Genomic DNA, 461,373 nt, shown 5'->3' with positions numbered 1-461,373 from the left:
GGAACGGTGCTGCCCATGGCTCCGCTGGTGCAGAGCACGGATGAAACGCCGAACGGGCCGCTGACTCTGCGGGTCTACCCGGGAGACAACTGCCACGGTGCTCTCTACGAGGATGCCGGAGACGGCTTCGCTTATCGAAGCGGAAAGTATCTGCGCCTGCGCTTCACCTGCGAAACACAGCCGGACGGCGCTCTGACGGTCCGCATGGAGCCACAGCAGGCAGGCTTCAAGCCATGGTGGAAGCAGGTGCGGATCGAGGCCTACGGCTGGACACCCAAGGCGAAGCAGTTGACGGCAGGAACGCAGAAAGTTTCGCTCACCAAAGAGCATGGCGCGTGGAGCGGAACTTTCTCCGCAGACCCGGAGGCAAGTCTAAAGGTCGTCCTGAGATGACGGACTGCTGCCGGTGATAAAAGCGCCGGCAGCAGCGGGTGTTCAGGCTTTCTTTGCGCGGGGGCGGCGTACTGTGGCTTTCGCCCTGGCCTCAGCCGGGATGCGGGCTGTGGATTGTGCCGAGGCAGGAATGTTCGATTCCGATGCCTTGCCTTCGGCCACCTGGATCAGAAACTGCTGCGAATCAAAGGCGGTCTGTTGTTTGTCCCGCATCTCTCGCAGCCGCAGGTAGCTTCCATCCGACTGCAGCAGCCTGGTCTTTTCCGTGTCGGCAAGATAGGCCGCGAGGATCTCGTTGCGAAGCCGCGAGCGAATCTGCGCGTCGCGGATAGGGAAGACAACCTCGCAGCGCTCAAAGAGGTTGCGAGGCATCCAGTCCGCGCTGCCGCAGTAGATCTCCTCGGCATCGCTATTGGCGAAGTAGTAGATGCGGCTGTGTTCAAGGAAGCGGCCAACAATGGAGCGAACGCGTATGTTGTCACTCAGCCCTTTCACCCCGGGCCGCAGCGCACAGATGCCGCGCACGATCAGGTCAATCTCGACCCCAGCCTGCGAGGCCGCGTAGAGCGCATCGATGATGCTGTGTTCGAGCAGGGAATTCATCTTCGCGATGATGCGCGCAGGCTTGCCGGACTGGGCGTGCTCCGTCTCCCGCTGGATGAGCCGGATCAGGCTCTCTGCGAGGGTGAGCGGCGCGACCAGCAGCGGCCCGTAGTCGTCTGACTCCGAGTGCGCGGTGAGATAGTTGAAGACATTTTGCACGCTTGCCGTAATCTCAGGGTCGGCGGTCAGCAGGCTCAGGTCAGTGTAGAAGCGCGCGGTATTGGGGTTGTAGTTGCCGGTGCCGAGATGAGCATAGCGACGTACCACGCCGTCCGGGTCGCGACGCACCAGCAGGGCCATCTTGCAATGAGTTTTGAGGCCGACGATGCCGTGGAAGACCTGAACTCCGGCATCTTCAAGGTTGCGCGCCCAGCGTATGTTTGACGCTTCGTCAAAGCGGGCGGTCAGTTCGACAACAACGGTGACCTCTTTGTCCTGGGCTGCCTCGATGAGCGCCTGGAACATGGGCGAGTCGGCGCTGGTGCGATAGAGCGTCTGTCGCACAGAGATGACTCTCGGGTCCTGCGCGGCAGATTCAATGAAGCCTGCCACGCCATCGTAGGAATCGAATGGATTGTGGATGAGAATATCGCGGTGGCGAATTTCATCGAAGAGGTCGGCCGACTTGCGGTTCAGGCGAAGCTCGCGCGGCGTGAAGGGTGCGAATTTCAGATCGGGCCGTGGAGTGTCGCTGTAGAGATTCATCAGGCGCGACAGGTTGACCGGGCCGGGCGTTCGGTACACCTGCGATTCGTCCAGTTCGAAATTGGTGCGCAGCCGCTCGATAACCTCTGCGGCAGCGTCACTCTCGATCTCCAGCCGGACTGCGTCACCCTTGCGGCGGTTATGCAGTTCACCGCGCACCGTTTCCAGCAGCGAGCGCGACTCTTCTTCCTGAAAGTAGAGGTTGCTGTTGCGGGTAACGCGGAAGGCCGCGCGCGAAAGGATTTCGTAGCCGCGATACATTGAGGCCGCATGCTGCTCGATGAGGTTGGGCAGGTAGAGAAAGTCATGAGTGCCGTCGGTGGAGGGCAGCGGAACGAAGCGCGGGAGCGCCCGCGGCACGGTCAGTACTCCCAGCACCGGTCCTGCACTGCTGCGCCGCTTGAGCCGCAGCAGCAGCGCCAGGCAGAGAGCCTTGTTGAGGACGCGCGGAAAGGGATGGGCCGGATCGATGGTGATCGGCGTCAACAGCGGATCCACCTCGCGCTGATAAAAGCTGGTGGCTGCCTCGCGGGCATTCTCGTCGAGCTGATCCCAGTTCAGCACGCGGACTCCGGCAGTGTTCAGCGCCGGGAGCAGGCGCCGATTCCAGCATTCATATTGCTCGGCGATGAAGGCGTGCATGTTCTCTGTGAGGGAATCGAGAGCCTGCTGAGGAGTCAGACCGTCCGGGCCCGGCTCGATGGCGCCGTCTTCAATGCGCTGGAGAATGCCTGCAACGCGAATCTCGACGAACTCGTCGAGGTTGCTGGCAGTGATGGAGAGAAATTTGACCCGTTCGAGAAGAGGATTCTGCTCATCCTGCGCCTCTTCCAGTACGCGGCGGTTGAAGCTGAGCCACGACTCATCGCGGCCAAGGAAAACATTTTGTGGCACAACCGTCTTTTTGCCCATAGAGGGAGCGTGCGTGTACTCCGGGGGCCGAAGGCCCGCAGATGCATCTATTGCAGCACATTCTATTCAATTGGATGCGAATTCCTGCCGTCAAATTCTGCTACCCGGCATGAGACAATACCCTATCACCATGAGAAGGAGCGCGTGATACCTATGAAGAACTGTGAAGATGCGAACGGCGCAGGACTGGCGCAGGATGCCGCAGTGGAACTCTTTCAGGTGGCTGCGATGCTCCTGGGCGACGAGAATGAGGCCGTAGGCCTCGTGGAGCAGACTGTCAGCTCCGCGGAAATAGACCCCTGTCTCGATCCGGATGCGGCGCGCACCATTGCCACCGGCAAGCTGGTGGATGCCGCAATCTCCCTGCTCCAGACGAGCGATCCCTCCGGCTTCCGGGCTGCATCCGCTTCAGGAGCGGCCACCATCGACTCCTGCATTGAGAGCGATGACATTGCGGCGGCCGGGCTCACCCCGGACGAGCTCGAAAACCTGATCTCCGGGAATGGGCGTTCACGCCTGCGCGCGTGGCTGCGGGAGCTGCCTGTCGCCCAGCGTGCCGTTTTTGTACAGCGGGCCGTGCTCGGAGAGAGCAACGCCGCGGTGGCAGCCCGGCTGTCAAAGAATTCCGGAGCCGAGGGTCAGCCGTGGACGGCCGAGGCCACCGGGAACACTTTCCGCCAGGCGCTCTGCTCGCTGGCCAACTCCCTGGTGCATTCCAACGAGGCGCAAGCCTCCGTCTAGCGGCCGGAATGAAAGTTTTCGGAATCGCGGAAATTCCTGAATTGTTTCTGTAGATGAGCGCATCCAAAGTGCGTAACTGGTTGAAACAGAATCCCCGTCAAGCAGGAGCAGAAGTCACTGTGGTGAAAGCTGGCAAAGGCTGGCCTTGGAAATCTATGCGAGATGTGGCTTTGCTGCTGGCTGTAGCATGGCCAGTGGCTGGGTACGCCCAGGCGCCGGGAGGTCTCTCAATACCCGGAGGCGAATCGAGCAGCGGGTCCTCCAGCCCATTTCAACTGAGTCAGCAGCAGACGGCGGACGCCTCCTATAAAGGAAGCGTCTCGGAAGAGAAGCCGACCTCCGGAACCCTGCAGCTTTCCCTGGATCGGGCGATCCAGATGGGCCTTCAGCACAACCTGGGGCTGGTTCTGAACAGTACGAACCAGACGGCAGCGGGCGGCCAGAAGCTGGAGCAGTTGCAGTCGTTGCTGCCTACCGTCAACGGCAAAATTACGGAGGCTGTCCAGCAGACCGATCTGCAGGCTGAAGGGCTGCGGATCCCGGGATTTCCAGCGATTATTGGACCCTACGGATATACGGATATTCGTGCCACGCTGAACTGGACGTTGGTGAATGTGGCATCGCTGCAGAATTACCTGGCATCGAAGCACAACTTCCAGAGCGCCAGGCTGTCCCTGCAGGACGCGCGCGACGAGGTGGTGCTCACAGTGGGAAATGCCTATCTGACGGTGATTGCCGACGAGGGACTGGTGGCCGCGGCTCAGGCCCAGCTGGACACCTCCAGGATTTCGCTCGATCAGGCGGTGCAGAACCACCGGGCTGGCACAGCTCCCTTGATTGACGAGCTACGCGCCAAGGTCGATTACCAGACGCAGCAACAGGCTCTGATTGCCTCAAAGAACGCGTATGAAAAGGATAAGCTGGCGCTGGCGCGGGCTATCGGCCTGCCTCTCGCGCAGGACTTCGTCCTGTCAGATCAGGCACCGTATGTGCAGCTGGACAGCGTCGATCCAGAGACAGCGGTAAAGGAAGCAATCGACAATCGCTACGACTACAAAGCGATGCAAGAGCGGCTGCTCGCTGCCGAGAAGGCGCGCAAGGCAGCTACGGCGGAGCGGTATCCGACCCTCGCCTTTGAGGGCGATTATGGGGATATCGGCGTCAATGTGCTGCATTCGCACGGCACCGGCGATGCTGTCGGAACGCTGACCGTTCCGATTCTGAACGAGGGCAAGTTTCGCGGAGACGCGACGCAGGCGCAGTCCCAGCTAGAGCAGGAACGGGCTCGTCTGAGCGACTTGCGTGGGCAGATCAGCGCGGACGTCCGCGACAGCATCCTCGACATTCAGTCTGCGCAAAAGCAGGTGCAGGTGGCGCGGAATAATGTCGATCTCGCCAAGGAAGAGCTCAGTGAAGCGCAGCAGCGCTACGCAGCGGGAGTTGCAGACAATCTGGCCGTGAGCCAGGCCCAGCAGTCACTGGCCCAGGCAGACAATCAATATGTGAACAGCCTTTATCAGCACAATATCGCGAAGCTTTCGCTCGCGCGCGCTCTCGGCGTGGCTGAGAAAAATTACAAGGCTTACGTGGGAGGGAAATAAGTTGGCCGAACAGAATCCGGAACAGCAGAACAAATTACAGGAGCCGGAGAGCCCTGAGAACCCACGCCAGAAGTCCCGTCGCCGCTTCGTCATCATTCTGGTGGTGGCTATCGTTGTGGTGGGGGCGCTTCTCTTCTGGTGGCACTCGACGTACTACGAAGATACGGATGATGCGCAGATCAACGGGCACCTCATTCAGATCAGTTCGCGCATCAACGGGCACGTCATCAAGGTGAACGTCGAAGAAAATCAGTTTGTCGAAGCAGGCACGGTGCTGGCCGAGATAGATCCAAAGGATTTCGAGACAGCCGTGCAGCAGGACGAGGCCAATCTGGAAGCTGCCGAGGCCAACTATGAAGGCGCCCGCGTTAACATCCCTGTAATCCACACCAATACAGGGTCTAACCTCGCGTCGGCAAATGCAGATGTCTCAAGCGCACAGTCGGGCATCGCTCAGGCGGAGCAGCAGTTGGAAGCTGCGCAGGCCCAGGTGGCCCAGGCTGAGGCGAATGCCACGAAGTCACAGCTCGATCTTGACCGCTACACGCCGCTGGTGCAGCGCGACATCATCTCCAAGCAGCAGTATGACTCCGCCGTTGCGGCTGCACTCGGTAACAAGGCGGCTGTCTCGCAGGCTCAGGCAAACCTGATGGCGGCGCGCGCCAATGTGCGTATGATGCATGACAAGCTGCTGCAGGCACGGTCGCAGTACAAATATGCGCAGACCGGACCCCAGCAGGTCGCCATGCAGAAGGCCAAGGCAGATCAGGCTGCGGCGCAGGTAGAGCAGGCACGGGCAGCTCTTGCGCAGGCCAAGCTCAACCTGAGCTATACCAAAATCGTCGCCCCGGTGACCGGCATCGTAACGACCAAGAGCGTGGAGGTTGGCCAGAATGTGAGCATTGGCCAGAACATGATGACTCTGGTCTCGCTCGATGACGTTTGGATCACCGCCAACTTCAAGGAAACGCAGCTCGAACACATGCGCGCCGGGCAGGCCGTCACCTTTACGGTGGATGCGTATGGCGGCCGCAAGTATGACGGCAAGGTGACACAGATCGGCGGCGCAACTGGGTCGGTTCTCAGTCTCTTTCCGCCCGAGAACGCTACCGGCAACTACGTCAAGGTCGTGCAGCGTATCCCGGTTCGCATTGATCTGACAAACACGAACGAAAACTCAGACCACCTGTTGCGGCCCGGCATGTCAGTTGAGCCGAAGGTAAGGGTCAAGCGCTAGAAGTTGAAAGCGGCTCCTGCAGCCAGGCTAATCCCTGGCTGCGGGAGCCGCTTTTCATTTTTTAGATTGCAGCCGGATGGCACCGGCAGGCATCGAAGGCATAAGAAGGAGAACTCCATGAGCACTACTGCACTTAAAGAAGCTCCGGCGAAAGGCCGCGATCTGATTACGCCGCACTGGCGCCAGCACGCTAAGGAAATCCAGAAGTACGGCACCGTGATCCGGGATCTGCCTATCGGCCTCAGCGAAGAGGTGCGTACGGAAATTACTGCCCGGCTGAACATTCTGCTTGCCGATACTGCCAGCCTTCGGGATCTGTACAAAAAGTCACATTGGCAGGTTGGCGGCCCAACCTTCTATCAGCTTCATCTTCTGTTTGACAAGCACTTTGCCGAGCAGGTGGAGCTTGTCGATCTCCTGGCTGAGCGCATTCAGATTCTCGGTGGTGTGAGCCTAGCCATGGCCCACGATATTGCTGAGAATACCCGCCTTGAGCGGCCGCCACGCGGCAGGGAAGAGGTTCCTGTGCAGATTTCGCGACTGCTGGAAGCTCATAAGATCATCATCGAAGACGCACGCGCGCTGGCTAAGAAGGCGGCGGACCTTGGCGACGACGGTACCAACGACCTGCTGGTGAGCAATGTTCTCCGCACCAGTGAAATGCAGGTCTGGTTCATCAGCGAGCACCTGGTGGATATGCCTCTCGTGCACGCGAAGTAAACAGAGCAGCAGTCATTTTTTAATATTCGCCGGACCTCCCTGGGGTCCGGCGTTTCCACTTAATGGGTGCGAGTCCTTCGCGAGCCCGGTACCATCTAAGATGTCAGCAGAACTATCATGCCCGTCGCGCTCGATTTTTTCGTCAAATACGGTTACGCCATCCTCTTCCTCTGGGTAATGACAGAGCAGCTTGGCGTGCCTGTCCCGAGCATTCCGCTGTTGCTCACTGCGGGCACCATGACGGCGACGCACCAGCTGCATCTGCCGTTTGTATTATTGGCGATCCTCGGTGGCAGCCTGGTGAGCGATGTGCTCTGGTACTTCATGGGCAAGCGCTATGGCGGTGCGGTTGTACGGCTGATGTGCCGCCTGTCGATGGAGAAGTCCACCTGCGTACGCCGCACGGAAGATTACTTTACCAAGCATGGCTCGGGAACACTGCTGATTGCCAAATTTGTGCCGGGCCTGGGGACCGTGGCTGCGCCGATTGCAGGGCAGACCGGCATGGATTTTCGTACCTTTCTGCTCTACGACGGAGCAGGCATCCTGCTCTGGGCCCTGGCGTTCACCATGTCAGGCAGGTTCTTCGGTGACGTGTTGAAGCATCACCCAGGTGCATTTGAGTGGGTTACTCATTTCGCCGTCTTCCTGTTCGTACTTCTTGTCATCGCCTTCCTGCTCTATCGCATAGTGAAGCAGCGCGCCTTCCTAAGAGAGATCAAGATGGCGCGTCTGGAGCCGGCGGAGCTGAAGGTCATGATGGAGAGCGGCCGCAAGCTCTACATCATCGATCTGCGCCATCCGTTGGATTATCTTCCTGATCCACGCACCATCCCCGGCGCTGTGCTTTATTCTCCCGACCGGCTCATGGAGAGCAGCGGCGAGATACCACGGGATCGCGATGTGGTGCTTTTCTGCACCTGTCCAAGCGAGGCGACCGCAGCCAAGATGGCATTGGCTCTTCGCAAGCACGGCATTTATCGCGTGCGTCCCCTGCGGGGCGGCTTTGATGAATGGAAAAAGCTCGGCTTTCCCCTGGTAGATATTCTCAATCAGCCTGAGGAGGATGTCGTAAATCCCACAAATGTGCGACCTCAGGAAGCCTGAAGCTGTGCTAAGGTCAGCTATAACAAACCATGGCCTGGACAGAAACCTATCACTGCGATGTATGCGGCAAAGCGAAGAATGAGTCAACCGATTGGTGGCTGGCCTGGGGCGAGGAGTTTGCGCCCGTGCCCGGCGCTGAGCCTCAGCCGCTGCTCAAGCTGACTCCATGGAATCTACTGCTCTCCCATGATGCGCAGGTGAAGCATATCTGCGGCGCACGTTGCGCACAAACCCTTATGGATCGCTGGATGACAGCCAGCGGCGAGTGACCCGGTCCTCCCTTTTGAGGAGGGCCCAGGCTTATCTCACTTCTACAACTGCCAGCCCTTGCGGCGGCAGAGTCAACGTCAGCTTCCCGTCCTTGACCGGGACGATCTCCGGTGCTCCAAGCTGACCGACCTTTCGCAGGGCTGCAATCTGTTTCTCGCTGGGATCCTTCGGGCTGCCCATGGATTTCCATGCATCGAGTGTATCTCCGTGCGCAGCGTCGACGCGGGCAATGCTCGCCGACGCGCCGCCTTTGACGCCCACAAGGGTCAGCGTAATGGTCTTGGGCGGCGCAGTCACCCCCGGTTCCACCAGATTCCAGGCGGCCAGCACCAGGGCGCCATCCTTGCGGCGCGTTACCAGCACATCGTCTGAGGAGACGGGCAGCAGCTCCGTGCCCAGCCTGTGCAGCAGGGCAAAGTCGTTGAAGGCCGGCTTGGGTATGCCGCGCTCGGCAATCAATCCGTAGCCGCCGTAGAACGGCGTCTTGATGACTCCCTGTTCCTCGAACACGTCGGAGAATGTCCAGTAGGACATCATCTCGGTCATGCCGTTGCACTCGCGGATCGTGTTCGCCATCCACGGCCCCATGTAGGTCGAGTCCGTAATGGCAGACTCATTCATATAGGTGGCGTTGAACTCGCTCCAGATAAGCGGCATATTTGGTTGCGCCGATGCCTTGATCTGGTCGTGCACCTTCTTGACCGCGGCGCAAACCATCTGGTGCGGAGCGATGGGGCGGTTATCTCCAAACACATCCTTGGAGACATCATTGCCATAGACATGCGTGGAGACGAAATCCAGCGGAACATGGTTCTGCGTGGCATGGGCGATCATCGCGTCCACCCATGCGGCCTGCGCGGTCGCTGGTCCACCGACGCGAATCCGGGGATTGACTGCCTTCAAGGCGCGCGCCGTGTTGTCATACAGCTCGAAATACGTCTGCTGCGCTGGACGCCCGGTCCAGAAGTCGATATTAGGCTCGTTCCACACCTCGAAATACCACTTGGACACCTCTTCGATTCCATAACGATCGACCAGATGCTTTGCAAAGGCGGTCATCAGAGCATCCCACTTGGCGTAATCCTTAGGCGGAGAAACGATCTGCTTGTACCAGAAGGCGTGGTAGTCCAACCTCTTCGCCAGCAGCTTCGGCATAAAGCTGATCTCGACAAACGGCCGGATGCCGTTCTGGAGCAGCCCGTCATAAATCTGATCTACATAAGAAAAGTTGTAGACCGGATTCCCCTGCGGGTCTTCGCTGTAGACGCCGTTCTCATCATCGAGAATCGCGTGGAAGCGGACGTATTGGAAGTCCGTTACCTTCTTTACCGTCTGCAGGTCGTCACGGTAGCTTTGCCTCATACTGAGGTTGGCGCGTCCGGAGCCAAACATCTTCTCCCAGTAGTGCGGGAAGGGTGTTCCCGCGGCGTGCGTGTCGACGGTCACCTGTTCGGATTGCGCACGGGCTGCCGCCGGGGTAAAGAGACAAGCTGACAATAGTAGAGAAGCGCACCACTTGAGCTGCATTCCTGGCCTCGCTGAATTCTTCAAAGTCTGATGCTACACGGGAGTCTCGCGAGCGCCAAAGATCGCCGTTCCCAGCCGAATCATGGTCGAGCCCTCTTCGATGGCGATCTCATAGTCTCCCGACATGCCCATCGACAGTTCGTGCAGGTCGAGCCTCTGGTGTTTCGCCGCCCATGCATCCCTGAGTTGTCGAAGTCTGCGGAAGCAGGCGCGCGCAACCTCCGGATCGTCATCGAGCGGCGCGACCGTCATCAGGCCATTAACCTTCAGGTTTGCCAGTCCCGGCAAGGCTTCGAGCAGCCGCTCGGTCTCTTCGCCTTCGGGCGAAAGTCCGCTCTTTGACTCCTCGCTGCTCAGCTTGACTTCAAGCAGTACCGGCATCACCCGGCCAGCCTTGGCTGCAGCTTCATTGATCCTTTTGGCCAGCCGTAGGGAGTCAAGCGTGTCGATGGATTGAAAGAGCTGCACCGCACGAGCTGCCTTGTTCGACTGCAGATGCCCGATGAGATGAACCTCCGGCGCCCCCGGAAGCTCAACCCCATCCAACTCGCGCGACTTCCGCTCATACTCCTGTACGCGATTCTCTCCGAACAAGGTAAGCCCCGCCCGGAGCGCCTCCACCATGGCCTCGGCAGGATGCGTCTTCGAAACCGCCATCAGGCGTATATCGGATGAATTGCGCCCCGCCCGTCGGCAGGCGTTTGTTATCGATTCAAGGGTTTGGGTGACGCCAACATAAATATCGCTAGACATGGGTTAATCCAAAAAGTAACGACTTGACATACCAAAAAGCAAATATGTGGTCAAGAGACTTCATACCGAATTTCATATATAAGCGGAGCCTCTTTCCCTGGACGAGCTCCTCTCATCTATCTAAGTCATTTTTAATGAAATATTTGCAGAGAAACTGAAAAGTCCAAAGTGTGTGGCTGCTCGATTGCTTTTCAGTGGGCCGAGTCAAGAAACAGAGTACAAATCAGTACCTAGCAGGCAACTTAAGAGAGCCGTTGGCAGCGTAGTGGGACTTCACAACTTGGAAATCAGAGGGTTTTGAGATGACTTTGAAAGATAGGTGTAGGGCCGTTTTTGGAGGTTGCATCCTTCTTGCCTTGATGTTTGCAGCTGTTCCATCGTTGCTGTGGAGTCAAGGTATTACGACAGGCGGAATCGCGGGAACCGTAGTCGATCCAACCGGGGCAGTTATTCAGGGGGCTAAACTTGCCGCGGTCAATGTCGAGACCGGCGCGAAATTTACCCAGCAATCGCAAGCGGACGGCAACTTCAGTATCCTCAACCTGCCTATCGGCCAGTACGACCTGACCATCGATGCGGCAGGGTTCAATTCCATCAAGCTGCAGAAGGTAAAAGTTGTTGTAGGCCAATCGCAGATTGGCAAGCAAGTGTTGAAGCCGGGCGCAAGCCAGACCGTAGAAGTCACAGACGAGAGCGCGGCGCTTCTGAATACGACTGATTCGCAAATCTCCACCATCTTCTCGTCACAGCAGTTATCCAACCTGCCCCTCCAGGGTGGCTTCGACGCGGTAGCCCTGTTGCAGCCGGGCGTGGTGCTGACGCATGCCAGCAGCTTCTCAAACAATAATGGCGCTTCATTCTCGTCCCAGGGGCAGCGTGGACGATCGAACAATTTTGAGCTGGACGGGCAGTCGAACAACGACAACTCGGTTGCAGGACCGCAGGTCTTCTTCTCCAATCAGGATGCGCTTGCAGGCGTACAAGTCATCACGAATGACTTCAGCGCACAGTACGGTCGCAATACCGGATCGGTGGTGAACTATCTCACCAAGTCCGGCACCAATCAGATTCACGGATCAGCATTCGAGTATTACGAGGGAAACTGGGGTGAGTCCTTTGCCCAGAATCAAAAGGATCCCTCGCTGGGATTCTGCGCCACAGGACAGGATCCAGTCACCACGGGTTACGCTCTGCCGGTGCTGCAGCGCTTTGTGCAGAACCGCTTCGGAGGCACCCTGGGCATGCCGATCATCAAAGATAAGCTCTGGGGCTTCGGCAGCACGTATTTCAGCCGGAATCACGCTGGAGGCGGCCTCTCCATTTCCGGTCCCTCTAACCTTACCCCTACGCCTAACGGGCTCCAACAGTTACAGGCAGCCTTTCCAAACAACCCTGCCGTTGCGGCAATGGTGAACAGCGGGCCGTATTCAATCAAGACAGGCGGTCCCCAGGTCTTTGGCGCTACTAAGGCGATCACGGTATCGGATGGAACCACATCTGCGCCGATTGAGTTTGGACAGATCTCCCGCGGCGTGCCCTCGCAGACAAATGATCAGGAAGACATGGGACGTCTTGATTGGCAGCCAACGACGAAAGACCACTTTTTTGCAAGGTACTTTTATCAGGACGATCCGACGATCGAAGCCGGGGGGAATGTGGCGGCTGGCGCCTGGTATGACGTACCGGACACTGCTCACTCAGTAGGTGCTGACTGGACCCGGACCTATTCACCTTCGTGGGTAAATCAGATCCGTTACAGCTTTCAGCAAACGAAGCTCTTCTTCCAATCGGGCGCGCAGGCTAACTGCACTGTGAACACGCCCGGTGCCTGCACCTCCTCGATCTCGCTGGGATCTCCTTTCCTTGGTTACGGCTACCCTAACAATCTGCCGCAAGGCCGGGTTGTGAAGAATACGCAAGTACAAGACAACGCAACGTGGATCCGCGGCAATCACACCCTCTACTTTGGTGGGGAGTGGGACTATCAGAACTCACCGAATGGATTCCTGCCCAACTACAACGGCACTTACAAGTTTGGAAGCTTCAGCAAGTTCCTGCAGCAGTCTGGTACTGTTCAGCTCTCGAACGGCAACTACAACCTTCACTTCACAGAACCAGATGCTGCCGGATATATCCAGGATGTGTGGCGCGTATCTCCTGCCCTCACGCTGAATACAGGGTTGAGGTGGGAGTTCTTCGGGCAGGCTGTCAATCTGTTGCATGACGAGACAGTCGCCAGGGAATCCAACCCGGCAACGGCTTTTTGGGATACCTCTCTGCCACTTTCAGAGCGGACATTCCCTTCCGTCGCAGAAAACTATAAGAACTTTCAGCCCCGGTTTGGCTTCGCATGGAACCCGCAACAGCTCGACAATCATCTGGTCGTCAATGGGGGATTTGCGATCAACTTTGATCCGGCGTTTTACAACATGTTCCTGAATTCAGCGACGGCCGCGCCCGTTATCAACGCCGGACCTGCCGAGGCTTGCGGTGGCGACTGCCTGCCGTCGGGCGGCATAACCGGATCCGAGACCCGCGCAAAGAACCTGGGAACAATTCCGCTGGGTGTTAACCCGAACACGCGTCCTTACACCCTCGTTCCAAGCAACTTCCACAATCCTTATACGGAATCCTGGCAACTTGGTTTTGAGTACGGACCGAACAGCTACATTGCCATTCAGCTCCGTTATGTGGGCAACCACGGCGTAGGTAATTTCCAGAGCCTCGACGCCAACCCCAACCTGTTGGCCACGGCTCAGGCGTTCCCCAATGTCATCAGCCCAGCTCTCTTCTGCACTGACACTACAGCCATTGGTTATGGAAGGCCCAATTGCAACAATGCAGACGTTCGCCTTCGCGCGAATACTGCCTTCTCCAACTACAACGCATTAGAGTTCCAGATAGATACGAAGGCATGGCATAACCTGACCACAACCTTCAGCTACACCTACAGCCGGGCGATCGATAACACATCGGATATCTTTGGTACGTTTGGCGGCGGGAATACCATTACGTTCGCTCAGAATCCATTCAACAGCAACGTGGGAGAGCGCGGTCAGAGCGGAATTTCAGTCCCCCATGTCATTAACGCTTCCTTTGTGTACGATCTCCCCTGGTATAAGGGCCAACACGGTCTGATGGGAAGACTGCTTGGCGGTTTTGAAATCAGTGGGCTTTATAACTTTGACACGGGGCAGCCTACCACTCCATTCCAGTTCCAATATGGCGCATTCGGATTCCCTGAAATGAGCAGCTATTGCGATACTGGCTTCAACAACAGTTTCAACAGCAGCGTAGATACCTGCCGTCCGATTCTTTCCAATGCGAAGGCTCCTATGCGCGCGGTCGGTATCTTGAACGGTGCGCTTGCGGATGCGCCTAATGGCGTAACACCTGGCACCTACTATGATCTGCAGTCCTGGCTCAATTACATCGAAAACGGCACAGCGCCAACTGCAGTTACGGCCACCTCCGAGCGCTGGCTCTTCAACAACAAGGCTATCGCGAAGCTCCTGGGAACGCCTTTTGGTGGTGTGGGCAGGAACACGTTAGGCTCGCAAAACTACAACAACCTGAATGCAACCATCCTTAAAAACACCCGGCTCACAGAAAGCGTGAAAATGCAGTTCTCGATCAGTGCATATAACGCTCTCAACCGCCAATACTTTGGAACACTTGATCCAGAGATCGACGATCCTACCTTCATGGACCAGACCCAATGCGGTCCTGTGTGCTCGCAGGGGGGAAGCAATAGAAACGTTGAAATCGGAGCAAGGCTTCTCTTCTAATCGTCCTTTCACATCCCAACAATTAAAAAGACCAGCGAAGGTAACCTTCGCTGGTCTTTTCTTTTGCGGGAAGCATTGCAGCAGGAAGAGTGGACGTGAACGTTCATTCGTTGAGCCTGCGCCGACCGCAGACGATTATCAGGGTCCGCGATGGTGAGTCGCGAACCCTCATTGTAGAGGTCTTATGCTTTGACCTTCTTGTCGCGTTCCTTTGCCGAGTCGAGGGGGTATTGCGGCTCCGTCATGCGGACCGGGTCGAGAATCTCGGCAATTTCCTCTTCGCTGAGCAGCTGCTTCGAGCGTGCGATGGAGATGATCGATGCGCCGGTTGCGACCGACTCCTTCACAATCTCAGCTGCCTTGGCGTAGCCGATGTAGGGGTTCAGCGCCGTGGCCAGCGAAACCGTGCTCTGCGCGTAGAACTGGCAGCGCTCTGCATTGGCAGTGATGCCGGCAACGCAGCGGTCGTTGAATTGGTGCAGCATGTTGGCGAGGATGGTCGTACTCTGGAGGACGTTGTAGGCCATCGTCGGCATCATCACGTTCAGTTCAAGCTGTCCGCCCTGCACCGCCATGGCGACAGCAGCATCGTTTCCGACGACCTGAAAGCTCACCATCGCGGCGAGTTCAGGCATCACCGGGTTGATCTTGCCCGGCATGATGGAGGAGCCAGGCTGCAGGCTGGGCAGATAGATTTCGCCGAAGCCGGTGTTCGGCCCTGAGGAGAGCAGCCGGACATCATTCGAGATGCGGATGACTTCGAGCGCAATGCCACGCAGTGCAGCGCTGACATCAGCCATGCAGGCATTGGACTGCATCGCCCAGCGCATGTCGCTGGCAGGCGTCAGATCCTGGCCGGAGAGACGCGCGAGGTTCGCGACCGCCTTCACTCGGTAGTCGGGGTGCGTATTGATGCCCGTGCCGACAGCACTGCCGCCGAGGCCAAGCTCGCGAAGGGAGTCGGCTGCCAGTTGGAGAAACTTTTTACCCTTTTCGATGGCGAGTCCGTACGCGGCAAACTCCTGCCCGAGACGAATTGGCACAGCATCCTGCATGTGGGTGCGGCCCGACTTCATGATGCCGTCGAACTCTTTGGCCTTCGCAGCAAAGGTTGCCGCAAGTGCGTCGAGAACAGGGTAGAGGGTTTCGAGATTCAGCAGGGTGGCAACGCGCATCCCGGTAGGGAAGACATCATTGGTGGACTGGCCGTAGTTGACATGGTCGTTCGGGTGGACTTGCGCATACTCACCGAGGGCTCCGCCGAGAATTTCATTTGCCCGGTTCGCCAACACCTCATTGGTGTTCATGTGGAAGCTGACACCGGCGCCAGCCTGGAAGACGTCGACTACGAATTCACTGTTCCACTTGCCGTCGATGACTTCCTGCGCGGCCTGGATGATGGCATCGGCGCGGTTGTCCTCGATGAGGCCCAGTTCCTTGTTGGCCTCTGCTGCGGCTCGCTTCACCATTCCAAAGGCGCGGATCAGCTGCGGGTGCGCGCGCATGCCTGAGATGGGGTAGTTTTCGACAGCGCGTGCGGTCTGCGCTCCGTAGTAAGCCTTGGCGGGTACTTCGACGAATCCAAGCGAGTCTTTTTCTTTGCGAACTTCAGCCATGGTTCTTCATGCTCCTCTTTAGGGAATGATAAACAAGTTTGCCGCCGTCAAACGGCTGCCGCACCGGCCAAGGATTAGCTGCCGATGAAGCGGGCATAGAGGCTGCGTGCCTGGGCGACATCGGTTGTGCCCTGTACCAGGGCGCGACCATCGGGGAAGAGAGTAATGGTGTGCGGGCCGCGCTCAAATCGCAGCAGCAGGTTGTTGTACTTCACGGTCCCATGCGGTTCGAGCCGCAGTTTCATCTCATTGAAATCCACGGGCCGGTGATGCTCATGAATCTGCACGGAGTTGCGGCCGCAGAGAGTGATGTGCGGTCGTCCCTCGCCGCGCAGATGGCGGAAGTCTCGCTCCTTGCACACCTCGCAGCCCATACGGGGCCGGTCGGCGCGGACCTCGCTGCGTTCGTTACTCCACAAATCGTGGGAGAGCATGGTCCGGCGCATGGCGCTCTTTGCCCCGACCAGAAACTTGAGCGCCTCGGTCACTTCGATGGACGCGGCGAGATTGACGGCCGTGTTGAGGATGCCCGCGGTATCGCAGGTCTCGACCGCGCCTCCCGGCGCCTTCGGAAAAATGCAGGCAAGGCAGGCGGTTTCCTCGGGCAGCACGTTCATCGTGAGCGCATAAGCTCCGACCGCGGCTGCATAGATCCACGGCTTGCGTTGCTCCACCGCGTAGTCGTTGAGCAGGTAGCGGGTTTCAAAGTTGTCGGTGGCGTCGAGCACCAGCTGTGAGCCGGCAAGCAGCTCATGGATATTGCCCGGGGTGAGATCGGCAATGTGGGCGTCGACGGTGATCTCGCTGTTGAAGAGACTGATCTTGCGGCGCGCGGCCTCCGCCTTGGGCAGTGCGGCCAGCGCATCGGCCTCGTCAAACAGGACCTGCCGCTGCAGATTGCTCTCCTCAACATAGTCGCGATCGATGAGGGTAAGCCTGCCGATGCCAGCGCGGGCCAGCAGGCTGGCGGCAGCTGCACCGGTCGCCCCGCACCCAACTAATGCAACATGCGCGCTCGATAACTTCTGCTGACCTTCCTGGCCGATGCCGGGGTAGAGGATCTGGCGGGAATAGCGATCAGCGGCTGAAAATTGCGGGTTCACTGACATTTAGTATAGAGACTGATCGGAATTACAATTCTGCTGTACTCATCCCAGTTCATGGCTACACAGAAGCATTCCGGCATCCAAGCCTTTTGCCAGGCAAGGTTTCGAGGAATTCATTGGGTTTTATTTGCGGGTCAACAGGCAAACAGAGAGCGAAGATAGCGCAGATTTTCGTCTTGCTGCTGTGTTCGGCAGGGCTTTCTCTTTGGGGACAGGCTGCCGGAGACACCCAGCTGAATCCGCCATCGAGCAAGGCTGCACCGAAGCCAAAAAAGAATGCGAAGGATAAAGAAGCAGCGCCCCTTACTGGGGGGCCGGCGGTGTTGCCGAATGAGGCGGGGATTCAGCCCATGAAGGCGACGACTCCTATCCCGGTGAAGGGCTCGACTCCCACCATGGACGCGTGGAGAGGGGCCACGATCCGCGCCGTGGAGTTCAAAGGCGTGAGCGCCGAGCGCCTCGCCCCGCTGCCTCAGTTGCTGCCGGTGCAGGCAGGCCAGCCACTTGATCCGGAAAAGATCCGCAACAGTCTGCGGCGGCTCTATGCAACCGGTCTGTATAAGACCATCGCGGTTGAGGGATACAAGACGGGCAACCAGGTCACCATCATCTTTACCGGAGAGATTGCATATTTTCTGGGCCGCATCACCGTGGACGGCATCAAGGGCGACCGGCTCACAAGCCTGCTGCAGAGAGCCACGCGGCTCAATGCGGGCGAGCCCTACACGGATGCAAAGGCCGCCCAGGGAACGGATCGCATCCGCCAGACGCTGGAGACAAATGGCTTCTTCCAAAGCAGAATTTTTACGGCGACGACGGTTGACAACGAGCACCAGCAGGTAAGCCTTGGGTATGTAGTCGAGCAGGGGAAGCAGGCGCGCCTGGGCAGAGTCACAGTCCGAGGCGACAGTGGCATGACGGCGGAAACTTTTCGCAAGAAAGGCAAGCTGAAGAACAACTCAAAGATCACCCGCAATACGGTGAGCAACGCACTGGGACGCCTCAGAAAGCAATACGAGAAGCAGAATCGCCTTGAGGCAAACGTGCGATTGGAGTCGCAGGAGTTTGAGCCACCGGCCAACCACGTGAATTACAACTTCCAGGCAGAGCGGGGTCCCCTTGTGCGAATCCTGGTCGAGGGCGTGTCGCTGAGCAAGGGCAAGATCAAGAACCTGGTGCCTGTCTATGAAGAAGGCGCCGTGGACGAAGATCTGCTGAATGAAGGCAATAACCGCATCCGGGATTACTACCAGCGGCAGGGCTATTTCGATATCAAGGTGACACATACGGAGCACGTCATCGATCCTCAGCATACGGTGATCACCTTCAACGTCGTTCCCGGCCCCAAGCATGAAGTTGAGGCGGTGACCATTGCCGGCAACAAGTACTTCAGCACCGATGTGATCGAGCCGCGCCTCGCCGTGCAGCCGGCCAGCCTCTTTATCCGCCATGGCATCTACAGCGCCGCGCTGGTGGATGCCGATGTGGACACCATCACTGCGCTTTACGAGGGGAACGGCTTCGGCAATGTGAAGGTCACTCCAGAGGTGACCGATACGGACGATCTGCCAGGCAGTGGGAAGAAGCTTGCCCGGCTGCGCGTGAAGTATCAGATCGATGAAGGAGTGCAGCAGCGCATCGGCAAATACACGATCGTAGGCGCTCAGAAGATTCCGCTGGCCAGCCTGACGCCGCTGCTCAATACCCAGTCCGGCCAGCCGTACTCCTCCTTGAATATCACAGGGGATCGTGATGCGGTGCTGACTTACTACCTGAGCAAGGGCTTCTCGCAGGCGCAGGTGAACGTGGCGCAGAAGCCGGAGGCGCACAATCCCAACCTCATCGACGTCACGATGCGGGTCACAGAGGGAGACCAGATCTTCATCAGCAAGGTGCTCACCTCGGGACTGCACTATACCAAGCCGCGCACGGTCGATGAGCGGATTCTGATTCATCCCGGCGAGCCGTTGAATCAGTCAGCCCTGCTCGAAACACAACGCAAGCTCTATGACCTGACGCTGTTCAATGAGGTGAACGCGGCAGTGCAGAATCCTGCAGGCGACGAACTGCGGAAAAATGTCCTGCTGCAGTTCACTGAAGCGCGCCGCTGGGATATCGAGTACGGCGCTGGCTTTCAGGCGCAGACCGGCAATCCAAGCACGAACTGCAACGCTATTACGCTGGTGCAGCTTGGCATCAACCCTAATCAGAACTGCAATCCCAATGGCAACTTCGGCGTGAGCGCACTGGTGGAGTTGGACGTCTCGAGGATCAATCTCGGGGGAACAGACCGATCCATTTCAATGAAGACGCTGTATGGCTCACTGGAGCAACAGGCGACGTTGATCTTCACCAATCCCCATATCTTCAATAACCCGACGCTCGATCTCTCACTCTCGGGTGGCTACACCAACGCGCAGGCCGTGACTACTTACGCGGCGACCATCCTGCAGTCGACGCTGCAGCTGACACAGCGGCCTACCAAGCCGACAACACTGCTCTATAACTACCAGTTCCGCAGAACGAAGGTTAACTCGGCTACTGTGCAGGTATCTCCCGAACTGGTTCCGGAACTGACGCAGGCAGCGCGCGTGGCAGGCCCCGGCTTTACATGGGTGCGCGATACCCGCCGTCCTCTTGCGCTCGATGCCGAGGGTGGGACGTACAACACGGTTCAGGAGTTCCTCTCTGATCCGAAGTTCAGCGCCCAGCGAGCCTTCGATCGTCTGGATGCGACGAATAACAGCTACTATGCCTTCGGTGTAAAGCGATGGGTGCTTGCACGCAGCACCCGCGTCGCTTTTATCCGCACCTATGGTTCGCCCAGTGAGCAGCTGATTCCTCTGCCGGAGCGCCTCTACGGCGGCGGTCCGCAATCGTTGCGAGGCTTCGCGGTCAATGCTGCTGGCCCACGCGATTCGATTACGGGTTTCCCCATTGGCGGCGCGGGAGCGCTCGTGAATATGACCGAGCTGCGGCTGCCGAATCCCACGTTGCCTTACTTCGGAAACAGCCTGGGGTTCGTCTTCTTCCACGATATGGGGAATGTCTTCACGAAGGGTTCAGATATCTGGCGCAGCGCCATTCGCATCAAGCAGCCGCATAGCTACACCTGCAAGAATCTAAGCCCTACAGATCAGGCGGCGACAACCACGAGCAACAGCATCGACCAGAAAGGAACCTGCGACTTCAATGATTTCTCGCACGCAGTTGGCCTCGGGCTGCGCTATCACACACCGATTGGTCCCGTGCGCGTTGACTTCAGCTATAACCTGAATCCGCCCATCTTCCCGGTTATTCTCGATTACAACAACCTTGGCCCGAATGGCCAGCCGGGCCCGGCGCATGTTGGCCAGGCCAGCCACTTCAACTTCTTCTTCAGCATCGGGCAGGCGTTCTGATGCGTCGTCTTCGCATGACTGCGTTTCTCGCGCTGAGCTGGTGCATGCTGTCACCAGTGCATGCCCAACAGCCATCCGCGCCTCCAGCCCCGCAGGGTCAACAGCCCGTTGTGCTTGACAGCGTCATTGCGATCATCAACGGCAGTGTGCTGCTGCAGAGTGATGTGGATGAGGAGATGCGGTTTGCTGCGTTGCTGCCGCCGGGGCCGAATACCGCGCCTGCCGCAGGCCAGCGGCTCATCAGCAGGGTGCTGATCCTGCAGGAGATGAAAGCGCAGCAACAACCGGTGACGGTGAGCGACGCGGATGTACAGAAGAGTCTGATGGAGCTGCGAAGAATCCTCCCCGCCTGCGCCCATGAGCGCTGCATCAGCGATGCCGGATGGAAGGCATTTCTTGCTGAGAATCATCTTACTGAGGCAGAGGTCCAGACCCACTGGCGCCAGCGGTTGGCCATCCTGCAGTACATCGATCTCCGTTTTCGTGCGGGCATTCGCATCGATCGCAGCGAAGTAGTCGACTACTACCAGAAGACGCTCGTGCCGGAGTTTCAGAAGGTTCATGAACAGGCCCCGCCGGTTGCGTCTCTTGCGCCGCGCATTCGCGAAGTGCTGCTCCAGGAGAAGGTCAATCTGTTGCTGCGGGATTGGTTGCAGAGCCTGCGCGATCAGGGCAGTGTCCAGATCCTCAATCCTATTTACGGGCAAAGCTCGGGCGATCCTGACAATAGCAGCAATGGCAACGGAGGAGGCGCATGAGCAAGCTGCTCGATGAACTCGAAGCGCACGTCCCCCGCGGCCCGCGCTTGCGGCATCTGTGGCATGTTGCGCTGGGAATGCTTCTGGCGGTGATCGCCATCGGAGGCGCACTCTTCTGGTACGCGACCACGGCAAGCTTCGCCAACCATGTGCGGCGCTACCTCATCGCGACGCTTGAGCAGTCCACTGGCGGACGGGTCGAGCTCGGCGCATTTCACTGGCAGTTGCTGCATCTGCAGGTTGAGGCCGATAACCTCACCATTCATGGTCTTGAAGCCAGTGGCGAAGTTCCCTACGCCCATCTTGATCGCCTCTTAGTGCGCGCAAAGATCCTGTCTTTCCTGCGGCCGAAGATCGACGTTGAATACCTGGAGGCAGACCGTCCGGTTATTCACCTGATCATCTATCCGGACGGCTCTACCAATCAGCCTCAGCCGAAGATTGCCACAAGCAGCAAACCGCTAAAGGATACGATTTTCGACCTCGCCATCAAGCGCACTGCCGTCAACAATGGAATACTGCTGCTCAACCAGCGCGCGATCCCGTTCAACGTAGCCGCCAATAATGTAACTGCAACAGTTACCTATTCTGCGCCGCAGGGGCATTATCTCGCCCAGGTGAATGCCTCTGACATTTCGGCGCAGCGCGGAAGCCGCGTGCCGGTGCATTCTCAGCTCGTGCTCTCTGCCGATGCAGGCAGGAATTCACTCGAACTGACCTCGCTCAGGTTCACCAGCGGCAAGTCGCGGCTGGATGCAAGCGCGACAGTGAAGGACTTCAACAACCCTTCGTGGAAGTTCAGGGCGAAGGGCGCTGTTGATCTGCGCGAGGCGAATGCCCTGGCCGATGTGAATGGGTTGGAGGCAGGAACGGTGCAGCTCGATCTGGAGGGTCGTGGTGTGCGCGCCAATATGAATGTGAATGGTACGTTCGCCGCGGAGGGCGCTACCTACCGGACGGACATCATTCACTTCTCCGGCATCAATGCTCGCAGTGCGCTGCATCTCACTCCCGGCGTAATTCTGCTGGATGGGCTGCAGGTGGACTTCGGACATGGCGGGGCATTGAATGGAGCCATCAAGGTTACCAACTGGAAGCAGTCCACGGCCGCGCCGCCGCAACGTGGCAGCATTCGGCTCAATGTCAAAGACCTTCCGCTCGATACGATTCTCGCAATTGTTGCGCCTGCGCAATTCCAGCGGATTGGTTTTGACACCGCCGCGACCGGTACGGCGAACGCACAATGGGTAGGCGATCTGAACAGCCTGACCACGGACGCCAAGGTGACCATGGCGCCCGATGGCCGTGCGTATCGCGGCGAGGTGCCGCTCTCCGGTGCGGTAGACGCAACCTATTCGCAACGAAATGGCATGGTTGATGTGCGCCACCTTGAGGCACACACTCCTGGCATGACCCTCAACGTGAATGGCGCGCTTGGGGTCTACCCGTTGGATCGGCAGTCTACGCTCCAGGCACATCTGCGGACGACGAACCTGGCCGAGTTCGACGATGTGTTCGCCGCTCTCGGCGGTTCGCGGAAGCGCGCCATCCCGATTGATATGCACGGAGCTGCGCAGTTCGATGGTGTGGCGACAGGCAGCCTGATTGCGCCCGAGGCGCGCGGCCATCTCACGGTGGATAACTTCGATGTGCTGACGAATGAAATCGCATCGGCGGCGGGTGCTGAGACTGCAACTTCGCTGCAGCCGGTCCATATCGACAGCATTGACGCGCAGGCCGCCTACACGCCGGAGCTGCTCACGATCAGCCGCATCACCGTTCTGCAGGGCAAGGCAGAGCTGCATGCCGCAGGTGTGTTGCGCGCGCACAGGATCAGTCCAAAGAGCACCAGCTTTGACCGTCACTCGGTCCTCAATGCCACTGCGAATATCGATCACGCAAGCCTGACGGATCTCTTTGCGCTGACCGGGAGGGCTATTCCTGTTACCGGCACCCTGAACCTCGAAGCACGGCTGAGCGGTGCGCTCGACAGCCTGCAGGGAGGCGGCCAGCTGAACGTGAAAGGCGGCGAGGCATACGGTGAGCCCTACCACAGCCTCACTGCAAACCTGAACGTTGCAGGACACGAAGTCGGCGTAACCAATCTGCTGTTGCGGCAGAACAGCGGGCAGGTGACCGGTGCGGGCGATTACAACCTCACCTCGAAACAGTTCCGCTTCTCCGCGCAAGGGAAGGGCTTTGAACTGGTCCAGTTCAACCGGCTGAAGAATCTGCGTTATCCCGTAGAAGGCGCGCTTAGCTTTAACGTCCAGGGATCGGGCACCCCCGCCGCGCCCCAGCTCCGTGCCGAGGCGCATCTGACCAGGCTGGTCATAGCAGGCGCCGCCAGGGGCAATGTGGACGCAGAGGCTCACACGCAGGGCAGGCAGGTGCTGCTCACCATGAATGCGAATCTCGATGCCGCTCATCTGCAGCTGAGCGGGCAGGCATCGCTCGATGGAGAAAATCAGGCGCAGGCGCGGCTGGTGATGACGGAGCTGAATCCTGAGCCGTTCCTCCGTGCATTCAATGTCAGCGGAATTACTTCCCCTTCTCCACTGAAGGGCACGATCGACATCAATGGACCCCTGCGGCAGCCGCGCCAGATGAATGGAGAGATTCAGGTCAGCCCGATTGCGGTCGTGCTCTCCGGCGTGACCCTGAAGACAGACGGCGCGTTGCATGCCGTGTTGAACAATGGCGTGCTGAGCCTTGATCCGTTGCATGTGTCCGGCGACGACACTGACCTGCGGGCGCAGGGCCGGATCGGCCTCTTCGACAAGATGCATCGGCTTTCGGCTCAAGGCGATGGCTCGCTCAATGTCAAGCTCGCGCAGACCATTAACAGCAACGTGACTTCCTCGGGGCATATTGACTTCCATGTGCGAGCCAATGGCACGACTGTGAGACCGTTCCTCACCGGTCAGGTCAACTTCAAAGATGTCAACTTCGCCCTCAACACCTTTCCGAACGGCATCAGCAAGCTGAACGGAACCCTGGAGTTTGACCAGGACCGTCTGCAGGTGAAGACGCTCACTGGCAAAACCGGCGGCGGCCTCGTCACGATCGCAGGCTTCATTACTTATCAGCAGGGCATCTTCGGCGACCTTACCGCAACCGGCCATGAGATTCGCATCCGTTATCCGGCTGGCATCAGCTCCATGGTTGATACCAAGCTGCGGCTGCAGGGAACGTCGGAAAACATGCTGCTGAGCGGGAATGTCGAACTGACGCGCTTTGTCATCAGCCCCAATCTTGACTTTGCGAGCCTGGCCTCCGGATCGAACGGCATCGCTCCGCCGCCCAATCCCTCAGCTTTCTCTAACCGGGTAAGGCTTGACGTCCACGTCACCTCCTCGCCGGAACTCGACTTTCAGAACTCGCTCGCACACCTGGCGGGCGATGTCGATCTGCATGTGCGAGGCAGCGTGGCGCAGCCTTCGATCCTCGGCCGCATCTCCGTCACTGAGGGCAGCGCCACCTTCGCCGGCACCAAGTATCAGCTGCAGCACGGTGATATCTACTTCACGAATCCGGTGCGGATTGAACCGGTGATCGATCTCGATGCGACAACCCATGTCGAGGATTACGAAATCACCATCGGCCTGCATGGAACCACCAGCAAGCTGTCGCCGACGTTCCGCTCCGAGCCGCCGCTTTCCGAGCAGGACATCTTCTCTCTGCTGGCAATGGGCCGCACCCAGCAGGAGCAGCAGATCTACTCTCAGGCGCAGCAGCAGGCGGGCGTCAACTCCACTGCGGACGCGCTGCTGGGCGGCGCCATCAACGCGACGTTGAGCAGCCGCATTCAGAAGCTCTTCGGCGGCGGCAGTGTCAAGATTGATCCCACGTTCATCAGCGGCCTTGGCACGGCAACCGCGCGCATCACCGTGCAGCAGCAGGTCTCAAAGAATGCAACCCTAACCTATGCAACCAATGTCAACTCAACGCAGGAGCAGTTGATCCAGGGCGAAGTACAGGTGACGCCTAGTTTCTCTATCGTCGCTGTGCGCGACGAAGTAGGCGTCTTCAGCCTGATCTTCAAGCTGCATCGTCGTTATCACTAAAAACGTTCTCGCTAAAGATCTTTCAGGTGCGGTATCTTTGGGTGTTTCAGATTGTGGCTTTGCAAGGAGAAAAATCTCATGACCAGACTGAACAGGTTGCTTGTCTCAGCCTTAGCCGGTTTCATGATGGCCGGTACGCCGTCCATCCTGCTCGGCCGACACTTCACCGCTTCCGCGCAGCAGGCAACCGATGCCTCCAGCAAAATGGAAGCCGGAATCAAGAAGGCCCTCGGCAACTCTCGATTCAAGAATGTTCAGTCGAGCGTGAGCGATGGCATCGCCACTCTCACCGGCTCTGTGAAAGTCTTCGATGACAAGGATCAGGCGGAGAAAAAGGTAAAGCGGGTCAAGGGCGTTGTCGCGGTGCGCAACGAGATTGAGGTCCCCCGCGGAGAGATGAACGATCAGCAACTCCAGCAGAAGCTGGTCAGGGCGATTGAGTATGACCGCGTCGGATACGGGACGACAGCCTTTAACGCGATCTCTGTTTCGGTACAGAACGGCGTTGTGACCCTCGGCGGTACGGCATGGGGTCCAGTAGATGCAGACTCTGCTGCTGCAGTGGCTGCTAATACGCCGGGTGTTCAGGACGTGGTCAACAACATTGCCGTCGATCCTGTTTCGCCCATGGATGACCGAATCCGCATTGCAACCTTCCGCTCCATCTACGGTTTCGGGATGCTGAACAAATACGCGATCGATCCGGGCAAGCCCATCCGCATCTCCGTGCAGAACGGCAACGTCACCCTTTACGGCGTTGTAGATTCGCAGGCGGATAAGGATGCCGCAGGCATCCGCGCCAACCAGGTTCCGGGGGTATTTCACGTGACCAATAACCTCCAGGTAGCGGGGTCTTCTAACAAACCGAAGTAGCACTACCCGTTAAACTGGAGGCATGGCTCTTTTTCGCAGTATTGGCATCACCCTGGAGATGATCAAATGGGAGCACTCAATCTTCGCGCTCCCATTTGCACTCACTGGAGCAGTGCTGGCCGCTGAGGGCTGGCCGCGGCCTGCGCAGCTTCTCTGGATCATTGTCTGCATGGTTACGGCGCGTTCGGCGGCGATGGCCTTCAACCGATGGGCTGATGCCGATTTGGACGCTGCGAATCCGCGCACGGCCATGCGGGCGCTTCCGGCAGGTCATCTGTCCCGCACCTTCGTCGGCGGCTTCACCATCGTGAGCGCCGCCTTGTTTATTCTCGCCACCGCCCAATTGAACCGGCTTACGCTTTGGCTTTCACCCTTTGCGCTCGCCATCGTGCTGCTTTACTCCTATACCAAGCGGATCACTCGCTGGTCTCACCTGTTTCTGGGTCTTGCGCTGGGGGTGGCTCCCTCGGCTGCATGGATCGCCATCCGCGGAACACTTGACCCACGCATCCTCGTGCTTACCTTCGCGGTTCTCTTCTGGGTGGCTGGCTTCGATGTGCTCTACGCTTGCCAGGATGCCGAACATGACCGCACCGTCGGGCTGAACAGCGTTCCGGCGGCGATCGGCGTCCACGCTGCCTTCTGGATCGCACGGTTGATGCACGTCGTGATGCTTGCTCTGCTGGTCTGGCTGGTCTGGCTCTTTTCGCTCGGGACGGTTGCCTATGTTGGCCTGATCGTGGTCGCGGCCCTGCTCCTCTATGAGCACCTCATCGTTTCCCCAAAGGATCTCAGTAGGCTCAATGCTGCGTTCTTCACGATGAATGGCGTCATCTCGGTCGTATTTTTTCTCTTCACGGCGGCGGCCGTCCTGCTTCACCGGTAAAGAAAAAAGCGCTCGGACACCATGTCCGGGCGCTTTTCTGTAAAGGCTGTGGGCCTATGCTGGACGGCGCTCATTGCGAAGGTGCTCGGCTTCGCGATGGCTCTCGATCTTGTCATTGATCTTGTCTTTAGTGGCTTCCACCTTGCCGACCACATTGTGCCGGGCCTCATTTGCCCGTTCTTCTTGCGCATGGCGATGTTCGTCAGCCGTGTCCTTCACCGCTTCTTTCGCATTTCCCCAAGTCTCCTTGGCAGCGCCTTTTACCTGATCGGCGACGCCTTCGTTTGCGACGCGCTGATTGCCTACGGCTTCGCCAACTCCCTGCTTGATTTTGCCTGTCACCTGATCGACTTTGCCGCTTACCTGATCCTTGTTCATAACGGTTACTCCTTGGTTGATTCGTGCGTGAACGGTTGAGCGTGCCCTGCTTTGCTAAACGACGGGACGTCTGCCACTGATCAACTGAATCAGCAGTACTACCAGCGCCAGCACCAGAAGAATGTGGATGTACCAGCCAATCGCATGAAAACTCACCAGACCCACCAGCCATAGCACAAGCAGGATCACAAATATTGTCCAAAGCATCTTCTTATTTCCTCCCGCGTTCGTGTGTGTTTCTCCGCTGTGGTAAGGTGCGTCTTACCGGGTATGGGTTGCCATTCCAGCCGTATCAATCGCCGCGAATACACGCAAAGAAAGGGGCATAGCGCTCAAAATGATGAAGATAGCCATCCAGGGAGAATTTGGCTCTTTTAGCCACGAAGCCGCGCTCCAGATGATGCCGGAGGCAACCGTGATTCCCTGCGCGCTCTCCGCCCAGGTCTTCGCCGCCGTAGAGAGCGGCGCGGCAGACGCTGCAGTCATCCCCATCGAAAACAGCCTTGCAGGTCCTGTTGCCGAGCACTACGATCTGCTGCTCGCTCACCAGCTCCGCATTGAGCGCGAGGCCTTGGTGCGCATCCGCCATAACCTGATCGCGCTGCCCGGCGTGGAGCTGGCCCAGGTCGAACGCGCCTGTTCCCATCCCATAGCTCTAGCCCAGTGTCGGGGATTCTTCGCCGCGCATCCGGCCATCGCGGTCACTCCCTTTTATGACACCGCGGGCAGCGTCAAGCACATCGTTGAGCAGCAGGACCGTCGCTCGGCGGCGATCGCCAGCACCGAGGCTGCGCGCTGCTACGGAGCCACCATCCTCGCCGCCGGCATCGAAGATAACCCGGAGAACTATACCCGCTTCTTCTTCCTCAGGCGCAACGAGCTGGTTGCGGAAAATCCCCGTGCGGACAAGGTTAGCCTGGCCTTCAGCGTAGAGAATCGTCCTGGAACCCTCGTCGCAGCACTGCAGATCTTCGCCGATCAGGGCACCAACCTCACCAAGATCGAATCGCGGCCGGTCCAGGGAAGGCCCTGGGAGTACATCTTCTACGCAGATTTTCAGATGGAGAATGCTGCAGGCGCGCGGGCAGCCCTGGTCGCCCTGGAGGAGCATTGCTCGATGATCAAGGAGCTCGGCCGCTACTCTGCCGCCAGTCGGGAAAAGTAACCAGGGCCAGCTTTAATTCTCCATGAACTTCCGGTCATCCCACGCCTCCCTCTGCCGATGTAGAGGAAAGGCCGCAGGAGGAGAACGCCTTTGAAAAGAAACATATAAGTGGGAATACCGGCAGGGAAGCGAGTGCATCCCAAAGATTTGCGACCGAATGCTATATGATGCGTCTAACAATCAAGTAATCTGACAAGAAGGCACTCATGGCTAGCGATTTCTTAAGCATTATCCATCCCAGCGACCCGAACCAGCGCGGCGAAGGCGGTTCGGACGGACGTACCCTGCCAATCCTTCCCGTTCGTGACACCGTGCTGTTTCCTCACGCGGTGCTGCCATTGACGGTGGGACGTGAGAGCTCGATTCAGCTGATCCAGTCTCTCGGTGAGGACAAGGCGATCGTCGTCGTCGCCCAGCGCGACGCACGCATGGACTCGCCGCAGCCGGCCGACCTCTATGCCTATGGCACGGTGGCGACGATTCACAAGGTCGTCAAGATGCCGAACCAGAGCCTTTTTGTCTTCACGGAGGGCACCGAACGGGTCAAGCTGGGCGAATTTTCGCAGATTGAGCCCTTCATGGTGGCCAGAGTGGAGGCCGTAGAAGAGGTGCAGGCGGCCAAGGGCCCCGAGCTCGAAGCGCTCGAGCGCAATGTAAGCACCGGGTTCCAGCAGATCGTTGCCGCTTCGCCGACGCTCTCCGACGAGTTGCAGGCCATCGCCACGCAGATTCTCGAATCCGGAGACTCGGGCCGCCTGGTGGACTTCATCTCCTCGTCGCTGCCGTTTCTCTCGACAACCGACAAGCAGGAGCTGCTCGAAACGCCGGATGTGAAGAGCCGTCTGCAGCGCATCAACAAGCACCTCGTCAAGGAGCTTGAGGTGCAACAGCTTCGCAATAAGATCCAGTCGGAGGTTCAGGACTCTGTGCAGCAGTCGCAGCGCGACTACTACCTCCGCGAGCAGCTGAAGGCGATCCAGAAGGAACTCGGCGAAATGGACGAGGGCCAGAAGGACATTGAAGAGCTGCGCCAGAAGATCGAAGCCGCCGGGATGCCCGAGGAGACCAAGAAGGAAGCGCTCAAGGAACTCAATCGGCTCTCGCGCATGTCCCCCATGGCAGCCGACTACTCGCTCACGCGGAACTATATTGAGTGGCTCGCCGTGCTTCCGTGGGCAACTTCTACCGGCGGCGAAGTAGATATTCCCAAGGCGAAGGAAATCCTCGACGAAGATCATTACGACCTCAAAAAGGTCAAGGATCGCATTCTCGATTACCTCTCGGTACGGCGGTTGAAGCCGGACATGAAGGGGCCAATCCTCTGCTTTGTCGGACCTCCGGGCGTGGGCAAGACCTCGCTGGGCCGCAGCATTGCGCGCTCGCTGGGCCGTAAATTCCAGCGCATCTCCCTCGGCGGCATGCACGACGAGGCGGAGATCCGTGGCCATCGCCGGACCTACATCGGCGCGCTGCCGGGGCAGATCATCCAGAACCTGCGCCGCGCCGGCGCCAACGATCCCGTCTTCATGCTCGACGAGATCGACAAGCTGGGTCGCGACTTCCGTGGAGATCCTTCGTCCGCCTTGCTCGAGACGCTCGATCCGGAACAGAACAACAGCTTTCGCGATAACTATCTCGATCAGCCGTTCGATCTCTCGAAGGTGCTCTTCATCTGCACCGCGAACATGCTCGACCCCATTCCTGAGCCGCTGCGCGACAGAATGGAAATCATCGAGCTGCAAGGCTATACCGAGGAAGAGAAGCGGCACATTGCGTTCCGCTATCTGATCCCGCGGCAGATCAAAGAGAACGGAATCAAGCCGGAGGACATAGAGTTTCCCGAGGATGCGGTTTCCTACATCGTGCGTCACTACACGCGCGAGGCCGGTGTCCGCAAACTGGAGCAGCTCATCGGCACTGTCTGCCGCAAGCAGGCGCGGCGCATCGCCGAGGGCAATACAGACAAGATCGTTATCACCCGCGAGATCATTCACCAGTTCCTGGGCGGCATCAAGGTGCATGTTGATACTGAGATCGCGGAGCGCACCAGCCGTGCAGGCGTGGCGGTGGGTCTGGCGTGGACGCCCGCAGGCGGCGATATTCTCTTCATCGAGGCCAACCGCATGAAGGGTAAAGGCGGCTTCACCATGACCGGGCAGATCGGCGAGGTAATGCAGGAGTCGATGCAGGCAGCGCTCACCTGGGTGAGATCGAATGCCAAGTCCGTAGGCCTTGAAGAAGACTTCACGAAGGATGTGGACATTCACATTCACGTTCCCGCGGGAGCCATCCCCAAGGATGGTCCGTCGGCCGGCGTGACCATGGCCACGGCCCTGGTCTCGTTGCTCACGGACACGCGGGTCCATCCGCTGACCGCTATGACTGGTGAGATCACGCTCAGCGGCAACGTGCTTCCGGTGGGCGGCATCAAGGAGAAGTTCCTCGCTGCCAAGCGTGCGGGTGTGAAGCATGTGATCCTGCCTGCGGAAAACCGGCAGAGTGTTGAGGAAGATCTGACGCCGGAGCAGATCGACGGTGTAACCATTCACTACGCAAGCCGTATTGAAGATGTGCTGGCGATTGCGCTGCCGACCTCGACCACCGAGCAGGCCAGCGATGACAAGGTGCGCGAAGAAGTCCTGCAGCACGCCGATGCCTGATCTCTGCACACCGCGTACAGGACGGCCCGCTTGCATGCGGGCCGTCTCCTTTTGAGGGGGTTCACTCTTGTTCACGATCGGGCACTCGACGCTCCCTGGAGACGTTTTCGTAAAGGCTCTGCATGAGGAAGGCGTGCGCTTCCTGGTCGATATCAGAACCATCCCGAAGTCCCGGCACAATCCGCAGTTCATGCAGGAGGCTCTGGCGGGGTCACTCCATAAGGCAGGCATCGCCTACCGCTGGCAGCAGTCGCTCGGCGGCCTGCGTCACGCGCATAAGGACTCGATCAACATGGGCTGGCGCAATCCGAGCTTCCGGGGCTATGCCGATTACATGCAGACGAAGGACTTCAAGAGCGCAATCGATGAACTGCTGCAGGCAAGTCCGGAATCGGAGACAGCGATCATGTGTGCAGAGGCTGTGCCCTGGCGCTGCCACCGCTCCCTGGTGGCTGATGCGCTCACAGCGCGCAACGTTTCGGTTGAAAATATCTTCTGCGATGCGCAGGGCAGGCACCATCGCGCTCAGCACAAGCTCACCAGCTTCGCTCGTGTAGAGGGCGAGCGCGTCTGGTATCCGCCGGAGGACGATCTGTTTGCTGCGATCCGCTGATTTCTACTGCAGTACCGGCTCGACCAGGTATTGTTCCAGCTTGCCGTCAGGCATGGTATAGGTCGTCACCACTACCTGTTTGCCGCTGGCAAAGCTGACGCGAAACGAGTGGAAGGTCATGCCGCCGCGCAGCGACTCGCCGGCCTGTTCAAAGCTCGTCGGCGCGCCCAGCGGCCCCAGGCTCGATGCGAAATCCCCCAGCGCCTGCTGATCGAAGTAAGCGTTGCAGTTTTCTGTGAAGAGGCTGCGGTCGATCTTGCCCTGCTGCAGCCCGGCAAAGATTGCCTTGGCTTGGGCCGTTGCCTGTTTCGGCGTGGCGCCGGGCAGTCCGAGCACCAGCGGCGTCAGTTCTCTCGCCAGGATCGATGCAGCGGGAGAGGCGTCCTGGTTGGTCAGTACGATGATGGCTGCGTGATCGTCAGGAAAGACGATATTTTCCGAGACAAAGCCGGAGACCTCACCAGAGTGTTCGTAAGCAGCATGGCCGCTGCGCGGCGAGGTAAAGAGGCCCAGCGCATAATGCGTGTCGTCGCCGTCTTTGAGCTTTACCGCGGTAAACATCTGCTGGTAGGAGGCAGGTGCGAGCAGTGACCGGTCCATCAGGCTGATGTCCCACTTGGCAAGGTCATAGGCGGGCATCGCCAGTTCGCCTGCGGCAAACATCCAGCCTTTACCTTCTTTGGGCGCGGGGCGCAGCGGCCCCAGCGCATAGCGGATGTAGCCTTGCGCATCCGTATCGGCGAGCCTGCTCGCATCGGAGTCGTAGACTGACGTCATCTTGAGCGGGCCAAAGATATTCTTCTGCAGAAAATTCATCAACGGCATTCCGCTCAGTTGTTCGACAATGCGGCCGGCGATCACGTAGTTGGTGTTGGAATACTGCCAGCGCGTTCCGGGATCGAAATCGAGCGGCTTCTTCCCCCAGGTGTCGAGAATGTGCTGCGAATCGGTCGCCACGCGCATGGGAGGCATCAGGTAGTCCTGCGGCCAATAGTCCTGATATCCCGAGGTGTGCGAAAGCAACATGCGGATGGTCACTTCATGCGCGCGCGTCAGGTCGGGCAGATACTTCGACACCGGGTCGTCGATGGAGAGCTTCCCTTGCTGCTGAAGCAGCAGGATAGCAGCCGCCGTAAACTGCTTTGAGATGGAGCCGATGGAGTAGCGCATTGCCGCCGTTGCCGGGGTTGGAGGATCGAGCCGCGCTTGTCCGTAGGCGTGCGCATAGACGAGCGCGCCATGCTCCACGATAGCCACTGAGGCGCTGGGCAGCCCAGTCTGCTGCAGAGCGCTCGCGGCTGCAGCATCAACCCTCGACTGCAGCGAGGCATCGATAGCATTCACTGAACCGGCTTGTGTCTGCGCCGGAGCCGGCAAGATAGGCAGCAAAGCCACAACCATAACAAAGCGGCTGAGTTGAAAACGCATGGCAGGTCCCCCTCGGTAGTTGCAGCTTAACAAAAACTTGAATGGGCGGCCCTCTTTGGCCTCTGGTAAGCTGTCCTATCGATCCGAAGGGGGGCAGTGGTGCGACGGGGGGCATGGCTTATCGTATTGATGTCGGCGCTCTATGCACATGCGGCGCAGCCCTCCGGCAGCCTCTTCTTCTGGAACATTCCACGCCAGAAGGTCACTGCACATCTCCGCTCCGTTCCCCTCAGGAACTCCGAGCGTCGGGCTCGCTTGAAGCAGCTCTTCCTCGAGGAGGAGTGCCCAGGGGAGAACCTGAAAGAGCACGATGACAACCTGTGGTGTGTTCTTCCCGGTAAGGACGATCTGACGCTGATCGTGGCCGCGCACTATGACCGTCGCGGGGCTGGCGTGGGGGCCATCGACGACTGGAGCGGAGCGGTAATGGTGCCCCTGCTCTACAAGTCCCTCACCGCGCAGTCGCAGCCGCATACCATCCTTTTTGTGGAGTTAGCGGGCGACAAAGGTGCAGCCCGGTTTCTTTCACGACTCGGGAAAGCAGAGCGACGCAGGATTGCGGCATTTGTGGATCTGGAGGCGCTGGGGCTCGGCAACACCGCCTATTTCGCCAACCCCAATGCTGGAGGCGATCGGCTGAACTTCGCCGAATATCATCTCATCCAGCTGACGTATGCCTCGGCGCGCGTGTTGGGAGAGCCGGTGCTGCCTGACCATTTTGACAGCCGGCTGGGCTTGAAACACGATCTGACCCAGCGCTTCCGCTGGAGCGACATACCGTCGATCACCATGCACTCGATATCGCGCGAGACTCAAAAGATACCCGGCTCTGAACTGGATACGCCTGAGATGCTGCAAGATCAAAGCTACTTCCAAAGCTATCGGCTGCTGTGCGCCTATGTCGCGTATACCACCTTCCTGCTCGACAAACTCGCCATGGACGATCCCATCTGGCATACTCGCGTGCACTGACCACCAGCCGCGCATTGCGCAGGCGCTCGTACCCGTGAGCCTGTCGTGAATCTGATCGAGGATCGCAGGTCAGCGGCCAAGCGTAAGGGATGCCTGCGCCGAAAGATCTTCAGCCGCAAAATCCCTGGCGAGAAACTTCGGCCATGCTGCTGCGGCGATCATCGCTGCATTGTCCGTTGAGAGCGCAAGCGAGGGGAATGCAATAGGGATGCCGTGATCGGCGGCTTCGGCAGTGAAGCGAACACGCAACTCGCGGTTGGCCGCGACCCCGCCGGAGACGAGCACGCTCGCTGCGCCCAGTTCCTCTGCTGCGCGAAAAGTTTTGCGGCGCAGGTCGTCCACCACGGCGCGCTGAAAGGAAGCAATCAGACCCAACGTCTCTTCATCGCACAGGGCCAGCGCGTCCTGCGGTCGCGGATTGCTCATCGAGGCGAGAGCCTGCTGCCGCGCCTGGATCGAGGCTTCGAGCGAGTGTGTCTGCGTATAGCGCAGCACGGCTGTTTTGATGCCGCTGAAGGAAAATAAATACTGCGACGCGGGCCCGCTGCGCGCACTGTTATCGCGATGCGGCTTGCTCTTGATCTGCGCAAAGCTGAAGGGCACCGCACGCGGGTCGCCGTGCGCTGCAAGGAAGTCTATCCACGGGCCGCCCGGATAGCCGAGGCCGAGCAGCTTGGCAACTTTGTCGAAGGCTTCGCCCGCGGCATCGTCCACCGTGCGGCCCACGTTGCTGTAGTGCCACGAGTCGCCGCGTTGCTGCGTAAGGTAGAGATGGGTGTGGCCGCCTGAGACGACCAGCGCAAGCGCAGGCAGTGGAGTCGCTGCTTCATCGAGCGCGGCCTGCTCCAGCAGCACCGCATGAATATGGCCTTCCAGGTGGTTGACGGCGATGAGCGGCTTGCCGAGCGCGAAGGCCAGCGCCTTGGCGTAGGTGATGCCGACGAGCAGCGCTCCCGCCAGCCCTGGTCCCTCCGTGACGGCAATTGCATCCAAATCTGCAAAAGCGACACCGGCATCGGCAAGCGAAGCGCGGATCACAGGCACAATGTTGAGCAGGTGTTCGCGAGAGGCGAGTTCGGGCACAACGCCGCCGTAGCGCGCATGCGTGGCGATCTGCGAGGCCACCACGTTGGACAGTTGGTCGCGCCCTCTGGCTACGACAGCTGCCGACGTCTCGTCGCATGAGCTTTCAATTCCGAGGATGAGTCCACGAGAGTCCACATCTCTATGATAAGACCAGAGGTTCCAGTGACGGCAGAAGAAGCAGCGGCGGGGATTGTCGAGCGTTTGCGCGCGGCGGGGCACCAGGCCTATTTCGCGGGCGGCTGCGTGCGCGACAAGCTGATGGGGCGTACTCCGAAGGACTTCGATGTGGCGACCAGCGCGCACCCTGACGTGGTCCTGCAGATGTTTCCCCGGACGTTTTCTGTTGGCGCCCACTTTGGCGTCGTGTTGGTTGAGCACGATGGCTTCGTTACTGAAGTTGCGACCTTTCGCAGCGATGGATCCTACAGCGACGGGCGGCATCCGGACGCCGTACAGTTCGCGGAAACTCCCCAGCAAGATGTTCTCCGCCGCGACTTCACCATCAACGGCATGTTGCTCGACCCACCGGCGCAGGTGCTTGACTTCGTGGGAGGCCGCGCTGATCTCGCCGCAGGCATTATCCGCGCAATCGGCGAGCCGTCGAGGCGTTTCGCTGAGGACAAGCTGCGCATGCTGCGCGCGGTGCGCTTCGCCGCCCGCTTTGGATTTGTAATCGAACCGGTTACAGAAGCGGCGATCCGGCAGCTTGCCGTGCAGATTGCGCAGGTCAGCCGCGAGCGCATTCGCGATGAACTGACGCGTATGCTCACCGAAGGCCACGCCCGCCGCGCCTTTGAGCTGCTCGACAGCACCGGGCTGCTCGCGGAGGTGCTGCCGGAGATCGAGCGCCTTAAGGGAGTCGAGCAGCCGCCTGAATATCACCCGGAAGGCGACGTCTGGATTCACACGCTGTTGCTGCTGGAGAAGCTGCCTGAGGGCGCAGAGCCCACGCTGGCCTGGGGCGCACTTCTTCACGATGTCGGCAAGCCGGCGACTTTTCAGCGCGCACCCGATCGCATCCGTTTCAATGGCCATGTCGAGGTGGGCGTGAAGATTGCGGAGGCAATCTGCCGGCGCCTGCGCTTTTCCAATGACGACACGGCGCAGATTCTTCTGCTTGTTGAGAATCACATGCGCTTCGGCGATGTGGAGAAGATGAAAGACTCTACGCTGAAGCGATTCTTCCGCCTGCCGCGCTTCGAGGAGCATCTCGCGCTCCACCGCATGGATTGCCTGTCGAGCCACGGAGACCTGCGGCTCTATGACTTTGCCCGGACCCGCTATGAGGCAACGCCTGAGGAGCAGGTCAGGCCATCGCTTCTGGTCACCGGACGCGATCTGATAGCGGCCGGATACAGGCCCGGCCCGCGCTTCAAGGAGATGCTGGCTGCTGCGGAAGATGCTCAGCTCGAGGGGCGCATCACCAGCCGCGAAGAGGGGCTGGCGCTGGTGAGCAAACAGTTCAAAACCTTGCCGCAGGACTGATCTCCTGCACATGCAGCGGATCAGTCCTGCGGAGGATTTTTACTGCTGAGGCTGCTGAGCTTGTCCCTGCGGCGGCGGAGCGGCCTGGCCGCGCGGCAGCTGCTTATACTGCGGGCGATTGATCAGCTTGAAGTCGCCGAAGATGACGTAGAAATTCTGCTCCGGCAGATCGGCTTCCAGCAGTTGGCCGCTGGGCAGGTAGTAGAGCTCCACCGTAATCGCATTCTGCGTGCTGACGGCAACGGTTGTGTGCTTCACCAGGATCGACTGGCCGTGATAGTTGGCCGAAACGTCGGCGTCTGGCGTGAACTTGAGCGGCACGAGCAGGCCATTCCCCTTGGGGATGAGCGCCCACGAGGTGGCAGGCGGCGCAAGCGCCAGGCGCGCCAGCAGCATGTAGCCGGAGGGATCGAGATCCGGCAGCACGACCGTGTTCGCATAGCGGTCGAGCACGTTCTGATACTGCTTGCCGCTGGCCGAGACATTGATGTTGAACTTGTTGCCGGTGGTGTCAGAAGCAGCGTTGAAGCTCACCGCGCTGCCGTTGACGACTCCGCTGATCTGGTCGTTGACCATGTTCAGCGCTCCATCCAGCTTCTCCGTATTGGAAAAGGCGTAGCTGAATTTAGCCAGGGCCATCTTGCCCTGTGACGTAATCGTGTAGCCGCTGGCGATAGGAGTCAGCGTATAGGTGGCTGATCCCAGACTCTTGCCATCCTGAACAATGTTGTAGGTGGCCGATGCGGGGCCGGAGGTCGGCGCCGCAGAAGAATTAGTGCAGGCCGTGATCGCGAGCACGAAAAGTGTGCCAATCAAAGTAAGTGCGGGAGTACGCATTTCGTTCATGCCTCTCTGATTTTATTAAACGCAGATCGTGCCGAAAAGATGCGGTGGGGAGGCAGGCCGCAAACACGGGAAGTCAGGAATGCAGACAGAAAAAAGGAAAGCCACCTCTGCGACGATTCATCGTCGTCGGGGTGGCTTTTCCATGCTCCACTGCAGGTTTACTTCTGAGCCTGCTCAAAGCGCTTGTTGATCTCGTCCCAGTTGACTGTGTTCCACCAGGCGGCAAGATATTCCGGCCGTCTGTTCTGGTACTTCAGGTAATAGGCATGCTCCCAAACATCATTCCCCAGGATAGGGAAGTGGCCGTTCGAGATGGGATTGTCCTGGTTCGGCGTCGTCACGATCTTCAGCTTGCCGCCATCCCAGATCAGCCAGCCCCAGCCGGAGCCGAACTGCTTTGCCGTGGTTTCGTTGAACTGCTTTTTGAAGTCTTCAAAGCTGCCGAAGTCCTTCTTGATCTGGTCAGCGATTTTGCCGGTCGGTTCACCGCCGCCGCCCGGCTTCATGATGCTCCAGAACATGGTGTGATTGACGTGGCCGCCGCCATTGTTGCGGACAACAGTGCGAACATCCTCCGGGATGCTGTTCAGGTTGCGCAGCAGATCCTCCGCACTGTGCTTGGCGAGGTCGGGGTGCTTCTCTACGGCGCCGTTGAGATTGGTGACGTAGGCCTGGTGATGCTTGTCGTGGTGCAGTTTCATCGTGGCTTCGTCGATGTGCGGTTCAAGACCGGCGTAGTCGTAGGGTAGTGCGGGCACTTCGTAGGCCAATGTATCCTCCTGGCGTGCTGCTTAACGAAAAATATTCCGGCTCCCCCAATCGGGCGCCATATTTACCTTCACGATCATAATGGATGCATCTCATGGCCATCAGGTGCGCTTACGTGTCGGCTTTCTGCATGACTGCTGAGAAAAAGAGTGCTTGTCCTGTCCTGCCTCGTCTAATGGGTTAGCCTAAAAGAGAAATGTTCCGGCGGCGCGAAGGCCGGAGTTGGAAATTGTTCGGAAATTATTGGCATTGGGTCGTCCTCGAATAACCCGGAGAGAACTTTTGCGCACGGCGGGAGCCTCCGGCGTGCTGGCGCTGGGCGTGCCCGCGGCCAGCATTGCTGCTGCTCAGAACCAGCCCCAGCCACCGGCGGTGAAGCCGGGCCAGGAGCCCAAGACCGAGTCGGAGGCGGCGCAGCAGTATAAGCATCCGCCCGGCGTCTTCATCAACAAGCCGCTCACCCAGGTCTCAAAGGAAGCAGACGAACTGCTCGACGATCTGGAGGGCCGCGGCTGCGATTTCTTTTACAACGAGGCCAGCCCCAAGACGGGCCTCGTGCGCGACCGCGCTCCTGCCGCAGGAGGCTCGCTCAGCCGCGTGGCCAGCATTGCCGCGACCGGCTTCGGCCTGAGCGCGCTCTGCATCGCCGCCAAGCGCAATTACCTGCGCCCGAGCGACTGCGAGCAGCGCGTCGAAAAGACGCTCGCCTTCCTGCTGGAGGATTGTCCTCACGAGCACGGATTTCTCTATCACTTCATCGATATTGAGAGCGGGCAGAGGATGTTCGGCAGCGAGCTGTCCTCCATCGACACTGCGCTGCTGCTGTGCGGCGTGCTCCACTGCCGCCAGTACTTTGCCGGAAATGCGCGCATCGAGGCGCTCGCGACGACTTTCTACCGGCGCGTTGACTGGGAGTGGATGCTCAATGGCGGTCAGACCCTTTCGATGGGCTGGCTCCCCGACCAGGGCTTTTTGAAGCATCGCTGGGATATCTATGCCGAGCTGATGACCATGTATCTCATGGCTATTGGTTCGCCCACGCACCCGATTCCGGCGGAGACATGGAACGCGCTGCTGCGGCCCCTGGTGCAGTATGGCGGCATCGACTACATCAGCGGCGTCGCACCCATCTTCATTCATCAGTATGCCCATGCCTGGTGCGATTACCGCGATCAGCGCGATCTTCATACGAACTACTTCACCAACTCCATTGCCGCCACCCGCGCGCATCAGTTGTGGTGCCTGGTGCTGGGGCAGAAGTTCAACTGGATCGACCAGAATCTCTGGGGGATTACCGCATCGGACTCGCGCGAGGGATATCGCGTCTGGGGCGGTCCGCCTTCCATGGGGCCGCTTGACGGCACCGTTGTACCCTGCGCCACGGCCGGCTCTCTGCCTTTTCTTCCCGCAGAGTGCTCTCATGTGCTGCTCCACATCCGTCAGACCTATGGCAGCAAAGTGTGGACGCGCTACGGATTTGTGGATGCGTTCCAGCCCAAGTCAAACTGGTATGCAGAGGACATTCTTGGAATCGATCAGGGGATCAGCGTGCTCATGGCTGAGAACCTGCGAACGGGATTTGTCTGGGAATATTTCATGAAGAACCGCGAAATCGGACACGCCATGCGTGAAGTGAACTTCCATCCCGATCCGGATGCAAATTCACAGGTCTTGTAAGCCGGCGGCCGGGCTACGGGCAGCGTGGAATTCAGAGAAGCGTAAGGAGCGAAGCTGAATGACTGAGGTAGCGCCGCAGTACAGATGGATCGAGGGGCATGGCGCCGCATTTGGAGCGCCAGGGCTCGAACCCCGTTGGACTTCAAGCGCGAAAGACGCGGTCGGCACGGCGTATGCGGCATCGAGCCGCGTCTGGTTCACCCTCTCGCACGGCACTCTCAACGAGATTTATTACCCCACGATCGACCGCCCGCAGATCCGGGACATGGAGTTCCTGATCACCGATGGCGAAACGTTCTTCCACGAAGAAAAGCGCGCGCTCGAGCACACCTTTGAATACATCGAGTCGGATGCCCTGGCCGTGCGCATCACCAGTCGCGACCCCGAGGGCCGCTATCAGCTCGTCAAGGAGATCATCAGCGACCCGCATTATCCCGTGGTCCTGAAGCACGCGCGCCTCGAAGGCGATCCGGAGCTGCTGAAGCGGCTGCGGATTTATGCCCTGCTTGCGCCGCATCTCGACGGGGGCGGCAGCGGCAACTGTGGTCGCGCGGTCGAGGTTGCAGGCAAGAAGGTGCTGGTCGCGCAGAAGGGGCAGACCTCCCTTGCGATGGCGGCCAGCTGCGGTTTCACCCGCGTCAGCTGTGGCTATGTGGGCATGAGTGACGGGTGGCGCGACCTGCAGGACAACTACCAGATGGACTGGGAGTTCGGTTCTGCGCCTGACGGCAACATTGCGCTGATGGGCGAGATCGGGCCGATCACGAATGGCGAGTTCACCATCGCCATCGGCTTTGGAGAGGGATTGCATGCAGCCCTTTCGACCACCATGGGCTCGCTTTCCGTCCATTTCAGCTCGCATCTCAAGCGATACATCGAGCAGTGGGGACGCGCGGCGAGCCCCGCGGCGCTCGGCGTGATGTCGAACGATAACGGGCGGCTCATGCAGGTCAGCCACAACATCGTCCTGGCTCATGAAGACAAGACCTACGCAGGCGCGTTCATAGCCTCGGCATCAATCCCCTGGGGTTATGCCAAGGGCGATGACGACCTCGGGGGGTATCACCTGGTCTGGACGCGGGACATGGTGCAGTCTGCCACGGCGCTGCTGGCCTGCGGGCGCGTTGAAACCGCGCGCCGGGCCCTGGTTTATCTGGCCTGCACGCAGAAGCCCGACGGCGGCTTTGCACAAAACTTCTGGATCAACGGAACTCCCTACTGGACCGGCATTCAGCTTGATGAGGTGGCCTTCCCGATCATGCTCGCCTGGCGGCTTTGGAAGCTGGGCGGCCTCGGCGACTTCGATGTATACCCTTTTGTCGAGCGGGCGGCAGGCTTTCTGGTGCGATACGCACCCGTCACCCAGCAGGAGCGCTGGGAGGAGAATTCCGGCTATTCGCCCTCAACCCTGGCGGCAGTGATTGCCGGGCTGATCTGTGCCTCGGAGCTGGCCCACGCCCACGACTCCTCCGAGCTCGGACACTTTCTCGAAGAGCAGGCCGACTGGATCGAGAGTCATCTTGAAGACTGGACCGTCACCAACGAAGGGGTGCTGCACCCTGACGTCAAGCGACACTACATGCGCATCAAGCCGCCTGAGTGCGGCGAGCCTTACGCCCACGAAGATTGCGGCAAGCAGTTGCTGCGGCTCAACAACCGCGGGCCGGGCGAGCGCTATGAGTACGAAGCCCGTGAGGTGATCGACGCAGGCTTTCTGGAGCTGGTGCGCTACGGAGTGCGTCGCGCCGATGACCCGCTCATTGTCGACTCGCTCAAAGTGGTGGACAAGCTCCTCAAAATTGAGACCCCGAAGGGACCATGCTGGCGCCGGTATAACCATGACGGATATGGCCAGCGAAAGGACGGAGGCCCGTTCCAGGGCTGGGGACAGGGGCGCGCATGGCCGCTGCTGGTGGGCGAGAGGGCGCACTATGAGCTGGCCGCAGGCCGCGACGTGAGGCCTTTCATCGCCGCAATGGAGCGCTTCGCCTCCGCTGGCGGCATGCTGCCCGAGCAGATCTGGGATGAGCCGGACAAGGATGGGCTGGAGTTTGGCGGCCCGGCCGGTTCCGCGATGCCACTGGTGTGGGCTCACTCCGAGTATCTGAAATTGCTCCGCTCGGCGGCCGACAACCGGGTTTTTGACTCAATCGAGCCGGTGGAGGCGCGGTACGCGCGCGTCGGGCGTCGCGAAAGCCCGTTGGAGATTTTCAAGATGCGGCGGCCCGTTCGCAGGATCACGGCTGGCAAAACCCTGCGCATCGCCGTGCATTCGCCCTTCCGGGTAGTCTGGACCGCGGATGACTGGAAAACGCAGCAAACCATGGAGAGCAAGCAGCTCAGCCATGCCGGTTCCTACGCCGACATTCCCACAGCAAAAGAGCAAACTGGCCAGCTTTCATTTACTCTTTTCTGGACGGGAGAAAATCGCTGGGAAGGGCGGAACTTCGAGGTATTGATCGAAAATTGAAATTTTCGTGAAGAAGTTCAGGGTCATTGCGGTCCCGTCTTCAGTTTGATGACATCTAAAGATAGGAAGGGTACCCCTGCTTATCTTTGGTTCGCTTTCACTAGGCCGCTACTGGCCTGCAGCATTTGAAAAATTCCGAAAAGAGGTTTTGTAATGGCGGAACTGGATCAGCTTTCGATTAACGCACTTCGTTTTCTGGCAGTCGACGCGGTAGAAAAAGCCAATAGCGGCCACCCTGGCGCGCCCCTGGGCGATGCGCCGATGGCCTACCTGCTCTTTCATAAGTACATGCGCCACAACCCGAAGCATTCGAAGTGGTCCAACCGTGACCGTTTTGTGCTGTCGAATGGCCATGCATCGGCGCTGCTCTACGGTGCGCTGCACCTTTCCGGCTACAACCTCTCGATCGAGGATCTGAAGCAGTTCCGGCAGTGGGGATCGAAGACCCCCGGCCATCCGGAGCGCGGAGACACCGATGGCGTCGAAGTGACCACCGGTCCTCTCGGCCAGGGTTTTGCCATGGGCGTCGGCCTGGCGCTGGCGGAGAAGCACCTGTCGGCCGTCTATAACCGCCCCGGCTTCAACATTGTCGATCACTACACCTATGTCATCTGCTCCGATGGCGACCTGATGGAAGGCATCTCGCACGAGACTGCATCGCTCGCCGGCACCCTCGGCCTGGGCAAGATGATCTATCTCTACGACGACAACCTCATCTCCCTCGACGGCCCGACCGAGCTGTCCTTCACTGAGGATGTGCAGAAGCGCTTCGAGGCCTATCACTGGCACGTGCAGTACGTTGCCGACGGCAACGATCTTGAGGCGATTTCGAAGGCCATCGAAGCGGCCAAGGCCGTTACCGACAAGCCTTCGCTCATCGCGGTGCGCACCATCATCGGCTACGGCAGCCCCAAGGCCGGGTCCAACAAGTCTCACGGCGAGGCGCTGGGCGCGGAAGATACCAAGAAGACCAAGGAAGCGCTGGGCTGGCCCGGCGACAAGAGCTTCTACGTGCCCGAAGAGGCAGCCAAAAACTGGCATCAGATCATTGAAAAGGGTGCGAAGTACGAGGCCGAGTGGAACGCGCTCTTCGCCGAGTACAAGAAGCAGTATCCCGAGCTGGCTGCTGAGTTTGAGCGCACCCAGGCCGGCAAGCTGAAGGATGGATGGGAGAAGTCTCTGCCCATCTTCGCCGCGGATTCCAAGCCGGTGGCCACCCGCAGTGCAGGCAACACGATCATGAATGCCTACGCCAAGCAGGTGCCCGAGCTGATCGGCGGCGCGGCTGATCTTTCCGCCTCGACCAAGACGCTCATCAAGGATGCGAAGAATTTTCACCTCGATGCTGTCGGGCAGAACATCTACTTTGGCGTCCGCGAGTTCGGCATGTGCGCCATGGTGAACGGCATGGCCGCGCACGGTGGCGTCATTCCCTACGGTTCCACCTTCTTCGTCTTCTCCGACTACTGCAAGCCGGCGCTCCGCATGGCCGCTCTCATGCACGCCCACTCGATCTTTGTCTTCACCCATGACTCCATCGGTCTGGGCGAAGATGGGCCGACTCATCAGCCCATCGAGCACCTGATGATGCTGCGCGCAGTCCCGGGTCTTACAGATCTCCGTCCTGCCGATGCAAACGAGACGGCCGCTGCCTGGCGTCTGGCGCTGGAGCGCCCCACGGCGTCTTTCTTCGCCCTGTCCCGGCAAGATCTGCCTATCCTTGACCCGGCGAAGCATGACATCTACGACGGCGTGAAGCATGGCGCCTACATCGTCGAGAAGGGTGGCGACTCGCCCGACCTGCTGATCGTGGGAACGGGCGCCGAGCTCTGGCCCGGCATCAACGCTGCCAACGAGCTGAAGAAGGAAGGCATCAACGTCCGCGTGGTTTCGATGCCCAGCTGGAAGCTCTTCGAGGAGCAGAGCGAGGAGTACAAGGCATCCATCTTCCCGGATCACCTTCCCAAGCTCTCCATCGAAGCCGGCGCAACGCAGGGCTGGTGGAAGTATGTTGGCCGTCACGGAGACGTGATCGGGCTTGACCGCTTCGGCGCGTCGGCCCCCGGCACGCGGGCGCTTGAAGAGCTGGGCTTCAGCGTGGCAAACATCGTCAAGCGAGCGAAGGCACTCATCGCCCGTACCCCTAAGCAGGAATCAGCCATGGCAGGGAAGTAGCGATGAAGATAGCGATCGGTGCCGATCACGCTGGCTTCCCGCTCAAGGAAGAAGTACGCGCCTACGTCGAACGCCTCGGACACGAGGTTACTGACCTGGGCGCGTACAACGCCGAACCATCGGACTACCCGGATTTCGCCGAGGCAGTTGGCCGCGCGCTGATGGCCGGCCGGGCCGAGCGGGGCATTCTCATCTGCGGCAGCGGCGTGGGAGTCAATGTTGCGGCTAACAAGATGCCCGGCATCCGCGCCTGCATGTGTCACGATACCTACTCGGCGCATCAGGGAGTCGAGCATGACGACATGAATGTGCTGGTCATGGGGGCCCGTATCATCGGGTCGGCCCTGGCCTTCGATCTCGTCGCGGCCTACCTCAACGCGCGCTTTCAAAAGCAGGAAGAGCGCTTCGTCCGCCGGCTGAACAAGGTCAAGGCAATTGAGGCGCGCTACATGCCCGAAGCGCAATCTGACTCCCACTAGCACTTCACCGAACGGAGAGTAAGCTCGAATGTCCCGCATCAAGACTGTCCTCTTCGACATTGGCGGAGTGCTCCTTACCAATGGCTGGGACCACAGGGAACGGGATGTGGTCTTCAGCCAGTTCAATATTGAGCGCGCCCCCTTTGAGGAGCGGCATCCGGAGGCCAACGACCTCTGGGAGAAAGACCGCATCACCGTCTGGGAATACCTGGACCGGACGCTGTTCTACACCCCCCGTGACTTCACCCCTGAGATGTTTTTGGAGGCGATGAAGGCGCAGTCCCTTTTACTCCCCGACAACGCGCTCGGAATCCTCCGGAAACTTGCGGCATCTCAAACAGTAGAGCTTGGCTGTCTCAATAACGAAGCTCGCGAGCTGAATGATTACCGCCTGGAGAAGTTCGGGCTCAGACAGTACTTTCAGACATTTTTCGCGTCCTGCTATGTAGGGCTGCGTAAACCCGACCAGGCCATTTACCGGCTGGCGCTCGATGTCCTCCAGCAGGCGCCATCAGAGGTGCTGTTCATCGACGACCGTTCGGAAAACGCGGCAGCTGCCCAGGAGGTTGGCCTGCAGGTTGTGCAGTACAAAGGGCCCGGGCAACTGGAATCCGCATTGAAACAGTTTGATATCAGCATTTAGAGACGAGGAGAAGATCACGATGGAACTCGGAATCATTGGGCTTGGCAAGATGGGCGGCAATATGGCGGAGCGGCTTCGGGTCGGCGGCCATAAGGTAGTCGGCTTTGACTTCAATGCTGACACGGTAAAGAAGCTGACAGACGCTGGCTCGGTTGGCGTCAACTCGCTCGAAGATCTGGTGAAGAATCTGGCAGCCCCGCGCGCCATCTGGATCATGGTCCCGGCAGGCGATCCCGTCGATGAGACCATTGCCAAGTTGAAGCCATTCATGCAGAAGGGCGACACCTTCATCGACGGTGGCAACTCCAACTACAAGGACTCGCAGCGCCGCTATGCTGAGCTGAAGCCTGAAGGCTTCAACTTCGTCGACGTAGGCACTTCCGGTGGCGTCTGGGGTCTGGCCGAGGGCTACAGCATGATGATCGGCGGCGACAAGGAGCCGGTCGAGCGCCTGCGGCCTATCTTCGAGACGCTTGCCCCGGGCAAGGAGCAGGGCTGGGGCCACGTCGGACCGGCTGGCGCAGGCCACTTCGTCAAGATGGTGCACAACGGCATCGAGTACGGCATGATGCAGGCCTATGCCGAGGGCTTCTCCATCATGGGCCACAAGACCCAGATGAACCTCGATCTCGCGCAGATTGCAGAAATCTGGCGCTACGGCAGCGTTGTCCGTTCCTGGCTGCTCGATCTCACCGCCGATGCGCTCCAGAAGAACCCCAAGCTCGAGGGACTGGAAGCCTACGTCTCCGACTCCGGCGAAGGCCGCTGGACAGTCTTCGAGGCGATCGACCTCAATGTTTCCGCACCTGTCATCACCGAGTCGCTGATCCGCCGTATCCGTTCGCGCGAAGACAACAACTTCACTGACCGCATGCTGGCCATTATGCGTAACGCGTTTGGCGGCCACGCGGTCAAAAAGGATTAGTAGGAGAGATAGATGGCAACGACAGAAGTTTCAGTTTCGCCGGAGCTTGTCAAAGACGTTCCGCGCAGCGAGCGTGTCCCTGAACCCTCCGTGGTTATTATCTTCGGTGCGTCCGGTGATTTGACCAAGCGCAAGTTGCTCCCTGCTCTCTTCCATCTTGAGCAGCAGGGGCTCCTGCCGCAGGAGTTCGCAATCGTGGGCGTCGCGCGTCGCGATCTGAAGAGCAGCTTCGCGCCCGACATGCGCGACGGCATCCTCAAGTTTGGCGGCGTCAAAGAGGGCGAAAACAAGCTCGACGAGTTCATCGCCAGAATCAGCTATCACGCGATGGAGTTCGACAACGATGACGGCTACTCGAAGCTCCGCGATCTTTTAGACAAAATCGACGAAAAGCATGGGAAGAAGTGCAACCGCCTCTTCTACCTTGCCGTCGCTCCCGAGTACTTTGCTGACATTGTCAATCACCTCGGCGCACATAGCATGGCCCAGCCGGAAGCGGGTCATGCGCGGGTCATCATCGAGAAGCCGTTCGGGCACGACCTGGAGTCGGCCCGTCAGCTCAACGATGATGTGAACAAGGTTTTCGACGAAAACCAGATCTTCCGTATCGATCATTACCTTGGCAAGGAGACGGTGCAGAACATCCTCGTCTTCCGCTTCGCCAATGGCATCTTCGAGCCCATCTGGAATCGCAATTACATTGACCACGTTCAGATCACCGCTGCCGAAAGCATCGGTATTGAAGGGCGCGGCCCGTTCTATGAAAAGGCCGGAGCCCTCCGCGACGTCGTGCAGAACCACATGATGGAGCTGCTCTCCTTCGTTGCCATGGAGCCGCCGGTTTCGTTTGAGGCTGATGCCGTTCGCGGTGAGAAGGTCAAGGTCTGGAAGGCCATCAAGCCCATCCCGATTGAAAACACGGCCCGCGGGCAGTACGCCGCCGGAACCGTTGACGGCCAGCAGGTCAAAGGCTATCGCGAAGAAGAGCGCGTCGATCCTCAGTCCCGGACGGAGACATTTGCTGCCGTCAAGCTCGAGATTGAGAATTGGCGCTGGGCAGGTGTACCTTTTTATCTTCGCGCGGGCAAGCGGATGGCAAAGCGGGCAACGGAAATCACGATCCAGTTCAAGCAGCCGCCGATGCTCCTGTTTTCGGGCGCCAGCGGTGGCCCATGCAAAGAGATCCAGCCGAACATCATCACCATGCGTATTCAGCCGGATGAAGGCATCTCGCTCCGCTTCGGTGCGAAATTCCCCAGCCCGGACATGACCGTCTGCCCTGTGGTCATGGACTTCAAATATGCGGGCGCATTCGGCTCCTCCTCGGCCAACGGATATGAGCGCCTGTTGCTCGACGCCATGCTGGGAGACGCGACCCTCTTCGCTCACCGCGATGGTGTCGAGTCTACCTGGGCGCTCTACACGCCGATCCTTGAGAAGTGGCAGAAGACCCCACCCAGCGACTTCCCGAACTATGCAAGCGGTTCATGGGGACCCGATTGCGCTAACGAACTCATCGGTCGCGATGGCCGCAAGTGGAAGAAAGTTTAATGGCAAGAAAGATCGACGTTGAATACAGGGTCAGCGCGGATAAAAGCGCGCTGGCCCATGCAGCAGCCGAGCACTTCATTGCGAAAATCAACGAAGCGGCCGCAGCACGGGGCCGTGCGCGGGTCGCGATCTCAGGCGGCAGCACTCCAAAGGTAACCTTCGGGCTGCTCACCGATCCTGCGCAGCCTTATCTCCAGCAAATGCCGTGGGACAAGCTTGAGCTTTACTTCGTCGACGAACGCTGCGTGCCGGCTGACGATGCAGCGAGCAACTATCGCATGACCCGCGAGATGATGCTCGAACGTTCCCCCATGAAACCGGAACAGGTGATCCGTATCGAGGGGGAACTGCCTCCTGAGGAAGCCGCAGCACGCTACGAAAGCGCCATCCGGGGCCACTTCCGCCTGGAGGGCGCCGAGGTGCCGCGCTTTGATATCATCCAGCTCGGCATGGGGACGGACGGCCACACGGCGTCACTCTTCCCGCACACGGATGCGCTTCACGAGCTGGGACGCATCGCCATTGCGAATCATGTGCCGCAGCAGGCGCAGTCCTGGCGCATCACGCTTACATGGCCGGTCATCGTCGAGGCGGCGCACATCTTCTTCCTCATCGAAAGTAGCGATAAGGCGGGTCCGCTGCACAGTGTCCTGCAGGGTGCTTACGATCCTGAGACGCTGCCCTCGCAGCTGATCCAGCCGAAGAACGGCAGGCTGCTGTTCCTGCTCGACAAGGCTGCCGCAGCAGAGCTGCCTGCGCCCGCCGCTGATGGCGTCGGCAGGCTGGAGATTACGCGATGATTCTCGCTGGAGATGTAGGCGGCACCAAGGTTCATCTCGCCCTCTACAGCTTTGAAAAGGGCTCTCTTACCCATGTCCGCGACGAGCGTTTTCCGGCCCAGGCTTATGCCGGGCTTGAGGTGGTCGTGCGGCGCTTCCTGGCCGAGAGCGGCCAGCCGGAGATCACCGCCGCCTGCTTCGGTGTGCCGGGCCCGGTACGCAATGGCCGCCTCAAGCTGACCAATCTTCCCTGGGAACTCGACAGCGCGGAGCTGTCGCGCAATCTGGGCATTCAGCATCTCTTCCTCATCAACGATCTTGAGGCCAATGGCTACGGCATTCCGGAGCTCAATGCGAGCCAGATTTTTGTCCTCAGTGAGGGCGACGCAGGCGCCATCGGCCACCGGGGACTCGTCTCCGCGGGCACTGGCCTCGGCGAAGCCGTCATCGTGTGGAACGGCAAAGTGCATCAGCCTATGGCCTCCGAGGGCGGCCACTGCGATTTCGCGCCCCGCAACGAGACTGAGATCGAGCTCTTCCGCTATCTCCATCGCACGCTTAACGGGCGCGTCAGCTATGAGCGCGTCGTCTCCGGCATCGGGCTCAAGAACATCTACAGCTTCCTCCGCGATGAAAAGAAGATGGACGAGCCCGCCTGGCTGCGCGAGCGCATGCAGCAGGAGGACCCCAACGCCGTCATCGGCGAGGTCGGGGAAGACGGCAGCAATGAGCTCTGCGCGCAGACGCTCGACATCTTCGCCTCGGCCTATGGCGCCGAAGCCGGCAATCTCGCGCTCAAGATACTTGCCGTTGGCGGCCTCTATCTTGGCGGCGGCATTGCGCCGAAAATTCTCAAGAAAATGCAGGATGGCGCATTCATGAAGGCCTTCACCGACAAGGGCCGCCTCAGCAATCTGCTGGTGCATACTCCGGTAAGGATCATCCTCGAGAGCCGCTGCGCTCTCATGGGCGCTGCCGCTTTTGCTGAGGCCCGCGCGGCTGAGGTCAGCGGTCAATCCGTACGCGCGGCTTCCGCGCAGCAGGCATGATGCTCTCAAGGGGTAGAGTCGTCAGCGGACTGCTTGCCGTTGCTCTCGGTGTCTGCTTCGCACCGCGTGCCTTCGCGCATGCTGTACTCGTCAACTCCACGCCTCGCGTGGATGCCACAGTGGACGAAGGCCAGCTGAGTGTAGACCTGAAGTTTAACTCGCGAATCGATGGTGCGCGCTCGCGGCTTTATCTCGCGGGTCCCGACGGCAAGGTTCAGATGTTAAAGACAGCCCCGAGCCGCTCTCCTGATGAGCTGACCACGAAGATCGCCACCCTTCCGGGAGGGAAGTATGTCATTCGCTGGCAGGTGCTGGCCAGCGACGGTCACATCACACGCGGCGAAATTCCTTTCACGGTGCGGTAGCCGGCCTTGCTCTGGCTCCTCAAGGACTTCGATCTTCTCTCCGTTCTGCTGCGCGCAGCCACTCTCAGCTTTGAGGCCCTGACTTTGGGCGGGACGGCTTTTCTGCTGTTGGTTGCCCTCCCCGCCCAACTCTCCGACTCCGCACAGTTGACTCTTCGCAGAGCGGTTCGCATCGCTGCCCTGGCCTTTGCCGTTGCTCAGATCTCTTCGATAGCTGTCAGTTCGGCAATCCTGATCGGCGGCTCAGGCTTTTCCTTCCACGACGTTCTCGCGACCAATTTCTTCCGCGCCGATCTGCTTGCCGCCTTCGCCGCAGTGCTGCTCTGTGTGCTCCTGGGCCATGCTCGCCTGTCTGCCTTCGCGGCGGCAGCGGTGCTCGCAGCCTCCGTGGCCACCAGCCACGCCGCTGCCCGCCTTGATCACCGCCCCTTGCTGCTTGGCCTTACCGCAGCCCACCACACAGGCACGGCAATCTGGATCGGAGCCATGCCATTTCTGCTGCTCGCTCTCCGCTCTTCGCCTTCGCGCGCCGCCTCGGTCATGGTCCGGCGATACTCCATGATGGCCATGGCAGGCGCAGCGCTGTTGCTCGGCGCGGGTCTCTGGATGGCATGGTTTTACGTCCGCTCCTGGCAGGGGCTCTACGGAACGACCTACGGCGCCATGCTTCTTGCGAAGGGCTATCTTTTCCTGCTGATGATCGGGCTGGGAGCGGGCAACTTCCTGCTGCTGCGCCGCACAAAGTATCAGCCTGACTCTCTGCTTGTGCGTCTGCGCCGCTTCAGTGAAGCGGAGATCGGCCTCGGATTCACCGCCATCCTCGTGGCTGCTTCGCTCACCTCGCAGCCGCCTGCCGTGGATCTCACTCAGGACCGGCTCACCACGCATGATATTGTCCAGCGCATGCACTGGGAGACGCCGCGGCTCAAGAGCCCCCCGTTGGCGCAGCTCGCGCCACCTACGTCAATGGCCGTCGCCGTGCGCGACTCGCAGTTCACTGACGGCAGCATCAGTGATGCGAACGACCGCGCATGGTCGGAGTATAACCACCACTGGGCCGGGTTGATCGTGTTAGCCGCCGGACTGATGGCGCTCCTTGCCCAGCTCGGCGGCCGCCGCTGGGCTGGCAACTGGCCGCTCCTCTTCATCGGGCTCGCGATCTTCATCCTTCTGCGCGCCGACCCGGAAAACTGGCCCCTTGGCCCGCGCTCCTTCTGGCAGAGCTTCGCCCAGCCCGATGTGCTGGAGCACCGTCTCTACGCCGTGCTCATCACCGTCTTTGCCTTTTTTGAGTGGGGCGTGGAGACGGGCCGCATCCACACCCGCCGCGCTGCCTACGTGTTCCCTCTGTTGTGCGCCGCCGGCGGAGCCCTGCTGATCACGCACTCCCATGCCCTCAGCAACATCAAGGACGAAATGCTTACCGAGCTGAGCCACACACCCATTGCCCTGTTGGGAGCAACGGCAGGCTGGGCGCGATGGCTCGAACTCCGCCTGCCCTCCAGGCGCGAGTCGAAGATGGCTGGCATCGTGTGGCCGCTCTGCCTGGTGCTCGTAGGGCTCGTCCTGCTCGATTACCGCGAAATGTAGGAACCGGGAGGGCGTGCGATATCGTATAGTGATATGTTTCCCCGACTGAAGGAGCCTATGCCCCACGTAATTCGACGACTTTCCTCTCTCGCCTGCCTGTCCGCCGCAATTCTCCTCGCAACTTCTTCCGCACATGCACAGCGTCTGCCCCAGTCGGTGACGCCCGAGCACTATACGCTCACGCTGACGCCGGACCTGAAGAACGCAACCTTCACCGGGAGCGAAAAAATCGACGTCGTGCTGCAGCAGCCAGCCGACTCCATAACTCTCAACGCTGCCGAGATCAAGTTTCAGAGCGTCACCACCAGCATTGCCGGCAAGGAGATGAAGGCGACGGTCACGACCGACGAGCAGAAGGAGCAGGCGACATTCAACTTCGGAAGCCAGCTTCCCGCCGGTCCTCTCACCCTCGACATCCAGTACACCGGCATCCTCAATGGCCAACTGCGCGGCTTCTATCTCTCTAAAACAGCGCGCCGCAACTATGCGGTGACGCAGTTCGAGCCGACGGATGCGCGCCGCGCCTTTCCCTCTTTTGATGAGCCGGCCTTCAAGGCTACCTTCGATGTGAGCCTCGTTGTAGATAAGGGCGACACGGCAATCTCCAATACGAACATCGTCTCCGATACGCCCGGTCCCGTTGACGGCAAGCACACCCTGCATTTCGCCACGACGCCGAAGATGTCGACCTACCTGGTTGCGTTTCTTGTCGGCGATTTTCAGTGCACCACAGGTGAGAGCGACGGCGTGCCGATACGCGGCTGCGCCACGCCTGACAAGGTCGAGCTGACTAAATACGCAGTGCAGGCGGCGGAGTTTGTTCTGCACTACTACGACACCTATTTCGGCATCAAGTATCCCATGCCCAAGCTCGACATGATCGCGCTGCCCGACTTCGAAGCCGGCGCCATGGAGAACTTTGGAGCCATCACGTATCGCGAGACCGATCTGCTGATCGACGATAAGACCGCCTCCGTCGGCGCGAAGAAGCGTGTGGGGGCAGTGGTTGCGCATGAGATGGCGCACCAGTGGTTCGGCGACATGGTGACGATGCAGTGGTGGAACAATCTGTGGCTGAACGAAGGCTTTGCAACATGGATGGAGAACAAGCCGGTTGCCGCCTGGCATCCTGAGTGGAAGATTTCGCAAGACGTCGCCTCCAGTCTCGACTCCACGCTCAACCTCGATGCACAGCGCGTCACCCGCACCATCCGCGCTCAGGCAAACACGCCGGACGAGATCAACGAGATGTTCGATGGCATCACCTACGGCAAGGCCGGAGCCGTACTCCTGATGGTAGAAAACTATCTCGGGCCGGAGACCTTCCGCCAGGGCGTGCACAACTATCTGGCCGCGCATATGTATGGCAACGCGACCGCAGAGGACTTCTGGAACGCGCAGACGGCCAACAGCCACAAGCCCGTCGACAAGATCATGGAGAGCTTTGTCGCTCAGCCCGGCGAGCCGCTCCTCAAGTTCGGCCAGCCCCAGGGCAATCACGTCGCAGTTCAGCAGCAGCGCTTCTTCCTTAGCCCCAGCGCCAAGGGAGAAGGAGCGCAAAGCTGGACCGTGCCGGTCTGCATGAAATCGGCAGGCGCTCAAAAGGATTGCGAAGTGCTGACCGCAGCAGACCAGCAGCTCAGCGTGCCCCAGTCGCCGCTGCTCTTCGCCGATGCTGGCGGCACAGGCTACTATCGCTACTCCTACTCGAAGGCTGAGTACGACAAGCTGCTAGGCGCTGTAGAAACCGGCCTTACCCCGGAGGAGCGCATCAGTCTCATCGGCAATACCTGGGCGCTTGTTCGCGCGGACCAGATCCCGGTCGGAGAATACCTGAAGCTCGCAGCAGCCGTGAAGGACGATGACAATGCAGCCGTCGTCAGCACAGCGCTGGATGGCGTCCGCGTCGCCTATGTAGAGATTGCCGAGAGCAAGGCGGATCGCGACGCCATTGCCGCGTGGGTCGATAAGAACTTCAAATCACCCCTCGACAGGCTGGGTGCCCCCTCGCCGAGCGACTCCCCGGATAAGCGTGAGCTTCGAGCCATACTCTTTGGAGCAGTCGGTGGCATCGGCCACGATTCTGAAGTGATTGCGCAGGCGAAGCAGCTCTCGCAGAAGTATCTCGCAGATCCTTCGTCAGTTGATGCAACGCTGGCGCAGACTGCGACGGCAATTGCCGCAACCAATGGGGATGCCGCTTATTTCGATCAGCTGCAGAAGGTTGCCGAGACCTCTTCTAACCCGGAGATTCAGGAAGGCGCATTGCGTCTGCTCGCTTACTTTAAAGATCCTGCACTGGAGCAGCGCGCCCTCGACTATACCGTGTCAGGCAAGGTCCGCAATCAGGACTCGGCCATTCAGTTGTTGATTATGCTGAGCGGCCACAATACCCGAGACCTTGCGTGGCAATACATCCAGCAGAACTGGGACAAGGTGCAGGCGCAACTCACCACCATGTCGGGCAGCTATGTTGTCGGAGGCGCTGGATACTTCTGCAGTGCGGACAAGCGCGACGAGGTGCAGCAATTCTTCACGAAGCACCCCGTGCATGCAGCTCAACGCGCCTTGACCCGCGCTACCGACCGCATCAATGACTGCATTGAGCTACGCAGCGTCCAGGGTCCCAAGTTGCAGGAGTGGATCGCAGCACAGAAATAGCATTAAGTAACAGATAGAGTTACTTATTCAGAAGCGCTTCACCGGTAGCATCTACCGGTGAAGCGCTTCCTTTGTCTGCAAGGTAAACACGCGAGATGGCGCGCTGAATTTTCCTGAAAGGAACCTCGCCGCTCTCCTCAAAAAAGATCATCTCGCCGATGCGGCGTGTCTGCTGACGGCGAAACCACCGGCTTAGCAGGCAGAGATGGTCTGCCAGTTCTGCAGTGCCATACTTGGTGCTCTCATCGATGTTCTGCAGTGCCTTCAGCGCATCTTTCAGCCGCTGCTCCAGCGCATCGCGCGAGGCGAGCTGCGGCGTGCCTTCCAGCGGAACAGCCTCGACCGTCGCAGGATGTGCAAACAGGGAACTGGACCCCGACTGCTCATTCGCATGGCGCATCCCCGCCACGGAATAGAAGGCTGGTCCGCTGAAATGGCCGCGTGAGAGCAGAAACAATGCAACATTTTCAGCTTCGGCAGCCGGCTGGATCAGGATGCCCGAAAGCTGCGACAAAGCATGCACAGCCGGGCCTGCAAGGCTCATCACCTCCTGGACCTTGGCGAGCCGCGCATGCAGCCGCGCCGCCTCTTCAAACTCCAGCGCTTCTGAAGCCGCCGCGCGTTCAGCAGCGAGCGTGGCCTCCATACTGCCGCCGCGCGTCAGAAGAAAGCTGTGAACCGCTCGCGCCTCCTCGGCATAGCGTTCGTCCGTACAGCCTTTGAAGCATGGCGCGAGGCACATCTTCATCTCTGAATAGACACAGCCGGGAAAGGTCGGGTCCGGGCGCAACTCCTCATGACAGCGACGCAGCAGAAAGAGATTGAGCACCTCATCCAGGAACTTTTCTGCAGCAACACGCGACGGAAAAGGCCCGAAAAACTCCGCGAGGGCAGCTTTTGTAACTTTGTTCGTTACATATACACGCGGATAAGGGTTGCTCATCGTCATCCGCAACAGAGCCGGCGCCCGCAGATGCAGTCGTTTGCTGGCCCGCTCCTTGAACGCAGTCCGTGAAGCAGAGTAGAGCAGCAGCAGCGATTCAAAATCTGACCCGGTGACGGTGTATTCGATGCGAACGATCTTCTGCGCAAGCTGCAGCCGTCGCGACTGCGCCTGCACAGGCCTGAGCAGAAGTTGAAGCCTGCGCTGCAGGTTTGGCGTTCGGCTGATGTAGGGCTCGGCTCCAGGATCGGCTCCGAAAAGCGCGAAGACTGCGCACGCCTTCGGCAGCAGCGCCACGGCCTCCGCAGGATTGGCAGGATCGAATGGAAGCGAAATCGCAAGCATAGGCTGCCCGGGGCTTACGATCCTGCGATGGTCATGCCGTCAACGCGCAGCGTAGGCGCGGCGGCACTGCTGCGAAAGATCAGGTCATTGCCGATCGCCGAGATGTTCATGAACATCTCTTTCAGATTGCCCGCGATTGTGATTTCCTGCACCGGATAAGTCAGCTCGCCGTTCTCGATCCAGAGCCCGGACGCGCCGCGCGAATAGTCTCCCGTAACCATGTTCACGCCCTGGCCGATCAGCTCCGTTACATACAATCCTGAGCCGATGTCTCCGATAATCTGCGCCGGGGTCAGCGTGCCCGCTTCGAGAAAGAGATTGCTTGCGCCTATGCCGGGATTGCCGCTGAGTCCGCGCGCCGCATTGCCCGTGCTGCGCATGTTGAGCTTGCGTGCCGTGTAGGTATTGAGCAAATAATTCGTGAGCACGCCCCGCTCCACGATCACCGTGCGCCGCTTGGGCAACCCTTCACCATCAAAGGGCGAAGACCCGAAGCCACCGACGAGCGTGCCGTCATCAATCACATTCACGCTTTCCGCCGCGACCTGCTCGCCAAGTTTGCCCGTGAAAAAAGACGCGCCGCGATAGATTGAGTCGCCGCTCGCAGCATCGAAAATTGCGCCGATCAGTGAACGCGCGATCTCCGGCGCAAAGACGATAGGGGCCTGCTGCGTAGGCACGCGACGGCCATCGAGCCGGCGCAGCGTACGACGCGCTGCCTCTGCGCCGACCGCTTCGGGCGAGTCCAGTTTTGCCACGCTGCGTGCGGTTGAGTACCAGTAGTCGCGCTGCATCTCGCCGCTCTGTCCAAGAGCGATCGGACTCGTAGAGATCGAGCAGTAAGACCCGCGCGACTCACCGACAAATCCCCGCGAATTGGCGAGCACTTTTCGTCCCGTGGTTGCGTCGAAGCTGCCGCCGTCACTGTTGTGCAGGCGCGTATCTGCAGCCAGCGCAGCTGCTTCTGTGCGTCGCGCATACTCGATGCGCTCCGCTACCGGCAGCGAGTGCACATCTTCGTGGTAGAGCTTCAGATCGCTTGTAATCTGGCCAAACTCACTCGCTTCGGCGAGTCCTGCAAAGGGATCTTCCGAGGTGACGCGGGCGAGCGCAATGGCTCCTCCTACGAGATGTTCGATTCCTGCCGCAGAGAAGTCGCTGGAAGAAGTGCTCGCAGCCCGCTGGCCGAGAAACACGCGCAGCCCGATACCGCGTGAGCCTGACTCCTTCAACGTCTCCACCTGGCCCAGCCGGACCGTGGTTGAAAACTCATCGCCTTCCCTGATGACGACTTCTGCGTCACTTGCGCCGGCAGCCAGTGCCTTCTTCACGACATCGCTTGCCAGTTGCTGCAGGTCCGTACCTGCTTCTGTAACTGTGGTCATTACAAATTACCGTCCCGTCCCGCCGACCGTCATGCGGTCGAGCTTCACCGTGGGCATTCCCACTCCCACCGGCACGCTCTGTCCATCTTTGCCGCAGGTTCCCACGCCTTCATCGAGCTTCAGATCGTGCCCAACCATCGAGACGTATTTGAGCGCCTCCGGTCCGTTGCCAATGAGCGTTGCGTCCCGTACCGGCGCGGTGATCTTTCCATCCTCGATCAGGTAAGCCTCCGACGCACTGAAGACAAACTTGCCGCTGGTGATATCCACTGATCCGCCGCCGAAGTTCACCGCGTAGAGGCCATGCTTGACGCTGCGCAGAATATCTTCCGGATCGTCCTCTCCTGCGAGCATGTAGGTGTTGGTCATGCGCGGCATGGGAATCTGCTGATAGCTTTCGCGGCGTCCATTGCCGGTGTGCGGCATATTCATGAGGCGCGAGGAGAGCTTGTCGCTGAGATATCCCTTGAGTATGCCCTTCTCGATCAGCACCGTTTCCTGCGTGGCTGAGCCCTCATCGTCAACATTGAGTGAGCCGCGCCGCGAGGGCATCCGGCCATTGTCCACAACCGTCACCTTCGAACTGGCGACCGACTGCCCAATCAGCCCCGCAAAGGCCGACGTCTTCTTACGGTTAAAGTCCGCCTCCAGCCCATGCCCGACGGCCTCATGCAGCAGCACTCCGGGCCAGCCAGGCCCCAGGACCACTTCCATCTCCCCCGCCGGAGCGGCAACCGCGCCCAGTTGCAGAATCGCCTGCCGGGCAGCCTCGCGCGCGAAGTACTCCGGCGTCTTTTCCAGCTCAAAGAAATCCAGTTGCACGCGTCCGCCGCCGCCCGAGGTCCCCCGGGTCGTCTGGTTTCCGTCCTTGGCGAGCACGAAGACGTTAAGCCGCGCCAGCGGCTGCGTATCGCTGGCATACGTGCCGTCTGAGGCGGCGATCAGGATGCGGCGCACCTCGTCTGAGTAGCTGGCCCGCACCTGCACGATCCGCGCATCGTAGGCTCGGGCCGCGCGGTCGGCGCGCATCACCAAATCCAGCTTGGTCGCGAGGTCGGTATCGACTTCAGCCGCGGGAATCGGATAAAGATTCGGCGTGTTCGTCTCTTTGAACCCTGCTACGCGCTCCTTGGCCGGCCCGCTGGCGATCAGCGCCGCGGTGCGCGCGGCATGCAGCAGCCTGTCTGAGGAGAGGTTATCGGTGTAGGCATAGCCGGTCCGCTCGCCGGAGACGACCCGCACGCCGCAGCCTGCGCTTACGCCCTGGCTGGCTGACTTTACCAGCGACTCGTCGATGCCGAGCGACGTTGCCGAGACCGATTCGAAATAGAGGTCTGCATAGTCGCCACCGGCGGAGAGGGCTTCGCCAAGGCACCGCTCCAGCATTCGCTCGGTTAGGCCAAACTTGTCGAAGAAGTAGCGTTTGTGTTCTGCAGCCTGGGTGTTTGTCATCCTGTCTTTATCTTAGGCCTCCGAGGGGTGCAGGGTAAATCACTGCCTCCCCGCGTCCGGGTTATTACCGGATCAGGTTCCTGCCGCAGGATTTCCACCTTGGTGGGACAGATGTTTCTCCCAGGCGTTGCTACGATCACGCCATGAAGAAGCTTGTTGTCCTCTCCATGTTGCTGGCGATTTCCGCCTCTGCCTTTGCACAGCCGGCTCACCGCCACCACCATCGTCACCACCGTCACCATCATCGCCGCACCCGTTAGAGCTCAACCCGCCCCGGCACAATGCATCTTCTGATATTGTGCTGGGCATGAGCACTGCACCTTCTATCGACCCGCTTCGTTATCCCATTGGAAGATTTCAGCGTCCTGCAGATCTGACCGCGCATGACCGGACGTCTGCCATTCACTCCATCGCAGCTCTCCCTGAGAACCTGCGCTCGGCGGTCTCTGAACTGACCGAGGCGCAGCTGGATACACCCTACCGTGAGGGCGGGTGGACCGTCCGCCAGGTGGTCCACCATGTCGCCGACAGCCACATCAACGCGTACGCCCGCATCCGCCTCGCCCTCACTGAGGACTGGCCAGCCATCACTCCCTACAAGGAGAACCTCTGGGCGGAGCTGCCCGATGCCCGCACCGCACCGGTTGACGTTTCCCTTGAGCTGCTGGAGTCACTCCACCGTCGCTTGGCCCTGCTGCTGAGCGCGCTGGACGAGCAGGCCTGGCACCGTGGCTACACCCACCCTGTCAATGGGCCGCAGCCGCTCAATCAGGTCATTGCTCTCTACGACTGGCACGGCCGTCACCATGTGGCGCAAATTTCCACGTTACGAAAGCGTAGTGGATGGTAACGCTGCAGCCCTGATTTTGCTTGCACCCGCTTGCCGGGCGCTTAATCATTAGGGAGTGCCCTCCCCCAACGCAGATGTTTCTGCCAGCGAACTGTCCCACAATCTGGAACAGTTCCTGGCGGAACATCCTGGTTCGGCGGTACTTGAGGACGGCAGGGTTCTTTTCGAGATGCAGTCCGCGCGCTATTCCCTCTCAACGGAGCATGGCCGCTGCCTGCTGCATCTATGGTCCGACGAGCGCAACCTGGTGCGGACCGTCAACAGCATCGAGCTCCGCAAGAGCTCCCTTCGCATCGAAACAAAGCGCTTTGGCCAGACCAGGCCGCAGACGCTGCAGCTCGTTCCTGATCGCGATCAGCGCACCCCCTCTACGCGAGACGCAGCCCGGGCGAAGTATCTCCGCCTGCTGGAGCGGGTAGCCGCACGCAGCTTCCCCGAATACAAGCTCGACAGCCTGCGCACCGCGATGGACCTTGAACACAGCTTCGGCCCCGCCTATGCCCGCGGCATGCTGCTGCGTGGGGCAAGCGCCTGGGCCATCATCGGTGTCAACGCTGAGGAGACGCAGGAGACCGTCGACGGAATCCTCACGCTCGCAGTGCTCTGGCTGGCCTACTGCCGCCAGCATGGAGACGGCAGACGGGTGTTTGAAGGCGTGAGAGTCATTGTTCCGGTAGGAATGGCGGAACGCACCAAAGCCCGCATGGGCTGGATGAACGATGCCATCGCGAAGTGGCAGCTCTACGAGCTGGATTCTCGCGGCGAGGCGCTGGCCTCGGTGGATATCCGCGACAGCGGCAACCTTGGCATGTCACTCGTCTATGCCTTTGATCCTCAGGCTGCACACAATCGGTCCCAGGCCGCGGTCCAGCGTGTGCTGGCGCTGCTGCCGGAGCGGATGCGCCTGCAGGTGGAGGTCTGCGCCGCCAGTGCTACTGAGATTGCCTTGCTGCTGCATGGGCTGGAGTTTGCGCGGGTCCGTCATGGGCTGGCGCCGGGCTCCTTTTCTCGCGAAGACCGCATCACCTTCGGGGCCGGCGCTAATGAGACGGAGCTGACCGCGGAGACGGAAGAGCTCTTCCGCGATCTCACCGCCCGGCTCTTTGAGAATCGCCAGCCTTCCGGAACCGTGCGAAACCCGCTCTATCGCCTGCAGCCGGAGCGCTGGCTGGAGTCGGAGCTCCGGCGTCAGATCGCCGATCTTGAGCCCTCGATCTGCCCCGGCATCATGTACTCGCAGGTTCCCGCCCTCTCCGGCGGCGAACGTGGAATGCTTGACCTGCTTACCCTCACCCGCTCAGGCAGGCTGGCCGTCTTTGAGCTCAAGGCGAATGAAGATCTGCATCTCCCCCTGCAGGCGCTCGACTACTGGATGCGCGTGCGGCAGCTCCATGCCGGCGGCGCGCTCGAGCAGCAAGGCTATTTTCAGGGCAGGGAACTGGCCCCTGCGTCGCCGCTGCTTTACCTGGTTGCGCCCGCTCTACGGATTCATCCCGCCAACGAAGTAGTCCTCAAGCATCTTTCGCCGGAGATCGAATGGGTGATGCTTGCGCTCGGGGAGCAATGGCGGAAGCGCCTCAAGGTCATCTTCCGCAAGTACGGTGGCGGCCCGGCTCAGGCCTGAGCAGCCCTCAGCGCAGCAGCTCTTCGAGCGCCAGGCTCAGCTCCGTCTTCTCATCGCGGTACTTCACGATCACCGGCGTATAGACGCTCAGCCCCCACTCGGCAGCTTTGCCCTTGGTAATGGCGCGCGCTCCTGGCACCACCACCGCGCCTTCAGGAATAATCAGGGGTTGATCCGCATCCGCGCGTAGCACCTCGCCGCGTACTACGTCGTACACCGGCGTCCCGCGCGTCAGCACGGTTCCCGCTGCCAGCACTGCGCCCTTGCGCACGATCGTTCCCTCATAGATGCCGCAGTTGCCGCCGACCAGCACATCGTCTTCCAGGATGACCGGGCTGGCGTTGACCGGCTCCAGCACCCCGCCCACCTGCGCCGCTGCGCTCAGATGCACCCGTCTGCCAATCTGTGCGCAGCTTCCCACCAGCGCATGCGAGTCGATCATCGTGCCTTCGTCCACATATGCGCCGACATTGACATACATCGGCGGCATACACACCACCGACCTCGCGAGGTACGCCCCTGCGCGGACTGCGGAGCCGCCCGGCACTACGCGGATGCCATCCTCCGGCGCAAAGCGGCGCACCGGGTAGGTATGCTTGTCGACAAAGGAAAGCTCGTCTCCCGAGGCCGTCATCTGCCCCAGGCGAAAGCCCAGCAGAATGCCCTGCTTCACCCAGGCGTTTACGCGCCAGCGGAGAGGCGCAGCATCGTCGGGTTCCGCTGAACGCAGCTCGCCTGCTTCGAGGGCGCTGCGCAGCTCTTCAAAAGCTGCCATGGCCGCTGCGTCCTTGATGGCGGCAGCGCCTGCGTTAAAAAAGTCTTCAATCCGGGTGCGTAGGGAATCAGTGGGCATTTTGCTTACTGGCGCCCGGCGGTCGCCGCAGGTTTCGGATCACCTCGGCGCAGTCCGGCGAGCACGCGACTTTCATATAGAGTTTTCCGATTTTACGATAACAATGCACCCCGGTCTGGTAGCGCGACAGGTGGGTGAGGAACATCAGCTCCGGAAACTCCGGCTTGGCTCCGATCGGCGTAGCCACAGCCCACGACCCTTCAGCGCTGGTGCCAAACCCCGGCCGCCAGTGGATCAGCGATACCGCCCGGGACGCGCCCTTCTTGCCCTGCATCAGCTCCACCACCCAGACCGGGCAGTTATCGCTTGACCCGCAGAGGGTGTTCGACGAGTAGCGCAGCAGCAGCAGTCTGCCGTCCGGCGCTCCGCCTGTGATTTCCTTGTACTCCAGGTGGGTAGCGAAATAGCCGAGATAGTTCTTGCTCGATCCGGCCACATCCACTTCCGCCATCTCCGCAATATCGTCGTGCAGTTCCTTCAGGATGAGCTGCTGGTCGTGCCTGGCCAGCGTTGTGAAGGAGGGAGAATCCCGCAGAGATTCGATGTCGAGATCACATCTGGCTCCTAGCATCCGGCCGGGCAGCAGAACGGAGAGACTGAGAGCGAAGAGGGAGAGTACTTTTCGGCCCATCATCAGAAGAGTCTCAAGTCGCCTTCTTCCCGTGGCGCATGAACCAGCAGTCCCATCTCGCCTGCCAGACGTTCGAGCCGTCCACGGGTGGAGGGTGCAACAGGAACCATCGGCAGCCGGTAGTGTTCCTGCAGCCGTCCCATCATCGCCATCACGGCCTTTACCGGTCCGGGGCTCGTCTCCCAGAAATTGGCAAGCATAAGGCGGAAGTATTTGCGATTGATTCTCCGCGCCATTGGCCAGTCGTTGTTCAGGGCCGCATTCACCATCTCGGCCATCTGGTGGGGAATCTCATTCGAGGCCACTGAGACCAGACCTGCGCCGCCCACCCCGAGCACCGCGAGAGCCAGGTTATCGTCCCCGCAATAGACGCGAAAGCTGCGCGGCGCCGTCGTAATCAGCTCCGTAATCTGCGTCAGGTTGCCGCTCGACTCCTTCACGCCCTCAATGTTGGGGGCGGCGTCGATCAGCCTCAGAATCGTTGCCGGCTCAAGGTTCGCGCCCGTACGTCCCGGAATGTTGTAGAGCACCACCGGCAGGTCCACCGCCTCGGCGATCGCCTTGAAGTGTTGAAACTGACCTTCCTGGCCCGGCTTGTTGTAGAAGGGATTAGCGGTAAGAATCGCGGTTACGCCGGGAATCCGCGAAGCTGTTCGCGCCCGCGACACGGCCTCGCGGGTCGCGTTGTAGGTGCAGCCGGCCCACACCGGCACCTGCCCCGCTGCAGCCTCCGTGACGATCCGCAGCACCATCAGCCATTCTTCTTCACTCAGCGTGGGGGTTTCAGCCGTCGTTCCGCAGGCAACCAGCCAGTCGATCCCGCTTTCCACCTGCCATTGCGTAAGAGAGTAAAGTGCGTGCTCGTCGATGCTGCCGTCTGCCCGGAAAGGTGTTACCAGTGCTGTGCCGCAACCAGATAATTCCATAACAGACCGAGTTTACAAGAACACGAAGTTGCCTGAGGCTCCCCCGCAGCATCTTTTCCGTCGATTATGTCATCATGAAGTCCAGCGACAGGGATAGCCACGCGGAACGGAGCTCAATTGCAGACGAAGAACATGCGCATACTCGTGACTGGAGCGGCTGGCTTTCTGGGCTCTCATCTGTGCGACGCATTGCTGGCAGAGGGCCACACGGTGGTCGGCGTTGACAACCTCAGCACCGGCAGCCTCGCCAATCTGGAACACCTTCGCGCTGAGCCGCGCTTCGATTTTCGCGAGCAGGACATCTGCCTGCCGTTCGAGCCCGGAGCGGTGAACTTCGTCTTCAACTTCGCGTCCCCGGCGAGCCCGGTCGATTACATGAACCTGGGCATTGAGACCCTGCGCGTTGGCTCCGAGGGAACGCGGAACGCCCTTGAAATCGCCAGCCGCTATGGGGCCGGATTCCTGCATGCATCGACCTCCGAGTGCTACGGCGACCCAAAGGTCCACCCCCAGAGCGAGGACTACTGGGGGCACGTCAATCCCATCGGACCGCGCTCCGTCTATGACGAGGCCAAGCGCTTCTCAGAGGCGCTGGTCATGGCATACCATCGCTATCGAGGGGTGGATACCCGCCTGGTGCGCATCTTCAACACCTATGGCCCGCGCCTGCAGTTCAACGATGGCCGCGTCATCTCCAATCTCATGACCCAGGCGCTCCGCGGCGAGGATCTTACCGTCTATGGCGACGGCAGCCAGACCCGCAGCTTCTGTTACGTCTCTGATGAAATCGACGGCATCCTGCGGCTCGCTCGTTCGAACGAGCATCTCCCCGTCAATATCGGCAATCCCATCGAGTGGACCATTCTTGAATGCGCGCAGGAGGTGCTCGCCGTTACCGGCGCGACGTGCCAGATTCGCTACCAGCCGCTTCCCACCGACGATCCTCTGCAGCGCCGCCCGGACATCACCCGCGCCAGAACCCTGCTCGGCTGGGAGCCGAAGATCGATCTGCACACCGGGCTTTCTCTCTCGCTTCCATACTTTCAGCAGAGCGTCTCCGCGACGGCCGTGCAGTCTTCATCCCGGGATCAGTAGCCACATTCCAGCGAACCCATGGCCAGCAACCCCTCGCAGTCCGAACAGCCCCTCCCCTATGATCCGGATGCGATCATCAAGCCATCCTTTTCGCTGGGGAACCGGATCCGCCGCGCGCTGTGGGGCACGGTCTACGTGCTGCTCTATCGTCCGTCGCCGCGTCCGGCCCATGCCTGGCGCGCCATGCTGCTACGCCTCTTCGGCGCGAAACTCGGCCCCAGGTGCCGCTTCTATCCCAAGGCAACGATCTGGGCTCCCTGGAATCTCGATTGTGAAGATCGTGTCCTGGTAGCGAATGGCGTCGAACTCTACAATCCGTCGATGCTGACCATGGGTTCGCACGCCATCGTCTCGCAGGGGGCTTACCTCTGCGGCGCAACCCATCTCTACAACGATCCGGCCTTCCCGCTGGTCTCTTTTCCCATGCGCCTGGGCGCCTACTCGTGGATCTGCGCACGCGCGGTGATGAATCCGGGTGTTAACGCTGGGGCAGGTTCAATCCTGGGCCTCGGGGCCATCGCCACGCGCGACCTCGATCCGCTGGGTATCTATGCTGGCGTTCCGGCGAAGAAAATCGGGCAGCGCGATCCGGCTGCCGTCCCCGCGCAATATCGTCCCGCGTCCAACTGACAGCGGAGGGATCTAGCTGAGTTGCGCCGCGATCTCTGAGAACTCCCACACACCGCTTCGTCCCGCGACCCACTCTGCGGCGCGCACCGCGCCTTCTGCAAATCCTCGGCGGGAAAAAGCCTCATGCCGCAGCTCGATGCAGTCGTCTTCTGACCGCGCTTCGATCACATGCAGCCCGGCGTGGTCACCCTCGCGCTTCGATACGATCTCGACATCGAGGGCAGGATTCGCGCCTTCGAGCACCTTCTTGAGCGACAGCGCCGTTCCTGAAGGTGCGTCCTTCTTGTCCTTGTGGTGCGTCTCGCTGATGCTGAACTTGTAGTGCGGCAGCGCAAGGGCAAGCTCTCGCGCCGTGCGCAGCATCGCCTGCACTCCGATTGAGAAATTCGACCCATAGAGCAGCCCGGCGTTCTTGCGCAGCGCGATGGCCTTCATGTCGTTCAGGTGCTGGTACCAGCCCGTTGTTCCAACCACCATCCGCGCGCCAGTGGCCAGGCAGGCCCGCATGTTCGAGACAGCGGCCTCAGCCGTCGTAAAGTCGATCACCGCATCGAAGCCCGCCAGGAACGGCCCCGTCAGGGCCATCGCATTGCGGTTCTCCTCTTCGCCGAGCACCCGCACGCCATGGCCATGCTCATGCGCCACGTCGGCTATTTTGCTACCGGTCTTACCCCGTCCGAGGACTAGAAAAAGCATCGTGCCTCTACCTTACGCTTTCTGCCGCGCGGGCTTCCACGTCGAAAATCTCCGGGTCCGGCTCCGTGAAAAATTCCGCGTGCAGCGACCGTACCGCTTCATCCGCATCGTCCTCGTCGATCATGAAGCTCATGTTGATCTCTGAAGCACCCTGCGAAATCATCCGCACATTCACATGGCGAATCGCCGTGAACACCCGCGCCGCTATTCCATTCTGGCCGCGGATATTCTCGCCCACCATGCAGAGCAGCGCCTTGCGCCCTTCATACTTCACATCGGCCAGCTTGCTCAGGTCCGCTGCGATCTCCGGCAGCTTTTCGTTCGAATCGACCGTCAGCGAAACCGAGACCTCTGAAGTGGAAACCATGTCCACCGCGCACTTGTGCTTATCGAAGACATCGAAGATCGCCTTGAGATATCCGTGCGACATCAGCATCCGGCTCGCCACCACGTCGATAATCGTCAGCTTCCGCTTGACTGCAATCGACTTGAACGGGCTCTTGCAGTGTGCCGCCAGCGCGGTAATGCGCGTGCCTTCGTTCTCAGGATTGCGCGAGTTCAGCACCAGCACGGGAATATTCTTCTGCACCGCCGGCAGGATCGTCGCCGGGTGCAGCACCTTCGCGCCGAAATAGGCAAGCTCCGCCGCCTCTTCAAAGCTGATGGTCTTCACCCGCAGCGCATCCGGGCAGATGCGCGGGTCCGTGGTCATGATGCCGTTGACGTCGGTCCAGATTTCGATAGCCTCGGCCTCCAGCCCGCCGCCGACCAGCGCCGCGGTAAAGTCCGATCCGCCCCGTCCAAGAGTGGTCGTCACCCCCTGGGGCGTCGAGCCGATGAAGCCGCCCATCACCACCAGGGAGCCCTGCTCTGCCAGCGGCAGCACGTGCTCCTTGAGGGCTGCCTCGATCAGTGCATCCTGCGGAACCGCTTTGCCATGCTGCGCGTCCGTGATAATGCATCGGCGCCCATCCACATGCGTGCCGTTGAGGCCGCGCGCGGCGAAGAACTCCGCCACCATGCGGCTCGACAGCCGTTCGCCTGCGGAGACGATCATGTCGCTGATACGCGGCGTCAGCTCGCCGACCGCCGCCAGACCCCGCAGCACCTCATCGAGCGCATCGAACTCGGCGTTGATCCACTGTTCGGTAGCAGCGAACTCCGGCCCGGGCGACTCTTCGCAGAGCGTCTTGAAGTCAGGCTCGTGATGTCGTGCCGCGATCGCGAGACAGCTTGCCGTCTCCCGGTGGCGATTCCGCAGCCGCCCGGTAATGGCGAGCGCTCCGTTGCGGTCGCCGCGGGCAGCAGCGCTCGCCGCCGCCAGCAGCTGGTCTGTTACCTTGGCCATGGCGCTGACCACTACGATGGGCTGCAGCCCCTGCGCCTTGCGCCCTGCAACGATCTTCGAGGTGCGATGAATTGCCTGTGCATCCTCGACGGAGGTTCCGCCGAACTTCATCACGACGAGCTTCATACGGTAACCGTTGCCGGCTCAAGCTTGCCGAGTTTGACCAGGAGCTCCGCGTTCAGCAGGGCCGCGCCCGCCGCTCCGCGGATCGTGTTGTGCGAGAGTACCGTGAACTTCCAGTCGAAGAGGCTGCACGGGCGCAGCCGCCCGACCGTCGACGCCATGCCGTTTCCGCGCATGCGATCCAGCCGTGGCTGCGGACGATCCTCTGCCGCGACAAACTCCACAGGCTGCGCAGGCGCCGTCGGCAGATCCTGCCCCCGCAGCGGAGCGAACTCTCGCCACGCCGCCAGCAGCTCCTCGCGCGATGCCTTCTTTCGCAGCTTTACGCTCACGCTTTCCGTGTGGCCATCTTCCACCGCCACGCGGTTGCAGTGCGCCGATATGCTCGCGCCGAGCGGTTCGACCAGCTTGCCCTTCAGCGAGCCGAGCAGCCGCAGAGTCTCCTCCTGCAGCTTCTCTTCTTCGTTCTTGATGTAGGGAACCACGTTGCCCAGAATGTCGAGCGAAGCCACGCCCGGATAGCCTGCGCCGCTGATCGCCTGCATCGTCGTGACGAAAATGCTCTCGATGCCGAAGCGCTCCTCGAGCGGCTTCAGCGCGAGCACCAGCCCGATGGCTGAGCAGTTTGGATTCGTGACAATGTAACCGCCCGACTGCTTGCGCCAGCTCTGCTCTTCGAGCAGAGCAAGATGGTCTGCATTGACCTCGGGAATCACCAGCGGCACATCCGCCTGCATTCTGAAGGCCGACGAATTCGAAATCACCGCGCAGCCTGCAGCCGCAAACTTCGGCTCCATCTCGCGTGCAATGTCCGCATCGAGCGCCGCGAAGATGATCCGCGGCGCGCCTTCAGGAGTTGCGGGCGAAACGGGCATGCCCGCAATCCGGGCGGGAATCGCTGTGTCGAGCTTCCACTTCACGGCTTCGCCATACGGCTTGCCGCTCGACCGGTCGCTGGCTGCCAGCCAGACGATCTCAAACCAGGGGTGGTTCTCAAGAAGCTGAATGAAACGCTGGCCGACCATTCCTGTCGCGCCTAAGATGCCGATCTTCTGTCGCTGCATTGTCCTCGTTACCGGGTGCGGAATGCTGATAGTGTATCTGTTTCTGCGCACGGGTTGAATAACGGAGTGCGCAGATTGCCTGCAAAAAAGAAAACGGCCTTCACTTTTGGGAGCGAAGGCCGCTGCTTTTTTGATGCCTCTTCGGCTAAGGCTGCGTCGCCTGCCCGCTGTAGTCGAAGTCCTGCGTGACCGTCTGCTTCGCGCCTACCGTCACCGTTTCGCTTACTTGCCCCAGCTTCTCGTGATCCGCGACGACGGTATAGGTCCCCGGTGGCAACCCTTTGATTACAAAGTGGCCATTCGCGTCCGTCACCGCAAAGAACGGATTCGACGAAACGTTGATAAACGCCTGCATCCACGGATGGTTGTTGCAGCGCACCGGGATCATCAGCTCCGGGGAATGGAAGACCCGCGTATCCGCGCCCGAGTTGGGAGGCTGCGAAATATCGACCGTGTCGTTGCCCCGCACCGTCGGCATCATGTGAATGTTGTGCATCGTCGGATCGCTGTTGGTGAAGCGGACAGGCTGTCCAGTCTGCACTCCGATCACATGCGGTGTGTAGCGGCAGCCCTTCTGATCGATCACCACCGGCTCGGAAGGCGCCGGATAAATGCGGTTGCCCAGCCCGTCCTTCACATAGACGAAGACGTTCTGCAGCTTGCCGTCCTTCACCATGTAGCCTTCGCTGTAGTTGGTCGGGCCGGTGTTGCAGGCCGGGTCCTGCGCCATGTCGATCTCGACCGGCGGCGGTCCGCTCTTGTGCGGAAAGTGGACTGTCCCCGTAATCGTGCCCGCGGTATTCCAGTCGATCGTCGCGTAGGCCGCAGTCGCGCCCGGCTCGCCCGCGCTGGTCGACTGCTTCTTGCATCCTGCGGAGACAAGCAGAGCGGCGCTTACCAGCACCGCTCCCAGTATTTTCGTGTTCCGGTTGTTTTTCACCCTTGCTTCGATGCTCATGCGCCTTCCTCGATAGCCTGGATGATTGCATCTGCGAACTCGCGCGTTCCGCTCTTTCCGCCCACGTCGCGGGTGAGCGTCTTCTTTTCGCTGTAGACCTTTTCGATCGCCCGCTGAACCTGCTCCGCGGCTGCGTGTTCATCGATATGGTGCAGCATCAGCACTGCTGACTGCAGCAGCGCCGTCGGATTCGCGATATTCTTGCCCGCGATATCCGGTGCCGAACCGTGAACCGCCTCAAAGATCGCCGCATCCGCGCCCAGGTTTGCGCCCGGCACCAGCCCCAGGCCGCCGACAAAGGCCGCGCAGAGGTCGCTGACAATATCGCCGTAGAGATTTTCGAGCAGCAGCGTGTCGTACTGGTAAGGGTTCATCACCAGCTGCATGCAGGTGTTGTCGATGATGTGCTCGCCGTAGGTGATCTCCGGATAGCCCTTGCTCACTTCGCGCGCACACTTCAGGAAGAGGCCGTCCGACATCTTCATGATGTTGGCTTTGTGGATGGCGTGAATCTTCTTGCGGTGATGCTTGCGGGCGTACTCAAACGCAAACTTCGCGATTCGCGTCGAGCCCTTCTCGGTGATGATCTTGATTGATTCGACCACGCCCGGCACCACTTCATGTTCGATGCCGACATACTCGCCTTCCGTATTCTCGCGGACGATTACCAGGTCTACCCCGGGATAGCGAGTCTCGAGCCCCGGCAGATTCTTGATCGGTCTGAAGTTGGCGAAGAGCTCAAACTTCTTGCGCAGCGTCACGTTGATTGAGGCAAAGCCGCCCCCGATCGGCGTCGTCACCGGCCCCTTCAGCGCCAGCTTGTTCCGCTCGATGGAGTCGTAGAGATCTTTCGGAATATATTCCTTGTACTTCTCAAATGCTTCTGCACCCGCGGCATAGCGTTCCCACTCAAAACCGACCTTCGTAGCTTCGAGAATTCGGACAACGGCATCGGTAACTTCCGGGCCAATACCGTCGCCCGGAATCAGAGTAACTGTGTGCTTCTTCTGTGTAGTCATAATCTCCTGTGACACTGCGCATGTCGGCTTAACGCTGGCTGCGCGAATTCAGCAGCTGTTCCAGCTCTTCCTTGAATTCGCGGACGTCCTTGAAGTCCCGGTACACGCTGGCGAAGCGGATATAGGCGACCGTATCGATCGTCTTCAGCCTGTCCATGAGCAGTTCGCCGATTTCGGTTGTCGTGCGCTCGCGCTCCGGTGAATCCACCAGGAACGCTTCCGTCTCATCCACCAGCGCCTCCAGCTTGCTCGCGGAGACGGGCCTCTTTTCACATGCATGCAGCAGTCCGCTCAGGACCTTCTGGCGCTCGAACTTCTCGCGCCGTCCGTCCTTCTTGACCACCATGTAAGGAATCTCGTCCAGCCGCTCGTAGGTCGTAAAGCGCTTGTTGCAGCGCTCGCACTCGCGCCGCCGCCGGATGGAATCGGCCTCTTTACTCTCGCGCGAATCCACCACCCGGTCCTGTGCAAACCCGCAATATGGACACTTCATCTATCAGGATTTTAGCAGTCAGCGCCGCCATGCTTCTGGAGCGCCCACGTTTTTCACGTCTGCCTCCGACCGCACCTGCAGCACGGCGCGATAGCGGTCTCCCCGGTAGAAGGAGCGCGCCGCTTCGATCGGCCTGCCCTCCACCGACATCAGGTTGCGCGTAATCACCAGCAGGCTCGACCGCGCCGGCACATCGAGCAGCTTGGCCTGGCGTATCGTGGCCGGCAGCGCTTCGATCACCTCGGTCGCCGAGCCAAGCCTCACCCCAAAACTCGTCGAAAGCACCTCAAAGAGCGACTGCTTTGAGAAGTTGATCTTTTCAAGCCCCGGAAACTCCGACTGCAGCAGCAGGGACTCTTCCACTCCAATAGGGTGGTCGTTCGCCGTGCGCAGCCGCTCGATGCGAACCAGCGGCGTCCCCGGAGCGACCTGCAGACGCGTTGCGAATTCTCCCGTTGCCGGTACCACATCCTGCCGCAGCACCCTTGAACCCGGTATCAGGCCCAGCGCCCGCATGGAGTCCGCAAAGCCGCGCAGTTGCGCCGCATCGCGCTCCACCTTCGGCTCGGTCACAAACGTGCCGCGCCCCTTCTGGCTGCTGGCGTAGCCCTGGTCCTTCAGTTCGCGGATCGCCTGGCGCACCGTCATCCGGCTCACCGAGAATGCCTCGCAGAGGTCTTCCTCGCTCGGCAGCGGATCGCCCGGCTTCAGCTTCCCGTTCCGGATATTGGCAAAGATCTCTGACTGGATCTGGATATAGAGGGGCGTGAAGCTGGTCTTGTTCAGCGGCGAGAGCTGCAGCGAGCGTACGCCTGTTCCATTCTGTGTCTTCGCGGGGGCTTTTGCCTCGGCGCGTTTTTTATACTGCATTCAGTTCACCCGGGGTGAGTCTAATGGACAGCCTATTCTCCATCGAGACACAAGAAAACAGATTCCGTATCAGGACTAGTTGTCTATACTAACCGACCAGCGTGAGAGGAATACATGGTTTTTGTGGAAGGATGTGACTTCAGAGTAAAGCTTTGAGCGGGCTGCCCGTTGCCGGACTCTGTCGCCGCGGGGACAGCATCTGCAGCGTGATCAGCATGATCGGCGCGAGGAAGATCATCGACCCCAGCACCCACATCAGCGCGCCTGCCGCAACCTGGTCGTTCATCGGGCTCATGCCGAAGACCTGCGGCCCGTTGGCATAGCTGGGGTAGAGCAGCCGCGCGGAGAAGCAGAGAAATGCGGAAAGAGCCGTATTCACCAGGTCTGCGCCGAGCAGGTAGGGCAGCAGCACCCAGCGGGAACCGCGGAAACGGCTCGGCCATGGTTGGATGATCGGCCACCAGAAAAGCAGGCTGGTGAAGAAGAAACAGGCATGCTCCACGTCGTGCCAGTTCTCGGAGCGCAGCGCCAGTTCGTAGGCCGCGGGCACGTGCCACCCCAGGTAGAAGAGGTTCATCGCCAGCCACGCAAAGGCCAGGCTGCTGAAGAGCTTCTGCAGCGCATGCACAATGCGCCAGCGGAAAATTGGCCCGATTACCCGGCGAATCACAGGCCGTGGCAGCCCGCGCAGCATCGGAACCACCGGCGCGCCCAGCAGCAGCAGCGGCGGCGCGACCGACATGAATACCAGGTGCTGCATCATGTGCATCGTGAGCAGCTTGTCATCGAGGGTGTCGAGCGGGGAGGCAAGCGCCAGCAGGAGGGCGAAAAGTCCGGCGAGAAAGCAGCCCAGCCGCCAGTCCGGGAAAAGAGAAGGGCGGGTCCGGCGAATCCGCCGCCAGCCCCGCCAGTAGACTACGCCCGCCAGCACCAGTGCAGCCGTGGCTACTGGCGGGGTATCCCAGAGTTCTATCGCCGCTGGTGGCTCAAAAAGCACTCTGCTTGCCTTCTGCGCCCTGCGGACGCTGTCCGGCTTCAAACGGATGCGCGGAATCCCGTGCAGGCTGCTGCCCGGGCTTGCGCAGCGTCTCCAGGAAGCTCACCAGCGCCGTTACCTGCGGTGGCGAAAGGTTCTTGCCATACGCAGGCATGTTGCCGCCGCCCTGGATGACCTGCCGGATCAGCTGGTCTTCCGTCATGCGGGTCGCCACGCCATCGAGCGCCGGTCCACGCATGCCGCCTGTTCCTGCCACCGAGTGGCAGTTGCGGCACTGTTTGCCCTGGAAGACAATGGCTCCCTGCCGTTCGAGCGGCGTCTGCGCATGCACCATCTGCGCCGGCAGCGTGTCTGCGCTCCAGGCCGTCATGATCGGGCTCCAAGGCGTAAAGGTGGCCAGGTGCGTAAAGGTTCCCCACATCACTGCCAGGGTCACCACAACCAGCACCGCCACCGGCCTGCGATACCAGCTCTTCTCGCCCTTGCCGGCCACATAGGGCAGCGCCAGCAGGACGGCAATGCCGATAACCGGCGCCACCAGCAGGAACGGCGTTTCGAGGCTCTCCGGCAGATACGACAGCACCGCATAGATCCACAGGAAAAAGTAGTCCGGCTTCGGTGCAGTCTGGATGATCGTGGGATCAGGCTGCCCCGTCGGCCCGAACGGTCCGAAGGCAAAGGCGCAAATCGCTACCGCCGCAATAATCGCAGCGGAGAAGAAGAGATCCTTCCACAGCGCATCGGGAACGAACGGAATGCCGTCCTTGTGCGTCAGCTCCTCGTAGTCTTTCTCGTAGGTGCCGGGGCGCACAATGTAGCCCGGCTTCGGATACTCGTTGATGCCCAGCGTCAGCACCAGCCATACATGCAGACCGGTGAAGGCCAGCAGGATGCCGGGGATGACGAACACGTGCAGCGCGAAGAAGCGCGTCAGCGTAGCCCCGCCTATGATCGGCCCTCCGAGCAGCAGGTGCACCACCCAGTGTCCGATGACAGGAATCCGCGAGGAGATCGACGCTCCGATGCCAAGCCCCCAGTACGCGTCCTGGTCAAAACGCAGCACCTGACCGGTAAAGGCCATGCCAAGCGTCATCAGCAGCATGAAGACGCCGAGCGTCCAGGTCAGTTCGCGGGGATACTTGTATGCACCGAAAAGAAACACCTGCACCATGTGGATGACCACGATGGCAACCATGAAGTTCGATCCCCAGCCGTGCATCGCCCGCAGGAACCAGCCCAGTGCGAGGTTATGGTTCAGCAGGTTCAGGCTCGACCACGCCTGCCCGGCGGAAGGCACATAGACCAGCGCCAGCAGAATGCCCGTCACCACCTGCAGCATCAGCAGCGTCATCGCGGCGCTGCCGAAAACGTACCACCAGCTCGCCGTATTTCGCGGTACGGGGTGCATTGCGGCGCTCTTGATCGGCCCTTCGAGCTGAACGCGGCGTTCAATCCAGTCGTAGGTCTTCTTTGCGACGCTGACCGCGCCTTCTTTCAGCCCTGGCATGGTGTGTCTCCTCCGCCGCAGGGAGTGATGTTGACCAGCTTCGCCTCGTTGGCGAGCGTCGGCATCTGCCCCGCGTCGATGTGCAGCTCGTTATCGATGACCTTGTACTTGTACTCGAAGAGGCCGCGCGGCGGCGGTCCCGATGCCCGCGAGCCGTCGGCGTAGTAAACCCCGCCATGGCACGGGCACATGAAGAGCTCCGACTGCGGGAACCAGCGCACCGGGCAGTTCAGGTGCGCGCAGTTGATAGCGAAGACCTGAAACTTGCCTCCGCCAATGTGACGTACCCAGCAGGGTGTATTCGCGGTTTCGCCGTCCTGCGGCGTCTTGAACGGGTTTACGAACTCCGCCAGCCGCGTCTGTCCTGCGGGAAAGTTGCTGATGGGCCCCAGCGTGATCCACCGGTGGTAGGCGCCCTTACGCTTGATTGGTCCAAGGAGATAGCCCACTACCGGAACAGCTACGGCAAGCCCTACAACGGCGTTCATCGCAATGCCGATGTACATCAGCATCGATCGCCGGGTTACTGGTTTTCCTTCGCTCATCTCATCTCTTCCTTTTACGGCTGCTGGCCCTGCAGATAGGGCTGTCCTGGGTTTTTCGGCTGCTGGCTCTCAAGCCACGCCACCACATCGGTGATCTCCTGGTCCGTCATCGGATGTCCCGGCACGTCGTTGCGCCAGTCCGGCTGACCAAGATCCGGCCGGCCCGCAAGGATAATCGTGCGCAGCGTCTGTCCGTTGACCAGCGCCAGGAAGGAACCGTCCAGAATGGAGCCCGCCTTGCCCGCGTGGGCGGAGTCGGCTCCATGGCAGCTCGCGCAGTAGGTCGCGTATACCTTCTGGCCATTTGCCGCGTCCGCCTGCTTGTCGCTCTTGTAGGGCGGTGGATTCTGCCCGTCGAGCACTCCCGGCTGGCCCCATTGCTGGCGTATCCCGGAGGCAAGGATGCCGACCTGCTGGTCTGTAAGAAAGCCGCCCGCGCTCTTCGCAAAGGCAGGCATCAGCGCGCCTTCTTCGCCGTTGGAGATCACATTCTTGAGAGTGGCGTCATCCGCCACTGCCAGGTAGACAGGGTTGTTCAGCGCCAGCGCAATGCCGTCCCTGCCGTGCGCGCCGTGGCAGGCCGCGCAGTTCTCGGCATAGAGCGTCGGGAAGCTGACAACCTGCTCAGGCCGCAGCTGTACCGGCTCGACGCGTTCTTTTGGTTTAGTGCAGCCGGCGAGTGTAAGCGCGCTCAGCAGGGCAACGCCACCCTTGATCATTCGTGCGTGCATCAGTGGCGGTCCTCCGATTTCTCATCATGGTCGTGCTGCATCAGGCCCGGGCTTTCAATGCCCATGCGGACCGCAAGCGGGAGATTACGATTTGCGCTGATCCTGCTCTGGTGCGCCACCACCCATCCAGCGACCAGTCCAAAAGTGACCTGGGAGATAAGAAACCATCCCCACTGGATCCTCTGATCGAAAACCGGATTCACGATGTTCATCACCGCATGCAGCAAGCCGGTCCACAGCACCGGGGCAAGAATGCCGCCCAGCACGATCGGGTGCCGCGGCAGCATCGGCAGCATGGCGCCGTAGAGCAGCCCGACCAGCAGGCAGGTAATGGCGTGAATGACCGAGGCGGCAATCAGTCCCTGCCAGTGGAAGGCAGCGATGTTCGCCGTGCTGGTGTCTGTCCAGTTGGCGATACCCGCGCCGCCCATCAGGTTGATCGGATACCAGATACTGTGCTGCGCGATCAGTCCGTAGATCATCGCGGGAATAATCATCGCAAAGCCGCCCGCAATTCCGCCCTTGATGCCCGAGACGATTGGATAGGTCTCTGTCGGCGCATAGCGGCCGGGCTTGTCGAGCTCCATCCTTGCCACGCGCTCGCGGGTGGAGCGGATGTTCAGATCCATCACTTCTACTTCGACGTCGACATGCCGCTCATGCGGCAGCACATCGCGGAACCAGCCCACCGTGCCGAAGACTGTAAGCACGCCCCCCAGAATACTGATGGCAGGATTGGTCACGATGCCGAGAAAGATCAGTGCAAGTCCAAAGGCCAGGACTACAGGCCAGGTAGTCGGCGCGGGCAGATGAATACTGTCTGAGTGATGGCCGTGATTTTCCTGTTCGCTCATTTTTCCTTCTACCTTCCAATCACATAAACCACGGTGAAGACCACGACCCAGATCGCATCGACGAAGTGCCAGTAGAGTGCCAGCGTCTTCACCCGCTCTGCGTGTTCTTCCTTCATGTGGCCCATCAGCGTGAACACAAGCACGGCCAGCAGCATCAGGAGTCCGACAATCACGTGCGATGCATGCAGCCCTACCAGCGAGTAATACGTCGTGCCGAAGACGTTGGTGGTGATGGTCAGCCCGTCGTGATAGATCAGCTTGTTCCACTCCATGCCCGTTCCGATCATGAAGATGGAACCCAGAACGATCGTCACCGCCCAGAAGGCGCCGAATCGCTTGATGCGGTTGTGCTCCAGCGCATGCTCCGCCAGCCAGATCGTAATGCTGCTCGACAGCAGGCAGATCGTGTTGAAGATCGGAACTTCAAGCACCTGGCCCGGCGTCGGTCCATACATTGACTTGCCAAGATAGAAGACATAGGCGACAACAAAGATCGCGAAAATCGCCGACTCGGCCGCGATAAGACAGTACATGCCGACACGGCCCTTGTAAGGCTGTGTCCACTCGGCTGGCTGGTCCACCTGGTGGACAGGAATCGGTATTGCGCTCATCGTTCTCCTCGCGTGGGGCTCAGGGTTCGCTTACTCATACTTCCAGTCCGGATCTTCAGGGTGCTTCATATCCCAGAGCGGTCTGCGGCTGGTGACCACCGGGTCTGCCACAAAGTTGTATTCCGGCGGCGGCGAAGAAGTCGCCCACTCCAGCGTCCATGCATCCCACGGATCGTTGCCGGCAACTTCACCACGGAAGTAGGACACCAGCAGGTTGTAGGCAAAGAGCAGAACTGCCGCTGCCTGCACAAAGGCGCCGATCGACACGATCAGATTCCATGTGTCCCACCCGCGGCCTGCCTCATAGGTGTAGATCTGCCGCGGCATACCCAGCAGCCCTGGGATGTGCATGAAGTCGAAGGTCATGTGGAAGCCGATCACCAGCAGCCAGAAGCCCCACTTGCCCAGCTTCTCGTCGAGCATCCTTCCCGTCACCTTCGGATACCAGTAACAGATGCCGCCCATCAGCGCGAAGAGGATCGCCCCCACCAGCACATAGTGGAAGTGCGCAACTACGAAGTAGGAGTTGTGCAGCTGCCAGTTCCAGGGAGCCACCGAGAGCATGATGCCCGTTAGTCCAGCCATCAGGAACTGGAAAAGGAATGCCGTCATGTACAGCATCGGCGTTGCGAAGCGTATCTTGCCGCCCCACATCGTCGCCAGCCAGTTGAAGATCTTGATGCCAGTCGGTATGCCGACAATCATCGTCGAGAGCGCAAAGAAGGCATTGCCTACTGAGGTCATGCCGACGGTGAACATGTGGTGCGCCCATACGCCCAGGCTCACAAAGGCGATGCCGACAGAGGCCGCGACCATGGCCGGGTAGCCGAAGATCGGCTTGCGCGAAAATACGGGAATCACCTCGTTCGCCACCGCGAAGGCAGGCATCACCAGGATGTAGACTTCCGGGTGTCCGAAGATCCAGAAGAAGTGCATCCACATCAGCGCCGATCCGCCCGCGAGCGTGTCGAAGAAGTGGCCGCCGAGGTAACGGTCGATCATCAGCATGACCTGCGCCGCCGTCAGCGGAGGAATCGCCATCAGGATCAGTGCCGACGTAACCACGCTGAGCCACGCAAACAGCGGAAGCCGCATCATCGTCATGCCCTTGCAGCGCATGCAGAAGACGGTCGCGATCACGTTGACGGCAGCGCCGATCGTGCCCACGCCGCTCACCAGCAGGGAGACCGTCCAGTAGTCCGTGCTGTGCCCCGGGGAAAACGCCCGCGCTGTCAGAGGTGCATAGGCAAACCAGCCCACATCCGGCGCATTTCCGGCTGCGTACAGGCCGCTGCCGCCGATAAAGCTGTAGTAGAGCATCAGGCCGCCGAAGGCCGTCATCCAGAAGCTGAAAGCATTCAGCCGGGGAAATGCCATGTCGCGCGCGCCGATCATCAGCGGCACCAGGTAGTTCATGAAGCCGACCAGCATCGGCATTCCCATCAGGAAGACCATCGTCGTTCCATGCATGGTGAAGAAGCGGTTATAGACCTCGGGCGACAGAAAATGATTTTCCGGGCGGCCCAGCTGAATGCGGATGCACAGCGCCTCAACGCCTCCCACCAGCAGAAAGACCAACGCATACAGCACATACATGATGCCGAGCTTCTTGTGGTCGACAGTCACGACCCAGCTGTGCAGCGTCTCTAGGAATGTGCCAGGTGCCTTGTGGTGAGGTGTGACGTCGATCGCTCCACCGATCGTGCCTGGAGCCGGCAATGCGGAATCGGCCATGTCGGTCAATCTCCTCTAGTGAAGTGTTTCTAGGTATGCGACGAGCTGGTCAATCTGCCCATCAGTTAAATGCATGGCCGGCATCAGTGCGCCCGGCTTCACGCTGTCCGGATCGCGGATCCACTCCTTCATCGCTGCGGGCGTGTTTGGCGCCGCGCCGGCCGCGATCGTCTCGCGGCTCATCAGGTGAGTCAGGTCAGGACCGTAGTGGCCGGTTGCAGGCGTACCTTTGATCGTGTGGCAGTTCATGCATGACTGGCGGGCAAAGAGCTCGCGCCCTGCCTCGACCTGCGGATCGACGACTGCCGCCTGCTGCTGGTTCTTTACCCAGGCAGCAAACTCCTCCGGTGTATCCGCATAGACCCGCAGCAGCATCTTGGCGTGCTCGACGCCGCAGAACTGCGCACACTGCCCTACGTAAAGCCCCGGATGCTTCGCATCCATCCACATCACGTTTTCATTGTTGGGGATCAGGTCAGTCTTGCCGGCCAGCTGCGGCACCCAGAAGCTGTGGTCCACATCTGCGGAGTAGAGTTTCAGGAACACCGCCTGCGGCTGTTGATTGCTGCTTACTGGAATATGCAGCTCATTCGCCGTCACAATGCCGAGCTTCGGATAATGGAACTCCCACCAGAACTGGTGGCCAATCACCGTTACATCGAGCGTCTTCTTCGGGCGCGGTGCATCCTGGATGGCGAAGATCAGTCGCGCCGTGGTGAGAAAGAGCACCACCACAATCAGGACAGGCACAACCGTCCACGCAAGCTCGATCTGCGTGCTGCCGTAGACCTGCGCCGGCTCTGACTTCTCATCGCCTTTCTTGTGGCGATAACGCACGATCGCATAGGTCAGCAGTCCGGCAACGACAACGAAGATACCGCCTGTGATTGCGATGACAAAGAGAGAGAGATCGAAGATACTCGCCGCAGGAGTCCCCGCCGGTGCAAAGATGCTCGGCGTACTCTGTGGCCCTTCGGCAAAGGCGGCATGCGCCGCGAATGTTGCAGCAAGCAGAACTAGCGTCCTGCAGAGGTAACTTCTTCGACTGGTGGAACGGTCGGCATTCATCGGCGCTTTCCCTCCACAAACGTGTGCGCTGAAGATCAAGATGCTTCCGCGCTGCATTTTGTGGTGTAAGGCTGTGAGCTTCGTTCGCGGAATCCGCAAGTGCATATCACTCCCCGGCGGATTCGCGAAAAAACCGGAGGATGACAACTGCTGCTGGGAAGAGCTATTATTCGGTACAACTTTTTACAGAGCTCTTCAATCTCCGCAACGCGTGGAGGCTCGTTCCCGCGCGTCACTTCACTGTCTACATATTAGCAGTAAGTTGCAGCGCGAATGGCTGCTCGCGCCCGTGAGCGATCAGGTATTTTTTGATGGATGGAAAGAAGAAGGGCTACTGACCCTGTGAGCTTCAAAAGAGAGAGCCTCGAAAGACAACCGTTCGAGGCTCTCTCTTTTCAGATTTCAAGTTTACAACTGGCAGTCAACGCAGCTAGCCCGCCGCATTGAAAGAATTTCTGGCCTTCACTCGCTCCACAACTTTCTCTACGTCCTGCAGAAAGGATGCATTCGCCGGCTGGTTCACTGCGATGTAGGCAGGCCCGTGACCCAGAGCCTTGGCGATCTCATTCCACTTCGCCAGCGGGGAAGTACTGGACATCGCCACCGGTTTGCGTGCAGGCTCCGGAACCAGCATGTAGGTCGCCCAGGTGCCAAGCGCAAACACGATTACAAATTCCTGCACATTATTCAGTGGTACTACCAGATCCGGTCTCCGCGTAGCCACCGCGCTGACAATGAAATCCATCGTCGCCATGATGCCGGTCGCAAGGCTGATCCCAAAGATGCGGCTTCTGAAATTCAGCCCCAGTTTATGCAGGGTCATTACAAAGAACGCCAGCAGGCAGAGTTCGACGATTCCCATGCAGCGCATCAGCTGCGTTCCAATCGCCGACACGTGGAGAGATGTCTGTGTCGCCGGGGTGAAAAATGCCGACGCGGAAACAATGATGGAAACCACTCCGGCCCAGCGAAACGCCTGGATGCCCAGCTGTGAAATTCCCGGCAGCGGCGTCAGTGCATAGCGGAAGATGCTCTGCAGCATAAAGAAGAGCAGAGCTGCCCCGATAAAATCCGCCGCCCAGCAACTGTAGAAGTACCAGTTGTAGGTTGTTGAGGGACTCACACCTGCGGCTCTCTCGATCACGTGGTGCGATTCATAGAAAGCCAGCAGCAGGATCTCGGAGATTACCCGAAATGCCAGGAATACCTGTACCGCGCGCAAGTGAGATGTCGGCCTGCTTCTATAGCAAAGCAAAAAAAGCACGCACCACATCGCAACTTCAAAGCAGTAGGCGGTATTTCCGAGTGGTGACAGACGCATAACTGAACCTCAACAAGGTTAGAGGATAGCGCGCTGCTGTTCCCATAACAATAACAATGTCAAAACAGTGGTAATCGTTGCCGCATTACCGGACGCCTGCTCGTAACGATTACCAGCAGTCGTGGCCCGTGCAGAGCTGGCCCGGATGGAGCGACGAGGACGTGTTCACCTGGTGGCTGATAGGCGCGACAGCCTTAACCGAGTGGTTGGAGAAAGCGCTGGCTGCTGCGCCGGTAATCACCATGCCGATGACGAGAATGCGAACGAAATAATTCATGACGTTATTACCTCTATGCGGAATTTTATTCCGTGAATTGACTGCTTACATACCGGAGGCTAGCCCTGTATTGTCTGTAAGTCCAATATAATCAATAGAGTTTAGAAACACACAAATAGTATATTACTGAGGTAATCTTTCGCAACCGCATCCGTCGCCCGGAAGCTTCCCCGCAACCCGACAGTAACCCGGCTCCCTCATCCCCCGCGTGGTAAAATCGAATTGTTAACGAGGGTAAAAACCCATTCAATTTCAATCTCTTCCTGCAATGGAACGCGCTCACAGCGCACCCCTCACGGAGCTGCATGTCTACTAAAGAGCTGACTACTTCGCCAAACCTTCCTCTTTCCATGCCTGATGATCCGATTGCACCAGCCGCAGCGCAGGCAGGTGGTCAATCTTCGGGTTCCTACACCAGTGACAACATCAAGGTGCTGGAAGGCCTCGAGGCCGTTCGTCTTCGCCCTGCCATGTATATCGGTTCCACGGGGGAAATGGGTCTTCACCATCTCGTTTATGAGGTGGTTGACAACTCCGTAGACGAAGCGCTCGCCGGATACGCGAAGAGAATCGAAGTCACCATCCATGTCGACAACTCCATCACCGTCACCGATGACGGCCGGGGCATCCCCGTCGACCTCAAGACTCTCGACAATGGAGAGAAGATGCCGGCCGTGCAGGTGGTCCTCACCAAGCTCCACGCCGGCGGCAAGTTCGACTCGTCCACCTATAAGGTTTCCGGCGGCCTGCATGGCGTAGGCGTCTCCTGCGTCAACGCGCTCAGTGAGGCCTTTGACGTCGAGATCTGGCGCGACGGCCATACCTATGAGCAGGACTACGCCCGCGGCAATCCCATCTCCACCCTTCGGCAGACGGGCACCTCGAAGAAGCGTGGCACCAAGGTACACTTCCTGCCTGACAAGTCGATCTTCACTGCGACCGAGTACAACTACGACACGCTGGCGCAGCGTCTGCGCGAACTCGCCTTCCTCAACAAAGGGCTTGAGATCTCGCTTTCCGATGAGCGCACCACCGACGCCAAGACCGGCGAGGCCAAGCGTACAGACTTTAAATATGCCGGCGGCATCGCCGAGTTCATCAAGCACCTCAACAAGGGCAAGCAGATTCTCCACGACAAGCCCATCGTCATGGAAGGTTTCCGTGACGGTGTCGACATGGAGATCGCCCTTCAATACAACGACAGCTATTCTGAGACCGTCTTCACCTTCGCCAACAACATCAATACGGCGGACGGCGGCTCGCATCTCTCCGGCTTCCGCACGGCGCTCACCCGCACCATCAACTCGGCCGGCCAGCAGCTTGGGCTCTTCAAGGATGTGAAGGAAAACCTCTCCGGTGACGACGTGCGCGAAGGCATGGTCGCGGTCATCAGCGTCAAGCTGCCCCAGCCGCAGTTTGAAGGGCAGACCAAGGGCAAGCTCAACTCCGATATCGCAGGAACGGTCCAGGCGCTCGTCAACGAGAAGCTGGGCATGTTCCTTGAGCAGAATCCGCCCATCGCGAAGAAGATCATCAATAAAGCCATCGAGGCCGCACGCGCCCGCGAGGCCGCGCGCAAGGCCCGCGACCTCACTCGCCGCAAGGGTGCGCTCGACGGCGGTGGCCTGCCCGGCAAGCTCGCTGACTGCAGTGAACGCAATCCTGAACGCTGCGAACTCTACCTCGTCGAGGGTGAGTCTGCAGGCGGCACAGCCAAGCAGGGCCGCGATCGCCGCTTCCAGGCCATCCTCCCGTTGAAGGGTAAGATCCTCAACGTCGAGAAGGCCCGCTACGACAAGATGCTCGGCCACGAGGAAATCCGCGCCATGATCACAGCCCTTGGCTGCGGCATCGGCAAGGATGACTTCGACCCCTCCAAGCTTCGCTACAGCAAGATCATTCTCATGACCGACGCTGACGTGGACGGATCGCACATCCGCACGCTCCTGCTGACCTTCTTCTTCCGCCACATGACGGAGCTCATCAAGCGCGGCAACGTCTACATCGCGCAGCCGCCGCTCTATCGCATCAAGAAGGGCAAGAGCGAGCAGTACATCAAGGATGACCGCGAATTCGTCAAGGTCATGGTCAAGCGCGCCTCCGACGGCATGATCGTGCGCTACGGCGATGGCACGCAGCGGATCGACGGCCCCGCGCTCACGAAATTCATGGGCAACCTCAACGACTACCTCGGCTTCTTCGACAAGGTAAACAAGCGTCTTCGCAATGAAGAGGTGACGACCCTGCTCGCGAGCCATGAGCTCATCAAGCGTGCAGATTTCGAAGGCGTCGACGGCAAGGCTCCGCTCAAGCTGGACGCCATTCACCAGGCGCTCGAGTCCATCGCGAAGAAGTACCAGTTCAAGGCGGTCAATGCGCCTCTTTACGATGAGGAGCACCAGACCTGGTCCGTTAGCTACAACGACTCGCAGGGTGCCCCGCGCAAGATCGACTGGACGCTGGCCTCCTCGCCTGAGTATCGCCAGATGATGTCCAAGCATGTCCAGATCAAGGACGCGCTCGAGCCACCCTTCATCGTCGAGTACGCAGGCAAGAACGTCACTCCCGATCCGGAAGAGACCGAGGGCGAGACCGTCGGCGAAGTGGAAGCAGGCAAGCCCGCGCCGAAGCGCTCCGGTCGTGTTTCGCAGGAGCCGGTCAAGAAGGCCACGCCGCGCGAACTCTTCGAGTACGTAGTCGATCAGGGTCGCCGCGAATATCAGGTCTCCCGCTACAAGGGCCTGGGCGAGATGACCGCGCCCCAGCTCTGGGAGACGACCATGGACCCCGAACGCCGCACGCTGCTCTCCGTCAAGCTTGAAGACATCGCGGAAACTGAGACGATCTTCACCACCCTCATGGGGGAGGACGTTGAGGCAAGGCGCAAATTCATTGAAGACAACGCACTCGACGTCAAGAATCTGGATATCTAGTCCCCGAGATCCAGGCCTCAGCGCGAACACACGATGTGCCACTCCCTCCGCAGCCACTCTGCGGAGGGAGTTCACGTTTCAGGCACAACTGCACAAGCAGAGGCTGCAACTGAGGTGAACCTGCCGGAGCGCGGCGCTATACTGTGCCCGATGCCCATCACGCGCCGTTCCTTTTTGCGAAGCTCTCTCGCCGTCCCTGCCTCAGCCGCCCTTGCGCGCACTCTGCCCGTGCAGAAGTATCACACCCGCAACCGTATCGCGCTCGACCCCAATCGCCCGCAGTATCACCTGCTGCCTGCGCGCAACTGGATGAACGATCCCAACGGCCCCATCTACTGGAACGGCAACTATCACCTCTTCTACCAGTACAACCCCAACGCCGCCATCTGGGGAGACATGCACTGGGCGCACGCCATGAGCCCCGACCTCATCCACTGGCAGCATCTGCCGATTGCGCTCTCGCCGACGCCCGGCGGCCCGGACTCCGAAGGCTGCTTCAGCGGCAGCGCCGTCAACTTCAACGGCACGCCCACCCTGATCTACACCGGCGTCAAGGCAGTTCCACCGGCTGAGGCTACGCTACGCGACGGCACCCACAACTTCCGCGAATCGCAATGCCTCGCCACCTCCAGTGATCCGCAGCTAAAGACATGGACCAAGCTGCCCCAGCCTGTCGTCCCCACGCCTCCGCCCAATCTCGACGTGACCGGCTTCCGTGATCCCTGCCTCTGGCAGGAGGGCAGCTGGTGGTACATGGGCATCGGCTCGGGTTCTCAGGACGTAGGCGGCTGCGTGTTGCTCTACCGCTCGCTCGATCTACGCAGCTGGACTTACATGCATCGCCTGGCCAATGGCAGCGACGAAGGCAGGCAGACCAGCGACCCCGTTGCAAGCGGAGATATGTGGGAGTGCCCGGACTTCTTCGAGCTCAACGGCCAGCATGTGCTGCTTTACTCCACCGAGCGCAAGGTCTACTGGTCCACCGGCAAGTACGACGCAAAGAAGCAGCGCTTTCGCATCCGGCAGCAGGGAATGCTCGACCATGGTGCCTACTACGCCCCCAAGAGCATGCTCGATGCTGACGGCAACCGCGTCCTCTGGGGCTGGATTCAGGAGACGCGCCCGGAGCAGGAGTACGCCCGCGCAGGCTGGGCCGGGCTCATGTCCCTGCCGCGCGTGCTCACCGTTGGCTCGGACGGTCTGCTCCGCATCCAGCCCTCTACTCGTCTTGAAACGCTTCGCGAGGGTCAGTTGCCTCTTCACTTCGCTGAGGGCAACGCCACGCTCACTCTTCGGGAGCTGCGCGCCGAGCTTGAGCTGACCCTCAACGCGGGCGGCGGCATCGTCGATCTCTCGCTCGGCAACCCCACCGGGCGCCCAACCGTCTGGAGCTTCGATCCCGACGCGGGCAGTGTCCGCATCGACGGCGCGCGGCTGCCGCAGGCTCTCGATGACTCGCAGCCCATGAAGGTCCGCTTCTTCCTGGACGCCTCCGTCGTTGAGCTCTTCGTCAACGGAGCTCTGGCTTGCACTACGCGCATCTACGGCCTCACCCCCGGCGTCGCCCGGCTCACCCTCCACGATCCCCACCACAGCCTCACTGAGAGCGCTTTCTGGCACATCAAACCGATCTCTCCCGACCGGCTTACGACCTGAGGCAGGGCGCAGGATATACTGCGCTTTCACCACTCATTCACCTCACATTCACTCAGGAGAAGCACCGAACCATGCCCTTGGATCGACGTGGATTTCTCGCCATCTCCGGCCGCTTTGGCCTCGCCTCAACGCTCTTTCCCGGCGCGCTCTACACCCTCGCCACTCAGGCGCAGGCGCAGGCTCCCGCCCCTGCCAAAGCTGACCTTCCCAAAATCACCCCGGAGATGATCGATCAGGCCGCTGCCCTCGCCGGAGTTGCCATCGCTCCTGAATACAAGCAGATGATGCTCGACGGCCTAAATCAGCAGCGCGAGTCTTATGACAAGATCCGCAAGCTGCATCTGCCCAACAGTGTCGCCCCGGCCTTCATCTTCGATCCGCTGCCGCCCGGCGCGACCGTCAACACGGACCGCACGCAGCCTGTCTACGGCAAGGCTCCGGCAATCGCAACCCTGCCTTCCAATCTTGAAGAGGTTGCCTTCTACACCGTCCCGCAGCTTGCCGAGCTTGTCCGCACAAAAAAGGTCTCCTCCATCGACCTCACCCGGATGTACCTCGCTCGCCTCAAGCGCTACGACCCGGTCCTCCACTTCGTCACCAACCTGACCGAGGAGCGCGCCCTAGCGCAGGCGCGGCAGGCAGATGCTGATCTCGCGGCAGGGAAGTATCGCGGCCCGCTGCACGGCATCCCGTGGGGCGCCAAGGACCTGCTCGCCGTCAAGGGCTACCCCACCACCTGGGGCGCTGGCGGATTTGAAAAGCAGAGAATCGACGAGGACGCCACGGTCGTCCAGCGCCTCGACGCCGCCGGAGCCGTCCTCGTCGCCAAGCTCACACTGGGCGCACTTGCCATGGGCGACAAGTGGTACGGCGGCCGCACCCGCAACCCCTGGAATCCGAAGCAGGGCTCCAGCGGCTCCTCAGCCGGTCCCGCCTCGGCCACCGCCGCCGGTTGCGTTGCCTTCGCCATCGGGTCTGAGACGCTGGGCTCCATCTCGTCGCCCTCCACCCGCTGCGGCTGCACCGGTCTGCGCCCCACCTTCGGCTTTGTCCCGCGCACCGGAGCCATGGCCCTCAGCTGGACCATGGATAAGCTCGGCCCCATCTGCCGCGCTGTGGAGGACTGCGCTATGGTCATGACGGCCATCTATGGTCCCGACGGCCACGACCTCGCCACCAGGAACGCCGCCTTCAACTGGAACGCAGATCTCGACTGGCACTCCCTGCGGGTCGGCTATCTAAAGAGCAGCTTCGATCCTGACAAGCAGGAACCCGCTGCCGCGCCTCCTGCGAACGAAACCGTCGAAGAGAAGAAGAAGCGCGAAGAGCGCGAGCGAAGCATGGCTGCCTACCGCGCCCGCCGCGCCTATGACCGCAGATACGACCTTGCCGCCCTCGACAAGCTTCGTTCCATGGGCGTCAACCTCATCCCCTTGGAGTTGCCCGAGCTGCCGTACGGCTCCATGGCGCCGCTGCTGACTGCAGAGGCCGCCGCCGCCTTCGATGAGCTCACCATGACCGGCCGCGACAAGCTGCTCACCGAGCAAGGTGCGGAAGACTGGCCCAACAGCTTCCGCGTGGCGCGCTTCTACCCGGCCGTCGAGTACATCCAGGCCAACCGCGCCCGCTCACTGGCCATTCAGCAGGTTTCCAGGCTCTTCGATCAGGTGGACATCATCGTCGCCGCCACTAACAGCGAACAGCTCGTCGTCACCAACCTCACCGGCCACCCGGCCCTGATCGTGCCCAACGGCCTGCGCGGCAACGACGCTCCTGCGCCTCCGCAGGTAGATACCGGCGACGATGACCAGATCGGCGGCCCCGGCACTCCGGTCAGCATCACCTTTCTCGCCGGTCATTATCAGGATGCGAAACTCGCGGCCTTTGCCCGGGCTTATCAGCAGGCTGCAGGTTTTGTAAATCTTCATCCGAAGCTTTAATCCATGATTGCATTGCGGAGGGCATGTACAGCGCGGAGGGATAGCCTCCCTCCGCCCGGGCATCCTCAGGCTTCTCGCCGCACCTTGCTGAGCACGGTGCCTACTGCCTTGCGAATCGGGATTACGCCCTGCATCGCCTCGGCCTTCGCCTTATCCACCCATGGGTGAACCCCCGGAGGAGCAGGCTTCATTCCGAACAGGCGCTCATAGTGGTTGAACGCCCTGATGCGCCCCAGTCGCCGGGTTGCATCCGTCTGGTAGACAAACGAGTAGGAGACCGAGCGTGCGCCCGCCGTCCTCACCCAGTGCGGGGAGTTCTGCGGCTGGTGGAAGCCCATCCCCGGCTGCAGATGGTACACCTGCTCGCGAGTCGCATCCCTCTGCGCCATCTCCAGTCTTCCTATATCGATCACCCCGCGGATGTAGAAGCGTTCCAGTTCCTGCTCACGCGCATCCGCTGGCGAATAGACGTGGTATTCCTTCAGCCCCTCGATCTGTGAAAAGAAGGCAATCTCCGGGTCGAAATGGATAGGCGTCGTCGCCGCCGCCGCGCTGATGAAGACGGCTGACTCCAGCCGCATCACTTGCTCATTGCCCAGGCCGCCCCGCATCTCTGTCACCTGTGAGAAGAGCGTGTCCAGCAGCTCGCGAAACGCCGGCTCCACGTTCTCCGGTCGCTTTAGCAGGATGCGAAGAGGGAACTGGTCGAGGTTCTCAAGCGCGTGGCTGGGGGTGAAGCCGCCATACGGCACCGAGTAGAACGGCGTCCCCGGCCCGGGAGCCGACTGGGCGATGAAGTATCCCCGCCCCGCATCGGTAAAACGCCTCGCGAGGCGTTCGAGCGCCTCCGGCTGGAACATCGGTAGTGTATGGAGGTCGTGCTCGAACCCGAACGGAACCCGATCATAGTTTTCGAGCAAGGAAGCGGTGTCGATCCGCATATGTGCAACCGAATTACTACTGTTGCGGTCGACTGGTTTCTCTACTTCGTCTGAAGCTCTCACCATTGTGGACCTGTGCATAGCTGCAACTCCTGCCTATGCCAAGTACATTGCAATTAATAGTCCGGGAGCTATCCCTTCCTCCAACTATTGTGGTTTGGACGGAGGAGTCTGGGCTGCCGGTGGCGCTTGGCTGCCAGTTTGCCCCTGGCCGATGTCCTGGCCGTTGAACAGGATCTTCACGTTCGATCCAAACTGCTTGTAATTGGTGTACTTCAGAGTCTCCCGGATGTGGACATCCTGGCTCAGGTAGCCCGTCCCTGCTGCAAAATGCAGCACACCTTCGCCCCGTGTGTACACGGGGAACCAATACTTGCCGTCGATCTGCTGGCGATAAGTAGTGAAGGGCGGCGAAAGATCTTCATGCCCTTTGCGGGTATCGTCGGGCACGTTTTTGCCGTTCGTCACCACGATCTGCAGGTCGTGCTGATCAACCCAGATCTGTCCCTGGAAGTAGCGATGGCCCTTGACGATCACCTTTGGCCTTACGTTGAAGACATAAGTGTCCAGGTCGTCTACCTTCTGCTTGCCCGCGTAGGTCACGTCATACTGACTGGCGTCCTCCGTCGTCAGCACAAACGGCAGCCGCTGCTCGATATCCTGGAAATCTGCCGGGCTCATCGAGATGCGCTGCAAACTGTTTGCCGGAGCGAAGACGACATGCTCCATACGCCGTCCCGAGGGGTCCAGGATGATGTCCGTCACCTCGTAATACTGGCCATCCACCTTGCCGTCATCGTCGATCGTCTCCACCTTCACGCTGCGCTCGTAGGTGTAGTTGTTCAGCGCCGCGCGGAAGACTGACTCCTTGGCCGTGAACTCCTGGATGATCTGCTGCACCGGCACCGATGGCTGCGATGGATCGAGCTTTCCAAAGCCCGAGTCCAGCGGCATTTCTGTATAAGAAACCTGCGCCCGCAGCGCCGGGACGAAAACTGCCCCCGCCGCCAGCGCTGCCGTCAGCACCATTCCGCCTAAAATCTGGTGACTCCTCACTGCAAGTGCTCCTTCTCTCATAGACGCAGCCGTCTTATGAAACGACTATCGCCATCAAGATTTACCGCCGAAAATATGCCGCGCCGTAGCCGAACCCTGTAAACTGAGGCCGCGAACCCCAGACATAGATAGCAAGCATGCACGAATACTACCGTTTACCGACCCTTGTTCTACTTACGGTGCTCACCGGTCTTTTCCTGTGGCTATATCTTCGCGCGCGCTCTCATCTGCGCCTTCTCTGGACCCTCGGCTGGGTGCTCGTCTCCCTGCGCCTCATTATCGAGTGGCAGGGAATATGGCATGTGCCTGCCGGTCTAGCCATCTCGAATGTCTGCCTTGAACTGGCTGCCCTGATGTTCCTGGGCTCGCTCTCTCCGGGCAGCGTAGGTAAAACCCGTTTTCACTATATCCAGCTTTTCTCTCTGCCCCTGGTCGCCTATCTCCTGCTCGTTTCGCTCTACCCTGCTTCGCCCGGCAAACATCATCTGCTTGTGTTCGTGATGGCAGTTGCCGCGACAATCACCGGCATAGTCTGGGCATCCCATCGCAATCTGCTGCCTGTCTGGTTCACCTTGCCCTACGCTGTGATTGTCGGCGGGGTGTGTATCTATCTCACCTGGCAGGGCGACTACATGTTCACCCTCTATGTCGTGCAGAGTGCGGTGAACCTGCTGACGGCCATCCTCTTTCTCGTCAAGTACCGGCGCCTGAGTCCCGGCATTGTGCTCACCGTCGTCGGGTTTATTGCCTGGAGTATCCCCGGCCTGCTCGACGGCGTGCTGCTCTCCCACGGGTTTTCTGTGCTGGTCCTGGGCCGCACCGTAAACCTGATCAAGATCGTCACCGCCCTCGGCATGGTCGTGCTGGTGCTTGAGGATGAACTGATTGCGAACGCCGCCACCCGGGTCAGGGACCACCGCGCTCACCTGGAGCTTGAGTCCTACGCCCGCATCAACCTCTGGGGCGTCCCCGGCCACTCCCAGAAAATCTATGAGGAGGTCTGCGAGACAGTCTCCGCCAGCAGCCGCTTCGCACACGTCGCCATCCTGCTGCGCGGCGTTGAAGGAGGCTTCTACTTCGCTGCCTCTGCAGGGATGCATCTGGACACCAGGGTGGCAGTCGAGACCTTCGCCCGCAGCGCAGAGCCTGCAGCCATCGAGCAGGTCGCCGCCGGCCCCTCCACCTCGCTGCGCCCCCTCTCATCCGATCAGGATGGCCCCCTCTACACCGGCATGGTGCTTCGCAGCAGCGCCGGAGCGCTCGATGGCCTGCTACTGCTCGGCGGCCTGCGCAATCCCGACGAGCCGCTCATGCCTGATGAAATGCTCCCCCTCGAGCTGCTCGCCGCGCGTGTTGCCGCCCTGCGGGAGGCCGGCCAGTTGACGCGCCGCATCCTCCGTGCGGAGAAGCTGGCCGGCCTCGGACATCTCGCCGGCGGCGTCGCCCATGAGCTCAACAATCCCTTGACTGCGGTCATGGGCTACGGTCAGGTGATCGAGGAGATTGCAACAGACGATGCCGTCCGCTCCGCCGCCGCCATCATCCTCCAGGAGTCGCGCCGGATGAAGAAGACCATCGAGAGCCTCATCCGCTTTTGGCGCCCCAAGTGGGACCACCGCGCTCCGCTTGCCATCGCCCAGATGCTGGCTGACATCGAACAGCTTCGCGGTCCGGAGCTCAGCCGTTCCGGCATCAAGCTCGAGCTGCGGATCGCACCTTCGCTGCCGCCCATCCCGGCTGACGCGGATCACATGTGCCAGGTCATCCTCCAGCTGCTCAACAACTCCGTCAGCGCCCTCGATGCCCTCCCTGAAGGTCGGGAAAAGAGGATCCTCATCGATGCTTCGCGCCAGGGCGAGTATCTGCGAATCGTCGTCTCCGATACCGGGTCCGGCTTTTCTGACCTCACCCACATCTTCGATCCCTTTTACCTGCCCACCGAACCCCGCGAGGGAACCGGCCTCGGTCTCGGCCTCTGCTATTCCATCGTCCGTGAACACGGTGGCGACATCAGCGCCGTCAACCTCTATCCTCACGGCGCAGCCGTCGTCATCGAGCTCCCCTGCGAGAGCGTCCCGCTCGTTCCCCAGGCCACCTTCACCGCGCCAACGTTCTAACATCACAACAGGATGAGTTTCAGCCGCCGGCCAAAGCAATCTGCCCCGCTTGATGAAGCGGGCCTCTACGAGCGTGCCGTCGCTGCGCTCGGGCGGCGCATGCGTACCGTCGCCGAGATCAGGAAGCTCCTCCGCCTCCGCGCTGAGCCGGGAGAAGTTGGCGCAGCCCACATCGAGGCCGTCCTCGCCAGGCTCAAGGACCACGGCTACCTCAACGACGCCGCCTTTGCGGAAGACTTCACCCGTCTCCGCCAGCAGAATCGCAGCCTTGGCCGCCGCCGCGTCCAGCAGGACCTCATGCAGAAGGGCCTCCACGCCGAATTGGTCAACCGCACGCTCGACTCTGCCTACGAAAATATCGATGAAGCCGAGCTCGCGCGCCGCCACCTGGAGCGCAAGCGCGTCCCCCAGCCCACGAATGACAAGGAAGCCGCGCGCGTCATGCGAATGCTCATGCGCGGCGGCTTCTCAACCACAGCCATCTACAAGGTGCTCAAGCAGTGGAAGGTGAACGACGCCGCTCTCGCCGCTCTCGCCGCGCTCGACAGCCTCGACGACGACCCGAGCGCAGGCTAGAAGCGCCGCCGCAGGTTAGAAGTGATAGATCACGTCTCCCGCCAGCGTCATCTGCGTCGTCTTCGTCGGCGACCCGAGATAAGGCGCATCGAAGGCTGGCCTGTCATACGAGTGGTCGAGCCTCAACTCCGGGCGGAACGTCACCGTGCTCCCCAGCCAGAAGTTGAATCCCACCAGGTGCTCTGAGTACTTCGTGGCCGTGCCCGTGCGCTGCCCCTTGATGTCGTCCACAAACTCGTTGCGGATATTCAGCGAGGCATGGTGGTTGTCGAACTCATGTTCCAGATAATTCACCACCGCCCAGTCCGGCGCATAGCAGTGCTCCGCAATGGGATTGCAGTAGGCCCCATTCGCGCCCGTGATCGGCGCAGGCGAAGTGATCGTACTGTAGCCGCCCACGTAATTCAGGTTCGGCACATCCCGTTCGTACTGGTACCAGCCCTCCGTGTCCGTGTGCCAGGTGGCGTTGATCTTGTGGTAGAAAGTCAGGTAATAAGCGGAAACATTGTTATACGAGTACTTGGCCGAGTTCAGCGAATTCGCGCACAGGTAGAGGTTGTTGCCGCCATTGCTCCACGTGTAGGAAGCGCACGCGTTACCGGTCAGCTTCGCATACTTTGTCCACGGCGCCGCCTCGCACCCGCCTGAAACGCCCGCCTGCACCGTCCAGTGGCCGTTCAGCTTCACCGTCGCATTCACGCCGTGCTGCGTATAGCAGTCCACCGTGTAGAGCAGCGAGTGGCTATAGGTGTAGTTGTTCGGAGCCAGCTGCGCCTCGATATCCGGCAGCGAAATATATCGTCCCACGCGCACATCCATCCCCTGCGCTACATGCGGAAAGTAGAGGTCCAGGTAGTACATCACCGGGTCGTAGCCATAGGTCTGCCCGCTCTGGTGCGACAGCAGTTGCTGGCTCAGAACCCCCACCGCTGTCGTATACCTGTAGTCCAGCCCATACAGATTCGTCAGGCGAAATCCCCAGTCGAAGTGGTCCTTCTGCACCGTGTCCGGCAGCCGCTCGATATACAGCGCCGCCTGGTCCAGCTGAATCGAATTGGGAATTACATCGTACGCAGCCGGAGCATTCGCATACTTGCCCTTGTTCGACGTACTTGCATTGCCGCCAATGTCAAACCACCCATAGACCTTCACCCGGCTCCTGTTCTGATTGATCGCCTGCATCAGGGGGTAGGTCTGGTAGTCAGGTGCGCCGATCACCACCGTGCCGCCAATCGGCCAGTCTGCCGAAGGGAAAGGCGGCGAATTCAACGGCGCCGGCGTTCCTCTGCGTGCTGGCTCTGCTGCTGGTGCTGACCCGTTTGAGCTCGACGTCCAGTCATCGAGGTACGCGTGACCGAGTCGCACAATAAAGCCCTGCCGGCTTGGCGCCGGGGCGCTGCTGCCTGCGTTGTCCTCGAGCAGCGGCTCGCCATTCGGCCGCGTTGCTGCCGTGGAGTCGCCCGCAGCGCGGAGGCATGCCGGCATACACAGCAATCCAAAAATCATCCCAATATAAATAGCTTTCCTGCTCATCATGGTTCTCCCAAACAACCATGCCCAAGGCTAGTGAGCAGGTCATAAGGGTGAGCACAGCAACTTGTAAGAAAGCTGTAAGGCGCGGCCGGCGTCCCTAAAAAGGAACGAGGCTAGAAGCGGTAAATCAGGTCTGAGGCAAAGGTGAACTGGTTGCTGGTTCTGCCCTTGTCGTAGGCAGGCCGGTCATACGAGCGGTCGAAGCGCACCTCAGGCCGCACCTCCACCGTGCTCCCGAACCACTTCGTCAGCGAGAGCGTATTTTCCGCATATCTGCCCGCATAGCCGGTGCGCTGCCCCTTCTTGTCGTTCATGAAATCCGATCGGAAGGACATCATCAGCGAGGGTGAAATCTCGTGCTCCAGGTAGTTGACCGCCGCATACTCCGGCGCCAGGCAGCGCAGCTCGCCCGGCTGGCACACCGCCCCGTACGTGCCCGTCTCTATTGGCAGTGGCCCCGCTGCGTTCGGCACGTCGCGCTCATACATGAACCAGCTCTCCGTCGCCATGTGCCATGTCTTGCTGAACCGGTGATACCACGTCCCGTCGTATTGCTGAATATTGTCATACGCGTACTTCCCGCTGTTGATGCCATTGGCGCAGACATACAGGCTGTCCTTCACGCTTCCCGATGTGTAGTCGAGACACGCCGTGCCGCTCGCCTTTGCGTCGTCCGTCCAGGGAGCCACGTCGTGCCCGGCACTGATCCCCGCCTGCACCAGCCAGCGGTCGCTCAGCTTGACCGTCGCCAGCAGCCCCGTATCCGTGAGCGCGTCAAAGGTGTTCACCAGCGAGTGAGAGAAGATGTAGTTCCCCGGAGCCCACTGCGACTCAATCCCCGGAATCGAGCTGAACCGCCCTACCCTCACGTCCATACCCTTCGCCACCTTCGGTACATAGAGGTCAACGTACTCCGCCGGAAGATCCGCCCCGTATTGCCGGTTAAATTTCAGCAGTTGCTGGCTGAAATATCCCTTCCCCGTAGTGAAGTAGTAGTCCGTCCCGAAAATACCCGTCAGGTGATATCCAAAGTCCCAGTGCTTCGTCTGCACCGTGTCCGCCAGCCGCTCCACAATGACGACCAGCTGCTGCAGTTCCACCCGGTTAGCGAACTGGTCATAAGCCACCGGCGCATTGGAGTCTCCCGAGGTGCTCAGGTTGAACGAAGGCTCCACCCAGCCATACACCTTGGTTCGACTCTTCGCCCCGTTCAGCGCTGTCATCAGGGGATAGCTGCCCGTGTCCGGCGCGCCTATCTCCTGCGATCCGCTATAGCTCCAGTCCGCGTTTGGGAAGGGCGGCGAGTCCAGCGGGGAAGCCGGCAGCCTGCGCACCGGGGCCGCCGACGACGGCAGCGTGCCGCTCCAGTCCTCGCCATAATAGGTGGCCAGCCGGTGAAAAAAGGAAGAGCTGCGCTCTGCCGGCTTCGGTGCGTCCGGCAGAACGGTCTGCCCCTGCCCCTGGACCGCAAGTCCTGCAAGTCCTGCGAAGAAAAAGATTGTCCCCACTACCGCTCGATGAACGAACCGGCGGTTGAATTTCGGTTTCATCAAATGTCTGGTCTCGTTGAGACTATAAATTATTGCTATCGGGCGATGAAGGGAATGGTTATGATGCGCCTCATCGCAGTTGACTGGTCAGGGGATTGCACAGACCGCGGCCAGCGCGACAGGATCCGCATCGCCGACTGGCAGGATGGCCGCGTCTCCGTTGAGGGTGGCCGCACCCGCGAGCAGGCCTGCCGCTGGCTCATCGCCGCCGCCCGTCAAACACCGCAGCTCGCCGTCGGCCTCGACTTCGCGTTCTCCTTCCCGGCCTGGTTCCTCCGCGCGCAGGGCTGCGCCACCGTGCGCCAGTTCTGGCAGCTTGCCGAGCGGGAGGGCGAGCGCTGGCTCGCCTCCTGCGTTCCCCCTTTCTGGGGCCGAGGCAAGGGCAGCCGCTGCCCCTCCGATCACCGCCAGCCTCACTGGCGCGGCTTCCGTGCCACCGACCGAGCCATCCGCATCGCCGGCATCCAGCCCAAGTCGCCCTTCCAGATCGGCGGAGCAGGAGCCGTCGGCACCGGCTCCCTGCGCGGCCTGCCCCATCTGCTGCAGCTGCAGCAGGCAGGCTTCTCCGTCTGGCCTTTTGATCCTCCCCGCCTGCCCGTCGTCTTTGAGCTGTATCCGCGCCTCTTCACCGGCCCCCTCCGCAAGTCGAGCGCCGCCGCTCGCGTCGCCCATCTGCAGTCCGCGCCCTTCGCTGCACTGCCGCCTGCGGTCCTCGCCTCTGCCCGCCACTCGGAAGATGCCTTCGACGCCCTCTGCTCCGTCATGGGCATGGCAGCTGCTGCCGACCGCCTCTCCGCGCTCCCGCCCGTCACCGGCCCTGACGCGCTTCTCGAGGGAGCCATCTGGCAGCCGTGAAACCGCCTCTCGCTGCCTTACACTGGAAGCATGCAAGTGCGTTCCGGTTCTGAAATCCGCGAGATGTTTTTGAAGTTTTTTGAGTCGAAGGGGCACCGCCGCGTGCACTCCTCTTCGCTTGTCCCAGCCAACGATCCCACCCTGCTCTTCACCAACGCGGGCATGAACCAGTTCAAGGATGTCTTCCTCGGCATCGAACAGCGCAACTACTCCCGCGCCACCACTTCGCAGAAGTGCGTCCGCGCCGGCGGCAAGCACAACGATCTTGAGAATGTCGGCTTCACCCGCCGCCATCACACCTTCTTTGAGATGCTCGGCAACTTCAGCTTCGGCGACTACTTCAAGGCCGACGCCATCGCCTACGCATGGGAGCTCGTCACCTCGCCCGAGTGGTTCGGCATTCCGAAGGATAAGCTCTACGTCACCATCTTCAAGGGCGAAAACGGCGTCCCCCGTGATGAAGAGGCCTTCGAGCTATGGCGCGCCCAGGGCGTTCCCGCCGAGCGCATCAAGGAGTTCGGCAGCAAGGACAACTTCTGGCAGATGGGCGACACCGGCCCCTGTGGCCCCTGTTCTGAGATCTTCTACGACATGGGCATCGAGGCTTCCGAGACCGGCGAAGACAAGCCCTTCGGTGAAGATGATGCCCGCTACGTCGAGATCTGGAACCTCGTCTTCATGCAGTTCGACCGCAGCGCCAACGGGGAACTGGCCCTCCTGCCCAAGCCCTCCATCGACACCGGCATGGGCCTCGAACGCACCGCCGCCGTCCTGCAGGGCGTTCGGTCAAACTTCGAGACAGACCTCTTCACCCCGCTCATCAGGCGCGCCGCCGAGCTCACCGGCCACGCCTTTGACCTGGGTAACGCCAGCCTGCGCATCATCGCCGACCACGCCCGCGCCGCAACCTTCCTCATCTCCGATGGCGTCAACCCGGCGAACGAAGGCCGCGGCTACGTCCTGCGCAAGATCCTCCGCCGCGGCATCCGCCACGGACGCCTCCTCGGGCAGGAGAAGCCCTTCATGCGCGACATGGTCTACGCCGTGCGCGACGAAATGGCCAAAGCCTACCCCGAGCTCAACGAGAGCGCCGACCGCGTAGCCAGGGTCGTGGAAGCGGAGGAGCGTCAGTTCGCGCGCGTGCTGGAGATCGGCGCACGCCAGCTGCAGAGCGCTCTCCAATCCAGCTCCTTCGCTGGCAAAGATGCCTTCCATCTCTACGAAACCTACGGCCTGCCCCTCGACTTCATGATGGACGCGGCCCGCGACGCAGGCATTGCCTTCGATCTCACCGGCTTCGAGCAGGCTCGCGCCGAGGAACAGGCCCGCGCCCGCGCCTCCTGGAAGGGCGGCACAAAGCAGTCCGCCAGCCCAGCCTTCCGCGAGCTGGCAAAGACCACCTTTGAGGGCTACGGCCATCTCAAGACTGAAGGCGCTGAGGTGCTCGCCATCGTCAAGGACGGCGCAGGCGTGCAGTTCGCCGAGCCCGGCGATCAGGTGGAGATTGTCCTCGACCACACCACCTTCTACGCCGACTCCGGCGGGCAGGTCGGCGATCACGGCTGGCTTTACTCGGACGACCACAACACCGTCGTCGCTGAGGTCACCGGTTGCACCAAGCCCGTGCAGGGTGTCTTCGCGCATCGCGTCACCGTCCGGCAGCCCATCCGCATCGGCGATAAGGTCGATGCCGTCGTCGATGCAGGCTACCGCAACGCCACCCGCCGCAACCACACCGGCACGCACCTGCTGCACGCGGCCCTGCGGGAGGTGCTCGGCACCCACGTCAAGCAGGCCGGCTCGCTCGTCGATCCCACCCGTCTGCGCTTTGACTTCTCCCACTTCGCCTCCGTTGCCGACGAAGAGCTGCAGGACATTGAAGACATCATCAACCGTGAAGTCCTCGGCAACACCCGTGTCGAGACCATTGAAGACGTGCCCATCGACGTTGCCATCAACGAGTACCACGCCATGGCGCTCTTCGGGGAGAAGTACGGCGACCGCGTCCGCGTCGTCAGGATCGGCGACTTCTCCACCGAACTCTGCGGCGGCACCCACACCGGAGCCACCGGCGAAATTGGTGTCATCAAGCTCATGAGCGAGGGCAGCGTCTCCTCCGGCGTCCGCCGTGTGGAGGCGGTCACCGGCCTCGGCGCGCTCAACGAGTTCCGCCGCGACTACCAGGTGGCGCAGCTCGCCGCGCAGCTTGCGCCCAGCGTCGATCTCACCCCCGCCGACGCTCTCCGTCAGCGCCTCGCCGCGCAGGAGGAAGAGGTAAAGAAGCTTCGCCGCGAGCTAGACCAGGTCCGCATGAAGTCTGCTTCCTCCGCCGTCTCCGGCGCCGCCGATCAGGCCGTGGAGGTCAAGGGCGTCAAGGTGCTCGCGCAGCGCGTCGATGCCCTCGACCGCGGCCAGATGCGCACCCTCGTCGATAACCTGCGGACCCGGCTCGGCTCCGGCGTCGTGGTCCTCGGCTCCGCGCAGGAAGAGGGCAAGGTCGCGCTCATCGTCGGCGTCACGAAGGACCTCACCGGCAAGGTGCAGGCAGGCAAGATCGTCGGCGCCATCGCCAGGCTCGTTGGCGGCTCCGGCGGCGGCAGGCCAGACATGGCAGAGGCGGGCGGCAAGGATGCCTCCCAGCTCGACGCCGCGCTCAGCTCAACCCCGGAGATCGTCTCCGGCCTCATCGGATAAGCTGCCACCGGACAGGAAGAAGCATGCCGCTGCTCGAAGCAACCCGCCTTACCAAAGACTACGGCGAAGTACGGGTGGTGGATGACGTCTCCTTCGTCATCCACCGCGGCGAAACCCTCGGCCTCGTCGGCGAATCGGGCTCAGGCAAGAGCACCATCGCGCGCATGGTGCTCGGCCTCATCGAGCCGTCCTCGGGCAGCGTCTCCTTCGACGGCGCATCCATCACCGGCATGCCGCAGAGCCGCCTCCGTCCGCTGCGCCGCCGCATCCAGCCCGTCTTTCAGGACCCCTACGCCGCACTCAACCCGCGCATGCGCGTACTCGACATCGTCACCGAGCCGCTGGTGATCCACGAGGGCGGCAGCCGCGCCCGTCACCGGCTCAAGGCCAGCGAACTCCTCCGCAGCGTCGGCCTCGACGACTCGGCTCTACCGCGCTATCCCCATGAGTTCTCCGGCGGCCAGCGTCAGCGCATCAATATCGCCCGCGCTCTCGCCCTGCGCCCCGAGATGCTGGTGCTCGACGAACCCATCTCCGCGCTCGACGTCAGTGTCGGCGCGCAGGTCGTCAACCTGCTGCGCGATCTGCAGCGTGACTTTCAGCTGACCTATCTTTTTATCTCTCACTCCATGCCGCTCGTGCGTTATCTCTCGACCAACATCGCCGTGCTCCGCCACGGCAGACTGGTGGAGATGGGCACCCGCGATGAGATCTGCGATGCGCCCCGCGAGCTCTACACGCAAACCCTCATCGCCGCCACACCCGAGCTACGGCTGGCCTAAGGCCGCCTGCGGCGCGCTGAAGTTGATCGTCTGCCCCACCGCCAGTGAGTGCTCCTTGATCGAGCCCACCGGCAGCTCCAGCACATACAGTGAGGGCTCGTGGCCGCCATAGGAGGCGCAGCTCGTGTACTTGCCTCTGCATGGCGGTGTATCCGGCGAGAGCTCCACAATGCGGTGGTCAGCGTCCATCCACACAATATCGAGCCCGATCTTGCAGTGATACATCCAGTAGCCGTGGTCGGCCAGGTGCTGGTGGACAAAGAGCATCCCGCGCCCATCCGGCAGCTTCGTCCGCCCCATCAGCCCATATTCCTGTTCCGGTTTCGTCAGGGCCAGTTCGGCATGCACGGTCGAGCCGTCCGGCAGCATGATCAGCGTATTCGCCGGGCGCGGAGCCACCCGCGGAATCTCCGGCTCCTGCGCTGCCACCAGCAGCACAGCCCCGCACAACAACCCCGTGCTCAGCGTCAGGGGAAGCAGCATTCTCTTCATGCATCCAGTTTAAGCACGAGCAGCGTCATGTCGTCGTGCTGTGGAGCCCCTGCGGTGAATCTGTCCGCCTCCGCAAGGATGCAATCCAGCACCGCCTGCGCCGATCCCTGCTGCATGCAAAGCGCCGCCCCGATCATGCGTTCTTCGCCCCACTCTTCTTCCTCGTGGGTCATCGCCTCGCTGATCCCATCCGTGTAGCAGACCAGCAGGTCGCCCGCCGCCAGCTGCATCGTCTGCTCCGTGTAGGGCGCAAAGGGCAGCAGCCCCACCACCGGCCCGTCCGCCTGCAGCCGCATCACCGCATCGCCGCGCACCAGCAGCGGAGGATTGTGCCCCGCGTTCACGCAGTCCAGCCGCCTGGTCGCCGGGTCGTAAACCGCGAAGAAAAAAGTAGCGTAGCGGTTCGAGGCTGAAGCCTCAAAGACCAGCCGGTTTACCTTGTGCATCAGCGTCGCGTAGTCGCGGGGGTTATCCAGCGTAATCCCACGCAGTGAAGCCCGCAGGCTCGCCATCAGCAGCGCCGCCGAAATGCCTTTGCCCGACACATCGCCCACCGCCAGTCCCACCCGTCCCTCGCCCAGGTGGAAGACGTCGTAGTAGTCGCCGCCCACTCCCTGCGCCGGCCGGCAGTGGCCTGCGATCGTCGCCCCCGGAATCGTAGGCATCTCCTGCGGAAACAGCCGCTCCTGCACCTCGCGCGCAATCTCCATCTCGCGGTTCGCGCGCTCCCGCTGGGCCGCTTCCGCCGCCAGGGAGTGCGCCAGCTCGCTCACCTCCAGCGCCAGCCCGGTCTGCGAAGCCAATGCCTGCAGCAGGTTCAGGTCTGCGCGCGAATACGCCGCCTGCGACCGTTTCGGCCCCAGCGCCATCAACCCCATCATCCGGTTGCGTCCCGGCAGCGGCAGCAGCAACTCCGCATTCACCCGCTCCAGTGTCTGCCGCTCCGCATTGCCCGCCATCAGGTACCACGCATCCGGATCGTCGCGATAGAGCAACGCAGGCTCATTCGAGTTCGTCATGTACCGCACCGCCGAGGACTGCGCCGGCAGCGTCAGCACCCCGCTCGCATCGATGCCGATCGACTGCTGCATCTGGAAGAACTCGCCTCTCCGCAGCAGCATCGCGATCTGGTCCACATGCAGCGTCTCTGAGACGCAGCGCGCCACCGTCTCCAGCAGCGGCTCGGTTTCCGTAAAGCGCCGCACCTCGTAGGAGAGCTCCTGCAGCACCCGCTCCGCGTTATACGACTCCCTGAAGAACCTGCGGTCGAGCCATGACTGCAGCCGCTTGCGCACGCCCAGCCGAAGCGAAAATATCAGCCCCAGGAAGATCAGCAGGCCGATGAAATCGCTGAAGTGCGGCTGCTTCTTGCCGAAGATCGGCCCCACCAGTTTGAACGCCGCGACAATCAGCACAACCCGTTCGAGCACATACAGCGTCCATTTCGCCAGCATGTACCGCGCGCCCATTTGCAGCAGCACCCGCACATCCAGTGCCCGCTGCACCAGCACCACGTAGCTGAGCGTCAGCGGCGCCACCATAAAAAGGACAGCCGAGGTATAGCTCAGCCAGTAATACTTCGAGCTCTCGATCGGAACACCCAGCGACGGCAGCAGGATGAACACGATCAACAGCGATCCGATGCCGATGCCCATCCCCGTATTCAGCACCCGTAGCCGCCGCCGCGCGTCAGGCGTCGAGGCCGAGCGCAGCTTGTCCAGGGTAAGCACCAGGTAGAGCAGAACGCAGACAAGATCGAGGTAGTTGAAAACCTGGCCCGCGCGCGCCCCCAGTTCGCCCAGCAGCGGTCCTGGTCCGCCTCCTACATAAACCTGGTACTCGTAGGGCAGGATAATCAGCAGTCCGATTCCCTGCGCTCCCAGAATCAGCCACTTCAGCCACGGCAGCTTCACGTCGATCCGCGAACGCTCCGGAAAGTAAATGCCGAACAACAGCAGTGCCGGGGCTGACAGCAGCAGTTGCAGCTGAAACCACGTAAGGTGCAGCAGCAGGGTAGCGCCTGAAAACAGTCCATCCGGCTGGAAAATAACGCTCGGAAAGGTCAACAGCACCAGCAGCAGCCACGCATTCCCCATCGTCGGCTTGGCCAGCACCACCCAGTAGCCGATCAGCAGGCAGACCAGCGGCAGCAGCCCTGAGATCAGCGACTCCCTCATGAACAGGATCGCGCGGGAGGTGTGGGGATTCTCGAAGGGCAGCGTCTTCAGCGTCAGGCTGACCGTCTTTCTGTTGCCCGTAGGTAGTATCAGGTCAACATCGATCCCGTCGCCGGGCCGCGCCGTCGCCATCAGGGATTGCCATTGCTCTCTCCCCGAGTAGTCCGCTCCGTTAATGCCGATCACCTTCGCCCCGGCGGGTATGCCCGCCGCCAGCGCCATAGGGTTCACTTCTTTGGTCAGGTTCGTGCGGGCATCGATGCGGAATGGCTCCTGCACATGCCTGTCTGCATGGAAGTTCAGCTCCCAGGCTGTTACGAACGAAGAAACCCAGAAGCTCAGGCTCACAAGCACATAGAGCCCCAGCAGCGCCCGCAGCAGGTTAGGAGAATCGCGTCGCTTCTTCTTCATCGGTATGGCCACCATAGTACCTTTGCCGCAGAATGTTGGCATAGTTTTCGCAGCCAGCCATTTCAAGGTACGCTACTGAGGCCGGGTTCGTTCCGGCTGGCAAGAAAGGACACACCGCCGCCATGATCCGACTTCTCATCAACTGGCTGCTCAACGCAGCTGCATTGCTGCTGGTCGCCTACCTGGTGCCCGGTTTTGAGGTCACCAGCCTTGGAGCCGCGCTCATCGCAGTCATCGTAATCGGCCTTCTCAACATCACCCTCGGCCTCCTGCTCAAGCTCATTACTCTGCCGCTCGGCATCCTCACCCTCGGCATCTTTTTCCTCGTCATCAACGCCTTCGTCATCAAGCTGGCGAGCGGCGTCGTTCCCGGCTTCTACGTCCGCAGTTTCGGCGCAGCCTTCATCGGCGCAGCCGTGCTCGCCCTGCTCCACGTCCTCTTCCGCGTCCTGGCCGGTTAAGGTGTCCCAAGCTGGTTAAGCACGCACCCCGTCGAACCAAAACAGAGCGGGCTGAAGTCTCATCCTTCAGCCCGCCGTTTTCTTCCGGTTTAAGAAATCCCTACCGCGCGAACTCGCTGCGCTTCCGGCTGTAGAGGAAATAGATCACCAGCCCGATAGCCAGCCACACAAAGAAGCGGATCCACGTCATGATCGGCAGCCCGGCCATCAGCAGCATGCAGAACAGAATGCTGAGCACCGGAAAGACCGGTCCGCCGGGGCACCGGAAGCCGCGCCTGCGATCCGGATCCTTGTAGCGCAGCACCAGCACGCCAGCTGAAACCAGTACAAATGCGAAGAGCGTCCCGATATTCGACAGGTCTGAGAAGGTGCCGATATCCAGCAGTCCCGCCGGCAGCCCCACCACAAATCCCGCCACCCATGTCGCCACAATCGGTGTCCTGAACCGCGGATGCACCTTGCTGAACACCGTAGGCAGCAGCCGGTCGCGGGACATCGCGAACCACACCCGCGCCTGCCCGATCTGGAAGACCAGGATCGAGGAGATCATCCCCAGCAGCGCACCGATCAGCACCGCCAGCCGCACCCAGTGCAGCCCCGCGCCGCCATGCGTCAGTGAGAGCTTCTTGAGCGTATTCACCACCGGCGCGGCATCGTCGATCAGCCGGTCCCACTTGATCAGCCCCGTCAGCACCACCGCCACGCCGATATAGAGGATCGTGCACACGATCAGCGTCGCAATAATGCCGATCGGCACATCCCGCTGCGGATTCTTGCACTCCTCCGCTGCCGTCGAAACCGAGTCGAAGCCGATGTAGGTGAAGAAGATGATGGAGCCGCCCGTCAGCACGCCCGACCATCCGTTCGGATAAAACGGGTGCCAGTTATGCGGCTTGATGAAGTGCGCTCCGAAGCTCACAAAGATCAGGATCGCCGCGATCTTCAGCAGCACCATGATGTTGTTCGTCTCCGCCGATTCGCGAATGCCGCGCACCAGCACCACCGTCAGCAGCATCACGATCAGGAACGCCGGGATATTGAAGCCGAAGTGCCACCCCGGCCCGTAGAGCGTCCGCCCCTGCAGGTCCTGCAGTCCGCTCGGCAGGTACGCCGGCGAAATCCATTTCAGCGAGGGATGCACTCCCAGCCAGTCCAGCAGGTCGACCATGTGTGCGGCAAACCCCACCGAGACCGCCATGTTGGAGAAGGCGTACTCGAGGATCAAATCCCAGCCGATGATCCAGGCGATCAGCTCGCCCATCGTCGCGTAGGTGTAGGTGTAGGCTGATCCCGCAATTGGGATCATCGAGGCAAGCTCCGCGTAGCAGAGTCCCGTGAAGGCGCACACGATCGCCACCAGCACGAGTGAAAGTGCCAGCGCCGGCCCCGCGCCCGGCCTTCCCGCCAGTGCGGTGTGGTGCACCACGTAGTCGAGCAGGGGCGTGTTCAGGATCGACGAGGTGTCGAACTTCTCGCCTGCGATGGCGGTCCCGATCACCGTAAAGATGCCGCTGCCTATCACCGCGCCGATACCCAGCGCAGTCAGCGACACCGGCCCCAGCGTCTTCTTCAGCGCGTGTTCTGGGTTTTCCGACTCGGCGATCAGCTTGTCGATTGATTTTCTGGCGAAAAGTTGGCTCGGCAGGTCCGCGCTCCTCAAATCATGCTGTGGGGAGTGTAACGGTTAAGGGTCTGCCCGGCGAAATCAATTCGCGGGCAGACGCCTCTGACTACCGCTTGCTCTGGCCGCGGGCGAGCTTCTTGACCTTCTGCTTGGCTTCGCCGCGCGCGCCTGTCCGCGGTCCCTTGGGGGCTGCCTTCTTGCGCGCCGCGCGCTTTACTTTCTTGCGTTCTGCTTTGTCTTCAATATTGGTCGTGTTTGCCATTTCTGATCTCTTTTCCGGAGTGTTCCTGCAAATTTCAGAGCCGTTCAAGCTGGGCGAACTTCTCCACCAGCTTCTTCACTCCGAACTTCGTAAATTGTACTGTAATCTTCGCGTCTTCCCCATCTCCCTCACGACGAAAGACCACGCCCTCGCCATACTTCGGGTGGCGAACCCGCTGTCCGCTTCTGAATCCCGTCGCCCCGCTCGGCTCCGGAACGTCCACCTTCGGCCGTTTCGCCGCCGTTCCCCCGCGGGCGGAGAAGAACTGTGCAATATTGTCGAGCGAGTTCGGAGCAGCCTTCGCCGACGAGGACGCCGACGATGAAGCCGAGGAGCTCCGCGCAAAGACCGGCCGCTGATCCTCGTCCTCGTAGCTGTAGTGCCTGCCGCCCTCATGCTCGTCGTTGCCGCGTCCGTAGCGCGACTGGCCATAGCCGCCGCTGCTCCAGCCCATTCCTCGCGGCTGGCTTCCGGCCACCTCTTCAACCAGGTGTGAGGGAATCTCTTCGAGGAACCGCGAGGGCAGGCTCGCCTCCGGCATGTCGTTGCCATAGCGCCGCCTGTACCGCGCCCGCGTCACCACCAGCGTGTCCATCGCCCGCGTCATCCCCACGTAGCAGAGCCGCCGCTCCTCTTCCATCTGGTCGCGGTCGTTCAGCGTCCGCGAGTGCGGAAACAGCCCTTCCTCCATCCCCGCCAGCAGCACCACCGGGAACTCCAGACCCTTCGCTGCGTGCAGCGTCATCAGCGTCACCCGCGAGTCCGCGTCGAATTTGTCCGTGTCGCTCACCAGCGCCGCATGGTCCAGAAACTCCGCCAGCGTCTCGCCGCGCTCCTGCGCATCCTGCGCCGCGTTGGCCAATTCCTTCAGGTTTTCAATCCGCGAAAAGGCCTCCGGCGTCCCTTCCTCTTCAAGCGACCGCAGATACCCGCTCCGGTCGTTGATAAACCGGATCAGCTCCGGCAGCGTCGCCGCGTCGCCCGGCTGGCGGAACGCTGCCACCGGCTCTTCCTTCACTGCCGCAGCCACTTTGGCCGGGGCCACGCGCGGCTTCGGCGCCTCTTCCGCAAAGGGATTGAACGACGTAGCGTCGAACGCAATATCTTCTTCCGGGGCGAACGCCAGCCCATGCTGCGCTTCGTCTCCGAAGTCGAAGCTCGTGTCCGCTTCCTCCGCAATCGCCTCCGGCGTTATCTCCTCCGCCTCGGCAACGTCTTCCGCCAGCTTTTCCGCGAAGCCCGGCGCCAGCATCGCGCGCGCGTCTTCGATCATCCGGCGAAAGTTCTCCAGCGCCACCAGCGCCCGCCCGGGCAGCAGCTTTTCCTTGCTGGCGCGATCGATCGCGGTCCAGGTCGTCGTGCCCGTTTCGATCGCCAGCCGCTCCAGCGTCTCCAGCGTCGTCTTGCCAATGCCGCGCGCCGGCGTATTGATGACCCTCTGCAGCGCAATCGAGTCGTTCGGGTTCTGCACCAGCTTCAGGTAGCTGAGCAGGTCTTTGATCTCCGCTCGCTCATAAAATGAGAAGCCGCCCACCATCGTGTAGCTGATGCCGTAGCGGCGCAGCGCCTCTTCCACCAGTCGCGACTGCGAATTGGTTCGGTAGAGCACCGCCGCGCGCGGCATCTCCTGCTCCTCGCCCGCCTTGCGCAGATATTTGTTGATGTAATCGGCAATGAACAGCGCCTCGTTCTCTCCGTCCGGCGCTTCGTAGTAGCCGATCAGCGAGCCGCCCTCGCGCGCCGTCCACAGGTTCTTTCCCTTGCGCTGCGCATTGCGGGCCACCACCGCCCCCGCGCCTTCAAGGATGATCTGCGTCGAGCGGTAGTTCTGCTCCAGCCGGATCGTCTTCGCTCCGGGAAAGTCGCGCTCAAACTCGAGAATGTTGCGGATGTCCGCGCCGCGCCATGAGTAGATGCTCTGGTCCTCGTCGCCCACCACGCAGACATTCTTCTCCGGCCCCGCCAGCAGCTTCATCAGCTCATACTGCGGCCGGTTCGTGTCCTGATACTCGTCGATCAGCAGGTAGCGATAGCGCCGGTTATACCGCTCCCGCACCTCGCCTGAAGACTTCAGCAGCCGCACCGCCTCGAGCAGCAGGTCGTCGAAATCGAGCGCATTGTTCTTGCGCAGTTCCTTGCGATAGGCCTCGAAGATATGCGCCACCCGCTCGCCCGTCGCATCCGCCGACTGCAGGTAGTACTCCTGCGGATCGAGCATGTGGTTCTTCGCCCATGAAATCTTCGACAGCACCACGCGCGGCGTCAGCTGCTTGTCGTCCAGCCCCATCCGCCGCATGATCTGCTTCACCACCGACTGCTGGTCGCTTTCGTCATAGATGGCAAAGCTCCGCGTCAGCCCTTCACCGCCAATGCGCAGCGCTTCGATATCCCGCCGCAGCGCCCGCACGCAGAACGAGTGGAAGGTCGAGATCAGCGGCTTCGCCAGCGTGCTCGTCCCTATCAGCTTCTCGACGCGCTCCTGCATCTCCTTTGAAGCTTTATTGGTAAAGGTGACCGCAAGGATCGAGTCCGGCGCTACGCCGCGCTCTTCGATCAGGTAGGCGATCCGGTGCGTGATGACCCGCGTCTTGCCCGAGCCCGCTCCGGCCAGCAGCAGCACCGGCCCGTCCACTGACTCCACGCCCTCCCGCTGCTGCGGGTTCATTTTTTCTAGTAAGCGATGCAAGGATATCTCTGTAGGGAAGTCTCCTCTCCAGTGTATCGCTATTTGCCTCGGGGGAAAGCCGGCTTGCATTGGAGCAAAGTAAGGAAATAGGATAAAAGTAAGGAGAAGGTCAGCATGGCGTCCGCGACCATTACCTCGAAGGGGCAGATTACGATTCCCAGCCGGGTCCGCGCCGAGATGCGCGTTGCCGCCGGCGATCGCGTGGAGTTTGTCCGGAACGAAACCACCGGGCGCTTCGAGATCATTCCGGCCACCTCCTCCATCCGCGAGTTGAAGGGTGTCCTCGCAGGCCGCAGGCCCGTCCTTTCTGTTGCTGAAATCAACCGCATCCTTGCCGAACAGGGTGACTCCGGTCGATGATCGGCCTCGATACCAATGTGCTGGTCCGATATTTTGCCCAGGACGATCCTCACCAGTCCGCCAAGGTGAACGCGCTCTTCGCCACCTTCACCGCGGAACACAAAGGCTTCGTCTCACTGTTAACCCTGGCGGAGCTGGCGTGGGTTCTGCGCCGCGCCTTTCATCTGGATCGGCAGGAGCTCGCCTCGGTCATCGAAAAAATCCTGAACAGTCAGGACATGACCGTCGAGCAGGCTGAGGTCTGCTGGAGCGCGCTGCATCTCTTTCTGGCCTCCAGGGCAGATTTTTCCGACTGCCTCATGGAGCGCAGTTGCCGCGCGCGCGGCTGCGACTATACCGTTACCTTTGACTCCCAGGCTGCAAAATCGGCCGGAATGAGGTTGCTGCGATGAGTACTGTTCCCAACCCCTGCCGCATCTGCGTCTTCTGCGGCTCCAGCTCCGGCAGTGATCCGGCCTACCTCGATGCCGCGCTTGACCTGGGCCGGCGCATCGCTGCTGCGGGCATGGGCCTCGTCTATGGCGGCGCCAGCATCGGCCTCATGGGCGCGGTCGCAGACGCCGTCCTTGCCGGAGGAGCTGAGGTCATCGGCGTTATCCCCTCCGTGCTCAAGGATCGTGAAATCGCGCACTCCGGCCTCGCGCAGCTCCACTTTGTCGAGACTATGCATGAGCGCAAAGCGCTCATGGCCCACTACGCCGATGCCTTCGTCGCGCTGCCCGGCGGCTTCGGTACTCTGGATGAATTTTTCGAGATTCTCACCTGGGCGCAGTTGAAGATCCACGCCAAACCCTGCCTGCTCGTCAACACGCAGGGCTACTACGACGGGCTCCTGCGCTTTCTCGATCATGCCGTCGAGGCAGGTTTTCTCAAGCAGGACAATCGGCTTCTCGTGCAGGTAGCCGCCGATCCCCGGCAGGCCATCGAGATCGCCAGGCAGCTATTCGAGCAGCGCCCTCAGGAGCAGAGGCCCGCCCCCGACGCAGCCCTCAATCAGCTCGTCCGCTGAGCCGTGCACTCCTCGCAGACGCAGTGCCGCCGCAGGTAGTCCCATGAGTAGATGCCGCTCGTGTGACCATCGTTCCAGTGAAAGCTGATCGCATATTTGCCCGTGGGCGCCACTGAATCCGGTCTTGGCGGAGCCTGGTACATCGGCAGCAGGCTCGTCGCCTGCGGCTTCGGTTCTCCCGGCTCGCGGCCGGCCTTTTCCCGCTCTTCGTGGCATGTCGCGCAGGGGCAGGCATTGCGCAGCCAGGCAAACGTCCACCGGCTCTTGTGCCCATCCTTCCAGTCGATCTCCATGCCCGTGCCTTCAGTCTTCTGCACGCGCACTTTCAGCGGCTCCGTAGCCTCGCGCGGCAGTTCCTTGTGCGCCGCCTCTTCGCGGCGCGCCTGCTCTTCGGTGACGAACCGGATTCCTTCATGACTCATATCGATATTTTCCTCTATTTGCGATCGAAGCGCAGCTTCAGCACCAGGATCGCGACCGCCAGCACCAGCGTGACAAAGTTCGCCAGGATCACCGGCTCGGAGTGAATCAGCAGCCCATACGCCAGCCACATCGCCTCGCCCACTGAGAACAGCAGAAACATCACCAGCGAAATATCGCGCGCCGTCCGCAGTCGCCACACCCGCGCCAGCTGCGGGACAAACGAGGCCGTCGTGCACACCGCCGCCACTGACCCGATCAGGTTGACTTCCGCTGCGCTCAGCTTCACAGCGTTGACCTGTGGGTAAAGAAATAAATTGAGAGGCAGAGCCCGAGCGCGATAATGACGGGCCGCAGCACCTTGTCGCTGATCCGCCGCGCGTTGCGTGCGCCCACATAGCCGCCAATCGCGCAGGCGATCATCATCGGCGCGCAGTAGCGCCACTCCACCACGCGATAGGCGATGAAGGCCAGCACGGCCACGCCGTTCGCGACCGAGGTAATCACGACCTTCAGCGCATTGATCTCCGCAATGCGGTCCACCCCGCAGAAGGCCAGCGCCGTCATCGTCAGCAGCCCCGCTCCCGCGCCGAAGTAGCCGATGTAGTAGCAGATAAACAGCAGCGCCGTCAGCAGCGGAAACAGCGCCACATGCGACGTGTTGCCGCTCTGCTGCTCCACCTTCCGCTTCACCATCCGTGAGACCGGCCCGCTCAGCGCAAACGCCGTCGAGCCCAGCAAAAAGAGGTACGGCACCAGCCGCAGAAACGAGCCCTGGCTGTTATGCAGCAGCGTCCACGCGCCGGCCATTCCCCCGATAGCCGCGACAATCGCCACCGGCAGCACCAGCCGCATATTCTTCTTCAGGTCTTCGCGATATCCCGCAATCGAGGTGAACTGTCCCGGCCACAGTGCAACCGTCCCCGTCGCATTCGCTTCGATCGGCAGCAGCCCGGCATGGATCAGGGCAGGAAAAGCAAGAAATCCGCCGCCACCGGCAATGGAATTCACAAGGCCGCCCAGCAATGCGGCAAAGGTCAGCAGCAGATAAGAGTGCATCGTCTGATTGTAGCGGCCTGCTACAATCCGCTGTCGAGCCGTCTCGGCCCAAAGGAGAACGTCTACCTGATGTCAGCCTTATTTACCCGTTTTCGCACGCTTTGCACGCTTTGCCTCATCCCTTTTTCCTTCCTTCTTGCTGCCGGAGCGCAGACTCCGGGCAAAGGTCATGTTGATACCATCACAGTCCACGGCAAGTCGCTTGAGGGCAACCTCATCGGCGACACCGCCGACCGCGAAGTCAAGGTCTATCTTCCGCCCAGCTACGCCACCCACCCGGAGCGCCGCTACCCCGTCGTGTATATGCTCCACGGCTTCACCGACTCCGCCGACAAGTGGTTCGGCGCCAAAAAGGACTGGGTCGACCTCGACACCATCGCTGACTCCGACATCGACTCCGGCAAGTCGAAGGAGATGATCATCGTCGTTCCCAACGCCATGAACCCCTTCGCCGGTTCCTTCTACTCGCGTTCGGTCACCACCGGCGACTGGGAAGACTTCGTCGCTCACGATCTCGTCAGCTACATTGATGCGCACTACCGCACCATCGCCAACCGCGACAGCCGCGGCCTTGCAGGCCACTCCATGGGCGGCTACGGCACCATGCGCATCGGCATGCGGCACACGGATGTCTTTTCCGTCATCTATGCCATGAGCCCCTGCTGCCTGGTCTGGGATAACACCTTTCATCCCGGCGGCGGCCCCGGTGAGGCGCGGAAGCTCACCTCGATTCACACCATGGCCGATGTAAAGAAGGCTGACTTCAACACCCTCGTCTCGCTTGCGCTCTCCGCCGCCTGGTCGCCCGACCCGAAGAAGCCGCCCTTCTACTTCGACCTGCCGGTCACCTCTGACGGCAAGCCAGTCGCGCCCGTTGCCGCCGAGTGGTCAGCGAACATGCCCCTCGTCTTCCTGCCGCAATACATCCCGCAGCTCAAGAGCCTCCATGCCATCGCCTTTGATGCCGGCACCCATGACGAGTTCAAGAGCATCCCCCTCAGCCTCGTCGTCCTCGACAAAGACCTGAACGACTACGGCATCGCCCACACCTACGAAACCTATGACGGCACCCACACCAGCCGCGTCCCCGAACGCCTCGCGGATAAGGTGCTGCCCTTCTTTTCGAAGAACCTCAAGTCCGACAATTAGTCTCCGCCGGTCCCGCAGTCCTCACTCCGGCGCGCGCTCCTTCAGGCGTGCGCCGGCAGCCACGCTCTACCTGCCGGCGTTCTCTCGCGCCTCTTCCTTCGCATCGTAGTGTCGCTGCGCAGCTGGCAGCAGGCGCAGCCTGTAGAGGATCAGCAGGTTGCGATCCGGATCGTCAAACGCCGGATACTCCGCCACCTGTTCCAGTGAATACTCCTTACGCAGATCCTCCAGCGTTCCCGCGTCGATCTCGTTCCACGTCGCAAACCATCCCGGCCTGTACTGGTGAATCCGATACGGCAGATCATAGGTGCCGAAGTCGTCACAGATCGCCGGCAGCCCGGTCGCCAGCGCAATCTGGTCGCCGCTGATCGACAGCAGCAGCCGATTGCCGTCCTTCGAGTTCGTCTCGATGTAGCGCGTCAGACTCTTCGCCGCGCCCAGGAACGAGTACTGCGGATGCACCGCATAACTCACCATCTGCCGGACATTCACCGCCACGCTGATCGCCAGCACCGCCATCGCCGCCGTCCCCGCCTGCCGATTGCGCCGCAGCAGCGCCGCTGTTCCCAGGCTCACCGTGAGGAAGAGCGCAAAGGCCACCGTCTCGTAGTAGCGCGGCTGCATGCTGTTATGCCATCCGGTAAAAAAAATATATCCGCCCGCCGCCAGCAGCGAAGTGCCGTAGAGGGGATTGCCCCACAGCTCCCGCAGCCACACCAGCGACAGCAACAGCAGCACCGCCGCCACTCCGCACAGCCACGGGTCGACCCAGAGCGTCCCATGTACCGCATACCAGAAGGCCGCCACCCATCCGTTCAATGTCGATGGCTGCTCCCACTTGTTGGCCGCAAACAGGTAGTGGAAGTCCACGAGATAATGCGGCCTCACCACCAGCAGATACCACGCGCTCCACGGCAGCGCCGTCGCCAGCGTCACCACCCCCACCGAGCGCCAGAAGCGCTCTCGCTCCATCCGCCACAGCAAATAGAGCGTCGCCGGGAAAAAGAAGATCGCCGTCGTCTTCGTCAGCACGCTCAGGCACAGCACCAGACCCGTTGCTGTCAGCAACGCCAGCCGATGACGCGGCAGGTGCAGCAGCAGCAGCCATGAGGCCAGCGTCAGCAGAATCAGCAGCGGCTCCAGGATCGCCAGCCGCGCAAAGCTGTAGAGGAAGACATTCGCCATCGCCAGCGTCGTCGCCAGCAGCGCCGTCCAGCGGCTCTCCCGCTGCCGCACCAGCAGGTACATCACCCCCACCGCCGCGCCAAAGACAGCCAGTTCCAGCCCCCGCGCCGCCACTAGGCTCACCCCCGTCAGGTGGAACAGCGCCGCCAGCAGCACCGGCCACACCGGCAGAGCAATCGCCGGGTTAAAGTCGCCCTTCAGATACCAGTTGCCGCGCTCAAACAGGCGCACCGCCGCATTGCCGTACCAGCCCTCATCCGTGTACTTCGAGTAGTCCATCCACGGCGAGCCGTTAGGAAAGTCCGCCCGCAGATGCACGAAGTGCACCGCATAGAGCGCTGCAAGGGCGATCAGCCAGAGGATGGTAAGGGCGCGGCTTCGCGTCATAGTTCTTCACTTGATTTGTCGGCGCTCTTGGAGCGCCCGCGGGAATGGTTCCGCCAGGGCCGTCAGCCCCGGCTGGAGTGGGTTTTCCCGTCCGTCTTTCGCGTCGTGCTATTCGTACGCCAGCGCGTCGATCGGGTCCTTGCGCGCAGCCTTCCACGCCGGGTAAATCGCGCCGACGATCGAGCCGATAAACGCAATCAGCGCGGCGTTTACCCGCCAGTCCGCCGTCAGTTGAAAGGTCATCGTAGGGAAGCGATACGTGAGCCCCAGCTTGATCAGCTGCGTCAGCAGCATTCCCAGCGCTATGCCCACAAGCGACAGCAGCGCCGTCTCCCGCAGCACCACGTTGACAATGTAGAGCTTCGAGGCGCCCAGCGACTTCAGTATGCCGATCTCCCGCGTCCGCTCCATCACTGCCGTGTACATCGACTGGAAGATCACCAGGAAGCCGACGATCATCGCAATGCCGATCACCACCCGCAGCGCAATGTTGAAGCCCGGCAGCCTCGCCGGCGTCATCATCGACATCCACTCGTCCAGCGTCTGCACCTGGTACTTTGCCATTCCCGGAGTAGCTTCGATCTCCTGCCGGATCAGGCCTTCATTCTTGGGGTCATCGCTTCTTACATAGAAGAGGGACGCATTGTCAGGCGTGCCGATCAGGGTGCCCAGCGTGCGGATCGGCACAAACTTGCGGCCGCCCTTGCCGTGCTCCACAATTCCGCTGATGCGGAAGGGATGCGCCTTGATCATGATCGTCTCGCCCACATGGTGGCCCTTGTCCGAGCGCGCAAAGTAGTCGTCGACAATCGCATCATCCGGCCCCTGGAACGGGGTGCCTTCGAGAAACACAAACGGCTTCAGCGCATTGTAGCTTTGGTAGTCGATCCCCCAGATCGTCTCTACCGTGCCCGCCGTGCTCAGGTCCGTAATCACCGGCGCGGCCACCGCCACATGGGGCAGCTTCCTCAGCACATCGGCAATCTTCGCCGGCACCGGCGCGCCGCCCACCGCCGAGATGAAGCTCGCATTTGGCGGCCGCACGATCATGTCTGCGCCAATCCCGCTCGTGCGCGTCTTCTGGTCATTCACCATGCCGATCATGATGGCGACAATCGACAGGATCATGACGACCTCGATCGCAATCGCAAAAATGCTGATCAGGCTGCGCAGGGGACGGTGAAGCAGATTGCCGACAACAAGCTTGTTCATGAGGGGGTATCCGTATCCAGCCGCGAAGGCGGGCTCTCTGGCGAGTGTAACAAAGCAGGCTCCAGCGGCAGGCAGAAAGAGCCCACTGCATAGCAACCCGCACCCTCCAAGATTCTTCCCAAAATGGGCAGCCATGCACTGGAACGGCACTTTCGTACTCGTTCGGACACACTTTTGTGTTTTTTCTTTTGACTCCGCCGCCGACAGAGTTTTAAGGTGGGTTTTGGCCAGGAACCCCAAAGAAAGCCCTTCGAGGACGGCAAAATGGGTCAATTCGGCGATGATCTACGGAGAGAACGCGAAGCAAGGGGCATAGCGCTCGAAACCATAGTTGAAGAGACAAAGATCGGCAGCCGCCATCTTCTCTCTCTGGAGCACGATGATTTCGACGCCCTGCCGGGTGGTGTCTTCAACAAAGGCATCGTGCGCAGCTATGTGCGCGTCGTAGGGCTGGACGAGGATGCCTGGCTCGCCCGCTACCAGACCGCTTATGAATCCAGCGGCCACATCAAGCAGGACGACGCCGACTGGATCGCCTTTGCGGAGAACGTCAGCCGCAGCCGCGATGCCGAGGAGTCCGCTGGCTCAGGACACGGGCTGCGCTGGGCCGGAGTTTTCATGCTGCTGCTCGTGGTTGCGGGCCTCGGCTGGTTCGTCTGGCATTACGTCAACACCAAGCTCTACGCGCAGGCCCTCACGCCGCCCTCTTCGGTGGCTGCCTCCACGCACGCCGGCGACTGATCTCGCACTGGTCTCCTGCAGCCCCGGCGCACCCGGCGACCGGCCTCAGGCCCTCTCAGCACACAAGCAAACCCTTGCGCCCCGCCGCGCCTCCTATGTCACAGCAGGTGAGCAGCGCATGGCGGCAATACTTCGAGCAGCTTTCGGTTACTGTTTCCTCATCTTCACGGTGCGCGTCGTAGGCCGCAGGCCCGGCAAGCAGATGACCCCCTTTGAGTTTGTCCTCATCTTCTTCATCGGCGGTCTCATGCTCACCGCCATGGTCGGCGATGAAGCGTCTCTCACCAACGCCATCGGCCAGATCATGACCATCGCCATCATGCATTACGGCATCGCATGGCTGCGCCAGCGCTCTCCCCGCTTCGCCAGCATGACTGACGGCACGCCGCTCGTTCTGCTCGAAAAAGGACAGTGGCGCATAGGGACCATGTTCAATTCGCGCATCACAGATGATGACGTCATGGCCGCGGCCCGCGACAAGGGCCTTTCCCAGCTGGCGCAGGTTGAGTACGCCATCCTCGAACGCAATGGAGAAATCAGCATCGTCTCCGGTGATCGCTAGATCCGGAGACATTGGATACGCATATGCCAGCCGCCCCTCATCTCAAACCCGTGGAAGATACTGTGCCGATGGTTCATGGCGAGGTCGCCATCGGTGAAGATCTCGAGTTTCAGCGTCGCTGGTGGCGCTTTGAACGCATCGTCTGGATCGCCTTCGCTCTCATCGTGCTGCTCGACCTGCTCGGCGTCTTCGGCAAGGGCTACTTCGCCAAGGGCCATATCCATCAGGGTCCCGTTGAGGTCAAGTTCGAACGTGTCGAGCGCCTCGGCACGCCATCCATCATGACCATCCACTTTGCTCCTGAAGCCATCCATCGAGGCACGGTGCAGCTGTGGGTCAGTGAATCCGTCGTGGGTGACCTCGGCAATCGCCGCATCATTCCGCAGCCTGAGAGTTCCACCGTCGGCAACAGCGGCGTTTCCTATATCTTTCCCGCATCCGGAGGCAGGTCCTCCGTTCTCTTCGCCCTGCAGCCTGCGAGCCCGGGCGTGTTTCGCTTCGCACTTCGAGTTCCCGGCGTGAACGAGATTCGTTCGCGTGTCGTGGTCATGCCTTAGCACGGGGAGAAAATGTCATGGCAACCGTCCTGCACGCTGTCTTCGGCTACTTCTTTCTCCTGCTGACCGTGCGCATCCTCACGCGACGCCCCGGCGGTCAGCTCACACTCTTTGAGTTCGTCATCGTCTTCCTCATCGGCGGCGTCATCATCCTTTCCACCGTCGGCAAGGATCGTTCGCTCACCAACTGTGTCTGCGCCATCATCACTGTAGGCCTGCTGCATCAGTCTGTTTCCTGGCTCAGGGCCCGCTATCCGCGCTTCGGCGTCATCGTGGATGGCACTCCTCTGCTGGTGCTCGACCGCGGCAAGTGGGACACAGATCTGATGAAAAAGATGCGTCTTGATGAGAACGACGTCATGGCCGCCGCCCGCTCCAAGGGACTTACCTCCCTTACCCAAATTAAATATGCCGTACTCGAGCGCAACGGCAGCATCAGCATCATTCAGGCTGAGGCATCGAAAAGCGAAGCATAAGAAAACCAAATCTAACTTCCCCGGGCCACAATGTCACCTACGTCTTCCCCCCAAACCGCTTCCCAGACCGCTTCCCAAACCGCCGCGGCGCAGACCATTGAAACCCACGTACCCGCGCGCCTCGACCGCCTCCCCTGGAGCCGCTGGCACGTCCGCATCATCACCGCGCTCGGCGCCTCCTGGCTGCTGGACGGCCTGCAGGTCACCCTCGCCGGTTCGCTCGCCGGCATCCTTGAGAACAAGCACGGCCTCGGCCTCACCGTCCCGCAGGTCACCGCCAGCGCCTCCACTTACCTTGCCGGAGCAGTGATCGGAGCCATCCTCTTCGGCTGGCTCACCGACCGCCTCGGCCGCAAGCGGCTCTTCCTCATCACGCTTGCGACTTATTCGCTTGCCACCCTTGCCTCGGCTCTTTCGTGGAACTTCTTCAGCTTCGCAATCTTCCGCGCCATCACCGGCCTCGGCATTGGCGGCGAATACGCGGCCATCAACTCCGCCGTCGATGAACTCATTCCCGGCCGGGTGCGCGGACGCGTCGATCTGGTCGTCAACGCCACGTTCTGGGGTGGCGCTGCCATCGGCAGCCTCGCCTCGCTCTTCCTGCTCGGCAGTCCTTCCATTCCGCCCAATGTCGGCTGGCGCGTTGCCTTCAGTGTCGGAGCGGTCCTCGGTCTTGGCGTCCTCATGCTGCGGCTCGGCGTTCCGGAGAGTCCCCGCTGGCTCATGCTTCGTGGCCGCACCGATGACGCCGACCGCATCGTCAAGGGCATTGAAGAGAAGGTGGAGCAGCACCACGGTCAGCTGCCTCCGCCTGAGGGCAAAAAGCTCCGCCTCCACGTACGCCACAAGACTCCCTGGGCCGCCGTCTTCCGCAATATCCTCAAGGACAACCGCCAGCGCTCTTTCCTCGCACTCACGCTCATGGTGGCGCAGTCCTTCTTCTTCAACTCCGTCTTCTTCACCTATGGGCTGGTCGTCAAGCGCTTCTATGGAGTCACCGATCAGAAGATGCCGCTGCATCTGCTGCCCTTCGCAGTAGGCTGCCTCTTCGGCCCCATTCTGCTCGGCCGGCTCTTTGACACGGTTGGCCGCAAGCCCATGATCGCCGCCACTTACGGCATCAGCGGCCTCCTGCTGATCGCGACCGTTGTCCCCTTCGCGCTCGGCCATCTCAGTGTCCGCACGCTCGACATCCGCTTCACCGTCATCTTCTTCGTCGCCTCTTCGGCAGCCAGCGCCGCCTATCTCACGGTCAGTGAAATCTTCCCGCTTGAGATCCGCGCCTTCGCCATCGCCATCTTCTACGCCCTCGGCACCCTCGCCGGCGGCGTCGGTGCGCCCATCTTCTTTGGGGAACTCATCGCCAGCGGCATTCGCTGGCACATCGGCATCGGGTACCTCGTCGGAGCCGCGCTCATGCTCCTCGGCGCCATCTGCGAGCTCACCATCGGCGTTGAGGCCGCCGGTCAGTCTCTGGAGTCCATCTCGAAGCCCCTCCAGAGCGAATAGCGCCGCCCATCCTCCCGGTACAATCGCTCTTGTGAATACCGGAAAAGACAGGCGCCTGCACGCGCCGTGGATGATCTTCTGGGTGGCGCTCATCGTCCGCCTGGCCTACATCACCCTCGCGCACACCTACCGCCTCAAGCCTTACGATCACTACTTCGGCTTTGGCTGGGAGATGGGCCGCATCGGCCGCGCGCTGGCCACCGGCTACGGCTATGCTGATCCCTTCCGGGGACATACCGGCCCCACTGCCTGGGTCACGCCGCTCTATCCGCTCCTCATGGGCGGCGTCTTCAAGCTCACCGGCGTCTTCACCCCGCTCTCTGCCTGGATCCTGCTCGCCATCGACAGCGTCTTTTCCGCGCTTATGGTCCGCACCACCTGGGAGATAGGCGCGCGCGTCTTCAACACCCGCGTCGCCCGCTGGTCCGGCTGGCTCTGGGCCCTTTACCCCGCCGCCATGCAATACGCCGTCCGCTGGATCTGGGAGATGACCCTCTCCGCCTTCCTGCTCTCCTGGGTCTACGTCCTCGCCCTCCGCATGTGCAACATCGGCGGCCCGCCGGAGGAGGCAGCCACCGCCGCCAGTCCGCGCCGCTGGGCCATCTTCGGTCTGCTCTGGGGGCTCATCGCCCTCAGCAACGCTTCGTTGCTGGTCTTTTTGCCTGCCTGCGGCCTCTGGGTGCTCATTGGAGCCCTGCGCAGCGGCAGCCGGGCCCGCCAGCAGGCCGTCGGCGTTGTCCTCGCCAGCGTCCTCTGCCTCGCCTGCATTGCGCCCTGGACCTACCGCAACTGGCGCGTCTTCCACCAGTTCATCCCCATGCGCGCCAACTTCGGCGCCGAGCTTTACATGGGCAATGGCCCCGGCTCCGTCGGCCTCCTCATGGAGTACTACCACCCCTTTCAGGACGCCACGCAGCTCCGTCTCTACCGGGAAATGGGCGAGGTCGCCTACGCCAAAATGCGCGGCAGAATGGCCGAAGCCATCATCAAGGCCGACCCCGCCCACTTCGCCGGCGTTACCCTGCGCCGCATCTACTTTTTCTGGGCCGGAGTGCTCCACACCTCGAGCGACCACCGGTGGGAGGAGTACGGCCGCGACCTCAATTTCCAGTTCATCAGCATCGCCGGGCTCCTTGGCCTGGCTCTGGCCCTGTATCGCAAGATCCCCGGCGCGTGGCTCTTTGCCTGGGCCTTTATCACTCTCCCGTTTATCTATTACTTCGTTACCGTTGCTGCCCGCTTCCGCCATCCCCTGGAGCCGTTGATCACCGTTCTGGCCGTCAACCTCTTCCAGTCCGCGGAAAAACGCCGTAAACCGTTGACCCCGGCCGTCTGACCAAGTAAACTTGTCTAGTTTGGCGATCATGCCCGTGACTCACTGATCCAGCTCACCTTTTTACAGGTTTGAGCAGGGCAGGGCCCCGGGAGTTCAGGATTCAGCCCAGCTTTATTTCAGGTTCGCGCCCGGTCAGCCGGTGCGCTGGAGGTTGTATGTACGCGGTCATCCGCACTGGTGGTAAGCAGTACCGGGTAGCTCCGGGCGATGTCGTCAAGATTGAGAAGGCGGCTGCTGGAGAGAACGGTTCAATCGAGTTCGGGGATGTGCTGGGCTTCTCGAAGGACGGCGGCAGCCTCGCCAAGCCGGGATCCGCCAAGGTGCTTGGCACCGTTGTCGGTCAGGGCCGCGGCGACAAGATCCTCGTCTTCCACTTGAAGCGCAAGAAGCAGTACAAGAAGATGCAGGGGCACCGGCAGGCTTTCACGCAGGTGCGCATCAACGAGATTCAGGTCGACGGTACGGCCTACAACGCGTAGCAGCCGCCGCGCACGAAGGGGAATTGAGCAATGGCACATAAAAAAGGTCTAGGAAGCTCCAAAAATGGCCGCGATTCAAACGCGCAGCGCCTCGGCGTAAAGCGCTTCGGCGGGGAAGTTGTCACCGGCGGCTCCATCATCGTCCGTCAGCGTGGCACACCGCTTAAGGCCGGCCTCAACGTCGGCCGTGGCTGCGACGACACGCTCTTTGCCAAGATCGACGGCCGGGTCAAGTTCATCGACCGCGGCAATCTTGGCCGCTTCGTCGCCATCGAGCCTATCGCCGCAGAGTAACTCTCCTGCAGCTTGCAACAGAAAAGCCGGAGCCTCAGCTCCGGCTTTTTCGCGTGCCTGTTCTCAGTTGCCCGTCGTGTGCGGGGCGCTGGCCTCGGCCAGCCGCACGCCGCTCAGGCTTCCGATATACCGCGCCGTCCCCTGGTAGAGTGACTCCGCAATGCGCTCCCGGTAGGCCGGCTCGCGCAGCTCGTGTGCATCCTCCGGGTTCGTCAGGAAGGAAATCTCCGCCAGGATCGACGGCATATTCGCGCCGATCAGCACCACAAACGGAGCCTTCTTGACCCCGCGATCCTTCAGTCCTGCATTCCCCTGTTCGAGCCCCGTGTAGAGGCTCTGCTCTACATCGAAGGCGAACTCCCGCGACTCGCTGATCTTGTCCTGCAGCGCGATCTTCTTCACCAGGTCCGACAGTTGATGGATCGACTCGTCGGAGACGGCGTTTTCTCGCGCCGCCACCTCCAGCGCATCCGCCGAGGAGGTGAAGTTCAGATAATACGTCTCCACCCCTCGCGCCGACGGGTCATGGCTGGAGTTGGCATGGACTGAGATGAAGAGGTCCGCCTGCGCCTTGTTGGCAATCGCCGTCCGCGTCTCCAGCGGGATAAAGGTGTCATCGTCCCGCGTGTAGGTCACGTCCGCACCCAGCCGCTGTTTCAGCAGCTTGCCCAGCCGCAGCGCCACGTCGAGCACCACGTCCTTTTCTTCTATGCCGCCCGGTCCCAGTGTCCCGGAGTCGTGCCCACCGTGCCCCGCATCCACCACGATCCTGTTGATCTTCAGCCCCAGCGTCCGCACCAGGGAGCGGTCCCCGCTCGCCGTCGGTCCTGCCGGGCGGATATCGGCCGGCGGTTCACTCTTCGCCAGCTCGTTCCTGTGCTGTTCGCTCTGCGCCGCTTCTGCCTTCTCAGCCCTGAGCACGCGCTTCTGCTCCGCAGGCTGCGGAGCGGGCGTCGTTCCGGCTACCGTAGCCGCCACCGGCGCGGTTGTGGGCCGCTTCGTCGCCCGGATGCGGTTACGTTGCTGGCCCAGCGAGGCCACCTCCTCGCTGCTCGTCCTGGCTGGAGCCGTGCTCGATGGCAATGGCGTCCTTGCTGCCGGGGGCGCAGCCGCCACCAGCGCCGGTGCCGAAGCCTTCACTCCCGTGCCGCCGTGAATGTCGATAATCAGCCGCGACGGATTCGGCAGGAAAAACGCCGAATACTCGCTCACATCGCTTACATCCAGCACAATCCGCGTCACGTCGTTTGAGAACTGCGCCGCGCGGATGCGCTTCAGGTAGCCTCCGTCCGTCACTTCGACCGATTTCCCGATCAGCTCCGGCGAAAGCTTCGCTCCATGCAGGTCAAAGAAGATGCGATCCGGGTTCGGCACCCGCGCCGCCTCATACTGCACCTCGTCCTGCAGGTCGATCGCAACCCGCGTGTACACCGGCGTCGACCAGTGCCGTATCCCCGTAATCAGCGGCACCCGCCCCGCTCGTCGCGGCGGCGGAGGCGCGTTCAGCGCCGCTTCGCTCAGAGCCGGCGCAGCAGGCTCGGCCGTCCCACGCGGCTCTGTTCCCACCCTTTCGGTATCCGGCCTTGCAGGCTCTGTTCGTTGGGTGACAGCTCTTTCAGTGCCCGCCCTTCCACTTCCTGCCGTTGCAGCTTCGGGTCTTCCGAACACAGCCCTGTCCGTTGCCGACGCTCCCGTACCAGAAGCTCCAGTCGCGGCCGCTCCCTGCATGCCGAAGCCCGCCGCCGTAGCCATCGGCTTTCGCCTTGTTGCCGCTGCTGGCTCGGCTTCGCTCCGCGCCGTCTCTCTTCGTGCTGGCGCGCTCTCCGCCGGCGGGAAAATCGGCGCCGGGGCCGCATGCCTCCCATGCCGCAGAGCCACCTGCTCCTTCTTGATCTGTTTCAGCTCCTGCCGTGCCTCCGCAGCCTGGCTGCTCGCGGGATAGAGCTTCAGCAGCTCCTTGAACTCGCCCTTGGCGTTCTGCGGCTCATTCAGGTCGCGCCGGTAGATTTCGCCTTCAGTCAGCAGTGCGCTCACCCGGTAGCGGCTCCCCGGATACTGGTGGCGCAGGAATTCATACTGCCCGATTGCATCGCGCAGCGATTTTTCATCCTGGAAGACGCGACCCTGCTCAGCCAGCAGTTCGGCTACCGCAGCAATGCTCGCATCGGCTTTCGGAGAGGCAGGATCGCCATGGTAGACGGCGCGGTAAGCAGCCAGCACACGCTCGTAGTCCCGCCGCGTACGCTGCTGCTCGGACCGGCCTTCCAGCGCCTCACGCAGCCGTTGCGCCTTCTCATAAGGAGAGGCCGGCTGCCGTGCAAATGCAAAGCCGCTGCAACCGAGCGCGAAGACGAGGCAGGCGGTACGCGCCCGTAGATTGAGGGAGAGCAGCATTCTTTATGCGTGGAGCACCAATCGCCGGAGCACTTTCAGTATAGAGTTCCCCCGCAGGCAGAACAACCGCGGAAAGCCGTTCCTCCGGCAGGAGGAAACCAGAAGGGAACCCTCTCTCCGCGCTCTTTCCGGCCGCCCTTCAGCCCTTCGCCTCATCCCTCTTGAGCGCCGCCAGCACCAGGCCCGAGGCCTGCGAGACATTTCCGGCGCCCATCGTCAGGATCGCGTCCCCCTCGCCTGCCGCCATCACGCTCCGCTCCACCGCCTCTTCGATTGAGGCGGCATAGCGAACCCCGTCCCGCCCGATGGTCTTCACCAGCGCCTCGGCGGTGATCCCCGGCAGCGGCTCTTCGCTCGCGGCATAGATGTCCAGCACCTCGACTGCGTCCGCTTCGCTGAAGCAGCTCGCAAATTCCTCCATCAGGTCGCGCGTCCGCGAGTAGCGGTGTGGCTGGAAGATCACTCGAATACGCTTGAAGCCGCATTCCCGCGCCGCTGCCAGCGTCGCCCGTATCTCCGTCGGGTGGTGTCCGTAGTCGTCGATCACCGTCACTCCGCGAACCACGCCCTTTATCTGGAAGCGCCGGTCGACCCCGCGAAAGCCCGCCAGCCCCTGCGCAATCCTCTCCGGGCTCAGCTCCAGCTGCATCGCGATCGCCACCGCTGCCGTTGCATTCAGCACGTTATGCCGCCCCGGCACATGCAGCTCAAACGGCCCCAGCACCTGCCCGTTGGCCGCAACCTCAAACCGTGACCGGGCCCCGCCCGTTGCCGGCAGCAGCCGCGCCACGTAGTCCGCCTTCGGCTCCATCCCGTAGGTGAAAATCCGCCGTCTCACCCGCGGCAACACCGCCGCCAGCGCCTCGCTGTCCAGGCAGGCCACGCAGCAGCCATAGAAGGGCACCTTGTCCATAAACTCCACAAAGGCGTCTTCCACGTCCCCCATGTCCCGGTAGCAGTCCATGTGCTCGCGGTCGATATTCGTCACCACGGCGAGAATCGGCGACAGCTTCAGAAATGACCGGTCGCTCTCATCCGCCTCGGCCACCAGGTACTGCGACCGGCCCAGCCGCGCATTCGAGCCCATTGCGTCCACCCGTCCGCCCACCACCACCGTCGGGTCCAGGTCCCCCGCCGCCAGCACTGTTGCAATCATGGATGTGGTCGTGGTCTTCCCGTGCATCCCCGCCACGGCGATCCCGTACTTTAGCCGCATCATCTCGGCCAGCATCTCCGCTCGGGGAATCACCGGGATCTTCCGGCTCCGTGCCTCGGCCACCTCGGGGTTCGCCGGGCTGACCGCCGAGCTGGTCACCACCACTCCTGAGCCCAGCACGTTCGCCGCCGCATGTCCCTCGAAGATTGTTGCGCCCAGGGCCGCCAGCCGCTCCGTAATCGCCGTCCGGCGAAGATCCGAGCCCGAGACGGCATAGCCCAGGTTGAGCAGAATCTCGGCGATCCCGCTCATCCCGATCCCGCCTATGCCGATAAAGTGAACGCGCTGCGCCTTCGCAAACATTTCCTGTCCCCGAGTGTCTATCCGATTGTCTTACAGTACTTTATCAATCCGGCGCCTGGGCAATTCCGACCCGCCGGCAGAGAGTTGGCTTGGTATGATCCTTCATTAATTTAATTCGATTGCCGAGGCGGCGGCAGATTCGCAGCCCACGCAACTTTTCCCTGCATCTATCGTTGATATCAATGTCCCCTCCGACAGGGCCTGTCAGGATCGGAAGGGCAGCCACCGGCAGTGCCGCAAGCTGGTTCCGCTGGTGAGGAGGTAGCACGATGAAGATGGTCCGTTATCTGGCAGTTCTCATTCTTCTGGCCAGTCCTTTCGCATTTACCCACCAGGCACAGGCGCAAATTTCCGTCGGCATCGGCATCGGCCCCGTCGTCGGCTACCCCGCGCCGGTCGTGGTGGCTGGCCCCCCCGATTGCCAGTGGGGCTACTACTCCTATTACCCATATTCCTGCGCTCCTTACGGCTACTATGGTGACGACTGGTTCGCAGGCGGCCTCTTTGTCGGCGCAGGCCCCTGGTTCGGCGGCTGGTATGGCCGTCCGTGGGGCTGGGGCTGGGGAAACCCCTATGCGGGCTGGGGCTTCGGACACCCGTGGGGCGGCTACGGCTACCGCGCTGGCTGGGGCGACGATCATAACGGCTGGAGACGCGGTGGCTGGGGTGGCGACAGAGGCCGCGGCTGGGGCGGCGACAGAGGCCGCGGTGGCTACGGCGGCGGCTACGGCAATCGCGGTGGTGGCTATGGCAATCGCGGCGGCTACGGCAACGGATTCAATCACGGTCAGGGCTTCAACCATGGCGTAGGCAACGGCTATCGCCCTGGATACGGTCAGGCTTTTAACCACGGCAACGGCTACGCGCACGCTCCCATGTCCGGCGCACGCAGCTACAACGGTGCCTATAACCGCGCAGGCTTCGGCGCAGCAGGCCGCGGCATGCAGGGTGGCAACGCCTTCCATGGCAATAACTACGCCATGCGCTCAAACGGCGGGGGCGGTTTCCGCGGCATGCAGGGCGGTGGCGGTTTCCGCGGCGCACAGGGTGGCGGCTTCCACGGCGGTGGCTTTGGTGGCGGAGGCTTCCATGGTGGCGGCGGAGGCTTCGGCGGTGGCGGCTTTCATGGCGGCGGGGGTGGTTTCCACGGCGGTGGCGGAGGCTTCCACGGTGGTGGCGGCGGTCACGGCGGCGGACATCGCTAAAGCAGTGGCCACAGCAAAACCGGGCGCGGGGTTCTCAATCCCCGCGCCCTTTCACTTTTTCCCCTGGAATCTTGCCTTCAGCTCAGTCAGGCAACCCGCTGGTGCATAATAAGCAGAGGGCGCCCAAGCGAGTCGAGTGTGAATCTTCCGAATTCCATTACGATGAGCCGCATAGCTTTCGTTCCGCTGCTCATCTGGATGCTCTCGCCGCACTTCCCCCTTCGCGGGTCACATGGCGAGCAGGAACTCCTCGCCTCAATCCTCTTCATCGCCGCCTCCATCACTGACGGCCTCGACGGTTATCTCGCGCGTAGCCGCCGCCAGGTCACCACCATGGGTATGCTGCTCGATCCGCTGGCCGATAAGCTCCTCGTCAGCGCCGCCTTCATTGCGCTCCTGCAGTTCAATCCGCACGTGATGAAGGCATGGATTGTCGTACTGGTCATCGGCAGGGAATTTCTCGTCACCGGCCTGCGCTCCATCGCCAGCACTGAGGGCTTCACCATCCCTGCGAGCGAACTCGGCAAGCTCAAGACCGTCACCCAGATCGTCTCCGTGGTCGCCGTCATCCTTGCCGCCCACTGGGACGCGTGGTACATCGACTGGTTTGTCATCCCCGTCCGGCTCATCGCGATTGCCGCAGTCTATTTCATGGCCGCCGTCGCCACCATCTCTGCCGTCGATTACTTCTGGGCCTTCTGGCGCAAGATCGAGGGAGCCAGCACGGCGCGGCGTCTGCACGAAAATGATTTCGTGCTCACCCGGCAGAAGAAGAGCATTCCTACTGCTAAAAATGTCGTGTGAAGGAAGCAGAGTTAAAGCGATATTTTTGAAGCAAAAAAAACTACTTCGTCGTCAACGTTTTTCTATCCGGTGCGTCTGTAGAAGTAGAGGATGATCGGAGCCCTCCGGGAACATCCTCTTGCTCCAGAAAGACAGGCGTCTGGCGGTTCGTGGGTCCGCCAGGCGTCTGTCAGCAAGCCGAAACGTTCAGGCCGAAATAGCAGTACCTGCAGCCTGAGGGTGATGCGCCCCTCGGGTAAGGCGATGAACAAAATGATACGGTGGCCAGGGGCCTGAAATCTGCATCTGACAGTCTTTCATCAGCGTGCTCGCGCTTGAATATTTGTTTTGATAACGCTCGATGCCCTTGTGTTCGATCAGGTGGGCGATGTCGAGCAGCATCTTTCCGGACTCTGTTCGCCGGCATGAAATCTCTTCCGCCAGTGGCGTAAACATTCGGTGCATCTGCACTGAAACTGCCCGGGCTTTCGTCTGCCGTTCCCGCTGGCGGGTCGCGTTCTCGCGCAGGTTTGCGAGATACTCCTTGCCCACGGTGTCCATGGCTACCGCACGAATCTGCTCACGACAGCAGTCATCCAGCGTCACTTTAAGATGCATCTCTGCCTTGCCGCGCAGACGATCAATGTTGGTCAGGAACTGCCGCTGGTTCGTTCGTATCGACCGGCGAAGTGCTTCGTCATCCTGGAAAACTGTCCCAAATCGGAAGGGAAGTATGGTTGAACTCTTAAAGCAGTCTGCGATAACGCGAGCGTGGTCTACGGCTGCTTTCTGATTGAGGCTTTCTTCTGAAGAATGTTCACTTACGATTACTGCTAAATCACTGGCTGGATAAAGGAAGACTTGATTTCCTGCAATGCCCGAAACGCTTTCCAGTGGAACCGGTTTGCGATGTCGTAGCAGTTCAGGAAACGACTGTTTTTCAGTTAGGCAATAGGCATACCACGCCATAGAGAGTCACTCCGTACGCTGGTATTGAACAATCTTGTGTAAAACGAAACAACGCGAAACGCATTGATGTGGCCTCTTCTGGATCGCCAGAACGTTCAGCTGACCCGAATTGAACGTATCCTAGTCTCCGGAACATACGACTGGCAACTTTCTCGCTCAAGATTATTTCCACGGGATTCCTGGCCCCCGCGATTCGTTTTCACCAAAATGAAATACATATTTACAGGGCGAAGTTTTTTCAGAAGGTCAAACGCATCCCCAGCTGCGCCGCAAACGGGATCCCCACCGTCGTCCCCGGCCCGAAAAAGTCTCCCAGCGCCCCACCGGCCACCCGCAACTGGTTCAGGCTGCTGATCGGCTGGGAGGCAGTGCAGGCAGCATTCGCGCACACCGCCGTCACATTTCCCGACGCCGCCACATCCGCGGGAACCGGCAGCGCCGCCAGGTTCGTCACGTAGTTCGCCCCCGGGTTGTTGCGGTTCAAGAGGTTAAAGAACTCCGCGAAGGGAATCAGCGACCAGTTCTCCCTCAGCCGCGTCGGGCGGCTCACCCGCAGGTCCGCCTGGACATACGGAGTTCCTCGAAACTGATCCAGCGACGTCGGAACTCCGTTGACTGCAATCCGGCCTGAGTTGTCGGCGGTCGTGATCGTAAAGGGTCGCGCCGTCTCCGCCTGCGTCAGCGTGCTCAGCATCACCTTGCCCGGCAGCGTCAGGGTTCCAGCCACGGCCACGCGATGCCGCACATCCTCCCCTGAGGGTCCGTAATCTCCCGGCCCAAAGGGTTGGAGCGGGTTGCAGACGCCATTCACATAGTCAAAAAGCTCACCCAACACGCATCCCCAGGTCTTCGCGCTTGCCAGCGTGTAGTTGGCCACCAGGTTCAACCGCCCGGTTACGTTTCCCTGCACGTGCAGCATCAGCGCGTTATAGCTGGACCGGTTGTCTGAGTGGAAAATGCTCGCGTCCGGCACCACTGCCGCCTGTTCCGGGGAGGAGTCCGGCAGCAGCGGAGTCAGCAGATTCACCCCGCCCGTGTAGCTGTACCCGCGATAGGAGTGGTTGCCCTGCTCATGGGTGTAGTCCGCGCTCGCCGCCCAGCCCTTGCCAAACCAGTGCTCCAACCCCGCTGAAACGTGAATTGCGTAGGGCGTCCGGTAGTGCGGGTCGATTAGATTGGCGTGTCCCCCCGCCGCTGAACCCGGCACACAGCCATTGTCGGCGGCTCCCTGCAGCGGATCGACGCATGCCGCTGACGGCGTATTCACTGCCTGGAAGGCTGTCGCCCATCCCCCCTGCGCCAGGTCTTCAAAGAATAGTCCGAAGCCGGCGCGCAGCACCGTGTTTCCGCCGCCCTTTCCCGGCGTGTAGGCAATGCCGATCCGCGGCGCAACCTGCGCCCGGTCGTCCTGGGGAGCGCCCGTTACCAGCGGAATTCCGAGCGCCTGCAGCGTCCGGTAGCCTGGATTCTCCAGCTGGCTCCTGCCCGATCCCTCGAACAACCCGAAGGTCGTCGAGTACCGCAGCCCGTAATTCAGCACCAGTTGCGGCCTTGCCTGCCACGAGTCCTGCGCATACAGCGCCAGCCGCTGGATATTCTGAGCAAACCCGCCTCCCAGGTTGCTGGTTGTGGCCCCCGCGCTCCGGTCAGTGGCAAACTGGGCCGGGTGGCTCAGGTAGTAGTCTGGATTCTGAGGAAACTGGTAAAGCGTCTCGTCGTTCGACGGAAAGGCTCCATCGAGCACCGGCTCGTGGATAAAATTCACCCCGAACGCTACCGAATGGTTTGTCCGTGTATTCATCACGTCGTAGCGCCACTGGTACTTCTCCTGGTTGCGCTCCGAGGGGAAGAACGTGATCGGCGTAGCGAACTGGTTGTCTCCAAAGGTTTCATACCCTGAGACCGTCAGCGACGTTGAACTGAAGGGAAACGCCAGCGCAAAGCCCAGGTTGGAGTTCCGCACCTGCGTCAGGTGCAGCCCGCCCGCGCTGAAGACGAAATTCGCCAGCCAGGTGCTGCTCAGCTGAAACTGGTTTGAGAGCACAAGGTTCAGGTAGTTATTGTGCGTCAGCAGTCCGGTCGAGGGCAGCGTCCCCTGCTGCACCAGGTTGTTATGCGTCGTGTAGTTGTCGATCGCCCCCCGCAGCACCCAGTCCGAGCGCTGCGACTGCGCCCAGTCCAGCCGCAGCAGTCCGAGATAGTCGCGAAAGGGAACCGGCACATTGGCGGGCACCGGAATCGCGCCCACCCCCGGAATCAGTCCCTCAGCGGCCAGCGTGCTCAGCGCATCGAACTGCGTTACGCTCGCCGGGCTGTAGGCGATGCTCGCGTCCTCGTGTACCTGTTCGTAGGAGGCAAAGAACCACAGCCGGTCCTTCCTCACCGGGCCGCCCAGGGTTGCAATATAGTTCTGTCGGGAGAAGGGCTGCTTCGGGTTCGGCGCAGGGTTTTCGATTGGATACCGCGCATTCAGCGCTGCCGCCCGCTCATAGAAGGCCTCGTCGCCATGCCACTCATTCGTCCCGCTCTTGGTCAGGATGACCACCGAGCCCGCCGTCGTGCCGCCCGTGTTGGCGTCCTCCTGCGCCGTGCGGACAGAGAACTCCCTGATCGCATCCGGCGAATAGTTCTGCAGAAATCCGCCGATAAAATCGTCGGAATTATCTCCGCCATCCACTGACAGCTCGTTGTTCAGCCCCGAACTGCCGCCCGTCGATACCGCCGTGATCCGCGCCTTGGTTGGGTCTGACGGCTCCACCGGCTCGGTCCCCGGCGCCAGGTAGGCGATATTCGCGAAGCTCCGCTCCGCCAGCGGCAGCGTCGCCAGGTCGCGGCTCGTGATCACGCTCTGGTGAACCGCGCTGCTCCTGTCGAGCGGCTGCGTCGTGATCGACGATCCCAGTCCTGCCTGCCCGGTCACGCTCACCGTCTGGCGTACCGATCCCGGCTGCATCGTCACCATCATCTGCCGCGTCGTTCCGAGCACGATCCGCAGGGCCGCACTCGCGTCCGCAAAGCCCGCCGCATGCACCGTCACGCTGTAATCGCCCGGAGCCAGCCCCTCCACGCGAAACACTCCGCGCTCACTGCACGTAGCGCTTCGCCGGCTCACCGAGCCATTCGCCACTACGTCCACTGACGAACAGGCCACACGCGCGCCCGTACCATCGCGAACCACTCCCCGCAGGGAACCATCCGTGCTCTGGGCTCGCAGCAACGATGCTGCGCCGAGCACCGCAAAGATCAAAGAGGACCGAAACCGCATAGGATTGGCTTATCTTACAAGGCCTCCGCACCCCATGCGGCCTCTTCGCGCCATCCATTTCGCGCCCGCGGCTCAACGCTCGTCGCCGCGCTCCCATCCCTCCCGCCTTACGCTCTGATATCCCAGCTGAAAAGGATTCCCGCCCATCGCCGCGATCAGGTACCAGCCCGTCGCGCCGATATGCAGCGAAGGCCCATACGTATAGCCGAATCCCGTATCCATCACACTCGTGGACGCTACCAGCCCCTCGCCCAGCGGAATCGTCTGCCCATGCACCGTCTGTCCCGCGCCCAGCTGCGCCTGCGCCAGCTCCATATTCTTCACAAACCCGATCGCCGTCGCGAGGTCTGCGAACCTGGCCCGCACATTTTCCCCGCCCGCGAAGGCGCGCGCCACCAGCGCCGCAATGGTGTGCGCAGTCCCTTCCAGCCACACCGCGTTCGGATCATAGGCCGTCGTCGTCAGGCTGGCCGTATCGAAGACCATCCCCGTATATTTCTCGCTCCCCGTCAGGCTGCTGTGGGCAGCCTGCGCCGTGTCCGTCGTCTGCAGCTTCGCCAGCGCCCAGTCGATCGTCTGTTTGTAGCGGTTGTCCAGCAGCGCCAGGTAGGACCACGTCTGCACATCTTCCGGGATCGGATTCGGGTTGATCGTCACCTGGTCGCCCAGCGTACCCGTGTAGAAATAGCCGCCGCTCTCGTTGTACATCGCCAACACGAACGCCAGCGCATGCGCAGCCAGTCTCCGCCACGGGGAGCCGTTATTGTCCGCGCCGTTGTTCGTGAGCCTCGCCAGCATCTCGAAAAACGCATACGTGTCGATATTGTGTTCCGTCGATTTTCCGTTCGGCGAAGGCACCGACTGGTTGTACTGGTTGATATTCGTTCCAAAGGAATATCCGCCGGCCCCCAGCGTGTTGTAGGCGTTGGTCACAATCCAGTTCGCGACCTTCAACGCCGCGTCCAGATACTTCTGCTTGCGGGTCCGCTCATAGAGCTGCGCCAGCGCCATCCCCGCCCATGCCTGGTCGCCCACCGTGCTTGTGTAGAAGTAGAAGGGAAACGCCGCAGGAGTAATAAAGGCGCCGCTGCCGTCCGTCGCCGCCTGGTTCACGAAGTAGCCCTGCGCAAACCGCCCGTCGTTGAAAGGGAAGTTGTTCGCCTGCGCATAGATGAGGCCGTCTCCGATCACCTCCGCGCGCTGCACATCGTCGTCATGCCCGCGCACCAGCCACGCGTGAATCGACACCGCATTGTCATAGGTAAACGCGGTCGCGCCCAGTGCCTGATCGGAGTAGCTCTGCACCAGCCGCACCGTAGCTCCGGCGGCATAGGCGTCCATCATCCTGTTCTGAAAAGCAAGGGCATTCGCGAGGGACATCTCGTAGGCATGCCTGTCGCCGTAACCTGCCATGGGAAAAGGTCCGCGCCTCGCGCCGCCATCCTCGGCCAGCGCCGCACTGCTCCCTGCGAAAGGCATCAGTCCCGCTGCCGCTACCGCGCCTGCTCCCATTCCAAACAGATGTCGTCTTGTGATTCCGCTGCCGCGCATTCATCTCTCCCGTTGGCCCGTCTCTTCTGGCACAGGCGCGGGAGAAGTCTAATCGGGCCGCATAAAGCCAGACAAGCGCAGCGGCGTTCTTTGCCGGCTCGCCGCTTCACCCTGTCAAAAAGGCGGCCGACTCCTTCACCGCACTCAATGCGAGGACAGATGAAAGAGTAGAAACCCTACCCCGGCCACCACCAGCACCAGCAGAACCACCAGCACTGCTCCGAAGCCTTTCATCGCCTTGCTCAGCGACTGCACCTCATCTGAGAGTGCCAGCAGCGCCGCCCGGTCGCGGTCCGTACTCTCCCGGATGCGTTCGATCTGCTCCTCCAACCGCTTCGTCTGGACGGTGTGTCCGTGCAGCTGCATGCGCAGCTCGCGGGTGTCCTTCTGCAGTTCGAGCATCCCTTGGCCCAGTTCCTCAGCCATCGCCTCTCCCGCGTGGGAGGGAGCTCCCTGCGGCGCTCCTTCGAGCAGCGGCAGCAGCCGGGCCAGTGCCTGCACCGCCCCGTGGTCCACCATCCGCAACGCGCCGGAAACCACCGGAATCAGTCCCCGCAGCTTGTTCAGGTTCTGCGCGACGGCAGCGCGCTTCGGTCTCGCCGCCCGCTCCGTGGTGGTGGCTCGCTCCGTGATGGCTCGTTCCGTAGTGGTCAGCTCGGTGCCGGTCGGTGCCGTGCCTGCCTCCGTCTTTTCCACCTTGGGTTCCTCCGCAAGGGCAACTGGCTGCTTCAACTCGGTCGCGGGTCCATTATCCATATAGCTAGCCTAACGGAAAAAGTTCACAACCGTGCGCTTCCTTCCCCGGTCGCAGAGTCGTCCTTCCGTCCGTCGCAGCTCAGGCCGCCCAGCCCCGTCTTCGAGATCGTCAACTCATATCGCTGCATAGTTTTATCTCCCGCAAAATTCACAGGCCGGGGCCATCTTCATCCCGCTGTTACGTTCCGTTCACCTTGCTTTAATCCCTCGCCGGTAGGTTGGAATCGTTCCCAACAACTAACCCATTGTCGTATAACGTTGCAAGTCTATAAGGGGGCTCCCTTCATGATCCAGTTTCGACGCCACGCGCTTCTGCTGTTCACTCTCCTCTTTCCGCTGCTCTTCGCACACGCTCAGGTCAATACCGCCAGTCTCACCGGGCTTGTCACCGATCCCAGCGGCGCCGCCATCGCCTCAGTTCCGGTCACCGTCACCAGCCTCGGCACCGGACTCACCCGCAAAACCGTCACTGACTCCGCCGGCTACTACTCTTTTCAGGATCTGCCCATCGGCGCCTATCAGATCGTGCTCGCGCAGACCGGCTTCGATACTGCGCAGGAGCAGGTGCAGCTGACCACCGCGCAGAAAGCTCGCCGCGACTTCTCTCTTCGCGTAGGCAGCACCCAGCAGACCGTTCAGGTCACCGCCGAGGGCAGCGATCTTTCCCCCGATGATGCCTCCATCGGCAGCACTATCGAGCGCAAGACCATTGAAGAGACGCCCCTCTATCTCCGCAACTGGGACGATCTCCTCCGCATGGTCCCCGGCGTACAGATTGCCCGTTACACCCAGCAGAGCGGCGCCACCAGCGCAGGCCGCACCGGCGACTTCAACGTCAACGGCGTCCACTCGCTGCAGAACGACTTCATCCTCGACGGCATCGACAACAATACGATCTCTGAGAATGTGCAGGAGCTGAGCACCGAGGCTTCGCACCCCTCCGTCGACGCCATTCAGGAATTCAACATCATCACCAACCCCTACTCGGCGGAGTATGGCCGCTCGCCCGGCGCAGCCGTTTCGGTCAGCACCCGCAGCGGCACCAACGATCTCCACGGCCTCATCTACGAGTACATTCGCAACCAGTACTTCGACGCGAACGACTTCTTCTCTGACCAGCACCACCTCAAGAAGCCGGAGAACAACCAGAATCAGTTCGGCGCCAACCTTGGCGGCCCCATCTGGAAGAATCACGTCTTCGGATTCTTCAACTATGAGGGAACCCGTATTCACCAGGGCGTCTCCCGCATTGCCACCGTACCGCTTCCCAACGAGCGCGTCGGTGACTTCAGCGCCGCGGCGGGCACAGCCAACGGCATCAGCTACGCGCCCATTTATGACCCCACCACCGGCCAGCAGTTTCCCGGCAATGTCATTCCCACCAACCGCCTCGATCCGGTCGTCAGCCAGCTGATGCAGCTCTTCCCGCTGCCCAACATCCCCGGAGCGGGCGAGTTCAACAACTTCACGCGCAACGCCCTGGCCATCGATAACAACGACAGCTATGACGCCCGCGTTGACTGGACCGCGTCGCCGAAGGATACGGTCTTCACCCGCTACAGCTACTTCACCCGCTATCGCGACATCCCCGGCTTCTACGGAGGCATCGCCGACGGCACTTCCACCTCTGCCTGGGGACGTCAGCTCCTCTCCGGACACAGCGCCGTCATCGGCTGGACCCACAGCTTCACTCCTGCCGTGCTCAATGACTTCCACCTCGGCTTCATCCGCGACTACTCCTTCGCCGAGCAGCAGCCCTTCGGACTCAACGCCGCCGACCAGTATCTGCCCGGCGTGCCGAACAATCCGGCGACCGCGGGCGGCGTGCCCCTCACCCAGTTCGCCAACTACACCTACATCGGATCGCCCGACTACCTGCCCAAGTCACAGGTGCCTACCCAGTTCCAGTGGACTGATTCGGTCTCCTGGACCAAGGGAGCGCACTCGCTCAAGTTCGGCGCCACCCTCTTCGCCCCCATGCGCAACATCTTCCAGGATGAGCCCGGCACGCGTGGCGATCTCAACTTCACCGGCAACTTCACCTGCCAGCGCAATGCGACCAACGCCTGCGTCAAGGGCACAGGCCTCTCCTATGCCGATGGCTTGATCGGTTACGTCCAGAGCACCCAGCTGACCAACGTCCTCTTTGTCGATCAGCGGCTCTGGATGGCCTCCGGCTTCGTCGAAGACGACTGGAAGGTCACGCCCAAGCTCACCCTCAACCTCGGCATGCGGTACGACTTTGCAACCCCTGCTCTGAACGCCAAGAACCAGCAGGCAAACTTTGATCCCACCGGCAACGGCGGCGCAGGCGCTCTGGTCTTCGCCCGCAGTGGCGGCCTCTATAGCCGCGCTCTCGTTCACCCCGATTACAAGGACTTCGGTCCTCGCTTCGGCTTCGCCTACTCGGTTGACAAGAACACCGTCATCCGCGGCGGCTACGGCATCTACTACACCCTCTTCGAGCGCATCGGCAGTGAGGATCAGCTCTCCCTCAATCCGCCCTTCCTCGTCAACAAGACGCCCGCCGTTCCGTCCAGCTCTCTGACTCCGGTCATCTACGCGCGCAACGGCTTCCCGTCCAACTTCCTCGATCCATCCACGATCAACCTCAACCAGCTCCAGTCCTTCCACATCCGCTCTGCTAACCCGAATCTGCCTGCTCCCAACGTGCAGCAGTGGAGCTTCGGCTTCCAGCGCCAGTTCGGGCCCACCTGGCTTGCCGAGATGGATTATGTCGGCACCAAGTCCACGCACCTCGATGTGCTCTCCGACTACAACCAGCCAATCATCCAGGGCAACCAGAGCACCGGCGTGATCCCTTACCCCAACTTCGGCTACCTCGAATACACCAACGCCATCGGCTATGGAAACTACAACGGTCTCCAGGCATCGCTGACCCATCGTTATCAGAACGGCCTCAGCATGCGCGCCGCTTATACCTACTCGCGCAGTCTCGACAACTCACCCGAGGAGCTGGAAAGCAACTCCGGCGCCGCGCCAAACGGTCGCAACTACTCCGCCTGGTACGGTCCCAGCGACTTCGACATTCCTCACCGCGTCGCCCTCAGCGGCGTCTATGAGCTGCCCTTCGGCCATGACAAGCCGTGGCTCAACCACGGCCCCGCAGCCTGGATCTTCGGCAACTTCCGCGGCTCCGGCGTCTACACCTACTACAGCGGCCATCCCTTCCAGGTCAACGCAGGCGGCGCGCTCCAGTCCACCCTCGACGCCTACGGCCAGACAACGGCAACGCCAAACCTCATCGGCAAGCCCCGCCTGGTCAATGATCCGAGCTGCTGGTTCTACTCCTCGCTCAACAAGAGCTGCACCCAGCGCGCGCCGGGCTTCACGGACGCTTACGCCCTGCCCGCTCCGGGACAGATCGGCAACAGCGGCCGCAACACCCTCCGCGGTCCTCACACCACCGTGCTCGATGCGTCGCTGCTCCGCGAGTTTCCCATTCGCAACCGCGCCAACGTCGAGTTCCGCTGGGAGATCTTCAACGTAACCAACACCCCGGAGTTCGGTCAGCCTAACGGCAATATCTCGACCAGCTCCGTCGGTCAGATCACCACCCTGTCGGGCGACCCCCGCGTCATGCAGTTCGCTCTCAGGGTGTCTTACTAGGGCTCAGAAGGGCGCCTGAAAAATCCAGACCACGATAATCATTATCAAGTAATAGCAATTATCGTCATTGGAGATTTCAGGCGTCTTTTTGGCGCACGTTGGTGGCCATACCGCAGTTGTAAACTCGCAGTTTGGACCACGGAGTTCTTATGCGCAGCGATCGAATTCTGCTTCTCTTTCTTGCTGTTTTCCTGGCGATTTCACCGCTGCGAGCCCAGCCGCCCGACGATCTTGTCCTCCAGGGCAACATCACCGGAGCGCAGAACAACACCTATGTCGCATTGCCATTCAGCGTCCCGGCAGGCACACTGCGCCTCAGTATTTCCTTTGATTACACCGGCCGTGAACAGAAGACAGCCCTCGACCTCGGCCTCTTCGATCCCCAGCGTTTTCGCGGCTGGAGCGGTGGCAACAAGAGTTCATTCACGCTCAGCGAAACTGACGCAACGCCGTCTTATCTGCCCGGCACGCTGCCCGCAGGCACGTGGAGACTGATCGTCGGCGTCCCCAATATCCGCGCCTCGGTCGTCTCGCATTACACCGCGCGAATCCACTTCACGCGCGCCGCCACCCAGCCTCAGAGCTTCACCGCAACCGCGCTCAACAGCAGCGCTGGATGGTATCGCGGCGATCTGCACATGCACACCGCGCACAGCGACGGCAGCTGTCTCAGCCAGTCGGGAAAGAAGGTTCCGTGCCCGCTCTTCCTCACCGCAGAGGCTGCAGCCGCGCGCGGACTGGACTTCATCGCCATCACCGATCACAACACCATCTCGCAATATAACGACGAGCGCGAGCTGCAACCCTACTTCGACAAGCTGCTGCTGATTCCCGGCCGCGAGGTCACAACGTTTCATGGCCACGCGAACGTCTTCGGCGTCACTCGCTTTATCGATTTCCGCGCAGGCACGCAAGACGTTCCAGACGAGAGCGCATGGATGCGGCAGGCCGCCCAGTACGGCGCCGTCATCTCGCTGAATCATCCCAATGCGCCAAGCGGTGAGATCTGCATGGGCTGCGGATGGACAGCAGATCCGCCTGCGGACATGCATCTCGTCACTGCGATTGAAGCCATCAACGGCGGCATCTCCGAAGGCCCCTACGCAGGCGTCAGCTTCTGGGAGCGGCAACTCAACGCAGGCTTTCACCTGACAGGCATTGGCGGCAGCGACAATCACAATGCGCCGAAGCCCCCCGATGAACCCGGCTCGGTTGGCAGCCCCACCACCGTCGTCTATGCGCATGAGCTTTCCGTCCCCGCGATTCTCGATGGGATCCGCTCCGGACGCGTCTTCGTCGATCTAACGACTTCGCGCAATCGCCTCCTGGACGTCACCGCTCACGATGCCGCACAGAGCGCTGCTATGGGCGACACGCTGCACGCGTCCTCACGCGACACCATCCGTTTTGATGTTCACATCATCGGCTGCGCGGGTTCGCGCGCAGAGGCAATCGTTGATGGAAAGCCGGACGATGCCATGCCCGCGCAATCGATCGGGAATGAAGAAGCGGTTCTGCACTTCAGCGAGACTGCAGGCGCGGCGCACTGGGTGCGCTTCAACGTTCGCGGCGCTGACGGCAAGCTGCAACTGCTCGGAAACCCTGTCTATCTCACGCACTGAACTGGAGACTATGTTGAGAATCAAACTTCTACCCGCACTGCTCATGCTCGGCGCTCTACCGGCGCTCTCGCAGACGCACACCGACGACTCGATTCGCATTAACCAGATTCAGGTCATCGGCAGCCATAACAGCTATCACGCGGGCTTTGCGCCCAGTGAGGCGAAGTACTGGAAGCAACAGAAGCCCGAGATGTATCGCCATCTCGACTATCACCACCCGCCGCTTCCTCAGCAGTTTGATGAAGGCATCCGCCAGATTGAGATCGACACCTTCGCCGATATGAAAGGCGGCCGCTACGCTCACCCTGCCGGCCTCGCGCTGGTGCAGAAGGCGGGCCTGCCGCCTGATCCGCCCTTTGATCCCAACGGCGTGATGCTCAAGCCCGGCTTCAAGGTCATGCATGTGCAGGATGTTGATTACCGCAGTGTCTGCCAGCCGTTTACCGAATGTCTGCGCCAGGTGCGCAGCTGGTCACGGTCGCATCCCGATCACATTCCGATCTTTGTGATCATTGAGACCAAGCAGGATAATCCCGCTCCCGGCAAGCTGATCAACGCCGAGCCTTACACCGCGGCAACCTGGGACGCGCTCGATGCCGCGATTCGTTCCGTCTTTCCTGCGAACGAACTGATTACGCCCGACGATGTGCGCGGCAGCTACGCCACGCTCAACGAGGCGATCCGCAAGCATGGCTGGCCCACACTTGCGAAGGCGCGCGGCAAGGTCATCTTCCTGATGGATCAGCGCAACGTCGAGCAGGCCTATCTTGCGGGCCATCCATCGCTTCGCGGACGAGTCCTCTTCACCAACGCCGCTCCCGGCGCGCCTGACGCTGCCTTTACCGAGGTCAATGACGTGGATGTAGCGAAGATTCAACCGCTGGTCCGCGAAGGCTATCTTGTCCGCACGCGCACCGATGCGGATACAGAAGAAGCACGCGCCAACGACACCCGGCACCGCACGGAAGCGATGGAGAGCGGCGCGCAGATACTCAGCACCGACTACTGGAAGGCGGAGCCTGCCTCATGGACCGGCTACAGCGTTGGGTTCAAGTCAGGAACAGTGGCCCGCTGCAACCCTGTCGATGCTCCACCCACCTGCACTGACAGCGGCCTCGAGCCACAGCCTTCGCAGGCAGCTCTCGCCCACTGACGCTTTGTTCAGCCATGCATTTCTCGGCGAGAGGTGCATGGCTGCGCAGCGTCAGCGATGCGACGACGTGGCCGAGCTTGTATCGATACGCGAGAAGAATTCAGGCACACCGCGGCCTTGTCCCCTAAGTCGAAAAAGTCCTCCGGCCAGCTTGCCGTTCAGCGCTTTGTCCTCTCCACCGGCGGTAGTGATGTAAAGGTCGGAGTAATCGTCACCGCCAAACACCAGGCTGGAAGTCTTGAGCGTGGGAAAGTTGATTCTCTTCTCGACTGTGCCGTCGGCCCTCAGCCGGACGATCCCCGATCCGTCCCACAGCGCCGACCACAACCGGCCTTCCGCATCGAGAGTGCATCCATCGGGCAGACCGCCTTCTTCGGGGAAGCGTGCAAACAGGCGCCGATTCGAGAGCGAGCCATCTTCCACGTTGTAGTCGAAGAGATAGATCTCGCGAGCGAAAGAGTCTGTGTAGTAGAAGTTTTTGCGGTCAGCCGTAAAGGCCATGCCGTTCGAGCAGCGGATACCTTCAAGCACAAGGTGAAGTGAGCCGTCGCGATCGAGCCGATACAGTCTGCCGTGGTTCGTCCCGGTGGGCATGGTCCCGCAGAAGACACGTCCTGCAGGATCGGCGATGACATCGTTGAAGCGCGACAGCCGGTCGGCTGGAATCTCCGGCACAATCTCAGAGAGCGCACCGTCATGCAGCAGAGCGATCGTGCCGCGATCCATGAACAACAGCAGCGAGCCGTCCGGTTGAATGGTAAAGCCGCCCACGGGCCTGCCTTGATAGCACTGCTCATGCGAGCCGTCTGCGGGGTTATAACGAAAGAGCCGCCCTCGCGGAATATCTGTCCAGTAAAGCCGCCGCTCAAGCGGATGCCAGAGCGGATTTTCACCTGTTTCGCAGGCATAGTCGGCGATGAGTTCCGGCTCTTCGCTGATGATCTGGGTCGAGTGCTTTTCCACGAATTCGTTCTCCCGCTGCAAAGCTGTACGGTGAAACTCTACTGCAAATTCCCGGCTCCTGCTGAAGGTCTCGATACCTCCCGGGAACATCACGGTCGCTGCGGTTGTCTTTCCCGCGATCGAGTCGCTATAAAAGAACGCATTGCAATCATGAGGGCGCAGAAGCAGCGCGGCGTCGCGTGAATCCTTCAGTTGGAAGAGGCAGGGAAGAGTGTCCATGGAAAAGACGGGTGAGAACACCGGCAGGTATGCGATTTACCCCAGCCTTCATGACAAGGTTGTCATCGTTACGGGCGGCGCGAGCGGCATCGGAGAGGCGATCGTCGAGGCTTTCGCGCAGCAGCGGGCGCGGGTCGCTTTTCTCGACGTGCAGGATGCGCCTGCTGCTGAGCTCGTGCAGCGGATCGAGTCGGCAGGTCTGCCTGTGCCGGCTTACTACCACTGCGATCTGACGGATATTGCCTCGCTGCAGGCAGTCTGTGGACAGATCCTCAACAGCTTTGGCGCCGTGGATGTGCTGGTGAATAACGCGGGCAACGATACTCGCCATTCGATCGAAGAGGTGACCGCAGAGTCGTGGGACAGGACGATGGCCATCAATCTCAAGCAGCAGTTCTTCATGATCCAGGCGGTGATTCCCGCGATGAAGAAGGCTGGTCACGGCTCCATCATCAATATGAGCTCGATCGCGTGGGCAATTCCTTCGACGAATGTTCCCGTATACGTCGGGGCGAAGGCGGCCATCGTCGGCATGACCCGCACACTGGCCCATGAACTCGGATCCTCCAACATCCGGGTCAATTGCGTGATGCCGGGCGCGGTCCTCACCGAGCGCCAGAAGCGGCTCTGGCTGACCGAGGAGTACAAGGCTGAAATCCTCGCGGCGCAGGCTCTCAAAAGGATGATCGTTCCCGAGGAAGTGGCGCGGCTGGTGCTCTTTCTGGCTTCAGACGACAGCGCGACCATTACTAATCAGAGCCACGTGATCGACGCCGGATGGATCTAGCGGGCTCGCCGCCCCGAAGCCTGAGGAGATCAGGCGAACTGTGTCAGGGAGAGAAGATTCCCGTCAGGATCCTTGAACCAGCAGACCTGCGCCCCGCCCGGAGAAGCCCAGATGCCGAGATCGTTCTGGTTCATTCCTTCGAAGTGTTCAAACGTGACGCCCTTGCTCTGGAGCTGCCTGGCAGCGGTTTCGATATCGTCAACGTGCCATCCGAGAGCCGTGAACGGCGACGGCGTGAAAGCCTGAACCTTCTGAATCCGCACGGACGCGTTCGCCGCTTTCACGACCAGGGCAAAGGGGCTGTCTTCCTCCAAGCGCATACCCAGCACGTCGCAATAGAATGCCCGCGCCTTTTCCGGCTGCGTCGTCGCGAGGAATGGCATGACATGACACATCTGGAGCGCCATCTGGAAACCTCCCTTTTGCATAGAGTCTCGCCCGCTCCGTGAGGGAACGGCCGAGTATAGCAGGACCGATAGAGTTCATTTCACAAGGGAGGCTGTGGGCGGAGAGGTTCGTGCTTTTGACAAAGGAATTACAACGGAAGCGATTCTGTTCGAGGACGGATGAGCCTACAATAAGTTCGACCGCTATGCGTGCCTGCCGCTTACCGTTGTTTCTGGCCATCTGTCTCTGCTGCAATCTTCAATTGCTGGCCGCACCGGTTCGCGCCCAGCACCTGACAGTGGAGCTGATTGCGCCGCAGCCGGCTATCTATCCGGGTGCAACGCTGGAGGCGGGGCTCTATTTCCAGCTCGATCCGGGCTGGCATGTTTATTGGGTGAACGCCGGCGACTCCGGCGAGCCCCCGAAGATCGACTGGTCGCTCCCCACCGGCGTGACCGCGGAGCCGATGCAGTTTCCCGCGCCGCAGCGATTGCCTCTGGGGCCGCTGATGGACTTCGGCTACCAGCACGAAGTGCTGTTTCCCATCACGCTGCACGCAGCCGATGCGTTCAAGCCCGCAGGGAAGTCAGTCTCCCTGCCTGCGAAGGTCGACTGGCTGGTCTGCCGCGAGGTCTGCATCCCGGGCAAAGCCAATCTCACCCTCGATGTGCAGGGTTTTCCCGCTGCCCCGTCCAGCCCCGCGAAAGACGCGAATGCCGCGGCGGTCTTCACTCGCCTGCTGCCCCACATGCCGCAGCCGCTGCCCGCCGGCAGCGAAGCGCGTTTTGCCACGAGCGCCAAGGGGTTCACCCTGGCTGTGCTCACCGGCAGTTCGGTCAAGTCGGCGCAGTTCTTCCCCTTTGAGCAGGGAGTGCTCAGCAATCCCGCGCCGCAGACTGCTGTTCCACTTGCGAAGGGCGTCGAGCTGACGCTCACGAAGGATACGAGTCTGAGCGCCGCGCCCAAAAAGCTGCATGGCCTGCTGGTGCTGGCCGACGGCGCCGCCTATGAAATTGATGCAACGCCCGGGGTGATCCCGGCAGGGGAGAGGTCTTCCGACTCAGGCTCGCTCGTGCGCGCCATCGGCCTCGCGTTTCTGGGTGGCATCATCCTTAACCTGATGCCCTGCGTCTTTCCGGTGCTCTTCATCAAGGGCCTGTCTCTGGCGCAGGCTTCCCGGGAAGAGCGCAGCCGCATGCGCTCTCACGGACTCGTCTATGCCTTCGGAATCGTTGTTTCCTTCTGGGCAGTGGTTGCGGTGCTGCTGGGGCTGCGCGCAGGCGGCAGCCATCTGGGGTGGGGATTCCAGTTCCAGTCGCCGGGCTTTGTGGCCATCATGGCGCTGGTGCTCTTCTTCCTGGGTCTTTCGCTGGCCGGGCAGTTTGAGATCGGACTCTCGCTGACGAGCGCCGGAGGCGGGTTGGCCGCCAAGCAGGGGTATGCCGGCAGCTTCTTCACCGGCGTGCTGGCCATGGTCGTTGCTACGCCCTGCACGGCGCCCTTTATGGGTGCGGCGATCGGCTACGCCCTGGCGCAGACTGCCTTCGTGACCTTCGCAGTCTTTACGGCGCTCGCCCTGGGGCTGGCCGCGCCTTATCTGCTGCTGGCCTTCAACCCCGTCTGGACGCGGCTGCTGCCTCGTCCGGGCGCATGGATGGAGATCTTAAAGCAGTTCACGGCCATCCCGGTTTTCGGCACCGCTATCTGGCTAACGTGGCTTTTTGCGCAGACGGCGGGCGACAATCCGCTGGTCCTGCTGCTTTCGGGCTTTCTGCTCCTGGCGGTCGCCGGCTGGGTACTGGGGAAGTGGCCTGCGAAGCTGCCTGCTACGGTCGTCGCCCTCGCGGTTCTGACCGTGGCGGTAGCGCTGCCGCTTTACGGCGCTCGCCGCTTTGCGAGCGCGCCCGCCGCAGCTGAGTCGCCGGCCAAGGGCCAGCTGCAGTGGGAGCCTTTTTCCCAGGCGCTGCTTGAGAAGTATCGTTCGGAAGGCCACCCGGTCTTCGTCGATTTCACGGCAAAGTGGTGCCTCAGCTGCCAGGTGAACGAACGGGTCGTCCTGGACCGGCCGGAGGTCATCAAGCGCCTGCAGAGCAGCGGCGTTGCGCTTGTTCGCGCCGACTGGACCCGGCACGATGAAGCCATTGGCGAGGCGTTGAGCCAGCTGGGACGCAGCGGCGTGCCTGCCTACGCGATCTACTCCGGGCGCCCCAACGCGCCCCCGACCGTGCTGCCGGAGGTGCTCACCCCGGCCATCATTTTCGACGCACTCAGTCAGCTCAAGGGCAGCACCCAGACCGCCGCCCTTCGCTGAGGACCTTTCCCGGCTGCGTCCGTCCATTCAGACCGTTTACACTGATACTTGAGGATTTTTCACTTTGATCAGCAGTGCTCTCACTAAGATATTTGGGACCAGCAACGAGCGGGTCGTGAAGCGCCTTATGCCGGTCGTGAACTCGATCGGCGCATTGGAGCCTGCGATACAGCAGCTCTCGGATGCCGAGTTGCGCGCCAAGACCGAAGAATTCAAGAGCCGCATTGCCGCCGCCATTCAGGGCATCGACGATGAAGAGGAGCGCCGCACGGCAGAGAAGCAGGTGCTCGACGAGCTGTTGCCTGAGGCGTTCGCCGTCGTCCGCGAGGCAGGTCGCCGCATTCTGAACATGCGCCACTTCGATGTGCAGTTGATCGGCGGCATGGTGCTGCACCAGGGCAAAATCGCCGAGATGAAGACCGGCGAAGGCAAGACGCTCGTCGCCACGCTGCCTATCTACCTCAATGCGCTCGCAGGCCACGGTGTCCACGCCGTGACGGTGAACGACTATCTGGCCAAGCGCGATGCCGAGTGGATGGGCAAGATCTACGAGTTTCTCGGCCTGACGGTCGGCGTCATCGTTCATGACCTGGACGACACGCAGCGCCGCGCCGCCTATGCCGCGGATATCACCTACGGCACAAACAACGAATTCGGCTTCGATTATCTGCGCGACAACATGAAGTTCGAGATTTCGGACTGTGTGCAGCGCGGTCACCACTTCTGCATCGTCGACGAGGTGGACTCGATCCTGATCGACGAAGCCCGCACCCCGCTCATCATCAGCGGACCGACGGACCAGACGACCGACAAATATGTCCGGGTCAACCGCATTCTGCCGTCGCTCGAGCAGGGCGAGGAAATCGAAAAAGGCGAGCAGAAGATCCTGACCGGCGACTTCGTGGTGGACGAGAAGCACAAGACCATCACCGTTACCGACGAGGGCTGGGAAAAGGTCGAAGGGCTGCTCGGCATCGGCAATATCGCAGAGGTCGAGAACTGGGATCTGAAGCACCACGTCGAGACGGCGATCAAGGCGCATTCGCTCTACAAACGCGACGTGCAGTATGTGGTCAAGGATGGCGAAGTCATCATCGTGGATGAGTTCACGGGCCGCCTGATGCCGGGTCGCCGCTGGTCTGACGGGCTGCACCAGGCCGTCGAAGCCAAGGAAGGCGTGAATATACGCCGCGAAGACCAGACCCTCGCCACCATTACCTTCCAGAACTATTTCCGCCTCTACAAGAAGCTGGCCGGTATGACCGGCACGGCTGAAACGGAAGCCACCGAGTTCGGAGATATCTACAAGCTCGACATCGTTGTCATTCCGACCAATCGGCCGATGCTCCGCCTGGAGAATCCAGACGTGGTGTATCGCACGGCCAAAGAGAAATATTTCGCCGTAGCTGACGAAATTGCCAAGCTGCATGAGAACAAGCAGCCGGTGCTGGTGGGAACCACTTCGATTGAGAAGTCGGAGCTTCTTTCGCAGATTCTGCAGCGCAAAGGTGTTCGCCACGTCGTTCTCAACGCCAAGTTCCACGAGCGCGAGGCCGAGATCGTGGCGCAGGCCGGTCGCCTCGGCATGGTCACGATTGCCACCAACATGGCCGGCCGCGGTACGGATATTCTGCTCGGCGGCAATGTCGAGTTCATGGCCAAGCAGGACCTGGTCAAGCGCGGCATGGCCCGTTCGATCAGCGCCGCTGAGGGCGCCATCTCGCCGATGGCTGCTGCCGGCATGATGCGCTTTTACTACCAGGGCCAGGAGTTCGAGACCACCCAGGAGAACTGGGATCGCGCCTTCGCCGCCCACGCGGAGAATGCGAAGCGTGAGCATGACGCGGTGATCGCGGCAGGCGGTCTGCATATCCTCGGTACGGAGCGCCATGAGTCGCGGCGCATCGACAACCAGCTTCGCGGCCGCGCAGGCCGTCAGGGCGATCCGGGCGCATCCCGCTTTTATCTCTCGCTCGAAGACGATCTGATGCGCATCTTTGCGCGTGAGTGGGTCTCGACACTGCTGCAGCGCCTCGGCATGGAAGAGGGTGTGCCGATCGAGTCGAAGCTGATCTCCAAGCGCATCGAGGCAGCGCAGAAGGCTGTCGAGTCGCAGAACTTCGAGTCGCGCAAGCACATTCTCGAGTACGACGACGTCATGAACAAGCAGCGCGAGGCCGTCTATGGGCTACGTCGCCAGCTGCTTGAAGGCATTGACCAGAAAGAACTGATCGTCGAGGACTACGTCGCAAATGCTCTCAGCGCTCTGCTCGATGAAGTTGCGCCGGAGAAGCTGCACCCGGACCAGTGGGACACCAATCTGCTCAAGAGCAAGCTGAAGGAGCAGTTTGGGTTCGATATGGATGAGGAGCAGATCGACCTTCGCGAGCTCACGCGCCATGAGCTGGGCGAGACGCTGTTCGACAGGCTGAAGGAGAAATACGAGGCGAAGGAACAGTTCATCACGCCGGATGCCATGCGATTCCACGAGCGCGTGGTGATGCTGAGCGTGCTCGATGGCCTGTGGAAAGACCATCTGCTCAACATGGACCACCTGAAGGAAGGCATCGGACTGCGCGGCTATGGCCAGCAGGATCCACTCGTCGCCTACAAGCGCGAGTCCTTCGACATGTTCGAGGAGATGATGCGCCGCTTCCAGGAGGACACACTGCGTTACCTCTTCCTGATGCAGGTGATCGGGGCTGACGGCCAGCCGGTAGCTGTGCCGACGCGCCTGCAGCGCGAGGTTCCGGCTGCTCCGCCGGTCCTGACCGCGGACGCTCCCATTGCAAACGGGCATCGTCAGCAGGCAGCTCTGCCCTCGGTGCCCACTCGCCAGCCAGCGACTACGATCGATCGGCTGGAAGAGGAGTTCGAGCGCAAGAAGAAGCGCGAGCTCGAAATGGCGCGAAGCGCCGGTGGCGGCAGCGCAACCGGGGTAACCACTCGTCGGACAGGGCAGAAGGTTGGCCGCAATGACGACTGCCCCTGCGGCTCCGGCAAGAAGTACAAGAAATGCCACGGAGCTGGAGAAGCTTAGAAATAGTCTGGTTCCCGGAAAACAAATAGCCTGCCGGTTCTTCAGCCCGGCAGGCTATCACTTTTGGGACATGCAGCTTCGCTTTACGACACGACCCGGAACGGCCCGGAGTCTCCTTCAGCGAACGACCGTATGGAGCGCGAAATCGATGTCGGTTCCCAGACCGGCATCTGGAGATCGGGCATGGGCTCGGCCTGGAAGAGCTTGCGGCTGTAGCGTGCAATCCATCGCGCGGATGTGTTCGCCTTACGGCGGCGGGCGCTGTCCGTGGAGATTCCCGTGCCGGCGTACATCTGCCGGTAGAGCTTGGAGAGAAAGATGAAGCCCAGGCGCGCGCGCAGCGTAGGCGTACAGGCGGAACGCTTCCAGATGGCGCGGAGCGTGTAGAAGCGGTCCCAGACGCCCTGGGTGCGCTCGCGAATCTCATCCGTGCTCATGAGCGGATGCGGCGTGAACATCTTGGGCCGGATGCTTGACGGGATGAGCCAATAGCGCGTGATTGGAATGCCGTCGACCAGCACCGGATCCTTCTCCTGCTCCTTCTCCCAGCGGTTGAAGTCGATGGTCCCGGGAAAAGGTGTCATCATGACGAACTGGGCGAAGGTGACAGCCTTCAGCGCCAGATCGGCTGTCGCGTCAAAGGTGCTGGGCTTGTCGCTGGGCAGGCCGAAGATGAAGGATCCGAGCACATGGACGCCATGCTCGCGGAAGATGTTGAGCTGCTGTACCAGCCGATCGCCGGAGTAGTTGAAGTCCTTGAATACTGACTTGAGCCCTTCCGGTGTGACCGCCTCCACGCCTACCAGTGCGCCCTTGATGTTTGCCCGGCGCATCGCGTCCAGGTATTCGGTATCTTCGGCTGCCTCCATGGTGATCTGGGTGAAGAAGACCATGTTGGATGGCAGCTTGGCGAGCTCCTCCATCAGGAGGAAGCGCTCCGCCCGCAGCTGCTCGAGCTGTTCAACCTTCGCCTGATTGTTCTGTTCGCGCGCCAGGCGAAGGTCGGTCAGGGTAACCGGATAAAAGTTGTCGTCCGCCAGGGCGATGAAACGAAAGCCTTTGCGGCGAAGATCGACGATCTCTTCGATGACGCGCTTGTAGCTGCGCTGCCGTGGCTTCTGGCCATCGGTGCGCCACACGGAGCAGAAGGAGCAGTGCTTGGGGCAGCCGCGCACGGTCTGCACAGACGCCCACATGTATTTGTCTGCTGAGAGCAGGTCCCACCGGGCTGAGATGAAATTGTCGCCATCCACCTTGCCGCCCGCGTAGAGGTGCTGCGGGGCGTTGCGGGCGCAGTCGGCCAGCACGTTGGCCCAGATCAGATCGCCATCGCCGGTGACGACGGCGTGAGCGGCTCCGCGCTCGAACACCTCATCAGGAAACAGCGTTGCATGAATACCGCCGAAGATCACCCAGGCACCGCGCTCGCGCGCAATGCGTCCGAGCTCATAGCCGCGCAGAGCGTTGCCCGTGTGGATGCCGATGCCGACTGCATCTCCGGGTTGGATGGTGGCAGGGTCTAACTGTTCCAGGCTTTCATCGACGAGGATCGGGGTCCCGTAAATCTCAGGAGTGGCTGCCGCAAGTACAAAAAGCCACCGGGGTGTGATGACAGCGGTTCCGAAGGAGTTGTCGCTCGGGTTCAGGAGGTGAACGTTCAAAGTTACCGTACCTTTCTTAAGGCTGACGGGCAGGCGTGCTCAGCACATTCCTACCCGGGACTACTCGGTACTTGACAGAACCATCGAAGGAGCTCAACCCGCAACGATGAGCAACTAGTATGATGCCGGCATGAGATAGACGTGCGGGTGAAAATGAAACCTTCAGTAAGATTAAAAACGATTCGCTGAAGTGTACTGATAATACTCCGCTGCATCGGGCATGCACGAAATATCATCGGCGCCAGCTGCTACTTTTGCGGCGGAAAAACCTCGGTCTTCATCGAGCCGTCGCGCTGCTTCACCAGCATCTGCACCTTGCCCTCGGCCTGATCCAGCTGCTCCTTGCAGGTCGCCGACAGCTTCATCCCCTCTTCAAACAGGCGGATCGAGTCCTCCAGCGGCAGGTCGCCCCGCTCAAGCTGCGCCACCACCATCTCCAGCTGCTTCAGTGAATCCTCAAAATTCGCCACGTAAACTCCCACTCCCTCTTAAACCGTTGCCACCCGCTTTGGCAGCACCGCCTGGATCACCTCAGCGGCCGCCGTATACCGCCCGAACGGCGCACTCACCTGCACGCCTTGTACCATGCTCCGCGTCGCCGCCAGCATCTCCTGCGCAATGCGAATGCCCTCGGCGCGCGCCTCCTCCGGCGACCCCACCTGTTGCATCCGCAGCATGATCTCGTCCGGCATGGAAACCCGCAGGTCATTCTTCATGAACTCCGCGTTCCGCAGGCTCGTCAGGGGCCATATCCCGGCGATCACCGGGATCCGGAAGCCCTCAATCCGCTTCAGAAAGCTCTCCAGCAGCCGCAAGTCAAACACCGGCTGGGTGATCGCGTACTCCGCGCCCGCCTCTACCTTGTAGGCAAACCGCCGAACTTCGTTATCGATGTCCGGCACGCCGGGATTCGCCGCCACGGCAATCGTGAACCCGGTCGACTCGCCGATAGGGTTGCCGCCGATATCCAGCCCATAGTTCAGCCGGTTGACGATATTCACCAGCCCGATCGCATCCACGTCAAACACCGCCGTAGCGTCCGGATAATTCCCCAGCTTCGGCGGGTCGCCCGTCAGGCACAGAATATTCTTCAGCCCGATCGACGAAGCCCCCAGCAGGTCGCTCTGAATGCTCAACACGTTACGGTCGCGGCAGGTGTAGTGCAGCACCGTCTCAATTCCCGTCTGCTGCTGGATTTGGATGCACAGGCTCTGCCCGCTCATCCTCGCCGACGCTCGCGGCGAGTCCGGAACGTTGATGATGTCCACGCCCAGCTCAGCCAGCAGCCGCGCGCCCGCCAGTTCCTTGCGGCAGTCGATGCCCTTCGGCGGCACAATCTCCACCATGGTGACGAAGCTGCCCTCCTGGATCAGCTTCCCCAGCCGCGAACGCTCCTCGAGCGGAGCGGGGGGCGTCTCCGTCACAATCGGCTCCCGCGCCATCCGTGCCGGCGCCGTCTTCTGCGCCTCGGCCGCCCGCAGCGCTGACTTCATCGCGCGAATATGGTTCGGCGTCGTCCCGCAGCAGCCGCCGATAAACTGCACTCCCGACTTCAGAAACTTTTTCGCAAAGCTCGCCATGTACTCCGGCGAACACAGGTAGATATTGCGCCCCTCGATGGCCCGCGGCATGCCCGCATTCGGCATCGCCACCAGCGGCAGGTCGGTCGCCGCCGCCATGCACTCGATCGCGCTCAGCACATTGGCCGGGCCGGTGCTGCAGTTGCAGCCGATCGCATCCGCACCCCATGCCGTCAGCCGCGCCGCCGCCGTCTCCGGCGACGATCCGTCCAGGCAGTTCACCTCTTCGTCGACCGTCACCATCACCATCACCGGCAGGTCAGGAGCCGTCTCCTTCGCCGCCTTGAGCGCCTGTTCTGCCTCGTTCAGCGCGGGCATCGTCTCGATAATCAGCAGGTCGACCCCGCCCGCCACCAGCCCGCGAATCTGCTCCGCAAAGGCCTCCCGCGCCTCCTGGAGCGATGTCTTGCCCAGAGGCTCCAGGTGCACGCCCAGCGGCCCCACGGAACCGGCGACCCACGCCTGCCCGGCCTGCTTCTCGGCCAGGTGCTCGACCGCCTGCCGGGCAATCCTCGCCCCGGCGAGGTTCATCTCTTCCACCTTGTTTTCGAGCCCATAGCGCAGCAGTCGGAAGCGGTTCGCGCCAAATGTATTCGTTTCGATGATCTCGGCGCCGGCCTGCAGGTACTCTTCGTGGATCGAGCGCACCAGCTCCGGCTCCGTCAGGTTCAGCTCGTCGTAACAGCGGTTGATGAAGACGCCACGCGCGTAGAGCGACGTGCCCATTGCTCCATCGCAGAGCACGGGTCGCGTGTTGAAAATCTCTTGAAGTCGTCTGCCGGCGCGGGTCGTCATGGTGTCTGTCTCATGCTAAGCCACCCGCCGCGCGAACGCCAGATGCGCGGGCTGCAGCCTCTGGCATCCGTGAGTGCGACTGGCAGCTACACGTGCAGCGTCTTCAGGTAGTCGAAGCTGACCTGCAGGCTCTCCATCGGCGGCAGGGAAGAGCCGTCCTGATCGATAAAGAAATACCGCACTCCCTGCGAGCGCGCCTGCCGCAGGATGGACGGCCAGTCGATCGTTCCTTTGCCCACATCAGTGAAGTGCCCGGGGGGCGTCTCCGGGGTGTAGGAGACGGTCGCGCCCGCCGTGCGGTCTTTCAGGTGCAGCAGGTGAACCCGCTCATGATATTTGCGGAGCATCGCGTTCACGTCCTGGCCGCCCTCGATCGCCCAGTAGCAGTCGATCTCCAGCCCCACCAGCTTCGCATCGGTATTGTCCATCAGCGCAGCGAAGACATTCGTCCCCGCCCACGGGCGGAACTCAGGGTTGCCGTTGTGATACGCCAGGTGCATTCCGGAAGCGCGAACCCGTTCGCCTATCCGGTTGAACTCGGCCCCGCCGCGCTTCATCCCCTCCGGTGTTGCCGAGTACGCTCTGGGAATCTCAGGACAGACCATGTACGTCAGCCCCAGCTCGGCAGCGTAGTCGATTCGCGACTCGAGGTCGTCAAAGTGGAACAGGCCCGACGGAACCGTTAGACCCGCATCCTTGATTACCGTGCGCAGCGCTTTCGCCGGGTGCGAATAAACCTCCCAGAAGAGCTCCACCTGCGTATACCCGATCCTGCGAATTCCCTGCAGCACAGCGGGCAGGGAATTCGCGATCAGCTGGCGAACAGAATAAAGCTGAACGCCGTAGGGAACCGGCGACGTGGCTGCGGCTGCGTGGGGCAGGCGCAAACCCGTCGCAAGCGCCGCGGCACTCAGCCGCGCAAAGTCACGGCGATTGATCATCCTCGTCCTCTTTCCGTCAGTTCCAGTCGCGCTTGCTCCCGGCCTGTCTCCCTCAGCGAACGGGCTCTTCCATGGTGGCTGCGCGTCGCCGCCTTCCGCTCAGCAGATAGATCGCCGCCCGCAGCTCCAGCAGGGGATCAGCCGAGGGAGCGATTCCTTCCACCCGGGGAATCGGATCGAAGATGATCTGCTTCTGCTGCGCCAGATTATCCGCGACTGCCTCTGTGAGCTCTATGGCGCCCAGTTCCACCACTTCGCGACTCTCCGGCCAGTGGACGGTTGCGTCGTCGGTGGTATCGCCTGCCGCTGCCAGCTGCAGCATCAGCTTGAAGCGAATCGGCTCCCGGCCAATCCGCTCAACGATCTCGTCAAAGTGGTAGTTGGCCGGAATCTTTGCCGCCTGTTCGTCGGTGAGAAAGTCGTTCCCCTGCTCAGGCACAATCCGGTAGCGACCGAACTTCGTTTCCCCCGCACTATTCGTAAAGGCAAACGCCGTTACGCCGAAATAGGTCTCCCGCGCCAGGCTTGAGGGGAAGGGCTTCGGCGCCTGCACAAAGGCCAGGGCCGCCGGATGCGATCCGAGAAACGTCTCCACCGGCTTAGGCGAGGGCACGTCAGGCCCGCTTGCCGCCACCGCCTCCAGGAACTCGAGAAACTGCTTGCCATCCCGCGTAGGGAATCCGTCGAGCGAGTGGCTCACGATGTCAGTGTGCACATGCTCGGCGAGGTTGAAGCGAACCGCCAGGCCCCGCGGATTCGCGTCAGGCGAGCTGTCGGGCAGCAGGGGAATCCCCGTTGAGTTGGAGAAGCGGGCGGTCACCGGGGTGGACTCCCGCGCCATGTGCGGAGCGCTGGTCAGCTCCCGGGCTCCCGGCGCAGGACGAAAGACGCCCGTAAACATCTGGCCTTTGGCATGTGCGGGTCGAAAACCGGGGTGCAGACCGAAGAGCCGGTCGAACTGCTGCAGCAAGTCATTGGCAAGGGCTACGAGGCGTTCATCCTGAGGTAGGGGCATAGGAAATCTCCTTGTTGGGGGAAGTTTACTGCAACGGCTGCCCAATCCTGCTTTCCTCCACGCCTCTAAGCCAATCCATTGCCAGCGCCCTTTGTTATACTTGGCTTTCCTTGAGATTCCAGGTGCCGCGCAGCTTGCGGTTGAGGTTGAGGCTTTTGAAGAAAAGAAGTTTACTGCGCATCTCCTGCGTCTTTGGCGCGCTGATCTCCCTATCGTTTCTGCTTACCGCCTGCGGCAAGAATTTCTATTTCGCGAACCGCAGCTTCCCGCCAAGCGGTGTCATCAACCGCGTCCTGGTCGCGATTCAGAACCCGAGCCCGCTGCAGCGCGGCGCGCTTCAGTTTGAAGACGCCTTTTACGATATCCGCCACAGCTACGACAACAAGATTCCGATCTTCTCGATCGCCGGCTACTCCGGAGCGCTTCCTGTCACCATTCAGAACATGCCCGAGCAGCGCGTCGGAGCCGTTTACGCCGAGGGCGACGGCAGCTTCACGCTTGTTGACTATGAGGGAGAAAAGACCAGCGGCAGCATCAGCGGTCTCACCGGCCTCTCCTCCAGCATCTTCATCAGCCGCGATGAGCGCTACGTGTATGCCGCCAACCAGTCCAGCCATGTGCTGACGGTCGTCGATCAGGTCACAAAGGTCTCTTATCCCCTCAGCCTGCCCGGCGTCTTCCGCCTGTCCGTCAACCCGGGCAATACGGTTGTGCTCGCCTTCGTGCAGAACTCGAATACGATCTACAGCGTCGTGCTGCTCACCAACGCGCAGTCCCTCGCCGCACAGAATAATCCGCACTACAATCCCGGCCTGCCCGGTTCGACCGCTGCCGAGGATTGCGAGCCCCAGAACCTGCCCGTCTTCTGCGTCTTCCCGGTGAACAACGGCGGGGCAACCTTTGACAACCCGACCAAGGCAGTCTTCTCGAGCGACGGCACCACCGCCTACGTTCTCAGCTGCGGTCCTGAGTGCGGCGGCGCCACCGCGGGTATCACACCCATTCCCCTGACCAACGCCTCTCTGAATACCACCCAGAACGGCCCCAGCGGCATTGCGCTGCTCCCCGGCGCCACCCTTCCCGTGCCAGGAGGCGCGACAGACGCGCTCTCGGATGGGAACACCCTCTACGTTGCCGGACAACAGGTGCAGAAGGACGGGCTCTTCTCGGGCGTTCTGTCGCTCATTAACACGGCAAGTAACACCATCACCGGCCAGTTCTCTATCAGCGACGGCACCCACACGAAGATGGTGCTGGGGGATAACAATACCCTGTGGATCGGCTCGCAGAACTGTGAGAGCGGTGAGCGCTACAAGCTGAGCCAGAGCTCTGCGCCGGCTACTCCTTTCGGCTGCATCACCATGTTCAACACCTCGAACAACTCGGTCTTCGTAGACGCCTATAAAGGCGATGGCACCGGCATCGCGCCCGTCACCGGCCTGAACAAGACCTACACTGCCGAGGGTGGACAGATCTACATCTACAACACCACCGATGGCTCGCAGCGCGATAATTCGAACGTCACCGTGCAGGGCACTGCCTACGATGTCGCCTACATGGACGCGTCAAGCGACAACGACAACACGGACTACTAAACATGAAGCAGCGATAACTATTATCAAAGGACAATAGTTATCGCTGATGAGCTTTTTCGGGGTCATTTCCGGGATGAATTGCGACATTCTGGCCATCGCCGCGCACCGAGATGACGTCGAGCAAACCTGCGGCGGAACGCTTCTGAAGATGCGCTCCCTTGGCCAGAAGACGGCCATTCTCGACCTGACGCAAGGTGAGGCAGGTACGCGAGGCTCTGCAGCCGAGCGCGCCGCGGAAGCCGCGGAAGCCGCGAAAATACTGGGTGTTTCCTGGCGCGAGGCGCTCGATCTGCCAGACGGCTGCGTGGAGAATACCTACGAAAACCGCCTGAAAATCGTACGTGTCCTGCGCCAACTCCGCCCCCGTGTTGTGATTCTGCCCTACTGGACGGGCCGCCACCCCGACCACTACACCACCTCCACACTGGGCTACGAGGCCTGCTTTTTATCGGGATTGCGCAAGCTCGACACGGGTTCTGCGCCGCACCGGCCCTTCAAAATCCTTTACGCAAGCCTCTATGCGGATGTGCGACCCAGCTTTGTGGTGGATGTTTCCCCCTTCATCGAGCAACGGCATGCGTCACTCATGGCCTACTCATCGCAATATGCGAACCAGTCCGCAGGCAGCGGCCTGTTTGTGCCGGAAGAAGAGATTCGCGAGCGGACCTTCGCCATGGCGCGCCACTACGGCCTGCTGGGAGGAGTGCGTTATGCGGAGCCATTTGTACAGAAGGAAGTCGGGCTGGTGGATGACCTGACCATGCTGCCCGTGCAATCGATGTAAGGACTATCTCAGACGGTTGCGAGCGTCCGTTCGAGACGCGGCTCAAAGAACTGCTCAACCGCGGCAAGCACCGCATCGCCGGTCTTCGATTCATAGATCGATTTGCGCAGCGCAGCGCCGCCTGGCACGCCGTGCGTGAACCATGATGCGAACTGTTTCATCTTGCCCTGTGCTTCCGGATTGCCCTCATCGAGCAGCATCTGAAAATATCCGCGGATCATGCCGTAGCGGTCCGCCTCAGCAGGCTCATCATAGCGGCCCGTCGCGGTGTACTGCGCGATCTGGCGGAAGATCCACGGGTTCGCAGGAGCAGCACGTCCAATCATGACGGCGTCGCAGCTTGTCTGATCGATCATCGCGCAGGCATCCTCAGGGGTGCGGATGTCGCCGTTGCCGATCACCGGAATGCTGACGGCGTCCTTGACGGCTGCGATGTGCTCCCAGCGGGCCTGCCCTGAGTAGCCCTGCTCGCGGGTACGGGCGTGAAGCGCAACCGCTGCGAGGCCGCTGTCTTCGGCGAGCTTCGCGAGTGGAACGCAAATGATGTGATTGTCATTCCAGCCGAGGCGGAACTTGACGGTGAAAGGAATCGTCACGGCTGCGCGCACGGCCTTGAATATCTCTCCAATCAGCGGAAGATCGCGCAGCAGTCCGCTGCCGCCATTGCAGCTTACGACCCGCTTTGCCGGGCAGCCAAGGTTCAGATCGACGAGGTCGAAGCCGGTGTCCTGCACAATGCGGGCGGCCTCAGCGAGCGTCTGAGGGTTGGAGCCGAAGATCTGTGCGGAGATGGGGTGCTCGTCTTCGTAGAAGGTGAGGTAGCGCTTGCGCTTTGATTCGCGCATGCGCGACAGCCCGTCGGCTGAGGTGAACTCGGTCATGATGAGCCCGCAGCCGGACTGCCGGTTGCTGATCTCGTGCTCGACGGAGGCGCCTGCGGTGGCGTCCGTCGAAAAGACGCTCGCATTGCGAATGAAGCGGCGGAAGACCGTATCGGTCACCCCAGCCATGGGGGCGAGCACGGTCGCCGGCGCAACCTCAACTCCGCCAATCGAAAAAGACGCAGGAACGCGCGCGCCCAGCGGCATCGTGTGCTCCAGCGGATTGTCCCAATGCTTCTGCATGTGTCTTGAACAGCAAAGCCCTCGCGTCGCGAGGGCTTTGTCTGCATACCTGCGAGGTGCCTACTTGGCGGCGCCTTCGGGCTTGGCGTACTTGCGGCGGAAGCGCTCGATGCGGCCTGCCGTGTCTACCAGCTTCTGTTTGCCGGTGAAGAACGGGTGGCAGCTGGAGCAGATTTCCACATGGATGTCGCCCTTGTGGGTCGAACGGGTTGCGAACGTGCTGCCGCACGCGCATACAACCTTGATCTCGTTATAATTGGGATGAATACCCTGCTTTGCCATATCAGAAAAAACCCTTTCCTGCGCTTCTCCCATTGTAACCGCTGATCCGCGTTCACTGCAATGATCGTTAGTACTTCCCAAGCGGTCTTCTAAGACATACGATTGCACGACTGGAAAGCAGGGCTCTATGAATTCTCCCAATTCGCTGCTGGTTCGCTTCGTGGAACTTCTACTGGGTGTTGCAGGAGGAGTACTGGTCGCGCTGGTCTACGTGGCAGCCAGTCGGGATGGTGCAGACCCCTGGCGCTCCGTGGCCCTGGCAGCATGCGTGGCGATGCTGCTGAACGGTGGCGTCAGCTACTGGGTTCGCCGCCGCCAGCGCCTGGCGCGGATGCTGCTGCTTCGCCAGATGAAGGTGATGCTGGCCCGCTGCGGAGTGGAGGAGATGAAGCAGCATCCCGAGGTCGAAAAGCTTGTGGGCAAGCGAATGTCCGTGGCTATTCAATTCGCCAAGAATCAGATTGAAACCCTCGCCGGTGAGCCGTTGCAAAATCCTCAACGGCAGCATAACCGTCAATTGAATTCCTTATAGCGCCCTCCCGGCCCGTAGACCTGGCTGTGGCAGCCTCCTGCTCCTGACTGATACCTTGGACACCCATGGCGAACCGCACAGCGGTAGAGCCAGAGATCAGGATCGGTGAGGGCTGGATGCAAAGAGTCTGCTTTCTACTGCAGGTGAAGCGGGAACGAATGGAGGAGTATCGCGAGCGGCACAAGGCTGTGTGGCCGGAGATGCTCAACGCGCTCCGTGAGACCGGGTGGCGGAATTATTCACTGTTTCTCGGCAGGGATGGCCTGCTGGTGGGCTATCTGGAGACAGATGACTTTGACAGGGCAGTTGCAGGCATGAAGACGCACCCCGTGAATGCCCGCTGGCAGCAGGAGATGGCTCCGCTCTTTGAACAGCTGAAGGGCGCTGGCGCAGATGACGCGATGAGCGGCCTGGAAGAGGTCTTTCACCTGGACTGAATCGACGCCCGGGTGCAGTGCCCATCCCTTCTGCAGTGAAGGGATGGGCGAATCCGCTTAGACTCCGGCTACGACGGGATTGACGAGGCGGCCGAGGCCGGCTATCTCGATGGCGACCGTCTCGCCCGGCTTGAGCCAGCGCTGGGGCGTGCGGCCCAGCCCTACGCCGGCGGGGGTGCCGGTGCTGATGATGTCGCCGGGCTCAAGCGGCGTGATCGACGAGATGTAGCGGAGCAGCTCGGGAGCCTTGAAGATCAGCTCGCGGGTATTCGAGTTCTGCAGCAGTTCGCCGTCGATCTCGAGCTTGACGTCCAATGCGTGCGGATCAGCAATTTCATCTGCTGTGACAATTGCCGGGCCCATGGGCGCGAACGTGGGAAAGCTCTTGCCGAGCGTCCACTGGGACGTCGCCAGTTGCACATCGCGGGCACTGACGTCATTGAGAATCGTGTAGCCGAAGATGTGGTCGCGCCAGTTGTCCGTGATGTTCCGTCCGCCCTTGCCGATGACGATGGCAAACTCCGCTTCGTAATCAGGCTGGGTGGAGATGGAGGGCAGCTCGATAGCCTGCCCAGGGCCGATAATGCCGCAGGCCAGCTTCATAAAGACCACAGGCGTCTTGGGAATGGCCATGTTCGATTCGATGGCGTGGTCGTGGTAGTTCAGGCCGATGCCGAAGATGCGTGGCGGATTCGCGAGAGGCGCGGCGAGCTTCGCGTTTTCGATGGTGGCTGGCGCAGCGGCTGCCTTTTCGATGCCCGCTTTGCCTGCGCGGATGATGCTGAGAACATCCTCAAAGCCGAGCGAGGAGAGGTCGGCGACCTTATCTTCTTTCATCACGCCGGGGCGTGGCTTTCCATTTGTATCGAGGTAAGTTACGAATTTCATTTTTACTTCCAGACCTTTCCATCAGGGTAGCTGTAGTCGCGCAGCGTCTCCGGCTTGATCTCAATGCTATAGCCGGGCTGCTGTGGCAGCATATAGCGTCCGCGCTCGATGCGAACGGGATCGACAAAATGCTCATGCAGGTGATCGACAAACTCGGTGACGCGGTTTTCCATCGTCGTCGAGACGCAGAGATAGTCGAAGGCTGAGAGGTGCTGCACGTATTCGCAGAGGCCGACGCCGCCGGCATGCGGGCAGACCGGTACGCCGAACTTCGCAGCCATGAGAATGACGGCCAGATTTTCGCTGACACCGGCGAGGCGGCAGCTGTCGATCTGGCAGACGTCAATGGCTTCGGCCTGCAGCAGCTGCTTGAACATGACCCGGTTGTGGCAGTGCTCACCGGTGGCGATGCGGACAGGCCTGACCTCGCGCCGGATGCGGGCGTGGCCCAGGATGTCGTCGGGGCTTGTCGGCTCCTCCATCCACCAGAGGTCAACCTCAGAGAGGGAACGGGTGCGCTCGATGGCCTCATTGACGTCCCACTTCTGGTTGGCGTCGACCATGAGTTTATTATCCGGGCCGATGCACTTGCGTACGAGCCTGGCGCGGCGCAGATCATCGGCCGGGTCACCGCCGACCTTGAGCTTGAAATGCGTCCAGCCGTCAGCGAGTGCTTCGTTGCAGAGCCGGATGATCTTCTCATCGCTGAAGCCGAACCAGCCCGGCGATGTCGTATACGCGGGGTAGCCAGTGGCTGCGAGGTGCTTCAGGCGCTCTTCATAGCCGGCGCGGCGCTCGGTGAGCAGCGCGATGGCTTCCTCTCGAGTGAGCACATCGGTGATGTAGCGGAAGTCAATAGCGTCGGCAATCTGCGTCGGCGAGAGCTCCGCAAGCAGGCGCCAGAGCGGCTTGCCCTCGACGCGCGCATAGAGATCCCAGACGGCATTGATGAGTGCGGCGGCGGCGAGATGGATGACGCCCTTCTCCGGCCCGAGCCAGCGGAACTGGGTGTCGCCGACGACTTCCGCGCTGAAGGCGCCCATCTTCTCCGTTATGGAGGAGAGCGTGCGGCCAACAATGGGTTGCGCCAGATAGCGGAGGGCTTCGGCGCAGAGTTCAGTGCCGCGGCCCAGGGTAAAGGTGAGTCCATGGCCCGAGATGCCTGCGTCTGTTTCGAGAATGCAATAGGCGGCAGAGTAGTCGGGATCCTTGTTGACTGCGTCGGAGCCGATCTGTTCCCGCGAGGTGGGAAAGCGGAGGTCAATGACGCGGACGTTGGTGATCCTAATCTCTTTCAATTTTTCTCTCTCTTGATCGGCAACACGTTCCCATGCCTTTTACCTCTACTGCGGTTGGAGAACAGCCCCAGGGGTTAAACGGCAGTCAGGCCGCCGTCAATCGTAACGATCGATCCGTTGAAGAAATCTGCCTCGGGCGAGCAGAGATAGCGCACCAGGGATGCGATCTCCTCCGGCTTGCCAAGCCTGCCCATGGGCTGGCGCGCGGTGACCTCTGCGCGGACCTTTTCCTTCTCGTGCGCGTGATACTTCTCCAGGTAGCTCTCGACGAAGGGTGTGTCGACGGTGCCGGGCGCGATGCAGTTGACGCGCAGCTGCTTCGGATAGTCGGCAGCCAGTTGGCGAGTCATGGCGATGATCGCGCCCTTGCTGGTGGAGTAGGCGAAGCGGTGCTTGATGCCGACCTGGCCGGCGACCGAGCCGATGTTGACGATGCTGCCGCGGTCCTTGAGGAGCAGCGACAGAAAGGCGCGGGTGACGAGATAGACCGCCGTGACATTGACCTTCATGAGCTGCTCGAAATCTTCAAGCTCCGTGTGTTCAATGTTGCCGACATGGCCGATGCCAGCGCAGTTGACAAGGATATCGAGGGTGGCAACCTGCTTGACCGCGGCTTCAATCGATGCGGTCGAGGTCACGTCGAGATGCAGGGCAGTCGCGTTGGGGCCTGCTTCCCTGGCGAGCTGCTGCGCGCGCTCCAGGTTGAGGTCTGCAATGTAGACGTGCGCTCCTGCGCCGGCCAGCTCGCGGCAGGTCGCTGCTCCAATGCCGCTGGCGCCGCCTGTAACCAGTGCATATTTTCCTGAAAGTGAAAACGGAATTTCGCCCATAAAAGAAGTCTCCTGAATACTATATCGCGGCGCCGCCGCTTTCGCTGGACAAATACGCTGCTTCGACGACGCGCATCGTCTGAATCGCATCTTCGACGCTGGTAGGCAAATCGTTTGTCTCGCCGGTGACAAAGCTCTGCAGCGATCCCATGGAGCCGATAAATGCCTCGGGAAACCAGTTGCCGGTGGTGGGCAGCGTTTGCCACTCCGAGTCCAGCGGCGCATAGGTGAGAGTATCGGGGCGGCCGATGGGGTAGTCGAGGTTGACGCCCATGACAGCCTTCATCGCGCCCGTGGTTCCCTCCCACTGCACGTAGCTATGCTGGCTGCCCTGGAAGGTGTGGGCGTGATTGGTAGTGATGAAGACGCGCTTCCACTCGCCGTAATCCATAATGATGACGCTCTTGGTAGGAGCGAGTGCTGGAGTGCGCGGGTTGCGAACCGTCTTTGCGTAGACGCGCTCCGGCGTTCCGAACCAGGAACGGACCAGGTCGACGTAGTGAATGCTGTGGTAGAGAATCTCAAGGCGCGGGGCGGTCGCGAGGAAGCTCCACAGCTCCCACGGAGTGCGCACGCTGACCTTGACCTCCATGTCGTGCAGCTCGCCAAGTACGCCTGCGGTGGTGAGGCTGCGTGCGGCGATCATGACGGGCGCCCAGCGAAGCTGGAAGTTGACAGCTGCCGTCATGCCCTTGCTCCGGCACAGGGCGAGAATCTGCTCGGCTTCGGCGAGAGTATTGCCCATGGGCTTCTGCAGCAGCACCGCAGCGCCATCCGGCAGCTGCGGCAGAACATCCAGGAGCGCACCAGCGGGGACGGCAACATCGAAGATGCAATCGCGAGGAGCGAAGGCGACAGCTTCTGCAATGGAGGTGGTGGCGCGGGGGATATTGAAATCGGCGGCGAGCGCCTGTGACTTCTCCGAGTTCTGGTCAACCGCGACTGCAACAGGAAAGCCCGCCGCTCGATAGGCGGGCATGTGCGCGTCGCGAACAATGCCGCCCGAGCCTATGGAGACGATCGGGCGGGGATGGAGCGGCAGTTGAGGCCGGGCAGAAGCAAGCGCGGCGTGGAGTGGACTGGTCTGTTCCGTCAATGGATCAGCCTCACTTCGCCGCCGGGGTAATGCGGAAGCTGTAGGCATATTTTCCAGAGGCGCTCCGCGGCAGGTTGAGCATCAGCCCGTCCGGCTGCTGCTTCCAGGTGATATGGCTCGCGCCCCCAAGAAGGGAAACGTCCGCTACTTTGTATCCGCTGGCTGCGTTGAGAGAGTGGATCAGGAGATGGCCATTCGTGGGCCAGCCGAGGGCGATGGCGTAGAGCTTGCCCGCCTTGGTGGTGAAGCGAATGTCCTGCGGAGTGAATGGCTGCGAGGATGTGTCGTGGAACGAACCGGCAACAACCTTGGTCGGACCTTCGCCATAGGTGGTCCAGGGACGGGTGCCGTAGATGGCCTCGCCGTTGACGCTGAGCCAGTGGCCCATGTGCCGCAGGATGGACTGCGCCTGCTCGGGGATCGTGCCGTCGGGCTTCGGTCCTATATTGAGCAGGAGATTGCCGTTTTTGCTGACGATATCGACGAGCTGCCAGACAAGCGATTCGGGGGTCTTGTAGGTGTCACCTTTCACATAGCCCCAGGACTTGTTGCTGACCGAGGTGTCTGTCTGCCAGTGAACTGGGTCGATGGCGTTCTTGCCGCCGCGTTCAATATCCAGGACAGTCGTGCCGGCAGGGAAGGCATCATTCTTGCGAAAGAGCACGGGTTGCTGGCCACGGGCTGCGGCTTCGTTGTAGTAGAAGGAGGTAAAGCGCTTGAGATACGGCTGGAACTCCGGCTGCTCAACCCACCAGTCGAAATAGACCAGCTCCGGGTGATACTTCTCAACGATCTCAGCGCTGCGAGCGAGCCAGTCATTGAGGTAGATATCGCTGGGGTGCAGCACGCCCTTCTTGGTGGGGTCCTTGGCATAGTTCGCCGGGCCGTAGAAGGCTGCATACTTCGGATCCTGCACGTCGGAGGGGAACTTGCGGCCTCCGTCCATGAACCAGTAGTGCTCGGCGCGATGTGACGAGGCTCCGAAGTGGAGGCCTTCGGCGCGGATGGCGGTCGCCAGCTCGCCGATGATATCGCGGTGCGGACCCATCTCAACCGCATTCCAGTCGCTGAGCGTTGAGCCATACATCTGGAAGCCGTCGTGGTGTTCGGCGACAGGAATGACGTATCTCGCTCCCGACTCTTTGAAGAGCGCTGCCCAGGCCTTGGCGTCGAAGCTCTGCGCCTTGAATTCGGGGACGAAGTTCTTGTAGCCCCACTTCGTCTGCGGGCCGTAGGTGGCGACCTCGTGCTTGAACTCAGGAGTGCCCTGCAGATACATCAGGCGCGGGTACCACTCGCTGCCGAAAGCGGGCACTGAATAGACGCCCCAATGGATGAAGATGCCGAACTTTGCATCCTGATACCAGGTGGGAATCTTGTAGGTTTTCAGCGAATTCCAGTCAGGCTTGAACGGGCCCGACTGTGCGGTCTTGTCGACCCCGGCGAGGATGGCTGAACGTCGCGCGTCGAACTTGCTGACAGACTTCTGCCAGATCAGATCATCCTGCGTGGGCTGCTGCGAATAGGCGGAAAGTGAACAGCCGGCCAGGATAGCCGCGGTAACTATGGCGATCGAACTTGATTTGACTGAACGTAGGGAAATCATCAGCAACGCTCCTCCGGAAAATCACCACGCACGAAAGTGCGGGCGCTCTACACAGCATGAAATGTACTGGTCAAAGATACAGATTGACAAGCGAATGACGGTTTTTAGGTGTGAAAATAAACAGATGGCAATCTGATCGCAATCTGCTCGCAAGCTTGAGCCTAACCTATAACGATAGTTTGCCGAGTTCCCCGTCAAAGCAGGATAGAATGAGGTTTCTTTGGACGTTATGGATCGCGAACGAGTGAAGCCTCAGAAAAAACTCTATCCCACGCCGGCGCTCGAAAAAGGGCTGGACATCCTTGAACTCTTCGCCCGCGAGCCAGGCGGGTTGACGAAAAGCGATGTGGCTCGAAGGCTGGGCCGCACGGTTTCGGAGATCTTCAGGATGCTGCTGTGCCTGGAAGAGCGTGGATATATTTCCCAATCCGAAGGCGACGATCGCTTTCGCCTGACACTACGCCTCTTTCGCATGGCGCTGGAGTATCCACCGGCAAAGCGGCTGGCGAGTGAGGCCATCCCTGTCATGCAGGAGGTCGCGCATGAGATCCGGCAGTCCTGCCATCTGGGCGTGCTTGAAGGTGGGCAGGTGGTGATCCTGTCCCAGGTTGACTCACCGGTCAGCCCACACTTCTACGTGAAAGCAGGTTCGATCGTGGACCCCACCCACTCCGCGACGGGGCATGCGATTCTTGCCTATCTGCCGGAGGAGAGCCGCGCGCACGCCCTGGCGCTATGGCAGAACAAGGCGGGGCAGCGGCTGCCCAAGGATCTCGAAAAACATCTGGCCAAAATCAGAGCTCAGGGCTATGAGGAACGGGTCAGCTATGAGATCCGGGGCATCACAGATCTCAGCTTTCCCATCTTCGATGAATATGGGGCAGCGGTGGCGGGACTGACGGTTCCATGCCTGGCCCGGATAGGCCAGCCAATGAACATGGCAAGCGTGCGTGAGGTGCTGCGCAACGCCAGCATGCGGCTCACAGAGAAGATAGGCGGAGTTCCTCCGGCGAAGTAAGGGCTGAGAAACTCCAGCCCTCAGTCGGTCTTCTTTTGCTGCTTGACGGACGGCTTCTTCCTGGAAACCTTCTTTTTTGCGGGAGCCTTTGCAGGTGTGCTGCCGCCGAGAAATTCGCTCCAGCGAAAGAGCGGCGCTGCCTTTGGGCCCGCCTGGGCTTTCTTGACGGCCAGCTCTGCGACTGCTCCTACAATCCACTCGAAGTTTGCCGCGCCTACGGAGTGCAGATCTGCGTCCGGAGCAGGGTTCATGAAGTCGATGGCGTAAGGAATGCCGTCCTGCACGGCGAACTCAACGGTATTCAAGTCATAGCCGAGCGCGCGGCAGAGGGTGATCGCGTCCTTCTCGACGCGCTTGAGCAATTTCTTGTCATACGCCGGCGGGTCAAGCAGGTAGCGCTCATGATATGGCCGGCGCGGATCGTAGGGCATGATGTGGACCCGCTGCTGGCCGACGACATAGCAGCGGAAGTACTCATTGAAGTGAACGGCGCGCTGCAGCGTCATGCAGAGATCGCGGCTCTGGTCATAGGCGTGGAAGAAATCATCAGGACTGTGAACGTGATAGACATCGCGCCAGCCGCCGCCGTCGACCGGCTTGAGGAATGCAGGAAAGCCGATGTAGTTGAAGACGGCATCCCAGTCGAGCGGATACTGCAGGTTGCGCATGGAGCGGTCGGTGGTGCCGGCCGGATAGCACTTATGCGGCAGGATGACGGTGGGAGGGACGGCTACGCCGAGCCTGGCCGCGAGCGAGTAGTTGAAGAATTTGTCATCGGCAGACCACCAGAAGGGATTGTTGATGATGGTCGTTCCATTGAGCGCGGCATGCTTGAGGAAGGCGCGGTAGAAGGGAATATCGTGCGAGATGCGATCGACGATAACGGCGTACTCAGGCGGCTGGTCAAGCGCAACTGCGCCGACCTGCACGAATTCAGCAGAGATGCCGTCGAGATTCATGGAGTTGATGCGCTCGACCAGCGCTCCTGGGAAGGTATTCTCCATGCCAAACAGCACGCCGATTTTCTTCATCTTCGCCACCTTTCATGTCGCGGACTCATGGCCACCTTAGCCGAGAAGGGAGGAAATCGCAATGGAGGGATGAGTAGGCCAGCCTGAAGCTTTAGAGGTAAAGCTGCATCATCCGCTGCCAGGTTGGCCAGTCGTGGCTGTTCCATGTGTCCCAGGTGTAAAACTGGTGCGGAATGCCCTTGCTGCCCAGGATGTGCGCGAGGTGCTGGTTCTGGCCCAGGCAGTGGTCGTCCCATCCGCTGCAGAGCAGATAGGTTCCGCGGCGGTAGTGGTCAAAGTACCAGGGATCGGAGAGGCTCGGCAGATAGTGAGGCGGGGTGTTCAGATAGACGTCCTGATCGTAGTAGCCGTGCAGGAAGCGCGTGAGGTCAAAGGCGCCGCTCATCGAAAGGAAGCCGGTGAAGAGGTCAGGATGACGCAGGGCAATGTTGACCGCGTGATAGCCGCCGAAGCTGCAGCCGATGGTGATCCGCTGCGGAGCCGGATTTCTGAGGCGCATCAGGGGCGCCACTTCGTCAACAATGTAGGCCTGGTACTGCGCCTGGCGAGCGATGCGCCAGCGTGGCGGAACACTGCGGTTATACCAGCTCTCAGCGTCCACGCTGTCCACGCAGTAGAGCTGGATTTCGCCGTTGTCAATTTTGTTGGCGATGCAGCCGACCATGCCGCGGTCTTCAAACTCATAGAAGCGGCCCTGCGAGCTGGTGAAGACGACAGCCGGAACGCCTGCGTGGCCGAAGATAAGCAACTCCATATCGCGACCGAGCGAGGGCGACCACCACTTGTGATATTCGCGGTTCATAGGGTGCTCACGATGCTGCTAATGTAACAAATGGGAGCCAGTCTGAGAGTTAGGGAAGACATTTCACAGGCAGCCACAGCAGAGGCGAGTGGTGGGGCCCGGCTGCTGATCCATCGGCAGTTTCACAGCCGCTTTCTGCCCGACGATCGTGACATCACGGTCTACCTGCCGCCAGGCTATGAAGAAGAAGCGCCGCGCCGCTACCCGGTGCTCTACATGCATGACGGGCAGAACCTCTTCGATCCGCGCACGTCCTTTGTACCGGGGCGGACCTGGCAGGTGCATACGACTGCCGATGCGCTGATCGAAGCGGGAGAAGTGGAGCCGCTCATCATCGTCGGCGTCGCAAATACGGGCGAGCGAAGGCTGGCCGAGTACACGCATATTCGTGATGGAAAAATGGGCGGGGGCGAAGCCGACAAGTATGGCAAGCTGCTTATGCAGGAGCTGCTGCCTTTTATCCATGCGAACTATCGCACGCTGACCGGCCCGCAGAATACGGGACTCGGCGGCTCATCGCTGGGCGGCCTGGTGAGTCTCTACCTGGGGCTCAAATACACGGCGGTGTACGGACGGCTGGCGGTGCATTCACCGTCTCTCTGGTGGAACCACGAAAATATTCTGGCATTCGTCGACGACCGGCACAGGATGGCACGTCCACGCATCTGGCTCGATGTGGGCGATGCGGAAGGCAAGCGGACGCTCGCCGATGCAGATCGCCTCGACCGCAGGCTACGCGCCAAAGGCTGGCGCACCGGGATTGATCTGCACTACGAGCGGGTCGAAGGCGGAACGCACGATGAAGCCGCATGGGCTGAACGCGTAGGGCCGATGCTGCGGTTCCTCTTTCCTGCAACCGGGGCTGATCGCAAGTAAGCCTTCGAGGGGATCACGCCTTCAGGGAAGAGCGGCTGCGGCAACTTTCTGCATGGGCAGCGCTGGCCCCTCCCAGTAGAGAGCCGAGCCGGACGCTCCTGAAATCTCGATGCGGTGGAGGCCGCGCCGCAGCTGCAGGCTTCCACTGGCCGGTTGCACGGCGTATCCGGGCGTGCCGCAGACCAGGGGCTTGGGCGCGGGACTGTGTGTGATTGTTCGCCCGTCCACCTTCAGTTCGGCCTGGCCGGCGGTCATCAGCGTAAAGGTATAGCCTCCGTCGGCAGGCACTTCGAGGTTGCCGGCATCGAGCGCCGGAAGAGCTGTGCCTCCGACGATCACTGGATGCGCTGCCCATGACTCGCGGCCCTTTGCATCGATAACGTGAAGCAGGACACGAAAGCTTCCTGAGTTGTCGAGCAGCGTGCCCCTTGCATCCGGGAAGCGATGTTGCACTACGGGTCCGGTAGCCTGTGAGCCATCGCCGAAGAGCCAGTGATAGATTGTGCCGTCACCATGAGGCGCTGCACGGAAGGTCACCGCCTGGTGCGGACGCAGCAGCCCCGGCGTGTAGGTGAATTGCGGGGATGAATCCGGAGGGTCGGCCATCGCAGCATCGTTCGCACTCATGGAGTAAGCAGGGGGCTGCGCACCTGCCTCGATCCGCAGCGGAAGAGCAGCACGGCTGGTGATGGGCTGTCCGGCAATCTCGACATTGCTGAGAGTCACATCTTGTACGTCACCCGAGAGCGTTGAAGGCGCCATCGAGGGCGAGCCGAGCGCCCAGATATCTTCAAGCTTGATGTCACGGACTGCCGGCCACTTCTGATCGATCTGCAGCAGGGAGTACCAGTCTTCCAGCCGGATATTCTGCAGGCGATAGTTGGAGTGGCTGCCCCAGCCGCCCTGGTCCGACCATAGCTCAAAGAGTGCGAAGGGAACCTTGCAGCTTCCATAACCCATGTGCAGCACATCAACGTTCCGCATCAGGAAGTTGTGACTGTTGAAGTGCTGCAGCGGCCAGCTGACGCGGACGATATTCGAGACGCTGGTGGAGACGACATCGTTTTCAATGGTGATGTTGTTGACATCGTCGCCGGGCGTGGTGTGCGTCACTCCGCTGTAGAAGTCGTTGTCGCCCTCGATGGCAAACACGTCGTCGGCTGCGCGAATGAAACTGTTGCGGACTGAGGTGTCACCGCCGCCGCGCCAGTCCATTCCATCCTGATTGGCGTCACTTGTGCTGCCGCCAATGACCTTCACATTGTTGAAGCCGACGTGATGGGAATTCCACATCTGGATCATCCAGGTGCGGCTGCGAACCACTACCGTTATGCCGTCAATCTCGACGTTGCGAGCGTGATCCAGGAGGATGCCATGCCAGTCGGGCTTGTGCATCCAGCCCTGATCGTCCAGCGGGTTCTGCGGGCCGTCGTAGATGAGGACCCCGCGCCCGTAGACATGCACATTCTCAACCTGCCACAGGTTGAGCGCACCGTAGATCACAGCACCCGGAGCGAGATAAACATTCTGGCCGGAGTGCGGGGTGATGCTCTGGCGATAGGTGCCTGGCTTGAAGAAGAGCGTATCTGGATCGGTGGCCAGAGGCGGCTTCGCCTCTGGAGGATTCGCAAACAGGAAGAGCATCTCCGCTCCGGCGAAGTGGTCGCCGGGCCGTGAGATAGACAACTTCGCAGGCCCATGGAGGGTGAAGCTGATGGTGCGTCCTCTGCGTTGAGCGCGGAGCCCGAGAGACCACGGCGCGATCTCAACGCCGCGCTGCCAGTAGTTGGCGTCGGGAGCGGTGATCACTATTTTCGTGCTGTCTGCTGCGGCAAAGTTCAGGAAGTAGTAGTTGGCCGCGGCGTGGATGAACCAGGTCCGATGCCCGTTGACCGTGACGCGAAACCTGCTGGAGCGCACTGCGGGAGGAGTGGGATAGATGGCAGTCTGTGCTGGAGCAGCGGCAGCAAACAATGCGAGGAAAAAGAGCAGGCAGGCGTTGAGCTTCCGCAAATCTTCGATGACTCCCTTGAGAAGGGAATATATCAGGGGAGCCCACGCCTCACCTATGCGAGACGTGGGCTCATGATGCGGACGGAGCTATTGCCGCGAGTGGCCGAGGGTGAGACGCAGACCCATGCGGAAGTTGAAGGGCAGCGAGGGATAGCCGATGGGGCCGATGTGCTGGCTGCTGAGGATATTGTCTGCCTGTGCATAGACGCCGAGCCACTTGTTCGCCTGAAAGGTGCCCCCGGCGTCGAGCTTGGCATACGCGCTGTCGAGGTTGCGGTTGGGCAGCAGCAGCGAGTTGCCGAAGTTGGCGTCGCTGCCGCCGAGGTAGGTCGAGTCGTCACTGCGGCTCACGAAGGCTGCATCGAAAACGGCGGTGAAGGGGCCCCCGGTATAACTCGCGTCGAAGAAGCCTGTGTGCGGTGGACGCCTGAAGGGACGGGCTCCGCGCAGAGGCGAGTAAACGCCGATGGGGATATTGGCGAAGGGTGCGGAAGTGTTATAGGTCGGGCTCTCTGCATCGGAGGAAAACGAGCGCTGCACGACGGAGTCGAGATAGGTGTAGCCGCCGCGCAGATAGATATTGCGGCGGACGCCGTAATCGACTTCGCTTTCAAAGCCCTGCGCGCGGAAGGAGAGCGAGTTGAGGGTGAGGGAGTAGGCGCTTTCGCTCTGCAGGAAAGCCTCAAGCGAGGCCTGCTGCGCCGGTGTCAGCTGGGGTAGCAGCTGCGGGACAATCGCCGCGCCTACTGACTCGATCTGATTGCCGAACTCGTTGTGGAAGTAAGTCACGCGCAGGAGCACGCGCTCGCTGAAGAGGTTCTGCTCGACCCCGCCATCGTAGCTGCGCGAGAGATCCGCACCGATAGGCGTCACTCCGTATTGTTGAATGGCAGCTTGTCCGCCATTCTGCTGCAGAAAGGTGTAGAGCGAGCCGAACTGATCGGAGAGGGTTGGCTCTTTGTAACCCTTGGCGAAGTTGAAGTTGATCTTTGTGCCCTTGAACTTGCCGCTGCCGGGGCGCACTACGTAGTAGGACAGCCCGATGTGCGGCGCGCCGACTGTGCCGAAGAGCTGATTCTTCTCTACGCCGCCGCCGAGGGAATAATAGATGCGGTTGCGGAAGTCGCCCTGCAGCTGACCCATGTAGTCATAGTTGGTGCGTTCGAGGGTCTCATTGATTCCGTAGGCCGCTTCACGCTCCGCTCCGCGTTCGTCTTCATAGCGGAAACCTGCAATGGCGGTGACGTGGGGCGTGATCTGATAGTCCGTCTGCGCGTAAAGCTGATCGCGGTTCGAGACGAGGTTGAGATTCGTCGGGTAGGTGCCGAAGTAATTGATAATCGCGTTACCGCTTACAGAGTATCCGTTGGCGCCTCTGATGGTGACAAAGTCGCCCAGATAGACACCGGCAGAGAGATCAGGGATGCCGGTCGGAGACCACTGGATCGACTCCTCGCGTTTGCGTCCGAGACCGTAGCGGACGAGGCCATGCCAGCGGTAGGAGAACTTGTGATCGATAGTGCCGGAGAGGAAAAGATCCTGATCGGACTGCTTGGCGTCATTGGCGATGCCGTAGAACTGGATAGCCCCTGGCAGGCCGGTCGCGAGGTCAGTGTTGCGAGCGGTTACGCGGAACTGGGTGGCTGCCGTGGGCGACCAGCCGATGTTCGCAGTCGAGGTGATGGCGTGGTACTCGTCGGAAGGGAGCGAGTTCTTCGTCTGCAGATCGGCGAAGGCCGCGTAGTAGTCGAGCTTGCTGTGCGTGCCGCCGAGTTGAACCTCGTTGCGGTAGGTGCCGAAATTGCCTCCATCGCCCTCATAGAAAAGCGACGGAAAAGATGTGCTGCCGCGCGGGGTGGTGAAGCTGACCACACCCGCGGCCGCGTCAGAGCCGTAGAGGACACTGTTGGGGCCGCGGTAGGCTTCGACATCGCTGATGCCGGTCGAGGTGAGCGTGGAGAGATCGAAGCGGCCGCCGATGTCCTCCATGGGCACGCCGTCGAGTACGACCGCATTCGCATCGGAGTTGCCGCCGCGGATGAAGATCGAGGCAAGGCCGCCGCGTTGGCCGGTCTGCACGATGTTGATGCCGGGCACCTGGCGCATGGGATCAACCATGTCGGCGCGATTTTGAAAGCTGGACTTGTTGATGCCTGTGATGGAGGCGCTGACCTGCGCCTGCGGCAGCGGAGTGCCGGTTGCGGTTACGACGACGGACTGGCGCACCCACTCCGGCTCGAGGACAACATCCTGTTGGACATCATCGAGCGTGCCGCCATAGAAGCTGTGTGTGCTGAGCTGACGGAAGGAATGGCCCGAGGCGAGGATAAAGAATCGTCCCGTAGCCGCGCTGGTGATCTGGTAGCTGCCGTCCTGGCCGCTGCGTGCGTTCATGACGACCTTGCCGTTCTGCACAAGGGCCAGAATCGCTCCGGGAACAGGCCGGCCAAGGGGGTCAGTGACGGTGCCGTGGACGACCACAGCGCGCAAGGTGGGCGAGAGCAGAGCGCTCGCGGCGACGAGGATGAGGCTGCGCGCGGCAAGACGGCGCAGCGACTGCAAGAGAATCGACATGGTTCCTCCCGTTCCCCTCGGAACGTGGGTTAGAGCGGCTCGAAGACCGGTCTCCTGACTTGTGCGAGGCCGCCTTCCCGGAGCAGGCTCCAGTGGCGTTGCTGGCCATTGCCAGCCGCGTACCTTCAACTACCAGACGCGCGGCGGCGCACTTACAGTTGCGGGGCAGTGGCGGATTTTCACCGCCTTCCCGAGCATCGTCGAGCATTATGGGTTGACCGCAGATGGCCTGATGTGGGTGACATCCACGGCTGACGCTGAAAAATTTGAGTAGCCGAAAATTCTTTATAGCCGGATTGGAAGGCAGAGTCAAAAGGCGGCCGCCTGGAATTACCTCCCGGCGGCTGTTGCTACTGCTCCCACATCATGGCGTCAAAGGAGTGCATTTCATGGAAGCCGAGCCGTTGATAGAGACGCACGGCGAGTGTATTGGCTTCAGTCACCGTGAGCGTGAGGCCCCGGAATCGGCGACTGGCGAGGTTGTGCGCCGTGGATTGCAGCATCAGGCTGCCCAGCCCCAGGCCGCGATGGCTTCGGGCGACGCACAGCTGGGTGACGTGGCCGACCTCATCGCGGACGCGTGAACAGAGCAGCACGCCGGCCATCTCCTCGCGGTTGCGGTCGATGATGACCCGCGAGGACGCTGCGTCAAAGTAGCCGCAGCCCGGGAAGCGGACGATGTTATGCAGAAAGCGCAGCGAGCCGCCGACGGAGCGGTACTGGTCGTTGATGATGCTGTCGAGATGCCCGGTGTAGGCGTCAGCGATGAGGCGGCCGGTGGGCGCAAAGTCTTCATCGCGCCAGGTGCGCATTTCAAACCCGGCGGCTAAGGGCGGCGCGGCAGCAGCCCGGCTGATTTTCAGGTCGAGGTTCAGAAAGAGCCGTTTGTAGAGCTCGAAGCCCGCCTTCAAAAAGACATCGGCGTGAGCCTCATGGGGGTGCAGCAGCAGCTGCGATTCAATACGGGTGGTGCCCGGCGTGTTCTGGAGCAGTTCAATCAGCCGCTCGAGGAGCTGCGACTCGACCTGCGTAGTGGTTAGATCGCGCTGGCGAGGCTTGAGGGCAAAGACGTCGCCGATGATCGCCTTGTGATCTTCATAGACACAGAAGACATAGCCGGCCACCCGGCCACCCTCGACGGCGACATAGCCTGGCAATACGCGGGAATCGAGATAGTGCAGCAACAGGTCGGCGGAGGATCGGTAATCCCAGCGCAGACGCTCGCTCCACAGCCGGCTCTCCTCTTCGAGCACAGGCCGCAGGCTGCTCGCGGGGAAGTGGCGCAGATCGAGGATTTCGAGTTGGAGTGCAGAGCTCAAGTAGTCTCAGGTTAGCAGGCTGTTGATCAACATCAAGAGAATCAGAAGCACAATCGAGCAGTTGGTAGTAAGGCCGGCCTACTTTGCAGCGTCTACCGAATAGACAACCAGATCCTGGGCCGGATAAGTAAAGACCGGGTTGTAGGTTCGCCCTTTGAGTAATGGACGCAGGTCGTCGATATAAGACTCACGAACTACCAGAATGTGCTGCTGCTGCGGCACTCCGTCATGATCGTAGTTGTCTACCTTGTTGTTGCGATAGAAGGAAAGTCCGTACTCGACATCGCGGCGAACCCTGAAGACGGCAACGGGTTCATTGGGGCTGCTTTCCACCCGTTTGATGGTGTCGGCCAGCGGGCGCGAGGAGTAGGTCAGGTCGAGCAGTTTAAGGGTGCGCTTGGAGCCGGGAATGCTGCCGATGCCAAGCACCGGCCCGACGCCGAAGACAAACAGCAGCAGGATGATCATCGGCACCATCGTCGCAATACGCAGACGGGTGACACCGAAGCGGGCAACTGTAATAAGAATGAGGATGATGGCAGCGAAACCTGTCATAGCCGCGGCAAGCAGCGCGTTGACCGGCGGCAGGCCGTGCGGATGAACAATATGCACCGGCAGCAGCAGCACGAAGGCGGTCATGATCCCGGTCAGCACGGCATGCGCGATGAGCAGCCAGGGGCGAAGTCCCTGCTCCCGGATGCGATTGAGATAGTCGCCACAAAGAATGGTGAGCGGCGGCACAGCCGGCAGAATGTAGCCGGGCAGTTTCGAGTCGGAAAGGGAAAAGAAAAGGACGGGAATCAACGCCCACAGCACGAGGAACTCAGGGAAGGCATCCCCTGCGCGGGTGTGGCCGATGTAGTGAAACTTCGCTCCGCGTGCTTTCCACTCTGCGATGGAGCCGCGCACGGCATCAGCAAAGGCGGCAACGGCGATCACCGCCCACGGCGTGAGCGCCAGCAGCATGATCGGCAGGTAGTACCAGAAGGCGTGCGAGTGGTGATAGCGGTCTGTGGCGAAGCGCTCCAGATTGTGCTGCAGGAAGAAGACCCGCAGGAAGTTTGGATTCCGCCGCTGCACGGCGATATACCAGGGCAGCACCATCGCCAGATAAAGCGCAATACCGGGCCACCAGACGGTGCGCCGCAGCAGAGACCACTCCCGCCGGAGCGCTATGAACGCAAGAAGGATGATGAGGGCCAGGAATGGCGCGACCGGGCCCTTGGCGAGCGTTGCCGCGCCAACAAAAAAGTAGAGGTCGAAGAGCCAGAACTTGCTGCCGGTTTCGTACCACGCGTACCAGCCGAGCATGCCGATGCAGAGCGGTGCGGCGAGCTGCATGTCCGTCGAGGCGCCGCGCGCAAAGGCGAGAATGCCGGCAGCGGAGGCGGTCATGAGCGCCGCATCGAGCTGGCCGCCCGGGCGGAAACGGCGGATATGCAGGAAGATGAGCGTGACCAGCACAAAGGCGAAGCTTGCCGAGGGCAGGCGCGCGGACCAGTCGTGGATGCCGAACTCCCTGAAGGAGAACATCGCCCGCCAATAATAGAGGGCCGGTTTCTCGAGCCACGGCTTACCGTAGAGGATCGGCGTAATGTAGTCGTGCCGCGTGAGCATCTCGCGCGCTACCTGCGCATAGCGAGGCTCGTCCGCGCCGACCAGTCCCAGGCCATCGCCGCCGAAGATGGGCACCAGGCCATAAAAAAGAAAAAAAGCAGTGAAACCAAAGAGGGTCAGGGCTTCGACCGTTCCCCCAAGAAAGGGAAACCGGGCAAGCAAAAGTTCCCATGCACGGTTCCGTCCGCTGGTTCTAAAAGGTTTCTCCACAGTTCTCAGTGTTCCCGGGACAAGGCTAACAGATCAAGAGGCGAGGTGTGAGTCATGCGACTTCATGTATCCCTTGCTGGAGATGCCGCCGGAAGGTGCTGAGGATGCAATCGATGGCGGAAGACATGGGGCCCTCAAGGGTACAGCCGCTGGCATGATGGTGTCCTCCTCCGCCGAAACTCTCCGCGATGCGGGCTACATTGAGCCCGCCTTTGCTGCGCAGGGAGAGGCGCACGCGATGGTCGCTGAGTTCGCGAAGGAATACAGCGGCTTCGACCCCGGAGATGCCAATGGCGTAGTTCACCAGGCCTTCGCAATCCTCTTCTGCAGCGGAGGTGCGCAGCATATCTTCATGCGTGACCCACATCCAGGCCAGGCGTCCGTCGCGACGCAGATTGCCGAGCGCAGCGCCGAGCAGCAGCATCTTCGACGTCGGGCAGGAGAAGTAGACATCCCTGGCAATCTCAGCCGGCTTGGCCCCCCGGCGCACAAGCTCCGCAGCCAGGTTGAAGGTGTGTTCGTCAGCGCCGTCGTAGCAGAAGGAGCCGGTGTCGGTGAGCACCGCGGTATAAAGGCAGGTAGCCATCTCCGGCGTAATCCATACGCCGGCGGCCGTGGCCAGCCGATGGATCATCTCGGCGACAGCACAGGCCTGGTCGTCGATCCAGTTGATGTCTGCGAAGGCGACGCCGCTGATATGGTGATCGATGTTGATAAGGAAACGGCCCTCCAGCCCTGCCAGCCGGGAGCGCTCGACGCCGTCGCACTCCAGCAGGATCACCGCATCGTAGTCGCCCTCGACGCGCGCGACCCTGCGAATCTGCGAGGCGCAGGGCAGGGTGCGATAGATGAGCGGCACACGGTCAGAGGACACAAGGTCGACCTCTTTGCCCATTTGTCCGAGGATGATCGCGCAGGCCAGCATGGAGCCGATGGCGTCTCCATCGGGCCGCGCATGAGCCGTCACCAGAAAGCGCTCGCGGCACTGGATGGCTTCGAGTACGGACTCCATGCCATGACGCTGGCCGGGCTGCCGTAGCAGCTCGCCGGATGTCATGCGCGATTGGGCGGTTTCCTGCATGCCTATTTCTTCTGCCTCTTGCGTGACCGTCCGAGCAGGTCGTCGATGCGAGCCTTCATCTTGTCAGACCGGTCGATGTGGAAGCTGAGGTCGGGCACGCGGCGCTTGCCGGTGCGCTCGAGCAGCTGGTGCTTCATGTAACCCCGCGCATCCATCAGCGCGTCGATGGTCTCCTCCTCTTCATCCTTGCCGCCATCAACCGCGACATAAATCGAGGCGGACTTGCCGCCCGGGTTGAGAAGAACCTGGGTGATGTAGGCAAAGCTGATCCGAGGGTCTGAGAGTTCGCCCTCGATCATGCTGCCGATTTCTTCGCGGAGCGTCTCCGCGACGCGATCCTGGTGGTACTTTCTTGCCCGTTGCTCCGGCATGTGACTACAGTCCTTCGGTAAACGTTTGAGGATATCAGAGTGGACGCGGGAAAGCGTGGGAAATGCGGTGCTGCCCGCATGCGAAAACAGGTTGATAGACTGGCAGGTGCCCGTCATGCTGCCTGCCCTTCTTATCCTATCTCTGTTGTCGCAGGCGCCCGCCGCCGGCGGCCAGCCGGGCGTCAGCGATGAGCGCAGCCTTACAGCCGCTCGGGCCGGCTATGAGCAGACGCTGGCAGCCCATCCAGGAGATCAGGAAGCTGCCGACGGCGAGGTGCAGGTGAGCGAACAGCTCGCCCTCGCTGCCCGCGCCCGGGGCGACATGCAGGGCGCGCTCGCCACCCTGCTCCGCGCGCAGAAGCTGGTTCCCGGCAACCCGCGCCTGCTCTATGACCTTGGCATTCTCGAAGACGAGATGCACCTCTACTGGGACGCGGACAAGACGCTGACCCAGCTCGAACAGCTGGCTCCGGATTCCCCGGGCGCGCTCTACGCGGCGGCGCGGGTCAAGCTCGATCTTGGACAGCTGGGCCCGGCGCAGGAAAAGATGGAGGCTTATCTCAAGCTCAGGCCCGACGATGCGACCGCCCACTACGGGCTGGGCCGTATCTTTCAGCTGGGTCAGCAGGATGAGAAGGCCAGGGCTGAGTTCGAGCGCTCGATCGAGCTCGCTCCCCGGCAGACTGAGGGCTACTACCAGCTGGGGCAGATGGCGCTCGACCACGGCCAGTACCAGGATGCGCTGGAGCAGTTCGCAAAGACGCTGGCAGGGAATCCCCGGCATGGCGGAGCGCTCGCGGGAACGGGCATTGCTCTCTTCCGCCTGAAGCAGTATGACAAGGCCGAGGACGCTCTGCGGAAGGCCATTGCCGCAGCACCGGAGTACCAGCCCGGGCATTATTACCTGGGGCTAACGCTGGCGCGGTTGGGAAAGAAGGAAGAGTCAGAGCAGGAGCTGGCTGCAGCGGCAAAGATGGCCGAGCAGCAGAACCAGCAGGATGCGCACCGCCAGCGGCTGAACGCGCCGCAGTAGTTTTGTGTTCAGTGGGGCAGCTTGCTGAGCGCGGCCACCGCCGTCTGCTGCTGCGGCTGGTTTGGCTCAGGAGGCGCCACCGTGGGCAGCACGATGATGTCTACGCGGCGGTTCTTGGCGCGTCCCTCCTGGGTCGCGTTGCTGGCTACCGGGTGGTACTCGGCGTAGCCGGAGGCAGAGAGGCGAGCCGGATCAAATGCATGGTCGGCGATGAAGATGCGTGTCATGCGGGTGGCGCGCGCCGTCGAGAGCTCCCAGTTGGAGTCGAACTGGTCCGTGTGGATCGGGATATTGTCAGTGTGGCCCTCGATACGGATCTGGTAGGGAGTGCGGTAGAGAGCGTCGGCGATTTTATCGAGGGTCTTGATGGAGCCGGGATGCGGGGTCGCGGAGCCGCTGTCGTAGAAACCGGCTTCGCGTAGTGAGATGACGAGCCCATCCCGCCCCAGCTTGAGTGAGACCGTGTGCTGCGCTATCTGGTTGGAGAGCATCCCTTCCAGGTTTTTCTTGATCCGGGCCAGATCCTTTTGAATCGCGGGGGACATCGGGTCCTCACCCATAACGATGTTCATGGGCGTCACCGCCTGATCGGCACTGGCGGCCAGAGCTGCCTTAGCAAGATCTTTGGAGTCGGACTGGAAGAGCCCCAGCGCCTGAAACGCCGAGTTGATCGCCTGAGAGACCTGCGCCTGCTTGTGCTGGTCTGCCTTCGCCGTCGAGTAGAGCACGACGAAGAAGGCGAAGAGCAGGGTGATGAAATCAGCGTAGGAGACCAGCCAGCGCTCATGGTTGGCGTGCGCGGCATGCCTGCGGCGCCTCATGCAACGGTCCCTGCCGGAGCGATCTCCGACTTTCTGCTGCGTTCTGAGAGGAAGCTCTGCAGCTTGATCTCGATGATGCGTGGATTGAGCCCCTCAAGAATGGAGATCACGCCTTCGAGCATCATCTCCTTCTGCAGGTGCTCCTCGCGGATGCGAATGCGCAGCTTGCCCGCGCAGGGCAGAAAGAGCAGGTTCGCGGCGGCCACGCCGTAGATGGTAGCGACAAAGGCGACGGCGATGCCGCGGCCTACTTCGTCGATGTGATCCAGGTGCTGCATGACCTGAATGAGTCCAAGGACAGCGCCTATGATGCCGATGGTCGGTGAAAATCCGCCGGCAGACTCGAAGACGGCGGGGATCTTTTCATCGATCTCCACCTGGTTGTCGAGGGCCAGCTCCATGATCTTGCGCAGCTCCGTGGGTTCGGTGCCATCGACTGCGAGGGTGAGCGCCTGCTTGAGAAAGCGGTCCCGCACTCCCGGCAGGTCCGCATCGAGGGAGACGATGCCATTGCGGCGCGCCTTGTCGGCATAGGCGAGAATCTGCCGCAGGCTGGCTTCATCCGCGCCGCCGCCGTGGAGAAAGACCCCGGCCAGCCGCTTGAAGGCGCTGCCGACCGTCGCCAGGGGAAACTGCAGCATGACCGCCCCCAGGGTGCCGCCGATGACGATCAGCGCGGCTGTCGGCTGCAGAATCTGCCCGACGCGGCCCCCCTCGATCAGCAGACCGGCAAGGATGCCGGCGGCCGCCAGAATGATTCCACCAAAGCTGCTCTTGTCCATGATTTCCGTATCCCTGCCAGTTCAGTGATTAGTAGTCGGCCTTGCGGCGACGATGCACGCCGTCGATATTCGAGCCAGTCGACGGCTCCTGCTGCGCCTGTTCTGCATCGAGCACACGCATTGCGGATGCGAAGGCGATGGCAGCTGCGCTACCCGCCGGGAAGAGCTTCGCGGCGTCAGCCAGCAGCCGGGCGCGGTGCGCAGAGACCCGTGCGACAACCTCGTCGCAGGACTCGAGCACCACCAGCTTTTCGCCGTTGACCAGCGTGAGCGTTGTGTCGGGAGAGGCCTCGGCGTATTTGATGAGGTCGCTGTTGACCACCAGTGCGCTGCCGTTCAGCCGTGTCAGTTCGATCATCGGAGTTTGCCGTCCTTGTTCAAGCTGCTTATCGGCACGGCAGGGAAAAGAATGATGCGGCGACGGAGGGTGAGCCGCACCTGCCGCGGAAGGCAGCCGCGCTTCGTCACGATGGGAGAGACAGGCTGATTGCTCAACTTATGTATGGGCAGACGGCAGGGTTACGCAACTCGCGTGCCAAACTCCGTTGCGAATCTCACCGACCCGTAAAGTGCCCTGCGTCAGCGCCGATGAAGGCAGTGGGTAACGTGGTTCCTGAGGTGAAGGTGACCCGGTCTCAAGCATCGCGCTTCTGCACCGGTCAGGCACTCGAAGCAGGGAACCATAGAACAAATCGAAGGAGAACAATCCTATGTCTTTGGGTGTCCTGAATAACATCTCCGCCATCTACGCGGAGAACAACCTCAACCAGACGCAGTCCAGCCTGCAGAACACGCTGACACAGCTGTCGTCGGGTTCGCGCATCAACTCCGGCGCAGATGATGCCGCCGGTCTTTCTCTGGCGAACGGCCTGCAGGCAAACTCTGCGGCTCTCACCCAGTCTTCAACCAACGCGAGCGAAGGCGTCGGCCTGCTGCAGGTGGCAGACGGTGCGCTTTCGCAGGTGACCAACCTGCTGAACCGCGCGGTCACGCTGGCCACCGAGGCCTCGAACGGCACGCTGAACACTACCCAGGATGCAGCCGCCAACCAGGAGTATCAGTCGATTCTCTCTGAGATCAACAACATCGGCTCGACAACCACCTATAACTCGCAGCAGGTCTTCACCGGCTCGACATCGGGCACGCAGATCTTCACGGGCGATTCTTCCGCTGCTGGATCTTCCGTAGACAACCTCTACTTCGCCAAGCTCACCTCGAGCAGCGTGGGCGACGCGGGCGGCACAGTGCAGCAGAGCACCTCGGGGCAGTTCCTCGACCTGTCGAAGGACACCGGCACTGCACTGACCACAGCGGCCACGCAGGGCGACGCGCTGACGGGCGGCCTCACTTTCACCATCACCAACCCTGACAGCACAACCAGCACCATCACGACCTCTGCGACCACGGTGAGCGGCCTGATTTCAGAGATCAACAAGGATGGAATCGCAGGCGTCACGGCGAACTTCACGACGGCGGCAGCTGCAGGCATCCCCGGCGCTACGGCCAATGCCGGCGACACCGGCATCATGCTGAGCAACACAAACTCCAACGTAGTCATCAGTGCGGGTACGCTGGCAGACACCACCAGCGGCGGCACACCGACGCTTGATGCCTCCACCAAGGCCGTCTCGACGATTCAGTATGTCGCCAAGACGGGCGGAGACAGCACGGCTAACCTGTCGACCACCGACCTCACCACCCAGGGCAACGCGCAGGCTGCGCTCAGCGCGCTGAACGGCGCCGTGAGCGACGTGGCAGCACAGCGCGGCTACATCGGCGCGCAGATCAATACACTTACCGCGGCGTCCAACGTTGAATCGACACAGAACACCAACGTCGTTTCCGCGCAGAACGCCATCCAGGCGACCGACTATGCACAGGCGTCTTCGAACCTGTCGAAGTACGAAATTCTGAGCCAGGCCGGCATCAGCGCCCTCGCGCAGTCCAACTCCGTGCAGCAGGAAGTCACCAAGCTGCTCCAGTAAGTTCACCTGTTCCCCAGGATGGCCGGAGAGGAACCACTCTCCGGCCTTTTTTTTGCCTTCCGGAGCTTTAGCGGGAGACAGGTTGAGGGCCGCCCAGCGCAGTGATCCAGTCCAGCGGCCTGTGAGCGAGAAAATCGGCGGGGATCGACTCCAGCGTGTGCGAGGAGAGGCCGAAGAGGCAGCCGATTGCCCAGGTTCCGGCGCGCTGTGCGGTCAGGATATCGACGTCGGAATCGCCGATCATAACCGCTTCTTCCGGCGCTGCGTTCGCCTCCTGCAGCAGCCTTCTCAGCCCAAAAGGGTCGGGCTTTTTCGTCTCAAAGCTGTTGCCGCCGTAGATCTGAAAGAAGTAGGGCGCGAGCCCCAGGTGATCGCAGATGACCTGCGCCGGGCCTACCGGCTTGTTGGTCAGCACGGCCAGCTGGCGGTTGCCGTTGCGGAGATGATCGAGCGCCTCGAAGACTCCCTCATAGACGTAGGTGTGGTCGAGCTTGTGCTCGCGGTAGTACTCCAGAAAGCGGTTCAGCGCATCTTCCACCAGGGGTTCATCGTGTGGATCGCCCAGCGCGCGGCGCACCAGCATCCCCGCGCCATCGCCGATGTAAGTTGCGATGATCTCCTCCGGCAGAGGCTGGCGGCCAAGCTGGGTCAGCATCGCGTTGACTGAGTTGGCGAGATCGGTACGCGAATCGATCAGCGTGCCGTCCAGGTCGAGGACGATGAGTTTGATGCGGTCTACCGGAATTGCGCGCGAGGTGTGTGCCATAGTCTCAGTTTAAAGGGCCTTTGCAGGTATGCTGTCGAATATGAGACTGGCATCGTCTGCTTTCGGCATCTGCCTTCTGGCTGCCGCCACTACCGCCGTTCCCTGCATGGCTGCGTATGGAGCGCAGTTCCCCTCGAACGAAGATCTGCGCCATACCCGCGCGCTCGCGGCTCCGCAACTTTCGCCGGACGCGCAATCGGTGCTGGTCCAGGTGAGCGACTCGACCGCCGATGGTGCACGAACCCACCTATGGCTGGTCGATATCCGCGCTAATACATCGCGCCAGCTCACTTATTCGCTGGAAGGGGAAAAACAGGGTGAGCACAATGGCGAGTGGGCGCCCGACGGCGGCAGTATCTACTTCCTGGCGCATCGCGGGGCACATTCGCAACTCTACCGCCTGCCGCTTAGCGGCGGAGAAGCGAAGGTCTACGACCTGAAGGTCGCTCCTCCGGTCGACGAGTCTCGCCTTCCCGATGCGGTTCCTCCCTCGGCGTCGAAGCAGCCCGCAGAGACCGCGCCTGTTGAGGTGGACGTAAGCAGCTACGCTGTCTCGCCCGACGGCAAGACCATCGCCGTGCTGGCGCGAGACCCTCAGACTCCGGGCGAAAAGAAGCAGCAGGACGAAAAAGCCGATGCCGTCTGGGTGGACCATGATCCACACGGCACGCGCCTCTACCTGCTGGATGCAGTGAGCGAAAAGATGACGCCCGCTGCAGTGCCCATCGATGTGCATGGCGCGGTCTGGAGCAGGCAGGGCAAGCTGATGGTCTCAGTGGATGCGCCGGCCAATGCGGGCGATCTGGCTCCCGCTGCGAGCACCTGGCTGCTCGACCCTGCAGACCCGACACACCCGCAGCAGATGAAGTCTGTTCCCGCGACAGCAGCAACTCCGGGCGCATGGTCGGAAGATGGCAAGCAGTACTACTTCACCGCTGCCTCGCAGCAGGACGCGCCCCCGGGCTACAGCGACCTGTATGCGCTGGACCTCGCGTCCGGCGCAGTGAAGGACCTGAGCGCTGGTTTCAACGGCACACTGGAGGATCGCGGTCTCGTCGCGCTGCATGAAGGTGTACTCGCCCGGGTGCAGACAGGCTTTCGCATCACCGCTGTGCGCTTTGCGGAGGGCGGGCCGGATACGCTTCGCTTCGAGACAGCGACGGTGAGCGGCCTCGCGACGAATCCGAAGCAGAATGGATGGGTGTGGATCGGCTCCGACAGCACACATCCCGAGACTCTATTTTTCGCCGACAAGCTGGGCCGCACCGCACACCCGCTGAACGCGCCCGCAACTACACCCGCCCTGTGGGCCGATGTGCCTGCGCAGCCGATCCACTGGACCAACGAAGGCAAGACCATCGAAGGACTGCTCTACCTGCCGCCTGAGGCGAAGCAGCACAAGGTCCCGATGATCGTCGATGTACATGGCGGCCCGACCGGAGCTTTTGCCGACCGGTATGACCCGCTTGTTCTGTTTCTGGCGGGGCACGGCTGGGCCGTGCTGCGGACGAACCCCCGCGGCAGCACAGGCTATGGAGCCGCCTTTGCCGCTGCCAACAAGAACGACCTCGGCGGCGCGGATTATCGCGACATCATGGCCGGCGTCGATGCGGCGATTGCGGCCAATCCTATCGATCCGCAGAAGCTGGGGCTGATGGGCTATAGCTACGGCGGCGAGATGGCGGCCTTTGTCGAAGGCAAGACGGACCGCTTCAAAGCAATCGTTGCCGGAGCTCCGGTGATCGACCAGGAGAGCGAGTACGGCACGGAAGACAGCTCCTGGTATGACCGCTGGTTCTACGGCGGCAAACCATGGGAGCACGCCGCGGATGCCTGGAGACAGAGTCCCCTGTCAGGCGCGGCGAAGGCGAAGACTCCGTTCCTGCTGCTGCAGGGGCAGGGCGACAAGACGGACCCGCCCGGCCAGAGCGAGGAGATGTACCGCGCGCTGCGGCAGATGGGCGTGCCGGTGGAGCTTGTAGAGTATCCGCGCGAGGACCACGGGCCGCTGGCAGGAGGTATCTTTGGTAATCCCAGCGTTGAACCGTGGCACGGCTTTGACGCTCGTCAGCGCATCGTGGCGTTCTTTAGCAAGGCGTTTGGGAAATAGACGCTTCCCGCGTGCGGCCCGGATCAGCCGGACGCACGCGGGAAAACAGGGTTGCCTACTTCGAGGAGGGTGACTCGAGCACCGCCACGCCATACTTCGGCAGCTCGACGCTGCTGCGAGAGGGATTGCCCTCCGTCAGCAGATCCTTCATCGCGTGCGGCAGGGCGACTGTGGCCGGGGTAGTGTTGTGGTTGATGAGGATCAGCACGGAATGTTGCGCGCCGGTCCGCATGCAGACTTCCACCCCGTCAGGAGTATTGGGAATGAGAGGCTGAACGCCCGCCTGGCTGAGCAGGTTCGCCGTCAGCTTCGAGAGAAGCGCAGGGTCGAGCCACGCGCCGACGTAAGTGATTGTGCCTTTCCCGACCTTGCGCGTGAGCACCGCAGGCTGGTTGTCCAGCCAGCCGTTGCTCGCTCCGTAGGTCATCAGCGTTTTGGTCTCAGGTGACTGCGCACTGAGCTGTTCCGCCCAGATGTTGGCAGTGCCCGAGCCCAGCTCTCCGCTGACGGGTACTGGTTTATCGATTGCGTAGAACTGCTCGACACGGCCCCCGAGCGCCTCGGCAAGCGGCCCCGGCTGCTGCTCCGGCCACAGGCCGTTGTCGTTGTTCTTCATGCCGCTGCGAGGCCCGAGCAGCAGGTTGCCGCCCTGCTTCACATAGGCGAGCAGGTGGTCTGCGGTTGCCTGCGGCAGCACGTTGAGTCCCGGTGCTTCTACCAGCTTGTACTGGTCGAGCGAATTCTGCGGAGATACGATGTCGACCGACTGCGCCTGTTCACGCAGCGGACGATAGAAGGCGAGCATCTCGCCGACCGGATCGAACTCGGCATTGTGGCGTTGAAAGTTGATAGCCCAGCGGCTGTTGAAGTCGTTGATCAAGGCAACCTCAGAATGGGGCGTGGTGCCGGCAAGCGCGCTGCCTGCCTCGTCGAATTCAGCGCCCGTCTGCTTGATCTCCGCATAGACCGGTGCGGGCTTGCCGTTCGCGCCCACCATCACGCCGTGGTACTCTTCCTGCCCGTTCGGGGCGGAGCGCCACTGCCAGTACTCGACCGTTTCCGCGCCGTGGCCGATGGCCTGCCACGCCATATCGCGCACCTGGCCTTTTTCGAGCGGCGTGTTGATCCGGCGCCAGTTGACGAAGGCCGGTTCCGTCTCCATCACCCAGAAGTTCTTGTTCTTGTAGCCGCGGGTCAGGTCGTGCGTTGCGCCGTTGCTGTGCCAGTCATAGTTGTCGGTGCTGATGTAGTCGTCCCAGGCGGCGATGTCGAGCACCTGATGCACGGTGTAAGAGTCGAAGCCATCGAACCAGCCCATCGTGTTTGTGGTGATGAACTGCCGCTTATCCGCCTGCGGCCGGATGGCGCTGATCTGGTTCTCCGAGTAGCTCTTCCACGTATCGCTGACGAAGCGTTTCCAGTCGAGCAGCAGGGCCGGGTTCTCGTGGTCCTGGCGCACCGGAATCTCGTCGAACTTGTCATACGTCTGGCTCCAGTAGGCCGTCGCCCACGCTTTATTCAGGGCCTCAATGGTGCCGTATTTCTTCTGGAGCCACTGATGGAACTGCGCCTTTGCCTCAGGGTCGAAGGAGGGCGCGGCGTACTCGTTATCCAGTTGCCAGCCGACAACGTTCGGATTGTGTCCGAAGTGCTCGGCCATCTGCGCGGCGATCTCATGAGCAAACTGCCGGTAACGCGTGCTGGTGAAGGAAAACTGCTGCCGGTTGCCATGCTCGTCGCGCACACCATTTTCATTGACGCGCAGCGTGTCAGGATATTTCGACGTCATCCACGCGGGCGGCGCTGCGGTGGGCGTACCCAGCACAACGCAGATGTGGTGTTTCGCCGCGAGGGCAATGGCGCGCTCAAGCCAGCCGAAATCATACTGCCCCTCCGATGGCTCCATTGCGCTCCAGGCAAATTCGCCGACGCGCACAACATGCACATGGGCGGCTTCCATCAGTTCCAGGTCCGGCTCCCACTGCGACTCGGGCCACTGCTCCGGATACCAGGCCGCGCCGAGCAGGATAGGAGGCTTGTCAGAATAGTTCGTCGCCTGGGCGATCAGCGGTGTGGCGGGAGCTACGGCGAGCAGCGAAGCAAGAAGAGCCGAAGCGAAGGCAGTTAAGGAGCGAGGGCGAAGGTGAGTGCGGAAAGGTCTCATGAAAACGGTTTCCTCCAGAGGCTAATGAAAGCATGTTTCCGTGCAAAAACAGTGACTACTCTGACCGTTGCCAGGCAAGAGGCGGTTCCGGCACCCACCCCTCACCTTTGCGTCCGGCCCAGGCAACTGCAGGCTGCCTAGCGAATGAGCACGCCAGCGGAATGATACGCGATGCCGCCTGCGATCGTCTCCACCTGCGGCAGGGTCGGAGTCGCAGTCAGAACTTCAATCTTTCCGTTTGCCAACAGGGTCGTGTCTTCGACCTTGCCGCCGCGTACGCTGGGATTCCAGGCAAAAGCCTGTGGCGACGTGACGACCTGTGTGCCGGAAGGTGTAGCGACCCAGTCGCGCTCCACATAGCCGCACGCGCCTCCCTGGTGGTGCAACTGCTCTTCGCCGGGATAGCCTGCCTCCGCGTAGGCCTGCTGCGCCGCGCTGAAGAGCTGCGCAGCAGTGGCGCCTTCACGGGTGGCGTGCTGCAGTGCAGCATTCACTTTGGCTGCAGCGGTGAATCCGCTGGCGAGCTCCGCAGGCAGCGGGCCGAAATGGACGAAGCGGGTAATGGAAACCGCCAGCCCCCACTTCCGCGTGCACAGGTTGAGCATGCCGAAGCGGCGCAGGGCAGCGCCGCGCGCAACAGCGTGCTTGTATTTGAGGATGCGATCGTCGACGGCCATCAGCAGTACCGAAGGCAGTATGCTCGTGGCCAGCAGCGAAGCGCCCACCAGCGCTTCCATCTCATGCTCAGTGATGCCCGGTTCCAGCTCCACCAGCGCCTCTTCGACTGCGGCTGCTGTTTCGTGGGCCAGCCAGCGGTAGCGGTCGATCTCAGGGGCAGTCAGCGGCGCGCGTAGAGGAGTCAGGTTAACCTGCGTGGTTCCCGCGAAGGGCATGTCGCTGGCGACTTTTGCCAGATCCGCAATCTGCTTGACCGCATGAGGCAGATCGGCCGCGTGCCATGGGAAAGTCACAGCCTCATACCCCAGGCCGGCGAACTCCTCCGCTGCCATGCGCGGGGCTTCGTTCTCCGGGGCGAAATAGTAGCGGCGTCCCTGGCGAGTGAGCAGCAGGGCCACAACCGCAGTCTCGCTGGGAATGGCCACACGAGCCTCGACCTGACCCGCCGTGGCCCAGGCAATGTTTTCATGCCGCCGCAGCAGGACCGCATCAAGGCCATTCTGGTCGAGCCAGTTGTGCAGGCGGTTGGATTTTTCTTCAATTTCGTATTCGCGAGCAGTGCGGGGTGTGACGGAATCGAGCATCTGCTCTGCGGTGCTGGGGGCGGATTCGGTGGATGGCATCGTTCTCCTCAATTCCTCAACAGAGTAACTGCCGGAGAGCCATGTTGGAAAATCGTTAAACTACAACGTCCCGAGCCCTCACATTTGCGCGGATGAACTGAACAGTCGTATCGAGCGGGGTGCCTGGGCCGAAGATGGCGGCTACTCCATGAGACTTCAGGAATTCGGCGTCCTGGGACGGAATCGTACCGCCAAGGACGAGGAGAATGTCATTCGCGTCGCGCTCCCGGAGCAAGTCGGCAATGCGCGGGACAATGACATTGTGCGCACCCGACAGGATGCTCAGGCCGATGCAGTCAACGTCCTCCTGAATGGCGGCGTTGACGATCATCTCAGGCGTCTGTCGGAGACCGGTGTAGATAACCTCCATGCCTGCATCGCGCAGGGCGCGGGCGATTACCTTGGCTCCGCGGTCATGGCCATCCAGTCCAGGTTTGGCGACCAGCACGCGGATTGGCGTCGTTCTCTCTGACATCACCGGTGAGTATACGCCGCGTGCTGGAGCCCGGGCGAGTCCTGATCCAGGTTCTCGCTGCTCAAGTTTGTGCGGTGGATTGGACGGGAGAGGCGGTCTCTGAAGGATCGCAGCTTAGAGCCGCCTCATCGGGCGATCAAGCACTGCGAATGACATTGGCGGCGTTCAGTCCTTTGGGCCCTTGCTGGCACTCGAACTCAACAGCCTCGCCCTCGTTGAGCGTTTTATAGCCGCTGTCTTGAATGACCGAGAAATGCACGAACACATCTTCTCCCGTAGCACGCTGAATAAATCCGAAGCCCTTCGCTCCGTTGAACCACTTCACTACGCCGCGTTCTTTCACAGAAACTCCTCTCTTCTATGCCTCATGCCAACCGTGCCAGATAATGAAAGCCGCTCATAATACAAGCGGCAGTTTCTCTCCAGGAGGTCGGCTTGAAGCGTTTTATACAAATGCACCAAGTGGGCCTGCCGCAAACATTACTAATTCGCAATGTAGTGATTACGAATCAGTGATCCTGTTATGGCAGGAATCAAACGTGTAAGCAAGTAAAAAAATGTGATGGTTATCAATGATTGGGTGTAATTACGAAAAGCCACTGAACATAGGTAATCTGATTACGGTAGCTAAGTGGTTACCGGCCTGCAAGCGGCAGCCGCGCGACGCTCGCGATACACTCAGCACGAGATGGGTAGACTGCGCGACTTCGAAATAAAGATCTTTCGGCGGCTGCACCGGGAAGCGCCTGCAAGTAAGGTGCATCGCACTGCTTTCTGGCTGCTGATGCTCTATCTCGCGCTTAGCCTGGGCAAGTTTCTGCCGGGCACAGCAGGCAGCATTTTTGAAACCCTGAGTGTCCTTACATTTTTGCTGCTCCTGGCAGCCTGCCTGCCGCTTGTGTGGAGATGGGTCTTCGGCAGGCTGCTCTGGAAGGTGCGCAATCGGCTGATCGTTACTTATTTGCTGATGGGGTTGGCGCCGCTGGTCCTCTTTGTCATGCTGGCGATCATTTCTCTCTACATGTTCTCCGGCCAGTTCGCTATTTTTGCCGCGACCGCCGCCATGAACACCGAGCTTGAACACATCGCAACCAACAACCGGGATTTTTCCCTCCACGTTGCGCATGTTGAGGACGCGGCACGGGGAACGCTGAAGGAGATAACTCTGCCTGAGATCCAGGACACGAGTCCGGAGCAGACCTTCTTCAATCTCAAAGTTTCGGTGTTTCAGGATGGCAGACAAATCGGTGTGCTGCCTGCGCGCGTCAGCGACCATGAGATCGACAGCGTGCCTGCGTGGGCCAAGGATCGTTTCCGCGCTGTCGTGCTGGACCACAACAAGCTCTATCTGCGCGCCATCGACATACAGGAGTTGGACGGGCATCGCACTATAGTGATCTCCAGCATGCCGCTTGAAAAGGGCAACGTCGATCGGGTGGCGCGCGGGCTGGGCACGATCACCGTGATGCCGAATGTGGGGCTGGATGATTCCCAGTCCGCCGAGGCCGTCGCGACGCGATCCGAGGCAGATAAGAAGCTGCTCAAGCAGGAAGTTCGCGCATTTACGATTACCGGCGGCATCCTGCCCAAGCCGCAGAATTTCTACGATGTCACGGTACGTTTCTACGCACCCCTTGAGACTATCGACTGGACAACCGGCAAGCTGCACGAGACGCTGACGCAGGTCAACTCGCGCCCGTCGCTGCTCTATCAGCGGCTCTTCATTACGTCGCTCAAGATTGCCGCCATTGTGCAGGATCTGCTTATCGGCATCGCAATCTTCTTTGGGCTGCTGGAGCTGATTGCCTTCTTCATGGCCATGCGCCTGAACCGCACGATCACGCGCTCGGTCAATGACCTGTATGACGCCACGGTGGCGATCGATAAAGGCAATCTTGCCCACCGCATCAAGGTGACGAGGAATGACCAGCTCGCCACGCTGAGCCACTCCTTCAACCGCATGACCTCTTCTCTGGAGCGGCTGCTTGCCGAGCAGCGCGAGAAAGAGCGCATGCAGAATGAGCTGGCGATCGCGCAGGAGGTGCAGGCGAATCTCTTCCCTCAGAGCAGGGTCTCGATGCCGATGCTGGATCTGTATGGCGTCTGCTATCCAGCGCGCAGCGTCAGTGGCGACTACTATGACTTTCTGGTGTTTCGCGATTCGGCTCTCGGCATCGCGCTTGGCGACATCAGTGGCAAGGGCATCTCGGCTGCATTGCTGATGGCTACGCTGCACTCCGCGGTTCGCGCCTACCGCTTTGCCGGCGAAGAACTGGTGGCGCCCAACCCGGCGAAGCTCGGCGCGGCTCTGAAGTCGGATGACAATGAAGGCGGCGTTCTGTTTGAAGATCCGGCGAGGGTGCTGGCGATGCTGAATCGCCATCTCTACCGCAGTACGCAGCCGGAGAAGTATGCCACGCTCTTTCTTGCGCACTACGATGGGAACAGCCATCAGCTGGTGTATTCCAATGGCGGCCAGCTTCCGCCGCTCGTGCTGCGCGCGGATAACTCCGTAACGAGGCTTGACTGCGGCGGCACCGTGGTGGGGCTGATTGACGGGGCGGATTATGAGCAGGGAACCGAGACTCTGTACAGCGGCGACATCGTGATCGCCTATAGCGACGGCGTTACGGAGCCTGAAAACGAGTTTGGAGATTTCGGGGAAGAGCGACTGCTGGAAGTGGTGCGCAGACATCGTCATCTGCCGCTCGAGGCCATATCAGAACAGGTGATGCACGCTCTGCGGGCGTGGATTGGGTCGCAGGAGCAGCCGGATGACATTACGCTGGTGCTGGCGCGGCAGCGATGAGTGGAGACAGGGTTTCGGTGGGGCAGGTATAATCCGGCGTGGTCTAACCACTCTTAAAGGAAGACGAACGATGACGCGTCTCGCAGTTGCGATTGTAATGCTGGGGCTGCTGCCCCTGACGGCGGTGGCCGAGTCTCACCACCACACCTGTATCGCACAGAACTACGGGGCCAAGGCGGACGGCGTCACGATGGATACGCATGCGATCCAGGCGGCTATCGACGACTGCAGCGAGCGCGGCGGCGGCAGGGTAGTGCTAAAGGGCGGCACATTCCTGAGCGCTCCACTCGAACTGAAGTCCTATGTGAACCTGGAGATTGACAAGGGCGCGGTGCTGCTGGGCTCAAAGAATATGGAGGACTACCCACTGCGGGAAGATGCGCCGTGGCGGCGCGTGGCTCTGATCCACGCCAGTTCGCAGACAAACATCAGCATTACCGGCCAGGGAACGATCGACGGCAGCGGCGAGGCGTGGTGGGAAATGGCGCGGAAGTTCAAGAAGGTGCATGACACGCTGGGCAGCGAAGGCCATCCGCGCCCGTTCCTGATCGATATTACCCGTTCGCAGCGCGTTCGGATTGAAGGCCTGACGGTGACGAACTCGCCGATGTACAACATTACCTGCTTCATCTGCAGCTATCTGACAGTGAAGGGGGTGACGATCAGGAACCCTTCGAATGCGCCGAACACAGACGGCATCGATCCTTTTTCCTGCGATCACGTGCTGATCGAGAAGGTCACGATCGACACGGGCGACGACGACATCGCGATCAAATCGGGGCTGGTGGAGCGGGGCGAGCCGAATATCGCAACGTCGCACGTGGTGATCCGCAACTCGCATTTTCTACATGGGCACGGGCTCTCGATCGGCAGCGAGGTGGCGGGCGGAGTGCATGACCTGAAGGCCAGCAATATCACCATCGAGAATACGACGAACGGTATCAGGATCAAGTCCAATCGCGGGCGCGGCAACGATCTCTACGACCTGAACTATGACAAGATCCGCATCATCAATGTGCCGATGCCGCTGCTGATCACAGAGTACTACCCGAGGATTCCGGCGACGGATACGGCGCAGCCGATGAGCATGCACACGCCGCGCTTTCGCAACATCAACATCAAGAACGTGACCATCACGGGGGCGCGGGAGGCGGGCGAAATTGTGGGGCTGCCGGAGAGTCCGGTGAAGAAGGTGAAGCTGAGCAATATCACCATAGGCGCGAAGAGTGGTCTGACCATTCGCGATGCTGACGTGGCGATGTCGCATGTGGTAATCAACGCGGCGAACGGCCCGGGGATCATCCGGCAGAGTCACGCAGAGGTCGATGCGCGCTGAATTGGCAGGAAACGTGCGCGGAAGACTGCACCGCGCATGGTGCAAAAGAGAGGGCGAGCGATAATCGTTCTTCTTTCTCCACTTTTGGAGCTATACTTATCCACAAGTGGAGTTTATGGCAAAAGCATCCCAAGGGCAGGCGACAAATTATCCGGCGACGCTCTATGCGCCGCCGGCGATGCCGGATTTATCCCGGCTGGAGGAGCGACGGCGGCTGTCGGCTCCGGCGCTGCGGGCCTTCTTCAACATGATGGAAAAGTGGCAGGTGAGGGATGAGGATGCGCGGCAGCTGCTGGGAGGGATCTCAAACGGAGCCTACTACCAGCTGAAGCAGTCACCGCAGCGGGCGCTCGAACAGGACCGGCTGACGCGGATTTCCTACCTGGTGGGGATTTTCAAGGCGCTGAACATCCTCTATGGGCCACGGCTGGCGGATAAGTGGGTGCAGCTGGAGAACTCGAACCCGATCTTCGGCGGAAGGACGCCGCTGGCCTACATGCTGCAGGGCGGGACACCGGCGATGGAGGTGGTGCGCAGGCTGCTCGATGCGCGCCGCGGTGGATGACGGTGAACGAGGACCCGCGCGCCAGTACGCTCGAGAGCGTGAGGGCGCAGAGAGAGGCTCATCCGGAGCTGCCGCTGCCCGCCGGAGAGACGCCGACCGGGCTGCCGCCGGTGACGGCGCTGCGCCGATTCGACACGCACAGGCTGCTGCCGGCGAAGTACGGCAGCAACTATGAGTCAGTGCTGACGCGGATCGCGGACGACGACCAGCACCTGCAGGCGATCTTTGAACTGGACAACGCGACGAACGCGCGACTGGAGGCAGAGGAGAACCAGCTGCCGGGAATCTCGCAGCGGGAGCTTGTCTTCCAGGTGCCGCACTACCGGATCATCAACGCTGCCTTTGCGCACCCGAACCCGATGGGGGCGCGGTTTTCAACGTCGGAGCGGGGGGCGTGGTATGCGGCCTTTGAGATTGCGACGGCGAAGGCGGAGGTGATCTTCCACAAGACGCTGGAGTTTGCGGAGATCAACTGGACTGAGCGTGAGGAGACGCAGTATGACGAGTACCTCGCGGACTTTACGGGGAGCTTTCACGATCTACGGGGGCGCGAGGAGTTTGCCGCGTGCCTGGAGGGCGGGAGCTACATCGAGTCGCAGCGGCTGACGGTGCGGCTGCTGGAGATGGGGTCGCTGGGGGTGATCTACCCGAGTGTGCGGAGGCCGAGTGGAACATGCCTCGCGTGCTTCAGGCCGAGCGTGGTGTCGAATGTGCGGAGGGGCAACCGATATCGGCTGGTGTGGTCGAAGTCGCGGGCGGTGTTTGCGCGGGACGGGCATTAAGGCTGCTTCTCGGACGCGAGAGGGCGGGCGTAAAATTGGCGCCGCGAGGAGAGCCCATGTATACCGTGACGAAAGAAGGAACGCGGGTCGCCATCACCGATTGGAAGGGCGCGGTCGTCTACGCCGCTGAGGACGATGCCATCATCGTCTACGAGAGTTATGGGGCGACGATCACGGCGCGAGTGGGAACCCTGTCAGACGAGGAGTTGGTGGTGGCTTTGACGAGTGCGGTGAGACTTCGGGTTTAGTGCGGGGTGGACGGCGCAGCGGAATTGGCTGGTCGCGGTTTGCCTGCTCACCCGGTGGCGTAGGTGAGTAGTATCCATCCCAGCGCGGCAACGACTGTAATCGCAATGACTCCATGGCAATTATCCCCTCTCGTCACGTATGAGAAAATCGTGATGACATGGATCGCCGATCGTTCCCAGACAGCTGGAAGCGACTAGATAGGGCTGTATTCCACCTCAAAGCTTTTCAGGCTGAGTGGGAAAGAATCTGCAGTCCAGACGCCTACGAATTCGTCACTGAGCCAGACAGCGATTGGACATTTGGGGCCACTCGTGCCGTCGCCAAGTTTTCGAGGGAAAACACTCTCGCTCTTGAACTGGGAGAGTTCTTTTATAACTTGCGCTCTGCTCTTGATTCCACGATTTATCAGGCCGCAGTATTCCTCAAGTATCCCGATCCCCCCATCAAAGCAGATACTCTCGAATTCCCCATCTGCAGCACTGAAGATAGATTCAAGCGTGTATCCATAGACAAGCGGGACTTCCCAAACGAGTTGGTTGCTTGGATCAAATCTATTCAGCCTTACAACATTCCTAATACGACAGACCTGGGAATGCGGGATTTCATGACACACTTGCTTTTGATTCACGATTGCGCCAGAAAAGACAGGCATAGGCTCCCGCATGTGGTCGCAGCCTTTCCCACGGAACTCGATTTCAGGTATCTTCCGACTCCCGAAACCATTACCATCCGAGGGATCAAACGTGTCAGAGTTAATTTTCTAGAAAGCGATGAGCCATTCCTCTTCTTTGAAATTAGAGGGGCTGATTTGACGCAACACTGTAAGGTGAAATTTGAAACTGCCCTTCAATTGGAGGTATTTATCGATGAAATCCCGATACCGCCAGGAGGGCGATTTGACATTGAAATCAAAGCAATGTGCGCTGCTGTGGAATATGTAATCTCGTGGTTCGAATCTCGCTTTAAGGTGTAACCCATCAGCCTTTCCGGCGAGTCATGATACAGTCCGCCGGAGAATCACAGCAGCATGAGCGGCAACTCTGGCAGCAGTGAGCCGCGCGCGAAAAGTCCTGATTATAAGCCCACTAGAGAAGCCTCAGCGGATAATGCAGCCCATTACCCGAGAATCCTTTACATCTCTCGATTCTACGAAAGTCTGTGACTTCAGCGACTCCGCAATCTCGTCCAAAAGCGAAATGAACATCGGCTCTGGAGAGTTGCGACCATTCGTCCGTGTAAACAATGGAATCGGGGAGGATATATTCCTTGGCGAAGCCGCCGAAAGGGAGCACTGGACCGTCACCTTCGTATTGAATGGCGGCTGCACCAACTCAGCGATCAGGGCTTTTTGTTGATGGTGGCGGGGGTGGAGATGGCGTCTTCGCGGCGGCGGCCGGGGGCCGGTTTGGGTTGGGGTTTGGCGGGCTTCTTGGTTTCTCGTTTTCCTACGTTTTTGCTTCCCATGAAGTTAGCTTACTGCCAATGAGCGGTTTTGGCAGGAGGGGGGCGGTGGGAGACTGCACGGAAAATGGGAAAGGTCTTAGCATAGAGGGATGGCCGATCAACTCTACCTCAGTCTTTGGTATCCGAATTTTCGACTTCTCTCGCTCGGCCCCGCGCTTGTGAAAGTGATGGAACAGTTTGCTGCGACCAGCGGGTTTCCCGGGGTGAAGGCGGCGGCTGCGTATCCGATCTCCTGGCGCGAGACGCCGGCGTATCAGCGCATTTATGACATCAACCCCAACCAGCCGCCGGATGAGGACGAGCTTGAGGCTTCAGAGCCGGGACGGGCGGTGCCGGTGGCGCTGGAACTGCTGCATGACGACTTTGCGTATGAGTTTGAGATGACGTGGGAGCTGTGGGCTCCGGAGCCGCAGGGGCCGCTGGACCCGATCTGGCGCAAGGAGGCGCGGACGGTGCGGATTGTGGGCTTTGGGCCGGAGTTCGACGAGGGCGCGTTTGAGCAGAACGGGCATATCCGAGTGGACTTCGGGCCGGATACGGCCTTTCTGCATGAGGATGTGGAGATGGACGAGGAGGCGACGCGGAAGGTGAAGGAGAACGTGAAGATGCTGGTCGACTTCACCAATGCGGTGCAGCAGAACTGCGGGATTTCTTCGCGGCTGCTGTGGTCGGAGTCCGGGGAGAGCCTGGCGCAGAAGCTGATTGCGCGGCTGCAGCAGGTGAACTAGTGGGGCAGTGCGGCTGCGTGAACGGATGACCAGCAGATGCGGATGACGATCGAGAAGCTGCGCAGGGGGATCATTGTCGCGGCGGTGCTGCTGGTGGTGGTGCTGGCGGGGTTCTTCTTTTATGCGCGGCGGCAGCTGACGCGCATCACCAAAGACCTGCCGGGGAAGCTGGGCGCGAATATTCAGCAGACGGCGAACGGGTTCACCTATTCCCAATCAGATGGGCAGGGGCACACGCTGTTTACGCTGCGGGCGTCGAAGCTGACGCAGTTCAAAGGCGGCCATGCGCTGCTGCACGATGTGGCGATCACGCTCTATGGGCCGCCGGGCAGCGGGCGGGTGGACAAGATCTACGGCAGCGACTTCGACTATGACCAGGCGGCGGGGATTGCGACGGCGCAGGGACAGGTGGAGATCGACCTGGAGGGCCCGGCGGGCGAGGGAGCCGAGAAGGGCGACGGGAACGATGGGCAGGCGCAGCGGTCGACGATCCATGTGAAGACGAGCGGGCTGAGCTTTAACCAGAAGACGGGCGAGGCAGAGACGGCGCAGCACGCGGAGTTTCAGCTGCCGAAGGCGGCAGGGCAGGCGATGGGAGCGAGTTACAACTCGAAGACGGGGCTGCTGGTGCTGGGCAGCCAGGTCGAGTTTACGACGAGTACGGACGGGAATGCGGCGACGGTGCATGCGGCGCATGCGCAGATGATGCGGTCGACGCAGCAGGCGTATCTGCTGAGCCCGGTGACCGACTTCAGGAACGAGAAGAGCTCGGCGAAGACAGCGGTGCTGCACTTCAGAAAAGACGGGACGACGGACCGGATCGACGCCGAGGGCGATGTGCACGTGGCGACGGATACAGGTACGACGATGCAGTCGCAGAAGGCGGTGATTCTGCTGGACGGGAAGAGCCAGCCGACGCGGGCGGACATGAGCGGCGGCGTCATCTTTGCGATGAAGCGGCCGGGGCAGACGATGCACGGGGTGGCGAATGAGGGCACGGTGAACTTTGGGCCGGAGTCGACGATCACGCATGCGCAGCTGCGCAACACGGTGAGCGTGGTGGAACAGGTGAACGGGCTGCGCGGAGACCCGCGGGGATCGGCGACGCGGGAGCTGCGGGGTTCGCAGGTGGATGTGAACTTCAGGCAGGAGCCGGGGAACAAGAGCTTGGCGGACAAGGTGCTGGTGCGCGGGGGAGCGGTGATGACGCTGCGTTCGCTGCCAACCAAGGGCGCGGGGCAGGATACGACGCTCATGGGCGATCAGCTGCTGGCGACGCTGGGCGAGCGGAACACGATACGGCAGCTGGATGGCAGCGGGCAGACGAAGATTATCGACAAGGCGCAGGACGGAAGTGTGAACACCAGCAGCGGAGATGTGCTGAAGGTGCTGTTTGCGCCGGCGCCGGCGGAGCGGGCGGCGGGACGGGACGCGAAGCAGGCGGAGCAGGGCGGATTCAACACGAGCCAGATCAGCTCGGCGGTGCAGGTGGGGCACGTGGTGCTGACGCAGACGCCGGCGAAGAAGGGCGCGGCGGGGCTGCATGCGACGGCGCAGCGTGCCGATTACCACGAGGCGGACCAGGTGCTGCACCTGACGGGAGGGGCGCGGCTGGAGAACGGGGCGCTGGACCTGACGGCGAGCGCGGTGGACTATAACCGGGAATCGGGGGACGCGGCGGCGAAGGGCGACGTGAGAGCGACCTACCAGGAGAAGAACAACGGGGAGAAGAATAACGGGCAGCCGGGCGGAGGGCCGCAGCTGGGCGGCGAAGGGCCGGTGCATATCGTAGCGGCGGCGGCGGAGTTTGCGCACGCGAGCGGCATCAGCCGGTTTACGGGAACGGAGAAGGCTCCGCCGCACATGTGGCAGGGGGCGAACTCGATTACCGCGCCGGTGATCGAGCTGTCGCGCAAGGACGGGTCGCTGCGGGCGCATGGAGCGAAGGGCACGATGGGGGTTCGCACGACGCTGGCGACGATGCTGGGGCCGAAGCGGCAGGCTGACGTGGTGCGGATCGAGAGCGGGACGCTGGACTACTCCGACCAGGACCGGCGCGGAGATTTTCGCGGTGGGGTGAAGGCCGAGGACGCGGATGGGACGATCCACTCCGACGAGGCGCAGGTGTATCTGGCAGCGGCAAACGGGACGCATGCCCAGACGGCGAAGCAGACGCACACGAGCCAGATTGACCACATCGTGGCGATGGGACACGTGGTGCTGACGCAGCCGGGGCGCAAGGGGACGGGCGAGAAGCTGGTCTACACGGCTAAGGACGGCAAATATGTGCTGACGGGCAGCCCGAAACGGCAGCCAATGATTGAAGATGCACAGCATGGCCGGACCACGGGGGCCGCATTGATTTTCAATAGTCAGGATGATAGCGTCGAGGTAACTGGAGGGCAGTCTGGAGCTGTGACCGACACGCGCGTACCGAAATAAATGCAGAAGCTCTCTACTGACGAAATCGGCAAATCCTACAAGGGACGGCAGGTAGTGCGCGGCGTAAGCCTGGAGATCTCCAGGGGCGAGGTCGTGGGGCTGCTGGGGCCGAACGGCGCGGGCAAGACGACGAGCTTCTACATGATCGTCGGACTGGTGACGCCGGATACCGGACGGGTGCTGGCGGACGGGCAGGATATCACCCGGGTGCCGATGTATCTGCGGGCGCGGCAGTACGGCATCAGCTATTTGCCGCAGGAGCCTTCGGTCTTCAGAAAACTTACCGTCGAGGAAAACATTCTGGCGGTGCTGGAAGCGCAGTCAATCTCAACAGAGATGCGGCGGGCGCGGACGGAGAAGCTGATCGAGCAGCTGAACCTCGGACATATTCGCAAGACGCGCGGCTACGCGCTCTCGGGCGGTGAGCGGCGAAGGGTGGAGATTGCGCGATGCCTGTGCATTCAGCCATCGTTCATCCTGCTGGACGAGCCCTTTTCGGGAATCGATCCCATAGCGGTCCTCGATCTTCAGGAGATCATTTTTGATCTGAAGGCGAGCGGCATCGGCGTGTTAATAACAGATCATAACGTTCGTGAAACGCTGTCCGTGACCGATAGAGCGTACATTATCAACGAGGGCCGGATCTTCCGGCATGGAACGCCGGACCAGCTGGGAAGAGATGCCGAGGTTCGCCGGGTATACCTGGGCGAGGGTTTCTCGCTCGATTGAGGGGCGGAGATGGATGAGTGGGGAAAACTGGAGAAGATTTCGCCGGCGATGCCGGTGGTGAATGTGTACTCCAGCGGTGACCAAAGTGCTGCCGCCTGTAATGTAGCTCTTTCTGGCCGGAAGGTTTCAACTATAGACTGAAGGAACCAAAACCCTTACTAAGATTGATACCTGGTGCAATACTGCGATGCCACTTCTGCAACCAAAGCTGAACCTTAAAGTATCTCAACGACAGATCCTGACCCCGGGCCTGATGCAGATGGTCAGCGTGCTGGCGTTGAACAAGCTCGAGTTGAAGGAGATGATCAACGCTGAGATCACCGAGAACCCGATTCTCGAGGAGCTGGACGAGAATCTTCCGCTGATCGACGACACGGCGCGGAATGAGGAAGAGCGCCCGATCGACCTGAAGGCGGCCGATGGCGAGGCGGACAAGAAAGACCCCTTCGACGAGATCGACTTCGGCTCCTATTTCCAGGAATATCTGGACCCGGGCTTCCGGTCACCGAACAGTTTCGAACTGACGGAGACGCCCTCGATCGAGAACTATCTCTCGAAGCCGGGAACGCTGAGCGACCATCTCTTCTGGCAGCTGGGATCGCTGAGCCTGACGCCGGCGATGCGCGAGGCGGCCGAGTACATCATCGGCAACCTGGACGAAGACGGCTACCTGCCGGCGACGGATGAGGAGCTGCTGGATGGCTATCTGCGGGAGCAGCTGGCGCCCGAGGCAGAAGCAGAGAACGGAAACGAGGACGGCGAGCCGCGGGCCTCACTGCCGGAGGCGGTGGTGGAGCGGGCGCGGAAGCACCTGGAAGAAGGACTGAAGCTGGTGCGGCAGCTGGACCCGGTGGGGATAGCGACGCGCGGTCTGCGCGAGTGCCTGATGGTGCAGATCGAGGTGCAGCAGCGGGAGTTCAACCTGATCTATGCGCGGAAGGCGGCGCAGAACAGCCGCAACGGGCACAACGGCAACGGCCAGCAGAATGGGATGAGCCACGCGGGCATCATGGCGGAGATGGCGGCATCGGCCAACGAGAAGCTCTCCTGCGGGCAGCCGTGGATCTTCGACTCTTCGATGAAGATCGTAGACAAGCACCTCTCGCTGCTGCAGAAGCGCGACCTGCGCGAGGTGTCGCGGGCGGCAGGGCTGACGGTGGACCAGGCGCAGCAGGTGATCGACTTTATCCGCACGCTGGACCCGAGGCCGGGGCAGAGGTATAACCGCTCGGATGCGCGACTGATTGAGCCGGACGTTGCGTTTGTGAAGCGGGGCGATGAGTATGTCGTCTCAATGAACGAAGAGGACATGCCGACGCTGCGGCTGAACCAGGGCTACCGGAAGCTGCTGACGCAGCAGGATGCAGGCAAAGACGTCAAGGATTACGTGAAGGAACGCTATCGCTCGGCGCTGCAGCTGATGAGGAATATCGAGCAGCGGAAGAATACGATCCTGCGTACGTGCGAGGCGATTGTAAGACGGCAACAGGACTTCCTTGAGTACGGCGTCGAGGCGATGAAGCCGATGATGATCAAGGAAGTGGCTGAAGAGATCGGTGTGCATCCATCGACGGTGAGCCGGGCGGTATCAAACAAATATGTGCACACGCCGCAGGGTGTGTATGAGCTGCGCTTCTTCTTCTCAGAGGGCGTGAACGGGCCGGAGGGCGCGGGAACGCCGCTGATGCTGCTGAAGCGGAGGGTAAAGAAGCTGATCGAAGAGGAGGATCCGAGCAAGCCGCTGACCGACGACCAGATCGCGCTGATGCTGCAAACATCGGGAATCAACGTGACGCGGCGGACGGTAGCGAAGTATCGAGAGGATATGCGGATACCAAGTACGCACCAGCGAAGGGTACGCGGGTAGCGTATACTCGCATTTTTTACGTCAAACTACTGTACCCGAAGGGAGCTTTCACCATGCAGGTTGAGTACACCGGCAGACAGGTGACCGTCACCCCGGCGTTGAAGACGCTGGCCGAGGAATCGATGGCGCGCATTGCCAAAGTCCTTGGAGATACGATCAATGCCCACGTTGTGCTGACGGCGGAGAAGTACCGTCAGATTGCTGAAATCACCGTGAAATGCAAGCTGCAGGACCTGGTCGGCATTTCAGAGTCGACGGTGATGGAGACGGCGCTCCGCGAAGCGCTGGATAAGGCGGAGACTCAGGCGATCCGCTGCAAGAAGAAACTGCACTCGAAGAAGCGGCAAACCAAGGACGAGAAGATCGATGCGGAGCCGGAGTTGTCGCGCCAGAGGCGCGTGAGCCGGACGGCAGCCGAAGCCGTGACGCCGAAGACCAACAGCAAGAGCAGCGGCAGCGGGAGCACGAACGGCAACGGACACGCGAAGGCCTCGATTCCGGTGACGGTGCATTCCTTTCCGGCGAAGACGCCGATTGCCGAGCCGCACGTGGTGCGGTCACTGGACTCAGTGGCGCTGCGCCCGATGACGCTGGAAGAGGCGGTGAAGGAAGCGGAGTTTCGCGACCGCGAGGTGTTTGTGTTTCGCGACATGGTGGGCAAGCTGAATGTGCTGCACCGGAAGCGGGATGGAAAGATGGAACTGATCGAAGCTCCGTAGGAACTGCGAAATAGAAGATGGAAAACAGACTGCCGCTTCGCGAAAGTGAAGCGGCAGTTTTTCGTTTTGGAGCAGTGGATGGTGCTGCCGCTGATGTTTCATTTGGGTTGCAAGCTTAAGCAGTGCTGAATGCAATGAAAGATTAACTGCAGGCGCTGATTGCCAATTAAAAAGGTTTTTACATCATTCACCCACTGTTGACACTCGCGAAGGTTGCTCCAGTTAGAAATGGGAACAGCTTCACAAGCTATTCCATCTTCGGCAGATAGGTTCATTCGAACTGACGGGCTGAGAGAAAACCAAATTCACTGAAACTTTCGGAGTCCACCAAATATGCGTGTTTTGCGCGTAATCGCAGTTCTGTTGTCTCTGATGGGCTACCACCTGCTGGCAGCCCAGACCACCCAGGGCAGCCAGTTGCAGGGCCGAGTTACAACACCTTCCGGAGTCGCGCTGTCAGGGGTGCGCGTTACGGTACTGAACCAGGGGAGCGGAGTCTCGGTGAGCCTGGTGACGGGGCCGGATGGCACTTACACTTTTTCAAACCTTGCACCGGGGGGCTATCTAGTCAGTGCAGAGAAGGCGGAGTTCACCGCGACTACGCACGCGATAACGCTGCAGGGGAGCAGGTCGCTGAGTCTTCCGATCAAGATGACGCTTGCGTCCGTGTCAGAGTCAGTGACGGTGACGGCGGGAGGAGCGGCGGAGACGTCGGTGACAGAAGCGACGATTTCGAAACAGGAGATCGAAGGCGTGGCAGGGCCCTTTGGCAGTGCGGCGCAGGCGCTGACGGCGGCTCCGGGCGTGTTTGTGTATGGATACGGCGGCGTGGCGGCGACGGCGCGCAGCGAGGTGGTGATCCGCGGCGTGAAGGGCGGATGGTCGAGCGTGAATGGAGACGTTCAGCGGAATGCGATCAGCTTTCTCTTCGACGGCATTCCGATGAACAACATGATTGCGAATAACGGGCAGTGGCAGACGACGCAGATTCCGATCATGGATATGATCTCGAATATCGCGGTGGACTATGGGCCGGGAGCGCCCTCAAACCGGTGGTTCGATAGTGTGGGCGGAACGGTGAACTATGTTCCGGTGCAGCCGAGCACGGAGCATGGATTTACGATGACCGGCGGCGCGGACTACGGCAGCTACAACACGCACCTGGAACATTTCGTGGCGAATACGGGAATGTACAAGGGTTGGTCGGGAGTGCTGGCTGCCGGATATGCGGCGAACGATACGTTTCGCACGGGGACGATCGGCAACCCGACGTTCACGGCGCCGTCGTCGGGGTACTCGACGTTTGCGAAGATGCTGCGGGTGTTCGATCGCGGCGACTTCAGCGTGGGCTACTATCACGGGCGCAACACGGAGTATCGGCCCAACTTTGTGCCGCTGACGCCGATCAGCGAAAACGGCGATGCGGTGACGACGACTGGGCTGTACGGCGTGGATGCGGCGCCGAGTACGCCGATTCCGCCGGATGCACAGCTCTACAGCCAGCCGACGAGCGGGTTCTACTCATCGCTGGCGAAGGATGTGTGGTTCAAGCAGATCAAGACGCAGAGCGACATCGTGTATGCGAAGCTGCAGGTGGCGCTGGCACAGAACCTGAACCTGGACGCCTCAAGCTGGTACCGGCATGGCTACCGGCTGCATAACCGGGTGGTGAACTACTACGGGCCGCTGGCGAATACGCACTCGGAGTGGTATGACCCATCTTCCAATGAATTCGGCGACCGCGCTGTTTTTTCAACGAGAGCTCCGCATAACGACATATCGTTTGGCGGCTACCTGATGCACGGGATGTATCACTCGAAGGTGGCGCTGTTCAACCCGAACCTGGGGACGAGCAAGGATAGTCCGAGCTTCTTCAACGCCTTCAAGATGCACAACGACTACGGATTTCTGTTTGTGCAGGACCGGATAGACATGTGGCACCAGAAGATCAGCATTACGCCGGGGCTGGCGGAGCAGATGTTTCGGACGAGCTTCTTCAACACAGGGCTGTCGGAGTTTCCGAATTCACCGCCGGCAAACGATCCGGAGCTGGCTGCGGACGCGAGCAAGAACTTCTCAAAGCTGTCGCCCTCCGTCGGCGCGCAGTATCACGCGATCGACTGGCTGACGCTGCATGGCAACTTCGCCATCACCTATCAGAACCCGACGGATGGGGCGTTTGGCGCGAACCGCTCGGCCAAGTCAGTCGACCTGAATGCGTTGAAGGCGGTGAAGAGCGCGAACTCGGAAGCGGGGCTGCTGGTGACGAAGTGTCCGGCGCCGATCTTTGGGACATGCTCGCTGGATGCGACTTTTTACCACGAGAAACTGACCAACGAGACGGTGATCGTGCAGTTCTCGAATACTTCAGTGCCGGCTACCTTCTCACTGGCGTCGGCGGCCTATAACGGGGTGTCGATCAACTTCGACGAAGCGCCTAACCGCTTTGTGCAGGTGCACGGCAACGCGATTGTGCAGCATGACTACTTTCTCTCCTATGTGCCGGGGGGATCGACGACGAACTTTGCGAGCTATCCGATCTCAAATACGCCGAAGTACACGACCAACCTCGGGCTGACTTCGCTGCTGAAGGCGGACGATAAAGGCATTGTATTTACGCCGGGGCTGTGGTGGCAGTATGTGGGGACGCGGTATCTCTTCAGCAACGTGACGTCGGGGCCGACCAAGCAGACGTCGCCGGGGTATGGGGTGGTGAACTTGAACATGGATGCATCGCTCGATGGAACGGGACGCTACTTCAGCAGCCTGCCGTCGTGGATGTCGAAGATTCCGCTGAAGCTCTCGCTGGGTGTCGAGAACCTGTTCAACAAGGAATACAACCCGACGGCGTACATCACGAGCGGCGGCTATTTCGGCACGAGCTTTGGAGGATATACGCTGGTGGATCCGGGCGCGCCGCGGGAGTATATCGGCTCGTTAAACATCAACCTGAAGTAAGGCTGGAGTAGTTGAATGGCCCTGCGCTGTGGCGGCGCAGGGCCGTTTCCATTTGGATCAGTATTCGCCGGCGGCGAGGGAGGCGAGTTCGCGGGTGGCGGACTCGTGGCGGTCGAGGCGGAAGGACCAGAGGGCGAGCAGGAGAGCGAGGACGGCGACGACAGCGCTGGCGAGCGGCAGGCTCCTGTAGCCGAAGCCGATGGAGAGCATGACGCCGCCGATGGAGGCTCCGAGGGCGTTGCCGAGGTTGAAGGCTCCCTGGTTGAGGGTGGAGGCGAGGTTGGCGGCTCCGTGGGCCTGCTCAACGATACGCGCCTGGAGGGGCGAGCCGGCGGCGAACTGGACGAAGCCCCAGAAGAGGATGATGCCGACGGCGGGGATGACGAAGTGTTCGGCGCTGTAGAGGGAGAGAAGGACGAAGAGGAGAACGACGAGGGTGCCGATGATGGACGGCATCTGGCGCCAGTCACTAAGCCAGCCGCCGAGGAAGTTGCCGCCGGTGATGCCGATGCCGAAGAGCAGGAGGACGATGGTGACGGCGTGCGGCGAGATTCCGGTGACGGTCTCTAGCATGGGCGCGATGTAGGTGAAGACACAGAAGAGGGATGCCGAGGCGAGGGTGCTCATGGCGAGAACGAGCAGGACCTGCGGGCGGCGGAGGATTCTGAACTCGTGGATGAGGCTGTTGTCGCCCGCGGGCTGGCGGGGGAGCAGCCAGAAGAGAAACGCGGAGGCGATGAGGCCGATGGGAACGATGGCCCAGAAGGAGGCTCGCCAGCCGAAGGCCTGCCCGAGCGCGGTGCCCGCGGGAACGCCGAGGACGTTGGCGAGGGTGAGGCCGGAGAACATGAGGGCGATGGCCTGCGCGCGCTGCTTTCTGGGTACGAGGTCGGCGGCGACGATGCTGCCTGTTCCGAAGAATGCGCCGTGGCAGAGGGCAGTGAGGATGCGGGCGGAGAAGAGCAGGCCGTAGGTGGGGGCGACGGCGCAGGCGAGGTTGCCGAGGGTGAAGATGCCCATGAGAAGCAGCAGCGCGGTCTTGCGCTCAAGGCGGGCGATGGCGACGGCGACGATGGGCGAGCCGATGGTGACGCTGAGGGCGTATCCGGAGACGAGCATGCCGGCGCGGGGGATGCTGACGTGGAAGCTGGACGCCAGATTAGGCAGCAGGCCCATGATGATGAATTCCGAGGTGCCGATGCCGAAGGCGGCGACAGCAAGTGCCAGGAGTGGTATGCGCATCTCTTCCTTTGTGGTCGATGGGGCGGTTTGGAGCTGGAGGCCCCACCAATAGATTTCATCACATTGCATTGGCAAATGGCATGGGAGGCGGTGGGACTGATCGCAAATCGACGATGTTTTCTTTTGCTAGCGAATATGTCATCGATCTTTCTATACCTTGCAGTTCGAGGTATCATGGTTCTCGATGGCTGGGCGCGAAACCAATCCAAATTTCATGAATGGGGTTCCGGAGCTCCTGATTCTGAGGCTGCTCCAGCAGGAGGAGATGTATGGCTATGAAATCGTTCAGGCGATCCGCAGCCGTACTGATGCGGTCGTTGCCGTCGGAGAAGGTGTGGTCTATCCGGTGCTGCACGCGTTGGAGCACGATGGGGCGCTAACCTCGCGGCGGAAGACCGTCAATGGCCGAAGCCGTATCTACTATTCCGTAACGCCCGCCGGATCGCGGCGTTTGTCTGAGCTGTCGGAGACTTGGGCCAATCTGGCGAGTGCAATTCACAAGATGCTGACGGGAGGGCAACATGGCGAAGCCATTTCATGAACTGCGCGAACGGCTGCTGCGGGCGGGCGTTGCGCCACGGCATGTGAGGCGGTATCTTACCGAACTCGTGGATCATCTGGCCGACCTGACGGCGGAAGAGAATGGCGCGGGCCGCGGCCGGGAGGATGCGGAATCCGCCGCGCTGCTCCGCCTCGGGGGGGTGAACGAACTCAGCAAGGCGATGATGGACCAACGCCAATTCCTATCCTGGAGCGTGCGGGCGCCGTGGGTGATGTTCGGTCTCACTCCGCTCCTGCTTCTGGCTGGGGCCTACTTCGTTGCTTGTTTAATTTTGTGGTCGGGCTGGAAGATCTTCCTGCCGGGAGCCGATACGCCTTTCGCTCGAATCGATGGATTGGCGATTTTGTATTTTGGCGCGGGCAGACTGATTTATTTCAGCGCGCCGGTAGTTATCGGCTGGGGCATGGTACTCATCGCCGCCCGCCAAAGATTGAAGGCGGTCTGGCCCCTTGCCGGCCTGGTCCTGCTCGCATTGCTGGGGGGCACGGCCCAGGTTCACGCGAGTCGCTCATCCGTCGCCAGCGGAGCGGGAGATATCCTCATGAGCTTCACGTTTGGGTCTTCGGTGCAGGGTATTTTTTCGGAGGTGATTCACATTTTGGCGATTCTCTCGCTCACCATGCTGCCGTATCTTCTCTGGCGACTGCGAATGGCTCGCACGGTTTCAACGTAGCGCGGGCGGTGCCGTGTACATGGAACCAAATAAATTGAGACACTCCGTAAGACACAACGGGAGAAGGCTGCCGCTGCGCAGGGGGGAATGCGAGCAGGGGGGTGAGGTTCGTGATACCCTCGGCTTTTGAGTCAGCAGGGGCTTCTCTGCATCTAACACCCTGATCGTCTATGCCTTTTCCGACGCTCGACAGAGCCGCCAAGAAGATCGTCAGTGCCGTGCAGCAGTATGCCCTGCTGTCCGGGCGTTCGCTCGCTAATCTCTTTCGCAAACCCTTTTATGGGGCAGACATTATTGTGCAGGCGGACAGAATCGGGATCGGTTCGCTGCCGATCGTGATCCTGACCGGTTTTTTTACGGGGGGCGTGCTGGCGCTGAACTCGGCTTCGACGCTGGCGAATTTTGGCGCGGCGGCGATTACCGGCGAGCTGGTGAGCCTGTCGATGATCAAGGAGCTGGGGCCGGTGCTGACGAGCCTGATGGTCTCAGGCCGGAATGCGTCGGGAATGGCCAGCGAACTCGGCTCGATGATGGTGACCGAGCAGATCGACGCGATGCGGGCGCTGGGAACCGATCCGCTGAAGAAGCTGGTGATGCCGCGGATCGTCTCAACGATCTTCATGATGTTTTTCCTGACGATCATTTCGGACGCGGTGGGCACGCTGGGCGGCGCTTTTGTGTCCGTGGTGCTGCTGGGGCAGGACGGGTCGCAGTATTTCCACACGGCCTACCAGTCGCTGGTGTTTGCGGACATTCTGCAGGGGCTGGTGAAGCCGATCTTCTTCGGCTTTATTATCGCGACGATCGGCTGCTTCTACGGGATGACGACGCGGGGCGGCACGCAGGGCGTGGGGCGCTCGACGACGCAGGCGGTGGTGGTGTCGTCGGTGCTGATCATCGTGGTGGACTTTATCATCAGCAAATTCATGATCTCAGTCTTTGGACGGTGAACGGATGGCGAGCGCAGCGCCGGTAGCCGAGCCGCAACAGTGGCAGCCTCCTGCGGGGCCGGCGATCCTCTTTGAGGACGTGTCGATCGGCTTCGAGGGCAAGCCGGTGCTGGACCGGATCAGCTTCAAGCTGGAGCAGGGGGACACGCGCATCCTGCTGGGGCCGGCGGGGGTGGGCAAGAGCGTGCTGCTGAAGCTGGCCAACGGGCTGCTGAAGCCGGACTCGGGGCGGATTACGGTGTTCGGCGAAGAGGTCAGCGCGATGCGGGAGCAGGAGCTCTTCAGGCTGCGGCACCATATCGGCATGGTTTTTCAGGAAGGCGCGCTGTTCGACTCCCTGACGGTGCGGGACAACGTCGGCTACCAGCTGATGGAAGAGCATGTGCCCGATGAGGAGATCGACGAGCGGGTGAAGGAAGCGCTGCGGGTGGTGGAGCTGGAGCACACGATGGAGAAGGTTCCGTCAGAGCTCTCGGGCGGGATGCGGCGCAGGGTGGCGATTGCGCGGGCGGTGGTGAGCAATCCGGCGCTGGTGCTCTATGACTCGCCGACGGGCGGGCTCGATCCGATTACCTCGACGACGATTATCGAGCTGGTGGTGAAGCAGCGGGATGTCTTCCGGCGCAGCTCGCTGATGATTACCCATCGGCTGCAGGACGCGTTTGTGATGGCGATGAATCGCTACAACGAGAAGGAAAACCGGATGGAGCTGCTGCCGGAGGGCACGGTCGATGACCGGACGAGCTTCCTGATGCTGAATGAGGGCAAGCTGGTTTTCGACGGATCGACACACGACCTGGTGCACTCGGACGATCCCTTTATCAGTCGCTATATCAGATAGATAGCCATGGAAGCTGAGGTGGAGGGCGAGGCTAGTCCTGGCCCTCGTCGCCGCGCAGCGCGGTGACCTGGATTTTGCCGGCGCAGATGGTCAGCGGGTGGTTGATGGTGAAGAGGTGGAGGGTGCCGGGCGCGGAGACGGCAATGCCGGAGATGGCGGGGCAGTCTGTGCTGCTGGTGTAGCCGACCTCAAACCAGGCGTTGCCGCGCGGGGCGAGCAGCACCTCGGGCGATGGCTGGGTGAAGGTGGCCTGCTGCGCGGGGCCCAGCTGCGCGGTGAGGGTGTCAGCGGTGACCTTTTCAATGGAGATGCTGCCGACGGGACCGCCCTGCTGGTCAATGAGACTGATGGCGGGGTAGCCGCCGAGTTTGCAGGGCTGCGCGCCGGTGTTGACGAAGGCGAGGCGGACGGCGCGGTAGGCGCCGTTGACCTTGGCTCCCGTCTCAAAGACATTGAGGTTGGCGGCGTTGCAGGGGGCGGCGGCGTTGATGTCGATGATGGCCGGGCGCTTGACGAGCTGAGGCTTCTGGACGGCGACTTCATAGGGCGCGTTGGGGTTGGTTCCGCCGCGGGTGTGAAGAGGTGCGTCGTCAGCCAGCGCAGGCGCGCCGGGGCTGCCTGCTGCGTTGCGGTTGACATGGGCGCAGCCGGTCGCGAGCAGGAGAAGAGCGGCCGCGAGCGGCATTGAGGGTCGAAATCGCATAAAGTCTGTCGGTGTGATGGCGAATGGCAGGACGCGGTTGCGCGGGCAGACTGCAGGGTTGCCTCGGAGCGCTTTAGAATCCTGCTATGAAGAGTCTACAGGGAAAAACCGCACTGGTGACGGGCGCGGCGAGGCGGATTGGACGGAGCCTGGCGCTGGCGCTGGCGAAGGCCGGAGCGGATGTGGTGATTACCTATCGCGACTCCGAGGCGGATGCGGTGGCCACGGTGGCGGAGCTGAAGGCGCTGGGCGTGCGGGCGGCGGCGGAGCGGTGCGATGTCCGGAATCCGGAGCAGGTGGAAGCGGCGGTGCAGAACGCGGTCGCGGCGATGGGTGGGCTGGACCTGCTGGTGAATAACGCTGGGAGGTTTGAAACGGCGTCGCTGGACCAGATCAGCGTGGGGCAGTGGGATGCGATGTTCGAGACCAACACGCGGGGACCTTTCCTGATGGCGAAGGCGGCGCACGCGCATCTGAAGGCGGCGAAGGGGCGGATCGTGAATATCGGCTCGCTGGGCGGGCTGCACCCGTGGCCGACGCATGGGCACTACTGCACGTCAAAGGCGGCGCTGCACATGCTGACGCAGACGATGTCGAAGGCGTTTGCGCCAGAGATCAGCGTGAACTGCGTGGCTCCGGGGATGATCGTGAACGGCGAAGTCTCAGCGGACTATGAACACTTCGCGGCGAAGACGCCGATGAAACGCAATGGGACGCCCGCGGATGTGGCGGCGGCGGTGATGTTCTTTATGGAAGGGCCGCACTTCATCACGGGGCAGATCCTGAGCGTGGATGGCGGGTTGGGGCTTTGAGCTTCAGCCCTAGCTTGAAAAGAGGCGGGCGAGCAAGCCTTTAGGTTTGGGAACCTCAAGTGGAACATTCACTCCTTCGGGCTCCGGTTGCAGGGGCCACGCCTCACCGTAGAAGACGGCGCGGGGGTTGGAGACGCAGAGGCGCTCGGCGGTTTCCCTGCCGTGGCGCTTCTCGATCCACTGGTAGGCCTCGCTCATGATGGGCGGCCGCGAGGTGAGGTTGTGGGCGTCCGTGGCGATGAAGTGGACCCAGTTCTGAGCGAGGAGGGTCTGCGCCATGGACTGCGCTACCTTGCCGAAACGGCCGTTGAGCGAGGCGGCTGTGACCTGAATGAGGGCTCCGCCGCGGAGCCAGTCGATGAGGCGTTCGGGCTTGCGCTGGAGGAGCGGGTTGCGCTCGGGGTGGGTGATGATGGGGCGCATGCCGGCCAGGGAGAGCTCGTAAAAGGTCTCGGTGGTGGTGGGCGGGATCATGAGGTCGGCGAACTCGACCAGCAGATAATTTTTCTGGTTGATGGTGTAGCGGGTGGGATTTTTGAGCGCGTCCTGAATGTTGTCGTAGGAGAGGTGGAAGTCGCAGCCGAGGCCGAGGGTGACGCGGTCACCGCTGGCCTGACGGAGGATGTCGAGCTTCTGCTGATTGACCTCAGGGTCGAACTGGTAGCGGTCGTTGGAGTGGGGCGTGCAGACGATGTGAGTGATGCCATCGTCGGCCGCAGCATCAAGCATGGCCACGGAGGTTTCCACATCCGGCGAGCCGTCGTCCAGTCCGAAGAGCAGATGGTGATGGATATCGATCATCGTCCCGCTGCACCCGTCAGCGCTGCAACCATGGAGGCGAAGATGGCGAAGCCATCGGCAGATCCCAGGATACGTTCGCTAGAGCGGTCAGGGTGCGGCATCATCCCTAAGACGTTGCGGCCCTCGTTGAGGATGCCGGCAATGTTGGAAAGAGATCCATTGGGATTGGCTTCGGGGGTAATTTCCCCGGTGGGAGTGGAGTAGCGAAAGGCGACGCGGTCGTTGCGCTGGAGGGTGTCGAGGGTGGACTGGTCGCAGAAGTAGTTGCCGTCCATGTGTCCGATGGGCACCTGCAGGACCTGACCCTTGCGGAGGGTGCTGGTGAAGGGCGAGTCGGCCGTCTCAGTGCGGATGTGGACCTGCTTGCAGATGTACTTGAGGCCGGCGTTGCGCATAAGCGCGCCGGGGAGCAGGCCTGCCTCGCAGAGAATCTGGAAGCCGTTGCAGATGCCCAGGACGAGGCCGCCGTCATCGGCGAACTTCCTGACAGACTGCATGACGGGAGAAAAGCGGGCGAGCGCGCCGGTACGGAGATAGTCTCCGTAAGCGAAACCGCCGGGGACGAGGATAGCGTCGCAGTTCTCAAGCGACGGCGAGTCGTGCCAGAGGAAGGTGACCGGCTGGTGGGCGATCTCAGCGACTACGTTGAAAGTGTCGTGATCGCAGTTCGAACCCGGGAAGACCAGGACTCCAAATTTCATACTTCAAGGCTAGCAGTTTCCGGTTGGGATTTCGAGCGGCGGGGATGGTCGTTCATCGAAGCATATTGATAAAGTTCAGCAAATCTACAGGATCGCAGGCGCGCTGTTGTGTCGCGGCGGCTTGAGCGCGTTCGGAAGCACACCTCCTGATCGCCAGCTTCTCGCCCTTGTCCTCGAAATCCCCCTCGCCATGAGAAGAGGTGCTTGCGCTGAGGCAAAGGCAGTTTTTCAGGCTTTCGCGGTGCGATTCCGGCTCGGCTGGGGGCTCAGGACGCCGGGCTCTCCGGACGCGCTGCGCGGCGGCCGATGAACGCAAAGATGAAGAGGAGAGACGCGGTTAACCATGCGCCAAGGGTGACCGGGGTGGGCACGTACACGATTGCGATGCCGCTGGCGATCAGCGTTGCGGAGAGGACACCAAACTGCCACATGCCATACATGAAGATGAACGGCAGATAGTGAGCACCTAAGGCAATCATGAACGCCGGATAAAACCATGCGGGATGAAGTGCTGCAATGCCGATCACCAGCGGCAGGGTCAGCGGCAGAGTGAACGCGACCTGGATACCGAGTGCGTTCATGGGATGCCCCTTTGGCAAGCTGTAAGGATGACCCATGCTGCGGAGCAGGAGTTGGGTGAAAGGAAAGATAAAGAACCCACCCAGGACGAGAACCAGCTGTGCAAGTCGGAGTGAGTGCCATGTACCTATGGCCGCTGAGCCGCACCATAGGACGGCCGATACGAGCTGGCCAGCGAAGCCGCCCATAAATGTTTCGCGAACATCTCTCTGTGCGTCAGCGATTTCCATGACGCCATCATAGTGCTCCGGGCGTCGTTTATCAGCTGAATTGAGGCAGGTGTGGCAAGTCGGCTGGATCGCAGTCCTAACAGCGTCCAATGGGGGCAGAGCCGCCTGAGGACTGGCGGCTCCAGCACTTGGGCGGACGGCGTGGGGGTGGTCCCGGAGACGGATTGAGAGATGGCTACCTGCTGCGCGCTCCTACGACGACGAGGCCGATGCCTGCAACGAGCGAGATGGTGCTGAGGATGGGGGAGATGGGGAGGGTCGTGCTCTCCTTATGTGAGACCTGCAGCGGGCCCATGTCGATGTCTTTCTTTTGGTGAGTGAAGCTGATGCCGCCCACGGCGAAGCCGATGATGCCGAGGACGATGAGGAGGATGCCGACGATGGTGGCTGGTTTCATGAAGTACCTGCTTTCGTGGGAACAGCGAATACTGTGATGCCACGAAAGCAGGTGGGGATAGCGGACCCGCAATGAAAGGATGCGGATTGTGGAGGTCAGAAGCGCGGGAGCATGACAACTTATCTGTAGAGAAGCACCCGCCTCAATCTTTTTTGTGTCGTCTGTGTGATCGATACACCTCAGCCAACAAAAAGCACAGCAAAACGGTAGTGGAGATGATGACGCCTAAAAATACCGAGTGTGACCGAAAAAGAATGATGAGGGCGCTGAGTACCGTAAGTGCTCCTACAATGCAGATACCCACGCCTGCGTTGTGATTCGCCTCATACCATTCCTGTTCCGAACCCTGCATTGTCTTCGGTATTCGCAGACCGTATAAATCATTTCTTGGCACTTTCCTAAGAATCAAGGGCGCTGATAGCACTATCAAGAGAATGCCAACCGCGATAAAAATGCATTGGGATAGTAGCATTCCCCAGCTCCCTCCAAATCGGACTTACTCCAGTGCACGCGAAGTATAGCCTAGTTCAGCCTGACGATAGTCGACCCAGCCTCTCACTCTGTACCAGCCCTGAACGTGCTTCACTTATGCGAGTTCCTAACTCATCTTCATCCAATCTCACAGAAGATCCAGTACCTAATAATGCGATCAAATTATACCTTGATGAAGATCTTGCGGCGGTAGAGGATAAGCACCGGGATGAAGCAGACGGCAACGTAAGTGAGCGAATAGAGCAGGGAGCCGAAGGCCGGATCGGGGATGTGGGCGAAGGTGTGCGAGTAGAAGGTGCGGCTGAGGCTCTGGCCGTGGATGCGCACGCTGCCGATGATCGAGGCGAGCACCTCAGAGAAAACATACGCGGTGATGGCGTTGGAGCCGAAGACGAGCCAGGGGAAGGTCCAGCCGCGCTTCCACTGACGGATCTCAACGGCCCAGTAGCAGAGGGCGAGGCCGAGGAGACTGCAGCCGGCGGCCCAGAGGACGTAGGAGCTGGTCCAGAGCTTCTTGTTGATGGGGAACCAGATGTTCCAGATGCGGCCGCAGGTGAGCAGGACGAGTGCGGCGATGAGCAGACCGCGGAACTTCGTAACAAGCGGGCGAGCGGTGCGCAGCCAGAGCGCGGTGAGGACGCCGATGAGGGTGGTAGCGACGGCGGGCAGATCGCTGAGGAGACCCTCGGGGTCGCGGGTGCCCTCGTAGAGGCGACCGGGGAAGATGTGGCGGTCGATGTAAGCAACCCAGTTGGCATCGTGACTGAGAAGCGGGATGTTGACGGTCGGTGTTCCGTAGCCCGGGACCGGGATGTAACGCATGATGACCCAGTAGCCGATGAGGGCGGCGGCGGCGATGACGATCTTGCTTTTGGCGCCGCGGTCAATCAGGTAAAGCGCGCTGGCGATGAAATAGCAGATAGCGATGCGCTGCAGGACGCCATAGATACGGAGGGTGCCCAGGTGAAAGAAGGGCGAGCCGTTGACGACCAGGCCTAGGAGAAAGAGGATGACGGCGCGGCGCAGGGCATGGAAGAACAGGGTCGAGCGCTGGGCTCCCCGGGCGAGGCGCGAGTCAGTGGAGAAGACGAGCGAGATGCCGACGACGAAGAGGAAGGTCGGGAAGACGAGATCGGTCGGGGTCCAGCCGTTCCAGGCGGCGTGCTTGAGGACCCAGTAGGCGTGACGCTCGTCGCCGTTGTCGTTGACGAGGATCATGAAGGCGATAGTGATGCCGCGGAGCACGTCGAGCGAGAGGAGACGCTGAGGCTTTTCGAAAGCGGAAGTAGCGTTCATGGGTTTCACCCACTCTAACGCACCGCGGTTCCAGTGGACAGAGAATTTGGAAAAATTGTCAGCGGTGAAGTGCGCCGGGCACGGGATGCGTGGCGCACTTCGTGCCCGGCGCACAGAGATAGGACAGCGCTAGCGGATGCGGATGTCGCCGGAGCCGGTCTCGACGCGGACGCGGGGGCCGCCGCCGTTGACGTCTCCAATGAGGTGATGGCGCTCAAGGCTGCCATGGGTGGTGATGGGCGGGTCGCTGTGAACGCTGCCGGAGCCGGTGCTGGCGTCGAGGGTGTAAGCGGCGCTGCCGGTGGTGAGCAGGACGGAGCCGCTGCCGGTTTCAAGCTTCCACGGCGCACTGGGGCCGCCGCTGACCTCAAGGTCGCCGGAGCCGGTCTCGGCGGTGAGCGAGCCGGTGACGTTGTGGAGCCGCAGGGAGCCGCTGCCGGTTTCCGCCTTGACGTTGACGCTGCCCTCGAACTGAGCGTTGATGTCGCCGGAGCCGGTGTTGAGGTTGGCCTGCCGGGTTACGTTGCCGGCGTGGATGTTGCCGGACCCGGTGCTGGCGCTGAGCGGGGCCTGGAGGCCGGAGATCTCAAGATCGCCGGAGCCGCTGGCGGCGGTGAGCGATGTGCCCTTGGGGGCGGTGACTTCGTAGTCGATGGAGACGTTCCTGATCCAGTTGGAATGCTTGCCGACGGTGATGGTGTTGCCGGACTGCTCGATGGGTGGATTGTCGACGACCTGCTTGACGCGATCCTCGGCGGAGCCTCCGCTGAAGAGGCCGGCGCCGGCGTGGACATGGCCGATGATGTGGACCTGCGAGTCAGAGCCGGGAGTGACGTGGATGTAGCCGGAGCCAGTGCTGACGCTGAGGATGACGGGGCCGGAGACGTTGAGGGTCTTGTCGAATTTGCTTTCAGCGGCGAAAGCTGTGGCGGCGCTCAGCAGCAGGGCTGCGAGTGTGAGGCCTCGGGGGCTGATCTGCATAAATGGATCTCCATGGCGCGTGGGCGCGACAGAGGTGAGTACGCAGCGTGGGGGTGAATGGTTCCGTTGGGTGACGTTTTGCTTGACAGCTAAATGCTATCTGCGGATACTGGCATAGTTTATCTATGCCAGTATGGCTTTTTTGAGGAAGGCGCGATGACAGCACTCATCAGGGTAGGGAAAAGCTCTAAGACAGAACGCGACGAGATCCCCCCCGGGACTCTCTATCTTCTGATTTTGAAAACCGTTGCGGTGAATGGAAGATTGCACGGCTACGAGATTGCGGAGGGCATTCAGAGAGCTTCCGACGATGTCCTGCAGGTTGAAGAGGGATCGCTCTACCCGGCACTGCAACGCATGCTTGTAAAGGGCTGGGTCACGGCCGAATGGGGAGTCACTGCAGGCAACCGCAGGGCTCGCTACTACACTTTGACGCCGTCAGGCCGCAAGCAACTGCAGGCTGAAATCTCCCAGTTCGAACGTGTCATGGGGGCAATTGCCCGAGTAGTTCAGACGGCGTGAGGTGGGTGATGGAGTTTATCGGCGAACTGATTCGACGACTCCGCATGTTAAGGCACCGTGGCCAGTTGGACAGCGACCTCGAAGAGGAAATTCGACTTCATGTCGAACTCCGCGAACAGCAGCTGATCGACAGAGGCCTGACTGCGGTGGACGCACGTCGTGCCGCCCGCCTCCGATTAGGGAACGCAACTCGCATCAAGGAGAAGAGCCATATGGAGTGGATGTCAGAGATAATCAGTGACTTCACGCAGGATGTCGCCTATGGTGCGCGGGCGTTGCTGCGCAGCCGCGCTCTCACGTTCGTCGCTGTGATTTCGCTGGCTCTCGGGATCGGTGCGAATGCCGCGATCTTCAGCCTTCTCGACGCGGTGCTGCTTCGGTCGCTCCCGGTGAAGGATCCGGGGCAGCTGGTGCTCCTGGGCACAGGAAGCGACGATGGAATCGGCAACAACATCGTAAATACCGACCTGTACTCCTATCCGTTCTATCGCGAGTTGCAGAAGCGGAACCAAGTATTCACTGACGTTGCAGCGATTTTCAGTATGACGGACAGCGTGCACGGCTTTGTAGTGAGTAAGACGGATCAGGTGAGTACCGATTCGGAGATCATGCACGTGGCGCTGGTCTCCGGCACATATTTTCCGATGCTGGGTGTGCATGCAGACATGGGCCGCATGCTGAACGAGGAGGATGACAGCGCAGAAGGAACGCACCCTGTCGCAGTGATCAGCCAGAGCTTCTGGGAGCGCGCATTCAACCGCGATCCCGATATTGTCGGACGCGAAGTGAAACTTGGTTCGGCAGTCTTCCATATCGTGGGCGTGGCGCCGCATGAGTTCTTTGGTACGAAGGTTGGGGAGTTGCCGGACATCTGGGTGCCCACGAGCATGACGAAATACGTGCCGCCCGGCTGGGATTTCTATTCCAAGAATTTCACACAGTGTCTAAACATTATCGGGCGGCTCAAGCCAGGCGTTTCCATGCTGACGGCAACATCCAATGTGAACCTGTTGCTTCAACAGATCACAAAGGGTTTCTCTGACGCAGATCTGAACCAGAAGAATCTCTACAAGCTGAACAGGGCTCACGTTTCGTTGACTCCGATGGCCAACGGGCTCTCTTCAATACGCCACGAGTTTTCTGAACCACTGCAAATTCTGATGGGAGTCGTCGTACTGGTGCTGCTGATTGCCTGCGCCAATATCGGCAACCTGTTGCTGGCGCGATCGACAGCACGCGCGCGCGAGCTGGCAGTGCGGCAGGCGCTGGGAGCGCGGCGATCGCGGCTGATTCGACAACTGCTGACAGAAAGTCTGGTTCTGGCGCTTGGCGGAGGAGCGATTGGCATTGGCCTGGGCGCAGTCGCGATCCGTTTTCTGTTGCGCATGGTTTCCGGTGGCTCTGAAACAATCCCTGTGAGCGCAGGCCTCGATTTGCGCGTGCTTGGATTTACGTTGGTTGTAACCTTGGCGACGGCGCTGCTTTTTGGAACGGTACCCGCATTTCGCGCGACGCGGCTTCATTTGAGCGATTCTCTGAAAGATGGTCGCGGCCCGAGCGCTACCAGCGCCAGGAATTCACTTGCCAAAGCTCTGGTTATCGCTCAAGTCTCATTGTCGCTGGTGCTGATGGTCGGCGCGCAACTCTTTCTGCGCACCCTGGTGAACTTGAACAACATCGATCCAGGCTTCAACCGCGAGGGAGTGCTTCGTCTTAATGTGGACGCGCAGTTCACGGGAATGAAGGACGATGATCCTCGCCTGAATGCCATGTTTCAGCAGATCGAAGCGCGTGTGAATGCGCTCCCTGGTGTCAAGGCAGCGAGCTTTTCGGCGTTCACCTTCCGCGAGGGGAGCTGGAGCGAAGCTATGCTTGTCCCCGGCATGCCGGGCAATGAAAACAACGGCGTCCATCAGAATGTTGTGGGGGACAGGTATTTTGCCACGATGAAGATTCCACTGCTTGCGGGCAGAACATTCAACGAGGGCGACACGGCGACATCCCAGCATGTTGCCGTGATCAGCGAGCATATCGCGAAGACATTGTTTCCTCCCGGTAACCCCATAGGCAGTCATTTCAAGATCCCAGATAACAATCAGCAGGTCGACTACCAAGTGATCGGAATTGTGAAGGACGTGAAGTTCTCCGACCTTCGGGAAAACACAAAAAACATCAACTACCTGTCATACCGGCAACGCCCTTGGAGTTTTGGTGACTTTGAGGTGCGCTACAGCGGCGATTTTAGCGCCGTCTCGCACGCAGTACAGCAGGCGATCCATTCGGTGAACCGCAACCTGCCAATCATGAACGTTACAACGCTGGATGAACAGGTGGCACGCACAATGACCAACCAACGTCTCGTTGCTCAAATCTCCGGGTTCTTCGGTATCCTTGCCGCGTTCTTATCCTGTATAGGGATTTACAGCCTCATGTCGTACACAGCCGACGAACAAATGAAATCGGTATCCGCATTGCGTTGGGTGCCGGACGATCCTACGTTCGTTGGCTGGTCTTACGCGAAACGCTGGTGCTTGTCTCAGCAGGTATTGTCCTCGGTGTTCCGATCACACTGCTGGGCCGTCACATGATCGAAAGCATGCTCTACGGTCTGCATGCCAGTGATCTTATCGACTTGCTGGCGTCAGTCGCGCTGCTTTTCGGAGTGGCGATCCTTGCCGGTTTTCTTCCGGCTCAGCGAGCCTCAAGGGTTGATCCGATGGTGGCCCTGCGTTATGAATAGCTGGCTCTGATGCCGTACGTCTTTTCACGGCGCTGTCGTTGACGTGGGGAGAAGGAAGCGGCGTTTTCCGCGATATCGCCTAAGGCTACGGCTACGGTAGTTGTTCCCGGCATCGCTATTTTGCGCGCACTGCGTCCGTATGCACAAGAGCTTTCGTTCGGGCAGGCGCAGGTCTCCTCGATGGCTTGCGCAACCACGCACTGGAGGGCGGATGCCGAGGTGCTGTATGTGGACAACGGGCGAGTGCTCACCTCGACTGGAAGCCGCTGCAGGCATGGACTTGTGTCTGCACCTTGTCCGGCGTGATCATGGCGCATCGGTAACCGGTGAGAGCGTCGCCCCTCTCCTTGACCAACTAGGTGTCTTCGGCGTACTCTCCTTTTTCGGCTAGGAGAGAACATGACTGTTTCCGTTGATCTTCCGCAGGGCGCATTGGAGCTGCTAATTCTTAAGGCTATCTCCCTTGGGCCGCTGCATGGATACGGGATTCTGCTTCGCATTCAACAAATATCCGGAGACCGCCTGGAGATACTGCAGGGCTCTTTTTATCCGGCCATCTATCGCCTGGAAAGCCGTGGTTGGATTACAGGAGAGTGGGGGGAATCAGATAACAAACGGCGTGCCAGATTCTATCGGCTGACAGCGGCCGGCCGGCGCCAGTTCAAAGCGGAAAGCCAGCGCTGGAACGATATGGCGGGCCTCGTGGCGAATATCTTGAGCGTCGCTCCGGGTGAAGTATGAGCGTATTCGCGAGAGTTCGTACCTGGTGGAAGGCAGTTGCTCACCGGGAGAGTGTGCGGCAGCAGGTCGAGACTGAGCTTGAGTTTCATATAGAGGCTCGGGCAGAAGACCTGATCCGTTGCGGGCTATCGGAAGATGTGGCCTGGCGCCTGGCGCGCGCAGAGATTGGCAGGCCCGACAATCAAAACGAAATATACCGGAGCGCAATTGGGCTCCGTCTCTTCGACGAAGTTGGAGGTGATCTCCGGTACGGCCTGCGCCGCCTTCTACGCAATCCAGCATTCTCAGCCGTTGCGGTTTCGTCGTTGGCCATCGGCATCGGCGCGACCACGGCCATGTTCAGCCTCATCTACGCGGTGCTCCTGCATCCGTTTCCTTATGCAAACGCCAACCGGATAGTTAACCCAGTAATCGTTAACGAGGAGCATCCGAAGGCTCTTACCTGGTTTGCGATGACGCGATCTCAATTCACGACCCTGAGCAATGCGAACTGCATCGAGAGCCTGCTTGGATTCAGCGGCGCCAACGCTGAAATCACCGGTGGTGCGTTGCCTGAGGACGTGTTCGCCGTTTACCTTACCGAGAACGCTGGCTCCTTCTTCGGTGTGCATCCCCTGTTGGGGCGGAACATACAGCCTTCGGATGCCCAGGGCGGCGGCCAGGCAGAGGTTGTACTCAACTACCGCTTTTGGGAGCGACACTACCACGGCGACCGCGCGGCCATCGGACGTACGCTCCAGGTGAACCATAGAAATTACACAATTATCGGTGTAATGCCGCGAGCGTTTGCTTTCAACGACACCGTCGGGGTTGGCGACATCTATCTTCCGCACAGTCTCGAGCCCAATTCGGTCTACATACCGTGGATCAAAATCAGGCGCGGCGTCAGCTTGGCAAAATCCGACGCTGAACTGGGCGCCATTGTCCATCAGTTCGCTCGGGAGACACCTCAGCATTTTCCGAAAGAGTTTCATCTGCAGCTGCAGTCTATCGTTGTCCCCTATCAACAACACACGGGCCGTACTCTGTACCTCTTGCTGGCTGGCGTGCTTCTGGTGCTGCTGATAGGCTGCGCGAACTGCTCCGTTCTGCTGCTGGCCCGCGGAGCAGCGCGCAGGCATGAGCTTGCCATGCGCAGGGCACTCGGGGCCAGCCGGTGGCGCATTGTTCGTCAGCTCATGGTCGAAGCGCTGGTCATCTCCTTTACCGGAGCTGCGCTGGGCGTCGCCGCGTCCTGGTGGCTGGCGGAACTGCCAATGCGCTTGGCACGCAGTTCTTTCCCCGCGGAATCCGTGGTCCGCATCAATCTGCCGATCCTTGCATTCTCCGTCGCAGTCGCGCTTACCTGTGGGATTCTGTTTGGACTCGCCCCGGCCTTAAGCCTCTCCCGGCCTGGACTGGCTTCGGCGATTCAGTCTACCGTCCATCGTATCCCTGGACAACATGGTCACCGCAAACTGAACGTGCTCATTGGCGCCCAGGCAGCGTTCACTCTGCTGCTCATGGCAACAGGAGCCATGGCCATCGGTTCCTTTCTTCGCGTAACCCACATTCCCCTGGGTTACAACCCGCACCATGTTCTCAATGCCGGCATTATGACGCACTTCACCGACCCGGCCGTGGGGGTTGCCACAAAATCCCGTACTTCCCGGACTGCCTATTTTGAGCAGATACGGCAGAGAATAGCTTCCGTACCAGGTGTTCTCTCAGTCGGCATCAGCATCGATGTTTATCCCCCATATAGCGGGAGCGAGCAGAAATTCGAAATGCTGGGGCGCAGTTCTGCGCAGGATCAGGATGCGCGTGTTCTGGAGGTAGGGCAAAACTTCCATTCCACTCTCCAGATTCCCTTGCGCAACGGCCGAATCTGGGATGAAACGGAAAACCAGCGTGGGGATGGCGTTGCCGTTGTCAACCATGCGTTTGCGGAACGCTACGCACCCCAAGAAAATCCCGTTGGTCTACAAATTCGTCTCCCCGATCTCGTGTCGCATGCTCCGCTGGTGGCGGATTCACCTGCCAGTGCGGGCTGGCGTACCATCATCGGCGTCGTTGGCGATATCCCTGATGATGGGCTCGGCCGCCCCGTTTTGCCCGCCGTGTATGTGCCCTATACGACGATGCTGCCTCCGTATGCGCAATTCAATATCCGCACTAAAGGCAACCCGCTGTCTTATATGCATGCCCTGCGCGGCGCCGTGGCCTCCGTTGCATCCGATCAGCAAATCTCGAGGGGTGCCTCCAGCCTCGATTCTGTGCTGGCCCACGATCCTCAGTGGAGCCGTCAGCGGCTCTTCTCCATTCTCTTTGGAACGTTTTCTGCCATGGCGCTCCTTCTTGCTTTGGTGGGGATCTTCAGCGTCGTGTCCTATAGCGTCGAGCAGAGAACCTCCGAATTCGGCATTCGCATGGCGCTGGGGGCGTCCAGAACCCACATCCTGTGGATGGCGGCACGCACCATCGTGGTAAGCGCTGCAGCTGGAATTGCGGTTGGCGTGATCACTGATCTTTCCCTGAGCAGGATTCTCGGGCAATGGATGAACAACCAGTCAGCGAGGGGCGACGGCTTGTTCGCGGTGACTCTCCTGCTCGCAGTCTGCGCGGTCGCTGCCTGTCTGATCCCTGCGGGCCGCGCGGCAACGATTCATCCCGTCGACGCTCTGCGAACCGAGTGAGGCGAACCACCGCTGTGTTGAGGGTCCGTCTATGTTCTCTTTCTTGGCGCAACGCAAAACCATACTTTCTCTCTCTGACGAACCTGTGCCGAATTTCGATCCTGAGCAACCTGGATGCGATTGTCGCCCCATCCTCCAGGCGGGCTCTTTGCCGGAAGTGCAAGGAGCCCGCAAGCGGATAGCGATGTTGGCTTCCGTTTGTGCTCAGGGATCCGCACTGGCTGCGATTTTCCGACACCCCACGATCTGCGCCATCCTTCTTGTCTTCGGATTCTCTGTGATTGCATGGGGTTACCGTGCAGAGTCGCAGACACCGGACCGAACGAAAAGTAGAAGCAAGCTGTGGATGTTTCTAATGGTATGGGCCACTCTGGTTGGGTGTGCGATTGGCGTTTTCCTGTTGGTACCCAATCTTCATTATCGAGTCGTTGCGCAGGCAGGTGGCCCCAGGAGCGGCAGCACCCACACCAAGCAAGGGACCGGTGACAGTCTCGACAGTTCTTATATAGCCGTAATTCTGTGGCCGAAACATCCGCAGAAAGTCAGGATAATTGCTCCTCCACCCCGTGCGAAATCTGCTACCTTAGCACGACCGTCCAAGCCCCTCGAAATCCCGTTTGATGGCGCGTATTGGTATCTGCAGGCCCCTGCGAAAGTGCCGGGACGGAAGGCTCGCATCGCACACGGAAGCTCGACCAGGATCGATATTCACTCAGCGGACTGGCACCCTATTATTATGGAAGCCCACCAGCGTCTGGCATTACCGATTGATCCCAGATGCTGCCGTGAACTGGATCTTTCCATTCTGAATGCTGATGACCGACCCGGAGCGATCAGGATAGCGGTGAAGTTGATCGATTCCTCTTCATCACGTGGGCGGTCGGAAGATCTCGGGATTCGCCCCGTTTTTTCAAGCATGCCGCCTGAGTTCAGTATGAATCGACCGCCAACGAACGAAGTGCTGAGTTATCCAATACCCGCGAATCCAGCGATTCACCAATTCGACGAAATCGAGGTTATCTTCCTGCCATCCAAGGAAAGATCTCGAGGCGGAACTCAAGTTGCAATCCGCCGTTTCCGGCTGCTTCCTTTTTAGTAGATCTCTGGCTGGATTTAGTGCATTCGCTGAGGCATATAGCCGGTCGAGAGATTCCACCACAAAGAGTGCCTGGCGAGCGCAGCCTCAGGCGAGGTGCTGGTTGGCGGCTCGTTGCCAGCGAATGCTTTGAGGCGCGTCCTTGTGTGTATACGTGCTTTGGCCTGATGTTGTCCATTGACACTGAGGGCGTTATCCCGTTCCGCGATGCGAGGCTACTTCCTGCAACCGATGGGCGTGGCCGAGGTCTACGACTGCAACATTGTCTCAAGATAGGTCCTCAGCGCAGTGGTCATCTCCACGCGGAGCAGCTCCTACTCTGCAGATGAGGTTTCACTGATGAGTGCATGTATACCCTTCATGATTTGCAGGGACTCATGGCACGGGTTCTCGACGAGCGCAGGATCGCCGATGACACTCACTGAACCAAAAACGAGTTCGGGGTGATTAAACTGACTGTGGGCGAACGATCAAGCCCGGTGGGCGAAAAGCGACATCGTTCTATGATAGCCGTCCCCTCAACAACTATGAGGGTTTGAGGGTTGCACTAACGATGGCGGCGAGCACCCTCTGCTCCACAGACGGCGAAGTTTCCCTTTGCCGTCTACTCAGCGAGAGCCCCACAATACTTACGTGCTTTCGTGGTCGATGAGTGGTTTAGCCTGAAGGCATCAGTCGAGGTTACTTCCGGTTTGATCCTAAGCCCGTGGAAACCAGCTTCATAAGGTAACAAAGTCCTCTAATTGCGAGGAGTCAAATGAACCTGACTGGTGAATCGTGCCTTTAACTTCAACATTGGTTTCTCTAGCAGATTGTAGCTGAGTGTGGAGATCAGCGCTGTTCCCATCAGCGCTGTAACTACTATTCCCGCATATCCCATACGGGGAAAGAAGCGCATCGCAAAAAGCGCAAAGAAATCATGGAGCAAATCGTGGTAGACGTAGAAACCATAGCTCACAATGCCAAGCAAGCGTAACGGTTTGAAGCTGAGCGCCTGACCTAGCCAACTACCCGGATGAATGCATTCAAGAATCAGCGCGGCAGCAAATACATCGATCAGAGTAAAACCGACGATGCCGATCCAATTTGTAGCGGACCCGTAAAATGGCAGCTTCAAAAGCTTCACACTTATTAGATAGGCCATTACAAATGCTGCACCGGCTCCAGCTAGAACCCTATGACGCCATGTGCTTAGCCACTTTTGCTCAGGTCCTCTAAGCAATAAAGCGATTAGCCCGCCGATCAGCAGCGCGTCGAGACGAGTAGGTAAGCTTCGATAGAAAAGCTCCATCCGTAACAGAGGTAATGGCAGTACCACAGTTAGCAGCCAGCGAAAGAGCGGCATGGTGATGATGACGCCAATGCATATCTTGATTAGTGCTTCGCGCTTCCGCACCGTATAGACGATGAAAGGCCAGATCAAATAGAACTGCTCTTCTACGCAGAGTGACCAGAAATGGCCAATCCACAGATGCATGGGAGTTCCGAACCAGTGCTCGACAGTTTGTCCGAAGAGAATGCGATCAAATTGATAAGAATCGCCGGCGACGTGGAGGAACAGAAATCGCGCATAGTTGCCGACATAGGCTGGCCATAAAGCCCATCTCCAGTTCCACTGCCAATGGGCCACAGGCGTCAGGAGCAGAATAGCTAACCATACAGCGTAGTAAAGCGGAAATATTCGGAGAGTGCGCCGGGCGTAGAAGTCCCGATACCGATGCTGCTTGTTCTGGCTATCATAAAGAATTCCTGTAATAAGAAAGCCAGAAAGCACGAAGAAGACATCAACTCCTGTCCATCCCCAACCAAAGATCCACGCTTTCGCGGCACCGTAATGCTGACAGAAGACCATGAGCACTGCGACCGCTCGGAGGCCATCCAGTGCAATGTAGTAGCGGGAGGAGGATTTCAGGTTATCATCCGATACGGACTTCGGCGCCAACTTCGATCCAAGCATAAGAGTTCATTGATGGAACCACAGTAGCAGGCAAATCAAACGTTTCTGGCATGAAACGTTTGACTATTTCACTTCACTCCCGATGGTCGGCGATCGGGAAGTACCCAGGAGCGCCATCTCAACGGTCGAGATACCTAATCCCGCGTGTCTGTGAGCACAAGCCGACTCCCGATAGCAATCAAAGTGAAAGGTTAACGTGCAATGGCAGCTTGCTGTTTGTGTGTTCGGCCTTCATTACTGAAGTTCTTGCTTGAGTATTCGCGCGCGATTGTCAATTGTCAAGTTGTGGCTTCAGTATTAATTCTGTTGAATTGCAGTTCGGCCTCGGGTGCAAAAGCGCCAAGGCACTTACCGAAAAATTCGAGTCGTCCTGATAGGTCGGCGTGGCTTGGGCGATTCTGCGCGAGGGGCATGGCGGGGTGATGACCTGGAGGAAGTTTGCTCGCGCTCGTGGTGGGTGAGGGGCTTGAGGATTTTGCAGGGGACGCGTTTGTGAAGATGAGAGTTTGCGGAGTCGTCCGCAGCTGGTGCGAGGTCTTATGATCCCAGGTCTCAGAATCGAGACCTGGGTCGCCCAGGGACTCTATGCTCAGTTACATCACGGCGTCACGGTTACGATTATCCTCTTGTAACGCGATAACGGTGGGGTGCCCTTGTCAGTGACCCTGAGGATAAAGTGAATCGTCTCGGGCTTAGAGACCTTGGGAGCTGTCAAATAGATACCTGGCATATCCTCTGCTCCGATGTCGATAGCTCCCTTGTAAGTTCCGGCCTCGGGATACTGGAACCAGTAGTAGGTCACGCTATCGCCATCAGGGTCGCTCGCGTGGGCACTGAGCCCGAAGTGCTTCCCGGATTGAACTGTGATTGCCTCGGGCTGATCCATCACAATGACAGGAGGATGATTGGCCTCGTTATAAGGCTTTGTCGTCCACTCCATGCGTGCCGCGAAATCATTCTGGAAGTCGTCTCTCCACCGCCACAGCGTGACTTTGTAATCCTTGAACGACTTGTCGCCCTGGTGAATCGCTCGTCCGTAGTCTGCGTGTACCGGGGGCGTGTAGTTGTCAACGGCGTTGGTCCAGATGGGATGCGTCTCCTGCGGGATAGGAGCGCCGCCGATGAATGTTTTCGGATCGGAGATGGGAACAGATGGTTGATACAGATCGTAGCGTCCGCCCCAGCTTCCCCAGTTGGGATGTTCCATGTCGTTGAGGCCGTTCGGAATCAGCCCCAGCCAGGAAGGAGTGTCTCCCTCCATGCCGTAGGCAACGTCGGGATAGGCGGCCCCGAGCGGGCCGTGCCCTTGCTGAATATTCTTGGCAAGCCACTCATTGCTGATGGATGAGTTGTCGATTCCGGGTATAACGAGGTTGATTCCTTGCCATGTCGATTCGCTGTAATCACCTCCGGGGGTGACGATATAGAACAGCTTGGGGAAGTTCTTTCTGATCCACGGGCCACTATCGTCCTGGTCGGAGATGGTATAGACCCGCAGTTTCGCAATAAGGCGGTCCAGTTCAGCAGGTGTTTTTGTAGCGCGAAGCTTGTAGAGCGCCTGGGCAAGTGTGTTGGGTCCACCCCAGACAGCGATCCAAAGCGGGCGATCATCGTTTTGCTCCAGCGTTCGAATGATCCACTCCGAACCTTTCGAATCCTTGCCTGCACCTACTCCCTGCATGCCGTATTCAGCCAATCCCGCCTTCACCAGTGATTGGAGGGTATCGGCCGAAGGGAATGCGGGATCGTGCTTTACGAGATTTCCATGGACCTTGCTGTAGGCTTGAATGACTTCCCGAATCAGTTCCGGCTCGGGACTCGGTCTCCAAATCGAGGTCGTTGCAATTAGTCCCTGAATGTCGATCACATCGGAGTACAGCAGCAGCCGTACTGTGCTCTCCGTGTCGTCTGCTTCGGCACCGATGTCGGTAAGGACGATCAGGCGATTTTTCGGAGCGGTATGTGTTGCGTTTGGGGGCTGCAAGGAAGCTTGTTGGCTGGTTGCTCCCTCCACGGTGTTTGATTGAGCCATGGTCCGGGCACAAGAGAGAACCAGGCAAAGACCCATCAGCGAAGCAAGACCACGTACTGCAAAGACTCGACAGTTCATCCGTTAGCAAACCCTCCAGAACAATGTACTGGAAAGCCGATGCTTCCATCCTCTCCGATATGCTTGGCCCTCCGACGGAGCGCTGCGTTTGGCGTTGGATTGCCATGGCCCGCGGTGTATCTCTAACGTCGAGCTTTCCTCAAGCGACCGTTTTCAATTTGGGATCGGTGTGAGTTCGTGTAGACGCAGAGACTATCGACTTATTCCTATGGGCGTTCTACCTGGCCTGGGGTTCCCAGGATGTGGATAGAGTGCAGCCACGTCTCAGCTAATTGCGGCCAGTGGGAGATGGGTAGATTGGTCGGGCGCAGGCCGAAGCCGTGGCCGCCCAGGGTGTAGAGGTGAAGCTCGGCGGGGATCTTCGCATCTTTCAAGGCCTGGAAGTAAATGAGCGAGTTTTCGACGTGGGCCGTGTAGTCGTCCTCCGCCTGCAGGAGAAAGGTGGGCGGGAGCTGCGGCGTGGGTTGCAGGGATGGACTCACCTTGCCGTTGGGCCCGCTGAGCCAGCCCGGATAAATGATCATCTGAAAGTCGGGGCGTGCGTCGATGGTCGAGGCAGGCACATGCTGCCCCTGAAAATCAGGATGCGTGCTGAGGACGGCGGCCAGGTGTGCGCCCGCGGAAAAGCCGATGACGCCGATGCGATGGGGATCAATGTGCCACGCGGCGGCGTGTGCGCGGGTGAGGCGCATGGCCTGCTGGGCGTCTTCAAGGTCCTCTACATTTTCAGGATAGTGGCCCTGCTCGGGAACCCGGTATTTGACGAGGACGCAGGTCATGCCGATGGAGTTGAGCCAGTCGCAGACCTCAGTGCCCTCGAGGTTGTAGGAGAGGCGCAGATATGCGCCGCCGGGAAAGACGAGCGCAGCGGCGCCGGTGCTTTTGCCGGCGGGAGGCGCGAAGACGGTGAGGCTGGGGTGGCTCACATTGGTGACGCGAATGGTGACCTTGCCGGAGACGATGCGGTTGGCATCGGTGGTGGGGTCGATCTCAGGGCCGATGACCGTGGATGGCTCGGGATTGCCATGGGGCCAGAGCAGGAGCTTGACCGGCTGAGCGAGCAAGGGGCAGCCCGTGAACAGAAGGAGCAGAGCAAGGAGCGAACGCATGGGAGCATGGTAGAGCAAGAAGGGAAGCAGGGATAGGAATGGCGTGATCTGCAGGGATATTGGCGTAATGTGCATACCACGGAGAGGCAGCAACATCTAACGTAAGGACATGTTCAACGCTAAAGCCTACTCCGCTATCAGTGCGACATCGCCGCTAGCCTCAACCGTGATCGCGCGGCGCGATCCAAGTGAAAACGATGTGCAGATCGAGATCCTGTTCTGCGGTGTCTGCCATTCGGATCTCCACTACTCGCGCAATGAGTGGAGCGATGTGATGCCTGCGGTTTATCCGTGCGTGCCGGGCCACGAGATTGTGGGGCGTGTGACCAAGGTGGGCTCGGCAGTGATGAAGTTGAAAGTGGGCGACCTGGCGGGCGTGGGCTGCATGGTGGACTCAGACGGGAGCTGCCCCTCGTGCAGGGCGGGGCTGGAACAGTTCTGCGCGAACCAGGTGCTCACCTACGGCTCGGCTGACAAGCACCTGGGCGGGGTGACGTATGGCGGCTACTCAGAGAGCATTGTGGTGGACGAACGGTTTGTTGTGAGCATCCCGGCCAACCTCAGCCTGGCGGCAGCAGCGCCGCTGCTGTGCGCGGGCATTACGACGTATTCGCCGCTGCGCCACTGGGGTGTGACGAAGGGCAAGAAGGCGGGCATTGTGGGGCTAGGCGGGCTGGGCCACATGGGCGTGAAGTTCGCGCATGCGCTGGGCGCGCACACGGTGGTGTTTACGACGTCGCCGAGCAAGGTGGAAGACGCGCTGCGCCTGGGCGCCGACGAAGTGGTGCTGTCGCGCGATGCAAATGAGATGAAAAAGCATGTGGGCAGCTTCGACTTTATCCTCGACGCGGTCTCGGCAGATCACGACATCAACGCGTATATCCAACTGCTGGCGCGCGACGGCAACATGACGCTGGTGGGCGCACCGGAAAAGCCGCTCAGCCTGAGCTCCTTTGGGCTGCTCATGGGCCGGCGCAGCGTGTCTGGTTCGCCGATCGGCGGTATCGCAGAAACGCAGGAGATGCTGGACTTCTGCGGAGCGCATAATATTGCCGCGGATGTGGAAGTGATCGCGATGCAGCAGATCAACGAAGCCTACGCGCGACTGCTGAAGGCCGATGTGAAGTATCGCTTCTCAATCGACATGGCTTCTCTCAAAGCAGAGTAAGAAAAAATGGTCAAACACTTTCGGGTTCATAAGAGTCTTCGCACCAGGCTGGAAGAAGCGGGAGCGCCGGTCTCTGCAGTGCTGCGCAGAGCCGGGCTTCCGCAGGATCTGTTTGAGCAGACGCGCATCCTGTTGAGCACGGAGGAGCTGTTTGCCCTGTGGCGCGCCATCGGCGAGGTGAGCAAAGACCCCGCCATCGGCCTGCGACTGGCCACGGAGACGAGGACGGAGCGCTTTCCTCCGATGGGTATCGCGGCGCTCTCAACGGAGAACTTCGGCGCGGCGATCCAGCATATGGCGCGCTACAAGAAGTTGAGCGCTCCGGAAGAGATCCTGCACGAGGTGGACAACGGGGAGTGGAGCATTCGATTCCGGTGGTTGCTGGCGGTGGATGTGGAGCCGCAGGTGCTGATTGAACACTGTTTCGCGTGGGTGCTGACGATTGCACGCCACGGAAGCGGGACGCGCCTTTCACCGATGAGAGTGGAGCTGGTGCAGCCGCGCGCTCACGTTAAAGCGCTGGAGAGATATTTCGGCTGTGAGGTGATCTGCGGCGCTCGGCACAACGCCATGGTGTTTCGCGCGAGCGATGCTGCGAGCCCGTTTGTGACGCGGAATGCAGAGCTGCTGGATATGCTGGCGCCGCAGTTTGAAGAGCAGCTGAAGCAGCACGCAAAGGAAGAGGAGGACAGCTTCCTCGAGCTGGTGCGGGGCGCGATCCAGCAGAGGCTGACGGGACGTCGTCCGACGATGGGAGACATTGCGCGCGACCTGCACATGAGCTCGCGCACCTTTCAGCGGAAGCTGCAGAATGCGGGCTCGGGCTTTCAACGGATTCTGGATGAAGCGCGGCACCAGATGGCGCGGTACTACCTGAAAAACTCGGTGCTGGAGCTGAATGAAGCTGCTTATCTGCTGGGCTATGAGGACGCTAATTCCTTTGCTCGCGCTTTTCGCGGATGGGAAGGCGTGCCGCCGGGACACTGGCGCGAAGCGCATCGTGCAACGGCAATTACGTAATGCAAAAACCATCACGGTCACCTGGTCAATAACCAGGCTGCAGAAGGAGAAAAAATGCAAAAGCGGAAACTGGGAAAGAGCAATCTTGAGGTGTCGGCACTCGGCTTCGGCGCAATGGGCATGAGCTTTGGCTATGGCAAGCCCGGAGACAAGCAGGAGATGATTGCAGTGCTGCGCGCGGCGGTGGAACGCGGCATCACGTTCTTTGACACGGCGGAGGTGTATGGGCCGTTCACGAACGAGGAGCTGGTGGGCGAGGCGCTGTCGCCGGTGCGGGAGCAGGTGGTGATCGCAACCAAGTTCGGATTTAAGCTGAAGCCGAATGGCGAGCCGGGATTCATTGGCCTGGACAGCAGGCCGGAGCACATCAGGGAAGTGGCGGAGGCCTCACTGAAGCGGCTGAAGACCGACACGATCGATCTGCTCTATCAGCATCGCGTAGACCCGGAGGTGCCGATTGAAGAGGTGGCGGGCGCGGTGAAGCAGTTGATTGCGGAAGGCAAGGTGAAGCACTTCGGCTTGTCGGAGGCGGGAGTGGAGACGATTCGCCGTGCACACGCGGTGCAGCCGGTGACGGCGCTGCAGAGCGAGTACTCGCTGTGGTGGCGGGAGCCGGAGCGTGAAGTGATTCCGACGCTTGAGGAACTGGGCATCGGGCTTGTGCCGTACAGCCCGCTGGGCAAGGGATATCTGACGGGCAAAGTGAATGAGAGCACCGAACTTGAGAGCAGCGACTTCCGCAAGATACTGCCGCGATTTACGCCGGAGGCGATGAAGGCGAACCAGGGGATCGTCGATCTGCTGGTGCGCATTGCGAAGGCGAAGAACGCGACCCCCGCGCAGATTGCGCTGGCGTGGCTGCTTGCGCAGAAGCCGTGGATCGTTCCGATTCCGGGCACGACGAAGTTGCACCGCATGGAAGAGAATGCCGCTGCAGTGGATGTGGAACTGACGGCGAGCGACCTGCGCGAGATCGACGAGGCTGCGGCGAAGATCAAGATCGAGGGCGGGCGCTATCCTGCCGAGATCCAGAAGATGGTCGGCCGCTAACGACGAGGCGAAGGGCGCCTGCGAGTGGGGCGTCCTTCGAATCTGCTTTCACCGTGTTCACTTGTTTAAGGGAGAAAAGAGTATGGAGATCAAACGCAGCGGTTCACAGCCTTCAAGCATAGGACCTGCAGAGTGGTTTACGGGCGCGGTACGGATCGATCAGCCGTTTCAGGGAACGGCTCCCGCGCGGGTGGGTGGCGCAGTGGTCACCTTTGAGCCGGGGGCGCGGACGGCATGGCACACGCATCCGCTGGGGCAGACGCTGATTGTGACGGCGGGTTGCGGATGGGCGCAGCGTGAGGGAGGCGCGGTGGAGGAGATTCAGCCGGGCGATATTGTCTGGTTCGAAGCTGGCGAGAAGCACTGGCATGGGGCGACGCCGACGACGGGCATGACGCATATTGCGATTGCAGAAAAGCTGGATGGCAAGGCCGTCGAGTGGCTGGAGCAGGTGAGCGACGAGCAGTATCGGTGGTGAGTGGAGAACGGCTCCTGGCGAGGCTTGCCGCGATGCGATTAGACTGGGGTGCTGCCGGCCTGGGGTAGCATCGGGCTTGCCACGAGGAGGCTGTATGGAACCGAAGAAAGTTGCGTCGAAGTCTGCGACCGCGTCCCGCAAGGGATTCACCGAAGAGGAACGCGCCGCGATGAAGGAGCGGGTCGAAGAGCTGAAGTCAGAAGAGCGCCGCGGCGGCCGCGCGCAGAAGATGGACGGCGAACAAGACGTGCTGGCGAAGATTGCCGAGATGCCGGCGGCGGATCGCGCCATGGCGGAGCGAATCCACGCAATCGTCAAAGCCAGTGCGCCGGGGCTTGCGCCGAGGACGTGGTACGGGATGCCCGCTTATGCGAAGGACGGCGATGTTATCTGCTTCTTCCAGAGTTCGCACAAGTTCAAGGCGAGATATGCGACGCTCGGCTTTAGCGATAAGGCCAGACTCGATGAAGGAACCATGTGGCCGTCAGCGTTTGCGCTGAAGGAGCTGACTGCGGCGGACGAGGCGAAGATCGCGGCGCTGGTGAAGAGGGCTGTCAGCTGACAGCGGGTGGTTCGTGGGGAGGCTTCTGTGGGAACAGCTTGGGCGGCTGACGTATGATTTAAACCAGCTTCCTGTTGACATTCTATAGGAAGGAAGTCATGCTCATATAGCTGCTCGATAGGAATGAGCAAATGAGACCTAAACAAACGAATCTGTTACAGGGCACCCTCGATCTTCTCGTTCTGAAGGCGCTTGGTCCGGGGGAACTTCACGGTCTAGGGATCTCGCGCCGTATTGAGCAAATCACGCAAGGAACGTTTCTCGTCAAGCCCGGCTCCTTATTTCCAGCACTTCATCGCATGGAAGAAGCAGGTTGGCTCAGTTCCTTCTGGGGCGAATCAGAGAATAGTCGTCGCGCGAAGTTTTACCAACTCACTAAGGCTGGAAAAGGCCAGCTGGAAGTGGAGAAGGAACAATGGATGAGGATTGCCGTCGCAATGACAAAAGCATTGAGGGCCACGTAGGAGGGAAACATGGGATTCTGCTCCCGCGCCTGGAGTATCTTGCGAAACTTTTTCCGGAAGCAGCAGATTGAGAGCCAGCTTGACGATGAGATTCGCGCCTATGTGGACATGATGACGGACGAACGGATCGCCGCCGGCATGTCCAAGTCTGAGGCTCGCCGCACGTCGCTAGCAGAATTCGGCGGAATTACGCAGGTGAAGCAGGCAGTGCGCGATCAGCGCGCCGGCACAAAATTAGAAATCCTTTGGCAGGATGCGCGTTTCGGCTGGCGCCAGTTGTGGTATTCCCCCGCTTTCACGCTTGCCGTCGTTGCTACTCTAGCATTAGGCATCGGTGCCAACACGGCGATCTTCAGTATCGTCGATGCGGTAGTGCTCAAGCCACTCGCCTACCCCAACGCCGATCGCATCGTACAGCTTCTGCTCATTTCACCCCACGGCAGCAATACAAATACCTCCATCCCGGAATTTCATAACTGGCAACAGCAGACCAGCATCTTTCAAGAAGTCGTTGCTTATGACAGGACTGGTCCAGGCTTTAATATTTCAGAGGACCTGGCTGGCGACCGGCCGGAACAGGTCCATGGCATTCACGCTACGGAAGGCTATTTTCGCCTCTTTGGCGCTCCTGTCATTCTTGGGCGGACCTTCACGCCGAAGGAAGATTCGCCCCATGGCGGCAAGGTTGTCGTCTTGAGTTATGACCTGTGGCAACGTAAATTCGGCGGCAGTCAGAAGGCTATCGGAAAGCAGCTCTGGTTGGGTAAAGACCCCTACACAGTCATCGGAGTGCTCGGAAAGAAATTCGCTTCTGACCCCGAAGCAGAGGTATGGATTCCGTTTCAACTGGAACACGCCGACACAGACGAGAACCCCTTTTTTCAGGTCGCCGGACTGCTGAAACCCGGCATCACGCTGGCGCAGGCCAATGCGCACATGAAACTTGCGGCCACCCAATTCCATCGGGTCCGCCACGAAGAAGATTCCCGACAAAGCTTTGCCGTTGAGCCGCTGCGCGACAGCATTATCGGGGACGCGGGCAGATCGCTTCGGATTTTGTGGGGTGCAGTCAGCCTCGTGCTGCTAATCTCCTGCGCCAATGTCGCTAACCTGCTGCTGGTGCGTGCAACGGCGCGCAGGCGAGAATTTGCGATCCGTTCCGCTCTCGGGGCGGGTCGCTGGCGTATTGTCCGCCAGTTGCTCACTGAAAGTGTTATTCTCTCTGCCGCTGGAGGGGTTTCCGGCCTTGTTCTTGGCTTCATTGGAGTGCGTGCGCTGCTCGCCATCAGCCCGGCGGGTCTGCCGCGGATCGGTGAAAACGGCACCGCCGTCGTAATCGATTGGCGTGTGCTCGGCTTCACCCTGGCCGTTTCTCTTGTTACGGGCATTCTCTTTGGGCTTTTCCCAGCGCTCAGCACCTCATGCAGCGACCTTAACTCAAGCCTGAAGGAAGCCGGCAAGCGTTCCGGTACTGGTTTTAGGCAAAGCAAGACCCGCTCCCTGCTTGTCATCAGCGAAGTCTCGCTGGCACTGGTGATGCTGGTTGGCTCCGCGCTTCTGATCCGCACATCTTTTGCCCTGAGCGGCGTCAATCCTGGCTTCGACTCTCATAACGTTCTCACGTTGGAGATGTCGTTGAACGGGGAGCGCTTTCAAAAGACTGCGGGCGTGGCTCAGCTTGCGCGGGAGGGCAATCAACTGCTGCGCGCCGTCGCCGGAGTCGAAAGTTCTGCAGCTGCCTTCTGGCTGCCCATCCAGGTAATTGATGGGCTGCCATTTCAAGTGATTGGGCGACCGCTGGAACACGGTGGGAGCCGGTGGATGAGCACGTCGCCGGGCTACCTCAGCGTCTTCAGGATTCCACTCTTGCGTGGTCGCGACGTTAACGATCACGATGTTGCCGGTTCACCATTAGTGGTCCTCATCAACCAGGCCCTGGCGAACCAGTACTTTCCGAACGAAAATCCGCTGGGCAAACAGATCATCATCGGTAAGAACATGGGACCGGAGTTGGCAGAAGATCCCAGGGAAATTGTAGGCGTGGTGGGCGACACCCATAATAACGGCCTTGGCCGCCATCCTGAACCAATGGTGATTGTTCCGCTGGCACAGGTAACGAATGGCTACACGGAATCCTACACCGATTTCCAGCCTCTTATCTGGGTAGTACGTACTCGGAGCGATCCCCACCAGCTTATTGCTGGGGTCAGCGAGCAACTGCGCATTGCCAGTGGAGGGTTTCCTGTCGTGCATGTCCGAACTATGGACGAAGTAATGGGCCGCTCGACATCCCGAGAGAGCTTCACCACATTGCTGTTCGCTATTTTCGGCGCAGTCGCGCTGTTTCTGGCTTCAATCGGAATATATGGCATCATGGCGTATTCCGTTGCGCAGCGCACTCAAGAGATAGGCATCCGCATGGCCCTTGGCGCCGATCGTGGGGCGATTCGCAAGCTGGTGGTTTGGCAGGGAATGAGGCTTGCCATGGCCGGTGTGGCCCTCGGCATTGGCATGGCGTTTGGTCTCGCCCATCTCATCGCCGGGTTTCTGTTTGGTGTTCATTCCTGGGATCCGGCTGCGTTCGTATCTGCCCCACTGATCCTCTCATCCGTGGCTTTGCTTGCCGTGTGGTTGCCTGCCACGCGCGCCTCAAAGGTCGATCCAATAGAGACGTTGCGTGCTGAATGATTTGAGAAACACTTGGTTTGGGTGCGGGGTGGTTGATGGCGGCCACGGTCCGGATTGCGAATGGGTGGAGTGGCGGCGCTGATAGACTCATGGCGAAAATGTTTCGTCTGCTGCTATGGCGATCTGTATCGGTTGCTTTCCTGATTCTGGCTAATGGCATTTCTGTCGCGGCGGGTTTGCGACAGGCATCTGATGATCGTCGGTTTGGCGCCCATACCCGGGCTGAAGATTGATTCGGAAGGTCAGCCGAGGATCGGTAACCTGAACACCTTTGAATCAATTCCTGAGAGTCTCTGAGTACGAAATCGAGGAGAACAGCATCTAACGCGCGAGAACGTAAACTATGACGAATTCTGAATTGTCCCAGGTCCTCTTACTGCTCCTGCTTCTGGTTGGCTTTTCTCAAGCGCTTGGTTGGCTCTTCGTCAAGCTGCGACAGCCCAAGGTGGTTGGAGAAATATTGGCCGGGGTTGTTCTGGGCAACTCGCTGCTTGGGCGGTTTCCATTTTTCGCGCACTTCGTTGAGAGTGCGAAACACCAGGGGAATATTCTCGATTTCGTCTATTGGCTGGGGCTACTCCTGCTTATGTTTCTCGCGGGAGCGGAGACGCAGCAACTCTTTAGCCGCGAGGAGCGCCGTGAGGTTGCGTGGCTCACTATCGTCGGCACGGGTCTACCGTTTGGTCTGGGATTGCTTTTCGCGCCGTGGCTCATTCGCCCTTCGCTTGCGGGGCCCAATGGCAACCGCATCGCGCTGACGATTATCCTTGCGGTCGGCGTAGCGGTAACTTCCGTTCCGGTTGTCTCTAAAATTTTTGCCGATCTCAAAATTCTTCACACGCGCTTTGCGCGGCTGGTTCTTGGAGTTGCGGTGCTGGAGGACATCGTATTGTGGCTCGCTCTTGCGATTGCCACAGCTAGCGCGGGAAAAGGGCTTCTGCATCCGCGGGCGATGACTATTCATCTCCTGTTGACTGTGGCCTTCTTTATCCTGGGCCTGACGATTGTTCCGAGGCTTATCAAGCGCATCAACAAATCACGCTTCAATGTTCTGGCCAGGCATTCTCCCACCGGTTACGCAATGGCTGTGCTGCTCGCCTATTGCGTGGCTGCCGGGGCGCTCGATATCAGTCTGGTTTTCGCAGCTTTCCTTGCCGGCTTCGCCGTGGTGCATAAGAAACGCAAACTCTTTTCCGAATCTCTCGATGCGATCGGGAAGGTTTCCTTCGCTTTCTTTATTCCTATTTACTTTGCCATTGTCGGTTTGAAGCTGGACCTCATCCGCGGCGTATCGCTGGAGATGATGATTGTGTTCATTGCCGGGACCTGCATCATCAAGGTTCTCTCCGTGTCCCTTGCCGGTCGCTTTGCGGGATTTCGCGGCCTGGACTTGATCAACCTTGCCATAACCACAAACGCGCGCGGAGGCCCCGGTATCGTGCTGGCCAGTGTGGCTTTCGATGCCGGCATCATCAGCTCAAAGTTTTATACGACGCTTGTGGTGGCAGCCGTCTTGACGTCGCAGGTCGCAGGCACTTGGTTGGATTATGTGCTGCGCAAAGGATGGCCGCTCCTTGCCCCGAAGGCTGCGGGTGAATCCAGGGAAATGTCGCCGGAGAATCCGTCGGTAGCATAACAACTGCGGCCAGATTCAGCCCTTCCGATTCGCAGGTCATGGGGCAGAGCGCTGCTCCTCTTCCGGGTTGTTCGCAGAGTGCAGTCAGGTGGATGGACTGCCTGTTTTCCGGGGCGCAGGGTCCGGGTTGCGGATGGGTGGAGTGGCAGCGCTGATAGACTCAGGGGAAAATGTTTCGTCTGCTGCTATTTCGCGCGGTGTCGGTTGCTTTCCTGATTCTGGCCAACGGCTTCTTTGTCGCGGCGGAGTTTGCGATTGTCAGCGTGAGGCAGACGCGCATCGAGCAGCTGGTCGCGCAGGGGTGGCCTGGGGCGCTGTCGGTCAAGCGGCTGCAGGCGAACCTTGACGACTTTCTGCCGGCGGTGCAGTTTGGCGTGACGCTGGCCAGCCTGGCTCTGGGGTGGGTCGGAGAGCCGACGATCGCGGCGGTATTCGAGGCGTGGCTGGCGGGGCTGCCGAATGCTCATGTCTACGCGCACCTGATCGCAGCGCCGCTGGCGTTTGCGCTGATCACCTATCTGCATGTGCTGCTGGGCGAGCTGGTGCCGAAGTCGCTGGCGCTGCGGAAGACCGACCAGGTGGCGGTGGCGGTGGCCGGGCCGATGGATGCGTTTATCCAGATGACGCGGCCGGCGGTGCGGGCGATGAACCGGTCGGCGGCGCTGGTGCTGCGGCTCTTCAGCGCGCCGATGGCGCATGAAGGGTCAGTGCATTCGCCGGAAGAGCTGAAGCTGATTGCGACGGCGGCGCGGCGGACGGGGGTGCTGCCGGAGTTCCAGGAGGCGCTGATCCATCGGACGGTGGAGGCGGGCGAGGTTTCAGTAAGAGAGATCATGACGCCGCGGCAGCAGATCTTCTCGCTGCCGGCGGATATGCTGATCGAAGCGGCGAGCGCGAAGATTGTGGAGGATCAGCACTCGCGTATCCCGGTGTACGACCCGTCGCGCGGGCCGGAGGCGATTGTCGGGATCATCTACTCCAAAGATATTTCGCGGCTGATGCACTTCAGGAACTCCGTGCGGACGCGGTTTGCGGACGCGCCGTTTACGGAGCTGCGGCTGCGGCAGGTGATGCGCGAGGTGCTGGTGGTGCCGGAGACGAAGCTGGTGCTGGACCTGCTGCAGGAGTTTCAACAGAGGCGGCGGCACCTGGCGATCGTGGTGGACGAGTTCGGCTCAACGGTGGGGCTGGCGACGGTGGAGGATGCGATCGAGCAGCTGATAGGCGAGCTGGAAGACGAGTTTGACGTGGCTCCGGCGGTGCTGACCTCGGCGACGGGCGCGCTGCTGCTGGACGGCAGCGTGAACCTGCGCGACATAGAAACGCAGATGCACTGGCACCTGCCGCGCGAGGGCGGAGCGGAGACGCTGGCGGGTTTTCTGCTGGCGAAGCTGGGGCGGATTCCAAAAGGCGGCGAGTCAGTGGAAGTGAACGGGCGAAGGCTGACGGTGATGGAGATGAGCGGGCTGCGCATCAGCAAGGTGCAGATCGAAAAGCTGGCGGAGAACCCCGGCTGATGGCGATGAACCGCGTGTTGAAGGCGCTGCTGCTGCGAGTGGTTTATACGATTCCGGTGCTGTGGCTGGTGGTGTCGGTGGTGTTTCTGCTGATCCACATGGTGCCGGGCGATCCGGTGGCGCAGATGCTGGGAGAAGGAGCTCGGGCGAGCGACCTGGCGGCGCTGCGGCATGCGTACGGGCTGGACCGGCCGCTGGGCGAACAGTATGTACGCTACTGGCGCGGGGTGCTGCATGGCGATCTCGGGCACTCGCTGCGACTGAACGACTCGGTGACGCACCTGGTGCTGACGCGGTATCCCTACACGGTGGAGCTGACGTTGGCGGCGCTGGTGATTGCGCTGCTGCTGGCGGTTCCGGCGGGGATTGTGGGGGCGCTGCACCGCAACCGGTGGCGCGACCAGGTGGTGGGAGTGGTGAGCCTGCTGGGGCTGTCGTTTCCGGGCTTTGCGCTGGGGCCGATCCTGATCCTGCTGGTGTCAATCAAGCTGGGGTGGCTGCCGGTGAGCGGCGCGGGCGGGTTGGAGCACCTGATCCTGCCGGCGATCACGATGGGCGGGGCGCTGGCGGCGATCCTGACGCGGATGGTGCGCACGGCGATGCTGGAAGAGCTGGGTCAGGACTACATCCGGACGGCGCGGGCGAAGGGGCTGCCGGAGCGGACGGTGGTGTACCGGCATGCGCTGCGGAACGCGATGATTCCGGTGGTGACGCTGGTGGGGCTGCAGTTTGGCGCGCTGCTGGCGGGGGCGATTGTGACGGAGACGATCTTCAGCTGGCCGGGGATCGGGAGGCTGACAGTGTCGGCGATCTCAAACCGGGACTATGCGCTGGTGCAGGGATGCATCCTGGCGGTGGGGATGACGTATGTGCTGGTGAACCTGGCGACCGATGTGCTGTACCTGGTGATCAACCCGCGGATTCGCGGGTGAGGGTGGGCTAGCTTAGTTCGCGTATCTCTGCGTGGATCTCTGCGCCTAAATGTAAAAAGCCGAGGGAGACAGGGAGCGAGAAGCGGCGCGGGCCGGCGCTGCCTGGGTTGAAGTAGAGGACGCCCCTGCGCTCGTAGCGGGCGGGCTGGTGGGAGTGGCCGCTGATGACGACGCGGGCACCGGCGGCGGCGGGGTCGAGGTCGAGATCGTTCACGTCGTGCAGCATGTAGAGGCTGACTCCGTTCAAGGTAACCAATTCCGTTGCGGGAAGCGCGGCGCAGGGACCGCTGCGGTCGATGTTGCCGCGGATGGCGGTGACGGGTGCGAGGGTGCGCAGGGTGTCGAGGATGGCGGGATCGCCTACGTCTCCGGCATGGAGGATGTGGGCGACGCCGGCGAGGGCGGCGAGCGCCTCGGGACGGAGCAGGCCGTGGGTGTCGGAGATGACGCCGACGCGCAGGGATGGTCCGGGCACTAGAGGCCTATGCTCATGCGGGTGCGGGGGTCGAGGTAGTCGCGGAGCGCGTCGCCGAGGAAGTTGAAGGACAGCACGCAGAGCATGACGGCGATGGCGGGGAAGACGACCATGTGCGGCGAGTCGAAAAGATGCGAGCGGGCGTCGTTGAGCATGGAGCCCCAGCTGGCGGTGGGCGGCGGGACGCCGAGACCGAGAAAGCTGAGGGTGGCTTCGGCGAGGACCGCTCCGGCCATGCCGATGGCGGCCTGCACGATGACAGGCTGCAGGATATTGGGCAGGATGTGGCGGAGAAAGATGCGCAGGTCACTGGCGCCGAGAGCGCGTGCGGCCTCCACAAACTCCCGCTCGCGGACGGCGAGGACCTGGCCGCGGACGAGGCGGGCGTAGCCGACCCATCCGCCGATGGAAAGAGCGAGAACGAGGTTGACGAGGCCGGGCCCCAGAAAGGCCACGAAGGCGATGGCGAGCAGGATGCCGGGGAGAGCGAGGAAGGCATTCATGAGAAAGATGTTGAGCAGGGTATCGATGACACCGCCGTAAAAGCCTGCCAGGCCGCCCAGGATGAGGCCGAGGGAGAGCGAAAGGCCGACGACGGAGACGGCGACGGTGAGCGAGAGGCGCGCTCCGAAGATGATGCGCGAGAGGATATCGCGGCCGAGCTCGTCGGTGCCGAACCAGTGCGCGGCGCTGGGGGCGGCGAGGCGGTGGGTGAGGTCAATGGCGGCGGGATTGTCCGGCGCAAGCAGAGGCGCGAAGACCGCGAGCACGAAGAAGAGCGCCAGCAGGGCGAGGCCGAGGATGGCGAGGGGCTGACGGCGAGCGGTGTTCGTGATGGAGTCGGCAGTCAATTTTTTATTAGAGAGATTGTAAACGGCGTGGATTTTTACAGGAGATTCACGATCGGGAGCGGTTTTGCATCTTGACTTTGCGTCATTTGCACGTCATCTTGTAAATATTCTGGTCACAATTTTTCCCAAAATCAGGTTTGGAGTTCTCTCTAACCTGCGCGGGATAAGAGTCTTCATACCCTGAGGAAAGAACCGATGTCTATTAGCAGTCGATTTTGGAGGCAGTCTCTCAAGGCCGTTCGTACTACCGCTATGGTGGGGGCGCTGGTAGCAGCGGCCGCTCCGCTGAGCGCGCAGACGGCGGGCTACGGCACCATCAGTGGCACGATTACCGATGCAAGCAATGCGGCGCTGCCGGGAGTGAGCCTGCGCATCGTGGATACCGATACGGGGATTGCCCGCACGGTGACGACGACCGAGGCGGGCGACTACCGCGCGGACTTTCTGCAGCCGGGACACTACGAGGTGATTGCGAGCAAGTCGGGATTTGCGGAAGTAGACCGCAAGAACCTGCTGCTGATGGTCGGGCAGAACCTGGGAATCAGCCTGGCGATGCCGCTCGAGTCAGTGCAGTCAAGCGTGACGGTGACGAGCGAAACTCCGATTATCGACACGGAGAAGACGGAAGCGTCGCAGGATGTGGGCGAGAAGCTGGTGCGGAACCTGCCCTCGAACGGGCGGCGGTATGACAACTTTGTGCTGCTGACGCCGAACGTGGCGCCGGACGGGAATACGGGACTGATCTCGTATCGCGGTGTGTCGGGCATCTACAACACGAACCTGATCGACGGGGCGAACAACAACCAGGCGTTCTTCTCAGAGGCGCGGGGCCGGTCGATCGGCGCTCCCTATGTGTACAGCCTGGACTCGATCAGCGAGTTCCAGTCGGAGGCCTCGGCGTACAGCGCGGAGTTCGGACAGGCGGCGGGCGGACAGATCAATGCAGTGACGCGCTCGGGAACGAACATCACGCACGGCGACCTCTTCTACTACCTGCGGTATCCCTCGCTGAATGCGCTGGATCCGGTGGGGAAGACGCAGGGAATCTTTACGCAGACGGTGCACCAGCAGCAGCAGTTCGGGGGCAGCGTGGGCGGACCGATCATCAAGGACAAGCTCTTCTACTTCTTCACCTATGACGGATTCCGGAAGGTGAATCCGATTCTCTACACGACGACGAGCAAGACTCCGATTGCGGACCTGACGTGCCCGGCGAATGTGAGCGGGACGCAGTGCGCGGATGCGAAGAGCTACCTGGAGAGCCTGTTCGGGGCTTATCCGCGGCTGCTGAAGCAGGATATTTTCTTTCCGAAGCTGGACTACCAGCTGAACCCGGCGAACCACATCAGCGCGGACTTCAACTGGCAGAACTTCCACGAGCCGAACGGGTACAACTCCTCGGCGACGGCGGTGAACAGCTCGCCGAGCCAGAACGGTACGGCGAACTTTCACGAGCGGATCGCGATTGTGAACTGGAACACGGTGATCTCCAACCGGTCGATCAACCAGGCGCTCTTCCAGTGGTCGCGCGATCTGGAGACGGCGACGACGAACTCGCCGGGACCGGCGGTGTCGATCTCAGGGCTGGCCGGATATGGAGAGACGAGCGCGCTGCCACGGGCGGCGTTCCCGGATGAGCATCGCTGGGAGGTAGGGGACATCTACTCAACGACGCGGGCGCGGCACACGATCAAGGTGGGCGTGGACCTGAACTTTATCCACGAACTGCTGATCAACCTCTTCCAGGGCGATGGAAGCTACAGCTACTTCCAGGGCTCGGCGCAGACGAACTTCTCAAACTGGGTGCAGGACATCTATCAGTTGGGAGGCGGGCAGCACTACAACGGCTTTACGCAGGTGAACGATCCGATTACGCATGAGGGCAAGGACGACTTCTGGAACAAGGACCTGGGCGTGTTTGCCGAGGACAGCTGGAAGGTGACGTCGAAGTTCCTGGTGAACGCCGGGCTGCGCTACGATGTGCAGCTGGTGCCGCAGCCCCCGCGCCCGAATGTGTCGAGCACGATTGCGAACTACTACACGAGCGACATCAACATCGATTATCACGAGCTGCAGCCGCGGGTCGGCTTCTCATGGCAGGTGATGCCGGGAACGGTGCTGCGGGGCGGCTATGGACTGTTCTACGGGTTGACGTCGAACAGCACCTACTACACGATCCGCTCGGAGAACGGCGTATTTCAGCAGCAGTACAACGTGAGCGTCGGCGTCTTCAAGACGGACGCGAACGGGCAGCCGGTGGCGGGCACGTATCCGAGCTACGCTCCGGCGTTTCCGAATGTGTTCTTCACGCCGCCGGGGCCGCCGGTCGGAGCAGCGTTTGCAGGGGCTGCGCCGACGCAGGTGATCAACACGAATCCGCCGCTTGGAGTGCTGTCGGCGCGCGGACTCGATCCTCACTTCCTGAATCCCTATTCGCACTCGACGGACGTGACGCTGGAGCAGCAGCTGCCGGGCAAGATGAGCCTGTCGATCGGATGGGTCGGCAATCGCGCGATGCGGCTGCCGGTCTTCATCGACACGAACCTCGCACGGGCGACGCAGACGCGCACCTACGACATCGTGAACGGACAGGGACAGACGCAGAGCACGGTGACGGTGCCGTTCTACACGGACCGCGTGACGCCGGATACGGGAAGCCTGCTGACGGGCTTCAGCGTGGTGAACTCCTGGTATAACTCGATGGCGGTGACGCTGCAGAGGCCGTTTGCGAATGGGCTGGAGGTGCTCTTCAACTACACGTGGGCGAAGGCAATTGACGGCGGGCAGGTGTCAGGCGTGAACGGCACGTTCAACGGTACGGATACGCCGCTGGACCCCTTTAACCTGAAGGCTGAGTATGGCCGCTCAGACCTGGACATGCGCAACCGCTTTGTGGGGAGCCTGGTTTATTCGCCACAGGTGAACTTCATCCAGCAGCGGGAGCTGCGGTACCTGGCGAACGGATGGACGTTTGCGGGAACGGCGACGGAGCAGACTGGCTTTCCGGTGACGGCGTTCATGGCGAACTCGCCGGGCAAGCTGGACGGCGGCGTGACGAACGGGGACCTGAGCCTCTTCAACTCGCCGACGGGTGGCCGCGCGCCGCAGGTTTCGCGCAATGCGTTTCCGGGGCCGGGGCTGCACAATATCGACTTCAGGACATCGCGCAGCTTCCCGCTGCACGACCAGATCCACCTGGAGATATTGGCGGAGGCCTTTAACCTGCTGAACCAGCAGAACCGGCTGGCGGTGAGCACGACGGGCTTCCAGTATCTGAACCCGTCGACGACGAGCGCGAGCTGCCCGAGCACGGCGCACAGCAACGGCTGCATCGCTCCGTATACTTCAACCCCGTTTGAGACGACGACTGCCACGAGCAGCGTGCTCTACGGACCGCGTCAGCTGCAGTTCTCGGCGAAGCTGAACTTCTAACCGGGAAAGATGGATGGGCCCATGTCCTGCTTTGCGGGACGTGGGCCTTTTTTTGTTAGGGGCGGCGGAAAACTGCAGGGGACTCCTCCCTTTGGCGCTTGCAAAGCGTGGAGGGTAGAGTTGACACTGAACACCAATGAAATTCCTGAATTGTCTGTTGTTTCTTACCCTGAGCGCCAGCGTGGGAGCGGCGCAGAGTCCTGCCACCGCGAAAGAGCCCGCTGTGCCGGGAAACTTTGTGGACGTGACGGCGGCGAGCGGCGTGCACTTTATGGGGAAGGCCTATCACACGTCGAAGAAGTACCTGATGGAGACGATGGGGTCCGGGGTGGCCACGTTTGACTACGACAACGACGGGCGGCTGGATCTCTACTTTGTGAACGGCGCGCGGTTGAACGATCCAATGGCGTTGGGAGCGGTGCCGCAGAAGGCGGGACCGGAGGACTGGAACCGGCTCTATCACCAGAAGGACGACGGCACGTTTGAAGATGTGACGGAGAAGGCCGGCCTGCAGGGCGTGGGCTACGGGATGGGCGTGGCGGCAGCCGACTATGACAATGACGGCTACGAAGACCTCTATGTGACGTCGTATGGCGGCAACCACCTGTATCACAACAACGGCAACGGCACCTTCACCGATGTGACGGCGGCGAGCGGCACGGGCGGTAGCGGATGGTCCACGAGCGCGATGTGGATCGACCTGGACAACGACGGGAAGCTGGACCTGGTGGTGCTGCGGTATCTGCAGTGGGACTTCCAGGACATATGGTGCGGGGAGCACCAGCCGGGATATCGCGCGTATTGCCATCCGGACGTGTTCAACGCGATTGCGCCGCTGATCTATCACAATGACGGCGGCGGCCACTTCACCGACATTACGGCGAAGTCGGGCATCGATAAACCGGGCAAGGGCCTGGGCGTGGCGATGGCGGACTACGATCGCGACGGCAAGATGGATGTGTTCATCGCGAATGATTCGATGACGGAATTTCTGTACCACAACAAGGGCGATGGCACGTTTGAGGAAGTAGGGCTGCCGGCTGAGGTGGCGGTGGATGGCGATGGGCGGACGTATGCGGGGATGGGCGTCGATTTTCAGGACTACGACAACGATGGGCTGCCGGACCTGGTGATCACCAACCTCGCGAACCAGAAATATGCGCTTTATAAGAACAACGGCGACGGGAGCTTCACCTATTCGAGCTATACGTCGGGAGTGGGCGGCGCGACGCTGCTGCACTCGGGCTGGGGCGCGCGATTCTTCGACTATGACAACGATGGATTGAAGGATCTGATCGTGGCGCAGGGGCACGACATCGACAACATCCAGCTGAACTATCCGCAGCTGCGCTACAAGGAGCCGATGCTGCTGCTGCACAACCAGGGCAAGGGGGATTTCGCCGATGTGTCGGCAGAGTCGGGCGCGGTGTTCCACGAGGCATGGGTGGGGCGCGGAGTGGCGATCGGAGACCTGAACAACGATGGGTTGGAAGACGTGGTGGCGACGACGAATGGCGGGCCCGCCTACCTGCTGCGTAACGAGTTGAAGACCAGCAACCACTGGCTGATGCTGGATCTGGTGGGGCACAAGAGCAATCGCGACGGGATTGGCGCCGAGGTGAAGGTGACGACGACGAAGGGATCGCAGTGGGTGGTGGTTTCAACGGCGGGGAGCTACCTGTCGTCGTGCGACAAGCGGCCGCACTTCGGGCTGGGCGCGGAGACGAAGGCCACGGTGGAGATCAGCTGGCCGAGCGGTATTCACCAGACGCTCAAAGATGTGGCGGCGGACCAGATTCTGAAAGTGGATGAGCCGGCGAAGTAGGGCGGCTCTGCGCTAGTGGGAAGGCGGGTTGGGCGTTTCGATGGAAGAGTGGGTGCTGTTGAGTTTGGCACACTGATCGAACTGCTGCTGCGCCTGCTGGGAGAGGCCTTGGCGGCGGTAGATCTGGCCGAGCTTGAAGTGGAGGCCTGAGGCGCGGGGAGCGAGCGCGATGGCGCGCTCGTACTCGGCCTGCGCGGCGGAGTACTGATGGAGGGCCTCGTAGGCGCGGCCCAGCTGCTCGTGAGCCTTGGGGTTATCGGGCGCGAGAGCGGCGGCCTGCTTGAGCAGAGGGAAGGCCTGGGCGGACTGCTCCTCGTCGAGGAGAATGCTGCCGAGGTTGAGGTAGGGCTGGGCGCTCGGGTGCGGCTGGGCTGTCTTCTGCTGCGGTACGGCTGCCTTGTCCGGTTGCGCGGCTGCGTCCTGCTGCCAGACGATGGCGGTCTGATAGGCGGCTTTGGCTGCGGCGTTCTGCTGCAGACCCTGATAACAGAGACCAAGATTGTTTTCCGCCCGGACGGAGCGGGGCTCGAGCGCGAGCACGCGCTGGAAACTGGCGATGGCGTCGGCGAAGCGGTTCTCGTTGTATTGCGCGCGGGCGAGCAGATACCAGGTGTCGGGGTTGGATGGCTCCTGCTGCGCGGCGACGGTGAGCCAGCGGGCGGCGTCAGTGAAGTCGCCGAGGAGGACGTAATCGGCGGCGATGACCTTGAAATCTCCGGTCGAGGGACGCCGGAATTTGGCGCCGAGGGTGAACTCGGCAAGCGAGTCAGCGGCGCGCTGCTCGCGGAAGAGAGCGTAGCCGAGGAGGAAGTGTCCGTCGGCGGAGTCGGGATGCGCCTGAAGCCAGGAGCGGAGCTGCTGCTCAGCGGCGGGGATCTTGCCGGACTCAAGGAGCGCGCGTGAGGAAGCGAGAGGGTCGGAAGCCTGCTGCGGGAGAGCCTGCGAGGTCAGGGCGAGCAGGGAGAGGAGAGCAGCGGCGTGTCTGAGGGAACGGAGATGCATGATTCAATGCCAAGGATAAAGCAGGCTGCAAGGGTTGGGAACAGGCTGTGGGCTAGGTGGCGACGGCGAGCTCCTCTTCGAGGAGCTGCTTCTGGTAGAGGCTGGCGTAGTAGCCGTTGAGGGCGAGGAGTTCATCGTGGGCGCCAAGCTCGGCGATGCGGCCGTGGACGAGGACGGCGATCTGATCGGCGGCGCGGACGGTGGAGATGCGGTGCGAGATGAGGATGGTGGTGCGGCCCTGCATGATGCGGCGCAGCTCCTCAAGAATGCGCTCCTCGGTATAGGTATCGACGCTGGCCAGCGAATCGTCGAGGATGAGGATGCGCGGGTCGCGGAGGATGGCGCGGGCGATGGCGGAGCGTTGCTTCTGGCCGCCGGAGAGGGTGACACCGCGCTCGCCGACCATGGTATCGAAGCCCTTGGGAAACTCCTCGATCTCCCTGCGGATGTGGGCTGCCTCAGCGGCGGCGAAGATCTCTTCGTCGGTCGCATGGGGAACGCCGAAGGCGATGTTGCCGCGGATGCTCTCGCTGAAGAGGAAGGTCTCCTGCGGCACGAATCCGATGTTGCTGCGAAGGGTGGCTAGGGGATAGTCACGGACGGGGCGGCCGTCGATGAGGAGGCTGCCTGGGGGCGCGTCGTAAAGGCGCGGGATGAGCGAGACGAGCGAGGACTTGCCTGCTCCGGTAGGGCCGACGAGGGCGAGGCTGGTGCCGGCCGGGATACGCAGCGAGATGCCGTGAAGAACCTCAGCGGGGTCGCCCGATGCGGCGGGGCCTGATGCAGTTGGGTCTGCGACGACGGGGTAAGAAAAGTGCAGGTCGCGGAACTCGATCTCGCCGCGAAGGGCGGTGTCGGGGCTGACGGTGGCGTCGCGGTCGTCGATGGCTGGCTTGTCGGTGAGCAGCTCGTTGATTCGGGTGACGGACGCGGTGCCGCGCTCAAAGAGATTGACGACCCAGCCGAGAGCGATGACCGGCCAGGTGAGCAGCAGCATGTAGGTGTTGAAGGCTACGAAGTCGCCCACGCTGATGCGGTGAGTGAGCACCTGATGGCCGCCGACGAGCAGGGTGATGGCCATGGCGAGGCCGAGGATGAATTCAAGAGTGGGCCAGAGCATGCCCATGAGCTGCACGAGGTGCAGGCCGCGGCGGATGTATTCACGATTGGACTTCTCGAAGGCCTCGATCTGGGCCTCTTCCTGGGCGAAGGCGCGGACGAGGCGCGCGCCGGAGAAGTTCTCCTGCGCCTGGGCGGAGATGTCGGAGAACATGGCCTGGATGCGTTCGAAGCGCTGATGAATTCTGCCGCCCATGGCCTGCACGAGGATGCTGGCGAGGGGCAGGGGCGCGAGCGCGACGAGGGTGAGAAACGGGCTGATGCGAAGCAGGAAGTAAAGCGCGCCAACGGAGAAGAGGATGGTGTTGGCGCTGTACATGATGGCCGGGCCGAGCAGCATGCGGACGGCGTTTAGGTCGTTGGTCATGCGCGCCATGATGTCGCCGGTGCGGTGCTGCTGATAGTACTCAGGCGGCTGCTGTTCCAGGCGCTTGAAGAGATCGTTGCGCATGTCGAACTCGATCTCGCGGGAGATGCCGATGATGATCCATCGCGTGAGAAAGAGAAAGACGCCCTTGGCGGCGGAGACGGCAACGATCAGGCCGGCGTAGTAGAGGATCTTCTGGCGGGTGACGCCGTGGTTGAGATCGTCGATGGCGATGCGGATGATCTGCGGAAAGAAGATCCAGATGACATTGGTGAGCACGGCTGCGAGGCCACCCCAGAGGAAGCTGCGCCGGTAGCGGTGCAGATAGGGATAGAGAGGTTTCAGCCGTGAGAACATGTGGCTATTTTACTGGAGGCGGCGGGAGAGCGGCGTTTCCCGTTCAGGCCAGGGCGGGTGAGGCAGCCTGGTGTGGCTGCCGTGGCCGAAAGCGTCAGTTTCGCAGGCTGTCGATGGCGCGGGTGAGGGCGGCGGAGAGCTCGGACTCTTCGGCCTCGTTGAGCTTGCGGTGTTCGGTGGTGAGGTAGAAGACGTCGATGGCTACTTCGCCTTCAGTGTCGATGAGGGCGGTCTCGAGGTTGCAGCGGCAGGCGGCGAAGGTCTTGGCTATCTCACGCAGGAGGCCTGGGGTGTCCTGGGCGACGACCTGAACCAGCGAGCTGTGGCTGGAGGCGGTGTCGTCGAAGTCGATGCGGGTAGCGGTCTCGACCTTGGCGAGGCCGCGGCGGCGGCTGTGGCTGCGTCCGCTGAGCAGCTTTTCAATGGAGCTCCTGCCGGAGATGACGTTGCGGATGCTCTCCAGAAAACGGTTGACCTCGGTCGGGTTCAGTTCAAGGGTCTGGAAGGGATCGGTGAACTGGAAGGTATCGACGATGATGCCGGCGGCGTTGGAGAAGGCGTCGGCCTTGACGATGTTCATGCCCCAGGCGGAGAGGACGCCTGCCATGTCGGCAAAGAGAAGCGGGCGGTCGCGGGTGATGAGAATGACTTCACAGAGCTGGCGCACGGTGCGGAAGCTGAGCTGGACCGGCTCCTGATCGAGGGCGAGCACCATCTGGAAGTGGTTGCGGACCTGCTCGGGGAGACGGGTCTGGAGATAGCGCTGGGGAAGGCCCTCAAGGAAGACGCGCAGCTGCTGGTTGTGATCGGGAACGACGGCGAGGATGCGGTTGAGGAGGGTGGGATCTTCGTCGGCGTGGTAGCGGGCCTCGTCAACGCTGCGGTCGAGGAAGTTGGAGGTGGTGATGTAGAGCTGCCAGAGATTCTCCGCCTTCCAGGGCGTGAGGGCATCGGGCGCGACGGCCTTGATGTCGGCATAGGTCATCAGGGTCAGCATCTTGAGCTGGTTCTGCGAGCCGACGCGGGCGGCGAAGTTGCGGATGGTCTCAGTGGCGAAGATGTCGCGGCGGAGGGCGGCGGACATCTCCAGGTGATTGCGGATGAGGCGGCGGACGGTGTCGCGCTCCTCGATGTCGAACTCAAGGCGCGCGAAGAGACTCTCACTGAGCTCGACGCTGAGACCGGCGTGGTCGCCGGTGCGGCGGCCCTTGCCGGTGTCATGCATGAGGAGCGCGAGGAAGAAGAGCTCGCGGCGGTCGATCTCAGGCAGCAGGGTGGAGAAGCGCTTCTCCCACTCGTGATGCGGCTGGCGCAGGGCGTGGATGTTGTCGATGACGAGGAAGGTGTGTTCGTCAACGGTGTAGCGGTGATAGGCGTCGCGGATGACGAGGGAGTCGATGCCGTGGAACTCGGGGATGAGCAGCTCGAGAATGCCGAGCGCATGCATCATGCGCAGGGCCTGGGCCGCGTAAGGGCCGAGGAGGATATCGCGGAGACAGTTCCACAGAAATGGCCCCTCGGGCATGTGGATGGCGAGGACGGGGAGCGCGTCGGAGATGCGGTCTTCCGCGTTCTGACTGAGCTTGTAGCCATGCGCGGCGATGAGGACGAAGATGCGCAGGATGGCGTCAGGATCGTTGACCTCGGAGGATTCGTCGAGCGAGAGGCGGCCGTTTTCAAGGAAGAAGTCGGTGCCTGCGACGGGAGTGCGCTTGCGGCGGAACTGCTTGTAGAACGAGCGGCGGGCGGGCGGCAGATCGTCCATGAGGAGCAGGACGCGGCGGGAGACGGTGCGCGCGTGGCGATAGTAGGTGCGCATCCAGTAGGCCGGGTCGGCGGTGCCGCGGGTCTCGAGGCCGATGCTCTGCGCGGCGGCTTCATCCTGCGCGTGCCAGTCGAGCGTATTGTCATCGCGGCCGCAGCGGTAGTGCAGAAAACATCGTGCGGAGGCGAGAAAGTCGAAGGCCGACTCAAGATCGTTGTGGACGGTGTAGAAGGAGTTGGTGACGGGCTTCGGCCAGTTCTTCTCCGCCTGGAGCGCGTTGAGCAGGGTGAGCCACTGGGCGACGTGGTAGTCGCGCAGGCCGCCGGGGCACTCCTTGATGTTGGGCTCGAGGTGAAAGATGGTGTTGCCGTACTTGGAGTGGCGGGCACGGGCCAACTCGGCCATGTTCTGCGCGATGGTGTTCCACTCGCGGAGAGCGAGCGCGGGCAGGATGTCGGCCTCAAGCCTGCGGTAGAGAACGGCATCGCCGGCGACGAAGCGGCGGTCGAGCAGGGAGACGGTGAACTCGAGGTTGTCGCCGTCAACGTGGTCGCACTCCTTGAGGGTGCGAGTGGCGGGGCTGGCGCGGAGGCCGATGTCCCACATGGCCTGGGTGCAGCTGCGGATGACGCTGTGGTAGTCGCGCTCAACGCTGTCGCTGGCGCAGACGAAGAGGATGTCGACGTCAGAGAAGGGGTAGAGCTCACGGCGGCCGAAACCTCCGGTGGCGACCAGGGCGATGGGCGGAGGCTCAGGATGATCGGAGAGGCAGAGGCTCCAGAGATTGCGGAGAAGGCCTTCGACCAGAGAGGCCCTGCGGCGCAGAGAGGCGGCGCCGTCGCCGGTGCGCTCGAAGGTAGCGCGCAGCTCGGAGGTCTCCTGCTGATAGGTGTCCCGCAATCGAGAGAGGGAGAGTGGCTCAGGCGTCATAGCTGGTCAGAGTTCCCCTGTGGATTGACGAAAGAAACAAGCTGACCGGGGGTGGAAGCCGGTCAGCTCGGCTGGGTCTGGGCCGGCAGGCAGTGCCGGGAAAAAGGTCAGAGCGCCGAGGCGCCACGCTCATCGTTGCGGATGCGAATGGCCTCGTCGATCTTCGAGAGGAAGATCTTGCCGTCACCGATCTTGCCGGTGCGGGCGGAAGAGACGATGGCCTGGACGGCCTTTTCGACCAGTTCGTCGGGGACGACCATCTCAAGTTTGATTTTGGGAAGGAGATCGACCGTGTACTCGCGTCCACGGTAGAACTCGGTGTGACCCTTTTGACGGCCGTGGCCGCGCGCTTCGAGGATCGTCATGCCTTCGATGCCGACTTCGAGCAGCGCATCCTTCACTGCATCGAGTTTCGACGGTTGAATGACCGCTTCAATCTTCTGCATAAATATCAAAGTCTCCGGGTTGCCAGAGTATCAGGTTCAAAGTTTCAAGCGCCGTAATCATAGCCTTCTTCGCCATGCTGGGTGATGTCGAGGCCTTCCATTTCCTCCTCGCGGGTGACGCGCAGGCCGATGACGAGATCGACGATCTTGAGCAGGACGAGAGTGCCGACGATGGAGATGATCCAGGCGAGACCGATGCCGATGAACTGGTTGAGGACCTGGTGCCAGTTGCCATCGATTGCGCCGGAGGGCAGGGCGTTGCCGTGCGCATCCTTGAAGATGGGATTGATGGCGCTGGTGGCGAAGACGCCGGTGAGGATGGCTCCGAGGGTGCCGCCTGCTCCGTGGACGCCGAAGGCGTCGAGGGAGTCGTCATAGCCGAACCAGGACTTGACCTTGATGACCATGAAGTAGCAGAAGAGGCCGGCGATGAGGCCGATGACGATGGCCGACATGGGCTGGACGAATCCGGCAGCGGGAGTGATGGCGACGAGGCCGGCGACGGCGCCGGAGATGGCTCCGAGGGCGCTGGGCTTGCCGTTGCGGATCCACTCGGCAGCGCCCCAGCTGAGAGCGGCAGCGGCGGCGGCGAAGTGGGTGTTGACGAAGGCGCTGGTGGCGAGGGTTCCGGCGGCGAGAGCGCTGCCCGCGTTGAAGCCAAACCAGCCGACCCAGAGCATGCAGGCGCCGATGAAGCTGAGCACGACGGAATGCGGCGGCGTGGGCTCCTTGGGATAGCCGACGCGCTTGCCGAGGTAAATCGCGCAGACGAGGGCGGAGACGCCTGAGGTGACATGAACGACGGTCCCGCCGGCGAAGTCAAGCGTGGGGAAGCGGCCGCCGAGAGCGGCGTTGAGCAGGCCGCCCTTGCCCCAGACCATGTGCGCCATGGGCGAGTAGACGAAGATGGCCCAGAGGACGAGGAAGACGGCCATGGCGCTGAACTTCATGCGTTCGGCGAAGGCGCCGGTGATGAGCGCCGGAGTGATGATGGCGAACATGAGCTGGTAGACCATGAAGGTCTGCAGCGGGAGAGTCGCGGCGTAATCGGGATCGGGCGCGAGGCCGACTCCTCGCAGGAAGAGATGATGCAGGCCGCCGATGAAGCTGGTGCCGGAATCAAAGGCGAGGCTGTAGGTGACGAGCGCCCAGAGCACGGTGATGATGGCCATCATGGCGAAGCTCTGCATCATGACGGAGAGGACATTTTTGCGGCGGACGAGGCCACCGTAAAAGAGGGCCAGTCCGGGACCGGTCATCATCAACACGAGAGCGGCGCAGACCAGCATCCATGCATTGTCGGCAGACATTTGCGCGTTGGCGATCTGAGACTGGAGGCGGGCGAGCTGGGCAGCGGTGGAGGCGTCCTGCGCAAAGCACACAGGGGTACAGAGAATGCTCAAAGAAAACAATGCCAGAGAAAGCTTGGCGATACGAGGGCGCATAACACTCCGTGGATCGAAGTTGTGTGACCTGTACTGCGGCTGGGCCCGTAGACCCGTGGGGAACCCTGAAAAAACTTTTGTGAAAAAAGCCGAAAACCTGCGTTGAGGCGCGAGTGGTAGTGAACGTCCGGCCGGTTGCGTTGGAAATACTTTTACATACTTTTCGTAAATCACAAACAGGGAATTGTTCCTGGTGTGGTGGGAGAGGGCGACAGCAGGGAGTTCGAAGGGGTTTGACAGGAAGCAGGACGCTTCCCAACCGAGGGACGGGGCGTCAGAGGTATAGTAAAGACTATGAGTGAAGTAACGCGTGATCGCTACTTTTTTGGGAACCTGGAGAGCAGCGCCAAGAACCAGGAGAAGCTGCGCGAGGCAAGCTACGGCTATGAGCAGCCGGAAGGCGTCTTCCTGACGACGCTGGATTCGGCTGTGAACTGGGTTCGGAAGAATTCAATCTGGCCGATGACGTTCGGGCTGGCCTGCTGCGCGATCGAGATGATGTCGATGGGCGCTTCGCGCTTTGATGTGGCGCGATTCGGCATGGAAGTTTTTCGCCCGTCGCCCCGACAGTCAGACCTGATGGTAATCGCCGGAAGGGTATCTCAGAAGATGGCGCCGGTAATCCAGCGGCTCTACGAGCAGATGCCTGAGCCGAAGTGGGTCATCTCAATGGGGGCATGCGCGACCTCAGGTGGTGTATTCAACAACTATGCGCTGCTGCAGGGCGTCAACCAGATAATTCCGGTGGATGTATATGTGCCGGGTTGCCCGCCTCGTCCGGAGCAGCTGATTTATGCGTTAACCCTGTTGCAGGAAAAGATTCAGGGTGAGCGCGGAAGCTTGAAACGTGCTTTAAATCTGCAGTAGACTTAAGCCTATCAACAAGTTAAGGGCTTTCTTCGTCAAGGAGGCGAGCCCGTGACGGGAACGACCAAGGGCCCCAGTTGCGTTGGATGTTCTGTTGATGTGGAAGAGTGGTTTCTGTTGACTGACCGGGTGCCTGAGGGAAAGCTTTACAAATTCAGGCAACTCATTGAAGCAATTATGCTCTAAGCTTAACAGCGTGCGGTTTGTTAAATGCTCAGCTAGTTACTTCTAGATGTTCGATGGCCAGTTGGCCTAAAAGTTCTTCACCAGGTTGTGCCTGTTGTATGGCAAGACAATAGTTTTGATTTTTGAAATGGTTGCGGAGGATAGACGCATGCACTCAAGTTCGTTGCATTCTCTAGGCCGGATTCTGCTTGTTGGTGGTATCGTTGGGCTCAGCGCATCGAGTCTCATCGGGCAGACCCCGTCCTCGAAACCGGCTGCACCAAGTGGGCCGAACCCGTCACGTATCGACATCTTTGCTGGTTACTCATACCTTGCTCCTCACGGCACGGTAACCACGAACAACACCAATGTACCCGGCGGGGTTTTCAGCGACCGCTATGCGTCGATCAATGCCGGCGCGATCGGCAGCGTTGCTTACTACTTCAATAAGTATGTCGGCGGGCAGATCGAATATGCCAATCACCCGGATGGGAACAACGACGGGGCGCAGACGGCACAGGGCGGCATCATCTTCCGTTACCCGGTAACCGGCATGACCCCATTCATTCACGCCCTGGCGGGCGGTGTACGTCTGGGCGGACCGAATGCAGAGCCTTATGCTGCGCACGGTTACACCTGGGGTCCGGCGCTGACGGTCGGAGGCGGTCTGGATTATGACCTGCCGTTCTTCAACCACCACCTCGGTCTTCGCCTGTTTCAGGCAGACTACGAATATTTCCACGTGAACTATGGGCCGCAACCGTACACCGGTGGCCGCGCCAATGTTGAGAGTGCACGTCTGAGCACGGGTCTTGTGTATCACATGGGCAGCATCGTACCGCCGCCGCCAGTGCAGTACAGCTGCGCTGTGAACCCGACGACAGTTTTCCCGGGTGATCCGGTTACCGTTACCGGCACTGCCACCAACCTGAACCCGAAGAAACCGGCGACGTACAGCTGGAGCGGGCAGGGCGTGACGGTGAAGGGCGATTCGAACAGCGGCACCATCGACACCAGCAGCCTGCAGCCCGGCAGCTACACGGTTACCGGCCATGTTACCGAGGGCGCGAAGCCTGGCCAGTCGGCAGACTGCACCTCGAACTTCACGGTGAAGCAGTTTGAGCCGCCGACAGTAAGCTGCTCGGCGAGCCCGACGGACCTGAAGCCCGGCGACAGCGCAACGATCACTGCAACCGGCGTAAGCCCGCAGAATCGTCCGCTGACCTACAGCTACTCCGCTTCGGCTGGTTCTGTCAGCGGCACTGGCAACAGCGCCACCCTGACGACGACCGGTGCGCCATCCGGATCGATTACGGTCACCTGCAACGTCTCCGACGATAAGGGTCAGACCGCATCCTCCACAACCACGGTGAACGTGCAGGCTCCGCCGCCGCCGCCGGCTCCGAAGGTGCAGACTCTGTGCTCGATCAACTTCGAGCGCGACAAGCGCCGTCCGACCCGCGTCGACAACGAAGCGAAGGCCTGCCTCGATGACGTCGCCCTCAACGCACAGCGTCAGTCCGATGCTTCTGTAGTCGTGGTCGGCAACTCCGGCCCGTCTGAGAAGAACGGTTCCAAGCTGGCCGCGCAGCGCGCCGTCAATGCGAAGGAATACCTGGTCAAGGAAAAGGGCATTGATCCTTCACGGATCACGGCACGGACCGGCAACCAGGGAAGCAAGGAAGTCCAGGACTACCTTGTACCTTCGGGCGCCAACTTCGACAACGACGTGCAGGGAACCACTGCGGTCGACGAAGCGGCGATGAAGGCGCAGCCCCGCAAGGCAGCGCATCACCACAAGCACAAGAAGTCAGCAGCTGCCAAGAAGTAAACGGCAGCAGGGCAGGCTTCTCTTGAGCAACTGCAAGACGAAGAAGAAAGGGCTGGCCGATCGTGGCCAGCCCTTTCTCATGAAGGTAGAAGGCAAGCGTATGTTGACTGGAGAGCTCTGCAACTCTTCGGGATATGGATTGAACGTTTCTTGATTGGCACGGCCTTTGCAGAAGATCAATGCAGGATGACATCGAACTGGATATGAAACGAGCATGGTTCCCGGTACGTTTTGCAGCTTTTTTTGCACTCTGCCTCTTCACGGTTTCTGCCAACGCGGCGGCGCCGGCCAACTGGAAGTCGATCGGACCTGACGGCGGGGATGCGAGGAGTTTTGCCTCGGACCCGGCGAATGCGCAGCACCTCTATCTCGGCACCACGTCGAGCTGGATCTACCAGTCGCTGGATGGCGGGGCGAGCTGGAAACGGCTGGCGAAGATAGGGACGAGCGATGACCTGGTGATCGACAACATCGTGATCGACCGGCTCGACCATAAGACAATGATGGCCGGAGCATGGCTGCTGGATCGCCCGGACGGGGGTATCTACATCAGCCACGATGCGGGCGTGACGTGGACTGCTGTGCCGGGAATGCAGGGGCAGTCGGTACGGGCGCTGGCGCAGGCGCGTTCGAATGCAAAGGTGTACGTGGCCGGAACACTGAAGGGCGTGTATCGCAGCCAGGACGGCGGCCAGCACTGGTCGCAGATAAGCCCGCAGGGCAGCGGCGAGATTCGCGAAGTGGAGTCGATTGCGATCGATCCGGGAGATGCGAATACGATCTACGCGGGCACCTGGCACCTGCCGTGGAAGACCACGGACGGGGGCGCGAGCTGGCACAACATCAAGCAGGGCGTAATCGATGACTCGGATGTCTTCTCGATCATCATCGATCCGTCGCGGCCCACGGTGCTGTATGCCAGCGCCTGTTCGGGAATCTACAAGAGCGACACGGGTGGCGAGCTGTTCAGGAAGGTGCAGGGGATTCCCTCAACGGCGAGGCGAACGCGCGTCCTGATGCAGGATCCGACGAACCGGAAGGTGGTTTACGCGGGAACGACCGAAGGGCTCTACAAGACGGTCGATGACGGCGCGAACTGGGCACGGTTGACGGGACCGGATGTGATTATCAACGACGTCTACGTCGATCCCCGGAATCCGCAGCATGTGTTGCTGGCCACGGACCGCAGCGGAGTGCTGGCGAGCAACGATGCGGGGGCAAACTTTCAGGCGTCCAACAATGGCTTTTCGCAGCGGCAGATTTCATCGCTGCTGATGGACGCGAAAGCGAATGGCACGATCTATGCGGGCGTGGTGAATGACAAGCGCTATGGCGGGGTCTTCGTTAGCTCCGACAGCGGAAAAAGCTGGCAGCAGCGCAGCGACGGGCTGGACGGGCGAGATGTATTCAGCCTGGCGCAGAGCAGCGACGGAACGCTGCTGGCGGGCACGAGCCATGGCATCTACCGCTGGAGCGGAAGCGCGTGGCAGCAGGACGGCGACGTGGTTAACCATGTCGCGAAGATCAGCTACGTGAAGCGCAAAGGGCGGAAGACGAAGAGGACGTCAGAGGTCAATGTGCCGGGAGCGCGCATCGATGCGCGGATCAATCAGATTGAGGCGAATGGAGCCTCGTGGTTCGCGGCGACCTTGGATGGGATTTACCGCAGCGAGAATGCAGGGGCGACCTGGGAGGGCCCGATCTTCAAGGGGCAGGACTATCTCTTTGTGAATGCCAAGCAGAACATCGTCTTCGCGGCGCAGCGCAACAGCCTGATGCTGTCACAGAACGGCGGGGGCACGTGGCAGGTGGTCGCGATGCCGGGCAAGTTGACCTCAGTGCAGGCGCTGACGACCTCGCCGAGCGGAACGCTGTGGGTGGGTGGCCGTGAGGGCGTCTTCTTCAGCGGGGACCATGGGCGAAGCTGGCAGGGAATGCCGACGCTGCCGGTGGCCGATATCAACGGGCTGAGCTACGATGTCGCGATGAAGCGGGTGATTGTCACCTCAAGGCAGTCGACGCTGGTGTTTGCCGTGGACGACGCGGGCAAGAGCTGGAAGTGGTGGAACTCGGGATGGAAGATTCATACGGTTCGTTCGCTGAACGGGCGGTTCATTGCGGCCTCAAGCTACAACGGCGTGGTGCTGCAACCAGATTCAGAGGAACTAGCCTCAGCGCGGCCAGCGCGGTAGCGTGCAGCTGACCCTGCGGCCGTGCGCGAATGCTGACCTGGATGAGCTGTATCGCCTGGACCAGATCTGCTTCCAGCCGGGGATCGCTTATCCGCGATCGGAGCTGAGGTATTATCTGCAGCACCCAAGGTTCTTCTCCCTTGCCGCAGTGGATGAATCCGAGGGAAAGATTTACGGATTTGCCGTGGCAAAGTGCGGACCGCTGACCGGACATCTGATCACTATCGACGTCGACCCGGAGATGCGGCATCGCGGCGCAGGCACGCTGCTGCTGCAGGGGATTGAGCGCGAGCTGCGCCGGAGAGGCGCGGCAGCGGTCCGGCTGGAGGTGGCGGTCGATAACGAGGGCGCGCAGGCGTTCTATCGCCGGGCCGGATATACGCAGACGGGGCTGCTGCGTGGATACTACCTGGGCACGCTGGACGCGCTGGTGATGGAGAAAGCGATCGGCGCGGAGGACGGCGTCAGTGGCCGGTGACGCCGGCGACGGCCTTCTCAAGCTGGGAGCGCTTCTCCTCGGTGAGTGAGCCTGAGGATTTCCAGAGGACGCGGCCCGATTTGTCTACCAGGAGCACAACTGCTTCTTTCCTGTTCTCAATGCCGAGGGCGCGCAGAAACGGCTGCTGCTCAACATAAAGAGGAACGATCCACGGCCACATCTCGGGGTCGGTGACGTCGCTGCGCATGGAGCTGTTCTCCCACCAGCGATAGAGAACATTTTCGCGTGGAAAGACAGGCAGCTGGTAGTAGCGGACATTGAAATGAGTATGCTGCGCGGCTTCGGCGGCAGGCATCCAGGAGCTGACCTGGTTCTGCTGCTCCTGTTCAAAGGAGAGCAGCAGGATGTTGTACTGCCCGGCGAGACTAGTGGGAAGGTCAACGCGTGACTTGTCGAGCGCGTAGGAAGTGACTGCCGGAAAGACGGCAGCAGCGGGCGAATCGGCTTCCTGCGATCTGGCGAAGGCAGCGAAGATAGGCAGAAAACAGGCCAGTAGTACAGTCAGGAGTCTTTGGCTTAGTCGCAATCAGGGTTCCTGATGAGTCTCATGTCGAATAGTATCAGCGTCTTCTATGCACAAACGGGGAAAAGCGAATGTGTTGACGAGGTTTCATCAGTTTGTGGAATCTTAAGGCGGGCGGACAGTATCATAGAAGAGTGATGACAGAGCGCCATGCATTCCAGAATAACGATCCCCGGCTGAGCAACATTGCAGAAAAAGTAATGGCTCAGGAGCGCCTCAGCTTTGAAGACGGCGTAGTGCTGTACGGCTCGGCAGACGTGCTGGCGGTGGGATGGCTGGCGAACCATGTGCGCGAGCGGATGCATGGCGATCTCACCTACTTCAACGTGAACCGGCACATCAACCCGACCAATGTGTGCGTGGCGGCGTGCAGGCTGTGCGCCTTCGGGAAGAAGAAGGGCACGGAAGGCTCGTACACGATGGCGCTCGAAGAGGCGTGGGAGACGGCTGCCTCGGGGTATAGCGAAGCGGTAACGGAGTTTCACATCGTCGGAGGGCTGCACCCGGACCTGCCGTTTGAATATTTCCTCGATCTGGTGACGGGGCTGAAGGAGCGCTTTCCAAAGGTCCACATCAAGGCATTCACAATGGTCGAGGTTGCGTTCCTCGCCAAGCGCGCGAAGCTGTCGATCCGCGAGACGCTCGAAAAGATGAAAGAGGCGGGCGTAGATTCGATGCCGGGCGGCGGCGCGGAGATCTTTGCCGATCGCGTGCGGCACATCATCTGCGACCACAAGATCGACGGCGGCGAGTGGCTGGAGACGGCGAAGCTGGCGCACCAGATGGGGTTCCGCTCGAACGCGACGATGCTCTATGGGCACATCGAAAACGATGAGGACCGCGTGGATCACCTGCTGAAGCTGCGCGCGGTGCAGGACGAGACGGGTGGCTTCCAGACATTTATCCCGCTGGCCTTTCACCCGGACAACACGCCGCTGGACCATCTGCCGCGGACGACCGGGTTGACGGACCTGCGCCAGGTGGCGGTGAGCCGGCTGCTGCTGGATAACTTTGCGCATATCAAGGCTTACTGGCAGATGATGACGCCGAAGATTGCGCAGATAGCGCTGCGCTTTGGCGCGGACGACCTGGACGGTACGGTGATCGAAGAGAAGATCTATCACGACGCCGGGGCGACGACTCCGCAGGGGATGCGGCGCGAGGAGCTGACGAGGCTGATCCGCGCGGCCGGACGTGAGCCTGTGGAGCGGGATACGCTCTATCGGTCCGTGACGCGAACGGAAGACAGCTTCATGGTGGCTGTATAGGGTTCGATCCAAGGGCTGGCGGTCACCCGGCTGTTTGCCGTGGCCGGAGCTTTTCATAGACGAGCTTTGCGGCGGCTATATCCTCTACGGCGACGCCCACTGACTTGAAGACTACGGGGCGGTCTGTGCGCGGGAAGGTGGCTCCGTTCAAGAGTTCACCGAGTTCCGCGGTGACCGTGGCCCCGGACTGCAGGATGTCTCCCGGCTCCCGCAGGGCCGCTTCGCGCGATTCCACGATAACGGCGCCGCTCATTGCCTCATCATCCAGTTCCCGACGATCGGGCGTGACCGCGCCTACGGCGCAGACGACTGCGCCACTCTTTAACCAGCGGCCCGCGAGAACGGGCTCGGGCGAGCTGGTCAGCGTGAGCACGACATCGGCTCCGCGCACGGCTTCTTCTGCCGAGGGATAGGCCTGGGCCCCTGATTCGCCAGCGAAGCGCTGCGCATGGTCCGCGGTTCTGCTCCACACGCGGATCTCCTGAAAGCGGCGCACCCGCGCAAGAGCGGCAAGATGAGAGCGGGCCTGGACGCCGCTGCCGAGGATCGCGAGCACCTTTACGTGCGGCGTTGCCAGCGTATCCACGGCGAGGGCGGAAACGGCGGCGGTGCGCATCTCGGTGATGACGCGGCCATCGAGCACAGCGAGAGCTTCGCCGGTATCGGCTCGAAAGAGCTGGATCATCGCCTGGTGGGTGTGCATGTCGAGCGCGGCATTGCCGGGGTAGAAAGTCACCAGCTTTGCGCCCATGACGTCACCGTAGACAGCAGGCATGACGGCGAACCAGCCCTGATGCTGCGGGATACGCAGGACGGACCTCAGCGGCTGGATAACGCGGCCCGTAGAGAGATCCAGCAGGCACTGACGCAGGGCCGTGATCAGCTCCTCGTAAGAGAGCGCATCGCGCACCTGCTGAGCGCCAGCGAACAAGATGTCTTCGGCCAAGATAAGCCCTCGCTCTGAAAGTATTTTTCCATGCCCTTTATCGGGCGTGGCGGTAGACGAGGTCAAGCAGCTCATCGTACATAGCTTCGGCGCTCTCCGGGCTCTTGCGGATGGCGTCGGCGGCGCAGTGGCGGAGATGGTTCTGCATGACCTGGCGGCTGACGCCGCGCAACGCCTCCTGCACGGAGGAGATCTGCAGGAGGACGTCGGCGCAGTAACGCTCTTCTTCCACCATTTTTTCCAGTCCCCGGACCTGGCCTGCGATGCGCGCGAGGCGGCGCAGGGTTGCGGCTTTGAGTTCCGGGTCTACGGCGGTGGCTTTGCGGCCTTCGGCGGTGGAGCACTTGGTTTTCATTGCGGGCGGAAGCTCCTCAATCTCAGACTATTTGAAAGTACGCTGACGGAGCTCAGGGCCATGGCGGCGGCGGCGACGGCGGGGCTGAGCAGCATGCCGGTGAGCGGGTAAAGCGCGCCGGCGGCGATGGGGATGCCGAGGATGTTATAGCCGAGCGCCCAGCCGAGATTCTGACGCATGACGCGGAGAGTCTGGCGGGCGAGCAGGATGGCATCGACGATCTGCTGCGGCTCGCCGCGGAGGAGGATGGCGTCGCCAGCCTCACGGGCGAGATCGGTGCCGGTGCCGATGGCGAGTCCAGCGTCGGCCTGGGCGAGGGCGGCGGCGTCGTTGATGCCGTCTCCCACCATGGCGACGCGCCTGCCGGTGGACTGGAGGCGGCGGATCTCGGCGAGCTTGGCATCGGGGAGAACTCCGGCGACGACCTGATCGATGCCGACGGCCTGCGCGATGGAAGCGGCGGCCTGAGGGCTGTCTCCGGTGAGCATGACGGCCGCCAGGCCGAGGCTGCGGAGCCGGGCAATGGCGTCGGCAGCGCCGGGGCGGAGGGTGTCGCGGGCGGCGAGGACGCCGAGGTAGCGGCCGTCGGAGGCGACGTGGAGGACGGTTGTGCCGGGCTCGCTGGAGACGTCTGCCGGGTGAATGGCGTGCGCCTCCATCATGGCCAGGTTACCGGCGATGACGGCGTGGCCCTGGACGATGCCGCGAAGGCCCTTGCCGGGGATGGCGCTGACGTCCTCCGCCGGCAGGAGGGTTGCGCCCACCAGCGCGGCGCGGGTGACGACGGCGTGCGCCAGGGGGTGCTCGGAGCGCTGCTCGACGGAGGCGGCGAGCTGGAGGAGCTCTGCTTCGCTGATGCCGGGTGCGGGGTGAGCGGAGACGATCTCCGGCTTGCCGAGGGTGAGGGTGCCGGTCTTGTCAAAGACGACGGTGTCGATGCGGGCGAGGCGCTCAAGGCTTTCGCCCCCCTTGAAGAGGACGCCGAGCTGGGCTCCGCGGCCGATGGAGACGGTGAGCGCGGCGGGCACGGCGAGGCCCATGGCGCAGGGGCAGGCGATGACGAGGACGGCGATGGCCACGGCGAAGGCGTGTCCCGCGCCCTGGCCGAGGGCAATCCACAGGACAAAGGTGAGGACAGCGAGGATGAGCACGACTGGCACGAAGACAGAGCTGACGCGATCGGCTAGCTGCTGCATGGGGGCCTTGGAGGACTGCGCCTCTTCCATGAGGCGGAGCATCTGGCCGAGAACGCTGCCGGCGCCGATGGTGGTGGCGCGGTACTCGAGCGCACCCTCGTAGTTGACGGAGCCGCCGATGAGGCGGTCGCCGGGAGCGCGCGGGACGGGGACGGATTCGCCGGTGATGAGGGATTCATCGACGGTGCTCGATCCGCCGAGAATGATGCCGTCGACGGGGATTCGCTCCCCGGGGCGAACGGCGATGGTGTCGCCGGCGGCGATCAGCTCAATGGGAACCACGGTCTCGATGCCTTCGCGGAGGACGCGGGCACTGGTGGGCTGCAGTTTGGCGAAAGCCTCAAGCGCGTCCAGGGTGCGGTGCTTGGCGCGTTCGTCGAGCCAGTTGCCGAGGAGCAGGAAGCCGAGGATCAGCAGCACCGAGTCGTAGTAGACATCGGGCTTGATGCCGTGGCTGAGGAAGTAGCCGGGCGCAAGGGTGGCTACAGCGGAGTAGAAGAAGGCGGCTCCGGTGCCGAGCGCGACGAGCGTGTTCATGTTACTGCTGCGGTGGCGGGCCGCGATCCAGGCGCGACGGTAGATGGCTCGTCCGGCCCAGAACATGCCCGCAGCGGTGATGGCGAGCATGGCGAACTGTAGCGGGCGCGCGGGGATGCGATAGAGCCAGGGCGCGATGGCCATGAGGGCGCGGTCAAAAAGGCCGGGATGCGCGCCCATGCCAAGGGGCATGGAGAGCAGCATGATGAGGATGCCCGCGGTCATGGCTCCGATGGCGCGGAGACGGAGGCTGCGGCTGGCGTCGGCGTCCTGCTCAGGCCGGGCTGCAGCAGCGTCCGGCGAAGGCAGGGAGGCGTCGTAGCCAGCTTCGCGGACGGCCTCGATGAGCGCCTGCGGGGCGGCGATGCCCGGATCAAAGACGATCCGGGCGTTGTGGGTCATGAGATTGACGGTTGCCTGATCGACGCCGGGGGTCTCGCGGAGAGCCCGCTCGACGTGAGTCTGGCAGGCTGCGCAGGTCATTCCGGTGACGGGCAGGGTGACGGTCTCGAGCTTTGCGGCCATGGTCAGTTCTCCGCGTGAGCCGGGTAGCCGGCCTTCTGCAGTGCGGCGAGGATGGCGGGCGTGGCCGATGCGGGATCGGAAGCCTCGACACGGGCTGCGCCGACGGTGACGTCCTCGACCTTAACGCCGTCAAGCTTCTCCAGGGTTTGGGTGACGCGGCGGACACAGGCGCCGCAATGCATGCCATCGATCTTCAAGGTTACTTCGCTCATAGATATACCCCCTATGGGTATAGGATGCACCGATGCCGGAAGGGATGCAAGGAAGTTGAGGGGGAAAAGCGAAGAGCCCCGGACTGGTGGGTCCGGGGCTCTGGGGCTTAGCAAACTGGATGAGGTCTATGCAGTGCCAGCGGGCTTGGGGTTGTGGCGGTCATAGATGGCGATCTTGACATCCTTGGCGAGGCCGAGCTTCTTGAGCAGCCAGATGCCGTAGTAGTTGGGATCGAACTCGTACCACTTGAGGCCATGGCGCGCGGAGACGGGGTGCGCGTGATGGTTGTTATGCCATCCTTCGCCGCCGGTCAGCAGGGCTACCCACCAGTTGTTACGCGAATCGTCGCGGGTGGCGAAGCGGCGCGAGCCCCACATGTGGGTCGCGGAGTTGACGAGCCAGGTGGAGTGCAGGCCGAGGGTCACGCGAAGGAAGACACCCCAGAGGACAGCGCTCCAACCGCCGATGGCCAGCAGGATGAGGCCGCTGACGGTGAGCGGAACCCAGTGATACTTGCTGAGCAGGCGATAGAAGCGGTCGCGGGCGAGATCGGGAGCGTACTTGCCGAGGACCTGATACTGGGAGTGAAGCGACTGACCGGTAAGAATCCAGCCCATGTGCGCCCACCATCCGCCATCGTGGGGGGTGTGGGGATCGCCGGGGTGATCGGAGAGCTGGTGATGGATGCGGTGCGTGGCCACCCAGAAAATGGGTCCGCCCTCGAGGGCCAGAGTGCCGCAGATGGCAATGGCGTATTCGATGAGCCTGGGGGTCTTGTAGCCGCGATGGGTCAGCAGGCGGTGATAGCCCATGCCGATGCCGACGTTGATGGCCAGCATGTACATGACTACGGCTGCGATAAGGCCGGTCCAGGTGAAGAAGAAGAGAGCGGCAATCGCGCCGATGTGGAAGGCAACCATGAAAGCTACGGTGACCCAATTTGTGGAGCCAGACTGGGCTGACTTGCCCATCTGGACCTGACGTCCTCTTGGCTGCGCTTCCCGTCCAGCGGTGGATGCTGTGGGAGTACCCTGCGACTCATCAACAATAATGGTAGGCAATCGGCAATTCCTTTGAGGTTCCGGTTGTCTACCAGAGCCTATTACAACCATATCAGCCGTCAGAGGGGGAGGAAATGAAATTCGAGAGATTATATTTCGTATTCGACGGCGCGAAAAGGCAAGTGATTGATTACAGGTGTAAAAATTCGAAAAAATACGAGAGATGCCTGCGCAGTTGCTATGCACACTTTGATAAGGTCATCGTGTGAAAGTTCAGACGCTCTACCACAGCTCCCGCCGAACCGCCTCCATCCTTACGTTGTTTGCCGCTGCGCTTGGAGCGCAGCAGATCAACCTGCCGACGAGCAAGCAGCTGGCGCTGCCGGTGCCGGGCGATCCGCAGAAGCTGAACAGCCTGCCGATGGCGACGGCGTGGTCGCCTGACCATCGCTACCTGGCGATCGTGAATGCGGGCTTCGGCACGCTGGAGTCGAACTACGAGCAGTCGATTGCGGTACTCGACACGGAGACAGGGAAGCTGGCCGATTTTCCCGACGACAGGACGGGCAATGGCGCGAAGCAGACGCTCTACTCGGGGATTGCGTTCAGCCTGGACGGAAAGCATCTGTATGCGAGCTTCGACTCGCTGACTGCGCCGGAGGGCGGAGACGCGAAGCACACGGGGAATGCGATTGCGGTGTACGGGTTCGCGAACGGCACGATTACGCCGGAGAGGCTGATTCCTGTGCCGCTGCAACGGCTGACGGCGGGGCATACGCAGAACCAGATCGGCAAGCCGCAGCCGGCAGGCATTGCGATTCCGATACCGACGGGGCTGGCGGTCTTCCGGTCGCGGCAGGGCGCGGAGCAGATCCTGGTGGCCGATGAGTTCTCTGACGATGTGCTGCTGCTGGATGCGGCGACCGGGCGGGTGGAGACGCGGTATGATCTGGCGGAGAATGCGGTTGTGCCGTCGGCGTATCCGATCGCGGTGACGGTGGATCGCGCGGCGCGGCGCGCATATGTGGCGTTGTGGAACGGGTCGGGCATTGTGGCGCTGAGCCTGGAGGATGGCAAGGTCCTGGGCAAGCTGCCGCTGATGCAGCAGACGGTGGCGACGGCGCCGAGTTCGCACGCGGTGGCGATGCAGTTCAGCCGGGACGGGAAGCTCCTGTATGTGGCGCTGGCCAATCGCGATGCGGTGGCGGTGGTGAGGCTGGGCGCGCACGGCATGCATGTGGTGGGAACACTGGATACGCGGCTGCCGGGGCAGAACTATTTCGGTGCGATGCCGGATGCGCTGGCTCTGTCAGAGGACGGGCAGCAACTGTATGTCGCCAACTCCGGCTCGGATGCAGTGGCGGTGTTCAACACGCGCGGAAAGATGTCACTGGACGCGCCGGTGCATGCGGCCGGGTTCCTGCCGACGGAGTGGTATCCGACAGCGGTGGCGGTGAAGGGCGAGAAGCTCTACGTGGCCACGGGCAAGGGCAAGGGCACGGGGCCGAACGGCGCTCCGCAACCGGAGGCGGCCAAGAGCTCGCCGACGCAGGCGCGGAGGAGACGGCGCGAGCACACCTATATCGCCACGATGCTGCATGGGTCGCTGGCATCGATCGATTTAGAAAAGGCGCAGAGCGAGCTGCCGACGCTGACGGATGCGGTGGTGATCAGCAATCGCATTCAGGCAGCGCAGAACCGGATGCGCTTCAGCAACGGCGGCCATCCGATCAAGCACGTGATCTACATCATCAAGGAGAACCGCACCTACGATCAGATTCTCGGCGATCTGGGGGCGGGCAACGGCGATCCTTCGCTGACGATGTATGGCTGGAAGGTGACGCCGAACGAGCACAAGCTGGCGCTGCAGTTCGGGGTGCTGGACAACTTCTATGACTCGGGGGAAGTGTCGGGCGACGGGCATGTGTGGTCGACGGCGGCGATCACCAGCGACTACACGGAGAAGAACTGGCAGCAGGCTTACCGCGGCGGGGAGCGCATGTACGACTACGAAGGAGTGGTCGAGGAGGGTTATCCGCTGGCCGAGGGGATGCCGGATGTGGATGAGCCGGAGAGCGGGTATCTGTGGACCAACCTGGCGCGGAACCACAAGACGTATTACCACTTCGGGGAGTTCGTCTCGAGCAAGTTCTGCGATGACTCGGGCGAGGCTCCGAAGGACCCATCCCCGCTGAACGGCACACCGGAGCCTCCACCGGCGCACTGCGACCGTGGAGCGATCAGGCCGGGTGGGGCGATTCCGGCCGCGTATGGCGGCGGGGTGAGCAAGTACAAGTGGTCGATTCCGCTGATCTACAAGGACGTGGCGACGAAGCCGGAGCTGGTGGGGCATTTTGACCCGATGTATGCCGATTTCAACCTGATGTTTCCGGACCAGCTGAGGCTGCAGCGGTTTCTGGGCAAGCTGAAGGGTTGGGAAGCAGACCGGGCGGCGGGCAAGGACACGATGCCGGAGTTTGTGATGCTGCGCTTCCCGAACGACCATACAGCTGGAACGAGAGCCGGCAGCCCGACGCCGGAGGCATCCGTGGCCGACAATGATCTGGCGGTAGGCCGCGCGGTGGAGGCGATCTCGCACAGCGCGTACTGGGAGGACACGGCGTTCTTCATTCTCGAAGACGACGCGCAGGATGGAGCCGACCACGTCGACGCGCATCGCAGCCTGGCGCTGGTGGTGAGCAAGTATGCGCCGAGGGCGGCGAAGCCAATGGTGGACAGCCATTTCTATACGACGGTGAGCGTGATCCGGACGATGGAAGACCTGCTGGGGCTGCCGCCAATGAATAACAACGACGCGTTTGCGCCGCTGATCCAGTCGACGTTTTCAGGCAAGGGCGATCAGCCGGCCTTCAACGCGGACTACTCCAACCAGGACAACGGGCTGATCTACACGGCGAATTCGCCGCATGCGGAGGGCAGCAAGGCCTCGGCGAAGATGGACTTTACCCACGAGGACCGGGCCGATCCGAAGAAGCTGAACGTGATCCTGTGGAAGGATGCAATGGGTGCGAAACCGGTGCCGTGGATGGTGCTGCATCCGCACCAGGACAAGAACCGGAAGGACGACGACGACTAGAGCGGCGCTGACTCAGGCGTGCGCGGCTTTGTGTTCCTCATGGGCGGCGCTCCAAACTTCGCGGGCGGCATCGACGTTGAGGACAGCGATGCCGAGGCCGACGATCAGGTCAGGCCAGGCGGAGCGGGTGCGCACGGTGAAGTAAGCGGCAGCGAGGATGGCGATATTCGCCAGTACATCGTTGCGGGCGGAGAGGAACGCGGCCCGCGTGAGACTGCCGGCATGGGTGCGAAAGCGCGCGAGCAGCAGGGCGCAGGAGAGGTTGACGGCGAGGGCTCCGGCGGCGGTGAGCGAGAGCGGGACGGGCGACGGAGGCAGCGGGGCGTGGAGCTTCTCCCATGCGGTCCAGAGGGTGGCGATGCCGGGAACCAGAAGGATGCCGGCCAGCGCCATGCCAACGCGGGCGCGAAGGACAGCGCTCCAGCCGAGGGCCATTGCGATGAGCAGGTTGACGGAGGCGTCCTCCAGAAAGTCAACGCTGTCGGCGAAGAGCGAAACGGAATGGATGGCCAGCGCTACGGCGAATTCAATGCCGAAGTAGGCGGCGTTGAGAAGCGCGACGAGGATGACGACTTTTCGCAGACTCTCCTTCATGGCCCGACGCTAACACATCGGGCCTGCGGCAGGGGGTTCGCCGGGGTCTGAGTTGACCTCAAAACTATTGAGGGAATTACTGAGGAATTGCTGCAAATTTCATGATTTTGTTGTCGCAGATGCATGAAACGAGGTATAAGCAGTGAGCCGGGCAAGCGCGGTCTCACCCGGACACATTCCACTCCGGAGCAGCCAGGATGAAGACTGGAGCACAGCGCAGTGAGGTCCGCGAAGTGATGGACATTCGACAGGCATCCGATTACCTCGGGATCAGTGCGGATACTCTCTATAAATACGCCTCCGAATCGTTTGTTCCGGCGTTCAAGCTGGGAAACCGGTGGCGCTTCAAGAAGTCGCTGCTGGATGACTGGATGAGCAGGCAATCGAGCGCGCGGATGCAGGTGCCGGTGGCGCTGAAGGCGGCTCCGTCGCGGGTGAGAAAGCCTCCCGCGCGGGCTGGACGCGCGGCAGCAGATCGGTCCGCTGCCATTGGCTCCTGAGACGGCCGCTGACGAGGGAATCATCGTTCGGTTGCGGATGAGTCATAATGGGGCGAGATGATTTCGCCGCTCTATCCTGTTCTGGACTCATCTGTACTGTCCTCCGACCGCGATGAACGCGCCGAGTACCTGACGGCGACGGTCAAGAAGCTTATCGAAGCGGGCGTAACGATTCTGCAGTATCGAAACAAGGCCGGCTCCGACAAGGAGATTCTGAGCGATGCGCGGGTGATGCGCAACGCCGCTCGGAGCAAGCTGAAGCTGATCATGAACGACCGCCCGGACCTGGCGGTAAAGGTGAAGTTCAGCGGCGCGCATATCGGCCAGGGCGACCTGAGCTACGCCCAGGCGCGGGAGATACTGAGCCCGGAGATGATCCTCGGCATCTCCACCCACAACGAGCAGCAGGTGATCGACGCGGATGCCACGCTGGCGGATTATGTGGCTATCGGGCCGATCTTCGCAACAAAGACAAAGGACAACCCCGATCCGGTGGTTGGTCTGGACGGGCTGCGGGCGGCACGCGGCCTGACGAAGAAGCCGCTGGTGGCTATCGGCGGGATCACCCTCGAGAATGTGCAGGAGGTCTGGCGCGCAGGGGCTGATTCGGTGGCCGTGATCTCGGCGATTTTTGGCACTCCTGTTGCTCCGGCGAAATTAGCCAAAGACTTTCTGCGTCTTTTCCGGTAGAAAAGACTTCAAGTGACCGCGAGCAGCCCTTTGAACAAACGTCAGTCTTCTACCCTGTCCGGAGCTTCGCGCCCGGACGCAGCTGCGCCGGGTAATACAGCTGCGTCGGGAATGGAACAGCGGCTGGGACTCTTCAGCGCGACGGCAATCGTGGTCGGCTCGATGATCGGGTCGGGAATCTTCATTGTGCCGGCGGAGATCAGCCGGGGGGTGGGGTCGCCGGCGCTGCTGATCGGGGCCTGGCTGGTGACGGCGGTGATGACGATGATCGGCGCGCTCAGCTACGGCGAGCTGGCGGCGATGATGCCACGGGCGGGCGGGCAGTATGTCTACCTGCGGGAGGCGCTGGGGCCGATGTGGGGCTTCCTGTTCGGGTGGACGCTCTTCCTGGTGATCCAGACAGGAACGATTGCCGCGGTGGCGGTGGCCTTCGGGAAGTTTCTGGGGGTGTTTTTCCCCTCTATTTCATCGACGCACTGGCTGCTGCACCTGGGGCATGTTCCGGCGCTGAAGATTGGGCCCGTGGTGCTCGGCAACATGGAGCTGGGGGTGAACACGGCCAACCTGACCGGGGTGGCGATCGTGTTGCTGCTGACGGCGGTGAACATCCTGGGCGTGAAGCTGGGCGCGCTGGTGCAGAACGTGTTTACGACGGCGAAGACGGCGGCACTGCTGGGGCTGGTGATCGCGGGATTTCTCTTCGGGAGGAATCCCGCGGCGATGGCGGCGAACTTCGGCAGGAATTTCTGGCAGAATGCCTCCTGGCACTCGCTGCACGCCATCCATTCAGGGCTGGGCGGGAGCGTAGTGCTGGTGGGGATGCTGAGCATCCTGGCAGTGGTGCAGACGGGGTCGCTCTTCTCGGCGGATGCGTGGAACAACGTGACCTATACGGCGGGCGAGATCCGAAATCCGCGGCGCAACCTGCCCGTTTCGCTGGTGCTGGGGACGAGCATCGTGCTGGGGATCTATATCCTGGCGAACTTTGTCTACCTGCTGGCGCTGCCGCTGCACGGCGATCCGCATGGGGCGACGGCATTCGCCCGGGGCATCCAGTATGCGTCGGAAGATCGCGTGGCGACGGTGGTGCTGCAGCAGATCTTCCACTCAAGCGGCGCTTACCTGATGGCGGCGGCGATCCTGATCTCCACCTTTGGCTGTGCGAACGGGCTGATCATGGCGGGGGCACGGGTCTACTACGCGATGAGCCGGGATGGGCTGTTTTTTGCCTCGGCGGCGAAGCTGCATCCCAAGTTCAAGACGCCGGTGGCGGCGCTGCTGGTGCAGGCGGCGTGGACCTGCCTGCTGTGCTTCTCCGGCTCGTATAGCCAGCTGCTAGATTACATCATCTGCGCGGAGCTGATTTTCTATATTTTGACGATTGCCAGCCTGTTCGTGCTGCGGGCGCGGCGGCCTGAGGCAGAGCGGCCCTACCGGGCAATCGGTTATCCTGTGCTGCCGGCCGTCTATATATTGATGGCTGCATGGATATGTGTGGTTCTGCTGCGATACAAGCCGGAATATACCTGGCCGGGCATCTTTATCGTGCTGCTGGGGGTGCCTGTTTTTCTGCTGTGGTCCCGACGGCAGCCGGGAGCGAGTGCTTGAAATTACCCTGGATCCAACTGTTTGAGGAGGAAAGTCGCCCGAATGGCTAATTTGTTTGCTACGAAACCCCTCTCGCTTCTTTCTAAAGAAGCACATGAAGAAGGGGAACATACCCTCAAGCGCTCTCTGGGCCCCGTAAATCTGATTACGCTGGGCATCGGCGCGGTGATCGGCGCCGGAATCTTTGTGCTTACCGGGCAGGCTGCGGCACTCTATGCCGGGCCGGCCGTCGCGCTGAGCTTCGTCCTTGCGGGCATCACCTGCGCCTTCGCGGGGCTCTGCTATGCGGAGTTTGCCTCGATCATTCCTATCGCGGGGTCGGCTTATACCTATGGGTACGCGACGCTGGGCGAGTTTGTGGCATGGATCATCGGGTGGGACCTGGTGCTGGAGTATGCGTTCGGCGCAGCCACGGTGGCTTCGGGGTGGTCGGGCTACCTGCTGAGCCTGCTGGAGCAGCTGAATCTGCGGCCCTCGCCTTCGCTGGCTCGGTTTACCACGACTTATGGGAATGAGATTTATCTCTACCACGGGAAGTGGCAGTCGGCGGTGGCATTGCCTTCTTCCGTGCCGCTGGCGGGATTGCCGCATGTGACGGGTGTGTTCAACGTGATCGCCTTTGTCGCCATCGTGATGGTGACGGCGGTGCTGGTGATCGGCATCAAGGAGTCGGCGAACCTGAACTCGGCGATCGTGATCGTGAAGCTGGTGATTGTCGGGATCTTCCTCTTCCTGGGCATCGGCTACCTGATGCATCATCCCGATCTGGCGAAGATGAACTGGCACCCGTTTATTCCGCCGTCGCAGGGCTCGGGACACTTCGGACTGCAGGGAATCGCGGCGGGCGCGGCCTCAGTGTTCTTTGCGTATATCGGCTTCGACGCGGTTTCAACGGCGGCGCAGGAGGCAAAGAATCCGCAGCGGGATATGCCGATCGGAATTCTCGGCTCGCTGGTGGTGTGCACGATTCTGTACATCGCGGTGTCGCTGACGCTGACCGGGCTGGTGAGCTACAAGGTGCTGAACGTGGCCGAGCCGGTAGCGGTGGGCATCGACGCGACGGGCATTACGTGGGGCAGCCTGCTGGTGAAGATCGGCGCGGTCTTCGGGCTGGGAACGGTGATGCTGGTGATGCTGCTGGGGCAGTCGCGGGTGTTCTTCTCGATGTCAAGAGACGGGCTGCTGCCGAAGTGGGCGAGCGACATTCATCCGAAGTTCCGGACGCCCTGGATTTCAAATATCGTGGTCGGCACGATCGTTGCGTTTCTGCCGGCGCTGCTGCCGATCGACAAACTGAGTCAGCTGGTGAACATGGGTACGCTGCTGGCCTTTGCGATCGTCTCGGCGGGGGTCTGGATTCTGCGGGTGAGGCAGCCCGATCTGCCGCGGCCTTTCAAGACGCCGCTGGTGCCGCTGGTGCCGATCCTGGGAATCGTGAGCGCGTTCTACCTGATGTTTAACCTGCCGGCGCTGACCTGGATCGTGGTGGGTGTGTGGCTGGTGGTGGGGCTGGTGATCTACTTCGGCTACTCGACCAAGCACAGCAAGGTGCAGAAGCTGCCTGCGCACCTGACGAGCGGGCGCGGCTGAGGAGCGGATGGGTTTCAGCGACTTCATCGGAAACGAGGGGACGGTCAGGCGGCTTCGCGAGGCGATTGCCCTGGGGCGCCTGCCGAACTCGCTGATCCTGACGGGGCCGCGGGGAGCGGGGAAGTATACGCTCGCCGTGATGCTGGCGCAGGCGGCGAACTGCCTTGTGCAGCCGATGACGGATGGACTGCCGGACTTCTGCGGCAGCTGCTCGAACTGCTCGCGGATCGGACAGGCGCTGCCGCTGGAGCCACGCGTGGAAGAAGCGATTGCCGCACGCGAGGAGCTGCGCGAAACGGACAAGAAGGAGACGCGGGTGCTCGTGCAGACGCACCCCGATGTGCTGGTGATTCCGCCGGACCCTCCGCAGCTGCTGATCAAGCTGGGGCAGGTGCGGACGGTGGTGCGGGAGATCTATCGGATGCCGGGCGAGGCGCGGCGGGCGATGTACATCTTCACCAGTGCGGCGTTTATGAAAGAGGCGGCGAACTCGCTGCTGAAGGTTCTCGAAGAGCCGCCCGCTTACGCGACGATCATCCTGCTGGCGGAAAATACCGGCGAGCTGCTGCCGACGATCCGGTCGCGGGCGCAGATCCTGAGGCTGGGAGCGTTGCCGCTGGAGGAGATCGAACGGCTGCTGGCGGAGCGGCGCAGCGACTGGAAGCCGGCGCAGCGGGCGCTGGTGGCGCGGCTGGCGGAGGGCGCCGTGGGGCGCGCGCTGAAGTTCAACCTGGAAGGCTACCTGACGAGCCGGCAGGATGCGCTGCTGCTGCTGCGCTCGGCGCTGGCGGAGCCAGACCACTCGGCGCTCTTTCGCATGACGGAGGCCTATCGCGCGGGAGCCGAGGGGCAGGAGAAGACCTCAGGGCTGCTGCGGGCGGTAGCGAGCCTGCTTGAAGACCTGATGCTGCTGCTCGCAGGGCAGCCGACGATGGTGCGCAATATCGACCTGGAACGCGAGCTGGGGACAATGTCACAGAGCGTCAGCCTGACATGGATCGAGTCGGCGGTGAAGGGGATGCACCAGGTGGAGTCGGGGATGAGGCGGAACCTGCTGCGCTCGCTCTCGCTGGACTCGTTTGCGGCGGGCCTGGGCGGCCAGGGGCGCGGCTGAAATTTCTTCTGGCATCCCTGTGACAGCTCGGCTACGATGGTTGAACATCCAAAGAAAGCAGACGGCAGTGGCTTAGGCCATGAGCGGATCGCGGTCATCCGTAGTTCGTTCCCGGGCGTAAGTACGTGCTGCGGTCGAAGATAAAAAATTGCGATGGCCAATCCTTTTCCAGATTCTGCCAGGGGCTCGCGTATGAGAACACAAGACAATGAGCAGGCGCCGAAGAGCGCCCCGGTAAGACCGCCGCTGGACGAAGATTCGACTCAGGATTCCATCCAGGGACCGCGCAAGCTAGTGAGGCCTACGCTGCCGGCACGCGCGCTGGCAGGACGGTCGTTCATCCGCCGGGGGGACGGCCCTACGCTGGCCCACCACGCGACGATGGGCGCGATGCCGGTCTCCTTCGAAAGCAGCCATGCCGAGGAATTTTACTTTCAGAAGCAGGCGCAGACGCAGACGCTGATGGTCTTCGTGCTCGAAGACGGAGAGCGGATCGAGGGCTACATCGAGTGGTACGACCGCAACGCCATCAAGGTAAAGAACCACAGCCGGATGCTGATCTACAAGTCCAGCATCAAGTATCTCTACAAGGCCGGCGAAAACCACGCCTGACGGCTGCCCCTACTGCGCGGTGAGCCTGCGGGTACCCGAGTTGCCGAGGAATTCGCAGCTTTCCCGGGTCGAGGGCTGCCACTCTGTTCCATCCACATAGAAAATCCTGGTGAGGCGCGTGGCTCGAAAGCCAACGACGCGGGTGTTGACCGGCAGGGTCTGACTGCGGGTCGCGCCGTTGCGGATTCCTGCGCCGTCGAGGGTCATGGCGATGGAAACGGTGGTGGGCTCGAAAGGCATAATTCCGGGCTTTAAGTGCAGTCCGACACCTGCCCACAGGGGCAGTACATGGCCCTCTGCACGCCTTTTTTCATGTGCTCATGTTCGATTCAGACTAAATGTAGGCTGAGTGTTCAAAGGTTTTCGAACACTCAATCAGAGGCAGAGCGGGACAGGTGTCCCTATCTCCTGCACCCGGAACAACGGAGCCGGGTCGGGTGGAATACGGAGACGCATCGAACCTGGCGCTCGTGATCGCAGCTCAAAAGGTCGGCTGAAGACGGAGGCTCATCTATATAGATCAAAGATTTGCTGCGCGTGCTGACGAGGTTAGTGATGGAGCGGGATGCCGCGGCCGAGGGTGAGGATGTAGGCGATGCCGATCACGAGGGCGGCGATCATCCAGGCGGGAGAGCGCGCGACGGTGAGGGGCGTGGCGTCCGAGTGTTTGGGGAGGAGAGAGTCTGCCCACATGAAGCCGGAGTTGCCGCCGAAGGCTGCGGGGATGGTGGAGAGGAGAAGAAGTTTGACGCCGAGGGGATCGAAGGCACCGGCGAGGCAGTAGAAGGCGCAGGCGGCGTAGTAGGGGAGACGGCCAACGGTGTTGTAGAGGCCGCGGTGCTGGGTGCGGTCGGGGCAGAAGGGTTGGAGGACGCGCATCATGAGTTTGACGACGAGGAAGTAGAGCGCGGCGCCGAAGATCGTCATGGTGATGCGGAGGGCGAGGTAGTGGGGGAGGCCTCCGATGACGGCTTCCCAATCGCCAACGCCGATGATGCCGGAGAAGAGGAAGTAGCCGGCGCCGTCCATGAGATTGAAGCTGGCGAGGAGCCAGAGGAAGTAACGGAGATTGGGGAGGTGCGCGCGGGTGGAGAGGAACATGGCGAGGGAGCCGGCGAGGAGGTTGACGAGGGTGCCGCCGGCGTCAACCAGGCGGTCGGGGCGGAGGTCGTCGAGGTGATTGCTGGTGAGGAGGGTGGGGATGTCGCCGCGGAGGTAGGCGGTGAGGCCGTGGCCGAGGCCTTCGTGGAGGAGCGAGGAGGCGGCGAGGGCGAGGAGGGCCATGCTGATGATGGTGAGTTTGCTGTTGGCGGTCGTGGTTGAGTTGGGCATAGGTTATTTGTACCCGGAACATCGGAGCTAGGTCGGGATAAATACGGAGGTCTCAAGGGCGCGGCGGGGCCTCAAAGGTCAACCCACCAGCACCCGTTGCTTCCGACATGAAGCCATCATCTCGGAACACATCCACCCTGTACACACGGCCAACACCAAACGCTTACGGTGGTGGCATCGAGATCGTAGATGCTGTGCTTGACGAGCATGTCAGCCTCGATCCGGATGGAGCGGATGTCTTTGCCGCTGGCGTTGGAGTATTGCAGCTGCAGGTTGCCGGGTGCGCCGGGCTGGGCGGCGACGGGCATGATGCGGCCGGGCATGGCAAACGAGGCGCGGAGGATCTGGACGGGGCAGCCGGCGGTGTTGGTGTGAGTGAGGTCAGTGGGTTGCGCGGCGGCCAGGTCGAGCGATCGGGTGGCGGGGCTTGGCGAGGGCGGAGCTACCTGAGCAGTGAGGCTGGTGGTCAGGGCGAGGAAAAAGGCAGCGTTGATGAACTTCATCGGAGGCATCCGAGATGTTCCGGGTCGATCTGCGCAACAAGATACCACTGCGCGGGGACCTCAGGAAAGCGGCTCGGCGAGGACGGTGAGGGGTGAGGTGTTTTCAACATCGGCGCCGCGCATCCAGACAATCTGACCCTGCCACTCGAGGATAGGCCAGGAGGCGCGTTCGGCGGCGGGAATGCGCAGGCGTTCGAAGACCTCCTTGAGGCGCTTGGGAGCGCTGGTGTAGCGGAGACGGATGCGATCCCCGGAGCGCGGAGCGCGGAGGGTGGCGGCGGGGAGCGCCTCGGCAGCCGTGATGCTGAGGCGGAGGCCGAAGGCGGGTGCAAGGATTTCGCCGGGAACGGCGATGGTGTATTCGGGGAGCGATGCGGCAGCTGCGGACTCGGGTTGGGTGCGGAGCAGGCGCAGCTCGCGCGGGGTGCGCTCGGCGATGAGCTGGGCGGAGAGAACCTCACGCCGTGCAGGGGCCCCGCTTTCGAAGCCGCACATGGCGAGCAGGCGCGCCGTCTGGTCGAAGTCAAGGGCATGGCCGAGTCGGCGGGCGGCGGCGCGGAGGACGCGGCGGCGGAGCGCAGGCGCGAGGGGGCGCAGGCGCTCGATCTCAATGGCGAGCGATGCCTCGCCGGGCTGGGTGGAAGCGGCGCGGCCCCCGCCGCGGACGGGTTTGCCGGGCAGCAGGAGTGAGGGCAGCAGGCGATCCAGCTCGGCCTGCCAGTAGTGCTCCTCATCGCGGGCGATGGTGGCGAGGTTGGCCATCTGCCGAGCGAGTTGCGGGTTGTAGTCGGCCAGCGCGGGCAGAAGCTGATGGCGAATGCGGTTGCGGGTGTAGACGGCGTCGCGGTTGGTGGAGTCTTCACACCAGTCCTGGCCGAGGTCGCGGAGGTAGCTCTCGACCTGAGCGCGGCGGACGCCGAGCAGCGGGCGGAAGATGAAGCCGCGGGAGGCCGCAAGGGTGGGGTGGATGCCGCTGAGCCCCTCGGTCCACGCGCCGCGGAGGAGCCGGTGGAGGACGGTCTCGGCCTGATCGTCGAGGGTGTGGGCGGTGGCGACGGCATCGGCGATGCCGGAGTCGAGAAGCTGGCGGAACCAGGCATAGCGGAGATTGCGGGCGGCCTCTTCCATGGTTTCGCGCTGGGCGGCGGCGTGCGCGGGGGTATCGACGTCGTGGCGCAGGAAGGGAAGGCCGAGGCGGGCGGCGAGCCGGGAGGTGAAGTCGGCGTCGCGATCCGCCTCCTCGCCGCGGATGCCGTGGTGGACGTGGGCGGCGGAGACGACGATGCCGTGTTCGCGGGAGAGGTGGGCGAGCAGCCGCAGGAGGGCGACGGAGTCGGCTCCGCCGGAGACAGCCGCGGCGATGCGCATGCCGGGCCGGAGCGCCTGAAGATCAATAGAGAGCGGCAATGTCGAGACGGCAGACATAGTATGAGTCTAGCGTCATATACTCAATGGCATGCTGGAGACGAGAGCGGCAACTATAGAAGACGCGGCGACGATAACGCACCACCGGCGGCGGATGTTTGTGGACGCAGGGCGGCTGGATAGCCCGGTGCTGGATGTGATGGCGCAGAACTTCGAACCGTGGGTGAAGAGCATGATCGCGGGCGGCAAATACCTGGGCTGGCTGACGCAGGACGAAGGCAGGGTGGTGGCCGGTGCGGGACTGCTGCTGCTGGACTGGCCGCCGCATCCGCTGGATCCGCACTCAACTCAACGCGGCTACCTGCTGAATGTCTATGTCGAGCCGGAGTACCGGCGAAAGCGGCTGGCGAGCAAGCTGATCGAGCTGGCGCTGGCGGAGGCGCGGCGGCGGAAGATACGCGTGGTGGCACTGCACTCGACGGAAGAGGGAAGGCCCCTTTACGAGAGCACGGGGTTCCGGCGGACGAACGAGATGTTCTACGTGGAGCCGGTGGAGGCGTAACGGCAGGGTGCCTGCCCAAAGGGCCGGTAACTTGCAAGTGTACGGGCTGGCGTGGGAGTAGAATTAATTTTAATCATCAATTTGTTTGCCAGAGGCATAGGAATAATGTGTCTTTGGCAGTCTCCAGGCGTCTAATGGAGCAATCGGATTGATAGTTGTGTTCTGAGTTGCGTCTCCGATGGGTTGAGAGCAGAACACATGCGGTAAAGAGAAAAGAGGTTTTTTTCGTGAATTCGACGGTCAAGACGATCATCTTCTGGGTGTTTATCTTCGCCTGCCTGGTGCTGCTGTGGCAGGTGTTTCAAAAGGGCTCCAACGGAGGCAAAGACCAGGAAGTCTCTTTCTCGCAGTTCCTGGAGGACGCGCAGCAGGGCCAAATTGCCGATGTAACGGTGGTCGGCAGCGAAGTGCACGGCCATTTCCGCAACGACAAGAGCGCCTTTCACGTAACGGTGCCTAGCAACTATCCGCGCCTCTATGATGTGCTCGACCAGAACAAGGTGTCGGTGACGGTGAAGAACAGCGACGGTAATTCGTGGCTGCCGATCCTGATCAATCTTGCTCCGATCATCATCATCGCCGCGCTGTGGTTCTTTATGCTGCGGCAGATGCAGAGCGGCGGAAACAAGGCGCTTTCCTTTGGCAAGAGTCGTGCGCGGCTGCTCTCCATGCAGCAGAAGAAGGTGACGTTCAAAGACGTTGCGGGCGTGGACGAGGCCAAGGAAGAGCTGAAGGAAATTATCGAATTCCTGCGCGAGGCGCAGAAGTTCCAGAAGCTGGGCGGACGGATTCCCAAGGGAGTGCTGCTGGTCGGGCCTCCGGGAACGGGCAAGACGCTGCTGGCGCGTGCAGTGGCCGGCGAGGCGAATGTGCCGTTCTTCTCGATCTCCGGCTCGGACTTTGTAGAGATGTTTGTGGGCGTGGGCGCGAGCCGCGTGCGCGACCTCTTTGAACAGGGCAAGAAGAATGCGCCCTGCATCATCTTCATCGATGAAATCGACGCAGTCGGCCGCCATCGCGGCGCAGGCCTCGGCGGTGGACACGATGAACGCGAGCAGACGCTGAACCAGCTGCTGGTGGAGATGGACGGCTTCGAGTCCAACGACGGCGTGATCCTGGTGGCGGCGACGAACCGGCCCGACGTGCTCGACCCGGCGCTGCTGCGCCCGGGACGCTTCGATCGCCGGGTGATCGTGGGACGGCCGGATGTGCGCGGACGCGAAGAGGTGTTGCGTGTGCATGCCAAGAAGGTGCCGTTGTCAGAAGATGTTGATCTGCGCGTGATGGCGCGGGGCACACCGGGCTTCTCCGGCGCTGACCTGGCGAACATGGTGAACGAGGCCGCACTGGCCGCCGCGCGGGCCAACCGCAAGACGGTGATGATGGTGGACTTCGAGCACGCGAAGGACAAGGTGCTGATGGGCGCGGAGCGGCGTTCGATGCTGCTGACCGACGAAGAGAAGCGCGTGACGGCGTATCACGAAGCCGGACACGTGCTGGTTGCGGCGCTGCGCGATCACGCAGACCCGCTGCACAAGGTCACGATCATTCCGCGCGGCATGGCGCTGGGTGTGACGATGCAACTGCCCGAAGACGACAAGCATAACGTCACCAAGGATTACCTGGAGACGCAGCTTGCCATCCTGATGGGCGGCCGCATTGCCGAGGAGATCTTCCTGAAGCAGATGACCACGGGCGCCGGCAACGACATCGAACGGGCTACCGAACTTGCCCGGAAGATGGTGTGCGAGTACGGCATGAGCCGCCTGGGGCCGTTGACCTTCGGCAAGAAGGAAGAGCAGATCTTCCTGGGCCGCGAGATATCGCAGCACAGGGACTTCTCCGAAGAGACGGCGCGGCAGATCGATGCCGAAGTTCGCAGCCTGGTAGACGAAGCTTACCGCTCCGCCTACGGGATACTGGACGGGCATAAGGCGGCGATGGACAGAATGGCGCTGGCGCTGCTCGAACGGGAGACGCTCGATGCAACGGAGATTCGCCTGATCATCGAAGGCAAGGACCTGCCGCCGCTGAAGCCCAGCGGTGGATCGGGAACGCCGACCGGGGACGTGCAGCAGGTGCTGAAGCCTGAGCCGAACCGGGGCGGAGGTTTCCCGGAAGGAAGTCCTTCACCCGCGTAACCGGCAAGTGAAGCATAAAAAAGAGCAGCCCTTCGGGGCTGCTCTTTTTGCTGCGTGGTGGGATGTTGCCGGGCGGGGCTTACTTCCGCTTCCAGCGGACTCCGTCCTTGGAGTCTTCGATGAGGATGCCCTTGTCGGCGAGTTCCTTGCGGATGGCGTCGCCGCGGGCGAAGTTGCGTGATTTGCGGGCCTGGTTGCGCTCCTCGATGAGGGCGTCGATCTGGGCGTCGCTGAGGGAGCGCTGGGCCAGCACCTCGGGCGCAGCCTCAGCAAGGCGGCCTTCGCGCTCGGCCCAGTCAAGGGCGAAGCGGGTGAACTCGGCGTCGTGATCTTCAATGACGGCGAAGACCTTGTCGAAGTCGGCGAGGAGTTTCTGAATCAGGGGGACGTTTTCCGCTGCGATGGCGCCGCTGTCAATGGCGGCGTTGCCTGCGCGGACAAGTTCAAAGACGGCGGCGCGGGCTTCGGCGGTGTTGAGGTCGTTGGCCAGGGCTGCATGGAAGGACTGCGAGGCCCGGTCGGTCTCCGCGGCGAGCGCGGCGTTGAGGCCGGGAGCGGCCTTGACGTCGCGCAGACGCTGATGGAAGGTGCGCAGGCGCTCGACGGCTCCGGTCTCTGCGGCCAGACCCTCGAAGGTGAAGTTGAGCTGCTGCCGGTAGGGAACGGAGATGAGCAAAAAGCGGATCGCGGAGGCCTTGTAGCCCTTGAGCAGCAGGTCGCGGAGGGTATAGAAATTGCCCTCCGACTTGGACATCTTGCGGCCCTCGACGAGCAGAAAGCGAACGTGGAACCAGTGACGCGCGAAGGTCTTATGCGTGGCGCACTCGGATTGTGCGATTTCGTTCTCGTGGTGCGGGAACATGAGGTCTTCGCCGCCGGCGTGGAGATCGAAGCTTTCACCGAGATACTTCATGGCCATGGCGGAGCACTCGATGTGCCAGCCGGGACGGCCCGGGCCAAGGGCGGTCTGCCAGTGATATTCGCCGGGGCGCGGAGCTTTCCAGAGGGCGAAGTCGCGGGCTGAGTCCTTGTCGTACTCATCTACGTCGACGCGGGCGCCGTCGGTGATGCCGCTGAAATCCTTTTTCGAGAGCTTGCCGTAAGCGGGGAAGCCGGCTATGCGGAAGTACCAGGAGCCATCCTCGGTCTTGTAGGCGAGGTCCTGAGCGGCGAGGCGCTCGATAAGCTCGACCATCTCGGGGATGTGTTCGGTGGCGCGGGCGATGATCTCAGGGTGCTCGACCTGGAGGGCGTCAAGATCCTCAAAGAAAGCCTTCTCGTAGCGCGGGGTATATTCGCCGATGGGGACGCCTGCAGCCGCGGCGTTGCGGATGATCTTGTCATCGACATCGGTGATGTTCATGACATGGCGCACGGGAACGCCCTCAAGCTCAAGGAAGCGGCGGAGCACGTCGACCTGCAGGAAGGTGCGGAAGTTGCCGATGTGGCCGTAGTCGTAAACAGTAGGTCCGCAGGCGTAGATGCGCAGGGGTTGGCCGGCAGCGGGCGCGAGCGGTTCAACAGTATTGCTGAGGGTATTAAAAAGTTGGATCGTCATTCGGAGCGGTCGTGATGGGCAGCTGTCTCTCTTTCGATTCTAACAGTGGCAGCTGCCCCGCGATGGAGCTTAGCCCATGTACATGCCGCCGTTGACGTCGAGGACGTGGCCGGTGATGTAGGCCGCGGCCTCGGAGGCGAGAAAAGTGACGGCTCCGGCGACGTCGGACTCAGTGCCGGGGCGGCCCAGCGGGATCTGGGTGAGCATGGCCTGCTTCTGCTTCTCGTCGAGGACGTGGGTCATGGCGGTCTCGATGAAGCCGGGCGCGACGGCGTTGACGGTGATGCCGCGGGAGGCGACTTCGCGAGCCATGGCCTTGGTGAAGCCGATGAGCCCGGCCTTGGAGGCGGCGTAGTTGGTCTGGCCAGCCTGGCCGGTTTCACCTACCACGCTGGAGATGTTGATGATGCGGCCCCAGCGGGCCTTGAGCATGGGGCTGAGCAGGGCCTGCGAGACGAGGAAGGCTCCGGTGAGGTTGGTGGTGAGAACGTCGTCCCAGTCGGCGCGCTTCATGCGTAGCAGGAGGGTATCGCGGGTGATGCCGGCGTTGTTGACGAGGATCTCAACCGTGCCGAAGTGGGCGACGGCGGCCTTGGCGGCGGCCTTGATGGAGTCTTCACTGGCTACATCCAGCAGGAAGGTCTGGGCGATGCCGCCGGCGGCGGTGATCTCGGCGGCTACTTCATCGAGCCTGGCCTGGTTGCGGGCGGCGAGGGCGATCTTCGCCCCGGCCTGGGCGAGGGCGATGGCGCAGGCGCGGCCGATGCCCTGCGATGCTCCGGTGACAAATGCTGTTCTACCTTCAAGGGTCTTCATCGTTGTCGATTATAAGTGCAGCGGGTGAAAGGACGAGGGCGGCTAGAGGCCCTCGCCGGTGAAGGGGTTGATCTCGGGCGGCTTGACGGTGGTGGGGTCTACTACCGGGCGCGCAGGATCCTGCGGAGGATGCTGCGCGGTACCGATGGCGAGTTGGCGGCCGTCGTTGTAGACGCGCAGCGGGTCGCCGGGGAGCATGTCGTTTTTCTCGAGGGCGATGCGGATGCGGCGCTGGGTTTCACGCTGCGGGCCCCACTGCTGGTTGGCCCTGGTCTTGAGCACGATGAGATAGATGACCTGCGAGCCCTTGATGGAGTCGACGCCGAGGACCTGCGGGTCTTCCAGATAGAGGTCCTTGTAAGCGGGGTCCTGGCGGACGCTCATGGTGACTTCCTTGAGCACGGCGATGACCTTATCAGGATCGGCGGAGAAGTCGACGGAGATGCTGAGGGTCGCCACGGAGAAATCACGGACGGAGTTGGCGACGATGGAGATCTGGGAGTTGGGGACGACGTAGAGTGTGCCGTCGAAACCGCGCAGCATGGTCTTGCGCAGGGACATGCTCTCGATGGTGCCTCCCAGACCGGCGATCTTGACGACGTCCCCGACGTTGTACTGGTCTTCGATGAGGATGAGGAAGCCGTTGAGGCAGTCCTTGACGATGGTCTGTGCGGCTAGGCCGATGGCTACGCCTGCGACTCCGGCACTGGTGAGCAGCGGGCCGAGGTTGAGGCCGAGGACGGGCAGAACCTGCAGGATGGCGAGGAAGGCGATGATGCCAATGCCGGTGGCGCGAATGACAGAGCTGAGAGTGCGCACCTGCGAGAGGCGGCTGCCGCTGGCTGAGTGCCGTTCAGCGACACGGATGATGTGCTCGGTGAGCATCTTGAGCAGGCGGACGAGCAGCCATGCACAGATGGCGATGAAGATGAGCTGGGGAAGATCCTTCGTGATGAAGTTGCCGAGCTCATCGAGAAAACGGTCGCTCAAGTTGTAGAGGAAGCGCTGAAGCTTCTCATGCGGCGCAAACAAGGCGAGAACCTGCGGGAGCTGATGAGGGACGTCGGCAAGTATTTTCATGGATAAATGTATTTTGAACCTTTGCTATAGCGGTCCGCCAGCGGCAGGGGGTTCTCTGGCGTTGATGCGGCTGAGCTGCGGCGGTTTGCTTTGCGGTGGAAAAAGCGGAGGAAGCGGGATCAAAAGGCGAAGGCCTCATCGGGAAGCGATGAGGCCTTTGCGGTGAGCTGAAACGGAACTCCGCTAGACGAAGAGCGGCGCGAGGACGAGGGTAACGGTTGCGAGGAGCTTGATGAGCACGTGGAGCGAGGGGCCGGCGGTGTCCTTGAAGGGATCGCCCACCGTATCGCCGACGACGGCTGCCTTGTGCGCCTCAGAGCGTTTGCCGCCGTAAGCTCCGGTCTCAATATATTTTTTGGCATTGTCCCATGCGCCGCCGCCGTTGTTCATGAGCATGGCGAGGAGGATGCCGCTGATGGTGCCGACCATGAGCAGCGCGGCTACGGCCTCAGCGCCGCTGAGGTTGATGGGGACGCCGTGAATGCGCGGCGCGTCGGCCAGCTCATTGAGGTGAAAGGCGGAGCTGAAGTGGCGGAAGACGACGCCGACCGAAAGGGGCATGGCGACGGCGAGGATGCCGGGGAGAATCATCTCCTTGAGAGCCGCGCCGGTGACGATGTGGACGCAGCGTCCGTAGTCGGGGAGGGAGGTGCCCTCCATGATGCCGGGGTTATCGCGGAACTGCTCGTGGACGTCCTGAATGACGGTCTGGGCGGCGCGGCCCACGGCCTTGATGGCCATGGAGGAGAAGAGGTAAGTCAGCATGGCCCCGAGCAGCGCGCCGACGAAGACGGGCACGGAGGCGAGGTTGACGTTGGAGAAGCTCCAGCTGTGCGAGAGGACCTCACCGGCGGCGGCCATGCGCTGGCTGACGATGTCGTGAATGGCCTCAAGATAAGCGGAGAAGAGCAGGAAGGCGGCGAGCGAGGCGGAGCCGATGGCGTAGCCCTTGGTGAGGGCCTTGGTGGTGTTGCCGGCGGCGTCGAGCTTGTCGGTCTTGGCGCGGACGCTGTCGGGCTGGTTGCTCATCTCGATGATGCCGCCGGCGTTATCGGTGATGGGGCCGAAGGTGTCCATGGCGAGAATGTAGGCGGCCGAGGAGAGCATGCCCATGGTGGCGATGGCGGTGCCGTAGATTCCCTTGGAGTAGTCGGAGATGGTGGAGACGTCGGCTAGGCCGAGGGTGCCGAAGTAGTAGCTGAGAAGCAGGGCGGCGCTGATGACGATGACGGGCACGGCGGGCGTCTCCATGCCGACGGCAAGGCCGCTGATGATGTTGGTGGCCGGGCCGGTGAGCGATGCCTTGGCGATGGACTGGACGGGCCGGAAACGGGTCTCAGTGTAGTACTCGGTGATGCGGACGAAGAGGAACGAGGTGATGATGCCGCATACTCCGCAGCCGAGCAGCCACCAGCGCGCGCCGAGCATGAAGTAAACGGCCGCGGCGAAACCGACGAGAGCGGCGAAGGAGGTTACATAGTAGCCGCGGTTGAGGGCGTGCATGGGGTCTTCGTCTTCGCGGCTGTGGACGACGCTGACGCCGAGGATGCTGGCGATGATGTTGATGGCCTGAACGACGAGCGGAAAGAGAATGCCCTTGAGTCCGAAGACAGGGAAGAGCGCAGCGCCGAGGATCATGGCGCCGACATTCTCTGCGGCGGTGGACTCGAAGATGTCAGCACCGCGGCCGGCGCAGTCGCCCACGTTGTCGCCGACAAGATCGGCGATGACGGCGGGGTTGCGCGGGTCGTCTTCAGGAATGCCTGCTTCCACCTTGCCGACGAGATCGGCGCCGACGTCGGCGGCCTTGGTGTAGATGCCGCCGCCGAGCTGGGCAAAGAGCGCTACGAGCGACGCGCCGAAGCCGAAGCCGACGAGCTCGAAGGGCGTCTGCTGCGGATGGCGCAGACCGCCGAAGGCGAGGAAGAGAGCGCCGACGCCGAGGAGCGAAAGCGCAACGACGATGAGGCCGGTGACGGCGCCGCCACGGAGGGCGATCTTAAGCGCGCTGCTGAGGCTGGTGCGGGCTGCGGCCGCGGTGCGGATGTTGGCGCGGATGGAGACGAACATGCCAGTCTGGCCGGAGAGCGCGGAGCAGAGCGCGCCGATGAGGAAGCTGATGACGACCTTGTTGGCGTAAGGAGCAGTGAACGGGGAGAGACGATAGCCGATGTAGAGGACGATGGCGAGTCCGACAGCGATCATGGCGATGGTGCTGTACTGCCGCTTCATGAAGGCTTCAGCGCCCTGGCGGATGGCGTTCGAGATGCGCTGCATGTCTTCTGTGCCGCTCTCAAAGGCGAGCACGGATCGCGCAAAGAATAAGGCAGCAAGCAGGCCCAGGATACCGACAGCCAGTGCAATCCACAGAAAAGAGGCATCGCTGCCAGTGGATGAAATGATGCCTGACTGCCACATCGAGACAGTCATCAAAGGGAATGCCATTCAATTTCCTCCAGACAAACGTGGGTTTGTGTCTCTCCGCGCCGTGCAGTGCTGCAGAAGCAGAGGCACGACTGGAAAGCGCGATTTAAGCATGCGGAGAAAAGGATGGTCAATGCGAAGCGGCAGGAGGAGCTATCTCGGAAGGTTCCGGCGCGGGAAGGCCGCCGGCAAAGTAGTGGTCGCGGGCGCGGATGTCGTAGGCGGAGGGATCGAAGCCGGGATGCGCGACGAGCTCTACATGAATACGGTGAAGCTTGCCGTCCTTGTCAGTGGGCGGCGGCGCGAACTCCAACTGGTAGGCGCTGGCGATGTCGGTGAAGATCTGTTCAAAGCCGCTCTGGTAGCCGCGCTTGCTCACGGCAATGACTTCGCCGCCCGTGGCCTTGGCGATGTAGGTTTCATAACGGTAGCGGAACATGGCGTTCTCGGGGTCGAGCGAGATGCCGTTGGGCGCCAGGACCTTGGTGACGTCGACCATGGCGCGGGAGAAGCCTCCGTGCGGCTCTTCGAGCACCTCCACGGTGAACCCGTCGCGTAGCATGGCGTTGTGCAGCCGGGTGGCCATCCACACATAGCACATGGAGAGCTCATCGGAGATGAGGACCACGACCGGGCGCGTGTCCGGGTTGCCGTGCTTCTTCCAGTCGGATTCGATCATGTGGAGGCCGCCGCTGGAGCCGAAGTCGTAGGTCGCCATCATGTGCTTGAACTGCTGGCCGCCGGTGAGGTTGGTCTGGTCGACGGGCTGAGGCGCGACAGGGTCGGCCTGCAGCGGCGCGGTCTGCGTCTGGGCGACGATCTGCTGGGTGGAGAGCCTGCCGGTCTTCTGCTTTTTCTTCGGCTCGTCGGGATTGGCGGTGACGAGGTTGCGGATGGCGGCCAGCGCGGCTGCGCGGTCCGACTGCGGCGAAAGCCAGAGGCTGACGTTGGACGCGCTGTAAGAGGCGACGGCGATTTGCGCATCGGTGGGGAGCGACTTGAAAGCGCCCGGCATCTGCTGCGCGATTTTGGCGAGGGGCTTCTGGTCAATGGCGTCGTTGCGGAAGAGCAGATAGACGGTGAGGGGCTGCGCATGGTCAGGAGCCCGGAAGTAGGTGATGGGCACCGGCGTGTCCCCATCGAGAATGCGGAAATCCTGGGCGGTGAGGCTGGTGAGCGGCTTGCCGGTTTTCCGATTGAGCACGGTGACGGGAAGCTCAACGCGATGCACGGCTATCTTGAGAGTCGGTGGCGGCTCGCCCGCGGTCTGCGCGTGAAGGGGTTGCAGCAGGAGCAAGCCAGCAACGAGGGTTGAGAGAGTAGCGCGCAAAGGGGCAATCTCCGGATGCTCTTAAACGATGACAGAAAATGCGCGGCCTGGGCAGATTGCGTTTGGATTTTTATGCCATCGAGCCAGGCAGGGGTGCGGCAGCCGGGGGATGGTCGGGCGGGGCGGCTGAAAACAGACAATCGCGCAGCGAAGCGGTACAATCATGAGTCGCTTAAGTGATTTGGCGGCCATAGTAAGCATTCGAGAGGTTTTTTCCAAGCATGGTCCAGGCCGCTATTTCTACTGCAGAGACAACGAGGAAAGAGACCGGCTCCGGCCTGACGCATAGCCGGCTGATCGAGTTCTACCGGCTGATGTATCTCTCGCGGCGCATCGACGACCGCGAAATCATCCTGAAGCAGCAGCAGAAGATATTCTTCCAGATCTCGGGCGCGGGGCATGAGGCGCTGCTGGTCGCGGCGGGCATGGCGATGAAGCCGGGCTACGACTGGTTCTTTCCGTACTATCGCGATCGCGCGCTCTGCCTGACGCTGGGCAGCACGGCGGAAGATCTGCTGCTGCAGGCGGTGGGCTCATCGGATGATCCGTCGAGCGGCGGGCGGCAGATGCCTTCCCACTGGGGCAACCGAAAGCTGAATATCGTTTCGCAGTCCTCGGCGACGACGACGCAGCTGCTGCATGCGGTGGGCTGCGCGGAGGCGGGACGCTACTTCTCGCGGCATCCTGAGGCGGCGGCCAAGCACGAGGGCGACTATCGCCAGTTCAAGGACGTCCACTTCCACGGCGATGAGGTGGTCTACACCTCGCTGGGCGAGGGCTCGACGAGCCAGGGCGAGTTCTGGGAGGCGCTGAATACGGCCTCCAACGCGAAGCTGCCGGTGGTTTTTGTGGTGGAGAATAACGGCTACGCGATTTCTGTTCCCGTCGAGGTGAATACTCCGGGCGGCAATATTTCGAAGCTCGTCGCCAACTTTCCCAATTTTTATTTTGCCGAGATCGACGGCACGGATGCGGTCGCCAGCTACGAGGCGTTTACCAAGGCAGTGGCTCACTGCCGCGCGGGAAATGGCCCGGCGTTGATTCACGGTCATGTGATTCGGCCCTATTCACACTCGCTGTCAGACGATGACCGGCTCTATCGGCCGGAGAGCGAGCGGAAGGCGGACGCGCTGCGCGACCCGCTGACGAAGCTGGAGATGTTTCTGCTGCGCGAGGGCGTGCTGGACGAGCAGGGCATCAAGCGGCTGGAGAAGGCCGTGGATGACGAGATCCAGGCGGCTACGGATCGCGTGCTGCGCGCGCCTTTGCCAACGGTGGCGAGCATCCGCAAGCATGTCTACTCTGAGGATCTGGACCCGACGGGGAAGCTGTTTGATACACCACCGGCGCCGACTGCGGAGACGCAGGAGCGCACGATGGCGGACCTGATCAACACCTGCCTGCGCGATGAGATGCGGCGTGACCCGCGCATTGTGGTCTACGGCGAAGATGTGGCGGACTGCAGCCGCGAGGAGTATCTGAAGTCGGGCGCGGTGAAGGGCAAGGGCGGCGTCTTCAAGCTGACGGCCGGGCTGCAGAAGGAGTTCGGATCGGACCGCGTCTTCAACTCGCCGCTGGCGGAGGCGAACATCGTGGGCCGCGCGGTGGGCTATGCCGTGCGCGGGATGAAGCCGGTGGTGGAGATACAGTTCTTCGACTACATCTGGCCTGCAGTGCACCAGATGCGGAATGAGTTGAGCCTGATGCGCTGGCGGTCGAACGGGAGCTATTCCTGCCCGGCGGTGATTCGCGTGGCGATCGGCGGCTACCTGACGGGCGGCTCGGTGTATCACTCGCAGTCAGGGGAGAGCATCTTTACGCACACGCCTGGGATTCGCGTGGTGTTTCCCTCGAATGCGCTCGACGCGAACGGGCTGCTGCGTACAGCGATCCGGTGCGACGACCCGGTGCTGTTTCTCGAACACAAGCGGCTGTATCGCGAGACGTTCGGACGGGCGGTTTATCCGGGGCCGGAGTATGCGATTCCCTTTGGCAAGGCGAAGACGGTGCGGGAGGGCAAGGACCTGACGCTGATCACCTACGGCGCGGTGGTGCCGCGCGCGCTGCAGGCGGCGCAGCGGGCGCAGCGCGAGATGGGGATCGAGACCGAGGTGATCGACCTGCGGACGCTGAGCCCCTATGACTGGGAGGCGATTGCCGAGTCAGTGAAGAAGACCAGCCGCGTCATCATTGCGCATGAGGACATGCTGAGCTGGGGCTACGGTGCGGAGATTGCGGCGCGTATTGCCGATGAGTTGTTTGAGTATCTCGACGCGCCTGTGAAGAGAGTGGCGGCGATGGATACGTTCGTTGCCTATCAACCGCTGCTGGAGGATGCGATCCTGCCGCAGCCGGAAGATATCGTGAAGGCGATCGGGGAGCTGCGGAAGTTCTGAAGCGTGCGGCGTACGTTCATTGCCGCCTTAGTCGTTGATGGCGTGATCAGGAGCGGCATCCTGCCCGGACCAGACGCTTTTCTGGGTCCACGGCGCAGGCGCCGCTGACCAGAACGGGTCATCGGGCGCGAGGCCGAGGGGAAGCCATGCCGCGGCGCACAGATAGAGGCTGCCGGTCGAGATGTAAGTCTCGGCCAGCGACGGCTGATGTCCTGCGAGGCCGATCTGCAGCCAGCCCTCGGAGGAAAACGTGCCGGGCGCGGTGAGGGTGCGCTGCTGCACAGCCGTCAGGGCGCAGCGGACAGCCGAGGGAGACAATGGCGAGGGCAGCAGGCTGCGCCGGGCCACATCTGCCAGCAGATGAAAGGCTCCTCCGCGATAGGTGATGGAGCGGCCCAGCACGGGGAATTCGCCATTGGGCGAGATCAGGCGCTCCTGAATGGCAGAGTAGCGGCGTGCTCTCTCGGTGATGGCTGGAGCCATGCCCTTCCACGCGGGCTCGTCGTGCAGCTCATCCATGAGAGCAAGAAGATAAGGGTGCATGACGTAGCTGTTGTAGTAGTCGGCATGGAACTGCGGACCGTCTCCGTAGGTGCCGTCGCCGAGATACCACGCCTGAAGCTCGCGGAGCGCATAGTCGATGCGGACACGATCCCAGAAGACGCCGAGACGGCGCAGGAGCGCTTCGTTGAGCGCTGCGAAGAGCAGCCAGTTGCTGAACGGCGGCTGAATCCTGCGCTCGCTCTCGATCGCGGCGATGAGACGCGTGCGCGTGTTCGACGCCATGGAGTCAAACAGTTGCCTTGGGGCGCGCAGCAGGGCAAGCGCTAAAAATGAAGAGTCAACCAGCGTCTGACCGGATTCACCGAAGCGCATGTAATCCGGCGAGCGGGGATCGAGGGCGGAGGCGATGGCCTGCTGCGACCACGTGCGATAGCGGCTGCGAAGAGCGGTCTCTCGCGGGGATTCGCCAGCTGCGGGCTCAAGCTCGAGCCACGGCGCCAGGCCGCAGAGCAGGCGCGAGAAGGCCTCGAGGTGGGTTCCGGTGGCACGCTCCTGCTGATGGCCGGGGACAGCCTCTACAGGCATGCGCTTGCGCAGTTGCTGCGAGCGGAGAGCATCGAGGACAGGGTTGGAAACGCGCTCCACGAGGTCGAGCCACTGTTCGCGCTCAGGAGCGGAGCTGACCGCTTGCGCTGCCTGATGCAAAACTCCGGCGGTGGTGAGGTTCGGGACCAGCATGGTGGCTCCTCCAGCCCGAAGGCCGGAGGAAAGGAAGTGGCGTCGGGATAGTTGGATTCGGCGCATGCGAAACAGAAACAAGTTTACTCGCGCTGGAGAACAGCGCCAGCGCGAGCTGCCTACATGTAGGCCGACATGGGTGCGGACATGGCTTCATGCAGCGTGACGCGGCCCTTGCGGTGATACGCAAGGTTGGCCATGTGTGCGGCCACGGCGGACTGGTAACCGATCTCCACGGTGGCGTTGGGCTGCTTGCGGGTGCGGATGCACTCCATCCAGTTGGCCATGTGATTGACGCCGGGGTTGTGGCCCTCAATCATGACGGCGGTGGGGCGGTTGGCTTTCTCAGGGTAGTAGGCGATGCCGGAGCGGTATTTGCCGGTGACCATATCGGTCGAGCCGCTGAGGTGTTCGATAGTGCCGTCGCTGCCGAGGAAGTGTTCGCCGAGTCCGTAGTGACCGTTGCTGAAGGTGGAGCGCCAGGAAACGATGAGGTCAGGGTATTCAAGATTGACGGAGATGGTGTCGGGCACCTGACGGCCATCCTTCTCTGAGAAGACGCCGCCCATCATCTCGGCGGCGATGGGCAGATCGAGATTGAGTGCGGAGATGATCCACGAAATCTGGTGGACCATGTTCTCCGTGATGTTGCCGCCGGAGAACTCCCAGAAGAGACGCCAGTTGATGAACTTGTTGGCGTCGAAAGCAGTCTTCGGGCGATTGGCGAGGAAGAGATTCCAGTTGACGTGCGCGGGGTTGCAGTCAGGCGGAATGGGGCGCATCCACTGGCCGTGGCCATGCGGCGAGTTGCGGCTCATCCAGGAGTCGACCATGGTGATCTTGCCGACGATGCCCTGGCTGATCCACTGGCGCGCGTCGGCGAGTTCGCCGGAGCTCTCGTGCTGCAGACCGATCTGCACGACCTGCTTTGATTTTGCTGCTGCCTCCTTGCAGGCGACGGCCTCGGGAATGTCCCAGGTCATCGTCTTCTCAGAGTAGAGATCCTTGCCCGCTGCCAGCGCGGCCAGGAAATATTTCGCATGGAGGTGAAGCGGGGTGGCGTTGATGACTGCGTCGATGTCCTTGCGCTCGAGCAGCTTCATGGGATCGTTGTAAACAGTGACGCCGGGGACATACTGCTTGACCTGGTCGCCGCGGCGCGAGTAGACGTCGGCGATGGCAACGCATTCGACGTTGGGCTGGCGAAGGGCGTCCTTGAGATCCTGCTGGCCGCGATCTCCGGCGCCGATGAGGCCGATGCGAAGACGATCGTTGGCGCCGAGGACGCGGCTCGACGCCATGGTGCTCATCACCGCGATGCCCATGCCTAACTGACCCAGGAATTCGCGGCGATTCACGCTGTGCTTCTGTTCGCTCACATCAGCCTCCTCTGGCTGCTATCGATGCAAAGAAGAAAAGGGAACTAGCAGGCGTAGCCAGCCTTGGCGAGGGCTGCCTTCAACTGCTGCATGCTGATGCGGGTGGAAGCCTCGGGTGTTCCCGCGCCGCGCCAGTGTGTTTCAAGCGAGACGGCCTTGTTGTAGCCGTCGGCGGCGAGGGCGCGCAGCTGGCCTGTCCAGTCGACGAGGCCCACACCTACCGGCTCCCAGGAGAACTTGCCGTCGGGCTTGCGCTCGACATTCTTGGCGTGGCAGTGGCCGATGCGATTCTTCGGCAGCAGATTGTAGCCGTCCGGGAAAGGCTTGGCTTCGCCTGCGGCGCCGGCGTTGCCTGGATCCCAGTTGAGCATGAAGTTGCTGTTAGTGATCGCGGAGAGAGTGCGCGCCGCTTCAGGCCCGGTGGCAGTGTTGCAGGACATTTCGTTTTCAAGGAGGAGAATCATGCCGTGCTTCTGGCAGGTCTCGGCAGCTTCGCGAAGCTTCTGGTCCATGGCTGCGCGGTAGGGTTTCTGATCCTCAAGACGCCAGAAGTCGAAGCAGCGGATGCGGTTGGTGTTGAATGCCTTGGCGAGGTTGATGCAGCTGTTGAGGACTTCTTCCTGCTGCTTGAAATCAGTGGCGGCGTGGAACTGGTCGCGATGCTCGGCGGCCTTGGAGAGCGGCGCACCGGGCCAGTCTACTTTGAAGAGGGGGCTGGCGATGTCGGTGACGCGCAGCTTGTACTTCTGCAGGATGCGGCGGCTGTCTTCAATCTCCTTGGGAGTGAGAGCGACGATGTTCTTGTTCCACATGCCGCGCAGCTCGATCCAGTGGAGCTTGAATTCCTCGGCCGCTACCTGACAGCTGTGTTCGAAGTCCTGCGAGATCTCATCGTTGATGACGGAAAGTCGAAAGGGACAAGCCGCGCCACCGACGAAGGCCGAAAGAGAACCCGGCGAAGCTGCAAGTGCTGCAGCTCCGCCGGTGGCGTACAAGAATTGTCTACGCGAAAGATTCATGAGGGTGTTTCGCTCCTTGATCGTTAAAAGCTCAATGTACCTGAGAGTTGCAGGGCGCGGCCACCGATGGCAGTGCCGGTAACGGCGCCGAAGTTGGCATCAGTGAGTGAGGTGTCGGGATTGTTGAAGGTCGGATGATTCAGGACATTGAAGGCATCTGCTCTGAACTCAAAGGCAACCGAATCGTGGATGGGAAAGGAGCGGATCACAGAGGAGTCAAAGCTGACGGATCCGGGACCGCTGTAGACATTCTTGCCCATGTTGCCGAGGACAGGACCTGCGGGCTGCACGAAGGCTGACTTATCGAACCAGAGATGGTGCGTGCCGATGCCCTTGAGCTTTTTGAAGCCTGCGACCTGGTTCGGCACCTGGGTGCTGTTAGGCGCGTTGAGCTGGCTGTTGCTGGCGGTGAAGAGCATGGGTGTGCCGGTCTGGAAGAAGACGAGTCCAGTCACCTCCCAGCCGCCTGCGATCTTGCCGGCCAGACCGTCGGCGAGGAAGGGCTTGTTTTTGCCGAAGGGAAGCTGATAGATGAAGCTGTTGGATACGGTCACCGTGCGGTTGAAGCTGAGCGGGGAGTAGTCGCGATGAGGATCGAGATAGAAGTTGAATCCGCCGAGGCCGCCGCCGGAGGAGATGTATCCCATCGCCTTCTGCCAGGCGAGTGCCGAGGTGATCGCGAGGCCATTGTTATAACGGTGGGTCAGGCGGGCCTGGAGCGAATTGTAGTTGGAGGTAGTTCCCTTGGGGAGTAGCTCAATGGTGGATGTGGTGCCGTAGAGGTTGTAGAAGGGCTGACCCTTGGCGCCGGCTCCGGCCACAAAGCCCGCGTTGAGGTTGTAGTTGCCGGGGATTTGGCGCCCTTGATTGCCTACATAGGCTACGTTGAAGACCCAGCCGGTGCCGAGCTGCTGCTCGACGGTCAGGTTATACGACATGACATAGGGATCTTTGTACTGCTTGTTCACATAGACATAGTTCTGATTGAGAGTTGCGGGGAGAATGCCGTTCGCCGGAATGGTGGGAACGATGGGCGCCGGGAAGCCCTGTGCGAAGGTAGCAGGCGTGCCACCGGGCAGCAGTGCAGGAGTGTAGCTGCTGAGCGAATTGAATGCGTTGTTCTGACGGACCGGAGGATTGTAGGCGTAGTTGTTGTCCTGGAACGGAGTGTGGCTGATGCCGAAGCCGGCGCGAACGACGGTGACAGGTGATGCGCGATAGGCGAGGCCGACGCGGGGCTCGAAGTCCTTCCAGTTGTTCTGCAGGCCGAGATTGCTGGGGATGGCTCCATAGCCCGCAACCTGAAGAGTATTCGTGTTGGGATCATATTCCGAGAAGCCGCCTTTAGCGCTGGGGTTTGCCGGTGGGTAGTATTCCCAGCGCAGGCCATAGGTGAGAGTCAGCTTCTGGGTGGCGACCCAGGTGTCCTGCAGAAAGGCGAAGTAGAGGGTCTGCCTCCAGGATGCGGGATTGACATTGACGTCGCGGCCCACCTGGTTGGGAAGGTCGAGAAGGAAGCTGGCGAAGTCGTTTGCGAAGCTGGTCTTGTTGCCCGAGACGTTGAGGCCGGTCTGGCCGTCGGCAAAGTTGAAGACGCCGCGCGGGCTGAAGGTCTGGCCCTGCGTGAGGTCGTCGCGAACCCGGCGCAGCTCAAAGCCGAACTTGAGCGAGTGGTTGCCGGCAATCTTGGTCCAGTTGTTTACCAGGTCGATGTTGGTTTCAGCGCGAATCCAGGGGATGCTGGGGCTGTAGCCGACGAGTGGGCCGCTGAAGCCGCCGATGTTGATGCCGACCAGGCCGCTGGTGAAGGGGTTCACGTTGACGCCGGGGATGCCGAGGTCGGTGGAAGCAGAGGTGCCGTAATCAGCCTGCTGCGCGGTGTTGCGGTAGTGATCGATGCCACCGCGGAACTCGGTGAAGAGTGTGGGCGAGAAGAGGTGCGTGTATTCAAGAGCGGTGTTCCAGACAGTGTTGATGCCGTTGCCCTCAAAGCCGCCGGCGACCGGGCCGCCTGCCTGGCCGAAGATCGGCGCCTGCAGAGTGTTGGTGCGCTGCCAGCTGAAGCGTCCGGTGAGCTGATCAGAGGTTGCGACCTTCTGATCGACCTTAACGTCGAAGCTATTCACATCGGTGTTGAATACGGTGTTCTGCTGATAGTTGTTGGTGAATGTGGCGCCGGAAACGTTGGGGAGCGGCACGAGGTTAATCAATTTGAGCGCGATGGGATCAATGCGGGCCGGATCGATGACGTTCTGCCTGCCCTGATAGGTGAAGGGCGTGCGGCCGGTGCCGTCAGGGTTGCCGGTCTGCGGATCGTAGATGACGGTGGGGCCGCTGCTCAAATCACCCGTGCGGAAGGCCGCGGTAGGAACCGTCAGGAGTTGGTACTGGCTCTGATGATTGCTGTAGCGGAGAAAGTCTGCGAAGAAGAAGGTGCGGTCTTTGATGATCGGACCGCCGAGGGTTGCGCCGTAGTAGTTGTTGACCGACCGTGGGAAGGCGCCGGAGTTGTTGAAGTAGCTGCGCGCTGCGAGAGCGCTGATCTGGTTGAACTCATACGCGGAGCCATGGAACTGGTTCGTGCCCGACTTGAGGATAACGTTGGTGACGGCGCCGGCGGAGCGGCCAAACTCAGGCGCATAATTGCTGGTTTCGACGTCTACGGTTCTGATGGCAGCTGAGGGCGGGATATAGACCTGAAGAAGGCCGGTTCTCTCGTTGTCGTCGATGCCCTCGAACTGAAGATTGTTAGAAAGTTCGGACTGGCCGTTGACCTGGAACGATTGCGAATTCTGCGAGTCAAAGAACGACGAGTGATCGTAAATGGGACGGCTGACGCCTGGGACCAGAGACTCTAGCGCCTGGAAGTTGCGCTGCGATCCGACCGGCAGATCGGCAACCTGCTTCGAGTCGATCTGGGCGGTGACATCGGCGCGGTCTGTCTGAAGCAGAGCAGGAGCCGCGGTCACGGTGATGGTTTGAGAAGAAGAGCCGGGCTCGAGACTCACGTCGACGCGGGTGGTGGTGTTGACGGTGACATCAACATTTTTCCGTTCATTCTTTTTGAACCCGCTGCTGACCACGCTCACCGTGTAGGAGCCGGGCTGCAGGAAGGTGAACTCATAGTTGCCGCTGTCATTCGCAGCTACGTTGCTGACAGCGCCGGTACCCTGGTTGGTGATCGTAACCTGTGCGTGGGGCACGACCGCGCCACTCGAATCCGTGACGGTGCCGACGAGCGTTGCGGTGACGGCCTGGCTGAAGGCGGGCAACTGGCTGAAATAGAGCCCCGCGATTGCCAGAAATAAAGCTGCGCATATCTTCTTGAGCTTCACTGGTAGTTCTCCCTGTTAAGTACAAATCGCGCTGCGTAGTCGCCCGACATTTCATGAATAGCCGGTGCAGATCTGGTCGTCTTCGCAACGGGGGACAATTTAGTTCGGGGAAGATACAAATTGCAAGCGAAATATTTTCAGGGCAAGGGAAAAAAGACTTAGCGGGTGGTCAACGCCACCCGCGCGAAGAGTTTGTAAAAAGTCAGTGCTTGTTGTTAAGGGAGGAATGACGCTGAAGAACGAGGGCTACGCCACCGCGCAGACGGCTGAGGGAGCCATCGCGGGAGGGGATGAGTTTCGGGGCGGGTCCGGCGAGGGTATTTTCAAGGACGGCGGACTCGATAATGCTTCCGAAACGATGCCACTGCGAGGTGATTTCGCCGCTGATCATGATGAGTTCCGGCGAGTAGGCGGCTACGAGCGTGCGCAGACCCTGGCCGAGATGGACCGCCATTTTGCGCAGCGCCTCAAGGGCGGTGGGGTCGCCACTGTCGGCGAGGAGAAGGATCTTCTCAAAGGGGACAGCGGGGGCTCGCTTGCGCGCCTCGCGGTAATAGCGCTCGGCGGCGCTCTCAGAGGCGAACATCTCCCAGCATCCGCGCGCGCCGCATTGACATCGCGGGCCATCGGGATGAAGGGGGGCGTGGCCGAACTCCCCGGCGAGGCCGCTCATGCCGCGCAGGAGCTGGCCGTTGCTGATGATGCCGACGCCGATGCCTTCAGCCACGGCTACGACCGCCATGTGGCGCGCACCGTTGACCTGGCCAAACCACATCTCGCCCAGGGCGCAGGTGTTGGCGGCATTTTCAATCTCGACGTGGAGGCCGGTGCCGCGCTGAATCGCGCTGCGAATGTTGTAGTTGGACCACTTGAGGTTGGGGGCGAAGATGAGCTGCTGGGAGTCATCGACGCCGCCGGGGACGCTGATGCCGACACCCTCGAAGATGCGCTGCGGATTGCGCTTTTTGAGCTGGCGGATGGCCTCGATGATCTGGCGGACGCCTTCCTTTGGGTCTTCCGCGATGGTGATGGCGTCCTGCGATTGCAGGTTGCCGTTGACGTCGGCCACTGCAATCTTGGTGAGCTTGGGATGAACGTCGGCGACGATGATGGCGCGCTGCTCGTTGAGCCAGAGGAAAGTAGGGCGGCGACCGCGGGGCAGGCGGCCGCGCGCTCCCTCGACAACCCATTTTTCACGGATGAGCTGGTCGACGATGAGAGAGATGGTGCTGCGCTGCAGACCGGAAATGCGCGCCAGATCTGCACGGGAGACAGGCTGCGAGGTGCGGATAAGATTGAGGGCAAGATTGCGATTGATATCGCGAGCTGTTTCGCTGGATGCGGTCTGTATGTTCGCAAGGTCGATTCTGCGCATTTTGCCTGCCGCACTTTCTTGTCGGGTTATCCCCGAAGGTTCGATAGCAATGGTTTTCGATCTTTGTAGCAATGACGGAAGCGTGATGCAAGGAGGAAATGTATATCAACCATTAAGTCCGTGTCTCGTACTAATTTTAAAGGAAGGGGTATAGCCAGCTTGCGTGGCAGAACAGATTCATGATTGACTGCAAGGCGGGATGAAACGACGAGAATTTCTTCGCTCTACGCTGGCATGCGCTGCCGTTGCATCGCTGCACCCGCTCGGAAGAGCGCAAACGAGCGGCGAGATGACCGCATCGCTGCAGCTTGACCCGGCGAAACCCGGACCGGCAATCGATGCGGAGTTTACCGGGTTGAGCTACGAGACAGCGCAGCTGGCCTATCCGGATTTCTTTGCGGCGACGAACGGCGAACTGGTGGGCTATGTAAAGGGCCTGGCGAAGCGCGGAGTGTTACGGATCGGCGGCAACACGAGCGAGTACGCCTTCTGGAGTCCGGAGGCAGCGCCCGCGCAGGGGCACGGCGGCCCGGGAATTGCCGGGCCGGATAAGGGGCATGGCGAGCACAGGCAGACACAGACGACTCCGACTGCGATTCGTAACCTGCGGGAGTTTCTCGATGCGACCGGCTGGAGGTGCCTGTACGGCTTGAACCTTGGCAAGGGAACTCCGGAGCAGGCGGCGGCCGAGGCGGTTTTCGTAGCGAATACGCTGGGCGATAAGCTGATCGCGTTCCAGATAGGCAATGAGGCTGACCTCTATCACCATAACGGGCTGCGAACCCCGGACTACGCTTACGCGGCATTTGCCAAGGAGTGGCGGAGATTTTTCGACGCGGTGCGCGGGCGGCTGCCGGAGGCGAAGTTTGCCGGACCCGATGTTTCCGGGACAGAAACGTGGGTGCGCGAGTTTGCAGATGAGTTTGGCAAGGATGTGGTGCTGCTGACGTCGCACTACTATGCCGAGGGGCCGCCGACGAATCCTGACATGACGATCGAGCGGTTGCTGAGCCCGTCGAATCCGCGCTGGATCGGGAAGAATATTCCGGCGCTGCAGGCAGCGATGGCGAGCTCGCATCTGCCTTATCGGCTGGACGAGACGAACTCCTGCTACGCCGGTGGCAAGCAGGGAGTGAGTAACACGTTTGCCTCGGCGCTGTGGGCCGGAGATCTGATGCTGCAGATGGCGGCGGCGGGAGCGAGCGGCATTAACTTCCATGGCGGCGGCTATGGCTGGTATGCGCCGATTGTGGGTGACCTGCAGAATGGCTTCACCGCGAGGCCGGAGTATTACGGCATCCTGATGGCTGCGCAGATGGTGGACAGCCGATTGATCGCGGCGCAGCTGGAGGCGGACGGCATGGATGGGCTGCTGACGGCCTACGCCAGCAGCAGTGCAAACGGCGCGATGAAGGTTGCGCTCTTCAACAAGAGCGCGGACAAGGCCGTCTCGGTCACGATCAAGGCGGCAGGACTGGCCGGTCCGGCTGTGGGATACAGGCTGGCAGCTCCGCGGCTGGACGGCACGCAGGATGTAACCTTCGCAGGCAGCGTGGTTGGCGCCGACGGAGCGTGGCGGCCGGAGATCACCGTACAGCTGAGCGCGGCGGATGGCGCGCTCGCGTGCAGCGTACCCGCGGGAAGCGCGCTGCTGGTGGAAATGAACGATAGACACTGAAGGGCTGCGGATGCGAGATTTTCTCTATGAAGATCCGCGTCCTGTTACTGCTGGCTGCATCGTGTCTTAGCGCGATGGGCCAGCAGACTGCGCCGGGCACGGCGCAGATGGCCGAAGTGCTGCGCAGGACCTATCAGCAGACGGACTGGAAGGCCGATCCCAACAAGACTGCGGAGCGGGCTCGCTACTACGAGGCGCTGCTGAAGACCGGGCTCAGCTTTGCCGATCAGGTGAGGGTGCGGCTGGAGCTGGCGAATGAACAGCTGCGCAGCGGGCTCAGCCAGGAGTCCGTCGATACGCTTGAAGAGCTGCGGACACTCTGCGCGCAGCGGCAGGTGAGGCTTGCGCCGGCAATGGAGCGGCAGCTGCACCACGAGCTGGCGATGGCTTACCTGCGGATGGGCGAGCAGCAGAACTGCCTGCACATGCATGGGCGGCACTCCTGCATCTTTCCCATCGGCGCAGCAGGCGTGCACAGGCTGCCGCGTGGGGCCGAAGGTGCGGTGCGCGAGTTTACCGCGCTGCTGAATGAAAATCCTGCCGACTACGAATCGCAGTGGCTGCTGAATATCGCCTATATGCAGCTGGGACGGTTTCCGCAGGGGGTGCCAGCTGCGTGGCTGGTGCCGGTGAGCCTCTTCGATTCCGAATATGACATTGGCAGCTTTCCCGACGTGGCGATGCAGGCCGGCGTTGCAGTGACGGGCCACGCGGGCGGTGTGCTGATGGAGGATTTCGATGGGGATGGCCTGCTGGACCTGATGATCTCCTCTTCAGGGCCGATGGATCAGTTGCGCTTCTTCCACAACAACGGCGATGGCACGTTCGCGGAACGGACGGTGCAGGCCGGGCTGCTGGGTGAGGTGGGCGGGCTGAACATGGTGCAAGGGGACTTCAACAACGATGGCCATCCAGATGTCGTGGTGCTCCGCGGAGGATGGTGGGGCAGGTTTGGCGACTATCCTTTTTCGCTGCTGAGGAACAATGGCGATGGCACCTTCTCCGATGTGACCGCAGCCGCGGGGTTGATGTCTCCGGCGCCGACGCAGACGGCGGCATGGGCCGATTTCGACAACGATGGATGGCTCGATCTCTTTGTGGGTCACGAGTCGGCGCCAGACGATCCTCACCCTTCGCAGCTGTTTCACAACAACCACGATGGGACATTTACCGAAGTAGCCGCAGCCGACGGGCTGGCGAAGCTGGGCTTTGTGAAAGGCGTTGCGTGGGGAGACTATAACAACGACGGGCGACCTGACCTCTATGTGGCTGTGCTGGGCGCGCCGAATCACCTCTTTCGCAACGACGGGCCAGTGAATCGGAAGCATCCTCGCGCCGATCGCTGGAAGTTTACCGACGTGACCGACCATGCCGGAGTGGGCGCGCCGAACGACAGCTTTGCGACGTGGTTTTTCGATTACGACAACGATGGATGGCCGGATATTTTTGTGGCCGGCTATTCGACGCGTTCAGTGGAGGACGTCGGCGCATTCGAGACGGGCAGACCGTTTCATGCAGAGGTGCCGCGGCTCTATCGCAACAATCACGACGGCACCTTCAGCGATGTGACCAGGCAGGTGCACCTGGATCGCGCCATTCTGACGATGGGCGCGAACTTCGGCGATCTGGATAACGATGGCTGGCTCGATCTCTACCTGGGCACGGGGGAGTCGTCGTACGAGGCGCTGTTGCCGAACAGGATGTTTCGCAACGATGGCGGCCGCGCTTTTCAAGATGTGACGACCTCGGGCGGATTCGGGCACCTGCAGAAAGGGCACGCGATCGCGTTTGGAGATATCGAAAACAACGGCAATGAAGATGTGTTTGAGGAGATGGGAGGCGCGCTGCCGGGCGATACCTATCAGAGCGTGCTCTATCGCAACCCGGGCCATGGGAACCACTGGATCACGCTGGAGCTGGAAGGGGTGAAGAGCAACCGCGCGGCCTATGGCGCGGAGATCACGGTAATGTTACAGACTGCGCATGGGCTGCGCCATCTCTACCGTACCGTGGGATACGGATCGAGCTTCGGCGGCAATCCTCTGCGGCAACATATCGGCATCGGCACGGCTGATCGTGTCGATGAGGTTGAGGTGCGGTGGCCCTCCGGGCTCGTTCAGCACTTTCACAACATCAATGCCGACCGAGCCTACCACCTGCGCGAAGGCGCAAGCGCACTGCAGATGCTGCGATGGAAGACCGCATCCATCGCGGTGAAGTGACGCTACGCCATCGCGCGGCGCCTGCCGGAAGCCATGTCCCGCACCTGGTTCAACAGAAGGGAACGGTGGTAGCCATCAAGCCGGGCGAGTTGGGGCACGAGTTCACAGACGAACGGATCGCTCATGACGGCTGCAATCTGCTCCTGCCGTTGGCTGCGGGCATCGCGGAGAAGATGGCAGATGTCGATCTCAAGAGCCGTGGCGAGGCGCTCAAGAGAAGACAGAGTCGGCATGGCTTTGCCGTTTTCAATCTTGGAGATGTAGGTGCGCGGCACCTGCATGCGGCCAGCGAGTTGGCGCTGGCTGAGGCTGCGCTGACGGCGCAGATCGCGAACGGCTCGAGAGATCTGGAGGCCGCGATCCTGTTCGACAGATTGGCCTGCATCTGTGACGAGATGGGGCAGCAGCTGCTCGGGTTCCTCGACTTCAAGGGGTTTGTGGCAGCGCCTGCAGCGTGAATTGCCGGTGCGGAATTGCACAAGAGTGCAGTGTTCGCAGCGTAGTACCTCGCGTGCCTCGACGGTTGCTAAGGTAGTTGCCATAAGTTGTACGGAGGCCAGAGCGGGCGTCCGGTGGGGAGAAGCACGGCATTGTAGCCGGACTCTCTTGCCATCTAAAGTTAACCATGCACTCACGGTATCTTTATTGTCAAGTGAAAAAAGAGGCTCCCTGTGCAAAATTCCGGGAGATACCGGTAGAAAACCCGAAACATGAAAGGTAAAGGCGGAGATGGATCAGAGTCGCGACGGCGCGTGGGCGCTGCTGAACGAATACACGCAGTCGGCAAGCCTGCTGAAGCATGCCTTGGCTGTAGAGACGTGTATGCGTGCGTATGGTGAGCGCGAGGCGGATGCGCTGGGGCTTACCGGGGAGGAGCGTGCGCAGCTGGTGGAGCGGTACGCGGTGACCGGGCTGCTGCACGACTTCGATTATGAGAGATATCCCTCGCTCGAAGACCATCCCTTTGTGGGCGTGCGGATCCTGGCGGAGCAGGGCTGGCCGGAGGAGATACGGACGGCGATTCTGGGTCACGCGGAGTACTCGGGAGTGCCGCGGGAGACGCACCTGGCGAAGACGCTCTTTGCCTGCGATGAGCTGGCCGGTTTTCTGACAGCGTGCTCGCTGGTGAAGCCGACGAAGTCGATCTTCGATGTGGAGGTGGCGGGGGTGAGAAAGAAGATGAAGGACAAGGCCTTCGCGCGCGGCGTAAACCGCGAGGATATCGTGAAGGGCGCGGGCGAACTGGGCGTGGAGCTGGAGGCGCATATCGCGTTCTGCCTGGAGGCGATGCAGCGGAATGCGGCGGCGCTGGGGCTGGAGGGCGCTGCCGCTTCTGCTCCTGCGGTGTGATGACGGAAATCAGCGTTCGTTATACCAGTCTGTGAACCGCGCAGGAATTGCATTGAAAATTGCGCGGAATGCTCTAGGATGGCCGCATGATCAGACGCCTGCTGCTCTCTGCCACCCTTGCGGCCATTGCTGCGCCACTGTGCCATGCTGCGGAATACAACCTGGCCGCCACTCCCACGACGGTGGCATGGGGCTACTACTGGGCTCACGCCAAGCCGGTGCTCACGGTGCATTCGGGCGATACGGTTCACATTCAGACAGCTTCCTCGTGCCCGTCGCCGGAGCGGCTGGAGCAGCTGGGCGTCAAGGCTGCGGATATTCCGCAGTATGACCGCGATATTTATGAGCAGGTAAAGGACAAGGGGCCGGGCGGGCATATCCTGACCGGGCCGGTTGCGATCGAGGAGGCGGAGCCGGGCGATGTGCTCGAGGTGCGCATCCTTAAGATCGATCTCGATACGAACTTCGCTTGCAACTCGTTTGGCGTGGGGCGCGGCTTTCTGCCGGACGATTTTCCCTACGGGAAGAACAGGATTATTCCGCTGGACCGGACGAAGATGCTGGGTGGATTTGCGCCGGGCATCCAGATTCCGCTGCGGCCGTTTTTCGGCAGCATGGGGGTAGCTCCGCCAGAGTCGGCTGGGCGCTACAACAGCGCGCCGCCGTGGATGCACGCGGGCAACATGGACAACAAGGAGCTGGTGGCGGGCACGACGCTCTATATCCCCGTGCATGCGAAGGGCGCGCTCTTCGAGGTTGGCGACGGGCATGCGGGGCAGGGCAACGGCGAGGTCGATATCACGGCGATGGAGACTTTTCTGTCGGGCACATTTCAGTTCATCGTGCACAAGAATCAGCACCTGCTGTGGCCGCGTGCGGAGACGCCGACCAGCTACATCTCAATGGGATTCAGCGAGGACCTGAACGAAGCGACGAAGATGGCGGTGCGGAACATGATCGACTTCCTGGTGACGGAGAAGCACCTGTCGCGCGATGAGGCTTACATGCTGACTTCAGTGGCGGTGGATGTGGACATTACGCAGCTGGTGGACGGGCATGTGGGCGTGCATGCGATGTGTCCGAAGGCGATCTTTGTGAAGTAGGCGCGGGAGTGGGGGTGGTTGTTCGCCGGTTCGTGGGCTGCGCAAAGGTGCTATGCTTGCCTGTTTTGCTATGAGCGACCAGAAAATCACTACCTCCGCCAACGCTACCCTCATGAACACGCTGGAGTCCAGGCTCGACACGCAAAGTCATCGTGCGCGCAACAACGCCATGGGTACGATAGGGCTGATCACAGCCATCAACCAGCAGGCCGTGCGGATAAAAGAGGGCGGCGGTGCGAAGGCCATCGAATCGCAGCATGGCAAGCAGCGGCTGACGGTGCGCGAGCGGCTGGCCCTGCTGCTCGATCCCGGATCAGAATTTCACGAGCTGGGGCTCTTTGCCGCCTTTGGCATGTATGAGGAATGGGGCGGAGCGCCGTCGGCCGGGGTGGTGACGGGGCTTGGTCGCGTGGCGGGGCGGCTCTGCATGATCGTGGCGAACGACGCGACGGTGAAGGCAGGCGCGTTTTTCCCGATGACGGCGAAGAAGGTGATTCGCGCGCAGACGATTGCGATGGAGAATCGCATCCCCACGCTCTATCTGGTCGACTCGGCGGGTGTGTTTCTGCCGCTGCAGGAAGATGTGTTTCCTGACCAGGATGACTTCGGGCGCATTTTCCGCAACAACGCGGTGATGTCGGCGATGGGGATTCCGCAGATGACGGCGATCATGGGCATGTGTGTTGCGGGCGGTGCTTATCTGCCGGTGATGACGGACCACGTGCTGATGACGGAGGGCAGCGGACTGTTCCTGGCTGGGCCGGCGCTGGTGCAGGCGGCGATCGGGCAGAAGTACACGGCTGAGGAGCTGGGCGGCGCAACAATGCATGCAGAGATCTCCGGCACGGTGGACTTCAAGGAGCCGAACGATCATCTGTGCCTGGCGCGGCTGCGTTCGCTGGTGGCGAAGATGGGCCATGCGCGGAGCGCGCCTTTTGATCGCGCAGCCTTCGATGCCGAGCGGGACGCGCCGAAGTACAAGGCGGAGGATTTGTATTCGCTGCTCGACCCAGACCCTGCCAGGGCGGCTGTGAATGCCTATGACATGCGGGAAGTGATCGCGCGGCTGGTGGACCGCAGCGAGTTTGACGAGTACAAAGCCGACTACGGGCGGACGGTGATCTGCGGCTATGTACGCATCGGCGGATTTGCAGTGGGCATCGTGGCCAACCAGAAACAGCCGCAGCCGCACACAAGCCATGCGGGCGAAAAGCGGATTGAGTTCGGCGGCGTGATCTATGCCGAGAGCGCGGAAAAGGCGGCGCGCTTCATCATGGACTGCAACCAGAACCTGGTGCCGCTGCTCTTTCTGCATGACGTGAACGGTTTCATGGTCGGGCGCGATGCGGAGTGGAGCGGGATCATCCGCGCGGGCGCGAAGATGGTGACGGCGGTGGCCAACTCCACGGTGCCGAAGATTACGGTGATCGTGGGCGGCTCGTTTGGCGCGGGGCACTATGCGATGTGCGGCAAGGCTTATGATCCGCGATTTATCTTTGCGTGGCCCACGGCGCGCTACGCGGTGATGAGCGGAGCGTCGGCGGCGAGCACGCTGGTGGAGATCAAGATCCGGCAACTGGAGCGCGGCGGCAAGAAGCTGAGCGAAGAAGAGAAGCAGCAGGTGACGGCGCAGATCAAGGCTTCCTACGACGAGCAGACGGACTGCCGCTATGCGGCGGCGCGGCTGTGGGTGGATGCGATTATCGATCCGGCGAAGACGCGCGAAGCGGTGATGATGGCGCTTGAAGCGGCGGCGCTGAATCCCGAGGTGGCGAAGTTCAACGTGGGGATACTCCAGACCTGAAATTTCACGTTATGCTCATCTCATGAGTCCTGCTGCAACACGAACGCTGCCCGCGCGCAAGCCTGCGAAGCGCAAGAAGAAACAGGGCGGTCCGGGCTTGCTGGTCTGGCTGCCGGTGATCGCGGGGATCGCGATTACGCCGCTCACGGTGAGGGCTGCCGGGGTGATGGCGATGTCCGGGCCGGGAGCCTTGCGACTGCTTTATCCCTACGTGGTCCTGCTGCAGACGCCGGTGCTGGGGCTGCCTGCGGAGCTGGCCTCCAACCTATCGCAGTTGATGATGTATTTGCAGTTTCCGATTTACGGGCTGCTGGCGATGCTGACGATGCGGTCGCGCAGCTGGGTGAGCGGGCTGGGAAGCGCGATTTTCATGCACTTCGCGGCGGTATTTGTGCTGTTCCTGATGGCGCACATGTGAGCGGGATGGAAGACAAAATCAAACTGATCGAATGTCCGCGGGACGCCTGGCAGGGGCTGCCGAAGCCGATCCCGTCGGAGATCAAGGCCGACTATCTGCGGACGCTGATTGCTGCCGGATTCAGGCATATCGATGCGGCGTCCTTCGTGTCGCCGGCAGCGGTGCCGCAGATGGCGGACTCGGAAGAGGTGCTCGCGTTTGTCGATGCGGCCGACGTCGATGTGCGGGATGAGCTTGAGATCATCGGCATCGTGGTGAACGCCAAGGGCGCGGAGCGCGCCATCCGCACGGGCAAGGTGACGACGCTGGGCTTTCCTTACTCGGTTTCGCCGGAGTTTCTCAAGCGCAATCAGCGGCAGACTCCCGAGGAGTCGCTCGATGCGCTGGAGACGATTGGGGAAGCAGCGTACAAGGCGGGGCTGGGAGTAGTCGCGTATATCTCGATGGCCTTCGGCAACCCCTACGGCGATGAGTGGAGCGAAGAGGAAGTGGCGGCTGCGTGTGAGCTGCTGATCGACTCCGGGATCGAGCAGATTTCGCTGGCGGACACGGTGGGGCTGGCGGAGCCGGAACAGATCGAGTCACTGGCCGTGGCGGTGCTGGCGGTGAGCGGCGGAGCGGAGATCGGCATGCACCTGCACTCGCGGCGCGAGGGCTCGGCGGAGAAGATTGCCGCGGCCTATGGCAGCGGGATTCGGCGTTTCGATGTCGCGCTGGGTGGCTATGGCGGCTGCCCCTTTGCGCAGGATGCGCTGGTAGGGAACCTGGCTACGGAGCTTGCGATCGAGGAGCTGAAGCGGCTGGGTGCGAAGCTGCCGGAGCTTGCGCCACTCGACGGACTGCTGACGGCCAGCGCGGAGATAGCGCGAAGGTTTGGAAGCCCGCTGCAGTAGCAGGTTGAGCCGGGCTGCGCGGCGGGAGTAAGATGCAGTGTTTTGCCGGGGGAGAAGCGATTGCCGACCTACACTACGCTGCTGCGCGAACTCAAAGACAACATACTCACCATCACTCTCCATCGGCCGGAGCGGCGCAATGCGCTGAATCCTGCGATGGTCAGCGAGCTGACAGATGCGCTGGAGTCTTCAGCGCAGGAACGGTGCGGCGTGGTGGTGCTGACGGGGACGGGCGCGGCCTTCTGCTCGGGGCTCGACCTGGAGCATCTGAAGACAATGCAGGATCGCGGGCCGATGGAGCACCACGAGGACTCCGAGAACATTGCGCGGCTGCTGCGGACGCTCTACGACCTGCCGAAGCCGACCATCGCGGCGGTGAACGGGCCAGCCATTGCAGGCGGCATGGGGCTGGCGACGATCTGCGATTTTACCCTCTCGGTGCCGACGGCACGCTTCGGCTATACCGAGGTGCGGATCGGGTTCATCCCGGCGATCGTCGCGTCGTTTCTGATTGCGCAGGTGGGAGAAAAGCGGGCTCGCGATCTGCTGCTGAGCGGACGCTTTATCGAAGCCGAGGAGGCGCTGGCGCTTGGGCTGGTGACCCGGCTGGTCGAGGCGCCGGAGCTGATGACGGAGGCGCACACCCTGGCGCGGATGCTGCTGCAGAACAGCCCGGAATCGCTGCGCGGGGTGAAGCGGCTGCTGAGCGAACATGCGCGGGCGCGGCTGGACCGCGAGTTGCACACGGCGGTTGAAGAGAACGCCGACGCGCGCGCGACGGCGGACTTTAAAGAGGGCGTAAGGGCCTTTCTGGAGAAGCGCGCGCCAGTCTGGCCCAGCCTGCGGTAGCCCGCTACCTCGCGGGCGCCATGGCTACGGCGACGAGCGAGTCGGCGCAGCCGTAGTAGAGCAGCCAGCGTCGGTGGAAGTACACCAGTCCTTCGGCGAAGGTGGTTCCTGCGGCGTACTGGCCGGTCTTTTCATAGGGCAGCTCGGGCTTGAGCACCGGCTCTGCGGTCTGGGCGAGGAGATGACGCGGATTCTGCGCGTCGAAGAGCGCTTCGCCTGCGGCGTAAGCGTTGGGGCCGAGGGCAGGATCTCCGCCGGTGACCGCATTCTTTCCGTTATAGAGCACGACGATGCCGCGGCTGGTGAGCACGGGCGGCGGACCTGTCTCAGGAAAGGTGCTGTCGAAGTGGCCGGGCCGGGGGCGCAGCAGCTCGCTCGGCTGACCGTTGGCGTCATCGACGGGTGTCCAGTGAATCAGGTCAGTGGAGGTGGCGAGATGGATGGCGCCTTCGCCCCAATACATCCAGTATTTGCCGTCGATGCGTGCGGCGATGAGGCGGCCGTTGGTCAGCCGGGTGACGATGCCCGCCGATTTGTAGTGGCCCAGGTCGCGGCTGCCAAAGGCCGGCCCATACTTCGTCCAGTGGAGCAGGTCGCGCGAGGTGGCGATGCCGACGGTGTAGGTCTTGCGATTCCACTGCGTGTAGGTGAGGACATAGTCGCCGTCGGGGGACTCGACGAGGCGCGGATCTTCAACGCCGCCGGGCCACTCGCGCTGCTGCTGCGCGTCCGGCGCAGGGTAGAAGACGGGCTCGGGGCGGCGGGTGAAGTGGATGCCGTCGCTGCTCTCCGCCAGGCCCAGCCGCGAGGTGTGCATGCCGATCTGCATGGAGCCGGTGTTGTCTTCTGCGCGGTAGAGCACGAAAACATGGCCATTGCGGACAATGGCCGCCGGGTTGAAGGTGTGCAGCGCCTCCCAGTGAATCTGCTGGTGAGCGATGGGATCGGGGAAGGTGCTCTCGGGATTGGGCCGGATGACGGGATTACCGCTGGCCGGGCGAGTGAAGGGGCCGATGGTCCAGGGAGCAGCGGCAGGGACGGCGGAGGACAGGGAGAGCAAAAGGAGTGCGGAAAGGATGTGCTTCATACGCTGATGACGATAGCAGAATCGGCGTGCCCGGAGTGGGCTCCCCGACCGGGCTTTCCGACCGGGGGCGACGGAGCATGCGGAAGAGGCATGCTCCGTGCGGGAGAGCGGCCGGGCTAGGCGAAGGGGTTTGCGGCGCGGAGTTCGGCGACGATCTCGGCGGCTGCCTTGCGGGCTTCGTCGGAGCGGTCGGGCGGGAAGCTGATGGCGCCGACGCGGGCGTGGCCGCCGCCGCCGTAGCGTTCACAGATGGTGGCGAGGTTGACCATTTTTTCCGGGTCGGCCTTGGTCCAGGGGTTCGAGCCGACGGCGACCTTGGTGCGAAAGCTCGACTTCGAGAGGCCGATGGAGTAGGTGGCCTGCGGGTGCAGGTAGTAGGGGATGAACTTGTTGTAGCCCTCAAGCTGGCGGTCGGTGATGTCGAAGTAGATGGTGCCGTCTTTCTCTTCAGAACGCTCGCGGATGAGGGCGAGGGCCTCGCGGTGGCGATCCAGCAGGGGCGGCAGCAGTTCGGCGACAAAGGGCTGCTCCAGCACCTCGGCGAGCGGCATGGTGGTGAGCAGGGGAATGAGCCGGGGGATGAAGGCCGGGTCCTGCGTGGACTCGATGATGAGCGTCAGCTTCATGGCGGGCGCAGCCATCTCGACGGCTGCCTCGGGGCTCTCGTAAAGGGCTCCGTCGACAATGTCGGCCCAGTGGATCAGCTCCGCGACGGGCGCGGCGTCGAAGCCGAAGCGGGTGGAGGCGATGTGCGCCAGGAAGCTGGTGCAGGAGGTGTAATCGGGATCGTAGAATCGGCGGGAGCTGAAGCTGCCGTCGGCGAGGCCGCGGAGATATTGCTGATGGTCCTCAGGGGTGAGGAAGGCGCTGAGATGATGATCGAACCACCAGGTGATGGCGGGCGAGGCGGAGTACTTGAAGTCCACGATGGCGTTTTCGTCGCCGGTGAAGTCGGCTTCATTGAAGAGCGCGCCGGCGCGGTGGACAAGTCCATGGTAGGTGTAAGCAGCGTCGCCACGGATGCATTCACGATGGAAGCGGGCAAAGAGCGAAGCCGAGCAGGCCCCATCGAAGCATTTGTCGTGGTAGAAGACGCGAACGTTCAAAATAGAGACTCCATGAGAGTGAAAAGTGTTGATGCCGGAATTTACTAGGATTGCCGGGGTTGACTGCAATGTCAAGGAGCGGACCGGCGGCAGAAGAACCGGAGCGCGAATTCATATTAAGCTGACCAGTGATATTCCCGATAAAGAGGAGGCGCATGGACGACGAACTGCTGGAGAGTGAACCGCAGAAAGAGCGGCAGCTGCATTGGATTTTTATTGGCCGGGAAGGGGTCCGTGCCGGATGGAGCGTGTTGCTCTATGCCTTGCTGGTGGTGGTGTTTGCGGCGGGCATGGGATGGGCGGTTCACCACTTCGTTCCTCATCCTCCCGCCCGTAACGCGCCGATGACGCCGCGGGGCGGAGCTGTCGGCGAAGGGCTTCAAGCGCTGGCTGTGCTGGCGGCAACCGCGATCATGGCGCGTGCGGAAGGGCGTCCTGTGCTCTCTTACGGCTACCTGGGACGGGCGAAGCTGGTGCGGTTCGCAGGCGGGCTGCTGTGCGGCTTTGCTGCCGTCTCGGCGCTGGTGGGAGCCTTGTGGAAGGCGAGGCTGCTGGTCGTCGATGGGCGGATGCTGAGCGGCGCCGTGGCCATCAGGTATGGACTGGAGTGGGCGGGAGTTTTCCTGCTGGTGGCGCTCTTTGAGGAGTCGCTGCTGCGGGGCTATCTGCAGTTCAGGGTGGCGCGGGGGATTGGCTTCTGGTGGAGCGCGCTGCTACTGTCGGTGGCGTTCGGCTCGATCCATGGCAGCAATCCGGGCGAGTCGCCGGTGGGGTTGTTCTCAGCCGGGGCCATCGGGCTGATCTTCTGCCTGAGCCTCTGGTATACGGGATCTCTGTGGTGGGCGCTGGGATTTCACGCAGCGTGGGACTGGGGAGAGTCGTATTTCTACGGCACGTCCGACAGCGGACTGGCGGTGAAAGGGCACCTGCTGGCCACGCATCCTGCGGGCGGACTGCTGTGGAGCGGAGGCTTGACGGGGCCGGAGGGCAGCCTGCTGGTGGTGCCGCTGCTGCTGGCAATGGCGCTGCTGATGTGGCTGTGGTGGGGAAGGCGAGGCCCGGAATTTCCTGCAATGGAGGCCGACAGGCGTGCACGCAGAGGCGTATCCTGACTGCGAATGCGTAAGGCCAATCTCCCTTCCAGGTGAAGTTATGAATCGCAGAAAATTTCTAACCGGGACGGCCCTCGGCGCGGGGGCTGCTCTGCTTGGTCCTCATTCCTTTGGCTCGGTGCTGGATGCGCCGCTGGCTGTGCCGACGCAGACGTTCAAGGCGACCGACATGGTCACGCTGGGGAAGACGGGGATTCGCACCTCGCGCCTGGCCATGGGTACGGGGACGATCGGCGGCGGCGGAGCCTCGAACCAGACGCGGACAAACAAGCTGCCGCAGCTGCTGCTGACGGGCTATGATCGCGGGCTGCGATTCTTCGACACGGCGGACTCCTACGGCAGCCACCCGGACGTTGCGGAGGCGTTGAAGCATATTCCGCGCGAGAAGGTGGTGGTGATGACGAAGTGCGACTCGCGCGATCCGGCGCAGGCCAAGGCCGACCTGGAGCGCTTCCGCAAAGAGCTGGGTACGGAGTACATCGACATCTGCCTGATGCACTGCCTCACCGAGGACGACTGGACGAGCCGCTACCAGGGAGTGATGGATGTTTTCTCCGAGGCGAAAGCGAAGGGGCATATTCGCGCGCATGGGGTCTCCTGCCACACGCTGGGCGCGCTGCGCGCGGCTGCGAAGTCTCCGTGGGTGGAGGTGGATCTGGTGCGCCTGAACCCGGTGGGCGCGCACATGGATGCGCATCCCGACACGGTGATCGAGGTGGTGAAGGAGATGCGAGCCTCGGGTAAGGGAATCGTGGGGATGAAGATCCTGGGTCAGGGCGCGATGCGGACGCGACAGGATGAGGCGCTTCGCTTTGCGCTGGGAACGGGTGTGCTGGACGCTTTCACGATCGGCGCAGAGAATGCGGCCGAGCAGCATGACCTGATGCAGCGGATCGCGACGGTCTGAGCCACGGCCTGCGTCGCTGCGATTGGCGCGGATGAGACAATGTCTGCGGGATGAACCTTGGCAGAACTGTTGAACTCGAGGAGCGCCAGCATCCGCTGCTGCGCATTGTTGCAGGACTGATTGTATTGATATTGCTCGGAGGGCTGGTGAGCGCCGGCTTCGGCGGCTACTGGCTGATGCGAGCGATGCACAAGCAGCTGCCGCAGCTGGAGGGCGAGTTGCGCCTGAGCGGGCTGCAGGCGCCGGTGACGGTCCGGCGCGATGGCCACGGCGTGCCCCACATTGACGCTGCGAATCTCGATGACCTGCTCGAAGCGCAGGGTTACGTCACGGCGCAGGACCGGCTGTGGCAGATGGACATGGCCCGGCGCATGGCCCTGGGCGATGCGGCAGAGATCCTGGGCAAGAGCTTCGTGGCGCACGACAGGACGCAGCGGGTGCTGGCCATAGGCGATACGGCGGAGCGCATCGCGGGAAACCTGCCCCCGCAGGACCGGCGGCTGTTTGAGGATTATGCTCGCGGCGTCAACGCCTATATCGAGAGCCATCAGAAAAATCTTCCGGCAGAGTTTCGGCTGCTGATGTACAAGCCGCGGGCGTGGACGACGACCGACTCGCTGGCCGTGGCGCTGAGCATGGTGCAGATGCTCGATGAGCGGTGGCAGCACAAGCTGGAGCGGGAGCAGGTTACGGCGCGGCTGGGGCCGACGCTGGCAGCGGCGCTCTACCCCACAGGCTCGTGGCGCGATCATCCGCCAGTGACGACGGAGCCGGATATCACCGCGCCGGGACAAAGCGAGCCGATGGTGCCGCTGGACTCTTCGCAGGCAGTGCTGCGCGACCTGCTGCGGCTGCGCGATGCGACGAAGAGCAGCGATTGCGAGGAGTGCATCGCCGGATCGAACGAGTGGGTCGTCTCCGGGGAACATACCGCGTCAGGCAAGCCAATGCTGTCCAATGACATGCACCTGGGCCATGCGATTCCGAACATCTGGTACGAGAGCGACCTGCATGCCGGAGCCTTTCACGCCGCGGGGGTGACGGTGCCTGGTCTGCCGCTGATCACCGCAGGGCATAACGACCACATCGCATGGGGATTCACGGCGCTCTACGGCGATACGCAGGACCTGTATGTGGAGCGCACCAACGGACACGGCGAATACATGGGAGCGGGCGGCGCATGGCGGCCCTTCGAGCGCAGCCGGGAGACGATCCGCGTGCGCGGCAGCAGCGACGTGGAGCTGACGGTGGAGCGCACCGACCATGGCCCAGTGATCTCGCAGCTGCTGCCGCATGAGCAGAGAACGCTCTCGCTGCGGTGGTCAGGGTATGACCCTTCTGCGGATGGAATTCCGCTCTTTGAGCTGGACAGCGCGACCGACTGGAAGTCGTTTCGCGAAGCGCTGCGCAGATGGTGGGCGCCGACGCTGAATGTTGTGTATGCCGACGATCAGGGGCACATCGGATACCAGGCGGTCGGCTATATTCCAGAACGGCCGGGCGGCCTGACGGGCATGCCCATTGCGGACGAACAGCATGAGTGGCAGGGCTTCATCCCGTTCGATGAACTGCCGAGCACGCTTGATCCGCCAGCGGGCATCATTGCCACGGCAAACTCGCGGATTACACCGGACGGATATCCGCACCCGATGACGCTGGAGTGGGCGGAGCCGTATCGCAACGAACGCATCTGGAAGTGGCTGGCGGGCAAGGACAAGCTGACACCGGCGAATATGCTGACGTTGCAGACCGACATCTACTCCGAGGTTGACCAGGAGCTGGGGCAGCGGTTTGCCTACGCGATCGACCATGCAGGCAAGGCGGATGCAAAGTTGCGGCAGGCGGCAGACCTGATGCGGTCGTGGAATGGCGAGGTGAGCATCGACTCGCCGGCGGCGGCGGTAGTGGCTGCAGCGCGGAGCGCCTTCTGGCCGATGCTGCTCGAGCCGAAGCTGGGAGCGGAGTGGCGTGCCTACCAGTGGAGCGAGCGCGACTTTGCAATGGAAGAGCTGGTGATGCATGCGCCAGCAGCGTGGCTGCCAAAGCCGTATGCGAACTGGGACGACTTTCTCGCGGCGTGCGTTGAGACGGGGATGCGCGAAGCACATGCGCCCGCGGACCTGACCAAGTGGCGGTATGGCTACTCGCATCCGGTGGTGATTGTGCATCCGCTCTACTCGCTGCTGCCATGGTTCAAGGGATGGACGGGCACGGGTGTGCAGCCGCAGTCCGGCGACACCACGACGGTGAAGCAGGTGGGCAGCTACTTCGGGCCTTCGCAGAGGTTCACCATCGACTGGAGCGATATCGACGGGGCGACGGAGAATATCGTGATGGGGCAGTCGGGCGACCCGGTGAGCCCCTACTATCGCGACCAGTGGCCGTTCTGGTACGGAGGCACGACCTTCGCGCTGCCTTTCAGTGACGGTGCGGTGAGCAGGGCGACCGCGCATACGCTGCGCCTGCTGCCGTGAAGGTATCGTTCCGATTTCCGCATACTGCTTCAAGCAACGCCACGCGGGAGTATCGCCGCCGCGTGCTGCTGCAGCTGTGTGTGCTGGTGACGGTGTTGCCGCTGGCCTGGCGAGGCGCCTCGTGCGGGCACGACTTTGATTTTCACCTGCAGTCGTGGCTGGAGGCGGCGCAGGCATGGCGGCATGGCGTCTTCTATCCGCACTGGATGGCGGCAGCCAACTACGGCGCAGGCGAGCCGCGCTTCGTCTTCTATCCGCCGCTCACCTGGATGCTGGGAGCGCTGCTGGGCACGGTGCTGCCGTGGACGTGGACGCCTCTGGCCTTTACGCTGGTGGCGCTTGCAGGCTGCGTTGCCGCCTTCTACACGATGGCCTGCGAGTGGATGACGCACGATGCGGCGGCGGTCGCGGCGTGCCTGTACCTGGTGAATCCCTACCTGCTGTTTGTGGCCTATGAGCGAACGGCTTATGGAGAGCTGGTCAGCGCTGCGTGGATGCCGCTGCTGGTGCTGTTTGCGCTGCGCCAGCGGCCTGCGGCGGTTCCGCTGGCGCTGGTGGTTGCGGCTCTGTGGCTGACCAATGCGCCGTCGGCGGTGATGGGCTGCTATCTGCTCGCGGTGATCGTAGCGGTTGCAGCCATCCGGGAGAGAAGCCTGCGGCTGGTGCTGCGCGCGGCGTGGGGTGTGGTGCTTGGGCTGGGGATGGCGGCAGTCTACGTGTGGCCCGCGCTCTATGAGCAGCGCTGGGTGGAGATAGCGCGCGCGGTTGCGCCGGGCATGCGCATCGAGGACAGCTTCCTGTTTGGATATACCGGCGCTCCCTTTCACGATCAGGTATTAAGAACGGCTTCGTGGATCGCGGTGGCGCTGCTGGGGTCTGCGCTGGCGGGGGCATTGCTCGCGCGTGACAAACGGCGCGGCCTGTGGCTGCCGATGACGGCGGCAGCGGCGCTGGCAGCGCTGCTGCTCTTTCCCTGGAGCGATGTGATCTGGCGGACGATGCCGGAGATGAAGTTCCTGCAGTTCCCCTGGCGCTGGCTGCTGGTGATGGGAATGGCGGCGGCGGCGCTGGCAGGGCTTGCGCTGCGTGGTCAGTTCCAGGAGGCTGCTACCCGGGGCGCGATCCGTACTCGAGCGGTGACCATCCTGACGATTACAGTGCTGATGACGCTGCTGGCCTCCCACTTCTTCTGGCAGTTCTGCGACGATGAAGACAATGTACGTGCGCAGAGGGCGACGTTGCAGGCGGAAGGCTTCGAGGGCAGCGACGAGTACACGCCCAGCAGGGTAAAAAATGCCGAGGTCGAGCAGCAGACTCCGCTGGTGAGGGTCTTGCGCAGGGCAGATGCGGGAGAGGCATCGAGCGTGGATCCGGAGAATCCGGACTGGAAGCCTGATGTTGAGAACACCATCGCGGCAGCGGTGCAGACGAGGGTGAAAGGCGCGGAGCGGATGAGTTTCACCATCGACTCGCCGCAGCCGGGATTCGCAGTGCTGCGGCTGCTGGAGTATCCGGCGTGGCAGGTGCGCCGGAACGGGCAGACGGTGAGCGCGCGTCCTCATCGTGAGGACGGGCTAATGACGATTCCCATCGCGGCAGGGCGGTCGCAGATCACGGTGCACTACGCCGCTACAGGCGATATGTGGACAGGCCGGGGGATAGCCGCCGCGTCGCTGCTGGTGCTGCTGGCGCTGAAGAAAAGGGGAAAACTTCAGATATGATGATGGGGATGCAAGCCGACGTAAAAGAGATTGTGCAGTCCGGCGTGGAGCTGATCGATGCCACGCTTGATCGACTGCTTCCAGCGGAGACGGTGCTTCCGGTTTCCATTCATAAGGCGATGCGCCACAGCATCTTTGCCGGCGGAAAGCGGCTGCGCCCGGTGCTCGCGATGGAGGCGGCGCGCATGGTGGCCCGCAGCAGCGAGATGCCGCGCGGAGTGGAGGAACTTGGCGCAGCGCTCGAAATGCTGCACACCTATTCTCTGATTCACGACGACCTGCCAGCGCTCGATAACGATGACCTGCGCCGGGGCAAACCAACCTGCCATGTTGTCTTTGGCGAGGCGATCGCAATTCTTGCAGGAGACGCGCTGCAGACGCAGGCCTATGAAGTGCTGGCCAGGCTGCGCTGCCCGGCGACGGCTACGGTAGAGATTGTCCGGCTGATTGCGCAGGCTACGGGCACGGTAGAAGGCATGATCGGTGGACAGGTGATGGATATCGAGAGTGAAAAGGCGCAGCCTACCGCGGAGCTGGTGGATGCGATCCATCGCGCGAAGACGGGCGCGCTGATCCGCGTGAGCGTGGTTGCGGGCGGCATCTACGCCGGAGCAGACGCCGAAGATGCGCGCAGGCTGACGGAGTTTGGACGAAAGGCCGGCCTCGCGTTCCAGATTGTCGACGATGTGCTGGACGTGACGCAGAACTCGGAGCAGCTGGGGAAGACAGCCGGGAAAGACGTGGCCAGCGTGAAGGCGACGTGGCCTGCCGTCTTTGGAATCGAGCAGTCCCGCAGAGATGCCGCGAAGCTGATCGACGAGGCTTTTGCCGAGATTGCCTGCTACGGCAGCGCCGCCGGCGGGCTAAAGGCTGTAGCAGCCTACCTGGTCGAGCGCACACACTAGGAGAGCTCAGGCACCATGACCTTGACTGAAGAAGATGTATTGATGGCACTGCGCGATGTGTATGACCCGGAGATCCCGGTAAACATTGTCGACCTGGGGTTGATCTACCGCGTAGCCGTCGAGCCGGACCCGGATGCACCGGGGATGATGCCCCGGCAGCGCGTCAGCATCGACATCACCATGACCTCACCCGGGTGCCCCGCACACGCGGCAATCACCGAACAGGTGCGCAACCGCCTGGCGGGAGTGCAGCAGATAAGCCAAGCCGAGGTGAATCTGGTGTGGGAGCCGACGTGGACGCCGGACCGCATCAGCGAGGCAGCCCGGAAGCACCTGGGAATTGGCTAGGCCCAACGGAATCGGCTAGGCCAGACGCGAGACCCCGGCTGGCCCGGTATTCCTTACTCCCCGCTACTACTTGCTCATGGACCGGCGCAGCTTCTCGCCCTGTTCCGCGAGCTGGGTGATGAAGTCTTCCGACTTGACCAGCAGATCCTGAGCATTGCGGATGTAGCGCGGAATACTGTTCCAGAGATCGCGCGCGGCATCGGGGTTTTCGAGCAGGGTAACGACTCCTCCTCCTAATGCAACCGCCAGTGCGGTCTTGCGCCTGCCGCTGATGAGCAGAATGGCGCTGGCAACAAGCGAGCCTGCGGCTAGGCTCCGTGTCCACGGTACGGTGCTGAGGCTCTCGGGCAGATGTTCTTCTATGCCGTCTTCGATGCGTTGGGGGAGCCGCGTCAGATCAATGCTCATAGTTCTCTCTATCACCTCAAACATTTAGATGCAGATTCAATCGAGGTCGAAGTCTCGCAGGGGCTTGCCGGTGTCGGGAGTTTCCTTGGCCTTGCGGAGCGCCTCGGCAAATCTCTTTTCCATCAGGTCCTCCTTGTTCTTTTCAGCGTCGACGGCCTGGCGAAAGAGGCTTTCCTTGCGCTCGTCCTGTTCACGCATGGCGCGGGCAGCGCTTTCAAAATCCTCAAAGGTGCGCTTGCGCGGAGCGGGAGTGTGGGCAATGACGGCGCGGCTGGCAACGTCAATCTTGAGGATGCCCCCGCAATCGGGGCAGGAGACTTCAAAGGTCGTATTCTCGCGGGACGGCATGGCAAGGGTGATTTTAGGCCACGCGAGGGCTATTCGCCAATCTCCGCGAGCAGGCTGAGCAGCCGGCGGAAGGCGAGGCCGCGGTGGCTGAGCCTGTCCTTGACGGTGAGGGAAATCTCGGCCATGGTCTGGCCAAGTTCCGGCAGGTAAAAGAGCGGATCGTAACCGAAACCGCCGGAGCCGCGGGGATGGGAGAGGATTTCGCCCTGGACGGCGCCGTCGGCGGTGAGCAGGCAGGCTCCGCCACTGGCTGCGGCCAGTGCGCACCGGTAGCGCGCCAGCCGGGAAGTAACCGAGGCGGTTGCGAGCTGGGCCAGCAGGCACTGGTTGTTACGCTCATCGGTCGCGCCCGGGTGGTCAAAATTCATGTCATCGGCATAGCGCGCGGAGCGCACGCCAGGTGCGCCATCAAGGGCATCGACCTCAAGGCCGGAGTCGTCGGCAATCACGATTTCGCCGGGGGCGAAGCGGCTGTAGTAGACGGCTTTGCGCTTTGCATTGCCTTCGAAATCGGGCTCGTCCTCGCTGGGTGCGGGAATGGAGCCGAGGCCCGGCAGCGGCACGATCTGCAGTTTGCTGCGAGAGGCGGCTGCGGCGGCGAAGTCCCGCAGTTTGCCGGGGTTCGTGGTGGCTACATAGATGGTCTGGCTCATCTCTTCAGGGTATCGCGTCGGGCGGAGGAGTCAAAGCTTTCTCCGCCAGCGGACAACCGGCGCAGCGCGGGGTGGGGCCGCAGTGCCGCTTGCCAACCTCGACGATCAGGGCATGGAACTCATTGTGATGCCGCACGTGGGACTCGATCGGTTCCCCGGCAAAGGTGGAGAGCGCAAGTGACTGTATCTCGAGGTACTTCGCCTTGGCGGGAAGCATGCCGTGGCGGGTGACGACCCGGCGGAGATATTCATCGACGACGGCGACGGGATGGCCCAGCGCGTAGAGCAGGATGGCGTCCGCCGTCTCAGGACCGACGCCCGGCAAACGGAGCAGCGCCTCGCGCGCGGTGGCTGTACGCTGCGCGGCGAGCAGATCGAGCCGGCCCGCATGGTCGCGGTCGAGCATGGCGACGAATGCCTTGAGGGCAGCGGCCTTGCGGATCATGTAGCCCGACGGCCGGATCAGGGTGCGGAGCTCGTCTTCAGGAACGGCGCGGAGCCCGTCGATGGTCAGGCAGTGCGCTGCCGCGAGGTTGGCAATGGACTTTTCCACGGCGCGCCAGGAGGTGTTCTGGGTGAGGTAAGCACCGATTACGACTTCAAAGGCCGTCTCCGCAGGCCACCAGCGTTGCGGGCCATAGGCCGTGAGCAGGCGGGTGTAGATCCGATGGAGTTTGGCGGAAGGCTTCAAAGGAGTAGTCAGGGCTCTGTGGGGGTGCCTCAGGCGCTTCCGGCGAGCTGCTTTTTCCAGCCGAGGAGCTTGGCTTTCAACGCTTCCGCCTCTGCTTCGGGCACCATGCCTTTGTGCTGGTAGAGGATGGAGAGGCTGGTGTGCGCCAGCACGTCATCGGGGTCAATCTCGGCGAGACGGTGCGCCGTTGCGATGGCCTGGTCGTAGTCGCCTGACTCCTGCAGCGCGCGGATGAGGCCGTGCATGGCGTCGAGCAGAGACGGGTCAAGCAGCAGGCTTTCGCGGAAGGCGCCGATCGCCGCAGGCAGTTCACCTGCGGCGAAGTGGTCGAGCGCTGCATAGTAGCGCTCCAGTGCGCGTTCGGAGTCGGCGGACATCGAGCTCAGGGCTTCAGCTTCGAGAAGAGGCTCAGCTTCGACACATCGTTGAGCATGATGAAGGCGAAGAAGAGAATCAGCACGATGAAGGCGGCCTGGTAGATGCGCTCCTTCAACTGCTGGTTCAGGTCCCGGCGCAGCGTGCCCTCCACGAGCAGGAGCAGGATCATGCCTCCGTCCAGGATGGGGATCGGCAGCAGGTTCATGATGCCGAGATTGAGAGAGATGAGCGCCATGAGGCCGATGATCGGCTGCCAGCCGGGCATGGAGACGGCTTCGCCGGTCTGCCGCGCGATGCCGATAGGGCCCTGCAGTTGCTGGACATTGGAGTGGCGGGTGAAGAGCCTGTGCACCACGTCGAGGATGTAGCCAGAGTTGTGCAGGTTAAAGGTGACGGAGTGCTTGACTGCCTGCGGGAAGGGAAGCTGCTCCACCTTGAAGGGCGGCAGGTAGGCGTTGAAGCCGAGCCGATAGCCCATGTGTCCCGCGCCGTCATCGGCCCAGATGGGGTGAACGGTGACGGGAAAGACCTGTGTGCCGCGCTTGATGGTCAGCGTCGCAGGCGCGCCGCTCTGCTGCTGCAGATAGGCGACGAGGGCCGGGGTGGAGTGAAGTTCAACTCCATTGACGGACAGGATGTAGTCATTATCCTTCACGCCCGCCTTTTGAGCAGGGTAGCCGGACTCGACATGCTGCACCCGCAGCGGCGTGCTCTGGAAGCGGGGGATGAGCATGGTTTCAATGTCGAAGTCTCCGTCTTTACTGGAGTCGGCAAGGAAAAGATGGGTTGAGATCTGCTGCGTCTCGCCGTTGACCTGGCGCTCGACCGTGATCGGCACGGTGGAGTTGACGTCGAGCGCGGCGCGGATGCGCAACTGCTCCCAGGTGGGGTTGTGATCATGGTCGAACTGAACGATGCGGTCGCCGTGCTGAATGCCGGAGTGGGCGGCAGCGGAGTTCTGCGGAACGAAATCCACGATAGCCGGGCCGGAAAGGTACTGATCCACCTCGTTGTGCATCATGTAAAGGCCGGTCATGAGCACGAAGGCGAGGATGAAGTTGGCGAAAGGACCTGCCAGGCCGATGAGCATGCGCTGCCAGCGGGGATGGGCGGCAAACTCGCCGGGATCGCCGGTACGCTGTTCGGCGGGGTTCTCGCCAGACATCTTGACGTAGCCGCCGAGAGGAAGCAGGCTCAGGCGGTAATCGGTGTCGCCCCGGCGAAAGCCGAGGAGGCGGGTGCCGAAGCCGATCGAAAAGACCTCCACGCGCACGCCGCAGAGCTTGGCAACAATGAAATGGCCGAACTCGTGAACGAGCACCATGATGCCGAGAACGACAAGCATCGACAATGTAGCTGTAACTGCAAAAGGCATAGTGTGTAAGGCGCTTAGCGCCGATGTAGGGCAGGCTGGGACCGGGTCGGGGTCTTGGCAACAACTTCCCGGGCTAAGTCCCGTGCCTGCGCATCAAGCGCGAGCACTTCCTGGATGGTCGCTGGATGACTCTCTGGCGTCGCCTGCAGTACATCTTCTATTGTACGCGGGATGCCTGGGAAGGGTATGGCCCTTTCGAGGAATGCCTCGACGGCCACTTCATCGGCTGCGTTGAGTGCGATGCAGTGCGCGCCGCCCCGCTCGGCTGCCTCATAGGCGAGACGCAGGCAGGGGAAACGGGCGAAATCCGGCGGCGAAAAGTCGAGACGGCCAAGCGCGGCCATGTCAAAGGTGAGCTTCGAGGGTAGCCGCTCAGGATAGCTGAGAGCATAGAGGATCGGCAGCCGCATATCCGTCACGGAAATCTGGGCAAGGATGCTGCCGTCGATGTACTCGACCAGCGAGTGGACGGTGGACTGGGGATGCACCGTCACCTTGACGGCCGACGGCGGCAGATCGAAGAGCCTGCAGGCTTCGATGATCTCCAATCCCTTGTTGAGCATGGTGGCTGAATCGATGGTGATCCGCCGGCCCATGACCCATGTCGGATGTTTGAGGGCCTGCTCGACGGTGATGTGATCAAAATCCTGGAGCGGCAGACTCCGGAAGGGGCCCCCCGAGGCGGTGAGCCAGATGCGGCTGATCTCGCGCTTTTCCCCGGCGCGCATGGCCTGGTGGATGGCGTTGTGTTCGGAGTCAATCGGGAGCAGGGGGACGTTGCGTTCGCGGGCCGCGGCTGTCAGGATTTCTCCTGCGGCGACCATCGCTTCCTTATTGGCGAGCCCCACGGGCTTGCCTGCAAGGATCGCAGCATAGGTGGCCTCAAGGCCGGCCACTCCCACGATGGCGGAGATAACAAAATCCACCTCGGGAAGGGTGGCCACCTGGACGGTTCCCGCGGCTCCGTGGAGGACCTCAATGCCGGTAACTCCGGCTTCGCGCAGGCGCAGCGCGAGGGTATCGGCCAGCTCAGCGGTGGCGAGAGAGACGACGCGGGGACGCCAGCGGAGGCACTGATCGAAGGCTGCATCCACGTTGCGCCCGGCCGCGAGCGAGGCTATCGCAAAGCGGTCGGGATACTCTTCAAGAATACTGAGGCTGCTCTGACCAATGGAGCCGGTGGAGCCGAGAATGGCAATCTGTTTCAAAGCGTAAACTCTTCAATCAAAACGCCTGTTGCGCTAGCTGAGCGTACCACAGCAGGGGGGCGGCCAGCAGCAGGGCATCAATGCGGTCAAGCATGCCGCCGTGGCCGGGCAAGAGAGAGCCGGAGTCCTTGACGCCAGCGCCGCGCTTGATGGCCGACTCCACCAGATCGCCGAGCTGCGCCGCTACATTGAGCACCACGGCCAGCAGAAGCCATCTCAGAAGAGTGCCCGGATACGACAATATATATACGCCGTGGGCTGCCAGCGCGTCCGCAAGCCGGAGCAGCAGCAGGGTGATGAGGATGCTGCCGGCGATGGAGCCGAGGCTGCCCTCCCAGGTCTTCTTGGGGCTGATGGTCGGCGCCAGCTTATGCCTGCCCACGGAGCGGCCCACATAGAGCGCGGCAATATCACCAGTCCAGACCGTGGCAAAGAGCAGCAGCAGCAGGGAGGCGCCGTTCTCCTGCGCGCTGAGCAGCGGGAGAGTGGTCAGCGAGAGGCCGAGGTAGACCAGCGCAAAGACCGAGTAGGCCGTGTCGGGCAGCACTCTCTGCAGCGGCGAGCGGAAGCTGCAGAAGATGAGGATCAGGAAGGTCAGGCAGGCCAGCAGCGGGGCCATGTACTCGGGACGGAAGAAGGCGCAGAGGAAGAGCAGCCCGATGCCGATGAGCACGGCGATGCGAGGCGTTTTTGCGCCGGACTTGTCAGCCAGATCGAGATATTCCCACGTTGCAAGCTCGGCCACGACTGCGGCTACCAGGGTAACCAGCCAGAACGGGCCCCGGAACACCAGCAGCAGAACAAGGGGAATCAGTACCAGTGCAGTAAGAACTCGTTTCACATCAGGCAGAATACACGGTCAAAACGAGTACTGCTCTGTTTGAGAATTCCGCTACATCTAATCAAGAAGTGTGTTCCTATGTATGGTGTTATTTCGTTGGCATAGTGCCATGCGGCACAGAGAGAAGAAAATTCATGAACGTCAGAAACGCTACATTGGGTTTGCTGCTTGCCGGTTCGCTTGCCCTCGCCGGGCCCGCATTTTCGCAGAAGAGTGAAGCCCCTGCCCACGCGGTGGTTACTGTGATACCGAAGAAAGACGAGGCTCCGCAGCTGCAGGCGCAGAATTTGAAGCTGACCGTCGACGGCAAGAAAACCGAGATCACCGGCCTCCAGCCCTACAAGGGCAGCAATGCAGGGCTGGAACTGACAATTCTGGTGGACGATTCCGCACGGCGCGCGCTTGGCGTGCAGCTGAGCGACCTGGCGGACTTCATCCAGTCACTGCCGCCGACGACGGCCGTCGGAGTGGCGTATATGCAGGAGGGGTCCTCCTACTTCGCACAGCAGTTCACGACCGACCATGCCCTTGCGGTGAACGCACTGCGGCTACCGGGCGGCGCGCGGGGAACGAACGCGAGCCCTTACTTCTGCCTGTCGGATCTGGCCAAGCGCTGGCCTTCGAACAACCCCAACGCGCGGCGGGAGGTCCTGATGATTACCGACGGCGTGGACCGCTATAACTTGCGCTATGACCCGGAGGATCCTTACCTGCTGGCCGCTATCTCAGACGCGCAGAAGGCTGGACTGGTGGTGTACTCGATCTACTTCCGCGATCGCGGTTTCGTCGATGGCACAGGGTATGAGACGAATGCCGGGCAGAATCTGCTCAGCCAGGTGGCCGAAGCCACAGGCGGCCATCTCTACTGGGAAGGCATGATGAGCCCGGTCTCTTTTCAGCCCTTTCTGAAAGACCTGAGCAAGCGGCTGGCTAACCAGTACGAGCTCGGCTTCATGGCTCCCTACAAGGGCAAGCCGGACCTGGTGGATATTCGCGTGAAGGCGAGCGGCTTTCCGGCGAAGATCGAGGTAACCCAGAAAGTGCCCGTGTTGCCCCCGGCATAAATTCGGGGAATTGGAAGACAACAGGGGCGGCGCACGATGCGCTGCCCCTGCTGTTTGTTGACTGGACGCAACTGTTGATGGTATCGAACGTGGTCTGACCATAATATTCATCCCGTAAATTGTTTTATCGGGAAAAACCTACCAAACGCCCTGCAGTCAGGGTTTGCATCTGCGGTAAAGAATTTCCCTGTTTCCTCTTGACAACTCTTCCTTCGCGCAAAGAATATAGGCAGCCGTGGGTAGTGGTATGACCACGAGTGTTTCGGTAGCGGCAGAGCTAAGACCAGATAAGCCGTCAAACGCAGAAACGCCAATCATTCATTTCAGCGAGGAAACAGGATGCAAGAGGTCGGACGCACGTCCAGATTTAAGGTGGGCACAGCATTACGCATTGCGATGGCAGTGCTGGCATTCTGAGCAGGCAGCGCTTATGCACAGATAGGCGGCAAGGGCGCAATTGAGGGCACAGTGAAGGATGCCTCAGGCGCGGTGGTGGCGGGTGCGACCATAACGGCTACCGACGTGGGAACGAATCTCTCGCAGACCACAACCACCACGGGCAGCGGCTATTACACGATCTCCCCGCTGAGTCCGGGCAAGTACAACGTGACGGCGAATGCGAAGGGATTCCAGAAGCTGACGCAGCAGAACGTGACTATCGATGCGCTGCAGGTTCTGGGTCTGAACCTGACGCTTGCCATCGGCGCGAGCACAGAGACGATGGTCGTGACTGACGCGCCGCCGCAGCTCGAAACCACGAATGCTACGCTCGGCGCGACGATGGAGAACAAGACATACACGGCGCTCCCTCTGGAGATGAATGGCGGTCCGCGCGATCCTACTTCGTTTGTCTACCTGATGCCGGGCGTGACGCAGGGCGGCGTCTCCGGCATCTTCAACGGCAGCGGCAGCCAGGGGCGGCTCGATGAAATCTACGTAGACGGCGTGCCGATCACGCGCATTTCCATCCAGGGCGATCCGCGCAATGTGTCGTCGGATATTTCGGTAGAGGCAGTGGACCAGTTTCAGGTTGAGACGAGCGGCGTGCCGGTCGAGTATCAGGGTGCGGGCATGCAGAACTATGTGGTCAAGTCCGGTTCGAATAACTTTCACGGCGCGATCTTCGAATATTTCCGCAATACTGCGCTCGACACCTGGGGCTTCTTCGCGCCGGCCGTCATTAACCCCGCGACAGGCAAGGCGACCAAGCCGGTCGAGCATCAGAACGAGTATGGATTGACGCTCGGTGGTCCGATCATCAGGAACAAGGTCTTCTTCTTCGGCAGCTATGACGGCTATCGCTATAACCGGGCCGGGAACCCGGGCTACTACTCGATTCCGACGCTGGCGGAACGGCAGGGCGACTTTTCGGCGCTGCTCGCGCAGCAGAAGGTTCCGATCTATGATCCTGCGACGACCTCCTGCTCCGGCAAGGCATGCACGCGGCAGCAGTTCGACTATCAAGGCCGTCTGATTGTGATGGACCCGGCACGCATAACTTCGCAGAGCCAGTTTCTGCAATCGTTCCTGCCGGCCCCGACGAACTCCGGTCTGACCAATAACTATCTTGGCCAGATTCCGACCAACACCTTCTCTTGGGACACGACGGACAAGATCGACGCAGACCTTACGCCGAAGCAGCGAATCTCGCTGATCGTGGCGGCGGGCAAGTCAGGCGTGCTGGGCTACCTGAGCAAGGGAAGCCAGGTACCGCTGCCGTATACCGATGGTCAAAGCTATGCGCCGAAGTCGAAGGACATCATCTTTGAGCACAACTATCTGATCACGGATCACCTCGTGAATCAGTTCAAGTATGGATTTTTCCGCTATTACGACATCGTCGGCAATCCCAGCTACAACCCCCAGTATGGACTGAATGCAGCCGGGTTTACGGGCCTGCCTGCCGGCCAGGTCGCCGATTCGTTCCCCTATGTGAAGTTTGGCGGACCGGATGCGCCAACTGTGTGGGACGGTGGCAAGTCCTACGAAGAAACGACCAACACCTTTGACCTGCTCGATAACCTGCAATGGTCGCGCGGCAAGCACTCCTTCACCTTCGGATTTATGAAGCAGTGGCTGCAGGACAACAACACCTTCTACTCGACGGGAAGCGCTCCGCTGCTGCTGCAGATGAGCAACGACGAGACCGCCGGATACAACAACGGCACGCTGCTGACTAAGACGGGCAACTCCTATGCAAGCCTGCTGCTGGGCGCGGTAAACGAAGCGCAACTGCAGCAGTATGCGGTGCAGGAGGTAGGCGCGCGCATTCGTCCGCTGTCCATCTATGGGCAGGACGACTATCGCGTGAGTGAAAACCTGACGCTGAACCTGGGCCTGCGCTGGGATCTCTTCCCACCCTTCCAGGAATCGCGAAACCGCTTCTCCTTCCTGAATACGACGGCCATCAATCCCGCGGTGGGCATACCGGGCGCGCTTGAGTTTGCAGGCAGTGGTCCGGCCAGTTGCAACTGCAGCACGCCGGTGAAGACGTGGTACAAGAACTTCGGCCCGAGAATCGGATTCGCTTACAGCGCAACGCCCAAGACGGTCGTTCGCGGAGCCTTTGCAATGATCTACAGCCACGGCACGGGCATTCTGAATGCATCGCGCCTAGGTACCGGTCAGCTTGGCTTCTCGGCAAACGTCGAGCCGAAGAGCGCAAGCAACAGCGGTATTCCGGCGTTCTACCTGAACGATGGATTCCCGGCCTACCAGGCTCCTCCCTTTATCAGCGCAACGTATGGCACCGGCTACTCGACCACCATCAAGACATCGCCCGCAAGCGTAGCTTACGGTGACACCTATCTTGGTGGACGCGCACCATACGTTGTCGACTGGAATCTGGGCATTGAGCGGCAGCTCACGCAGAACATGGCGATCCAGGTGAACTACGCCGGCAGCCAGGGGCACTTCCTGCCAACGAACGGCAGTGGAGCGCGCGGCATCTACAACGATCAGCTCGATCCGAAGTACTATGCGCTCGGCAGCCTGCTCAACGAGAATGCATCAGCTTCAAGCATTGCCAAGGCCGATGCAATCATTCCCGGAATTGCTCTTCCGTATCCGACTTACAAGGGAAAACTGGTTGAGATGCTGCGGCCGTTTCCCCAGTACTCGGGCGTGGGCGATACCTACGGCAACATCGTGAACTCGGCCTACAACGCGCTGCAGATCTCTCTCAAGCAGCGTACTTACAAGGGTCTGGATTTCATGCTGAACTATACCTACTCCAAGGAAATCGATGATGGCGGCACCTTCCGCAGCGGCTACCTGAGCAATCGGGTGGAGCGTGGACTGGGAACGGCTGATCAGCCACAATCGATTGCCGGGACCGCTGTCTACCAGATTCCTTTCGCACCGGAAAACTTCATCGCCAAGGCGATTGCCAGCGGCTGGACCGTTTCCGGAATCTATCGCTACTACTCGGGCAATCCGCTGACGATCGTGGCATCGGGCTGCAACACTCCCGAGGCTGGCACCTGCATGCCGAACTACACTCCCGGCTACGGACACTCGCCGCGCAGGAACGGAAGCTGGGGCAAAGGTTTGGTTGCGGGACAGGTTTCTCCGTCATATATCGACGCGGCGGCCTTTCAGGATCCCGCTCCGTACACCTTTGGGAACAGCGCGCGCACGGCTGCGCTCAACCTCTGGAACCCCAGCGGCTACAACCTGGACATGAGCCTGCGCCGTACCTTTCCGATCTTTGAACGCACGAAGCTGCAGTTTGAGGCTGATGCCTTCAACGTGACGAATAAGGTGGTCTTCGGAGGCATCGGTCAGAACATCGACTCGTCGAACTTCGGCCAGGTAAGCAAGCAGCAGAATCTAAGCCGCGATATTCAGCTTGCGGCGCGGATCGAGTTCTAGCAGGCAACTTCTCTCCTGATGCAGGGCGTGCCGCACCAGGCACGCCCTCTTTTTTGCTTCGACGATAGCGCTATTGGCTGCCGCCGTTGGGGAGATTGATGGTTGAGTTCAAGGGTTCGCTCGATGGTGAAGAGAGCGCACCATCCAGAGTAAAATTCTCGAGCGCGGACGCGGTCGTCCAGACCGTTGAGAGTGCGTGAAGATAATCAAGCTGCAACTGGAAGAGGGTTCTCTGCGAGATGAGAACCTGGGGATAAGCGGCAGCCATCTGCTTGTACTTTGCGAGGTACAGGTCGTAGGCACGCTGCGCGCGGGGCAGCAGATCCGTGCGATAACGATCTGCCTCAAACTGCGCTGCAAGATACTGCTGCGCCAGAGGCTCGGAGAGATTTTTCAGAGAGAGCTCGGTGCGCGTGACATCTTCCTGCGCGCGCTCCAGTTCAGCCTTAGCGGCCTCGACATTGCCCTGGTTGCGGTTCCAGAGAGGCAGTGCGACTCCGGCGCTGACGAAGCTCATGGGCCCCGCGGCATTGCTGGTGCTGGAGGTCTGTTCGCCGCTCCACCACTCACCTGCGCGAAGCTGCAGATCGGGCACTGCTTCCCGCTTCGCAGCCTTGAGGCGCGCCTCGGCGACGCTCACCTCCTGCTGCGCGCGCTTGACGCTGGGGCTCGCAGAGACGATCGTCGCCACCTGCTGCTCAGGGTCGATCGCCGGAGGATGTTCTAGATCGCCGGTGAGCGGACAGACCGAGAGCTGGCGCGAGCCTGCAATGGAGGCGAGTTTTTGAAAGTCCTCAAGGTATTCGCGCTGCGAACGGACAAAGTCTATGTTGGCCTGCTCCGCCTCAACCTCAGCCTGGAGTACATCGGGTTGATCGGCCTGCCCGACATTTGCCAGTTGATGCGATGTCTTCACCGCATCGAGAGAGAGCATGAGCAGATGCTGCCGCACAACCACCGCGGCCTGTGCAGTGAGCGCCTTGTAAAAGGCCTGTTGCACACTGTTTCGCACCCGATAGGTTTGCTCATCGACGCCGATGGTGTACTCCTGCGCCTGCTGCTGATAGATGCTCCGCCGCAGCCCAAGCTTGCCCCCCAACACAATGTTCTGCTGCAGGTAGGCACCCTGTTCGCCGCCGCCGTAGCTGCCTCCGCGAATATGTTCGGCATCGTAGGCGACGACGGGGTTAGGGTAGAGCGCGGACTGGCGGCCCTGCTGCTCCGCCCGGCGAACGAGCGTGTGTGACTGTGCCAGCGTAGGGTTGGTCTTCTCTGCTATCGACTCGAAGTCTTCGAGAGTCATGGGGGCACGCTTTGCGACAGCGCCGAGCAGCTGAGTCTCAGGCAGCTTTCCGGGCGTAGCGGCCGCATGATTTTCATGCTGTTGGCTGGGCATTGGCATATCCGGCATCTGCATCGTGGGCGGCATGGGCTGTTGCTGCGCGCAGGCCAGCGATGGCGGAATGAGCAGCGCTGCGGCGATTGCTATTGTCTTCATTGCACTCTCCGTTAGCTCTTGAGGAAAAGCGAGGAATAGGGGTCGTCGGGCCGATTGGCATGCTTCATGCGCGAGATCACTTCGTCATACTGCTCCGGCGGCAGCACGCGGATGAACGTCATCATGCCCTGCATGAAGCGGCTCCAGCCAGGACGCAGGCCGTAGTTCTCGGGCTTCTCCACTCTGCTGTCCATCATCATCATCGGCCCTTCCATAAATGCATCCTGCGGGAAGTTAGGAACGCTGTTGGCGTTGTGCGATATCTCCGGCCTCTGATTGTTGTCCTTCTGCATCACCGCCATGTCGTGCATCTGGTCCGCTGAGTGAGTCGAGGCCTTCATCGCAGCCGCGGAGAGCGGGCCATTGGTGGTGGAGCTGTCGCTGCCGGAGCCGAAGCCCATGCCACGGCCGAGGCTCGGGCCGTAGTCTTCACCCATGGGAGCGCCGGGCGCACCATCCAGCATTCCCATGCCGTTGTTCATGCTGAGACCCGCGGGCATCGTGCGATCGCCCATGCGTGTCATCCTGCCGACGGTTGAGGACATCTGGTTCATCATGTGGTGCGGGAGATGACAGTGCAGCATCCAGTCGCCCGGGTTGTTGGCAATGAACTCGATATCGCGTGCCTGCGCCACACCGACCAGCACCGTGTTGCCGGGCCACCAGGCGCTCTCGGGAATGCGGCCTCCCTCTGTGCCGGTAATGTGGAAGGTGTGTCCGTGAATGTGCATCGGGTGATGATCCATGCCGAGATTGACAAAGCGGATGCGGACGCGGTCTCCAAGGCGCACGATCAGTGGCGTCGCCGCCGGGCCTGCCTTGCCGTTGAGAACCAGCCAGTTGAACTCCATGTTCATCGTGTTGGGAATAGTACTGTTTGGTAGCACGGCATACTCCTGCAGATGGATGAGGAAGTCCTTATCGCAAACAGGTGTGTAGGGAGCCCTGGGGTGCATGATGAAGCCACCGAGCATTCCGGCCATCTCCTGCATCGCCATATGCGAGTGGTAGAAATAGGTTCCCTCCTGGTGGATGTTGAATTCGTAGACGAAGCGCTCGCCGGGCCTGACCGGCTCCTGGCTGATGCCCGGCATGCCATCGAAAGCGATGTGATCTTCAAAGCCATGCCAGTGGATGGAGCTGGGCTCGGGTAGCTGGTTTTCAAAGACGACGCGCACGCGGTCCCCTTGTGTGACCTGGATGGTGGGGCCCGGTGCAGAGCCGTTGAAGCCCCATACGTCGATGGTTTTATCGGGTGCAATCTGGCGCTTCATGACCTGCGCGGTCAGATGAAAGACCTTCACGCCGTTGTCGAGCGTGTAGGGCAGATCACCGACATCGGTGGTGATGACCGGAGCCGGAAATCGCCGGTGCGCGTCAGTAGGGCGGAGCGCTTCGGCGCGTGATGCCTGGCGTTGACTGGTGTCGGAGGCGAAGACAGGACGGCTGGCAAGCAGTCCCGCTCCCAGGCCAAAGGCCCGCTGGAGAAAAGTACGGCGATCACTCATTGGTTCCTCTGCATTAGAAAAAGCAAGTGTGGAGGGAGCGAAGCTAGTCGCGGCGTCGGCAACGACAGGCCACGTACTTCAGCTCAAGGGGAGAAAAAAGGAAGGTAGAGCTAGACGCGCAGGCTCACGATGAGCGGATCAAACGCGGCAGGAGAGACGGGCTCCCCCAGGAAACGAGAATTCGTCGCCCCGATGATATTTGTCGAAAGTGGGATTGCGAAGGGAGCTGCCGGGAGTGCAACGGAGCCTGCACTCGAAAGTGCTGCCTCATCGGCACTACGCAGCTGCATCACGGGCAGATCGGTGCTGCAGGGGTGCGTTGCGCAGTGATTGAGTGAGATGACGGGTGCGCGCTCCGGCTGCATCCCGTGATGGCAGTCGGCCATGGAGTGGACGTCAGTGGATGGGGCGTGAGCAGCCATGGCGCCGCAGCGAACAGTGCACATCAGTGCAGTGATCTGCACTCCAAGCAGAAGCAGCAAAAGAATCGGCCATGCAGTTCGGCGCAGCATCTTAAGGTGAATTTATACCTTCGCGCCTGCTTGCGCAAAGGCTGAGCAGGCAGTCAGGCTATTGTGCAAACGAAGGAATCCCACTCTTCTTCAGCAGTGCGGCAACACGTTCGCGAATCTCTTCGCGGGTTACGCGGACGTGGTCAAGCTGCTGACCTTTCGGATCCGGGAGCGGCCAGTCATCGCGAATGAGTCCCGGAATGTAGGGGCACTCATCTCCGCAACCCATCGTGATGAGCATCTCCGCATTCTGCGCGAGCTCGGTGGTCAGCTTCTGTGGCGTGGCATTGGCGAGGTCGATCCCCACCTCGCGCATCGCCTCCACCACGACCGGGTGAACGCGCTCCGCAGGCTGGGTGCCTGCGGAGATTGCGCGCGCTATCGTGGGGTCCGCCATGCTGTTGAAGAAGGCGGCGGACATCTGGGAGCGGCCAGCGTTATGGATGCAGGCAAAGATAAAAGTGCGCATAGAGGATCGGGTCTCTCGATTCTTTGATTTCACTCGACTAGTTCTGTTTACGATATCCGTGGAGCCGGAGCCTTGACCGCGTAGACTTTCACACTCGCCGCCGCGGTGTTGACGTCGTACTTCGACAGCAGGTCCGCGAGGTCCTGGTGCAGGCTGGCAGCCTTGTCTGTCGATCCGCTGGGTGAGCAGCAGGGCTCCGCGAGAACGGTCAGGCCGTTGGTTGTCTCCATGGCCGGTGAGCAGCACCCGCTCTGGTTTTCCACCTTTGCGTAGGCGTTCAGGTCGGCTCCGCTATCGACGATCTCAACATGGTCGAACCCTGCAGCCAACAGGCCCGTGCGGTAGTCGTCGATGAGAATGGCTCCCGCAATGCAGCCAACATAGGCAGCCATGCTTGAGGCTATCTCTGCAGGCAGCTCGCTCTTGAGCGCGATATCGCTGACCGCGAGACGGCCGCCCGGCTTGAGCACGCGAGCGATTTCACGGAATACGGCAGGCTTATCAGGAGCGAGGTTGATGACGCAGTTGCTGATGACGCAGTCAACCGACTCATCCGCCAGCGGCAGCTGATCGATGGTCGCAAGGTGGAACTCGACGTTTGTGTAGCCACCGGCTGACGCATTGGCGCGGGCGCGTGCAATCATGGCCTCGGTCATGTCGATGCCGATCGCCTTGCCCTCAGGACCGACTAGCCGGGAGGCAAGAAACACATCCAGTCCGCCCCCGGAGCCGAGATCGACCACCGTCTCGCCAGGGCGAAGGGATGCGATGGCCGTCGGGTTGCCGCAGGAAAGCCCCATGTTGGCATCGGCCGGAATGGAGGCCAGCTCGGCCGCTGTGTATTCGAACGCCTCTGCCACAGCGCGAACGCCTGCGTGGTCATTGGAAAGAGAGCTGTCTGCGACGGCTCCATATTTCGTGCGTACCGATTCTAGAACGTCGTTTGCCATGATGGCCTCCAGAAAATATCTGCCTAAGCGACTATATTCCAGGACAATGCATGCGTCAATGCGAATATAATTCCAGCTATGGCAAGGAATGCATCTTTCAATATCGAGCGATTCTTTCAGGCGCTGGGGGACATGACCCGGCTGCGCCTGCTGAACCTGATGGGCGAGCAGGAGATCTGCGTCTGCTACTTCACAGAGATTCTTGCTCAGCCGCAGCCCAAAATCTCCAGGCACCTGGCCTATCTGCGAAGCGCAGGAGTTGTCGCCGCGCGCCGCGAGGGCCGATGGATGCATTATCGAATCGTCATGCCGCCGCACGTGGGTGCGACGCAGATCCTGCTGCAGACGCTTGCGTGGCTCAAGGAAGACCGCGTCATGCAGACGGACCGCGCGCGCCTGACGAAGGCCTGCTGCAGCCCCGCGAAGTTCGTCGCACTGCAGGGCGCACCGTTGCCGGCCTCCATCGATCCATCCACCTGTTCCACGTCGAGGTAAATCATGTCGAGCGCTCCCTACACCCGAGGCCAGGTCTGTGTGCCAATGCCGCGCAAAAAGCTATCGTTTCTCGACCGCTTCCTGACGCTCTGGATCTTCCTGGCGATGGCCATCGGTGTTGCCCTTGGCCACTTTGTGCCCGGCTCTGCCGCCTTTGTGAACAGCTTCCAGTCCGGCACAACAAACATTCCGATTGCCATCGGCCTCATCATCATGATGTATCCTCCGCTGGCAAAGGTGCGCTACGAAAAGCTGGGCGAAGTCTTCCGCAATCGCCGCGTACTTGGATTGTCGCTGGTGCAGAACTGGATCGTCGGGCCGCTGCTGATGTTCGCGCTGGCACTGCTGTTTCTGCATAACGAGCCGGCGTATATGCGCGGCCTGATCCTGATCGGGATCGCACGCTGCATCGCGATGGTGCTCGTGTGGAACGAGCTGGCCGAAGGCGATACAGATTACGTTGCCGGTCTGGTTGCGCTCAACAGTGTTTTTCAGGTGGTGTTTTACAGCCTCTATGCGTGGGTCTTCATTACGATTCTCCCCACGTGGTTTGGCTTTCAGGGCTCGGTGGTAAAGATCGGCATCGGGCAGATCGCGCGCAGCGTCTTTATCTACCTGGGGATTCCCTTTTTAGCAGGCATTCTGACGCGCTTTGTGCTGCTCAGCGCCAAAGGGGAAGAGTGGTACCGTACGAGGTTCATCCCGCGCATAAGCCCATTCACTCTTGTCGCGTTGCTCTTCACGATTGTCGTCATGTTCAGTCTGAAGGGCGATCTGATTGTTCGTCTGCCGCTCGATGTGTTGAAGATTGCCGTGCCGCTGCTGATCTACTTTGTGGTGATGTTCCTGGTCAGCTTCTGGATGGGCCGAAAGCTCGGCGCTGATTACGCGCAGACAGCGACGCTCTCCTTCACCGCTGCAGGCAACAACTTTGAACTGGCAATCGCGGTTGCCGTCGCAGTCTTCGGGTTGAATTCGGGTGAGGCGTTTGTCGGCGTGATCGGTCCGCTGGTAGAGGTGCCCGCGCTGATCGGCCTGGTGAATGTTGCGTTCTGGTTGCGCAAGCGGTACTTCAGCCCCTCCGACGTGGAGATGCATCCGGTCGAGGCTGCTCCCTAGAGAATGCCGCCGCGTCTCAGCGTGCGCGGCGGAGCACGCCTGCCAGCTTGGAGCCGGGCGCCACGGTGTTGAAGACGGTGCCGAATTTCGTCACGTTGTCGTGCAGCAGTTCCAGGCGGCGATCCGGCTCATCTGTGTCTACGATGATTTCGTAGTCGATGCTTTCCATGCGCGGTGGCGCGTCCTGCCGAATGCCATTGATCCGCACCTCTACTTCGCGCAGCTCGAACTTGAGAATGGGCACGACACGCTCGATTCCCTTGATCATGCAGGCAGCCAGCGCCGCGAGCAGGAGCTCTGCCGGATTAAAGGCGTTGGCGCTGCCAGCCAGATCCGTGTCGAGCGGGACCGATGCAGATTTGCAATGGGCAACACTCCCGTGGGCATCAAGGCGGCGTGCCGTTACAGCGAATTGCATACGTGCCGGGGTCTCGGGCATCACGGTCTGATCTCCATTTCATTACTCTCTTCTGTCAGTGCCTAAGGGGTCTGTGATCGGGGTCACGGAGGTGATCGCCGCGCACAGAGCTTCTACCGGCAGCGATGCTCTCTGTGCGTGACTTGCTATGTGATACTGATCACACGCCGAAGCAAGGGCAAGGCGTGATAATTGGCTCTTCGAGCAGCGAGGGTCGGATACGGCATCGAGCCCTTGAGGAAGGGTACGCAATGTCACGAGCCGGGGGCGAAGTAGCTTGACGAAAATGTTTTCAGCTATTTCACGCACGCGATGCCTGGCGGCAGACTGTCTCGTTGCGTTGATGATACTTGTCGCGCTAAGCGGCTCATGTGCGGCAGAGGATCTGCAGATGGCTTACCAGCAGGCTGCTGCCAGTTCGCCAATCCTTGCACAGGCCCGCGCAGCGCTCGATGCAGACCTGGCTGGCAGGCCGCTTGCGCGCGCAGCTCTGCTTCCGCACATCAATGCAGCCGCGAGCGGCGGCATGAATACTGCTTCTGTCACAGGCTTTGGCGCGCAGTCGATCTCCACCGGTTATCACTCCGATGCCTTCAGCGCGAGCCTGACGGAGCCCATCTTCAACGGGCAGGCATTCACCGCGTTGAAGCAGTCCGACACCCGCATCCGGTCGAGCACGGCAGCGCTGGCCTATGCCGAGCAGTTAATTGCGCTGGAGGTTACGCAGACCTACTTCAGCGTGCTGCAGGCGCAGGCAAATGAGCGTGTGGCTGAGCAGCAGGTGGAGCTGCTCAAGAGCATCGACCAGCAGACGAGAACAAGCCTGAAGGTAGGAACGGGAGACATCATCACCGTCGATGAGGTTCAGGCGCAGCTGGATGCGTCCAAGGCTGACCTGATCGGCGCGAGGAATGCGGTGATCGTGGCGAAGAGCCAGCTGGAGCGGCTGACACACGCGCCCGTAGGAATGCTGAAGGATGTGACCACCCTGCAGGCGAACGGTCCGGAGCCGAACGACTTTACGCCATGGCTTGCAGCTGCGCTCAAAAATCAGCCGCTCCTGCAGCAGGCGCAGGCAAACCTCGATGTATCGCAACAACAGGTGCAGTTTGCAAAGCGCGCCTATTGGCCAACGCTGACGCTGAGCGGTATCGGACAACATGCTGTGGGCACCCTGTTCCCGACACTCGCCATCAACCAGGTGGGCGGCTCGCTGAATCTTTCCATTCCGATTTATGAGGGTGGCAGCACGCGTGCGGCGATTCACCAGGCGGAGGCGCTCTCCCGCGTGAGTCATGCGAACCTGATGAATCTGCAGGATCAGATCAAGCTGGACACACAGACCGCCTTCGTCGATCTGCAAAACAGCGTAGCCCAGTTCCACGCCACGCAGCAGGCGGTAGCTTCTGCGAAAGTGTCGCTCGAGGGAACGAGGAAGGGCTATGAGATCGGAAGTCGTTCGATCATCGATCTGCTGACGGCCACGACGGCCTATGCGTCTGCACAGCGCAACTACTATCTGGCGCTCTACACGCAGCTGGTGGCGAGAACCCAACTGAAGGCGGCTGCAGGTGTGTTGACGCCGGCGGATATCGATGCACTCAATGACCTGCTGGATAAAGCTCCTTAACGTACCTGGACAGGCTGCATCTTCGGAGAAGAGTAGAAATGCTTTCGGTCAAGAAAAAGCGCATCATCCTGCTCCTGCTGGTGGTCCTGCTGGTCGCGGGCGGCAGCTATGGAGTGCTCTCGTTTCGCGGACGGCGCCATGCTGTCACCAGCATTACGTTGTACGGCAATGTGGACATCCGTCAGGTGCAGCTGGCCTTCAACGATAGTGAGCGTATCGACAAAATATTGGTGGATGAGGGCAGCAAGATACGAGCGGGGCAGCTGGTAGCGCAACTCGTAGGGCAACGCTTCACAGACGCGGTCACGAGGAGTCAGGCCAACGTTGCCGCACAACAGCAGGTGGTTGCGCGCTTGCTGGCCGGCAGCCGTCCGGAAGAGATAGCAGAGGCGCGAGCCAACGTAGCGGCGGCAGAGGCAGACGTTACGGCGGCGCAGGCCGACCTCGTCAATGCGGAGCTGCTCTATCGACGGCAGCAGACTCTGGCCAGGCAGCAGTATGTGTCGCTGCAGCTGCGCGATGATGCGCAGCGCGCATATCTGGCGCAGCAGGCGAGCGTGAACGCAAAGAAGCAGGTGCTTGCCGCCAGGGAGCAGGCGCTGCAGTTGGCGGTGATCGGGCCGCGACGCGAAGATATCGCCGCCGCGCAGGCGACGCTGCAGGCAGACAAGGCGACGCTGGCGCTTGCAGCAAAGGAGCTGGCGGATACGCAGCTCTATGCTCCCGCAGACGGCGTCATCCAGAATCGCATCCTCGAGCCCGGCGATATGGTGACGCCGCAGGCTCCGGTGCTCACCCTTGCTCTGGATAATCCAGTGTGGGTGCGTGCGTACCTGCCCGAGCCGGAGATGGGCCGAGTTGCACTGGGGATGCGCGCATGGGTAGAGTCGGATAGTTTTCCGGGGCAGCGCTTTATGGGCTGGATCGGCTTCATCTCACCTGTCTCCGAGTTCACGCCGAAAAATGTGGAGACAACGCAGCTGCGCTCGCAGCTTGTCTATCGCGTGCGCGTCTACGCCTGCAATCCTGACCATCGGCTGCGCCTGGGCATGCCGGCTACCGTTGTCATCCCGATCGTAGATAATCCCGCTCATGCAATCGACCCGCATCCGTGTGAGAAGGACTGACATGGATGCGATTGTGGTCAGCAATCTCAGCAAGACCTTTGGCAAAGGGGAATTGCGGCGGGTTGCGCTTCGCGATATATCGCTGACTCTCGCTGCAGGAACGATGACGGCGCTGATCGGCCCGGATGGCGCGGGCAAGACCACGCTGCTGCGGCTGCTGGCCGGGATTCTCACTGCGGACGCTGGACAGGTTTGCGTGTTGGGACACACTCTGCCGCAGCAGGCGCTGGCTCTGCAAAGCAGGATCGGGTATATGCCGCAACGCTTCGGTCTCTATGAGGACCTGACCGTCGAGGAAAATCTTGAACTGTTTGCCAGCCTGCACAACATGCCGGCAGCAACGCGAGAGAGCCGCTATGCCGAGCTGCTTACGATGACTGCCCTCGGGCCATTTCGCAAGCGGCAGGCAGGGCAGCTCTCCGGCGGCATGAAGCAGAAGCTGGGACTGGCCTGCACGCTTATCCATCCGCCCGAACTGCTACTGCTCGATGAGGCCAGCGTGGGTGTCGATCCGATTTCGCGGCGGGAGCTGTGGAGCATCATTCATCGACAGGTGGTCAGCGAAAAGGTCACAGTTCTGCTGAGCACCGCCTACATGGACGAGGCGGAGCGTTGTGATCATGTGCTTCTGCTGCATGAGGGAGAGATTCTCGCGCAGGGAAGTCCTGCGGAACTTGCCTCGCGTTTTGCAGGGCATGCATTTCGTCTGCGGGCTGCCGCCGCATCCTTGCGCCATCTACAGGCGCAACTTGCGCAGTTGCCGGCCGTAGTGGATGCAGCGATTCAAGGGGACGGGCTGCGCATCGTAATGCAGAAGGCTGAAGCGCCCGTGCTTGAAGGAGAACTGGCTGCGCTGGGCACTCCTGAGGTTATTCCCTCGCGCCTGGAGGATGCTTTTGTCGGGCTGCTCTTCAGCCGTGGCCCGCGCAGTCGCGCCCCGTTGTCGCCACATGCGCAGGCGGCTGATGCAGATGAGGTGATGGTCGAAGTCAAGGATCTCTATCGGTACTTCGGCAGTTTCGCGGCGGTGAAGGATGTCAGTTTCTCAGTGCGGCGCGGAGAGATCTTCGGACTGCTGGGCGCTAACGGCGCGGGCAAGTCGACAACCTTTCGGATGCTCTGCGGACTGTTGCCTGCATCGTCAGGGTCACTGTGCATCGCAAAGGTTGATCTGCGGAAGGCAACCGCCGCAGGGCGCGCGAAGATCGGCTATGTCTCGCAGAAGTTTTCACTGTATGGAGCGCTGAGCGTACAGCAGAACCTCTCCTTCTTTGCCTCGGCCTATGGTCTTGCCAGTGAACGTAGAAAGCTTCGCATTGCGTGGGCACTCGAGGAGCTGGAGCTGAAACGATATGCAACCATGAACGCCGGAAGTCTACCTCTGGGCTACAAGCAGCGTCTTGCGCTGGCGTGCGCGCTGATGCATGAGCCCAGCATTCTTTTTCTCGACGAGCCTACGTCGGGCGTTGATCCATTGGCTCGCCGTGAATTCTGGGCGCGCGTCAATTCGCTGGCGGAGAGCGGAACGACCTGCCTTGTGACAACACACTTTATGGAGGAGGCGGAGTACTGCGACCGGCTGGTGCTGATGTCGCTGGGCGAGGTGCTTGCGCAAGGAACGCCGGCCGAGATCAAGGAAAGAGTGCGCCGCCCCGACCTGCCCACGCCAAGCATGGAAGATGCATTCATTGCGCTGATCGAGGAACACGAGCAGAGCAGCCGGAGAGCATCGTGAAGTGGGTGCGGCTGAAGGCGTTGATGCGCAAAGAGGTCCTGGAAATCATCCGCGACCCTTCGAGCATTGCGATCGCATTCGTGCTGCCTGTGTTCCTGCTGCTGATTTTCGGCTATGGCGTTTCGCTCGATGCGCGCCGCATCGCGATTGCGGAGGTTGTCGACCATCCCACACAGCTGACGGCCTCGTTCCTCGCGGAGCTGGAGCGCTCGCCATGGTTTCGTCCGCGACGCTATCTCTCGCGCGCTGAGGCGGAGCAGGCCATCATGCGCGGCGATGTGGACGCGATGCTCTGGCTGCGCAGCGACTTTACCCGGCTGACTTTGAGCTCAGGAGCTGCGCCAATTCAGCTCGCGGTGAACGGCGTCAATGCCAACCAGGCGCGCATCATCGAGAACTACATCAACGGCACATGGCTGCTTTGGCTGCAACAGGAAGCGACCGGGCAGGGGGTGCATTTGGCGGCTCCTGTCGTTGCGGATGTGAGGGTGTGGTTTAACCCGGCGCTGCGCAGTCGCGACTACCTCATCCCCGGGCTCATCGCAATCATCATGACCCTGATCGGCGCGCTGCTCACGGCGCTGGTCGTAGCGCGCGAGTGGGAGCGCGGCACCATGGAGGGAATCATGGTGACGCCGGTGAGCAAGGTCGAGATTCTGCTCGGCAAGCTGGTGCCGTACTTCGTGATGGGCATGGGCGGGGTGACACTCTCCACGTTGATGGCGGTCTTCCTGTTTGGCGTGCCGCTGCGTGGATCGCTGCTGCTGCTGCTCGGCACTACTGCGCTGTTTCTGCTGACCGCGCTCGGCATGGGGCTGGTGATCTCCGTGCTGACGCGCAACCAGTTTGTCGCGGCAATGGTGGCGATCGTCACTACCTTTCTGCCGGCGTTTATTCTCTCCGGCTTTCTGTTTGATATCCGTTCGATGCCGCCGATCATCCGGGTGCTGACTCACATTGTTGCGGCCCGTTATTACGTGACGATTCTGCAGAGCCTGTTTCTGGCTGGCGATGTCTGGCCGGTGATTCTGCCCAACAGTCTCGGCATGGCCATTCTCTGCACGTTCTTCCTGAGCATCGCGCTGCTCCTCTTTCGCAAGAGGCTCGACTGATGCGGCTGATATTGCTGCGCATTTTTGCCCTCGCGAGGAAGGAGCTCCTCGCTTTGCTGCGCGATCCGGCCAGTCGCGCCGTCTTGATTGGGCCACCGCTGATCCAGCTTCTGGTGTTTGGCTATGCTGCGACCTTTGATCTCAAGCATGTTCCTTTTGTCGTCTATAACCAGGATCAGGGGCAGCTTTCGCGTGAGTTCATTGCGCGCTTCACCGGCTCTCCGAGCTTTGAGCTGCTACGGATGGTGCATAGCCAGCGGGATCTGCAGCGGGCAATCGATGACGAGTCTGCGCTGATGGCGATGGATATCGGCTCCGACTTCTCTGCAGATCTCCAGCGGGGCAGCACCGCCCATGTGCAACTGATCTTCGATGGGAGAGATTCGAATACGGCGGGCCTTGCGATTGGCTATGCGCAATCCATTGTGATGAAGTTCAACGATGTCGAAGCCTCGCTGCGTAAGAAGAAGGCAGGCTCCACGATTCTTCTCGATCGGGCCTGGTTCAACTCCAATCTCGAATCACGATGGTTTATCGTGCCGGGCATCTGCGGCATTCTTGCGTTGCTGGTGAGCATGCTGACGACAGGTCTCTCGGTCGCGCGCGAGCGGGAGATGGGAACCTTCGATCAGCTTCTGGTTACGCCCATGCGCCCCAGCGAAATTCTGCTCGGCAAGATGTTGCCGGGCTTCCTGGTCGGCTCCGCCGAAGGCTCACTGATCATCTTCATCGCCATCTACTGGTTCCAGGTGCCCTTCACCGGCAGCTTTTTCGCGCTCTATCTTGGACTGCTTTTCTTTCTTCTGTCGACGGTCGGTGTGGGGCTGATGATCTCGTCCCTCGCCGTCACGCAGCAGCAGGGGCTACTGGGCGTCTTCCTGTTCATGGTGCCGGCGATTGTTCTCTCCGGCTTCGCGACGCCGATTGCCAACATGCCGCAGGCGGTGCAGTACATCACGCTGATCGATCCGCTGCGCTACTTCCTGGTGATTCTGCGGCGCTGCTTTCTGGAGGGCGCGGGCGTCTCTTTGCTGTGGGGGCAGTACTGGCCGCTGATTGTTATCGGCATCGTGACCCTGATTGTGGCCGGCAGGCTCTTCCGTCGTCGCCTGGGCTAGGCGCTCAGATTCGGCCGCGCAGCCGGGCCAGCTCTCGCCGGTCGCGCTTGGAGGGTTTGCCTTCGCGCGCTGCTTCAAAGTGCGGGGTCGCTTTTCGTTCCGCCGCCAGCTTCTGGCGCAGCTCTTTGCTGGCCTCCGTCTCAAGGTAGAGCGCCTGCGCTACGGTTGCCGGCCCGCGGATGTCGCTGAGGGTGACGACCTTCACCTCAAATTCGGCGCCGTCATTTTTGATGTGCAGCAGTTCGCCGGCGTGGACTTCGCGCGCAGCCTTGGCCGGTTGACCATTGCATGTGATCCTGCCCAGCTCGCAGGCCCGCGCGGCCAGAGCCCGTGTCTTGAAAAAGCGGGCGGCCCAGAGCCACTTATCCATCCTAACGCGATCCATCTTTCTATTTTCTTACAGAAGATGCACTTTACCGCACGCGCGTTCCTCTACCATGCTGATACAGCACGGAGCCAAGTTTCATCAGGCTCAGAAATGATCGCAATGTTGCCCAGGAGGCCAGGTTTGCAGCTTGTCAGGAAGAGTTTTTCAGTTGGGTGGTGTGTGGCATTGGCGGCGAGTCTGCTCTTTGCCGGGTCGTCTGCGCAGGCGCAGGTGCGGCCTGACGATGGCGCGGGCGCTTATGCGACAGGGCACTACCGCAATCTCTTCGCGGAGGCGGGCCACTCGCCGAAACAGGTACGCGCGAAGATCGATGCCGCCTATGCGCAGCTGTTTCATGGTGATCCGCAAACACAGTCGGTGGCGTTTGCTGCAGGGCGCAACGCGAACGGTCCGCTGATGTACCTGACGGACTGGGCTAACCACGACGTGCGCACGGAGGGCATGTCGTACGGCATGATGATCTCGGTGCAGCTGGGCAGGAAAGCCGAGTTCGATGCGTTGTGGAACTGGGCGAAGACCTACATGTATGTGAGCGACCCGAAGCATCCCTCCTATGGATACTTCTCGTGGTCGTGCAAGACGGATGGCAGTCCGAACTCGGAGACACCCGCTCCCGATGGCGAGGAGTACTTTGCCATGGCGCTGCTCTTTGCGGGAAACCGCTGGCCGGGCGGCCACGGCATCTATGACTATCACGCCGAGGCTGAGCGGCTGCTGACGGCGATGCGCCACCGCAAGGTGATGACCGGGCCGACAAAGTTCGGACCGCGAAGCGTGGGGCCGGAGGTGAATGAGGAACATGCGATGATCCTCTTCGTTCCAGGAATCATGCCGCAGCCCTTCACTGATCCTTCGTATCATCTGCCTGCCTTCTATGAGCTGTGGGCGCGCTGGGGGCCGGAGGCAGATCGCGCTTTCTGGATGCGTGCGGCAGCGGTCAGCCGCGCTTTTTTTGTGAAGACGACGAACCCGGAGACGGGCCTCGCGCCGGACTATGCCAATTTCGACGGCACGCCGCACACCACGCGTTTCGCGCAGTCGAGCGACTTCGGCTACGATGCATGGCGGGTAGCGAGCAACTGGTCAGTGGACTGGTCGTGGTGGCACAAGGCCCACTCGGAGCAGCATCTGAGCGATCGCATTCAGCGCTTCTTTGCCGGGCAGGGAATCAACGACTACGGCCCCGTGTATACGCTCGATGGGAAGCCGCTGGGAGCTACGCCGGGGCTGACGCATGAGGATCATCCGGCCGGGCTGGTGGGCACCAATGCGGTGGCCGGCCTCGCGGCGACGGACCGCGCGCGGGCGCGGCTGTTTACCGAGGCGCTATGGAATACGCCCATTCCGTCGGGCCATAATCGCTACTATGACGGCATGCTCTACCTGATGAGCATGATGCATGCGGGCGGGGAGTTTCGCATCTGGGGGCCGGTGCGGCCGCATGGCTCTCCGCTGAGACATGCGGCGCTCGGGTCTGCTCAGTAAGCCGGCACGCCGGTTACGCTCTGGCCGATGATGAGGGTATGGATGTCATGCGTACCCTCATAGGTCTTCACGGATTCGAGGTTCATCATGTGGCGCATGATCGGGTAGTCATCCGTGATGCCGTTGCCGCCGAGGATATCGCGGGCCATGCGCGCGCATTCGAGCGCCATCCACACGTTATTGCGCTTGGCCATGGAGATGTGTTCGTGGCCCACCTTGCCTGAGTCCTTGAGGCGGCCCACCTGCAGGGCGAGCAGCTGCGCCTTGGTGATCTCGGAGATCATCCATGTGAGCTTCTCCTGCACGAGCTGGTGGCTGGCGATAGGCTGCTCGCGGAACTGCTTGCGCAGCAGCGAATACTGCAGCGCCGTGTCGTAGCAGGACATGGCGGCGCCGATGGCTCCCCAGCTGATGCCGTAGCGGGCCTGGTTGAGGCACATCAGCGGCGACTTCAGGCCGCCCGTGAGAGGCAGCAGGTTTTTGGCCGGGATGCGGACGTCCTGCAGCGAGAGGCCGGACGTGACCGAGGCGCGCAGCGACCACTTGCCGTGCACGTCATAGGCGGTGAAGCCGGGGCGGTCTGTTTCCACCAGAAATCCACGCACGAGGCCGTCTTCATCCTCGACCTTCGCCCAGATGACTGCGACATCCGCAAGCGTGCCGGAGGTGATCCACATCTTCTCGCCATTGAGGATGTATTCGTCGCCGGACTTGACGGCGCGGGTGCGCATGCCGCCGGGGTTGGATCCGAAATCGGGCTCGGTGAGGCCAAAGCAGCCCAGTTTCTCGCCGGTGGCGAGCTGGGGCAGCCAGTAGTCCTTCTGCTCATCGGAGCCGAAGGTGTAGATGGGATACATGACCAGCGCCGACTGAACACTGACAAAGCTGCGGAGGCCGGAGTCGCCGCGCTCAAACTCCTGGGTGACGAGGCCATACTCGACATTGGACATGCCGGCGCAGCCGTAGCCTTCAAGGTTGGCGCCGAAGAAGCCGAGCGCGCCCATGGGCTTGATGAGCTCGCGCGGAAAGCGGCCCTCGCGGTTGCACTCTTCGATGATGGGGATCAGATTGTCTTCGATGAACTGACGGGCGGTGTCGCGGGCCATGAGCTCGTCGCTCGAAAGCAGCGCGTCAAAACCGATAAAATCCACGCCTTTGAACTTGAAAGCCATACGGGTATCTTGCTCCTATGCTGTGACCAAACTACTAAGGCTAGCAGACGAACGCAGGGTTGCGTAAGGCGTGGGTGCCGGGTACATGGATTTCGAGGGAGGCACAAAGAGGCTGTGCGAAGCTCCATGTCCTCTCCTTGTCTCAGGGAGGACATGGAGCTTCGAGATGATGCTGGCCGGACTACTGGGGCTTGGCAGTGCCCTGTTCGTTCTGCGGCTTGTTGGGGTCGGCTGCCTTCGGGTCCCCGTTCTGCTTATAGATCGAGTACTGCGCGGAGGGCCGCTTCATCTTGACAACGATGTCCTTGGAGTCGCCGGTGATCTCGTAGTCATCGCCGAAGGTCTGAAAGCCGGAAGCAATGACCTGCAGACGCAGGCTGTCGCCGGTGGGGATCACGTCGATGACGGCCTTGCCATCTTCGTTCGTCTTGAGTTCCAGATTGCCTTCATCCTTATTGTCTTTCATGGGATGGAAGATGACGGCGGCATTCTCGAGGGGCTTGCCGTTCGTGGCTTTGATCACCGTCACGGTGACATGGCTGGTGGGCGGCGGCGGTTTGTACTTGCGGCCGCGGTGCTGCTGATCCTGAGCATGAAGCGTTCCTGCAGCGAGCAGGAGAGATGCGAAAGCTAGAAATGCGCCTGAGCGCCTGAGACGGACTGCCATACTTTGAATTGTATGCATCGCAGGGAAATTGCGGAAGAGGTGTTTTCACGTATAAATCGAAGAGGAGATCTGTACATTGGCGCGGTTTGCTGAACCTATGGCGCGGCTGATCGAGGAGCTGCGCAAACTTCCGGGCATCGGAGCGAAGTCGGCGCAGCGGCTGGCTTTTCACATTCTGCGGGCGAGCGCAGCGGACGCCGAGGCCCTGGCCGGAGCTGTGCGCGAGCTGAAGGCGAAGCTGCGGCTGTGCTCGATCTGCAACAACATCACCGACGTTGACCCCTGCGGCTATTGCTCCAACCCCATGCGCAACCACAGGCTGGTGTGCGTGGTGGAGGAGCCGACCAACATCGCCACCATCGAAAAGACCCGCAGCTATAACGGCGTCTACCACGTGCTGCACGGGACGCTCTCCCCGCTGAACGGCGTAGGGCCGGAGCATCTGCGGACGGCATCGCTGGCCGCCCGGGTGAGCGGCGGGGAAGTGGATGAGGTCATCATTGCAACGTCCCCTACAGTCGAGGGCGAGGCGACGGCGGACTACCTGGCGGGCATGCTGCGCGGCACTGCGGCGCGGATCATGCGGATCGCGACCGGGGTGCCGGCTGGAAGCGATATCGAATATGCCGATGAGGTCACGATGACGCGGGCTCTCGAAGGCCGCCGGCAGATGGGGTAGCGGGCGCTGGATGAGGGCTTTCGTTGCCGCCCGGCGGACGGCAACGAAGAGTCACAGTTGAGCTCAGCCGCGGAGACGCGCCAGAAGATCCTGCGGGTGGACCGGCTTGGCGAGAATTTCAAACTCGTGCCCCTGGTTGCGGGCGCGGTCGAGCAGATCGGCGGTCGCTGCCTGTCCTGAGAAAAGCAGAATCTTACAGTTAGGCAGCATGGCGCGGATCGTGATGGCTGCGTCGATGCCATTGAGATCGGTCATGATGACATCGCTGATGACCATATCGGGGTTGAGAGACTTCGCGACTTCTACAGCCTTTTCTCCGCTGTAAACGGCAGTCGCCTCAAAACCACTCTGATTGAGGATGATGGCCAGGGTGTCCGCAATTACGCGTTCATCGTCTGCCACCAGTACTTTGGGCTTTTTCTGGTTCTCGGACATTCGCTCCTGCTCGTAATAATCTTATTGGTTCCGGGGAAGAGTATTTAGGAAACGGTAAATTGTATCCTCGCCATGAATCTCACACTTGGATGATACGCTTTTCGTACGAGGATGCTTCATCCTCTCGAATCCTGGCAATATGAGGGACCCGCCGTAGACCTGCAGTCCATTTGTGCGGGCTGGACGGCGAATCCCTGTCTTGGAAGTGAAACGCTATGGAGCCTGGCCAATGGCAGAGCCGATTATTCGCGCACAGCAGGTCGAAAAGTACTACGCGCAGCCAAGCGAGAACCGCATTCAGGTCATCTCGCCGACCGACCTGTCCATCCAGACGGGCGAGATAGTCGCGTTGCTGGGGCCCTCGGGCTCCGGCAAATCGACGCTGTTGCGAATGCTGGCCGGGCTCTCCCGGCCCTCCGGCGGAGAGGTCTACTGGCACGGCGCGCCCATTGAAACGGCAAAGATCAATGTCTCCATAGTTTTTCAGAGCTTTGCTCTTTTTCCCTGGCTGACGGTCATGGAGAACGTCGAGGCTCCGCTGAAGGCGCGCGGAATGGCCGCAACGGAGCGGCGCGAGCGCAGCGAAAAAATTCTCGACACGGTGGGTCTTGACGGCTTTGAAGCCGCCTTCCCCAAGGAGCTCTCAGGCGGCATGCGGCAGCGGGTCGGCTTTGCGCGCGCGCTGGTGGTTGAGCCGGAGGTCCTGTTCATGGACGAGCCCTTTTCCGCACTCGATGTGCTCACGGCAGAGAACCTGCGCAGCGAGCTGCTGGAGCTGTGGCAGAAGAAGACGATTCCCACGCAGGCCATCTTCCTGGTCACGCACAATATCGAAGAGGCTGTGCTGCTCGCCGACCGCATCATCGTCCTGGGGCGCAATCCGGGCCATGTGCGGACGGATTTCCGGGTGGCGACGCTGGCTCATCCGCGCGACCGCAAGGCGCCGGCCTTCACCCAGATTGTCGACTATATCTATAAGGTGCTGACGCGGCCGGATGTCATGCCCGACATGCCGAAGCTCAAAGCCGGGCGCCCGGTCAGGGATCAACGCCAGATGCGCTATGAGATGCTGCCCCATGCCCGACCCGGGGGCATCGCGGGCCTGCTGGAGCTGGCCATCGACTTCGGGGGCCGCACTGATATTTACCGGCTGGCCGACGAACTCGCCTTTGAGATCGACGATCTGCTCCCTATCGTCGATGCGGCGCAGTTGCTCGGCTTCCTGCGAGTGGAGGAGGGTGACGTGGTGATCACGCCGACCGGCCGCGAGTTTGCCGAGTCGGAGATCCTGCGGCAGAAGGAGCTCTTCCGCGAGGCGGCGCTCGAGCACGTGCTGCTGCTGCGGCAGATCAGCCGTGCGCTTCGCAGTAAGTCCGACAGGACCGTGCCGGAGGAGTTTTTCCTCGACATGCTCGACGAGCAGTTCAGCGATGAAGAGACCCAGCGGCAGCTGGAGACGGCGATTAACTGGGGCCGTTATGCGGAGCTCTTCGACTACGACGCTTCGCGGCGGCGCTTTACGCTGCCCGAAGAAGAAGAGACTGCGAAGTCGGTAGTGGAAGAAGGCGGAGCGGAGTGAGCGGCCTCTTCAAGGCGCGCTACACGCTCTCGCGTTCGCAGGTGCTCGAACGGACCTGGCCCTTTGTGCTGGACCTGGGCGTGGCTGCGGGGCTGCTTGCCTGCTTCTACGCGGTGCTGCTGATCGCCCGCTACTGGATGAGCGGCGCGGTGCCCGAAGTGGTCATCTCGCTGCGCCCCGGCATTCTCCCGGTGTATGCGTTTTACTCCGTCGTGCGCATCGGCGTGGCCTATCTGCTGAGCCTGCTCTTCGCGGTGGGCTATGGCTATGTCGCGGCCTACAACCCGCGCGTCGAGGCGCTGATGATCGCAACGCTCGACATTCTGCAGTCGATTCCGGTGCTCAGCTTTCTGCCCGCGCTGATGCTGGCGATGATGGCGCTGGTGCCCTCCCGACAGCTGGGTATTGAGATGGGTGCGATCCTGCTCATCTTCACCGGCCAGGTCTGGAACATGGCGTTCAGCTTTTATGCCTCGCTCAAGTCGATTCCGCGCGAGCTCAGGGAGGCATGCACCATCAATCGCTTCTCCGCCTGGCAGCGGTTGTGGCAGCTGGAGCTGCCATTCTCGGCCATAGGCCTCATCTGGAACTCCATGGTCTCGGTCGCGGGCGGATGGTTTTTTCTGATGATCTGCGAGATGTTTCCCGTGGGCGACAAGAATTTCCGCCTGCCGGGGCTGGGGTCCTATCTGCAGACGGCCGCCAATGAAGGCAATACCCGCGCGATGGTCTATGGCCTCGTTACGGTGGGCGTGATCATCGTACTCACGGACCAGCTGATCTGGCGGCCGATGATTGCCTGGTCAGACAAGTTCAAGTTTGAAAATGTCGAGTCAGGCGATCGTGTCACTTCGCCGATTCTCTTCGCGCTGCGCCGCTCAAACGTGCTGGCCACCCTGAGCCGCCGGACGCTGATTCCGCTTAGCGAAAAGATCTACCATGACCTCGCCTATCGCCGGGAACACCAGCAGAAAACCCCGGTCAAGGCAGCCGACGAGCGCCGCAATACTCTGTTGACTGCGGTGGTCGGTCTGGCCCTGGTCATGATGGTCATTGCAGCAGCGTTTCACGCGCTGCTCCTGCTTAAAAATATTCACGCGGCTGAGATCGTCCTGCTGCTCAAGGGCGCGGCCGCCACGTTTCTGCGCGTCAACGTATCGCTGCTGATCGCCATGGCCTGGACCGTTCCCGTAGGCGTGGCGATCGGATTCAATCCGCGGCTGTCGAAAATCGCGCAGCCCATAGCGCAGATCGCCGCTTCGTTCCCGGCGACCGCGCTTTTTCCCGTAGTGCTGCTGGGGCTGATGAAGCTGGGAGCCGGGCTGGGGATCGGATCGATTGCGCTGATGCTGCTGGGCACGCAGTGGTATGTGCTGTTCAATGTAATCGCCGGAGCGCTGGCGGTGCCCTCTGACCTGCGTGAGGTCGCCGACGTCTTCCACTTCAACCGTTGGCAGCGGTGGAAGACGGTGATCCTGCCCGGAATCTTCCCCTATCTCATCACCGGGCTGGTGACAGCCTCCGGCGGAGCCTGGAATGCCTCGATCGCTGCCGAGTACTTTTCCCTGAAGGGGCAGACGCTGATGACGCTCGGACTGGGTGCGCAGATCAGCCAGGCGACTTATCAGGGCAGGTTCTCCGTGCTGCTGCTGGCGACGATCATCATGGCGCTGATGGTGGTGACGATCAACCGGCTCGTGTGGCGGCGGCTGTATAAGCTGGCGGAAACGAAGTACCGGCTCGACGCGTAGATCGAAGCCGCCTCTGGAAGGCGGCTGAAAAGGAAATGCGGCAGGTGCAGCTCTCAAAACATCGAGAGCTGCGCCTGCCGCATTTTTGTTGCTTACTGCACCGCTACGCTGATGGAGCTAGAAGTGGAAGAAGCGTAGTTGGTGTCGCCGTTGTAGGCTGCAGTGATGCCGCGCGAGTTGGGAGTCACGTTGCCGGTGCCACTGGAGCTGCCGCAGGCGGTTACGAAGGAAGCGGCGCCGATCAGAAGCAGAACGGCGAGCATGCCGCGCCACTTGCGATTGCGTGCCGGGATGAAGAAGAAGAGCGAGAGGGACAACAGCACCGCTCCTGCACCCTTCATGCTGCCCGGCAGCGCCGGATAATCAAGTGCGCCGGTCGTCGGGGAGGTCAGCTGGCTTCCGGTGACGGTGAGGGTTGCCGTCGCATTGACCAGGCCGGTGCTCGGGTCTGCGCCGCCAACCACGGCGACTGCTTTCCCGATTGCGGTGGTGCCGGAGTAGAAGGTGATCGTTCCCGACGGCGCATTGCCGAGACTGTCGGTGCCGACCGTCGCTGTCAGGGTGACGGTGCCCGCAGAGGTTACGCTGCTGGCGCTCGATTTGACTGAGGTCTGGGTGGACGCCTGCACGATGGTGAAGGTGCTGGCGCTGCTGGTTCCAGCCTGGCTGGCGTTGAAGCTGGGGTCACCGCTGTAGGTGGCGCTGATGGCGTGCTTGCCCAGAGCGAAGGCCTGGTTGTTATAGCTGGCAAAGCCTGAGGCATTGACCGCAGCCGTGCTGATCGAGTTGGCGTTATCGAAGAAGTTGACGGTTCCGGTCGGCAGGCCGTCCGGCGTCACCACTCCGTTGACCACACTCGAAGCAACTCCATAGGGCTGACCATTGGAGAAGACATAGTAGCCGTAGGGAACCTGCGACGAGCCGCCGCTGAAAGTCTTGCCCGTGCTGGGGTCGTAGATGTTGACCTGCAGCGAGAGAATGCTGTTCTCCGGAGAGATGTTGACCGCGATCTGGTTGGAGCTGCTGGCCGCATTGCTGGCGTCTCCGCCATAGTAGGCATAAACGCTGTAGCTGCCGCCCGGCAGGCCGTTGTAGGTGCCGCTTACGCTTCCGCCGGTGAGGGTCAGGACCGGCGGCTGCACGGCCTGGTTTGGCAGCGTGCTGGTGGTCTGGATGGTTACGTTGCCCGTAGCCGTGCCCGGAGCGACGGCCGCGTTGAAGTTGACCGACTGGCCGTGCGTGATGGTCAACGGTGCTGTCGAGCCGTTGATGCTGAAGTTGGTGCTGGTTGGCGCGAAGGCGACACTGTTCCATTTCGCGGTGAGCTGGGCGACATCGACGCTGCCGATGCCGGACGCGGTGTCATAACCGGCCGTCGTGTCGTAGCCGGTGAGGAAGCTGTTGCTTCCGCAGTTGGCCTGGATGCCGCCGGAGCAGTAGACGGAGTTGTTACCCGTGGTGACGTCGTGAAAGACGCTCGGATTGGATTTGGCCAACGCGTAAAGCACCGTGTCAGCCTGCCCGAGGCGCTTGCCGCCCTGCGACTGCGAGATCAGCGCCAGCATGCCGGCAAAGACCGGTGCTGCTGCAGAGGTGCCGCCAACTCCGCTGAAGGTGGTGTTACTATCCAGCTGTCCATTGGTCGTCAGGCAGTCCGTGCCTTGCCCGCCCGCGCTTTTATCCAGGCAGACGGCCCAGGTAGCGCCGTAGGCCCCGTCGCTCGCCAGCAGGGAAACGTCAGGCAGATCGCGAACACCGTCACTTGGCGTCACCGAGCTCTGGAAAGCCGGCTTCGGGTAGGGAAGCGGCGTGCCGTTGCAGCTGCCGGTGGTGGGGTCGATAAAGTTGCAGACTGCCGAACTGCTCAGGCCGCCGCCTGCGCCCACGATATTGGTATGGCCATTACTGTCCTTGAAGGGAGTGTTGGCTGAAATGGTGGTATTGCCGGCGGTCGAGTCGTTCCACGGCGTTTCAGGGATGTAGGAGAGCGCCGTGCCGTAGTAGGGCGCCGATCCGCTGGTCGTCGTGTCGACATATTGGCTGAAGGCCGTGCTGCTCGACTGGAGCACGGTGAAATCTGTTCCGCCCACGGCGATGTTATACGGAGTAGACGCTAAACCGCTGACCGCCAGACCCTGGGTGGCAACTGTTGCGGTGTTGGGGTTATCGCAGCCTGCCGACCCGCTGTCGCCGGTCGAGACCGTAACCGAGATGCCCTGGGCGGCAGCCTGCTGCCAGAGCTGGTTGATGAACTGGTTGCCGGATGCGCCTTCGTTCACTTCGCAGTTGCCGAAACTCACATTCAGGATGCTGACCTGGTTGTCGTCCACCGCTCGCAAAATGGCGAGAAACAAACCTTGCTGCAGATCGGTGTCGGCCGAGGTGTAGAAGTTGATGGTCGCGCCCGGCGCGATGCCGCCAGAGACTTCAGTGTCGAGCAGGCCCTCGATTTCGTCGCCGTTGATGCCCGGGTCGTTGCCATCGACGATTACATTGGGCAGCTTGGGCGTGGAGCCTTCGCCGAGGAAGGCGGTCCGGTAGTTGCCGACGTCGGCGGTGGTGATGTTTGAGTCGCCGGCGATGCCGATCGTGACCCCCGTGCCGTCGTAGGACTTGCCGCCGACCACGGAGCTGATCGCGGAGTAATTCCTGTTCAATGTCGAGTTCGGCGTGTCATAGATGGTCGCGGCGTCTGCGGGTACGACATAGAGGTAATTGTTGCCCTGCGTATCCGTTAAGGTCAGATCCGGCTTGATGCGCTTGGCGGAGCTATCCCAGTGGGCAGCCCCCGACTGGCGCGCGTGCGAGGTCGGGAAGAAGTCGTTGAGCTGGGCGACTCCGGCAACCACCGGCGCAAGCGCGACTGGAATCTGTGGATTGGTCGAGTTGGCGGTATGTAACTCTCCATTCACGTTGTAGCGGTGCATGGAGGTGTGGAAGGCGTTGTTGACCTGACCCAGCGAGCCGGAAAACTGGATATAGGTGCGAGCGGGAGAGACCTTCTTGATCTCAAATCCCTGCGACTGCAGCCAGGAGCTGACGGTCTGGATATCCTGCGCGGTGGGGCCGAAGAGCTGGCCAAACTGCTCGGGCGTGAGCCACTTGCGATAGCTGGGCGAGCCCGGGTTCTGCACGGAGTCGAGGTACTGCTTCAACGCGTTCTGCTGCTGCTGCGAGCCCTTGAGGACGAGGATGAGCCTGCCGGTGGACATGGAAACCGGAGCCATGCCGCGGTCAAAGCGCGCCTGGGCGAGCGGGTGCACGTTGCCCCGCAGGGTTACGACCTTGTTGTTGTCAATGGGCCGCGTGATACGCGTGGCGGCAAGGGACTGGGGCAGACCCTGAACAGCGCTTTCCCCTGAGCTTTGGGGAAAGGCTGCAGCTGGAATCAGGCAGAGAGTGGCTGCTGCAAGGGCGCTACGAAGCAGACTGCGAGGTGACATAGGGAGCTTGGCCTTCCTGACGAAGAGTGTACCGCGCGATGATAGCTGCGGCGGGGTTTCGCATTCTGGCGATGCGTGAGGTCAAGGCAGATGCATCCGGATTGCAATAGAGCGTGCTCGCGGGATTGGGAAGCGGATGCATGGCGGTTTCATCCTGAGCAGCACTTCTGCCGCTTAGACGGTTATTATCCACGGAAAGTTAAACCGTGCCCAGCGGAATAAGTTGTGCAGAATTTGATGAGATCATTGCAGGCCACGACGCTTCGGGGCTCGGCGCGGTCAGTTGTTCCGGTCGACGGTGAGCCAGTGGTCCCGGCTGTAGTAGTGAAGCTTGGCCGTGTGTTCGATGAAGGAGTCGCTGATGCCGTCGTGATCGGCGGCAAGGCCGCGAGGCAAATACGCCGTGGCGACGGGGTCAAGTCCCCAGGCAAAGCCGCGCATGCGGTCGCCCTCGATCGCCAGCCAGTCGGTATTCTTTGACTTCACGAGGGTTGCCGGCTGTGACGGGTTCGAGGCAAAGAAGACCAGCAGGCTGGTCGTCTGTCCCGTGGTGCACAGCAGCGCCACGTCGCTTGAGCCGGGCTTTTCAAAGGAGCCATGGATGACATTCTCCGGCTGGTGAGCTTCATAGGTCTGGGGAATGAGGCAGCCGCGCGAGCTGAGCACGCGCAGGAAAGGCGCCGGTATATCGGGAAACGAAGCCAGGGGCAGCAGGCGGATCGAATAGGCGAGGGGGGTGTTATCCGGGCCGGCCATCTGGCCGGTCTGCTCCTGTTCCGCCAGCTGAGCGCGGGCCGTGAGCGCAAAGAGGCCAAGCAGGAGGCAAGCCGCTGATTTGACACGGCGCGAGGCCGCGGTTAGCGTCAGTCTTAATCGTTGCCCTTGTGCGAGGTACATATTTGAAACTCCCGGCAAAAGTATCGTCTGTTTTAGGTCTTGCTGTCCTGTTGGCATCGTTTGGCGTAGCGCGCGGGCAGGATCTCGCCAGCTTTGAGAAGCGCACCACCGTCAAAGTGCTGCCTAACGGATTGACGGTGATCGTCTGCGAGCGGCCTGAGGCGCCGGTCTTCTCCTACTTCACGATTGTGGACGCGGGCGATGCCAATGATCCGGACGGCCAGTCCGGGCTGGCGCATATGTTCGAGCACCTCGCCTTCAAAGGGACGAAGGATATTGGCACGACGAACTATCCCGAGGAGAAGGTCGCTCTCCAGAAGGTCGAAGCAGCCTACGCGGCCTATGATGCTGAGTTTCGCAAGCGCGTAGGGCAGGACCCGGCCAGGCTGAAGCAGTTGCACGCGGATTTCGTCGCAGCGCAGGCCGCGGCGCAGAAATATGTCATCCCCAATGAGTTCACCGAGATCGCGGAAGACAATGGCGCGACCGGGCTGAACGCGGAGACGAGCCTCGATGCCACGCAATACTACTGGAGCATGCCGTCGAACCGGCTCGAGCTGTGGGCCTACCTTGAGAGCGACCGCATTGCCAATCCCATCCCACGCGAGTTTTACAAGGAACGCAGCGTCGTCATGGAAGAGCGCCGCATGCGGGTCGACTCTAACCCCATCGGCAAGATGGTAGAGCAATTTCTTGCAGCAGCCTATGTCGCGCATCCTTATCACCGCCCCGGAGTGGGATGGGAGAGCGAGCTGAGCCAGATCACGGCGACCGAGGCGGACACCTTTCACAAGACCTACTATGTACCCTCGAACATCGTGGTCGCAGTGGTCGGCGATGTGAAGGCGGCGGAAGTGATGCCGATGCTTGAGAAGTACTTCGGCCGCATCCCTGCCGGCCCCAAGCCCGAGGAGATGACTACGGTCGAGCCACCGCAGACGGCGGAGAAGTCCGTCATCCTCAGAGAGCCGACCCAGCCGCTCTATCTTGAGGGCTACCACCGGCCCGATTATCGCGACCCGGACGATGCGGTCTATGACGCCATTCAGGATATCTTCTCGAATGGTCGCACCTCGCGGCTTTATCGCAGCCTGGTTCGCGACCAGCAGATCGCGGCCGAGGCGGAGGGATTCAGCGGCTTTCCCGGAAATAAATATCCGGGGCTGTTTGCATTCTTCGCGGTGCCCAACCAGGGACACACGCCGGCGGAGATGCGTGCAGCGATCCATAAAGAGATTGACAAGCTCAAGACCACCGACGTCAGCGATGAAGAACTGGCCATGTTCAAGACCCGCGCCCGTGCGGACCTGCTGCGCGGCCTGGGAGACAACCAGGGGCTCGCCACGCAGCTCGCGCTTTATCAGTTGCGATACGGCAATTGGCAGGAGCTGTTCAACCAGTTGAAGAGGATCGACGCGGTGACTAAAGCCGATATTCGCAGGGTGGCGAACAAGACATTTGTGGCGAGCAATCGTACCTACGCCGAGGTGAACTTTGAGGCGCCGCAGCAGGCAGCGACGCAGCAGCCGGGAGGCGCCAAGTGAAGTTGACCTCTCTCGCGCTCTCTGCCCTCATGATTTCGAGCCTCGCCGCCTTCGCGCAGGAGACCCATCCCGTCGTTCCGCCTGAGGCGCAGAACGTGACCGGCGCGCAGCCCTGGCGGGACATCGTGATTCCGCGCCTGCATGAGTTTCACCCCCAGCAGCCGAAGCGGATCGTGCTGAAGAACGGCATGGTGATTCTGCTGCAGCCTGATCACGAGCTGCCCTTCATTAACGGCTTCATCGAGATCAGGGGCGGCTCGCGCGATGTGCCCGCAGCGAAGACCGGCCTGATTGACCTCTACGGCTCGGCATGGCGCACCAGCGGAACGGCGAAGCAGAGCGGCGACCAACTCGACGACCTCCTCGAAGCCAAGGCTGCCAAGGTCGAGACCGATGGCGACATCAACTCCACTTCCGTCTCATGGTCGTGCCTCAAGCAGGATGAGAACATGGTCTTCGCCATCGCCGTTGACCTGCTCGAGCATCCCGCCTTTAGCGAAAAGAAGCTGATGCTGGCCAAGCAGCAGGAGATCGCGGGCATTGTCCGTCGCAATGACGATGCGTCAGGCATTGCGGGGCGTGAGGCGGCGAAGCTTGTCTACGGCCCTGACAGCCCCTACACCCGCCAGCCGGAGATTGCGACCGTCATGCCGATCACCGTCGCCGACCTCAAGCAGTGGCACGACAAGACGGTGACGGCGAACAACATCATCGTCGGCGTGGGCGGCGATTTCGATCCCGCAGTCATGGAGCAGCAGCTCCGCGCCGCATTTGAAGGGCTGCCACGCGGTGCTGCGTGGCCTCGGCCGACAGGGGATTTCACCGGCCCGAAGCCCGGTGTCTACGCGATCGACAAACCCGACGTGAACCAGAGCAATGTATGGATCGTCGGCCTCGGCACCCAGCGCAACAATCCGGACTACTACGCGCTCTCGGTGATGAACGAGATATTCTCGGGCGGCTTCGGTTCACGGCTCTTTCAGGATGTGCGCACGCGGCTTGGACTGGCCTATTCGGTGAGCGGGGCGTATGGCGCAAGCTACGACCATCCGGGTATGTTCTATACCTTCGCTTCGACAAAGAGCGAGAGCACCGCGCAGGCTACGCAGGAGATGTTCAAGGACATCGGCGAACTCAAAACAAAGCCCTTCACCGAAGACGAGCTGAAGATGGCCAAGGACCAGTTGCTGAACTCCTTCATCTTCCACTACGACTCCAAGGACAAAGTGCTCAATGCAGCTGCGACGCTCGAGTTCTACGGCTACCCGGCTGACTTTCTCGAAAAGTATCGCGCAGGCATCGAGAAGGTGACCGTCGCCGATCTCGATCGCGTGGCGAAGAAGTACATCGATCCCTCAAAGCTTGCGGTGCTCGTGGTAGGCAATGAAGCCCACTTCGGAACGCCGCTGACCACGCTGAACATGGGGCCGGTGAAGCAGATCGACATCACCATTCCGATGCCCGCCGCGATGCGGCAGCAGATGATGGGCGGCCCCGGACAGCAGTAGCGGGCAGTAGTCCAAAGTCTGAAGGTTACTAAAGATTTCCCGGAAGTCGAAAAGCCATTGAAAGGCCTTGCCGCCTTCTGATAGCTTCACCGCAACACGCCAGATAAACAGCATTATTCGGCAAGCTAAGGCAGGCAGTGCAGGCAGCGGACACAAGGCTGTTTGCCGCTGCATGTCGCGGCAGTCGTTGCGACGTGAAGCAGGGCAGGGCTTGATTCCATCCCTTCCTCTTGCCCAGCAGACCCGTGGTTCACGGGCTGGTGGAGAGCCTTGCGCCGCTCCCGATCTCCGCATGAACTCCCGAGCCTGACCAGCGAAAGAGGTCAAAGCCATGTCATTTCGCGGCACGTCTCAGGGCGTGGCGCGGAGCAGCAGCAGATTTCAACAGAAGGTTCACCGAGGAAAGAACGAAACTATGAAGCACTTGTGCGGCCGGATTCTCTTGTCAGCATTTTTAGTTGCCCTTCCATCCCTCTCGTTTGCGCAGAGCGCGAGCACTGCCTCAGCGCCATCGCTGATTGTGAATACCGACAAGGGACCGGTGCGCGGTAAGATCAGCGACGGTGTTCTTGAGTTCAAGGGCATCCCCTATGCTGCTCCGCCCGTGGGTAAACTTCGCTGGGAACTTCCCCAGCCCGTCAAGCCGTGGCAGAAGACCCTCGACGCTACCGAATTCCGAAACGGCTGCCCCCAGGTGTCACGCTACGGGCTGACCGAGGCTGGCTACAACGAAGACTGCCTCTTTCTCAACGTTGCGGTGCCTCTTGAGAATCATCCCAGCGCCACCAGGCGCCCCGTCATCGTGTGGATCTACGGCGGCGTCTTCGTCGGCGGATCGAGTTCACTCTATCCCCTCGGACACATGGCGAAGAGCGGCAATGCCATCGTGGTTTCCATGAACTACAGGCTCGGCGTCTTCGGCTTCATGGCGCACCCTGACTTCGCCCCTGACTGGAACGGCATGTACGGAATCGAAGACCAGCGCGCAGCTCTTCGCTGGGTGCAGCGCAATATCGCGAGATTCGGAGGCGATCCGCACAACGTCACGATCGCCGGCGAATCGGCGGGCGCGGCTTCCGCCTGCATGCATGTCATTTCGCCGGGCGAGACCACCGGATTGTTCCAGCGGGCGATTATCCAGTCTGGCGGCTGCGTGCATCATCTGCGCACCGTGCAGGAAGCCAGCAAGGTTGGAGAAAAGGTCGCGGCCCTGGTCGGCTGCCCCGATGGCCCCACTGCAGTGAGCTGTATGCGCAGCAAACCGGTCAAGCAGCTGCTGGAGGCGGCGACCAAGGTAGCCGGCAGCGATGTAATGACCTACGTTCCCACCGCGGGCACCAAGGCTATTCCACTGCAGGGAGCTGAGGCCTTCAGAACCGGCAAGTTTGTCCATGTGCCGATCATCAATGGTGCGGATACTTACGAGCTTCTGCTCTTCCTCGCCTATGACATCAAGGCCGGACATCCTGTCACCGCCGAAAATTACATGGCCCACCTGAAGGCCCTCTACGGCGACAAGGCCGAGCGGGTCGCGGAGAAGTATCCGGTGAGCGCCTACCCCACGCCGGCGCAAGCCCTGGGCACCGTCATGTCGGACTTCATCCCCAGCAACGGGCTCAACAGCTGCATCGATCTTGAAGCGGCCAAGCTGGCTTCAAAATGGGTGCCGGTCTATGAGTTCGAATTTGCCGATCCCGCTGCGCCACCCGTAACCGAAGATCCAGGCTTTGCCATGGGCGCGGTCCACTCCTCGGAGCTGCCTTACTTCTTCCCGCACTTCTCCAACACCTCCAAGCTGGATGGCCCGGACCTCGCTGCCGGCTCGCAGCATCTCGCAGGCCAGATGATGGACTACTGGACGAGCTTTGCCGCGACAGGAAAGCCCGTTGCTCCCGGGTCGCCGGACTGGAAGAAGTTTCAGTCGCCGAAGGATGTGATCCGCTTTGAGCCCGGCAAGGTGGGGCTCTTCGATGCCGATGCAGCGCACAACTGCCGCTTCTGGCACGAACTGTATCCCTCCATCCTGCAGTAAACGGCCGACACCCCCAGGTCTCGTCATCGAGCCCTGGGGGCGCACCGCTCCGATCCTCGGCGAATCGCCCTGATTCGCGCCCTTCAGCGCTTCGTCAGCAGGTGCGCGTCCTGCCTCCGCTGGAGCGGGGTGGAGAGCACAATGCTGGTCGTCGGCATGCCGTAGGGCAGCAGCTTCTCAATCAGCTGTTCCAGCTCCGCTGTCGAAGAGAGCACGACCCTCAGCAGAAATGCGTCCCCTCCTGTCAGGTGGTGGCACTCCACCACCTGATCCAGCGTCTGAATGAATTTCAGAAATGGCCGGTAGCGGGTGCCGTCGCATGTAAGGCGGATGAACGCCGTGATGGAGTAGCCGAGCGCCTTCAGGTCGATCTCCGCGTGATATCCATGCAACAGCCCGTCGCTCTCCAGCTGGCGGACGCGCTCGATTGCTGCAGAGGGCGAAAGGCCGACTCTGCGGCCCAGCTCCGCAAACGGCACCCGCGCGTTTGCCGACAGCTCTATCAGAATCTTCCGGTCAATTTCGTCCAGCCGAGTATCCTGTCTCATTGGATTCATTCCTGAAAGCCGACCATCCAAGTGGATTATTCCACTTTATTCCGATTTAAGGGTGGATTCGTTGCTGCTACGACCCAAGAACCGTGGAATCCATCTGTATCTGTTCTCTCCGCCTGACTACGCTTTGGTCATGATAGTTCTCGATGGTCAAAGCCTGACCGTGGACGATGTGGTTGCGGTGGCCAATCGTGCTGAGCAGGTTCGTATTTCCGAGCAGGCGATGGCCGCCATGAGCGCCTCGCGCGATTATGTCGAAGCTGCCATGTGCGGCTCTGCGCCAGTCTATGCGCTCAACACCGGTGTCGGTCTGCTGGCAAACATTCGCCTGGCCGAGCCGGAGATCGACCAGATGCAGGTGAACCTCGTGCGCTCCCACTGCTGCGGAGTGGGCGAGCCGCTGCCGAGCAACGTCGTTAGGGGCATGATGCTGATCCGCGCCAATGTACTGGCCAAGGGTTTTTCCGGCATCCGCCCCGTGGTTGCCGAGCGCATCTGCGATCTGCTGAATCACGGCATCACGCCAATCATTCCCTCGCGCGGCAGCGTAGGCGCGAGCGGCGATCTTGCTCCGCTGGCGCACATGGCGCTCGTGTTGATCGGCGAAGGCTTCGCCGAGTATCGCGGCGAGGTGCTGCCCGGCGACCGCTGCCTGCAGCGTGCAGGCTTGCAGCCGCTGCAGCTGCGCGGCAAAGAGGGCATTTCGCTGCTCAACGGCACACAGGCGATGCTCTCCATCGGCTGCCTCCAACTGGAGGAGATGGAAGGCCTCTTCTACTCCGCGCAGACGACCGCCGCACTGACCATGGAGGCGCTGCGCGGCACCCCTGCCGCTTATGATCCGCGGCTGCATGCGGCCCGTCCTCACCCGGGACAGGTGCGCAGTGCACAGCACCTGCTCGATCTGCTCAAAGGGAGCACGATTCCGCGGACGCAGGGTGAGGGTGGTGACCGCATTCAGGATGCTTATTGCCTGCGGTGCGTTCCGCAGGTGCACGGCGCCTTCTGGGATACGCTCACCGAGGCGCGGCGGGTCTTTGCAATCGAGCTCAACAGCGCAACCGACAACCCGCTGGTCTTCCTCGGCGATGATGCGAACCCGGCGGGCGCCATCCTCTCCGGAGGCAATTTCCACGGCGCCCCGCTGGCGCTCGCGCTAGACTATCTCGCGATTGCCCTCTGCCAGCTTGCCGGCATCTCCGAGCGCCGGACAGAGCGCCTGCTCAACCCCGCGCTTAACCAGAAGCTTCCTGCGTTTCTCGCGTCGCAGCCCGGCCTGGAGTCCGGACTGATGATGGCGCAGGTCACCGCCGCCGCGCTGGTTGCGGAGTTGCGCGTGCTGGCCAGCCCCGCATCGACGGGCTCCATTCCCACCAGCGGCAATCAGGAAGACTTCGTGAGCATGGGCATGACCTCGGCGCTCAAGCTGCAACAGGGGCTCAAGCTCGCCCGGATGGTCATCGCCATCGAACTGCTGGCTGCCGCGCGCGCTCTCGACCTGCGCCAGGATACAAGCACTCCCGCGCTTGAAGAAGCGAAGGCGCTCTTTCGCAGACAGGCTCCTGCCTGGAGAGAGGACTGCGTGCTGTCTGTCGCGATGGAGAAGGCAGACCGCTTTCTCGCCGGGGATCCCTTTCGCCATATCGTCCATCTCGAACACGCCGAGGCCTGCCAATGACATCCGCCTATACGCCGATTCGCGCACCGCGCGGCAACACCCGCACCGCCCGCGGCTGGATACAGGAAGCAGCCAAGCGCATGCTGATGAACAACCTCGACCCGGAGGTAGCAGAGAAGCCGGAAGAGCTGATCGTCTACGGAGGCCGCGGCAAAGCCGCGCGTAACTGGGAGTGCTATCACCGGATTATTGAAACGCTCGACCGGCTGGAAAACAACCAGACCCTGCTGGTGCAATCGGGCAAGCCGGTGGGCGTGGTTGAAACGCATCGTCTTGCGCCGCGCGTGCTGATTGCCAACTCCAACCTGGTCCCCAAATGGGCCAACTGGGAGGAGTTCGACAGGCTCGACGCCGCGGGGCTGATGATGTACGGCCAGATGACCGCCGGATCGTGGATCTACATCGGCACGCAGGGCATTCTGCAGGGAACCTACGAGACCTTTCGAGGCGCAGCCGCGCAGCACTTCGGCGGATCGCTCGCAGGCGCCATCACCGTCACTGCCGGGCTCGGCGGCATGGGCGGCGCACAGCCGCTCGCGGTCAAGCTTGCCGGTGGTGTCAGCATCTGCGTTGAGGTCGATCCGGTGCGCATCGAGCGGCGGCTGAAGACCCGCTATCTCGACCGCGCGACCGCCTCACTCACGGAGGCTCTGGCCATGGCGCAGGAGGCGAAGCGCACCGGCGCAGCCCTGTCCATCGGGCTGCAGGGCAACGCCGCAGAGGTGCTCCCGCAGATGGTCAGCCTCGGGTTTACGCCGGAGCTGGTCACGGACCAGACCAGCGCGCACGATCCGCTCTGGGGCTACCTCCCCATCTCGCGGCCTGATGAAGATCTCAACACCCTGCGCGCGCATGACCCCGCCGCCTATACGCAGCGCGTGCGCAGCTCCATCGCCGAACATGTCGAAGCCATTCTTGCCATGCGACGTCGCGGCGCTATCGCCTTCGATTACGGAAACAATCTGCGCACGCAGGCCAGTCTCGCGGGAGTCAGCGATGCCTTCTCCTATCCCGGCTTCGTGCCTGCTTTCATTCGTGACTCGTTCTGCGAAGGCCGCGGACCATTCCGCTGGGTCGCTCTCTCCGGCGATCCTGCAGACATCGCGAAAACAGATGCAGCCCTGCTCAAGCTCTTTCCTGAAGATCGCCGCCTGCAGGAGTGGCTAGGCTTCGCATCGAGCCAGGTAGCCTTTCAGGGGCTGCCCGCGCGCATCTGCTGGCTTGGCTATCGGGAGCGCGACAAGGCAGGCCTGCTCTTCAACAGAATGGTGCGTGAGGGCACGCTGGCCGCGCCTGTCGTCATCGGTCGGGACCATCTCGATGCGGGCTCGGTAGCCAGCCCCTATCGCGAGACGGAGGCGATGCTCGACGGCTCGGATGCAGTCTCCGACTGGGCGCTGCTGAACTTCGCTACCGGCATCGCCAGCGGCGCAGGCTGGATGAGCTTTCATCATGGCGGAGGAGTGGGCATGGGTTACAGTCAACATGCCGGCCTGGTCGCTGTCGCCGATGGCAGCGACGAAGCCGAAGAGCGGCTGCGGCTCTGCCTGACCAACGATCCTGCGATGGGTGTCATTCGCCATGCAGACGCAGGCTATGAAAAGGCGAAAGGAGTGGCACGGGATCGCGGTCTCGATATGCCGGCCCTGCGATGAGAGCAGACAAAGTTATCAAAGGAATTTCGCAACTCGCCTCGCCCATCGGGGCAGGGCCAAAGCATGGTTCGCAGATGAGCGAACTTGCTATCACTGAGCAGGCCGCCATTGCCATCGCCGACGGCCGAGTTGTCTGGGCAGGGCGAGAAGCCGCCTGGCAGGGCGAGGCGCATTCCACCCTTGATCTTGGCGGCCGCGCGGTTGTGCCTGGCCTCGTCGATCCGCACACGCACGCAATCTGGGCGGGCAGCAGGCTGGCTGACTTCGATGCGCGAACCTCCGGCGTTGCCTATGAAGATATACTTGCGCGTGGTGGCGGCATCAGGAGCACCATCCGAGCCACTAACACCGCAACGACCGAGGAACTCGTCGCCCTGGCGCGGCCTCGCATCGCCGCACTGGTTGCCTCCGGCGCGACTGTCATTGAAGTGAAGTCGGGCTATGGCTTTACTCCGTCGGAAGAGATCAGGATGCTCGAAGCCATACAGGCTCTTGCGCTCGCAACACGCGCACGAATTCTTCCGACGCTTCTCATCCATGTGCCGCCTGCGGATCGAGAAAAGCGCGCGCCTTACCTCGATCAGCTCAGGAGCGAATTGATACCCGAGGTCGCGCACCGAGGGCTCGCTACAGCGGTCGATATCTTCGTCGAGCGCGAGGCATGGCAGGCTGACGAGGCGGAGCGCGTCCTCCAATGCGCGCTGCAGCACGGTCTCGCCATCAAGATGCATGCCGAGCAGTTCCACTCCGTCGGCGGCCTTGAAACAGCGCTGCGGCTCGGCGCATGCAGCGTCGATCATCTCGAAGCATCGATGCCGCATCAGTTCGCGTTGTTCTCCGGCAGCCGCACCGTCGCCACGCTTCTGCCCGGCGTATCGCTTCATCTGGGAATCGCATGCGCACCCGGACGCAAACTCATCGATGCGGGCGCAGCCGTAGCTGTCGGCACAGATCTCAATCCAGGCTCGAGCCCGCTCTTCTCAACAGCGTCTGCGCTGGGGCTGGCCGTCAGGTTAAATGGCCTGACCATGCATGAAGCGCTGGTTGCGGGAACGGCTAACGCTGCGCACGCGCTTGGGCTCAGCGATGCCGGTCGCATCGAGGCCGGATTGCCCGCTGATTTTGCAGTGCTGCATGGCGCCGATTGGCGCGAGCTTCTCTACACCATGGGTGCGAACCCGGTGCGCGAAGTGTGGATAGGCGGCGAAAAAATCCATACATCGTCACTCGAGGAAGCCCTGTGAACACAGCCTATCGCCCTGACCTTCTCTATCGCGGCGGAAGCTTTGAACATGGCGCAGCCCTGCTCGTCAGCGAAGAAGGACGCATCCTGCAAGCCGCACCTGATGCGCAGACGGCAACGGTCAGCCTGGCAGGCAAGGCCATGCTGCCCGGCTTCGTTAACACGCATTCTCACTCCTTTCAGCGGCTCATTCGCGGCAAGGCGGAATCGCGCCAGGTAAGCGGGCGCGATTTCTGGTCGTGGCGGGGAACCATGTACCACGCCGCTGCGCGGCTTTCTCCTGAAGATGTTTATGACGTGGCGCGGATGGCCTTTCTTGAAATGGTTCGCGCAGGTACGACGACCGTGGGTGAATTCCACTACCTGCATACCGCACCCGACGGCCGTCCCTATGCCGATCCCAACCTGCTGGCCCGGCAGGTGATTGCCGCAGCGCAATCGGTCGGCATACGCATCGTGCTGTTGCGCACGGCGTATCTGCGGTCCGGCTTTGCATTGCCAAAAGACCCGGGCCAGACGCGCTTCTTCGAGACGACGGCAGAGTTCCTCGCGAACATGGACGCCCTGCTCAAAGACTTGCAACCCTCATCGGAGAGCGTGCGATTCGGTGTAGCGCCGCACAGCATTCGCGCAGTGCCCCTTGCCGATCTTCATCAGATGGCAGTCTGGGCGCGTGACCGGCAGTTGCCTCTTCACATGCACGTGGCGGAGCAGCTCGCGGAAAACGCAGCCTGCCTGCGCGAATATGGCGCAACCCCGGTGTCCCTGCTCGCCAGAGAGGGGTTGCTCGGAGCGGACTTTACCGCTGTCCACGCGATTCATATCACCGACGCAGAAATCCGCATGCTCGCCGACGCGCGCGCAACGATCTGCTCATGCCCGACCACGGAGCGCAACCTCGGCGATGGAATCCTCGCAGCCGACAAAGTCCTCGGCGCGGGAATTCGTATCGCGCTTGGCTCTGACAGCCAGGCGCAGATTGATCCTCTCGAAGATGCGCGTGAGCTGGACTATCATCTTCGGCTGCAGCAGCAGGAGCGCGCTATTCTTGACCAGGTTGGTCATGAGCCGCTGGCTGCGCGTCTGCTCGACTGCGCGACCATCAACGGTGCACAGTCGCTGCAGGTGGCAGCAGGCTCCTTGTCTCACGACAACTATGCCGACTTCTTCACCGTCGATCGCAACGACTCATCCATTGCAGGGCATTCTGCGGATGACCTGCTCTCCATCCTCGCCTTTGGATTGAATCGCAGTGCGATTCGCGATGTGGTCGTCAACGGCAAAATGATTCTCCGTGATGGAAGGCATCCGCTCGACGAGGAGATCGTAGAACGCTACAAAGTAGTGCATCGCAAAGTGTGGTCGGAGCGCGCATGACTTCTGTCGTTGAACACCTCTCGAATCTCATCCGCATCCCTTCCGTTTCGAACCTCTCGAACCGTCCCATCATCGACTACGTTGTGTGCTCGCTGCGCGCCGCAGGGTGGAGCACGCAGGAGCTCGCCTATCGCGACGCAGCAGGTACTGAGAAGCTCAACCTGATCGCCGCTCCGCCGGGCCAGAAGATCGCAGATCGAGCCGTCGACCTCGCTTTTATATGCCATACGGATACGGTCCCTTACTCCGCGGACTGGCAGGGCGCGCTTCAGCCGTCGATCGTAGACGGTGAGCTCCACGGCTGCGGAGCCTGCGATGTAAAGGGCTTCCTTGCGTGCCTGCTGAGTGCAGCCGGAGAGGTCGCGATGGCGCGGTGCTCCGGCAGCGTTCGCATCATTCTCACCGCTGATGAAGAGATCGGCTGCATCGGTGCTGCGCATCTGCTCGCCGCAGATGTCGTCTCCCCTCGGCGGGTGGTGATCGGCGAGCCCACATCGCTTCACGCCGCGCGAGCCGGCAAGGGATATTGCCTCGCAAAGATCACCGTCACCGGCAGAGAAGCGCACAGCGCGCACCCTGAGAAGGGCGCTTCGGCCATCTACGCGGCTGCGCGCCTCCTCACCGCAATTGAGCAGTTCAGTGAAGAGCTTCAGGCGGAGCAGCACAGCTTCTTCACGCCCGGCTTCACCACGCTCAACGTCGGCACCATTCATGGAGGCTCCGCCAAGAACATCGTTCCTGGCCAGTGCGAGTTCCTGGTGGAGTGGCGGCCCATCCCAGGGCAGGCTCCCGGCCGCGTGCCCGCAGGCCTCAAAGAGATTGCCGATCTGCAACGCCTCCAGCATTCCGGGATCGAATACGCAGTGAGCATTCTTCGCCAGCAGGCAGGCTTCGAGACCGATGCAGATGCTTCGCTCGTTCGTGACATTGAGAGGCTCACCAGCCGCGCGGCAACCTCCATTCCTTTCGGCTCTGAGGCCGGCCTGTTGTCCTCCATCGCCGAGGAGGTCCTGGTCTTCGGCCCCGGCGATATGCGCAGCGCGCACAGCAGCCGCGAGTGCGTTCCCGTGGCCGAGTTGGAGCAGGCAGTAGCTGTGATTCATGCGTTGATGACTACCACATGATTTGCACGCTGCCCGGCAGGGCAAAGCCGCCCTTGCAATAAATCGCTTTAATGGCTACAAAGGTAAGGCTTATGTGCTTCTCCAGTCTTTCTCTTTGGAATTCCCGCTCGCGCATCGCGCAGCCCGCGCGCTTCAAGCGCGTCTGCACTGTCCTCGGTGTTCTCATCCTTGCCTCACTCGCGCCGCGCTGTTTCGCGCTGGGTCAGCCGCGCTATGTGGAGACGGCTTCTTCCCCCGGCAGCTTTACGCTGGTGCAGGCTGGCGCAGCGGCAAAGCTCTATGTGGATAGCAGCGACTACGCAGGCGTAACCCGCGCCGCGCACGACCTGCAGCAGGACATCAACAGGGTCAGCGGCGTAACCCCGGACTTTCTGCAGGCGAGGAAGTCGCTCTCCGGCAACGTAATTCTTATCGGAACCATCGGCAGAAGCGAAGTCATCGACCGCCTCATTCGAGAGCACAAGATTGATGTAAGCCAGATCAGGGGCAAGTGGGAGTCAACGCTGATCCAGGTTGTCTCCCATCCACTGCCGGGCGTCGCGCGCGCGCTTGTGATTGCGGGCAGCGACAAGCGCGGCGCCATCTACGGGATCTATGACCTTTCAGAACAGATCGGCGTCTCGCCCTGGTACTGGTGGGCAGATGTTCCCGTCAGGCGCCAGTCTGCGCTCTTTGTCAAAGATGGCCGCTACATCCAGGGCGAGCCGGCTGTGAAGTATCGCGGCATTTTTCTGAATGATGAAGCTCCGTCGCTGACCGGCTGGGTCTATGAGAAGTTCGGCGGCTACAACCATCTCTTTTATGAGAAGGTCTTTGAACTTCTGCTGCGACTGAAGGCTAACTACCTGTGGCCCGCCATGTGGAACAACGCATTCAATGAAGACGATCCTCTCAACCCCCGGCTGGCTGACGAATACGGCATCGTCATGGGCACCTCTCACCATGAACCCATGCTGCGCGCACAGCAGGAGTGGAAGCGCCACGGCACCGGGCCATGGGATTATTCGACGAATGCCGCGGTACTCGACTCCTTCTGGGAGAAGGGAATCGAGCGCAATGCAAACTACGAAAGCACGATCACTCTGGGAATGCGCGGCGACGGCGATATGCCGATGTCAGAGACGGATAACGTTGCCTTGCTCGAAAAGATCGTGGCGAAGCAGAGACAGATCATCTCGCAGCATCTTACCCCGACACTGGCTGCTGATCCGCAGGTGTGGGCGCTCTACAAAGAGGTGCAGGGCTACTACGAAAAGGGCATGCGCGTTCCCGACGACGTCACCCTGCTGTGGTGCGACGACAACTGGGGCAATATCCGCCGGTTGCCGACTCCTGCAGAGAGAAAGCGCAGCGGCGGCGCAGGCATCTACTATCACTTCGACTATGTCGGCGATCCGCGCTCCTACAAGTGGCTCAACACCAATCCCATCCCCAAGGTGTGGGAGCAGATGCACCTGGCGCATGAGTATGGAGCGAATCGCATCTGGATTGTGAACGTGGGCGACCTCAAGCCCATGGAGTTTCCGATCGAGTTCTTCCTCGACTACGCACGCGATCCATCGCGCTGGAATCAGGACAACTTCTCGGAGTTCACGCAGTTGTGGGCAGCGCGCGAGTTCGGTCCCCAGCATGCCGCAGAGATAGCTGAGATTGTCGCGAAATATACCAAATACAACGGCAGGCGTAAGCCGGAATTACTCGAGCCGGATACTTTCAGCCTGGTTCATTATCAGGAGGCGGATCGCGTCTATGCAGGCTGGGAGCAGCTTACCCGCCAGGCGGAAGCGATCTACAAAGAGCTTCCAGTGGAGAGCCGCGATGCTTACTTTGAACTGGTGCTTTATCCGGTTAAAGCCTCGGCGATTGTCAATGAACTGTACATCACGGCTGGCAGAAACCATCTGCATGCTGCGCAGGGAAGAGTCAGCACCAACGATCTGGCGGCGCAGGCGCGAGTGTTGTTCAAGGAGGATGCCGACCTCACCTATGCCTACAACCACACGCTGGCCCATGGCAAGTGGGACAAGATGATGAGCCAGACTCACATCGGGTATACCTTCTGGAACGAGCCTCCACTCAATGCAATGCCGGCCGTGAGCGAGGTGCAGCCGGATGCGGACGCGAAGATGGCGGTGGCCGTGGATGGCTCCGCGATCGCCGCCACCGATAACTCTGCATCTCTGCGGCTGCCTCCGTTCGATAGCTTCAACCGGCAAACCCGCTTCATTGATGTGTTCAACCGAGGCATCAAACCCTTCGAGTATTCGGTGAAGGCCGATCAGCCCTGGATCATGCTCAGTTCCACTCATGGCGCCGTGGATAAGGAGCAACGGTTGACCGCCGCCATCGACTGGTCAAGCGCTCCTGCCGGCACAGCCTCCGGCATCATCACGATTGAGCAGCGCAACGGAGCGGCGGTGAAGATCGCCGTCGTTGAGCGAAATCCCTCGGCTCTCACACGGGCATCGCTCCAGGGTTTCGTGGAGAACGAGAATTACGTTTCGATCAACGCAGAGCACTTCACAGCCAGGACCAGTGCCAGGCCAATCCACTGGCAGCGTATTCCTGACTTTGGTGAGACGCTCTCAGGCATGACCGTCATGCCGGTCACGGCACAGAGCGTACTGCCGCCTCAGCCATCTGCCTCACTGGAGTACAGGATGTACCTCTTCGACAGCGGCAAGTTCAACATCGAGGCAATTCTTGCGCCGACGCTACGTTTCGTTCCCGGGCGCGGGTTGCGATACATGCTCTCCATTGACGACCAGCCTCCGCTGCTGGTGGATGCACTCGCGCACGACTCTGAAAAGAACTGGGCCACAGATGTGAAGGATGGCGTGCGAAAAGTGACTTCCACTCTCTCCGTAAACACGCCGGGCTATCACACCTTGAAGTTCTGGATGGTCGATCCCGGCGTTGTGCTTGAGAAGCTCGTAGTTAGCCATGGTTCAGTTGCGCCCAGCTATCTCGGGCCCCCGGAGAGTTATCACAATCTGCAAGCTTCTAATAACTAGAAGCAGAACCAGTCGGCATTTCTATTCCTGTCTGGTGATCTCGATCACATCTCACTCTATCGCCGCCATTCTCTAATGAAGTTGTGGCGACAATGATGGAGGAAATATGAAATCGAGAATTGGTATCGCACTTATGATTCTTCTGGTAAGCGCTGCGCTCATGGCGCAGCGACCCGGTGGCAGCCGTGCGCCGAGTCAGAGCAGCACCAGGCAGAGCCAGCCGCGGACGAGCACCAGAAGCCGCATCACTCAGCAGCAGCGTGACCGGCTCCGTGTGCAGGCAACCGGTCAGCAGCGCCAGCAATATCAGTTGGGCAGCCAGAGCATGGATCGAGCCCGTACACAGGTGCGCGATATGGCGAGGACCACCAGCGGATCTGCATTCAATGCAGACCAGGCGCGGCAGCAGCGCGACCAGCTTCGAGAGCAACTGCAAACCATGCAGCAGCAGAATGAGCAGGTAATGCATGGGTTCAACACCCAGCAGCGGGCCGCAGTGGAGCAGCGTTCGCGCGTGATGCAGCAAACCCAGGACCGCATCAACACGCGCATGAAGAACATGGATGAAGAACTCGCAAAATCGAACCCCAACCGTGAGCGCATCGTTGAGCAGGCGCGCAACATGGAGCGGGACATGAATGAATATCAGAGGCAGTATCGCAGCATGGGCGAAGATCTAAGTCTGCGGAACCAGTAACAACAGGGAGAAGATCATGATCAAACACAAGCGCTACTTCTATGCTCTGTCTATCTTGCTCGCCATGGTGATCCTGGCGCCGGCTATGTATGTGGGCGCACAGACCACAGATACACCCACGCGCCGGTCGTTGATGTACAACACGGCGACCGAGACGACGGTAAGCGGAACCATCGAAGCCGTCAATCAGGTAACCGGCCGCAGGGGTTGGAACGGAACCCATCTGCAGCTTAAAACTGCCGAAGGGGTGATGGACGTTCATGTAGGCCCTTCATGGTTCCTGACGCAAAAGAAATTCGAACTGGCGAAAGGGGATCAGGTTGAGATAACTGGATCCAAGGTCAAGTTCAATGATGCAGACGCTCTGATCGCGCGCACCATCAAGAAGGGCGAGTCCGAGCTGACCCTGCGAAATGCGCAGGGGATTCCTGCATGGTCACGCGGCGGCCGCAACTGAGTTCCGTGTGGCGGAGCAGAGATGGCCTGGCATAAGTGCCAGGCCATCTCTGCTCCCTTGTTACTATCAGCTATCTGCTGGCTGCAGATTCTTTCAACGCATTCATCCCATAGCAAGGGTTAGCTGCTAGGCCGTACGGAAGTAATCCCTCTTTCCTCCTGAACAGGTGCACACCAGCATTAAGTACTTCAGCTTTCCTCGATAACGTCGATAGGTAGCTATAGCAATGCGCTTCAATGTCATAGCTTCCGAGGACTTTCTAGTCTCGAGATGTACTTCATGAGGGGAAAGAATGAACGGCTGGTTCAGAGGTAAAGCTTCTTTAGTTATAGCTTCGTTTGCAGGCTGCTGTGCCTTGCTAGGCTGCAGTTCCGCTTCAACAGGCGCCGGTTCCACGGCAGCTTCAGCCGGTGCGGCGCCCATGGTGGTCACTGTCAGTGATGCGCCGCTGGGCAATATCCTCTCCGCTAAAGCTACTATCGCAGGGATAACTCTGGGGCAGGGAAGCAGTGGGAGCAGCGCCTCTGTGCTGGCGCAGCCTGAGACGGTCGAGTTATCCGGCCTCGGAGCACTGCAGGAGCCTATCGAGATCACCAATCTCGCATTCGGTACTTATAGTTCGGTGACGCTGAATATATCTGCCGCCCAGGTGACTTACATAAATAGCTCCGGGCAGGTTACAACTGCCAGTGCATCCATAGCTCAACCTGCAGTTACGGTGGCGTTGAGCCCTGCACTTGCAGTCAGCTCGCAGGGCGAGGTACAACTACAGCTCGCTTTCAATCTCGCGCAGTCTTTCAACATTGCCGGAAGCACAGTTACATTCAATCCGGCGATGAATACATCTGGCGCGCAGGTGAGCAGCGAAAACAGCGGCGATCGTCATGTGGAGGTAACGGGAGCGGTCGTTGCCGTGAGCTCCTCCGCCATCACGGTTGCATCCGGTGACTCGAGCAGGCAGTTCTCGTTTTCAGTAAATAGCTCAACGCAGTTTCCCAGCGGAGTTACGATCGCCTCGATTCAACCCGCTTCGATTGTTCAGGTGCAGGGACAGACGCAGACAGACGGAACGATCCTGGCGCAGATGATCACTCCCGAGTCGCAGGGCGACTCCTCGGGGCAGCAGCAGGACGGAGCGAAGGGAATCATCGTCAGCGTAGCGCAGGACAGCACCGGGGCCGTCACGGCGTTCACCATGGTGCCTAGGGAGGGCTTCGGTGCAGTAGGCGCGACGACCAGCATCAGCGTTGACGTAAGCTCCGCGACGACCTTCGATCTTCCTGAAGACGCGCAGCAGACTGGCCTGAGCTCGACTTCCTTCAACGCTGCCGAGCTGTTTCCGGGCCAGTCTGTTCTGGTTACGGGCTCGGGTGGAAGCACCGGCGCACTCCAGGCGCAGAAGATTGTTCTCGCTGCGGAGAGTATCCCTGCTTCCCTCGTGGCCGCGCCCGTGGGTTCCAGCCTGGACTACCACTTCACACTGGCGCTACCGGGCACGGCGTTTCTGACGACCTACAGCAAGATCACTTCACTGGCCACGGTTGCCGGTCAAAGCACCGACTACAGCGGCAGTCTCACGGCAGCATCCTTTGCCTCGCTAGCGGCTGGTGCGAGTATCGAGGTGCATGGGTTTCTGCTGGTAGACACCAAGGGCGGCTACACTCTCTACGCAACTGAGATAGCCAAGGTCGAGACTCCGGAGAGTCCCGAGTCCGGCAACAGCACAGGAGACAACTGAGTCTTCCGGGAGTACATCCACACACGAGCGCCCGGCAGCAAAAAGCCGGGCGCTTTTGCCTTGTACCGCCCTAAGCTGGGAAACTATCTCCATGCTTCCCGAAGAGAAATTCCACGCTGGCCGGCGCTTTAACCTCAACGAAATCGCGCAGTCCTTTCCCGAGACCGCCGACACGATGCTGCTGGACGAGTACCTCACCAACGAGGAGGCCGCCAGCGCGCGTGTCTTCCGCGTCTACCGCGAGACCCCGCCGCACTACCACGTCAATTGCGACGAGTACCTCTATGTGCTTTCGGGGCGAGGCTCTTTCTGGATGGGCGATGCGTCGAACAGCGGAGATTTCGCGCCGGGAGATTTTCTCTTCTTCAAGCGGGGCACGGTGCATGCCATGCCGGAGATCTTCGAAGGCCCGGTCGTCTTCCTCTCGGTTGACACGCCCCGCCGCGACCCGAAGGACATTGTCTTTGTGAATCCTGCCGACGGCACGCCTGAGAGCTTCATCCGTAGCCAGAAGTGAAGAGCGATCGCGGCTATCCTCCCGCGATCGCTCCCAGAATGATGAACGGTTCTTCTCCAGCGACAACCGGCCCCGGCAGGGGCGTGTCGGAAGCCTCGTGGGAGAGGTCACGCTCACAGGCGAAAAAGCGCAGAAACGGCCGCCGCTGGAGCGTGATCTGGTCGCGAATGGTGCCCAGCAGCTGGGGATAGCGGCCTTCGATGGCGCTCAGCAGCGAGCCCTGCGTGGCCTCGCCCTCGATCGCAAGCAGCAGTTCGCCGTCGATGCGGGCGAGGGTCCTCAGGTGGGCCGGCAGCAGTATGCGGATCACGGCAGCGTCTGTACCTCGACTGACAGCACGGCAGGCAGATCGTGCACGATGGCATTCCAGCTGTCGCCGCCATCGGCGGAGGCGTAGACCTGTCCGCCCGTGGTGCCGAAGTAAACGCCGCAATCGTCGAGGGAGTCGACGGCCATCGCATCGCGCAGCACATTTACATAGCAGTTCTGCTGCGGCAGGCCTTTGGTGAGCGGCTCCCATTCGTTTCCGCCGGTGCGGCTGCGGAAGACCCGCAGCTTCCCCTCAAGCGGATAATGTTCTGAGTCACTCTTGATCGGGACCACGTAGACCGTATCCGGTTCATGCGAATGAATGTCGATGGCGAACCCGAAGTCGGTGGGCAGGTTGCCGCTTACCTCCTGCCAGCTGTCCCCGGCATTATCGCTGCGCATCACGTCCCAGTGCTTCTGCATGAAGAGCACCCCCGGGCGCGCAGGATTCATCGCGATGTGGTGAACGCAATGGCCGACCTCCGCATTGGGGTCGGGAATGTATTGCGAGTGCAGCCCGCGGTTGATCGGCTTCCAGGTCGCGCCTCCGTCGTCCGTGCGAAACGCGCCTGCTGCCGAGATCGCGATGAAGATGCGCTGCGGATCGCTGGGATCCAGCAGGATGGTGTGCAGGCACATGCCTCCGGCTCCCGGCTGCCAGTGCGGCCCTGATCCGTGACCGCGCAGTCCGGGCATCTCCTCCCACGCCTTGCCGCCGTCCGTCGTCCGAAAGATGGCCGCGTCTTCGACGCCCGCGTAGACGGTGTCCGGGTCATGCAGTGACGGCTCCAGATGCCACACCCGTTTGAACTCCCAGGGGTGGGGTGTGCCGTCGTACCACTGGTGCGTGCCGGGCACGCCTGCATAGGCGAACTTGTTCCCGACCGGTTCCCATGTCTTGCCTCCGTCGTCGGAGCGCTGGATCAGCTGCCCGAACCAGCCGCTGGACTGAGAGGCGTAGATCCGGTTCGGATCAACCGGCGATCCTTTCATGTGATAGATCTCCCAGCCGCCGAAGTGGGGTCCGCTGACGTCCCACTGTTGCCGCTTGCCATCCGAATTCAGGATGAAGGCGCCTTTGCGGGTACCAACCAGCACTCTCACTTTGCTCATATCTCGCTCCTCTCAAGGATCCCGTCGCGTAGGTGTGAATTCGACTCGCCGCGCAGCACTCGTCGGCCCCGGCAAAAAGATTTGTCGATAAGCATACGCCGCACCGGTAGGAGAAAGTTCCATCTTTTTCGGGCGAATTCGCAACCCGGGGATGACCGTAGTTCCGCGTTCCCTGGGCCTTTGTGCGATTGCCGGGCCGCCGAGGTATCACCTTTGAGGTGCAAGCGTCTAAACTAATAAGAGCGTGGAGGAAAACGTCCTACAAAACGAAATACTCCCCGAAGCGCGAGGCGTCCGCTTCGTCTCAGCGGCCCTGATCCTGCGCGGGGGTGAGGTCCTGATATGCCAGCGCCGTCCCGACCAGCCCATGGCCCTCAAGTGGGAGTTCCCCGGGGGTAAGATCGAACCCGGTGAGAGCGCTGAAGAGGCCCTGTTCCGGGAACTCAACGAAGAACTTGGCATTGCCGCTTCCATCGGGAGCGAGGTGGCGCACACCCGGCACACCTACCGCAAGGGCGGCGCAGTCGATCTCCGGTTCTTCGCCGTTCACCACTTTGAGGGTGAGCTGGAAAACCGGATCTTTCATGAACTGCGCTGGTGCGCGCTCGACCAGCTGCCGTCCTATGATTTCCTCGCCGCTGACCGCGGGCTCGTCCGCGATCTGGCCGCCGGCAAGCTTCTCTAACGGCTCCTGAATCTCTAACGGCTCCTGAAGCAGACAGCCACCAGCCCTGCAACTGCCGTTGACAGGAAATTAACTGCATCATTATTCAGCCATGCGCCGCGCTCGAGCGTTGCGCCGAGAAGGCTATCCGCGAACAGGCCTGCCACCGCAGCGAAGAAAGCCACCGCCGACCTGCTCCACCCCAGCCCCAGCACGGCTCCGCCGACCGCTGCGATCACCAGCGCGCCCGCGATGCCCACCAGCGTTCCTGCCAGGCTGACTGCGCCGTCCGTGCCGGGCGCGACCCGCCTGCCGGTGGTGACCAGCCGTGGAGTGCCGCCGAAGACCTGGCCCAGCTCCGAAGAGAGCGTGTCGGCAGCGGCCTCGGCCAGTGCAGCGGTCAGCACCATCAGCGAAACGGTCCGCGACCACCCGAAGAGCGTAGGGAACGAGGCCAGCGCCGCCATGCCCAGGTTCGCGGCCACCTGTGCCGGTCCGCGTCCGCGCCTGCTCTCCGCTGTGCCCAGGGCTTCTTTATGGCGTCGGCCGGCGCGCGTTGCGCCGAGCGTCAGCACCAGCATGGCGAGCATCGGCCACAGGGCGGTCCGCATGCCCGGAGCCTGGTAGTAGATGCAGGCGGTCAGCACGGCGCCCGTCAGGGCTGCGGCGGTGGTGGCTGCACGCATCGCCCGCACCAGCACCGCAAAGCAGCCGCTGATAAGCAGCGCCTGCCACAGCGTAGGTGGATGGACGAGGGCCGCCATCCACGACTGCACGGCGATCCAGGCTGCGGCCGGCAGCAGCACCGCTGCGAGCAGCCAGCGCGACTGCCACGCCAACGGTTCCGTGCTGAGGTCGTGCTTCAACAAGTCGATTCTCCTGCCGAGTGGGTTTGGCACAGCGTAGTGATTTACAATCATTCTTCTACACGATTCCAGTTTCAGGGCAGGGTCTGTTTCAGAGTGAGGTATCTCCGAGTGCGAAGAGTGTCGTGCCTGGCAGCCGGAGCGCTGCTGGTGCTGGCTGGGGCCGCAGGTTGCGGTAACCAGTATCGTCCCGTCATTTCACCAGTTACGCCAACTGGTCCTGCTGCGCAGCCATCAGCCTTTACAGTGGTATTTTCTCAGCCGCAGCAGACGCTGGCAGCTCCAGGGGGGGCCAACCCCTGCTCGCCGTCGGCCTATGCTAATCCCGGGATCGTGACGCTCGTGGATTTCTCCGGCGACAGCATCATCGCCCAGGCGCAGATTGGCCAGGGGCCAATTTCCACTGCGCTCGACGGCGCCGGTTCGACGGCCTACGCTGTGACCTGTGACGCGGGTGGCAAGGGCGCCAGCATCAGCACCGTGCCGATCAGCACCCAGCTGCAGACCAAGAATGTAGGCACCACCACGCTGCTGGAGAGTTCGATCCCGGCGACGAACATGCTCGTCACCAACTCCGGACAGTATGTCACCCAGCTCGGCAGCAACACCGTCGGCGCCTTCCTGACATCTTCAGCGAGTGCTCCTTCTCTGAACCAGGAGATCCCGGTAGCGCCGTCGCTGATCAACGTCACGGGCATCTATAACGCAGTCCGTGTCTATGCCATCAGCCAGGGCAACACCGGCGCCGGTGGCGCAGTCAGCTGGGGCCAGTGTGACAACCCCAGTTCCGTAACGGTCAACGGCGAAGCCGACGGCATTGAAGTTACGAACAACACCGTTTCCAGCCGCCTTCCTCTGGGGATCTGCCCCGTGTACGGTGTCGGCACCCTTGACGGCAAGCGGACCTTCATCATGAACCGCGGCAGCGGGACGGTCACCGTGATCGACAGCCAGAAGAATGTGCTCGACACCCAGACCCTCAGCACCTATCTGCACAACGCGACCATTCCCGTAGGTGCGGGCCCGGTTTCTGCCGATCTGCTGACCCAGGGAACCAGCAACGCATCCCTGCTCATCACGGCCAACTACGACTCCAATACGGTCAGCATCATTAACGTAGCGCTCGACGTCTTCGGCAACGACAGCCCGAACTTCGGGCAGGTGCTGGCGACAATTCCCGTCGGCAAAAATCCCTCCTCGGTGACCATTCTCGGCGATGGCAGCCGCGCCTATGTCGCCAACGAGGGCGACGGCACGGTCTCCGTCATCAACCTGACCACCTTCACCGTGCAGAAGACGATCCCGGTCAACGGCCATCCGCGCAGCATCGTTTCCACCTATAACGCGCCTATCGGCAAGGTTTATACCGTGGCTACGGACAGCTCGCTGCTGACCATTATCCGGACCGATGTGGATGCGGTGTCGGCAACAGTCCAGCTCCAGGGCAACGGCATCGACGCACGCACGACCACGCAGTTCGCCGGATCGAGCGGGGCCACGGCTAACCAGAACACGCAGAGCCGCTCCATGGGTTCGGGCGAGCCATAGACCCAGGCGCTGCAGCATGAAAGTCTTCCTTACCGGTGCTACTGGATTTGTCGGCAGTCATGTTGCCAGGGAACTGGCTGGCCGGGGCGCAACAATGCGTATGCTGGTGCGCCCCACCAGCAACCTCGCCAATCTTGAGGGGCTTCCCGGTGACACTGTCACCGGTGACCTGCTTGCCCCGGAGACGCTGCGCTCCGCCATCGCCGGCTGCGATGCGGTTATGCACGTGGCCGCCGACTACCGCCTCTGGGTCCGCGATCCAAAAACAATGTACGCAGCGAACGTCGAGGGCACCCGCGGCATTCTTCGCATAGCCGCTGAAGAGGGTGTCCGGCGCGTGGTTTACACCTCCAGCGTAGCGACCATGGGCTTCAAGAGCGACGGCACCATCGTCGATGAGCGGACGCCCGTTTCCCTCAACGACATGATCGGCCACTACAAGCGCTCCAAGTATCTCGCCGAGCAGGAGGCCATCCGCGCGGCCCAGGGCGGCCAGCAGGTCATCGTCCTGAACCCCACCACTCCCATCGGCCCCAACGATCTCAAGCCCACGCCGACGGGCCGCATCATCGTCGATTTTCTCAACGGCCGATTCCCGGCCTATGTTGATACCGGCCTGAACCTGGTCGATGTCGCCGAGGTGGCTCGAACCCACGCCGATGCGCTCGAGCGCGGTGTGCCCGGCGAGCGCTACATCCTGGGCGGCGAAAACCTGACCCTGAAGCAGATTCTCGACAAGATGTCCGCCATCACCGGCCTGCCGTCTCCCACCATGAAGGTGCCGCACGCGGTAGCGATGATCTTCGCCTACTTCGATGAGACGATCACCGGCAAGCTGCGCGGCAAGGAGCCTCGCGCCACCGTCGAGGCGGTGCGCATGGGGCGCAAGATGATGTTTGCCTCATCGGCCCGGGCCGAGCGCGAACTGGGTTTCAGGGTCGTCCCCGTCTACCCCTGTCTGCGCGCGGCGATCGACTGGTTTCGCGCGCATGGATACGCGCCCCCCGCATGACCGCGCGCATCGGCATTGTCGCCGCCCTGCCGGGTGAGCTCAAGCCGCTGGTCAAGGGCTGGCGCGCTGAGGGCCGCCTCTATCGCGGACAGCTCGGCGCCACCGAGTGCGTCGCCGGCTCTGCCGGTATGGGAGCGGCATCCGCTACCCGCGCCTGCGAGGCGATTCTCCGGGAAGGCCCGGTTACGGCGCTGATTTCAATCGGCTGGGCCGGAGCGCTCTCCTGCGGAGTCAAGCCCGCCCAGGTCATTGAGATCGCTGAGGTTATTGACAGCCGCACCGGCGAGCGGTACGCAAGCGCCGCCGCTGATCCCGGCAAAGTCCGCCTCGTGACCCTCGATCACGTAGCCCGCGCAGACGAAAAGCGAAAGCTCGCCGAGCGCTATCAGGCCTCGATGGTTGATATGGAAGCTGCGACGGTTGGCCGCATGGCCCGCATGCGCGATATCCCCTTTTATTGCTACAAAGGCGTCTCGGATGGGGCAAATGATCAGCTCCCCGACTTCAACCGTTTCATGGGCGCCGACGGCCAGCTCCGCATGGCCGCTTTCATCGCATACTCAGCGCTTCGTCCGCAGCATTGGCGCGCACTCATGCGTTTGGGAGAAAATAGCAGGGTGGCCGCCAATGGGCTGGCCCGGCTGTTATCGGAGAAATGGAGTCATGGCAACCTGCACCAGTCCTATTGAAGCAAAGGTAAGCGCGATCCCCTCCACCATGCGCGCTGCCGTTTATCGAGGCATCGATGATGTCCGCGTCGAGACCGTCCCCGTTCCGGAAATCGGCCGGGGAGAGGTGCTGGTCCGCGTCCACGCCTGCGGCATCTGCGGCACCGACCTCAAGAAGATTCACACCGGCTCGCACTCCGCGCCGCGCATCTTCGGCCATGAAACGGCCGGAACCATCGCCGCCATCGGAGCCGATGTCAAAGGGTTCGCCGTGGGCGACCGGGTCATGGTCTTTCATCACATCCCTTGCGGGGAGTGCTATTACTGCCGCAAAAAGACCTTCGCGCAATGCCCCACCTACAAGCGTGTCGGCTGCACGGCGGGTTTTGAACCGGCCGGTGGCGGCTTTGCAGAGTATGTTCGCGTCATGGACTGGATCGTGCCTCGCGGTCTCCTCAAGGTGCCGGATGGAGTGCCATTTGAGCAGGCCGCCTTTGTCGAGCCGGTCAACACCTGCCTCAAGGCCATCAAGAACCTCGACCTGGCAGCCGATGAAACCGTTCTCGTCATCGGCCAGGGCCCCATCGGCATTGTGCTCGCCGCACTCGCCGCCCGCAGCGGGGCCACTGTGTACACCTCCGATCTCTATCCTGAGCGCCATGCCATTGCTGCCGGCTTCGGGCTGCATCATCCCATTGACGCGCAGCAGGACGTCGCAGCTGTCGTTCGAGAGGCAACGGAGGGTCGCGGCGCCGATGCGGTCATCCTCGCCGTCGGGGTAGATGCCCTGATTCCCGTTGCGATGAACGCAGCCCGTCCCGGCGGCCGCATCCTGCTCTTCGCGCAGACCCAGCGCGGCCAGGCGCCCATTGATCCCGCATCGATCTGCATGGATGAGAAAGCTCTGGTAGGCAGCTACAGCGCCTCCGTAGAGATCCAGGACGAGGGCGCGAGGCTTGTCTTCGACGGCTATCGCAAGGGCTTTGATCTTACGCAGCTCATCTCGCATCGCTTCCCGCTTGAGGCAGCCGCAGAAGCAGTCGAGCTGGCGTCTCACCCTACCCCCGACTCGATGAAAATTTTCCTGAGTCCGGAAGTCTGAACTGAACTCTGAACCTCAGGGTCGCGCGGCGGCGCAACTGCTCCGCGTCTGAGAAAATAAAGAAGATGGCGAACGAGATGCAAGCCGCCGTGCTCTACGGCAAAGAAGATCTGCGCGTTGAAAGCGTGCCTGTGCCCACAGCGGGTCCCGGCGAAATCGTGGTGCGGGTGGCAGCCGCCCTCACCTGCGGAACTGACCTCAAAGTCTACCGGCGCGGCTATCACGCGCGCATGCTGAAGCCGCCCATCGCCTTCGGCCATGAGCTGGCTGGAACGGTCGAGCATGTTGGCGAAGGCGTAACAAAGTTTCAGCCTGGCGACAGGGTCGTAGCGCTCAACTCGGCCCCTTGCGGCGAGTGCTTCTACTGCCGCCGCAACCAGGAGAACCTCTGCGACGACCTGCTCTTCAACAACGGAGCCTACGCCCAGTTCTATCGCATTCCCGCTCGCATCGTTGAGAAGAACACCCTGCTGGTTCCCGATGATGTGCCGCTCGAGCACGCCGCGCTTACCGAGCCGCTGGCCTGCGTCGTCCGCGGCCTTGAGGAGAGCGGAGCCCAGCCCGGCGACACCCTGGCCGTGATCGGCGCAGGGCCCATCGGGCTCATGTTCATCCACGCGGCGCACCTCTCGGGCATGCGGGTCATTGCCGTCGTCAAGCGCGAGGAGCAGGTGGCCTCGGCAAAGCTCTTCGGCGCGGACCATGTCGTGCATCTCGGTGAAGGGGTCGATCCCATCGCCGCTGTCCGCGAACTCACGCCGGAGGCGCGCGGCGTAGACATCGCCATTGAGGCCGTAGCCACTCCGCTCACCTGGCAGTGGGCCGTTGAAATGGTGCGCAAGGGCGGCGTGGTCAACTTCTTCGGTGGCTGCGCCGCGGGAACCAGGGTCGAGCTTGACACCAACCGGCTGCACTACAACGACATCACGCTCAAGGCGAGCTTCCATCACACGCCCGCCACCTGCCGCACCGCGTTTCAGATGATTCGCAGCGGCCGCTTCAACGCTCGGGCCTACATCACCGGCCGCGCCCCGCTGTCTGAGATAGACGCGGTCTTTCGCCGGCTGATGGATCGCTCCAACGACATCAAGACCGCTATCATTCCGTGAGTCCAGCCATGACCGAGACAACCCAGCAGGACCTGATCGAACGAGGATGGGCAGCGCTTCCCGCGGAGTACAGGATGCCCGCGCAGCCGCCCACGCTGGCCGAGGCGCGAGCCTACTGCCAGAGGCTTACGGAGACCCACTATGAGAACTTCCATGTGGCGTCCTGGTTTCTGCCGGAGCGGCTGCGTCCGCACTTTCACAGCATCTATGCCTACTGCCGCATCTCGGACGATCTCGGCGATGAGGTAGGCGACCGCGACCAGTCGCTCGCCCTGCTCGACCTCTGGGGCAGGGAACTGGATGCCTGCTACCGCGGCGAGGCGCGCCATCCTGTCTTTGTAGCGCTTGCCGCCACCATTCGCGAGTGCGACATACCGAAGGAGCCCTTTGCGGATCTGCTCGTTGCCTTCCGGCAGGACCAGACGGTGACGCGCTTTGCAACCATGGAGGATGTGTTCGCCTACTGCCGCTACTCGGCGAACCCGGTGGGCAGGCTCGTGCTTTATGCCAGCGGCTACCGCGATGCCGAACGCTTCCGGCTCTCTGACTTCACCTGCACCGCGCTGCAGCTCGCCAACTTCTGGCAGGACGTCAAGGTCGATTATCAGAAGGACCGCATCTACTTTCCGCAGGCTGACCTCGCGCGCTTCGGCGTGACCGAGCAGACCATCGCCGACGGGCGCGCCACGCCTCAGTTCCGCCAGTTGATGCGCTATGAGGTCGACCATGCCCGGCAGCTCTTCGCCCAGGGCATGCCGCTGATCGGCATGGTGGACCGCGAGCTGGCGCTCGATCTCGATCTCTTCTCCCGTGGCGGACTCGCAATTCTCGATGCCATCGAGCGCGTCGACTACGATGTGCTCCGCGCACGCCCCGCCATCTCCAGCTTCGGCAAGGGAGCCCTGCTGTTGCGCGCACTGCTGACGAAGTTGCTGCCGCGGCGGCAGCCTTCGAGGGCTGCTGCGTGAGTGTAAGCCTGGAACAGGCGTACAGCGAATGCCGTGCCATCGCGCGTCGCGAAGCGAAGAATTTCTACTATGCCTTCGTTGCGCTGCCTGCGCACAAGCGTGACGCCATCTGCGCGGTCTATGCCTTCATGCGCCACGCCGACGACCTTTCCGACGATGAGTCGATGCCGCGACCGGAGCGCCGTCTCGCGCTCGAATCGTGGCTTGATTTATGGCATCGCGCCGAGCAGGGTGCTCCGACGGATGATCCCGTCTTCGTAGCGCTGCGCGACGCATCCCATCGTTTCGGCATCGCCTCATCGCTCCTCGATCAGCTTGTCGAGGGCACCGCGATGGATCTGCACCCGTCTCTCGATGCCCGGCAGATTCACCGCGAGAACGACGCCGTTCACCCGCTGCAGTTTGACACCTACCAGACCTTCGACGACCTCTATCGTTACTGCTACTACGTTGCCTCGGTCGTCGGCCTGGTCTGCATCCGCATCTTCGAGTACAGCGACGCGCGCGCCGAGAAGCTGGCCGAGAAAACCGGCATCGCCTTTCAGCTCACTAACATTCTGCGCGATGTACGCGAAGACGCCGAGCGCGGCCGCATCTATCTGCCGGCAGAGGACATGGAGCGCTTCGGCGTAGCGGCAGACAAGCTCGCCGCCATCAGAGACGGCAAACACCTGAGCCTGAACCAGCGCGAACTGCTGGAGCTTGAGGCCGCGCGCGCAGAGGAGTATTACCAGGCCGGACAAGCGCTGCTGCCCTTGATCTCCCCCGACAGCCGCCCCGCGCTGTGGGTGCTGATCACCATCTACCATCGCCTGCTCCGCGAAATCGTGCGGCGAAACTATGACGTCTTCACCAGGCGCATCAGCATCTCGACTCCGCAGAAGCTCTTGATTCTCGGCCGCGGCCTGCTGCAGGTGCTTCTCTACCGGCTGCGCGGCGGGCAGCGTCGATGAGTGTGGAGAGCGTCACCATCGTTGGCGGCGGAGTCGCCGGCCTCACCGCCGGCTGCGCTCTCGCTGACGCGGGCTACCGCGTTCGCCTGCTGGAGCGGCGTCCCTACGTAGGCGGCCGCGCATCCTCCTATCAGCATCCCGGCGCCGGTGAAGTCATCGACAACTGCCAGCACATCGTCCTCGGCTGCTGCACCAGTCTGGTCGCGCTCTATCAACGCATCGGCGCTGCTGAGGACGTGCAGTGGTTCAGCGACTTCACCTTCCTTGAGCCGGGTGGCCGCCGCAGTCCCCTCAGTCCATCGCCGCTGCCCGCGCCGCTGCATACCACGCCGTCGTTTCTCGCTTCGCGCTGTTTCTCCGTGGCAGACAAGTTGGCCATCGCGCGCGGCATCCGCTACTTCCTGCTGCACTCGCCACCCGACCAGGGTGAGAACTTCGCGCAGTGGCTGGTACGCTTCAAGCAAACCCCCGCAGCTGTCGAACGGTTCTGGAAGCCAGTGCTCGCAAGCGCGCTCAATGAATCTCCCGAGCTCATCTCCATGCGCTACGCCGCCAAGGTCTTTCGCGAGGTGTTTCTCTTTTCCCCGCAGGGCGGGCGCATGGGCGTGCCCCGCGTTCCGCTGAGCGTGCTTTACGGCAAGGCCGCCGACTACATCGCAGCGCGCGGCGGCGAGGTGCTGCTCCGCACCGGAGTGGATGCGATCCAGGCGAGCGGCAGCCAGTGGCTCCTCCGCTCCGGCGCAGAGAGTTTTTCTTCCGATGCGGTTGTGCTCGCGCTGCCGTTTGAGGCGTTGCAGCGTCTGCTGCCCGCCATGCCTTCAGCCCCGGGCACGGAGCGGCTCGCCACCAATCTGGAGCAGTTCCGCCACTCGCCCATCACCAGCGTTCACCTCTGGTTTGACCGCGTCGTCACTGATCTCGATCACGCTGTTCTGCTCGACCGCACCATTGAGTGGCTCTACAACAAGTCCAGGCTGCAGCCTGCCTACCGCACTCATCCCGGCAGCTATCTTGAGCTGGTTGTGAGCGCATCAAAGTCGCTCGTGCCCATGGAGCGCCAGCAGATCATCGACACCGCCATGCGCGAACTTGCCGAGTTCCTGCCCGAGGTGAACAACGCCGTGTTGCTTAAGGCCGCAGTCACTAAAGAGGTTCGAGCCACCTACTCCATCTTTCCCGGTCTCGACGCTCTCCGTCCCACCGCGGAGAGCCCCTGGCGCGGCATCTTCCTCGCCGGTGACTGGACCGCCACGGGATGGCCCTCAACCATGGAAGGCGCTGCCCGCAGTGGCTTCCTGGCAGCCGAGGCCATTGCCCGCCTGCAGGGCAGCCCGCAGAAGTTTCTGCCGCCTGACCTGCCTCCCACCGGGCTCATGCGGCTCTTCGCTTAGCTCAAAAAGCGCTGCTGCGCGCCATACATCTTTCACAGCTGTCTCACGTCTAAAAATCCGTGGAGACAAACTGCGCGGAATGAGCTCACAGGAAATCGAAAACCACGGCGTCATCGGCAATATGCGCTCCATCGCTCTTGTGAGCATCGAGGGCTCGATTGATTTTTTCTGCTATCCGGAGTTCGATTCGCCCACCGTCTTCGCGTCCCTGATTGATGGCGAAGAGGGCGGCAGCTTCCGCATCGACGCCGAGCTGCCTGATCTGCGCACCAAGCAGCTCTACCTGCCCGATACCAACATACTGCTCACCAGATTTCTCTCCAACGGCGGCGTCGCGGAGCTCACCGACTTCATGCCCGTCAGCCATGAGAGTGATAGCCACAGCGGAGTGCACCAGATCATCCGCATGGTCCGCGTCATCCGCGGAGAGATATCGTTCCGCCTGCGCTGCGCGCCCCGCTTCGACTATGCGCGCGCGGATCATGAGGCAGTGCAGGAGGGCGATGGAGTCTGCTTCAGGCCGCACACCGCCGACATTCCCAGCATGGCGCTCCACGCTAGCATTCCGCTCGAGGTGGAAGGGCGCGATGCCGTCGCCTCCTTTACCCTGGCCGCCGGCGATACGGCGATGTTCGCCTTCGGGCAGATGAAGCGCGGCGAAAAGAGCCCGTCAAACGTGTTGAGGCCCGCCTTCATCGAGCGTCATTTTCGGCAGACCTCGGACTACTGGCGCAACTGGATCGGCAAGTCGAACTACAAAGGCCGCTGGCGCGAGATGGTCAATCGCTCCGCGCTTGTGCTCAAGCTGCACTGCAGCCAGCAGCACGGCTCCGTCATCGCCGCCGCGACCTTTGGTCTGCCTGAGAAAGTAGGCGGCGAGCGCAACTGGGACTACCGCTACACCTGGCTCCGCGACTCTTCATTTACGCTCTATGCCTTCATGCGTCTCGGCATTGTGGATGAAGCGCGCCGCTTCACCATGTGGCTGCGCGATCGCCTTCGCGACGATGCGGAACACGGTCCTTTGCAGGTGATGTATCACGCCGATGGGCGTCAGGAGATTGACGAAGAGATCATCGACACCCTCAGCGGCTATCGCAACTCCAGGCCTGTCCGCATCGGCAACGCCGCGTATCAGCAGCTGCAGCTTGATATCTACGGCGAGATGATGGACGCCGTCTATCTCGCGGCGAAGTACGGCGACGGCATCTCCTACGAAGGCTGGCAGAATGTGCAGTCCATGCTCGCATGGCTGGGCAGCAACTGGGAGCGCCCCGATGAAGGCATCTGGGAGGTGCGCGGTGGCCGTCGCGATTTTCTGCACTCGCGGCTGATGTGTTGGGTGGCCTTTGATCGCGCCATCCGCCTCGGACAGAAGCGTTCGCTAGCCGCTCCTTACAGGGAGTGGTACGCCATTCGCGACAAGATCTATCACGACATTCACACCAATTTCTGGAGTGAAAAACGGCAGAGCTTCGTGCAGTACAAGGGCAGCGAAAATCTCGATGCCTCCGTCCTGCTCATGCCCCTGATGCGCTTCATCAGCCCGGTCGATCCGCGCATGCTCGGGACGCTCAAAGCCGTTGAGCAGAACCTGACCGAGGACAGCCTCGTCTATCGCTACGACACTCTGAACGACCCCATCGACGGATTGAATGGGACCGAGGGCAGCTTCAACGCCTGCTCCTTCTGGTATGTGGAGTGTCTCGCACGCGCCCATCAGACGGAGAAAGCGCGATTGCTTTTTGAGAAGATGATGGGCTACTCCAACCATCTCGGGCTGTATGCCGAGCAGCTCGGCGAGAGCGGCGAGCACCTGGGCAATTTCCCGCAGGCGTTGACGCATCTCGCGCTCATCAGCACGGCGACTTATCTGGATAGGGTGTTGTCCGGCCGCAATCTGACCGAGTGGCGATAGTCAGCGCGTGAGCAGGGCAACGCCGACGCACACAAACACAGCTGCAAGCCAGCGCCGCCGGTCGACATTTTCCTTGAGGAAGATCTTGGCCGCGAATGCGTTGGTCACAAACGTCAGTGACGCCGATGCAGGCCCGATCAGGCTCACATCCGCATGACTCAGCGCGAAGAGCAGGGAGAAGAAGCTCAGCGCCATGCAGAAGACTCCGCCCACAAAGCGCACGCTGGTCAGGACCGCCTTAATCGCTCCCCACAGGCCGCTCTGCGCCTTGATCTTATCCAGGTCGCCGATCTGCCGCATGGCGGAAGCGATCAGCACATCGCCCGCCGTAGCGAAGACGACAATGCACGCGATCATCGCCGCGACAGCGAGTCCAAGGTGAGAGTTCACTCGGGCTGCTCTCCCGTCGTGTGTGTGTAGGACGGCCCCATCGCCACGAAGCCCACACCTGCCGTAATCAGCGCAATTCCGATCCAGCGCGAGAGCGAGATCTGCTCATGCAGCCAGTACTTCGAAAGCAGCGCGATGATCACGTTGCCGAAGGAAGTAGCAGGCAGCACAAAGGTCAGGTCAGCCCACGAAAGCGCCGTCAGGTAGGACGCAAAAAATCCGATCAGCATCGCGATTCCTGAGGCCACCCACGGCGCGGTAATCGCGTGGATCAACGCTGCTGGATGAGCCAGCGACACGGGGCCGAGCTTCTTCATTCCCACCGCGAGGAAGGTGTCGCCCAGCGGCGCCGTGAGCGTGACTACGCCCAGCACCAGGGAACGGCGGAATGTCATGGTGGATTCGGTCATAAAGAGAAACGGCCAGCTCCAGAGAGGGCTGGCCGCGTTGCTCGATTGTTGGAACTAGACTCCCGCGCCGACAGCCGGTGCTGACTTGGCTGCGCGATCGCGCTGTCCCTGCTTGACCATCTTGTTGCGTTCGGCGCGCAGCTTCAGGAACGCCTTCGCCTCGACATACAGCCGGCCCACATCGCGGTTGACGATGGCCTTGCTGACCACGCGCCATGCCGCCTTCGGGCGGAAGTAGTATTCGTCGTAGAAGCGGTGCACCATCTCGAGCACGTACTCCGTCGGCAGGCCCGGATACTCGATATGCGCCAGCTGGTGGCCACCCTCATCGACCATCTTGCCGCCGTTGATGATGAAGCCGTTCTCCTTCGCGTAATCGTAGAACTCGGTGCCCGGATAGGCGTGCGCAATCGAAACCTGGATGGTTTCCACATCGAGGCTCTTGGCGAAGTTGATCGTGTTGCGGATCGACTCCTTCGTCTCGCCCGGCAGTCCAAGGATGAAGTCGCCGTGAATCGTCAGTCCAAGGTCGTGGCAGTCACGCGCAAAGTCGCGCGCACGCTCAACCGTTGCGCCCTTCTTGATGTTTTTGAGAATCTGCGGATCGCCGGACTCGAAGCCGACAATCAGCAGGCGGCAGCCTGCTTCGCGCATGGCCTTCAGCGTCTCGCGATCAGTCGTTACGCGCGAGGTGCAGGACCATGTCAGGCCCAGCGGCTTCAGCTTCGCGCACAGTTCGATCGTGCGAGCCTTCTGAATGTTGAACGTGTCGTCGTCAAAGAAGAATTCCTTCACATGCGGAAAGAGCTTCTTCGCGTGCGCCATCTCGGCCGCTACGTCATCGGTTGAGCGCTTGCGCCAAGCATGACCGCTCAGCGTCTGCGGCCACAGGCAGAAGGTGCACTGTGCCGGGCATCCGCGCGTTGAGTAGAGCGAGACGTAGGGGTGCAGCAGAAAAGGCACGTTGTACTTCGTGACGTCGAGGTCACGCGCATAGATGTCCGTCACCCACGGCATGTCCGGCTTGTCGAGCTTCTCGATCTGCGGACGATCCGGGTTGTGGACGATCTGGCCGTCCTTGCGATAGCTGATCGCAAGAATCTCATCGAGCGGCATGCCATTTGCAAACTCGACCACCGAGTAGTCGAACTCACGGCGGCAGACAAAGTCGATGACCGCGCACTCGTTCAGCGCCTTTTCCGGAGAGGTTGTAACCGGCGGCCCTACGAACGCAATCTTAATCGCGGGATTGCCGCGCTTGATTGCCTCGGCCAGCTTCTGGTCGCCTGTCCAGCCGGGAGTGCTGGTGAAGAGCACCAGGAAGTCATACCCCTTTGCAATTTCGATCGTCTCTTCAGCCGAGATGTGATGGGGCGGCGCGTCGAGCAGCCGCGACCCTTCGAGCATGCCGGCCGGGTAAGCCAGCCATACCGGGTACCAGTAGGACTCGATTTCGCGGGTGGCGGGCCAGCGTGAGCTGGCTCCACCATCGAAGTTCTCAAAAGAGGGCGGGTTCAGAAACAGTGTTTTAAGGGGCATGTGCTTAACTCTTCAAGTTTATCATTTTGCGTGTGTGTATAGGGTTTTGACTGGCTCCGGTGGGGCACGTTATCCCTTGCCGGCCAATCACTTTGGAATCAATGCCGCGCCGTGGGCAGCGCCCGTCTTCGCGGAACTCCGCCACCAGTCGTCGATCGTCCCGATAGCCCGCATCAGGCTCAGCTGCGAACGGGCCACCTCGAAGTCGGCATCGAGTACATCTTCGTAGCGCTGGCGTTCCTCGATGCGTGCTGCCTCCGCATCCTTGGGGTTCAGCGGCTGGGCATTCGGCGAGCCGCTTCCGTGCTCCAGTTGCGACTCGACCGAGTTCAACTGCTCCTTCGCAAGATCGCTCTGCAGTTGCGTCACGCGCTGTTGCGCCTTCAGTTCTGAGAGCCCTTCCTGCAGCTGAAAGAGTTGTTCGTTCGCGCGATCGCGCGCCAGGTTGGCCTGCGCCTTGGCGCGAACCGCTTCCGCTGCAGAGACGCGAGCCTTGTCGTTCATATTGGCGTCGAAGAGCGGCAGCGTGATCTGGATTCCTACATCGAAGTTGTTGTGCTGGAAGCGAAGGTAGTATTCCGCGTAGTTGTTGAACTTGGCGTAGCGGCTGTAGTCGATGCCGAAGGAGACCTGCGGTCTGTACTTCTGCCGCTCGTCGCCGCCTGCCGCCTGCTCCTTTGATTGCGCATTCGCATAGGCAGACTCGACCCCCGCATTCGATCCCATACTGCTCCGGGAGAGGGAATCGCCGGAGGCAAACTCCGGCATCGGTGGAATGCTGTCCGTAATCGTCAGGATATTGTCCGCCGGCAATCCAGTCAGGTGCGAGATCTGCTGCTGCAGCAGCCCTGCTTCATTACGCAGGTGGATACGCTTCAGGTCAACCTGTGCCGAGGTCAGCTCGGCGCGGATCAGTTCCTGGCGGCTCTCGACTCCCGCGGCTAAACGGTCTTCTTCGATGCTGACAAGTTTCTCCGCGTATTGCTTCTCCTGGTCCATCGCCGCGATCTGGCGGTTGATCTCATCCAGCTGAATGTAGTCGAGCGACACATCGAGCGCGATCTGCTGGCTTGAGTCTTTCAGACTGAGCTGGGCTGCCTTCAGAGCAGTGCGCGCCGACCGGATATACCACGGTTGCGAAATCGCAAAGACCAGTGACGATGCCTGAACGTTATAAACCGACGGCTGGCCTACCGGAAAACCGTAGGAATATCCAAGGCTTGAGCCGAAGACCAGGCTCGGCAGGTAGGCATCCCGCGTCTGCGACACCGACGACGCAGCTCGCAGCACATCGGCACGCGCGCTGTGAATGGAAGCGCTGTTTCGCAGCGCCAGGTCGACGACCGTGTACAGCGACACCTGCGCATGTGCAGCCAGTGGGCTGCATGCGGCAGCGAACGCGATCAGATAGCGGCATAACCTGGGCAACTGCTCTTTCCTCTCAACTGGCTTTCGCAAACTTCGATTCTATCGCTGCGACCCACTTCTTCATCAATGCGGCGTGTTCGGCGTCACCAGTTCAGACGGTGAGTAGCCGCTCGCCAGCGCCTTCGCCTTCGCCAGTTCCTCGCGTGCGGCTGCCTGGTCGCCCTGCGCCGCGAGCAGCTGCGCCAGTTGCGCATGCGCCCGGAATGCAGGTGCATCCTCTGACTTGTTCGGTGAGGCGAGGTACTCGCGAAGCAGCTCGATGGCCATCGTCCGGTTGTGCTTCGCATGGATCAGCGTGGAAGCGCCATCCGCCAGCGCCACGCCATGATCCTTGTCGAGCGATCTCCCTGTCCTGATCGCCAGATCCATCTGCTGCCATTGCTGCCGTCCGCGATAAAACGAGGCAAGATCCATCCATCCCCGCGCCGGGTCCTTCGCCACTGCAATTGCTGCCTTCCACTCGCGCTCCGCGCTGGCGTAGTCCTTGTTGGATTCGGCGATTTGCGCCCGCAGTGCGTGCGCCTTCTGGGGAGCGATACTCGCCAGCTTCTGCGCGACCCCCGCAGCCTTGTCCGTTCCTCCGCCGAGAAATCCAGGCGCGTCTGTGTAGTATTCGCCGAGGTCGGCCAGCGCATCGGCATTGCTCGGGTCCAGTTGCACTGCTGTCTCAAACTCCTGCCGCACCTGTTTGGCCAGCCGATAGGCCGTAATGAAGTTGACCCGGTCGGCCTTCTCGCCGTAAGCGCGTCCCAGCCAGAGGTGAAAATCGCTGGACCTGCTCTCGCTGGCCGTTGCCTTTTCACACGATGAAATCGCAGCGTCCCAGCGCTCCTCCTGCAGCATTACGCGGCAGCGAAGATTATGCGCCTCGCCGTTATTAGCCTGGCTGCTGAGGATCGTGTCCAGCTTCGCGAGCGCATCGTTGGCCCGGCCTGCATTCAGGTCGGCTCGCACCGCATCGAGCGAGCCAGGCACATCCGCATGCAGGCCCAGCGCCCCCGCGCAGAGCACGCCCGCGATAACCAGCCGCCGCAGAAACATCACGTTATTTGACGACCGTAACAGCCATGCCGTCGCTGATTGGCTGTCCGTTGGTGCTGTTCAGCGAGACAATGTCTCCCTGCTTCAGCCCTGAGAGTATCTGCACCTGGGTCAGGTTGATGCTGCCCGTCGTTACTGGAACCCGGCGCAGCACATCGTCCTCGATGCGGTAAACATAAGGCTTGCCCTGCTCCATGTGCAGCGCCTCGCGAGGAATGTTCAGGATGCCCTGCTGATTCGAAATAGTAACCGTCACAGTGACGTTCGTATTCGGCAGCAGCGATCCGTCCGCGTCGTCGATGGCGACCAGTACTTCACCCACGTTGCGCGTTCCATAGCCGATGATCGTCGCTGGAACCCGCGAGATGTGCCCGTGCCAGATCTTGCCCGGCTGTGCATCCCATGCAATCGTGATCGGCAGCCCTACCTTCAGCTTGCCAATCTCCGGCTCGTCAAAATAGGCTCGCACCTGCATCTTCGTCAGGTCGGCCAGCTGCAGCAGCTTGTCGCCCTGCTGCACATATTCGGTGGGCGAGGCGGGCAGCGAATAAACTGTCCCCGCAAAGGGAGCACGCACATTCGCCTGGTCGATCGTAGTCAGCGCCGCCTGGTAGGCGACCTTCGCATCGTCGAGCGTGGCTTTTGCATGCGCCAGTTCGGCGGAGTCGTAGCGGGAGCTCTTGCGCTGGTTCAACGATGCAATGGAGTTTTCGGCGCTCTGCAGGCGCTGCTTGGCGCTCGCTACCTCGTTGGCTGAAGCTGCTCCCGTAGCCTGCAGCTTCGTCAGGGCGGCCAGATCGCGCTGCGCCTGGTCGCGGTTCATCTCCGCCGTGGTCATATCGCTTGAGAGCGTCAGCCGCTCTTCCTGCGTGCCGCCTTTGCTGGTCGCGTCGTAGCTGGCCTGCGCGCCGCGCAGGTTGGCCAGCGCCGTAGCCAGGCGCGATTGTGCATCGGTGTCGTCCATCACCAGCAGCAGCTTGCCGCGCGGGACTTTATCGCCCTCATGCACGTAGAGCGCCTTCACGATTCCTGGAAAAGGAGCATGAGCCTCATAGTTCACCTGCGGCTCAACCTTGCCGTTGGTTGCGGTGGTGTTTCGCAGGTTGCCGATCTCGGCCTCTGCCGCGCGCACCGGCACTGACGTTCGCGTAGCCAGCCTGACCGCATAGAACACGAGCAGCAGCAACACGGCCGAACCTATCCAGATATAAGGGGTGTTGCGCTTTGTTGACTTGTTTATCGCCATCCTCTGACCGAATGCCAGTATATAAGAGTCACTTGCCACCCCTATGGAGTCAAAAAAATGCTCGCGGAGGGTCAGGCCTGCCCATGCGTAGCGCACAACGCTTGCCCTACAATATCTCTATGGCAATCGCCCCACGCTACACAGACGAGCATGCAGAGGCAGGGCTCAACCACGCCTTTCCCGCTATTGAGACCTGGCAGAGCCAGTTTCCTGCCTATGAGATTCTCATCGACGATCCGGAGTTTACCTCCGTCTGCCCGAAGACCGGCCTGCCCGACTTCGGCGCTGTGACGCTGCGCTACATGCCGCGCGAACGCTGCCTGGAGCTCAAGTCCTACAAGGAATATCTCTTCACCTTCCGCAATCTCGGCATCTTCCAGGAAAATGTCGTCAACCAGGTCCTCGAAGATGTAGTCAAGGCCTGCGATCCCGTGTGGGCCGTCGTGCGCGGGGAGTTCCGCCCCCGTGGCGGCATCTCCACGACCATCGAGGCGCGCTGGCCGCGGCCCGCAGTAGAGACGAAGAAGTAATCGACCGTTCATGACGCCAGCGCAGGCACGACGAACGGCCGGGCTGGCGCTTCTGCTCCTCACCGGCCTCAATCTCTTCAACTTCATCGACCGCTATGTGCTGCCCGGCGTGCAGCCGCTCATCCAGCGCGAGTTCCACGCGAACGACGCGCAGATGGGCCTGCTGACGACGGCCTTCTTCTTCACTTACATGATCGTCGCGCCGCTCACCGGCTGGCTCGGCGATCGCTTTCCGCGCAAGCCGCTCATCATCGCCGGAGCGCTGCTCTGGTCCGCCGCCACCCTGCTCACCGCCAACGTCCACAGCTTCACGACGTTGCTGGTGCGCCATGCGGCAGTCGGCATCGGTGAGGCTACCTTCAGCATCTTCGCCCCCGCGCTGCTGGCCGACTTCTATCCTGAGTTCGAACGCAACCGCATCCTCAGCATCTTCTACGTCACCATCCCGCTCGGCGCGGCGCTCGGTTATCTCACCGGCGGCGTGCTCGGCGAGCGCTACGGCTGGCGCACGCCTTTCTTCGTCTCGGCGCTGCCCGGCGTGCTCATCGCGGTTGCCTTCTGGCTCTTTGTGCGCGAGCCTGAACGCGGCGCATCCGACAAGCTGGTCGCCACGCTCGACCGGGCCAGCCTCAAGGGCCTGCTGCACAACAAGGCCTTCTGGACGGGAACCCTCGGCATGGCGGCGATGGTCTTTTCGATGGGCGGCATCTCGGCCTTCCTGCCCACATTTTTCGTGCGCTTCGGCGGCTTCTCTGTCGCCAAAGCCGGCCTCGTCGTCGGAGCCATCACCGCCGTCGATGGCATCCTCGGCACCGCTGTCGGAGGCTGGCTGGCGCAGCGCTGGCTGCGGCGCAACCATCGCGCCCTCTATCTGCTCTCGGCCATCAGCGCCCTCCTCGTCATTCCCGCTGGTCTGCTGGCTTTCTTCGGCCCTCGCACCGCGCTGGTGGCCAGCGCCTTCGTCGCCGAGTTCTTTCTCTTCCTCAATACCGGCCCGCTGAACACCGCCATCGTCAACTCGGTTGCAGGGCGCGTGCGTTCCACCGCCATCGCCATCAACCTCTTCGTAATTCATGCCCTGGGCGATGCCATGTCGCCGCGGCTCATCGGCGCCGTCTCTGATGCAACCACCCTCCGTGTCGGCCTCAGCGTCACTCTGATCGCGCTCGCCGTCTCCTCGCTCGTGCTCTTTACCGGCGCGCGATTCGCTCCACGCCTTGCGGAGAGCAGCAGTTGACCCTCGCCCTGCTTCACACCGCCTTCCTCGTCATCAACTGGATCGTCGCGGTCGCATGGCTGTGGCGCACCGCCGAGGCGCTTCGTCATCTGCCTTCTGTCCCGGATCTGGGCCAGTCGCGGTACGCTCAGCCATTGCCTGCCATGCCTCTGCTGGCCGTCATCGTTCCTGCCCGCAACGAGGAGCGAGCCATTGAGGCTACCCTCCGTTCGCTGCTCGCGAGCCAGGGCGTCACCCTCGATATTCTCGCCATCGACGATCGCTCGACAGATGCCACCGGCGCCATCATGGATCGCATCGCTGCAGAACCCGCATCGTCGCCGCACACCCTGCGCGTTCTCCATGTTGAGTCGCTCCCCGACGGCTGGCTGGGCAAAACGCATGCCATGGCGCTCGCCGCGCGCCAGACCACAGCGCCATGGCTCCTCTTTACGGATGGCGATGTACTCTTCCGCAGGGATGCTCTCGCCCGCGCCCTCAGCTTTGTCGAGCAGTCCCGCGACGACCACCTCGTCCTCTTTCCCACGCTGCTCCTGCGCGGCGCAGGCGAACGCATGCTGATCTCCATGTTCCAGACGCTTTCCATCTGGTCCTCGCGCCCATGGCGCATCCCCCATCCGCGAGCGAAACGCGACTTCATCGGCATCGGAGCTTTCAACCTGGTGCGCCGCGAGACGTACAAAGCGGTCGGCGGTTTTGAAGGACTGCGCATGGAGGTCCTCGAAGATGTGCGCTTCGGCTATCTCATCAAGCGCGGCGGCCATCGTCAGCGCGTTGTTTTCGGTCCCGGGCTTATCTCGATCCGCTGGGCCGAGGGCGTTCGCGGCATCGTCGACAACCTCACCAAGAATTTCTTCGCCATCTTCCGCTTCAACATCGCGAAGACTCTCGCCGCCTGCGCCGGACTCGCTGTGCTCTGCCTCCTGCCCTTTGCAGGCTTCTTCGCTGGACGCGCCGCTGCCTTCGCCAGCGTCCTCACGCTGCTGATGGTCTTCCGGCTCTATCGATGGTTTAGCCGCTACAGCGGAGTAGCCCCGCGTTACGCTTTGCTCTTTCCCGTGGCTGCCTGCCTGCTGATCTTCACCATCCTGCGTTCGACCGTGGTGACGCTGGCGCGCGGCGGCGTCGTCTGGCGCGGCACGTTTTACCCGCTCCGGGAACTCAGAAAGCGAGCCGGCCCACTCTGGTGAGCACGCACTCTAGTGGCTTGTTCCCGTCGAGTTGAAAGAGCCGTGATGGTGATGGCTGTGCAGCGCCGGATCATTCACCGGAGCCTTCCCATCATCCGGCGCAAAGCCCTTCATCAGCGCTGGATTCGCGTGGAACTTCTCCGGGCCGCCCTTGAACTGGCGCGCGTTGCTGAGCAGGATCTCTGACCTTCCCCGAAACGGACGAATCGTCCCGCGAATCTGTATATCCTGGTTGCGCAGCTGGCTCAGCTCGCCCACGTCCTTCCGGTCCTGTCCGAGGCTGACGATCGAGAAGCGGCACTTCTCGTCCGGCGTCTCCGGGCTGCACACATCGAGGAAGCGCGTGCCGTCCTTCATCTCCACCACGTCGTAAACATGCGCGCGGATGCAGACATCTTTGCCGGAGTGATCGGCTGCCTCATCGGTGGAGTAGCACTTTCGCGCCGCCAGAGGCTGGACCGTCAACGCCGCAAAAAGGCACAGGATCATCGCGCGCATCAGCATTCCTGTGAGTGGGATAAAAGCTGATAAGAGAGTAGTGCGCGCTTTATTCTTACGAAAAGATTACGAAAGAAACTTCAGCCGTGCGCGCCGAGAAGCCGTCACCGTCTAGCTCTTTCGCCTCAGGACGGCATAGAGAAACTGCTGGGTTGCTCCCGAGGGAGTCTGATGCACATCTAGCCCATGCTCCCGCAGCTCAAAGCCGTCCTCGAACTCCGCCGCCAGCATCTCTGCGTCGTAGCGAACCGTCTCCAGACCGCTGCACTTCAGTGGTCCCTCGGGGCCGAAAGTCTGCATCATCAGGTGACCTCCCGGCTTGATCGCCCGCGCCGCATTCGCCGCATACGCTGTGCGCTGCGACGATTCGGTAAGGAAGTGAAAGACGGCGCGGTCATGCCAGAGATCGAAGTGCTGCGGCGGCAGGTTGGCCGTGCAGATATCCGCTGTAAGCCACTGCACTCTCATTGCGAGTGCGCCCATGCGGGCCTGCAACGCCTCCAGCGCAACCCGCGAAAGATCGATGGCTGCGAGGTTAGCGTATCCACGAGCCGCCAGGTCTTCGAGAATGCTCGACTGCCCCGCGCCAACCTCGAAGATGGCGGAACGCCTATCAGGCGCGAACCGGTCGATCAACTCAAGAGAACGGGTGAGATGAGCGCTGTACCAGCTCATCTCACAATAAGACTTGCGCCCGTAGACTGAGTCCCAATGGGCAGCGCTCTCCGCCGCGCTATCCGGGACCGGCCTCAATGAACCTCGACCAGTTGCTCCGTCTCTGAGGCTGATCCGTAGCGGTTGTTCACATACTCGTCGAGAATCTTCTTGAACTCGGCGACAATCGAGTCGCCGCGCAGGGTGGTCATCAGCCGCCCATCTACATAGACCGGCGCCACCGGGTCCTCGAAGGTTCCCGGCAGGGAGATGCCGATATTCGCATGCTTCGACTCGCCCGGACCGTTCACCACGCAGCCCATCACCGCCAGCTTCAGCTCTTCCACCCCGGGGTAACGTTGACGCCACACCGGCATCGACGTCCGCAGGTAGCCCTGAATATCCTGGGCCAGCTCCTGGAAATAGGTGCTCGTCGTGCGCCCGCAGCCGGGGCAGGCTGTAACCTGTGGCGAAAAGCTGCGGATCGAGAGCGACTGCAGAATCTGCTGCGCCGTCAGCACCTCTTCCGTGCGATCGCCGTTCGGCTTTGGAGTCAGCGATACGCGGATCGTATCGCCGATGCCCTCCAGCAGCAGCGGAGCCAGTCCCGCCGCTGAAGCCACGATGCCCTTCATTCCCATGCCTGCTTCTGTCAGCCCCAGGTGCAGCGGGTAGTCGCAGCGCGTTGCCAGCATGCGATAGACGTCGATCAGGTCGCGCACGCCGCTCACCTTGCCGCTGATGATGATCTGGTCGTGGCGCAGTCCATAGCGCTCCGCCGCTGCCGCTGAATCCAGCGCACTGCGGCACATCGCCTCCATCATCACGTCGCGCGCGTCCAGCGGCTCTGCCCGCCGTGAATTTTCGTCCATCATCTTCGTCAGCAGCGCCTGGTCCAGCGAACCCCAGTTCACGCCGATGCGCACCGGCTTCTGGTTCTCCACCGCGCACTCGATCATGGTGCGGAAGTTGTCGTCGTCCTTGCGGCCAATCGAAACATTGCCGGGATTGATGCGATACTTCGCCAGCGACTGCGCGCACCCCGGATACTTCTTGAGCAGCTGGTGCCCGTTGTAGTGGAAGTCGCCGATGATCGGCACATCCACGCCCAGCTTCGCCAGACCCTCAACGATATGCGGCACCGCCTTCGCCGCCTCGTCGTTGTTCACCGTCACGCGCACCAGCTCCGAACCCGCCGCAGCCAGCGCTGCGACCTGCTGAATTGTGCCGGGAATATTGGCGGTATCGGTGTTCGTCATCGACTGCACGACAACCGGGGCCTCGGAGCCCACTCGGACATTGCCGATCCTTACGGTTGCGGTCTTCCTGCGTTGAATCTCTGGCATAAATCCCTCAGTACTAGTTTATCGCGAGGCCACTTTTGCCGGAATCAGTTCAACGGCTTTCGGCGCTTTTGCCCCTTCTTCAATGACATACAGCTTGTTCACCGGCAGGTTGTGGAACGTATCCACCTGCCCTGACGGCCAGCGAATCTCCAGCGTGTCAACGCTCGCCGCCTGGTCCAGTCCAAAGTGCAGCCGAAAGTCGTTTTGCGAGTAGTAACTGCCACCGCTGCGAACCTCGTCGATCTGCAGCAACGGCTTGGCTCCCGGCTGCGTCGCCGTCAACACCTTCACCCGCGCTCCGATGCCCGTGCGATTCGACTTGACCCCCACCGTCTTCACCTTCACCCAGTTGCGCTTCCACGTCGAGTCGCAGCGCAGCAGCTGGGGCAGGGAATTGACGCAGTTGACCACGATATCCAGATCGCCGTCGTTGTCATAGTCGCCAAAGGCGCATCCGCGCGCCGCCGCAGGCGTTGTTATTCCCGGGCCGCCCTTCGCGCTTACATCTTCAAAGCGCCCATTGCGCAGGTTGCGATAGAGATATTTGTGCTCGGCATAGGGCGCCTCCGTCTTCGAGCTGCTCACCTCGGGGTAGACGTGCCCGTTCGACATGAAAATATCGAGCCACCCGTCGTTATCCATGTCGAAGAATCCCACTCCCCAGCCCAGGTAGCGCGTATTGATGCCCAGTCCGGAGAGATAGGTGTGGTCTTCAAAGGTGTCATCGCCAAGATTGGTGTATAGCGAGTCCGTATCTCCGGCAAAGTTCGTTTTCACGATATCGAGTTTGCCATCGCGGTTGTAGTCGCCGATCGACACCCCCATTCCCGCCTGCGGCTTGCCGTCCGGCGAAAACGCCGCGCCTGCCTCGATCGCGATGTCCTTGAACGTCCCGTCCTTCTGGTTCTGATAGAGCGTCGCCGAGGTCGAGTCGTTCGCCACGTAGATATCCGGCCAGCCGTCGTCGTCGATATCCGCCACCGCAACGCTCAGCGCGTAATTGCCCGTCGTGTTCCACATCCCGGCCTTTTCTGAGACGTCGGTGAACGTCCCGTTGCCGTTGTTGTGGTAAAGAATATTCTTGCCGCCGGGCAGCCCCGGAGGCCCGCACGCGACCAGGATTCCCTTGTAGGTGCAGGGCCCGGACTCCGGCACAGGCGCCGTCTTGATATCGAAGTCGATGTAGTTGGCGACAAAGAGATCCAGGTGCCCGTCGCGGTCATAGTCCAGAAACGCGCAGCCCGAGTTCCACCGCGTCTTCGCCTGCGTCAGCCCCGCCTTGACCGTTACATCGGTAAAGGTGCCGTCCCCGTTGTTATGAAAAAGCGCATTCTGCCCGTAGTAGCTGACGAAGAGGTCATCGTGCCCGTCGTTGTCGTAGTCTCCCACGCAGCAGCCCTGTCCCCACCCGCTGCGCCCCAGCCCGGCCTTCATCGTCACATCGGTAAAGGTGCCGTCGCGGTTGTTCTTGAAGAGATGGCACCTCGGCTCCTGCCCTTTGGCAAAGCCTTCCAGCCGCCAGCCGTTGACCAGAAAAATATCGATCCAGCCGTCATTGTCGTAGTCGTAGAACGCGACTCCGCACCCGGTCGTCTCCAGCAGATATTTGTTCTTGCCCACGCCCCCGTAGATCGTCTCTGCGTTCAGGCCCGACTGGGTCGCGACATCCACAAAGCTTATCCCCAGCGGTGTTCCGGCGATGGGCGAGGACGGCCCGGGCGGCGGAGGCATGGGCTTCGCTTCATAGGCAGGCTCGCTCTGCTGCCACGGTGGGGCAGCCATGGCGAGCACATCGGCAAAGGGTAGCACCAGGGCGGTCCGGCTCAGCGATTTTACAAAGGTTCGTCTATTCATCGGCTTAGGCAACCATCTTACTGCTGCATCGCAGCGGCTATCTGCCTCTCCTTGGCCGCCTCGGCAGTGCGCCCCTGCTGCTCCAGAGCGGCCGCCAGGCGGAGATGCGCTTCCGCAAATTTCGGATCGCTTGCGATCGCGTCCTGGTAGCGGGAGATTGCGTCGGTGATCTGCCCCTTGGCCAGCAGCAGGTTCCCGGTATTCACGGCAAAGGTGGCCCGCTGGCGATTGACGGCTACGCGGGTCAGGTCGGCGGCCAGCTTCCGCTGGGCGGTGGCTTCGTCACGCTTGCCCTGCTCCTGCAGCACGCCTGCGAGCGTAATATGCGGCCCCGGCTGGTTCGGCTGCAGCTTTACCGCCTGCGCCAGCGCAGATGCTGCCTGGTCGAGCTTCCCCTGCTGCTTGTAGATGCTGCCCAGCACGGCCCATCCGTCGCCGTTGTCCGGGTGCAGCTGCAGCGCCTTGCTTATGTGAACGGCGGCGTCGTCGAACTTCCCGTCCTGCATATACAGAATTCCCAGCGTGTAGGGCGCGTCCGGAGACTGCGGATCGAGCCGCGCTGCAGTCTTCAGCTCCGCCATCGCATCCGGCAGATCATCTTTCAGCTTATAGGCGAGCCCCAGGTCGTAGTGCAGCCGCGGGTTCTGGCTGTCCAGCTTCAGCCCCGCCTGGAACTCGCGAATCGCATCCTCGATATCGCTCTGCTGCATGTAGGCCGCGCCCAGATCCTGGTGTACCGTCGGATTGTTCGGATTGAGCGCCAGGGCGTGCTTGTAGAGCGGCATCGCGGATTTCGCATCGCCTGACTGGATATATGCGAGCGCCAGATTCGTCAGCGCTGAGGGGTTATCGGGCTCGGCGCTCAAAACCCGCTGAAAGAGGGGAATCGCGGCCTGTTCCTTACCCGTGCGCTGCAGCGCCATCGCCAGCTGATTCGCCGCCGACGTCTCATCCGGGTCCAGCGTGATCGCCTGTTGCAGATGAGGAATCGCCTCCGCATCGTTTCCCGCCGTAATCAAAGCTTTGCCCAGTTCCGTCTGTGCTTCGGCGCTCTGATCGTCGAGGTTCACCGCCTTCGTCAACTCGTCGATCGCCGGCTGCTGCTGGCCTTCCATCCCCAGCACCATGCCAAGCTGCAGGTGCACCTTCGCCTGCTGCGCATCCAGCGCAACGGACTGCTCAAAGGCTTGCTGCGCCTCCGGCCACATTCGCTGCTGCGCATACAGCGAGCCCAGGTCTGCGTAGAGCTTCGCCGCATCGCCCGAGCTGCCCTCGGCGTCGAGCGCGGACTTCAACTTCGCGGCCGCCTCTCCCGATGCGCCGCTCGCCGCCAGCGCTCGCACATACCCGTTTAAGATGTCTCCGCTCAGCGGCCCCGCGCCCTCCAGGCTGCGATAGAGCGGCAGCGCCTTTTGCGGCTGCCCGGCCCGGGTATAGGCCAGCGCCAGGTTTGCCTGCGCCGCGGCGTCCTCCGGCTTCAGCTTCAGGGCGGCTTCAAGCTGGACGATCGCCTTGGTGTCTTCTCCAAGCTGATAGAGCACCGCGCCCAGCGCGCTGTGGCCCTCCTCGATCTGGGGAGTCAGCCGCACCACCCGCTCCAGGTCGGTGCGCGCGGCCTTCAGGTCGCCGCGGCCCAGCGCCGCATAGCCCGAGCGAAAGGCCTTGTCTGCCTCCTGAATCTTCTCCGCCGAGGGCGCTTGCTGCGCCGCGAGCGGCCCCATGCTGCCGAGCAGCAGCAGGGAAGCAGCCGTTCTGGACTTCAGGCTAATGACTGGTCTCCGCCTGGATCTTTTCCGCTGTCTGGAACTCCTGTGCCGCCTCGGCATTCCTTCCCGCCGCGCGATATGCCTGTCCCAGCAGCGTATGCGTAATGTAGTTCGACGGGTCCATGTGCAGCGCCCGCTGCAGATACATCGCCGCCATCGTCGCATTCTGTTGCTTCAGCAGCACCTTGCCCAGCAGGATGTAGGGCCCCGTCGAGTTAGGTTCCAGCAGCACCGCCCGGTTCAGCGCGGCTCGTGCATCGTCATACTGGCCATTGCGGATGTAGGCGTCCCCGAGCCGATCATAGAGCGCCCCGTCCAGCGGGTTGATCTCCCGCTCCTTTTCGAGCTCTGCAATTGCTCCGGGGAAGTCCGCCTTCGCCAGCGCCACCTCACCCAGCAACTGGTGCGCGAGCGGGAGCCGCGGCTCGAGAGCCAGAGCCTTCCGCGCGGACTCCTCTGAGGCCGGCAGATATTCCCGCCGCAGGAACATCCGCGCCGCCAGCAGGTAGGCTGGCGCCGAGTCCGGCGCAAACCCGTACTGGGCCGCGAACGCATGCCGCGCATCGTCATAGCGCCGCGTGTCCATGTAGCAGAGCCCCAGCACGTAGTTGGGATCGACATTCGCCGATGGAACTGAAGCGTGCGCCTTCTCAAGCAGCGGAATAGCCTCCGCAGGCTTGCCCATCCGGAAGTAGGTGACGCCCTGCATCTGCAGCGAATCCACATCCTTCGGGTCCTGCGCCAGCGCCTTCGCGTAGGCTGCCTGCGCCTCGGCGAACTTGTTCTCGCGATAGAAAATGAAGCCGCGCAGCCGCTCGACACCTGCCGGTTCGGGGCTCCCCGTTGCCAGCGCATCCAGCTCTGCCAGTGCCTTGTCCATCTGGCCTTTGCCGGCCAGTGTCTCTGCATGGGCGAGTGTCGGTGCGGCCGGAGCGGAAGGTGTCTGCTGCGGTGCGGCAAGGAAGAGAGCGAAGAGGACTGCAGAGGTCATGAGGTGAATGCCAGAAGTCTACCGCAAAAAGAAGGGGAGCCGGTTGGCCCCCCTTCCTGGGTTGAGTCCCCACGCTTAGAACTGAACGCGTGCGGAGAATTGCAGTTGCCGCGGGTTGGTCGAGTTGTTGATTCCCGGGCCGCCGGTAATTACCCCATCGCCACCGTCAATATTCGTCTGCGACGGATTGCCGGCATTGATGTGGTTGAAGGCGTTATAACCATCCACCCGGAGAACTGCTGAAAGGTTCTCGTGTATGGGAAAGGTCTTCTGCAGGGAGATGTCCGAGTTGAAGAAGTGCGGTCCGAAGATCGCATTCCTTCCCAGTGTGCCGATCTGGTCCAGTCCGGGAGCAGTGAATCCACTGAACGGGCTGGTCGTCAACGGCGTTGTGGTGCCCTTGAAGTAAGTCCACTGGTGTTTGATTGGATCGAAGTGGCTCTGGCCGACCTTCAGGTAATTGCCGGTGCCATTCGGATAGCACGGCGCATCGCTGGGAACAGCAGCACCGCACTCAGCATAGCCGAGGGTAAAGGGCAGGCCGCTCGACCAGTTGACGACCGGGCTGATCTGCCATCCTCCGATGATCTGGTTCACAAAGCCATTTACGTTTCCGCCGATCATCTTGTTGCGTCCGAACGGCAGTTCGTAAGTGGCGAAGAGCACTTCCTGCTGCTCGCGGGTGGAGTCGTCACGGCCTTTGACGGCCTGCTGGCTCCATGTCGAGTAGCTGCTGTTGAAGTTGACGCTCCGCTGCCACGCGTAGTTTGAGGTGAATGACAAACCATGCGTGAACTGCTTGTTGATCGTCACCTGCAGCGCGTTGAAGTGAGTGTTCTGGTTGTCTCCGTAGTAGGCGATACCCTGCGTCCAGCCGCACATCCCTGGCTGGATACCTGGTTCACCGAGCGGAGTGGCATAGTTAGCATCTTGGCAGGCGGCCAGCGTGCCGCCATAGTAGCGCTGCAGCAGGTTGGTATTCGCAACGCCGCCGTTCGGGGTTATGCCATTGGCGTCTGCCGGGTTTGAGGAGCTGCCCGCTGTCGGATCGTAGTGGAGCGTACGTCCTTCCACGCTGGCTGCTGCCGGCAGAAAGATGCCGGGCTCGTTCGGGTTGGTGTTGTTGCCGTCGCCGGCGCTCAGCGTGTGCGTGCCCTTGTTGCCGACATAGGCGAGCGTGACCGAGAGCGTTGGCGTCAGCGAGCGCTGGATGCTCAGGTTCCATGCATCGAGCGTCGGCAGGCGGAGGCTGTTAGGACGAGCCTTGTTGCTCACAGCATAGCCGGGAGCAGGAAGCAGTCCGTTCGAGGGAACCGTCGGGAACTGGTACGCCGTCGGCCCCTGCGTCAGGGTGAAGGCATAGCTGGTAGGACCGTTCGGCTGTGAGAACTGCTGGTTGGCCAGCACCGGCAGGTTCTGGGTGGATACGTGTCCGAAGATGGAACCGAAGACTCCGATATCGAAGCTGCGGCCATACCCGGCGCGGATCACCGTCTTGTCGTCAATCTGATAAGCGATGCCCACGCGCGGATTCCATGCGTTTGAGGCCATGCTCCAGCCCATGTTGGTCGGCACGTTGCCGTAGCCTGCAACATGCAGGTAGCCATCGTTCAGGTTCATCAGAGATCCCTGCCCTTTGCCGTTCACGGACTCAGGGAAGTAGAACTCGTAACGAACGCCGTAGTTCACGGTCAGGTTAGGAGTTGCGCGCCACGTATCCTGCGCGTAGAAGAAGTCGCGCTTCTGGAATTCCTTGGCATTGGTTGAGACGCTCACGTAGCGACCATAGGCTGTTACCTGGCCGAGCGCGAGAGTTGCGAAACCGAGACCGCCCGTCGAGCCGTTGCTGGTCGGGCCGGTGCCGAAACCGATGATGCCGGTGCGGTCCGTATCGCTGGGCACGCGGAGGTTGCGGGCATAGCGAAGATCGGCGCCGAACTTGACCGAGTGCGTACCGAGAATCTTGGTCCAGTTGTTGACAATCTGGAACTGGTCTTCCCGTTCCGTCAGCGGGCAGTTGCAACGATTCACATTCAGGCCGGAACCGAACTGCGGACCGCCATCGGTTGGATTGCTCGGGCTTCCCGGTTGCTGCGCTCCTACATCGGCAATGTTGAAGCTCGGTGCGCCGCTGGTGACATCGTTCGTGTTCATTCCCGGAATGCCGAGATTCTGCGCAAAGGGAATGCCCTGGTTGTACTTGGTCGCTCCGATGTTGTAGCGGTAGTAGCCAACGCGGAAGTCGGTGAGCAGTGTTGGGTTGAGTGCAACGTCTGCGCCCGCTGCAAGGCTGTCATCCGCGCCGTGTGATGTACCGCCGTAACCGTTCAGTCCGAAGCCCGGACCGCCCGAAGCGCCGAACATCGTGGTGCCGGACAGGATGCTGGTGAAACGGCTGAAGCGCGTGAACGCATGGATCTTGTCCGTGACCTGATCGTCTACGCGAACATCCCACTGGTCGTTGTTGAATCCGCCTGTACCGCTGCCGACATAGTTTTGAGCAAGGCCGTTGAATCGGCCTGAGGTGTTCGGGGCATACTGCTGAATCCCCTTGAGGAAGGCCAGTGCCTGCGGCGAGACCATCGCCGCGGGAATGACATTATTCGGGTAGGGAACAGGGCCATTGGCCGTCTGCTGATAGATGATGCCGTTTCCGCCCGGAACATTGGCTGCATACTCGCTGAAATCGCAACCGGGGATGCCGCTCGGTCCCACCTGCTGTCCAAGGCAGGTCGCCGTCAGCAGCGATGAAGGAACAGTGGCAGTGTTGGCGATGCCCGTCTTCTGGCGCAGTCCCTGGTAGTCGCCAAAGAAGAACATCTTGTCTTTGATGATCGGGCCGCCGATCGATCCGCCGAACTGGTTACGCAGTCCTGGAGGGAAATTGGTTCCCGGTGGCTGCTGGATAGGATCGCGCGCGAGGTTGGCATTGCTTTGGCGATAATCGAAGGCGCTGCCGTGGAAGGTGTTGGTGCCCGACTTCGTCGAAGCGACAATGACCGACGAAACAGCCTTGCCGAATTCAGCGTCGAAGTTCTGCGTGGTGATCTTCGTTTCAGACAGTGCGTCGAGTGGAGGATTGATGACGATGATGCCGAGAATCGGATCCTGGTTATCGGTGCCGTCCAGCTCATAAGCGACGCCGCCGAAGGCCTGTCCGTCTACCTGGATCTGTTGGCTTCCCTGCGGGTTTTCGTCAGCCGCATGGCTCCATCCCAGCGCCTGCGCGCCAGGCAGCAGCAGCTGCAGTCCCGTGAAATTACGATTGGGCAGTGGCAGATCCGAAATCGAGCGCTCGCTGAACTGCGTCGATACATCGGCGCGATCCGTCTTCAGCTGCGGCACGGAATCTGCATTCACAGTGACAGTCTGCGATTCGCCGCCGACCTCAAGCTGAATGTCGACCTTCGGAGAGGTATCGACATACACCTGCACACCTTTGGTCTCTCCGGCTTTGAAGCCTGACATCGTTACCTTGACGTCGTAGAGATCCGGGATCAGGTGCTCCAGCACATAGCCGCCGGAGCCGTTTGTTGTTGTCGTGAAAACCGTACCCTTGGCTTCGTCTGTAATCGTTACAGTCGCACCGGGAATGGCAGCATTCGTATTATCGGTTACAGTTCCGTAGATCGAACCGTAAATTGCCTGCGCATAGGACGTTGATGTCCCGGCTGCCAGCGCAAATAGACCTAGCGCACAGGCCAGAGCCGCTGCTAGTCGTTTCGTCATGTGGTCTCCAAAAAATCTTCAGTTAATGTTGTTGCCGCCCGCGCCCTCGCTCGAAACTCCTGAGCCTGGATTGCGGAGGCAATGTGTGAAACAAATCGGTAACAGGCACTTCGGTGGAGTCAGAGCCTTGGGGTGTCTGGCACCTCTTTACTACCGGACGTTCAATTGGAGGTGGAATGTCTCCAACCGCTGTGAACTATAGAGTTATCCCGAGACGACTGTCAAGAAATAGTTCGAGAGATTACTCAACCTTAAGTTGCAGTTTTTGCCACACTTAAATCTGCTTAGAATGGGCTGGTGCGCAACTACTCTCCGGCAGCCTGCAGACTAACTTTCGTTGTACTCCTGCTGATCTTGGCTTGCGCCAGCTATGCGCAGACTACCGGCCAAACTAAACCAATTTATCCGCCAGACAAGACGCACGCCGCACCCGCGTGGTTTGAGGATGTGGCTTCGCGAGCTGGTTTACTCGCCCTCGATGTAAATGGCAGTCCTGAGGCAAAGCACTACATCCTGGAGTCGACCGGAAGTGGAGTAGCTATCCTCGACTACAACAACGATGGATGGCCTGATATTTTTCTCGTCAATGGAAACTATCTTCACCCAGTAAAAGAAGGCGGTAGTTTACCTACTAGCCATCTATTTCGGAATAACCATGATGGAACGTTTACTGATGTAACTAAGCAAGCCGGACTAACTCAGGTTGGATGGGGACAGGGAGTCTGCGTCGGAGACTATGACAACGATGGATACGACGACTTTTACGTCACCGGCTACGGCAAAAACCGTCTCTATCACAACCAGGGAAATGGTACCTTCGCCGAAGTAGCCGAACAGGCAGGTATTGCAGGCACAGGCAAGGAGTGGGGAACAGGCTGCGCCTTCGTCGACTACGATCGTGACGGCAAGCTGGATCTGGTCGTCTCGAACTATGTTCATTTCGATCTTGCGACAGTCCCGCCTCCCGGCTCTGCGCCCTCCTGCATGTGGAAAGGTGTTCCCGTCATGTGCGGCCCGCGCGGTCTGCAGTATGCGCCGAATGTGCTTTATCACAATCTCGGCGGGGGTAAGTTCGCTGATGTAAGCGGCCCGAGCGGCTTTCAGAAAACACCCGGTCATTACTGCTTCAGCGTAACTACTCTCGATTACGATGAAGATGGCTGGCCGGATATTTTTGTGGCCTGTGACTCCACGCCATCTATCCTCTATCGCAACAACCATGACGGCACCTTCACTGACAAAGCAGCCGACTCAGGAGTTGCTTTCAATGAGGATGGCCGCGAGCAGGCAGGCATGGGTTCCACCTCTGCCGACTACGATGGCGACGGTCATCTGGACCTCTTCAAGACGAACTTCTCCGACGACACCTCGACCCTCTACCGGAACAATGCAGACGGCACGTTCACGGATAATACGTTTTCCGCAGGCCTCGGAATCAACACCCAGGTCCTCGGCTGGGGAACCATGTTTCTCGACGTTGACAACGATGGCTGGCCGGACATCCTCCAGGTAGACGGCCATGTCTATCCCGAGGTGGACAGTGGCCATCTCGGCTCCGCGTTTCGCGAGCCGCGCCTGCTCTATCGCAATCTGGCCAACGGCAAATTCGCCGACATCTCCCGGGAGTCAGGCCCCGGCATCACCCAACCGCGCGCCGCCCGCGGCCTCGCCATCGGCGATCTGTGGAATGACGGACGCCTTGAGGCCGTCATCAACAACATCAGCGATCAGCCGATGCTGCTGGTGAACCTCGCCGCGCACCAGAACCACTGGCTCGGCATCCGGCTGGTCGGAACCACCTCCAACCGCGACGCCATCGGCGCGCGCGTCACCGTTCAGGGGCAGAGTCGCAGCTGGGTGCAGGAGGTACGCAGCGGTTCCAGCTATGACTCGAGCAGCGACCTGCGCCTGCACTTCGGCCTCGGTCGCGAAACCTCCCTCAAGGCCGTGGTCGTCCGTTGGCCGCGCGGTCAAGAAGAACTTTTCGCCGTCAGCGGTGTCGATCGCTTCGTTACGCTTCGCGAGGGCGCGGGCCATCCGCTCTCAGCGGGCGCTGCAGCTCTGCCTTCCGCTGGCAATGCCAAGCCGTAACTGCGCCGCTGCCGGATTGTCCGGAGAAAAAATCATCAGCCGGTCCAGGGTGGCCAGTGCCGAGCGCGCATCTCCCAGCTTGCAGTCGGCGACCGCCAGGTCGTAACCGGCGGCCGTCTGCGAGGGGTCTTTCTCGAACACTGAACTCCACAGCCGTTGCGCCGACTGGAAGTCTCCCGCCTCGGCCATCAACACCGCCAGATCGCCTGCAGCCGTACTTTCGAGCGGATCGGCCTTCAGCGCGGCCTGGTACTCGGCCACCGCCTCGCGCCTCTGGCGGTTCATCTCCAGCAGAAATCCGAGCCGGGTGTGGAGTTCGGCGTCGCGCTCCTGGCCCGCCTCCGTCCGTTCAGCTTTCCTCAGCAGCGGAATCGCGCGCTCACCCGCCGCCTGGTTGCCGTGCGTGGCCAGCTGCGCGTAGGCCAGGCCGAAGTCGCGATCCGTCGCAGGCTCTCCGCCCACGGTGACCAGCTCCTGCGAGGGTGCAGCCGTTGAGCCCTGCAGCGCGAGTCCCGGCACCCGCTGGATGTCGTGGTCGGTCAGCTGTTCGTGAGCAATGTCTTCCGTCTTCCGCCGCGCCATGTGGCATCCGGCGCAATCCGGCTGCTCGGGGTGGTGTTTCGCCACGAAGGCAGCCTCGCCGTGGCAGGTCAGGCATTTGCTGCGGTAGTAGGCAACGCGCTCTTCCGGCGCGGGCGTGTGGTGCGGGTCATGGCAGGTGGCGCAGCTCATCCGGTCGCCGCTCCTGCGCTTGCATTCGCTCCGCAGCAGCGCCTCCCACTGGCTCGTCGCCCGCTGCGTCGGGCCGCTCTGTTGATGTACGAAGTACACCACCTGGTCGAAGAGATTGTCGCCTGCCTTGAACTCGCCCACCCGATGCCCCAGCCGCGCGACGGACGTCTCGCCCTCCAGGTGGCACTGCAGGCAGATGGAGTCCCGCTTCGCCGCCGGCAGCTTCGCCGGGTTCAGTGCTGGGCTTCGGCCGCCATCTGCGGCGTGGGCCGTCGCATCGCCGTGGCAGGAGGAGCACCCGATGCCTCCATGCGAAAAGGGGGCCCCTGCAAAATGGTTGCGGCTGCCCTCCAGCGACTGCTGCACCCCTGACGCGTGGCAGTGCAGGCAGCCCTCATCGACCGGCATCGTGAAGGGCATCGTCTTCGCGGTGAGGTAGTTCGGCGCCATGTCCCACACCTGTTTTTTCGCGTACCAGTTGATCGGGCTCTCAAACCAGTAGCCCTGCTGATCGAAGAGATAGGTGCGCCCGCGTTTGCCTGAGCCGATGTAGTAGCGCAGCTCCTGTTCGCCCTGCAGCGCGTGGCCCTTCGTCGCCGGACGGTCATAGGAGAGCCACGCCTTGTCGTCTTTCTCGAAGATGCGGTAGTGTACGCCCGACGCCGCATGCGTAAACTCGCCGGGAATCAGCCCCTCCACCGCCGGTCCGCTTGCGCGGGCCATCGGCGTGTGTTCATAGCTGTCGTAGATCTGCTGGTGACACTTCGCGCAGCTCTGGTCTGCCGGGTTCGCCGCCCAGGTGCGGAGTGAGCCGAGCAGCATCAGCGCGCAGATCCATATCTTCATCTTCACTTACTGGATCCATCCGGCATAAGGATAGAGCAACAGAAAGAGAATCATGAACAGCGCCATCACGTCCATGTAGAGCAGCAGCAGCACCCCTCCGTGGTAGAAGCTCCACCGCATCTGCAGGCACCGCGACGTGTCATAGGTGCCGTAGAGCGTCAGGAAGGTGGGCAATATCAGGATCGGGGAGGGGCGGGCATTGGGAAATCCCGACAGTAGGATGGCTGCGCCCAGGCTGATCAGGACCAGTAGCGTGCCCCTCACCAGGGAGCGCGCACGCGGATTGAAGACTGCATAAGGCATCGGGGAAATGGTACGATCGCAACGCTTATGTCTACTCTACCGAACCATGCCTCCGCCATCGACCCGCGGCAGCGTGAAAATGAAAAACGCGAGCGTATCGTCAAACGCGTCGCCCGCGAACTGCGGGACGGCTACTACGTCAATCTAGGCATTGGCATGCCCACACTGGTCGCGAACTGCGTGCCTCCCGGCATTGAAGTCGTCCTGCAGTCGGAGAACGGCATGCTCGGCGTCGGGCCCTATCCGCTTGAGACTCAGGTAGATCCCGATCTCATCAACGCCGGCAAGGAGACCGTCAGCGAACTTCCCGGCACCTCTTACTTTTCGAGCGCCGACTCCTTCGCCATGATTCGCGGCGGCCACGTCGATCTCAGCATCCTCGGCGCCATGGAAGTCGATCAGGAAGGCAACCTCGCCAACTGGATGATTCCCGGAAAAATGGTTAAGGGCATGGGCGGCGCCATGGATCTGGTGGCGAGCGCCCGCCGGGTCATCGTCGCCATGGAACACACCACCAAAAGCGGCGCGCCGAAGATTCTGCGCCGCTGCACCCTGCCCATCACCGGCCTCAAGGTGGTCGATACCATTGCGACGGAGATGGCGTGGATCGCCGTCACTCCGCAGGGGCTCGTGCTTGAAGAGATTGCCCCAGGGCTCACCGCCGCTGACGTTCAGCAGGCGACTGAGGCGGAGCTGATCGTGAGTCCGCAGCTGCGCGTCATGAGCTAGCTACAGCACCCGCAGAACCACAACCGTTTCATCGTCGAAGCGCTCCTGTCCGTTCTGGAAGCGCCCGACCTCGCTGAGGATTACCTCGGCCAGTTTTGAGGCGCTCTTCTGCCGGTGCTTTCGCACAATCTCCTGCACCCGCTCTTCGCCGAACATCTCCCCCGCGGCATTCTGGGCATCCACAATGCCGTCGCTGAAAAAGATCAGCGAGTCGCCCGGCTGCGTCGCCAGGCTGAACTCTTCATACTTCACATCCGGAAAGAGCCCCAGCGGAAACCCCTCCGCGCGCACCGTCTCCACCTCGCCATCGCGGCAGAAGAGCGGCTGCACCGCCCCCGCATTCGCGATCTGCAGCGTCAGGTTCTGATCGTTCCAGACCGCGTAGAGCATGGCCACATACTGCGAATCCACGCGCCGCTCCTGCAGCGCCTCGTTGAGCAGGCTCAGCATCTCTGACGGGGAGGGATGCTGCGCTCCCGCCGAGCGCATAATGCCGCTGACCAGCGCCGCATAGAGCGCCGCCGGAGCCGCCTTACCGCTCACATCTCCCACCACGATCGCGCTGCGGTCGCTGTCGTATTGCAGAAAGTCGTAGAGATCTCCGCCGATCGTCCTCGCCGGCAGAAACCGCGCTGCGAACTCGGCTCGCTGGTGCTTCGGCTTCAGCGGCGGCAGCAGCCGCAGCTGCACCTCGCGCGCCATCTCCAGGTCCTGCTCCAGCCGCTGCTCCTGCTGCATCACTTTCTGGTAGAGCCGCGCATTCTCGACCGCGATAGCGATCTGGCCCGCCAGCGTATTCACCGCCCGCTCATGGTCTTCGTTGAAGAAGTTGGGCCGCGTGTGCTCCACGTCGAGAATGCCGATCACTCTCCCCTTGTGGATCAGCGGCACCGCGATCTCCGAGCGCGTCTCCGCGTTCACCATGTAGTAGCGCGGGTCGCGCCGCACATCCGGCGCGTGGATCAGCTTCCGTTCGCTGATCGCCGCTCCCACCAGCCCGCGATCCAGTGGCAGCTTCTCGTCCGGGTTAAACCGCTCTCCAAATCGCACCGCAAAGCTGTTCTCGAGCACCTGCTCCCGCTCGTTCACCAGCCAGATTGAAAACATCTGGTAGTCGATAATGCGCCGCAGCAGTTGACCGATCCGTTCAAATAGCGGGTCCAGGTCGAGAATCGACGTCAGCTCCCGGCTGATCTCGTTCAGCACCTGCAGCGTCTGCGCCTGCCGCGCCACCCGCGTATAGAGCCGCGCGTTCTCGATCGCCTGTGCAATGCGCGAAGCCGTCAGCTTGAGCAGGTGCAGATGCTCCGGCTGGAAGTAGTCCAGCTGTTCTGACTGGATATCGATTACGCCGATCACGCGATTCTTCACGATCAGCGGCACCGCCAGCTCTGACCGCACATGCGGATTCGCTTCTATATAGTTGCTCGTCTGGGAGACGTCGCCGATCAGCATTGCCTCGCGCGTCTGCGCCACCTGGCCCACAATGCCCCGGCCCACCTTGATGCGCATCCGCTCGATCTCCGGCGTATGCCCGATCTGAAACCGCATGCGAAGATCATTCGTGCGGTCGTTCAGCAGCAGGATCGCAAAGATGCGGAAGTCGATCACCGCGCGCACCAGGTCCGCCGTGCGCTGCAGCAGGGTCTGCAGGTCGAGCGTCGTATTCAGTGCATCCGCCAGCCGGATCAGGAAGCCGGTCTGGTCCGGTTCCACCATCAGGCGTGGGCGTGCGCCTTCCACGGCGCTCACTGACTCCGCCGGCCGGTAATCTCCCTCGAAGTGTTCAGGAGGTACGCCGATTTTTGTCGATTCTTCCGTCACTCGTTTTCAGTGGCACACAAGGAATGTGCGACCAGCCATCATATCGCGCTGTGGCCGACAATGCGCCGGCACATTCGCCTCTCAGCGGTGCAGCTCCTTCACGATCGCGACACTTGCGCTTGCGCCGATCCGGTTGGCCCCTGCTTCGAGCATGCTCCGCGCGTCCGCCAGCGTCCTGATCCCTCCTGAAGCCTTCACCCCGCAGCGGTTGCCGGCAACGCCCCGCATCAGGGCCACGTCGACCGGCGTCGCTCCCCCGGTCGAGAACCCCGTGCTCGTCTTGATGAAATCCGCGCCTCCTGCAATCGCCAGCTCTGAGGCCCGCAGCTTCTCTTCGACCGTCAGCAGGCACGTTTCGAGGATCACCTTCAGAATCGCCCCCGCATCGTGCGCCACCTGGGCAATGCAGCGAACTTCCTGCCGCACCAGCGTATTCTCGCCCGACCGCAGCATGCCCACGTTCAACACCATATCCAGGTCCTGTGCGCCGAGCTTCACCAGTTCCACTGCCTCTTCCCGCTTGGTCGTGCACAGGCTCGCTCCCAGCGGAAAACCCACCACCGTTCCCAGCCGGATGCCCGAGCCCGCCAGCGCCGCATGCGCCGTCGCCACCCATGCCGGATTCACCATCGCGCAGGCGAAGCGATGCTCCGCCGCCTCCTCGCAGAGCCTGATCACCTGCTCCCGGGTAGCCTCCGGCTTGAGCAGCGTGTGGTCGATCACCGCAGCCAGCGTCGCCGGGCTCCGCAGAGCCTCTTCGGCAAACTTCGCACCGTCGAAAACCGCTTCCCGCTCTTCCACGATCTCTTCGTCTATCATGCTGCAATCTCCTGGCGCTCGGGCTTATTCAGGGAAGTCCGGCGGCATAATGCAGATCTCCGGCAGGTTACGAAAGCGCTCTGCATAATCCATGCCGTATCCGACCACAAACTGATTAGGAATACTGAAGCCCACATAATCCGCGCTGATCTTTTGTATGCGGCGGCTGGGTTTATCCAGCAGCGCGGCAATCCGCAGGGACTTCGGGCGATGACGGGCAAACATCTGGTGCAGAAACCCGAGCGTAATGCCGGTGTCGAGAATATCTTCGACGACAATAACGTTGCGTCCTTCCACTGACTGGTCCAGATCCTTGATGAGCTTCACGGCTCCGCTGCTGTTCAGCCCTTTACCATAGCTCGATACAGCCACAAAGTCGAAGGTGCACTCTACTGAGATGCTTCGCGCCAGGTCTGCGAGAAAGATGGCCGCACCCTTCAGCACGCCCACCAGCACCACGCTTTGCCCCTTGTAGTCGGCGTCGATCTGTTGTCCGATTTGCGTAACGCGCTCCTGGATCTCCTCCCGGCTGAAGAGGACACTGAGAGCAGGGGCTGGAACAGCTTTTGGCTGGATTGTGCTCATAACTCCAGCATATCTCCATTGCCTGCTGTGGAAGCTATACTTGTATCAGCAGCGATCATGTATCCATATATACACATTGGCCGTTTTGAAATCGGAACCTTCGGCATCATGCTCTGGTTGGCAGCAGTCTGCGCCGCATGGTCGCTCCATCGCAATTTCCGCCGCTGGAAGATAGACGCGGACGCGGTCGGGATTGTCGCGCTGGTTACCGTCGCCGGAGTCATCGGCGCCAAGCTCTGGCATGTTCTGGAAACCCCCACGCTGCTCATCCACGATCCCGTCGGCATGCTCTTTGACCGCGCCGGGTTTGCCTGGTTCGGAGGCCTCGTCGGCGGCATCCTCATGCTTCTCTGGCAGGGCCGCAGCGCCGGCCTCCGCGGCATGAGGATGCTTGACCTCGCCACTCCCGCCGCCGCCTTCGGTTACGGCGTGGGCCGCATTGGCTGCCTCACCTCCGGCGACGGCGACTATGGCATCCCCACCAGCCTGCCCTGGGGCATGAGCTTTCCCCACGGCCTGGTTCCGACCACCCAGCGCGTCCACCCCACGCCCATCTATGAGCTCATCGCCGCCCTGCTCATCGGCTGGTTCCTGTGGCGCCGCGGCGCTCCTGAGAGCCCAAAGCCCATCGGCCAGCTCACCGGTGAATATCTCATCCTGAGCGGCATCGCCCGCTTCCTAGTCGAGATGATCCGCATCAACCCCCGGCTCTACTGGGGCATGAGCAACGCCCAGATGGCCAGCCTCGGCAGCGTCGTCGCCGGAGTCCTGCTCATTCTGTGGGCGCGCAGTCATCGATCCGCCGCACCCGAGCCGGCCTCTGCTCTCACTGCTTCGTGAAAGCCCGCGCCGGCCGCCGCTGAACGGATATACTCGTAGGGTGGCTGATGCAAACGGCAAAATCGCAGAAAAGACCTTTTACCTGGAGACCTTCGGCTGCCAGATGAACGTGCATGACTCTGAAAAGGTCATTGGCACGCTGGAGCATGAGGGCTATCGCCGGGTCGATCTGGAAGAAGATGCCGGGCTCATTCTCTACAACACCTGCTCCATTCGCGACAAGGCGGAGCAGAAGGTCTTCAACCGCCTCAACGACTATAAAAAGCTCTATGCCAAGGGCAAGCGCTTCGGCGTCCTCGGCTGCGTCGCCCAGCAGGAAGGGGAGCGCATCTTCGAGCGCGCGCCCTACGTTTCGCTCGTCGCCGGTTCCGCCTCCTATCGCAAGCTCCCCGAGATGCTCGTGCAGATCGAGCGCGGAGAGTCCCGCATCACCGGTCTTGACGACCGCCAGACCGACGAAACTTTCGAGACCGAGTTCACCGCCCGCAGCAACCCTCATCGCGGCTACATCACTATCATTGAGGGCTGCGACAAGTTCTGCGCCTACTGCGTCGTGCCCTACACGCGTGGCAAGGAGCGCAGCCGCACCTCCACCTCCGTACTGGCCGAGGCGCGCCGCATGGCCGACGCTGGCTACACCGAGATTCAGCTCCTCGGGCAGAATGTAAACTCCTACCGCGACTCCGAGGGCAAGCGCAGCTTTGCTGAGCTTCTCGCCGCCGTCGGTGAGGTCGAGGGCATCCGCCGCGTCCGTTTCACCACCTCCCATCCGCGTGATTTCACCCGAGACATCGTGGAGGCGATCGACGCCGTGCCCACCCTCTGCGACCATGTGCATCTGCCCATCCAGAGCGGCTCTTCGCGTGTTCTCCAGCTCATGCAGCGCGAGTACACCCGTGACCAGTACGAGGAGCGCATCGCCTGGATCAAGGCTGCCCGCCGTCCCATCAGCATGACGACCGACATCATCGTGGGCTTCCCCGGCGAAACCCCTGAAGATTTCGAGCAGACCATTGATCTGCTGGCGGTCACCGGCTACGACGCCGTCTTTGCCTTCAAGTACTCGCCGCGTCCCAATACGCCTGCCATCACCATGGCCGACTCCATCCCCGACGAAGAGAAATCCACTCGTCTGCAGGTGTTGCTCGATCGCCAGCGTGAGATTCAACGCGCGAACTATGACAAGCACATCGGCCAGATACTTGAAGTAATGGTAGAGGGTCGCAACGAGGCCCGTGGACAGATCACCGGCCGCACCTCGCAGAATAAGACGCTCAACTTCACCACCACGCAACCGATCTATCCCGCCCCGGGCAGCTACCTGCCGGTGCGCGTGACCAAGAGCTTTCCTAACAGCCTCGTTGGTGAAGCTGTTATCTAACGTAAGGAAGGAGCACCAGATGGAAATAGAGATGAAAATCCGCGGCCTGATGGTGGACCCGACCAACAATGCCCCCATCGTGATTCTGAAAGATGTGAAGGGTGATAGCGTCCTGCCCATCTGGGTCGGGCTCTATGAGGCGAACGCCATCGCGCTCGAGGTCGAAAAGGCGACGACTCCACGACCCCTCACCCATGACCTGCTCAAGAACATGATCAACGGCCTCAACGCGAGCGTTCAGCGTGTCGTCGTCAGCGAGCTCCGCAACGACACCTTCTACGCCGTCATCTGGCTGGAGCAGAATGGAGAATCGGTTACCGTCGATGCTCGTCCCTCGGACGCGCTCGCCCTGGCTCTGCGCTCCGACTGCCCCATCTTCGTTGACGAGGAGGTTCTGCGCGCGGCTAAGGTGCTGCCCAATCCGGCAGACCAGGCCACCTCAGAGGAGCTGCGCCGCTGGCTCGAGGGACTCAACGACGAGGATCTGGGCCGCTACAAGATGTAACCGTCGGCCCGTGGGAACTGGAGCTCGACCTTAACCCGGCTCCTGCGCCTCGAACCGAATCGCTCCTGCCTGAAAGACCGGTCAGCTCATGAACCTGCGAAGAATTCTCAAGATGCTGGCGGCCTTCTTCACGGGGCAGGGAGTCTCGATCGTCACGCAGTTGCTCGTGCCGCCTTTCTTCCTCCATCGTTACGCCCACGGTGTCGAGGTTTACGGCGAGTGGATCGCGCTCAGCGCCGCCGTCACCTACCTGGGCACGATCAACTACGGCGTCCAGACTTACGCCAACAACCAGGCGACCATCCACTACAACCGCGGCGAGCAGCAGGAGGCCCGCGCCATCCAGGCCAGCGCCCTTCGGCTGCTCTTCCTGCTCATCGCCATGCTGGCGCCGCTCCTCGCTGTCCTGTTCTTCCTGCCCATCGCCCGCTGGCTGCATCTGGCCTTCGCCAGCAACCGCCAGGCTTCGCTCACCCTGTCGCTGCTGGTGCTTCAGATTCTCGTCAACATGATCTTCTCGCTGCTCTCCAACGGCTTCATGGTCGTGGGGCAGGCGCATCGCGGGGCCAACTGGAATAATTTTCTCCGCCTGGCCATGACCCTCGCTCTCGCCGCTCTTGCCTGGCATCGCGCCTCGTTTCCGGTCCTCGCCGCCAGCCAGCTCATCACCACCGCCCTCTTCACCGTGCTGGTGCTGGTCGATATCCGCATCACCGCACCCTTTCTCGTGCCCGATCTCTCCGCCAGCCGCCCGGGCATGATGCGATCCATCATCCGGCCGAGCGGCCACTTCGGCCTCCTGTCGCTGTCCAGCTTCCTTAGCTGGCAGGCGCCGGTGCTCCTGCTGCAGAAGATGCTCGGCCCCGCTGCGGTTGCAATCTTCTCGCTCACGCGGACCATTTACTCCATGTCGCGCCAGCTCCTCATCGTGCTGACCTTTTCCATCAGCCAGGAGATTACCTACTTCGTCGGCCAGCGCAACTGGAAGCAGCTTCACCGGCTTTACGATCTTTCCGAGCGCGTCGTCCTCATGCTGGTTCCCGTCGTCAGCGTCGGCGTCCTGCTGAGCAGCCCCGTCCTGTTCACCGTCTGGCTGCATAACCGCGCCCTTTACGTGCCCATCATCTGCATCCTCATGGGCCTCGTCTCCGCCGTCATGGGCATCAAGGAACACAAGTACCAGTTCCAGACCTCCAGCAATCAGCACGAACAGCTCTCGACCCTCACCATCCTCTCCTACAGCGCCATGCTGCTGGTGGCCGCGCCGCTGGTTCACTCCTTCGGAGTTCCCGGCTTCCTCATCGCCTGGCTGGCCACCGAACTCTTCCAGACCATCTTCCTGCTGCAGCTCAACGTCTCGCTTTTCCCCGCGGAGATGAAGGTCTCGATCGCCCCCGTCGTCAAGCTCGCCGTCTTCCTGGTTTTCGCCTTTCTTCCCGCCGCATGGCTGGCCTATCGCGCCCTCTCAGAGTCGGTGCCCATAATTTTCGGCATAACCGCCGCAGCAACCTGCCTTCTGGCTGTCTCCGCCTACTTTGTCTTTGGATTGAGCGAGTTGAACGGCCTACTTCAAGCAAAACTTAGGCAGCGATTCATTGGCTGATCACGGCAAGTGACTGCGGGCAGTCTATTATGGAAGGAATGGAGACTGCCGTCTCAACTGAGAAAAAATCACCCCTTACCCGCCGCCGCTTCCTTCAGCTGGGTGGGCTTTCTGCCGCAGGACTTGCCTTGTACGCGGGAGAAATCTCCCGCCATGAAATCAGCATCGAGCGCCGGACGTTTACCCTTCCGCGCCTGCCCGAGGCCTTCCGCGGCTTTCAGATCGTGCAGATCTCTGACATCCACTATGCCGAATACACGGAGCCGTTTTTCGTCAAGCTGGTCGTCGATGAGATCAACCGTCTTCCCGCCGATCTGGTCGTGCTGACCGGCGACTTCATCAGCTACGGCCCGGCAGGGAAGTGGCACTCCGTTAAATGGGCCCATCACTGCGCAGAAATTCTGCGTGGCATCCGCTGCCCGCAGCGCCTCGCCGTCATGGGCAACCACGACTGCATTGTCGGCTGCGATGAGATCACCGAGATCATCCAGGCCGCAGGCATTCCCGTGTTGAACAACCGCGCCATCCCCATCGAACGCGACGGCAAGCGCCTCTGGATCGCCGGCGTAGCCGATCCTCTCGTGAGCGACCCGCGGCTTCCGCTGGCCATTCCCAGTTCGCTCCGTGCTGATAAGGAGCCGGTCATTCTGCTGGCGCACGAGCCGGATTACGTCACTGAGGTTGTGCCCTACGGCGTTGACCTGATGCTCTCCGGGCATACTCACGGCGGCCAGATCCGGTTTCCGTTCCTGCCCGCCATGTTCCTGCCCAAAATGGGCACCGAGCATGTAGAGGGTCTCTTCCACATAGGGCAGACCCAGCTTTACGTCAACCGCGGCATCGGCGCCGTGGGCCTGCCCTTCCGCTTCAACTGCCCGCCGGAGATCACCCACATCACCCTCGCCTGACGGGCTCATGAGACAATCCGGGCTGTGATCTCGCCTCAGCAGACCCTGCGCCGTATCGCCTGGCGCCTGATGCCGTTTCTCTTCGCGCTCTACATCTTTGCTTATCTTGACCGCGTCAACGTCGGCTACGCCGCGCTCGCCATCCAGCGCGAGCTGCATTTCAGCAACACGGTCTACGGCACAGGTGCGGGGCTGTTCTTTCTCAGCTATGCGCTCTTTGAGGTGCCCAGCAACATGGTGCTCCTCCGCGTTGGCCCGCGCCGCTGGATCTCTCTGCTGATGGTCGTCTGGGGCGCCATCTCCTGCATGATGCCGCTCGTCCACACCCCCGCCGCCTTTTACACCCTGCGCTTTCTCCTGGGAGCCGCCGAGGCAGGCTTCTTCCCCGGCATCGTCCTATACCTCACCTACTGGTTCCCGCAGGCGCAGCGGGCTCGCGCCATCGCTGGCTTCATGTCCGCCGCCACCTTGTCCGGCGTCGTCGGCGCGCCCTTCTCCGCGGTGCTCCTCCGTCTCGATGGAGTCTTCGGCGTCTCTGGCTGGAAGTGGCTCTTTGTCGGCGAAGGCCTGCCCTCGATCCTCTTTGGAGCCATAGCCTTCTTCGTCCTGCTCGATTCTCCCGCCGCCGCCGCATGGCTCCCGGCCGACGAGCGGGAGTGGCTGCTCGCCACCCTGGCCGCGGAAAATCTCCATCCCGGCCGCCGCTCCCATCTCCGCGATGCCTTTCGCAACTCCGTCATCTGGCAGCTCGCCTTCATCTACTTCGCCATCTCCGCCGGGCTTTACAGCCTCAGCATGTGGCTGCCCGTGTTGCTCAAGCGCATCTCCCACGGCTCCGATCTGCGCGTCGTCACTCTCACCGCCGTCCCTTACATCTTCGCCGCCATCGCCATGCTGGCCATCGCGCGCAGCTCTGATCTCCGCCAGGAGCGCCGCCGTCATCTCGCCGCCGCCCTTGTTTTCGCCACCCTGGCCTTCGCGCTCAGCGGCCTCTTCACCCAGCACGTCATTGCGACCATTCTGCTTTTCGTGGCCGTCATCAGCATCTGGGGCTGTCTGGGGCCTTTCTGGGCGGTTCCCACCAGCATCCTTCAGGGCGACGCAGCCGCCGGCGGCATCGCGCTCATCAACTCCGTGGGAGCGCTCGGCGGTTTCTGCGGACCCTATCTCATGGGCATCGTCAGCGACCGCACCCACAGCTTCTACGGCGCTCTGCTGGTTTCCGCGGGTCTCCTGCTGATGGCCGCTGTCGTTGCCGTCAGGCTGCCTGCTGATGCCTGCTCGTCTTGACAGCCCTTAAATCCGGGTGCCATGCTCAAGAGTTTTGTACAAGTGAGGGTAAAAGCATGCAACCGGTCATCACCAGTCTTCCGACAGCCGAGCCGTATCTGATCGAGCAGGACTGGTCGAAGTACACCCCTGACCAGCATGCCACCTGGGCCGAGCTCGTCAGCCGTCGCATGCCGCAGCTCGCCGAGCACGCCTGCGAGGAATACCTCGACGGCTTCGAGCAGATCGGCCTCCGTCAGGACACCATACCCAATCTCGCCGAGGTCAACCGCCGCCTCGGGCCGCGCACCCGCTGGAACGCGACGCCCGTCAGCGGCTTCCTGCCGCCGGACGCTTTCTTTGAGATGCTCGCCGCGCGCCAGTTTCCCACCACCACCTGGCTCCGTAGCCGTGAGTCCCTCGAGTACACGCCCGAACCGGATATCTTTCACGACGTCTTCGGCCACGTGCCCATGCACGCGCACCCCGTCTTCGCGGATTTCCTGCAGCAGTACGGCCGCGTCTGCGCCGCGCTCATCCATGACAAGGACAAGCTCGAGCGCATGGGCCGACTCTTCTGGTTTACCGTTGAGTTCGGCGTCATCCGCCAGCATGGCCGCATCAGGATCTACGGCTCAGGGCTCATCTCCTCCCACGGCGAGTCGAACTACGTCATCCAGGGCGGCCCCGAGATTCGCGACTTCAATCTCGATCAGGTGCTCGATCAGCAGTTTCTCGTCTCCGAGATGCAGAAGGTGCTCTACGCCGTCGAATCTTTTGAGCAGATTTATGAGGCTGCGCACGAAGCAGAAAAGCGGCTTCTGTAAATTTTCGTCAAACTGTCATCTCTCATGATGCACAATGCAGTTTGGAGGAAATTTGCCGCGCATTCACTTTCACCTGCAACTCGCGGAACTCAAAGACAAGCTCCTTGCCATGGCCGCTCTCTCCCAGCTTGCCGTTGAGACCGCTGTCGACGCCTATGTCCAGCGTGACCCCGGCGTCTGCCAGTATGTGCGCGACAACGAGACAGCCATCAACGCCGCGCAGCGCGAAGTCGATGAGATGGCTTACGAGCTGCTCGCGAAAGAGCAGCCCATGGCCATCGATCTGCGCTTCATCCTCGCCGTTATCAAGATCAACAGCGAGCTTGAGCGCATAGGCGATCAGTCCATGAGCATCGCGCGCCGCACCCTGGAACTGCTCGAAAGCGAACCCGCCAACATCCCCTTTGATATTGAAGGCATGGGCGAATACGCAGGCCGCATGATCCGCTCCGCCATTCAGGCTCTCCTTGACGGCGACGCGCAGCTCGCCGAGTCCGTCCGGGAAATGGACGATGAGATCGACTCGATGTACAAGCGCACCCGCGCCGCGCTCACTGAGCTGATTCAGAAGAAGCCCGCCACTGCGGAGCAGGCGCTCCATGCCATGCTCGTAGCGCGCAACATGGAACGCATTGCCGACCATGCCGCCAACATCGCGACCGATGTCATCTTCTGGATTCGCGGCGCCGACCTGCGCCATCAGTTGAGCCTCGTCGAGGATTAGCGCCGCAGCTTCTTCACCCTTCGTTTCGCAGCAACACCGCCGAGCCGTCATAGTCGAAGCTCATCTCGGTCACCCTGCCTCCATCATCGTGCGCCGCAGCCGCTTGCGGTCCGGCGCATAGAAGAGCAGAAATCCGCAGCGGCGTTCGCGTCAGGATCATGCCGTCACCCCGTTCAGAAACTTCTCCGCTGCCGCCCGTCCTGCATGCGAACCTATCTCGTAAAAGCGTTCCGTGGCTTCAAAGCCGGCCAGCCGTCTCTCGCGCGCCAGCCTGCCGTAGACATCCCCAAGGTCGAACACCTCGTTCTCCCACCACGATGAAAGGCAAGCCGCCGTCAGCACGCCCAGCCCGTAGTCGATGTACTCCATCTCCGCCAGCGGGAGAGTCTTCTCATACAGCACCACCCGCCCCTTGCGGAAAATGACATTGCTCTTGTCCCATCGGCCCTGGTTGCGAAAGACGGTCATCAGCGCCGGCTGCTGCAACGCCTTGAAACGGTCATGGACGGCACGGAAGTTCACCGGCAGATAGCTGTCGCCATACATCACGAAGAAGACATCGCCCAGCATCGGCAATGCATGCCGCAGCGCTCCGCCTGTGCCCAGCAGGCTGTCTCCATCAAAGCAGTAGCGCACCCTGCAGCCGAACTCCGAGCCATCCCCGGCAAAGTGCTCGATCTGCTCCCCGAAATGGCCGCAGCAGATCACCACGTCCCGCGCGCCCTCTTGCGCCAGCAGCCGCAGCTGATGCGCGAGGAATGGCTTACCCGCGACCTGCAACAGCGACTTCGGCGCCATATCGGTCGCCGGCCGCAGCCGCGTTGCCAGCCCCCCAGCCAGCAGCGCGACCGGTGGCAATTCGTTACACACAGCGCGCACCACCTGTGACTTCGAGCTCAGGCATCGCAATCTCCAGCGCCTCCGCTATCGACTAACTAACTTAGTAAGTTGAGTAAGTTCTGAAACTATAACTCAGATAAGTGGATAAGTTATAGTTACTTTGGAGTTATTAGGCGGGAGATATTTCTGCTTAACTAACTTCTGTCCAGAAGCCATACTGACGGCACTTTTCAGTACTCATCCGTGCACTAGGGCTCGCATCGGAGACTTATGGCTTGCCTTACGTTTGATCTGTCGGCACCCGACCTTCATGCGCAACCTCATCGGCCGCGATCTCGCCGCCTACTCGCTTGAAACCGTGCGCATGTTCCACTCCGACACTCACCCCGCTGGATACGTTATCTAGCGCATCAGCTCCGCATCTGCGCCACTTCCTCGTAGACCTTCGCGTACTCGCGCACCGGCTTCGTCCACGAGAAGTCGCTCGCCATGCCATTCCGCATCAGCCTGTGCCACTGCTCCTTGTCGCGAAACGCAGCCAGCGCCCGGTCGATTGCGCCTACAAATTCCCCTGCGTCATAGCGCTCAAACTTGAAGCCGTTCCCGGTGCCCGCCGCCGCGTTCCATTCTTCCACCGTATCGTCGAGCCCGCCCGTCGCCCGCACCACGGGCACTGTGCCGTACTTCAGGCTGTAGATATGCGTCAGCCCGCACGGCTCATACTTTGATGGCATCAGCGAAATATCCGCGCCTGCTTCCACCTTGTGCGCCAGCGCCTCGTCATACATCACCCGCACCGCAAACTTCTCCGGGTAGCGCTCATGCAGCCCCCGCAGCAGGTTCTCGTAGTACGCTTCGCCGGTACCCAGCACCGTCAGGATCACCGGCCGCTGCATCAGTTGTTCCGCGATGGCGGCCAGCAGGTCAAAGCCCTTCTGCGTAGCGAAGCGCGACATCACGCCCAGCACCGCCACATCCTCCGCCACATGCGAAGCGCCGAAAGCATGCAGCAGGTCGCGCCTGCAGTCTGCCTTTCCGGCCAGGTTCTCCGCCGTGTAGTGCGCAGCGATATTGCCGTCCACCGCCGGGTCCCACTTGTCGTAGTCCACCCCGTTCAGAATGCCAATCAGCTTGCTCCGCTTCTCCCGCAGCATTCCGTCCAGGTAGTTGCCGAACTCCGGCGTCTGGATCTCCTCCGCGTACCGGTTGCTCACCGTCGTGATCTTGTCCGCGTAAACGATGCCGCCCTTCAGGTAGTTGAAGCTCCCGAACTGCTCCACGCGATCCATCGTGAAGATCTCCGGCGGCAGCAGCAGGCGCTCTGTCGTGTCAGCTGGAAATGCGCCCTGGTACGCAACATTGTGGATCGTCAGCACCGTCCCTGCGTTGTGCAGCAGGGGATCGTTGCCATAGATGGTTCTCAGATAGACCGGCACCATCGACGCCTGCCAGTCGTGCACGTGGAAGACCTTCGGCACCCCCAGCTGCTTGGCCGCCTCGATCACCGCCCGCGAAAAAAGCGCGAACCTCTCCCAGTTGTCGGAGTAGTCTCCCGACGGCGTCGCATACAGCGACTCGCGATCGAACATCTCCCCGTTGGCTACGAAGTAGTACTGCACTCCATCGCGCAACCCTCCGTCCACAATTCCCGCGAAGCGGTTATAGCCGTTGAAGGGAATCGTGAGGCTGCTGATCGCCAGCGGCGCATCTTTCACCTTCTGCTGCACCTGCCGGTAGTAGGGCAGGTAGACCGTCACCTGGTGGCCAAGTTTCGCGATCTCGCGCGGCAGCGATCCGATCACGTCGCCCAGCCCTCCCGTCTTCACATAGGGCGTGCACTCTGAGGCAGCAATAACGATATGCATCCGGGTTCAACTCCAAGGCGGCTAAGACCGCAACTGAAAAGTCTAAATTAGACTCGATAGGGACGGCTGGCTTCGGCAACAGGTCGATTGCAGCAACAGTCCCTGGATGTGTAGATGCCACAGAAACCGAAACTTGGTCAGAACTTTCTCGTCAATCCGCAGGCCTGCCACGCCATCGTCGATGCGCTCGGGCGCGATCTCTCCTCTGCGACCGTCGTCGAGATCGGCCCCGGCAAGGGAGCCATCACCGAACTGCTTGCCCAGCGCGCCGCCCGCCTCGTCGTTGTCGAGCTTGACTCGCTGCTTGCCACGTCCCTCCGCGCCCGGTTCGGCGACTCGATCCAGGTCATCCATCAAGACATCCTCACCGTCGATCTCGACACTCTGCGTCAGTCGCCTGCAGACCGCCTGCTGATCATCGGCAACTTGCCTTACTACATCACCTCTGACATTCTCCTGCACCTCTTTGCTCACCATCAGGCCATCAGGACCGCCGTCATCATGGTGCAGCGCGAGGTTGCCGACCGCATCGCCGCCCATCCCGGCAGCCGCGACTACGGCATGCTCTCCGTCACCGCCCAGCTCTATGCTGAGGTGGAGAAGCTTATGACGCTGCCGCCTGCAGACTTCTCGCCGCCTCCCGACGTGCACTCGACCGTGCTTCGGCTGACGATCGCGCCGCGTTTTCAGGCGCTCGGAGTTTCGCCTGCAGAGTTTCTCGCCTTCGTACGCCAGTGCTTCGCGCAGAAGCGTAAAACCCTCCGCAACAACCTGCGCGCCGCAGGCTATCAGCCCGCGGCCATAGAAAATGCCTGCCAGGAGGCAGGCTTGCAGCTCGATGCACGCGCTGAAGGAATAGACATGGAGGGGCTCGCCTCACTCCATCGTTCCCTTATCAAACCGCTATAAGACCATCCTCCGTCTCCTGGCGCTCAATAAAATTGCCCTATGCCTCGCTGGAGACATAGGGCAAGTCCTGTTGACACGTTCTGTTTAGTGGTGGCTACCACTGCCGCCGCCGCCACCACCGTGAAAGCCGCCACCACCACCGCCGCCGTGGAATCCACCACCGCCGCCTGCGCCACGGAAGCCTCCGCCTGAGGGCGCACCACCACGGAATCCGCCGCCACCGCTGAATCCGCCGCCGTGGAAGCCGCCACCCGACGGCCCGGAGACATGAAATGACGGAGGTGAGGAATAACGCTGCTGCGCCGGCATTCCGCCAAAGCGACCGCCGTTATCCATGCTCCGGAAGGCGCCCGGCGTATAGACCATTCGCGCTCCCGCGGTAGCGCCTGCAAAGCTGCCCGGCATCGTCACCATTCCGCCCGGCGTGTTGACCTCGCGGCCAGGCATCGTCACCATTGCTCCCGGCGTGTTGACAGCCTGTCCCGGTGTGGCATAAGACAGCCGCCCCGGCTGGCTTATCATCCTTCCGCTGTTCACGCCGCCGTTGAACTCCCGCAGCGTCGAGCGTGCGGTTACGCCAGTGAAGCCTTCACCCAGCGGACCGCGGGAGACCGGGTGCATAGAGGCCTGCAGGGGCCGGATCGTCGTGTGGTTGATCGTGATCGGGCGAGGCTGCATCCGTGGCTGTCCGATTCCGCGAAACCGCTGGTTCGGCGTCCGGTTCACCTTCACCATCGGGTACTGCCGCGGCATGTGGACTCCGCCTCGCGCCGGGTTGACCACCGGCCTTGCCGGCACGTTATAGCCCTGCGGCGTATTCCACACACTCGCATACGGATACCAGCCGCCGCCAAATGCGCCATACCCGCAGCCTCCGGGGAACCACATCCATCCCGGGCCGCCGCCAAAGTAGTTCCACGCGCCGCAGTGGTAGGGCATCCATCCCCACGGATAGGAGGAGATCCAGGAGTATCCGACACCGGAGTAGTATCCCCATGACCCGGCGCCGAACGGGTCGAAGTTCGCGTCTACGCCTGACGGAGCCCAGCCCTGCCCGTAACCGGGCATGTCATACCAGTTGCCGTAGTAGTCCAGGTCGTTCCACGCTGGATCGTCCGGGCTTCCTGTGCCGCCCCGCGCGCTGGTCTGGCTTTCAGAGATGCGCGCCAGCGCCTGGTCGCGGTCAGAGTTCCACTGGTCCCAGGAGTCGGCCTGCACGCTGTCCACTACGTCGTAGTTGCTGATGTCCTTGAAGTTGATGCTCGCCGTCTGGTTCGTACGCAGATCGAATCCGCTCCGTCCCTCGCTGTTCTCCACGTGGACGGTCCCGTGTGTTACCGCCAACGTCGCGGGATCCTGATCGAGATCGATTCGGAAGATCGTGCTCTCTGACGCCGTTACGCCCATCGGCCCGAAATGCACCGTGTATTGGCCGCTCTGCCCGTTCAGCTCGTAATAGCTCAGGCCGGTCTGCGCGCCTATCGTCGTTACTGTAGTCCCATCCTGGTCGCGGGAGAGCTTATCGAGAGTAATGGAGCTGTTCGGCGTCACCCGCGCGACGCTGCCATCCTCAAACTGCACTTCAACCCTTCCATCGTTGCCCGTCTTCAGCGTCATGCCCTGCATCACCGGCATGTTGAGCTGCGCATGGTTGAAGACCGTGCTGCCGTCGCTCATCACCTGCACGTCGCCTTCGACATCGCTCAGACGCACAGCGCGAACCTCGTTCTGTCCCCCCTGGCTGTCCTGCTGCCATAGCGCATCCTGCGCACGCGCTCCGCTTACGGCAGCCGCCATGCAGAGTGCGATAGCCGCCGCCCGCGCCGCCATCTTCCACCAACCATTGCCCTTGTGAGTTTTCGTTTCCAGGCGCCGCATCCGGCACCTCCTTCCAGGACCCTTAACGTGTGACGTGCTTTCGATTCTCAACATCTATATAAACCGCATAATTCCGGAACAGTTGCGCTCCTCTGCACGGGTCTAACTTCATTGGACGCCGAAGCTCTCTCACCGGTGCAACTATCGTCGCCGCCCGCATAAATGTGTTTTGACCCGGCGAACCAGCTCAACCGCTTTCCGCCTTAGCGCACCGGCATCTTCATCATCACCAGCAGTTTATTGGCCCGCGCCCGCGCCCGGCTCAGGACCGCCTCATCGCTCGCCACTAACTCCAGGGTCGGAGCAATGTTCTGCAGTTGCAGCGCCTGCCCGTTTCTGGCCGCCTCCATCAGCGACTCCAGTTCCGCGTCCAGGCTCAGCCGGTCGTGCTCGTGCTCCACCCGGATCCGCCGCCCGGCGTTGATCGTGAAGGCCACGGCTGCCAGCTCGTCGGCCAGCTGGTTCAGCTGCTGATCGCGCGAATAATTGAAGGTGCATGCTCCCGCTCCATCGCTGCCCTTGTAGCTCATCAGCTTTTTCCCGGTGAAGGCGACCTTGTCTTTGGTGCTCTCGCAAGCCATGGCGAAGAAGTGGTGCGACCGTGCCACTCCGAACAGCTGCCTGAGCAGTGGGCCCGTAATGGTGATCTCCTGGGTCACCCCCTGCGGCGCCAGCGCCCCCAGGTCCGCTGGCGCTACTGTCCCCGGCTCGGAGTGGAACTTGCCTTCCCCATCTTCGTCGATCACCATCGTGTAACTGGCGGGATCGAGCTTCGGATTTTCAAAACTGTACTTGAACTGCGCCCCTTCGCCGCCTCCACCGTTCGCGGTCTGTACTGCCGTTTGTGCCCCCGTCTGCCCCCATCCCCAGCCGGCAAACAGCGCCAGCACTACCAGCCACCCTCTTCTTCCCATCAACGCCTCTGTCCCATCTGCAGACTCAGTGTCTGCGCCGTATGTATATGACAGATGGCAATCGCCAGCGCATCGGCTGCATCGGCTGGCTCCGGCGTCGTCTCGAGCCGCAGCAGCCGCGCCACCATGAACTGCACCTGCTCCTTCTGGGCGAGGCCATAGCCGACGACCGTGGATTTGATCTTGAGCGGGGCGTATTCGGCTACAGGAAGCGCGAGGTTGGCCGCAGCCAGCAGGGCTACGCCCCGCACCTGCCCAAGCTTCAGCGCAGATTTGGCATTGACCGAATAAAAGACCTCTTCAATCGCTACTACGTCGGGCTGGTGCTGCAGCAGCAGGGAGGTCAGCTGGGCATAGATCAGCGCCAGCCGCTGCGGCAAAGCCTCTTTCTTGGGCAGGACAATCCCGCCCAGTCCCAGCGAGATCAGCCTGGGCTCCCGTGCGCTGTCGTCGGATTCGACCACGCCGTAGCCCGTGCATTCTGTACCGCAATCGATGCCGAAAACCCGCATGTGCTGCGAGTCTAAATCAGCCCGCAGCCAAGGGCCAGAAGATCGCTCTAGCGATAATCATTATCAGGTAATAATAATTATCGCTGGAGGCCTCCGCCTGCACTGCTTATGGTGCAATTTAGCTCACTGATGCGTCATTGTTGGCGGCATTTGCGGCGTCGGTTTTGTCTGTGGCGTGAAGGGCGCATAAGGGTCCGTAGAGGGCGTATTTGCTGGCTGACCGGAGGGCGGGGCATACCCGCCGCTGCTCTGCGCCGGCCGCGAATCAAGGGCTGCCCGCTCCGCAAAAAACGCAGGCGCAGCCTGGAAATCCGGGTCCAGAGGCAATGGCCGCTGCGGCGCACCGTCTGGCCGAGGCTTCTTTTTAGTAAGCCAGGTATAGCGATCGGTGATGCCCCAGGTGAGCGCCGCGGTGACGTTCGGCTCGGCCAGCATCATCGTCAGATAGTCGCGATAGACCTGCGCAATGGCAGCATCGCGTGCCGCAACATCGCCCTGCAGCTTCTGTTCGTTCACATCCAATTCAGTGAGGAAGACCTGCAGCCCCATCTGGCGCAGCTCGCGCACAAAGTCCACCAGCCCGGCGCCGGGCAGCGGATCGCCTGCAGTCAGGTGGCTCTGGATGCCGACAGCGTCGATGGGCACGCGGCGCGCCCTGAGTCGTCGGACCAGCATCATCACCTGACCGCGCTTTTCAATCTGTTCGCGAGTGTCGAGCTCGATGCCGTAGTCGTTATAAGTCAGCAATGCCTGCGGGTCTGCCTGCCGCGCCGTGCGGAAGGCGAGCTCGATGTAGCCAGGGCCGGCCAGCTCCAGCCATGGCGAGTTGCGCAGCCCGTCGATACGGTTATCTTCGATCCTGACCGCCTCGTTCACCACATCCCACGAATGCATCTTGCCTGCATATCGTCCCGCAACGGTGCGGATGTGTTCGACCAGGATCTGCTGTGCATTCTGCCTGGTGACGGCGCCTGCAAACCAGGAGGGAAGCGCCTCATGCCAGCAGAGATTATGGCCGCGAATCTTCTGATTGTGCGAGAGCGCGAAGACGACCACATCGTCCGCGCCGCTGAAGTCGAACCGGTCGGCAGCCGGCCGAAGCGCGGCCCACTTCATGGCGTTTTCGCAGACAACGATATTGGCCTGGGCAGCCACGGAAGCCGAGTAACCAGGCTCTGCGGCGAGGTGGCCCGGATCGACCGCGCAGCCCACCAGAAAGCCCCGGGCATCGGCATGCGCGCGCAGAGAGCGTGCGCCGCTGACATCTGCGAAGACCTGCCCCGCGGCCGGCGGCAGATTCTTCTTCCGCTTTGCATAGAGAGGGAAGGGCAGCAGCGCCGCTCCCGCAGCCAATGTTCCCGATCGAAGAAAATCGCGTCTCGTCGTCAAGGTCTCTCCGTTGACTTACTCAAGCGCTGAGCAGCGGACTCCATCTCGCCCGTCCATCGCAGAAACCTGAGCAGGTTCGCCTTCTCGCGCCACAGGAAACCGAGAACATCCTTCCGGGTCAGGCTCTCGGCTTTCATCCCGGAATAAGTCTCGATCCGCCACTTGATGTATTCGCTACGCCACGGGCGCAGTCGTGCTCCGCGTGTCGCGTTCCACACGAACCGCATTGCTGAAAACATGATGAAGGAAGCCTCGCCCCAGAGTATACAGTCTGCAGGCGGCAGCGGCTCCCCCTCTTTAAACGAGAAAGGGGTTGGACTTGCGCTCGTGGCCGATGGTGGTTTTGTTGCCGTGGCCGGGGATCACGCGGGTTTCATCGGGCAGCGGTAAGAGCCGGTCATGGATCGAGGTGAGGATCTTTTTCATGTTGCCGCCGGGCAGGTCTGTGCGCCCGATGGTCCCGGCAAAGAGAGTGTCTCCGGCGATGAGCAGCTTTTCCGGCGCAAAGTGAAGGCTGATGCTGCCCTCAGTGTGTCCTGGGGTGTGGAGGACGATGCCCGGAAATTTCTTAAGCCCGATGACCAGGTTGTCGGCAGCGTGCTGATCGGGTGGAACCCATTCGGGCATTTCGACGCCGAGCCATGCGGCCTGGGCGGAGAGCATCTCGAGCAGCGGCAGATCGTTCTGGTTGAGCAGGATAGGCGCGCCCGTGGCAGCCTTGAGCTTCGCTGCGCCGCCCACGTGATCGATGTGCGCGTGGGTGATGATGATCTGCTTGAGGGTCAGGTGATGACGGGCAAGCCGCGCCAGAATGCCGGGAACGTCGTCGCCGGGATCAACCACGATAGCTTCGCCGCCCTCCTCGTCGCCGAGGATCGTGCAGTTGCAGGAGAGCAGCCCCACCGGGAATGTTTCCAGAATCATAAGAGCCAGTTTATTCGCTTTCGCCGCTGGATGCCTGCGTATCTGTGGTTTCCGATAGCCATCCGGCCTGAGCAGCGGGCAGGGGAACTGTCTGCTCGGCGAGGACGGCAGCGGGAGGCAGTGCGGGATCAAAGACCTGCGCGGTAGAGTCCGGCTGAAAGCGGCGATCGCCGAAGTAGGCTGCGACCAGAGTGCCCGTGAAGTAAGGGTGCAGCAGCGCGAGCGGCAGTACGTAGGGCTTGGTTTTGATCAGGGACTCGATTACACCGTTGACATTGCGGCTGCGGCGAATGGTCCCCGGGACCTGGGGGATCACGAATGTCTTCGGGTGAAGGGCCTGATGCCGGCGGCCATAGCGCACGAAGCGGTAAGCCACCTGCTTCGGCGTCATGATTCCGGCATCCACCAGAAAGTTTCTGCGCACGGAGCGTGGAAAGTAGAAGTCGATCACGTTCGCAGAAAAGTTCGCGCAGTTGCGGAACAGCAGGTTGAAATGTGCGCGGTTGTGTGCCGAGTTAAAAGTCTGGATGAAGCGATTGTCCTGCTCCGGCGTTGTGTCCAGCTCATAGCCATAGATTTTGCGGTCGTAGGATGCGCCGATGAGCTGCGTCCATTCGCCGCCCGGCATTTCCACTCCGGGCTGATCGGGAACGTAGGCGAGCAGATGAGCTTCACGATAGCGGTTGCGCAGCCTGGCTTCGAGCTTCGCATCGGCGTAATGCGGAACATCGCTGGCGTATTGAACGGCGTAGAGATAGGGCAGCAGAGGGATAGCGAGCCAGTCATACCCGCCGACGCGGTGGTAGCGGCTGATGACTGCACCGCTCTCGCCCGGGCCGCAGCGGCGCAGCAGGGTAGGTGTCTCCGCGCATACGCGGTCGAGATAGATGGCCGCGTGGCCTGTGGGGTTGAGTGCCCCAAAGGCGCCGAAGGGCTCCTCGAGCAACAGCGAAGCGGAGGCGTGCGCACGAAGGCAGGCGGAGGGAAGAAGTAGTAGCAGCAGGCAGAAGAATGGGATTTTTCTATGCATTCCATCTCAAAGGCAGCAGTTGACCCTGCGAAGTTATGAAATGGCTCTCCCTTAGTCGAACCAGGAAATGCGAGCCCCGATTGCTGCCCCGAAGACTATCGCCACTGTTACCCTCAAGGTATGCGATTCGTATCCGGTCAGACACTTCTTATTGATGCAGACGACACGCTGTGGGAAAACAATATCTACTTCGAACGTGCGATTGCTTCGTTTATTTCGTTTTTGGATCACAAGGAGCACAGCCGCGAAGAGGTCCGCGAGAAGCTGAATGAAGTGGAGCGCGAGACCGTGCGGATGCACGGATATGGAATGAGCAGCTTCCGCCATTCACTGCTGACCTGCTACGAGCGGCTGAGCTGCGAGCCGCTCACGGCGGAGAATCGAGAGCAGGTGGCGAACTTCGCCAACTCCATCGCTGCGCAGGAGATAGAGCTGCTGCCGGGCGTGGAGGAGACGCTGCAGGAGCTCTGCTCGCGCCATCGACTGATCCTGATGACGAAGGGCAACGAGGCCGAGCAGGCCGACAAGCTCTCGCGGTCGGGGGTGGCTGCGTGCTTCAGCGCGGTGGAGGTGCCGCGGGAGAAGGATACTCACGCGTACAGCTCCGTGGTGCGGCGGCATGGACTATCTCCGGACAGCGCCTGGATGATTGGGAACAGCCCGAAGTCGGACATCAATCCTGCCCTGGCAGTGGGGCTGAACGCCATTTTCATCAAGCATCCTCATACCTGGGTGCTGGAGCACGACCAGGTGGCAGAGGCGAAAGAAGGACGACGGCTGCTGGAGCTGGCAAGGTTTGCGGAGCTGGGGCGCCATTTTTAGAATGAAGGAGATGGAGCGGTATCTGCACCTGAAAAGAGGTGCGGAGCAGCGGCAATCTAATCTGTGCAAGACTGCATCGTGCAGAGTCGCTGAGCTTTGCTATACTTCATAAGAGTCAGGCAGCAGTTGGCAGTGCGGAAGTGGTGAAATTGGCAGACACACCATCTTGAGGGGGTGGCGCCGAGAGGCATAGGGGTTCAAGTCCCCTCTTCCGCACCAAACAATCAGAGTCAGGCTATACAAGGTCTAAGAAAACACACAAATGATCTATTTCGTTATCGCTGTACATGTTGTCGTCTGCCTCTTTCTGATCGGTGTCGTTCTGCTGCAGCAGGGCAAGAGCGCGGACCTCGCCGGGGCATTTGGCGGCCAGGGTTCCCAGACGGCATTTGGCCCTCGCGGTGCAGCCAATCTACTGACCAAGCTGACGACCTGGTGTGCCGTGATTTTCATGATTACTTCCATCACTCTGACGGTGATGATGCAGAAGCACTCCAGCACCCACTCGGTGCTTGAGGGTACCAAGACGACGACGAGCGCTCCCGCGAAAAAGTAAGCGCTAAGGATTTTTGAATGGGCAGGGGCTCTCGCCTCCTGCCCATTTTGCTTTTTGGCGGAAAAAGATTTTTTTGCAGCCACTTTGGGTGAAAAATGGCATCGCAGCAGAGAAGGCCGAACGGATGACCCCTGATGACCCCTTTTGAACTGATCAGCATGCTCATCACCATTGCGGCGCTGCTGAGCTTTTTCAACTATCGCTGGCTGCGAGTGACGCCGACCATCGGCGTCACCATGCTGGCGCTGTCCCTGTCGCTCGTGGTGGTCGCTGTGGGCCGGTTGAGCGGCGTTCACCACTGGACGATGAGCGCTGTCTCGCAGATTGACTTTCCGCAGATCGTACTGCACGGCATGCTCGCGTTTCTGCTCTTCGCCGGTTCGCTGCATCTGGATTCGGTGAGGCTGCGAAGACACAAGCTGCCTGTGCTGCTGCTTGCGGTGGTGGGCACCATGGTCTCGACGATTCTGGTGGCGCTGTTGATGTGGGGCGTCTTCCACCTGATCCGGCTGGAGGTGCCGATGACGGCGTGCCTGCTCTTCGGCGCCCTGATTTCTCCGACGGATCCTATCGCAGTGCTCGCGATTCTGCGCAGCGTGAACGGGCCGAAACGGCTGGAGACGCTGCTTGCGGGCGAGTCTCTCTTCAATGATGGTGTGGGTGCCGTGCTGTTTGTGACGCTGCTGGAGGCTTCCTCCAGCGGACACCTGCCTGGGTTCCTGGGGATAGTGCGGCTGCTGGCGGTCGCGGCGGGCGGCGGCATCGCGATCGGTCTGGCTGCGGGCTTTCTGACGAGCGCGCTGCTGGTTCGCGTGAACGACTACCAGACGGAGATCCTGCTGACGCTGGCGCTGGCCATGGGCGGCTACGCGCTGGCCGATGCGCTGCATGTTTCCGCTCCGTTGGAGGCGGTGGTGGCGGGGCTGGTGCTGAGCGCGCGGCGAGAGCAATCGTCGGTGGTTTCGGCGGCTGCAAATGACTATCTCGACAAGTTCTGGGAGCTGGTGGATGGCATTCTCAATGCAGTTCTGTTCATGCTGCTCGGACTCGAGATGCTCATCATGAGCTTTCCTTTCAAGTTTCTGCTGGCCGGTGCGCTGGCGATTCCGGTGGTCCTGCTCGCGCGCGGCGTGACCGTGGCAGGCGTAATGACGCCTCTACACTGGGGCAGGCACGGGCTTCGTTCTGAAATTGCTCTGCTCACGTGGGGCGGGCTGCGCGGCGGGCTTTCGCTGGCGCTGGCGCTCTCTCTGCCTATGAATGGGACGAAGGATCTGCTGCTCGCGGTTACCTATATCGTGGTAGTTTTCGCTATCGTCGTGCAGGGGCTGAGCATGCCTGCGCTGGCGCGGCGGGATGCGCGTCGAACAATGGCCGTAGGTGCAGCGCAGGCTGCCGAGGGGTGAAGATGGAGGACAACCGCAGGCCGCTTGAGGGCGGCATCGTTACGGATTTTGCGGATCGCATGAGCTACAGCGGCTACCTGTGCCTGGAAGGGCTGCTGGCGCAGCAGCGGCCACTTTCTACGCCGCCGCATCATGATGAGACGCTCTTCATCATTCAACACCAGGTGGCTGAGCTGTGGATGAAGCTGATGATCCACGAGCTGACCGCGGCGATACGCTTCGTGCAGCAGGACCAGCTCGATCCATGCTTCAAGATCCTGTCGCGGGTCAAGCTGATCCAGATGCAGCTCTTCGACCAGTGGGCCGTGCTGGAGACGCTTACGCCCTCGGAGTACGCGGAGTTTCGCGGCGTGCTGGGCAGCGCTTCCGGCTTCCAATCGTGGCAGTACAGGATGCTGGAGTTCCTGTTGGGGAATAAGAATCGCGATGCGCTGGTGGTCTTTCGCCACGATGCGGCGATCCATGCGGAGCTGACGGCGGTGCTGGAAGCGCCGAGCCTCTATGACGAATTCCTGCGCCATCTGGCGCGGCGTGGGCTGGCGGTTCCGACAGCATGTGTCGAACGCGACTGGACTGAGCCGCACACGAAGAACGACGCGTTGATTGAAGTGTTTCGCGAGATCTATCAGAACCCGCGCGGCCAGTGGGACGCCTACGAGATGTGCGAAAAGCTGGTCGATGTGGAGGAGTATTTTCAACTCTGGCGCTTTCGTCACATGAAGACGGTGGAGCGCATCATCGGATTCAAGCGGGGCACAGGCGGCTCATCAGGCGTGGGCTTTCTGCGGCAGGCGCTAGAGCTGACATTCTTCCCAGAGCTGCTCGCGGTGCGGACAGGGCTGGGGCAGAAGTGAAGGCGCTCGCGCAGCTGGGCAGCGGGCCGCTAACCGAAGACGCGGTCGCGAAATATGTGGCGCCGCTGTTTTCCCGCGTGCTCGCGAGTGATCGTATCTATCTGGCGAATCATTCGCTGGGGCGTCCGCTTGACCAGATGCGCGACGATGTCGTGGAAGCCACGCGGTTGTGGGAAAGCAGGCTCGGCCATGCGTGGGACGACTGGCTTGAGGAGGAGCATGCATTTCGCTCGCGAATCGCCGAGCTGATCCACGCGCCGCGAGTGGACTGCGTCGTGCCGAAGACCTCCGCAGGGCAAGGGCTTCGCGCCGTGTTGAATGCATTGCCGGGCACGCCTCGCGTGCTCTCGACGCGCGGCGAGTTCGACTCGGTGGACATTCTGCTGAAGCAGTATGCCGCTCTGGGACGGATTGAGATGCGTTGGGTCGAGGCTGATGTTCGAGGAGAGTTTTCAGCTCGCCAGCTGATCGAGGCACTCGACGATCGTACTGACCTGGTGGTCGTCTCGCAGGTGATGTTTATGACCGGGCAGGTGATGGAAGATCTCGACGCCCTGGCCGAGGCCTGTCATCGCAAGAGGGCGAGGCTGTTGGTGGATGCCTATCATGCCGTCGGAGTTCTGCCGGTCGATGTGGCGGCGATGAAGGCGGATTTCATGATCGGGGGCAGCTACAAATACCTGCGCGGTGGTCCGGGCGCGTGCTTCCTCTACCTGTCGCCTGAGGTGATGGAGAGTGGTCTGCGGCCACTCGATACGGGCTGGTTCGCCAAGGCTGCAACCTTTGCCTATGAGCGCAGTGAGGTGCCCGTGCTGCGGCCGGGCGGCGACGCGTTTCTCGAAGGCACGCCGCCGGTGCTGACCTATTACCAGGCGCGCAGCGGGCAGCAATTTACGCTGACAGCAGGAGTGGAGCGGCTGCGCGCTTACGGACTCGACCGACTGCGCCGGTTGAAGACGCTGCTTGCTGCGGAAGGCATCGAAGCGGTTGGTGGCGATGCCGCGCATGGCGCGTTTCTCGCCGTGCGACTCGCGGAAGCGCAGGCGGTCGTAGCGCGACTGGAGGAGCAAGGCGTGATCACCGATGCGCGTGGCGAGTGGCTTCGCCTCTGCCCCGACTGCCTGACACGCGAAGAGGAGCTGAGGTTCGCGGCGAAATCGCTGCGCGCGGCTGTCGAAGAAGAACGGGCGTCCGCTCTCTAGGCAGTCCTACCGGCTGCTTTGGTCGAGGGCGAGATTCAGCTCAAGCACATTGACGCGAGGTTCGCCGAGGAAGCCGAACTGGCGCCCGGTGATGTGCGCCTCCACGAGCGAGCGCAGCTGCTGGGGGTCCATGTGCCGCGCCTCGGCGACACGATTGACCTGATAGAGCGCACCTGCGGGAGTGATGTCAGGATCGAGGCCAGACGCTGAAGCAGTGACCAGATCGATGGGCGCGGGCTTGCCCGTACGCGCCGCATCCTCAGCTGCATCGTGGTTGATGCGGGCAACGAGCTTTGCATTCGACTGCGCGAAGTTGGAGCCGCCGGATGAAGTGGCATCGTAGCCGTTGCCCGCGGCAGAGGGACGGCCGTGAAAATATCTGTCGCCTGTAAACTGCTGGCCGATGAGCTGCGAGCCCGCGATGTGGCCGTCGACAGAAAGCAGACTGCCGTCAGCCTGGCGCGGCATGGCGTAGTGCGCGAAGGCAGTGACGGCAAGCGGATAAGCGACGCCGAGCAGCACAGCCGTGAGCAGCGTAAAGCGAATCGAGATGAACAGGGTCTTTTTCATAGAAGCGCCTTTTAGACCAGGTGGAGCGAGTTGATGACCACGTCAATGAGCTTGATGCCGAGGAACGGCACGATGATGCCGCCGACACCGTAGACGAGCAGGTTGCGCCGCAAGAGCGCCTGCGCCGATTTCGGTTCGTACCGGACACCGCGCAGAGCGAGGGGCACCAGCGCGATGATGATAAGCGCATTGAAGATGACGGCCGAGAGAATGGCCGAATGCGGCGTGGCGAGATGCATCACGTTCAACGCGTTGAGCACGGGAAAGACGCCGGCAAACATGGCCGGAATGATCGCGAAATATTTTGCGACATCGTTGGCGATGGAGAACGTGGTGAGCGCGCCCCGCGTCATCAGGAGCTGCTTGCCGATCTCTACAATCTCGATGAGCTTGGTCGGGTTGGAGTCGAGATCGACCATATTGCCGGCCTCTTTCGCAGCCTGCGTGCCGGAGTTCATCGCTACGCCCACGTCGGCCTGCGCGAGCGCGGGCGCGTCGTTCGTACCATCGCCGGTCATCGCGACCAGCTTACCCTTGCTCTGCTCCAGCTTGATGAGGTCCATTTTGTCTTTCGGCTTTGCCTCGGCGAGGAAGTCATCTACGCCCGCTTCGCGAGCAATGACTGCCGCGGTCAGGGGGTTATCGCCGGTGATCATGATGGTGCGGATGCCCATGGCGCGCAGGCGCGCAAGGCGTTCGCTGAGGCCGCCTTTCACGATGTCCTTGAGATAGACCACACCGAGCGCGGTCTCGTTCTCCGCGACAACCAGCGGCGTGCCGCCCAGGCGCGCAATCTCCTCTACCTTGTCTGTAACCTTACGCGGCATGGAAGAGCCCTGCTGCTCGAGGTAACGGGCGATGGCATCCGCGGAGCCTTTGCGTATGCTTGTGCCGGGCAGGTCTACGCCGGACATGCGCGTCTGCGCGGTGAAGGCGACAAACTCGGCGCGCATGTGGGTGAGGTCGCGGCCGCGCAGATTGTACTTCTCCTTGGCCAGCACGACGATGGAGCGCCCCTCCGGCGTCTCGTCAGACAGCGAGGCAAGCTGAGCTGCGTCGGCGAGTCGCTCGGTGCTGATGCCGGGTGCGGCGAAAAACTCCGTCGCCTGACGATTGCCGAGAGTGATGGTGCCGGTCTTGTCGAGCAGCAGCGTGTTGACATCGCCCGCTGCCTCAACGGCGCGGCCCGACATGGCGAGCACGTTGTACTGGACGAGGCGATCCATGCCTGCGATGCCGATAGCGGAGAGCAGGCCTCCGATCGTGGTGGGGATAAGGCAAACGAGCAGCGAGACGAGCACGAACATCGTCTGCGGTGCGTGAGAGTAGATGGCGAAGGGCTGCAGCGTTGCGACCGCCAGCAGGAAGATGATGGTGAGGCCGGAGAGCAGGATGCTCAGCGCAATCTCATTCGGCGTCTTCTGGCGGCTTGCGCCCTCGACGAGCGCGATCATGCGATCGAGGAAAGTCTCGCCGGGGTTGGACGTGATGCGAATCTTGATCCAGTCGGAGAGCACGCGCGTGCCGCCGGTGACGGCGGAGCGGTCGCCGCCGGCTTCGCGGATAACGGGCGCGGACTCGCCGGTGATGGCGGATTCATCGACGGAGGCGACGCCCTCGACGACCTCGCCGTCTCCTGCGATGAACTGGCCTGCCTCCACCTTGATGACATCGCCGGTGCGGAGCGCTGCGCTGGATACAGCCTCAAAGGAGCCGTCGGGACGATAGCGGTAAGCCATCGTTTCGCCCTTGGCTTTGCGAAGCGTGTCTGCCTGGGCCTTGCCACGGCCTTCGGCAATGGCTTCTGCGAAGTTCGCAAAGAGCACGGTGAACCAGAGCCAGAGCGTGATCTGCAGGTCAAAGCGAAAGCCCGGCCTGTGGTGGAGCGCATCGACAACGAGCAGCGCAGTGGTGAGCAGGCTGCCTGCCTCGACAACCAGCATCACAGGGTTCTTGACCATGAGGCGCGGGTCGAGCTTGGTGAATGAGCCGATGACGGCCTGGCGAAGAATTACCGGGTTCCAGAGACTTTGTTTTTCTGTCATGGATGTATGTCTCCTTCGCTTCTAGAAGAGGTGGCCTGCGTGGAGCAGGAGATGTTCGAGAACCGGCCCAAGGCTGAGCGCAGGGAAAAAGGTCAGCGCGCCAACGATGAGGATGATGCCGGTCAGCAGCAGCGAAAAGAGCGCCGTGTTCACCGGGAAGGTTCCATGCGAGGGCGGAACACTCTTCTTCTGCGCAAGGTTGCCTGCGAGCGCGAGCACGGGAACCATCATCAGGAAGCGACCGATCAGCATGGCGAAGCCGAGGGAATAGTTGTACCAGTGCGTATTGGCGCTGAGCCCGGCAAAGGCTGAGCCGTTGTTGCCGGCAGCGGAGGTGAAGGCGTAGAGAATCTCGGTGAGCCCGTGGGGACCGCTGTTGTTGAGGCTGCCCAGACCCATCGGCGAAAGCAGCGAGATCGCGGTGAGCACGAGGATGATGAGCGGAAAGATGAGCACGTAGAGCATGGCCATCTTGACGTCGAAGCTCTCTATTTTTTTGCCGAGATACTCCGGCGTTCGTCCGACCATGAGTCCGGCAATGAAGACGGAGAGCACGACGTAGATGAGGATGCCGTAGAGGCCCGAGCCGACGCCGCCGAAGACAATCTCGCCTAGCATGATGTTGACCAGCGTGACCATGCCGCCGAGCGGGGTGAAGGAGTCGTGCATGGAGTTGACGGCGCCGCAGCTCGCATCCGTAGTTGCAGCGGCAAAGAGCGCGGACTGTGAGATGCCGAAGCGAACCTCTTTGCCCTCCATGTTGCCGCCTGACTGGAGTGCGCTGACGTGTTGATCGACGTGGTGGAGCAGCGGGTGCGGCTGCGACTCCGCCCAGTAGATCGTCAGGAAGCCCGCGATGAAGAGCATAGCCATGGAAGCGAAGACAGCACGGCCATGTCCCGGCGAGCCGGTCATCTCTCCCAGCGCGAAGACCAACGCAGCGGGGATGAGGAAGATCGACAGCATCTCAAGAAAGTTCGTCAGGGGTGTCGGATTTTCAAAAGGGTGTGAGCTGTTGGCGTTGAAGAAGCCTCCGCCATTTGTGCCCAGCATCTTGATCGCCTCCTGCGAGGCCACAGGACCTTGTGCGAGGGTTTGCTGGCCGTGGTCGAGCGTGGAGACGGCGGTGTACGGCTTGAGATTCTGGACGACGCCCTGCTCAATGAGCACCGGGGCCAGCAGCAGACAGAGCGGCAGCAGCAGGTAGAGGGTCGTGCGCGTGATGTCGACCCAGAAGTTTCCGATGCTGGCAGACTGCTTGCGGATGATGCCGCGGACGAGCGCAATTGCTACGGCGATGCCTACGGCTGCGCTCAAGAAGTTGTGATACGCGAGTCCAACCATCTGCGTGAAGTAGCTCATGGTGGACTCGGGCGTGTACGCCTGCCAATTGGTGTTCGTCGTGAAGGAGGCGGCCGTGTTCCATGCAAGATCGGCCGCGACGCCGGGCAGATGCTGCGGATTCCACGGGAGAAAATGCTGCGCCCGCTCGACGAGGTAGGTCAACGCAAGCGAGGCGAAGCTGAAGAGGAGCATTGCGCCTGCATATTCGCGCCAGTTCATCTCCTCAGCCTCGATGCCGCTGATGCGGTAGATCAGGCGCTCGATGGGCCGGAGCACGGGATCGAGGAATGTCTTGCCGCCCTCGATGACGTGGGCGATGTAGATGCCGAGCGGACGGCTGAGCAGCAGCAGCGCCGCGAAGAAGACAAGGAACTGAAGCCAGCCATTCGGCGTCATCAGAAGCGCTCCGGAAAGAGAAGGGTGGCCACAAGGTAGCCGAAGACGGCCACGGTGAGAAGCAGGATGAGGATGGTGAGGATGCTCATGCGCCGGTCACCGGAGCCTTTCGCAGGCTTCGACATAGAGCAGCGCTATGACGAAGAAGGCGAGCGTGCCAAGAATTGCGATCAGGTCTGCCATAACGCTTTAGTAGATCGCCTGGGCTCTAAATCAGGCGTAAGCGCGGCATAAGGAAATCGTAAAGATTCAGAGCTCGGGAGCGCCTTCGGGAAGAAAGCGATAGCCCACCCATGGCTCGGTCTGCAGGTATTCCCGTGGGGAGCTGGCGAGCAGCTTCTTTCGCAGCTGTCCTACAAAGACGCGCAGATACTCCGACTGCTGCGCGGAGTCGGCGCCCCAGACAGCGGTGAGCAAAGCGCGGTGGGTAAGCACCTTGCCCGCATTGCGGGCGAAATGAAGCAGCAGGTCAAACTCTTTCGGCGTGAGATGAATCGGCTGGCCTGCGACGGTGACGCTGTGAGCCGCGATGTCGATCAGGAAATCGCCTGTCTGCAGGGGTGCGTTGCTGCTGCGCTCAGGAGCGCGGCGCAGATGAGCGCGCACCCGCGCCATAAGCTCCTGCATGCTGAAAGGCTTGGTGACGTAATCGTCGGCGCCTGCGTCGAGTGCCTCGATCTTGGAGCGTTCATGGTCGCGCACGGAGAGCACCAGGACCGGCGTTGTGCTGCGAGCGCGGATGGCACGGCAGAGATCGACGCCGGTCATGCCGGGCATCATGAGATCGGTGAGGATGAGGTCCGGCGGCCATTCGGCAATGACGCGCAGGGCCTCTTCCGGATCGTTGACGGCGCGCACATCATAGCCCTGCGCGGCGAAGGAGGCGCGCAGCACCCGGGTGATCTGGACTTCATCGTCGACGATAAGAATACGTTCAGCCATACACGGGATACAGTATCATCGCGGCTGGATGAGAACGAATTTCAGCATCGTGTTTCTGCGTTATACAGGCAGCACCGCGCTGGCGTTCCTGATGGTGTGGGTCTTTCGCCGAGCGCTGCATGTGAACCAGACGACGGTCGCTTTGAGCTTTCTCGTGCTGGTAATGGCGGCTGCGTCGCGATGGCGGCTGGTCTACTCCGTCTATCTCTCGCTGCTGTGCACGCTGCTTTATAACTACTATTTCCTGCCGCCGGTCGGACGGCTGACGATCGCCGATCCCGAGAACTGGGTGACGCTGACGGCGTTTCTCGGCTCGGGCATGCTGGTGAGTCACCTGTCAGACAAGGCGCGAAGGCAGGCAGAGGCATCGGAGACACGCCGGCTTGAGGTGGAACAGCTCTATGAGTTCAGCCAGCAGCTTTTGTTGATCGATCTTCCCGGGCTGGCGAGTGCTGCGCCGTCGCTGGTGGCGCGCATCTTCTCGCTGCGAGCAGTCGCTCTCTATGTGGATGCGCAGGACGAAGCCTACTACTCAGATCCTGAAAACGAGCTGCTCCCGGTAGCCGAGCTGCGAAGCATGGCGAAGAACGGCAGCGTGGACGAGATGAATGCTGTGCGCGTTGTTCCCCTGATGCTGGGCATGAGAAGACTGGGGCTGCTGGCGATCGCCGGAAGCGAATGCGCGCCGGAGATGGCGAGCGCCATAGGGGGCCTGGTCGCGATAGCCCTGGAGCGCGCATCGGTCCTGGAGCAGTCGGGCCATCTGAAGGCGGCGCAGGAGAGCGAGCGCCTGCGTGCAGCGCTGATGGATTCGATCACTCACGAGCTGCGCACCCCTTTGACATCGATTCGAGCGGCGGCAACGTCGCTGATCTCGCAGCCTGACCTGCCTGAGGCGGTGCGTGCGGAGATGTACGCGGTGGTGGAGGAGGAGACGCGGCGGCTCGATGGGCTTGTCGGGCAGGCCGTGCGCATGGCCCAGCTGGATACGGAGAATGTCCGTGTCAAGCGGCAGCGGCAGCAGCTGCGACCGCTGATTGACGCAGTGCTGAGCGATGCGGAGGAGCAGCTCCGCGGGCGCGAGGTCAACCTGCAGCTGCAGCCGGAGATACCGGCGGTGAATATCGACGGTGAACTCTTCCGGCAGGTGCTGCGCCACCTGGTGGAGAATGCGGTGAAGTATTCGCCGGTAGGAGCACCGCTGAAGATCAGCGCGACGATCGAGCAGGAGCGGCTGGTGCTTCATGTGCTCGATCACGGACGCGGGATTCGCGACGAGGATCGCCCCTTTATCTTCGACAAGTTTTACCGCGGCGTTCGCGAACGCGAACGAACGCCCGGCACCGGAATGGGGCTCGCGATCATCAGGGCTATCCTCCATGCGCAGGGCGGTGGCATTGACTTCATCAGCCACGAGGGCAGGGGAGCGGATTTCGCCTTCTGGCTGCCACTGGATGACGCCAGATCAAACGATTAAGTATGATGTTGCGGACATGAAAACACGACGTTCCTTTCTCAAATCATCAGCAGCTCTTCTGTCGGTCCTCGGGATGGGAGACATGCGCGCTTTTGCGGCCGGGCATACTCCGATCGGCGTTCAGCTCTACACTGTCCGCAATCTTGCCGAAGGAGATTTGCGCGAGGTGTTGAAGCAGATTCGGGCCATCGGCTACGAAGAGGTTGAGACCTACAGCAGTGTCTACTCCCATCCCGCGGCCCAGCTCCGACAGATGATTCTCGATGCGGGCCTCACCGTGCCGAGCGGGCATTTCGACTACAACGGGATGGCGCAGAACTTCGACTACGCAAAAAAGCTGGGTGTGAAGTGGATCGTCTGCCCGATGCTGCCGCGCCCGCTGGGAAGCTCGCTCGAAGGTTTTCAGCAGGCGGCGAAACAGTTTAATGAATGGGGCAAGCAGGCGCAGCAGATGGGAATGCGCTTTGCATTTCACAACCACGACTATGAGTTCCGCAAATTCAATGGGACGACCGGCTATGACGTGTTGATGAAAGAGACGGACCCTTCGCTGGTGTTCTTTGAACTGGACTGCTACTGGGTTGCGCAGGCCGGTATTGACCCGGTCTCGATGATGAAGAAGCTTGGCCGCCGCGTCCGCATGGTTCACCTCAAGGACCGCAAGCCGGGCTTTCCCCCGTCGAACGACATGAGCAAGGCCTCGGCCCACTTCACAGAAGTGGGGAGTGGCAGCATCGACTGGCACGCCGTAATCCGCGAGGCGCAAAGTCTGGGAATCGAGTACTACTTTGTAGAGCAGGATCAGACGGATACCACGCCGATGGCGAGCATCAAGCAAAGCTACAAGTATCTGCGGACGATTCTTACCTAGGTGGTTCCAGGCAGGACGTCTTTTCCTCAAAGCCGCACAGGCTTGCGCTTTTTCTTCGCCGCGAGCTGTGCGGCTTTGAGCGCAATAGAATAGAGCCATACCCATGGCTGAATTTACCCACCTGCATCTGCATACCGATTACTCTCTGCTCGATGGCGCCTGTGATGTCGACAAACTCGTCTCGCGAGTCTCCGACATTGGACAGAAATCCGTCGCGATCACCGACCATGGCAACATCTATGGCGCAGTGCATTTCTTTGAAGCGGCGAAGAAGAAGGGTGTAAAGCCGATTCTGGGCTGCGAGCTCTACATCTGCAAAGAAGACGACCATCGCGCCCCGGCCACGAAGGATAAATATAACCATCTGCTGGTGCTGGCTGAGAATGAAGAGGGCTATCGAAACCTGGTTCGCATTACATCCGAAGCTTCGCTGCATGGTTTTTATCGCAAGCCGCGCGTGAGCAAGAAATATCTTGCCGAACATGCGAGCGGGCTGGTGGGCTTCTCCGGCTGCTTGGCGGGTGAGGTTTGCGAAAACCTGATGGCAGGGCAGTACGAGAAAGCGCGCGGAGTTGCCGGCCAGTATGAGGAGATCTTCGGCAAGGGCAACTTTTTTCTGGAGATTCAGGACCAGGGCCTTGAGCTGGAAAAGAAGATCCATGCAGACCTCTTCCGGCTGGAACGGGAGCTGAATATTCCCCTGGTGGCGACCAATGACAGCCACTACCTCTGCGAAGACGACCATCACGCGCATGATGTGCTGCTGTGCGTGCAGACGGCTAAATCGATTCACGATCCGAAGCGGTTCAAGTTCGACGGCGATCAGTTTTATGTGAAGACGGCAGCGGAGATGGAGAAGGTCTTCTCGCATGCGCCTGAGGTCGTGAGCCGCACGATGCAGTTTGCGGAGCGCTGCTCGCTCACGCTGAACAAGGTCGACAATCCATTTCCGGAATTCGCGGTGCCGCCGGGGCACACGATTGACAGCTATTTTGAGCAGGTGTGCCGCGAGGGCTTTCGCAAGCGGCTGGACACGGCGGTGCGCCACCTGCAGGGGCGCGGCCTGCTGCGCAGCACGATTGAGGAATACGAGGCGCGACTGGAGCGCGAGATCGCCTGCATCAAGCAGATGAAGTTCTCCGGCTACTTCCTGATCGTGTGGGACTTTATCCGCTACGCGAAGGATCACGATATTCCGGTAGGTCCGGGGCGTGGATCGGCGGCTGGATCGCTGGTCTCCTACGTGATGGAGATTACGAATATCGATCCGCTGCAGAATGCGCTGCTCTTCGAGCGCTTCCTCAATCCAGAGCGTATTTCGATGCCGGATATCGATATCGATTTCTGCATGAACCGTCGCGGCGAAGTGATTGAATACGTCACCCGCAAGTATGGGCGCGAACAGGTGGCGCAGATCATCACGTTCAACACGATGGCCGCCAAGGCGGCGATCAAAGACGTAGGTCGCGCGCTCGATATGCCTTACGGCGATGTGGACCGCATTGCAAAGATGATCCCGGCGACTATCGGCGTGACCATTGAGCAGGCGCTCAAGGATTCACCCCCGCTGCAGGAGGCCTATGACACAAATCCGCAGACGCGCGAGCTGATCGACACGGCGAAGAAGCTTGAAGGGCTGGTGCGCGGCGCCGGTGTTCACGCTGCCGGCGTGGTGATTGCGCCGCGGCCACTGACGGACCTGGTGCCGCTGAGCCGCAGCAAGAACGACGAAATCGTGACCGCCTATGACATGAAGGCGGTTGAAAAGATGGGCCTGCTCAAGATGGATTTTCTTGGGCTGACTACGCTGACGGTTATCGACGACTGTCTTGAACTGATCGAAGGCAACAGCCAGCAGAAACTGGATATGGAGACGATTCCGCTCGATGATTTGAAGACCTACGAACAGGTCTTTCACCGCGCGCTGACCTCCGGAGTCTTCCAGTTTGAATCGGGCGGCATGCGCGATGTGTTGCGCCGCTACAAGCCGACCTGCGTTGAAGATCTGACGGCGCTCAATGCGCTTTATCGCCCGGGGCCGATTCAGGGTGGCATGATTGACGATTTCATTGAGCGCAAGTGGGGCAGGCGCAAGGTGGAATACGAGTTGCCGCCGCTGGAAGGAATTCTGAAGGAGACACTCGGCGTCATCGTATACCAGGAACAGGTAATGCAGATTGCCAACGTGCTCGCCGGCTACTCGCTCGGCGAGGCCGACCTGCTGCGCCGCGCCATGGGAAAGAAGGACCCTGCGGAGATGGCGAAGCAGCGCGACCGGTTTGTAACCGGCGCAGTTGCCAAAGAGTTTCCAAAGGATAAGGTCACTCGCATCTTTGACCTGATGGAGCAGTTTGCCGGATACGGCTTCAACAAATCGCACTCTGCCGCATACGCGCTGCTGGCCTACCAGACGGCTTATCTCAAGACGCATTATCCGGTCGAGTTTATGGCGGCGCTGCTGACGTCAGAAATTTCAAAGCCTGAGAATGTCGTGAAATACATCAAGGAATGCCGCGAGATGGAAATCGCGGTTGAGCCGCCTGACGTACGGCTGAGCGATGCGGACTTTACGCCGAATGGGAGTTCTATCCGCTTCGGTCTGACGGCCATCAAGAACGTGGGGCGCAACGCGATCGATTCCATCCTGTCCGCGCGAAAGGAGCTGGCGGAGCAGGGCAAGAGCTTTTCGAACTACTGGGAGTTCTGCGAGAAGGTCGATCTGCGTTTGATGAACAAGCGGGTGCTGGAATCGCTGGTGAAGGCTGGTGCGCTCGACTCCTTTGGCCGTCGCGCGCAGCTTGTCGCTGCCGCAGACAAGGCGATCGAACGCGCGCAGAAGGCACAGCGCGATGCAGCGGCAGGTCAGCATGGGCTCTTCGGCATCTTCGACGATCATCCGGCGACGGCGAATAAGTCCGACAGCCTGCCGAACATTCCGGACTGGGATGAAAACCAGCGGCTGCAGGCTGAGAAGGAAGTGCTGGGCTTTTTTGTCTCGGGTCATCCGCTCGACAAATATGCGGAGAAGCTGCGCAATCTGCCCGGAGTCTTGGACACGGCCGCTGCCATGGAGATGAAGCCTGCGCCCAGCACGGGCCGCCGCGGACAGCAACCGGAGAATGAGATCGCAATTGCTGGGGTGATCGCTGGCCTGAAGGTGGCGAAATCGAAGCGCTCCGGGGAGTTGTACGCCCAGGGCGCTCTCGAAGATACCGTCGGCAAGATCGACCTCATCTGCTTTCCCAAGGACTACGAGCGGCTGGCTGAGTCCTTGAAGATCGAGGTGCCGGTGCTGGTGCGCGGGCAGCTGCGCGCCGAAGAGGATGCGGCGCCAAAGCTGGCCGTATCGTCGATACAGGCGCTTGAAGACGTCAAGGTGAAGCTGCCGCTCAACGTGCGCATTCGCGTGCCGCTGGAACGGGCGAGCGAGTCCATGTTGACGGAATTGCGAGAGATGATCGTAGGGTCGCCGGGACCTGGGCGGCTGATGCTGAACCTGGAGCAGCGCGGCGAATATTGCGTGGTGCTCGAACCAGCAGATATGAAGATTGCAGCTGATCGCGCCTTTGTTGATCGCGTGGAGGTGCTTCTTGGGCGGGGTGTAGTGCAGGCGCTCGATTAGCGCTGCCTGCTCCAGCACGCTAGAGCGTCTTCAGGTAGGCCTTCGCGAGTTCCAGCTCGGGGAATAGTTTTTCTTCCGCCTGGAATTCGCGAGGGTGCACGCATCGCCGTCCTCCGCGCACCTTGACCGGATGCTTGAGGTGCAGCATCTCGTGGTACATCAGGTACTCGATGGCGAAGCGGGGCGTGTTCTTCCGGTCGAAGACTTTGCTGACCATGATGGTGTTGTGCGCGGCGTCATAGTGGCCAAGCGTACGGCGCGCGGAGTGCTCGCTCCAGGTGAGCTGCGGCTTGCCCAGCAGTCCATAGAAAAAGCGCATGTTCAAAGCGTCGAAGACTTCATCCAGATCGTAGTGAGCGCCCTTGGCGGTCGAGATGCGCTTGCGTCCGCGGGTCTGACGGATGCGCTCCGTCTGCTTCATCACGGATTCGCTTGAGGCGAAGCGGCGGTAGCGGGCCGAGTGCACTGCTTCAATGGGCTTCCGATAGAGCTTCGCCAGCAGAATGTGGGCGATGGCGTGAAGAACATTTTCCGGCGCGCCCTCGAGCAGGTCAGAGAGGTGAACCTTGAGGTGTCCTTCGCGCAGGCGGATCGTGGTGTTGAGTCCGGTGAAGCGATAAAAGCGGATATCGATGGGCGGCATGGGAGCACGCGGACGCAGTGCGCGGTACTCCAGCTGAAAAATTGAAACGAGCTGCGGGTTCACTTAACTGCGAGCGTAGCACAGCGCGGCTAAAAATTCTGCGGATTGCAGTAGCCAGGCAGGTTGCGCTCGTACCAGTTGCAGGGAAGCACGCGCCCGGAGGGAACGGTAACGGTGAGTGTGATCTGGTGCTGCTCGCTGCCGGAGGTAGCGGTGATGGTGAGTGGATAGCTGCCGGGCGGAGTGTTGGGCTCTGTGTAGATGGAAAGGGAAGCGGAGCTGCTGGTTGCGGTGATCTGGTCTGGATGCACGTAGGCGCGGAGGTTTGGCGAGGAGTTGCTCACGGTGAGACTCACGGGCTCCACATCAGTCGGTAGAGCCGCGCGAACCGAAACGGTAGCCGCGCGACCGGGAGCCAGTTGAATCTGCGAAGCGCCAAGCTGCAGGTTGAAGGCCGCCTGGGCTGCCGGCTTGGCCGACAAAGCGGCGATCAAGTGGGCGGTATCAACCGATCCGAGTCCCGTGGCCGGATCGTAGCCCACGCCTGCAGAAAAGCCAGGGACGCCGGGCACACTGTTGTCGCCATCGACAATGTCATGGAAGAGCTGCGCGCCACTGTTCTCCGGGAGTGCCGCAAGCTGATAGAGCATCGGATTGATGGCTCCAAATCGCGTATTGGCGACCTGTGCAGCCAGCGCCACGATTCCAGCAAAGGCCGGCGTCGCGGCCGAGGTGCCGCTGAGGATGCGCAGGGAGCCGTTGAGATAAATCAGGTATCCATCCTGCGCAGCGGCGTTGAGGGCCACATCCGGCACGTCGCGCATGTGGTCAGCGGGAACTCCTGGCCCGCTCTGCCACGGTGGCTTCGAGTAGACAGCGCTGCGACCTCCTCCAGTAGACCAGAGCCCACCCCCAGAGCTGGCGTTCCATGCCGCTTCTGGGATGTAGCCGAGAGAGTCGGCGGTCCCGGTGAACTGGGTGCCGCCAACGCAAAGGTCATAAGGGGTAGAGCAGATGCCGTTCACGGAGCGGCCTTGCTTCGCGATCGTTTCGGAGGGAGTGTCACAGGCGGCGGCTCCACTATCGGCTGCAGCCACGAGTACAGTGATCCCCTGGACAGCGGCCTGTTGCCACAGTGCATTCAGAAAGGCATTGCCAGCAGTGCCGAGGCTGGTCTCGCACAGGCCGTAGCTGAAGCTCACAATGGGGGCGAGGTTGTGGTCAACCGCATACTCCGCGGAGAGATAGGTGCCGTCGGTGGCAGCGGTGGACTGCGTGGCCACGAGCTGGATGGTTGCGTCTCTTGCAATCGCGCCCGCCCATTCGGTATCCAGAGTCGCCTCTTCAAGATCAGCCGCATCGGCTGTACCGGGGTCAGGTCCGTTGACGATGACCTGAGGTGCGCGGGGCGGCAGATCAAACGATGCGCGGAACTGTTCAATGTCCGCAGGATGGATGTTCGAGCGGGAGATGACAGCGATGGACTGGCCATCGCCACTGTAGCCCTCGTTCCACACCTGATTCACGTCATAGATGGCCCTGAAATCTGCCGGGGCAAGCGCGCTGTTTCCTGCGACGAGAGTGGCGGGGGTGGGCCGCGTGTGCAGCGGCCGGGCACGGAGGCCGTTGAGTGAGACAACGCCGGCTACCGCGCCATTCAAGTTCACCGGAACGGTTAGCGCTGTGGTGCTTGCAATGTGCTCTTCCCCATTGAAGACATAGCGGTGCATGCGGGTGGCGAATGCGCGCTCGAGCGCAGCAGCGCTGCCGCTGAAGAGGATAGAGCGGCGGCTTGCAGAGATTTCATTCACCTGCAGCCCCTCGCGCTCCAGCCACGCCGTCACCTCCGCGATCCGTGCCGGTGAAGCGCCGAAGCGCGCACCATATTCGGCGGGCGTAAGCCAGCGGTGATACTCGCTGGACGCCGGGTCCTGCTGCGCGGAGGTGAGCCTGTCCAGGGCCTGCTGCTGTTCAGGCGTAATGCTGAGCAGCATGAGAATTTTTTCAAGCGGAGTTTCTGCTGCAAGCGGCCCGGCGTCGAACGCACGTAGCGCGGACGAGGGAGCGCTGCCGGGCAGCGCCATCCGAATACGGATCGTCTGTGGACTCTGTGCGGTGAGCGCCGTGGAAAGGCAAAGGAACAAAATGATAAGCCAGCGCCGCATACGAGGCGCTTATCGGCATAAACGCCTTGTTCTGTGAGCGCTTTTCAAGTCTTGACGCGCAAGCTAGTCCGGGCCGGTTCCGTTTTTGCCTCGCTGGTCTTTATGCTCTGCGAAATATTTGTCCTGCTCGCCCTGCAGTTTCTTTGCCTGGTCGTTCACGCTTTGAGCTGCTTCGACCGCGGTCCCGCGGTAGAAATCATAGACCGAGTCGTTCGCGGGAGCACTGAGCACAGGAGCCCATTTGGCGCTGGCCGCGACCAGATCTTTGAGGGCCTTGCGCATGTCGGCGTGCTCGGTGTTGTAGGTGTCGAGGTTGTCTGCGAGTTCGTCGGCGAGCCGGGTAAACTCCTGGAATTTATCGCGCAGCTGGGTGCGGCGATTGTTTGCCCTGGTCTTGCCTGTTAAATCTTTGATGGTGGCGATGCGTTCATCGATGAACTTCGTGTAGAGCTTGATTCGTTCATTGGGCTGGTCCCGGGCATCACGCACCTTTTCGATGTCCTTTTCGCTTAGCGGGTCCTGCTGGAACGCGGCCGCGCGAACCACACTGCCCGATACGCAGAGCAGCAGGGCAAGAGTCAGGATTGCTCGAACGGTTGCCGCCATCCGTGCTTTCTCGCTGCGGGGAGATTTCATGCACACCAGCCTACGCCCTCTTCCACTCTGCGCTGCAGAATTCTGAGCTCGGTTATTTGGATGCCGATGGGGCGCGATTTCCTGCTCTGCCCGGCGGTAATCTTTGACCCGGAGTGGCGGTGTCGAAAATAATTTGCGTTTTGTCATCCTCTCTACCAATCCGCCGGCGGGGCGTGAAGCGTTCCCCTCGTGTAATCGGGAATGTTCGAACTCTGAATGGAGATGCCAATCGTGGAAAAAGACAAGCTGAGTGCAATAGTGCAAGGTGGGTTCACGCGCCGCCGATTCCTGGCAGGCGTGGGAACCGGAGCCGGAGTCGCCGCGGTGACTGCCGCAGTCGGCTGCGGCGGGGGCAGCAAGATGACAACGGCTCCCACGCCCCCAACACCCCCGACGAGCGCGGTTACGGATAATGACATCCTTAACTTTGCCCTTAACCTGGAGTACCTTGAAGCCGAGTTCTATCTGCGGGCAGCGACCGGACAGGGTTTGCCATCTTCGCTGGTCGGGACGAATCCCGGGCAGGTGACTGGCGGAGCGCAGGTGCCCTTTCAGACTCCGGCGCTCAGGGCCTATGCCCTTGAAATCGCGAATGACGAGATGGAGCATGTCGCGTTCCTGCGCAAGGCGCTTGGCTCTGCGGCGGTGGATCGCCCGACGATTGATCTGACCAACAGCTTCAGCGCGGCAGCCATGGCGGCCGGCATCACCGGCGGCTTCAACCCCTTTGCGGATGAGAACCAGTTCCTGGTAGGAGCGTTCACCTTTGAAGATGTAGGCGTCACAGCCTACAACGGCGCGGTCACGCTGATCTCTGACAAGACAATCCTGGGAGCGGCAGCGGCTATCCACGCGACCGAGGCCTACCATGCGGCTGAGATTCGCACGATTCTCGTCTACCAGTCTGACCCCACGTATCTGAATCTCGCCAACCAGATCTCCAACCTTCGCGGCAAGGCTTCGGCGGCAGCCTCCGGCAACGTGACCGCTGAGGTTGAGGTGTCGAGCAAGACGATTGTTCCCTGCGACTCCAACTCTCTCGCCTTCCACCGTACAACGGACCAGGTGCTGCACATCGTTTATCTCAACGCGACGGCAGGCGCTGTAAGTAGCGGCGGCTTCTACCCGAAGGGACTCAACGGCACCATAACCGCTTCGGCATCGTAAAGGACAAGGACACATGGAAAATACAGAGACTCTGATCAAGGAACTCGCAGCACGCAGAGAAGAACGCCTGTCCAGCCGCCGCTCGGCGATGATGCTGGGCGGTGCGGCCCTGGCCGGCCTGGCGTTGAGCCGTGTGGCCAACGCGCAAAGCACGACCATCGGCGATCCTGACATTCTCAATTTTGCGCTGAACCTCGAATACCTCGAGGCGCAGTTTTACACGCTGGCAACGGCAGGCGTCACCATCGACAAATATTCAACCCCGGTGAGCGTGACGGGTGGCGGAGGCACGGCAGGATCGGTGACGCTGAAGCCGAACTTCGCACCGGTGCAGTTCTCGACCACCGTGCTGCAGGACTACGCCAACGAGACCGCGATGGAGGAGCGCAACCATGTCTCCTTCCTCTCCACCGCGCTCGGTGCGAGCGCGGTGGCGATGCCGAATATCGACCTCTACAACAGCTTCAACGCTTTAGCGATGGCTGCCGGGCTCGGCTCGTCCTTCGACCCCTTCGCGAACGAAACGAACTTCCTGCTGGGCGCTTTCATCTTCGAGGATGTAGGCGTGACGGCATACAACGGGGCGGCTCCGCTGCTCTCCAGCAAGACGTATCTGCAGGCGGCTGCGGGTATTCTGGCGGTCGAGGCTTACCATGCGGGCAGCATTCGCACGCGTATCTACGCGGCGGGTACGGCGGCGCAGTCGGCTTCACAGAAGATCGCTGCAGCACGTGCTTCGTTGAGCGCGGCTGCGGTCACTCCTGCGCCTTCCATGCCCGACGATATCGGGGTAGGGATGGAGGCAAGCGGTGCGGCGACGATCGTGGACGCCGACTCGAATGCAATCACTTTCAGCCGTTCCACGGCCCAGGTGCTCAGCATTGTGTACGGCGGCAGCAAGCCGGGCGTCTTCTTTCCCGGCGGGTTGAACGGAACCATCAAGTAGATTGCAGACGGGGAAAACAGAGGGCGTCGCGCTATGCGGCGCCCTCTGCCTTTTCAGAGAGCGTTGCTGAAGTCGACCTTGAGGGTGCGGCCTTCCGCGTTGCTCTGCCGCGCCAGTTCAATCAGGCGAGTCGTACGCCAGGCCTGCTCGGGAGTAACCTGGAGCGGCGCTACGCCGAGCAGTGCATCCCGCACGCTCGCGTAGTATCCCCGATAGTCGCCGGGGAGCGTCTCAATCAATTCCGGTTCATGGCCAACCCGGTAGAGCGTGCCGCGCTGCTCCGGCGGTTCGTAGCCGAAGCAGCGCGAATCGAAGGTGGCGCCGGCTTTGAGCGCATCTTCCTGCGTGTCCAGGCCGGACTTGATGAAGGTGCCGTCGGTGCCGTGGAGGGTAAATCGCGGGCCGGGAGCGTAGGCGGTGAGCGTCGAACGCAGCCAGACGGTCAGCCTTGGATAGGCGAGATGGATGTCGAAGGCGTCATCCACGACTGCTCCCTCGCGCTCGATGCGGACGCTGGCCGTGATGGCCTCAGGGTCGCCAAAAAGGGAAATTGCCTGATCGATAAGGTGCGGGCCCAGATCAAAGAGCAAGCCGCCGCCGGGGCCGCCATTCTCGCGCCAGACCTTGAGGCGAGGCTCCTGCCGGAAGCGGTCATAGTGTGCCTCGTAGACGACCAGACGGCCCAGAGCACCGCTCGCCATCACCTGTTTGACGGTCTTGAAGTCGCTGTCCCAGCGGCGGTTCTGGTAAGCGGTGACAATCAGCTGGCGTTCGCGCGCGAGATGGATGAGCCGTGCCGCTTCGTCCGAGGTGAGGGTGAAGGGCTTGTCGATGACAACATTCTTGCCCGCGCGAAGACACTGCTCCGCTACTTCAAAGTGGTTGTGGCTGGGCGTGGCGACGATGGCCAGGTCGATGCTCTGGTCGGCGAGCATCTCTTCGATGGAACGAGTGAGCTTGATGCCGGGATAATGTTCAGCGGCATCGTTGCCGGTTCGCTGCACGACGCAGGCCAGCTCCATGCCGGGAGTCGCGTTGACAACTGCAGTGTGGAAGATGCGGCCGGCCATGCCATAGCCGATTACGGCGACGCGAATAGGAGCACTCATAAGGTGAGGAGATTTTCGCACTGAGCAGCTTGCTTTGTCTCTTTGCGTGGCGAAAACAGGGAAGGAAATCCCCGAACGGGCGAGAGTGAGTGGTCGCCGGTTCGGGGATAGTTGAAGAGTCTTATCGCGTGAAAGCGTCCTTGACAGCCTGCACCATCACATCGCGGCCTACATCGGAGATGGCCTTGGTGAGCGGAAGCTGCTTGGGGCAGGCCTGCACGCAGTTCTGTGCGTAGCCGCACTCCTGGATGCCGCCGTCGCCCATCAAGGCGTGCAGACGCTCCTCTTTAAGCACCTTGCCGGCAGGATGCTCGTTGAAGAGCTGGGCCTGCGCAATCGTGGCCGCACCCACGAAACCGGTGGACTCGTTGAACTGCGGGCACACCTCCATGCAGCAGCAGCAGGAGATGCAGCGCGAGAGAGGATAGCGCTCTTCCTGGACCTGTGGAAAGATGCGCTCGCCGGGGCCAAGGTCGTAGGTTCCGTCGATAGGCACCCATGCCTTGACGGCCTTCAGGTTCTCGAAGAGAACGCTGCGGTCGACGGAGAGGTCGCGAACCAGCGGGAACTTCGACAGCGGTTCCAGCTTGATCGGCTGGTCCAGCTTGTCGACCAGGGCGGTGCAGGCCATGCGTGCCTTGCCGTTGATCAGCATGGCGCATGAACCGCAGATCTCTTCAAGACAGTTGGAGTCGTAGGCGATGGGGGTCGTCTCTTTGCCGTCTGCCGTGTAGGGGTTTGCCGCAATCTCCATCATCGCGGAGATGACATTCATGCCCGGACGATGCGGAAGTTCGAACTTGTCCCAGTGCGGGCTGCTGTCCGGGCTGCTCTGGCGCTTGATTTCAATCTTTACGGTGCGCTCTGCCATTCGATCCATCTCCTTATCAATACTTGCGCGGACGCGGCTTGATGTACTGCGTATCTACCGCTTCGTACTCGAAACGCGGCTCGTCGGCGTCAGGCGCAAAGTAGGCCTTCGTCGTCTTGAGGAAGTTCTCGTCGTCGCGATCCGGGAAGTCTGGCTTGTAGTGCGCGCCACGCGATTCGTTGCGAAGCGCCGCGCCCTGCGCCACCACGCGAGCCAGCTGCAGCATGTTGTAGAGCTGGCGGGTGAAGGCGAAGCTGGTGTTTGCCCACGAGCTCTTGTCGCTCAGGTTAACGTTGCGGTAGCGCTCCAGCAGCTCGACGATCTTCTCGTCCGTCTGCTTGATGGCCTTGTTGTAGCGGATAACGGTGACATTCTTGGTCATCGTCTCGCCCAGCTCGCGCCACAGCTTGAAGGGATTCTCCGTGCCCGCGTTCGAGATGAGGTGCTTGTTCAGCTCTTCCTGACGCTTCTTCTCATCTGCGGCGCCTCCGTCACCCTGCATTGCCGGCAGAGCCTTCGCGTACTCGGTCGCCTTGGGGCCGACCACGAAGCCGCCATAGATGCAGGAGACGAGCGAGTTTGCGCCCAGGCGGTTCGCACCGTGGTAGTTGTACTCGGCTTCACCGGCGGCGAAGATGCCGGGGATATTCGTCATCTGGTTGAAGTCCACCCAGAGGCCGCCCATGGTGTAGTGCATGCCGGGGAAGATCTTCATCGGCACTTCGCGCGGATCGTCGCCCACAAACTTCTCGTAGATTTCGAGGATGCCCTCGAGCTTGCGGTTGAGGGTCTCGCGATCGATGTGCGTGAGGTCAAGGTAGACCATCGGCTGGCCGTCGATGCCGAGGCCGTGCTCATAGACCACCTTGTGAATGGCGCGGGTGGCGACGTCGCGCGGCACGAGGTTGCCGTATTTCGGATACCACTCTTCGAGGAAGTACCAGCGGTCGCCCTCGGGGATGGTCTTTGCCGGCCGCTTGTCGCCAAGCTGTTTCGGCACCCACACCCGGCCGCCCTCGCCGCGCGCTGACTCGGACATCAGCCGCAGCTTGTCTTCGCCGGGAATGGAAGTGGGGT

384 protein-coding genes, 1 tRNA gene, 2 pseudogenes and 1 riboswitch (2 of these 388 running past the window's edge) are annotated in these 461,373 nt (G+C 61.3%); of the genes and pseudogenes, 197 read left to right on the top strand and 190 right to left on the bottom strand.

What is annotated here, in order from left to right; translation table 11 throughout:
- Positions 1-393 carry the 3' end of a glycoside hydrolase family 31 protein gene (locus C7378_RS09420; RefSeq protein ID WP_131995162.1) on the top strand. Its footprint begins 2,100 nt before the window's first position, so the window shows 393 of its 2,493 coding nt (coding positions 2,101-2,493); the start codon falls outside the window, past its left edge; its stop codon occupies positions 391-393.
- Between the two features lie 42 nt (positions 394-435).
- Here the strand turns inward: C7378_RS09420 and ppk1 are convergent, their stop codons facing one another.
- On the bottom strand, positions 436-2,613 hold the full coding sequence (ppk1, locus tag C7378_RS09415; RefSeq protein WP_131995159.1) for a polyphosphate kinase 1: 2,178 nt from the start codon (positions 2,611-2,613) through the stop codon (positions 436-438).
- Positions 2,614-2,766: 153 nt separating this feature from the next.
- Between ppk1 and C7378_RS09410 the strand changes: the two genes are divergently transcribed.
- The 6 genes from C7378_RS09410 (at position 2,767) to C7378_RS09385 (ending at position 8,288) form a co-directional block, all read left to right on the top strand.
- Positions 2,767-3,354, top strand: coding sequence for an RNA polymerase sigma factor (locus C7378_RS09410; RefSeq protein ID WP_131995156.1), 588 nt, complete (start codon positions 2,767-2,769; stop codon positions 3,352-3,354).
- Between the two features lie 155 nt (positions 3,355-3,509).
- Positions 3,510-4,955, top strand: a complete 1,446-nt coding sequence (locus C7378_RS09405) for a TolC family protein (protein WP_131995152.1) — start codon at positions 3,510-3,512, stop codon at positions 4,953-4,955.
- Between the two features lies 1 nt (position 4,956).
- Positions 4,957-6,192: an HlyD family secretion protein gene (locus C7378_RS09400; protein ID WP_131995149.1), complete on the top strand. Its 1,236-nt coding sequence runs from the start codon at positions 4,957-4,959 to the stop codon at positions 6,190-6,192.
- A 117-nt stretch (positions 6,193-6,309) separates the two neighbouring features.
- Positions 6,310-6,912 carry a Dps family protein gene (locus tag C7378_RS09395; RefSeq protein WP_131995146.1) on the top strand — a complete coding sequence of 201 codons (603 nt, stop codon included), beginning with the start codon at positions 6,310-6,312 and terminating at the stop codon, positions 6,910-6,912.
- Between the two features lie 117 nt (positions 6,913-7,029).
- The gene (locus tag C7378_RS09390; protein ID WP_131995143.1) at positions 7,030-8,019 is read left to right on the top strand and encodes a DedA family protein/thiosulfate sulfurtransferase GlpE; all 990 of its coding nucleotides are present in this window, start codon (positions 7,030-7,032) and stop codon (positions 8,017-8,019) included.
- 29 nt (positions 8,020-8,048) lie between these two features.
- Positions 8,049-8,288 carry a hypothetical protein gene (locus C7378_RS09385; RefSeq protein ID WP_131995140.1) on the top strand — a complete coding sequence of 80 codons (240 nt, stop codon included), beginning with the start codon at positions 8,049-8,051 and terminating at the stop codon, positions 8,286-8,288.
- A gap of 31 nt (positions 8,289-8,319) precedes the next feature.
- Here the strand turns inward: C7378_RS09385 and C7378_RS09380 are convergent, their stop codons facing one another.
- A complete protein-coding gene (locus C7378_RS09380; protein WP_341539138.1) occupies positions 8,320-9,786 on the bottom strand; it encodes a GH39 family glycosyl hydrolase in 1,467 nt (488 codons plus the stop codon).
- A 63-nt stretch (positions 9,787-9,849) separates the two neighbouring features.
- Positions 9,850-10,569: a YggS family pyridoxal phosphate-dependent enzyme gene (locus tag C7378_RS09375; protein WP_131995134.1), complete on the bottom strand. Its 720-nt coding sequence runs from the start codon at positions 10,567-10,569 to the stop codon at positions 9,850-9,852.
- A 359-nt stretch (positions 10,570-10,928) separates the two neighbouring features.
- On the opposite strand from C7378_RS09375, the gene C7378_RS09370 reads away from it, so the two are divergent.
- On the top strand, positions 10,929-14,357 hold the full coding sequence (locus C7378_RS09370) for a TonB-dependent receptor (RefSeq protein WP_165876726.1): 3,429 nt from the start codon (positions 10,929-10,931) through the stop codon (positions 14,355-14,357).
- Positions 14,358-14,539: 182 nt separating this feature from the next.
- Here C7378_RS09370 and C7378_RS09365 read toward each other — a convergent pair whose 3' ends face one another.
- Both C7378_RS09365 and C7378_RS09360 read right to left on the bottom strand, forming a co-directional pair.
- Positions 14,540-15,973 (bottom strand): aspartate ammonia-lyase, encoded by a 1,434-nt coding sequence (locus tag C7378_RS09365; RefSeq protein ID WP_131995128.1) that lies wholly within the window; start codon positions 15,971-15,973, stop codon positions 14,540-14,542.
- A 74-nt stretch (positions 15,974-16,047) separates the two neighbouring features.
- Positions 16,048-17,082 carry a ThiF family adenylyltransferase gene (locus tag C7378_RS09360; RefSeq protein WP_131995125.1) on the bottom strand — a complete coding sequence of 345 codons (1,035 nt, stop codon included), beginning with the start codon at positions 17,080-17,082 and terminating at the stop codon, positions 16,048-16,050.
- A 173-nt stretch (positions 17,083-17,255) separates the two neighbouring features.
- Here C7378_RS09360 and C7378_RS09355 point away from each other — a divergent pair, with 173 nt between their 5' ends.
- From C7378_RS09355 to C7378_RS09335, 5 genes are all read left to right on the top strand, one after another.
- Entirely contained in the window at positions 17,256-20,480 is a 3,225-nt protein-coding gene (locus tag C7378_RS09355; RefSeq protein ID WP_165876725.1) for a POTRA domain-containing protein, read from the top strand.
- The gene (locus tag C7378_RS09350; RefSeq protein ID WP_131995119.1) at positions 20,480-21,238 is read left to right on the top strand and encodes a peptidylprolyl isomerase; all 759 of its coding nucleotides are present in this window, start codon (positions 20,480-20,482) and stop codon (positions 21,236-21,238) included. The genes C7378_RS09355 and C7378_RS09350 overlap by 1 nt, the downstream gene beginning before the upstream one ends.
- On the top strand, positions 21,235-25,305 hold the full coding sequence (locus tag C7378_RS09345) for a translocation/assembly module TamB domain-containing protein (RefSeq protein WP_131995116.1): 4,071 nt from the start codon (positions 21,235-21,237) through the stop codon (positions 25,303-25,305). Before C7378_RS09350 ends, C7378_RS09345 begins: the two co-directional genes overlap by 4 nt.
- 78 nt (positions 25,306-25,383) lie before the next feature.
- Positions 25,384-26,178, top strand: a complete 795-nt coding sequence (locus C7378_RS09340; protein ID WP_243648158.1) for a BON domain-containing protein — start codon at positions 25,384-25,386, stop codon at positions 26,176-26,178.
- A 22-nt stretch (positions 26,179-26,200) separates the two neighbouring features.
- Complete coding sequence (locus C7378_RS09335) at positions 26,201-27,064, top strand: UbiA-like polyprenyltransferase (protein ID WP_131995113.1); 864 nt, start codon at positions 26,201-26,203, stop codon at positions 27,062-27,064.
- A gap of 54 nt (positions 27,065-27,118) precedes the next feature.
- Here C7378_RS09335 and C7378_RS09330 read toward each other — a convergent pair whose 3' ends face one another.
- Positions 27,119-27,442 (bottom strand): CsbD family protein, encoded by a 324-nt coding sequence (locus tag C7378_RS09330; RefSeq protein WP_131995110.1) that lies wholly within the window; start codon positions 27,440-27,442, stop codon positions 27,119-27,121.
- Positions 27,443-27,496: 54 nt separating this feature from the next.
- Positions 27,497-27,649, bottom strand: coding sequence for a lmo0937 family membrane protein (locus tag C7378_RS09325; RefSeq protein WP_131995107.1), 153 nt, complete (start codon positions 27,647-27,649; stop codon positions 27,497-27,499).
- 130 nt (positions 27,650-27,779) lie between these two features.
- Between C7378_RS09325 and pheA the strand changes: the two genes are divergently transcribed.
- The 3 genes from pheA (at position 27,780) to C7378_RS09310 (ending at position 31,880) form a co-directional block, all read left to right on the top strand.
- A complete protein-coding gene (pheA, locus tag C7378_RS09320; protein ID WP_131995104.1) occupies positions 27,780-28,607 on the top strand; it encodes a prephenate dehydratase in 828 nt (275 codons plus the stop codon).
- Positions 28,608-28,813: 206 nt separating this feature from the next.
- The gene (gene lon / locus C7378_RS09315) at positions 28,814-31,267 is read left to right on the top strand and encodes an endopeptidase La (RefSeq protein WP_131995101.1); all 2,454 of its coding nucleotides are present in this window, start codon (positions 28,814-28,816) and stop codon (positions 31,265-31,267) included.
- Positions 31,268-31,334: 67 nt separating this feature from the next.
- Positions 31,335-31,880: a DUF488 domain-containing protein gene (locus C7378_RS09310; protein WP_131995098.1), complete on the top strand. Its 546-nt coding sequence runs from the start codon at positions 31,335-31,337 to the stop codon at positions 31,878-31,880.
- Positions 31,881-31,883: 3 nt separating this feature from the next.
- Here C7378_RS09310 and C7378_RS09305 read toward each other — a convergent pair whose 3' ends face one another.
- Positions 31,884-33,308, bottom strand: coding sequence for a serine hydrolase domain-containing protein (locus C7378_RS09305; protein ID WP_131995095.1), 1,425 nt, complete (start codon positions 33,306-33,308; stop codon positions 31,884-31,886).
- Positions 33,309-33,404: 96 nt separating this feature from the next.
- Between C7378_RS09305 and C7378_RS09300 the strand changes: the two genes are divergently transcribed.
- Positions 33,405-34,280 (top strand): M28 family peptidase, encoded by an 876-nt coding sequence (locus C7378_RS09300; protein ID WP_131995092.1) that lies wholly within the window; start codon positions 33,405-33,407, stop codon positions 34,278-34,280.
- 69 nt (positions 34,281-34,349) lie between these two features.
- On the opposite strand, the gene tsaD is transcribed toward C7378_RS09300, so the two are convergent.
- The gene (gene tsaD, locus C7378_RS09295) at positions 34,350-35,501 is read right to left on the bottom strand and encodes a tRNA (adenosine(37)-N6)-threonylcarbamoyltransferase complex transferase subunit TsaD (protein ID WP_131995089.1); all 1,152 of its coding nucleotides are present in this window, start codon (positions 35,499-35,501) and stop codon (positions 34,350-34,352) included.
- 27 nt (positions 35,502-35,528) lie between these two features.
- Between tsaD and C7378_RS09290 the strand changes: the two genes are divergently transcribed.
- On the top strand, positions 35,529-36,851 hold the full coding sequence (locus C7378_RS09290) for a CCA tRNA nucleotidyltransferase (protein ID WP_424221363.1): 1,323 nt from the start codon (positions 35,529-35,531) through the stop codon (positions 36,849-36,851).
- Positions 36,852-36,890: 39 nt separating this feature from the next.
- Here the strand turns inward: C7378_RS09290 and C7378_RS09285 are convergent, their stop codons facing one another.
- Complete coding sequence (locus tag C7378_RS09285; protein WP_165876724.1) at positions 36,891-37,697, bottom strand: hypothetical protein; 807 nt, start codon at positions 37,695-37,697, stop codon at positions 36,891-36,893.
- A gap of 158 nt (positions 37,698-37,855) precedes the next feature.
- A complete protein-coding gene (locus C7378_RS09280; RefSeq protein ID WP_131995081.1) occupies positions 37,856-38,467 on the bottom strand; it encodes a superoxide dismutase in 612 nt (203 codons plus the stop codon).
- Positions 38,468-38,747: 280 nt separating this feature from the next.
- Between C7378_RS09280 and C7378_RS09275 the strand changes: the two genes are divergently transcribed.
- From C7378_RS09275 to C7378_RS09220, 12 genes are all read left to right on the top strand, one after another.
- Entirely contained in the window at positions 38,748-40,142 is a 1,395-nt protein-coding gene (locus C7378_RS09275; protein WP_243648157.1) for a glucoamylase family protein, read from the top strand.
- Positions 40,143-40,200: 58 nt separating this feature from the next.
- Positions 40,201-42,612 carry a glycoside hydrolase family 15 protein gene (locus C7378_RS09270; RefSeq protein ID WP_131995078.1) on the top strand — a complete coding sequence of 804 codons (2,412 nt, stop codon included), beginning with the start codon at positions 40,201-40,203 and terminating at the stop codon, positions 42,610-42,612.
- Positions 42,613-42,765: 153 nt separating this feature from the next.
- On the top strand, positions 42,766-44,787 hold the full coding sequence (tkt, locus tag C7378_RS09265) for a transketolase (protein ID WP_131995075.1): 2,022 nt from the start codon (positions 42,766-42,768) through the stop codon (positions 44,785-44,787).
- Positions 44,788-44,789: 2 nt separating this feature from the next.
- The gene (gene rpiB, locus C7378_RS09260; protein WP_131995072.1) at positions 44,790-45,266 is read left to right on the top strand and encodes a ribose 5-phosphate isomerase B; all 477 of its coding nucleotides are present in this window, start codon (positions 44,790-44,792) and stop codon (positions 45,264-45,266) included.
- Between the two features lie 28 nt (positions 45,267-45,294).
- On the top strand, positions 45,295-45,909 hold the full coding sequence (locus tag C7378_RS09255; protein WP_131995069.1) for an HAD family hydrolase: 615 nt from the start codon (positions 45,295-45,297) through the stop codon (positions 45,907-45,909).
- A gap of 19 nt (positions 45,910-45,928) precedes the next feature.
- On the top strand, positions 45,929-46,834 hold the full coding sequence (gnd, locus tag C7378_RS09250; RefSeq protein WP_131995066.1) for a phosphogluconate dehydrogenase (NAD(+)-dependent, decarboxylating): 906 nt from the start codon (positions 45,929-45,931) through the stop codon (positions 46,832-46,834).
- Between the two features lie 12 nt (positions 46,835-46,846).
- A complete protein-coding gene (zwf, locus tag C7378_RS09245; protein ID WP_131995063.1) occupies positions 46,847-48,385 on the top strand; it encodes a glucose-6-phosphate dehydrogenase in 1,539 nt (512 codons plus the stop codon).
- Positions 48,385-49,185 (top strand): 6-phosphogluconolactonase, encoded by an 801-nt coding sequence (gene pgl, locus C7378_RS09240; RefSeq protein ID WP_131995060.1) that lies wholly within the window; start codon positions 48,385-48,387, stop codon positions 49,183-49,185. Before zwf ends, pgl begins: the two co-directional genes overlap by 1 nt.
- Complete coding sequence (gene glk / locus C7378_RS09235; RefSeq protein WP_131995057.1) at positions 49,182-50,213, top strand: glucokinase; 1,032 nt, start codon at positions 49,182-49,184, stop codon at positions 50,211-50,213. The genes pgl and glk overlap by 4 nt, the downstream gene beginning before the upstream one ends.
- The gene (locus tag C7378_RS09230; RefSeq protein ID WP_207901388.1) at positions 50,210-50,578 is read left to right on the top strand and encodes a copper resistance CopC family protein; all 369 of its coding nucleotides are present in this window, start codon (positions 50,210-50,212) and stop codon (positions 50,576-50,578) included. The genes glk and C7378_RS09230 overlap by 4 nt, the downstream gene beginning before the upstream one ends.
- A 6-nt stretch (positions 50,579-50,584) precedes the next feature.
- The gene (locus C7378_RS09225; RefSeq protein WP_131995054.1) at positions 50,585-52,168 is read left to right on the top strand and encodes a copper resistance D family protein; all 1,584 of its coding nucleotides are present in this window, start codon (positions 50,585-50,587) and stop codon (positions 52,166-52,168) included.
- 57 nt (positions 52,169-52,225) lie between these two features.
- Entirely contained in the window at positions 52,226-54,829 is a 2,604-nt protein-coding gene (locus C7378_RS09220; RefSeq protein ID WP_131995051.1) for a M1 family metallopeptidase, read from the top strand.
- Positions 54,830-54,848: 19 nt separating this feature from the next.
- Here the strand turns inward: C7378_RS09220 and C7378_RS09215 are convergent, their stop codons facing one another.
- The 3 genes from C7378_RS09215 to tldD are packed head-to-tail and all read right to left on the bottom strand — an operon-like array spanning position 54,849 to position 58,954.
- The gene (locus C7378_RS09215; protein ID WP_131995048.1) at positions 54,849-56,117 is read right to left on the bottom strand and encodes an excinuclease ABC subunit UvrC; all 1,269 of its coding nucleotides are present in this window, start codon (positions 56,115-56,117) and stop codon (positions 54,849-54,851) included.
- A 14-nt stretch (positions 56,118-56,131) separates the two neighbouring features.
- Entirely contained in the window at positions 56,132-57,502 is a 1,371-nt protein-coding gene (locus C7378_RS09210) for a TldD/PmbA family protein (protein WP_131995045.1), read from the bottom strand.
- A gap of 6 nt (positions 57,503-57,508) precedes the next feature.
- Positions 57,509-58,954, bottom strand: coding sequence for a metalloprotease TldD (tldD, locus tag C7378_RS09205; RefSeq protein ID WP_131995042.1), 1,446 nt, complete (start codon positions 58,952-58,954; stop codon positions 57,509-57,511).
- 307 nt (positions 58,955-59,261) lie between these two features.
- Between tldD and C7378_RS09200 the strand changes: the two genes are divergently transcribed.
- Together C7378_RS09200 and C7378_RS09195 are read left to right on the top strand one after the other, a co-directional pair.
- Positions 59,262-59,804, top strand: coding sequence for a YfiT family bacillithiol transferase (locus C7378_RS09200; protein ID WP_131995039.1), 543 nt, complete (start codon positions 59,262-59,264; stop codon positions 59,802-59,804).
- Between the two features lie 55 nt (positions 59,805-59,859).
- Positions 59,860-61,428, top strand: coding sequence for a hypothetical protein (locus tag C7378_RS09195; protein ID WP_131995036.1), 1,569 nt, complete (start codon positions 59,860-59,862; stop codon positions 61,426-61,428).
- A 7-nt stretch (positions 61,429-61,435) separates the two neighbouring features.
- On the opposite strand, the gene C7378_RS09190 is transcribed toward C7378_RS09195, so the two are convergent.
- From C7378_RS09190 to dapA, 3 genes are read right to left on the bottom strand one after another with little or no spacing between them, the layout of a single operon-like run.
- Entirely contained in the window at positions 61,436-62,281 is an 846-nt protein-coding gene (locus tag C7378_RS09190) for a 2,3,4,5-tetrahydropyridine-2,6-dicarboxylate N-succinyltransferase (RefSeq protein WP_131995033.1), read from the bottom strand.
- Entirely contained in the window at positions 62,271-62,915 is a 645-nt protein-coding gene (locus tag C7378_RS09185) for a hypothetical protein (protein ID WP_131995030.1), read from the bottom strand. Before C7378_RS09185 ends, C7378_RS09190 begins: the two co-directional genes overlap by 11 nt.
- Positions 62,915-63,838 (bottom strand): 4-hydroxy-tetrahydrodipicolinate synthase, encoded by a 924-nt coding sequence (dapA, locus tag C7378_RS09180; RefSeq protein ID WP_131995027.1) that lies wholly within the window; start codon positions 63,836-63,838, stop codon positions 62,915-62,917. Before dapA ends, C7378_RS09185 begins: the two co-directional genes overlap by 1 nt.
- A 132-nt stretch (positions 63,839-63,970) precedes the next feature.
- Here dapA and C7378_RS09175 point away from each other — a divergent pair, with 132 nt between their 5' ends.
- Together C7378_RS09175 and C7378_RS09170 are read left to right on the top strand one after the other, a co-directional pair.
- The gene (locus C7378_RS09175; RefSeq protein ID WP_131995024.1) at positions 63,971-64,933 is read left to right on the top strand and encodes a UDP-glucuronic acid decarboxylase family protein; all 963 of its coding nucleotides are present in this window, start codon (positions 63,971-63,973) and stop codon (positions 64,931-64,933) included.
- A gap of 18 nt (positions 64,934-64,951) precedes the next feature.
- Complete coding sequence (locus tag C7378_RS09170; RefSeq protein WP_207901387.1) at positions 64,952-65,563, top strand: LbetaH domain-containing protein; 612 nt, start codon at positions 64,952-64,954, stop codon at positions 65,561-65,563.
- A gap of 12 nt (positions 65,564-65,575) precedes the next feature.
- On the opposite strand, the gene C7378_RS09165 is transcribed toward C7378_RS09170, so the two are convergent.
- The 17 genes from C7378_RS09165 to C7378_RS17685 all read right to left on the bottom strand — a co-directional run bounded on the left by C7378_RS09165 (position 65,576) and on the right by C7378_RS17685 (position 81,779).
- Complete coding sequence (locus tag C7378_RS09165; protein ID WP_131995021.1) at positions 65,576-66,259, bottom strand: 4-hydroxy-tetrahydrodipicolinate reductase; 684 nt, start codon at positions 66,257-66,259, stop codon at positions 65,576-65,578.
- Positions 66,260-66,266: 7 nt separating this feature from the next.
- Positions 66,267-67,733 carry a lysine-sensitive aspartokinase 3 gene (lysC, locus tag C7378_RS09160; protein ID WP_131995018.1) on the bottom strand — a complete coding sequence of 489 codons (1,467 nt, stop codon included), beginning with the start codon at positions 67,731-67,733 and terminating at the stop codon, positions 66,267-66,269.
- A complete protein-coding gene (gene asd / locus C7378_RS09155) occupies positions 67,730-68,794 on the bottom strand; it encodes an aspartate-semialdehyde dehydrogenase (RefSeq protein WP_131995015.1) in 1,065 nt (354 codons plus the stop codon). The genes lysC and asd overlap by 4 nt, the downstream gene beginning before the upstream one ends.
- A 145-nt stretch (positions 68,795-68,939) precedes the next feature.
- Complete coding sequence (locus C7378_RS09150) at positions 68,940-69,752, bottom strand: carboxypeptidase regulatory-like domain-containing protein (RefSeq protein ID WP_131995012.1); 813 nt, start codon at positions 69,750-69,752, stop codon at positions 68,940-68,942.
- Positions 69,749-70,771, bottom strand: a complete 1,023-nt coding sequence (locus C7378_RS09145) for an isocitrate dehydrogenase (NAD(+)) (RefSeq protein WP_131995009.1) — start codon at positions 70,769-70,771, stop codon at positions 69,749-69,751. The genes C7378_RS09150 and C7378_RS09145 overlap by 4 nt, the downstream gene beginning before the upstream one ends.
- Before the next feature lie 28 nt (positions 70,772-70,799).
- A complete protein-coding gene (nrdR, locus tag C7378_RS09140; protein ID WP_131995006.1) occupies positions 70,800-71,264 on the bottom strand; it encodes a transcriptional regulator NrdR in 465 nt (154 codons plus the stop codon).
- A gap of 18 nt (positions 71,265-71,282) precedes the next feature.
- Complete coding sequence (locus C7378_RS09135) at positions 71,283-72,134, bottom strand: GntR family transcriptional regulator (RefSeq protein WP_131995003.1); 852 nt, start codon at positions 72,132-72,134, stop codon at positions 71,283-71,285.
- A gap of 139 nt (positions 72,135-72,273) precedes the next feature.
- Positions 72,274-73,131 (bottom strand): cytochrome c oxidase assembly protein, encoded by an 858-nt coding sequence (locus C7378_RS09130; protein WP_131995000.1) that lies wholly within the window; start codon positions 73,129-73,131, stop codon positions 72,274-72,276.
- A complete protein-coding gene (locus C7378_RS09125; protein ID WP_131994997.1) occupies positions 73,121-74,638 on the bottom strand; it encodes a cytochrome b N-terminal domain-containing protein in 1,518 nt (505 codons plus the stop codon). Before C7378_RS09125 ends, C7378_RS09130 begins: the two co-directional genes overlap by 11 nt.
- Complete coding sequence (locus C7378_RS09120; protein WP_131994994.1) at positions 74,626-75,183, bottom strand: QcrA and Rieske domain-containing protein; 558 nt, start codon at positions 75,181-75,183, stop codon at positions 74,626-74,628. Before C7378_RS09120 ends, C7378_RS09125 begins: the two co-directional genes overlap by 13 nt.
- A gap of 14 nt (positions 75,184-75,197) precedes the next feature.
- Positions 75,198-75,914 carry a c-type cytochrome gene (locus C7378_RS09115; protein WP_131994991.1) on the bottom strand — a complete coding sequence of 239 codons (717 nt, stop codon included), beginning with the start codon at positions 75,912-75,914 and terminating at the stop codon, positions 75,198-75,200.
- Positions 75,914-76,768, bottom strand: coding sequence for a hypothetical protein (locus C7378_RS09110; RefSeq protein WP_131994988.1), 855 nt, complete (start codon positions 76,766-76,768; stop codon positions 75,914-75,916). The genes C7378_RS09115 and C7378_RS09110 overlap by 1 nt, the downstream gene beginning before the upstream one ends.
- Positions 76,769-76,776: 8 nt before the next feature.
- Positions 76,777-77,379 (bottom strand): cytochrome c oxidase subunit 3, encoded by a 603-nt coding sequence (locus tag C7378_RS09105; RefSeq protein WP_131994985.1) that lies wholly within the window; start codon positions 77,377-77,379, stop codon positions 76,777-76,779.
- A gap of 30 nt (positions 77,380-77,409) precedes the next feature.
- On the bottom strand, positions 77,410-79,113 hold the full coding sequence (ctaD, locus tag C7378_RS09100) for a cytochrome c oxidase subunit I (protein ID WP_131994982.1): 1,704 nt from the start codon (positions 79,111-79,113) through the stop codon (positions 77,410-77,412).
- 15 nt (positions 79,114-79,128) lie between these two features.
- Positions 79,129-80,181: a cytochrome c oxidase subunit II gene (gene coxB / locus C7378_RS09095; protein ID WP_131994979.1), complete on the bottom strand. Its 1,053-nt coding sequence runs from the start codon at positions 80,179-80,181 to the stop codon at positions 79,129-79,131.
- A gap of 430 nt (positions 80,182-80,611) precedes the next feature.
- Complete coding sequence (locus C7378_RS09090) at positions 80,612-81,403, bottom strand: hypothetical protein (protein WP_131994976.1); 792 nt, start codon at positions 81,401-81,403, stop codon at positions 80,612-80,614.
- A gap of 208 nt (positions 81,404-81,611) precedes the next feature.
- Positions 81,612-81,779, bottom strand: coding sequence for a hypothetical protein (locus C7378_RS17685; RefSeq protein WP_165876723.1), 168 nt, complete (start codon positions 81,777-81,779; stop codon positions 81,612-81,614).
- A gap of 305 nt (positions 81,780-82,084) precedes the next feature.
- Here C7378_RS17685 and gyrB point away from each other — a divergent pair, with 305 nt between their 5' ends.
- The 3 genes from gyrB (at position 82,085) to C7378_RS09075 (ending at position 88,308) form a co-directional block, all read left to right on the top strand.
- The gene (gyrB, locus tag C7378_RS09085) at positions 82,085-84,712 is read left to right on the top strand and encodes a DNA topoisomerase (ATP-hydrolyzing) subunit B (protein WP_424221352.1); all 2,628 of its coding nucleotides are present in this window, start codon (positions 82,085-82,087) and stop codon (positions 84,710-84,712) included.
- A 33-nt stretch (positions 84,713-84,745) separates the two neighbouring features.
- Positions 84,746-86,368 (top strand): glycoside hydrolase family 32 protein, encoded by a 1,623-nt coding sequence (locus C7378_RS09080; RefSeq protein WP_131994973.1) that lies wholly within the window; start codon positions 84,746-84,748, stop codon positions 86,366-86,368.
- 71 nt (positions 86,369-86,439) lie between these two features.
- Positions 86,440-88,308, top strand: a complete 1,869-nt coding sequence (locus tag C7378_RS09075) for an amidase (protein ID WP_131994969.1) — start codon at positions 86,440-86,442, stop codon at positions 88,306-88,308.
- 65 nt (positions 88,309-88,373) lie between these two features.
- Here the strand turns inward: C7378_RS09075 and C7378_RS09070 are convergent, their stop codons facing one another.
- Both C7378_RS09070 and C7378_RS09065 read right to left on the bottom strand, forming a co-directional pair.
- Positions 88,374-89,330 carry a hypothetical protein gene (locus C7378_RS09070; RefSeq protein WP_131994966.1) on the bottom strand — a complete coding sequence of 319 codons (957 nt, stop codon included), beginning with the start codon at positions 89,328-89,330 and terminating at the stop codon, positions 88,374-88,376.
- A gap of 66 nt (positions 89,331-89,396) precedes the next feature.
- On the bottom strand, positions 89,397-90,326 hold the full coding sequence (locus C7378_RS09065; RefSeq protein ID WP_131994963.1) for a LolA-like protein: 930 nt from the start codon (positions 90,324-90,326) through the stop codon (positions 89,397-89,399).
- A 116-nt stretch (positions 90,327-90,442) separates the two neighbouring features.
- Here C7378_RS09065 and C7378_RS09060 point away from each other — a divergent pair, with 116 nt between their 5' ends.
- Together C7378_RS09060 and C7378_RS09055 are read left to right on the top strand one after the other, a co-directional pair.
- On the top strand, positions 90,443-92,422 hold the full coding sequence (locus C7378_RS09060; RefSeq protein WP_131994960.1) for a sensor histidine kinase: 1,980 nt from the start codon (positions 90,443-90,445) through the stop codon (positions 92,420-92,422).
- 12 nt (positions 92,423-92,434) lie between these two features.
- Positions 92,435-92,998: a regulatory protein RecX gene (locus C7378_RS09055; protein WP_131994957.1), complete on the top strand. Its 564-nt coding sequence runs from the start codon at positions 92,435-92,437 to the stop codon at positions 92,996-92,998.
- A gap of 15 nt (positions 92,999-93,013) precedes the next feature.
- Here the strand turns inward: C7378_RS09055 and C7378_RS09050 are convergent, their stop codons facing one another.
- Both C7378_RS09050 and C7378_RS09045 read right to left on the bottom strand, forming a co-directional pair.
- Positions 93,014-94,534 (bottom strand): outer membrane beta-barrel protein, encoded by a 1,521-nt coding sequence (locus tag C7378_RS09050; protein WP_131994954.1) that lies wholly within the window; start codon positions 94,532-94,534, stop codon positions 93,014-93,016.
- 110 nt (positions 94,535-94,644) lie between these two features.
- Positions 94,645-96,081 (bottom strand): outer membrane beta-barrel protein, encoded by a 1,437-nt coding sequence (locus C7378_RS09045; protein ID WP_131994951.1) that lies wholly within the window; start codon positions 96,079-96,081, stop codon positions 94,645-94,647.
- A gap of 60 nt (positions 96,082-96,141) precedes the next feature.
- On the opposite strand from C7378_RS09045, the gene C7378_RS09040 reads away from it, so the two are divergent.
- The 3 genes from C7378_RS09040 to C7378_RS09030 are packed head-to-tail and all read left to right on the top strand — an operon-like array spanning position 96,142 to position 100,412.
- The gene (locus C7378_RS09040) at positions 96,142-96,936 is read left to right on the top strand and encodes a hypothetical protein (RefSeq protein ID WP_207901386.1); all 795 of its coding nucleotides are present in this window, start codon (positions 96,142-96,144) and stop codon (positions 96,934-96,936) included.
- 30 nt (positions 96,937-96,966) lie between these two features.
- Positions 96,967-99,630: an alanine--tRNA ligase gene (gene alaS / locus C7378_RS09035; RefSeq protein ID WP_131994948.1), complete on the top strand. Its 2,664-nt coding sequence runs from the start codon at positions 96,967-96,969 to the stop codon at positions 99,628-99,630.
- A gap of 23 nt (positions 99,631-99,653) precedes the next feature.
- Positions 99,654-100,412: an ATP-binding cassette domain-containing protein gene (locus C7378_RS09030; protein WP_131994945.1), complete on the top strand. Its 759-nt coding sequence runs from the start codon at positions 99,654-99,656 to the stop codon at positions 100,410-100,412.
- On the opposite strand, the gene C7378_RS09025 is transcribed toward C7378_RS09030, so the two are convergent.
- Both C7378_RS09025 and C7378_RS09020 read right to left on the bottom strand, forming a co-directional pair.
- Complete coding sequence (locus C7378_RS09025; RefSeq protein WP_165876722.1) at positions 100,398-100,895, bottom strand: DUF192 domain-containing protein; 498 nt, start codon at positions 100,893-100,895, stop codon at positions 100,398-100,400. The genes C7378_RS09030 and C7378_RS09025 overlap by 15 nt on opposite strands.
- Before the next feature lie 5 nt (positions 100,896-100,900).
- Positions 100,901-103,492 (bottom strand): PP2C family protein-serine/threonine phosphatase, encoded by a 2,592-nt coding sequence (locus C7378_RS09020; protein WP_165876721.1) that lies wholly within the window; start codon positions 103,490-103,492, stop codon positions 100,901-100,903.
- A 122-nt stretch (positions 103,493-103,614) separates the two neighbouring features.
- Between C7378_RS09020 and C7378_RS09015 the strand changes: the two genes are divergently transcribed.
- Positions 103,615-103,953 carry a phage holin family protein gene (locus tag C7378_RS09015; RefSeq protein WP_131994935.1) on the top strand — a complete coding sequence of 113 codons (339 nt, stop codon included), beginning with the start codon at positions 103,615-103,617 and terminating at the stop codon, positions 103,951-103,953.
- A 100-nt stretch (positions 103,954-104,053) separates the two neighbouring features.
- On the opposite strand, the gene C7378_RS09010 is transcribed toward C7378_RS09015, so the two are convergent.
- The 3 genes from C7378_RS09010 to C7378_RS09005 all read right to left on the bottom strand — a co-directional run bounded on the left by C7378_RS09010 (position 104,054) and on the right by C7378_RS09005 (position 108,504).
- A complete protein-coding gene (locus C7378_RS09010; RefSeq protein ID WP_131994932.1) occupies positions 104,054-105,613 on the bottom strand; it encodes an amino acid permease in 1,560 nt (519 codons plus the stop codon).
- Positions 105,614-105,683: 70 nt separating this feature from the next.
- Complete coding sequence (locus C7378_RS17680; RefSeq protein ID WP_165876720.1) at positions 105,684-105,839, bottom strand: hypothetical protein; 156 nt, start codon at positions 105,837-105,839, stop codon at positions 105,684-105,686.
- Between the two features lie 34 nt (positions 105,840-105,873).
- Positions 105,874-108,504: an ATP-dependent helicase gene (locus C7378_RS09005; protein WP_165876719.1), complete on the bottom strand. Its 2,631-nt coding sequence runs from the start codon at positions 108,502-108,504 to the stop codon at positions 105,874-105,876.
- Positions 108,505-108,639: 135 nt separating this feature from the next.
- Here C7378_RS09005 and C7378_RS09000 point away from each other — a divergent pair, with 135 nt between their 5' ends.
- The 3 genes from C7378_RS09000 to C7378_RS08990 are packed head-to-tail and all read left to right on the top strand — an operon-like array spanning position 108,640 to position 109,894.
- Positions 108,640-108,885: an AbrB/MazE/SpoVT family DNA-binding domain-containing protein gene (locus C7378_RS09000; RefSeq protein WP_131994926.1), complete on the top strand. Its 246-nt coding sequence runs from the start codon at positions 108,640-108,642 to the stop codon at positions 108,883-108,885.
- On the top strand, positions 108,882-109,277 hold the full coding sequence (locus C7378_RS08995; protein ID WP_131994923.1) for a PIN domain-containing protein: 396 nt from the start codon (positions 108,882-108,884) through the stop codon (positions 109,275-109,277). The genes C7378_RS09000 and C7378_RS08995 overlap by 4 nt, the downstream gene beginning before the upstream one ends.
- Positions 109,274-109,894, top strand: coding sequence for an LOG family protein (locus C7378_RS08990; RefSeq protein ID WP_131994920.1), 621 nt, complete (start codon positions 109,274-109,276; stop codon positions 109,892-109,894). The genes C7378_RS08995 and C7378_RS08990 overlap by 4 nt, the downstream gene beginning before the upstream one ends.
- On the opposite strand, the gene C7378_RS08985 is transcribed toward C7378_RS08990, so the two are convergent.
- Genes C7378_RS08985 through C7378_RS08975 form a run of 3 tightly spaced genes read right to left on the bottom strand, consistent with a single transcriptional unit; the run spans position 109,879 to position 111,373 of the window.
- Positions 109,879-110,316, bottom strand: coding sequence for a DUF971 domain-containing protein (locus tag C7378_RS08985; protein WP_131994917.1), 438 nt, complete (start codon positions 110,314-110,316; stop codon positions 109,879-109,881). The genes C7378_RS08990 and C7378_RS08985 overlap by 16 nt on opposite strands.
- Positions 110,317-110,330: 14 nt before the next feature.
- On the bottom strand, positions 110,331-110,603 hold the full coding sequence (locus C7378_RS08980) for a SemiSWEET transporter (RefSeq protein WP_243648156.1): 273 nt from the start codon (positions 110,601-110,603) through the stop codon (positions 110,331-110,333).
- Positions 110,600-111,373 (bottom strand): sulfite exporter TauE/SafE family protein, encoded by a 774-nt coding sequence (locus C7378_RS08975; protein WP_131994914.1) that lies wholly within the window; start codon positions 111,371-111,373, stop codon positions 110,600-110,602. Before C7378_RS08975 ends, C7378_RS08980 begins: the two co-directional genes overlap by 4 nt.
- Here C7378_RS08975 and C7378_RS08970 point away from each other — a divergent pair.
- Positions 111,368-112,522, top strand: a complete 1,155-nt coding sequence (locus C7378_RS08970; protein ID WP_243648155.1) for an alpha/beta hydrolase — start codon at positions 111,368-111,370, stop codon at positions 112,520-112,522. The genes C7378_RS08975 and C7378_RS08970 overlap by 6 nt on opposite strands.
- 66 nt (positions 112,523-112,588) lie before the next feature.
- Here the strand turns inward: C7378_RS08970 and C7378_RS08965 are convergent, their stop codons facing one another.
- Positions 112,589-114,094, bottom strand: a complete 1,506-nt coding sequence (locus tag C7378_RS08965) for an ArnT family glycosyltransferase (protein WP_131994911.1) — start codon at positions 114,092-114,094, stop codon at positions 112,589-112,591.
- Positions 114,095-114,202: 108 nt separating this feature from the next.
- Complete coding sequence (locus C7378_RS08960; protein ID WP_131994908.1) at positions 114,203-115,306, bottom strand: ABC transporter permease; 1,104 nt, start codon at positions 115,304-115,306, stop codon at positions 114,203-114,205.
- Between the two features lie 264 nt (positions 115,307-115,570).
- Between C7378_RS08960 and C7378_RS08955 the strand changes: the two genes are divergently transcribed.
- From C7378_RS08955 to rpmA, 8 genes are all read left to right on the top strand, one after another.
- Complete coding sequence (locus C7378_RS08955) at positions 115,571-116,047, top strand: helix-turn-helix domain-containing protein (RefSeq protein WP_131994905.1); 477 nt, start codon at positions 115,571-115,573, stop codon at positions 116,045-116,047.
- 118 nt (positions 116,048-116,165) lie between these two features.
- Positions 116,166-116,609, top strand: a complete 444-nt coding sequence (locus C7378_RS08950; protein ID WP_131994902.1) for a DUF421 domain-containing protein — start codon at positions 116,166-116,168, stop codon at positions 116,607-116,609.
- 23 nt (positions 116,610-116,632) lie between these two features.
- Entirely contained in the window at positions 116,633-117,166 is a 534-nt protein-coding gene (locus C7378_RS08945; protein WP_131994899.1) for a hypothetical protein, read from the top strand.
- A gap of 17 nt (positions 117,167-117,183) precedes the next feature.
- Positions 117,184-117,642: a DUF421 domain-containing protein gene (locus C7378_RS08940; protein ID WP_131994896.1), complete on the top strand. Its 459-nt coding sequence runs from the start codon at positions 117,184-117,186 to the stop codon at positions 117,640-117,642.
- Positions 117,643-117,672: 30 nt separating this feature from the next.
- Complete coding sequence (locus tag C7378_RS08935) at positions 117,673-119,151, top strand: MFS transporter (protein WP_131994893.1); 1,479 nt, start codon at positions 117,673-117,675, stop codon at positions 119,149-119,151.
- 31 nt (positions 119,152-119,182) lie between these two features.
- Positions 119,183-120,487, top strand: coding sequence for an ArnT family glycosyltransferase (locus tag C7378_RS08930; protein ID WP_243648154.1), 1,305 nt, complete (start codon positions 119,183-119,185; stop codon positions 120,485-120,487).
- Positions 120,488-120,642: 155 nt separating this feature from the next.
- A complete protein-coding gene (rplU, locus tag C7378_RS08925) occupies positions 120,643-120,966 on the top strand; it encodes a 50S ribosomal protein L21 (RefSeq protein WP_131994890.1) in 324 nt (107 codons plus the stop codon).
- A gap of 30 nt (positions 120,967-120,996) precedes the next feature.
- A complete protein-coding gene (gene rpmA / locus C7378_RS08920; protein ID WP_131994887.1) occupies positions 120,997-121,260 on the top strand; it encodes a 50S ribosomal protein L27 in 264 nt (87 codons plus the stop codon).
- A 63-nt stretch (positions 121,261-121,323) separates the two neighbouring features.
- Here the strand turns inward: rpmA and C7378_RS08915 are convergent, their stop codons facing one another.
- Positions 121,324-123,654, bottom strand: coding sequence for an N-acetylmuramoyl-L-alanine amidase (locus C7378_RS08915; protein ID WP_131994884.1), 2,331 nt, complete (start codon positions 123,652-123,654; stop codon positions 121,324-121,326).
- A gap of 139 nt (positions 123,655-123,793) precedes the next feature.
- Complete coding sequence (gene murC / locus C7378_RS08910; protein ID WP_131994881.1) at positions 123,794-125,173, bottom strand: UDP-N-acetylmuramate--L-alanine ligase; 1,380 nt, start codon at positions 125,171-125,173, stop codon at positions 123,794-123,796.
- Between the two features lie 269 nt (positions 125,174-125,442).
- Here murC and C7378_RS17835 point away from each other — a divergent pair, with 269 nt between their 5' ends.
- Both C7378_RS17835 and pgsA read left to right on the top strand, forming a co-directional pair.
- Entirely contained in the window at positions 125,443-126,378 is a 936-nt protein-coding gene (locus tag C7378_RS17835) for a hypothetical protein (RefSeq protein ID WP_207901397.1), read from the top strand.
- Positions 126,379-126,516: 138 nt separating this feature from the next.
- The gene (gene pgsA / locus C7378_RS08895; RefSeq protein WP_131994875.1) at positions 126,517-127,182 is read left to right on the top strand and encodes a CDP-diacylglycerol--glycerol-3-phosphate 3-phosphatidyltransferase; all 666 of its coding nucleotides are present in this window, start codon (positions 126,517-126,519) and stop codon (positions 127,180-127,182) included.
- A 186-nt stretch (positions 127,183-127,368) separates the two neighbouring features.
- On the opposite strand, the gene C7378_RS08890 is transcribed toward pgsA, so the two are convergent.
- The 4 genes from C7378_RS08890 to C7378_RS08875 form a co-directional block, all read right to left on the bottom strand.
- Positions 127,369-128,130, bottom strand: a complete 762-nt coding sequence (locus C7378_RS08890; RefSeq protein WP_131994872.1) for a GvpL/GvpF family gas vesicle protein — start codon at positions 128,128-128,130, stop codon at positions 127,369-127,371.
- 238 nt (positions 128,131-128,368) lie between these two features.
- A complete protein-coding gene (locus C7378_RS08885; protein ID WP_131994869.1) occupies positions 128,369-131,395 on the bottom strand; it encodes a TonB-dependent receptor in 3,027 nt (1,008 codons plus the stop codon).
- A 72-nt stretch (positions 131,396-131,467) separates the two neighbouring features.
- Positions 131,468-132,946 carry a YyaL domain-containing protein gene (locus C7378_RS08880; protein WP_131994866.1) on the bottom strand — a complete coding sequence of 493 codons (1,479 nt, stop codon included), beginning with the start codon at positions 132,944-132,946 and terminating at the stop codon, positions 131,468-131,470.
- A 144-nt stretch (positions 132,947-133,090) separates the two neighbouring features.
- Positions 133,091-133,702, bottom strand: coding sequence for a hypothetical protein (locus C7378_RS08875; RefSeq protein WP_131994863.1), 612 nt, complete (start codon positions 133,700-133,702; stop codon positions 133,091-133,093).
- A 285-nt stretch (positions 133,703-133,987) separates the two neighbouring features.
- Here C7378_RS08875 and C7378_RS08870 point away from each other — a divergent pair, with 285 nt between their 5' ends.
- From C7378_RS08870 to C7378_RS08860, 3 genes are all read left to right on the top strand, one after another.
- Positions 133,988-137,332: a TonB-dependent receptor gene (locus tag C7378_RS08870; protein ID WP_131994859.1), complete on the top strand. Its 3,345-nt coding sequence runs from the start codon at positions 133,988-133,990 to the stop codon at positions 137,330-137,332.
- A 149-nt stretch (positions 137,333-137,481) separates the two neighbouring features.
- A complete protein-coding gene (locus C7378_RS08865; protein WP_131994856.1) occupies positions 137,482-138,954 on the top strand; it encodes a CehA/McbA family metallohydrolase in 1,473 nt (490 codons plus the stop codon).
- Positions 138,955-138,964: 10 nt separating this feature from the next.
- The gene (locus C7378_RS08860; protein ID WP_131994853.1) at positions 138,965-140,107 is read left to right on the top strand and encodes a phosphatidylinositol-specific phospholipase C1-like protein; all 1,143 of its coding nucleotides are present in this window, start codon (positions 138,965-138,967) and stop codon (positions 140,105-140,107) included.
- A 51-nt stretch (positions 140,108-140,158) separates the two neighbouring features.
- Here the strand turns inward: C7378_RS08860 and C7378_RS08855 are convergent, their stop codons facing one another.
- On the bottom strand, positions 140,159-141,070 hold the full coding sequence (locus C7378_RS08855) for an SMP-30/gluconolactonase/LRE family protein (protein WP_207901385.1): 912 nt from the start codon (positions 141,068-141,070) through the stop codon (positions 140,159-140,161).
- Between the two features lie 217 nt (positions 141,071-141,287).
- Between C7378_RS08855 and C7378_RS08850 the strand changes: the two genes are divergently transcribed.
- Positions 141,288-142,076 (top strand): SDR family NAD(P)-dependent oxidoreductase, encoded by a 789-nt coding sequence (locus C7378_RS08850; protein WP_131994850.1) that lies wholly within the window; start codon positions 141,288-141,290, stop codon positions 142,074-142,076.
- A 29-nt stretch (positions 142,077-142,105) separates the two neighbouring features.
- Here the strand turns inward: C7378_RS08850 and C7378_RS08845 are convergent, their stop codons facing one another.
- Positions 142,106-142,504 carry a VOC family protein gene (locus tag C7378_RS08845; RefSeq protein WP_243648153.1) on the bottom strand — a complete coding sequence of 133 codons (399 nt, stop codon included), beginning with the start codon at positions 142,502-142,504 and terminating at the stop codon, positions 142,106-142,108.
- 164 nt (positions 142,505-142,668) lie between these two features.
- On the opposite strand from C7378_RS08845, the gene C7378_RS08840 reads away from it, so the two are divergent.
- Both C7378_RS08840 and secA read left to right on the top strand, forming a co-directional pair.
- Positions 142,669-144,774: a protein-disulfide reductase DsbD family protein gene (locus tag C7378_RS08840; RefSeq protein WP_131994847.1), complete on the top strand. Its 2,106-nt coding sequence runs from the start codon at positions 142,669-142,671 to the stop codon at positions 144,772-144,774.
- A gap of 64 nt (positions 144,775-144,838) precedes the next feature.
- On the top strand, positions 144,839-147,814 hold the full coding sequence (gene secA / locus C7378_RS08835) for a preprotein translocase subunit SecA (RefSeq protein WP_131994844.1): 2,976 nt from the start codon (positions 144,839-144,841) through the stop codon (positions 147,812-147,814).
- A gap of 83 nt (positions 147,815-147,897) precedes the next feature.
- Here the strand turns inward: secA and C7378_RS08830 are convergent, their stop codons facing one another.
- From C7378_RS08830 to C7378_RS08810, 5 genes are all read right to left on the bottom strand, one after another.
- Positions 147,898-149,475: a B12-binding domain-containing radical SAM protein gene (locus C7378_RS08830; RefSeq protein ID WP_131994841.1), complete on the bottom strand. Its 1,578-nt coding sequence runs from the start codon at positions 149,473-149,475 to the stop codon at positions 147,898-147,900.
- A 248-nt stretch (positions 149,476-149,723) separates the two neighbouring features.
- Positions 149,724-149,945, bottom strand: coding sequence for an exodeoxyribonuclease VII small subunit (gene xseB / locus C7378_RS08825; RefSeq protein ID WP_165876718.1), 222 nt, complete (start codon positions 149,943-149,945; stop codon positions 149,724-149,726).
- An 18-nt stretch (positions 149,946-149,963) separates the two neighbouring features.
- Positions 149,964-151,850 (bottom strand): bifunctional homocysteine S-methyltransferase/methylenetetrahydrofolate reductase, encoded by a 1,887-nt coding sequence (locus C7378_RS08820; protein WP_131994838.1) that lies wholly within the window; start codon positions 151,848-151,850, stop codon positions 149,964-149,966.
- A gap of 86 nt (positions 151,851-151,936) precedes the next feature.
- Positions 151,937-152,791, bottom strand: a complete 855-nt coding sequence (locus tag C7378_RS08815; RefSeq protein ID WP_131994835.1) for a sugar phosphate isomerase/epimerase family protein — start codon at positions 152,789-152,791, stop codon at positions 151,937-151,939.
- A gap of 52 nt (positions 152,792-152,843) precedes the next feature.
- Positions 152,844-153,806: a catalase family peroxidase gene (locus tag C7378_RS08810; protein ID WP_131994832.1), complete on the bottom strand. Its 963-nt coding sequence runs from the start codon at positions 153,804-153,806 to the stop codon at positions 152,844-152,846.
- Positions 153,807-153,961: 155 nt separating this feature from the next.
- On the opposite strand from C7378_RS08810, the gene C7378_RS08805 reads away from it, so the two are divergent.
- A complete protein-coding gene (locus C7378_RS08805) occupies positions 153,962-155,401 on the top strand; it encodes a hypothetical protein (RefSeq protein WP_131994829.1) in 1,440 nt (479 codons plus the stop codon).
- Between the two features lie 73 nt (positions 155,402-155,474).
- Complete coding sequence (bshB1, locus tag C7378_RS08800) at positions 155,475-156,185, top strand: bacillithiol biosynthesis deacetylase BshB1 (protein WP_131994826.1); 711 nt, start codon at positions 155,475-155,477, stop codon at positions 156,183-156,185.
- Between the two features lie 8 nt (positions 156,186-156,193).
- Here bshB1 and dusB read toward each other — a convergent pair whose 3' ends face one another.
- Positions 156,194-157,309 (bottom strand): tRNA dihydrouridine synthase DusB, encoded by a 1,116-nt coding sequence (gene dusB, locus C7378_RS08795; RefSeq protein ID WP_131994823.1) that lies wholly within the window; start codon positions 157,307-157,309, stop codon positions 156,194-156,196.
- Between the two features lie 60 nt (positions 157,310-157,369).
- Positions 157,370-157,591, bottom strand: a complete 222-nt coding sequence (gene rpmE, locus C7378_RS08790; protein ID WP_131994820.1) for a 50S ribosomal protein L31 — start codon at positions 157,589-157,591, stop codon at positions 157,370-157,372.
- Positions 157,592-157,718: 127 nt separating this feature from the next.
- On the opposite strand from rpmE, the gene C7378_RS08785 reads away from it, so the two are divergent.
- Together C7378_RS08785 and C7378_RS08780 are read left to right on the top strand one after the other, a co-directional pair.
- Positions 157,719-158,123 (top strand): hypothetical protein, encoded by a 405-nt coding sequence (locus C7378_RS08785; protein ID WP_131994817.1) that lies wholly within the window; start codon positions 157,719-157,721, stop codon positions 158,121-158,123.
- Between the two features lie 65 nt (positions 158,124-158,188).
- Positions 158,189-158,560, top strand: coding sequence for an L-rhamnose mutarotase (locus tag C7378_RS08780; protein ID WP_243648152.1), 372 nt, complete (start codon positions 158,189-158,191; stop codon positions 158,558-158,560).
- A gap of 57 nt (positions 158,561-158,617) precedes the next feature.
- Here the strand turns inward: C7378_RS08780 and C7378_RS08775 are convergent, their stop codons facing one another.
- The 5 genes from C7378_RS08775 to C7378_RS08755 all read right to left on the bottom strand — a co-directional run bounded on the left by C7378_RS08775 (position 158,618) and on the right by C7378_RS08755 (position 164,278).
- Positions 158,618-159,448 (bottom strand): fumarylacetoacetate hydrolase family protein, encoded by an 831-nt coding sequence (locus C7378_RS08775; RefSeq protein WP_131994814.1) that lies wholly within the window; start codon positions 159,446-159,448, stop codon positions 158,618-158,620.
- A gap of 2 nt (positions 159,449-159,450) precedes the next feature.
- Positions 159,451-160,746, bottom strand: coding sequence for an L-fuconate dehydratase (locus tag C7378_RS08770; protein WP_131994811.1), 1,296 nt, complete (start codon positions 160,744-160,746; stop codon positions 159,451-159,453).
- 74 nt (positions 160,747-160,820) lie between these two features.
- Positions 160,821-161,576 (bottom strand): SDR family NAD(P)-dependent oxidoreductase, encoded by a 756-nt coding sequence (locus tag C7378_RS08765; RefSeq protein WP_131994808.1) that lies wholly within the window; start codon positions 161,574-161,576, stop codon positions 160,821-160,823.
- Between the two features lie 19 nt (positions 161,577-161,595).
- Complete coding sequence (locus C7378_RS08760) at positions 161,596-162,672, bottom strand: Gfo/Idh/MocA family protein (protein ID WP_243648151.1); 1,077 nt, start codon at positions 162,670-162,672, stop codon at positions 161,596-161,598.
- 10 nt (positions 162,673-162,682) lie between these two features.
- The gene (locus C7378_RS08755; protein ID WP_131994802.1) at positions 162,683-164,278 is read right to left on the bottom strand and encodes an alpha-L-fucosidase; all 1,596 of its coding nucleotides are present in this window, start codon (positions 164,276-164,278) and stop codon (positions 162,683-162,685) included.
- Between the two features lie 229 nt (positions 164,279-164,507).
- On the opposite strand from C7378_RS08755, the gene C7378_RS08750 reads away from it, so the two are divergent.
- The gene (locus C7378_RS08750) at positions 164,508-165,296 is read left to right on the top strand and encodes an IclR family transcriptional regulator (protein WP_131994799.1); all 789 of its coding nucleotides are present in this window, start codon (positions 164,508-164,510) and stop codon (positions 165,294-165,296) included.
- Positions 165,297-165,316: 20 nt separating this feature from the next.
- Here C7378_RS08750 and C7378_RS08745 read toward each other — a convergent pair whose 3' ends face one another.
- Together C7378_RS08745 and C7378_RS08740 are read right to left on the bottom strand one after the other, a co-directional pair.
- Positions 165,317-166,327, bottom strand: a complete 1,011-nt coding sequence (locus tag C7378_RS08745; RefSeq protein WP_131994796.1) for an ATP-grasp domain-containing protein — start codon at positions 166,325-166,327, stop codon at positions 165,317-165,319.
- A gap of 91 nt (positions 166,328-166,418) precedes the next feature.
- On the bottom strand, positions 166,419-167,129 hold the full coding sequence (locus tag C7378_RS08740; protein ID WP_131994793.1) for an esterase family protein: 711 nt from the start codon (positions 167,127-167,129) through the stop codon (positions 166,419-166,421).
- A gap of 30 nt (positions 167,130-167,159) precedes the next feature.
- Between C7378_RS08740 and C7378_RS08735 the strand changes: the two genes are divergently transcribed.
- Positions 167,160-168,005 carry an alpha/beta hydrolase gene (locus C7378_RS08735; protein ID WP_131994791.1) on the top strand — a complete coding sequence of 282 codons (846 nt, stop codon included), beginning with the start codon at positions 167,160-167,162 and terminating at the stop codon, positions 168,003-168,005.
- 21 nt (positions 168,006-168,026) lie between these two features.
- On the opposite strand, the gene C7378_RS08730 is transcribed toward C7378_RS08735, so the two are convergent.
- From C7378_RS08730 to rbfA, 6 genes are all read right to left on the bottom strand, one after another.
- Complete coding sequence (locus tag C7378_RS08730; RefSeq protein WP_131994789.1) at positions 168,027-170,018, bottom strand: PKD domain-containing protein; 1,992 nt, start codon at positions 170,016-170,018, stop codon at positions 168,027-168,029.
- Between the two features lie 87 nt (positions 170,019-170,105).
- Positions 170,106-172,592, bottom strand: coding sequence for a TonB-dependent receptor (locus tag C7378_RS08725; protein ID WP_131994787.1), 2,487 nt, complete (start codon positions 172,590-172,592; stop codon positions 170,106-170,108).
- A gap of 27 nt (positions 172,593-172,619) precedes the next feature.
- A riboswitch (cobalamin riboswitch) is annotated at positions 172,620-172,809 on the bottom strand.
- Positions 172,810-172,942: 133 nt separating this feature from the next.
- Positions 172,943-173,911: a GNAT family N-acetyltransferase gene (locus tag C7378_RS08720; RefSeq protein ID WP_131994785.1), complete on the bottom strand. Its 969-nt coding sequence runs from the start codon at positions 173,909-173,911 to the stop codon at positions 172,943-172,945.
- A 78-nt stretch (positions 173,912-173,989) separates the two neighbouring features.
- On the bottom strand, positions 173,990-175,690 hold the full coding sequence (locus C7378_RS08715; RefSeq protein ID WP_243648150.1) for an ArnT family glycosyltransferase: 1,701 nt from the start codon (positions 175,688-175,690) through the stop codon (positions 173,990-173,992).
- A gap of 100 nt (positions 175,691-175,790) precedes the next feature.
- Entirely contained in the window at positions 175,791-176,819 is a 1,029-nt protein-coding gene (locus tag C7378_RS08710; RefSeq protein WP_131994781.1) for a DHH family phosphoesterase, read from the bottom strand.
- A gap of 2 nt (positions 176,820-176,821) precedes the next feature.
- Complete coding sequence (rbfA, locus tag C7378_RS08705; RefSeq protein WP_243648149.1) at positions 176,822-177,307, bottom strand: 30S ribosome-binding factor RbfA; 486 nt, start codon at positions 177,305-177,307, stop codon at positions 176,822-176,824.
- On the opposite strand from rbfA, the gene C7378_RS08700 reads away from it, so the two are divergent.
- On the top strand, positions 177,306-178,223 hold the full coding sequence (locus C7378_RS08700; protein WP_131994780.1) for a tetratricopeptide repeat protein: 918 nt from the start codon (positions 177,306-177,308) through the stop codon (positions 178,221-178,223). The two genes, rbfA and C7378_RS08700, sit on opposite strands and share 2 nt — an antisense overlap.
- A gap of 8 nt (positions 178,224-178,231) precedes the next feature.
- Here the strand turns inward: C7378_RS08700 and C7378_RS08695 are convergent, their stop codons facing one another.
- The 3 genes from C7378_RS08695 to C7378_RS08685 are packed head-to-tail and all read right to left on the bottom strand — an operon-like array spanning position 178,232 to position 180,184.
- Entirely contained in the window at positions 178,232-179,044 is an 813-nt protein-coding gene (locus tag C7378_RS08695; protein WP_131994779.1) for a flagellar motor protein MotB, read from the bottom strand.
- Positions 179,041-179,826, bottom strand: a complete 786-nt coding sequence (locus tag C7378_RS08690) for a flagellar motor protein (protein ID WP_131994778.1) — start codon at positions 179,824-179,826, stop codon at positions 179,041-179,043. The genes C7378_RS08695 and C7378_RS08690 overlap by 4 nt, the downstream gene beginning before the upstream one ends.
- Before the next feature lie 28 nt (positions 179,827-179,854).
- Entirely contained in the window at positions 179,855-180,184 is a 330-nt protein-coding gene (locus C7378_RS08685; RefSeq protein ID WP_131994777.1) for a flagellar FlbD family protein, read from the bottom strand.
- Positions 180,185-180,536: 352 nt separating this feature from the next.
- On the opposite strand from C7378_RS08685, the gene C7378_RS08680 reads away from it, so the two are divergent.
- A complete protein-coding gene (locus tag C7378_RS08680) occupies positions 180,537-181,811 on the top strand; it encodes a flagellin N-terminal helical domain-containing protein (RefSeq protein ID WP_131994774.1) in 1,275 nt (424 codons plus the stop codon).
- A 67-nt stretch (positions 181,812-181,878) separates the two neighbouring features.
- Here C7378_RS08680 and C7378_RS08675 read toward each other — a convergent pair whose 3' ends face one another.
- Positions 181,879-182,577 (bottom strand): HAD family hydrolase, encoded by a 699-nt coding sequence (locus C7378_RS08675; protein WP_131994771.1) that lies wholly within the window; start codon positions 182,575-182,577, stop codon positions 181,879-181,881.
- Positions 182,578-182,617: 40 nt separating this feature from the next.
- Here C7378_RS08675 and C7378_RS08670 point away from each other — a divergent pair, with 40 nt between their 5' ends.
- On the top strand, positions 182,618-184,687 hold the full coding sequence (locus tag C7378_RS08670; RefSeq protein WP_165876717.1) for a S9 family peptidase: 2,070 nt from the start codon (positions 182,618-182,620) through the stop codon (positions 184,685-184,687).
- Between the two features lie 55 nt (positions 184,688-184,742).
- Here the strand turns inward: C7378_RS08670 and C7378_RS08665 are convergent, their stop codons facing one another.
- From C7378_RS08665 to C7378_RS08650, 4 genes are all read right to left on the bottom strand, one after another.
- Positions 184,743-186,851 (bottom strand): beta-galactosidase, encoded by a 2,109-nt coding sequence (locus C7378_RS08665; protein WP_131994765.1) that lies wholly within the window; start codon positions 186,849-186,851, stop codon positions 184,743-184,745.
- Positions 186,852-186,988: 137 nt separating this feature from the next.
- Complete coding sequence (locus C7378_RS08660; protein ID WP_131994762.1) at positions 186,989-188,152, bottom strand: M24 family metallopeptidase; 1,164 nt, start codon at positions 188,150-188,152, stop codon at positions 186,989-186,991.
- A gap of 55 nt (positions 188,153-188,207) precedes the next feature.
- Complete coding sequence (locus C7378_RS08655) at positions 188,208-188,627, bottom strand: cobalamin B12-binding domain-containing protein (RefSeq protein ID WP_131994759.1); 420 nt, start codon at positions 188,625-188,627, stop codon at positions 188,208-188,210.
- 136 nt (positions 188,628-188,763) lie between these two features.
- On the bottom strand, positions 188,764-188,970 hold the full coding sequence (locus C7378_RS08650; protein WP_131994756.1) for a cold-shock protein: 207 nt from the start codon (positions 188,968-188,970) through the stop codon (positions 188,764-188,766).
- Positions 188,971-189,384: 414 nt separating this feature from the next.
- Between C7378_RS08650 and C7378_RS08645 the strand changes: the two genes are divergently transcribed.
- The 12 genes from C7378_RS08645 to C7378_RS08590 all read left to right on the top strand — a co-directional run bounded on the left by C7378_RS08645 (position 189,385) and on the right by C7378_RS08590 (position 205,275).
- Positions 189,385-191,436, top strand: coding sequence for a SpoIIE family protein phosphatase (locus C7378_RS08645; RefSeq protein WP_243648148.1), 2,052 nt, complete (start codon positions 189,385-189,387; stop codon positions 191,434-191,436).
- Between the two features lie 70 nt (positions 191,437-191,506).
- Positions 191,507-192,772 (top strand): glycoside hydrolase family 28 protein, encoded by a 1,266-nt coding sequence (locus C7378_RS08640; RefSeq protein WP_165876716.1) that lies wholly within the window; start codon positions 191,507-191,509, stop codon positions 192,770-192,772.
- A gap of 115 nt (positions 192,773-192,887) precedes the next feature.
- Positions 192,888-193,337, top strand: a complete 450-nt coding sequence (locus C7378_RS08635) for an antitoxin Xre/MbcA/ParS toxin-binding domain-containing protein (RefSeq protein ID WP_131994747.1) — start codon at positions 192,888-192,890, stop codon at positions 193,335-193,337.
- Between the two features lie 2 nt (positions 193,338-193,339).
- Positions 193,340-194,119 (top strand): RES family NAD+ phosphorylase, encoded by a 780-nt coding sequence (locus C7378_RS08630; protein ID WP_207901384.1) that lies wholly within the window; start codon positions 193,340-193,342, stop codon positions 194,117-194,119.
- A 56-nt stretch (positions 194,120-194,175) separates the two neighbouring features.
- Positions 194,176-194,367, top strand: coding sequence for a hypothetical protein (locus C7378_RS08625; RefSeq protein ID WP_131994741.1), 192 nt, complete (start codon positions 194,176-194,178; stop codon positions 194,365-194,367).
- A gap of 158 nt (positions 194,368-194,525) precedes the next feature.
- Entirely contained in the window at positions 194,526-195,341 is an 816-nt protein-coding gene (locus C7378_RS08620; protein WP_131994738.1) for a hypothetical protein, read from the top strand.
- A gap of 580 nt (positions 195,342-195,921) precedes the next feature.
- Positions 195,922-196,560 carry a hypothetical protein gene (locus C7378_RS08615; RefSeq protein WP_131994735.1) on the top strand — a complete coding sequence of 213 codons (639 nt, stop codon included), beginning with the start codon at positions 195,922-195,924 and terminating at the stop codon, positions 196,558-196,560.
- Positions 196,561-196,602: 42 nt separating this feature from the next.
- Positions 196,603-199,002 carry an LptA/OstA family protein gene (locus C7378_RS18055; RefSeq protein ID WP_165876715.1) on the top strand — a complete coding sequence of 800 codons (2,400 nt, stop codon included), beginning with the start codon at positions 196,603-196,605 and terminating at the stop codon, positions 199,000-199,002.
- Positions 199,003-199,731, top strand: coding sequence for an LPS export ABC transporter ATP-binding protein (lptB, locus tag C7378_RS08605; protein WP_131994729.1), 729 nt, complete (start codon positions 199,003-199,005; stop codon positions 199,729-199,731). It begins immediately after the preceding gene.
- A 187-nt stretch (positions 199,732-199,918) separates the two neighbouring features.
- A complete protein-coding gene (locus C7378_RS08600) occupies positions 199,919-201,598 on the top strand; it encodes an RNA polymerase factor sigma-54 (RefSeq protein ID WP_131994726.1) in 1,680 nt (559 codons plus the stop codon).
- Between the two features lie 53 nt (positions 201,599-201,651).
- Positions 201,652-202,317, top strand: coding sequence for a ribosome hibernation-promoting factor, HPF/YfiA family (gene hpf / locus C7378_RS08595; RefSeq protein WP_131994723.1), 666 nt, complete (start codon positions 201,652-201,654; stop codon positions 202,315-202,317).
- 333 nt (positions 202,318-202,650) lie between these two features.
- The gene (locus tag C7378_RS08590; RefSeq protein WP_131994720.1) at positions 202,651-205,275 is read left to right on the top strand and encodes a TonB-dependent receptor; all 2,625 of its coding nucleotides are present in this window, start codon (positions 202,651-202,653) and stop codon (positions 205,273-205,275) included.
- Between the two features lie 57 nt (positions 205,276-205,332).
- Here C7378_RS08590 and C7378_RS08585 read toward each other — a convergent pair whose 3' ends face one another.
- A complete protein-coding gene (locus C7378_RS08585) occupies positions 205,333-206,517 on the bottom strand; it encodes an MFS transporter (RefSeq protein ID WP_131994717.1) in 1,185 nt (394 codons plus the stop codon).
- Positions 206,518-206,701: 184 nt separating this feature from the next.
- Here C7378_RS08585 and C7378_RS08580 point away from each other — a divergent pair, with 184 nt between their 5' ends.
- The 4 genes from C7378_RS08580 (at position 206,702) to C7378_RS08565 (ending at position 209,543) form a co-directional block, all read left to right on the top strand.
- Positions 206,702-207,058: a PadR family transcriptional regulator gene (locus C7378_RS08580; protein WP_131994714.1), complete on the top strand. Its 357-nt coding sequence runs from the start codon at positions 206,702-206,704 to the stop codon at positions 207,056-207,058.
- A complete protein-coding gene (locus C7378_RS08575; protein ID WP_131994711.1) occupies positions 207,039-207,752 on the top strand; it encodes a hypothetical protein in 714 nt (237 codons plus the stop codon). Before C7378_RS08580 ends, C7378_RS08575 begins: the two co-directional genes overlap by 20 nt.
- Before the next feature lie 170 nt (positions 207,753-207,922).
- The gene (locus tag C7378_RS08570) at positions 207,923-208,702 is read left to right on the top strand and encodes an MlaE family ABC transporter permease (RefSeq protein ID WP_131994708.1); all 780 of its coding nucleotides are present in this window, start codon (positions 207,923-207,925) and stop codon (positions 208,700-208,702) included.
- Positions 208,703-208,706: 4 nt separating this feature from the next.
- Positions 208,707-209,543 (top strand): ABC transporter ATP-binding protein, encoded by an 837-nt coding sequence (locus tag C7378_RS08565; RefSeq protein WP_131994705.1) that lies wholly within the window; start codon positions 208,707-208,709, stop codon positions 209,541-209,543.
- 31 nt (positions 209,544-209,574) lie between these two features.
- Here the strand turns inward: C7378_RS08565 and C7378_RS08560 are convergent, their stop codons facing one another.
- On the bottom strand, positions 209,575-210,246 hold the full coding sequence (locus C7378_RS08560; protein ID WP_131994702.1) for a DUF4232 domain-containing protein: 672 nt from the start codon (positions 210,244-210,246) through the stop codon (positions 209,575-209,577).
- Positions 210,247-210,332: 86 nt separating this feature from the next.
- Here C7378_RS08560 and C7378_RS08555 point away from each other — a divergent pair, with 86 nt between their 5' ends.
- Positions 210,333-211,058, top strand: a complete 726-nt coding sequence (locus tag C7378_RS08555) for an SDR family NAD(P)-dependent oxidoreductase (RefSeq protein WP_131994699.1) — start codon at positions 210,333-210,335, stop codon at positions 211,056-211,058.
- A 9-nt stretch (positions 211,059-211,067) separates the two neighbouring features.
- On the opposite strand, the gene C7378_RS08550 is transcribed toward C7378_RS08555, so the two are convergent.
- From C7378_RS08550 to C7378_RS08520, 7 genes are all read right to left on the bottom strand, one after another.
- Positions 211,068-211,859, bottom strand: a complete 792-nt coding sequence (locus C7378_RS08550; protein ID WP_131994696.1) for a tyrosine-protein phosphatase — start codon at positions 211,857-211,859, stop codon at positions 211,068-211,070.
- Positions 211,856-212,560 carry a phosphoribosylformylglycinamidine synthase subunit PurQ gene (purQ, locus tag C7378_RS08545; protein WP_131994693.1) on the bottom strand — a complete coding sequence of 235 codons (705 nt, stop codon included), beginning with the start codon at positions 212,558-212,560 and terminating at the stop codon, positions 211,856-211,858. Before purQ ends, C7378_RS08550 begins: the two co-directional genes overlap by 4 nt.
- A 266-nt stretch (positions 212,561-212,826) precedes the next feature.
- Positions 212,827-213,369, bottom strand: coding sequence for a DUF7010 family protein (locus C7378_RS08540; protein ID WP_131994690.1), 543 nt, complete (start codon positions 213,367-213,369; stop codon positions 212,827-212,829).
- Between the two features lie 175 nt (positions 213,370-213,544).
- Entirely contained in the window at positions 213,545-213,766 is a 222-nt protein-coding gene (locus C7378_RS08535; protein WP_131994687.1) for a DUF3185 domain-containing protein, read from the bottom strand.
- A gap of 142 nt (positions 213,767-213,908) precedes the next feature.
- Entirely contained in the window at positions 213,909-214,238 is a 330-nt protein-coding gene (locus tag C7378_RS18195) for an SdpI family protein (RefSeq protein WP_131994684.1), read from the bottom strand.
- Positions 214,239-214,420: 182 nt separating this feature from the next.
- Complete coding sequence (locus C7378_RS08525; RefSeq protein WP_131994681.1) at positions 214,421-215,554, bottom strand: acyltransferase family protein; 1,134 nt, start codon at positions 215,552-215,554, stop codon at positions 214,421-214,423.
- A 129-nt stretch (positions 215,555-215,683) separates the two neighbouring features.
- Positions 215,684-216,535 (bottom strand): DUF4097 family beta strand repeat-containing protein, encoded by an 852-nt coding sequence (locus C7378_RS08520; RefSeq protein WP_131994678.1) that lies wholly within the window; start codon positions 216,533-216,535, stop codon positions 215,684-215,686.
- A gap of 156 nt (positions 216,536-216,691) precedes the next feature.
- On the opposite strand from C7378_RS08520, the gene C7378_RS08515 reads away from it, so the two are divergent.
- The 6 genes from C7378_RS08515 to C7378_RS08490 all read left to right on the top strand — a co-directional run bounded on the left by C7378_RS08515 (position 216,692) and on the right by C7378_RS08490 (position 224,309).
- On the top strand, positions 216,692-217,057 hold the full coding sequence (locus C7378_RS08515; protein WP_131994675.1) for a PadR family transcriptional regulator: 366 nt from the start codon (positions 216,692-216,694) through the stop codon (positions 217,055-217,057).
- Between the two features lie 8 nt (positions 217,058-217,065).
- Positions 217,066-219,645, top strand: a complete 2,580-nt coding sequence (locus C7378_RS08510) for an ABC transporter permease (RefSeq protein ID WP_243648147.1) — start codon at positions 217,066-217,068, stop codon at positions 219,643-219,645.
- Positions 219,534-219,797 (top strand): FtsX-like permease family protein, encoded by a 264-nt coding sequence (locus C7378_RS17955; RefSeq protein WP_243648146.1) that lies wholly within the window; start codon positions 219,534-219,536, stop codon positions 219,795-219,797. Before C7378_RS08510 ends, C7378_RS17955 begins: the two co-directional genes overlap by 112 nt.
- A gap of 399 nt (positions 219,798-220,196) precedes the next feature.
- The gene (locus C7378_RS08500; protein ID WP_131994672.1) at positions 220,197-220,538 is read left to right on the top strand and encodes a PadR family transcriptional regulator; all 342 of its coding nucleotides are present in this window, start codon (positions 220,197-220,199) and stop codon (positions 220,536-220,538) included.
- On the top strand, positions 220,535-223,213 hold the full coding sequence (locus C7378_RS08495; RefSeq protein WP_131994669.1) for an ADOP family duplicated permease: 2,679 nt from the start codon (positions 220,535-220,537) through the stop codon (positions 223,211-223,213). The genes C7378_RS08500 and C7378_RS08495 overlap by 4 nt, the downstream gene beginning before the upstream one ends.
- A gap of 31 nt (positions 223,214-223,244) precedes the next feature.
- Positions 223,245-224,309: a hypothetical protein gene (locus C7378_RS08490; RefSeq protein ID WP_131994666.1), complete on the top strand. Its 1,065-nt coding sequence runs from the start codon at positions 223,245-223,247 to the stop codon at positions 224,307-224,309.
- A 739-nt stretch (positions 224,310-225,048) separates the two neighbouring features.
- Here the strand turns inward: C7378_RS08490 and C7378_RS08485 are convergent.
- From C7378_RS08485 to C7378_RS08475, 3 genes are all read right to left on the bottom strand, one after another.
- Positions 225,049-226,266 carry an acyltransferase family protein gene (locus tag C7378_RS08485; RefSeq protein WP_131994663.1) on the bottom strand — a complete coding sequence of 406 codons (1,218 nt, stop codon included), beginning with the start codon at positions 226,264-226,266 and terminating at the stop codon, positions 225,049-225,051.
- A 598-nt stretch (positions 226,267-226,864) separates the two neighbouring features.
- A complete protein-coding gene (locus C7378_RS08480; RefSeq protein ID WP_243648145.1) occupies positions 226,865-228,298 on the bottom strand; it encodes a DUF1593 domain-containing protein in 1,434 nt (477 codons plus the stop codon).
- 284 nt (positions 228,299-228,582) lie between these two features.
- Positions 228,583-229,581, bottom strand: a complete 999-nt coding sequence (locus C7378_RS08475; protein ID WP_243648144.1) for an alpha/beta hydrolase — start codon at positions 229,579-229,581, stop codon at positions 228,583-228,585.
- Positions 229,582-229,594: 13 nt separating this feature from the next.
- On the opposite strand from C7378_RS08475, the gene C7378_RS08470 reads away from it, so the two are divergent.
- From C7378_RS08470 to nikB, 10 genes are all read left to right on the top strand, one after another.
- Entirely contained in the window at positions 229,595-230,653 is a 1,059-nt protein-coding gene (locus C7378_RS08470) for an NAD(P)-dependent alcohol dehydrogenase (RefSeq protein WP_131994657.1), read from the top strand.
- Positions 230,654-230,659: 6 nt separating this feature from the next.
- Entirely contained in the window at positions 230,660-231,673 is a 1,014-nt protein-coding gene (locus C7378_RS08465; RefSeq protein WP_131994654.1) for an AraC family transcriptional regulator, read from the top strand.
- A 54-nt stretch (positions 231,674-231,727) separates the two neighbouring features.
- Positions 231,728-232,723, top strand: coding sequence for an aldo/keto reductase (locus C7378_RS08460; protein WP_131994651.1), 996 nt, complete (start codon positions 231,728-231,730; stop codon positions 232,721-232,723).
- An 82-nt stretch (positions 232,724-232,805) separates the two neighbouring features.
- On the top strand, positions 232,806-233,201 hold the full coding sequence (locus tag C7378_RS08455) for a (R)-mandelonitrile lyase (protein ID WP_131994648.1): 396 nt from the start codon (positions 232,806-232,808) through the stop codon (positions 233,199-233,201).
- A 94-nt stretch (positions 233,202-233,295) separates the two neighbouring features.
- Complete coding sequence (locus tag C7378_RS08450) at positions 233,296-233,763, top strand: iron chaperone (protein WP_131994645.1); 468 nt, start codon at positions 233,296-233,298, stop codon at positions 233,761-233,763.
- Positions 233,764-233,894: 131 nt separating this feature from the next.
- Positions 233,895-234,227, top strand: coding sequence for a PadR family transcriptional regulator (locus C7378_RS08445; RefSeq protein WP_131994642.1), 333 nt, complete (start codon positions 233,895-233,897; stop codon positions 234,225-234,227).
- A gap of 39 nt (positions 234,228-234,266) precedes the next feature.
- Positions 234,267-236,915 (top strand): ABC transporter permease, encoded by a 2,649-nt coding sequence (locus C7378_RS08440; protein WP_243648143.1) that lies wholly within the window; start codon positions 234,267-234,269, stop codon positions 236,913-236,915.
- A 343-nt stretch (positions 236,916-237,258) separates the two neighbouring features.
- Positions 237,259-238,551, top strand: coding sequence for a cation:proton antiporter (locus C7378_RS08435; RefSeq protein WP_131994639.1), 1,293 nt, complete (start codon positions 237,259-237,261; stop codon positions 238,549-238,551).
- 170 nt (positions 238,552-238,721) lie between these two features.
- Positions 238,722-240,068 carry a hemolysin family protein gene (locus C7378_RS08430; RefSeq protein ID WP_131994636.1) on the top strand — a complete coding sequence of 449 codons (1,347 nt, stop codon included), beginning with the start codon at positions 238,722-238,724 and terminating at the stop codon, positions 240,066-240,068.
- Positions 240,068-241,000 (top strand): nickel ABC transporter permease, encoded by a 933-nt coding sequence (gene nikB, locus C7378_RS08425; protein ID WP_243648142.1) that lies wholly within the window; start codon positions 240,068-240,070, stop codon positions 240,998-241,000. The genes C7378_RS08430 and nikB overlap by 1 nt, the downstream gene beginning before the upstream one ends.
- A 7-nt stretch (positions 241,001-241,007) precedes the next feature.
- Here the strand turns inward: nikB and C7378_RS08420 are convergent, their stop codons facing one another.
- The gene (locus C7378_RS08420; protein WP_341539135.1) at positions 241,008-241,475 is read right to left on the bottom strand and encodes a metallophosphoesterase family protein; all 468 of its coding nucleotides are present in this window, start codon (positions 241,473-241,475) and stop codon (positions 241,008-241,010) included.
- A complete protein-coding gene (locus tag C7378_RS08415) occupies positions 241,475-242,326 on the bottom strand; it encodes an ABC transporter permease (protein ID WP_243648141.1) in 852 nt (283 codons plus the stop codon). Before C7378_RS08415 ends, C7378_RS08420 begins: the two co-directional genes overlap by 1 nt.
- Before the next feature lie 195 nt (positions 242,327-242,521).
- Here C7378_RS08415 and C7378_RS08410 point away from each other — a divergent pair, with 195 nt between their 5' ends.
- Positions 242,522-245,758, top strand: a complete 3,237-nt coding sequence (locus C7378_RS08410) for a TonB-dependent receptor (RefSeq protein WP_243648140.1) — start codon at positions 242,522-242,524, stop codon at positions 245,756-245,758.
- A 136-nt stretch (positions 245,759-245,894) separates the two neighbouring features.
- A complete protein-coding gene (locus tag C7378_RS08405; RefSeq protein WP_131994633.1) occupies positions 245,895-247,583 on the top strand; it encodes a CRTAC1 family protein in 1,689 nt (562 codons plus the stop codon).
- A 12-nt stretch (positions 247,584-247,595) separates the two neighbouring features.
- Here C7378_RS08405 and C7378_RS08400 read toward each other — a convergent pair whose 3' ends face one another.
- The 5 genes from C7378_RS08400 to C7378_RS08380 form a co-directional block, all read right to left on the bottom strand.
- On the bottom strand, positions 247,596-248,585 hold the full coding sequence (locus C7378_RS08400) for a tetratricopeptide repeat protein (RefSeq protein WP_131994629.1): 990 nt from the start codon (positions 248,583-248,585) through the stop codon (positions 247,596-247,598).
- Between the two features lie 52 nt (positions 248,586-248,637).
- Entirely contained in the window at positions 248,638-250,428 is a 1,791-nt protein-coding gene (locus tag C7378_RS08395) for an ABC transporter ATP-binding protein (RefSeq protein ID WP_131994626.1), read from the bottom strand.
- 94 nt (positions 250,429-250,522) lie between these two features.
- Positions 250,523-253,123, bottom strand: a complete 2,601-nt coding sequence (glnD, locus tag C7378_RS08390) for a [protein-PII] uridylyltransferase (protein ID WP_131994623.1) — start codon at positions 253,121-253,123, stop codon at positions 250,523-250,525.
- Between the two features lie 107 nt (positions 253,124-253,230).
- Positions 253,231-253,569, bottom strand: a complete 339-nt coding sequence (locus tag C7378_RS08385; RefSeq protein WP_131994620.1) for a P-II family nitrogen regulator — start codon at positions 253,567-253,569, stop codon at positions 253,231-253,233.
- Between the two features lie 44 nt (positions 253,570-253,613).
- Positions 253,614-255,014, bottom strand: coding sequence for an ammonium transporter (locus C7378_RS08380; RefSeq protein ID WP_131994617.1), 1,401 nt, complete (start codon positions 255,012-255,014; stop codon positions 253,614-253,616).
- A 294-nt stretch (positions 255,015-255,308) separates the two neighbouring features.
- On the opposite strand from C7378_RS08380, the gene C7378_RS08375 reads away from it, so the two are divergent.
- From C7378_RS08375 to C7378_RS08360, 4 genes are all read left to right on the top strand, one after another.
- The gene (locus C7378_RS08375; RefSeq protein WP_243648139.1) at positions 255,309-255,881 is read left to right on the top strand and encodes an NADH-quinone oxidoreductase subunit B; all 573 of its coding nucleotides are present in this window, start codon (positions 255,309-255,311) and stop codon (positions 255,879-255,881) included.
- 334 nt (positions 255,882-256,215) lie between these two features.
- Positions 256,216-257,877 carry an OmpA family protein gene (locus C7378_RS08370; RefSeq protein ID WP_131994614.1) on the top strand — a complete coding sequence of 554 codons (1,662 nt, stop codon included), beginning with the start codon at positions 256,216-256,218 and terminating at the stop codon, positions 257,875-257,877.
- Between the two features lie 179 nt (positions 257,878-258,056).
- Entirely contained in the window at positions 258,057-260,069 is a 2,013-nt protein-coding gene (locus C7378_RS08365; RefSeq protein ID WP_243648138.1) for a VPS10 domain-containing protein, read from the top strand.
- Between the two features lies 1 nt (position 260,070).
- Positions 260,071-260,547: a GNAT family N-acetyltransferase gene (locus tag C7378_RS08360; RefSeq protein ID WP_131994611.1), complete on the top strand. Its 477-nt coding sequence runs from the start codon at positions 260,071-260,073 to the stop codon at positions 260,545-260,547.
- Here C7378_RS08360 and C7378_RS08355 read toward each other — a convergent pair.
- Positions 260,534-261,094 carry a hypothetical protein gene (locus C7378_RS08355; RefSeq protein WP_131994608.1) on the bottom strand — a complete coding sequence of 187 codons (561 nt, stop codon included), beginning with the start codon at positions 261,092-261,094 and terminating at the stop codon, positions 260,534-260,536. The two genes, C7378_RS08360 and C7378_RS08355, sit on opposite strands and share 14 nt — an antisense overlap.
- Positions 261,095-261,228: 134 nt before the next feature.
- Between C7378_RS08355 and mqnE the strand changes: the two genes are divergently transcribed.
- Positions 261,229-262,359: an aminofutalosine synthase MqnE gene (gene mqnE / locus C7378_RS08350; RefSeq protein WP_131994605.1), complete on the top strand. Its 1,131-nt coding sequence runs from the start codon at positions 261,229-261,231 to the stop codon at positions 262,357-262,359.
- 22 nt (positions 262,360-262,381) lie between these two features.
- Here mqnE and C7378_RS08345 read toward each other — a convergent pair whose 3' ends face one another.
- From C7378_RS08345 to C7378_RS08325, 5 genes are all read right to left on the bottom strand, one after another.
- Positions 262,382-263,305, bottom strand: a complete 924-nt coding sequence (locus tag C7378_RS08345) for an ornithine cyclodeaminase family protein (RefSeq protein WP_207901382.1) — start codon at positions 263,303-263,305, stop codon at positions 262,382-262,384.
- 37 nt (positions 263,306-263,342) lie between these two features.
- Positions 263,343-263,660 (bottom strand): metal-sensitive transcriptional regulator, encoded by a 318-nt coding sequence (locus tag C7378_RS08340; protein WP_131994599.1) that lies wholly within the window; start codon positions 263,658-263,660, stop codon positions 263,343-263,345.
- On the bottom strand, positions 263,657-265,918 hold the full coding sequence (locus C7378_RS08335; protein ID WP_131994596.1) for a heavy metal translocating P-type ATPase: 2,262 nt from the start codon (positions 265,916-265,918) through the stop codon (positions 263,657-263,659). Before C7378_RS08335 ends, C7378_RS08340 begins: the two co-directional genes overlap by 4 nt.
- A 2-nt stretch (positions 265,919-265,920) precedes the next feature.
- Positions 265,921-266,130 (bottom strand): heavy-metal-associated domain-containing protein, encoded by a 210-nt coding sequence (locus C7378_RS08330; RefSeq protein ID WP_131994593.1) that lies wholly within the window; start codon positions 266,128-266,130, stop codon positions 265,921-265,923.
- A 126-nt stretch (positions 266,131-266,256) separates the two neighbouring features.
- Positions 266,257-267,102: an acyl-CoA desaturase gene (locus tag C7378_RS08325; protein ID WP_131995664.1), complete on the bottom strand. Its 846-nt coding sequence runs from the start codon at positions 267,100-267,102 to the stop codon at positions 266,257-266,259.
- 295 nt (positions 267,103-267,397) lie between these two features.
- Here C7378_RS08325 and C7378_RS08320 point away from each other — a divergent pair, with 295 nt between their 5' ends.
- Entirely contained in the window at positions 267,398-270,229 is a 2,832-nt protein-coding gene (locus tag C7378_RS08320) for a bifunctional YncE family protein/alkaline phosphatase family protein (protein ID WP_243648137.1), read from the top strand.
- Between the two features lie 12 nt (positions 270,230-270,241).
- Here the strand turns inward: C7378_RS08320 and C7378_RS08315 are convergent, their stop codons facing one another.
- Entirely contained in the window at positions 270,242-270,823 is a 582-nt protein-coding gene (locus tag C7378_RS08315; protein ID WP_131994590.1) for a cation efflux transmembrane domain-containing protein, read from the bottom strand.
- A 197-nt stretch (positions 270,824-271,020) separates the two neighbouring features.
- Here C7378_RS08315 and C7378_RS08310 point away from each other — a divergent pair, with 197 nt between their 5' ends.
- The 6 genes from C7378_RS08310 (at position 271,021) to C7378_RS08285 (ending at position 276,937) form a co-directional block, all read left to right on the top strand.
- Entirely contained in the window at positions 271,021-271,323 is a 303-nt protein-coding gene (locus tag C7378_RS08310) for a helix-turn-helix domain-containing protein (RefSeq protein ID WP_165876714.1), read from the top strand.
- A 57-nt stretch (positions 271,324-271,380) separates the two neighbouring features.
- Positions 271,381-272,013 (top strand): thiamine phosphate synthase, encoded by a 633-nt coding sequence (thiE, locus tag C7378_RS08305; protein ID WP_131994587.1) that lies wholly within the window; start codon positions 271,381-271,383, stop codon positions 272,011-272,013.
- 111 nt (positions 272,014-272,124) lie between these two features.
- On the top strand, positions 272,125-273,621 hold the full coding sequence (locus C7378_RS08300) for an APC family permease (RefSeq protein WP_131995655.1): 1,497 nt from the start codon (positions 272,125-272,127) through the stop codon (positions 273,619-273,621).
- Positions 273,622-273,663: 42 nt separating this feature from the next.
- Positions 273,664-275,211 (top strand): amino acid permease, encoded by a 1,548-nt coding sequence (locus tag C7378_RS08295; protein WP_131994584.1) that lies wholly within the window; start codon positions 273,664-273,666, stop codon positions 275,209-275,211.
- A gap of 7 nt (positions 275,212-275,218) precedes the next feature.
- The gene (locus C7378_RS08290; protein ID WP_131994581.1) at positions 275,219-276,325 is read left to right on the top strand and encodes a DNA polymerase III subunit; all 1,107 of its coding nucleotides are present in this window, start codon (positions 275,219-275,221) and stop codon (positions 276,323-276,325) included.
- A 192-nt stretch (positions 276,326-276,517) separates the two neighbouring features.
- Positions 276,518-276,937 carry an RNA chaperone Hfq gene (locus C7378_RS08285; RefSeq protein WP_165876713.1) on the top strand — a complete coding sequence of 140 codons (420 nt, stop codon included), beginning with the start codon at positions 276,518-276,520 and terminating at the stop codon, positions 276,935-276,937.
- Positions 276,938-276,946: 9 nt separating this feature from the next.
- On the opposite strand, the gene C7378_RS08280 is transcribed toward C7378_RS08285, so the two are convergent.
- The 5 genes and pseudogenes from C7378_RS08280 to tilS (C7378_RS17945) form a co-directional block, all read right to left on the bottom strand.
- Complete coding sequence (locus C7378_RS08280; protein ID WP_131994575.1) at positions 276,947-277,177, bottom strand: hypothetical protein; 231 nt, start codon at positions 277,175-277,177, stop codon at positions 276,947-276,949.
- Between the two features lie 309 nt (positions 277,178-277,486).
- Positions 277,487-278,269, bottom strand: coding sequence for a hypothetical protein (locus C7378_RS08275; RefSeq protein WP_131994572.1), 783 nt, complete (start codon positions 278,267-278,269; stop codon positions 277,487-277,489).
- 116 nt (positions 278,270-278,385) lie between these two features.
- Positions 278,386-278,781 (bottom strand): hypothetical protein, encoded by a 396-nt coding sequence (locus C7378_RS08270; RefSeq protein ID WP_207901381.1) that lies wholly within the window; start codon positions 278,779-278,781, stop codon positions 278,386-278,388.
- Positions 278,782-278,832: 51 nt separating this feature from the next.
- Entirely contained in the window at positions 278,833-279,534 is a 702-nt protein-coding gene (gene tilS, locus C7378_RS17950; RefSeq protein ID WP_243648173.1) for a tRNA lysidine(34) synthetase TilS, read from the bottom strand.
- A gap of 96 nt (positions 279,535-279,630) precedes the next feature.
- Positions 279,631-280,140: pseudogene (gene tilS / locus C7378_RS17945) on the bottom strand (tRNA lysidine(34) synthetase TilS); the annotation flags it as partial.
- Between the two features lie 151 nt (positions 280,141-280,291).
- Here tilS (C7378_RS17945) and C7378_RS08260 point away from each other — a divergent pair.
- Both C7378_RS08260 and ftsH read left to right on the top strand, forming a co-directional pair.
- Positions 280,292-280,699 carry a GNAT family N-acetyltransferase gene (locus C7378_RS08260; RefSeq protein ID WP_243648172.1) on the top strand — a complete coding sequence of 136 codons (408 nt, stop codon included), beginning with the start codon at positions 280,292-280,294 and terminating at the stop codon, positions 280,697-280,699.
- Between the two features lie 227 nt (positions 280,700-280,926).
- Complete coding sequence (gene ftsH, locus C7378_RS08255) at positions 280,927-282,840, top strand: ATP-dependent zinc metalloprotease FtsH (RefSeq protein ID WP_131994560.1); 1,914 nt, start codon at positions 280,927-280,929, stop codon at positions 282,838-282,840.
- A gap of 79 nt (positions 282,841-282,919) precedes the next feature.
- Here the strand turns inward: ftsH and cysS are convergent, their stop codons facing one another.
- The 5 genes from cysS to C7378_RS08230 form a co-directional block, all read right to left on the bottom strand.
- Complete coding sequence (cysS, locus tag C7378_RS08250) at positions 282,920-284,398, bottom strand: cysteine--tRNA ligase (RefSeq protein ID WP_131994557.1); 1,479 nt, start codon at positions 284,396-284,398, stop codon at positions 282,920-282,922.
- Positions 284,399-284,467: 69 nt separating this feature from the next.
- A complete protein-coding gene (gene fabG, locus C7378_RS08245) occupies positions 284,468-285,214 on the bottom strand; it encodes a 3-oxoacyl-[acyl-carrier-protein] reductase (RefSeq protein ID WP_131994554.1) in 747 nt (248 codons plus the stop codon).
- A gap of 42 nt (positions 285,215-285,256) precedes the next feature.
- On the bottom strand, positions 285,257-286,294 hold the full coding sequence (locus C7378_RS08240; protein WP_131994551.1) for a mechanosensitive ion channel family protein: 1,038 nt from the start codon (positions 286,292-286,294) through the stop codon (positions 285,257-285,259).
- 183 nt (positions 286,295-286,477) lie between these two features.
- Positions 286,478-288,739: a sodium-translocating pyrophosphatase gene (locus tag C7378_RS08235; RefSeq protein ID WP_131994548.1), complete on the bottom strand. Its 2,262-nt coding sequence runs from the start codon at positions 288,737-288,739 to the stop codon at positions 286,478-286,480.
- 109 nt (positions 288,740-288,848) lie between these two features.
- Complete coding sequence (locus tag C7378_RS08230; protein ID WP_131994545.1) at positions 288,849-290,048, bottom strand: vWA domain-containing protein; 1,200 nt, start codon at positions 290,046-290,048, stop codon at positions 288,849-288,851.
- Between the two features lie 221 nt (positions 290,049-290,269).
- Between C7378_RS08230 and C7378_RS08225 the strand changes: the two genes are divergently transcribed.
- Entirely contained in the window at positions 290,270-292,444 is a 2,175-nt protein-coding gene (locus C7378_RS08225) for an alpha-ketoacid dehydrogenase subunit alpha/beta (protein ID WP_131994542.1), read from the top strand.
- Between the two features lie 27 nt (positions 292,445-292,471).
- Here C7378_RS08225 and C7378_RS08220 read toward each other — a convergent pair whose 3' ends face one another.
- The 5 genes from C7378_RS08220 to C7378_RS08200 all read right to left on the bottom strand — a co-directional run bounded on the left by C7378_RS08220 (position 292,472) and on the right by C7378_RS08200 (position 300,794).
- Positions 292,472-293,686, bottom strand: a complete 1,215-nt coding sequence (locus C7378_RS08220; RefSeq protein WP_131994539.1) for a DUF2264 domain-containing protein — start codon at positions 293,684-293,686, stop codon at positions 292,472-292,474.
- Between the two features lie 119 nt (positions 293,687-293,805).
- A complete protein-coding gene (locus tag C7378_RS08215; protein WP_131994536.1) occupies positions 293,806-295,065 on the bottom strand; it encodes a Gfo/Idh/MocA family protein in 1,260 nt (419 codons plus the stop codon).
- A gap of 44 nt (positions 295,066-295,109) precedes the next feature.
- Positions 295,110-296,084: a sugar phosphate isomerase/epimerase family protein gene (locus tag C7378_RS08210; protein ID WP_131994533.1), complete on the bottom strand. Its 975-nt coding sequence runs from the start codon at positions 296,082-296,084 to the stop codon at positions 295,110-295,112.
- 23 nt (positions 296,085-296,107) lie between these two features.
- On the bottom strand, positions 296,108-299,419 hold the full coding sequence (locus tag C7378_RS08205) for a TonB-dependent receptor (protein WP_207901380.1): 3,312 nt from the start codon (positions 299,417-299,419) through the stop codon (positions 296,108-296,110).
- A 202-nt stretch (positions 299,420-299,621) separates the two neighbouring features.
- Complete coding sequence (locus C7378_RS08200) at positions 299,622-300,794, bottom strand: ROK family protein (RefSeq protein WP_131994530.1); 1,173 nt, start codon at positions 300,792-300,794, stop codon at positions 299,622-299,624.
- Positions 300,795-300,993: 199 nt separating this feature from the next.
- On the opposite strand from C7378_RS08200, the gene C7378_RS08195 reads away from it, so the two are divergent.
- Positions 300,994-302,472 (top strand): glycosyl hydrolase family 79 C-terminal domain-containing protein, encoded by a 1,479-nt coding sequence (locus C7378_RS08195; protein WP_131994527.1) that lies wholly within the window; start codon positions 300,994-300,996, stop codon positions 302,470-302,472.
- A 26-nt stretch (positions 302,473-302,498) separates the two neighbouring features.
- A complete protein-coding gene (locus C7378_RS08190) occupies positions 302,499-304,694 on the top strand; it encodes a CRTAC1 family protein (RefSeq protein ID WP_131994524.1) in 2,196 nt (731 codons plus the stop codon).
- 2 nt (positions 304,695-304,696) lie between these two features.
- On the opposite strand, the gene C7378_RS08185 is transcribed toward C7378_RS08190, so the two are convergent.
- Positions 304,697-305,236: a helix-turn-helix domain-containing protein gene (locus tag C7378_RS08185; RefSeq protein ID WP_131994521.1), complete on the bottom strand. Its 540-nt coding sequence runs from the start codon at positions 305,234-305,236 to the stop codon at positions 304,697-304,699.
- 187 nt (positions 305,237-305,423) lie between these two features.
- Here C7378_RS08185 and C7378_RS08180 point away from each other — a divergent pair, with 187 nt between their 5' ends.
- The 6 genes from C7378_RS08180 to C7378_RS08155 all read left to right on the top strand — a co-directional run bounded on the left by C7378_RS08180 (position 305,424) and on the right by C7378_RS08155 (position 311,111).
- Positions 305,424-306,044, top strand: coding sequence for an HD domain-containing protein (locus C7378_RS08180; protein WP_131994518.1), 621 nt, complete (start codon positions 305,424-305,426; stop codon positions 306,042-306,044).
- Between the two features lie 86 nt (positions 306,045-306,130).
- On the top strand, positions 306,131-307,147 hold the full coding sequence (locus C7378_RS08175) for an acetamidase/formamidase family protein (protein ID WP_131994515.1): 1,017 nt from the start codon (positions 306,131-306,133) through the stop codon (positions 307,145-307,147).
- A gap of 70 nt (positions 307,148-307,217) precedes the next feature.
- Positions 307,218-308,951, top strand: coding sequence for an acyl-CoA carboxylase subunit beta (locus tag C7378_RS08170; RefSeq protein WP_243648136.1), 1,734 nt, complete (start codon positions 307,218-307,220; stop codon positions 308,949-308,951).
- A gap of 22 nt (positions 308,952-308,973) precedes the next feature.
- The gene (locus C7378_RS08165) at positions 308,974-309,369 is read left to right on the top strand and encodes a hypothetical protein (protein ID WP_131994512.1); all 396 of its coding nucleotides are present in this window, start codon (positions 308,974-308,976) and stop codon (positions 309,367-309,369) included.
- 5 nt (positions 309,370-309,374) lie between these two features.
- On the top strand, positions 309,375-310,262 hold the full coding sequence (locus C7378_RS08160; RefSeq protein WP_131994509.1) for a hydroxymethylglutaryl-CoA lyase: 888 nt from the start codon (positions 309,375-309,377) through the stop codon (positions 310,260-310,262).
- 60 nt (positions 310,263-310,322) lie between these two features.
- Complete coding sequence (locus tag C7378_RS08155) at positions 310,323-311,111, top strand: enoyl-CoA hydratase/isomerase family protein (RefSeq protein WP_131994506.1); 789 nt, start codon at positions 310,323-310,325, stop codon at positions 311,109-311,111.
- A gap of 4 nt (positions 311,112-311,115) precedes the next feature.
- Here the strand turns inward: C7378_RS08155 and C7378_RS08150 are convergent, their stop codons facing one another.
- Together C7378_RS08150 and C7378_RS08145 are read right to left on the bottom strand one after the other, a co-directional pair.
- Complete coding sequence (locus tag C7378_RS08150; protein ID WP_131994503.1) at positions 311,116-312,198, bottom strand: glycoside hydrolase family 130 protein; 1,083 nt, start codon at positions 312,196-312,198, stop codon at positions 311,116-311,118.
- A gap of 116 nt (positions 312,199-312,314) precedes the next feature.
- A complete protein-coding gene (locus C7378_RS08145; RefSeq protein WP_131994500.1) occupies positions 312,315-313,304 on the bottom strand; it encodes a phosphoesterase in 990 nt (329 codons plus the stop codon).
- A gap of 155 nt (positions 313,305-313,459) precedes the next feature.
- Here C7378_RS08145 and C7378_RS08140 point away from each other — a divergent pair, with 155 nt between their 5' ends.
- Genes C7378_RS08140 through C7378_RS08115 form a run of 6 tightly spaced genes read left to right on the top strand, consistent with a single transcriptional unit; the run spans position 313,460 to position 320,771 of the window.
- A complete protein-coding gene (locus C7378_RS08140; RefSeq protein ID WP_131994497.1) occupies positions 313,460-314,416 on the top strand; it encodes a CPBP family intramembrane glutamic endopeptidase in 957 nt (318 codons plus the stop codon).
- A gap of 40 nt (positions 314,417-314,456) precedes the next feature.
- Positions 314,457-315,323 (top strand): aldo/keto reductase, encoded by an 867-nt coding sequence (locus tag C7378_RS08135; RefSeq protein WP_131994494.1) that lies wholly within the window; start codon positions 314,457-314,459, stop codon positions 315,321-315,323.
- Positions 315,324-315,373: 50 nt separating this feature from the next.
- Entirely contained in the window at positions 315,374-317,797 is a 2,424-nt protein-coding gene (locus C7378_RS08130; RefSeq protein ID WP_131994491.1) for a penicillin acylase family protein, read from the top strand.
- Complete coding sequence (locus C7378_RS08125) at positions 317,794-319,518, top strand: glycosyltransferase family protein (RefSeq protein ID WP_131994488.1); 1,725 nt, start codon at positions 317,794-317,796, stop codon at positions 319,516-319,518. The genes C7378_RS08130 and C7378_RS08125 overlap by 4 nt, the downstream gene beginning before the upstream one ends.
- A gap of 8 nt (positions 319,519-319,526) precedes the next feature.
- Positions 319,527-320,423, top strand: coding sequence for a polyprenyl synthetase family protein (locus C7378_RS08120; RefSeq protein ID WP_131994485.1), 897 nt, complete (start codon positions 319,527-319,529; stop codon positions 320,421-320,423).
- A 15-nt stretch (positions 320,424-320,438) separates the two neighbouring features.
- Positions 320,439-320,771: a metal-sulfur cluster assembly factor gene (locus C7378_RS08115; RefSeq protein ID WP_131994482.1), complete on the top strand. Its 333-nt coding sequence runs from the start codon at positions 320,439-320,441 to the stop codon at positions 320,769-320,771.
- A 66-nt stretch (positions 320,772-320,837) separates the two neighbouring features.
- Here the strand turns inward: C7378_RS08115 and C7378_RS08110 are convergent, their stop codons facing one another.
- From C7378_RS08110 to C7378_RS08075, 8 genes are read right to left on the bottom strand one after another with little or no spacing between them, the layout of a single operon-like run.
- Positions 320,838-321,179 (bottom strand): hypothetical protein, encoded by a 342-nt coding sequence (locus C7378_RS08110; protein ID WP_131994479.1) that lies wholly within the window; start codon positions 321,177-321,179, stop codon positions 320,838-320,840.
- A gap of 36 nt (positions 321,180-321,215) precedes the next feature.
- Positions 321,216-321,527, bottom strand: coding sequence for a hypothetical protein (locus tag C7378_RS08105; RefSeq protein WP_131994476.1), 312 nt, complete (start codon positions 321,525-321,527; stop codon positions 321,216-321,218).
- A gap of 29 nt (positions 321,528-321,556) precedes the next feature.
- Complete coding sequence (locus tag C7378_RS08100) at positions 321,557-322,180, bottom strand: non-canonical purine NTP pyrophosphatase (RefSeq protein ID WP_131994473.1); 624 nt, start codon at positions 322,178-322,180, stop codon at positions 321,557-321,559.
- A 4-nt stretch (positions 322,181-322,184) separates the two neighbouring features.
- Positions 322,185-322,871, bottom strand: a complete 687-nt coding sequence (locus C7378_RS08095) for an endonuclease III domain-containing protein (protein ID WP_243648135.1) — start codon at positions 322,869-322,871, stop codon at positions 322,185-322,187.
- A gap of 29 nt (positions 322,872-322,900) precedes the next feature.
- Positions 322,901-323,248 (bottom strand): tetratricopeptide repeat protein, encoded by a 348-nt coding sequence (locus C7378_RS08090; protein WP_131994467.1) that lies wholly within the window; start codon positions 323,246-323,248, stop codon positions 322,901-322,903.
- A gap of 5 nt (positions 323,249-323,253) precedes the next feature.
- Positions 323,254-324,624, bottom strand: coding sequence for an RIP metalloprotease RseP (gene rseP, locus C7378_RS08085; protein WP_131994464.1), 1,371 nt, complete (start codon positions 324,622-324,624; stop codon positions 323,254-323,256).
- Between the two features lie 14 nt (positions 324,625-324,638).
- The gene (locus C7378_RS08080; protein ID WP_131994461.1) at positions 324,639-325,832 is read right to left on the bottom strand and encodes a 1-deoxy-D-xylulose-5-phosphate reductoisomerase; all 1,194 of its coding nucleotides are present in this window, start codon (positions 325,830-325,832) and stop codon (positions 324,639-324,641) included.
- Between the two features lie 16 nt (positions 325,833-325,848).
- A complete protein-coding gene (locus tag C7378_RS08075) occupies positions 325,849-326,673 on the bottom strand; it encodes a phosphatidate cytidylyltransferase (protein WP_131994458.1) in 825 nt (274 codons plus the stop codon).
- Between the two features lie 134 nt (positions 326,674-326,807).
- Here C7378_RS08075 and C7378_RS08070 point away from each other — a divergent pair, with 134 nt between their 5' ends.
- Together C7378_RS08070 and C7378_RS08065 are read left to right on the top strand one after the other, a co-directional pair.
- Positions 326,808-327,737, top strand: coding sequence for a vWA domain-containing protein (locus tag C7378_RS08070; protein ID WP_131994455.1), 930 nt, complete (start codon positions 326,808-326,810; stop codon positions 327,735-327,737).
- 468 nt (positions 327,738-328,205) lie between these two features.
- Positions 328,206-331,610: a TonB-dependent receptor gene (locus tag C7378_RS08065; protein ID WP_165876712.1), complete on the top strand. Its 3,405-nt coding sequence runs from the start codon at positions 328,206-328,208 to the stop codon at positions 331,608-331,610.
- 70 nt (positions 331,611-331,680) lie between these two features.
- On the opposite strand, the gene C7378_RS08060 is transcribed toward C7378_RS08065, so the two are convergent.
- From C7378_RS08060 to arsM, 5 genes are all read right to left on the bottom strand, one after another.
- A complete protein-coding gene (locus tag C7378_RS08060) occupies positions 331,681-333,108 on the bottom strand; it encodes a TolC family protein (RefSeq protein WP_131994449.1) in 1,428 nt (475 codons plus the stop codon).
- A gap of 11 nt (positions 333,109-333,119) precedes the next feature.
- On the bottom strand, positions 333,120-334,616 hold the full coding sequence (locus tag C7378_RS08055) for a multicopper oxidase family protein (protein WP_131994446.1): 1,497 nt from the start codon (positions 334,614-334,616) through the stop codon (positions 333,120-333,122).
- Positions 334,617-334,726: 110 nt separating this feature from the next.
- Positions 334,727-335,128, bottom strand: coding sequence for a hypothetical protein (locus C7378_RS08050; protein WP_131994443.1), 402 nt, complete (start codon positions 335,126-335,128; stop codon positions 334,727-334,729).
- A 58-nt stretch (positions 335,129-335,186) separates the two neighbouring features.
- A complete protein-coding gene (locus tag C7378_RS08045; RefSeq protein ID WP_131994440.1) occupies positions 335,187-335,597 on the bottom strand; it encodes an arsenate reductase ArsC in 411 nt (136 codons plus the stop codon).
- Between the two features lie 47 nt (positions 335,598-335,644).
- Complete coding sequence (gene arsM, locus C7378_RS08040; RefSeq protein ID WP_131994437.1) at positions 335,645-336,547, bottom strand: arsenite methyltransferase; 903 nt, start codon at positions 336,545-336,547, stop codon at positions 335,645-335,647.
- Positions 336,548-336,625: 78 nt separating this feature from the next.
- Here arsM and C7378_RS08035 point away from each other — a divergent pair, with 78 nt between their 5' ends.
- Together C7378_RS08035 and arsB are read left to right on the top strand one after the other, a co-directional pair.
- On the top strand, positions 336,626-337,042 hold the full coding sequence (locus C7378_RS08035; protein ID WP_131994434.1) for an ArsR/SmtB family transcription factor: 417 nt from the start codon (positions 336,626-336,628) through the stop codon (positions 337,040-337,042).
- A gap of 3 nt (positions 337,043-337,045) precedes the next feature.
- Positions 337,046-338,161: an ACR3 family arsenite efflux transporter gene (gene arsB, locus C7378_RS08030; RefSeq protein WP_131994431.1), complete on the top strand. Its 1,116-nt coding sequence runs from the start codon at positions 337,046-337,048 to the stop codon at positions 338,159-338,161.
- A 16-nt stretch (positions 338,162-338,177) separates the two neighbouring features.
- Here the strand turns inward: arsB and C7378_RS08025 are convergent, their stop codons facing one another.
- Positions 338,178-338,600: an OsmC family protein gene (locus tag C7378_RS08025; RefSeq protein ID WP_131994428.1), complete on the bottom strand. Its 423-nt coding sequence runs from the start codon at positions 338,598-338,600 to the stop codon at positions 338,178-338,180.
- A 265-nt stretch (positions 338,601-338,865) separates the two neighbouring features.
- Here C7378_RS08025 and C7378_RS08020 point away from each other — a divergent pair, with 265 nt between their 5' ends.
- From C7378_RS08020 to C7378_RS08000, 5 genes are read left to right on the top strand one after another with little or no spacing between them, the layout of a single operon-like run.
- Positions 338,866-340,209 (top strand): TolC family outer membrane protein, encoded by a 1,344-nt coding sequence (locus tag C7378_RS08020; RefSeq protein ID WP_341539134.1) that lies wholly within the window; start codon positions 338,866-338,868, stop codon positions 340,207-340,209.
- 38 nt (positions 340,210-340,247) lie between these two features.
- Positions 340,248-341,336 carry an HlyD family secretion protein gene (locus C7378_RS08015; protein ID WP_131994425.1) on the top strand — a complete coding sequence of 363 codons (1,089 nt, stop codon included), beginning with the start codon at positions 340,248-340,250 and terminating at the stop codon, positions 341,334-341,336.
- A 1-nt stretch (position 341,337) separates the two neighbouring features.
- Positions 341,338-343,071 carry an ATP-binding cassette domain-containing protein gene (locus C7378_RS08010; RefSeq protein WP_131994422.1) on the top strand — a complete coding sequence of 578 codons (1,734 nt, stop codon included), beginning with the start codon at positions 341,338-341,340 and terminating at the stop codon, positions 343,069-343,071.
- A gap of 23 nt (positions 343,072-343,094) precedes the next feature.
- Entirely contained in the window at positions 343,095-344,183 is a 1,089-nt protein-coding gene (locus tag C7378_RS08005; RefSeq protein ID WP_207901378.1) for an ABC transporter permease, read from the top strand.
- Positions 344,183-345,301: an ABC transporter permease gene (locus C7378_RS08000; protein ID WP_207901377.1), complete on the top strand. Its 1,119-nt coding sequence runs from the start codon at positions 344,183-344,185 to the stop codon at positions 345,299-345,301. Before C7378_RS08005 ends, C7378_RS08000 begins: the two co-directional genes overlap by 1 nt.
- A 4-nt stretch (positions 345,302-345,305) precedes the next feature.
- Here the strand turns inward: C7378_RS08000 and C7378_RS07995 are convergent, their stop codons facing one another.
- The gene (locus C7378_RS07995) at positions 345,306-345,686 is read right to left on the bottom strand and encodes an RNA-binding S4 domain-containing protein (RefSeq protein WP_131994416.1); all 381 of its coding nucleotides are present in this window, start codon (positions 345,684-345,686) and stop codon (positions 345,306-345,308) included.
- A gap of 168 nt (positions 345,687-345,854) precedes the next feature.
- On the opposite strand from C7378_RS07995, the gene C7378_RS07990 reads away from it, so the two are divergent.
- Positions 345,855-347,174: a family 8 glycosyl hydrolase gene (locus C7378_RS07990; RefSeq protein WP_207901376.1), complete on the top strand. Its 1,320-nt coding sequence runs from the start codon at positions 345,855-345,857 to the stop codon at positions 347,172-347,174.
- Here the strand turns inward: C7378_RS07990 and C7378_RS07985 are convergent.
- Positions 347,168-348,346, bottom strand: coding sequence for an acyl-CoA dehydrogenase family protein (locus C7378_RS07985; protein ID WP_131994413.1), 1,179 nt, complete (start codon positions 348,344-348,346; stop codon positions 347,168-347,170). The genes C7378_RS07990 and C7378_RS07985 overlap by 7 nt on opposite strands.
- Before the next feature lie 181 nt (positions 348,347-348,527).
- Positions 348,528-349,013, bottom strand: a complete 486-nt coding sequence (locus C7378_RS07980; RefSeq protein WP_131994410.1) for a hypothetical protein — start codon at positions 349,011-349,013, stop codon at positions 348,528-348,530.
- Between the two features lie 76 nt (positions 349,014-349,089).
- Between C7378_RS07980 and recR the strand changes: the two genes are divergently transcribed.
- A complete protein-coding gene (gene recR, locus C7378_RS07975) occupies positions 349,090-349,692 on the top strand; it encodes a recombination mediator RecR (protein WP_165876711.1) in 603 nt (200 codons plus the stop codon).
- 63 nt (positions 349,693-349,755) lie between these two features.
- Here the strand turns inward: recR and C7378_RS07970 are convergent, their stop codons facing one another.
- Positions 349,756-350,127, bottom strand: a complete 372-nt coding sequence (locus tag C7378_RS07970; RefSeq protein WP_131994407.1) for a response regulator — start codon at positions 350,125-350,127, stop codon at positions 349,756-349,758.
- Positions 350,128-350,356: 229 nt separating this feature from the next.
- Between C7378_RS07970 and C7378_RS07965 the strand changes: the two genes are divergently transcribed.
- Positions 350,357-351,706: an ABC transporter ATP-binding protein gene (locus C7378_RS07965; RefSeq protein WP_131994404.1), complete on the top strand. Its 1,350-nt coding sequence runs from the start codon at positions 350,357-350,359 to the stop codon at positions 351,704-351,706.
- Entirely contained in the window at positions 351,703-353,457 is a 1,755-nt protein-coding gene (locus C7378_RS07960) for an ABC transporter permease (protein ID WP_131994401.1), read from the top strand. The genes C7378_RS07965 and C7378_RS07960 overlap by 4 nt, the downstream gene beginning before the upstream one ends.
- A gap of 92 nt (positions 353,458-353,549) precedes the next feature.
- Here C7378_RS07960 and C7378_RS07955 read toward each other — a convergent pair whose 3' ends face one another.
- Both C7378_RS07955 and C7378_RS07950 read right to left on the bottom strand, forming a co-directional pair.
- A complete protein-coding gene (locus tag C7378_RS07955; protein WP_131994398.1) occupies positions 353,550-356,900 on the bottom strand; it encodes a protease pro-enzyme activation domain-containing protein in 3,351 nt (1,116 codons plus the stop codon).
- Positions 356,901-357,179: 279 nt separating this feature from the next.
- Entirely contained in the window at positions 357,180-357,797 is a 618-nt protein-coding gene (locus tag C7378_RS07950) for a hypothetical protein (RefSeq protein ID WP_131994395.1), read from the bottom strand.
- Between the two features lie 2 nt (positions 357,798-357,799).
- Here C7378_RS07950 and C7378_RS07945 point away from each other — a divergent pair, with 2 nt between their 5' ends.
- The 3 genes from C7378_RS07945 (at position 357,800) to C7378_RS07935 (ending at position 362,881) form a co-directional block, all read left to right on the top strand.
- Positions 357,800-359,341, top strand: coding sequence for a M16 family metallopeptidase (locus C7378_RS07945; RefSeq protein WP_131994392.1), 1,542 nt, complete (start codon positions 357,800-357,802; stop codon positions 359,339-359,341).
- Positions 359,338-360,849 (top strand): M16 family metallopeptidase, encoded by a 1,512-nt coding sequence (locus C7378_RS07940; RefSeq protein WP_243648134.1) that lies wholly within the window; start codon positions 359,338-359,340, stop codon positions 360,847-360,849. The genes C7378_RS07945 and C7378_RS07940 overlap by 4 nt, the downstream gene beginning before the upstream one ends.
- Before the next feature lie 442 nt (positions 360,850-361,291).
- Positions 361,292-362,881 (top strand): carboxylesterase/lipase family protein, encoded by a 1,590-nt coding sequence (locus tag C7378_RS07935; protein ID WP_207901375.1) that lies wholly within the window; start codon positions 361,292-361,294, stop codon positions 362,879-362,881.
- Between the two features lie 83 nt (positions 362,882-362,964).
- On the opposite strand, the gene C7378_RS07930 is transcribed toward C7378_RS07935, so the two are convergent.
- Positions 362,965-363,429 (bottom strand): Lrp/AsnC family transcriptional regulator, encoded by a 465-nt coding sequence (locus C7378_RS07930; protein ID WP_131994386.1) that lies wholly within the window; start codon positions 363,427-363,429, stop codon positions 362,965-362,967.
- A 70-nt stretch (positions 363,430-363,499) separates the two neighbouring features.
- Between C7378_RS07930 and hutH the strand changes: the two genes are divergently transcribed.
- From hutH to C7378_RS07880, 10 genes are all read left to right on the top strand, one after another.
- Positions 363,500-365,113, top strand: a complete 1,614-nt coding sequence (hutH, locus tag C7378_RS07925) for a histidine ammonia-lyase (RefSeq protein WP_243648133.1) — start codon at positions 363,500-363,502, stop codon at positions 365,111-365,113.
- The gene (hutU, locus tag C7378_RS07920; protein WP_131994383.1) at positions 365,110-366,768 is read left to right on the top strand and encodes a urocanate hydratase; all 1,659 of its coding nucleotides are present in this window, start codon (positions 365,110-365,112) and stop codon (positions 366,766-366,768) included. The genes hutH and hutU overlap by 4 nt, the downstream gene beginning before the upstream one ends.
- On the top strand, positions 366,765-368,012 hold the full coding sequence (hutI, locus tag C7378_RS07915; protein ID WP_131994380.1) for an imidazolonepropionase: 1,248 nt from the start codon (positions 366,765-366,767) through the stop codon (positions 368,010-368,012). The genes hutU and hutI overlap by 4 nt, the downstream gene beginning before the upstream one ends.
- Positions 368,009-369,388: a formimidoylglutamate deiminase gene (locus C7378_RS07910; protein WP_131994377.1), complete on the top strand. Its 1,380-nt coding sequence runs from the start codon at positions 368,009-368,011 to the stop codon at positions 369,386-369,388. Before hutI ends, C7378_RS07910 begins: the two co-directional genes overlap by 4 nt.
- Positions 369,385-370,512, top strand: coding sequence for an acetylornithine deacetylase (gene argE / locus C7378_RS07905; RefSeq protein WP_131994374.1), 1,128 nt, complete (start codon positions 369,385-369,387; stop codon positions 370,510-370,512). Before C7378_RS07910 ends, argE begins: the two co-directional genes overlap by 4 nt.
- Before the next feature lie 50 nt (positions 370,513-370,562).
- Positions 370,563-373,526, top strand: a complete 2,964-nt coding sequence (locus tag C7378_RS07900) for a glycosyl hydrolase 115 family protein (protein ID WP_207901374.1) — start codon at positions 370,563-370,565, stop codon at positions 373,524-373,526.
- A gap of 106 nt (positions 373,527-373,632) precedes the next feature.
- Positions 373,633-374,223 (top strand): hypothetical protein, encoded by a 591-nt coding sequence (locus C7378_RS07895; RefSeq protein WP_131994371.1) that lies wholly within the window; start codon positions 373,633-373,635, stop codon positions 374,221-374,223.
- A gap of 16 nt (positions 374,224-374,239) precedes the next feature.
- On the top strand, positions 374,240-374,680 hold the full coding sequence (locus C7378_RS07890; protein ID WP_131994368.1) for a MamS/MamX family magnetosome protein: 441 nt from the start codon (positions 374,240-374,242) through the stop codon (positions 374,678-374,680).
- Between the two features lie 421 nt (positions 374,681-375,101).
- Positions 375,102-376,418 carry a DUF5666 domain-containing protein gene (locus C7378_RS07885; protein WP_165876710.1) on the top strand — a complete coding sequence of 439 codons (1,317 nt, stop codon included), beginning with the start codon at positions 375,102-375,104 and terminating at the stop codon, positions 376,416-376,418.
- Positions 376,419-376,509: 91 nt separating this feature from the next.
- A complete protein-coding gene (locus C7378_RS07880) occupies positions 376,510-376,935 on the top strand; it encodes a cupin domain-containing protein (protein ID WP_131994362.1) in 426 nt (141 codons plus the stop codon).
- A gap of 13 nt (positions 376,936-376,948) precedes the next feature.
- On the opposite strand, the gene C7378_RS07875 is transcribed toward C7378_RS07880, so the two are convergent.
- Together C7378_RS07875 and C7378_RS07870 are read right to left on the bottom strand one after the other, a co-directional pair.
- Entirely contained in the window at positions 376,949-377,245 is a 297-nt protein-coding gene (locus C7378_RS07875; RefSeq protein WP_131994359.1) for a MoaD/ThiS family protein, read from the bottom strand.
- Entirely contained in the window at positions 377,242-378,357 is a 1,116-nt protein-coding gene (locus C7378_RS07870) for a WD40/YVTN/BNR-like repeat-containing protein (RefSeq protein WP_131994356.1), read from the bottom strand. Before C7378_RS07870 ends, C7378_RS07875 begins: the two co-directional genes overlap by 4 nt.
- A 244-nt stretch (positions 378,358-378,601) precedes the next feature.
- Here C7378_RS07870 and C7378_RS07865 point away from each other — a divergent pair, with 244 nt between their 5' ends.
- On the top strand, positions 378,602-379,042 hold the full coding sequence (locus C7378_RS07865; RefSeq protein ID WP_131994353.1) for a (deoxy)nucleoside triphosphate pyrophosphohydrolase: 441 nt from the start codon (positions 378,602-378,604) through the stop codon (positions 379,040-379,042).
- A gap of 14 nt (positions 379,043-379,056) precedes the next feature.
- Here the strand turns inward: C7378_RS07865 and C7378_RS07860 are convergent, their stop codons facing one another.
- On the bottom strand, positions 379,057-379,887 hold the full coding sequence (locus C7378_RS07860) for a DUF92 domain-containing protein (protein WP_165876709.1): 831 nt from the start codon (positions 379,885-379,887) through the stop codon (positions 379,057-379,059).
- 111 nt (positions 379,888-379,998) lie between these two features.
- Between C7378_RS07860 and C7378_RS07855 the strand changes: the two genes are divergently transcribed.
- The 9 genes and pseudogenes from C7378_RS07855 to C7378_RS07815 all read left to right on the top strand — a co-directional run bounded on the left by C7378_RS07855 (position 379,999) and on the right by C7378_RS07815 (position 390,556).
- Complete coding sequence (locus C7378_RS07855; RefSeq protein WP_207901373.1) at positions 379,999-381,435, top strand: YncE family protein; 1,437 nt, start codon at positions 379,999-380,001, stop codon at positions 381,433-381,435.
- Between the two features lie 16 nt (positions 381,436-381,451).
- Positions 381,452-382,447 (top strand): hopanoid-associated sugar epimerase, encoded by a 996-nt coding sequence (gene hpnA / locus C7378_RS07850; RefSeq protein ID WP_131994344.1) that lies wholly within the window; start codon positions 381,452-381,454, stop codon positions 382,445-382,447.
- Positions 382,444-383,136: a phosphorylase family protein gene (locus tag C7378_RS07845; protein WP_131994341.1), complete on the top strand. Its 693-nt coding sequence runs from the start codon at positions 382,444-382,446 to the stop codon at positions 383,134-383,136. Before hpnA ends, C7378_RS07845 begins: the two co-directional genes overlap by 4 nt.
- On the top strand, positions 383,111-384,217 hold the full coding sequence (locus C7378_RS07840) for a zinc-dependent dehydrogenase (RefSeq protein ID WP_131994339.1): 1,107 nt from the start codon (positions 383,111-383,113) through the stop codon (positions 384,215-384,217). The genes C7378_RS07845 and C7378_RS07840 overlap by 26 nt, the downstream gene beginning before the upstream one ends.
- 65 nt (positions 384,218-384,282) lie before the next feature.
- A complete protein-coding gene (locus tag C7378_RS07835; protein WP_131994336.1) occupies positions 384,283-385,326 on the top strand; it encodes a zinc-dependent alcohol dehydrogenase in 1,044 nt (347 codons plus the stop codon).
- A gap of 8 nt (positions 385,327-385,334) precedes the next feature.
- Positions 385,335-386,294: a squalene synthase HpnC gene (gene hpnC, locus C7378_RS07830; RefSeq protein ID WP_131994333.1), complete on the top strand. Its 960-nt coding sequence runs from the start codon at positions 385,335-385,337 to the stop codon at positions 386,292-386,294.
- Positions 386,291-387,247 carry a phytoene/squalene synthase family protein gene (locus C7378_RS07825; protein WP_131994330.1) on the top strand — a complete coding sequence of 319 codons (957 nt, stop codon included), beginning with the start codon at positions 386,291-386,293 and terminating at the stop codon, positions 387,245-387,247. The genes hpnC and C7378_RS07825 overlap by 4 nt, the downstream gene beginning before the upstream one ends.
- Positions 387,217-388,638, top strand: a pseudogene (gene hpnE, locus C7378_RS07820) (hydroxysqualene dehydroxylase HpnE); the annotation flags it as partial. The gene C7378_RS07825 and the pseudogene hpnE, both read left to right, overlap by 31 nt.
- The gene (locus C7378_RS07815) at positions 388,535-390,556 is read left to right on the top strand and encodes a glycoside hydrolase family 15 protein (RefSeq protein WP_279388579.1); all 2,022 of its coding nucleotides are present in this window, start codon (positions 388,535-388,537) and stop codon (positions 390,554-390,556) included. The pseudogene hpnE and the gene C7378_RS07815, both read left to right, overlap by 104 nt.
- Here C7378_RS07815 and C7378_RS07810 read toward each other — a convergent pair whose 3' ends face one another.
- The 6 genes from C7378_RS07810 to C7378_RS07785 all read right to left on the bottom strand — a co-directional run bounded on the left by C7378_RS07810 (position 390,557) and on the right by C7378_RS07785 (position 396,610).
- Entirely contained in the window at positions 390,557-390,946 is a 390-nt protein-coding gene (locus C7378_RS07810) for an EamA family transporter (RefSeq protein ID WP_424221286.1), read from the bottom strand. It lies immediately after the preceding gene.
- Positions 390,943-391,356 (bottom strand): EamA family transporter, encoded by a 414-nt coding sequence (locus C7378_RS07805; protein WP_243648132.1) that lies wholly within the window; start codon positions 391,354-391,356, stop codon positions 390,943-390,945. Before C7378_RS07805 ends, C7378_RS07810 begins: the two co-directional genes overlap by 4 nt.
- Before the next feature lie 54 nt (positions 391,357-391,410).
- A complete protein-coding gene (hpnJ, locus tag C7378_RS07800; RefSeq protein ID WP_131994321.1) occupies positions 391,411-392,895 on the bottom strand; it encodes a hopanoid biosynthesis associated radical SAM protein HpnJ in 1,485 nt (494 codons plus the stop codon).
- An 87-nt stretch (positions 392,896-392,982) separates the two neighbouring features.
- Complete coding sequence (locus tag C7378_RS07795; protein ID WP_165876707.1) at positions 392,983-394,323, bottom strand: TolC family protein; 1,341 nt, start codon at positions 394,321-394,323, stop codon at positions 392,983-392,985.
- Positions 394,324-394,386: 63 nt separating this feature from the next.
- A complete protein-coding gene (locus C7378_RS07790; RefSeq protein ID WP_131994315.1) occupies positions 394,387-395,364 on the bottom strand; it encodes a tetratricopeptide repeat protein in 978 nt (325 codons plus the stop codon).
- Between the two features lie 4 nt (positions 395,365-395,368).
- On the bottom strand, positions 395,369-396,610 hold the full coding sequence (locus tag C7378_RS07785) for an efflux RND transporter periplasmic adaptor subunit (RefSeq protein ID WP_131994311.1): 1,242 nt from the start codon (positions 396,608-396,610) through the stop codon (positions 395,369-395,371).
- Positions 396,611-396,729: 119 nt separating this feature from the next.
- Between C7378_RS07785 and queF the strand changes: the two genes are divergently transcribed.
- From queF to C7378_RS07770, 3 genes are read left to right on the top strand one after another with little or no spacing between them, the layout of a single operon-like run.
- Complete coding sequence (gene queF / locus C7378_RS07780) at positions 396,730-397,140, top strand: preQ(1) synthase (protein ID WP_131994308.1); 411 nt, start codon at positions 396,730-396,732, stop codon at positions 397,138-397,140.
- 10 nt (positions 397,141-397,150) lie between these two features.
- Positions 397,151-398,377, top strand: coding sequence for a spinster family MFS transporter (locus tag C7378_RS07775; RefSeq protein WP_131994305.1), 1,227 nt, complete (start codon positions 397,151-397,153; stop codon positions 398,375-398,377).
- On the top strand, positions 398,374-399,567 hold the full coding sequence (locus tag C7378_RS07770) for a glycosyltransferase family 2 protein (protein ID WP_131994302.1): 1,194 nt from the start codon (positions 398,374-398,376) through the stop codon (positions 399,565-399,567). The genes C7378_RS07775 and C7378_RS07770 overlap by 4 nt, the downstream gene beginning before the upstream one ends.
- A gap of 9 nt (positions 399,568-399,576) precedes the next feature.
- Here C7378_RS07770 and C7378_RS07765 read toward each other — a convergent pair whose 3' ends face one another.
- From C7378_RS07765 to C7378_RS07735, 7 genes are all read right to left on the bottom strand, one after another.
- Positions 399,577-400,065, bottom strand: coding sequence for a hypothetical protein (locus C7378_RS07765; RefSeq protein WP_165876706.1), 489 nt, complete (start codon positions 400,063-400,065; stop codon positions 399,577-399,579).
- A 111-nt stretch (positions 400,066-400,176) separates the two neighbouring features.
- Positions 400,177-400,740 (bottom strand): class I SAM-dependent methyltransferase, encoded by a 564-nt coding sequence (locus C7378_RS07760; RefSeq protein WP_131994296.1) that lies wholly within the window; start codon positions 400,738-400,740, stop codon positions 400,177-400,179.
- A gap of 74 nt (positions 400,741-400,814) precedes the next feature.
- On the bottom strand, positions 400,815-402,065 hold the full coding sequence (ispG, locus tag C7378_RS07755; protein ID WP_131994293.1) for a flavodoxin-dependent (E)-4-hydroxy-3-methylbut-2-enyl-diphosphate synthase: 1,251 nt from the start codon (positions 402,063-402,065) through the stop codon (positions 400,815-400,817).
- Positions 402,066-402,083: 18 nt separating this feature from the next.
- Positions 402,084-403,919 carry a CRTAC1 family protein gene (locus C7378_RS07750; RefSeq protein ID WP_131994290.1) on the bottom strand — a complete coding sequence of 612 codons (1,836 nt, stop codon included), beginning with the start codon at positions 403,917-403,919 and terminating at the stop codon, positions 402,084-402,086.
- Positions 403,920-403,936: 17 nt separating this feature from the next.
- A complete protein-coding gene (locus C7378_RS07745) occupies positions 403,937-405,640 on the bottom strand; it encodes a tetratricopeptide repeat protein (RefSeq protein ID WP_165876705.1) in 1,704 nt (567 codons plus the stop codon).
- Between the two features lie 43 nt (positions 405,641-405,683).
- A complete protein-coding gene (locus C7378_RS07740; protein WP_131994284.1) occupies positions 405,684-406,676 on the bottom strand; it encodes a tetratricopeptide repeat protein in 993 nt (330 codons plus the stop codon).
- A 75-nt stretch (positions 406,677-406,751) separates the two neighbouring features.
- Positions 406,752-410,405 carry a TonB-dependent receptor domain-containing protein gene (locus C7378_RS07735; protein ID WP_131994281.1) on the bottom strand — a complete coding sequence of 1,218 codons (3,654 nt, stop codon included), beginning with the start codon at positions 410,403-410,405 and terminating at the stop codon, positions 406,752-406,754.
- Between the two features lie 354 nt (positions 410,406-410,759).
- Here C7378_RS07735 and C7378_RS07730 point away from each other — a divergent pair, with 354 nt between their 5' ends.
- Complete coding sequence (locus C7378_RS07730; RefSeq protein WP_243648131.1) at positions 410,760-412,496, top strand: CRTAC1 family protein; 1,737 nt, start codon at positions 410,760-410,762, stop codon at positions 412,494-412,496.
- On the opposite strand, the gene C7378_RS07725 is transcribed toward C7378_RS07730, so the two are convergent.
- On the bottom strand, positions 412,449-414,074 hold the full coding sequence (locus C7378_RS07725) for a tetratricopeptide repeat protein (protein ID WP_131994278.1): 1,626 nt from the start codon (positions 414,072-414,074) through the stop codon (positions 412,449-412,451). The two genes, C7378_RS07730 and C7378_RS07725, sit on opposite strands and share 48 nt — an antisense overlap.
- Positions 414,075-414,080: 6 nt before the next feature.
- Positions 414,081-414,377, bottom strand: a complete 297-nt coding sequence (locus C7378_RS07720) for a permease (protein ID WP_131994275.1) — start codon at positions 414,375-414,377, stop codon at positions 414,081-414,083.
- A gap of 27 nt (positions 414,378-414,404) precedes the next feature.
- Between C7378_RS07720 and C7378_RS07715 the strand changes: the two genes are divergently transcribed.
- Positions 414,405-415,106 carry a CoA transferase subunit B gene (locus tag C7378_RS07715; RefSeq protein WP_131994272.1) on the top strand — a complete coding sequence of 234 codons (702 nt, stop codon included), beginning with the start codon at positions 414,405-414,407 and terminating at the stop codon, positions 415,104-415,106.
- On the opposite strand, the gene C7378_RS07710 is transcribed toward C7378_RS07715, so the two are convergent.
- From C7378_RS07710 to hpt, 3 genes are all read right to left on the bottom strand, one after another.
- A complete protein-coding gene (locus tag C7378_RS07710) occupies positions 415,107-416,930 on the bottom strand; it encodes a SpoIIE family protein phosphatase (protein WP_341539132.1) in 1,824 nt (607 codons plus the stop codon).
- Between the two features lie 81 nt (positions 416,931-417,011).
- A complete protein-coding gene (deoC, locus tag C7378_RS07705) occupies positions 417,012-417,749 on the bottom strand; it encodes a deoxyribose-phosphate aldolase (RefSeq protein ID WP_131994269.1) in 738 nt (245 codons plus the stop codon).
- Between the two features lie 24 nt (positions 417,750-417,773).
- On the bottom strand, positions 417,774-418,334 hold the full coding sequence (hpt, locus tag C7378_RS07700) for a hypoxanthine phosphoribosyltransferase (protein WP_131994266.1): 561 nt from the start codon (positions 418,332-418,334) through the stop codon (positions 417,774-417,776).
- 57 nt (positions 418,335-418,391) lie between these two features.
- Here hpt and C7378_RS07695 point away from each other — a divergent pair, with 57 nt between their 5' ends.
- From C7378_RS07695 to phoU, 8 genes are all read left to right on the top strand, one after another.
- Positions 418,392-419,174 carry a prolipoprotein diacylglyceryl transferase gene (locus C7378_RS07695; RefSeq protein ID WP_131994263.1) on the top strand — a complete coding sequence of 261 codons (783 nt, stop codon included), beginning with the start codon at positions 418,392-418,394 and terminating at the stop codon, positions 419,172-419,174.
- Positions 419,175-419,214: 40 nt separating this feature from the next.
- Positions 419,215-420,555, top strand: a complete 1,341-nt coding sequence (miaB, locus tag C7378_RS07690; protein WP_279388578.1) for a tRNA (N6-isopentenyl adenosine(37)-C2)-methylthiotransferase MiaB — start codon at positions 419,215-419,217, stop codon at positions 420,553-420,555.
- Positions 420,556-420,574: 19 nt separating this feature from the next.
- The gene (locus C7378_RS07685) at positions 420,575-421,060 is read left to right on the top strand and encodes a bifunctional nuclease family protein (protein WP_131994260.1); all 486 of its coding nucleotides are present in this window, start codon (positions 420,575-420,577) and stop codon (positions 421,058-421,060) included.
- An 88-nt stretch (positions 421,061-421,148) separates the two neighbouring features.
- Complete coding sequence (locus C7378_RS07680; protein ID WP_131994257.1) at positions 421,149-422,663, top strand: lipopolysaccharide biosynthesis protein; 1,515 nt, start codon at positions 421,149-421,151, stop codon at positions 422,661-422,663.
- 38 nt (positions 422,664-422,701) lie between these two features.
- Positions 422,702-423,571, top strand: a complete 870-nt coding sequence (locus C7378_RS07675; RefSeq protein ID WP_131994254.1) for a metallophosphoesterase — start codon at positions 422,702-422,704, stop codon at positions 423,569-423,571.
- Between the two features lie 24 nt (positions 423,572-423,595).
- Complete coding sequence (locus C7378_RS07670) at positions 423,596-424,861, top strand: MFS transporter (protein WP_207901372.1); 1,266 nt, start codon at positions 423,596-423,598, stop codon at positions 424,859-424,861.
- A 56-nt stretch (positions 424,862-424,917) separates the two neighbouring features.
- Positions 424,918-425,667: a phenylalanine 4-monooxygenase gene (locus C7378_RS07665; protein ID WP_131994251.1), complete on the top strand. Its 750-nt coding sequence runs from the start codon at positions 424,918-424,920 to the stop codon at positions 425,665-425,667.
- 52 nt (positions 425,668-425,719) lie between these two features.
- Entirely contained in the window at positions 425,720-426,391 is a 672-nt protein-coding gene (gene phoU, locus C7378_RS07660) for a phosphate signaling complex protein PhoU (protein ID WP_131994248.1), read from the top strand.
- Between the two features lie 13 nt (positions 426,392-426,404).
- On the opposite strand, the gene C7378_RS17675 is transcribed toward phoU, so the two are convergent.
- The 3 genes from C7378_RS17675 to glgA form a co-directional block, all read right to left on the bottom strand.
- Positions 426,405-426,551 carry a hypothetical protein gene (locus C7378_RS17675; RefSeq protein WP_165876704.1) on the bottom strand — a complete coding sequence of 49 codons (147 nt, stop codon included), beginning with the start codon at positions 426,549-426,551 and terminating at the stop codon, positions 426,405-426,407.
- Entirely contained in the window at positions 426,548-427,261 is a 714-nt protein-coding gene (locus C7378_RS07655; protein ID WP_207901371.1) for a sugar phosphate nucleotidyltransferase, read from the bottom strand. Before C7378_RS07655 ends, C7378_RS17675 begins: the two co-directional genes overlap by 4 nt.
- A 380-nt stretch (positions 427,262-427,641) precedes the next feature.
- On the bottom strand, positions 427,642-429,096 hold the full coding sequence (gene glgA, locus C7378_RS07650) for a glycogen synthase GlgA (protein WP_131994245.1): 1,455 nt from the start codon (positions 429,094-429,096) through the stop codon (positions 427,642-427,644).
- A gap of 114 nt (positions 429,097-429,210) precedes the next feature.
- On the opposite strand from glgA, the gene rsmA reads away from it, so the two are divergent.
- Complete coding sequence (gene rsmA, locus C7378_RS07645) at positions 429,211-430,005, top strand: 16S rRNA (adenine(1518)-N(6)/adenine(1519)-N(6))-dimethyltransferase RsmA (protein ID WP_131994242.1); 795 nt, start codon at positions 429,211-429,213, stop codon at positions 430,003-430,005.
- Between the two features lie 84 nt (positions 430,006-430,089).
- Here the strand turns inward: rsmA and C7378_RS17670 are convergent, their stop codons facing one another.
- The 6 genes from C7378_RS17670 to C7378_RS07610 all read right to left on the bottom strand — a co-directional run bounded on the left by C7378_RS17670 (position 430,090) and on the right by C7378_RS07610 (position 436,652).
- On the bottom strand, positions 430,090-431,883 hold the full coding sequence (locus tag C7378_RS17670; RefSeq protein ID WP_165876703.1) for a DUF6600 domain-containing protein: 1,794 nt from the start codon (positions 431,881-431,883) through the stop codon (positions 430,090-430,092).
- Between the two features lie 203 nt (positions 431,884-432,086).
- Complete coding sequence (locus C7378_RS07635) at positions 432,087-432,797, bottom strand: hypothetical protein (RefSeq protein ID WP_131994239.1); 711 nt, start codon at positions 432,795-432,797, stop codon at positions 432,087-432,089.
- Entirely contained in the window at positions 432,797-433,309 is a 513-nt protein-coding gene (gene ruvC / locus C7378_RS07630; RefSeq protein WP_131994236.1) for a crossover junction endodeoxyribonuclease RuvC, read from the bottom strand. Before ruvC ends, C7378_RS07635 begins: the two co-directional genes overlap by 1 nt.
- A gap of 123 nt (positions 433,310-433,432) precedes the next feature.
- Positions 433,433-434,698, bottom strand: coding sequence for an endo-1,4-beta-xylanase (locus tag C7378_RS07625; RefSeq protein WP_243648130.1), 1,266 nt, complete (start codon positions 434,696-434,698; stop codon positions 433,433-433,435).
- Positions 434,699-434,995: 297 nt separating this feature from the next.
- The gene (locus tag C7378_RS07615; RefSeq protein ID WP_131994230.1) at positions 434,996-435,622 is read right to left on the bottom strand and encodes an MBL fold metallo-hydrolase; all 627 of its coding nucleotides are present in this window, start codon (positions 435,620-435,622) and stop codon (positions 434,996-434,998) included.
- 10 nt (positions 435,623-435,632) lie between these two features.
- A complete protein-coding gene (locus C7378_RS07610; RefSeq protein WP_131994227.1) occupies positions 435,633-436,652 on the bottom strand; it encodes a hypothetical protein in 1,020 nt (339 codons plus the stop codon).
- 120 nt (positions 436,653-436,772) lie between these two features.
- Here C7378_RS07610 and C7378_RS07605 point away from each other — a divergent pair, with 120 nt between their 5' ends.
- The 6 genes from C7378_RS07605 to C7378_RS07580 all read left to right on the top strand — a co-directional run bounded on the left by C7378_RS07605 (position 436,773) and on the right by C7378_RS07580 (position 441,492).
- On the top strand, positions 436,773-437,474 hold the full coding sequence (locus tag C7378_RS07605) for an HAD family hydrolase (protein WP_131994224.1): 702 nt from the start codon (positions 436,773-436,775) through the stop codon (positions 437,472-437,474).
- A gap of 134 nt (positions 437,475-437,608) precedes the next feature.
- A tRNA-Leu gene (locus tag C7378_RS07600) sits at positions 437,609-437,693 on the top strand.
- A gap of 43 nt (positions 437,694-437,736) precedes the next feature.
- Positions 437,737-438,030 (top strand): preprotein translocase subunit SecG, encoded by a 294-nt coding sequence (gene secG / locus C7378_RS07595; protein ID WP_131994221.1) that lies wholly within the window; start codon positions 437,737-437,739, stop codon positions 438,028-438,030.
- Positions 438,031-438,164: 134 nt separating this feature from the next.
- The gene (locus C7378_RS07590; protein ID WP_131994218.1) at positions 438,165-439,436 is read left to right on the top strand and encodes a cation:proton antiporter; all 1,272 of its coding nucleotides are present in this window, start codon (positions 438,165-438,167) and stop codon (positions 439,434-439,436) included.
- Positions 439,437-439,438: 2 nt separating this feature from the next.
- Positions 439,439-440,290 carry a tryptophan 2,3-dioxygenase gene (locus C7378_RS07585; protein ID WP_131995602.1) on the top strand — a complete coding sequence of 284 codons (852 nt, stop codon included), beginning with the start codon at positions 439,439-439,441 and terminating at the stop codon, positions 440,288-440,290.
- Positions 440,287-441,492 (top strand): aminotransferase class V-fold PLP-dependent enzyme, encoded by a 1,206-nt coding sequence (locus C7378_RS07580; protein WP_131994215.1) that lies wholly within the window; start codon positions 440,287-440,289, stop codon positions 441,490-441,492. The genes C7378_RS07585 and C7378_RS07580 overlap by 4 nt, the downstream gene beginning before the upstream one ends.
- Before the next feature lie 6 nt (positions 441,493-441,498).
- Here C7378_RS07580 and kdpC read toward each other — a convergent pair whose 3' ends face one another.
- The 5 genes from kdpC to C7378_RS07555 form a co-directional block, all read right to left on the bottom strand.
- Positions 441,499-442,062 (bottom strand): potassium-transporting ATPase subunit KdpC, encoded by a 564-nt coding sequence (gene kdpC, locus C7378_RS07575; protein WP_131994212.1) that lies wholly within the window; start codon positions 442,060-442,062, stop codon positions 441,499-441,501.
- Positions 442,063-442,073: 11 nt separating this feature from the next.
- Positions 442,074-444,107, bottom strand: a complete 2,034-nt coding sequence (kdpB, locus tag C7378_RS07570) for a potassium-transporting ATPase subunit KdpB (protein ID WP_131994209.1) — start codon at positions 444,105-444,107, stop codon at positions 442,074-442,076.
- A 21-nt stretch (positions 444,108-444,128) separates the two neighbouring features.
- The gene (gene kdpA / locus C7378_RS07565) at positions 444,129-445,847 is read right to left on the bottom strand and encodes a potassium-transporting ATPase subunit KdpA (protein ID WP_131994206.1); all 1,719 of its coding nucleotides are present in this window, start codon (positions 445,845-445,847) and stop codon (positions 444,129-444,131) included.
- Complete coding sequence (locus C7378_RS07560; RefSeq protein WP_207901370.1) at positions 445,847-445,972, bottom strand: potassium-transporting ATPase subunit F; 126 nt, start codon at positions 445,970-445,972, stop codon at positions 445,847-445,849. The genes kdpA and C7378_RS07560 overlap by 1 nt, the downstream gene beginning before the upstream one ends.
- A gap of 124 nt (positions 445,973-446,096) precedes the next feature.
- A complete protein-coding gene (locus C7378_RS07555; protein WP_131994203.1) occupies positions 446,097-446,789 on the bottom strand; it encodes a response regulator transcription factor in 693 nt (230 codons plus the stop codon).
- A 28-nt stretch (positions 446,790-446,817) separates the two neighbouring features.
- On the opposite strand from C7378_RS07555, the gene C7378_RS07550 reads away from it, so the two are divergent.
- The 3 genes from C7378_RS07550 (at position 446,818) to dnaE (ending at position 452,759) form a co-directional block, all read left to right on the top strand.
- Positions 446,818-448,266, top strand: a complete 1,449-nt coding sequence (locus C7378_RS07550; protein WP_131994200.1) for a sensor histidine kinase — start codon at positions 446,818-446,820, stop codon at positions 448,264-448,266.
- Positions 448,267-448,348: 82 nt separating this feature from the next.
- Entirely contained in the window at positions 448,349-449,137 is a 789-nt protein-coding gene (locus C7378_RS07545) for a sugar phosphate isomerase/epimerase family protein (RefSeq protein ID WP_165876702.1), read from the top strand.
- A gap of 103 nt (positions 449,138-449,240) precedes the next feature.
- Entirely contained in the window at positions 449,241-452,759 is a 3,519-nt protein-coding gene (gene dnaE / locus C7378_RS07540) for a DNA polymerase III subunit alpha (protein WP_131994195.1), read from the top strand.
- Between the two features lie 19 nt (positions 452,760-452,778).
- Here dnaE and C7378_RS07535 read toward each other — a convergent pair whose 3' ends face one another.
- The 3 genes from C7378_RS07535 to C7378_RS07525 form a co-directional block, all read right to left on the bottom strand.
- Entirely contained in the window at positions 452,779-453,465 is a 687-nt protein-coding gene (locus tag C7378_RS07535) for a M48 family metalloprotease (protein WP_131994192.1), read from the bottom strand.
- Positions 453,466-453,491: 26 nt separating this feature from the next.
- Positions 453,492-455,567 (bottom strand): S53 family peptidase, encoded by a 2,076-nt coding sequence (locus C7378_RS07530; RefSeq protein ID WP_131994189.1) that lies wholly within the window; start codon positions 455,565-455,567, stop codon positions 453,492-453,494.
- 63 nt (positions 455,568-455,630) lie between these two features.
- A complete protein-coding gene (locus C7378_RS07525) occupies positions 455,631-456,203 on the bottom strand; it encodes a hypothetical protein (RefSeq protein WP_131994186.1) in 573 nt (190 codons plus the stop codon).
- A 231-nt stretch (positions 456,204-456,434) separates the two neighbouring features.
- Here C7378_RS07525 and C7378_RS07520 point away from each other — a divergent pair, with 231 nt between their 5' ends.
- Both C7378_RS07520 and C7378_RS07515 read left to right on the top strand, forming a co-directional pair.
- On the top strand, positions 456,435-457,370 hold the full coding sequence (locus tag C7378_RS07520; RefSeq protein WP_207901369.1) for a ferritin-like domain-containing protein: 936 nt from the start codon (positions 456,435-456,437) through the stop codon (positions 457,368-457,370).
- A gap of 13 nt (positions 457,371-457,383) precedes the next feature.
- On the top strand, positions 457,384-458,316 hold the full coding sequence (locus C7378_RS07515; protein WP_131994180.1) for a ferritin-like domain-containing protein: 933 nt from the start codon (positions 457,384-457,386) through the stop codon (positions 458,314-458,316).
- A 53-nt stretch (positions 458,317-458,369) separates the two neighbouring features.
- Here the strand turns inward: C7378_RS07515 and C7378_RS07510 are convergent, their stop codons facing one another.
- From C7378_RS07510 to sdhA, 3 genes are all read right to left on the bottom strand, one after another.
- A complete protein-coding gene (locus tag C7378_RS07510; RefSeq protein WP_131994177.1) occupies positions 458,370-459,425 on the bottom strand; it encodes a Gfo/Idh/MocA family oxidoreductase in 1,056 nt (351 codons plus the stop codon).
- Positions 459,426-459,546: 121 nt separating this feature from the next.
- Positions 459,547-460,296: a succinate dehydrogenase iron-sulfur subunit gene (sdhB, locus tag C7378_RS07505; RefSeq protein ID WP_131994175.1), complete on the bottom strand. Its 750-nt coding sequence runs from the start codon at positions 460,294-460,296 to the stop codon at positions 459,547-459,549.
- A gap of 16 nt (positions 460,297-460,312) precedes the next feature.
- Positions 460,313-461,373, bottom strand: the 3' portion of a protein-coding gene (sdhA, locus tag C7378_RS07500) for a succinate dehydrogenase flavoprotein subunit (RefSeq protein ID WP_131994172.1). The gene runs 709 nt beyond the window's last position; 1,061 of the gene's 1,770 nt are visible here — the last part of the coding sequence; the start codon falls outside the window, past its right edge — the gene reads right to left on this strand; its stop codon occupies positions 460,313-460,315.

The organism is Acidipila rosea (assembly GCF_004339725.1).
Lineage (GTDB): Bacteria > Acidobacteriota > Terriglobia > Terriglobales > Acidobacteriaceae > Acidipila > Acidipila rosea.
This window is presented reverse-complemented; position numbering and strand designations above follow the sequence as displayed.

Coding starts and splice junctions, on each gene's coding strand:
- C7378_RS09030 (WP_131994945.1), top strand. CDS start 99,654: ATGCCGCTGCTCGAAGCAACCCGCCTTACCAAAGACTACGGCGAAGTA.
- rseP (WP_131994464.1), bottom strand. CDS start 324,624: ATGCCTTTTGCAGTTACAGCTACATTGTCGATGCTTGTCGTTCTCGGC.
- C7378_RS08315 (WP_131994590.1), bottom strand. CDS start 270,823: ATGAAGGAGAGTCTGCGAAAAGTCGTCATCCTCGTCGCGCTTCTCAAC.
- C7378_RS09005 (WP_165876719.1), bottom strand. CDS start 108,504: ATGAACCCGCAGCAGCGGGAGGGCGTGGAGTCAGTGGACGGGCCGGTG.
- lptB (WP_131994729.1), top strand. CDS start 199,003: ATGCAGAAGCTCTCTACTGACGAAATCGGCAAATCCTACAAGGGACGG.
- rsmA (WP_131994242.1), top strand. CDS start 429,211: ATGCCACAGAAACCGAAACTTGGTCAGAACTTTCTCGTCAATCCGCAG.
- C7378_RS09215 (WP_131995048.1), bottom strand. CDS start 56,117: ATGCTTGCGATTTCGCTTCCATTCGATCCTGCCAATCCTGCGGAGGCC.
- alaS (WP_131994948.1), top strand. CDS start 96,967: ATGCAAGTGCGTTCCGGTTCTGAAATCCGCGAGATGTTTTTGAAGTTT.
- C7378_RS08365 (WP_243648138.1), top strand. CDS start 258,057: ATGCAGGATGACATCGAACTGGATATGAAACGAGCATGGTTCCCGGTA.
- C7378_RS07760 (WP_131994296.1), bottom strand. CDS start 400,740: ATGAGCTGGTACAGCGCTCATCTCACCCGTTCTCTTGAGTTGATCGAC.
- C7378_RS07930 (WP_131994386.1), bottom strand. CDS start 363,429: ATGAGACAGGATACTCGGCTGGACGAAATTGACCGGAAGATTCTGATA.
- ruvC (WP_131994236.1), bottom strand. CDS start 433,309: ATGCGGGTTTTCGGCATCGATTGCGGTACAGAATGCACGGGCTACGGC.
- C7378_RS09015 (WP_131994935.1), top strand. CDS start 103,615: ATGATCCGACTTCTCATCAACTGGCTGCTCAACGCAGCTGCATTGCTG.
- C7378_RS07525 (WP_131994186.1), bottom strand. CDS start 456,203: ATGAAATCTCCCCGCAGCGAGAAAGCACGGATGGCGGCAACCGTTCGA.
- C7378_RS08635 (WP_131994747.1), top strand. CDS start 192,888: ATGGCAAAAGCATCCCAAGGGCAGGCGACAAATTATCCGGCGACGCTC.
- C7378_RS07895 (WP_131994371.1), top strand. CDS start 373,633: ATGAAATCGAGAATTGGTATCGCACTTATGATTCTTCTGGTAAGCGCT.
- C7378_RS08020 (WP_341539134.1), top strand. CDS start 338,866: ATGTTTTCAGCTATTTCACGCACGCGATGCCTGGCGGCAGACTGTCTC.
- C7378_RS07995 (WP_131994416.1), bottom strand. CDS start 345,686: ATGGATCGCGTTAGGATGGATAAGTGGCTCTGGGCCGCCCGCTTTTTC.
- C7378_RS08990 (WP_131994920.1), top strand. CDS start 109,274: ATGAGTACTGTTCCCAACCCCTGCCGCATCTGCGTCTTCTGCGGCTCC.
- ispG (WP_131994293.1), bottom strand. CDS start 402,065: ATGCCAGAGATTCAACGCAGGAAGACCGCAACCGTAAGGATCGGCAAT.
- C7378_RS07635 (WP_131994239.1), bottom strand. CDS start 432,797: ATGGGAAGAAGAGGGTGGCTGGTAGTGCTGGCGCTGTTTGCCGGCTGG.
- C7378_RS08840 (WP_131994847.1), top strand. CDS start 142,669: ATGCGTGCCTGCCGCTTACCGTTGTTTCTGGCCATCTGTCTCTGCTGC.
- C7378_RS09060 (WP_131994960.1), top strand. CDS start 90,443: ATGCACGAATACTACCGTTTACCGACCCTTGTTCTACTTACGGTGCTC.
- C7378_RS07685 (WP_131994260.1), top strand. CDS start 420,575: ATGGAAATAGAGATGAAAATCCGCGGCCTGATGGTGGACCCGACCAAC.
- C7378_RS09395 (WP_131995146.1), top strand. CDS start 6,310: ATGAGCACTACTGCACTTAAAGAAGCTCCGGCGAAAGGCCGCGATCTG.
- C7378_RS08815 (WP_131994835.1), bottom strand. CDS start 152,791: ATGATCAATCGCCGTGACTTTGCGCGGCTGAGTGCCGCGGCGCTTGCG.
- C7378_RS08640 (WP_165876716.1), top strand. CDS start 191,507: ATGACGCGTCTCGCAGTTGCGATTGTAATGCTGGGGCTGCTGCCCCTG.
- C7378_RS08560 (WP_131994702.1), bottom strand. CDS start 210,246: ATGCGATTTCGACCCTCAATGCCGCTCGCGGCCGCTCTTCTCCTGCTC.
- C7378_RS08300 (WP_131995655.1), top strand. CDS start 272,125: ATGGAACAGCGGCTGGGACTCTTCAGCGCGACGGCAATCGTGGTCGGC.
- C7378_RS08475 (WP_243648144.1), bottom strand. CDS start 229,581: ATGTTGCTGCCTCTCCGTGGTATGCACATTACGCCAATATCCCTGCAG.
- C7378_RS08310 (WP_165876714.1), top strand. CDS start 271,021: ATGAAGACTGGAGCACAGCGCAGTGAGGTCCGCGAAGTGATGGACATT.
- C7378_RS09285 (WP_165876724.1), bottom strand. CDS start 37,697: ATGAACGAAATGCGTACTCCCGCACTTACTTTGATTGGCACACTTTTC.
- C7378_RS07890 (WP_131994368.1), top strand. CDS start 374,240: ATGATCAAACACAAGCGCTACTTCTATGCTCTGTCTATCTTGCTCGCC.
- lon (WP_131995101.1), top strand. CDS start 28,814: ATGGCTAGCGATTTCTTAAGCATTATCCATCCCAGCGACCCGAACCAG.
- C7378_RS07885 (WP_165876710.1), top strand. CDS start 375,102: ATGGTGGTCACTGTCAGTGATGCGCCGCTGGGCAATATCCTCTCCGCT.
- C7378_RS09050 (WP_131994954.1), bottom strand. CDS start 94,534: ATGATGAGCAGGAAAGCTATTTATATTGGGATGATTTTTGGATTGCTG.
- C7378_RS08235 (WP_131994548.1), bottom strand. CDS start 288,739: ATGGCATTCCCTTTGATGACTGTCTCGATGTGGCAGTCAGGCATCATT.
- kdpB (WP_131994209.1), bottom strand. CDS start 444,107: ATGACAGAAAAACAAAGTCTCTGGAACCCGGTAATTCTTCGCCAGGCC.
- C7378_RS09190 (WP_131995033.1), bottom strand. CDS start 62,281: ATGCCCACTGATTCCCTACGCACCCGGATTGAAGACTTTTTTAACGCA.
- C7378_RS08280 (WP_131994575.1), bottom strand. CDS start 277,177: ATGCCTTTCGAGCCCACCACCGTTTCCATCGCCATGACCCTCGACGGC.
- C7378_RS08130 (WP_131994491.1), top strand. CDS start 315,374: ATGAACCTTGGCAGAACTGTTGAACTCGAGGAGCGCCAGCATCCGCTG.
- C7378_RS08005 (WP_207901378.1), top strand. CDS start 343,095: ATGCGCAAAGAGGTCCTGGAAATCATCCGCGACCCTTCGAGCATTGCG.
- C7378_RS09055 (WP_131994957.1), top strand. CDS start 92,435: ATGAGTTTCAGCCGCCGGCCAAAGCAATCTGCCCCGCTTGATGAAGCG.
- C7378_RS08340 (WP_131994599.1), bottom strand. CDS start 263,660: ATGAAAACCAAGTGCTCCACCGCCGAAGGCCGCAAAGCCACCGCCGTA.
- C7378_RS07745 (WP_165876705.1), bottom strand. CDS start 405,640: ATGGGGCCGCTCGCGGCGCAGCAAGCGCCCTCGGCGGAGAAGATTCAG.
- C7378_RS08295 (WP_131994584.1), top strand. CDS start 273,664: ATGGCTAATTTGTTTGCTACGAAACCCCTCTCGCTTCTTTCTAAAGAA.
- C7378_RS08120 (WP_131994485.1), top strand. CDS start 319,527: ATGCAAGCCGACGTAAAAGAGATTGTGCAGTCCGGCGTGGAGCTGATC.
- C7378_RS09115 (WP_131994991.1), bottom strand. CDS start 75,914: ATGCACGCACGAATGATCAAGGGTGGCGTTGCCCTGCTGAGCGCGCTT.
- C7378_RS08385 (WP_131994620.1), bottom strand. CDS start 253,569: ATGCAGAAGATTGAAGCGGTCATTCAACCGTCGAAACTCGATGCAGTG.
- C7378_RS08455 (WP_131994648.1), top strand. CDS start 232,806: ATGGAGATCAAACGCAGCGGTTCACAGCCTTCAAGCATAGGACCTGCA.
- glnD (WP_131994623.1), bottom strand. CDS start 253,123: ATGACGCCTGAGCCACTCTCCCTCTCTCGATTGCGGGACACCTATCAG.
- C7378_RS08685 (WP_131994777.1), bottom strand. CDS start 180,184: ATGATCGAACTGACACGGCTGAACGGCAGCGCACTGGTGGTCAACAGC.
- C7378_RS07515 (WP_131994180.1), top strand. CDS start 457,384: ATGGAAAATACAGAGACTCTGATCAAGGAACTCGCAGCACGCAGAGAA.
- C7378_RS08070 (WP_131994455.1), top strand. CDS start 326,808: ATGAACGTCAGAAACGCTACATTGGGTTTGCTGCTTGCCGGTTCGCTT.
- C7378_RS08515 (WP_131994675.1), top strand. CDS start 216,692: ATGACAGCACTCATCAGGGTAGGGAAAAGCTCTAAGACAGAACGCGAC.
- C7378_RS07785 (WP_131994311.1), bottom strand. CDS start 396,610: ATGGCGATAAACAAGTCAACAAAGCGCAACACCCCTTATATCTGGATA.
- C7378_RS18195 (WP_131994684.1), bottom strand. CDS start 214,238: ATGCTACTATCCCAATGCATTTTTATCGCGGTTGGCATTCTCTTGATA.
- rplU (WP_131994890.1), top strand. CDS start 120,643: ATGTACGCGGTCATCCGCACTGGTGGTAAGCAGTACCGGGTAGCTCCG.
- C7378_RS09185 (WP_131995030.1), bottom strand. CDS start 62,915: ATGATGGGCCGAAAAGTACTCTCCCTCTTCGCTCTCAGTCTCTCCGTT.
- dapA (WP_131995027.1), bottom strand. CDS start 63,838: ATGGAATTATCTGGTTGCGGCACAGCACTGGTAACACCTTTCCGGGCA.
- C7378_RS08960 (WP_131994908.1), bottom strand. CDS start 115,306: ATGAACAAGCTTGTTGTCGGCAATCTGCTTCACCGTCCCCTGCGCAGC.
- C7378_RS08185 (WP_131994521.1), bottom strand. CDS start 305,236: ATGGCAACTACCTTAGCAACCGTCGAGGCACGCGAGGTACTACGCTGC.
- gyrB (WP_424221352.1), top strand. CDS start 82,085: ATGTCTACTAAAGAGCTGACTACTTCGCCAAACCTTCCTCTTTCCATG.
- C7378_RS09125 (WP_131994997.1), bottom strand. CDS start 74,638: ATGCCAGGGCTGAAAGAAGGCGCGGTCAGCGTCGCAAAGAAGACCTAC.
- C7378_RS08525 (WP_131994681.1), bottom strand. CDS start 215,554: ATGAACGCTACTTCCGCTTTCGAAAAGCCTCAGCGTCTCCTCTCGCTC.
- coxB (WP_131994979.1), bottom strand. CDS start 80,181: ATGAATGCCGACCGTTCCACCAGTCGAAGAAGTTACCTCTGCAGGACG.
- C7378_RS07615 (WP_131994230.1), bottom strand. CDS start 435,622: ATGATTCTGGAAACATTCCCGGTGGGGCTGCTCTCCTGCAACTGCACG.
- C7378_RS08700 (WP_131994780.1), top strand. CDS start 177,306: ATGCTGCCTGCCCTTCTTATCCTATCTCTGTTGTCGCAGGCGCCCGCC.
- C7378_RS08820 (WP_131994838.1), bottom strand. CDS start 151,850: ATGACGACCCGCGCCGGCAGACGACTTCAAGAGATTTTCAACACGCGA.
- C7378_RS09045 (WP_131994951.1), bottom strand. CDS start 96,081: ATGAAACCGAAATTCAACCGCCGGTTCGTTCATCGAGCGGTAGTGGGG.
- hpf (WP_131994723.1), top strand. CDS start 201,652: ATGCAGGTTGAGTACACCGGCAGACAGGTGACCGTCACCCCGGCGTTG.
- C7378_RS09330 (WP_131995110.1), bottom strand. CDS start 27,442: ATGAACAAGGATCAGGTAAGCGGCAAAGTCGATCAGGTGACAGGCAAA.
- ppk1 (WP_131995159.1), bottom strand. CDS start 2,613: ATGGGCAAAAAGACGGTTGTGCCACAAAATGTTTTCCTTGGCCGCGAT.
- kdpC (WP_131994212.1), bottom strand. CDS start 442,062: ATGAAAAAGACCCTGTTCATCTCGATTCGCTTTACGCTGCTCACGGCT.
- C7378_RS09065 (WP_131994963.1), bottom strand. CDS start 90,326: ATGAGAGAAGGAGCACTTGCAGTGAGGAGTCACCAGATTTTAGGCGGA.
- pheA (WP_131995104.1), top strand. CDS start 27,780: ATGATGAAGATAGCCATCCAGGGAGAATTTGGCTCTTTTAGCCACGAA.
- mqnE (WP_131994605.1), top strand. CDS start 261,229: ATGACAGAGCGCCATGCATTCCAGAATAACGATCCCCGGCTGAGCAAC.
- C7378_RS08775 (WP_131994814.1), bottom strand. CDS start 159,448: ATGAAATTCGTAACTTACCTCGATACAAATGGAAAGCCACGCCCCGGC.
- C7378_RS07965 (WP_131994404.1), top strand. CDS start 350,357: ATGGCAGAGCCGATTATTCGCGCACAGCAGGTCGAAAAGTACTACGCG.
- hutU (WP_131994383.1), top strand. CDS start 365,110: ATGACATCCGCCTATACGCCGATTCGCGCACCGCGCGGCAACACCCGC.
- C7378_RS08745 (WP_131994796.1), bottom strand. CDS start 166,327: ATGAAGAAAATCGGCGTGCTGTTTGGCATGGAGAATACCTTCCCAGGA.
- C7378_RS07870 (WP_131994356.1), bottom strand. CDS start 378,357: ATGAGCAAAGTGAGAGTGCTGGTTGGTACCCGCAAAGGCGCCTTCATC.
- C7378_RS08225 (WP_131994542.1), top strand. CDS start 290,270: ATGGTCCAGGCCGCTATTTCTACTGCAGAGACAACGAGGAAAGAGACC.
- C7378_RS08400 (WP_131994629.1), bottom strand. CDS start 248,585: ATGCATCTCCGTTCCCTCAGACACGCCGCTGCTCTCCTCTCCCTGCTC.
- C7378_RS09410 (WP_131995156.1), top strand. CDS start 2,767: ATGAAGAACTGTGAAGATGCGAACGGCGCAGGACTGGCGCAGGATGCC.
- C7378_RS09345 (WP_131995116.1), top strand. CDS start 21,235: ATGAGCAAGCTGCTCGATGAACTCGAAGCGCACGTCCCCCGCGGCCCG.
- C7378_RS08880 (WP_131994866.1), bottom strand. CDS start 132,946: ATGCGCGGCAGCGGAATCACAAGACGACATCTGTTTGGAATGGGAGCA.
- C7378_RS08110 (WP_131994479.1), bottom strand. CDS start 321,179: ATGAGCATTGATCTGACGCGGCTCCCCCAACGCATCGAAGACGGCATA.
- C7378_RS08955 (WP_131994905.1), top strand. CDS start 115,571: ATGGGTCAATTCGGCGATGATCTACGGAGAGAACGCGAAGCAAGGGGC.
- C7378_RS09335 (WP_131995113.1), top strand. CDS start 26,201: ATGGCTCTTTTTCGCAGTATTGGCATCACCCTGGAGATGATCAAATGG.
- C7378_RS08550 (WP_131994696.1), bottom strand. CDS start 211,859: ATGATCGATATCCATCACCATCTGCTCTTCGGACTGGACGACGGCTCG.
- C7378_RS07680 (WP_131994257.1), top strand. CDS start 421,149: ATGAACCTGCGAAGAATTCTCAAGATGCTGGCGGCCTTCTTCACGGGG.
- C7378_RS08240 (WP_131994551.1), bottom strand. CDS start 286,294: ATGAAAATACTTGCCGACGTCCCTCATCAGCTCCCGCAGGTTCTCGCC.
- C7378_RS07715 (WP_131994272.1), top strand. CDS start 414,405: ATGTCTACTCTACCGAACCATGCCTCCGCCATCGACCCGCGGCAGCGT.
- C7378_RS08010 (WP_131994422.1), top strand. CDS start 341,338: ATGGATGCGATTGTGGTCAGCAATCTCAGCAAGACCTTTGGCAAAGGG.
- C7378_RS08785 (WP_131994817.1), top strand. CDS start 157,719: ATGAATTCTCCCAATTCGCTGCTGGTTCGCTTCGTGGAACTTCTACTG.
- C7378_RS09080 (WP_131994973.1), top strand. CDS start 84,746: ATGTGCCACTCCCTCCGCAGCCACTCTGCGGAGGGAGTTCACGTTTCA.
- C7378_RS17835 (WP_207901397.1), top strand. CDS start 125,443: ATGAAGATGGTCCGTTATCTGGCAGTTCTCATTCTTCTGGCCAGTCCT.
- C7378_RS08615 (WP_131994735.1), top strand. CDS start 195,922: ATGGCCGATCAACTCTACCTCAGTCTTTGGTATCCGAATTTTCGACTT.
- C7378_RS08435 (WP_131994639.1), top strand. CDS start 237,259: ATGACGAATTCTGAATTGTCCCAGGTCCTCTTACTGCTCCTGCTTCTG.
- C7378_RS08135 (WP_131994494.1), top strand. CDS start 314,457: ATGAATCGCAGAAAATTTCTAACCGGGACGGCCCTCGGCGCGGGGGCT.
- hpnA (WP_131994344.1), top strand. CDS start 381,452: ATGAAAGTCTTCCTTACCGGTGCTACTGGATTTGTCGGCAGTCATGTT.
- C7378_RS08285 (WP_165876713.1), top strand. CDS start 276,518: ATGAGAACACAAGACAATGAGCAGGCGCCGAAGAGCGCCCCGGTAAGA.
- C7378_RS09230 (WP_207901388.1), top strand. CDS start 50,210: ATGATGCTCTCAAGGGGTAGAGTCGTCAGCGGACTGCTTGCCGTTGCT.
- C7378_RS08490 (WP_131994666.1), top strand. CDS start 223,245: ATGTTCTCTTTCTTGGCGCAACGCAAAACCATACTTTCTCTCTCTGAC.
- C7378_RS08055 (WP_131994446.1), bottom strand. CDS start 334,616: ATGAGTGATCGCCGTACTTTTCTCCAGCGGGCCTTTGGCCTGGGAGCG.
- C7378_RS08940 (WP_131994896.1), top strand. CDS start 117,184: ATGGCAACCGTCCTGCACGCTGTCTTCGGCTACTTCTTTCTCCTGCTG.
- sdhB (WP_131994175.1), bottom strand. CDS start 460,296: ATGGCAGAGCGCACCGTAAAGATTGAAATCAAGCGCCAGAGCAGCCCG.
- C7378_RS08585 (WP_131994717.1), bottom strand. CDS start 206,517: ATGCGCATACCACTCCTGGCACTTGCTGTCGCCGCCTTCGGCATCGGC.
- C7378_RS08915 (WP_131994884.1), bottom strand. CDS start 123,654: ATGCTGCTCTCCCTCAATCTACGGGCGCGTACCGCCTGCCTCGTCTTC.
- C7378_RS08740 (WP_131994793.1), bottom strand. CDS start 167,129: ATGAACCGCGAATATCACAAGTGGTGGTCGCCCTCGCTCGGTCGCGAT.
- nrdR (WP_131995006.1), bottom strand. CDS start 71,264: ATGAAGTGTCCATATTGCGGGTTTGCACAGGACCGGGTGGTGGATTCG.
- C7378_RS09040 (WP_207901386.1), top strand. CDS start 96,142: ATGATGCGCCTCATCGCAGTTGACTGGTCAGGGGATTGCACAGACCGC.
- tkt (WP_131995075.1), top strand. CDS start 42,766: ATGGCGGAACTGGATCAGCTTTCGATTAACGCACTTCGTTTTCTGGCA.
- C7378_RS08945 (WP_131994899.1), top strand. CDS start 116,633: ATGCCAGCCGCCCCTCATCTCAAACCCGTGGAAGATACTGTGCCGATG.
- C7378_RS07610 (WP_131994227.1), bottom strand. CDS start 436,652: ATGCATAGAAAAATCCCATTCTTCTGCCTGCTGCTACTACTTCTTCCC.
- C7378_RS07840 (WP_131994339.1), top strand. CDS start 383,111: ATGGCAACCTGCACCAGTCCTATTGAAGCAAAGGTAAGCGCGATCCCC.
- bshB1 (WP_131994826.1), top strand. CDS start 155,475: ATGAATTGCGACATTCTGGCCATCGCCGCGCACCGAGATGACGTCGAG.
- C7378_RS08860 (WP_131994853.1), top strand. CDS start 138,965: ATGTTGAGAATCAAACTTCTACCCGCACTGCTCATGCTCGGCGCTCTA.
- C7378_RS08000 (WP_207901377.1), top strand. CDS start 344,183: ATGCGGCTGATATTGCTGCGCATTTTTGCCCTCGCGAGGAAGGAGCTC.
- C7378_RS09350 (WP_131995119.1), top strand. CDS start 20,480: ATGCGTCGTCTTCGCATGACTGCGTTTCTCGCGCTGAGCTGGTGCATG.
- C7378_RS08460 (WP_131994651.1), top strand. CDS start 231,728: ATGCAAAAGCGGAAACTGGGAAAGAGCAATCTTGAGGTGTCGGCACTC.
- C7378_RS09390 (WP_131995143.1), top strand. CDS start 7,030: ATGCCCGTCGCGCTCGATTTTTTCGTCAAATACGGTTACGCCATCCTC.
- lysC (WP_131995018.1), bottom strand. CDS start 67,733: ATGAAGCTCGTCGTGATGAAGTTCGGCGGAACCTCCGTCGAGGATGCA.
- C7378_RS08170 (WP_243648136.1), top strand. CDS start 307,218: ATGAGCGACCAGAAAATCACTACCTCCGCCAACGCTACCCTCATGAAC.
- C7378_RS08115 (WP_131994482.1), top strand. CDS start 320,439: ATGACCTTGACTGAAGAAGATGTATTGATGGCACTGCGCGATGTGTAT.
- gnd (WP_131995066.1), top strand. CDS start 45,929: ATGGAACTCGGAATCATTGGGCTTGGCAAGATGGGCGGCAATATGGCG.
- C7378_RS07880 (WP_131994362.1), top strand. CDS start 376,510: ATGCTTCCCGAAGAGAAATTCCACGCTGGCCGGCGCTTTAACCTCAAC.
- C7378_RS08395 (WP_131994626.1), bottom strand. CDS start 250,428: ATGTTCTCACGGCTGAAACCTCTCTATCCCTATCTGCACCGCTACCGG.
- C7378_RS08600 (WP_131994726.1), top strand. CDS start 199,919: ATGCCACTTCTGCAACCAAAGCTGAACCTTAAAGTATCTCAACGACAG.
- C7378_RS07725 (WP_131994278.1), bottom strand. CDS start 414,074: ATGAAGATATGGATCTGCGCGCTGATGCTGCTCGGCTCACTCCGCACC.
- C7378_RS08780 (WP_243648152.1), top strand. CDS start 158,189: ATGGCGAACCGCACAGCGGTAGAGCCAGAGATCAGGATCGGTGAGGGC.
- C7378_RS08935 (WP_131994893.1), top strand. CDS start 117,673: ATGTCACCTACGTCTTCCCCCCAAACCGCTTCCCAGACCGCTTCCCAA.
- C7378_RS07750 (WP_131994290.1), bottom strand. CDS start 403,919: ATGAATAGACGAACCTTTGTAAAATCGCTGAGCCGGACCGCCCTGGTG.
- C7378_RS08380 (WP_131994617.1), bottom strand. CDS start 255,014: ATGCGCCCTCGTATCGCCAAGCTTTCTCTGGCATTGTTTTCTTTGAGC.
- C7378_RS08335 (WP_131994596.1), bottom strand. CDS start 265,918: ATGGCCGCAAAGCTCGAGACCGTCACCCTGCCCGTCACCGGAATGACC.
- thiE (WP_131994587.1), top strand. CDS start 271,381: ATGATTTCGCCGCTCTATCCTGTTCTGGACTCATCTGTACTGTCCTCC.
- pgl (WP_131995060.1), top strand. CDS start 48,385: ATGGCAAGAAAGATCGACGTTGAATACAGGGTCAGCGCGGATAAAAGC.
- C7378_RS08875 (WP_131994863.1), bottom strand. CDS start 133,702: ATGGATAATGGACCCGCGACCGAGTTGAAGCAGCCAGTTGCCCTTGCG.
- C7378_RS08180 (WP_131994518.1), top strand. CDS start 305,424: ATGGATCAGAGTCGCGACGGCGCGTGGGCGCTGCTGAACGAATACACG.
- C7378_RS08725 (WP_131994787.1), bottom strand. CDS start 172,592: ATGTCGATTCTCTTGCAGTCGCTGCGCCGTCTTGCCGCGCGCAGCCTC.
- murC (WP_131994881.1), bottom strand. CDS start 125,173: ATGTTTGCGAAGGCGCAGCGCGTTCACTTTATCGGCATAGGCGGGATC.
- C7378_RS08375 (WP_243648139.1), top strand. CDS start 255,309: ATGAGTGAAGTAACGCGTGATCGCTACTTTTTTGGGAACCTGGAGAGC.
- C7378_RS09405 (WP_131995152.1), top strand. CDS start 3,510: ATGCGAGATGTGGCTTTGCTGCTGGCTGTAGCATGGCCAGTGGCTGGG.
- C7378_RS09210 (WP_131995045.1), bottom strand. CDS start 57,502: ATGACCACAGTTACAGAAGCAGGTACGGACCTGCAGCAACTGGCAAGC.
- C7378_RS08175 (WP_131994515.1), top strand. CDS start 306,131: ATGATCAGACGCCTGCTGCTCTCTGCCACCCTTGCGGCCATTGCTGCG.
- C7378_RS07765 (WP_165876706.1), bottom strand. CDS start 400,065: ATGCGCGCGATGATCCTGTGCCTTTTTGCGGCGTTGACGGTCCAGCCT.
- C7378_RS08565 (WP_131994705.1), top strand. CDS start 208,707: ATGGCGAGCGCAGCGCCGGTAGCCGAGCCGCAACAGTGGCAGCCTCCT.
- ctaD (WP_131994982.1), bottom strand. CDS start 79,113: ATGGCCGATTCCGCATTGCCGGCTCCAGGCACGATCGGTGGAGCGATC.
- hpt (WP_131994266.1), bottom strand. CDS start 418,334: ATGAGCACAATCCAGCCAAAAGCTGTTCCAGCCCCTGCTCTCAGTGTC.
- C7378_RS08210 (WP_131994533.1), bottom strand. CDS start 296,084: ATGAATCTTTCGCGTAGACAATTCTTGTACGCCACCGGCGGAGCTGCA.
- C7378_RS08370 (WP_131994614.1), top strand. CDS start 256,216: ATGCACTCAAGTTCGTTGCATTCTCTAGGCCGGATTCTGCTTGTTGGT.
- C7378_RS07720 (WP_131994275.1), bottom strand. CDS start 414,377: ATGCCTTATGCAGTCTTCAATCCGCGTGCGCGCTCCCTGGTGAGGGGC.
- fabG (WP_131994554.1), bottom strand. CDS start 285,214: ATGAAGACCCTTGAAGGTAGAACAGCATTTGTCACCGGAGCATCGCAG.
- C7378_RS09145 (WP_131995009.1), bottom strand. CDS start 70,771: ATGACTACACAGAAGAAGCACACAGTTACTCTGATTCCGGGCGACGGT.
- C7378_RS17670 (WP_165876703.1), bottom strand. CDS start 431,883: ATGCGGCGCCTGGAAACGAAAACTCACAAGGGCAATGGTTGGTGGAAG.
- kdpA (WP_131994206.1), bottom strand. CDS start 445,847: ATGACGCCGAATGGCTGGCTTCAGTTCCTTGTCTTCTTCGCGGCGCTG.
- C7378_RS08480 (WP_243648145.1), bottom strand. CDS start 228,298: ATGGCTCAATCAAACACCGTGGAGGGAGCAACCAGCCAACAAGCTTCC.
- C7378_RS07790 (WP_131994315.1), bottom strand. CDS start 395,364: ATGTTTCTGCGGCGGCTGGTTATCGCGGGCGTGCTCTGCGCGGGGGCG.
- secG (WP_131994221.1), top strand. CDS start 437,737: ATGATCTATTTCGTTATCGCTGTACATGTTGTCGTCTGCCTCTTTCTG.
- hpnJ (WP_131994321.1), bottom strand. CDS start 392,895: ATGCCCCTTAAAACACTGTTTCTGAACCCGCCCTCTTTTGAGAACTTC.
- C7378_RS08275 (WP_131994572.1), bottom strand. CDS start 278,269: ATGCCCAACTCAACCACGACCGCCAACAGCAAACTCACCATCATCAGC.
- C7378_RS08430 (WP_131994636.1), top strand. CDS start 238,722: ATGTTTCGTCTGCTGCTATTTCGCGCGGTGTCGGTTGCTTTCCTGATT.
- C7378_RS08160 (WP_131994509.1), top strand. CDS start 309,375: ATGGAAGACAAAATCAAACTGATCGAATGTCCGCGGGACGCCTGGCAG.
- C7378_RS08190 (WP_131994524.1), top strand. CDS start 302,499: ATGAAGATCCGCGTCCTGTTACTGCTGGCTGCATCGTGTCTTAGCGCG.
- C7378_RS08890 (WP_131994872.1), bottom strand. CDS start 128,130: ATGGCGTGGTATGCCTATTGCCTAACTGAAAAACAGTCGTTTCCTGAA.
- C7378_RS07545 (WP_165876702.1), top strand. CDS start 448,349: ATGCGCGCTTTTGCGGCCGGGCATACTCCGATCGGCGTTCAGCTCTAC.
- C7378_RS07675 (WP_131994254.1), top strand. CDS start 422,702: ATGGAGACTGCCGTCTCAACTGAGAAAAAATCACCCCTTACCCGCCGC.
- C7378_RS07775 (WP_131994305.1), top strand. CDS start 397,151: ATGACGCCAGCGCAGGCACGACGAACGGCCGGGCTGGCGCTTCTGCTC.
- C7378_RS09170 (WP_207901387.1), top strand. CDS start 64,952: ATGGCCAGCAACCCCTCGCAGTCCGAACAGCCCCTCCCCTATGATCCG.
- C7378_RS09000 (WP_131994926.1), top strand. CDS start 108,640: ATGGCGTCCGCGACCATTACCTCGAAGGGGCAGATTACGATTCCCAGC.
- queF (WP_131994308.1), top strand. CDS start 396,730: ATGGCAATCGCCCCACGCTACACAGACGAGCATGCAGAGGCAGGGCTC.
- rpmE (WP_131994820.1), bottom strand. CDS start 157,591: ATGGCAAAGCAGGGTATTCATCCCAATTATAACGAGATCAAGGTTGTA.
- C7378_RS09340 (WP_243648158.1), top strand. CDS start 25,384: ATGACCAGACTGAACAGGTTGCTTGTCTCAGCCTTAGCCGGTTTCATG.
- hpnC (WP_131994333.1), top strand. CDS start 385,335: ATGACCGAGACAACCCAGCAGGACCTGATCGAACGAGGATGGGCAGCG.
- C7378_RS07980 (WP_131994410.1), bottom strand. CDS start 349,013: ATGGCAGTCCGTCTCAGGCGCTCAGGCGCATTTCTAGCTTTCGCATCT.
- C7378_RS07740 (WP_131994284.1), bottom strand. CDS start 406,676: ATGACCTCTGCAGTCCTCTTCGCTCTCTTCCTTGCCGCACCGCAGCAG.
- dnaE (WP_131994195.1), top strand. CDS start 449,241: ATGGCTGAATTTACCCACCTGCATCTGCATACCGATTACTCTCTGCTC.
- C7378_RS09375 (WP_131995134.1), bottom strand. CDS start 10,569: ATGTCTAGCGATATTTATGTTGGCGTCACCCAAACCCTTGAATCGATA.
- C7378_RS07805 (WP_243648132.1), bottom strand. CDS start 391,356: ATGACCGAATCCACCATGACATTCCGCCGTTCCCTGGTGCTGGGCGTA.
- asd (WP_131995015.1), bottom strand. CDS start 68,794: ATGCAGCGACAGAAGATCGGCATCTTAGGCGCGACAGGAATGGTCGGC.
- arsM (WP_131994437.1), bottom strand. CDS start 336,547: ATGGCAAACGACGTTCTAGAATCGGTACGCACGAAATATGGAGCCGTC.
- dusB (WP_131994823.1), bottom strand. CDS start 157,309: ATGCAGAAGCATTGGGACAATCCGCTGGAGCACACGATGCCGCTGGGC.
- C7378_RS08220 (WP_131994539.1), bottom strand. CDS start 293,686: ATGCTGGTCCCGAACCTCACCACCGCCGGAGTTTTGCATCAGGCAGCG.
- C7378_RS08140 (WP_131994497.1), top strand. CDS start 313,460: ATGGACGACGAACTGCTGGAGAGTGAACCGCAGAAAGAGCGGCAGCTG.
- C7378_RS08470 (WP_131994657.1), top strand. CDS start 229,595: ATGTTCAACGCTAAAGCCTACTCCGCTATCAGTGCGACATCGCCGCTA.
- C7378_RS09360 (WP_131995125.1), bottom strand. CDS start 17,082: ATGTCAGTGAACCCGCAATTTTCAGCCGCTGATCGCTATTCCCGCCAG.
- C7378_RS08570 (WP_131994708.1), top strand. CDS start 207,923: ATGCCTTTTCCGACGCTCGACAGAGCCGCCAAGAAGATCGTCAGTGCC.
- C7378_RS08445 (WP_131994642.1), top strand. CDS start 233,895: ATGAGACCTAAACAAACGAATCTGTTACAGGGCACCCTCGATCTTCTC.
- C7378_RS08680 (WP_131994774.1), top strand. CDS start 180,537: ATGTCTTTGGGTGTCCTGAATAACATCTCCGCCATCTACGCGGAGAAC.
- C7378_RS07555 (WP_131994203.1), bottom strand. CDS start 446,789: ATGGCTGAACGTATTCTTATCGTCGACGATGAAGTCCAGATCACCCGG.
- deoC (WP_131994269.1), bottom strand. CDS start 417,749: ATGATAGACGAAGAGATCGTGGAAGAGCGGGAAGCGGTTTTCGACGGT.
- C7378_RS08965 (WP_131994911.1), bottom strand. CDS start 114,094: ATGACGCGAAGCCGCGCCCTTACCATCCTCTGGCTGATCGCCCTTGCA.
- C7378_RS07695 (WP_131994263.1), top strand. CDS start 418,392: ATGTATCCATATATACACATTGGCCGTTTTGAAATCGGAACCTTCGGC.
- rpmA (WP_131994887.1), top strand. CDS start 120,997: ATGGCACATAAAAAAGGTCTAGGAAGCTCCAAAAATGGCCGCGATTCA.
- C7378_RS08735 (WP_131994791.1), top strand. CDS start 167,160: ATGGGAGCCAGTCTGAGAGTTAGGGAAGACATTTCACAGGCAGCCACA.
- C7378_RS08625 (WP_131994741.1), top strand. CDS start 194,176: ATGTATACCGTGACGAAAGAAGGAACGCGGGTCGCCATCACCGATTGG.
- C7378_RS08200 (WP_131994530.1), bottom strand. CDS start 300,794: ATGCGCAGAATCGACCTTGCGAACATACAGACCGCATCCAGCGAAACA.
- C7378_RS08845 (WP_243648153.1), bottom strand. CDS start 142,504: ATGCAAAAGGGAGGTTTCCAGATGGCGCTCCAGATGTGTCATGTCATG.
- C7378_RS08035 (WP_131994434.1), top strand. CDS start 336,626: ATGGCAAGGAATGCATCTTTCAATATCGAGCGATTCTTTCAGGCGCTG.
- C7378_RS08850 (WP_131994850.1), top strand. CDS start 141,288: ATGGAAAAGACGGGTGAGAACACCGGCAGGTATGCGATTTACCCCAGC.
- C7378_RS08870 (WP_131994859.1), top strand. CDS start 133,988: ATGATCCAGTTTCGACGCCACGCGCTTCTGCTGTTCACTCTCCTCTTT.
- rpiB (WP_131995072.1), top strand. CDS start 44,790: ATGAAGATAGCGATCGGTGCCGATCACGCTGGCTTCCCGCTCAAGGAA.
- C7378_RS08695 (WP_131994779.1), bottom strand. CDS start 179,044: ATGAGGCGCCGCAGGCATGCCGCGCACGCCAACCATGAGCGCTGGCTG.
- C7378_RS08670 (WP_165876717.1), top strand. CDS start 182,618: ATGAGACTGGCATCGTCTGCTTTCGGCATCTGCCTTCTGGCTGCCGCC.
- tilS (WP_243648173.1), bottom strand. CDS start 279,534: ATGGCCAACCTCGCCACCATCGCCCGCGATGAGGAGCACTACTGGCAG.
- C7378_RS08660 (WP_131994762.1), bottom strand. CDS start 188,152: ATGCCATCCACCGAATCCGCCCCCAGCACCGCAGAGCAGATGCTCGAT.
- rbfA (WP_243648149.1), bottom strand. CDS start 177,307: ATGACGGGCACCTGCCAGTCTATCAACCTGTTTTCGCATGCGGGCAGC.
- C7378_RS07530 (WP_131994189.1), bottom strand. CDS start 455,567: ATGCGGCGCTGGCTTATCATTTTGTTCCTTTGCCTTTCCACGGCGCTC.
- C7378_RS08580 (WP_131994714.1), top strand. CDS start 206,702: ATGGCTGGGCGCGAAACCAATCCAAATTTCATGAATGGGGTTCCGGAG.
- C7378_RS08410 (WP_243648140.1), top strand. CDS start 242,522: ATGTCTATTAGCAGTCGATTTTGGAGGCAGTCTCTCAAGGCCGTTCGT.
- C7378_RS18055 (WP_165876715.1), top strand. CDS start 196,603: ATGACGATCGAGAAGCTGCGCAGGGGGATCATTGTCGCGGCGGTGCTG.
- C7378_RS08710 (WP_131994781.1), bottom strand. CDS start 176,819: ATGCAGGAAACCGCCCAATCGCGCATGACATCCGGCGAGCTGCTACGG.
- C7378_RS08975 (WP_131994914.1), bottom strand. CDS start 111,373: ATGCACTCTTATCTGCTGCTGACCTTTGCCGCATTGCTGGGCGGCCTT.
- C7378_RS08260 (WP_243648172.1), top strand. CDS start 280,292: ATGTTTGTGGACGCAGGGCGGCTGGATAGCCCGGTGCTGGATGTGATG.
- C7378_RS08510 (WP_243648147.1), top strand. CDS start 217,066: ATGGAGTTTATCGGCGAACTGATTCGACGACTCCGCATGTTAAGGCAC.
- C7378_RS09120 (WP_131994994.1), bottom strand. CDS start 75,183: ATGAGCGAAGGAAAACCAGTAACCCGGCGATCGATGCTGATGTACATC.
- C7378_RS09175 (WP_131995024.1), top strand. CDS start 63,971: ATGCGCATACTCGTGACTGGAGCGGCTGGCTTTCTGGGCTCTCATCTG.
- C7378_RS08165 (WP_131994512.1), top strand. CDS start 308,974: ATGAGTCCTGCTGCAACACGAACGCTGCCCGCGCGCAAGCCTGCGAAG.
- C7378_RS08195 (WP_131994527.1), top strand. CDS start 300,994: ATGAAACGACGAGAATTTCTTCGCTCTACGCTGGCATGCGCTGCCGTT.
- C7378_RS09135 (WP_131995003.1), bottom strand. CDS start 72,134: ATGCAGTATAAAAAACGCGCCGAGGCAAAAGCCCCCGCGAAGACACAG.
- C7378_RS08450 (WP_131994645.1), top strand. CDS start 233,296: ATGGAACCGAAGAAAGTTGCGTCGAAGTCTGCGACCGCGTCCCGCAAG.
- C7378_RS09025 (WP_165876722.1), bottom strand. CDS start 100,895: ATGCTGCTTCCCCTGACGCTGAGCACGGGGTTGTTGTGCGGGGCTGTG.
- C7378_RS09070 (WP_131994966.1), bottom strand. CDS start 89,330: ATGCACAGGTCCACAATGGTGAGAGCTTCAGACGAAGTAGAGAAACCA.
- C7378_RS08060 (WP_131994449.1), bottom strand. CDS start 333,108: ATGAAGACAATAGCAATCGCCGCAGCGCTGCTCATTCCGCCATCGCTG.
- C7378_RS08885 (WP_131994869.1), bottom strand. CDS start 131,395: ATGCGGTTTCGGTCCTCTTTGATCTTTGCGGTGCTCGGCGCAGCATCG.
- C7378_RS08465 (WP_131994654.1), top strand. CDS start 230,660: ATGGTCAAACACTTTCGGGTTCATAAGAGTCTTCGCACCAGGCTGGAA.
- C7378_RS07970 (WP_131994407.1), bottom strand. CDS start 350,127: ATGTCCGAGAACCAGAAAAAGCCCAAAGTACTGGTGGCAGACGATGAA.
- C7378_RS07950 (WP_131994395.1), bottom strand. CDS start 357,797: ATGTACCTCGCACAAGGGCAACGATTAAGACTGACGCTAACCGCGGCC.
- C7378_RS08100 (WP_131994473.1), bottom strand. CDS start 322,180: ATGAGCCAGACCATCTATGTAGCCACCACGAACCCCGGCAAACTGCGG.
- C7378_RS08015 (WP_131994425.1), top strand. CDS start 340,248: ATGCTTTCGGTCAAGAAAAAGCGCATCATCCTGCTCCTGCTGGTGGTC.
- C7378_RS08325 (WP_131995664.1), bottom strand. CDS start 267,102: ATGGGCAAGTCAGCCCAGTCTGGCTCCACAAATTGGGTCACCGTAGCT.
- C7378_RS09220 (WP_131995051.1), top strand. CDS start 52,226: ATGCCCCACGTAATTCGACGACTTTCCTCTCTCGCCTGCCTGTCCGCC.
- C7378_RS09365 (WP_131995128.1), bottom strand. CDS start 15,973: ATGGCTGAAGTTCGCAAAGAAAAAGACTCGCTTGGATTCGTCGAAGTA.
- C7378_RS07605 (WP_131994224.1), top strand. CDS start 436,773: ATGCGATTCGTATCCGGTCAGACACTTCTTATTGATGCAGACGACACG.
- C7378_RS08500 (WP_131994672.1), top strand. CDS start 220,197: ATGACTGTTTCCGTTGATCTTCCGCAGGGCGCATTGGAGCTGCTAATT.
- C7378_RS09110 (WP_131994988.1), bottom strand. CDS start 76,768: ATGAGCGAACAGGAAAATCACGGCCATCACTCAGACAGTATTCATCTG.
- C7378_RS08150 (WP_131994503.1), bottom strand. CDS start 312,198: ATGAAGCACATCCTTTCCGCACTCCTTTTGCTCTCCCTGTCCTCCGCC.
- C7378_RS08950 (WP_131994902.1), top strand. CDS start 116,166: ATGGCGGCAATACTTCGAGCAGCTTTCGGTTACTGTTTCCTCATCTTC.
- C7378_RS08485 (WP_131994663.1), bottom strand. CDS start 226,266: ATGCTTGGATCGAAGTTGGCGCCGAAGTCCGTATCGGATGATAACCTG.
- C7378_RS08810 (WP_131994832.1), bottom strand. CDS start 153,806: ATGCCCCTACCTCAGGATGAACGCCTCGTAGCCCTTGCCAATGACTTG.
- C7378_RS17680 (WP_165876720.1), bottom strand. CDS start 105,839: ATGGCAAACACGACCAATATTGAAGACAAAGCAGAACGCAAGAAAGTA.
- C7378_RS08535 (WP_131994687.1), bottom strand. CDS start 213,766: ATGAAACCAGCCACCATCGTCGGCATCCTCCTCATCGTCCTCGGCATC.
- C7378_RS08555 (WP_131994699.1), top strand. CDS start 210,333: ATGAAGAGTCTACAGGGAAAAACCGCACTGGTGACGGGCGCGGCGAGG.
- C7378_RS08665 (WP_131994765.1), bottom strand. CDS start 186,851: ATGAGACCTTTCCGCACTCACCTTCGCCCTCGCTCCTTAACTGCCTTC.
- C7378_RS08405 (WP_131994633.1), top strand. CDS start 245,895: ATGAAATTCCTGAATTGTCTGTTGTTTCTTACCCTGAGCGCCAGCGTG.
- C7378_RS07900 (WP_207901374.1), top strand. CDS start 370,563: ATGGCTACAAAGGTAAGGCTTATGTGCTTCTCCAGTCTTTCTCTTTGG.
- tldD (WP_131995042.1), bottom strand. CDS start 58,954: ATGACAAACACCCAGGCTGCAGAACACAAACGCTACTTCTTCGACAAG.
- C7378_RS08105 (WP_131994476.1), bottom strand. CDS start 321,527: ATGCCGTCCCGCGAGAATACGACCTTTGAAGTCTCCTGCCCCGATTGC.
- C7378_RS08330 (WP_131994593.1), bottom strand. CDS start 266,130: ATGAGCGAAGTAACCTTGAAGATCGATGGCATGCATTGCGGCGCCTGT.
- C7378_RS08290 (WP_131994581.1), top strand. CDS start 275,219: ATGGGTTTCAGCGACTTCATCGGAAACGAGGGGACGGTCAGGCGGCTT.
- C7378_RS09165 (WP_131995021.1), bottom strand. CDS start 66,259: ATGCTTTTTCTAGTCCTCGGACGGGGTAAGACCGGTAGCAAAATAGCC.
- C7378_RS08590 (WP_131994720.1), top strand. CDS start 202,651: ATGCGTGTTTTGCGCGTAATCGCAGTTCTGTTGTCTCTGATGGGCTAC.
- purQ (WP_131994693.1), bottom strand. CDS start 212,560: ATGAAATTTGGAGTCCTGGTCTTCCCGGGTTCGAACTGCGATCACGAC.
- C7378_RS08495 (WP_131994669.1), top strand. CDS start 220,535: ATGAGCGTATTCGCGAGAGTTCGTACCTGGTGGAAGGCAGTTGCTCAC.
- C7378_RS07665 (WP_131994251.1), top strand. CDS start 424,918: ATGCAACCGGTCATCACCAGTCTTCCGACAGCCGAGCCGTATCTGATC.
- C7378_RS17685 (WP_165876723.1), bottom strand. CDS start 81,779: ATGAATTATTTCGTTCGCATTCTCGTCATCGGCATGGTGATTACCGGC.
- C7378_RS08090 (WP_131994467.1), bottom strand. CDS start 323,248: ATGTCCGCCGACTCCGAACGCGCACTGGAGCGCTACTATGCAGCGCTC.
- nikB (WP_243648142.1), top strand. CDS start 240,068: ATGGCGATGAACCGCGTGTTGAAGGCGCTGCTGCTGCGAGTGGTTTAT.
- C7378_RS08995 (WP_131994923.1), top strand. CDS start 108,882: ATGATCGGCCTCGATACCAATGTGCTGGTCCGATATTTTGCCCAGGAC.
- C7378_RS07560 (WP_207901370.1), bottom strand. CDS start 445,972: ATGTCGAAGCCTGCGAAAGGCTCCGGTGACCGGCGCATGAGCATCCTC.
- C7378_RS09325 (WP_131995107.1), bottom strand. CDS start 27,649: ATGCTTTGGACAATATTTGTGATCCTGCTTGTGCTATGGCTGGTGGGT.
- C7378_RS07955 (WP_131994398.1), bottom strand. CDS start 356,900: ATGTCACCTCGCAGTCTGCTTCGTAGCGCCCTTGCAGCAGCCACTCTC.
- C7378_RS09020 (WP_165876721.1), bottom strand. CDS start 103,492: ATGAAGAAGAAGCGACGCGATTCTCCTAACCTGCTGCGGGCGCTGCTG.
- C7378_RS07585 (WP_131995602.1), top strand. CDS start 439,439: ATGGAGGACAACCGCAGGCCGCTTGAGGGCGGCATCGTTACGGATTTT.
- C7378_RS08540 (WP_131994690.1), bottom strand. CDS start 213,369: ATGGAAATCGCTGACGCACAGAGAGATGTTCGCGAAACATTTATGGGC.
- C7378_RS08765 (WP_131994808.1), bottom strand. CDS start 161,576: ATGGGCGAAATTCCGTTTTCACTTTCAGGAAAATATGCACTGGTTACA.
- C7378_RS07550 (WP_131994200.1), top strand. CDS start 446,818: ATGAGAACGAATTTCAGCATCGTGTTTCTGCGTTATACAGGCAGCACC.
- glgA (WP_131994245.1), bottom strand. CDS start 429,096: ATGCATATCGTTATTGCTGCCTCAGAGTGCACGCCCTATGTGAAGACG.
- C7378_RS08755 (WP_131994802.1), bottom strand. CDS start 164,278: ATGATTTCCCTACGTTCAGTCAAATCAAGTTCGATCGCCATAGTTACC.
- glk (WP_131995057.1), top strand. CDS start 49,182: ATGATTCTCGCTGGAGATGTAGGCGGCACCAAGGTTCATCTCGCCCTC.
- C7378_RS09150 (WP_131995012.1), bottom strand. CDS start 69,752: ATGAGCATCGAAGCAAGGGTGAAAAACAACCGGAACACGAAAATACTG.
- C7378_RS08520 (WP_131994678.1), bottom strand. CDS start 216,535: ATGCAGATCAGCCCCCGAGGCCTCACACTCGCAGCCCTGCTGCTGAGC.
- C7378_RS07510 (WP_131994177.1), bottom strand. CDS start 459,425: ATGAGTGCTCCTATTCGCGTCGCCGTAATCGGCTATGGCATGGCCGGC.
- C7378_RS09105 (WP_131994985.1), bottom strand. CDS start 77,379: ATGAGCGCAATACCGATTCCTGTCCACCAGGTGGACCAGCCAGCCGAG.
- C7378_RS09075 (WP_131994969.1), top strand. CDS start 86,440: ATGCCCTTGGATCGACGTGGATTTCTCGCCATCTCCGGCCGCTTTGGC.
- C7378_RS09370 (WP_165876726.1), top strand. CDS start 10,929: ATGTTTGCAGCTGTTCCATCGTTGCTGTGGAGTCAAGGTATTACGACA.
- hutI (WP_131994380.1), top strand. CDS start 366,765: ATGAGAGCAGACAAAGTTATCAAAGGAATTTCGCAACTCGCCTCGCCC.
- C7378_RS08575 (WP_131994711.1), top strand. CDS start 207,039: ATGGCGAAGCCATTTCATGAACTGCGCGAACGGCTGCTGCGGGCGGGC.
- C7378_RS17675 (WP_165876704.1), bottom strand. CDS start 426,551: ATGATCCTGACGCGAACGCCGCTGCGGATTTCTGCTCTTCTATGCGCC.
- C7378_RS08750 (WP_131994799.1), top strand. CDS start 164,508: ATGGATCGCGAACGAGTGAAGCCTCAGAAAAAACTCTATCCCACGCCG.
- C7378_RS08655 (WP_131994759.1), bottom strand. CDS start 188,627: ATGTCAGAGAGAACGACGCCAATCCGCGTGCTGGTCGCCAAACCTGGA.
- C7378_RS08050 (WP_131994443.1), bottom strand. CDS start 335,128: ATGCTGCGCCGAACTGCATGGCCGATTCTTTTGCTGCTTCTGCTTGGA.
- zwf (WP_131995063.1), top strand. CDS start 46,847: ATGGCAACGACAGAAGTTTCAGTTTCGCCGGAGCTTGTCAAAGACGTT.
- C7378_RS07735 (WP_131994281.1), bottom strand. CDS start 410,405: ATGACGAAACGACTAGCAGCGGCTCTGGCCTGTGCGCTAGGTCTATTT.
- C7378_RS08675 (WP_131994771.1), bottom strand. CDS start 182,577: ATGGCACACACCTCGCGCGCAATTCCGGTAGACCGCATCAAACTCATC.
- C7378_RS07835 (WP_131994336.1), top strand. CDS start 384,283: ATGGCGAACGAGATGCAAGCCGCCGTGCTCTACGGCAAAGAAGATCTG.
- C7378_RS08620 (WP_131994738.1), top strand. CDS start 194,526: ATGGATCGCCGATCGTTCCCAGACAGCTGGAAGCGACTAGATAGGGCT.
- C7378_RS08690 (WP_131994778.1), bottom strand. CDS start 179,826: ATGGACAAGAGCAGCTTTGGTGGAATCATTCTGGCGGCCGCCGGCATC.
- C7378_RS08865 (WP_131994856.1), top strand. CDS start 137,482: ATGCGCAGCGATCGAATTCTGCTTCTCTTTCTTGCTGTTTTCCTGGCG.
- C7378_RS09385 (WP_131995140.1), top strand. CDS start 8,049: ATGGCCTGGACAGAAACCTATCACTGCGATGTATGCGGCAAAGCGAAG.
- C7378_RS07985 (WP_131994413.1), bottom strand. CDS start 348,346: ATGGCTTTCAAGTTCAAAGGCGTGGATTTTATCGGTTTTGACGCGCTG.
- argE (WP_131994374.1), top strand. CDS start 369,385: ATGACTTCTGTCGTTGAACACCTCTCGAATCTCATCCGCATCCCTTCC.
- C7378_RS07845 (WP_131994341.1), top strand. CDS start 382,444: ATGACCGCGCGCATCGGCATTGTCGCCGCCCTGCCGGGTGAGCTCAAG.
- C7378_RS08985 (WP_131994917.1), bottom strand. CDS start 110,316: ATGAGTCATGAAGGAATCCGGTTCGTCACCGAAGAGCAGGCGCGCCGC.
- cysS (WP_131994557.1), bottom strand. CDS start 284,398: ATGACGATCCAACTTTTTAATACCCTCAGCAATACTGTTGAACCGCTC.
- C7378_RS08025 (WP_131994428.1), bottom strand. CDS start 338,600: ATGCCCGAGACCCCGGCACGTATGCAATTCGCTGTAACGGCACGCCGC.
- C7378_RS09200 (WP_131995039.1), top strand. CDS start 59,262: ATGAGCACTGCACCTTCTATCGACCCGCTTCGTTATCCCATTGGAAGA.
- C7378_RS09305 (WP_131995095.1), bottom strand. CDS start 33,308: ATGCGTTTTCAACTCAGCCGCTTTGTTATGGTTGTGGCTTTGCTGCCT.
- arsB (WP_131994431.1), top strand. CDS start 337,046: ATGTCGAGCGCTCCCTACACCCGAGGCCAGGTCTGTGTGCCAATGCCG.
- C7378_RS08045 (WP_131994440.1), bottom strand. CDS start 335,597: ATGCGCACTTTTATCTTTGCCTGCATCCATAACGCTGGCCGCTCCCAG.
- C7378_RS07590 (WP_131994218.1), top strand. CDS start 438,165: ATGACCCCTTTTGAACTGATCAGCATGCTCATCACCATTGCGGCGCTG.
- C7378_RS08270 (WP_207901381.1), bottom strand. CDS start 278,781: ATGCCTCCGATGAAGTTCATCAACGCTGCCTTTTTCCTCGCCCTGACC.
- C7378_RS09255 (WP_131995069.1), top strand. CDS start 45,295: ATGTCCCGCATCAAGACTGTCCTCTTCGACATTGGCGGAGTGCTCCTT.
- C7378_RS09270 (WP_131995078.1), top strand. CDS start 40,201: ATGACTGAGGTAGCGCCGCAGTACAGATGGATCGAGGGGCATGGCGCC.